We start from the raw sequence: 461373 nt of genomic DNA on the forward strand, positions 1-461373 counted from the left end.
CGTGTTTTCGATCAACCACTCCACGCATGCGGACGTCGCGTTGTGCGGCGGTACGCATCCCGGCTCGCTCGAAGCCGCGGGGCGTGCGCCGCGTCGCAGCGACGAATGGCAGATCGAACTGGAGCGGCGCGTCTATCGCGACGCGCGTTCGATCGTCGCGCATTCGCAATTGATGAGCCGCGAATTGCAGCGCTTTTATCGCGTACCGGCTGAACGCATCGACGTGCTGTATCCGCCCGTGGACACCGCCCGTTTCCGGCCGTTAAGCGATGCAGCGCGCGCCGAGGTGCGACGTCAGTTCGATTTGCCCGACGATCGCGTGATCTTCGTATTCTCTTCGACGAGCCATGAGCGCAAAGGCTATCCGTTGCTGGAAGCGTTTTTTGCGCAGACGTCGCTGCCGGTATGCCTCGTGGTCGTCGGGCGGCCAGTGCCGAAAACCAGTGAGACGATCCGCTATGCCGGCTACAGCAAGGAGATTGAAAAGCTCTTTGGGGCGGCTGATTTCACGGTCGTCGCGTCGGCTTATGAACCGTTTGGACTGGTTGGCGTGGAGTCGGTGATGTGCGGCACACCGCTCGTGATCGCCGATAACGTCGGCTCGGCGGAGACCGTCACCGGCGCGGCCAAGATCGAATTTTCGCGGCACTCGCCGGGCAGTTTCGAGCGGGCCGTCCACGCGGCGGTGGAGCGTGCGCAAAGTGGTCACGCACGCATTGCGCGGCCGCTCGACAGCCTCGTGTACGACCCGAGCGTCGACGCGCATGTCGCCGCGCTGTACCGGCTATTTACGCGCTGAGCGCGACGGCCAGGGTCTGGTGCATGCGGGCCGCGACCAGATTGCGCAAAGCGGATGGCGGCGCGGCGCGTGTGGTTCGCCATTGCGCGTGCGCAACGGCGAGCGAATTCAAGCAGACCTGGACCAGCGTCCAGCCGACCGGCGTCAAGCCTCGACGCGAGGCGTCTGCGGCGTTGCTTGCGCCACACCGGCGCGCGCCGCCGCGAGTTCACGTTTTCTCGCGTCGATAACGGCCAGAAAGGCGGCAACCAGCAGCGAAAGCAGTACGGTGACCATGATCGGCACGAGAACGTCGATCGTGAGGCCGAAAATAACGGTGCTCGTGGCAACGGCCAGCCCGGCGTGCGACGCCGCGCGGATCGCCGGATCGGACGACAGCCGGTAGCGCCAGAAATACACCGAGATCCCGAAATAGAACAGCAGCAGGCAGCCCACGCCGATCGCGCCCATTTCGGCGAGTGTGGAGAAAAAGTCGCTGTGCGCGCGCTCGTTGACGATCTCCGGCTTCACTTCGCCGCGTTTGGCCATCAGGCCCAGTTCGTCGACGAGACGTCCCTTGCCGATCCCGAATATCGGATGATGTTCGAAGATCTGACCCGACGCGTTCCATAGTTGCAGACGCAAGCCGACGGACGTGTATTCCTCGCCCTGATGCATCATCGAGAAGTCCGTGGTTACTTCGGTGATGCGCTTCTGCACGCGCTCGGTGGACAGCAGCGCCCCGGCCACCACGGCAATGGCGAGCGTGGCGACCAGTAGCCGCTTACGGTGCACGAACCAGTGGTATTGCATCCCGAGCAGCACGACGAACACCGGCACCGCGAGCCAGCCTCCGCGCGTGCCGGACAGATAGGATGTGTAGCCGCCCGCCACCAGCGCCAGCAGGCGTACGGCGAGCACGCGCCAGTCGCGCGGTTTGTCCCAGCCGAGCGTAAACACAGACAGAAAGGCGAGCAGCAGTGCGGTGTCGCCGAATGGAATGGCATTCGTGTACGAGTTGCTCAGGCGGCTCGCGTCGGTCCAGCCGCCCGGGGGCTGATCGGTCATTGCCCAGATGCCGACGGCCAGCGCGCCCGCCGCGCAGCCCCAGCCGACCATCCGCAGATGACGGGAAGGCAGCTGGCGTAACAGTAGAAACACCGGCAACGCGAGTACGAAGCGCGACAGCGCATCGAACTGGCGCGGCATCCAGTAGCCGAACAGCAATTGCTGGACACCGATCGTCACGACGAAAGCGAGCATTCCGGCGGTGAACCAGCGGTACGTGCGCAGACCTGAAAAGTAGCCGGGCGTGCGCCGGTTGACGACAGCGGCGCCGAGAGCCAGCGCAAGCATTGCGAAGAAGCAGTAGCCGGTGCCGCCACGCCAGACGAGATTGACCGCGGGCGCGAGAAACAGCAGGACTGTGCTGAGCCAGACCAGACTGGGAGCAAAAATCATAAGGCAGCTATTTATATGAACACTACCGTTCCGGGTAAGGGGCGGGCCGGACCATGGGTGCGTGTTTTGAGACGGCAGGGCGAACCGGATTATAACCGTGCCCCACCTTGCAGATTGCTTGCTACAGCACGTTGTAAGGGTCGGAAGAGCGGTTTTTGAGACCACGTCTGCATGGGCGATGGCATTCGCGTCGACTGGGACGGCACGGCGCGTTCGTGCCCCCTGTGTCGTCGCAGACGGGCGCGGCGGTACAATCCCCGGCAAACTCATGGCCGGCGCGCGGCCGCTGGTGCGTCCGCGTCAGGCTCAACGGACTGAATCGATGTTCTCAATCATCATCCCGACCTGGAACAATCTGCCTTATCTGCGTCTCGTGATCGAGAGCTTGCGGCGTCATTCGCGGCATGCGCACCAGATCATCGTGCACGTCAACGACGGCTCGGACGGCACACTGGCTTGGGTGCGCGACGAAGGTATCGAGCACACCGCATCGCCTGGCAACATCGGCATCTGCCATGCGGTGAATATCGCGGCGGCGCGCGCCACGCAGAACTACATCGTCTACATGAACGACGACATGTACTGCTGCCCCGGCTGGGACGACGCGCTCGCCCGACGCCTCGCGAACATGCCGTCGGACAACCTGTTCATGTTGTCCGGCACGATGATCGAACCGGTCGACTCGGGCAATCCGTGCGTGGTGGTGCACAACTTTGGGCGCGACGTCGAGACCTTCCGCGCCGACGAACTGGTGGCCGCCGCGCCTGGCCTCGTGCGTGCCGACTGGCGCGGCGCGACGTGGCCGCCCACGCTCGTGCACCGCGACTGGTGGCACAAGGTCGGCGGCTACAGCAGCGAACTGAGCCCCGGCATGAGCAGCGACAACGACTTCTCGATGAAGCTGTGGGACGCCGGCTGCCGCGTGTTCCTCGGCGTCGGCGACAGCCTCGTCTATCACTTCCAGCAGAAGAGCACCGGCAAGGTGGTGAAAAACGATGGCCGGCGCCAGTTTCTCAACAAATGGGGGATGACACAGGCGACGTTCGACCGTTATTACCTGCGTCGCGGCACGGCGGTGACCGGCGGTGCCGCGGTGAGCGATCCGCCACGGACCGGCCGCTTGCAGCGCGCATTGCTCAAGTCCCGTATCAAGCGCGCTTTTAGCTGACGCGAGGGGCCGGTCGTTCGATGCGGCTGCATGGTTCTGCGACCGCATGAACCAACGGCACAACGGCACAACGCGCGCGGCCGCCCGCCGTGCCAGACGGCTACACGCCGCCCGTCACGAGCGGCAGGACTGTCAGATCGGGATCCGTGCCGTCCACGATGCTGCGGCCGGTGTGGATGCCTTCGTGAAGCGCTTCTTCCCCGCTGGCAAAGCTTTCCTCGCCGTCCGCGTGAAATGGCACGGCATGGCCGGGAATCTGCGGATCGGCACCGGGATGGCAGACATAACCCACGTAGGTGTAGCGCGGGCTCGCGGATTCTGGCGCCAACGCGCCCGGCGGCCTGTTCGCAAACGCCGCCACATGAATTTCGAAGCCCTCGTATTCCACCATCTGCCAGGGTACGGTTTCATCGGCCATGACCGCCTCCGTCTTGGTCTGCGCGCATCTCAAAAGTCTAGGTGATTTCCACCCGAACCGCGCCGCGCAACAGCGCCGTCAGTACCGGCTAATCGGCTCCTTGCTGACCTCGTTTTCTTGCGGCGCCTCGTGACTGGCGCGTGACGTCGTGAGCAGCAGGCAGAAAATGTAAGCGGGTGGTTCGGCGCGTCGCGCGATGCCGGCGCTCGGATAGAATGTCGCGCTTTGCCCGCTCAGGACCCTCGCCCCATGTGGTTCAAGAATCTCCAGCTTCACCGTCTTCCCGCTCCGTGGTCCGTCACTGCCGACCAGATGCAGAAGTGGCTGGCGCCGCACGCGTTCGCGCCCGGCAACAGCGTCGAAATGCAAAGCCAGGGATGGGCCGCGCCCCGCGATAACGCACCCGACTCGCTCGTGTATGCGCTCAATGGCCAACTGTTGCTGATGTTCCGCGCGGAGAAAAAACTGCTGCCGGCGTCGGTCGTCACGCAGTTCACGAAAGCGCGTGCCGCCGACCTCGAGGAACAGCAGGGCTTCAAACCCGGCCGCAAGCAGATGCGCGAACTCAAGGAGCAGGTCACCAACGAACTGTTGCCGCGTGCGTTCAGCATTCGCCGCGACACCCGCGTGTGGATCGATTGCAGGAATGGCTGGCTCGTGATCGACGCAGCGTCGCAGGCGGTCGCCGACGAAGTGCGTGGCCTGCTCGTGAAATCGATCGATCAGTTGCCGCTCGGCACGGTGCAGGTCACGCAGTCGCCGGTGGCCGCCATGACGCAGTGGCTGCTCTCCGGCGAGGGGCCCGCAGGTTTCACGCTCGACCAGGACACCGAGTTGCGCTCGCCCGCCGAGGGCAACGCGACTGTGCGCTACGTCGGACATACGCTGGATACCGAAGACATGCGTCGCCACATCGAAGCGGGCAAGCAGTGCATGCGGCTCGCGATGACGTGGAACGACCGCGTGTCGTTCGTGCTGACGCCTTCGCTGACGATCAAGCGCATCGCGCCGCTCGACGTGCTGAAGGAAGCGGGTGACCCCACCGCGCAGAACGACGACGAAAGCTTCGACTCCGATTTCACGCTGATGACGGCTGAGCTCGAGCGCATGCTGGGCGATCTGCTCGACGCGCTGGGCGGCGAGAAGGGCAGCGGCCAACACAACGAACCGGCTCGCGCGCAAGATAAAGCGACGCCGCAGGCCGTCGTCGCCTGAGCGCCTGTATTCAGGCAATCGCGCGGTCACGCAGCCACCCGGCCACGCAGCACCGGAAGAAACGCAGTGACCGTTCGTGCGCCATGCGCGACGCTCGTGGACGAACCATCCCGTCGCACGCTTAAATCGGCGCGGACGAATGTGTATAAGATTGCGAACAGAACGGCGCATGCGTCGCGCCCGGAGGACTCGCAATGGTTCGTCTGGTCATGATCCTGCTGGGGGTCGATTATCTGCGCACGCGCTGGCGCTCGTTGCAACTGATCGGTTGGGCGAGCGTGCTGCTCGGCCTCGTGGTCTTTGGCGACGCGCTCGACGGCGCACTCTATTTTCCGATAACGCCCTTTGCGATCCTGCTGTTGCTGGAAGGACTCGCGACGCTTGCCGTCGCATGGACCGGCATGGGCGGCCAGCGCACGCTGCGCTACGCGAAGGGGCTCGCGTTCAGCGTCTCGGCGGCGCTGATTCTGGTGGGACACAGTCACGGCAACTTCATTCTCTCGATGATCTTCGGCACGCTGTTTTTTGCCGATGGTCTGCTGCAGATCGTGTCGGCCCGGGTGGTCCGCTATCGCACCTGGCGGCTCGCGACGGTGGGCGGCGCAGTCGAGATCGCGCTGGCGGTTTTCTTCTACCAGCCGTACCCCACGCACTATGTCGGCACCGTGCCGTATTGCCTCGGTCTCGGGCTCATCTTCGGCGGCTGGAATCTGATTCTGCTCAGCACACGCGTGAAGCGGCTGGCGTCGAATCCAGGCATGTCGTCGGACCACGAAGCGGCGACGGCCGGCGCGGCTGCAAGCGCGACAGGAAACGCGACAGGAAACGCGGCGGCCAGCGCTGCCGCCAGCACGGCGCGCGGACGGCTGCAGCCGGTGGAATGGGACGGCCCGCCCGCCGCCGACGAAGCCGCTTTGACCGTCCATGTGTGGACGCCGGTCGGCTCGGCGAAGGGCGAGGCGCGACGGCAACTGATCGTCGATCGCTATATTGCAGCCGTGGACCGCAATGGCGTGATTTCGACCGGACACGCCGCGCTCGAATCGCCGGAAGGGATTTATATCAGCCTGTACCCCGGCGTCGAAATCGACCGCTCGCCGGACGACTTCACGCGACTGCTGCGCGCCACGCGCGAGAACGACGTGCCTGGCGTTTTCCAGCCCGACTATCAGACCGAATCGAAAGCGTGGTGCCCGTCGACGGTTCAGGTCCGCATCCGCAATTACGATCCGGCGCGGCTCCAGCGTTTCTGGGAAACCTACCGGCAGAACACCACCTATAACCTGACGCACCGCAACTGTTCGAGCACGGTGTCGCGCGCGCTGGAAGCGGCAATCGAGGGCGCGTCGGCACGCGTGTGGGGAAACCTGGGCGGATGGCGGCCATTTTTGCGCGTGATCTCGACGCCAGAATTGTGGGTCGCCGCGCAGTTGCGCAAACGCGCCGCGACGATGGCATGGACACCCGGCCTCACGCTCGACTATGCCCGCGCGCTCAGCATGCTCGCCGATCCGCGACCGTCGGGGTGGGTAAAAATGGCGCGCCTCGCGTGGCGCCGGATGGCTCGCTCGCGGCAGCAGTGGCGTGAGGAAGCGCGCACTGCGCCGGCCGCCCCGCAAGCGGCACGCGATGCGGCAGGAAGCCCGTTGCATGAATGAGCGCGCCGGCACGCGCCGTGCCGTGCCCAACTCCGGCTCCGCTGAAAAATCAGCCGCGCGCTCAATGAGTTGGGGATTTTGCAGGATAGTTATACACAGATTTGCGAACAGAATCTGTTGATAACTTTGGCGGGTGTATCCTGAACCTCGCCGCGTTTCGTGCCGCGTTGGATCGCATCGCGAGAAGGCACTTTCGCCTGCCACGGCAGCCGCAAACTTCCAGCCGGATGTGTCGAACATGACGAGCCCGGTTGCATCCATCGAACGGACACATGACTGAGCCGCAACGATTCACGGTCCGCCACGTCAGCGTGTACCGCTATTCGGAGCCCGTGAGCTTTGGCGAACACCGGATGATGTTATTTCCGCGCGCAAGCCACGATCTTCGCCTCGTGACCAACCGCCTCGTGATCACGCCGACCCCCACGCGTCTGCACTGGCTGCACGACGTATTCGACAACTCCGTGGCGATCGCCACATTCGCCGGCGAAGCGAGCGAATTGCGGTTTGACAGCGAGGTCACGCTCGAACATTTCGAAGCTCCGATGCCGGACTATGCGCTGGAACCGTACGCGGTCAACTGGCCGTTCAGCTACACGAACGAGGAGGCGTGCGATCTCGTGAACGCGCGCAGCCGCCGCCATCCGGACCCGGAAGTGGACGAATGGGCGCGTCGGTTCGTGCCGATTCCGGGCGTCGTCCGAAGCAGCGAAAAGAAGGCTGGCAACGCAGGTGACAAAGCGGCGGACAAGCGAGCCCGCAAAGCGGAAGACCAACCCGACGATCAACCCGACGACAAACCGGCCGACAGGCAGGGCGACAGCAGCACGATGGCGCTGCTGCGCGCGATGACGCTCGAAATAAAGAGTACGTTCAGCTACGTGCGCCGCACGGAAAAAGGCGTGAACCGTCCCGGCGACACATTGCGCAGCCGGAGCGGCAGTTGCCGTGACTTTGCGGTGCTGATGATGGACGCGGTGCGCTCGCTCGGTCTCGCCGCGCGCTTCGTGAGCGGTTATCTGTTCGTGCCGGAGCACGACGCGACGCAAGGTGGCGGCGCCACGCACGCGTGGCTACAGATCTATTTGCCGGGCGCGGGCTGGGTCGATTTCGATCCGACCAACAGCATTGTCGGCAACCGTCATCTGATTCGCGTGGCGGTGGCATGGAATTACGACCAGGCGTTGCCGCTGTGGGGCACGTGGCATGGCGCGCCGCACTCGTTTCGCGGCTTGCAGGTCGACGTGAGCGTGACCGAGGGCAAGTGAATGGACGTGCGGCGGTACGCGTGAGCCTCAAGTTTTCGGCGCATCATGCCGACAAACCATGCATCTTCGATCTGCGCGTCCGTTGAATGTCGCGCACCGTCTCAGGAACGCCCATGTTGTTGCGCCGCATCGCCGCCAGTCTGATTGCAGTCTTCTTCGTCGCCGCGCCGCCTGCGTTGCAGGCCGCGCCGACCGAACTCGCGTCGATCGCCGTCAGCCTGGTCGTGCAGGAAAGTTGTATGGTCCAGTCCGCGGATGCTGTCATCAGCGTGGCGAATCAGCCCGTCGTGTCGTGCCTGCACGGTGCGCCGTTCCAGATCAGCCAGGGCGGCTTCGATCCTGCCGCGCCCACTCCGGAACCGGCGCGCGCCGGCACAACGCAGCCGGTTGCATTCGTCGCCTCGCGCGACGCTCAGCAGACCGTCTGGATGGTCAACTTCTAGCGTGTCGCGCGTGCGTCCGGCTGCGTGCACGGATCAAAAACTGATGGTGGCGGTAATCGTGTCGCTATAACTGCCGGGCATCGGCGTACTCTGCGCCGGCACGCGGCCATACACCGTGATCGATACGGCGTTGCCGCTGCCGACGCCGGTCGGCATGCTCGTGCCGGCAGTGCCGTCGCCCCACGCAGTTGTGTGGCCGGAGTCAGTGTAAAGCTGGTAATTGACCGTGCCGCCGCCGCCCGAGCGCTGCAGCTGCCGCGCGGCGACATTGCCGCTCGACCCGCCGTTCAGCGCAATGCGAAATGCGTCGCCGTTGGTGCAGCGCGCGGTGACCGTACCGGTCGCATTCAACGCCGAACTCAACACGCCCGTGGACGTAAACGCCACGTTCGTCGCGCTGATCAGGCAGTTGTTCACCACGTTCGCGCTTGCAGTGAAAGCGAAGCTGCCGCCGCTCGTCGTCAGCGCGGCGCAGCCGGGCGAGAGCAGCAGGAAATAGCCGTAGTTCAGCGACGTCTGGCTCAAGGTCTGCGAGTAGATCGTGCTGGCGTTGCCTGTTGTTGGCACGCCCGGCTGGCTGGCCGCAATCTGCCCGTAAAAGTTCACCGATGCCGACGCCGTGGTGCCCGTCGCCGGTTTGTCGAGTACCAGCGAAATCGGCGTCGTGCCGAGCGCGGTCGACCCCCACGCGAGCGAATGCGCGGCATCCTGGTAAAGGTCGTACTGCATCTGGTTCGCGCCGCTCGCCAGATAACGCGGCGACGTGCCGCCCATGTTCAGGCAGACCTGTACGCTGGGCGTCAGCGTGGTCAAAGGCCATGAGCACTGAACCGTGATGCTGCCAGTGGCGGCGACCGCACTCAGGCTGATCGGACTGACATCGCCGAAATTCAGTGCCGACGGGCTTGCCGTGCAAGTCTGCGCGCTCGCGTCGCGAGGCAGCGCGCCCAATAGCAGGCACAGCGCGAGAAGGAGAAATAGCCGCTTCATCGCGCCGCCTGTGCAGGCTTGGCCGCCGGGGGTGCGGGCGCCGCGGGTCGCGCCGCTTTCCCATCCGTGCACGTCAGTGGGCCGATGGTCGGCAGCGAGCCGTTGGCGGGCCGCTCGTAGGTGAACGCCACGCTGCAATGGGTCGCGCCGTAATCGACTTCCAGATGGTTGTCGCGCTGCAGGTTTTCGATGAAGGTCAAGCCGTCGTAGCCGACGATCGTCTCGCCGCCGCTTTCCACGTGACGCACACGCGAGCCGGGCGGCAGCAGCGTGCCGTCCGGCTCGCGCAGGATCACCGACGCGGCGCTGTAGCGCGTCATCCGAAAGCTCGCCATCACACCCGCGTGCGACTTCGGCACGAGGTCCATTGCCGTCGTCGCGATGCGCGCGTCCGCAGGCAGTTTCATGCTGTCGATCGACACCTGGTTGTGCTGGTACGCATTCAGGTCCGGAATCAGCAGATGGCCGCCGCCGTCCGTCGTGCCGATCACGCGGTTCTCGTGCAGCACCGGCACGCCGGCGACGCCGTCGGTCGAGACCAGCGCGAAGCCGTCGTCGATCCGGCGCGACGGCAGCACGGTGTTGTCCATCAGCACCCATGCGCCCGTCGCGTCGAGCGACGCGCCCGCGTGGCGGTCGATATCCTGCACCTGCGCCGTCACTTCGCCGTATTTGCCGAGGTATTGCGCCTGCGCCTGCCGGTACGGCACCGAGCCCGCCCCGCCGGCCTGCACGCCCCAGCCCCAGCCGCCGGCGTAGTCGGGCGGACGCTGGGCGTTCACGTTGTAGGTGGACTGGCCGTTCTGGCGGCCCACGCTCGCATTGATCGCGGTGTTGTTGCCAAGGCCGAAGCTCGCGGTGACGAAGACGCCTTGCGCATCGTGTTGCAGGAAGTCTTTGTACGTGCTGAACGTCAGCGAGGCCAGATTGCCGAAATTCAGCGTGTACGACAACGAACCGATGCGTGACGCCGGAACGCCGGGGAACCGGTAGCCGATATAACTGAGCGACAAGGTCTGGCGGCTGAAAAAGGGCAGCGCAAGCGTCACGCGGTCGGTGGCGGTGGGCACCGGCGTGCCGTCGCGCGCGGCCAGATCGCCGTAATTGCCGTAGGCGCGCAGCGTTTGCGCATCGATCGAGAAATGTGGTTCGATCAGTTGATAACCGATGCCGGCCTGCGTGCCCGTCAGCTTGCCCGCGCTCGCGGACAGCGAGCCGTTCACGACACCAGCCATGCCCATACGCACCAGCGCGCCCCCGCCCGCGTTGACGAGGCCGCCGGTCGCCTCCGCGTGGCCTTCGAGCGTCAGCGAATCGGTGACGCCGCGGCGCGCGGTCGCGCTCACGGCCGGCCGCGGATCGTAGGAGAACGAATCGATGCCATAGGCGCGCCGCAGGAAACCGGCTTCCAGCGAATAGCTCGACAGGCCCGCGGCCAGCATCCGCGTATCGACATAAAGCGGCAGCGACGCGGAAATCGTGCGGCCGAGCGCGTCGTGCGTGATGACCGTCGCTTCGCCCGCCCCGGTAATGCCCGGCACGTTGTTCACGATGAATGGCCCGCTCGGCACGTTGCCGGTGAACTGGCGCACGTTGTTCACGTACAGGTCCACCGCCGACGGCACCACGGCCGTGCCCGACAGCGCCTGCACCGGAAACGTGACGAGGTCGGGGCGCAGCGCGAAGTTGCTGCGCCACTGGAAACCCCCGATGCGGATCGAGCGGCTCCAGTCGAGCGACGACGAGATCGTGTCGCCGAATTGTGTCGTCGTGAGCGTGGCCGGATTCGACATGCTCCACGACGTGTCGTAGCGGATATAGCGGTGCAGGTCGCGATACAGGTACGCAATGCCGGTGTTGCTCAGCACGCCGGTCGGGTCGAAGTAGCGCTCCTCGCTCCAGAACGCGAACTGCGCGTTCGTGTCGGTTTGCGCGAATGCGTCGTAGTTGATCAGAAAGCCGCGCGAGGCCGTGGCGTTCGGCGTTTTCGTCAGCTCCCGGGTGTCGAACGTGTACGGTTTGCGAATCGCGTCGGGCACCAGCAGATCGATGCTTTGCCGGGCGGGATCGTACTGGTAGCGCAGGCCGGGAATCTGCGCGAGTTCGAGCTGCGCGGTGTCGGCGGCATGAAGCTTTTCCGTGTCGATGCCGATGTCGTTCAGGTCTTTCGCGTTCGCGCTGAGCCTGCCGTCGACGTCGCGAAAGTGTGCGATCAGCGAAGTGCGTTGGCCATTGAGCATGACTTCCAGATACAGGTCACGGCCCGTGACGGAGGCCGATGTGCGTTGAAGTGCGGCGCGCGCGGCGACGCTCGCGCCTCCACCGAGATCGACGCCGCGCTGTTGTGCCGCCGTGGCATCCACTGGCCAGCCGGCGGCTGCCGCAGGGGTGCCCGCGGTCGCACGGTCCGGCGCCGCGAGCGTGTCCACGCCGCTGTCCGCGAAGCGCATCGGCGTCTGGGCGTGCGCCCGCTCCACGCCGAACAGGCCCAACATTGCCGCGAGCGCGATGGCACGCGGCGGCCATCCATGCCGTTTTCGCCGTCCTGTCATTCTCATTGATTGCGTGGCGATGCATCGTGTCGATTCCCTGCGGCCGTGCCGGATTCATGCGTTGCCGGACGCGCTTCGCTGCGCCGTTGTATCGCCGCAGCATGGCCGCCTGCCGCCTCGAGGGTCAGTCCACATCGACGGCGGACTCGGCGGGCAGCGAATTCACCGACGCGCGCACCTTCAGCGGACCGCCTTGCGCGACGTTGTCCGGCAGCGTGACTGTCCAGTGACGTCCGCGGCCGGCGAGTGCATACCCGAGCAGCCCCTTGTTGATCGGGTAGGCGTTGCCTGCGGCGTCGATCAGTTGCACGGCCGCGATCTGCGCGCGTTTTCTGCCCGAGTTGTCGACGCGCAGCATCCAGCTTTGCGCGCCGCGCGACAGATGCCATGCGAGCTTCGGCTGGCCGATGTCGACGGCAGGCTCGACAAATACCGGCACTGAATAGCGCAACCGGATCGTCACGCCGCTGGATGGCGCGGTGTCGGGTTCGGGCAACTCGTCGATCAGCACGCGATAGCTCTGCTCGACGCCGGACGGCGCGGGCGCGGTGCGCACGAGCCGCACGAGCTGGTCGCCACGCCCGGCGATCTGGATGAGCGGCGGACTGGCCACGACGTCCTGAGTCGGCGAAAGCGCGTCGTCACCGTTAGCCTGGTCCCAGCGGAACACGCGGACCTGGCCGAACAGCGGCTTCTCGCCGGGATTCTTCAGCGTGATGCCGGTGGCGTTCGCGTCCGCCGACATATCGACCATCACCGGCGAGATCTGCAGCGTTGCGGCGTGGGCGCGAGCGGCTAGGAGTCCGCACGCGAAAAGCATGGCGGCCGCGCGCCGCACGGTTTTGCCGGCCCGGCGCATGGCGCTTGTCAAAAGTAGACCGTGGCGGTGACGGTGGTCTGGTAGGTGTCGGGCCGGGGCGTGGTCTGCGCGGGCACCTGGCCGTACACGACGATCGACTGCGCCGAGCCGCTGCCCGTGCCGCTGACCGTGTTGGTGCCCTGTGTGTTGCCCCACGTCACGGTATGGCCGGCGTCCTGATACAGATTGAAGCCGACCGTGGTCGCCGTGTTGCCGGTGGCGGTGCCGGCCATCAGGCGGTTGGTGACCGTCGAGCCGGTGACGGTGCCCGCGTCGAGCCCGACGTTATACGGTGTGGTGTTCGTGCAGGTGACCGCCACGGTGGTCTGCTGGTTGATGGCGTTCGCGAGCACGCCGTTGCTGCCGAAATTGAGCGGATTCGCGCTGATCGAGCAGTTGGCAGCCAGAGTGAGCGTGACGGTGAAGGTGGCCGTAGCGGTGCCGTTCGAATAAGTGGCAGCGCCCGCGAGTTGCAGCGGCAAGCCGAACATCAAGGCGAGGACGACGCTGGACGACAGTACTTTTCTTTTCATCATAAACCTCTCAGGCCGACGCAATTCCGGGCTGCCGGATGCGTTCATTATGTGAATTGAATATTGTGCGTTCGAATGGAAATGGCGAGGTCAATTGAAGTAAATCAAATACCTATTAGTGTGTTATGTAATTGACATCAAATCCAATCGGTGAAATGAGTCTACACATTCTTTCTTTCTCCTACAAATAATTACGGTGGATCCGGTTATGTTCGAAAGTACCTTGCGCAGGGCGACGAGCGCGGTCTAAAGCGCTGGTTACGCAAATATTGCTTTACCTTGAATTGATGAGAATAGGGGCGGCCTGGATTTATTTCCGAAACTAATGGAAAGAGAACGCAGCCTGATGATCTGCGAGGAATAAATATGCAAAAAGAATAATAGTCGATGCGGAGAGCACGCAACGAATCTGTCGGAGCGATCGGTTCCGAAATTGACTAAGCCGATAAAAGAGAAACGCGGCTGATCTCGGCAAATGTTCTTAATGCCAATGGTTGCAGCCGCGATTCCCGATGGCTTCATTATGGCGCCGCGTCTGCGCCCAATGCCTATGCATCGCTTCCCGCGCGTCGCTCGCCGCGAAACGCCCATTCAAGCGCGGCGATATCCAGCTTGACCATGCTCATCATGGCCTTCACTGCGCGGCTTCTTCCGTATGGCCCGCATGGCGATCGAACTAGAGGCACAGTGCGATCTCCGGCTTATGAAGTCCCTCGTGGCCGGAGAGCGCCGAAAAAAGCGCAGCCAGAAAGCGCTAGCACCAGACGCGCGGATCACCGCATTACTGCTCGCCGCACTGCGTGTTCTGCATGTTCTGCATCGCCTGCTGCATGTCTTCCGCACTGACTTCGCGCTTGTGCGTGGCAAGCGACCAGCAATGCCCGAACGGGTCCGTCAACTGGCCGTAGCGGTCGCCCCAGAACATGTCGGTGACCGGCATGCGCACGGTGGCGCCGGCGTCGACCGCCTGCTTGAAGCGCGCGTCCACGTCTTCGACATAGTGGTGGATGAAGACGGGCGTGCCCTTGAGCGTGATGGGACCGAGGCTATGATGCTCGGGCCATTCGTCGGTCAGCATCAGCATCGAGTCGCCGATCTTCAGACACGCGTGCATGACCTTGCCGCCCGGCCCCGGCAAACGGATCTGCTCGACTGCATTAAACGCATTTTTATAGAACTCGATGGCTTCGGCGGCGTTTGCACAAATCAGATACGGCGTGAGCGAATGCATGCCTTCCGGAATCGGTTTGACAGCAGGACTGGACATGAGGGCGTCTCCCGTGTGATGAACGTTCGTGAGCTGAAAAGCCGGCTCGCGTGAGCCGGGTCTTCCACATTAGTGAGCCGGGTCTTCCACATTACGACGAACACGCGGTCGCCGGATCGACACCGCGGGAAAAATATTTTTTAGCCGGCCGGATTCTCGTCGTCCTGCGGCGCTGGAGTCGCCGGAGTCGCGGTTGACCCCGGTGCGGACGCAGGCACAGGCGTCGCGGCACGGGTCGGTGCGCCGAGTATGCTGAGCTGGAAAATGCGTGTGCCGGCGAGCGATTGCAGCGTCGCGTCTTCCGGGATGTGCTCGAAGAGCGGCAGGATCACCGAGCCGCCGATCACGGCGCGGCGGCTGTCGTCGGCCGGGCGCAGGCCCCACACATCCTGATAGACGACCGGCAGGGCCACGCCGTTGCGCATGGTATTGCCGATGTAGAGCATCACATGGCCGCCGATGTAGATCAGCGTGCGCATGGGCTCGCCATGCTGCGCGAGATAGTCGAGCCGTTGCGCGGGACTCGACGACGACAGGTCGATCATGCGCCCGGCGCTCATCTGCGTGGACGAATGGCGCGGCAGCCAGACGCCGAACACCGCGAAAATGCTCTGCAGTTCGGACGAGCAGTCGTTATACAGGCCGCTGTTACCCCAGCCGTATGGGCGGCCGATCAGCGTTTTCATCAGCATCGCGAGATGGCGCGGCGTGGCTGCGAGCGGGGCCGGCGCGATCTGCGTCGGGCTGAGTTCGGCGCTGCGCATGAGCGCGTCGCCGTCGGCGCCGCGAGCGGGCACGAGCACGGTGATTCGCCCGGCCGGCCCCGTTCCCGCGCTGCCGCCCACGAGCGGCAATAGCGTGCCGGCCGGCGCGTCGAAGCGGAATACGCCTCGGCTATCCGTCACCGGCGCCAGGGCCACTGTTACCGCGCCGAGCGATCGGGCCGTCGCGGCGCGCCAGGTGTCGACGAAACGCGCGTCGGTCATCGCCAAGCCTTCGCTGCGCACCCAGCCTTGCACGTCGGGCGTCTGCACGTAGCGCCATGCGCCATCGGCGCTGCTGCCGAGCACATACAGCGGCGTGCCGGGGCGCGTCGCGGAGATTTGCAGGTTGTCGAATGGATAGCCCTCACCGGCCAGACGACGGTCATAGAAAGAAGGGTCGGTGGTCGGCAACTCGCGCACCATCAGGCTCGTCGTCGCAATTGCGCGCTGCTGCGGCCGGTACGTGGCGTCCCGCGTGAACTGGTCGACGCTCATGTTGCGCGCGATGGCGTCGATCCAGGCCTTGTCGTGCGGACGAAAGTTCTCGCCGTAACCCAGCTCATCGCCGCTTTTGCCGGTGTTGTCGTACCTGGCGAGACGCCGCTGCTGCAACCCGGCAATGTCGACCCCTTGCTGACAATAAACCTGGCCCGCCACAAAGGCCGCATTCCACGGCGACGGCGCGCCGCTGCCGGTGCCAAAATAACGCGCATAGAGCGCGCGAAACTGGGCACGCTGGTCGTCGGCGCTGAGGAACGGCTTGTCGTAGTCGGCGCTGTCGGGGTCGAGCCAGTGATCGACGTTCTGATCGTAGTTGGCGATCGGGAACAGCGTGACCGTATCGGCGGCCGCATGGGTGTCGCGAGGCGGGCCGGGATTGCTGCACGCACACAGCGCAACAGCGGCGAGCGCGGCGGCGGCCGTTGCACACACGCGGCGTAGGAGCCGCCGGACGGCGCTCAGGCGGGACGGACAGATCTGGCGGGTCGCGGGGATCAGCTGGATCGGGCGGATCAGGCGGACAGGAACGGCAACGGGCATGAAGTACGCGGCAGGAAAGTTCGAGGAAACACGGGTCCGGAGCACCACGGCAAAGAGCAGAACGGCAAAGAGCAGAACGGCAAAGAGCAAAGCGACTAAAAGCAAAGCGGCACGGAGCAAAACGTCACAGGCCAGAATGCGAGCTACGCTGGTACGGCTTTCGCGAATTGTGCCGCATTGTTGCGCGGGCGCTGTGTGATGCGGCCTCCCATCATAATGTTGATGTGGTTTCATTCGGGCCGAAGTGTCATTCCCGGCGGCGTCATACTGTCCGTATTCCGACGGGGCGCGCATGGCGCGCCTCGGCAATTGTCCAAACGCATCGCCTCGACGTCCTGCCACGGGGCAGGCATAACAGGAGAGCATCATGCAAACCAGCGCACGCAATCACTTTGCCGGCGAAATAATCGACGTCGAACATGGCGCCGTCAACGACGAAGTCACGCTGCGCACGCAGAACGGGCTGGAAATCGTCGCGATCGTCACGCACGGCAGCGCCACCTCACTCGGCCTTGCGGCGGGCAAGAAAGCGTTCGCGCTCGTCAAGGCGTCGTCGGTAATCGTGATGGTCGACGTGACGGCGAACCAGGTGTCGGCGCGCAATTGCATCGCGGGCACGGTTTCGAGCATCACGAAAGGCGCGGTGAATGCCGAAGTAACGATCAGCGCAAACGGCGCGCAGATCACGGCGATCATCACCCACGAAAGCGTGGAGCGCCTCGGGCTCACAGACGGTCACGCGGCAACGGCGATCTTCAAGGCGTCGAGCGTGATCATCGGCGTGGAATGACAGGGCAGTTCCGATGTATTGGGCCGCTGACGCGTAGTACTGGCCGCGGAATCCACGGGAAAAAGAGCAGCCTGTGCAAGGTGCGTGGCTTGACCCGGTCTGCTTCGGGCAGCATGGGTCTCATCGCACAAGTAAGCCGCCATGCATGAAGGCGCGATGACCCGACAAGCATGACCGGCGCCATGAACGAAACGGTCGCTTGCTTTACACTGCTTGCCTCACTGTTCTCTTTCCGCTTTTATCACGGACGCCGTCATGTTCGAAGTCTCCTCCAACGCTCATCTCTCCAAAGCCGCGCAGTACGAAGAACTGGTCGCGCAGGCGCGCTCGCTGCTCGCCGGTGAGGTCGACTGGATCGCCAATGCGGCGAATTTTTCGTCATTCGTGTTTCATTCGCTCAGCGATCTGAACTGGGCCGGGTTCTATTTCCATGACGGCAAGGAACTGGTCGTCGGACCGTTTCAGGGCAAGCCTGCCTGCGTGCGAATTCCGCTTGGCAAAGGCGTATGCGGCACGGCCGCGCAGACGCGTCGGACGCAGGTCGTGCGTGACGTGCACGAATTTCCGGGCCACATCGCGTGCGATTCGGCGTCGCAGTCGGAAATCGTGGTGCCGCTCGTTTCCCCGGATGGCACGCTGATCGGCGTGTGGGACGTGGATAGCCCGGTGGTCGGGCGCTTCGACGAAGAGGACGCGAAGGGCATGGAAGCGCTGTGCGCGGTGTTCATCGAGGCAGCGCTGCCCCACGCGTGACGCCGCGCCTATCGCGCGCGCCGCGCGCAACGCGCGGCAGCTTGCGTTGACTCAAGCCGCTATTTCAGCGATCCCCCGCATTGCCCCCACCTGCACGTTCGATAGCCACGACTGACAGATGCTCAGCCGCTAAGGGCATCCACTCGCATTTCCCACCGAAGTTGCCGATAAGCCGATCGACGTGACGCTGACAGACGAGCCGCTCTTAGCGTTCCGCTCGAACTGCAAACCAATGAGTGCACGCGATACCTGTTCGCAACGCCGCGCCGATTCTCGCCAGCCGCTCGCCGCTCGCCGGGCATCCGGCGGCACGCGTGGTGTGGCAGCCAATCAGGGATTACACCCATGCAAACGTTGTGCGCCACGAATACGCGTTCAATGCGTCGCGGGCGGCAGGAAAGCCGCTATGATGAGCACGGCTGTCCGAAAAAGCCGGATCCATGTCCGAGTTTTCGTGGTCGCCGGATGCGTCAGCAACACGCTCAATCGCAGGTGATCCCAGGAATGTCAGAGACCGGCGCGATGCACGATCACTTTTACGCCGAAGCGCACATATGCCACGCGGCGCTAGCGGCAGCGCCGTATGGCATGTTCATCTGCAATGCGGAGGGCACGTTCGAGGCGGTCAACGCCGCGTTCGAAAAGCTGACCGGCTTCACGGCTCACGAACTGGTCGGCCGGCGCACTATTACGTCGCTGCACGATCCCGCGGAACTCGCGCGGCGCGCCGGTGAGTTGCCGCCGCTTGCCACGGTGACGTCGCGCTACGAAGGCGAATGGACCTATCTGCGGCGCGGCGGCCCGCGTATCCGCGTGGTGGTAGCGCTCGCGCCGTTCGCTGCCGACGCCCTGCGCTCCAGCCCAACGGGTTGCCGACCCGCTCGCTACGTGGGCACCGCAATCGATATGACGCGGTATGCGCAATCCGAGGCGCGCCTCTGGTATGTCGCTCATCACGACGGCGTCACCCGTCTGCCGAATCAGACGCTCTTCACCGAACGCCTCGAACTGATGATCACGCGCTGTCAGCGCAATCGCTGCGGCTTTACCGTGCTGGTCGCCGAACTCGACCATCTGCGCAAGCTGCGCGACGCGCTCGGTCTGCATGCGGCCGAGCTCGTGCTGCAGATCGTCGGCGAGCGCCTGCGCAGTCTTTTTCCGAACGACGGCACCATCGCGTCGCTCGGCGGCACACAGTTCGCGCTGCTTATCAACGAAACCGGCGCGGCGGCGGACGCGTTCGCCGCGGAAGCGCTCGGTCGCATCGCCGAAGCGATCGATTACGCCGGCACGCCGCTGAATATCACCGCGAGCATAGGCATCGTCGCCTATCCAGCCGACGGCGGCGACGCGCCCACGCTGATGCGGCGCGCGGGTGTCGCGCTGTCCGCGGCGTCGGCGGTAAGCGGCAATGCTGTCAGGCGCTTTTCCACTGCGCTCGAAGGTCAGGCGGCGCGGCGCTTCGAACTGGAAACCCTGCTGCGCGAGGCCGTCGAGCGTCAGCAGCTGCATCTGGTCTATCAGCCGCAAGTGACGCTTGCCGATGGACGTATTGCGCAAGTCGAGGCGCTGTTACGCTGGGATCATCCGCAACGTGGTTGCATCAGTCCGGCGGAGTTCGTGCCGGTCGCTGAAGAGGCGGGTCTGATCGACCCGATCGGCGAATGGGTGATTCGCACCGCCTGTCGTGACGCCGGCAAATTGCTGCGGCTGACCGGCACGTTGCCGCGCTTCGCCGTGAACGTGTCGCCGCAACAATTCCAGAAGCAGAATCTGTTTGAAACGATCCGCGAAGCGCTCGAAGATGCGGCGCTCCATCCGTCCTATCTCGAAGTGGAAATCACTGAAGGCGCGTTGCTCGGCGATACCGAGCAGGCGTTACACACGCTGCATCGGCTGCGCGAGCTGGGCGTGGAAGTCGCCGTGGACGACTTCGGTACCGGCTATTCGAGCCTTGCCTACCTCACGCGCTTTCCATTGAACCGGCTCAAGATCGACCGCTCATTCGTCGTGCGCATGGGCAGCGATGCACAGTGCGCGGCGCTGGTCGGCGCAATCATCGCGATGGCGCACGCGCTCAAGCTGCGGGTGACGGCGGAGGGCGTCGAAACCGCCGGGCAGGCCGCACAGCTCGAAGCGCTGGGTTGCGACGAGGCACAAGGCTTCTGGTTCTCGCGCCCGCTGACGGTGGCCGCGCTGCGCAATCTTCTCAGGCCGCTCGGCTGGCCCTGACGGTTACCGGAAGAGCGTAGCGTTCTCACATCGCCCCTCCGGTTGCGAGTCTTCAATCCTTAAGACGGTGGAGCGCGTTGGCTCGATGCACCGCGTGCTTGCCGCTTTTCTCGCTTTCCACCTCGTATTGCGGTTCGTCCTTGGAGGCGGCGACAGCGTGGCCGTCCACCGTTGTGTGAGTAGAAATGACACGCACCACCTTGCCGTGTGTCATGCCTTGCGGTGTGTTCCAGCTGACGCGGTCATGGACTTTAAAATGCTCACTCATCTCAGCGCTCCTGTGCGGATTAAAAAGGCGTTCGAATCATTCGGTTAATACCTTTGCGTTCAACGCGTTACACGATGTCTCAGTGTTCGATCGAGACCGTGTGACGGTTTTCGCAAGCATCGTGCCGCTTCGTTGTCGAACGGATTCGCGGGAACGTATCCTGCTTTTGCACGTCAAGACAATTGAGTGATGCAGGAGGACGAAGCCGGATGAACGATAACTTTTCTCGTCTGTTGCATTTCCAGCCGTCGCTACTGGTGAGCCTCACGCACGACGTGCTGCACATCGTTCTTGCTGTCGCCATCATCGTGGTGGGGTGGTGGGTGTCGAATCGCGTGGGCGTGATGTTTGCCAAGGCGCTGGCGCGCACGCATGCGGATCCGACGCTTGCGCCAATGCTCGCCGCGATGGGCACCTGGGCGGTGCGAGTGCTTGCGTTTGTGGCGGCGCTTAGCGAAATCGGCATCGCAACGGCCAGCGTGCTGGCCGTGCTCGGCGCGGCAGGTCTGGCCATCGGTCTCGCGCTGCAGGGCACGCTGCAAAATATCGCAGCCGGCATGATGCTGCTGATGCTGCGGCCGTTCCGTGTCGGCGACGTGATCGAGGGCAGCGGCGCGGCCGCCGGTATCGTGCGCGAGGTGGGCCTGTTCACCACGCGCATCGAACGTAGCGACGGCAACGCCGTGTTCGTCCCGAACAGCCAGATCTGGAGCAACCCGGTGATCAACTACAGCAGCGGTGGCACGCAGCGCATCGAGGTGGAGGTGGGTCTCGCGCAGCGCAAGGACGTCGACGCCGCAATGGGTGAGCTGAAGAAGCTGGTCGCCGACGAGCCGCGCGTGTTGACGGGCTCGACGCTGGCACCGGTTATCAGCGTGGCGGACTACCCGGACGATGGCGGCGCGACCTTGCGCATCGCCGCGTGGGTGCGCTCACCGGACGCGTCGTTGACGAGCGGCGATCTGCACGAACGCGCCCAGGCTGCGCTCGAGCAGGCCGGCTGTGCGGTGGCGGCCTAGCCGGCGCTGCCTCCCCCAGTGAGGCACCCCGTGCAAATGGGATCTCGCCCGTGCCTGGCGCGCGCCTTTATAATCGTATTCTTCTTTACATGTTCAACCCAATTCGCTTGATCGACACATCTGCAACCGCCGGCCGTTCTACGGGTGAAGAGGGCGGCGTATCTGGCGAAGCGCCTCAGGCTGCGCACGTCCTCGCGGCGGTGCGCGCGTCCACCGCGCGACGCCACGAACTGCTGCATGAAATCATGCCGCTGTCGGTCGACAGCGTCGAACTGCACGACTACCTCGCCCACCTCGTCATTCTGCGCCACTGGCTCGAGCCGCTCGAACCGTGGCTCGCTAGTTTCGACGACGGGCCGCAAGCGCCCGCGCATCGTGCGGCACGGGTCGCTTCTGACCGGGATGCTCATTCGTTCGCTGATTCGACTGCCGCTCGCTCGCCGGTCATTCCGCATGCGAACCCGGCTGCGCAAGGCATGACCCGACTCGCATTGATCGCCGCCGATCTGGCCCACGAGTCGGTCAGTGCGCGCGAGCGTGCTGACCTTGTGTCGTTGGTCAGCGCTGCGCGTGGGTGGAGCGGCGTCGAAAGCGCGGCATACCGCTGGGGCGTCTGCTACGTGATCGAAGGTTCCCAGTTGGGCGGCGCGGTGCTCTACGCGAAGCTGAAAGACCGTCTCGCGCCGCATCCGCTTGGCTATCTGAGCGCCGGCCGGGCCTCGCTCGGTCCGCGTTGGCAGGCGTTCGTGCGCGCGATGTGTGATGAAGTGCAAGGGGCTGCCGGCGTCGAGGAAGCGTGCCGCGGCGCGGCCGACGCGTTCGACCGCCTGATCGAACTGGCCGGGACGGCGCCGCGCGCGACGCGCGCGATCTGCGCGAGCGCGGACTGACGCGCCCGAGACACGCCCGAGACACGCCCATGGACAGCCGCCATCACGATCCGTCAATGGCCTCGCACGAATTCGATGCGGCGATCGCGTTCGAATCGCTACCCGAGGCCTATCTGATTCTCAACCGCCGTTACGAGATCCTGCTTGCCAATGCGCGCTATCTCGATCTGATAGGCCAGTCGCTGAGCGACCTGCGCGGCAAGTCGATCCTCGACGTCAACCAGTTCGGCACCGCCGAGCAGCGCGACGCACGTCGCGCGTGGCTGATGACCGCGTTGCGTGACCTCACGGTCGGTGAATCGAAATGGTCGCCGCTGTTTCGCTACGAAATGCCGGACCGCCGTCACGACGAACCCGATGCGGACGACCCGTCTGGCGAGCGCGTTGCCCGTTACTGGAAAATCAAGGCAAGCCTCCTGGGCTCGCGGCACGGTCAGGGCGGCAATATCGCGCTGCGTGTGAGCGAAGTTACCGAGCGCGTGTCCGACTACGAACGCGAACAGCGCGAGCGGGCCAAGCTGCGCTCGCAGGCGCAATTGCGCCAGCTGCTCGCGGACGAAGCGAAGGCGCAGTTGCGCGACAGTCAGGAGCGCTTCCAGTTCGCACTTGCGTTCTCGCAACTCGGCGCGTGGGAACTCGATCCGGGCAGCGGTGTGATCGAATGCACGGATCAGTGCAAGACCAACCTTGGCCTGGGACCGACGTCGACGCTCACGGAGCAGCGGCTTTTCGAAGAGATCGTGCATCCGGAAGACCGTGCCCGTCTTCGCGACGCGATGAAGCAGGCGTTTGCCGGTCAGGATCATTTCGAAGTCGATTTCCGCATTGGCTGGGCGAGCGGCTCGATCCGCTGGATTCTGGTGCGCGGTGTCGGGCGCTTCTTGCCGGATGGAGAGTTGAGTTCGGTGATCGGCTTTACGCTCGACATCACCGCGCGCAAGGAGGCGGAACTCGAACAGCGCGAAATCGCCGCCTCCGAAAAGCGCGCGCGCGAGCATAGCGAGCGGCTCACGATGGCAATGGACCACTTCGTCACGACGGTCAGCCACGAGTTGCGCTCACCGCTTTCGGCGATCATGTCGTGGACCGACCTGCTGCAGCGCGCGGCCGACCCGTCGCATGTCGCGCGCGCCACCGGCGTCATCAGCCGCAACGCGCGCCAGCTTTCGCACATGGTCGACGATCTGCTCGACAGCGGTGCGATCGTCACCGGCAAACTCTCGGTCAATCTGAAGCCGGTCGATCTGGGCGCGCTTGCCGGGATCGTCGCTGAAGACATGCGCATGCATGCCGAAGCGAAAGGTCTTCAACTGATTGCGGACGATCTCGCGTCCGCTACCGTGCTCGCCGACGAAAGCCGGATGAAGCAGGTCGTGTGGAACCTGGTGTCGAACGCGGTCAAGTTTACGCCGCAGGGCGCGGTGGAACTGACGGTGCGCGCCGTCGGCGAACGGGTCGAACTGGCTGTGCGCGACACAGGCATGGGGCTCGATCGTGAATCGCTGGGACGCGTTTTTGAGCGCTTCCAGCAGTTCGGCGCTGACGGTTCAGGCCGGGTGGCCGGCCTCGGTCTGGGATTGTGGCTGGTGAAGAATCTGGTGGATCTGCATCGCGGCACGATCAGCGCCGAGAGTCCAGGGCCGGGGCAGGGCGCAACGTTTCGCGTCACGTTGCCGGCGTATCACTAGGTGCTCGCGTCAGCGTTGTTCCTACGTGTGACTCACGCCGTGCGTAAAGGCCGCGCTCGTGTGGTGAAAGATGTTACGCGAAGTGAGGCGAATGGGCCGCCGATAAGTCCTTTTGAACAGCGGCGTTCATGGAAGGCGAGGCCGCGGCGTGCAGGCGTCGCTTCACGCAGGCCGGCTTAACGCGGATAAGGCGGCGGCTCGTTCAACACGGCCCAGAACATGCCCAGGTCGTTGATGGCGGCCATGAAGTCGTCAAACGCGACGGGCTTCACCACATAGGCATTCACGCCGAGATCATAGCTGCGCAGCAGATCGGTTTCTTCCCGCGACGAAGTCAGCATCACCACCGGAATCCGCTTGAGTTTGTCGTCGCCGCGTACGGCTTTGAGTACCTCGTGGCCGTCGATCTTCGGCAGCTTCTTGTCGAGCAGAATCACCGCCGGGTTTTCTTCCGCGCGGTCTGCCCACGGTCCTTCCCGGCGCAGGTATTGCAACGCCTCTTCGCCGTCGCGCAATGACACGACCGGGTTGGCCAAACGCGTTTTTTCCAGCGCGATCAGCGTGAGTTCGACGTCGTTCGGATTGTCTTCCACCAGCAGGATGGGTCTCAACACGCTTTTTCCTTCATTTCGATTCATCTTTTGACTCCTTCGGCACCGGGCGGAAACGCTTGCCCGGTGACAACGCCGTGAGCCGCGCTACCGCGGCCGCAGCAGACTCTTCACCCTGACTTGCATCGGCAATGAACACGTGAGGCAGCGAAAAGTACAGCGCCGCGCCCTTGTCCATTTCACCGATTGCCCACGCTTTGCCACCGTGACGCTCGACAATCCGTTTCACGCCCGCTAACCCAATACCCGTGCCGCTGAATTCCTCGATGCGGTGCAGGCGCTGGAAGACGCCGAACAGTTTGTCGACGTAACGCATGTCGAAACCAACGCCATTATCCTTGACGAAAAAAACATCCTGGCCCGCCAGCTCACCTTCGCCCGGATAGCGGCCAATCTCGATGACGGCCTGCTTGCGGGTAGCAGTGAATTTTACAGCGTTCTCGATCAGGTTACGGAGCACGACGTGCATCAGTACCGCGTCGGCAGTGACGTGGCCGAGCGGCTGGACGTGCCACGCAATCTCGCGACCCGGCGCGTCCTTGACCTCGTCGGCGATCAGCGCATCGACCATATGCTTCAGATCGACCGATTGCGGACGCAGCGCAGCGCGACCCATCTGTGAGAACGCCAGCAGATCGTCGACGAGTTTGCCGCCGAATTGCGCCGACGAAATGATCCGCTCGACGAAGTGGCGGCCGCGCTCGGAAAGCCGCTCGCGTTCCATGTCACGCAGCAGATCCGCGAAGCCGACAATGTGCCTCAGCGGCGCGCGCAGGTCGTGTGAAACGGTGTATGAAAAGCCTTCGAGTTCCTTGTTCGCGCGACCGAGTTCTAGTGCGAGTTGCGCGAGTTCCTCGGCACGCCGCAGCACGATGCCGAGCAGCGCCGTGCGGAATTCCACGGCGATTTCCAGTTCGGCGGGCCGCCAGGCGGGCGAGCGGTCGCGCACGGTATCCGTCCACACATCGAAGCTCTTGCGCGGCGACAGCGAAGCGGACAGGCTCGCCAGCTTGGCGCGCGGATCGCCGGCCCATTTGATCGTCTGGACCACTTCCTTGCGGAACCACAGCACATAGTTGCGAAACAGCTTGGAAATCGACACGGCGAGCAGCCCCGCGTAGTCCGGTGCGGCCTGTAGAACAGGGCAGGCTTCGGACAGCGCGTCGGTGTGGAAGGTGTCGTCGACCTGGGTGTCGAGCCATTCCACCAGTTTCGTGATCTCCGGTTCGGTCGGCGTCGTGCCGACCAGCAGCACGCGCCCGTCGAACACGATCGCGGCGCCGTCCGAAGCGGTCAGCCCGAGCAGATCTTTCGGATCGTTCGCGAGCGCATCCGCGAAACTTTCCGTGTTGGCCATCGCGGCGAGCAGACGTGCGAGCGTGCGGCGCAGTTCGAGCCGGTATTCGGCTTCCGCGTGTTCCTCTTTCGCTTCGATCTGCAGCGACAGCACCTGCGCGATGTGTTCGCACGCGGTGCGGACTTCGAACGGCGGCACGCGCGCGCTGTCGTGATGGCATGAAATGAGGCCCCACAGCTTCCCGCGCACCACGATCGACATCGACATGGACGACAGCGTGCCCATGTTTTTCATGTACTGCACGTGCACGGGCGAGACGCTGCGCAGCGACGCGTAGGTAAGGTCGGTCGGCTGCCCCGTTGACGGATGCCGCGGTGGAACGAGCGGAGCAGGCTGATAGGAAGCGTCCGCGATCAGGCGGATGCGGTTGCGCACGTACAGCGCACGCGCCTGAGCCGGAACGTCGGAACCGGGAAAACGCTGGCCGTCGTACGACGCGTAGCCGGGCTTCACGTGTTCGGCGATCACGTGGCCGCTGCCCGTGTCGTCGAAGTTGTAAACCAGTGTGCGGCCATAACCGGTGATGCGCTGCACTTCGTCCGCGGCAAGTTGCGCGAGACCTTCGACCGTCTCCACATCCTGCAAACGGTTGATGAAGGTGCGCACGAGCGGATACATCGACGAAAATATGTCGAGCGTGTCGCGCGCCGGTTCCAGTTCGACAATGGCAGCGCCGCGGTAGCGATGCACGATGACCGCGAAGGGGTTGTCGAGCGATGCCAGTGTTTCGTGCGTTGCGCCGCTGCTCGCGCGCAGACGGTCCATTGAACCGACGTACAGTGGAATGCCTTCTTCCTGAAGCGATGCGAGCGCGTGAACGATGCGCGTGCTCCATTCGTCGCCGACGATCTGCGCGAGCGGTTGACCCAGCACACGTTCGGCGGAAGTAGCGGTCAATTCCGAAACGTTCGCGCTGGTCTGGAGCACGGTGCCGTTCTCGGCGACGCTGAACAGGAAGCCGTGCGGCTGGATGCCGCCGGGAATGTGGATGGGTTCCCTTGCACAGTCGGCTTCGACTGGTGAGGACACGGACGTTGTCGGGTCTGCCATGCGTGCTCCACAAACGGTATCCCGTATTTTCGCATAGCAGATGAACGCGCGTGCGCGTCTTTACTGAAGCGGATGGGCGAGGAAAAAGCGCACCATTTCGGCGGCGGCATCGGGACCGGTCGGATCGGTGTAAGTGCCGCGCTGACTGCCGCCCGCCCATGCATGACCGGCGCCGTGGATTTCCCAGTACTCCGCCTCCACGCCATTGCTCGCCACGCGCTTGTGCAGCGTATGGCCACGCCGGCCACGTGCCGCCGCCGGCGGAATATCGACTGTGGTGACTTCGGTGTCGAACGGCGCGACGAGCGCTGCGGCATTCGTCGGACTCACGGTATGATCCGCGTCGCCATGAAACACAATCAGCGGACGTTGCGGCGCGCCGCCGTCGGGTGCGCGCTTCAATTTGCCACCTTTCATTGCAGCGAGCGCCGACGGTAAGCCGTTTGCACAGCCGTATGGCAAACCTGAGTGCACGCCGGCGGCCGCATACAGATCGGGCGACGTCTTCAGCATGACGTCCGCCATCGCGCCGCCGGCCGACAGACCTGCCACATAGACGCGCGCCGGGTCCACCCGATAGCGCGCCATCACCTCGCGCGTGATGCCCGCGATCAGCGACGGTTCGCCCTGTTCGCGCTGTTGGTCGCCAGGCTTGAACCAGTTCCAGCATTTCGACTGGTTTGCCGATTGCGGCTGAATCGGGTAGACGACAAGCAGCCCATGACGCTCAGCCTCGTCGTTCATCCGGGTGCCCGCAGCGAAGTCGTCGGCGTTCTGCGTGCAGCCGTGCAGCATCACGACGAGCGGCGACGGCTCGCCCGTGTAGCTTGCCGGCACGTAGAGCCGGTATTGACGCTGCCCCGCGCTGTTGCTGAACGTGTGCGTGCTGAACGTGCCGGGCGCTTCGGCGTCGCTTTTTGCGTGTGCACCCGGATGGAAGCCGGATGCTGGCTCAGTCACGGTCTCCGGCTGCCATTGCGCATCGACCCACGCTTTCGCGTTTGCCCAGGCGTCGTCCATGCCGGGCGGATGCTGCGGCGCGCCCCGCTCATGGCGCGCCGGTCCGGTGCCTGGCGCCTCGCGTCCGTGAGCGCCGCCCGCTAGCGCGCGCTGCACCGCGGCCGTGGCTTCTTTCGGGCCTCTCGTGCGCAGCAGGTCGAACGCGTCTTTCATCGACTTCAGGAAATCTTCATTCATGTTCATGGCGGTATCGGTTGTCCTGGGTGGCGGCGAGGCGCGTGCATGGCGACATGCGGCGCTCTGGCCGTCGGATTGATTGAACGGTGCGCCTAACTGATGCGGCCGGCAAGTGCAGCCTTCACTGCGGGCGAAGCGTGAAACGCGCCTAGCACGACAACGGATGCAATCGTGGCCGCCGCGAGTTCCGGCGGTACGTCGACGGCGATGCTGGCGAGTCCGAGCACATGGATATCGAGTTGTTCGTTCGCCGCCTGCGCGGCTTCGAGGTCCTGTCGCGTGAAATGCTGCAAGCCCAGCACGAGTGCGCGCCGCGTGACGGTTTCCGTGACGACCTGCGCATGCGCCGCGAGCTGGTTGCGGATGGCCGTGCGGATCAGGTCGGTGCGGTTCGAGTAAAAGCCTTCCTCGACCAGCAGATCGATCTGACCGAGGTCGACAGGACCCAGGTTGATTGTGATTTTTTCGGTCTCGCCGCCCTTGGGGCGGGAGGTTTCGATCAGGTTGAGTTTAGGCACGTGCGCTCCTCGGCAGACTCTGGATGGAATCTCCATGCCATCCAAATAACATCCAATGGGATGGTTATACGCCGTTGGTCCTGCTAGGGCAAACGAAAAATAAAGGGCAGGAAGGCTGCGACTGGCGACGGCGGCGCGCAGAAGTCGGGCAGCGAGGGAGCGGGGCGACGCCTGGTGAAGGTAGAGGGCGCGATGCGACGACGGACAGTGCGCTCGCGCCATTCGCTGGCGGGCGCACACCAACATGCATTGCTCAGGAGGAGGTGGGCTGCGATCCGGCGCGAGGGAAGCGCCGGTTGCCGTGCGTGGAACGTCAGTCAGCTGCCGGTCGTGCTGGCGACGTCACCTTGGTTTCAGAAACACGATTGTTTGGGTCGGGTCCTGCAATAGACGGTCAATGCCGGCGAGTTCCCAATCTGTCCATCTTTCCCGGATATAGTCCGGCGAGATGGAGGTGTCGCCGTACGTAATTTCTCCGTCCACGGCTTCACGATCATGTGGCAGGAATGCGAAGCCGCGTGTGGCGTGATCGTGCTTCTGCTGTTCCATGTCGGGAAGGCCAAACACGGCAGCATGTTTGTCCCAGTAAGCGCCGGGGCGCACGGTCACCACCATCAGTCCGTCGGGTGCGACATGCCTGCGGCACGCGGCCAGCGCCGCATCGGCCGCCCGCTCTGAAAGATGGGTGAACACTGAGAACGCATAGATCAGCGAGAACTGCTGCCCTGGAAACGGCAAACTGGTCGGCAGGTAATCCGACAATGCGATGTTGGCGCGGATATGGTGGCCGTCGCAGGCTTCCAGCGATTTGTGCCATGGATCACAACCGAACAGGTTTTCCGGACCGACGAGCGACAGCATCACGCGCAGAATGCGCCCCCATCCGCATCCGTAGTCGAGCGTCGGCAGGTTCGATAGCCGGCGTCCCGTGTACTGCAGAAAGCCGTCCCGGACCGAGCGCACGAAGCCGCATGTCTGCAAAAGCAGGTCGAGGCCGTGGCTGCCCGTCCAGAATTCCTGAACTTCGTTCGACGCCATGCTCGGAAGGTAACGACGAAGCAACGGGTAACGGGCGGGTATGTCCATCAGCAGCGCGCCGACGGTGTCGACAGGCAGATCACGAAGCGCTGCGAAGAGCGCCGGTTCACCTGATTGGGCAGCACTTTCCAGTTGCTCCCAGATCTCGTGCTCTGCAAGAAGCTGAAGCCGTTGGCGCTCTCGTTGGGCCAGCCAGTCTTCGTATCTGTCGGGAATGATCATGGCGTCTCCGTTCATGGGGTCCGCAGGATTGTAACCGGCAGATTTCGCACGCAGAGCGGCCCTACATCAAAACGATGTCGTACTGCTCCTGGCTCAGATTCGACTCCACCTGCAACGACACCGGCTTGCCGATGAAATCGATCAGCATGGCCAGGTGCTGCGATTCCTCTTCGAGAAAGAGGTCGATCACCTGCTGTGACGCCACCACGCGAAACTCGCGCGGATTGAACTGGCGCGACTCGCGCAAAATCTCGCGCAGCACGTCGTAGCACACGGTACGCGGCGTCTTGACCTGGCCTTTGCCCTGGCAGACCGGGCACGGTTCGCACAGCACATGCGCGAGCGATTCACGCGTGCGCTTGCGTGTCATCTCCACGAGACCGAGTTGAGAGAAACCATTCACCGTTACGCGTGTGCGATCGCGTGACAACGCCTTCTTCAACTCGCCGAGCACCTGCTCACGGTGCTCGACATTTTCCATGTCGATGAAGTCGATGATGATCACGCCGCCCAGATTGCGCAGCCGCAATTGCCGCGCGATCGTATGCGCGGCTTCGAGATTGGTCTTGAAAATCGTGTCGTCGAAATTGCGCGCGCCCACGTAACCGCCGGTATTCACGTCGATCGTGGTCATTGCTTCGGTCTGGTCGATCACGAGATAGCCGCCCGACTTCAGGTCCACGCGGCGCGACAACGCGCGCTGGATTTCCGCTTCGATGTTGTACAGATCGAAGAGCGGCCGCTCGCCGGTGTAGTGATGCAGTTTCGCCGACACCGCCGGCGTGAACTCCGCCGCGAAATCCGCGAGCATCTGATACGTCTCGCGCGAATCCACCTGAATGCGCGACGTCTCGTCGTTGACGAAATCGCGCAGCACGCGTTGCGCCAGATTCAGGTCCTGATACAGCAGGCTGGTGGGCGGCATGCGCTGCCCTTGCGACAGGATCGTTGCCCAGGTCTTGCGCAGATACGCAACGTCGCCGGCCAGTTCTTCGCTGGTGGCATCTTCCGCGATGGTTCGCACGATGTAGCCGCCTTTCTCGTCGGCGGGCAACACGGCGGTCAGGCGTGCGCGCACGGCTTCGCGCTCGGCCTCGCTTTCGATCTTCTGCGAAATGCCGATGTGCGGTTCCTGCGGCAGATAGACGAGCGTGCGCCCGGCAATGCTCACCTGCGTGGACAGCCGCGCGCCCTTGGTGCCGATCGGGTCTTTCACGACCTGCACCATGAGCGTCTGACCTTCGAAGACGATCTTCTCGATAGGCTGATGCGGCGTTTGATGCTGTGGCTCGCCGGCAATGCGTGGATGCCAGATGTCGGCGACATGGAGGAACGCGGCGCGCTCCAGACCGATGTCGATGAAAGCGGACTGCATGCCCGGCAGCACGCGTACGACCTTGCCAAGATAGACATTCCCGACCCGGCCGCGCGACAGTGTTCTTTCGACGTGAAGCTCCTGGACTGCGCCTTGCTGGACGAGCGCGACGCGCGTTTCCTGCGGCGTGACATTGATCAGGATCTCTTCATTCATGGTGTTGTTCTAGAAGTCGATGCGCACTGCACGCAGAAGGGCAGCGGTTTCAAAAAGCGGCAAACCCATGATACCTGAATAGGACCCGTCAATATGCTCGATAAACTCCGCCGCGCGTCCCTGCACACCGTATGCGCCAGCCTTGCCGAGCGGCTCGCCGCTTGCCGCATAACGACGGATCGCGTCCGCGTGCACCGCAGCAAAACGCACTTTCGAAACGGAGAGTGCGGCGGGCAACAATGTACCGTCCGCGTCGACTACGGCGATCGCCGTCAATACTTCGTGATCGCGTCCGGCGAGGCGCGTGAGCATCGCCATGGCGTCGTCCGCATCGACCGGCTTGCCGAGAATCGCGTCGTCGATGGTGACGGTTGTGTCCGCAACCAGGATTGGCCGCGCCGCATGGGCGCCGGCCACGAGGCGCTCGCGCGCGGCATGCGCTTTCGCGACGCAGACGCGTTGTACGTAGTCGCGCGCGCGTTCGCCAGGCAACTCGGCTTCGAGGGCTTCGGCATCTTCGTCCGGACGCGGCAGCAGCAACTCGAAACGCACGCCGAGTTGTTGCAGTAGCTCCTGGCGGCGCGGGCTCTGCGAAGCAAGATAGACGAATGGATGCAGCGGGGCTGGCATGGACATGGATGAGTCTCGATTGAACGACGATGGCGAAGGCAACGAGGGGGCGGGCGCACGCTTGCTTCGGCGGGACAGCGAACGGCAACGGCTTGCCAACAGCGTGCGCGGGTTGTCTCGATCGATGCGCGCGGACATGCCGGCGGTTGAAGCACGACGTACGACAAGATAACCGTGCCGCAGACGCTCGACGCGCTGCTGGCCCGATTCATCAGAAGCTCGGACGCACTTGGCGCGCTTCGGCCGCCTTGACGCGTCCAGTGCACCGGGCGGACTTGGGAGCCATTCGGCGCATTCAGGCGCATTCAGGCGCACCAAGCGCACCAAGCGCACCAAGCGCACCAAGCGCACCAAGCGCACTCACGCGCGATGATAGGGGTGATTCTGCGTGATGGTCCACGCGCGGTAAAGCTGTTCGGCGAGCAGCACGCGCACCATCGCGTGCGGCAGCGTCAGGCTCGACACTCGCAGCAGCATGTCGGCGCGCGCTTTCAGGTCGGGGTCGAGGCCGTCCGCGCCGCCAATCAGAAACGCAACGTCGCGGCCGTCCTGCTGCCAACCCGGCAGCGCAGCGGCGAGCTGCATGGTGGTCCAGTCCTTGCCGCGTTCGTCGAGCGCGACGATGCGCGCGTTCTTTGGCAACGCGGCCTCGATCTTCAGACGCTCGGCGGCCATCACGCTTTCAGCCGGACGCCCCGACGAACGTTGCTCCGGTTTGATTTCGCGTAACTCGATGCGCAGCTCGGGCGGCATGCGCTTCGCGTATTCGTCGAAACCCGTGGCGATCCAGTCCGGCATCTTGTGGCCGACGGCGAGTATGTGCAGTTTCATGGCTTGAGCAATGACACGCGCGAGCAGGAACGCAACGGCGCATGGACTGGCGAACCGGTGACAATGGCGAACGCGGACTCAGTGCCGCATGTCACCACCCGCCGGCACTCACCGGCGCTCGCGCGCTTACTTGCGACGCGCCGGCGACTTGCGCGCCGGTTTGGCGGCCGGTGCTTCGTCGTCTTCGTCTTCTTCGTCCGACTCGCTCGAACGCGCACCGCCGAACGGGTCGGGCGTGGACAGCTTCACACGCACCGGCTTGTCACCCCAGATTTCTTCGAGGTTGTAGTACTGGCGCAGCGCCGGTTGCAGGATATGGACGATCGCGTCGCCGCAATCCACCAGCACCCATTCGCCGATGTCCTCGCCTTCGGTGCTGACGATGTCGCCGCCGGCTTCTTTCACGCTTTCCCGCACGCTCGAAGCGAGCGCCTTGGTCTGGCGATTGGAGGTGCCGCTCGCGACGATCACGCGATCGAACAGCGCGGTCAGGTGGCTGGTGCTGAACACCTTGATGTCTTGCGCTTTGACGTCTTCGAGAGCGTCGACGATCACGCGTTGCAGTTTGCGAATATCCATGGGGTTACCGGTGGTACAAATGATGTTGAAGAATATAGTCCCACACCGCGGCGGGGACATGGCTTGCGGCCTGCGTGTGCGGCTGTGCCGGCAGCGCGGAATGCGGCTGCGTTGATTCGTGGGCAGCGTCCTCGTCGTTCGTGGCCAGGCTTTCGCCGTGCGCGTAAGCGAGCCGCTGGCCGACCTGCTCGCGCAGATGCGCGCGAATATCGGTGGCCGAGATGTCGAACGCGAGGGCCGTGTCGATCAGTAAATGGCCGCATGGGGTGCCCCGCAATACTTCGGCACTCGCACGGCGCCTGTCGATTTCCTCTGCGACCGCGGACGGGATCGACGCCAGATCGAAGCCGGGACGCGTGGCCGCGCCGATATGCGCGAACTCGAACAGGCGCCGCCAGTCGCGCCACGTATCGAGATGCACGAGCTGATCGGCGCCGATCAGCAGCACGATCGACGTATCCTGACCCTCACGCTCACGCCATAACTGCAGCGTCTCGATCGTGTAGGTCGGCCCGACGTGATCGATCTCGTCTGTTGCGACACGCACCGTTACGCCGGGCAACAGGAATTCGCCGGCCGCCGCGCGGGTCATCGCGAGCCGATGCACGGCCGGCGTAACGTCCGCTTTCTGCCAGGGCTGGCCGGCGGGCAGCAGCACCAGCTCGGTCAGTTGCAGCACCTCGGCGAAGCGCCGTGCGAGCGCGAGGTGGCCGTCGTGGATCGGGTCGAAAGTGCCGCCTAACAGTCCGATCCGGCGGGACAAGGCGATAGGGTGAGCGTTTGGCTTCAGGTGATGATCCTTTGTCGTATCGACGCGATGGGCGGTAATGGCTCGGAAAGCCTTATACCCAGTCACGTGGCACGAGAAAATCGCTGTAAAGACGCGCTTCCGGGGTGCCCGGTTCGGGATGCCAGTTGTAGCGCCAGTTCACCACAGGCGGCATGGACATCAGGATCGATTCCGTGCGTCCGCCGCTTTGCAACCCGAACAGTGTGCCACGGTCGAAGACCAGATTGAACTCGACGTAGCGACCGCGACGGTACGCCTGGAAGTCCCGCTCTGCCTGGCCGTACGGAATGTTGCGGCGCTTTTCGATGATCGGCAGGTACGCCTCGAGGAATCCGTCGCCGACGCTTTTCAGCATGGCGAACGATTGATCGAAGCCCGGCGCCGAAAAATCGTCGAAAAAAATCCCGCCGATGCCGCGTGGTTCGTTGCGGTGCCTGAGGAAAAAGTACTCGTCGCACCAGCGCTTGAAACGCGGATAAAGGTCCGCCCCGTAAGGCGCGAGCGAATCGCGGCACACGCGGTGGAAATGCTGCGCGTCTTCTTCGTAACCGTAATACGGCGTCAGGTCCATCCCGCCGCCGAACCAGAACACCGGCTCTTCACCGGGCCTCGTGGCAATCAGCAGCCGCACGTTCATATGCACGGTCGGGCAGTGCGGATTGTGCGGGTGCAGCACGAGCGACACGCCCATTGCCTCGAAACCACGTCCGGCCAGCTGAGGCCGCGCTGCGCTCGCCGAGCCGGGCAACGTGTCGCCGGCCACGTCCGAAAAGCCGATGCCCGCGCGCTCGAAGAATTGGCCGCCTTCGAGAATGCGCGTGCAGCCCCCGCCGCGCAGCGCTTCGCCGGGTGCGCGCTGCCACGCGTCGGTTGCGAACGGCGTGCCGTCGAATGCGCCGAGCGTGTCGGCGATGTGCGTTTGCAGGCCTTGCAGCCAGCTGCGCACGGCGTGTGCGTCGTAGGTCGAATCGGTCATGAATGCAGATGCAGAGGGCGACACGCTCGTCGTGCCGCAGGTTCTTCGTGAAGACATTGCCAGCTGACCGCCGCTGGACTGGCGACCGCAGGGCCTGGGACCCGCTCCGTCGTCATGCATGGTCCCAAAATCCGCAGCGGATACGGTGGCGCGGCGGCCGCCATGCGCGCGCTGAACGGCGCTGCGCAGGGCTGACCTCGACAGGAAATCAGAATGGCAACCGCTCGCGCAACGCGGGCTGCGCAGCAGCGGCCGCACAAGACTGCGGCCATGCGATCCGCTCATTGCCGCCGGCAAGCTTCATCGATGCCCGCAGTGTAGCGCCAATGGCGCCGCACGCAGGTTGCGCTCGACGGACCTTAGTGTTTGCCTTCGGCCTTGGCGTCGTGTTTGCGGTTCAGCGCGCGGTAGCCGATATCGCGGCGATACTGCATGCCGTCGAACGAGATCTGGTTGATCGTCTCATAGGCGATGGACTGCGCGCTGCGCACCGAATCCGCGAGACCCACCACACACAGCACACGTCCGCCCGACGTGGTCAGCTTGCCGTCTTTCAGCGTTGTGCCGGCATGAAACGTAACCGAGTCCGCCGTTTCCGCCGGGATGTCGTTGATGCGGTCACCTTTGCGCGGCATGTCCGGATAGTTATGCGCGGCGATCACCACGCCGAGCGCGGTGCGACGGTCCCATTCGAGTTCGACCGTATCCAGCGTGCCTGCAATAGCCTGTTCGACCACCTTCGAATAGTCGCCCTTCAGACGCGCCATGATTGGCTGCGTTTCCGGATCGCCCATGCGGCAGTTGAATTCGAGCGTTTTCGGGTTGCCCTGCGCGTCGATCATCAGACCTGCATACAGGAAGCCGGTGTAGCGGATGCCTTCCTTCTCCATGCCGCGCACGGTGGGAAGAATGATCTCGCGCATGACCCGCGCGTGCAGTTGCGGCGTGACGATAGGGGCGGGCGAATACGCGCCCATGCCGCCGGTGTTCGGGCCCTGATCGCCGTCGAGCAGACGCTTGTGGTCCTGGCTCGACGCGAGCGGCAGCACGTGCTTGCCGTCCACCATGACGATGAAGCTCGCTTCCTCGCCCGTGAGAAATTCTTCGATCACGACGCGCGCACCGGCGTCGCCGAGCCGATTGTCCGACAGCATCATGTCGACGGCCGCGTGCGCTTCTTCCAGCGTTTGCGCGACCACCACACCCTTGCCGGCCGCGAGACCGTCGGCCTTGATTACGATCGGCGCGCCTTTCGCGTCAAGATAAGCATGCGCGGCGGCGACGTCGGCGAACGTTTCGTATTCGGCAGTGGGAATGGCATGGCGCTTCATGAAGGCCTTGGCAAAGTCTTTCGAGCTTTCGAGCTGGGCTGCTTCTCTGGTCGGCCCAAAAATCTTCAGACCGCGCGAGCGGAACAGATTGACGATGCCCGCCGCAAGCGGCGCCTCCGGCCCGACCAGCGTGAAGGCCACCTGTTCCTTCTCGGCGAAATCGGCAAGCGCGGCCGGCTCCGTGATCTCGATATTGCGCAGACGCTCGTCCTGAGCGGTGCCGCCGTTGCCAGGTGCAACGTAGACGAGTTGAACCCGTGGCGATTGCGCGAGCTTCCATGCGAGAGCATGTTCGCGACCGCCGGAACCGACGACGAGTAACTTCATGTGAATCCCCGAAACTAAAAAACCATGACGGCCGAGGCAACCCGCCCAGCCGCGAAAAACAGACCCACGCCCAACCCAACGCCGCGCGCCGCCGGGGCGCGCACACCGCTCATTCTTCCGCGATCGAGGCGTTTGTATAGACTTCCTGCACGTCGTCCAGATTCTCCAGCGCGTCGAGCAGCTTCTGCATCTTCACCGCGTCGTCGCCGGTGAATTCGACTTCCGTCTGGGGTTTCATCGTGACTTCCGCTACCTCCGCCTTGAAGCCTGCGGCTTCGAGGTCGGCCTTCACCTTCGGGAAGTCGTTCGGCGGGCACAGCACTTCGATACTGCCGTCTTCATTCGTGACGACGTCGTCCGCGCCGGCTTCGAGCGCGGCTTCCATCAGCTTGTCTTCAGCGGTGCCAGGCGCGAACAGGAACTGGCCGACGTGGTCGAACATGAACGACACGGAGCCGTCCGTGCCCATGTTGCCGCCGTTCTTCGAGAACGCGTGACGCACTTCCGCGACCGTGCGCGTGCGGTTGTCGGTCATGGTGTCGACGATCACCGCCGCGCCGCCGATACCGTAGCCTTCATAGCGGATTTCTTCGTAGTTCGCACCGTCCACGCCGCCGACGCCGCGCTGGATCGCGCGATTGACGTTGTCTTTCGGCATGTTGGCGTCGTACGCCTTTTCGACGGCGAGGCGCAGGCGCGGGTTCGAGTCGATGTCGCCGCCGCCCATGCGCGCCGCAACCTGGATTTCCTTGATGAGCCGCGTCCAGACCTTGCCGCGTTTGGCGTCGGCCGCTGCTTTCTTATGCTTGATGTTGGCCCATTTCGAGTGACCCGCCATACTTTTCTCCATCGCGCACGCCGGCAGGGCGCACGCATAGTGCAATTGTCGTTGCGATCGCCGGCGCGTACGCGTGTTCGCGCGCCTCGATGTCAAACCGCCTGGTGGAACTGTGTCGGCCCGACCACGTCCGGGCGAGCGGCACCGGAGGCCGGCAGCGCGGTTTAAACGGGACGACGCGGTCAGCGGCGTTCAGCCGCTCAAGCAGGCGCCAGACGGGAACGCGTTACCCGCATTGATGCGCGCTTTCGCTTTTGCGTTGTTGCGTTGTTTCGCTAACCCGGCAGGTCCCGCATCACGGCGCGATGCGCCGGGCGGTGGTGCAGGCCGGGCCGCTCAGGGAAAGCGACCCAGGCTGAGCCGCTCTTGAACGGATGCGAATTTTATCACGCCGCGACGGCGCGGCAGAGGGAGAACGAGCCGGAAAGTGCGTGAAATGGAAGCAGAAAGTGAGCGGAGTTTGCGTTGCTGCCGTGCTTCGCCGATGTTTCCAGCGTATGGCTTGCGCGTTGCCCCAAACCCTGTCAGTTTTTCGTGCCGAACAGGCGGTCGCCCGCGTCGCCGAGCCCCGGCACGATATACGCGTGCGCGTTCAGGTGCGAATCCAGCGAAGCGACATACAGCTTGACATCGGGATGCGCGTCCTGAAACACCTGCACGCCTTCGGGCGCGGCCACCAGCGCGAGGAACAGGATATTCTCGCCCGCCACGTTGCGGCGCTTGAGCACGTCCACCGCGTGCACGGCGGAGTAGCCGGTCGCGACCATCGGATCGCACAGGATGAACACGCGGTCTTCGAGGTCCGGCAGACGCACCAGATACTCGACCGGCCGATGATCGTCCGCGCGATACACGCCGATATGGCCCACACGAGCGGACGGCACGAGTTCCAGCAAGCCGTCCGACATGCCGATGCCGGCGCGCAGCACCGGCACGATTGCGAGTTTCTTGCCGGCGATCACGGGCGCGTCGATTTCGACGAGCGGCGTGTTCAGGCGGCGCGTGGTCATCGGCAGATTGCGGGTGATTTCGTAGCCCATCAGCAGCGTGATTTCACGCAGCAGTTCGCGGAATGTGCGGGTCGAGGTGTCCCGGTCGCGCATGTGCGACAGCTTGTGCTGGATCAGCGGGTGATCGAGGATGAAAAGATTGGGAAAACGGCTGTCCTGAGTCATGGCGGGGGCGCAAACGGCGGCTAGAGGGATCGGTTCGGCGTGCGGCGAGCCGGAAAAGCTGGCTGGCGACGCGCCACGGCGCAAGTTTACCGAAAGAGTGCCGCCGGAAGATACCGGAGATTGGCGCGCGCCGGCACAGTCCGGCACCAATTCTTCTAGAATCGGGGAAAGCATTGCAATGCCGGGACGCGCTCGCGTTCCCGGAACTCGCCACGAGGATACGCACATGGACATGGGAATCGCAGGCCGCACAGCGCTCGTTTGCGCGGCCAGCAAGGGACTCGGGCGCGGGTGCGCGGAGGCGCTCGCCGCCGAGGGCGTCAACCTGACGATCGTCGCGCGCACCGCGCAAACGCTGGAGGCGACCGCGGCCGACATTCGCCGGCAAAGCGGCGTGGAGGTGAAAACGGTCGCCTGCGACATCACCACGCCGGAGGGCCGCGCGGCCGCGCTGGCCGTCTGCCCCCAACCGGACATTCTGGTCAACAACGCAGGCGGCCCGCCGCCGGGCGATTTTCGCGACTTCACCCACGAGGACTGGATCCGCGCGCTCGAGAGCAACATGCTCACGCCGATCGAACTGATCCGCGCGACCATCGACACCATGAGCGCGCGCGGTTTCGGGCGCATCGTCAATATCACGAGTTCCGCGGTAAAAGCGCCGATCGACGTGCTCGGTTTGTCCAACGGCGCGCGCTCGGGGCTGACGGGTTTCGTCGCCGGGCTCGCGCGCAAGGTGGCGCCCACCGGCGTGACGATCAACAATCTGCTGCCGGGTCTGTTCGACACGGACCGCATCGCCGTGACGTTCGAGGCGCAAGCCAAAGCAAAGAACATTTCCGTCGACGAAGCGCGCAAGGAGCGCATGAAAAGCATCCCCGCCGGCCGCTTCGGCAACCGCGACGAGTTCGGCCGTGCGTGCGCGTTTCTGTGCAGCGTGCACGCCGGCTATATCACCGGGCAGAACTGGCTGATCGACGGCGGCACCTATCCCGGCACGTTCTGACCGGCGCCTGACCCGCATTGGATCGGCACAGTCTGATCGGCACGGTCTGATCGGCGCGTGATCAGCGCGTCGATCCGCGCTCGTTCAGCACGAGTGCAACGCATCACCATAACAATCACATCGCCATTACATCGGTTTCAGGAGTCTTAGGTCATGACCACCCGCATTGCGCTGATCGCGCACGATCACAAGAAAGACGACATCGTCAGACTGGCCGGCGAATACGTCGATACGCTCGCGCGCTGCGACATCATCGCAACCGGCACGACCGGCACGCGGATCGCCGAGGCGCATGGTTTGAAGGTGGAGCGCATGCTGTCCGGCCCGCATGGGGGCGACCTCCAGATCGGCGCGCAACTCGCGGAAGGAAGGGTGGACATGGTGATTTTTCTGCGCGACCCGATGACGCCGCAACCGCACGAGCCGGATATCAATGCGCTGGTCCGCGCGTGCGACGTGCACAACATTCCGTGTGCGACGAACATCTCCACCGCGCGCATGGTGCTCGACGTGTTGACGCTGCGCCTTACGCAACAGGTTTGACGAACGGTGGGCCCGCGGCCGGATCGGGCTCAACTCACCCACATATCAAGGAGGCATGATGGTCAAGGCAATCCGATTCGATAAGGCAGGCGGCCCGGAAGTGATGAAATGGGTAGACGTCGACGTGGGCGAGCCGGGTGCGGGCGAGATCCGCATCCGTCAGACAGCGGTCGGCCTGAATTTCATCGACGTGTATTTCCGCACAGGCCTTTACCCGCTGCCGCTGCCGGGCGGTCTGGGCATGGAAGCGGCCGGCGAGGTGAATGCGGTCGGCCCGGGCGTGACCGATCTCAGCGTGGGCGACCGCGTCGCCTACGTCGCGCGGCCGCCGGGCGCCTATACGCAGGAGCGCGTGCTGCCGGCAGCGCAGGTCGTCAAGGTGCCGGACGGGTTGACCGATGAACAGGCCGCGTCGGTGATGCTGCAAGGGCTCACCGCGCAATATCTGTTGCGCCGCACGTATCCGGTCAAAGCGGGCGACACGATCCTGATTCAGGCTGCGGCGGGCGGCGTCGGACTGCTCATGTGCCAGATGGCGAAGGCGCTGGGCGCAACGGTGATCGGCACGGTCGGCTCGGACGAAAAGGCCGGGATCGCCAAAGCGCATGGGTGCGATCATGCGATCGTGTACACGCACGAAAACTTCACGAGGCGCGTGCGCGAAATCACCAATGGCGCGGGCGTGCCGGTGGTCTACGACTCGATCGGCAAGGACACATTTGCGGCGTCGCTCGACTGTCTCGCGCCGCTTGGTATGTTCGTGAGCTTCGGCAATGCGTCGGGTCCGTTGCCGCCGATCGACTCGTCGGAATTAGCCGGGCGTGGATCGTTGTTCTTTACGCGTCCCACGCTGTTCACGTACATCGGCAAACGCAGCGATTACGAGGCGATGTCGGCTGAACTGTTCGACATGCTGGTGTCAGGCAAGGTCAAAGCCAGTGTCAATCAGCGTTATGCGCTGGCCGACGTCGGCCGCGCGCATGAGGACCTGGAAGCGCGCCGCACGACGGGGTCCACCGTCCTGCTGCCGTAACTTCACGCAGCGTTGATGCCGCGCGTACGCGGCTGAACCTCCGCGCAACAGAGCAGGGCCGCTCCATCGTCAGATGGCGCGGCCCTGTCCGTTTACGCGATTTTTATACGCGTTTGCCGAGCTTTAATCCGTCCTTTACGCCGTTACACATATTGTTACATCTATCCAAAGTCCGTGAATGGAGAACAAGAATGGATGTGCTGTATGTCGGGGGGCTCGTGCTATTTGCCGCGCTGACCTTTGCCTTGATTGCCGGCTGCGAGAAGCTGATGCAGTTCCGTCGTGGACAGGGAGCCCGGTCATGAACTGGATTCTCTGGCTGTCCGGCGCGGCGACCGCGCTGCTGTTCGTCTATCTGGTCTATGCGCTGCTGCGCGCGGAGGACATTGAATGAACGCCAATAATGTCCTGCAGGCCGGGTTCTATATCGTCGTGCTGCTGATTGCCGCCGTGCCGATGTCCCGTTATCTGAGCGCCGTGATGGACGGCAGCTCGCGCGTGGTGCGCTGGTTTGGCCCGCTCGAGCGCGGGTTATACCGCGTTGCGGGCGTGGACCCGTCGGCGGAAATGGGTTGGCGGCATTACGCGATCGCGACGATCGCATTCAACGTGCTGGGCGCCGCGTTCCTTTACGTGCTGTTGCGCGTGCAGAACTGGCTGCCTGGCAATCCGCAGCAGTTCGGCCCGATGACCGTCGACGGCGCGTTCAATACGGCTGTCAGTTTCGTGACCAACACGAACTGGCAGGACTACACGCCTGAGCAGACCGTCGGCTACCTGACGCAGATGCTTGGCCTGACCGTGCAGAACTTTCTGTCGGCCGCCACCGGTATCGTCGTGGTGATTGCGCTGATTCGCGGTTTCGCGCGCCATACGGCGCACACCATCGGCAATTTTTGGGTCGATCTGACACGCGTCACGCTTTACGTCCTGCTGCCGATGTCGATGATTCTCGCCGCCGTGCTGATGAGTCAGGGCGTGATCCAGAACTTCAAGGCCTATCAGGATGTGCCGACGCTGCAGACCACGTCGTATGCCGCGCCGAAACTCGACGCGCAAGGCAACGCCGTAAAAGACGCGAAAGGCAACCCGGTAACGGTCGACACGCCCGTGAAAACGCAAACCATCGCCATGGGTCCGGTGGCATCGCAGGAAGCGATCAAGATGCTCGGCACCAACGGCGGTGGCTTCTTCAACGGCAACTCGGCGCATCCGTATGAGAACCCCACGCCGTTCTCGAACTTCGTGCAGATCTTCTCGATTCTGCTCATTCCTGCCGCACTGGCGCTCGCGTTCGGCCGGATGATCTCGGACCGCAAACAGGGCGTGGCCGTGCTCGCGGCCATGACGATCGCGTTCGGCGTTTGCGTGTTCGGCGAAATCAGTGCGGAGCAGGCCGGCAACCCGGCGCTCACGGCGCTGCACGTCGATCAGTCGGCGAACGCGTTGCAGTCGGGCGGCAATGCGGAGGGTAAGGAAACGCGCTTCGGCATCGCGCAGTCCGGCATCTTCACGGTAGCGACGACCGCGGCGTCGTGCGGCGCGGTCGCCAATACGCACGACTCGCTGACGCCGATCGGCGGCCTTTATCCGATGCTGCTGATGCAACTCGGCGAAGTGATCTTCGGCGGCGTGGGTTCCGGCATGTACGGGATGCTCGTGTTCGCGTTGCTCGCCGTGTTCGTGGCCGGTTTGATGATCGGCCGCACGCCGGAGTACGTCGGCAAGAAGATCGAAGCCTACGAGATGAAGATGGTGTCGATCGTCGTGCTGCTCACGCCGCTGCTGGTGCTCGTGGGCACGTCGATCGCGGTGCTGAGCGACGCGGGCAAGGCGGGGATCGCAAACCCCGGCGCGCATGGCTTCTCCGAAATCCTCTATGCGTTCAGCTCGGCCGCGAACAACAACGGCAGCGCGTTCGCGGGCCTGACCGTCAGCACGCCGTTCTACAACTGGCTCACGGCCATCGCAATGTGGTTCGGCCGCTTCGGGACGATCGTGCCCGTGCTGGCCATCGCGGGCTCGCTCGCGGCGAAGAAGCGCATCGGCGTGACGGGCGGCACGCTGCCCACGCATGGCCCGCTCTTCGTCGTGCTGCTGCTCGGCACGGTGTTGCTGGTCGGCGCGCTCACGTATGTGCCGGCGCTGGCGCTCGGTCCGGGTGTCGAGCATCTGATGATGATGGGCGCCCATTAAGGCGCCCCGGCTAACCGGTATGCACGTCACGCGCTAAAGAGAATTACGAGGATTCAATGACTGAACATAACGCTACACGATCCATGTTCGACCCGGCGCTGTTGCGCCCGGCGATCGTGGACTCGTTCAAGAAACTCACGCCACGTACGCAGTTCCGCAATCCGGTGATGTTCTGCGTGTACGTCGGCAGCATTCTGACCACCATCCTTTGGGTCGCCGCGCTCGGCGGTCAGGCTGAAGCGCCCGCCGGGTTCATCCTCGCGGTCACGCTCTGGTTGTGGTTCACGGTGCTGTTCGCGAACTTCGCGGAAGCGCTCGCCGAAGGCCGCTCGAAAGCGCAGGCCGCGTCGCTGCGCAGTGCGAAGAAAGACGTGATGGCGAAGAAGCTCAATGAGCCGCACCCGAAGTCGCCCATCCGTATCACCACCGCGACCGATCTGCGCAAGGGCGACGTCGTGCTGGTCGAAACCGGCGACGTGATCCCCGCCGACGGTGAAGTGATCGACGGCGTCGCGTCGGTCGACGAATCGGCGATCACCGGCGAATCCGCGCCGGTGATCCGCGAGTCGGGCGGCGACTTCTCGTCGGTGACGGGCGGCACGCGCGTGCTGTCGGACTGGATCGTCGTGCGCGTCACGGCGAATCCGGGCGAGGCGTTTCTCGACCGCATGATCGCGATGGTCGAAGGCGCGAAACGCCAGAAGACGCCGAACGAAATTGCGCTGACCATCCTGCTCGTTGCGCTGACGATCGTGATGCTGCTCGCCACCGCGACGCTGCTGCCGTTCTCGATGTTCTCGGTCGAGGCCGCGAAGGCGGGCCACGTCGTGACGATTACCGCACTGGTCGCGCTGCTCGTGTGTCTGATTCCGACCACCATCGGCGGCCTGCTGTCGGCCATCGGCGTGGCCGGCATGAGCCGCATGATGCAGGCCAACGTGATCGCCACTTCGGGCCGCGCGGTGGAGGCGGCCGGTGACGTCGACGTGTTGCTGCTCGACAAGACCGGCACGATCACGCTGGGCAACCGCCAGGCGTCGCAGTTCGTGCCCGCGCCGGGGCTCACTGAAGAAGCGCTCGCCGACGCCGCGCAGCTTTCGTCGCTCGCCGATGAGACGCCGGAAGGCCGCAGTATCGTCGTGCTCGCCAAGCAGCGCTTTAACATCCGTCAGCGCGACATGGCTTCGCTGCAGGCGGTATTTCTCGCCTTTACCGCGCAGACGCGGATGAGCGGCGTCGATCTGCCGGGCCGTGAAATCCGCAAGGGCGCGGCCGATGCAGTGAAGAACTACGTCGAAGCGCACGGCGGCCGTTTTCCGAACGAAGTGAGCCAGGCCGTCGCCGAAGTCGCGCGACGCGGCAGCACGCCGCTCGTGGTCGCGGAGAAGAGCGAGCAGGGCGCGCGCGTGCTCGGCGTGATCGAACTGAAAGACGTGGTGAAGGGCGGCATCAAGGAGCGCTTTGCCGAGCTGCGCAAGATGGGCATCAAGACCGTGATGGTGACGGGCGACAACCGCCTGACGGCCGCCGCGATCGCAGCCGAAGCGGGCGTCGACGATTTTCTCGCCGAAGCCACGCCGGAGGCGAAGCTCGCGACGATCCGCGCGCATCAGGCGGAGGGGCGCCTCGTCGCGATGACCGGCGACGGCACCAACGACGCCCCGGCGCTTGCGCAGGCCGACGTCGCGGTGGCGATGAATACCGGCACGCAGGCCGCCAAGGAAGCCGGCAACATGGTCGACCTCGATTCGAATCCGACCAAACTGATCGAGATCGTCGAGATCGGCAAGCAGATGCTGATGACGCGCGGCTCGCTCACCACGTTTTCGATTGCCAACGACGTCGCCAAGTATTTCGCGATCATTCCGGCCGCGTTCGCGACGACGTATCCGGCGCTCAACGCGCTGAACGTGATGCATCTGGCGACGCCCGCGTCGGCGATCATGTCGGCGGTGATCTTCAACGCGCTGATCATCGTGCTGCTGATTCCGCTCGCGCTCAAAGGCGTGCGCTATCGCGCGCTTGGCGCAGCGATCCTGCTGCGCCGCAATCTGCTGATCTACGGCCTCGGCGGGATCATCGTGCCGTTTATCGGCATCAAGCTGATCGATATGGTGCTGGCCGCATTCGGCTGGGTTTGACCGGCGGCCTTGCGTAAGTCACCAGAAAAAGGAATTGTCCATCATGAAGAATCTGTTTCGTCCGTTGATCGTGCTTTTCGTCGTGCTGACGGCTGTCACTGGCCTTGCTTACCCCGCTGTGATGACCGCGGTCGGTCAGGCCGCTTTCCACGATCAGGCCAACGGCAGCCTGCTCGAGCAGAACGGCAAGGTGGTCGGCTCGAAGCTGATCGGCCAGCAGTTCGACGCCCCGCAGTATTTCTGGGGACGGCTGTCTGCGACCAGCCCGATGCCTTATAACGCGCAAGGGTCGAGCGGATCGAATTTCGGTCCGACCAACCCGGCGCTGACCGACGAAGTCAAAGGCCGCATCGACGCGCTGAAGGCGGCGGGCACCGATATGTCCAGGCCGGTGCCGGTGGATCTGGTGACGTCATCGGGCAGCGGGCTCGATCCCGAAATCAGTCCGGCTGCGGCGGCTTATCAGATCGAGCGCGTGGCCAAGGCGCGCAAGCTCTCGCCGAACGACGTGCAGGCGCTCGTCGAGCGCTACACGGCCGGTCGCCAGTTCGGGATATTCGGTGAGGCGCGCGTGAATGTGCTGCAATTGAATCTGGCGCTGGACGAGATGAAGCGCGGCTGACCCACCCCGTGAAGGGGCGCCCGCTACGAACGCGTCAGCCGGCGTGCGCGCAGCGCCGCCTTGCGCACGCCGCCCGGTGTGATGCCGTGGCGGCGCATCTGTTTTCATGGCGGCCGCTACCATCACGCAAACCGCGATTTGCGGCCAGCTCGCCGCCGTGCCACCATGCACTCACCGCGCTCATCCAATGATGAAAACCACTGAGCATGAACCGTCCCGATCCCGATGAACTGTTGAACAGGCTGCAACGCGACGAAGAGAAGCGTCAGCGCGGCAGGCTGAAGATTTTCTTCGGCGCGTCGGCGGGTGTCGGCAAAACTTATGCGATGTTGCAGGCCGCGCGGCGTCGTGCCGAAGAGGGCGCGGACGTCGTGATCGGCATCGCCGAAACGCATGGCCGCAGCGAGACCGCCGCGCTGCTCGACGGTCTGGACGTGCTGCCGCTCGCGCAAATCGAATACCGTGGCCGCAAGCTCAATGAGTTCGATCTGGACGCCGCGCTCGCGCGCAAGCCGCAACTGATTCTCGTCGACGAACTCGCGCACTCGAACGTGCAGGGCGCCCGGCATCTGAAACGCTGGCAGGACGTGTACGAACTGCTCGATGCGGGCATCGACGTGTACACGACGGTCAACGTGCAGCATCTCGAAAGCCTGAACGACGTGGTCGGTCAGATCACCGGCATTCGCGTATGGGAGACGGTGCCCGACCGCGTGTTCGATCGTGCCGACGAAGTGACGCTCGTCGACCTGCCCGCCGAGGAACTGCTCGACCGGATGCGCGACGGCAAGGTGTACATGCCGCAGCAGGCCGAGCGCGCGGTGCGCAACTTCTTTCGCAAGGGCAACCTGATCGCGCTGCGTGAGCTGGCGCTGCGCCGCACGGCGGACCGCGTGGATGCGCAGATGCGCGAATACCGCGCCGACCGCTCCATCCAGCGTATCTGGCAGGCACGCGAACGCCTGCTGGTGTGCGTCGGTCCCGGCCCGGAGGCGCCGATGCTGGTGCGCGCGGCCGCTCGCCTTGCAAGCAGCATGAAGGCCGACTGGATTGCCGTGTACGTGGAAACGCCCGCGCTGCAACGTCTGCCGGACGCACGCCGTGAACGCACGCTCAACGCGTTGAAGCTCGCGGCGGAACTCGGCGCCGAGACCGCCACGCTTGCCGCCGCCAACGCGGTGACGGCGCTGATCGGCTACGCGCAGGCGCGCAATGTGTCGAAACTCGTGGCGGGCGCGTCGCCCCGCACGGGTCCCGGACGCTGGCTGCGCCGGCCGCTTGGCGAGCGCATTGCAGAATGCGCGGGCGATCTCGATCTCACGCTGATTCGCGCGTCGGCGGAACGCGACGGCGGCGAGCAGCGGCGCCTGCTGAACACCACCGCCAACGCGTGGCGCGAAGCGTTGAGCGCGGCGCGCGAACGCCGTTCGCCGCCGCGTGCGTACGGCATGGCGATCGCCATCTGCGCGGGCATCACATTGCTCGCCAGCCAGTTGATCGACCATATCGATCTGACCAATCTCGTCATGCTGTATCTGCTCGGCGTGATTTTTACGGCGGTCAGGCTGGGGCGCGGCCCGGGCGTGGTGTTGTCGTTCCTGAGCGTGGCCGCGTTCGACTTTTTCTTCGTGCCGCCGCGCATGTCGCTGTCGGTGTCCGACACGCAATACCTGCTGACCTTTCTGAGCATGCTGCTGACGTCGCTCGTCATCAGCCATCTCACGTCGAGCCTGCGGCGCGAGGCAAGCGTCGCGCGCCGGCGGGAGCAGCGTACCGGCGCAATGTACGCGATGGCGCGCGAGCTGGCCGCGGCGCTCACCACCGAGCAGATCGTCGGGATCGGCAGCCGCCATGTAAGCGAGGTGTTCGGCGCGCGCGTCGCCATCCTGCTGCCGGATAGCGCCGATCAGGTCAAGCAGAAGATCGAGGACCCGGACGCGGCGATCACGCTCGACGGCGAGATGCTCGACAGCGACGTCGGTCAATGGGTCTACGATCAGCAGAAGCCGGCCGGGCACGGCACGGACACCTTGCCCGCCGCGGCCGCGCTGTATCTGCCGCTCAAGGCGCCGATGCGCACGCGAGGCGTGCTGGCCGTCGCGCTGCACGACGAGCGCGAACTGGACGTGCCCGAGCAGCAGCGCATGCTCGACGCGTTCGCCGCGCAGATTGCGCTCGCGCTGGAGCGCGTGCACTACGTGGACATTGCGCGCGACGCGCTCGTCAACATGGAGTCCGAGCGCTTGCGCAATTCGCTGCTGTCCGCGATTTCCCACGATCTGCGCACGCCGTTGACGACGATCGTCGGTTTTGCGTCGATGCTCGCGCAGTCGCGTGAAGCGCCCTCCGGCGACAAGCCGCACGCCAGCACCGACGAGCTCGTCGACGCGATCCATGAAGAAGCACTGCGCATGACCGGCATCGTCACGAATCTGCTCGACATGGCGCGTCTGCAGGCAGGCAGCCTGCAACTGAACCAGCAGTGGACGCTGCTGGAAGAGACCGTCGGCGCCGCGTTGCGCGCCTGCAGGCGCGTGCTGGCGGATCATCCGGTGCAGGTGAAACTGCCAGCCGATCTGCCGCTGCTGCATCTGGATGCGGTGCTGATGGAGCGGCTCTTCTCCAATCTGTTTGAAAACGCGGCCAAGTACAGCACGGCCGGCACCCCATTGACGATCGGCGCGCAAACCGTGGACGCGGACGGCCAAACGTTCGTGCGCGTGAACGTGGACGACAATGGGCCCGGTTTGCCGGCCGGTATGGAGACGCGCGTGTTCGAGAAATTCACGCGCGGCGAAAAGGAGTCGGCGAAGCCCGGCATCGGTCTTGGCCTCGCGATCTGCCGCGCGATCGTGGAAGCGCATGGCGGTACAATCGGCGCGCTCAACCGGATCGCCGCCGACGGCCGCGTTGAAGGCGCGCGCTTCTGGTTCACCCTGCCGGTCCAGACGCCGCCCGACGCGCCGGATGCGCTGGAGGCACTCGAAGCACTCGATGCTTCCAAGCCGCTCGACACGCCTGACCGGCTCGACACGCCCGACACGCTCCAGGACCCACGCGCGCATCCGGTTCCGCACGACTTAACCCCTAACCCGCTGGCCGGACCCCCTCATGAGTGACCCGAGCATCACGGTCGTTTTGATTGAAGATGAAAAGCAGATCCGCCGTTTCGTGCGCACGGCGCTGGAAGGCGAAGGCATCACGGTGCACGATGCCGAAACCGGCAAGCAGGGGCTCGTCGAAGCGGCGACGCGCAAGCCCGACCTCGTGATAGTCGATCTCGGCCTGCCCGACACGGACGGTCTGGACGTGATACGCGAGTTGCGTGGCTGGAGCGAGCTGCCGGTGATCGTGCTGTCCGCGCGTACGCAGGAAAGCGAGAAGGTCGCCGCGCTCGATGCCGGCGCCGACGACTACCTGACGAAGCCATTCGGCGTGTCGGAACTGCTCGCGCGGATTCGTGCGCATATGCGGCGGCGCAATCAGGGCGGCGCGAGCGAGTCGCCGCAAGTGCGCTTCGGCGCGGTGATCGTCGATCTCGCGTTGCGCCAGGTGACGCGCGACGGCGCGGCAATCCATCTCACACCGATCGAGTACCGCCTGCTCGCAACACTGGTGCGGCACGCCGGACGCGTGCTGACCCACCGCCAGTTGCTGCGCGACGTGTGGGGACCGTCGCACGTGGAAAGCCACCACTATCTGCGCATCTACATGGCGCATCTGCGCGGCAAGCTGGAACGCGACCCGGCGCAGCCTGAACACATCGTGACCGAAACGGGCGTCGGCTACCGGCTGGTGGGGGCAACTTGATATAATTTCAGTTCGTAAGGACGGCCTTGCGAGACTTTCTGTCATAGACAAACGGGGACGGCCCCATCTCATCATGGAGCTGTCTCATGTCCTGGATTCTTCTGCTGATCGCCGGTTTGCTCGAAGTAGCGTGGGCCGCCGGCCTCAAGACCTCTGAAGGTTTTACCCGCTTCTGGCCGTCCGTGTTCACGGTCGTGACTGCACTCGGCAGCTTCGCGCTGCTTGCCATGGCCATGCGGCAGTTGCCGCTCGGCACGGCTTACGCGGTCTGGACGGGCATCGGCGCGGTCGGCGCCTTCATTTTCGGCATCGTGATAATGGGTGAAACGCTGAGCGTGGCGCGGGTCGCGAGCGCCTTGCTGATCGTGATCGGCCTGATTGGACTCAAGCTCACGTCCGGGCACTGAGTTGTTTATGGTGCGCAGGCCGCGCCATTCGGACGGCCATCGCACCGCGGTCATGCGCCGGGCGGGGCCGATCGGCCGCCGCGGCCGGTTTCGCCATTTTTTGGCCACTCTGCGTCCTGCGAATTAACGTGGCTATAATGGGATCAAATCCAACCTGACATTGTCCGCGGCCGGCCGCGGCCCGCTCGGCGCGGCCGAGCCAGGCGCGGCCGGACAAGCGCGGCTGGGCAGGCGCGGCCGGTCAGGCGCGGGTCTGACGACTTCGGTGCGGCCGACAGCCTCGGTTGCGCCACCGGAGCGCCCGGCACGCGCAGCGCGCCTGGAGGCGGCCATGCTTGAACCACTATCGCTTGCTGCAGGGCTCTCATGGGGCAGCGGCTTGCGCCTTTATCTCACGGTCCTGCTGGCCGGTGTCTTCGAACGTCTCGGCTTGATCCATCTGCCTGACACGCTATCGGCGTTGTCGTCGCCGTGGGTGATCGGCGTGGCGGCCGTGCTGACCCTCACTGAATTTCTCGCCGACAAGATTCCCGCGTTCGACTCGCTGTGGGACGCGGTCCACACTTTTATCCGCATTCCGGCCGGCGCCATGCTGGCTGCCGGCGCGCTCGGCCACGCCGATCCGGCCCTGCTGACGGTCGCCGCGCTCGCGGGCGGCACGCTTGCCGGCACCGCGCATCTTGCGAAAGCGGGCACGCGTGCGCTGATCAATCTGTCGCCGGAACCGGTGTCGAATGTCGTCACCTCCACGGCCGAAGACGGTCTGGTGGTCGGCGGCATGCTGCTCGCGCTGTTCGTGCCGCTGCTGTTTCTGGTGCTGATGATCGGCTTCCTGATGCTGGCCGGCTGGGCGCTGCCGCGCTTGTGGCGTGGCGTGCAGGGCGGCTTTCGCGGCATGGCGACGCACATGGTGTCGCGTTTTGCGAGGAGCAGGCACGATTGAGCGATAGGGCGAGTGGTTCCTTGTTGCGCGCAGCCCCAGCGGCGCGCCGTTTCAGCGGCGCTGACCTTGTGCGCCAGTCTATCCGCATGACGGTGCGCGACTGGCGCGCCGGCGAACTCACGATGCTGCTGCTCGCGCTGGTGCTCGCGGTCGCGGCATTGTCGAGCGTCGGCTTTCTGGCCGACCGTTTGCACCAGGGGCTCGAGCGCGACGCGCGACGCATGATCGCCGCGGACTTCATCGTGCGGGCCGATCATCCCGTCGATCCGCAATTCGCGCAGCAGGCAAAAGCACTCGACCTGAGCACCGCGAACACAGCGATTTTCCCCAGCATGGTGAGTTCGACCAGCGCGCAGCCCGTGTCGCGGCTCGCAGCGGTCAAGGCGGTGTCGCCGGGCTATCCGTTGCGCGGCGAACTCAAGATCGCGTCCGCGCCTGATGCGCCCGATCATCCCGTCCGATCCATTCCGGCGGCCGGCACGGTGTGGGTCGACGAGGCGCTGCTGGACGCACTGAAGGTTCGGGTCGGCGACAAGGTCAAGGTGGGCAGCCGCGAGTTCACGATCGGCGCGGTGATTACGCGTGAGCTGGATCGCGGCTTTTCGTTCGTCAATTTTTCGCCGCGGCTCATGCTGCGTCAGGACGACTTGCAGTCCACGGGCCTGATCACCTACGGCAGCCGCGTCACCTACCGGCTACTGGTGGCGGGCACGGACGCGTCGGTGGCGCAATTCGCCCGGTTCGCCCATGCCAGGGTGGACGGCGGCAAGATGCGCGGCGTCGCGCTCGAATCGCTGCAGGACGGCCAGCCGCAGGTGCGTCAGACGCTCGACCGCGCGAGCCACTTCCTCACGCTCGTGTCGCTGCTTACCGCGCTGCTGGCGGCGGTGGCAATCGCAATGGCCGCGCACCGCTATATGCGTCGCCATCTGGACGGCTGCGCGGCGATGCGCTGCCTCGGCGTGAGCCAGGCGACGCTGCGCGCGCTATTCACGCTCGAATTCGTCGGCCTGGGTTTGATTGGCGGCGCGCTCGGCGTCGTGCTCGGTTTTCTCGGGCATCTCGCGTTGCTGACATGGCTTGGCAGCCTGATCGACGTCGTGCTGCCGTATCCGACCGCGTGGCCCGCGCTCGAAGGTATCGCGGCCGGTCTGGTGCTGCTGCTGGGGTTTGCCTTGCCGCCGCTGCTGCCGTTGACCCGCGTGCCGCCTGTGCGCGTGTTGCGGCGTGAATGGGGCGAGGCGGGGCGTACAGCGTGGGCGGCGTACGCGCTCGGCATCGTGCTGTTCGCCGCCTTGCTGATCGTCGCGGCGGGCGAGTTGAAACTGGGCGGTATCGTTGCGGGAGGGTTTGCGGGCGGCCTGCTGGTGTTCGCGGTGATCGCGCGGCTCGCATTGTGGGGCGCGGCGCGCGTGGTGCGCAGCGAGCGGGTGAATGCGGGCATCGGCTGGCGTTATGCGCTGGCGTCGCTCGAACGGCGCAGCGGCGCGAGCGCGCTGCAGATCACCGCGCTCGGCATTGGCCTCATGTGCCTGTTGCTGATCGCGATGACGCGCAACGATCTGGTGGCAGGCTGGCGCAAATCCACGCCGCCCGATGCGCCGAACGAATTCATCATCGACATTCAGCCGGATCAGCGTGCGGCCGTCACGCAGTACCTCGACGCGCACGGCGTAACCGGCACCACCCTGTCGCCGATGGTGCGCGGCCGGCTGACCGCGATCAACGGCAAGCCGGTGAATCCGGATTCGTTCAAAGGCGACGACGCCAAACGTCTCGTGGATCGCGAATTCAACCTGTCTTACACGACCGAGCTGCCCGACGACAACCGTATCGCGGCCGGCGCCTGGTACGGCGACACGACCCGGCCGCAGATTTCGATCGAGCAGGGACTCGCGAAGCTGATTAACGTGAAGCCCGGCGACGTGTTGCGCTTCGACGTGACCGGTTTGCAGATCGACGCGCCCGTGACGAGCGTGCGCAAGCTCGACTGGGGTTCATTCAAGGTCAACTTCTTCGTGCTGATGCCGCCGGCCGCGTTGCACGATTTTCCGGCGACGTTCATCACCAGCTTCCATCTGCCGCCGGACAAGCAGTCGACCATCGACGGACTGATCTCCACCTATCCGAACCTGACCGCCATCGATACCGGGCCAATTCTCGCGCAGGTTCAGCGCGTGCTGCAGCAGGTGATCGGCGCGGTCCAGTTCCTGTTTGCGTTCACGCTCGCGGCGGGCGTGCTGGTGCTGTACGCGGCGCTCGCCGGCACGCGTGACGAGCGTATGCGAGAATCCGCGCTGCTGCGCGCGCTCGGCGCATCGCATCGTCAGGTGCGCGCGGTGCAGGTGGCCGAATTCGTCGCCGTGGGCGCATTGGCCGGCCTGATGGCGGCGGTCGGCGCTGAAGTGATCGGCTATCTGCTGGCTACGCGTGTGTTCGAGTTTTATCTGGGCGTCGACCCGTGGTTGCTGCCCGCGGGCATCGCGGCGGGCATCGCGTGTGCGGGCGTCGGCGGCTGGCTGAGCTTGCGGCACGTGCTGGCGCGTCCGGCGTTGCAGTCTTTGCGGGACGCGTGACTTCTTTTGCTGCAAGTGAATCGTGAGTGGATGTGAGCAGGTATGAGTGATCTCGACGACGAAGTGTCCGCGGCGCAGCCGACGGCCTTCGAACTGGTCGGCGGCGAAGCGCGGGTGCGCGAACTGATCGACCGATTTTATGACCTGATGGATCTCGAACCGGAATTCGCCGGGATTCGGGCGCTGCATCCCGCGTCGCTCGACGGCTCGCGCGACAAGTTCTTCTGGTTCCTGTGCGGATGGCTCGGCGGCCCGGATCATTACATCAGCCGTTTCGGGCATCCCCGTCTGCGGGCGCGGCATTTGCCGTTTGCGATCGCATCGAACGAGCGCGACCAGTGGCTGCGCTGCATGGCGTGGGCCATGGAAGACATCGGCCTGTCCGAAGCGCTCAGAGAGCGCCTGCTCGGCTCGTTCTTCGAAACCGCCGACTGGATGCGCAATCGCAATGGTTGACGCGGGCGGCGAAGCGGGGTCAGCGGCGAACTACGTCGCGGACTACGCCGCGGACTACGCCGCATTACCGCCGCCAGCCCGCGAGGTGCTCGAGTGCTGGTTCGGCTCGCCCGATGCGGCGGATTTTGGCCACGAGCGCAAGATCTGGTTTCGCCGCAACAAAGCGTTCGACGCGATGCTGCTGGAGCGCTTCGGCGCGCTCATCGACGCGGGACGGGACGGTTTGCTGGACAGCTGGCAAGCCACGCCGTTGGGGGCGCTGGCGCTTGTCATCGTGCTGGATCAGTTTTCGCGCAATGGCTATCGGCACACGCCGCGCGCTTTCGCCGCCGACCACAAGGCGCTCGCGGTCGCACAACGGATGATCGCGGCCGGCGCTGACCGTCTGTTGCCTACCGCGCAGCATCGTGCGTTCGCGTACCTGCCTTTCGAACACGACGAAACACTCGCGAGCCAGCGCGAGTCGCTGCGGCTATTCACCCAATTGTTGGCCGAGCCCGGCGGCGAATCGTATTACCGGTTCGCGCAACGGCATGCAAAAGTAATCGAGCGATTCGGACGGTTTCCGCATCGCAATGCCGTGCTCGGCCGTCAATCGACGGCCGACGAGCTCGAGTTCCTGAAGCAGCGCGGGTCGTCGTTCTAGGGTTGCGCTCTGCGTGCGTTAATCGTCGTCCTCAGCCGTGGCGTTGGCCGGCGTGCGCACGAAGACCCGCAGCAGTTCATCGTTGTCGCCTGGTCTCGCGCCCGTCCAGAAGAGCCGCCAGTCGCCTGCCGGCGCCCGCGCGTTGGTGCGGCGGCTTTCGTCGATCAACCATGTGCATGGGGTGCTGGCGGCATCGGTGGTCGGATGATGTTCGATGCCCGTGAAGTAGTACAGCATCGGCGCCTCGGATTCGCCGAGACCCGTGCTGGCCATGCAATCGCCGTCGTTCCACTCCGCGCTCATCCTGGCGCCGAGGTCCTCGAACACCGAGCGATAGCTCTTCGCATAATCGAGCCACGGCAGCAGCAGCGTGCTGACGAGTCCCCACGCGAGAATCGCACCCGCGCACCAGCTCAGCGCGCCGCGCCATTTGCCTGCGTATTTGAAGATGGGCAGCAGCCACAGCCAGCCAAACGTCAACAGAAGTGCAGCGGCCATCAGCCCGGGTTTGACGGGCAGCACCCAGTCGAGCGGCAGCCAGCGGCCGAGCCGGTGCAGCGACGCATGCGTGTTGACCGGATCGCTCATGATCGACCAGATGATCCACGCGAGCGCCGCCGTGCTGCCGAACAGCACGCGGCTCGCCATGTCCCAGCTCGCGTGCAGACGTCGCGGCAAACACTCCACGCCTTGCATCGCCACCAGCGCGAGCGGCGCGATGAACGGCAGGATGTACAGTTCACGCACCGTCGCCGAGCTTTGCAGCACAGCGAAGCCCGTACCCGCGAAAATCACCGGCAACGCGACGCTGGGTTCGCGCCAGCGCCGCCAGGCGCCACCGGCGAGCGCCGCAAGTGCGAGCGGCACGACCGGAAAGCCGACGCTCAATACCGTACGCAGCACGAAGAAGCGGCTCTCGTTTTCCGACCCGAGTTCCGCCACCGAGAAGCCGAAGAAACGCCCGACGTTGTTATCCCACAGCCACACCTTGAAGAGCGCTTCGGAGCGCAGATAGAAGCAGACCGGCCAGATCAGCGCGAATGGCGCGCACACCAGCGCGGCGATGCCGAGCGCGCGGGCGAAGCTGCGCGTGCGGCAAGCGGGATAGAGTGCAAGGACGGCGCAGGTCGTCGCACCGAACACGAGCGGCACGAACAGCCCCTTGGCGAGCAGACTCACGCCGACGCCCGCGCCGAACATCGCCGCGCCGCTAAGAATGGCGTGCTGACGCTCGCGCGATTCGCGCGGCAATGCGCCCGTGAAGTCGCGCAGATGCACGAGCACCAGTTCGAACAGCCCGCAAAAGCCGAGCGCCGCGCCGGCCATCAATGCGACATCGGTCATCATGTCGTGCACGTGCTTGATGACGACAAGCGTGCTCGCAAACAGCGCGATCGTGCCGATCACGCGCAGATCAAACCAGCTCGACGCCGACACCGCGCGGCGTGCGACGCGTGCGGTGTAGTACACGGTGAGTCCCGCGAACAGCGCACTCGCGAGTCGCGCGGCGTCGTGTAACGGCAGGTAGCGGCCGAACATCCACGCCAGGCCGGCGGCGACCCAGTCGTAAATCGGCGGCTTTTCGACGAACGGTTGTCCGGCATTGGTCGGCACGACGAGATCGCCCGTGACCAGCATGTGCTGGACGATGCCGAACGTGTAGGTCTCGTCCTGCTTCCACGGATCGTGGCCGAGCGTGCCCGGCAGCAACCACGCGCAGAGGATCGCCAGCGCCACGAGCCATATCAGCGGCCGCACGCTCGCGAGCGCGCGCCAGCGCTGTTCGGCGCGGGTGACGGGTGCATTCTTGCCGGTCAGCGTGTCGGCGGCGTCAATGCTCTGGGCGTCGCCGGTATGGTGCGGTGTAGCAGGCGCGGACGGACGAGCCGGCGCAGCGTTATACAACGTGCCCGGATGCGCTTCGGACGCGTGCGCGCCGGTGTCGGCATGCGGAGGCTGGCCGGTTGCCGGATGCATCTGAGTGCTGTCGGTCGACGCGCCGGGCACGGACGCGCCATTCCCTGCGGGCCAACGCACCGGTGGGTTCTCGTGCATGAGGATCTCTGATCGCCGTACACGGCGGCATAGGCCGTGTACTGGTTTTTTCACCGTCTTTCAGACGCGGCTGCGTCCGATCGCAGCGATTGTAGTCTCAGAGTATTACGGACGATTACAGAAAAGCTGAAACATGGGGTGCAAGCAGGTGCATTGCCCCATTTCTCTGTCTGAACGGGAAGGCCGGAGGCAACGCGCTTGCGAGGGAATGGCGGATGAAAGACCGTGCCGGCAACGCTTTGAGAGGCAACGCAACGCAATGCTGCGCCTAGCGGCCACCGGCAACGTCGAGCACCGCGCCTGTTACATACGACGCGGCGTCGCTCAAAAGCCAAACGATACTCTCAGCCACCTCGTCGGCGCGGCCCGGACGGCCAAGCGGCGTGCTCGCGCCGAGTTGCGCGGCGCGGTCCGGCTTGCCGCCGCTCGCATGGATCTCGGTGTCGATCAGGCCGGGGCGCACCGCGTTCACGCGCACGCCGCGCGGGCCGAGTTCTTTCGCGAGCCCGAGCGTCATCGTATCGACCGCGCCTTTCGAGCCCGCGTAGTCCACGTATTCATTGGGCGACCCGAGCCGCGCCGCCGCCGACGACACGTTGACGATCACGCCACCCGCGCCGCCGCGGTCGGTGGACATGCGGCGCGCGGCTTCGCGCGCGCACAGATAGGCGCCGAGCACGTTGACGTCGAACATGCGTTTCAGGCGTGCAAGGTCCATGTCGGCGAGCGGCATGCCGGGTGCGACAATGCCGGCGTTGTTCACGAGCGCGTCGATGCGGCCGAACGTCCGGTGCAGCGTGTCGAACATGGCGAGCACGTCGGCCTCACGGGCGACGTCGCCGGGAATCGCCAGCGCCGCGCCGCCCGCTCGCTGCACTTCGGCGACGGTTTCCTGCGCGGCGGCCAGATTGCTCGCGTAGTTCACGCCGACAGACCAGCGTTGCGCGCCCAGCAAACGCGCGGTGGCCCGGCCGATGCCGCGGCTGCCGCCGGTGATCAGGACGACTTGGGTCATTGCAACCTCGCTAGTGTGCGCAATGCGCTCGGTGGTGCGCCGCGCAGGGAACGCGGCGCTTGCTCAGGCGGTGCGGCGGGCGCAGCCTGCCGCATGCAGGCTGCTGAACGGCAGGTGCGGCGTTAAACCGCGTCGCGCTTGACCGCCCACTTGTCGCTGACCGGCGGCTCGTAGCGCTGCAGCTTGCCGATCAACGCGGCAGGATTGGCGTCGACTTGCAGAATGTCGAAATATGTCTGCCGCATGAAGCCTTCCTCGACCGTATGCTGAAGCATGCTGATCAGCGGATCATAAAAGCCGTCGATATTCAGCAGTGCCACCGGTTTCTGGTGATAGCCCAGCTGCGCCCACGTGAAGACTTCGAACAGCTCTTCGAGTGTGCCCGCGCCGCCTGGCATCGCGACGAACGCGTCGGACAGATCGGCCATCATTTTCTTGCGATGATGCATGTCCGGCACCACGTGCAATTCGGTCAGCCCGTTGTGGCCGACCTCCTTGTTGACGAGCAATTCGGGAATCACGCCGATTGCGCGGCCGCCTTCGGCCATCACCGTGTCGGCGATCACGCCCATCAGGCCGACCTTGCCGCCGCCGTACACCAGCGCGAGATCACTTTGCACCAGCGCGCGACCGAACGCGCGCGCCGCTTCCGCGTACAACGGTTTGGCTCCGTTCGACGAGCCGCAATACACACACACCGACTTCATGCTCAGGCGTCCTTCGGTTCGTTGCGGGGCGCGGCGCCTTCCTTGGGCGGCAGGTAGTCGTAAAACTCGCGTTTGGGCAGCTTGCCCGACACGAGATCGTCGAATATCTGCCGCGAGCGGCCGCGCAGATATGGCGCCATCAGCGACACGATCTGCACGCTCACCTGATGCAGCTCCGCGCGAATGGCTTCCTGCTCGTTGTATTTGCGCGGGTTCATCACGAACTGGTAAGACAGCCAGTACGTGCCGATCACGCCGACGTTGGTGGCGATCACGTGCAGCTCTTCGGGCGTGACGACCATTTCGCCGTCGGCGACGAGCTGTTCGCAGAACTGGCTCGCAAAGCGCACCTTGTGGCTGATGATCTGCTTGAAGTGCGTTTCCAGCGTGCGGTTACGCGCGAGCAGATCGTTCAGGTCACGATACAGGAAACGGTAGCGCCACGTGAAATCGACCATGTATTGTAGATACGACCACATTTCGTCGATCGTCGCGCGGTGGTCGTCGGGGAAACGCAGACGCTTTTCGATCTCCTGCTCGAACTGGCTGAAGATACTGTTGATGATGTCGTCTTTGTTGCGGAAGTGGTAGTACAGGTTGCCTGGACTGATTTCCATTTCCTCGGCGATCGTCGTCGTCGTGACGTTCGGCTCGCCGATTTCGTTGAACAGTTTCAACGACAGTTCGAGAATCCGTTCGCGCGTGCGGCGGGGAGGTTTGGCTTCCATGTCGTCCGGCCCTGGTGACGCCGGGCTATAGCACACAGCGGCGTGCCGCTTTCTGCGTGATCCGCCCGGACGCGGTTGGTATGTTGTGCGTCTGCAAACCTGCGGCTTACGCAGCGGATTCCCTTGCGGGCAGGAAAACGCGCATGCCAGCGCGTCTTCCGGTGAGACCGTCGGACGATTATAAACCGAGCGTTCTAATACCAATCCGATACTCAGGGTTTTTGATTTCTTCGCGGCCTGCCGCCTCGCCGCGAACGGGTGACGCGCAGGCAAGCTCACGTCGCCGCATGGCTCACGGCCATGCTCACAGCATCGCTTTCACCCAGCGCACCGCGAGCGGCCCGACGATCAGCACCCAGGTCATCAGGCACATGCCGAGCGCGACCATCACCGCCGCGCTGCCCAGGTCCTTCGCGCGGCGCGAGAGCTCGTGACGTTCGAGCGAGATCCGGTCGATTGCCGCTTCGACGCTCGAATTCAGCAACTCCACGATCAGCACCAGCAGCACTGAGCCGAGCAGCAACACGCGCGACACCGGCTCGACCGGCACCAGCACGCCACACGGAATCAGGATCGCGGCAAGCGTGAGCTCCTGGCGAAACGCGCTTTCCTCGCGAATCGCGACGCGAAAGCCCGCGAGCGAATTTTTCATCGCGTGCCACGCGCGGGTGAGGCCGCGATTGCCCTTGTATGGGTTGAAGGGCAACGGCGCGAGCGGGTCGTCGGGGCTGAGAGGCTCGTTCGCGCGGTCTTCGGCATCGGCGCTCGCATCGTCATATGCCGCGCGGCCGCCGTCGATCTTCGCGTCGATGTCCGCGCGATCCTCTTCCGCGCGCCGCTCGCCGCCCGATGCGCCGGTCACGGCTTCCACGCCGCTCAGAGCCGGCGTGCGATGCCCAGGGTGAGTGACCGGCGGTTCGCTGACTTCGTCGAACGGTTCGATGCTGGCGGTTTCACCGTCGATATCGACGGCGCGCAGCGCGCCGGTCGACGCGCGCGCCGCAGTGGATGGTCTGATTGGCATGGACGGCTCGGTGCGCGCGCCGCGTCACGCGGCGGCGCTTTCCTCCCGGTACGATGTGCGCGGCAGCGGTTTCAGATGCGCGGCGAACTGCTCGGACGCAGCCGCCCACGAGAAACGTTCGGCCCACGCGCGCGCGTGGTTGCGGTCGATCTTCAGCGCTTCGAGGCAGGCTTTGCGCAGGTCTTCGTTCATTGCGCCTGCGCCGCCGTTGCCGAGCACGTCGATCGGACCCGTGACCGGATAGGCCGCGACGGGCGTGCCGCACGCGAGCGCTTCGAGCAGAACGAGCCCGAACGTATCGGTGCGGCTCGGGAACACGAAGACGTCGGCGGCGGCGTAGACTTTCGCGAGTTCGGCTTGCGTCAGCACGCCGAGATAATTGGCTTGCGGATAACGCGACTTCAACTCGGCAAGCGCCGGACCTTCACCCGCGACCCACTTCGAGCCGGGCAGATCCAGCTTCAGAAACGCCTCGACATTTTTCTCGACCGCGACGCGCCCGACGTACAGAAAGATCGGCCGCGCGGTGTCGAGCACCTTCGAATCCATCTGCCGGAAAATGTCGAGATCGACGCCGCGCGTCCACAGCACCACGTTCGTGAACCCGAACTTCTCGAGGTCGCTTTTCACGACCGGCGTGGGCGCCATCACGGCAAGCGAAGGCTTGTGGAACCAGTGCAGAAACCGGTAGGTCACGGCGACCGGAATGCCAAAGCGCGCCTGCACGTACTCGGGAAAGCGTGTGTGATAAGCGGTCGTGAACGGCAGTTTGTGACGCAGCGCATAAGCGCGCGCGGCCATGCCGAGCGGGCCTTCGGTGGCGATGTGCAGCGCGTCCGGCGCGAACGCGTCGATACGCTCGCGCAGCTTGCGGCGCGGCATCAGCGACAGACGGATCTCCGGGTAGGTCGGGCAGGGAATGGTTTTGAATTCGAGCGGCGTCAACAGATCGACGTGATGACCGAGCGCGGTAAGCTCGCGCGTGGTGTTTTTCAGCGTGCGCACGACGCCATTGACCTGCGGTTCCCATGCGTCGGTGACGATCATGATCTTCATCGGTTTCGGCCCTTTGATATTTTGGAAGGACTACGCAGTTGCACGGGCCTTTTGCACGCCCACTTCAGGGGAGCGCATCACGGTCCAGTAGATCACCTTGAGTTCGCCTTCGTACGTCTCGACGAGGGCCGACAGACTTTCGACCCAATCCCCGTCGTTGCAGTACAGCACGCCGTCGATATCGCGTATCTCGGCTTTATGGATATGTCCGCACACCACGCCGTCGCAGCCGCGGCGGCGCGCTTCGTCCGTCATGACGCGTTCGAACGACGAGATGAAATTCACCGCATTCTTCACCTGATGTTTCAGATACTGCGACAGCGACCAGTACGGAAAGCCGAGCCGGCTGCGAATGCGATTGAACCAGCGGTTCAGGACGAGGATCATCGTGTAGAGCGTGTCGCCGAGATAGGCGAGCCACCTCGCGTGCTGGATCACGCCGTCGAACAGGTCGCCGTGCACGATCCACAGGCGCTTGCCGGCGAGGGTGGTGTGAAACGCCTCGCCGCGCACGTGGATGTCGCCGAACGCGAGGTCGCAGAACTGACGCGCGGCTTCGTCGTGATTGCCCGGCACGTAGATCACCTGGGTGCCTTTGCGCGCCTTGCGCAGCACCTTCTGCACGACGTCGTTGTGCGCCTGCGGCCAGTACCAGCCCTTTTTCAGCTGCCAGCCGTCGATGATGTCGCCGACGAGGTAGAGATATTCCGACTCGTTGTGGCGCAGGAAGTCGAGCAGATAAGGCGCCTGGCAGCCGCTCGAACCGAGATGGATGTCGGACAGCCAGATGGTGCGATAACGCACCGGCTCGGCGTGATCGTCGTCGTGACGCCCGGGCTGCGGCTCGTCCGACGGCGGCGCTGCCGGCAATGGCAGGCCAAGACTGGCGAAGGATTCCGGATGGAACGCGACGGGGTCGACGCTCGGACCGGTCTGGCGGAACAGGGAGGTCGCGGACGTTTTGGGGTCCATGGCTCACGCGTCGAGTTGCGGTGCCCGTATTGAGCCTTCTGCGCGTGACTGTGCCGTGACAGTCATGAGAAGTTCTTATTACTGCGAACGTCACATAGGGAGGGGCAGGTCTTGCCGGCGGCCAGCGTCGCGCGGTGGGTGTTCAGATGTGGCGTCTGCGCGCCGTATGCGCTCGGCGTGCGAGGTCGGTGATCCGCTGAAACGCCAATGCGCTGGCACGGGCGGCCCGTCGGCGTCGGCGTCGGCCGCCCAATGCGCGGCTTACCTGGCGACGTCGATCACGCGTGTGCCGGCAAGGCGGTCGTGCAGAAAGCGACGTTGGGGATCGAAGCGTCCGGTTGCGGCCCATAGCACGAACCACACGCCGGCAGTTGCGAGCGTCTGCGGCACGCTCAGGCCGAAGAGCGGATGCAGCGCGAGCGGCGGCAGGAACCACAGCCATGCGAACACATAGCGGACGATCGCGCGTCCCACGGAAAGTGGTGCGCCGCTGCCCGTGACCACGCGCAGGCGCCAGGTTTTCATCGGCAACGTCTGGCCGCTGTGGGTCCAGAACCAGACGAAGTACAGACCGACCACGAAGCCGATCCAGGCGGCGAGCAAATCGTGATGGGTCAGGCCGTTGCGTTGCTGCGTCAACGTGCTGAACAGATAACCGGCGATAAACACCACGCCGAACAGGATCACTGCTTCGTAGAGCAGCGCCGCGAGGCGTCGCCGCACGGTCGGCGCGGTGCCGGGCGCGTCGGCGGACACGGACGAGGTGGTGAGCGGCTGGGACACGGCGCGGCCCGGGTCAGGAGCCGTTGAAAATGGAAGGCGCTTCGGCCGGCGAGACCGGCAACGGCGTGGCCGGCACGAAACTGCCGGCCGCCGGAATGGCCGGTGCGGACGCGGCCACGGGGCTCGGCAGCGATGCGCCGGGCGCGGCGCTCACGGCTGCGGCGCCGCTTGCGCCGTGCTCACGGGCATTGACCAGACGGTCGAGCCCCTTGATTTCGCTGCGGCCCGACGGCGGCGCGCTGACGACGCTCGGCCGGCGCTTGCGCTCGCTGGCCGCGAGCCGTTCCTTCTGCTCCTCGGGCAACTGCTGGTACGCCTTCCACGCATTCTGGCGCGTCTCGCGCGGCAGCTCCTTGGAGACCTGATAATTCTCCCGCGCGACCTTGCGCTGATCCGGCGTCATGCGGGTCCACTCGGTCATGCGGTCATGCAGGCGTTTTTGGGCATCCGCCGACATCTTCGAGTAACGCGATGCGATCTTCAGCCATTTGCGCTTGCGCTCGTCGCTAAATCCGTCCCACTGGGAGGCAAAGGGAGCCAGCGCGACGTGCTCGGCGGCGGACAGGCGCGACCACGCCATCGGGCTGTTGCTGCCGGGCAGGCTGGGCAGATCCACGGCGAGCGTGGGCGCGGGAGCCCTGGCCGTGGCGGTGCCGCCGGCTACAGGCGCACTGGAGGTGGAGGGACCCGGATAAAAGCGCGGATACGTGGCGGCAAACGACACCAGGGCCGCAATCGTGCATCCGAAAACAACGGCCAGGCCGCGCTTGTAGCTCACCCGAAAAATCTCCCGCTCAGTGGGCGCGTGAAAGATACGCGTTGAAGCCGTGGTCGAGGTAGGCATTGAGCGGCAGATCATCGCTCAGCATGGCCGCGTCGATGTCGGCAAGCTCGGCGGTACGCTGCTGGTCTTCCCAGTACGCGATTCCGACGAGGCTCACGACCAGCGCGACGAGCGGCCAGGCGAGCGCAAAGCGGCGCAGCGGCGAGCGGCGGCGCTGCGGAAGTTCGGCTTGCGGAATGCCGGACGGGATACCCGCGCCGGCGAATGCCGGCGCGAACACCGGTGCGCTGACGGGTTCGGGCTTTTTGCGGGTCAGCGCGGCGCGACGCGCCGCGGCGAGTCGGTCGACAGTAGCGGACGGAATGCTGGCAGCGTTTTCGTCGAGCGCGCGGCGCACCTGGCGGGCGAACTCGAGTTCTTTTGTTTCGAGGGAGCTCATAGCGTGATTCCTTTGGCCTTGAGCGCTTGCGCCAGCGTGTGAGTGGCCCGCGAGCAGTGCGTTTTCACACTGCCCTCGGAGCAGCCCATTGCGGCGGCAGTCTCAGCGACATCCATATCTTCCCAATAACGCATGAGAAACGCCTCCCGTTGACGTGCCGGTAACTTTTGGATCTCGTCGTCGATCAACTGCAGGACCTGTTCGCGTTCGAGTCTCTGCTCGTTGCTCTCGGCGCCCGCCGAGCCTTGCTGGGCCTCGAAGATTTCGAGAGGGTCGAAATCTTCGTCGTCCGCGTTGCCAAGCGACGAAAAAAGACTCACCCAGGTATTGCGTACTTTCGCACGACGGAAATAGTCGTGCATCGCATTCTGGAGAATACGCTGAAACAGGAGGGGAAGTTCGGCCGCCGGCCGGTCGCCGTATTTTTCGGCGAGCTTGATCATCGCGTCCTGCACGATGTCGAGCGAGGCGTCGTCGTCCCGCACGGCGTAGACCGTCTGCTTGAATGCGCGCCTTTCGACGCCCGCCAGAAAATCGGCGAGTTCCTTGTCTGATGCCATCCGTTTGGGGGTCGGCGCAGCGAGCGTGCGCGTAATCGGTCGAAAAATGTCGTAAAACTCGCGGATGCTAACAAACTTTTGCGCGGCTGGGGCGAAACGTGATGCAGCTTGCATCCCTATAACAGCGAATTCACTCGTTTTCCGCGATGTCGCATTGCGTCGCTTGCGGCATATCGACCCGCTCTTTCTTTCGACTACTTGAGTCGGCGTGCGGCCGGCAATCGCCGCCGTACATCGGTCAGGTCTGCGCGCGAAGCGGCCATGCGACGGGTGTGCAGGCATTATTTGCTTGACCGCGGAGGCGTCTGCCGCTATCGTCGCTGGTTCGCAACATAAGTGACTTGTCTCAATTGAGGTGTGGCCCAAGAAGCTCACCTGTCAACTGGACGCGCCGCTTGAACCCGAGCCACAAGCCCGGCAGAGAGCACCCGATCAAATTTTTGCCGAAATTTCGAAAGGTGAATAAATGAATATGCCCAGCGCGGAATTCTCCACGTCGGATACGACTCCCCATATCGAAGCTGACTCTATCGGCGCCACCGTGCTCATGAAAGCACTGGCTGACGAAGACGTCGAGTTCGTCTGGGGCTATCCCGGCGGCTCGGTACTCTACATTTACGACGAGCTGTACAAGCAGGACAAATTCCAGCACATCCTCGTGCGCCATGAGCAGGCCGCCGTCCACGCTGCCGACGCCTACGCGCGTTCCACCGGCAAAGTCGGTGTGTGTCTCGTGACTTCCGGCCCGGGTGTGACCAATGCGGTCACCGGCATCGCCACTGCGTACATGGATTCGATTCCACTCGTCGTGATCAGCGGCCAGGTGCCGACTGCAGCGATCGGTCAGGATGCATTCCAGGAGTGCGATACGGTCGGCATCACGCGTCCATGCGTGAAGCACAACTTCCTCGTGAAGGACGTGCGCGACCTCGCCGCGACCGTCAAGAAAGCTTTCTATATCGCCCGTACCGGCCGTCCCGGCCCGGTGTTGATCGACATTCCGAAAGACGTGTCGAAAACGCCTTGCCAGTACGAGCCGATCAAATCCGTCTCGCTGCGCTCGTACAACCCGGTCACGAAAGGTCACTCCGGTCAGATCCGCAAGGCCGTGGCCTTGCTGCTGTCGGCCAAACGTCCTTATATCTACACGGGCGGCGGCATCATTCTCGCGGACGCCTCGCGTGAGCTGAACCAGTTCGCCGATCTGCTCGGCTATCCCGTCACCAATACGCTGATGGGTCTGGGCGGCTACCGCGCGAGCGACAAAAAATTCCTCGGCATGCTCGGCATGCACGGCACGTACGAAGCCAACATGGCGATGCAGCACTGCGACGTGCTGATCGCGATCGGCGCGCGTTTCGACGACCGCGTGATCGGCGACCCGGCGCACTTTGCTTCGCGTCCGCGCAAGATCATTCATATCGACATCGATCCGTCGTCCATTTCCAAACGGGTCAAGGTCGACATTCCGATTGTCGGCGACGTGAAGGAAGTGCTCAAGGAACTGATCGAGCAGTTGCAGACGGCCGAGCATGGCCCGGACACCGCGGCGCTCGCCGACTGGTGGAAGGACATCGAAGCCTGGCGCGCGAAAGACTGCCTGAAGTTCGACCGCAAGAGCGACATCATCAAGCCGCAGTACGTGGTGGAGAAGGCGTGGGAGCTGACCGACGGCAATGCGTTCGTCTGTTCCGACGTCGGCCAGCACCAGATGTGGGCGGCGCAGTTCTATCGCTTCAACAAGCCGCGCCGCTGGATCAACTCCGGTGGCCTCGGCACGATGGGCTTCGGCCTGCCGGCCGCGATGGGCGTGAAGATGGCGCACCCGGACGACGACGTGCTCTGCATCACGGGCGAAGGCTCGATCCAGATGTGCATCCAGGAGCTCTCCACCTGCAAGCAGTACGAGACTCCGGTCAAGATCATTTCGCTGAACAACCGCTATCTGGGCATGGTGCGCCAGTGGCAGCAGATCGAATACAGCAAGCGGTATTCGCATTCGTACATGGATGCGCTGCCCGATTTCGTGAAGCTCGCCGAAGCGTTCGGTCACGTAGGCATGCGTATCGAACGCACGGCCGACGTGGAGCCGGCGCTGAAGGAAGCGCTGCGCCTGAAAGATCGCACGGTGTTTCTCGATTTCCAGACCGATCCGACCGAAAACGTCTGGCCGATGGTTCAGGCCGGCAAGGGCATCACCGAGATGCTCATGGGTTCGGAAGATCTATAACGACTGTTTCCGACGCCGGCTTCGTTGCGCGCGCCTTCAAGAAAGGCGTTGGCGCACGAGGCGGCGCGAACTGCTCGCATACATCGACAAAACATCTGGAAGAAGCGAAACATGAGACACATCATTTCAGTCCTGCTGGAAAACGAACCGGGCGCGTTATCACGCGTAGTCGGGCTCTTCTCGGCACGCGGCTACAACATCGAAACCTTGACGGTGGCTCCGACCGAAGACCGTTCGCTGTCGCGCATGACCATCGTCTCCATTGGCTCGGACGACGTGATCGAACAGATCACGAAGCATCTGAACCGCCTGATCGAGGTGGTGAAAGTGGTCGACCTTACCGAGGGCGCCCACATCGAACGCGAGCTGATGTTGATCAAGGTGAGGGCGGTCGGCAAGGAACGTGAGGAGATGAAGCGGATGTCGGATATTTTCCGCGGCCGCATCATCGACGTCACCGAAAAGACCTACACGATCGAACTGACGGGCGCGAGTGAAAAGCTCGACGCGTTCATCGAAGGGCTCGACGCTACGGCGATTCTCGAAACGGTCCGTACGGGCGGCTCGGGCATCGGTCGCGGCGAGCGCATTCTGAAGGTGTGACGCGCGAGCCCACCTCGCCGTCCATCACCCTAGTCGATCGGGCCGGTCAGCGCCTTCAGCGGTCCGGCCACGCAACACACTATTCGCAATATCTGAATTTCACCGAATCATCGAATTTAGCCAAGGAACCGACATGAAAGTTTTCTACGACAAGGACGCTGACCTCTCCCTCATCAAGGGCAAGCAGGTCACCATCATCGGCTATGGCTCGCAAGGCCATGCGCACGCGCTGAACCTGAAAGAGAGCGGCGTGAACATCACGGTCGGTCTGCGCAAGGGCGGCGCATCGTGGAGCAAGGCTGAGAACGCCGGACTGCAGGTGAAGGAAGTCGCGGAAGCCGTGAAAGGTGCGGACGTGGTCATGATGCTGCTGCCGGACGAGCAGATCGCCGAAGTCTATGCAAAGGAAGTGCACGGCAACGCCAAAGAAGGTGCAGCGCTCGCGTTCGCGCACGGCTTTAACGTGCACTACGGTCAGGTGATTCCGCGCGCGGACCTGGACGTCATCATGATCGCGCCGAAGGCGCCGGGCCATACGGTTCGCGGCACGTACACGCAAGGTGGCGGCGTGCCGCACCTGATCGCGGTCGCACAGGACAAGTCGGGCGCAGCGCGTGACATCGCATTGTCGTACGCGGCAGCGAACGGCGGCGGCCGTGCCGGCATCATCGAAACGAACTTCCGCGAAGAAACGGAAACCGACCTGTTCGGCGAACAGGCTGTTCTGTGTGGCGGGACGGTCGACCTGATCAAGGCTGGTTTTGAAACGCTGGTTGAAGCAGGCTACGCGCCGGAAATGGCGTATTTCGAATGCCTGCACGAACTGAAGCTGATCGTCGACCTGATCTACGAAGGCGGCATCGCGAACATGAACTACTCGATCTCGAATAACGCCGAATACGGCGAGTATGTGACGGGTCCGCGTATTGTGACGGCCGAGACGAAGAAAGCGATGAAGGCCGTGCTGACCGACATTCAGACGGGCGAGTACGCAAAGAGCTTCATCATCGAAAACAAGGCTGGCGCACCGACGCTGCAATCGCGCCGCCGTCTGACGGCCGAGCACCAGATCGAACAGGTTGGTGCGAAGCTGCGCGCGATGATGCCGTGGATCGCGAAGAACAAGCTGGTCGACCAGTCGAAGAACTAAAGCGCCAGTTTCATTGCGTCTGAACCGGCGCTGCACGTAAGTACACACGCGTGCAACGACCGGTCATTCAAAAAGCCGCCCAAGGGTGCTGAACCCTGGGCGGCTTTTGCTATGCTACGGTTTTACAAAATACAGAAGCCATCCATGAATTACCCTCATCCGATCATCGCGCGAGAAGGCTGGCCGTTCATCGCCATCGCGGCCGTTGTTGCTTTACTGGTTCATGCCTTCGCGGGGTTCGGCTTTGCATGGCTGTTCTGGCTGATCCTGATCTTCGTCGTGCAGTTCTTCCGCGACCCGGCCCGTCCCATTCCCACGCAGGCTAACGCCGTGCTGTGTCCTGCCGACGGGCGCATCGTCGCTGTGGAAACCGCGCATGATCCGTATGCCAATCGCGAAGCGTTGAAGATCAGCGTGTTCATGAACGTGTTCAACGTGCACTCGCAACGCTCGCCAGTAGATGGCGCAATCTCGAAGGTCGAATATTTTCCCGGCGCGTATCTGAACGCTGCGGTGGACAAGGCGTCGACCGAAAACGAACGCAATGCGGTAGTGATCGAAATGGCCAGCGGCCAGACGGTGACTTCGGTGCAGATCGCCGGTTTGATCGCGCGGCGCATTCTTTGCTACGTACGCGCAGGTGAGCCGCTTACGCGGGGTCAACGGTATGGGTTCATCCGGTTTGGCTCGCGCGTGGATGTCTATCTGCCGGTGGGCAGCCGTCCGCGCGTGTCGATCGGCGAAAAGGTTTCCGCATCGTCCACGATCCTCGCTGAACTATAAAGCGGCACCCAGGAGGTTTTGCGAATGGCCGCATTCAAACCGCGTCGACCCCGTAACAGTGGACCGCTGCCGCGTCCGTTCCGCCGTAACAAGCCCATGGTGACGGAGTCGGCTGTCGACAGCCGGCGTGCGCAGCGCCAGCAGTTTTTGAGAAAGCGCGGCATTTATCTGCTGCCCAACGCGTTCACCACGGCGGCGCTGTTCTGCGGCTTTTTTGCCGTCGTGCAAGCCATGAACGTGCGCTTTGAAGTGGCGGCCATTGCGATCTTCGTCGCGATGGTGCTCGACGGCATGGACGGTCGCGTTGCACGCATGACGCATACGCAAAGCGCGTTCGGCGAGCAGTTCGACAGTCTGTCCGACATGGTTTCGTTCGGTGTGGCGCCGGCGCTCGTGATGTACGAGTGGATTCTGAAAGACCTCGGGCGCTGGGGCTGGCTGGCGGCGTTCGTTTACTGTTCCGGTGCGGCATTGCGGCTCGCGCGTTTTAACACCAACATCGGCGTGGTCGATAAACGCTTCTTCCAGGGCATGCCGAGCCCGGCCGCGGCGGCGCTGATCGCCGGCTTCGTATGGCTTGCCACTGACAATCGCGTGCCGCTCAAGCTCGTGTGGTTGCCGTGGGTGGCTTTCGTGCTGACCATCTATGCAGGCGTAACGATGGTGTCGAACGCGCCGTTCTATAGCGGCAAGGCGCTCGACGTGCGGCATCGCGTGCCGTTCGGTGTGATTCTGCTGGTGGTGGTCGCGTTCGTGCTGGTCTCGTCCGATCCGCCGCTGATGCTGTTTGGCCTGTTTGTGCTGTACGGCTTGTCGGGCTATGTGTTCTGGGGATACCAGGCGCTGCGCGGCAGGGCAAATCCGGCGCGTTCGGTGCAACGCGACAGATAAGCGCGTACCGCGCATGCACGTGTGACCTCTGGGTCGGACGCGGCGGTTCGAGCGAAGTGTCAAGCTTGCGTTGCCGGGGTGGCGGCAGGTTAGCAGGGTGCGTTAGCGGTGTAAGTCAGCGGTATAAGTCAGCGGTAGGAGTCAGGCGCATCATTCAGCGCCACAGGCGGCAGCGCGAATCAGCCGCATTAAAAAACGGCGGCCTCTTAACAGGCCGCCGTTTTTCGTTTCTGGAACGCGGTATCTGCCGGATGTGTGCATTGTCTCAGGCCCGTCTGGCGGCATGTCGGCGCGAGTGGGGCGTGCGTTGCATGGCGCCTGGAATGTCGTTATAGTCGTTGGATGCATGCCTCACGCCTGCCTCGGGCTGCACGTTCAGCTGCGCTTTTACGCGAACCTGCGCGTCGAGAAGCCAGCGCGCCGCATGGCGCTGGCGCGTGCGTCGCGATGACTCCCTTGTCGCTTCGCCAGCCATAACATCGCGCGAGCGAATGTCGCAAGCGGTGGCGCACCATCACATTCCAATATCCGATCCCCATCATCGAACGACTCCTCAGGAGACCCGACATGTCCGACAAACTCATCATATTCGACACTACGTTGCGTGACGGCGAGCAGTCGCCCGGCGCATCGATGACGAAAGAAGAAAAGATCCGCATTGCCAAACAACTGGAGCGGATGAAAGTGGACGTGATCGAGGCCGGGTTTGCCGCAAGTTCGAATGGCGACTTCGACGCGATCCAGACAATCGCCGGCATGGTCAAGGACAGCACGGTTTGCTCGCTCGCCCGCGCGAACGACAAAGACATTCAGCGCGCAGCAGACGCGCTCAAGCCCGCCGATCATTTCCGCATCCACACCTTTATCGCCACGTCTCCGCTTCACATGGAAAAGAAGCTGCGCATGACGCCGGATCAGGTGTTCGAGCAGGCGCGGCTCGCAGTGCGTTTCGCGCGCAAGTTCACGGACGACGTCGAGTTTTCGCCCGAAGACGGCAGCCGCTCGGACATGGACTTTCTGTGCCGCGTGCTCGAAGCGGTGATCGCCGAAGGCGCGACCACGATCAACATCGCAGACACCGTCGGCTATGGTGTGCCGGAATTGTATGGTCAGCTCGTCAGGACACTGCGCGAGCGTATTCCGAATTCACACAAGGCCGTGTTTTCGGTGCACTGCCATAACGACCTCGGCATGGCAGTGGCCAACTCGCTCGCCGGTGTGCAGATTGGCGGCGCGCGTCAGGTCGAGTGCACGATCAACGGTCTCGGCGAGCGGGCGGGCAACACGTCGCTCGAAGAAATCGTCATGGCGGTGAAAACCCGCAAGGATTATTTTGGCCTCGAACTCGGCCTCGACACCACGCAAATCGTGCCGGCCTCGAAGCTCGTGTCGCAGATCACCGGCTTTGTCGTGCAGCCGAACAAGGCGGTGGTCGGCGCGAACGCGTTCGCGCATGCATCCGGCATTCACCAGGACGGCGTGCTGAAGGCGCGCGACACTTACGAGATCATGCGCGCCGAAGACGTGGGCTGGAGTGCGAACAAGATCGTGCTCGGCAAACTGTCGGGCCGCAATGCGTTCAAGCAGCGTCTGCAGGAATTAGGCATTGCGTTGGACAGCGAAGCGGAACTGAATACCGCATTCGCGCGCTTCAAGGAACTGGCTGACCGCAAGTCGGAAATCTTCGACGAGGACATCATCTCGATCGTCACCGAAGAATCCGCCGAAGCGCAGGAGAAGGAGCACTACAAGTTTCTGTCGCTGTCGCAGCATTCGGAGACAGGCGAACAGCCGCACGCGAAGATCGTGTTCTCGGTCGAGGGCCAGGAGATTACCGGCGAGGCGCGGGGCAATGGCCCGGTGGACGCCACGCTGAATGCAATCGAAACGGAAGTGGGCAGCGGTTCAGAGTTGCTGCTGTACTCGGTGAACGCCATTACCACCGGCACGCAGGCGCAAGGCGAAGTGACCGTGCGGCTGTCGAAGAGTGGACGCATCGTGAACGGGGTGGGCACCGATCCGGACATCGTCGCCGCTTCTGCGAAGGCGTATATCTCGGCGTTGAACAAGCTCTATTCGAACGTGAACAAGTTGAATCCGCAGCGTTCGGAGTGATCGCGCTGGAGTGAGGGGTGTCTACGCGGGCGTGATTCGCGTCTTCCTGCGAGGCGGTGAGAAAGGCCTGTATCGTTTTCGTGAGCGGCGCCCCAGATGCTGGACATCTGTCCAACGGTTTGGGGCGCAGTTCAACCAACGCAATTTCTGCATGCGCGAAAAGAACAAAAAAAGCCGCCAAAGCGGCGGCCTGGTCGGTTCAATGACCGGTCACCGCGTGGCGGCGCACTTGCTCATGTAATCAGAAGAGCCCGCGGCGATCCGGATCGTGCAGCGGGTCGGGCGTTTTCTGGGTCGTCCGCAGGATGCCCTGTTCGTCGAAGTAAAAGCTATACAGCATGTACCACACGTTGTCTTCGAGATAGCGGTAGGTCCAGACATCGCGCTTCATCAGCGGGAAATAGGCGGTTTCCTCCGGCCGGCCGAAGTTCACCAGCACGTCGCTTCTCGTCCACTTGCCAATCTCCGCGCGGTAGAACTCGTTGGGCTGCAGCACCTGACGCACATTGACGATCTTGCCGGACGCGTCGATGTCGGCGGCGGTGGTGGTTTCGCCCATTGGCTGGGTGGGCCACATCAGTCGCTTGCCGCCGTTCGGCAGATCGTATGTTTCGCGCGGCGGCCCGAGACGCGCGACAATCGTCGACGCGTCCCCGCCCTGGCTGTATTGTTGCCACGGCTGCGCGCAGCCCGCGAGCGCCAGGGCGCTCAGGCTCAACAGCGCCGCGCGACGCAGGCGCAGAGCCGGCACGCCTGCCAGGGCCGCCGCGAATGGTTGGCGGTTGAACATGAATTCCTCCGATGGCATGTGATGAGCGGTTTTTATCGTCGAACCGCATTATTTTGACATGCGCTGCGGCAAAAGATTTGCGTCCGGCGGCGCGACTTGCTTATTCCATCGTGAACGCCCTATTATCCGCGCTTCGACGATTCAGGCAGGGCATGACGATGCGAATGTGGCAACGGCGAGCGGCAGCGGCGCTGGCCGCTCTTTCACTGGCGGCAACGGTTCACGCCGCGAGCGGTGCGGCTGCGGTGGCGACTGTCGCGGACACGTCCGGTGTCGCCGCCGGCAAGCCTGCGGGCGCGCCGATCCAGCTGGCCCTGATCGAGGGCATGTCCGGCCCGTTTGCAAACGCGGGCGCGGCGGTCGAGCGCAATCTGCGCTTCGGCGTCGAACAGGTCAATGCGCATGGCGGCGTGAAACTGGCGGACGGCGCGCATCCGTTCGAACTGGTCGTGCTGGACAGCAAGGGCAGTACTGAAGAGGCGCTCACGCAATTGCGCGCGGCCGCCGACCGTCACATCGGCTACGTCATGCAAGGCAATAGCTCGGCGGTCGCTGCCGCGCTGATCGGCGCGATCGACAAGCAGAACAGCCGCGAACCCACTAACCGTGAACTGTTTCTCAATTATTCCGCCGACGATCCCGCGCTGACCAATGCCAATTGCAGCTTCTGGCACTTCCGCTTCGACGCGCACGCCGGCATGCGCATGGACGCGCTCGCAGACGTGATCCAGCGTGACCAGGCTGTCAGGAAAGTGTATCTGCTGAATCAGGACTACAGCTTCGGCCACGACGTCAGCAGCCTCGCGCGCTCGGCGCTGGCGTCCAGACGCCCGGACATCGCGGTGGTTGGCGATGAGTTCCACCCGATCGGACGTGTGAAGGATTTCTCACCGTATATCGCGAAGATTCGCGCAAGCGGCGCGGACGCGGTCATTACCGGCAACTGGGGCAACGATCTCACGCTGCTCGTGAAGGCGGCGCGCGAACAGGGACTCGACACGAAGTTTTACACGTTCTACGGCAACAGCCTCGGCGCGCCCGCCGCGCTGGGCGACGCGGGCGTGAAGCATGTCGTGGCGGTGGCCGACTGGCATCCGAACGCGGGCAGCGCGGCTTCGGACGCGTGGTACGCGGCGTTCCGCGCGCGCTTCCCGGCGGCGCAGGACGACTACCCGGTGCTGCGCATGCCGCTGATGATCGAGACGCTGGCCGCGGCGATGAACCGCGCCGGCAGCGCGGACCCGACAGCCGTCGCGCATGCGCTGGAGGGCATCCGGTTCGACAATGGCTTTCATGCATCGTGGATGCGTGCCGACGATCATCAGCTGATCCAGCCCCTCTACGTGATGGAGATGGACAAGGCGGGCACGCCGGGCGTCCATTTCGACAACGAAGGCTCCGGCTATGGGTTTCGTACGGTGCTCGCGCTGCCTGCCGAGCGCACCGTTACGCCGACTGTCTGCCGGATGAAGCGGCCCTGAGCACAGGCTGGCCGCGGGACGCCTGACGCAGCGTCCGCCCGGCACGTACGGGTTCGCGGCGGGATGCGGCTGTGCTACAATATGCGTCCCGTTGTAAGGCGGCAGGTGTATTTGCCGAGTCATTGCGCGGGGTTTGATCCACGGCACGGCCTTTCTTCCGTGACCGCCTGTCTAGTTCTCAAGGAAATCGACATGTCCGCAGTTGAAACAAGCAAGAAGTCTGAAGTCGTCGCGCAGTTCGCACGCGCAGCCAACGACACCGGCTCCCCCGAAGTTCAGGTCGCGCTGCTCACGACCCGCATCAACGAACTGACCGTTCACTTCAAGGCACACACGAAAGATCACCACAGCCGCCGCGGTCTGCTGCGCATGGTGAGCCGTCGTCGTAAGCTGCTCGACTACCTGAAGGGTAAGGACGCAGATCGTTACCGTGCACTGATCGAGAAGCTGGGTCTGCGTAAGTAATCGGCCGGTCGTTCAGCAAGATGCCTGTGTCAGTTCCGCTGATGCAGGCATTTTGTTTTTGCACGGCGCGCTTCATGTGATGCGCGCCGGCTGAAGTCCGCAGCGGCATGCAGGTTCATGCAGCGGATGGCAGGAAATGCGGCTGCAACCTGAGTCACGAAGCATCGGGCAGCTTGCATCGAAGTCGATAAAAAGCAGTACACAACGCAGTAGAAAAGCATCACAGGAAACAAGGCCGGGCTTCAGGGCGGAGCTTTGTGTCATTCCAGCGGTTCGCGCGCGTACGCTATGTAGGGCGTGGTTCTCTGGAATGGCATAACACTACTCTTCCCATGCGGCGCCGGTCCTGGCGTTGCCGCGCCGCTTCTGGTCCGCGCGGCGTAACGAAGAGGATAAGCAATGACTATGTTCAATAAGGTCGTCAAAGAATTTAAGTGGGGACAGCATAACGTTCGCCTGGAAACGGGCGAAATCGCGCGTCAGGCAAGCGGCGCGGTGATCGTCGATGTCGAAGACACCGTCGTGCTGGCAACTGTCGTCGGCGCCAAGACGGCCAAGCCGGGCCAGGACTTCTTCCCGCTGACCGTCGACTACCTCGAAAAGACCTACGCAGCCGGCAAGATCCCCGGCGGTTTCTTCCGCCGCGAAGGCCGTCCGTCGGAAGGTGAAACGCTGATTTCGCGCCTGATCGACCGTCCGCTGCGTCCGCTGTTCCCGGAAGGCTTCTACAACGAAGTCCAGGTCGTGATTCACGTGCTGTCGCTAAACCCCGAAATCCCCGCCGACATTCCCGCGCTGATCGGCGCGTCGGCGGCGCTTGCCGTGTCCGGTCTGCCGTTTAACGGCCCGGTCGGCGCAGCACGCGTGGCCTACATCAATAACGAATACGTGTTGAACCCGACGCGTCCGCAAATGAAGGAGTCGGCGCTCGACCTCGTGGTCGCCGGTACCGAACGCGCGGTGCTGATGGTGGAATCGGAAGCGCAACAACTGAGCGAAGAAGTGATGCTCGGCGCCGTGGTGTTCGGTCACGAACAGATGCAGATCGCGATCGACGCGATCCATGACCTGGTCCGCGAAGGCGGCAAGCCGGAATGGGACTGGCAGCCGGCGGCGAAAAACGAGCCGCTGATCGCACGCGTGACCGAACTGGCGCAAGCCGATCTGCTCGCGGCTTACCAGATCCGCGACAAGCAGGCACGCTCGGCCAAGCTGAAGGAAGTCTACGCAGCCACGTCGGCCCGCCTCGAAGAGGACGCGGCAGCGGGCGGCTCGGTGGCGGCTGACAAGGCAACCGTCGGCAACGTGCTGTTCGACATCGAAGCGAAGATCGTCCGGACGCAGATCCTGAACGGCGAGCCGCGTATCGACGGCCGCGACACGCGCACGGTGCGCCCGATCGAAATCCGTACCGGCGTGCTGCCGCGTACGCACGGCTCGGCGCTCTTCACGCGTGGCGAAACGCAAGCCATGGTGATTGCAACCCTGGGCACGAAGGGCGACGAGCAGAACATCGACGCGCTCGAAGGCGAGTACCGCGAGCGTTTCATGCTCCACTACAACATGCCTCCGTTCGCGACTGGCGAAACGGGTCGCGTCGGATCGCCGAAGCGCCGTGAAATCGGTCACGGCCGCCTCGCCAAGCGCGCGCTGGCCGCATGCCTGCCGAGCGCAGACGAATTCGGCTACTCGATTCGCGTCGTATCGGAAATCACGGAGTCGAACGGTTCTTCGTCGATGGCCTCGGTGTGCGGCGGCTGCCTCGCGCTGATGGACGCCGGCGTGCCGATGAAGGCGCACGTCGCCGGCATCGCGATGGGCCTGATCCTGGAAGGCAACAAGTTTGCCGTGCTGACCGACATCCTCGGCGACGAAGATCACCTCGGCGACATGGACTTCAAGGTGGCCGGTACGGAGCACGGCGTAACCGCCCTCCAGATGGACATCAAGATCCAGGGCATCACCAAGGAAATCATGCAGGTCGCGCTCGCGCAGGCGAAGGAAGGCCGTTTGCATATCCTCAGCAAGATGAGCTCGGCGGTGTCGGGCGCCAACACGGTGCTGTCGGACTATGCGCCGCGTATGATCACCATCAAGATCAATCCGGAGAAGATCCGCGACGTGATCGGCAAGGGTGGTTCGGTGATCCGCGCGCTGACCGAAGAAACCGGCACGACAATCGATATTTCCGACGACGGCGTCGTCACCATCGCAAGCACGAGCAGCGAAGGGATGGCCGAAGCGAAGAAGCGTATCGAGAACATCACGCTGGAGGTCGAAGTAGGCCAGGTGTATGAAGGCACCGTGCTCAAGCTGCTCGATTTCGGCGCGATCGTGAACATTCTGCCGGGCAAGGACGGTCTGCTGCACATTTCCGAAATCGCCAACGAGCGCATCAAGGACATCAACGACTATCTGAAGGACGGCCAGCAGGTGAAGGTCAAGGTCATCCAGACGGACGAAAAAGGTCGTGTGCGACTGTCGGCGAAGGCGTTGCTGAACGAAGGTTCGAACGGCGCGCCGCAAGGCGAAACCACGCCGCAGTAATGCGATAGCGTGACGACGGCCGGCAGCGTGAATGCGCGCCGGCCGTTTTTTATGACGGTCACAGGGTGGATTGCAGTGCAAACGGGTACTCTGTTTGCTAAAGCAGCGCGTCGTCGCGGTTCGGACGTTTCGCACGCGCAGAAGGCTGCTACTGACTTATGTGCAACGCAATCCAATCTTGGAGCAGACGCAGATGAAAGCGATCGAAATCACCGAATTCGGGGCGCCGGACGTCCTCAAGCTGGCAGAGCGGCCCATGCCGCAACCGAAGGCGGGCGAGGTGCTGATCAAGGTGGCAGCGTCCGGCATCAACCGTCCGGATGTGTTCCAGCGCAAAGGCGGGTACGCGCCACCGCCGGGCGCATCGGATTTGCCGGGGTTGGAGGTGGCGGGGGAAATTGTCGGCGGTACTATCGACGAAAAGAACAATCCGTTCGGTCTGAAAATCGGCGATCGTGTTTGCGCATTGCTCGCGGGCGGCGGCTACGCGGAGTATGTGGCCGCGCCGCTGCTGCAGTGTCTGCCCGTGCCGAAAGGCTGGACGGACGTGGAGGCAGCGTCGCTGCCGGAAACGTTCTTCACCGTGTGGAGCAATGTTTTCGAGCGCGCGCAGCTCGGCAACGGTGAAGGCGCGCCGAACGAAACGCTGCTCGTGCAGGGCGGCTCGAGCGGCATCGGCGTGACGGCGATCCAGATTGCACACGCGCTGGGTTTTCGCGTGTTCGCCACCGCAGGGACGGATGAGAAGTGCCGAGCATGCGAGGCGTTGGGCGCTGAGCGCGCGATCAATTACAAGACTGAGGATTTCGTCGAGGTCATCAAGTCGCTCACGCACGATCGTGGTGTCGACGTAATCCTCGACATGGTGGCAGGCAGCTATGTCTCGCGCGAACTGACGGCGTTGGCCGATGGCGGCCGCATCGTGGTGATCGCGTTACTGGGCGGTGCGAAGGCGGAATTGAATCTGAATGACGTGCTGCGGCGCCGTTTGACGGTGACGGGTTCGACGTTGCGTCCGCGGCCGGTCGAGTTCAAGGCGAACATTGCCGCGCAGTTGAAAGAACGCGTGTGGCCGCACCTTGAAGATGGTCGGATCAAGCCGGTGATATTTCGCGTGTTTCCTGCCGCGGAGGCTGCCCGGGCGCACGAACTGATGGAAAGCAGCACGCACGTAGGCAAAATTATGTTGAGTTGGGCGCAGGACGCTTCACACTAGCGCGGCCGGTTTGACGGGCCTGTTTGACCCGGACCACCCCCACGCAGTAAAATTGTGCGTTTTGCGCGCGCCGCATGAATCCGAGGCGGACTGTAAGCGCAAATTAAGCGCAGCGTAAAGTCCGCCATCTAAAAAAGACGAGACGATGCCGAAAAGAGCCAAGCTGGTTGTCGGGAACTGGAAGATGCACGGGCGCCTCGCGGAGAATGCAACGCTGTTGCAGGCTGTCGCGCAGGGAACGGGCGAATTGCCGGCTGATGTGCGAGTCGGCGTATGCGTACCCTGTCCTTATCTTGCACAGACCCAGTCGTTGCTGGAAGGCAGTCGGGTCATGTGGGGCGTGCAGGACGTATCCGCGTTCACGCACGGCGCCTATACCGGCGAAGTCGCTGCCTCGATGGTGACGGATTTTGGCTCCACGCTTGCGATCGTCGGGCATTCGGAGCGGCGAGCCTACCATCGCGAAAGTGCTGAACTGGTTGCGGTGAAAACCCAGCGTGTGCTCGAGGCCGGTTTGACGCCGATCGTCTGTGTCGGAGAAACGCTCGAGGAGCGTGAGGCCGACCTGACCGAGCAGGTAGTCGGCGCGCAGCTCGATGAGGTGCTGGTGAAGCTGTCGGAGCAGGAGGCGGCGCGTATCGTCGTTGCTTACGAACCGGTATGGGCAATCGGCACGGGCAAGAGTGCATCGGCGCAGCAGGCTCAGGCGGTGCACGCATTCCTGCGTTCCCGTCTGGCAGCCAAGGGTGCGGCGGTGGCGGACGTGCCTTTGCTGTACGGCGGCAGCGTGAAGCCCGAAAACGCAGAGGAATTATTCGGTCAAATGGATATCGACGGCGGCCTGATCGGCGGCGCGTCATTGAAGGCTCAGGATTTCCTGGCGATCTGCAAGGCGGCTGGCGCGATCAGCGTGAGTGGTTGAGCAGGGCGCCTCGGCGGGGATCACCCAAACCCGTGTGTCGCGCAACGTGTTGCGTGTATAGCGCGGTTAAATAAGACTCAGGTGAGTGTGATGCTGTATTTGAAAACTTTGATTATCGTCGTTCAGCTGTTGTCGGCACTCGGGGTCATTGGTCTCGTGTTGCTGCAGCACGGTAAAGGCGCTGATATGGGTGCTGCTTTTGGTAGCGGCGCGTCGGGCAGTCTGTTTGGCGCGACGGGTTCGGCGAACTTTTTGTCGCGTACCACGGCGGTGCTGGCAGCGGTCTTTTTTGTCACCACGCTGACGCTGACGTACCTCGGCTCGTATCGCACGAAACCGTCGGCAGGTGTGCTGGGCGCGGCAGCCACCGCTCCGGTTGCCAGCTCTGCGGCGTCGGCGCCTGCAGGTTCGTCGGCTGCGTTGCCGGCTTCGGCGGCTTCCGTGCCCGCTACCGGCGTGCCGAAATAAATTTTCGTTCAAACGTGCTTTTGTGCGTTGAACAAACTGTTTAGACCAGTTACAATTCAAGTCTTGAAGCGATTCGCGGGTTTTAAAAGTTGTTTTCCCGGATTGCAGTTAGTGCCGACGTGGTGAAATTGGTAGACACGCTATCTTGAGGGGGTAGTGGCGAAAGCTGTGCGAGTTCGAGTCTCGCCGTCGGCACCAAATGTTATCTAAATGCCAGCCGCTTGCTTCGCTTCGGCTGGCATTTTTACTTCTGGCGCAGCATTTGCGCGATGGTTTTGCGGCATGTGCGTTTCGGAAGTGATTTCGCGTCAGGAGTGCTATGCTCTTGGCGGCACTCAGAACCAACCGATTGAGGATAGTCTTGAACCTCGCAGCCTATTTCCCCGTCTTGTTGTTCCTCGTTGTGGGCACCGGTTTAGGCGTAGCACTGGTCAGCATCGGCAAGATCCTCGGTCCCAACAAACCTGACACCGAGAAAAACGCACCTTACGAGTGCGGCTTCGAAGCATTCGAAGATGCGCGCATGAAGTTCGACGTGCGCTACTACCTCGTCGCCATTCTCTTCATCATTTTCGATCTTGAAACCGCGTTTCTGTTCCCGTGGGGCGTGGCCCTGCGCGACATTGGCTGGCCCGGCTTCATGGCAATGATGATTTTCCTGCTCGAATTCCTGCTGGGCTTCGCCTACATCTGGAAGAAGGGCGGCCTCGACTGGGAATGATGAACTAATCGCCGGTTTGCGTGGGTGGCCAGGCTTGCCGCCCCGTCTGGAGTGGAAAGCAAATGAGTATTGAAGGGGTCTTGAAGGAAGGGTTTGTCACCACCACGGCAGACAAACTGATCAATTGGACGCGCACTGGCTCGCTATGGCCGATGACGTTCGGTCTTGCGTGCTGCGCGGTCGAGATGATGCATGCGGGTGCTGCCCGTTATGACCTCGACCGTTTTGGCGTGGTGTTCCGTCCAAGTCCGCGTCAGTCGGACGTGATGATCGTCGCCGGCACGCTGTGCAACAAGATGGCGCCTGCTCTGCGCAAGGTTTACGACCAGATGGCCGAGCCACGCTGGGTGATCTCCATGGGTTCGTGCGCGAACGGCGGCGGTTATTACCACTACTCGTATTCGGTCGTGCGCGGCTGCGATCGGATCGTTCCCGTGGACGTCTACGTGCCGGGTTGTCCGCCTACCGCTGAAGCGCTGGTGTACGGTGTGATCCAGTTGCAAGCCAAGATTCGCCGCACCAACACAATCGCCCGTCAATAAGGCAACGCCTCCCCCCACGATATGGCAAGCAAACTCGAGACCCTGAAAGCGAACCTCGAGGCGGCCTTTGGCGGCCTCCTGTTGAACCTCTCCGAAGCGATTGGCGAATTGACGATCGTCGTGAAGGCAAGCGACTACCTGAGCGTGGCAACGCGTCTGCGCGACGACCGCTCGCTCGGTTTCGAGCAGTGTGTGGATTTGTGCGGCGTCGACTACATGACTTACGCCGAGGGCGCTTACGACGGTCCGCGTTTCGCGGCGGTCCTGCACTTGCTGTCGGTGCAGAACAACTGGCGTTTGCGCGTACGTGTGTTCGCTCCGGACGACGAAGTGCCGATCCTGCCGTCCGTCGTCGAGATCTGGAATTCGGTCAACTGGTATGAGCGCGAAGCGTTCGACCTGTATGGCATCGTCTTCGAGGGTCATCCGGACCTGCGTCGCATTCTCACCGACTACGGTTTCATTGGTCACCCGTTCCGAAAAGATTTCCCCGTCTCTGGCTACGTTGAAATGCGTTATGACCCGGAGGAGAAGCGCGTCGTCTATCAGCCTGTGACGATCGAGCCGCGGGAAATCACGCCGCGCGTCATTCGCGAAGATCGCTATGGCGGTCTGAAACACTAAGAGAACGCCATGGCAGAGATCAAGAATTACACGCTCAACTTCGGCCCTCAGCATCCGGCTGCGCACGGTGTGCTGCGCCTCGTGCTCGAACTCGACGGCGAAGTCATCCAGCGGGCGGATCCGCACATCGGGCTGCTTCATCGCGCAACGGAAAAGCTCGCGGAAACCAAGACGTTCATTCAGTCCGTACCGTACATGGACCGTCTCGACTACGTGTCGATGATGGTGAACGAGCATGGCTACGTGATGGCGATCGAAAAGTTGCTGGGCATCGACGTGCCGATTCGTGCGCAATACATCCGCGTGATGTTCGACGAAATCACGCGCGTGCTGAACCACCTGATGTGGATCGGCGCACATGCGCTCGACGTCGGCGCGATGGCCGTGTTTCTGTATGCATTCCGCGAACGCGAAGATCTGATGGACGTGTACGAAGCGGTGTCCGGCGCACGGATGCACGCCGCCTACTACCGTCCGGGCGGCGTGTATCGCGACCTGCCTGACGCGATGCCGCAATACAAAGCATCGAAAATTCGCAATGCCAAGGCATTGTCGAGGATGAACGAGAACCGCCAGGGCTCGCTGCTCGACTTCATCGACGAATTCTTCACGCGCTTTCCGGGCTACGTCGACGAGTACGAGACGTTGCTCACGGACAACCGGATCTGGAAGCAGCGTCTGGTTGGCATCGGCGTGGTCTCGCCGGAACGTGCACTGAACCTGGGCATGACCGGGGCCATGCTGCGCGGCTCCGGTATCGAGTGGGATTTGCGCAAGAAGCAACCGTATGAAGTGTACGACCGGCTGGATTTCGACATCCCGGTTGGCGTGAATGGCGACTGCTATGACCGCTATCTGGTGCGCGTCGAAGAAATGCGTCAGTCTACGCGAATCGTGAAACAGTGCATTGAGTGGTTGCGCAAGAATCCCGGCCCGGTGATGACTGACAATCACAAGGTTGCGCCGCCCTCACGCGTGGGCATGAAGTCGAACATGGAAGAGCTGATTCACCATTTCAAGCTCTTTACCGAAGGCTTCCACGTGCCGGAAGGCGAAGCGTATGCCGCTGTCGAGCACCCGAAGGGTGAATTCGGCATCTATCTGGTCTCGGATGGCGCGAACAAGCCGTATCGCCTGAAGATCCGTGCACCGGGCTACGCGCACCTGTCCACGCTCGACGAAATGGCGCGCGGCCATATGATTGCCGACGCCGTGACCATCATCGGCACGCAGGACATTGTGTTCGGCGAAGTGGATCGCTAGGACGTATTCATCGGCGCGCCGCTTCAGCTCTTACCGAAGCACGCGTCAAGCACAGGAACGCCGGGTCTGTCGCAACACGAAGTGGGCGACAGGTTTTCGTTCGGTAGGAATTGAAAGAGTCGTGTCTGAAAATGATCTCAGCTGAAGGCCTGAAAGAAATCGATCGTGCGGTCGCCAAGTATCCCGCCGAGCAGAAGCAGTCCGCCGTGATGTCGGCATTGGCCGTCGCTCAGGAAGAGCACGGCTGGCTGACGCCCGATCTCATGCAGTTCGTCGCGGACTACCTCGGCATGCCGGCAGTCGCCGTGCAGGAGGTCGCGACCTTCTACACGATGTTCGAGACGTCGCCGGTCGGCAAGTACAAGATCACGCTCTGCACGAATCTGCCCTGTCAGCTCGGCCCGGACGGCGGCTCGGAAAGCGCCGCTGAGTATCTGAAGCAGAAGCTCGGCATCGACTTCGGCGAAACCACGGCCGACGGCAAGTTCACCTTGAAAGAAGGTGAGTGTATGGGTGCGTGCGGCGACGCGCCGGTGATGCTGGTGAACAACCATCGCATGTGCAGCTTCATGAGCCGCGCGAAGATCGACCAGCTGCTCGAGGAACTTTCGAAATGACGTCTTTACACGATCGTCACATCAAACCGCTGATTCTCGCCGGCCTGAACGGCGACAACTGGCATCTCGAAGACTACGTGGCGCGCGGCGGTTATGCACAGCTGCGCCGCATTCTGGAAGAGAAGATTGCGCCCGAGCAGGTGATCGCCGAAGTGAAGGCGTCCGGTCTGCGTGGTCGCGGCGGCGCCGGTTTCCCGACCGGCCTGAAGTGGAGCTTCATGCCGCGCCAGTTCCCGGGACAGAAGTACCTCGTCTGCAATTCGGACGAAGGCGAGCCGGGCACGTTCAAGGACCGCGACATCCTGCGCTTCAATCCGCATTCGCTGATCGAAGGCATGGCGATTGGCGCGTACGCAATGGGCATCACGGTCGGCTTCAATTACATTCACGGCGAGATTTTCGAAGTCTATCGGCGCTTTGAGCAGGCGTTGGATGAAGCGCGTGCCGCGGGGTTCCTCGGCGCGAACATCATGGGGTCGGCTTTCTCGTTCGAACTGTATGCGCACCACGGTTACGGCGCGTACATCTGCGGCGAAGAAACTGCATTGCTCGAATCGCTGGAAGGCAAGAAAGGCCAGCCGCGCTTCAAGCCGCCTTTCCCGGCGAGCTTCGGCGTGTACGGCAAGCCGACCACGATCAACAACACCGAAACGTTCGCCGCGGTGCCGTTCCTGCTTGCAATCGGTCCGCAGAATTACCTCGAGATCGGCAAGCCGAACAATGGCGGTACGAAAATTTTCTCGGTATCGGGCGACGTCGAACGTCCGGGCAACTACGAGATTCCGCTCGGCACACCGTTCTCCACGCTGATGGAGTTGGCGGGCGGCATCCGCGGTGGCAAGAAGATCAAGGCGGTCATTCCCGGCGGGTCGTCGGCACCGGTTATCCCCGGCGACGTGATGATGCAGACGGACATGGACTACGATTCGATCGCCAAGGCCGGGTCGATGCTGGGTTCGGGCGCCGTCATCGTGATGGATGAAACGCGTTGCATGGTGCGCTCGCTTTTGCGCCTGTCGTATTTCTATTACGAAGAGTCGTGCGGCCAATGCACGCCGTGCCGCGAAGGCACGGGTTGGCTGTATCGCGTCGTGCATCGCATCGAGCATGGGCTTGGCCGTCCGGAAGATCTGGACCTGCTGAACTCGGTCGCGGAAAACATCATGGGCCGCACGATCTGTGCGCTCGGCGATGCGGCGGCCATGCCGGTTCGCGGCATGCTCAAGCACTACTGGGACGAATTCGAATACCACGTTGCTCACAAGCATTGCCTCGTCGGCGGTCATGCCGGCCATGCGGCGGCGCAGGAAACTGTGGCTGCATGAAGGGGCGGCATCGGGTGTCTGCCTGAGTGCGTGGACAGCGCACGCTGAACGGGCACGCATCAGAACACGTCAACCGCGGGATTCATCGCCTGAAACGGCGGTGGACAGGCGAACGATTGAGCGGTAACAGGTTAAGGAAGATTGACCATCATGGTTGAACTTGAAATAGACGGCAAGAAAGTAGAGGTGCCTGAAGGCAGCATGGTGATCCAGGCTGCGCATAAGGTCGACACGTACATTCCTCACTTCTGCTATCACAAGAAGCTGTCGATTGCGGCCAACTGCCGGATGTGTCTGGTCGATGTCGAGAAGATGCCGAAGGCCGTGCCCGCATGCGCGACGCCGGTGTCGGCGGGCATGATCGTGCGCACCAAGTCGGACAAGGCGGTGAAGGGCCAGCAAGCCGTGATGGAATTCCTGCTGATCAACCACCCGCTCGATTGCCCGATCTGCGATCAGGGTGGCGAGTGCCAGTTGCAGGATCTGGCCGTGGGTTACGGCAAGTCGGCGTCGCGCTATAGCGAAGAAAAGCGCGTGGTGTTCCACAAGAACGTCGGCCCACTGATCTCGATGGAAGAAATGTCGCGCTGCATTCACTGCACGCGCTGTGTCCGCTTCGGTCAGGAAATTGCCGGCGTGATGGAACTCGGCATGCTGGGCCGCGGCGAGCATTCGGAGATTACGTCGTTCGTCGGCAAAACGGTCGACTCGGAAATGTCCGGCAACATGATCGACCTGTGCCCGGTCGGCGCGCTGACCAGCAAGCCGTTCCGTTACAGCGCCCGCACGTGGGAACTGTCGCGCCGCAAGTCGGTGAGCCCGCACGATTCCGTCGGCGCGAACCTCGTGGTGCAAGTCAAGAACAACCGCGTGATGCGTGTTCTGCCGTTCGAAAACGAATCCATCAATGAATGCTGGATTTCGGACAAGGACCGTTTCTCGTACGAAGGTCTGAACAGCCCCGATCGTCTTACGCAGCCCATGCTGAAGCAGGGCGGCAAGTGGGTCGAGACCGACTGGCAGACCGCGCTCGATTACGTGGTCAAGGGCCTGAAGGGTATCAAGGGCGATCACGGCGCGGACGCGCTGGCCGCGCTGGGCACCGCCCACAGCACCGTTGAAGAACTGTTCCTGCTGAAGCAACTCGCGAGTGCGGTCGGTACGCCGAACGTCGACTTCCGCCTGCGTCAGTCGGATTTCTCGGCACCGGTCAGCGGCACACCGTGGCTCGGCACCGCAATCGCCGAACTGTCGAATGTCGACGCCGCGTTGGTGATCGGCTCGGACCTGCGTCGCGACCACCCGCTGTTTGCCGCGCGCCTGCGCCAGGCGGCAAAGGGCGGCGCACAGCTCACGTTCGTCCAGGCTACCGACGACGATGCGCTGATTCCGCAAGCGCAACGCGTCGTGGCGGCGCCGTCGGGCTGGCTCGAGGCACTGGCGGGCATTGCCGGCGCGGTGTCGGAAGCGAGCGGCGTTGCACTGCCGGAGGCGTTCGCAGGAACCCAGCCAGGCGAATCCAGCAAGGCGGTGGCCAAGTCGCTCGCAACCGGCCAGAGCCGTCTTGTGCTGCTCGGCAACGGTGCGATCCGTCACCCGGACTTCGCTGTCATTCACGCGGCGGCGCAATGGATCGCGGACGCAACCGGCGCAACGCTCGGCTTTCTCACGGAGTCGGCCAACACCGTTGGCGCGCATCTTGTCAACGCGTTGCCGGGCGAGGGCGGTCTGAACGCGCGCGAAGTGTTCGAGCAGCCGCGCAAGGGTTATCTGCTGCTGAACGTCGAACCGGAATTCGACACCGCCAATCCGGCGCAGGCTCTTGCCGCGCTGAAGCAGGCTGAAATGGTTGTCGTGTTGTCGCCGTTCCAGATCGGCGCTGAATATGCCGACGTGTTGTTGCCGATCGCTCCGTACACGGAGACGGCCGGCACTTTCGTCAACGCGGAAGGCACGGTGCAGACGTTCAACGGCGTCGTGCGTCCGTTGGGCGACACGCGTCCGGCCTGGAAGGTCCTGCGTGTGCTGGGCAGCCTGCTTGGCGCACCGGGCTTCGATTTCGACACGTCCGAAGAAGTGCGTCGCGCCGCGCTGGGTAACAGCGAGCTGACGTCGCGCCTGTCGAACAGGACGGAGGTTGCAGTGGCGCGCGGCAAGTCGGTGAAAGCCACTGAAGGCACATTCGAACGCATCGCCAATGTGCCGATTTATCATGCCGACGCGCTCGTGCGTCGTGCGGAATCGCTGCACCTGACGGCAGCGGCGCGCGCGGCGAACTCGGTCGGTTTGCCTGCTGCACTGTTCGACAAGCTGGGTTTGAAAGAAGGCGACGCAGTGCGCGTGCGCCAGGGCGAGCAATCGGTGCAGTTGCCGGCCGTGCGCGACGCGTATCTTGCGGAGACGGTCGTCCGCGTGTCGGCGGCTACGCCTGCCGGTGCAGCGCTGGGCAGCCTGTTCGGTGAACTGGTGGTGGAGAAGGCGTAAATGAGCTTGTTCGATACGATCAACTCGGGCGGCACCCAGCTTCTCGGTGTGGCATGGCCCACGGTGTGGGCGCTCGTGCGCATTCTGGTGGTGGCCGTCGTGATCCTGCTTTGCGTCGCTTACCTGATCCTCTGGGAGCGTAAGCTGATCGGCTGGATGCACGTGCGGCTCGGGCCGAACCGCGTCGGGCCCGCAGGTCTGTTGCAGCCGATTGCCGACGTGCTGAAACTGCTGCTGAAAGAAGTGATTCAGCCGGCGCAGGCGAGCCGCTGGATCTATATGATTGCGCCGATCATGGTGGTGGTGCCGGCCTTCGCTGTCTGGGCGGTGATTCCGTTCCAGGCGGGCGCGGTGCTGGGCGACATCAACGCGGGCCTGCTGTATGCGATCGCGATTTCGTCGATTGGCGTGTACGGCGTGATTCTGGCCGGCTGGGCGTCGAATTCGAAGTACGCGTTCCTCGGCGCAATGCGTGCGGCAGCACAAATGGTCTCGTATGAAATCTCGATGGGCTTTGCGCTCGTCGTGGTGTTGATGACGGCGGGTACGTTGAACCTGTCGGGCATCGTCGGTTCGCAGGAACATGGTTTCTTCGCGTCGCACGGCCTGAACTTCCTGTCCTGGAACTGGCTGCCGCTGTTGCCTATGTTCGTCGTGTACTTCATCTCGGGCATCGCCGAAACGAACCGTCACCCGTTCGACGTGGTGGAGGGTGAATCGGAAATCGTCGCGGGCCACATGATCGATTACTCGGGGATGGCGTTCGCGCTGTTCTTCCTCGCCGAGTACATCAACATGATCGTGATTTCGGCATTGGCTGCAACACTGTTCCTTGGCGGCTGGAGCGCACCGTTCGGCTTCCTGTCGTTTGTCCCGGGCATCGTCTGGCTCGTCGTCAAGGTTTTCTTCCTGTTGTCGGTATTCATCTGGGCACGCGCCACGTTCCCGCGCTATCGCTATGACCAGATCATGCGTCTTGGCTGGAAGATTTTCATTCCGGTCTGTGTGGTCTGGCTGGTGGTGGTCGGCTTCTGGATCATGTCGCCGTTGAATATCTGGAAATAAAGGGCGGATGAACCTATGACCGCAATCCAAAACTTCTTCAAGACCTTCTTCCTGACGGAATTGCTCAAAGGCCTCGCGCTGACTGGACGCTATACGTTCCAGCGCAAGGTGACCGTGCAGTTTCCGGAAGAGAAGACCCCGATCTCGCCGCGCTTTCGCGGCCTGCATGCGCTGCGCCGCTACGAAAACGGCGAAGAACGCTGCATCGCCTGCAAGCTTTGCGAAGCGGTGTGCCCGGCGCTCGCCATCACGATCGAATCCGAAACGCGCGCGGACAATACGCGTCGCACCACGCGTTATGACATCGACCTGACCAAGTGCATCTTCTGCGGTTTCTGCGAAGAGAGCTGCCCGGTCGATTCGATCGTCGAAACGCACATTCTCGAATATCACGGCGAGAAGCGCGGCGATCTGTATTTCACGAAAGACATGCTGCTGGCGGTGGGTGATCGCTACGAAGCGGAAATCGCTGCGAACAAGGCAGCGGACGCACCGTATCGTTAACCGCGTTCTGCCCGAGTGGCGCAAGCTGACCGAGGGCAGCAGTAGAGAGCAGAAGTAAAAAGCGGCAGTCAATGCATCAGTAACACGGCCTGTTGTTGGGCCGAGCGCCACGGCCCTGAGCGCCGCGGCACGGCGCACCTGTGCGGTGGCAGGCGGTCAGTCCGCCGCGGCGCACGTGCCAACGAACCATGCCTGACGATGGCCTAACGATGAACCGGTAATCATGGAATTCACGACCGTACTGTTCTACATCTTCGCGCTGCTCCTGGTGGTATCAGGGCTGAAGGTGATCACCTCGCGCAACCCGGTTTCGTCCGCACTGTTTCTGGTGCTGGCGTTCTTCAACGCAGCCGCGATCTGGATGCTGCTGCAGGCCGAGTTTCTCGCGATCCTGCTGGTGCTGGTCTATGTCGGCGCGGTCATGGTGCTGTTCCTGTTCGTCGTGATGATGCTGGACATCAACATCGACGTGCTGCGAAAAGACTTCAAACGCTTCCTGCCCATGGCCACGCTGGTGGGCGCGATCATCGTGATCGAAACCGCGCTGATCCTGTGGCATGGCTACGGCGCGACGGCCACGGCGCTGCGCGATACCACGGCCGCTGCGAACGGCATGGGCGACTGGTCGAATACCCGCCTCATCGGCAAGGTGATCTACACGGATTACATCTTCGCGTTCGAAGTGGCCGGCCTCGTGCTGCTGGTGGCGATCATCGCGGCTATCGCGCTGACCACGAGCCACAAGAAAGACAGCAAACGCCAGAAGGTCAGCGAGCAGGTCAAGGTGCGTGCGCAAGATCGTGTGCGCGTGGTGAAGATGCGTTCGGAAAAGACCGCGGCAACCGTCGCGGCGGAAGAAGCCGCGGCAGCGGCAGCAGCGGCCGACTCGGCACCAGCGAAAAACAGCTGAGCGGACAGGAGATATAAATCATGTTGACCCTTGCTCATTACCTCGTCCTCGGCGCGATCCTGTTTGCGATCAGCGTCGTGGGCATTTTCCTGAACCGTCGCAACGTCATCATCATCCTGATGGCGATTGAGCTGATGCTGCTGGCGGTCAATACCAATTTCGTCGCGTTCTCGCATTATCTCGGCGACGTGCATGGCCAGATCTTCGTGTTCTTCGTGCTGACGGTTGCGGCAGCCGAAGCGGCGATCGGCCTCGCGATTCTGGTGACCCTGTTCCGTAGCCTCGACACGATCAACGTCGAGGATCTGGATCAGCTCAAAGGTTAATTTCGGGAAAAGCGGTTATGACGACACTCAATGAAAACCTGCTGCTGGCGATCCCGCTGGCACCGCTGGCCGGTTCCCTGATTGCGGGGCTGTTCGGAAAAGCGGTGGGACGGGCGGGCGCGCATTCGATCACGATCCTTGGCGTCGCGATTTCGTTCCTGCTTTCGTCTATCGTCTTCGTCCAGGTGATGCACGGTGCGAGCTTCAACGACACCGTCTACGAATGGATGATGATCGGCAAGACGAAGTTCGAAATCGGCTTTCTGGTCGACTCGCTGACCGCGATGATGATGTGCGTGGTGACGTTCGTGTCGCTGATGGTGCACATCTACACGATCGGTTACATGGCCGATGACGATGGCTACCAGCGCTTCTTCTCGTACATATCGCTGTTCACGTTCTCGATGTTGATGCTCGTGATGAGCAACAACTTCCTGCAACTGTTCTTCGGCTGGGAAGCGGTGGGTCTGGTGTCGTACCTGCTGATCGGTTTCTACTTCACGCGTCCCACGGCGATTTACGCGAACATGAAGGCGTTCATCGTGAACCGCGTGGGTGACTTCGGCTTCCTGCTCGGTATCGGGTTGCTGTTTGCGTTCGCCGGCTCGATGAACTACGGCGATGTGTTCGCGAAGCGCACCGAACTCGCCGCCTTGACCTTCCCGGGTACGGACTGGGGTCTGCTGACGGTCGCGTGTATCTGCCTCTTCATCGGCGCAATGGGCAAGTCCGCGCAGTTCCCGCTGCACGTGTGGCTGCCGGATTCGATGGAAGGTCCGACGCCGATCTCCGCACTGATTCACGCGGCGACCATGGTCACGGCCGGTATCTTCATGGTCACGCGTATGTCGCCGCTGTTCGAACTGTCGGATAGCGCGCTGTCGTTCGTGACGATCATCGGCGCGATCACCGCACTGTTCATGGGTTTCCTCGGGATCATCCAGAACGACATCAAGCGGGTGGTGGCGTACTCCACGCTCTCGCAGCTGGGTTACATGACGGTGGCGCTTGGCGTCTCGGCTTACCCGGTCGCCGTGTTCCACCTGATGACGCATGCGTTCTTCAAGGCGCTGCTGTTCCTTGGAGCGGGTTCGGTCATCATCGGCATGCACCACGACCAGGACATGCGCAACATGGGCGGCCTGCGCAAGTACATGCCGATCACGTGGATCACCTCGCTGATCGGTTCGTTAGCGCTGATCGGTACGCCGTTCTTTTCGGGCTTTTACTCGAAAGATTCGATCATCGACGCGGTGAAGCTGTCGCATCTGCCGGGGTCGGGTTTTGCGTATTTTGCGGTGGTGGCAAGCGTGTTCGTCACCGCGCTGTATTCGTTCCGTATGTACTTCATGGTGTTTCATGGCAAGGAGCGCTTCCGTGGTCCGAAGCATCCGGAGTCGCCGATGGGCATCGAAGCTGCCGTGCATGCGCATGACGGTCACGGCCATGACGCGCACGGTCACGGTCACGACGACCACGCTCACGAGCCGCACGAAACGCCGTGGGTGGTCTGGCTGCCGCTGGTGTTGCTGGCGATTCCGTCGGTCATCATCGGCGCGATCGGCGTGGGCCCGATGCTGTACGGCGATTTCTTCCAGCACGGCGTGGCGTTCGACAAGGTGATTTTCATCGGCGAGAACCATCCGGCGCTGCATGAGATGGCCGAAGAGTTCCAGGGCTGGCTGTCGATGGGCTTCCATTCGGTCGCCGGTCTGCCGGTGTGGCTGGCGCTCGCCGGTGTAGTGGTCGCGTGGTTCCTGTATCTGATTCGTCCGGATCTGCCGGCTGTGATCAAGCGCGCGTTCGGTCCGATCTACACGTTGCTCGATAACAAGTACTACATGGACAAGATCAACGAAGTCGTGTTTGCCCGCGGCGCGGTGGCAATCGGCCGAGGTCTCTGGAAGGAAGGCGATGTCGTGGTGATCGACGGTATCGTCAACGGCAGTGCGCGCTTCATCGCCTGGTTTGCCGGCGTGATCCGCTTCCTCCAGTCGGGCTATATCTACCATTACGCGTTTGCCATGATTATCGGCATGCTGGGGCTCCTGACCCTGTTTGTAACGCTCGGCGGCAAATAAGGCGAGGGACACTAATGCACGCTTATCCGATTCTCAGTATCGCAATCTGGTTACCGATCCTCGTTGGCCTTCTGGTTCTGGCTATCGGTTCCGACCAGAACCCGGCTCCGGCGCGCTGGATTGCGCTGATCGGTTCGGTCGTCAGCTTCCTCGTGACGATTCCGCTGATTACGGGTTTTGATTCGAGCACCGCCGACCTTCAATTCGTCGAAAAAGCGAACTGGATCGAACGCTTTAACATCACCTACCACCTGGGTGTCGACGGCATCTCCATGTGGTTCGTGGTGTTGACCGCATTGATTACGGTGATCGTCGTGATTGCCGCGTGGGAAGTGATCACGAAGAACGTCGGTCAGTATCTGGCGGCGTTCCTGATTCTGTCGGGCATCATGGTCGGCGTGTTCAGCGCGGCCGACGGCATGCTGTTCTACGTGTTCTTCGAAGCAACGCTGATTCCGATGTACATCATCATCGGCGTGTGGGGTGGCGCGAACCGCGTCTATGCGGCGTTCAAGTTCTTCCTGTACACGCTGATGGGCTCGCTGCTGATGCTGGTCGCGTTGCTTTATCTGTACATTGAAACGGGTACGTTCGATCTCGCCACGTGGCAACATGCGCAGATCGCGATGACGCCTCAGGTGCTGCTATTCATAGCGTTCTTCATGGCGTTCGCAGTGAAGGTGCCGATGTGGCCGGTTCACACATGGTTGCCGGATGCCCACGTGGAGGCGCCGACCGGCGGCTCCGTCGTGCTGGCCGCGATCATGCTGAAGCTGGGCGCGTACGGTTTCCTGCGTTTCTCGTTGCCTGTCACGCCTGACGCCAGTCATTTCCTCGCACCGGTCGTCATCACGCTGTCGCTGATCGCGGTGATCTATATCGGTCTGGTCGCGATGGTTCAGGCCGACATGAAGAAGCTGGTCGCGTACTCGTCGATCGCGCACATGGGGTTCGTGACGCTCGGCTTTTTCATCTTCAATCAGCTCGGCATGGAAGGCGCGATCATCCAGATGGTCTCGCACGGTTTCGTGTCGGGCGCGATGTTCCTGAGCATCGGCGTGCTGTATGACCGCATGCACTCGCGCCAGATCGCCGATTACGGCGGCGTCGTGAACGTCATGCCGAAGTTCGCCGCTTTCGCGATGCTGTTCTCGATGGCCAACTGCGGCTTGCCGGGCACCTCGGGGTTCGTCGGCGAATTCATGGTGATTCTCGCGGCTGTCCAATACAACTTCTGGATTGCGGGCGGCGCGGCGGTCACGCTGATTCTCGGTGCGGCCTATACGTTGTGGATGTACAAGCGGGTGTATTTCGGCGCGATCGCCAACGATCACGTGAAGAGCCTGCTCGACATCAGCCGTCGCGAGTTTTTCATGCTGGCAGTGCTCGCCGCACTGACGCTGTTCATGGGCCTCTATCCGAAGCCCTTTACCGATGTGATGCACGTATCCGTGGAAAACCTCCTCTCCCACGTTGCGCAGTCGAAACTGCCGTTGCCACAGTAACGCAGAGCGGAGGAATTTAAAGATCATGCAAAACGCCCCTATGACTGCTCTGTTGCCCGACGCACTGGTGATGCTCGCCGTTGTCGTCGCATGGCTCAACGACACGTTCGTCGGCCAGGCCGGTCGCCGTACGACCTACTTCATCGCGTTCTTCTCGACGCTGGTCGCGGGGATCTGGTTCGCAATGAATGCGTTCGATCCGCAAGTGCGCTACTACTTCGGCCACATGTACGTGGTCGATTCGTTCGCGAGCGTGATGAAGGCAGTCGTGACACTCGGCTACGCGGTGTCGATTGTGTATTCGCGCCGATATCTCGAAGATCGCGGACTGTTTCGCGGCGAGTTTTTCCTGCTAGGCATGTTCTCGCTGCTCGGCCAGCTCGTGATGATCTCGGGCAATAACTTCCTGACGCTGTACCTCGGTCTGGAACTGATGTCGCTGTCACTTTACGGCGCGATTGCACTGCGTCGCGACGCGGCACCGTCGAACGAAGCGGCGATGAAGTACTACGTGCTTGGCGCGCTGGCGTCGGGCTTCCTGCTGTACGGCATTTCGATGCTCTACGGCGCGACGGGTTCGCTCGATCTGAACGAAGTGTTCAAGGCGGTAGGTACGAGCCATTACGATCCGAGCGTGCTGCTGTTCGGCGTGATCTTTATCGTTGCGGGCGTGGCGTTCAAGATGGGCGCGGTGCCGTTTCACATGTGGGTGCCGGACGTTTATCAAGGTGCGCCTACAGCCATGACGCTGATGACGGGCGGCGGCCCGAAGGTTGCGGCTTTTGCGTGGGGCTTGCGCTTCCTCGTGATGGGGCTACTGCCGCTGGCGGTTGAATGGCAGGAGATGCTGGTGATTCTGGCGGCGCTGTCGCTGATCGTCGGCAATATCACGGGTATCGTGCAGCGCAACGTCAAGCGCATGCTTGCCTATTCGGCGATCTCGAACATGGGCTTCGTATTGCTCGGCCTGCTGGCCGGCGTGGTCGATCACAAGACCACGGGCGCGGCGAATGCATACGGCTCAGCGATGTACTACAGCATTGTCTATCTGATTACGACGATGGGCACGTTCGGCATCGTCATGCTCCTCGCACGGCGCGATTTCGAGGCGGACACGCTGGAGGACTTCAAGGGCCTCAACCAGCGCAGCCCGGTTTTCGCGTTCGTGATGATGGTCATGATGTTCTCGCTCGCCGGCATTCCGCCCGCGGTTGGCTTCTACGCGAAGCTCGCAGTGCTGCAGGCTACGATGAACGCCGGTTTGACGTGGCTGACGGTGCTGGCCGTGATTACGTCGCTGTTCGGCGCGTTCTATTACCTGCGTATCGTCAAGCTGATGTACTTCGACGAGCCGCAAGACAAGTCGCCGATTATTGCCGATTCGAGCACGCGCGCGCTGCTCGCAGTCAACGGCGTTGCTGTGCTGATTCTCGGTATCGTGCCGGATCCGCTGCTGAAGGCCTGTCTGCAAGCCATTCAGCACACCCTGCTGCTCTGATGTCCGCTGCAGGCTGGTTTATCGTGTTGTTGGCTCTCGTTGGCGCCAACCTGCCGTTTTTGAATCAGCGTCTCTTCGCCGCCATACCCTTGAAAGCGGCGAAGAAGAGCGCCTGGATCCGGATCGGTGAACTGATCGTGCTGTACTTCGTGGTCGGCGCGCTGGGTTTTATGCTCGAAGCGCGCGCGGGCAACCGCTTCGAGCAGGGTTGGCAGTTCTACGCCATTACGTTTGCGCTGTTCGTCGTATTCGCATTCCCCGGCTTCACGTTCCAGTATCTCGTCAAACGCCGCTGACGGCGGCTCGCCGTCGCGCACCATGTTGTCCTGAGGTTCGCTTATGGCAGAAGTACCCAATCATGACGCGGCGCTTACCGAGACATGCCTCGAAAGTAAGGTCATCCATCAAGGTCCGTTTCTGACGCTCAAGTGTGACACGGTGAGCTTGCCGGACGGTAAGCGCGCCACGCGCGAGTACGTTCAGCACCCGGGCGCCGTGATGGTCATTCCGTTGTTCGACGACGGCCGCGTGCTGTTGGAAAGCCAGTACCGCTATCCGATGGGCAAGGTGATGGTCGAATATCCGGCGGGCAAGCTCGACCCGAACGAAAATTCCCTCGCTTGCGCAGTCCGTGAATTGAGGGAAGAAACCGGCTACACCGCGCGCGAATATGTTTATCTGACGCGCATCCACCCGATCATTTCCTACTCGACCGAGTTCATTGATATCTATCTGGCGCGTGGTTTGACGGGCGGTGAGCGCAAGCTCGACGAAGGTGAGTTTCTCGAACTGTTCACCGCGACCGTCGCAGACGTGTCCGAATGGGTGCGCACCGGCAAGATTACGGATGTGAAGACGATTATCGGCACGTTCTGGCTGGAGAAAGTCCTGTCGGGCGCGTGGCCGATGGCTCAGCCTGAATGACGGTTTTCACGCGATGCGCACGCCAGGTGCGCCGAAGCGGATGAACTTCAGAAAAGCCCTCGCTGGTCTATGACTGGCGAGGGCTTTTTTCATCGACGACAGCGAATGATCCGGCTTCGCGCCGAGTCCGGAATCTGAAAAATGTCCGTGTGTCTTATGCCATCTGGCCGTCTCGCCGCATAGCGGCTACCCCTCTAGTATCAAAGCTCAGACGCGCGTCGATCCGGTTGTTTTGGATAACGAATGATTCGGATCGACTGAGTTTTCGATGATTTGAATCAGGTTGTCACTTGACAACCTGATTCAAAGGCTCTAAATTGGAGGCCATGAATGGTTCGCACGACACATGCAAAGAAAGAGATAGAGGCGGCATTGGAATACGCGGAATCGCACGGCTGGCGCGTCCAGGGTGGCGGTAAGGGTCATGCTTGGGGCAGGATCTACTGCCCCTACAACGATGCAGAATGCCGCTGCGGCGAGTTTTGCATATCGAGCATATGGAGCACGCCGAGGAACGCCGGCAATCACGCAAAACACTTGCGGCGCATTGTAGACAATTGCACGGTTCATCAGCATTGATCGGGTCTGCCCACGTCAGGCACGAATGAAAGCAGGGGGAAGTGATGGAATATGAGTTCACGCTGAAATATCGGCTTGCAGAACAAGATTGTGATCTGGAGGCTATCGTTGAACGCCTGGGTGAAGCAGGTTGCGACGACGCCACGGTGGGGATTGGGCAGCCCGGGCGTATTGCACTGTTTTTCACGCGCGAAAGCGCGTCGGCATTTGATGCGCTTATCAGCGCACTCACCGAGGTGAAGGAGGCTGTGCCGTCCGCCCGGCTCGTCGAGGCGGGGCCAGATTTTGTTGGACTAACCGACGTAGCAGAGGTGGCTGGCGTCTCAAGACAAAACATGCGCAAGCTCATGTTGAGTCATGCGAAAGACTTTCCCGCTCCGGTCCATGAGGGCAGTGCATCGGTATGGCATCTGTCGGACATTCTCGACTGGTTAAATGCGCGCGGCGGGTATGAGATCGACGCAGGCGTCTTCGACGTCGCGAAGTCAGCCAAGCAGATCAATCTTGCGAAAGGGATTCGCGAACTCGACGCGCGCCTTAATCGCCAACTTCAGTTCCTCGTGGCTTAAGAGGGCTGCCATCGGAACACGCAAAGATTCGCCGGAGGGGTTTGCAAAGGGCGGGCCGGCTTGTGTGCCGGCAACAACGCTGGCGACAGCGCCGTGAGTTCACGGCGGCGAAGGCACCTTCGGCAGCCGTTCGCTTGAAGCGTTAAAATCGCACACCACGTCGCTTCTCTGCGCCGCGCGGTTCTGGCGAGTCGCCTGGTGAATTTACGAACGACCGTTCACAAAAACTTATTTTGCGCTAAACTCGCACGCAAGCCCTGATTCCACATGAAGGTCCTCGATTTACAGTGTGCGCATGGCCATCGCTTTGAAGGATGGTTTGCTTCGGCTGAAGACTTTGAGTCGCAGCAGTCCCGCAAGCTCGTTGCATGTCCGATTTGCGGTGCGAATCAAGTAAGCCGTCTCCCGTCAGCGCCTCGTTTGAATTTGTCAGGCGCGACCGAGACGAAACCGACTGCCGCCGCTGAAGGTGCACAAGCGAAGCTTATGCGTGCGCTGCGCGAGGTACTGGAGAAGACGGAGAACGTGGGCGACCGCTTTGCCGAGGAAGCGCGGCGTATTCACTATAACGAAGCGCCCGCTCGCAACATTCGTGGTGTGACCACACCGGAAGATGCGCGCGCCTTGGTCGAAGAAGGCATCGAAGTGATGCCGCTGCCAGTTCCTGCTGCCCTGAAGGAACCGCTGCAATAGCGCGGTGGCTCTTTGGCGGCGGGTGGTTGCGGCCAGGAGACACTACGCATGAATCTGGACTATTCCCCCGCTGACAACGCGTTCCGCGTCGAAGTACGCACCTGGCTCGAAGCGAATCTGCCGCGCGAGCTTAGCCGCAAAGTACTCAATCACAAACGTCTGAATCGCGAAGATTTCGCCGGCTGGCACAAGCTGCTGGGTACGCGCGGCTGGTCGGCGGTGGCGTGGCCGAAAGAATACGGGGGGCCTGGCTGGAACGCGACTCAACGACATATCTGGGACGAAGAATGCGCGCGGATCGGTGCGCCGTCGGTGCTGCCCTTCGGCGTGTCGATGGTGGCACCTGTCCTGATGAAATACGGCAACGAAGCGCAGAAGCGCCATTACTTGCCGCGCATACTCGACGGCACGGACTGGTGGTGCCAAGGCTACTCGGAACCCGGCTCCGGTTCCGACCTCGCGTCGCTGCGCACTCGCGCTGAACGCTCCGGCGATCATTACATCGTCAATGGTCAGAAAACCTGGACGACGCTCGGCCAGTATGCGGACATGATGTTTTGCCTCGTACGTACCGATAGCGGCGCCAAAAAGCAGGAGGGCATTTCATTCCTGCTGATTGATATGAAAACGCCCGGCATCACCGTTCGTCCAATCATTACGCTCGACGAAGACCACGAAGTGAACGAAGTGTTTTTCGAAGACGTGAAGGTACCGGTCGACAATCTGGTAGGGGAGGAAAATCGGGGCTGGACTTACGCGAAATATCTGCTCGGTCATGAACGCACGGGTATTGCGCGGGTCGGTCAATCCAAACGCGAACTGGTTTTTCTCAAACGTCTCGCGCTCGATCAGAAAAAGAATGGTCGGCCATTGCTGGAAGATCCGGTGTTCGCCGCAAAGGTAGCGAGCCTTGAGATTGAACTGATGGCGCTTGAAGTCACCGTGCAGCGCGTGGTCGCCAATGAAGCCGGGGGGCGTGGCCCGGGACCCGAAGCATCCATGCTTAAGATCAAGGGGACGGAGGTACAACAGGCGCTGACTGAACTGATGTTCGAAGCGGTTGGCCCGTTCGCCGCGCCGTTCGACGTGCCGTTCCTGGAAGGCGAACGCGAGCACAGCCTTGCTGGAAATGACGACGCCGCGCCGCTGGCCGCGTATTACTTCAACTTCCGCAAGACGTCGATTTATGGCGGCTCGAACGAAATTCAAAAGAACATCATCGCGCAGATGATTCTGGGACTTTGAGGAGCGGCGCATGGACTTCACTTTTACCGACGAGCAACAGCAATTTGCCGACGCGCTGCGCCGCTATCTCGACAAGAACTACGGCTTTGAAGCGCGCCAGAACATCGTGCGATCGGACTCCGGCATATCCGACACGCATTGGGCAGCATTCACCGAACTGGGCTTGACTGCGCTACCGGTGCCGGAAGCGCAAGGCGGTTTCAACGGCGGCGCGATCGACATGCTGGTGGTCATGCAGGAGCTAGGCCGGGCATTGGTCGTCGAACCGTATTGGGCGACCGCCGTGGGTATCGAAGCGCTGCGCCTTGCCGGCAGCGGGCAGGGCGAAGACGGCGCATTGCTTGAGCGCGCGGCGCAAGGCGAAATCAAACTGGCGGTGGCTTTTCACGAACCGCACGCGCGCTATGACCTGTTCGACGTACAGACAACTGCAGGCAACGAAGGCGAACGGCAGACTTTGAGCGGCACGAAGTCTGTCGTATTGCATGGCGCGCAGGCAGACCACTGGATCGTGCCTGCCCGTCTCGACGGCGAAATTGCGCTCTTTGTCGTGGCGCGCGACGCAGCCGGCGTCAAGATCACCGATTACCGGACGATCGACGGCCAGCGTGCGGCCACGCTCGAATTCAGCCGAACGCCCGCGCGCCGTTTGTCCGGTCAACATGCGGGTGCTGCAACCCTCGAACATATCGCGGACTACGGCACGTTGCTTTTATGCGCGGAGGCAATCGGCGCGCTCGACGCGCTGAATCTGGCTACCGTCGACTACACGAAAACGCGCCAGCAGTTCGGCCAGCCGATCGCGCGCTTCCAGGCGCTCCAGCACCGCATGGTCGACATGCTGATTCATGCGGAGCAGGCACGTTCGCTCACCTATCTGGCTGCCATGCGTTATGGCGGCGCTAATGCCGACGAACGTCGCCGCGCGGTCTCCGCCGCGAAAGCGCGCGTCGGGCAGGCCGCGCGTTTCGTGGGACAGCAGGCGGTTCAGTTGCACGGCGGCATGGGTGTCACGAACGAAGTGGCCGCGGCGCATCTGTTCAAGCGGCTTGCTATCATCGAAACCACATTGGGCGACGTCGATCACCATCTGGCGCGGTTCACTGCGCTGCCCGGCTTTGCCACGGTCGAGGTGTGATCGGCGCCTGAAGCGAATCACAAGGAGAGGCGGCAATGGGTTTGAGCTACGAGGATATGGTGGTCGGCACGACTGTGGAGATCGGCAAGCATACGTTCACGCGTGAGGAAATCATTGCGTTTGCCGAGAAGTTCGATCCGCAGCCGTTTCATGTAGACGAAGCCGCCGCGGCGGAGTCGCCGTTTCGCGGATTGGTGGCGAGCGGCTGGCACACCTGTTCGGTCATGATGGGTTTGCTCGTGCGCAACGCTCTAAAGGGCTCCACGTCGATGGGATCGCCCGGGATCGACGACATCCGCTGGCTAAAGCCGGTGCGCGTTGGCGATACGATCACCATGACGAACTCGGTGCTGGATAAACGCGTGTCGGAGAGCAAGCCTGATCGCGGCATCGTATCGACGCAGTGGACAGGCACCAATCAGCACGGTGAAACGGTGGTGACGGTGCGTTCGAAGGCGCTGTTCGGACTGCGTAATCCGGGTGCCGCGACATGACAGGCGGCGCCGTCACCGTCATGACGTTAAGCAGCGCCGAGGACCTGCGGGCTCTGATTGCCGCCGAGCCGCGGATGAGCGAATGGATAACGGTCGATCAGGACAGCGTCGACCGATTCGCTGAAGCGACCGGCGACCGGCAATGGATTCATGTCGATCCGGAGCGAGCGCGGCGCGAGTCGCCATTCGGCGGCCCCATCGCGCATGGTTTCATGACGCTCTCACTGATACCAGCGTTGCTTGGGAAAACGGTGACGCTTAAGCAGCGAATGGGCGTCAACTACGGCTTGAATCGCGTGCGGTTCACATCGCCAGTGCCCGTTGGATCGGAATTGCGCGCCAGCTTTGCGGTCAAGTCGGTCAGTGACGTTGATGACGGCGTGCAGGTTGTGTGGGACGTCACCTTGGAGCGGCGGGGTAGCGAGCGGCCGGTGTGCGTCGCGGAGTTCATCACGCGGCACTACTTTTAAATGCGCGGTCAGGCAGCGTGATGGGAAAAAGCGAGTAAGACGCAAGTCCGCTCGCTGTTCTGTGTGCGGCCCGCACACATAGTGCGCGCAAGCCGCAGCGGCAAGCACGATTGGCGACCCGCGACTCCTATGCATACGCATGGTCCACCACGCACAACGCACAACGCACAACGCGGGCGCGAACAACCGCCCGCGATATCAAACTTAACCCTCCGCTTAGACCACCCATCCCAACCGTCGACCGAACAACACCGCGCGAGCAGCAACGCACCACGCCGCTCGCGCGCTCACCGGAACGCCGCTTTCACACCCGCGTAACCGGCGTCTCCACGCGAGCCGCTGCGCCTGCATCCATATATCGCGCAAGCTCGAGTTTGGCGATCGCGTTTCGATGCACTTCGTCCGGCCCATCGGCAAAGCGCAAGGTCCGCGCCGACGCATACGCATAGGCCAGCGGAAAGTCGTCGCTCACGCCGCCGCCGCCGTGCGCCTGGATCGCCCAGTCGATCACCTGGCACGCCATATTGGGCGCAACCACCTTGATCATCGCAATCTCGCCGCGAGCGCCCTTGTTGCCGACGGTGTCCATCATGTACGCCGTCTTCAACGTAAGCAGACGCGCCTGTTCGATTATGCAGCGCGCTTCCGCAATGCGCTCCAGCGTCACTCCTTGCGCCGCGACCGGCTTGCCGAACGCGATACGTTGCAGCGAGCGTTTCGACATCAGTTCGAGCGCACGTTCGGCCAGACCGATCAGGCGCATGCAATGGTGAATGCGGCCGGGTCCCAGGCGCCCTTGTGCAATCTCGAAACCGCGCCCTTCGCCGAGCAACAGGTTGCCGACGGGCACGCGCACATTGTCGAGCGTGATTTCCATATGCCCGTGCGGTGCGTCGTCGTAACCAAACACGGTAAGCGGACGGTGCACGGTGATGCCGGTGGCGTCGGCGGGAACGAGGATCATCGACTGCTGCTGGTGACGCGGCGCTTCCGGATCGGTTTTGCCCATGACGATGTAGATCTTGCAGCGCGGATCTCCGGCACCGGATGACCACCACTTATGACCATTGATCACGTAGTAGTCGCCGTCGCGCACGATGCTTGTCTGAATGTTGGTCGCATCCGACGACGCCACTTCCGGCTCGGTCATCAGGAACGCGGAACGGATCTGACCTTGCAGCAGCGGTTCGAGCCATTCGCGTTTGTTGTCTTCGCTGCCGTAACGCTCGATCGTTTCCATGTTGCCGGTGTCGGGCGCGTTGCAGTTAAACACTTCCGGCGCCCAGGGCACGCGCCCCATGATCTCGCACAACGGCGCGTATTCGAGATTTGTCAGACCCGCACCGCGCGACGATTCCGGCAGAAACAGATTCCACAGCCCGGCTTCACGCGCTTTCAGTTTGAGTTGTTCGATCAGTTCGGTCGGCACCCACGCGTTGCCAGCGTGGCGATTGCCGGCTATCTCTGCATAAAAGGCCTGCTCGTTCGGGTAGATGTGCTCGTCGAAGAACGCGAGCAGCTTGTCGCGCAGCGCCTGAACCTTCGGGGTGTAATCGAAATTCATGTATGTCCTCGCGTGTTACGGATACCGTCTGTTCAGTTGCACAGCCATGACCGCGTTGCGTGGTGTCAGCGATCGCGCGCGACCAGCACGACACCGCAGCGCGCTCAGGTGCGCTTTATTGTCTAGCGCACCTTCTGTGCAAAGCGCCACGCGAGTTCCGCCATCGGCTTTGCGCGGCGGCCGGCATCCAGCGCCTGCGCGCTTGCCGCGGTACCGTCGACGACACGCTTCATGATCCCCTGCAGAATCGCTGCAATGCGGAACATGTTGTACGCCAGATAGAAATTCCAGTCGCCGCGGATTTCGAAACCCGTGCGTTCGCAATAGCGCTCGACGTAGCGCGTCTCGTCCGGAATGCCCAGCGCCGTCCAGTCCAGGCCGGCGATGCCGCGGAATTGCGCAGGGTCGACATGCCACGCCATGCAGTGATAGGCGAAGTCCGCAAGCGGATCGCCGAGCGTCGACAACTCCCAGTCGAGCACCGCAAGCACGCGCGGTTCTTCGGGGTGGAAGATCAGATTATCGAGCCGATAGTCCCCATGGACGACCGAGACACGCTCGCCCGTTTCCGCGGGCATGTGCTGCGGCAGCCATTCGATCAGACGATGCATCGAATCGATTCGCTCCGTTTCCGACGCAATGTACTGCTTGCTCCAGCGGCCGATCTGCCGCGCAAAGTAGTTGCCCGGTTTGCCGTAGCCGGCGAGACCCGCCGCCGCGACGTCCACGCTATGCAGCTCCGCGATCACGCGATTCATCTCGTCGTAGATCGCGCCGCGTTCCTGCGGCGACATGCCAGGCAGAGATTGATCCCACAGCACGCGGCCCTGGACGAACTCCATCACATAGAACGCACGGCCAATCACGCTTTCGTCTTCGCACAGCGCAAGCATTTGCGCCACGGGCACGCCGGTTCCAGCAAGGCCGTGCATCACCCGATATTCGCGCTCGACAGCATGTGCCGACGGCAGCAACTTCGCCGCCGGCCCAGGTTTGGCGCGCATGACATATGAACGTGACGGGGTCACCAGCTTGAACGTCGGGTTCGACTGGCCGCCCGCAAACTGTTCGATCTCCAGTGGACCGCCAAAGCCCTCGACATGTTGCGCGAGCCACGCGGCGAGCGCATCGGTGTCGAAACGCTGCCGCTCGTTGACCGGACGTGTTCCCTCGAATGCCGAGTAATCAGGTTTGCTGTCCGGTTCGCCGCTCTCTGTGGCGTTCACCATATGTCTCCTCCAGGTCGGGTTCAGCTACGCTTGAATTGAACGAACTGTGCGTAGAGCATTTCCATCGTGGTATTGCGCACGTCGCGATGTAGCGGCGACGGCGGTGAATAATTGATTGTGCGTAATACCAAGTCGCGCGGCCGTTCGCCGACATCGAGTGCGTTGATGCAGCCAGTGGCTTGCGCAAGATGACCGAAAAACGTGCGTCCGCCGGCAGTGAGCGCATGAGAGAGAATGGCGCGATTCACCCCGCCATGCAGCACGAGCAGCACGGTGTCCCACGACGAATCGTCGCGCAACCTGGCCACGGCGGGCAGCACACGATCGAACAGCGAGCCGATCGTTTCGCCGTCGAGAAAGCGTGTGCTTTCCGGCACGATGCCATCGAACGCGCCGAGGAACGCCGCCTCGACATCTTGCTGTGCAATATGGCTGAGTTTGCCGCCGCGAATTTCCTGCAGCGCGGGCTCGGTTTCGAGCGCAATTTGCTGACCGGTTTCCGCGAGCACGCGCTGCGCGGTTTCAACGGTGCGCGGCAATCCACTGACCATCACACGATCGAAGCGCACCTGCTGTTGCGCGAACACGCGGCCCGCGGCGCTTGCCTGCTCGCGGCCGTTGGCGTTCAACGGCACGGTATCGGGATCGATCGCGCGGCCGGAATCGTCGAAGTACGTCACGTCGCCATGACGCATCAGGTAGATGCGGCGGCGCTTGGGCAATTGATAGTGGGGCATGGTCCGCGGGTTCAGTGGCGCGCGCTCGTTCGATCGTTCACTTGTAGACCGGCTGGCGTTTTTCGAGGAACGCGGAAATCCCTTCGAGCCCGTCGCGATGATGGAGCGAAGCAACAAAGCTGTCGCGCTCCTGGCTCAGATGCTCGGCAAGCGGTTGGGCGCCGGCCGCGCCGATCAGCCCTTTGATGCGAGCCACCGAGTTCGGCGAAATCTTGCCGAGTTCGTCGGCCCATGCCACCGCCGCGTCGCGCACGGCGCCCGTCTTCGCGAGGCGGTTGACCACGCCGAGTTCATGCAAACGCTCGGCGCCGATCGGTTTGCCTTCGATCAGCACTTCGGTTGCCAGTTGACGCGGCAACGCGCGGGCAAGAAACCACGAGCCGCCGCCATCCGGCGTCAAACCGACCCGCGCGTACGACATGACGAATTTCGCCTCACTCGCGGCGACGATCAGATCACACGCGAGCGCGAGCGAGAATCCCGCACCGGCCGCGGCGCCGTCCACGGCTGCAATCACCGGCTTGGACGACAGGCGCACTGCCGAAATCCATTCGCCCAGCAGATCGATGCTTTCCGCCTGGACCGAAGGATCTTTCGCGCGATTTTCGAGCAGGCGGTTCAGATTGCCGCCCGCGCAGAAGAAGTTGTCCGCGCCGGTGATCACGACGGCCCGGATCGACGGATCGCGCTCGACCGAGTCGAGCGCTTCGATACCGGCGGCGTACATGTCGGGATGCAGCGCGTTGCGTGCGCCAGGGTTGGACAGCGTCAGCACCAGCGTCGATTCGCTTTCGGTAGGGCGAGAGGTCAGAAGTTCGGCGCTCATGATTGCGTTTCCGAGGTGTGGGTTGCGGTGTCAGCCGTGTCGGCGGCGTCGCGCTGCGTAAGCGGCAGCCCAAGCTGTGCGCGCCGTGCAAGCCACGGTGAGGGGCGATAGCGCGGATCGCCGAGCACGCTGAACATATTGCGCAGAATCGTCAGGATGGTGCGCGAGCCGAGCGCGTCGCCAAGTGCCAGCGGACCGCGCGGATAGCCGAGGCCAAGGGTGACGGCGAGATCGATATCGTCCGGCGACGCGATCTGTTTTTGCGCGATGTCGCAGCCGATGTTGACGATCGTTGCCACGACGCGTTGCGCGACGAAACCGGTCGAATCGCGGATCACGGTGACCGGAACCCCGTCGGCGGCAAAGAGTGCGTGTGCTGTGTCGCGTACGTGGCGGCGGGTGGCCGGCGTGGTCATCAGCGTGCGGCGCTGCGCGTTCACTAAAGGAAAGAGTGTGTCGACGGCGACCGTGCGGCTCGCGTCGAGTGCTTCGTCCACGGCGGCCGTAGTCGCGTCGTGACCGAACGGCGTGACGACGATGAGCGAGTCCGCAGCGGGGGTCACGCCTTCGTCGAGTTGCACGCCTGCCTTGCTGACAAGTTCGGCGACGGCCTGATGAGCATGCGGATAGCGTTTGCTGATCCAGACACTGGCGGGCAATTCAGTGGGCACCGGTGTTTCCGCGGGTACCTGCTGTTTGCCGTCCACGTACCGATAAAAGCCTTCGCCCGTCTTGCGGCCGATCAATCCACCCGCGAGCCGCGTGCCGGTAATCGGCGACGGCGTGAAACGCGGCTCTTCATAGAACTGGTGATAGATTGATTCCATCACCGGATGCGACACGTCGAGCGCGGTCAGATCGAGCAGCTCGAAAGGCCCGAGGCGAAAGCCCGCTTGCTCGCGCATGATTCTGTCGATGTCCGCGAAGCTCGCGACGCCTTCGCCCGCCACGCGCAGCCCTTCCGTGTTTATGCCGCGGCCCGCGTGATTGACGATGAAGCCCGGCATGTCTTTCGCGCGCACCGGCGTGTGGCCCATGCGGCGCGCGAGATCCGTCAACGCGTCGCCTGCGGCGGGGTCGCTGCGCAGACCGTCGATTACCTCGACGACTTTCATCAGCGGTACGGGGTTGAAGAAGTGATAACCGACCACGCGCGACGGGTCGCTACAGCCAGCTGCAATGGCCGTAATCGACAGCGACGAGGTGTTCGACGCGAGCACGCACCGCCCGCTCACGACAGTTTCGAGTTCGCGAAACAGCGCCTGCTTGACGTCGAGCTTCTCGACAATCGCTTCGATCACGAGGTCGCAGTCGGCGAGGTCCGTGATAGCTTGTGCACCGCTCACGTTCGCGAGCGCGGCCAGTGAGCGCGCCTGCTCGAGCTTGCCTTTCTCGGTCAACCTGGCGAAAGTCTCGGCGAGGTAATCGCGCGCGGCGCCGACCGCAGCAGGATTGGCGTCGTACAGACGCACTTGCAGGCCCGCAAGCGCGGCAATCTGCGCGATGCCGCGGCCCATTGCACCTGCCCCGACAATGCCGATAGTCTCGATGCTGAAATGGCGAGAGGTCATTGGGATGCTCGACTCCATGGTTATTTTAGAATAGCACGATCGTGCAATTTACTGGATGATGATTTGCCGAAGGCCGCGGGCATGAACTGAACAGCGGCCTCACACAATCTGCCCGAAGGAGACACGGGATGATCAAGCTGTGCGGTTTCGCGCTTTCGAACTACTACAACAAGGTGAAGTTCGTGCTTCTCGAACACGGCATCCCGTTCGAGGAAGTTCTGGTGATTCCGAGTCAGGAAGAAGCCATGCTCGAACACTCGCCGCTTGGCAAGGTGCCGTATCTGCAGACCGCCGAGGGCGATCTGTGCGAGTCGCAATGCATTGTCGAGTATCTGGCTGCGCGTTATCCCGAGAAGACGATCTTTTCCGCCGATCCGTGGAAGGCAGCCAAGGAGCGCGAGATGATCATGTTCGTCGACGTGCACCTCGAGCTGACCGTACGCAATCTGTACAAGGAAGCGTTCTTTGGCGGCAAGGTCACCGACGCAACGAAAGGGCGCGTTGAGAAATTGCTCGCGCATCACATTGCCGGCTTTAAACGGATCGCGAAGTTCGGACCGTATTTGTGCGGTGAGCGTTTCAGTGTCGCCGACGCGGCGGGTTACGTGAGCTTGCCGCTGGTGGGCCTGGCTACGCAGGTGATTTACGGCCGCGATTTCCTGCTCGACGCCGGGATTGAGTGGAAAAACTATGTGAAGACGATCGACCAGCGCCCGGCCGCGCAACGCGTTACCGAGGATCGCAAAGCGTACATCGCGGCGCAACGTTCGTCCTGAAGCGCGTGGCATGGGACGCGCTTCGGCACGCGAGCGGCACGTGTCGCTCACCGTTCGACCGTTGCGCATCGCGGCCGCGGCGCGCGATGGCGACAAACGTGGGTTCAGTCGCAGCATCGCGCGGGTCATGCTACAGCCGCGCCAGTCGCTCGAGCGCGGTGGCGAGCGTGTTTTCCTGCTTGGCGAAGCAGAAGCGCACTACGCCCGACTCATGCGCCTCGTGATAGAAGGCGGAAACAGGAATAGCCGCTACGCCGATTTCGCCGGTCAGCCATTGTGCGAATTCGGCTTCCGGCGCGTCGCTGATGGCCGAATAGTCGACGCATTGAAAGTACGTCCCCGTGCACGGCAGCAAACGGAAGCGGGAATCTGCGAGCCCCGCGCGAAAAAAGTCGCGCTTCTTTTGATAGAAGGCCGGCAAGTTCAGGTACGGCGCGGGGTCTTTCATGTACTCGGCAAGGCCGACCTGCATTGGCGTATTCACGGTGAACACGTTGAACTGATGGACCTTGCGAAACTCGGTGGTCAGTGCGGCAGGCGCCGCGACGTAGCCGACCTTCCAGCCCGTGACGTGATAGGTCTTGCCGAAGCTCGACACCACGAAACTGCGCTGCGCGAGTTCCGGATAACGGGCCATGCTTTCGTGCGGCGCGCCGTCGTAGACCATGTGCTCGTACACTTCGTCGGAAAGAATCAGCACGTTGGTGCCGCGCACGGTCTCCTCGAGTTTGCGCATATCGTCCGCGCGCCAGACTGTGCCCGTCGGGTTGTGCGGTGTGTTGATCAGCAGGAGCCGTGTTTTCGGCGTGATGGCGGCCGCGAGCTTGTCGAACGGAATGCGGTAATCCGGCGCGTCGAGCGTGACGAACACTGGTTTGCCGCCGGCCAGTTCGATGGACGGCAGATAACTGTCGTACGTGGGTTCGATCACTACCACTTCATCGCCCGGATGAACGGTGCACAAAATCGCTGTCAGTAATGCCTGTGTCGCGCCTGCGGTGACGGTGATTTCCGTTGTCGCGTCGTAACGGCGGCCATACAGGCTCGCGATCTTGTCGGAAATGGCCTGGCGCAGCGGCGCGACGCCTGCCATCGGCGGGTACTGGTTGTGGTCCTCACGCATGGCATTCGTCACCGCCTCGACGATGCGCGGATCGCAACTGAAGTCAGGAAAGCCCTGACCCAGATTCACAGCGCCTTTTTCAGCGGCGAGCGCGCTCATTACCGTGAAGATCGTTGTGCCGACGCTCGGCAGGCGAGATGGAAACGAAGGACTCGTGGGCGTGTCGTGCGGTGCATTCATGGCGCTTTCCGGAGCTTGGACGTATGAGTGAGTGGGCGAGTCGGGCAGGGGCCGTGGTTTGACGCGTCGAATCCTGATTGTAGGGAATCGCCGCGCTCCGTGGGTGCGGCGGCGTTCACGTTAGCCATCCGGCCAGGCTAGTCGCTGGCATCAGGCGCGCACGGGCTCGTTCGGCTTACCGAGCCACGCGCTCACCGACTCGACGAACGGCGCGGGTGGCGCAATCTGAAAGCCGAAGTCGCGTGCAATCCGTTTGGCGAGCTTCAACACCGCGCGGTCTTTCGACACCAGCCAGTCCGCCTGCGCCGCATGCGCCAGTTCGAGAAACTTCTGGTCGTCGCGATCCTTGCACTTCGGCAGTGGCTTCGCGTCTTCCGCAGGTGCGGCCGGCTCGACCTGTTGCGCGAGACGTGCCACCACGTCGAGCGCCGCCGCTTTATCGACCTTTCGGTGCACGAATTGCGGATAGTCAAGCACGTACGCGAGTTCCGCGAGGCAACGCGTGTCGATCAGCGCGGACAGCGCGCCGGTTTCGAGCGCGGCGCGAATGGGCCGCGTGTGCGGATCGTCGAACACGAGAATATCGATCCATACATTGGAATCGAGAACGACGCGCAAAGCGCCGCGTGACGCATGGGAACCGGGCATTCGTTACAATCTGGCTTTCGTCTTTGACCGCCAGGCACGGCGTGCCTGCAAGCCTCTATGATAATCGTTCTGTCGCCGGCGAAATCGCTCGACTACGAAACCCCGCCGCACGTCAAAAAGCACACGATCCCCGATTTCGTCGACGACGCGGCTGAATTGATTGGCGGTTTGCGTCGTTTGTCGCCGCAGCAGATTGCTTCATTGATGGACATTTCGGATCAGCTTGCGCACCTGAATTTCCAGCGTTACGCGGACTGGTCGCCGAAGTTCGACATGCATAACGCCAAGCAGGCCGTACTGGCGTTCAACGGTGATGTGTATGAGGGCTTCGACGCCAAGACGCTGTCCTCCGCCGATCTGGACTATGCGCAAAACCACGTGCGTGTGTTGTCTGGCCTGTACGGCCTGCTTCGCCCGCTCGACCTGTTGCAACCCTACCGGCTCGAAATGGGCACGCGGTTGTCCAATCCGCGCGGCAAGGATCTTTACGCGTTCTGGGGTGAGCGGATCACGCAGGCGCTGAACGCCCAGCTGAAAAAAAACGCGGTGGCCTCGCGCGTGCTGGTGAATTGCGCATCGAACGAGTACTTCAAGTCGGTTCGGCCGAAGCTGCTCGAAGCGCCCGTCATTACGCCGGTGTTCGAAGACTGGAAGGGTGGCCGCTTCAAGATCATCAGCTTCCATGCGAAGCGGGCGCGCGGGCTGATGGCGCGCTTCGTCGTGGAAAATCGCCTGGCGAAACCCGAGCAGCTGAAGGCGTTCGACTCCGAGGGCTATGCGTTCGACGCCGATGCCTCGAACGATTCCACCTACGTATTCCGCCGGCGCGTCGCGGAATGAGCAGCGCGCCGCGCACATCTGCAGGAAGAACATCATGACGTTATCCATCACGAGCAACTTCGACGCGGGCGCCATTGAAGTGCTGGCTTGCGAAGACGCCGCCAATATCCGCCTGCGGGTGCGGCCGGATAGCCATGCGGAGTTTGCGCAGTGGTTTTACTTTCGGCTCTCGGGCGCCGCAGGCGAGCGCTGCCTGATGACGTTCGAAAATGCGGCGGCATGTGCGTTCGCGGAAGGCTGGCGCGACTACCGGGCCGTCGCGAGCTACGACCGCGTGAACTGGTTTCGCGTGCCGACTTCGTATGACGGCAAGGTGTTGACGATCGATCACACGCCGGATTTCGACCGGATCTACTACGCGTATTTCGAACCGTACTGCGAAGAGCGTCATTCGGAGTTTCTGGGCGCCGTGCAGCAGATGCCGCAGGCCGCGCTGACGGAGTTGGGCAAGACCGTCGAAGGCCGGCCCGTGTCGCTGCTCACGCTCGGCACGCCGCAAACTGGCGACACGCCGAAGAAGAAAGTCTGGCTGATCGCGCGTCAGCATCCTGGCGAGACGATGGCCGAATGGTTTATCGAAGGGCTCGTGAAGCGTCTGGCAGGCTGGGGCGACTGGGTGGGCGATCCGGTCGCGCGCAAGCTATACGATCACGCGGTGTTTTATATCGTGCCGAATATGAATCCCGACGGCAGCGTGCACGGCAACTTGCGGACTAACGCGGCTGGCGCGAATCTGAACCGCGAGTGGATGGGACCGGATGCGTCGCGCAGTCCCGAAGTGCTGGTGGTGCGCGATGCGATTCACGCGATCGGCTGCGATCTCTTCTTCGACATTCACGGGGACGAAGCGCTGCCTTATGTGTTCGTGGCGGGCTCCGAAATGCTGCCTGGTTTCACTGAGCGTCAGGCCGAAGAGCAAAGGGCGTTTATCGACGCGTTCAAGCAGGCGAGCCCGGACTTTCAGGACAAGTTCGGTTACGCCGCGAGCAAGTATCGCGAAGATGCGCTGAAACTGGCATCGAAATATATCGGCAATGAATTTGGTTGCCTGTCGTTGACGCTGGAAATGCCATTCAAGGACAACGCCAACCTGCCCGACGAACGCGTGGGTTGGAACGGTGAGCGTAGCGCGTCGCTAGGCGCGGCCATGCTGCAGGCCATTTTGCATCACGTCGAGACGTTTGGCTGACACCATATAGGGTGGCGCGGCTTGCGTCCGATTGATGCTGCAAAAGAAGAGGCGCATACCGCTGAGGTATGTGCCTCATTTTCATTGAGCGCCCGGGTGGCGGATGCATGCGGCAGTCTTGAGCGTGCGACCGCTATTGCGATTTCTTCTTGTTGACCGCCTTGCTCGACGTCGTCCTGGACGATTTGCCGGAACCGGATCGGGAAGACTTCGTCACCGCTTTTTTCGAGGTCTTGCCTGCGGCCGAATGCTTGCCTTTCGAGCCTTTGTGCTTGCCCGAAGCGGAATGCGATTCCGGCGACCGCGAACTTTGCGCGCGCGCGGGCGGCACCGGATCATTCCAGCTGAACGCGAGCATCTGCGCACCTACATAGCCGCAGCGGAACTTCAGATCGGCAGGATCGCCATTACCGCTCTGCGGAATGCCGAGCCCTTCGACGGTGACGATATTATCGACCTTGACGCGCTGCTTGCCTTCGTCGAATGAATCGTTCCACGGCGTGACAGTGGCATGCGCGCTGTCGAACGAACTGGACGGAAACTCGACGTGGTCGAAGGCGGTGGATGTGCTTGCAACGAAGTCGCCATGAGCGGCACAGTCGGCGACCAGAGGGTCGGCGTGCATTTCATTGACGAACTTGTTGACGAGATCGTTGTGCTGTTCGAGTTGATCGGCGAAAGCGGGAGCAGCGCATGTGAGCGAGAGTGTCGCTGCAAACGTTGCCAACCGGCCGACCAACCGCAGCAATCGGCGCGGTACGTTGGTGCGATCCATCTAGTTCGTTAGAGACTAATGACGTGAGGCATGTAAGATGCCTGGCGAGAGTGTGTAGTTCAATCCTGATAAAAATTTTTGTCTTCGCGTGCTCAATGAGCTACGCATCAGGTGTGTTGCGGGGAGTCAGCACAATGCAGTCTTCACAATGCGCGTATTCGTGAGTCTGCTCATACCCGCGCTTTTTATCAGGTGCGTGGACCACCTAGGCGGTAGCGCCGCACATCATACGTAGTGACCCATGCCGGACGATAAACCGCGATCAACGCCGTGGACATACCAGTGAACCACGCTTCGCCGATGGCGAGAAGGAAAACGCTAAACGCGTAGCCCGCAGGCACCACTGTGATCGAACCATCGGCGAGCGCGACGTGCACGCCGAGTGCTGCGGCAGCCGTTAGCGACACGGCAATGGCGGGCGAGACGAAACCCTGGCCAAAGATGAACATGAAGAGATTGCGAGGCAGCCACGCTATGCTCGCACGCTGAACCAGCGTGGAGATGCCGACCGGCAGCGCGCCGTATACAAGGAAAGTCAGTGCGATGCCTTGCCATGGCGCGTCGAAGATGACCGCCGCGAGGCCGGTGACGATTGCCATCGCGATCAATGCCAGCGCCCAGTCAAATAGAGTGACGACAAGCGTGGCGCCGAGCAGATGCATGACGGTGCCGTCGTCGAGCCAGGCATTACTGGCCCACAGCACCGACACAGCGACGATGATCGCCAGCCAGACATGCTGCAGCGTGCCGTCCTGAAGCCGTTTGAAAGGATTTTTCCACAGCGCGAGCGCGACCACTATCGCAGTGGCGATCCAGCCACCGACAGCGACCCAGAACGGAAGCGGTGTGTACAGGAAACCCATGAGTCTCATATTACTCGTTGGACGAGAAAAGGTGTGAGCGGATTCCATGCCAGCGAGCACCCACGCCAACCGATAGTGTGCACGCCTTGACCAGCGCGTGCATCGAGCGAGCTCAGGCCGGCCCTTGCGCCGGCTTGTCGGGGTCTGACAAGACGGGCGGCGTGACGCCGTAAGAACTGCATGGCTCCGCCGCCATTGGCAGCGCCACTTCGGTGTCGCTGGCAGGCAACGGATACTGGAAGCGCCGACGCAGGCGTCGCCGCAACGGCACCACGCCGGCCTGTCCCATTACCGGCCGGATGACGGCCTCGCTGTCATTGCTGAGTACGCGCAGATGGGTGGTCAGCCAGCCGTTGTAAAGCGCGACCGCGGCCGCGCGATTAGGCGCCCCGAGTTGCTGGAATATGCTGGTCAGGTGGATCTTGACGGTGCCCTCGCTGATGCCGAGCGTGCGGGCAATCATTTTGTTGGTGCTGCCCATGTGCACGCAGCGCATGATCTGCTCCTGGCGAGGCGACAGTCCGTTGGACAGCCTGCCGCGGCGCGGCGGCGGATTCTTCTCGTCGAATGGCCGGATGGTGGAATCCGGCGGTAGCGGCGGATTGAGCGCCAACGCGCCGGCCGGCACATAGTGGCCACCAAGCAGCACCATCTCGAACGCGCGCACGATCAGGCACGGGTCGGTCTCGCGCGCGATCACACCGAGCACGCCTTCGTCCATCAAGTCCCGCACGCCGGTTGGATTCACCTGGTCGGCGAGCACGGCAATGCGCAGGTCCGGATAGTGGCTGAGCAGTTGACGCACGTCCGCCACCGACATCCAGTCCTGCCAGTCGATCACCAGCAGGTCAGGCCGCTGTCGCTTGAGCGGCCGCTCGAGCTGCCGCCAGTCCTGGGCCTCATTGAAACGCGCGAGCCGGTCGATTTGACGAAGTAAGGCTTTAACTCCGTCACGTCGTTCCGCGTCGGCATTGAGTATCGAGAATCGCATGCATGTCTCCAGATGATTCGGGCAAAGTGACGCGATGCGCTGAGCCGGGAAGAAGGGTGGCCGCGCGGCGATGCGTCTCCGTGCCTATGATGACAAATTCCTTTCCGTTTGACCCCCTGTCCAAAAGGCATAGGAGAAATGAAACAAAAGTGGGAGAAAAAAAGCCCCGCTCTTGGCGGGGCTTGTTCTCGCTTAGACGGCGACTCCGTTCTCAATGGAAATGGGGCTGGGCCGGCTCGGCGTCTTCCGGCATTTCGGCATGGACGATTTCACCGAGCGGATCGGCATAGAGCGGGACGCCGCAATCGTCGCAATACTCGGGCTCGAAGCGGCCCGCATGACGACGCACATCCGTCACACCGGTCTCCTTCAGTAACGCGACGATTTCCTCGAGCGGGTCGTCTGAAGCCGGCGTTTCCTGCGGTTCCTCGTCGATGCCCGGCTCGCCGTTCTCACGGCCATAAAGCGGCCACACGACGCCATAGATCACGTCGTTGCTGCCGCGGCGCGTAAAGCCGACGCGGTATTCGTCGATACGGTGTTCGCCAAAGCCTGCGACGACCGCGCGCAATTCCTGCGGCGCGGCGCCGATCGTGTCGAACAGATAGCGCACGGCGGTTCGCACGGTATGGGGGCGCACACATTCGTCCGCATCGCGACACGCCGAGTAGTACGCGTCAGGCAGCAGGCATTCGAATTCGCAGCCGGGCAGCACGAGCGACAGATTGGCACCGCCTTGCGTTGCCCACTGTTCGAGGCACTGGCCGCGCTCGATCCGGCTACCGTGCTCTTCCTCCTGCCAGCGGAATATCGGCTCGCCGACCGGCGCGACGACCACCGCCAGCAGGAATCGCGGGTCGGCGAGAATCGGCGAGGTCTCCGGCAGTTCACCGAGATTCAGCTTGGCGCTGCTTCCGGTCATCGCCGCCTGGGCAAGTTGCTGCGCGAGGCGCCAGGTCTCCACGTGATGACGCGGCAACTGGTCGATGCTATACATGAACGGCGTCATGGCGACGCGTGTATTCGACGCAAGCACATGGGCTTGCAGATGCGCGCGCAGCGCGTCCGCGGAGTCTGCCTTGAGCGCGCCGGACGGGATCATGTAGCGCGTCCACGCGAGCACGGGCGCGGCGATCAGCAGCGCTTCATAAGTCGCGCCTTCATGTTCTACGATGAACGACTCGCTATGCGTTTCAGCCATGTCGGCGAGCGCGCCATAGGCGTCAGGATGATTCTGTTGTAGATGATCGAGCGCGGCGTCGAGCGTAGTTTGATTGCCGTTGCGCACGATTCTGGTTAGCAACGCGTCGAGCTTCGCTTCCCAGAAGCGGTCCTCGGTGCGACTGCCTGACGCGAAAAGCGCGAGCGAAAGACCGACGAGTTTGTCGGCATCGGGGGGGAGACGTTTGGCGATTCGCGAGCGCATAAATCCGAAATTTGGGGGGCACAGAACCTTGTATTCTATTCTTTTCCATGCCGCCATATCGTTTGGCCGGCACTCGGAGAAGGTTTAAGGCATTTCCGAGCGAAGCTTCTGACGTTTCCGCGCGTTGAATCGCCCATAAGGCGGCGGCCGGGGCTGATCATATCCATGACGTCTCACCGTGACTGATTGTCTGTTGACGAGAGTGCCGATAGTCGGCTTTGAAGGCGCGAACGCAGTCGTGTCGTGGTCGTGCGCAACAGGAGATTCATGTGAAGTCGGACCAGCTGATTGAGCGCCTTGCAGCCGTTTTCGCGCTGACCATTCTTGTCGGCGGTTCCCTTCTCGTGCTGGCGCCTTTCACGACTGCGCTGCTATGGGGTGCCATTCTGAGTTACAGCTCGTGGGGCCTCTACCGGCGATTGACCGCTTTGGTCGGCGGGCGACGAAAATGCGCCGCTACATTGATCGTGCTCATTATTCTTCTTGTGGTGCTCGGACCTTTTGTCTATGCGGGCTTTGCCTTTGGTGCCCATGTACACGACATCGTTGCGCTGGTGCAGAGGCTCGTCGAGGCGGGTTTGCCGGACCTACCGCCCTGGGTTGGGCGAATCCCGGTTGTTGGCTCGAACATGGAGTCGTTCTGGGAGCGGCTGACTAGCAGCAATTCTGAATTGATTGCACAACTGCGAATGCTTGCCGCGCCGGCCGGCAAGTGGATTCTGACGGCGGCGATTGCCGTGACACATGGTTTGGGTTTGCTCGCGCTCAGTATCGTGCTCGCATTTTTCTTCTACACGGGCGGGGAGGGCGCGGCGGCGTGGCTGAACGCGGGCATGCACCGCATTGCGGGTGAGCGCGCCGACTATCTGTTGGCGCTGGCGGGCAGCACGGTCAAAGGGGTCGTTTACGGGATTCTCGGCACAGCGCTTGTTCAAGGGATTCTGGCTGGCTTCGGCTGCTGGATTGCTGGCGTACCGGCTCCTGCGCTGCTCGGGCTGGCGACATTTTTTCTGTCAGTTGTGCCCGGCGGCCCGGTGATCGTATGGTTGCCGGCAGCAATCTGGCTGTATCACGGCGGCGCGACGGGATGGGCGATTTTTCTGGTCGTATGGGGTGTGCTTGTCATCGGCATGTCTGACAACGTCATCAAGCCTATCCTGATTGGCAAAAGCAGCGACATGCCGTTGATTCTCGTGATGCTGGGAATACTGGGCGGCGCGTTTGCGTTTGGATTTCTGGGCGTGTTCATCGGCCCCACGTTGCTGGCTGTCGCCTATACGGTGCTGCATGACTGGACGATAGGCGCTCCGGCCGCCCGGGCCGCAATGGCCGACGTGAAAGTACCCCTTGTCGAAGAACAAGGACGAATCAAAAAGGCCCCCTAAAATAATTTCGTTGCAGGGGCTTGCCAGGCGGATTGTGGCTCGCTAGAATCTCTCTCTTTCGTGCTCCGGACGCCGGGGCACGGGAAGCGGGAGAGCCTTGGCTGGCGAGGCTTTCGGCGCGGTGGGCAGGTTCAGGAAGTTACTGAAAACTGTTGACGGCGACACGGAAGTTCTTCATAATCTCGCTTCTCTGCTGCTGATGCAGCGGGCGCAGAAACGAAGCGGTGCGGGGGTGGCGAAGGTGGTCATCCGGTGCAGCGCGGTCGTGGAAGCGTAACTGATCTTTAAAAACTAACAGCCGATAAGTGTGGGCGCTTGATGCGCTGGCGCACACCGGGTCTTACGGGGCCGGGTGAAGCGAAAGTATCAGGTCTCACACAGTAATGAAAGGAAGGTTTTTCTGTCGAGAGATGGAAGGATCATTCGTCAGTACGTTGAGTGAGCGACCGGGTTCGAGAGAGCCCGAGAAACAGTAACAGGTTTGAACTGAAGAGTTTGATCCTGGCTCAGATTGAACGCTGGCGGCATGCCTTACACATGCAAGTCGAACGGCAGCACGGGGGCAACCCTGGTGGCGAGTGGCGAACGGGTGAGTAATACATCGGAACGTGTCCTGTAGTGGGGGATAGCCCGGCGAAAGCCGGATTAATACCGCATACGCTCTGCGGAGGAAAGCGGGGGATCCTTCGGGACCTCGTGCTACAGGGGCGGCCGATGGCAGATTAGCTAGTTGGTGGGGTAAAGGCCTACCAAGGCGACGATCTGTAGCTGGTCTGAGAGGACGACCAGCCACACTGGGACTGAGACACGGCCCAGACTCCTACGGGAGGCAGCAGTGGGGAATTTTGGACAATGGGCGCAAGCCTGATCCAGCAATGCCGCGTGTGTGAAGAAGGCCTTCGGGTTGTAAAGCACTTTTGTCCGGAAAGAAAACGCTGTGGCTAATACCCGTGGCGGATGACGGTACCGGAAGAATAAGCACCGGCTAACTACGTGCCAGCAGCCGCGGTAATACGTAGGGTGCAAGCGTTAATCGGAATTACTGGGCGTAAAGCGTGCGCAGGCGGTTCGCTAAGACAGATGTGAAATCCCCGGGCTTAACCTGGGAACTGCATTTGTGACTGGCGGGCTAGAGTATGGCAGAGGGGGGTAGAATTCCACGTGTAGCAGTGAAATGCGTAGAGATGTGGAGGAATACCGATGGCGAAGGCAGCCCCCTGGGCCAATACTGACGCTCATGCACGAAAGCGTGGGGAGCAAACAGGATTAGATACCCTGGTAGTCCACGCCCTAAACGATGTCAACTGGTTGTCGGGCCTTCATTGGCTTGGTAACGTAGCTAACGCGTGAAGTTGACCGCCTGGGGAGTACGGTCGCAAGATTAAAACTCAAAGGAATTGACGGGGACCCGCACAAGCGGTGGATGATGTGGATTAATTCGATGCAACGCGAAAAACCTTACCTACCCTTGACATGTATGGAAGTCTGCCGAGAGGTGGATGTGCCCGAAAGGGAGCCATAACACAGGTGCTGCATGGCTGTCGTCAGCTCGTGTCGTGAGATGTTGGGTTAAGTCCCGCAACGAGCGCAACCCTTGTCCCTAGTTGCTACGCAAGAGCACTCCAGGGAGACTGCCGGTGACAAACCGGAGGAAGGTGGGGATGACGTCAAGTCCTCATGGCCCTTATGGGTAGGGCTTCACACGTCATACAATGGTCGGAACAGAGGGTTGCCAAGCCGCGAGGTGGAGCCAATCCCAGAAAACCGATCGTAGTCCGGATCGCACTCTGCAACTCGGGTGCGTGAAGCTGGAATCGCTAGTAATCGCGGATCAGCATGCCGCGGTGAATACGTTCCCGGGTCTTGTACACACCGCCCGTCACACCATGGGAGTGGGTTTTACCAGAAGTGGCTAGTCTAACCGCAAGGAGGACGGTCACCACGGTAGGATTCATGACTGGGGTGAAGTCGTAACAAGGTAGCCGTATCGGAAGGTGCGGCTGGATCACCTCCTTTCCAGAGCTTATGCGTCAGGCGACGCACCAAGCGCTCACGCTTATCGGCTGTGAACTTTGAAGACACACATGCACAGCATACGCAGACAGACTCAGGGGTCTGTAGCTCAGCCGGTTAGAGCACCGTCTTGATAAGGCGGGGGTCGATGGTTCGAATCCATCCAGACCCACCACTGATTCTGCGGTGGCTGACCGGTGAGACCCCCGGGGATGGAAAGCAGATGCTGTTCTGTGCATGACCGGGGGGATTAGCTCAGCTGGGAGAGCACCTGCTTTGCAAGCAGGGGGTCGTCGGTTCGATCCCGTCATCCTCCACCAATCCTCAATGCCTAGTGTTCGGTATTCACCGAGCGTTATGCATTGGCGATTGAGCCAGTCAGAGCGATACGTGGTGATGGTAACTGCGCTATCGGCTGTCGTTCTTTAACAATCAGGAAGAAGTAGTAAAGAGATTCACGAAAGCGTGCCTCGAGATGGGTGCGTGAGTAGGTGAATCAGGGTTGTGATTGTATCAATGTATTTTTAAGTGATCGAAAGATTGCTTTGGAATACGGCGCAACACGAATACTCAACCTGTAGCGATGTGGATCACGCCGGATTCCCAGTGAATGCGGCCGAGACGCACCCGTTATAGGGTCAAGCGAACAAGTGCATGTGGTGGATGCCTTGGCGATCACAGGCGATGAAGGACGCGGTAGCCTGCGAAAAGCTACGGGGAGCTGGCAAACGAGCTTTGATCCGTAGATGTCCGAATGGGGAAACCCGGCCCGAATGGGTCATCCGTGACTGAATACATAGGTTACGCGAAGCGAACGCGGCGAACTGAAACATCTAAGTAGCCGCAGGAAAAGAAATCAACCGAGATTCCCAGAGTAGTGGCGAGCGAAATGGGAGCAGCCTGTACTCTTTATCTTCATTGTTAGTCGAACGCTCTGGAAAGTGCGGCCATAGCAGGTGATAGCCCTGTAGACGAAAACAGCGAGGAAGAACTGGGTGTACGAGAAGTAGGGCGGGACACGTGAAATCCTGTCTGAAGATGGGGGGACCATCCTCCAAGGCTAAATACTCGTGATCGACCGATAGTGAACCAGTACCGTGAGGGAAAGGCGAAAAGAACCCCGGGAGGGGAGTGAAACAGATCCTGAAACCGCATGCATACAAACAGTCGGAGCCTTCGCAAGGGGGTGACGGCGTACCTTTTGTATAATGGGTCAGCGACTTACATTCAGTGGCAAGCTTAACCGATTAGGGCAGGCGTAGCGAAAGCGAGTCCGAACAGGGCGATTTCAGTCGCTGGGTGTAGACCCGAAACCAGGTGATCTATCCATGGCCAGGATGAAGGTGCGGTAACACGTACTGGAGGTCCGAACCCACTAACGTTGAAAAGTTAGGGGATGAGCTGTGGATAGGGGTGAAAGGCTAAACAAACCTGGAAATAGCTGGTTCTCTCCGAAAACTATTTAGGTAGTGCCTCGTGTATCACCTTCGGGGGTAGAGCACTGTCATGGTTGTGGGGTCCATTGCGGATTACTACGCCATAGCAAACTCCGAATACCGAAGAGTGCAATCACGGGAGACAGACATCGGGTGCTAACGTCCGGTGTCAAGAGGGAAACAACCCAGACCGCCAGCTAAGGTCCCCAAATATTGCTAAGTGGGAAACGAAGTGGGAAGGCTAAAACAGTCAGGAGGTTGGCTTAGAAGCAGCCATCCTTTAAAGAAAGCGTAATAGCTCACTGATCGAGTCGTCCTGCGCGGAAGATGTAACGGGGCTAAGCAATATACCGAAGCTGCGGATGCATATTTATATGCATGGTAGGAGAGCGTTCCGTAAGCCTGCGAAGGTGCACTGGAAAGTGTGCTGGAGGTATCGGAAGTGCGAATGCTGACATGAGTAGCGATAAAGGGGGTGAAAAGCCCCCTCGCCGTAAGCCCAAGGTTTCCTACGCAACGTTCATCGGCGTAGGGTGAGTCGGCCCCTAAGGCGAGGCAGAAATGCGTAGCTGATGGGAAGCAGGTCAATATTCCTGCACCATTGTCAAATGCGATGGGGGGACGGATCGCGGAAGGTTGTCCGGGTGTTGGACGTCCCGGTCCTTGCATTGGAGAAGGCGCTTTGGCAAATCCGGGCGCGGAATTCAAGGGTGCGAGGCCATTCACTTCGGTGAAGAAGCAATCGGAAGTGGTTCCAGGAAAAGCCTCTAAGCTTCAGTTTGACAGTGACCGTACCGCAAACCGACACAGGTGGGCGAGATGAGTATTCTAAGGCGCTTGAGAGAACTCGGGAGAAGGAACTCGGCAAATTGGTACCGTAACTTCGGGATAAGGTACGCCCCTGTAGCTTGATGCCCCTGCGGGCAGAGGGTGAAGGGGTTGCAATAAACTGGTGGCTGCGACTGTTTAATAAAAACACAGCACTCTGCAAACACGAAAGTGGACGTATAGGGTGTGACGCCTGCCCGGTGCCGGAAGATTAAATGATGGGGTGCAAGCTCCTGATTGAAGTCCCGGTAAACGGCGGCCGTAACTATAACGGTCCTAAGGTAGCGAAATTCCTTGTCGGGTAAGTTCCGACCTGCACGAATGGCGTAACGATGGCCACACTGTCTCCTCCCGAGACTCAGCGAAGTTGAAGTGTTTGTGATGATGCAATCTCCCCGCGGCTAGACGGAAAGACCCCATGAACCTTTACTGTAGCTTTGCATTGGACTTTGAACCGGTCTGTGTAGGATAGGTGGGAGGCTTTGAAGCGTGAACGCCAGTTTGCGTGGAGCCAACCTTGAAATACCACCCTGATCTGTTTGAGGTTCTAACCTGGGTCCGTTATCCGGACCGGGGACAGTGCATGGTAGGCAGTTTGACTGGGGCGGTCTCCTCCCAAAGTGTAACGGAGGAGTACGAAGGTACGCTAGGTACGGTCGGAAATCGTGCTGATAGTGCAATGGCATAAGCGTGCTTGACTGTGAGACTGACAAGTCGAACAGGTGCGAAAGCAGGTCATAGTGATCCGGTGGTTCTGTATGGAAGGGCCATCGCTCAACGGATAAAAGGTACTCTGGGGATAACAGGCTGATACCGCCCAAGAGTTCATATCGACGGCGGTGTTTGGCACCTCGATGTCGGCTCATCTCATCCTGGGGCTGTAGCCGGTCCCAAGGGTATGGCTGTTCGCCATTTAAAGAGGTACGTGAGCTGGGTTTAAAACGTCGTGAGACAGTTTGGTCCCTATCTGCCGTGGGCGCTGGATATTTGAAGGGGGCTGCTCCTAGTACGAGAGGACCGGAGTGGACGAACCTCTGGTGTACCGGTTGTCACGCCAGTGGCATCGCCGGGTAGCTATGTTCGGAAGAGATAACCGCTGAAAGCATCTAAGCGGGAAACTCGCCTTAAGATGAGATATCCCCGGGGCTTCGAGCCCCTTGAAGGGTCGTTCAAGACCAGGACGTTGATAGGTCAGGTGTGGAAGCGCAGTAATGCGTTAAGCTAACTGATACTAATTGCCCGTAAGGCTTGATCCTATAACAGGTGTGTGACGGCCAGCCGTCAGTGCGCAAGCACTCATGGCAGGCCCACCCTGCGCCACGCGCAGGGTCTTGTGCAGACCACACACGGTTGAGATCAGTGTTGTGCCAGAAACAGCACAACCCAAAACTTCTCTGGTGAGCCTCACCAGACACTACTTCTTCCCCGATTGGTTGGGCTGTCCCCCACAGGACAGCGCAACATCAAGTCATGCCTGATGACCATAGTGCGTCGGTCCCACCCCTTCCCATCCCGAACAGGACCGTGAAACGACGCCACGCCGATGATAGTGCGGATTACCCGTGTGAAAGTAGGTCATCGTCAGGCTCCCCAGCAGCGTCAGAAACCCCACCCCCAGAAGGTGGGGTTTCTGCGTTTACGGCGCGTACAAACCGGCTGCCCGACAACGGCAACACAACAGCTTCGGGCGCAGGCGCAATAGAGCGTCAACCAGTCCTGAGTCCGACGCACCAGCCCATCCGCCGTCACACCGGCACATGACCGCAGGCACACGGCCGGTAACGCCTTCCCCGCTGCAAGCTTATATGCAGTTCGCTTTTGACGAATCAAAGCAACGTGTTTTCGTCACACTTCCACCTTTCCCCGACTCAGCGCTTACCAAGCAAAGCAGACCACCCAAGCCACCGCTTCAAAAAACGCTCGCGCCGACGCGATCTCCCGCGGAATAAAGCACACACCGCATCCCCGTCCCAAAGTCTGGCCAGCCGCTCACTCCGCCGCAAAAATCATCGCCGTAACAAGCGCTGTCGGTTTCATACCGACGCTCATCTGCCTTAACATCCATCCCGAAATACTGTATAAATATACAGTGAAAACGCGTCACCGGATGCCTGCTTCAATGCCGGCAGGGCGGAGCATTCCCTATTGAAAGAGCGTGTCCATGGCAGCAGCGATTCAACTCGCGACTACCTCGCTGTCGTCGCAATTGCGGCGGCAGGTATGGCAGGGCAATGAGCTTGCCGGAGCCGACGCGCGCGTCATTTCAAGCGGCTATGCCGCCCTGGATCAGCTATTGCCTGGCCAGGGCTGGTCCATGGGCGCCCTGACCGAGTTGCTGGTCGAACACGGCGGCATCGGCGAAGTGCGGCTGTTGGCTCGCGCGCTGTGTCATCTGACGAGGCAAACCGGGCGGCATGTGATGTTCGTGGCGCCTCCCTATCAGCCGAGCGCTGCGGCGCTGAAAGCGTGGGGTGTCGATGTGGAACGCGTGTTGTGGGTGCGCGCAGCCGAGGATCAGGCGTTGTGGGCCGCCACGCAAGCATTGAAACAGGACGGGATCGGCGCGGTGCTGGTCTGGTTGCCCACCGCACGTGCCGACAAAGTCCGGCGTTTGCAGGTGGCGGCGCAGGAATCGGCGGCGTTGGCGTTTTTGATACGGCCTGTCGAGGCCGCCACGCAATCGTCGCCGGCACCGTTGCGCATGATCTGCGAGCCCGTGCTGCCAGCCAACGCGCAGACCATCAACCGTCGTGAATGGCTGCAGGAGATTGGCCTGTCGATTGACATCTTCAAACGACGTGGGCCGCCGCTAGCCGAACCCCTTCGTCTTATTTTGCCTTTACAGAGCGTCCTGTTGCCGCAGAACCGGGGCGGCGGCGATCAAGGGCGAGAGATCAAACATGTTGTGGATCGCAGTCACATTGCCACTCTTGTCGCTGGAAGCGGTGAAGCCTCTCGTGCCGCTTCCGAATGGCTTGCCCGCGCAGCCGAATCGGCGTGAAGCGGGCAGCGCCGCAACCGGGACCTCAGGTGATGAAAACGTCACCGAGGCGCGCTGCTACGCGCTCGCCGATCACGCGCACATTCTGATGCCGGATCTCGACGCATTGCGGGCCGGCGTCCACGCGGGGCATTCGCGCTCGCATGCGTTGGCGTTGGCGCCGAGCCTGGAGTTGCTCGCCGCCGATGCCGCCCGCGAAACGCAGTCCTTCGAAGCAATAGCACTTGCGTTGCTGACCTACACGCCGAAAGTATCGCTCGCCGACGCTCATACGTTGCTGCTGGAAGTAGGCTCCGGTTTGAGACTGTTCGGCGGCTTGCGCGCGCTCCTGTCGCGGGTATCGGCGACGGTCGCGGAATTCGGCTACACGGCCCGCATCGCCTGTGGGCCGACGGCCTGGGGCGCATGGCTACTCGCACAGGCTCGTGCTGTAAAACACGGGCGTCGCTGGCACGTGGTGAAGGAGACGTCGCTGGCTCGCGTACTCGATCGTTTGCCGGTGTCGCTATTGCCGGTTGCGCAGACGCATCGCGATGCCTTCGTGCACGTCGGTTGCGCTACGTTGGCCGATTTGCGGCAACTGCCGAGATCAGGCGTGGTGCGGCGCTTCGGCGGCGGCATTCTGGATTTGCTGGCACAGGCCTATGGCACGCGACCCGACCCGCGCGAGTCGTTTCGTGCGCCGGCGTCATTCCATGCGCAGCTGGAGTTGCCGTCGAGAGTGGAGAACGCCGACGCGCTGCTGTTCGCCGCGCGTCGGTTGATCGTGCAGCTGGCCGGTTGGCTGAGCGCGCATCATGCGGCGTTGAGTGGCTACACGTTGCTGCTCGAACATGAACTGGCATCGCGTCACGCGCCGAGAACATCGAGCCTGAAGGTCGCATGGGCCATACCGTCGCGCGATGCCGAGCATCTGATCTGGCTGCTGCGTGAGAAGTTGAATCAGACGGTGCTGGCGGCACCCGTAATCGAGTTGAAGCTGGTCGCCGATCAGATCAGCGAGTACGCCGGACAATCTGACACGCTGTTTCCGATGCCCGAGTCGGACGGTGACTCGATTGCGCGCCTGCTCGAACGGTTGAGCGCGAGATTGGGGCCGGAGAACGTACTGCAAATGTCCGAGCAGGACGACCATCGGCCGGAGCGGGCCATGCGCGTCGACGCATATCAGGCGCAGGCGTTTTCGCGGAAGAAGCGCTCGCCGAAGACGCGGACCAGAATCAAAGCCGATAAAACCTGGTTGACCGATGAACTGCGCCACGCAACGCTCGAAAACGCATCCGCAGAAAGCGTCGGAGCGCAGCCAGCAATTCAACCGGCCGACACGCGCCGACAATCTGGCGAACCCGAAACCACCGCAAAGAGCGCTCACCCATCAGCGCCTTCACATCCACATCGACACTCGAACGAAACTCACAACGAAACCGGCAACGAAACTCAGCACGAAACCCAGGCCTCGCTCGACCTGCCAGAGCGCGCATTGCCGTCGCAACCACGCCCCGTGTGGATGCTCGACAAGCCGCTACGTCTGATGATGCGTGACCAGCGGCCCATCTACCGTCGTCCGCTGAAAATGCTCACGCGTACCGAGCGGATCGAAGCGGGGTGGTGGGACGGCAGCGGCGTCGAGCGCGACTATTATGTCGCGGCGGACGATCATGGCCGCATGTTCTGGGTTTATCGCGAGCGTCTTGGCGGCGAATGGTATTTGCACGGTCTGTTCGGCTGATCATCATGAAGACTTCATGGCCAACGCTTCCGCCGCAAGCGCTCGACACGCATCTGCCGCCCTACGCGGAATTGCATTGCCTGACCAATTTCTCGTTTCTGCGTGGCGCTTCGCATCCGCAGGAACTGGTGAGGCAGGCCATGTCGCATGGTTATAGCGCACTTGCCATCACGGACGAATGCTCGCTCGCAGGCGTCGTGAGAGCGCATACGGCGTTAAAGGAAATCAAAAAAGAACAGGAGCAGGAGGAGGGGCCGCACAAACCGCTCCCTGAACTGATCATTGGCAGCGAACTCAATCTGACCGATGCCGACGGCGATCCCTTCTGCACGCTGGTTGCGCTGGCAACGAACCGCAACGGCTACGGTAATCTTTCCGAGTTGATCACCCTGGGCCGTTCGCGCGCTGAAAAAGGCAGCTATCGTCTGAGCTCATTCGACTTGAGCGAGGCGCTGCCTCATCTCGAACATCTGAAAGCGTTACCCGATTGTCTGCTGATTCTCGTGCCGCAACGTACGGCGACGCTTTCGCACACGCTGCATTGCGCGCATTGGCTCGCGAGGCTTGCGCCGCAACGTGCATGGATCGCGCTCGAACTCTGGCAAACCGGCAGCGACGATCTCCAGATCGACGCCCTGCGGATGATCGCAAAGGAAACGGGTCTGCCGCTGGTGGCGGCAGGCGGTGTTCTGATGCATGCGCGCTCGCGCAAACCGTTGCAGGACACGTTGACCGCAATCAGGCTCGTCAAGCCGCTTTCCGAGTGTGGTCACGCGCTCGAGCCCAATGCCGAGCGGCACATGCGCACGCGAGTACGCCTTGGCAAGTTGTATCCGCGCGATACGCTCGAAGAGACATTGCGCATTGCCGCGCTGTGCCGCTTCTCCCTGAACGAACTCAAGTACGAATACCCGGAAGAACTGGTCCCCGCAGGCGAATCGCCTTCGAGTTATCTGCGCAAGCTGGTCATGGCCGGCGCGATGGAGCGTTGGCCGAACGGCCTGGATCTGAAACGTATTGGCCAGATCGAGAAAGAGCTGGAACTGATTGCCGATCTGAAATACGAAAAATACTTTCTGACCGTGCACGACATCGTGAGCTTTGCGCGTTCCAGAAACATTCTGTGTCAGGGACGAGGTTCGGCAGCGAATTCGATTGTCTGCTATTGCCTGCACGTGACCGAAATCGATCCGGTGCACATGAACATGCTGATCGAGCGGTTCATTTCTCGCGCGCGCAACGAGCCACCCGATATCGACGTCGACTTCGAGCATCAGCGCCGTGAGGAAGTGATCCAGTACATCTATTCGAAGTACGGACGTCATCGCGCGGCGCTGACGGCGTCGCTGATTACGTATCACGCGCGCAGCGCTTTGAAGGACGTGGGCAAGGCGCTGGGACTGGAGGTGTCGCTGATCGAGCGCATCAGCAAGTCGCAGCAGTGGTGGGACAGCATGGATTCCATCGCCAGATATCTTGCTGAAGCCGGCTTCGACGCCAACTCGCACATCACGCGAAACCTGATTCGTCTTACGCACGAACTGCGGGCTTTTCCACGTCACCTGTCGCAGCACGTGGGCGGCTTCGTGATCGCGAAAGACAACCTGTCGCGGCTCGTTCCGATCGAAAACGCAACGATGAAAGATCGCAGTGTCATCGAATGGGACAAGGACGATATCGACGCGCTCAACCTGCTGAAAGTGGATGTGCTCGCGCTCGGCATGTTGTCGGCGATTCGCCGCGCGCTGGAATTCGTCGCGTTGCGGCGCGGCTTTCCGGCCTTCCGGGTGCAGGACATTCCGCGCGAGGATCGCGCCGTCTATGAAATGTGCGGCCATGCTGACACGATCGGCGTGTTCCAGATCGAGTCGCGTGCGCAGCAAAGCATGCTGCCGCGTCTGAAGCCGAATAAATATTACGACCTCGTGATCGAAGTCGCGATCGTGCGGCCCGGACCGATTCAGGGCGGCATGGTGCATCCGTATCTGCGTCGCAAGCAGGGGCTCGAAGCAATCGACTACGCTAAAGACGAGTTGCGCCCGGTGCTCGAACGCACGCTCGGCGTGCCGATTTTCCAGGAGCAGGTCATGCACCTGGCCATGGTGGCGGCGAAATATACCGGTGAGCAGGCCGATCAGTTGCGTCGCGCAATGGCGGCCTGGCGCCGCAGCGGCAACCTCGCCAGGTATCAGCAGGACCTGAACGAGCGTATGTCGGCGCGCGGCTACGAAAAGGATTTTATCGATCGCATCTGCAGCCAGATCGAAGGGTTCGGCGAATATGGTTTTCCGGAGAGCCATGCGGCGAGCTTCGCGTTGCTGGTCTATCTGAGCGCATGGCTGAAACGCTATGAGCCGGCCGCTTTTCTGGCCGGGTTGCTGAACAGCCAGCCATTGGGTTTCTATTCGCCTTCGCAACTCGTGCAGGATGCGAAGCGTCACGGCGTCAAGGTGCTTCCACCGGATGTCACGTTGAGCGACTGGGAATCGACATTCGAAAAGCGTGATCGTGAAGGCGAACGGATTTCAGCGGACGAGACCTGCCTGCATCGTCAGCAGACCGTGCTATCCGCCCAGCAACTGCGTGATCTTTCGCTGCGGCATCTGACTTTGAGCCGGACGGTGCGGCGCGCGGCGAAACGGTTGACGGCGCGCGTGTTCCAGCCGTCGAACACGTATGGCACACGCGATCCTTCGGTACGTATTGGCATGCAGTTGATCAAGGGGCTTTCGGAAGCGGCTGCTGCGCGCATCGTGGCCGCCCGGCGCGACGCGCAGTTTGCCGATGTCGACGATCTCGCGCGTCGTGCGGCCTTGACGCGCCGTGATCTCGAAGCGCTCGCCGCCGCGAATGCGCTCGTCAGCATCGCGGGTCACCGGCGTGAAGCGTGGTGGGCCGTGACCGCCCAGCATACCGTGCCGAGATTGCTGCGCGACGCGCCGATCGCCGAGTCGCCGCTGGCATTGCCGCGGGCTGCGGAAAGCCGCGAAATCGTCGACGATTACGGAAGCATTGGGCTCACGCTCAATCGTCATCCGTTGGCGCTGTTACGCGCGCGGCTTGCCAGCCAGCGTTTTCGCTCGGCGGCGCAACTGGCCGCGTGCCGGCATGGCACGCTCGCGCGCGCCTGCGGCATCGTCACTGTGCGGCAACGGCCGGGCACGGCAAACGGCACGGTTTTCGTTTCGATCGAAGACGAAACCGGTTCGGTCAATGTGATCGTCTGGCCGTCGCTGGTGGAAAAGCAGCGCAAGGTATTGCTGGGGTCGTCGCTGCTGGCGGTCTACGGTGTGCTGCAGCGGGACGACGGCGTGGCAACCGGCGGCCACCACGCAGGCGGCGTGATGGACGCGACCCAGGCGAGGAAGAATCAGGCGAAAGTGAAAAAGCACCAGGGGGAAGTGATCCATCTCGTCGCGCATCGCCTCGAGGATCTCAGCGAGTGGCTGGGGGAATTGTCCACGGCGAGCCGGGATTTTCATTGAAAGCAGGGGCGGCTAGCGGTCGCTTGACCCTAACCGCCGCAACGCTGCGGCGTGTGTTTTTAAGTGCGCACTGCGCAGCGCCTCTGTCAGGCGCCGCGCCGGCATGTCAGCCGCGCCACGGAAATGCCGCCAGCACTTGCCGGATCGCCGTATCGAAAGGCGTGCGGCGTCCGATTCCCAGTGCTTCGAGGCGCCCTGACGCCAGATGGCAATTATGCGGACGCGGCGTCGCATCGGCAGGGGTCGCCTGCGGCGTCAGATGCGCGCTGAGTTGCAACGCCTCGGCGAGTCGCACGGCGATTTCGTACTTGTTCATCGGCTCGTCGCCCGACCATTGGACGATGCCGCGAATCGCTTTGCCGCGCGCATGCCGTTCGAGCATCTGCCGGATCACGAACGCGACGTCTGGCGTAAAAGTCGGATAGCGGATCGCCCATGCGTCCATGACGGCCGGTTTGCCGTCAGGCGCCGCCGACGCCGCGATTGCCGGCACGAGGCTCGTGACGGCCGACTCCGCCCAGTCGACAGTCGGCCCGTATAGCAATGGCAAACGCAACACGCAACCCAGATCGGTTGACTCCATCAACGCGCGCTCGCCTTCCAGCTTGCTGCGGCCATAGGCGTTCAGTGGCGCGGGCGCCGAATCGGGCTGATAGGGCGGGTGGGCGCCGTCGAACACGTAGTCGGTGGAAATCGACAACGTCCACGCGCCGCACCGATGCGCCGCGGCCGCCAGCGTGCGTACCGCGTCGACGTTCAGCGCGCGGGCCAGCTCGGGGTTGTGCTCGCACACGTCCGGGCGGCGCTCTGCCGCGGCAATGACGACCGCGTCTGGCGCTTGCTGCTCGATAAACCGGTCGACGGCCGGGGCGTCGCGAATGTCCAGCGCGATCCGGTTCGCGTCCGGGCGGCTGAACGCCGTGGCCACGACCTGCCAGTCACGCTGCTGGCCCAACTCGTCGACGATTGCCCGTCCCAACAGTCCCGACGCACCAATGACAGCGACTTTAAACATGGCGTCAGGCTGCCGCGCCGGTCGCGCCTTTCACCATGTAGCCGGCTTCGACGATAGCCGCCTGCAGCGTCTCGACGGGCTGCGCGGATTCGATTGCAACGCGTCCTGAATCGAGATCGACGCGTACCTGCGCAGATTCGTCGTGTTCGCGGATCGCATTCGTAACGGCCGTCACGCAATGCTGGCAGCTCATACCTTCCACCTGAAGTTCGATCGTCATGGGTAAGCCTCTTCGGAATACGTGTTGCGATAGCTGGATTATGCCTGCCGAACCGTATTCGCGTGGATGACCTTCCTATTGTTGGAAGGTGTAGCATCGGCGAACACATTCGAGGAAGGCAGTCATGAATATTGGTGAAGCGGCCCGCGCGTCGGGCGTCACGGCAAAGATGATCCGCTATTACGAGAGCGTCGGCCTGCTTGCCGCCAAAGGGCGCACGAGCGCCGGTTATCGGGTGTACGGGACGCAAGAAGTGCATTCTCTGCGATTTATCCGCCAAGCCCGCCGGCTCGGCTTTCTGGTCGAAGACATTCGGCGTCTGCTGGCGCTGTGGCACGACCGCTCGCGTGCCAGCGCGGAAGTCAAGGCAATTGCGCTGGAGCATGTCGCCGAACTGGATCGCCGGATTGCCGAACTCACCGACATGCGCGACACACTCGCGCATCTGGCGGCTCATTGCCACGGCGACGACCGCCCAGAGTGCCCGATCATCGAAGGACTTGCAGACACCACTCTCCTGTCTGTACAGGGTTGTCACCGTACTTAGCGCGTCAAGCTATCTCTTGCCCCTCTCATATGCAATCGCCGCTTATGCACAAATACTGTGCATACTTGTTACTCGGGCGAGCGTGCCGTAAAGCGCCTCCAAATAATTGACAAAAAAATCAACAATTCCAGCGCACCAAACCAGGGCGTCATTCCAGATTGGAATGCACTTCATGCGGGCATTTCACTAGCGGGGTTGCACCGAAAGACTATAATTCGGGTTAACCCTTTTACGGGAAATCCCTGATATCTATACTTGCCGGGGATTCATCCGATTCCTTGGAGAAACATCATGTTTGCCTACGTACTTGATAAGCTGAGCTACTGGTTTGAAACTGCAGAACGTACCCGCCGCGAAGCGTACCTCGCGTCTTCGTCGGATATCGTGCAACTCGAGCAGCGCATCCGATCGCTGGAAAGCAACGGCTACTCGCTGTAAGTTTGCCGGCCGAGACGGGTCCGCAACGGGTTGGACCGGCAACGCGCTTGTGATCGCGAAGCCTTGCAGCAAAATGTTGAGCCCCGTATAGACGGGGCTTTGTCATATCTGGAATATCAATAAGGGTTGCCCGCTGGCGGTAAATCGCTAAAGGTGGCGAAATGGGCTAGCCGCGTCGACGACGTCGGGTTAAGGTAAGGCACGTGCTCTGCGCTGTCGGCACCTTTTCCAAATTCAACGGGCCTGTCCAATGTCGCTTTCCCGTTTGCTCAAATTCATGCCCGCCGCCACCGTCACTGTCGCGCTGGCAACGTCGTCGGCACCCACACTTGTCATGGCGGCGTCGGCCGATGGACGCAAGCCCGTGATCCTCGATTCGCAGGGCGGCATAAACGACGGGCAGAGCGGGACCGTGCTGCAAACCGCGCCGCTATCGCGGGATCGGATCGTCGAGGCGCAGCCCATGGCGTCGCCCACCGAACTCGCGCCGAACTCGTCGACGCCGATTGTCGTAGCGCCCTACATCCAGTACCCGATCGGCGGTGCGCCACCACAGCCACAACCACAGCCGCGCCCTGTGATCCATTCCCGGTAATCCGCAAAGGCCGCACTCCCCGCGACTTTTCCCGACGCAGTTTCGTATTGTTTCGTTTCCATTTCCGCGCGGCCAATAAGCGACCACGAGGTCAGCGCACGCGCACATTCGGGTTTGGGCGCATGGCGTGGCCGACGCCCTCCGACGACAATCGTTGCGCGGCGTTGTAAGCGACGTGGGCGGACCTGTCGCGCCACACGCTGCCATCGAACGAAAACAGAACAAGGAGACAGACAATGCCCATTCGCTGGATGCGGCGCACTGCCGGCGCCTGCTTGACACTGCTCGCGCTCGCGGCGCTGCCTGGCCTCTCGTTTGCCCGGGACACACCGGAAAGACCCACGCTCACCATGGCAGTTGGCGGCTTGCCGGGTCTTTACTATCTGCCGGTCCTTGCCGCACAACAACTGGGTTACTTCAAGGACGAAGGTCTCGACGTCACACTCGAAGACTTCGCCGGCGGCTCGAAAGCGCTGGAGGCGGTGGTGGGTGGCAGCGCCGATGTGGGCGCGGGCGCATTCGAACACACGTTGTTCATGCAGGAGAAAGGGCAGCACTTCCGGGCGTTCGCGCTAATGGGCCGCGCGCCGCAGATCGTCGTCGCGGTGTTGAAGTCGAAAGTCGATCAGCTCAAAACGTTGGCGGACTTCAAGGGCGCCAGAGTCGGCGTAAGCGCGCCGGGATCGTCGACTGATCTCGTGCTCACCGTTGCGTTGCGCAAGGCCGGCGTCCAGCGTAACGAGATTTCGGCGATTGGCGTGGGCAGCGGCAATACGGTGCTGGCGGCAGTGAGCGGCGGACAGATCGACGCGCTTTCGAACGTGGATCCGATGATGACCAAGCTCGTACGCAGCGGCTCGATCAAGGTGCTCGTGGACACGCGCACGGTCAAAGGAACGCAGGATGTCTTCGGCGGGACGATGCCTGCGGCCACACTCTACGCGCCCGACAGTTTCATCCAGAAATATCCGAAGACGACGCAGGCGCTCGCCAATGCGATCGTTCGCGCGGATCGCTGGCTGCAGACCGCGAGCGACGCCGATCTATTGAAGATGGTTCCGCCGGCCTATCTGCTCAACGACTCGTCGCTCTATCTCGAGGCGTTTCACAACGTGCGCGACGCCTACTCGCCGGATGGCCTGATGCCCGCCGATGGCCCGGCAACTTCGTTGCGTGCGCTGTCGTCGTTCGATAGCCGGCTCGACCCGAAAAAGATCGATCTGAATGCGACCTATACGAACGATTTCGCGCGTCGGGCTGCGGCACAGTTGAAGTGATCGCGCTTGCCGGCTGGGCGGCGCTTAAGTGCCGGTGTCGTGCCGGTGCTGATGTAGTGCCGGTGTTTGTTGACAGCGCGGCGCCGCGGTGCCGCGCAACGTCAATCCTCAATCGCCGCGATACTCCACCTTGAACTGCGCAGCCTTGTCCTCGCCGAGCGCATTCACGAGCCAGGGCATCTGCTCCTTCAGCGTTTTCGCCAGTGTGTACGGCGGATTCAGAATGAACATCCCGCTGCCGTATAGCCCAAAGCCGTCCGCTGGCGGATTGCTGACCGTCAACGTGACATGCAGCCAGTTGCGGTCCTGAAGTTTCTTCAGTTGATCGGGAAAACGCTGCGACTCGGGCCGCCTCACCTGCGGATACCAGATCGCATAAGTGCCCGTCGGAAAACGCTTCAGACTTTCCTCGACGCAGCGCAGCGTGCGCGTGTAGTCGCGTTTGTCCTCGTAAGACGGGTCCAGCAGGATCAGCGCGCGGCGCGGCGCCGGTGGCAGCAGCGCGAGAATGCCGTCGAAACCGTCGCCCGCGTAAAGCATTGCGCGGCGCCCGGCGTCACGGAAGTTGTGCCGCAGCACGTCGATTTCAGTGGTGTGCAACTCGAACAGACGCATGCGGTCCTGCTCACGCAACTGCCGCCACGCGATGTACGGCGAGCCGGGATAAAAGCGCAACTGGCCATCCGGATTGAGCGCATTGACTTCATCGACGTACTCGGCAAAAACGGGCGGCAGATCATTGCGTTCCCACAGCTTCGCAATACCCGTCTGGAATTCGCCGGTTTTTGTTGCGAAGCCTTCCTTCAGCGAATAGACGCCGGCGCCCGCATGCGTGTCGATATACCAGTAGGCTTTGTCTTTCTGGCCAAGGTAGCGCAGGAGTTGCAACACGACGGCGTGTTTGAGAACGTCGGCATGATTGCCTGCATGAAAGGCGTGGCGGTAGCTGAGCATGATGAGAAAGACGCTGAAAGAGGGCGTGCCGGGCCGAGGCGGACCGGCAAGGCGGATGCAATGCGGCGGCACAGACAACGTGCGGAGCGGTCGCGTATTGTACGCGACCGCGCGCCGGGCCCTTCAATGCAAAGCGGCTCAGCTGTAACTGTCGCCGACGATCGCCTCGATCCGCTCCTTGATCTCGGGCGTGATCTTTTCCGCCACTTCCGCCGATTTCATGTTTTCGCCGATCTGCTCGACCCGCGATGCGCCGGTAATCACCGTGCTCACATGGGGATTTTTCAGAATCCAGCCGATCGCCAGTTGGCCGATCGTGCAGCCGAGCTGGTCGGCGACTTCGCCGAGCTGACCAACCACGTTGTTCTTGCCGGCGTCGGTGACCTGCTTGCGCAGCCAGTCGTAGCCCTGGAGTTGCGCGCGGCTGTTGGCGGGCACGCCGTCGCGATACTTGCCCGTAAGCAGGCCGGATGCGAGCGGACTCCAGGTGGTCAGGCCGAGCCCGACGTCCTCATAAAGCCGCTTGTATTCCTGCTCGACACGCTTGCGGTGAAACAGGTTGTATTGCGGCTGCTCCATCACGGGCTTGTGCAGGCTGTAACGATCCGCGATGTCATACGCGGCGCGGATTTCATCGGCGCTCCATTCCGATGTGCCCCAGTACAGCGCCTTGCCGCGCGTGATCATGTCGCTCATCGCCCAAACGGTTTCCTCGATGGGCGTGTTCGGGTCAGGACGATGACAGAACGCGAGATCCACATAATCGAGCTGCATGCGTTTGAGTGATGCGTCGATCGCGTTCAGCAGATACTTGCGATTCAGTGTGTGATACTGATTCGGCGCTTCCTCGCGTCCCCAGAAAAACTTGGTCGACACGATATAGCTGATGCGCGGCCACGCCAGTTCCTTGAGCGCCTGGCCCATGATTTCCTCGGACTTTCCGCCTGCGTAGACCTCGGCGTTGTCGAAGAAATTGACACCCGCGTCGCGCGCGGCGGCAAGCGATTCACGCGCGGCATGCGTGTCCACCTGATTGCCATAGGTGACCCACGAGCCGATGGACAATTCGCTGACTTGCAGGCCGGAGCGGCCCAGACGTCGATAGTTCATGCATTTCTCCTTTATAGGGATGCCACTGAAGTGTCACCGGAGCGCCGGCCGCCGGAGTGCCCGCCACCGGAGCGCCGGCCGCCGGAGTGCCGGCCACCGGAGCGCCGGCCACCGGAGCGCCGGCCTGGAATGCTGCCGAAGCCGTTTAGTTTAAAGACATACGTTCCGACGTGCTTTTGACCGATCGAGTTCACACGGTTCATGCACAATAGCAGCGTTGGCCGCCGTGCAGCATCAGCCAGACGGCCTATATCGTCTGGCCGACTTCACGCCGCCCGCGGCTCGTGGTCTCATTGCTCATCAACTGCAGGGAGGTTCTGGATGTCCTCAACGAATACGAATCTGAATGGTAAGGTCGCGGTGGTTACCGGAGCCGCGAGCGGCATCGGCAAGCAGATCGCGCTTACGCTGTCCGCAGCAGGCGCGGCGGTCGCCATCGCCGACCTGAATCAGGACGGCGCGAACGCCGTCGCCGAAGAGATCAAAGCGAAGGGCGGCAAGGCAATCGGCGTGGCGATGGACGTCACGAACGAAGACGCCGTCAATCAGGGTATCGACAAGGTCGCCGAAGAACTCGGCTCGATCGATATTCTCATTTCCAATGCCGGCATTCAGATTGTCAATCCGATCGAAAATTACTCGTTTTCCGACTGGAAGAAGATGCAGGCGATTCACGTGGACGGCGCGTTCCTGACCACCAAGGCCGCGCTCAAGCACATGTACAAAGATGACCGCGGCGGCATCGTCATTTACATGGGCTCCGTGCATTCGCATGAAGCGTCGCCGCTCAAGTCCGCGTATGTGACGGCCAAGCATGCGCTGCTCGGTCTCGCGCGCGTGCTCGCCAAGGAGGGCGCGAAGCACAACGTGCGCTCGCATGTGGTGTGTCCGGGTTTCGTGCGTACGCCGCTTGTCGACAAACAGATTCCCGAGCAGGCCCGGGAACTCAACATCAGCGAAGACGAAGTTGTCAAACGCGTCATGCTCGGCGGCACGGTGGACGGCATTTTCACGACGGTCGAGGACGTGGCGGAAACCGTGCTGTTCCTGTCTACGTTCCCGTCGGCCGCGTTGACCGGTCAGTCCTTTATCGTGAGCCACGGCTGGTACATGCATTAAGGAGCCGCCGATGGCCCAACGCAATCTCAAACGGGCGCGCGCCGGCATGTCCGTCGACGGGGAGGCTGACGGCGCAGGTTCGGCGCCCGCCATTCATACGAGTCGGCATCTTCATTTGCCTGACTATGAAACCGTCGCACTGATGTTGCAGGGCGGTGGCGCGTTGGGCGCCTATCAGGCGGGCGTCTTTCAGGGACTCTATGAAGCTGGCATCGAACCGAACTGGCTTGCCGGCATTTCAATCGGCGCGTTGAACACGGCGATCATCGCCGGCAATCCGCCGGAGAAGCGCGTCGAGCGTTTGCTGCAGTTCTGGGAAACGATCTGCCAGCCGGCGTTCGGTCCGCCGCTGCCGGCTTTCATCGAGCACGCGCTGTTCAATTCGAGCGATGCCGTGCGCAAGGCATTTACCGCCACGCAGGCGGTGAGTGCGATTGTCGAAGGGCAGAAAGGCTTTTTCGTGCCGCGCTTTCCGCCGCCGTTGCCCGCTGTATCCGGGCCGCCGCAAATGGCCAGCTACTACGACACCACGCCACTGAAAGCTACGCTCGAAGCGCTTTGCGATTTCGACCGGATCAATTCGCGCGAAATGCGCGTGTCGGTGGGCGCGGTGAATTGCGGCACCGGTAATTTCGCGTACTTCGACAACACGCACACGACGCTGCGGCCCGAGCACTTCATGGCGTCGGGCGCGTTGCCGCCGGGCTTTGCCGCCGTCGAGATCGACGGCCAGTATTACTGGGACGGCGGTCTGATGTCGAACACACCGCTCTATGAAGTGATTCAGTCCACGCCGCGCCGCGACACGCTCGCTTTTCAGGTCGATCTGTGGAGCGCGATTGGTCCGGTGCCGGATAGCATCACCGACGTGCAGGGGCGCATGAAAGACATTCAGTATTCGAGCCGAACGCGTCTTGTCACCGACATGCTGCAGCGCTCGCAACGTTTCAGACACGTGCTGCGTGAGGTGCTGGATCGCGTGCCGTCGGATCAACGCGACGATCCGTGGTGCAAGCTGGCCGAAGACCTGTCCTGCTCCAAGCGCTACAACGTGATCCACCTCATCTACCGGCAAAAGGAATACGAGGGGCATTACAAGGACTTCCAGTTCGGCTTGTCCACGATGCGTGAGCATTGGCAAAGCGGTCTCGACGACATCAATCACTCGCTCTCGCAGCCGGACTGGCTGGCCATGCCGAATAACGACGCCGGATTCATCACGCACGACATCCATCGGGACAGGCGCTAGGCAGCCAACCGCATGCGCATCGCGCGTTACAGCAGAGATCGCGCGCGAGACTAACAGCAACGCAATAAAAAACGGCGCCCCGATGCAGGGACGCCGTTTCAACAGCCTGTGCCAGCGGAAGCACGCATCGGCAGCACGCCACTGGCCATGCGCCACTGGCCGTGGGCCACTAGCGGTGCACCACTGGCCATGCGCCACTAGCCGTGCACTTCGAAGCCGCCCGCTTACTTCAATACGTGGGCGATTGCATTTGCCACTGTGTCGAGGTTGCGCGTGTTCAGCGCAGCCACGCAAATGCGGCCCGTGCTCACCGCATAAATGCCGAACTCTTCACGCAACCGGTCCACTTGCGGCGCGGTCAGGCCGGAATACGAGAACATGCCGCGCTGCGCGTTCACAAAGCTGAAGTCGCGATCCACGCCGCTTGCCTTCAGGCGTTCCACCAGCCCGTTGCGCATCGCGCGGATGCGATCGCGCATTTCGGCAAGTTCGGTTTCCCACGTGGCACGCAGTTCCGGCGAGGCCAGCACCGCGGCGACTACCGAGCCGCCGTGCGTGGGCGGGTTCGAATAGTTCGTGCGGATCACGCGCTTCAGTTGCGACAGCACGCGCGACGCTTCTTCCTTGCTCGACGTGATGATCGACAGCGCGCCGACGCGCTCGCCGTACAGCGAGAACGACTTCGAGAACGACGACGAGACGAACACATTCAGTTCCGCCGCTGCGAACAGACGCACGGCTGCGGCGTCCGACTCGATGTTGTCGCCGAACCCCTGATACGCAATGTCGAGAAACGGCACGAGATTGCGCGCCTTGACGACTTCGACCACCTGCTTCCACTGGTCGACCGTCAGATCCACGCCGGTCGGGTTGTGGCAGCACGCGTGCAGCACGACGACGGTGCCGGCGGCGTAGCTGTTCAGCGCGCTCAGCATGCCATCGAAATTCACGCCGTGCGTATGGGCGTCGTAGTACGGATACGAGATAACTTCGAAGCCGGCGCCTTCAAAGAGCGCGCGGTGGTTCTCCCAGCTCGGGTCGCTGATGGCGACCTTGCCGTTCGGGTTCAGGCGCTTCAGAAAGTCCGCGCCGATCTTCAATGCGCCCGTGCCGCCCAACGCCTGCGCCGTCACGACGCGGCCTGCTGCGATCAGCGGCGAGTCGTTGCCGAGCAGCAGCTTTTGCACGGCTGCGTCGTAGGCGGCAATGCCTTCGATCGGCAGATAGCCGCGCGGCAGCGCGGCTTCGACACGCGCTTTTTCCGCGTCGCGAACGGCGCGCAACAGCGGGATCTTGCCTTCTTCATTGAAATACACGCCGACGCCAAGATTGACCTTGGTGGCGCGTGCGTCGGCATTGAAAGCTTCGTTCAGGCCCAGAATCGGGTCGCGGGGAGCAAGTTCGACGGCGGAGAACAGAGACATGATGGATGGGCAGCAGTAGTGAAAAGAAGGCGGTGTAAGGCGCGAGCGGCCCGGCCGGTCAGCACGTCTCGTGGAAAACGTAGGCGGACGGCGGACAGCAACGAACAGGCGCAGCTTGGCATTGTAGCGAATCCGTGACCGCTTTTCGGGCAACCCGCCCCGTGAGCCCGGTCTTTTTGCTTGAAAAAGAGGCATGCAGGCATCAATTAGATCACCCGGGCGCGCTCAGCCCGCGATCCCGCAACCCGTTAGAATGATTCTTTGCCCGAGGCCCGGTGCCGCCCCACATGTCCGAACAACATCTGACTGAAGCCGAAGACGCGCTGGACGAATCCAAGTTCGTCACGTTCGAAGGCTCGCCGTTCCAGCTGTATCAACCGTATCCGCCCGCCGGCGACCAGCCGACGGCCATCGATACGCTCGTCGAAGGCGTCGAGGACGGTTTGTCGTTCCAGACGCTGCTCGGTGTGACCGGCTCGGGCAAGACCTTCACCATGGCCAACACGATCGCGCGGCTCGGCCGCCCGGCGATTGTGTTCGCGCCGAACAAGACGCTCGCCGCGCAGCTCTACTCGGAGTTTCGCGAGTTCTTCCCGCGCAACGCGGTCGAGTATTTCGTCTCGTACTACGACTACTACCAGCCGGAAGCGTATGTGCCGCAGCGCGACCTGTTCATCGAGAAAGACTCGTCGATCAACGAGCATATCGAGCAGATGCGCCTGTCCGCCACGAAAAGCCTGATGGAGCGGCGCGACGTGGTGATCGTAGCCACGGTGTCGGCGATTTACGGTATCGGCAATCCGTCCGAATATCACCAGATGATTCTGACGCTGCGCACGGGCGACAAGCTCGGCCAGCGCGACATCATCGCGCGGCTGATCGCGATGCAGTACAACCGGAACGAGGCGGATTTCCAGCGCGGCTCGTTTCGCGTGCGGGGCGACACCATCGACATTTTCCCGGCCGAACACGCGGAAATGGCCGTGCGCGTGGAACTGTTCGACGACGAGGTCGAAACGCTGCAACTGTTCGATCCGCTCACGGGCCGTGTGCGGCAGAAAATTCCCCGTTTCACCGTCTATCCGTCGTCGCACTACGTGACGCCGCGCGACACGGTGGTGCGCGCCGTCGAAACGATCAAGAACGAATTGCGCGAGCGGCTGGAGTTTTTTTATAGCGAGGGCAAGCTGGTAGAAGCGCAACGGCTCGAACAGCGCACCCGCTTCGATCTGGAAATGTTGCAGGAGCTTGGCTTCTGCAAGGGCATTGAAAATTACTCGCGGCATTTCTCGGGCGCGGCGCCCGGCGAGCCGCCGCCTACGCTCGTCGACTATCTGCCTCCTGATGCGATCATGCTGCTCGACGAGTCGCACGTGCTGATCGGTCAGCTGAACGGCATGTACAACGGCGACCGCGCGCGTAAGGAAAATCTCGTCGACTACGGGTTCCGGTTGCCGTCCGCGCTGGATAACCGGCCGCTGAAGTTCAACGAGTTCGAACGCAAGATGCGCCAGGTCGTGTACGTGTCGGCCACGCCCGCGGACTACGAGCAGAAAACGTCGGGCCAGGTGGCGGAGCAGCTCGTGCGTCCTACCGGCCTCGTGGATCCCGAAATCGAGGTCCGGCCCGCGCGTAGTCAGGTGGACGACGTGCTGGCCGAGATCAACGAGCGCGTGAAGGCTGGCGACCGCGTGCTGGTCACCGTGCTGACCAAGCGCATGGCCGAGCAGCTCACCGAATTCCTCGCGGACCACGGCATCAAGGTGCGCTATCTGCATAGCGATATCGATACGGTGGAGCGCGTCGAAATCATCCGCGATTTGCGACTCGGCACGTTCGACGTGCTGGTGGGGATCAACCTGCTGCGCGAAGGGCTGGATATCCCGGAAGTGTCGCTGGTCGCCATTCTCGATGCGGACAAGGAAGGTTTTCTGCGTGCGGAGCGCTCGCTGATCCAGACGATTGGCCGGGCGGCGCGGAATGTGAACGGCAAGGCGATTCTGTACGCCGACAAGATCACGGACTCCATGCGCCGTGCGATCGACGAAACCGAGCGGCGGCGCGCGAAGCAGATTGCGTTCAATCTCGAAAGAGGGATTACGCCGCGCGGCGTGGTCAAGCGCATTCGCGACATTATCGACGGTGTATACAACGTCGACGACGCACGCGCTGAACTGAAGGAACAGCAAACCCGCGCGAAGTTCGAGGACATGTCCGAGAAGCAGCTTGCCAAGGAGCTCAAGCGGCTCGAAAAACAGATGATGGAGCACGCCAAGAACCTCGAATTCGAAAAGGCAGCGCAGACGCGCGACCAGTTGGCGCTGCTGCGGCAGCGCGTGTTTGGCGCGAACGTCGGCGATCACGTTTCTGGCGTCGACTAGCAAGCTGGACATGTTTTTCGGAAAGGGCGTGGCACTGTGCCGCGCCCTTTTTGTTGGGGCCGTCGCCCCGGTAGAAACGTCGGTGCTTTTCAGGTGTCACAAGTCCTTAAAACTGCCTTAAAACCCTTTTGCCGTAAGGCCTTGCCCGCGCTGTGGTTTGTCCAGACCGGAGAAGAATGATAGACTCGTATAATATTGAGAATGGTTCGCATTAACGTTCATTCGCTCCGGTTGCTTGCGGTCGAGCAGTTACCCATTCGCCGTAAGCGGGGCGAGCCTGCGGAATGCGCCATTTAAGACGAGTCGATTCCAGCTAAAAGAACAGGAGTGTCAATGCGGTTTTCTTCATTCGTACGTGGTGGCGTGGTCGCCGTAGCCGCGGTGGCAACCTTTTCCGCAACAGCGGCGGAGTACCCGATCGGCAAGCAGCACGTTCAGGACGGCATGGAAGTCGGCGCCGTTTATCTGCAGCCGATCACGATGGAACCTGAAGGCATGATGCGCAAGGCATCGGACTCGGACGTCCACCTCGAGGCGGATATTCATGCGGTCAAGAATAATCCCACCGGTTTCGCGGAGGGCGACTGGATGCCCTATCTGCAAGTGCACTACGAGCTGACAAAGGCCGGCTCGAGCCAGGCGCAGAAGGGCGATCTGATGCCCATGGTCGCCAACGACGGGCCGCACTACGGCGACAACGTCAAGCTGCAAGGTCCGGGCAAGTACCACCTGAAGCTGATCGTCGAACCGCCGATGCAGACGGGTCATATGGCGTTCGGGCGTCACGTCGACAAGGAAACCGGCGTGGGTCCGTGGTTCAAGCCGTTCACGATCGAATACGACTTCACGTTTGCAGGCATCGGCAAGAAGGGCGGCTATTGATCGGGTCATCCTGCCGGCTCACGCGGCGTGGCCGCGTCGCCGGCGCAGGCCCGAAGCAGGCGTGGAACACCACGCGATTGAATTGCAGCAGGCGGCGCGTTGGGCATCAATCCCGTCGCGCTGCGTTTTCCGGAAAGGCTAATGGGAATCAACCGAAAGATCGCGATGTTCATCGCCGCGCTGTCGCTGACGCTAGCGGGCGCGGCTCACGCAGCGGATCTCCCTACGTTCAAGCTGGAGATGAACGACGGCAAGCTGAATCCTGCGCGCATCGAGGTGCCGGCGGGGCAGCGGATCAAGATCGAAGTGCGCAACACCGGCAAGGGCGCGGCCGAGTTTGAAAGCGTGCAGTTGCGCAAGGAAAAGGTGCTGGCGCCGGGCGCGGACTCGTTCGTCGTCATCGCTCCGCTCGAGCCTGGCGAATACCGGTTTTTCGACGATTTTCATCAGCAGGCGCAGGGTGTGATCGTCGCCAGATAGCGGTTTGGCACGCGTCGGCAACGTATTGCGGCGATGCGCGCAATGGCAGTCGCAGCAAGGAAGGGAGAGTTCGATGGGTCAGGTTCTGTTTATTGTGTGGCGGGAAAGTGTCGAGGCGCTGCTGGTCGTCGGCATCCTGTACGCATGGCTGAAAAATGGCGACGACGATGCGCGTCGCGGTTTGCCCTATCTGTGGGGCGGCGTGGCGGCGGGCGTGATCGCGGCGGTGGCGCTAGGCGCTGCGCTGGTGGGCTTTACCGAAGTGCTGTCCGGCGACGCGCAGGATTATTTTCAGACGGCGATGGTGCTGATCGCGTGCGTGCTGATCGTGCAGATGGTGCTGTGGATGAAGCAGCACGGCCGCACGCTCAAGCGCGACATGGAACAGTCGCTGCAAAAGAGTCAGCGCGACTCGAACTGGTGGGGCGTCGCGTTGCTGGTTGCGCTGGCGATTGCACGCGAAGGCAGCGAGACGGTGATTTTCCTGTACGGCCTCGGTTTCGGCCAGTCCGGTCACGTGGACGGCAGCCAGATGCTCGCCGTTCTGATCGGCCTGGGTCTCGCGTTTCTCACGTTCTACGTGCTGCAACTGGGCGGCAAGTTCTTTTCCTGGCGACTATTTTTCCGCGTCACGGAAATCATGCTGTTGTTCCTTGGCGCAGGGCTGTTCCAGACCGGCGTCGACAAGCTGATCGACAAGGAAATCCTGCCGACGCTCGTCGACCAGATGTGGAATTCGTCGGCGATTCTCGATGACTCCAGCACTTTCGGTTCCCTCGTCGCCACGCTCACCGGCTATCGTGCTCACCCGGCGCTGATGAATCTGCTGGCGTATGCCGCTTACTGGGCGGTGGTCTATCTGCTGGTGCGCCGCGCGAGCCGCAAGCCGGCGCGGCAAGCGGCAGGGCGCACGGCATGAGCACGGTCATGTCCCGTCCGGGCCGCCTCGCGGCGGCTGGACAGTGGATGCAGCGTCACGGCGCTGTGATTCGCGGCATCCAGTGGGTCGTGGTGGCCGTGTACGCGTTTCTCATCATCGTGCCGGCGATCCTGCCGCTGCCCGATGACACAGCGCATCTGTGGAACAACCTTACGCTCGCCGCGCAGTTTGTGTTCTGGGGCATCTGGTGGCCGTTCGTCCTGCTGTCGATGGTGATGCTTGGCCGCGTGTGGTGCGGCGTGCTGTGCCCGGAGGGTGCGCTCGCCGAATTCGCCAGCAAGCACGGTCGCGGCCGCGCGATTCCACACTGGATGCGCTGGGGCGGCTGGCCGTTCGTCGCGTTTGGCATCACGACGATTTACGGGCAGATGGTGAGCGTCTACCAGTATCCGAAGGCGGTGCTGCTGGTGCTGGGCGGCTCGACCTTCGCGGCGATGATCATCGGCCTGTTGTACGGACGCGAGAAGCGTGTCTGGTGCAAGTATCTGTGCCCCGTCAACGGGGTTTTTTCGCTTCTGGCGCGCCTCGCGCCGTTTCACTACAAGGTCGACGAAGACGCGTGGCGCCGCTCGTACAAGAACGGTGAACACGGGCATCGCGTGATTCCGATCAACTGCGCGCCGCTCGTGCCTTTGCGCAATATGAAGGGCGCGTCCGACTGTCATATGTGCGGCCGTTGCAGCGGGCACCGCGACGCGATCGCGCTGACATGGCGCGCACCGTCATCGGAAGTCGTGCAGCTGGGCGACAAGCAGGCCAATCCGTGGGACACGGCGCTGATCCTGTACGGCCTGCTCGGGATCGCGATCGGCGCGTTCCACTGGACGGCGTCGCGCTGGTTCATCGATCTGAAGATGTTCTTTGCGACCTGGCTCGTCGATCACGACATCACATGGCCGCTCGACACCAACGCGCCGTGGTTCCTGTTCACGCACTACCCCGAGCAGAACGACGTGTTCTCGTGGCTCGACGGCGGTATGGTGATCGGCTATATCCTCGCCACGGCGCTCGTGTACGGCACGGCATTACTGCTGCTGCTGATGGGCGCAACCCGCATGCTGGGGCGTCTGAATGCGGTGCGGCTGCATCATCTAACGCAGGGGCTCATACCAATTGCCGGCGCCGGCGTGTTTCTCGGTTTGTCGGCGACCACCTTGTCGCTGCTGCGCGCTGAGCACGTGTCGTTGTGGTGGGCGTCGGACATGCGTATCGCGATTCTCGCGGTCGCCAATCTGTGGAGCGCGTGGCTCGCGTGGCTCGTCACGCGGCGCTATAGCGAGCGCTTCGTTCAGCGCGCCCTTGCGATGCTCTGGTTTGCCGCGGCACTCGCCGTCGTGGATAGCGCGTGGTGGTTGATGTTCTGGGGCTGGTCGTCGAAGTAATCGCGTCAGTGAATCGCCGCAGGAAGCAAAAAAGCCGTGGAGATGCGACCATCCCACGGCTTTTGTCTGTCTGCATGATGGTGCACGGCGTGTCGTGCAATCGCATCGGGTGAGAACCAAAAAAGCGGCGTGGCTTGCTGCGACGGCTGGCTTGTCGTTTGCACGAAGGGGTCTAGTTCTCACGTGCAAGCCGTCGTGGCTGGCTAATGCCCAACACCTCTCGAGGAGGTGGTCCCCACAATACCCGGTACTGCTGTTCCTGCTGCCCGACTATTTCGTCAGGATCAGCTTGCCAAGACGCGTGGCGCGCAACTGATAGGTCTCGCCGTTGTGCGTGATGCTGATGTGGCTATGTCCTTGCAGCAATGCGTCGCTGCGTACGGTTCGCTCCGACGTTTCGCCCGAGTTTTTTTCAAGGCCCGTCGCCGCTCTCGTGGCGGCCGTAGTTTGCGTCGATGCCTTCGAACGGCTAGTCAACGCCGCCGCTGGACGGCGCAAGCTGAGCGTAGAAGGGCGCGTGAGATCGGTCATTGGTTTTGTGCTGTTCGTCGATTCGATGAATTCATTCTAAATGATAACTATTCCCATTTACAAATAAGAGAAATCGATTGGTGCGAGGTTCTGATAGTCGAGAAAGGTAGGCAAGCGGCGGCGCGATGTGAACGCCCGCCGCGGTGACGTCAGTGCAATGAACCTGGTTCCTGTTTCGTCTGAACGAACTGGCGTATCAGCCGCACCGTATCGATGTCGTTCTCGCGATACGCCGATTTGACGATCTCCTGCGTCTGCACGGCGTCCTGGTCATCGGACACGGGCAGGGTGGTCGCATATTCGAAACGCAGGAACAATTGCAGTTCGTCTGGCTGCTCGATGGTCATGGTGAGCGAGCCACCGACATGATCGGCCGTCGGCAGGATGTCGTAACGCACGCTTTGGCTATCCTGCAACGTGACGCGGTCGCGCACGGTCGCGTGGCCGTAATGCAATTCGCGCTCGAGAACGTTGCCTTCGCGCGAAACAATCGTGCAGCTGTCGAGCCCCATGACGAAGAGCTGCGGCTGCTCGGCGCGCAGCACGAGACCTTCCCACAGTTGCTCGCGGGTCATCGAGTCGACAAAAGGATTCAACGGATCGTTGATCTGGATGAGATGTTCGAAATTCAAAACGACGGCTTCCTATGAAATATGAAAGCGTTGCAACACGACGGCGCAGTCTTGACGCCGATGGCGCCGCGTAGACCGCTCCGGTCGGTCAGGCGTCAGGCTACCGCAAGTCCCGAGCGTATCGTCACCTGATGCGTGAGAATCTTGTGGACGGGACACGCATTGGCAATTTGCAAAAGCCGTTCCCGCTGTTCGTCGGAAAGATCGCCTTCCAGCACGATCTTCCGGTCGATGGTCGAGCCCGCCTCGCCGGATTCGAAACTGAGCGACACGCGGACGTCGGCAAGCGGCCAACCCTTGCGTTGAGCGTACATCTTCAGCGTGATGGATGTGCACGCGCCAAGGCTTGATAACAACAACGAAATGGGTGTGGGCCCGCGGTCGCCGCCGCCGAGCGCCTCGGGCTCGTCGGCGAGCCACGTATGACGGGCGTCGTCGAAAAGGACCTGGAAATTCGTCGAACCGATATGGGCGGTGACGTTGGGTTCTGCCATGCGTGCTCCTGAACTGGGATGAAGACCCGCCACGCGCCGTGGCCGGTCAAATCCGCTCACACAGGTCGGCGACACTGCGCGCGGCAGGAATGGCTATTGTGAACGAATTTACCGTCAGTGCGCGATCGCGCCCATCCGTCCCGCCTGATAGTCGATCACGGCCTGGCGGATTTCATCTTCCGTGTTCATGACGAACGGACCGTAGCGCACCACCGGTTCCTTCAACGGCACGCCGCCCAGCAGCAACACTTCAAGTGGTTCCGCGCCCGCGGTGAGCGTGACCGAATCGCCGTCGTTCTGAAACACCACCATCTTTTGCGCGTCGATTTCCTGACGTGCATTGCCCTCGCCGTAAAAGCCTTTTCCGGACAGACCATACGCAAACACGCGATAGTGGGCGGGCACCGGCTGCTCGATCGTCGCACCGGGTTGCAGCGAGAAATGCTGGTACAGGATCGGCGTGCGCGTATCGATCGCCGCTTTCACGCCGAGTGCTTCGCCGGCTATGACTTTCACGCGCACTTTGCCATCCGCCGATGTCGCCACCGGTATGCTTGCCGACGGAATTTCCTGGTAGCGCGGTTCGATCATCTTGTCGCGACGCGGCAGGTTCACCCACAGTTGCAGGCCGTGCACGCGCCCACCCGTGCGCACGAACGCCGGGTCCGGCATTTCGCTATGCACGACGCCCGCGCCGGCGGTCATCCACTGCACATCGCCCGCATGCAGGGTGCCGGAATGACCGGCCGAATCCTGATGGCCGAACTGCCCCTCGAGCACGTAGGTGACCGTTTCGAAACCACGATGCGGATGATCGGGTGCGCCCTTGGCTTCGCCCGGCGCGTAGTCGATCGGGCCCATTTCGTCGAGCAGCAGGAACGGGTCGAAGTCCATCAGCAGACGGGTTGGGAAAGGGCGATGGACCACGAAGCCGCCGCCTTCGGTCGTGCGAACGGCGGGAAACGTGCGTTCGATCGTGCGTGCCGTGCTCATCGAATGTCACCTCGAAAAAAGGGGAATAGCGTTATTTTTGAAACATGGAGCTATTATAGGGACCGTTTTTCGCGGTGCCAGCCGCCCTCACGCAATGGATTGTTCTATCACTGGAACGATGAGATGAAGATCGATTCACACAATCTGAATGACCTGATGTACTTCTCCCAGGTCGTCGAACATGGTGGATTTTCCGCCGCGGAGCGCGTGCTGGGCATTTCGAAATCCCGACTCTCGCGCCGGCTCACCGAACTGGAAGCGTCGCTGGGTGTGCGCTTGCTGCAGCGCTCCACGCGCAAACTGGCGTTGACCGAGGCCGGCCAGCTTTTCTACCAGCATTGTCAGGCGATGCTAAGCGAAGCGCAGGCCGCGGTGAACGTGGTGCAGCAGTTGCGCTCGTCGCCGCGCGGCACGGTGCGCGTCAGCGTGCCGGTGACCGTGTCGCAGACCATTCTGTCGCAAATTCTGCCGGAGTTCATGCACCGCTATCCGGAAGTGCGCGTCGTCATGCGTGTGACAAATCGCGTCGTCGACCTGTTCGAGGATTCGATCGACGTCGCTTTGCGTGTGCGTTCCGACCCGCCGGAAAACGCGAATATCGTCGTACGGCCGCTCTGGCGCACCCAGCAGATGCTGGTCGGCGCGCCGAGCCTGCTGCAACAGAACGCACCGCCGCTGCAGCCCACCGACCTCAGCCGTTTCGAAACCCTGGACGTGCCGACCGGCGACGGCCGCCATGTGTACAACCTGATTGCGCCGGACGGCACGCGTCACGCGCACGAGCACGAGCCGCGACTCGTCACGGCGGATCTGATGACGATCCGTGAAGCGGTGCTGGCCGGCGTGGGCATCGCTGCGTTGCCCGAGATGATGTACGGCGCGTCGCTGCGCGCCGGTCAATTGTCGCCCGTCATGCCGGGCTGGACGTTTCCGGTCCCGCAGCTTTACGCCGTGTTCGTGTCACGGCAAGGGATGATTCCGGCCGTGCGCGCGTTCGTCGATTATCTGGTCGAAATGCTGGACCCGGACGAAGGCAAGTACATCATGGGCGAATGTCCGGTGAGGGAGGAAAAGAAAGCGGCGGCCGCTCACGCCGCGCAATCTGCTCAATCCGCTCATGCCATGGCAGCCGTGTCCTAGCGCGCGTCGCGCACCGCAGCATCGCTTTTAGCATTTAAGCGCGGCCTGTCATGAGTACTTTCAATGGGCACTTTCTTGATTGCGAGCGCGAGCGCGCCTATATTGAAATCCCTTCGCTAAGGAGTCTCTTATGCGGAAACTCATGGCCGCTATCATAGCGAGCCTGATAGGGCTGACCGCGCTGTCCGTGTCGATCACGGCTGTCGCATGCGGTGATTCCAACTACCAGTCTTCAAACGATGGTAAGTGATCCTGCCGCCCGAAGGCGCCGAGCGCGCACAAAAAAAGGCCTTCATCGGACGATGAAGGCCTTTTACTTTTGGCCCCTGTTTCAGGGGCGTTTCCCGGACTCAGAGTGCGCGATGTGCGGCGTGACCTGCAGTCTGACTCGTGGCTTCATTTACCCTTGGGCTGAGTGACGAAGCCGATCTTCGTCAGACCACCGGCCTGCGCCGCCGACATGACCTCGGCCACTTTCTCGTACGGCACCTTGCGGTCCGCGTCGAGATGCAATTCCGGCTGCGGATTCGCTTGCGCGGCCTCTGCGATTTTCGCGCGCAGTGCGGTGTCGTCGACTTTCCTGTCGTCCCACAACACGTTGCCGTCCGCATCGACGGCAACCGTGACCTGCGCGGGCTTCGTATCTTCCTTCTGGCTGCTTGCATGCGGCAGATCGATCTTGACCGCGTGACGAATGACCGGAATCGTCACCATGAAAACGATCAGGAGAACCAACATCACGTCGACGAGCGGCGTCATGTTGATTTCGTTCATCAGGCCGTCGTCATCGTCGCTGGAAAAGGGGCTCATTGCCATGGGAATGCCTCGTCGATCAGTTTGCGCGCGTGGCGAGACGCAGCCCGTCACCGCGCCTCGACGACGACAGACGCGCGCCCGTCACGAAGAACGCATGCAGCCCGTGTGCAAAGCGGCTCAGCTTGGCGACGACCGCTTTGTTGGCGCGTGTCAACGCGTTATAGCCGAGCACGGCGGGAATGGCGACGAACAGGCCGAACGCCGTCATGATCAGCGCTTCACCAACGGGGCCGGCGACCTGATCGATCGACGACTGGCCGCTCGCGCCGATTGCGAGCAGTGCATGATAAATGCCCCATACCGTGCCGAACAGACCGACGAACGGCGCCGTGCTGCCGATCGACGCGAGAATCGCAAGGCCGCTCTGCATACGGGCGACGCTTTCGTCCATGGTGTCTTTCAGGCAACGCGTGACCCAGTCGGACACGTCCATACGGTCATGCAGATGCGGTTGCGTCTGATGATGGTGATCGGCGGCTTCCTGGCCCGACAGCGCGAGCGCGAGGAAGGGGTTGTCCTGCGGCGTGGACGAGCCGGCGCCGAGTTTGTTCACGCCGTCGGCGAGGTCGTCCGAATGCCAGAATGCCTGTTCGGCATTCTTCGTGAGACGCTTCAGGCGCATCACGTTCCAGCCCTTGATGACGATCACGCTCCACGACATGACCGACATGATCAACAACGCGAGCGCGATACCGCGCGTGACGAAATCCCCTTGCGCCCACACGTGCGCCAATCCGTAGTTTTGCATTGCAATTCCCTGTTTGAAATCTAGCTTAGTCGTCCAGACTGAAAACGAATGGCAGGTTGTACGCGGCTCGCACCGGCTGGCCGTTTTCGAGGTATGGCTTGCAGCTGCTCGCGTGCGCGGCGGAAAGCGCGGCGTCATCGAGTCGGTCGAAGCCACTGCTCTTTTTCAACTCGATGTTTTCGAGCTTGCCGGTCAGACTCACCACGAACTTCACATACGTCGTGCCGGTTTCGCCGCGGCGCCTGGAGAGCGCCGGATACGCGGGCGTGATGATGTTGCAATCGAGGTGCGAAACGTTCTTCGGCGCTGTGATTTCCATCGTTTGACGGCCCGTCGCGGGCGCTGCCTGAACGGACGGCGCGGCGGGTGCCGGCGGCGCGGGCGGCGTCGGATCGGGCGCGGCAGCCGGCGTCGGCGACGGAGCCGCCGCTTGCGGCAGCGGAGGGGCTGTCGGCCTGGGCGTCGGCGCCGGCTTCGGCTGGATTTTGGGCCTGGTATGGACCGGCGGCGTCGGCTTGGGCGGGGGCGGCGCGATCGACTGCATGGCGACCGGCGCAGCGACGGGCGCCGGCGGCAGCAGTTGCGCGGTCATCACATGCGATTCGAGCGCCGGCTGCGCGGGTTCGTGACGCAGGGTCATCACCACGGCGAGCAGCGCGACGTGAATCGCGGCAACCACGCCGGTGGTGGTGAGGGCGCGGGGATTCATGCGGTGCGAGGCCGGCGTGTTGCCAGTCGTGCCGGTTTTGCCGGGCAAAACGGTAGGCGAGGCCTGCATGTCAGCGTGGCGCGGCGCGGCCGAAGCAGCGCGTCGGACAAGTCTTCGTCATGTTCGGAAGATCAGCAACGAAATGCACAAGGTAGTCACGAAACCAATCAGCAATTCCATCTCAAACTCCTGTCTGGTCGAGTGGGTTAGCTGGCTGGTACGGAGACTGGCTTGCTGACGGCAGTGGGATAGGACTTTGAACACAAGGGGCCAGAGAGTGCGCCTCGGCAGGCACTGACACAGACTGGCCCTGCAATACTCAAGGCTGCAACCGCGCGTAACAGCGGTCAGCCGCGCTCAAGCGGTCTCACGCGGCCTTGCGCTCGTAAAACGTCAGCGGCACGGGCTGCGCATGATGCTCGACACCACAGCGGCTCGCGCACACGCCGCTTTGCATCATCACGTCACGCACTGATTCCGCGCACTTGCCACAACACAATGCGACACCGAGCTCGAACTGAAGCTCGTCGAACGAATCGACGCCTTCCGCGATGGAGGCACGGATCTTTCGGTCAGAAACAGACTTGCAGATACAGACAATCATGGCAGCGCGTCATAGCTAACGTTAATGCGAATTATTATCATTATGTTTGAGGAATTTGGCAAGCGCGCTGAGTGGTTTTTTGTAACAAAACCAGACTCTTAGAAGGGGTTTCCAGAGCGGATGCGCCGGCAAAGCGGGGTCGTCGCTCCGTGTGAACACGCAGGAAAGCGGCGTCCAGTGGACGCCAGCAATGTCAAATGCGACGGACGGGCGAATTTATGCGGCGCGCGAATCGGGGGTCGACGTACGGCGGGAAGGGATGGTGACCTGTTCGACGGTCGCGTCGATATGCAGCAGCGAAGCTGCCAGCTTCTGTTGATGGCTGCCGTCGCCGGTGGAGAAAAAACGGGGCGCAACCGAGGCGCCGCTTTCAGCCGGAACGCGCATGCCATGCTGGTCGAGTACGCGTTCCAGTTGCCGCGCAATGGCCAGGCTCGTGTCGATCAGCATGAGCCGATCGCCGACGATGTCGCGAATGGTCTCATCCAGAAACGGATAGTGCGTGCAGCCGAGCACCAGCGTGTCCGCGCCGGCGTCGAGCATGGGCTGGAGATAGCCATGCAGTAGCGCGCGAACTTCGGCCGAACCGGTGTCGCAGCGCTCCACGGCCTGAACGAGGCCGTGGCCGGGCTGGCACAAGAAGCGGCAATCGGCCGCGTAGCGCTCGAGCAGGCCCTGGAAGCGCGCACTGCGCAGCGTCACCTGAGTGGCCAGCACGCCGGCTACGCGCGTTTTGGATTGCAGCGCCGCTGGTTTGATGCCCGGTTCGACACCCACGAGCGGAATGGGCAACCGCTCGCGCACCAGAGCGATGGATTGCGCGGTCGCCGTATTGCATGCGACGACCAGCGCCTTCGCGCCTTGCTGCACGAGCCATTCGCCGATGGCAAGCGTACGGTCGGCGATGAAGTCGTCGTCGCGTTCGCCGTAAGGAGCGTAGAGCGAATCCGCCGCGTACAGGATCGCCTCGTCGGGCAACTGGGCGCGAACGGCGCGCAGAACGGATAAGCCGCCCAGTCCGGAATCGAAAATACCGACGGGCGCGTTGGCGTGAACGGCGGCAGCGGGAAGGCGGTTACTTGACGAGAGCGGTTTTGCGGGCATAGGCGTGGAGGACGCGCACGGCGCGGCGATCATTAAGGGCCAGCGAAGCCGGAAAGCAGGGAAGTGCGCAAGTATATCGCTCGTCCAGCGTGCGCTATCCCATTTGAGCAGACTCGCAACACGCAATGCGGGCGATTTCAGCGAACGTCGATTACGACTCCATCGGGCCCATGGCCGTTTGCTGGTAGTTCTGAATCCCGATCTTGCCGATCAGATCGATTTGCGTCTCGAGCCAGTCGATGTGTTCTTCGGTGTCGTCGAGAATCTTCGTGAAGATTTCACGCGAGATAAAGTCACGCACCGATTCGCAATAAGCAATGGCTTCCTTGCAGGTGCTTTGCGAAATCTGTTCGAGCTTCAGATCGCATTCGAGAATCTCCTGAGTCTCTTCACCAATCAGTAATTTGTGAAGGTCCTGCAGATTCGGCAAACCGTCGAGCATGAAAATGCGTTCGATCAGCCAGTCGGCATGCTTCATTTCGCCGATCGACTCGTCGTACTCGTGCTTGCCCAGTTTTTCCAGCCCCCAGTGGCGATACATCCGCGCATGAAGGAAGTATTGATTGATCGCGGTCAGCTCGTTTTTCAACTGCGCGTTGAGATATTCGATGACCTTTGCGTCGCCTTGCATGGTATGTCCTTGAAGGGATTTGAATTTCCCAGAACGATAAACGCCGAAGCCCAAAAAGCCAAGGCAAAAGTGCAGTTTCCGGCTTGACACGAGAGGTTGGCCGCGTGATGCGTAGCGTTCTCATTCAGGCGAAAAAAAAGCCGGCGTCGTGAGACACCGGCTTGCCGCCTTTGCTCAGCGACCGCTCAGACGAACGGTCATACCGTAGCAACGGGAATCTTGCCGATCTTCGCTTGCCATTCCTTCGGGCCGGTCTGATGCACCGACGTGCCGCTCGAATCGACAGCAACCGTGACCGGCATATCCTGCACGTCGAACTCGTAAATGGCTTCCATGCCGAGGTCTTCGAACGCCAGAACCTTCGCGCTGCGAATTGCTTTCGACACGAGATACGCCGCGCCGCCCACGGCCATCAGATACGCCGCCTTGTGTTTTCTGATCGCCTCGATGGCGACGGGGCCGCGCTCCGCTTTGCCGATCATCGAAATGAGGCCGGTTTGCGACAGCATGGTTTCGGTGAATTTGTCCATGCGCGTAGCCGTGGTGGGACCGGCGGGGCCGACTGCTTCATCGCGGACCGGATCGACCGGGCCCACGTAATAGATCACGCGGTTCGTGAAATCAACGGGCAACTTCTCGCCCTTTGCGAGCATGTCCGCAATGCGCTTGTGTGCCGCGTCGCGACCCGTCAGCATCTTGCCCGACAGCAACAGCGTCTGGCCCGGCGTCCACGATGCCACTTCTTCCGGCGTCAGCGTGTTCAGATCCACGCGCTTGCTCTTTTCCGTGTCCGGTTCCCACTGCACTTTCGGCCATGCATCGAGCGACGGCGCTTCGAGCTTCGCAACGCCCGAGCCGTCCAGCGTGAAGTGCGCGTGACGCGTGGCGGCGCAGTTCGGGATGATCGCAATCGGCTTGGACGCAGCGTGCGTCGGCGCGGCCATGATTTTCACATCGAGCACGGTCGCGAGGCCGCCGAGACCCTGTGCGCCGATGCCGAGCGCGTTGACCTTTTCATGCAGTTCCACGCGCAGTTCTTCGATCCAGTCCTGCGGACCGCGCGCGATGACGTCCTGAATGTCGATCGGGTCCATCAGCGATTCTTTCGCCATGACCATTGCTTTTTCAGCCGTGCCGCCAATGCCGATGCCCAGCATGCCCGGCGGGCACCAGCCGGCGCCCATGGTCGGCACGGTCTTCAGAATCCAGTCGACGATCGAATCCGACGGATTGAGCATCGCGAACTTCGACTTGTTTTCCGAGCCGCCGCCCTTGGCCGCGACCTGCACGTCGACCTTGTCGCCCGGCACGATCTCGTAGTGAATCACGGCCGGCGTGTTGTCCTTCGTGTTCTTGCGGCCGCCCTCGGGCGGGCTCACGATCGACGCGCGCAGTACGTTGTCCGGATTCAGGTAGCCGCGCCGCACGCCTTCGTTGATCATGTCGGTGACGCCCATCGTCGCGCCGTCCCAGCGCACGTCCATGCCGACTTTCACGAACACGGTGACGATGCCGGTGTCCTGGCAGATCGGACGCTTGCCTTCGGCGCACATACGGCTGTTGGTCAGGATCTGCGCGATGGCGTCTTTTGCGGCCGGGCTCTGTTCGAGTTCGTACGCGCGGCCCAAGGCCTGAATGTAGTCGAGCGGATGGTAATAGCTGATGTACTGAAGCGCATCAGCAATGCTCTGGATCAGATCTTCCTGTTTGATGACGGTCATGGCTAGCTCAGTGGGGACAATGGCGCGTTTTATCGGGCACGCAGGGCAGTGCGTGTCAGTCGTGCGCCTTCAGGGGAGTGGAACCGTTGGAGCCCAGCGGCTGCAGACCGGCGGGTTCCTGAAAATGCGAGGGATGCGTATGCGTGGTGAGGCGGTCGACCAGCGCCATCACGAGCGCCGAGACGAGGAACGCCACGTGAATGACGACCTGCCACATGATCGTGTGTGTCGTATTCTGGTCGGGACTGATGAACGTTTTCAGCAGATGGATCGACGAAATGCTGATCAGCGCCATGGAGAGCTTCACTTTCAGCACGCCGGCGTTCACGTGGTCGAGCCATTCCGGTTCGTCCGGATGGCCTTCGACGCCGAGCCGCGAGACGAACGTTTCATACCCGCCGATGATCACCATGATCAGCAGGTTCGAGATCATCACCACGTCGATCAGGCCGAGCACCACGAGCATGACGTTGGTCTCGTCGAGCGTCATGGACGCCGTGACCAGATGCCAGACTTCTTTCACGAACAGCACCACATACACCGCCTGGGCGACGATCAGGCCGAGATAAAGCGGCACCTGCAGCCAGCGGCTCATGAAGATGATGACGGGCAGCGGGCGCATGGGGCGGCGCGCACGGGCGGAGTCGGGTCGCAAGGCGGACATGGGCAAGTGTCAGATGTAACGCAGGTGACGGGACAAGGGCTCAGACGATGCCGTGCGCAGCCGGAAAGGCCGGCTATCCTCGCAGCGGGCGCGCTATTGTACAGCGCCGGCAGAAATGGCTGCCGCGCCGCGGGCAGCGCTTATGATGCGACCGGGGGCGTTCGCCGGACCTTCAGGCTGGCGAGTCCGATGCCTGCCATCACGCAGGCCAGCGCGATCCCGTGCGCAAGCGTGGGCCGCTCGCCGAGAAAGACGATGCCATAAATGGCGGCCGCAATCGGCAGCACCGCACTGAACACGCCGGCGAGACTGCCCGGCACATGGCGAATGCCTTTCATCCAGAGCCAGAACGAGAAGATGCTCGCCGATAGTCCATACCACAGCACCAGCGTCCAGATACCCGCGGGCACGGCGTGGAAGTTGAAATGGAGTAGTGCGCTTGCGCCGAAAGGCAGCATCAGCAGCAGGCCGAAAGCATGCGTGTAAGCGCAGATGTCGATGGGCGCGAGGGTCTGCGTGAGCCGGCGCGACAGAATGATGTAAAGCGATTCGCAGCACACGGCGCCGAGCACCATCAGGTTGCCGGTGAAAGAGCTCACCCCGCTTGCATCCGGGTCCCCATGAGCCAGATTGATGACGACCACGCCGGCAATTGCAAGTGCGATGGAGGCGAGCGCGCGCCCGTTCGGACGCTCCTTCAGCATGAGCCATGCAAACAGCGCGACCACTGCGGGAATCGTGCTGGTAATGACGCCCGCTGCAACCGCGCTGGTGCGTTGCACGCCGTTGAGCATCAGCAGCGTGAAGCCGAAGGTGCCGAACAGCGCCTGCAGGAACAGGTTGATCCACTCGTCGCGCTTCACGCGCCGCAGTTTGGCGACACGCAGAAGCGGCCACAGCACCGCCATCGCGATGACGAAACGCAGGAGCGCGAACAGAGGAACGGGAACGTACTCGACGATGGATTTACCGATTCCGACATTGCTGCCGACCAGCAGCATCGAGGTGATGAGAAGCAGGGAGTAGCGATTCAAGCTGGAATCCAGACGGCTAGTTCAGTTAGCATTGTAAGAGGCCATGTGAGACAGCGTAAAGGAATGTAGAGGCGCCATGTCCGGGCGGTGCATCACAGGCGCTGGATTTGCGCCCAGCGCCGTTAGGGTTTTTGCTGGGATGTCCTGGTGCGTCGCGTAAGTGGCCGGTAAGTTGAAACGCTTATGTTGGTACATGAGTTGGAACATGAGCGCGGCCCGTCGCTCGAACGCGTTCATGTTGCGATGCCGCATGAGCGCGCAACACGAAAGCGGGCCGCCACGCTACGATCGAAGGTCGGGTGCGAGGGTAGGAGACGACGCATGCGTTGAATGCCGGACGCGGGTGAATCACACGCACCTGCCGGCCTGGCATCGCGGCGTCTATACAACCGGGCGCGCCATTGCGCGCCGGCGCAGGTTTTAGGTTTCATCTTCACCAAGGGGTTGTCGATGTCTGCGATTGAATCGGTTCTTCAGGAACGCCGTGTATTCCCTCCCTCTGCTGAATCGGCGGCTGGTGCGGCGATCTCCGGCATGGACGCGTACCGGGCGCTCGTCGCCGAAGCGGAGCGCGATTACGAAGGTTTCTGGGGGCGCCTTGCTCGCGAAACGCTCAGCTGGAACAAGCCGTTCACCAAGGTGCTCGACGAATCGAACGCACCGTTCTACACGTGGTTCGAAGACGGTCAGCTCAACGCGTCCTACAACAGCATCGACCGTCATGTGGAAGCGGGCAACGGCGAGCGCGTCGCGATCATTTTCGAGGCCGACGACGGCACCGTCACCCACGTCAGCTACAACGACCTGTTGCAACGCGTGTCGCGCTTTGCGAACGCGCTGAAAAAGCGCGGCGTGAAGAAGGGCGACCGTGTGGTGATCTACATGCCGATGTCGATCGAAGGCATTGTCGCGATGCAGGCTTGTGCGCGGATTGGCGCGACGCACTCGGTCGTGTTCGGCGGGTTTTCGTCGAAGTCGCTGAACGAGCGGCTCGTGGACGTCGGCGCCGTTGCGCTCGTGACCTCCGACGAGCAGATGCGCGGCGGCAAGGCGCTGCCGCTGAAAAACATTGCCGACGAAGCACTCGCCATGGGCGGCTGCGACGCGGTGAAAAGCGTGATCGTCTACCAGCGCACCGGCGGCAAAGTCGCGTGGCACGAAGGCCGCGATCTGTGGATGCACGAGTTGACGCAGAGCGAATCGGACCAATGCGCACCGGAATGGGTGGACGCCGAGCATCCATTGTTCATTCTTTATACGTCCGGTTCCACGGGCAAGCCGAAGGGCGTGCAGCACAGCACCGGCGGCTATCTGCTGTGGGCTGCGCAGACCATGAAGTGGACCTTCGACTGGAAGCCCACGGATGTATTCTGGTGTACCGCCGACATCGGCTGGATTACCGGCCACAGCTACATCACCTACGGCCCGTTGACGCTCGGCGGCACGCAGGTCGTGTTCGAAGGCGTGCCCACCTATCCGAATGCCGGGCGTTTCTGGGACATGATCGCGAAGCACAAGGTCACGCTGTTCTATACGGCGCCCACGGCGATCCGCTCGCTGATCAAGGCCGCCGACGCCGACAGTAAAGTGCATCCGAAGAGCTATGATCTGTCGACGCTGCGCATCATCGGCACGGTCGGCGAGCCGATCAATCCCGAGGCGTGGGTCTGGTATTACGAGAATGTCGGCGGCAGCCGTTGCCCTATTGTCGATACGTGGTGGCAGACCGAAACCGGCGGCCACATGATCACGCCGCTGCCGGGCGCCACGCCGCTGGTGCCGGGTTCGTGCACGTTGCCGCTCCCAGGCATCATGGCCGCCGTGGTCGATGAAACCGGGCAAGACGTGCCGAACGGGCAGGGCGGCATTCTGGTAGTGAAGCGGCCGTGGCCGTCGATGTTGCGCAACGTGTGGGGCGATCCCGATCGCTACCGGAAGAGCTACTTCCCCGATGAACTCGGCGGCAAGCTGTATCTCGCGGGCGACGGCGCAGTGCGGGACAAGGACACCGGCTACTTCACGATCATGGGCCGTATCGACGACGTGCTCAACGTGTCCGGCCACCGGCTCGGCACCATGGAGATCGAGTCGGCGCTCGTGTCGAACCCGATCGTTGCCGAAGCGGCCGTCGTGGGGCGTCCCGATGCAACAACGGGCGAAGCGGTGTGCGCGTTCGTCGTGCTCAAGCGTGCGCGTCCCGAAGGGGAAGAGGCCGTGAAGCTGGCCAACGAATTGCGCAACTGGGTTGGCAAGGAAATCGGTCCGATCGCCAAGCCGAAGGACATCCGCTTCGGCGAAAATCTGCCGAAAACGCGCTCCGGCAAGATCATGCGGCGGCTACTGCGCTCGCTTGCGAAGGGCGAGGAGATCACGCAGGACGTGTCCACGCTGGAAAATCCGGCCATTCTCGATCAGTTGGGCGAATCGCTGTAAGCCATAGCAGCCATAGCGGGTTCCCGCCCGACCACACGTCAGAGCCACCGCGCGGACAATCCCGATTGCCTGCCCGGTGGCTTTTTGATACATAGGCGCATGGCCGCGCCGCACTACCCCTCTCACGCTACGCTCAGTCCCACGCCCGAACCGCCCGCGGTGTCGGCGGCGATGGCGCGCGCGCATCAAAGGTACTGGCGCTTCAACCTCGCGCTGATCGCGGCGTTGATGACCCTTGGCGCCGTCGTGTCCTTCGTCGTGCCGCTCGCCGCGCCCGCGCTTGCACACGTGCGCTTCGGCGGGTTTCGCCTGCCGTTCTACTTCGGCGCGCAAGGCGCGATTCTGCTTTACGTGGCGCTCATCGTGATTTATATCGTGCTGATGCAGCGGGCGGATCGTCGGCTGCAACGAGCGTTCGACGCCGACGCCGACGCCGACGTGATTGCGGCTACGATCAGCGCCCCGCGCGGACACTGAGCCGATGAAGCTCACAAACCGGCTCATCACCTCGTACGCGATCTATACGCTCGGTTTCCTGTTGTTCATCTACGTGATGTGGCGTATCGAGCGCAACACCGGTGCTGGCGTATGGATCGGCTATGTGTTCCTGTTCGTGCCCATCGCGGTGTATGCGGTGATCGGCCTGCTGTCGCGCACGTCCGATCTCGTCGAATACTACGTTGCGGGGCGGCGCGTGCCGTCCGCGTTCAACGGCATGGCGACCGCGGCGGACTGGCTGTCTGCCGCGTCGTTCATCGGACTGGCCGGGTCGATCTACGTGACCGGATACGACGGCCTCGCTTATCTGATGGGATGGACAGGCGGCTACTGTCTCGTCGCTTTCCTGCTTGCGCCTTATGTGCGCAAGCTCGCCCGTTATACGATTCCCGACTTTCTCGGCACACGTTTTTCCAGCAACGCCGTGCGCGGACTCGCCGCGCTGGCCGCGATCCTCTGCTCGTTCGTCTATCTCGTGGCGCAGATTCAGGGTGTCGGACTGATCGCGACGCGTTTTATCGGCGTCGACTTCGCGGTGGGCATTTTCTGCGGGCTCGCGGGCATACTCGTGTGCTCGTTCCTCGGCGGCATGCGCGCGGTCACGTGGACCCAGGTCGCGCAGTACATCATCCTGATTGCGGCGATCCTGATTCCCGTTTCGATGATCGCGCACAAAGACGGCCTCGGCTGGGTGCCGCAATTCGACTATGGGCGTTTGATGGCGCGTGTCGAGGTGCTCGAAAAACAGGTGAGCGACGCACCGCTCGAACAGACCGTGCGTGATGACTACCGGCGGCGCGCCGCGTCGATGCAGACGCGCCTCGATACGTTGCCGCGTTCGTACTTCGACGAACGTCAGCGTCTTACGCAGGAAGTCGCCGATTTGCGGCGCCACAATGGTCCACTGCGCGAGATCAAGGAGCGCGAAAGGGCGCTCGAACAGTTTCCGCGCGACGCCGCGGCCGCACAGATCGTCTGGACCCAGCAACGCGACGAAATGCTGATGCGCGCGGCTGCACCGGTCCCGATGCACGAGCCGTTTCCCGCCACTAGCGACGACGATCGCCGCACGCACGAGCGCAATTTCCTGTCGCTGCTGCTGTGTTTGTCGCTCGGCACCGCGAGCTTGCCGCACATTCTGACGCGCTATAACACGACGACGTCGGTCGCGTCCGCGCGACGCTCGGTTGGCTGGACGCTATTTTTCGTGGCGCTGTTTTATCTGACCGTGCCGGTGCTCGCGGTGTTGATCAAGTACGAGATGCTGACGCACCTGGTCGGCCATCACTTTGCCGATCTGCCGCAATGGCTCACGCAGTGGCGAAGGGTCGAGCCGAGTCTGATCAGTCTTGCCGACACGAATGGCGACGGCATCGTGAGATGGAGCGAGATTCAGATGCAGCCTGACATGGTCGTGCTGGCCGCGCCCGAAATCGCCGGGCTGCCATACGTGATGTCCGGCCTGATCGCGGCGGGCGCGCTGGCCGCGGCGCTCTCTACCGCTGACGGTCTGCTGCTGACGATAGCGAACGCGTTGTCGCACGACATTTACTATCACATGGTCGACCCGGCCGCTTCGAGCCAGCGGCGCGTGACGATATCGAAGATTCTTCTGCTGGGCGTGGCGCTGCTTGCTTCGTATGTGGCGTCGCTGAATGCGGGGAACATCCTGTTTCTGGTGGGCGCGGCGTTTTCGCTGGCGGCGTCGAGTCTGTTTCCCGTGCTGGTGCTCGGCGTGTTCTGGAAGCGCACGACGCGTCTTGGCGCCGTCGCGGGCATGGTGGCGGGGTTGCTGGTGTGCATCTATTACATCGTCTCGACGTATCCGTTTTTCACGCAGATGACGGGCGTGGCCGGCCCGCGCTGGTTCGGCATCGAGCCGATCAGCTCCGGCGTGTTCGGCGTACCGGCCGGCTTTCTCGTGACGATCGGCGTAAGCCTGGTGGACAAAAAACCGGACGCCTATACAACCGCGCTGGTGGACTACATACGGCATCCTTGAGACGGTTTGCGAAGGGGAGTAGCGCTCGGCGCGAAGTTTGCTATAATTCTGCTCCCCGCCGGAGAGATGGATGAGCGGTTTAAGTCGCACGCCTGGAAAGCGTGTATAGGTTAATAACCTATCCGGGGTTCGAATCCCCGTCTCTCCGCCAAGAATTGCAATGACGAGCCGTTGAAGCCGAAAGGATTCAACGGCTCTTTGTTTTCCGGCTAACAAAGCCTCGCTTACTGCAGCGGCAAACAAGCACACTGACTGTCGACCCATGCATGCGCGCAAGAACCTGATCGGTCGACGTTGCAGACGCGATGATTCGAGAACCATCCCGATGCGTTCAAACTAGCCGAGGTCAGCGCAATGCGCGGCCGACCTGTCGCCGGCTCCGTCGTCGTCCTGAGTCGAGCCTCCCGCTAGAAACGCGTACGCAACCCCACGGTGCCCACCACCTGATTCGCCGTCGACGAAGCGCCGCCCGCCGTATTCACGAAAGCCACATAGTTGTGGCCGATCGCGTGTTGATACATCCCTTCGACATAAACGTCGGTCCGCTTTGACAGCAGGTACACCGCCTGCAGATTCACCTGATTCCACTTCGGGTCATTGCCGTACGCGGTATTTTTCCCATTGCCGACATGGCCGTCCGTGTACGTATCCGTTATCCCCAGATTGACCGCGGGCGTCAGCGCATATTTGGCATTCAGTTCATAGTTGTCGAACCGCATGGTGCCGCTGCCGGCCACGTTGGTCTGTCCGAACGACGTGGTTCCCTGGAACTGGCTGTGCGTATAGACGAAGCCCACCGCTGCCGGGCCGAATTTGTAGTTGAGCGCGGCGCCAGCCGTGCGCTGAACGTCCGCGCCCAGCACGAAGCCGCCCGTACCATTCGCCGTTGATTCGGCGATATCGACCGAGCCCGCGCTCGCCGATGTCGTACTCGTCGATCCGTTGATCTGCAGGTAGCCCGCGGCTGCCGTGAAGGGACCATAGGCATAACTCGCGCCCGCGCTGTAAGCGCGATTGACCGCAAACGTGGTGCTGTTCGAGAAAGCATACAGGCCACCGAACGTGAGCCCCGCATAATTGGTGCTGGTGTACTTCACCGCGTTATTCATTCGCACCGAATGATTCAGATTGTCGTTATCGAAAGGGTGTGCGAAGCCGGTGTCGCCGAAGGTGCCGGCCGTGCCCGATAACGGCGCCACGAAATCAACCAGCGAGTCGTACTGTCGGCCGAGCGTGACCGTGCCGAACTGGCTCGTGCTGATGCCGACATAGGCTTGTCGCCCGAAGAGCCGGCCGTCCTGTCCGAGCTTGCCGTTTTGCACATTGAAGCCGTTTTCCAGCACGAAGATCGCCTTCAGTCCGCCGCCAAGATCTTCCGCGCCGCGCATGCCGAAGCGGCTGCCGTTGATGTTGCCGCTCGTCGCCTGAATGAGCGAGCCGCTCGCTCCGCCTTTCGACACGTTGTTGGTGTACATCAAACCCGCGTCGATCAAGCCATACAACGTGACCGAACTCTGAGCGTGAGCCGCCGACGTGGCGATCAGCGCTGAAAGTGCACAGACAGTGGATAGTCTCTTCACGTGTGCCTCCGTAGATGAAAGAGGGAATCCGTCGTTGAGCGCAGTGTATGAATGTACGCCCGTCAGCACTATCCACATAACGACATAGTCCGGCCTCCTGAATATGGAGGGCGTCTGTCATATCGTCGTCAAAAATCCGGTGTGACAGGGCTTCATGCACCCTGTTCCAGTCGTAATCGGTCAGCCGCCATCTAGTATGGCGTTGTTTGAATGAAACGCCGCCGCGCGGTCTCCCGCAACGCAAGCGCACGAGACACTTCGTTCACGGATGAACGACCGTCATCCTGAACGGGCCGCCATTCGCCGCAGCATGACTGACGGCCTCGTTCACGTCGTCGAGTTTGAACGACGTCACGTCGAACTGTCCGAGATCGAGCAGACCGCCGCGAATGAGGCCTGTCATTCGCGTGACCGCTTCCGGCGAATACATCCACTTGCCGCGCACGGTGATGTCGTTGCGCATGATCCACGGGTAGGGCAGATTGAGATCATCGCCGCCGAGCATGCCGACACCGCCCATCAACACGATACGTCCGTAAGGGCGCACGGTCATCACCGCGGCGCGCACGGTCCTCGTGGTCGCCGACGGCGGCAGCAGATCCATTACGCAGTCTATCGGTGCGCCGGCAGCCGCACGCATCCGTTCGCAATCGTCGTCCTCGTTGCCTGTGAGTTTCACGGTCCGGATACGTTCACCGAAGCGCCTTTGCAGATCGGCGAGCACGCCTTCGTTGCGTCCGGGCGCGATTACGCACCGCACACCCATCGCGAGGGCGATAGCGACACACGCGCTGCCAAAGTTGCCGGTCGCGCCGCTCACGAGCAATGTCTCGCCGGCCTGCAAATTCGACGCAAGCAGCCCGCCGTACGGAACCAGCATCGTGTTGAGCGCACACCATGTCGCGGCATCGGCGGGATCGATGTCACCGATGCGAATGGCGTTCTCGGTCGGCACGCGTATCTGTTCGGCAAACGAGCCGTCGTGGAAATGGCGCGCGAGCCGCAGGCCGCCGTCGCCGCGCGCGCTCCAGCCCTGCAATGTAATGTCGGGCGTGAGCGCGTCGTCGCGTGAACGCACGGTTGGATCGCAAAAGACCCAGTCGCCTGCTTGCAGATGCGTGGCGTCGGGTCCAAATGCACGCACGCGGCCGATGGCCCCGCAGCCAGGCACGATAGGCAATTCGATCGGGTAACGGCGCTCGCCGCTGAACACTTCCTGCGCATACGACAAAACGGGCGCGGCAACGACGTCGACGATCACTTCGCCGGTGCCCAGCGAAGGATCTGCTACGTGTTCAATCGCGAGCGGCTTGCCGAGTGTCTTCAAAATGGCTGCTTTCATCTGCGTTCCCTGTTGATGGTGATTGGACAAGGCGATTCTGGCAGGCGTAGCATCGGTAACAAGGCCTGGTACTATCCTGGGATTCCCGCGTACCTGCTTGAGGAGGACGGAAGGTCATGACAACGGCGAGCCGAAGTGAGTTCGGCGATTTTCTGCGCTCACGGCGCGAGAAGCTAAGCCCTGAATCGGTGGGACTCAACAACGGGCGGCGGCGTCGCACGCCCGGTTTGCGTCGCGAGGAAGTGGCGGAGCTCGCGGGCATCGGTGTGGACTGGTATGTGCGGCTCGAACAGGGCCGCACGGTGAGTCCGTCCGATACCACGCTCGAAGCGCTGGCTCGCGCGCTGCGGCTCGGCAAAGTCGAGGCGGCGCATCTGCGTGCACTGGCACGCAGCGGCGATCGGCAAACCTTCACTCGCGAAAGCGTGCCGCGTCCTATCGCGAATCTGATCGCGACACTCGAACTCCCCGCTTATGTCACGGGCAGGCGTTGGGATCTGCTGGCCTGGAATGCAGCGGCGGCCGATCTCCTCGGCTTCGAACGTCTTGCCGAAGCGGATCGCAACATTCTGGTGTTCATGTTCATCGAGCCGGATTCGCGACGGCTTTTCGGCGCAAACTGGACCAGCGAGGCGCGCCGCATGATTGCGTTGTTCCGCGCAACGCACGATCTGTATGCCGACGATCCAGCCTTTGTCGAACTGGTCGAACGGTTGCGCGCGCACAGCGCCGAATTCGCAAAATGGTGGAATGCGCACGATATTCGTGGCGGCGCGTCCGGGCAGAAGGTGCTGATCCATCCGGAGCGCGGCGCGCAACGCTACGACTACGCGACGTTTCAGGCAAACGACGATCCCGCGTTGAAACTCGCGATCTACACGCCCGCATGATTCGCCCACTTGGCGACGTACACCGGAACAGATCGTCTTGCTCTACACTAGCTGCCGCCCAGGCCAGTCCAGTTCAGTCAAGAGCAATAATCGATGCCTCCTCCCGCCGACCCTGCCGGTCCCGACGAAGAAACCTTCGTCAGTTTGCCGAAACAGCCCGCATTCCAGCGTTTCTGGTGCACTCGCATTCTGTCGTCGCTGTCGTTCCAGATGCTTGCCGTCGCAATGGGCTGGCACATCTACGCGCTGACGCATAGCGCGTTCGCGCTCGGCCTCGTCGGTCTCGCGCAGTTCCTGCCGATGTTCGTCCTGACGCTCGTGGTAGGGCACGTGGCCGACCGTTACGACCGGCGGCGCATTGCGGCGATCTGTCAAAGCCTCGAAGGCGTCGCTGCGTTGCTGTTCGCATTCGGGACGTTCGGCGGCTGGATCAGCGCACCTGTCATCTACGTGCTGGCCGCCTGCGTCGGCGCGGCGCGCGCTTTCGAATCGCCTGCGGTCGCGTCGTTGCTGCCGGGCGTCGTCGCGCGCGGACAATTGCCGAAGGCCACGGCGTGGGCCACGTCCGCGAATCAGACCGCGCAGATCGCCGGCCCCGCGCTGGGCGGTCTGCTTTATGGGATTGGGCCGGGTGCGGCTTACCTTGCGTGCATGGTTTCGTTCGCGGCCGCGGCCGCCGCGGTGTGGGGTATTCCGTTGAAGGCAAAGCCGGTGAGCCGCGCACCTGTCACGCTCGAATCCGTGTTCTCCGGCATTGCGTTTATCCGCAAGGAGCCGGTGATTCTCGGGGCGCTGTCGCTCGATCTGTTTGCCGTGCTGTTCGGCGGCGCAACCGCGCTCTTGCCGGTGTTCGCGCGCGACATCCTGCACACGGGTCCGCTCGGTCTCGGCCTGTTGCGCTCGGGCACCGCGATCGGCGCGCTCGCGGGCACCATCTGGCTCGCGCACTTCCCATTGCGCAATCGGCCCGGTGCGGCAATGTTCGGCGGCGTGATTGCGTTCGGCGTGGCCACGGTCGTGTTCGGCCTGTCCCATCAGTTCATCGTGTCGCTGATCTCGCTGATCGTGCTGGGCGCCTCCGACACCATCAGCGTCGTCGTGCGGTTGTCGCTCGTCCAGTTGCGCACGCCGGACGACATGCTCGGGCGCGTGAACGCGGTCAATTCGCTTTTCATTGGGACGTCGAATCAATTGGGCGAATTCGAATCTGGCGTGACGGCAGGGTGGTGGGGCGCGCGGCCTGCGGTGCTGGTGGGCGGCTTCGCGACGATTGCCGTCGCATTACTCTGGATGAAATTCTTCCCCCAGCTCAAACGTGCGCGAACGCTCGAACGCGAGGAAGAACTGGCGCCGAGCCAGTGAGCGCGGCGCCATCTGGCGTACGAAGAACGGCATGCGGATTTAGGCGCGTGACGCAGCGCGCACTCGCCACGCGGGCCAGCGTACGGTAGCCAGAACCGACGCCGCGACGATCAATGCACCGCCCACCCAGGCAGTTGTCGAAATCCGTTCGCCCAGCCACAGGCACGCGAACAGCGCGCCGAAAGCCGGTTCGCTGCCCATCAGCAACGACACCCGGGTCGGACTGCTGCGTTTGATTGCGAAATTCTGCGCAAAGAATGCGAACAACGTACACGCCAGCACGAGATAAGCGACATAGCCCCAGAACGCGCCGTGCCCAACAAGCGGCGGCACCGCCTGCCACTGCCGGGGCGCAAGGAGCAGCGCGACCGTCGCGCTGCCGAACGCCACCACGCCCGACTGAACGGCAGTCACCGAAAGCGGCGGCAATGTCGAGTCGCGCATCACGCGTTTCGTCACACACACGGTCAGTGCGCGCAACAGCGCGGCGAGCAGGATCAGCGCGTCGCCTGCATTCAGGCTCAGTGCGCCGTCGCCCGTCAGCAGCCACGCGCCTGACAGCGAAAGTATCACCGCCGCCCATTCCACTCGGCTCGGTCTGCGCTTGAGCAGCGACCATTCGACGATCGGCGTCAGCACCACGCACAGGCTGATCAGAAACGCGGCATTTGCGGCGCGGGTCAGCAGAATGCCGAACGTCTCGCACAAAAAAATGCCGAGCAGGAGCGCGCCCGACATGAGCGCACCGCGCAGCGTACGCGCGTTTGCCGCGCGCAGAGGGCGCAACGCGGGCGACAGGATCAGAAACGTGGCGCCAAACCGTATGGTCAGCAAACCCAGCACAGGATAGAAGTGCAGCGCGCTTTTGACGACGCCGTAGCTCGTGCCCCACACCACCGCAACTGCGAGCAGCATCAAGTCGGATAGCAGGAGCATGCGTTTTGGACTGAACATGGCGACCCTCGATCAAAGAACGCCTATTGTCGAGCTTTGCGTGCGGCGCGATAATCGGGCTGACATGCACAGCTTTTATGTCGCAAATGCATGAATACGTCGACGCGCCGACCCAGACTGCCCGCATGAACACCAGCGAACTTTTCGCGCTTCTGCCCGATATGGCCGTATTCGCCCGCGTGGTGGACGCGGGCAATTTTTCGCTGGCGGCGCGCCAGCTAGGCACCACGCCGTCCACGGTGAGCCGTCAGATCAAGCGGCTCGAAGACGCGCTCGCAACGCGGCTGCTGGAGCGATCCACACGCAGCGTGCGCTTGACGGAACCGGGCGCGCAGGTGGCGCGGTTGTGCCGGGAGATGCTGAGTGCTGCAACCGGTGCGGTCGATGCCGCCGGACAACTCGCCGGCAGTCCGCAAGGCAAGGTCACGCTGAGCGCGCCGATCTCGTTTGCGAAGAGCCTGATTCATCCGCTCATGCCGGCTTTCCTGCGTGCTTACGAAGAGGTGGATCTGCGACTGCTGTTCACGGACCATGACGTCGATCCGCTCGTCGACGAGGTCGATCTGGTGATCCGTCTCACCGAAGAGCCTCCGCCGGGCCTCGCCGGCCGTAAGCTCGGCGCGGCGCGCTGGCTGCTGGCGGCATCGCCCGCGTATCTCGCTGAGCGTGGCACACCGGAGCAGCCGCGCGATCTGGCGCGGCACGATTGCATCTACCTTGGCGAAGTGCCGGACGATAACCGCTGGCGCTTCCGTCGCGGCACGGCGACGCAAAGTGTCGTGGTGAAAGGGCGCTATAGCGCCAACGACGTCACCGCGCGGCTCGAAGCGGCGCAGCTGCATTTCGGCATTGCGTGCCTGCCCGAATTCGCGGTCAAGGACGCGCTGCGCAACGGGGAGTTGACTGCCGTTATGCCGGACTGGACTTTCGAAGCCCGCGCTTACGTGGGCTCTGTGTGGTTGCTGTATCCGCCCAATCGCTTCTTGCTGCCGAAGGTGCGGGCGCTGATCGATTTCCTCGTGGAGCATATGCGTGCGGTCGACTGAGTCGCACGCAGCCGCTGGATGTTTGGCGAGCCGCGCGGACGAACGTAGAATCGCTGGCTTGAACCCACGCCAGACTGTGATCGCATGTGCACGCGATCTTGAGGAGACCCAGCATGACCCTGGATGTAACGCTGCCGGTCGCGGCGACGGTGTATCGCGGCGATTCGATCGAAAATACGCATGTTGCGCACGTTGCGGTTGTCGACGCGAGCGGGCGCGTGCTGTACTCATTCGGCGATCCATCGCGAATGACGCTGGTGCGTTCGGCGGCCAAGCCCGCGCAAGCGTTGGCGGTGCTCGAGACGGGCGCGCTCGAGCGCTTCGGTTTCGACGAAGCTGACCTCGCGTTGATGTGCGCGTCGCACAGCAGCGAGCCACGGCATATCGAACGGGCGCGCGCGATGCTGGTCAAGGCGCAGGCGAGCGAGTCCGACTTGCGTTGCGGCGGTCATCCGCCGTTATCGGATGCGGTCTACATCGACTGGTTGAAGCACGACTTCAAGCCGGGTGCTGTGTGCAGCAACTGCTCCGGCAAACACGCCGGCATGCTGGCGGGCGCGCGCTCGCTCGGCGCGGCGATCGCGGGCTATGAGTTGCCTGACCATCCGTTGCAGGAGCATGTCAAGCATACGGTGGCGAACGTGTGCGACTTGCCGGATAACGGTGTGCAGTGGGCTATCGACGGTTGTAATCTGCCGACGCCCGCGTTTCCGCTAGACCGCCTCGCCCGCCTGTTCGCGAAGCTGGCCGCAGCGCAAGACGAGGTGGCCGCGTCTTCGTCGGCGCACACGCCTCGCACCGCAGCGCTTGCCCGCATCTACCGCGCGATGACTGCGCATCCCGAACTGGTGGGCGGCGAGGGCCGTTTCTGCACGACGTTGATGCAGGCATTCGAAGGCAGCCTGGTCGGCAAGGTCGGCGCAGAGGGCAGTTACGCGATCGGCGTTCGAGCGTCGGAACACACGAAGCGAGCAGGCGCCGAGGGCGCGCTGGGCATAGCGATAAAAGTGGAGGACGGCAACGTCGGAATACTCTACGCGCTGGTCGCGGAGGTGCTGGCGAAACTGCAGATAGGGACACCGGCGCAGCGCGCGAACCTGCACGCATTCCACACCCCCCCGCTACGCAACACGATGGGGATAGAAACAGGACGTCGCGAGCTGACGATCGACCTCGTGCCGGCGTTAGCGGTGTGAACTCAAGCCGCCGCCCCTAATGCCTCCCGGATCGCATTTGCCAACTCCGCGGCAGCGAACTTCGCTACATACCCGTTGGCCCCGGCATTCTTCACATGCGCCTCGTTAGCGGCGCCCGTCAACGACGAATGGATGATGACCGGAATGTCCCGCGTCCTGTCATCGGCCTTGATGTGGCGGGTCAGCATGAAGCCATCCATCTCGGGCATTTCCAGATCCGTCAGCACGAGCGCGATGCTGTCTTTGACGCGCGCACCGGTGGACTGCGCTTCATGCGCAACCTGCTGCAGCGTATTCCACGCTTCTTCGCCGGTTTTGGCCATCACGTAATCGGCGCCGATTGCACTGAGCGCCTGCTCGATCAGCTTACGGGCAAATCCCGAATCGTCGGCAGCCAGAATTTTGGCGCCTGGCCGGATGCCGAGCGCGTCGCCCACAGAAGCGGGGTCCACACCCGGATGCTGCGACGGAAACACATCGCGCAACACCTGCTCCACATCGATCACCTGGGCGAGCCGTGAGTCACCCGTATTACCATCGATGCGCGCAATACTCGTGACGAGATTGCCGCCCGCGGTGCCTTCCGCGGATAGCACCTGATTCCATTCCAGCCGCACGATATCGTCCACTTCCTCGACCGCGAACGCCTGGGTCGAGCGTGCAAATTCGGTGACGAGCAGAATGTTCAGCCCGCGCGTCGGCTCGCAGCCCATGAGTCGCGGCAGGTCGATCACGGGAATGATCTGGCCGCGAATATCCACCGCGCCCATCACGAATGGCGACGAACCGGCGATGGGTGTGACCGCCGGCATGGTCGAGATTTCGCGCACCTTGAACACGTTGATGCCGTAAAGCTCGTGCGCATCGCTGTCGGGCACTGAGCCGAGGCGAAACAGCAGCAACTCGAATTTATTCGAGCTCGTCAGGTTGGTGCGTTCGTCATTCGCGCGGGGATCTACGGACATCGACTCTCTCCAGGATTACGGTGCGTAAGCGCGCTTTGCCTGCATTGCGGTTTGAGCCTGCTGCGCGCCTTACTTGTCTGTTATCGGCTCGACGGCTGGAAAGTTCAGTGCTTGACGCTGCAATACGCCGCATTCTCTGGTTAACGAGAATGTGATGTGACGTGAAGGCGAGTCGGGTCTTTCTCTTGTCATCCACCCGCGCCGCTTGGCGAGCACTCCGGATATTTGGTATGAAGTTTGGCGACGTTGACGCGAGCATAGGCCGTTTCATGATGAAAAGGCTGACGTCGACTGGCAAGGCCGTCCGCTCTTCGTCACACGAATTCAGCGATAATCGCTTGCGACGCTTCCAACCTCGCATGGCTTTGCGCGCACCACATGGTTTTCCCAAAGCGTTGAACCGGTTCACTTCCCCCAGACTCTTCGCGCTCACCGTATGAGCAAACCTGCCAATTTGCCGCAACGACTGGAGCACATGCTTCAGCAGGCCGTCGCACTGCAACGCAACGGCGCGTTGACTGAAGCCGAAGAACTCTATCGCGAAATCCTCGAACTGAAGCCCCGGCATCTTGACGCCTTGCAGTTGCTCGGTGCGCTGGCATTGCAGACCGGCCGCCTGGAGGAGGGTGTGGCGTGGCTCAAGCGCGCGGTGGCCGTGAACGCACGGCTCGCGCCCGTCCATTCCAATCTTGCGTATGCGCTAAACGCGTTGCAGCGCTTCGAGGCAGCGCTCGCCAGCGCCGACCGTGCGCTGGCGTTGCAGCCTCAATTTGCCGATGCATTGAACAATCGCGGCAACGCATTGGCCGGCCTGAATCGACCCGCTGACGCGCTCGCCACGTTCGATCGCGCGCTGACGCTGTCGCCCGATTGTGCGCCGGCCTGGAACAATCGCGCCTGCGTATTGCGCGATCTCGGCCGTGCCGCCGACGCGCTCGCGAGTTGCGATCGCGCCCTCGCGCTCGAACCGGCTTATCCCGACGCGTGGAGCAATCGCGGCAACGCGCTGAGCGATCTGAACAAGCCACAGGAAGCGGAGCGCTGCTATCGTCGCGCACTCGAATTGGCACCCGCATTCGCGGACGCCTGGAACAATCTCGGCCTCACGCAGATCGATCTGGGTCAGCATGAAGCGGCGTTGTCGAGCTACGAGCGCGTATTGGAAGTGAATCCGGATGCGGTCGAGACGCACTGGAACCGGGCGCTGTGCCTGCTGCAAATGGGCGACTTCGATGCCGGCTGGCGGAGCTATGAATGGCGTTGGGCACGCAACCGGATCAGCGCGAGCAGGCGCGAATTCGCGCAGCCGCTGTGGCTGGGCGATTTTTCTATCGACGGCAAGACGATTCTGTTGCACGCGGAGCAAGGTCTCGGCGATACCTTGCAGTTCTGCCGTTACGCCGCGCTCGTGTCGAAGCGGGGTGCAAAGGTGGTGCTGCAGGTGCAGCCGGAACTGACGCGGCTCCTGACCACGCTCGACGGTGTCGATCAACTCGTCGAAGAGGGCGGCGCGCTGCCGCACTTCGATTGCCATTGTCCGCTGCTGAGTCTGCCGCTCGCCTTCGGCACGAACCTGACGAGCATTCCCGCGCGCACGCCGTATCTCCATGCGGACAGTGACGCGACCCGTCAATGGCGCGACCGGATCGACGCACGGATGGACGCACGGATGGACACTTCGACGAACCGCAAGCTGAAAGTCGGCCTCGTCTGGGCAGGAGGCAATCGTCCCCATGTCGCCGAATTGCGGAAGAACGACGCGCGTCGCTCGATGACGTTCGCGCACATGGCGCCGTTGCTCGACGTGCCGAACGTGCAGTTCTTCAGTCTGCAGAAAGGAGCGGCCGCGCAGCAACGCGTGGGGACGCCGGCAGAGCAACAGGTGATCGACTACACGGACGCGCTTCATGATTTCGCGGACACGGCGGCGCTCGTGGCGAACCTGGATCTGGTGATTTCCGTCGACACATCCACCGCGCATCTTGCGGGCGCCTTGAACCGGCCGGTGTGGATACTGAACCGCTTCGACACATGCTGGCGCTGGATGCTCGAACGCAGCGACACGCCGTGGTACCCGAGCGCAACGCTTTTCCGGCAGCCGGCGCTGGGCGACTGGGACAGCGTCATGCACGCCGTGCGTGACGCGCTCGCCGTGCGCAGCGCGGCGCACGCACGGGCCGCATGAGCGTCGGCAACACATTTGTGCGGACGCGCGTAGACTGATCGTCCGTTCATCGACGTTGAAGCCACGGAGGAACATCAATGGAATATAGACATCTGGGTGCATCCGGTTTCAAGGTGCCGGTACTGAGTTTCGGCACGGGCACGTTCGGCGGCAAGGGGGAATTTTTTCAGGCTTGGGGCGCGACCGACGTCGCGGAAGCGCGTCGTCTGATCGATATCTGCTTCGACGCAGGCGTGTCGATGTTCGACACCGCGGACATCTATTCGAGCGGCGCATCGGAATCGGTCCTGGGCGAAGCGCTGAAAGGCAAGCGCGACAAAGCGATCATCTCGACCAAGGCGACCTTCCGTTTCGACGACGGTCCGAACAACGTCGGCTCGTCGCGTTTTCATCTGATAGAGGCCGTCCATTCCGCACTCAAGCGCCTGCAGACCGATTACATCGACCTGTTCCAGTTGCACGGTTTCGACGCCAGAACGCCGGTCGAAGAAGTCATGTCGACGCTCGACGACCTCGTGCGCGCCGGCAAGATCCGCTACACGGGCGTGTCGAACTTCTCGGGCTGGCACCTGATGAAATCGCAGGACGTCGCTGACCGCTACGGTTATCCACGCTATGTGGCGAATCAAACGTATTACTCGCTGGTAGGCCGCGATTACGAGTGGGAGTTGATGCCGCTAGGCATCGATCAAGGGGTGGGCGCCGTAGTATGGAGTCCGCTCGGCTGGGGACGTCTGACGGGCAAGATCAAGCGCGGGCAGCCGTTGCCCGATTCGAGCCGTTTGCACAAGACAGCCGACATGGGGCCGCCGGTGCCGGAAGAGTATCTGTTTCGCGTGCTCGACGCGATCGACGAAGTGGCCGCGGAAACCGGCAAGACCGTACCGCAGATTGCACTGAACTGGCTGTTGCAGCGGCCCACGGTATCGACGGTATTGATCGGCGCGCGTAATGAGGAACAATTGCGCCAGAATCTGGGCGCCGTGGGCTGGAATCTGACGCCCGAACAGATGGCGAAGCTCGATGCGGCCAGCGCCGTGCGGCCCGCTTACCCTTACTGGCATCAGGAAGGATTTGCGGAGCGTAATCCGAAAGCGGTATGAATGCGCGAGGCGCAACGCCCGGAACTCGTCGAGTTCCGGGTAGTGCCCCCCGGTTCGGGCCGATCACTGATCGAGTCCGGCCGGAGCACCTGATGAACTCGACGCATGCGCCGTCGATCACGCAAGCCCGCCATTCGCGCGCAGCACCTGACCGTTCACCCAGCCGGCATCCGGTCCCACGAGAAACGACACCACCGAAGCGATATCCTCCGGTTCGCCGAGGCGTTGCAGCGGCGGCATGTTCGTGAAAGTCCTGATCTGCTCGTCGGTCTTGCCGTCGAGAAAAAGCGGCGTTGCAATCGGTCCCGGCGCCACGGCGTTGACCGTGATGTTGCGGCCGCGCAATTCTTTTGCGAACACATGCGTGAAGGTTTCGACGGAAGCTTTGGTCGCGTTGTAGATCGCGTAGCCTGGCATGTTCAGCGCCAGCGCCGTGGTCGAGAAGTTGACGATGCGTCCGCCGTCGTTCATCCGCGCGGCCGCTTCGCGCAGCGTATTGAAAGTGCCGCGCACGTTGATGTCGAACATCTGGTCATATTGCGCGTCGCTGGTCTCGGCGATCTGCGTCGTCGTCATTACGCCCGCGTTGTTCACCAGCACATCTACCCTGCCGAGTCGCTGCTCCACTGTGTCGAACAGGCGGCGCACGTCGTCGGGCTTCGAGACGTCGGCCTTGACCGCAATGGCCTTCGCGCCGGACGCACTCAGTCCGGCGACCAGCGCGTCGGCTTCCTTCGAGCTGGATGCATAGTTGACGACGACCGCGAGGCCGTCTGTGGCGAGGCGCTGAGCCAGCGCGGCGCCGATCCCGCGTGCCGCGCCGGTCACGATGGCGATACGAGCGTTCGAATTCGTGCTCATGGTGCGTTCCTTAGGGTCGGTGAATAAGTGGCCTCATGATGAGCGCTTCGCGCGCATAGATAATCACGCTAGACTGGCCAACATCATTCCATTCACTTCAACAATAGAGCGCCCGCATGGATCGTTTTGAGGAAATGCGCGTGTTCGTGCGGATTGCGGAGCGGCAGAGCTTCACGCGTGCTTCCGACGATCTGCAGATACCGCGCGCTACCGTCACCAACCTGATGAAGCGGCTGGAAGAACGCCTCGGCGCGAGGCTGCTTGAACGCACGACACGCACGGTTCGGCTTACGCAGGACGGCGACGCTTACTACCGCCGCTGCGTGCGGCTGATCGCGGACCTGGAGGAGGCCGAAGGTTCGTTCTCAAATATCGCGCCGAAGGGGATTTTGCGCGTGAATCTGCAGGGCACGCTGGCGCGCTATTTCGTCGTGCCCGAGTTGCCCGCGTTTCTGGCGCGATTTCCCGGTATCGAATTGACGATCGGCGAAGACGACCGCTTCGTCGATCTGGTGCGCGAGGGCGTGGACTGCGTGCTGCGGGCGGGCAACCTGCAGGATTCGTCGATGGTCGGGCGCCGCGTCGCCCGGTTGCCGCAGGTCACGGTGGCGAGCCCGGTGTATCTGGAAGCGTTCGGCACGCCGCACGATCCGTCGGCGTTGTCTGCGCATCGGGCGGTGAACTACGTGTCGAGCGCGACCGGCCGACCGGTGCCGCTCGAGTTCAGCGTCGGCGGTCGCGAAACAGCGGTGACGCTGCCGTCCGCGGTATCCGTGACGGGCACGGAGCTTTATACCGGCGCGGCGGTCGCGGGGCTCGGCATCGTCCAGGTGCCGCGTTACCGTGTGGCGGGCGAACTTGCAGACGGTCGGCTGCAAGTCATTCTTGCGGACTTTCCACCGCCACCGATGCCCGTTTCCGTGCTCTATCCGCAGAATCGTCAACTGTCGTCGCGTGTACGGGTGTTTGCGCAGTGGTTGCGCGATATTTTCGAGGCCGCGGCTGCGACGATCAACGGGTCACCGTAAGCGTTCGCTAGACGTTGCCGGTCCGCATTCGAACCCTCTGTTCTTTTATGCGGACTGCGCTGCGCGTCGTGGGATCATACGCATCGCGGGCAGGCCGTTCGGGTGCCTGTCGCACGAACAATGAAACAGGAGCAGGGCAATGATCGATGGACTGGTGGGCGGCCGCTTGTACGGCGAAGCGCAGATTCGCACGGGTCAGAACGGCAGCCGGTTTGTGACGTGCAAGCTTCGCGCGACCACCAAAGACGGTGACACGATATTCGTCAACGTGATCGCATTCGACGACGCCGTGCAGACCGCATTGCTCGCACTGGCCGACGCGGACAGCGTCGCGCTGAGCGGCACGATAACCCCTAAGGTGTGGACCGACAAGAACGGTCTCGTCAAACCCGCGATCGACATGATCGCGCATAGACTGCTGAGCGCTTATGACGGCCGTCGGGAAGGTGAGCACTAAGGCGCACGGGGCTGGCTGCAGACGCGGGGGCAGGGCGGTCAGGTCGCTACAGCCAGGGTAATACCGCATTCAGAAAAAAGCCGCCGGGAAAGTGTCCTGAAAAAACCATAGTCCGCTTTCGTTATTTCCCCTGCGGATCGATTTCCCCCTACTATCAGCAACAAAACCGGGAATTGAAAAACAGGGGTTACACGATCATGGACCGCCACCGTTCGCTGGGCGTGGTAACCGGCGCGGCGCAATTCGCCTGCGCCGACGTGCTGAGCCGGCTGACCACCGCCTCCCGCGAGCAAGGCGCTCGCTGCCCCATCGACCTCGTTTTCGAGCCGCATGCGTGGCAAGGTTCTTCGTTGCAGAGCGCGGCGAGCACCGGGTTCAAACTGCATGTTTTCGATACGATGCGTGCTTTCGAGAAACGCGGCATCGACGGCATCGTGCTGCCGTGCTTCCTGAGCCATACGTTCATCGACGAACTCACGGCCAACGTCAACGTGCCCGTCGCCAACATCATGAGCGCGCTGGTGGCGCATGTGCGGCACACGTGGCCTTCAGTACACCGTATCGGTGTGCTCACTTCCAGCGCGATTCGCGAGAATGGCCTCTTTGAACGCTATTTCGACGCGGACCGCAATCAGATTCTCTACCCGCGCAGCCAAAGCGGCGCCGACGGCGTGACGAGCGCGGTCTACTCGAAAAACGGTATCCGAAGCGGTCGGTTGAACGGGCGCCCGGTCGAACTGCTGCGCGCCGCAAGCGAAGACCTGATCGCGCAAGGCGCCGAGATCATACTGCCTGGCCTGACCGAAGTGTCGCTCGTGAGTCGCGCGCTCGGCCCGCTGCCAGTGCCGGTCGTGGACAGCAATCTTGTCTACGCCCACTACGTGGCCGCGTCCCCGTTTGCGCAGCGGCAGCGGCCTTTCAAGGTGGGTGTGGTGGGCGGCGTCGGCCCGGCGGCGACCGTCGATTTCATGAGCAGGCTGGTGCGTAATACGCCCGCCTCGCGCGACCAGGACCATATCCGGATCATGGTCGAACAGAATCCGCACATTCCCGACCGCACGCAGGCGCTGATTGCGGGCGGAGAGGACCCGACGCTCGCGCTTTACGCCGCGTGCAAAACGCTGGAAGAGGGCGGCGCGGACGTCATTGCGATTCCGTGCAATACGGCTCACGCGTTCGTCGACCAGATACAGCCTTCGCTCGGTATTCCGATCGTCAACATGCTGACGTGCACCGCCGACCATTTGCGCAAGGCTTTTCCTGCGCTGGGCGATGTCGGCGTGCTGGCCACCTCGGGGACGCTTGCGAGCGGCGTCTACCGGACGGCGCTCGAAGCGCGCGGCTTTGCCCAGATCACCCCGCACCCGGATGCGCAGGCGCGTCTGATGAACGCGATCTACGGTCCACGCGGCGCGAAAGCCGGCTTTACACGCGGCGAATGCGTGGACGATCTCGCCGCCGCCGTTGACGATCTCGTGTCGCAAGGCGCACGGGTCATCGTGCTCGGCTGCACCGAACTGCCCTTGCTGCTGCGCGACACTGCGCTGCTGCATCGGCACGGCGCCGCGCTCCACTGGATCGATCCGGGCGATGTGCTGGCGAAGCGCTGTGTTGCCTATGCACTGGGGCGGATCGACCTGCTCGATGCTGACCCCATACCGATTCCGGCCTCCGCGCACCCGCTGCCGAGCGGCGCGGAACGCGCATACGGCTAGCCACCTTCTCACATTCGCAAGCGTCTGCCGGGACGGACAGCCGGGGATGGCACTAACATTCGGCGAGCATTCATTCACACCGGGACCGTGCCTGCCATTGACACGTTATCGCACCTTGCGGCGGCGGCTCCTGGCGCCAGACCGGCGGCACAACGCTTGCTCCCTATAGCCTGCCGACGGTTGCTTGACGATGACCGGCGGCGTCGCTTCGCAGCCTCTTTCTCTCCTCCCGCAACGTGGCGACCTCGTGGAAAACTGTATAAATATACAGTATAGTATTCCGTTGCAGCAGGGTTCGGGCGTGTTTTCACCGCCGGCCCAGCTTCACTGAACTTGCGCGGTCGCGAGGCGTCCGTGAGAGGTAGCCCACTCATTCAGACGGTCGAAAAAATTGTCATCTAACGGCATCATCAAGATTCGCGGCGCGCGCCAGCACAACCTGAAAAACGTCGATCTCGACCTGCGAACCGGCGAAATGACGGTCGTGACCGGGCCGTCCGGTTCCGGCAAGTCGAGCCTCGTGTTCGACACGCTGTACGCGGAAGGGCAGCGCCGTTACGTCGAAACGTTCAGCGCCTATGCGCGGCAGTTTCTTGATCGCATGGACCGCCCCCAGGTGGACCGGGTCGACGGCGTGCCGCCGGCCATTGCGATCGACCAGACCAATCCGGTGCGCAGTTCGCGCTCCACGGTCGGCACCATGACGGAGCTGAACGATCATCTGAAGCTGCTCTATGCGCGCGCGGCGGAACTGTTCGACCGCCAGACCGCGCTGCCGGTCCGTCACGACACACCTGAAACGATCTATGCGGAACTGCTCGAGCGCACCGCCGAGCACGATCCGCGGCTCGTGGTCACGTTCCCGGTCGAATTGCCGGAGTCGGCGTCCGAACAGGAAGTGGAGCAGTGGCTGTCGGCGAGCGGCTACACGCGGGTTCAGGCACAACGCGAAGTCGACTCGCCCACTGGCAAGCGCAAGATGCTCGACGTGGTCGCCGACCGCTTCCGTCTCACATCGGTAGAGAAGGCGCGCGTGGTCGAGGCGATCGAGGGGTCGTTGAAACGCGGCGGCGGCCGCGTCAACATTTATGTGTTGCCGGCCGTGCCGGAAGCGCCTGAGGCGCAACAGGCCGAGCCGCAGATCTGGCGTTTTTCCACCGGCCTGCACAGTCCCGAAAGCGATCTGCGCTACGCGGACCCGCAGCCGGCGCTGTTCTCGTTCAATTCGGCCTACGGCGCGTGCGAGGTCTGCCGCGGGTTCGGCCGTGTGATCGGCGTCGATCTCGGCCTCGTCATTCCGGACGCGCGCAAGAGCTTGCGCGAAGGCGCGGTCAAGCCCATGCAAACGCCGGCGTGGAAAGAATGTCAGGACGATCTGATGCGCTACGCGGCAAAGGCGAACATTCGCCGCGACACGCCATGGAGCGAGCTGACTGACGCCGAACGTGAGTGGGTGATCAACGGCTCGCCCGACTGGAACGGGAAATGGCAGAGTCATTGGTATGGCGTCAAGCGCTTCTTCGAGTATCTCGAATCGAAGGCGTACAAGATGCATATTCGCGTGCTGCTGTCGAAATACCGCAGCTATACGCCGTGCGAAACGTGCGGCGGCGCGCGGCTGAAAACAGAGTCGCTGTTGTGGCGTCTCGGCGGTAAAGCGAACGCGGACCATGTACTGTCGCCGGCACAGCGCTTCATGCCGCGCGGCGTCCAGTGGCAGCGCGCGCAACTCGAAGCGTTGCCGGGCCTCACGGTGCATGATCTGATGCTGATGCCGATCGAGCGCATCCGGCACTTCTTCGACGAGATCGCGCTGCCAAGCGCATTGCTCGACGACGCGCTGAAACTGCTGCTGGCCGAGGTTCGCACCCGGCTCAAATATCTGTGCGACGTCGGGCTGGGTTATCTCACGCTGGACCGGCAAAGCCGCACGCTGTCGGGCGGCGAGGTGCAGCGGATCAACCTGACCACGGCGCTCGGCACGTCGCTGACCAAAACCCTGTTCGTGCTCGACGAGCCGAGCATCGGCCTTCACCCGCGTGACCTGAACCGGATCGTCGAGGCCATGCACCGCCTGCGCGACGCGGGCAATACGCTGGTCGTGGTCGAACATGATCCGTCAGTCATGCTCGCCGCGGACCGCCTGATCGACATGGGCCCGGGGCCTGGCGAGCGCGGCGGCGCGATCATTTTCGACGGCGCGCCCGAGGCGATTCGCGCGTCCGGCACATTGACCGGCGAATACCTTGGCGGTCGCCGGCACGTGGCTGACGCAGCGCACTGGTCGCGGCGTCCCGTTGACGCGAGTACGCCACGCGTCGTGCTGGAAGGCGCCACTGAACATAATCTGCGCGACGTCACGGTTGAAATTCCGCTGCAGCGGCTTGTCTGCGTAACCGGTGTGTCGGGTTCCGGCAAGTCTACGTTGCTGCAGGATGTGCTGTATCCGGCCATGGCGCGTCATTTCGGCATCGCCACGGAGTCGCCCGGCGCCCATCGCAGCCTGACTGGCGCGGATCAGGTAACAGACGTGGTCTTTGTCGACCAGTCGCCGATCGGCAAGACGGCGCGCTCGAACCCGGCGAGTTATGTCGGCGCGTTCGACGAAATCCGCAAGCTCTTCGCCAAGGCGCCGCTTGCGCAGCAGCGCGGGTATGGCCCGGGCATGTTCAGCTTCAACTCCGGCGACGGCCGTTGCCCGACGTGCGGCGGTTCAGGCTTCGAGCACATTGAAATGCAGTTCCTGAGCGACGTATACCTGCGTTGTCCGGATTGCGACGGGCGCCGCTATCGTGCGGAACTGCTCGAGGTGAAGATCGAGCGCGGCGAGCCCGCGCGCGCATTGAGCATTGCGGACGTGCTGGAACTGACCGTGAGCGAAGCCGTCGCGTACTTCGCGAAAGACGCCGAAGTGTTGCGCGTGCTGCAGCCTATCGTCGACGTGGGTCTCGAATATGTGAAGCTCGGCCAGCCGGTCCCCACGCTATCCGGCGGCGAGGCGCAGCGGCTCAAGCTGGCCGGATTCCTTGCGGAGTCCGCACAGGCGCGCACCGCGCGCACCGCGAAGCAGGCCGTTCCGAAACGTCTTTTCATGTTCGACGAGCCGACCACCGGCCTGCATTTCGACGACATCGCGAAACTGATGCAGGCGTTCGGCAAACTGCTCGCGAGCGGTCACTCGCTGATCGTGATCGAACATAATCTGGACGTGATCCGCGCGGCCGACTGGCTGATCGACCTTGGCCCCGAAGGCGGCGACGGCGGCGGCCGTGTGTTGTGCTCGGGCACGCCGGAAGACGTGAAGCGTTGCCCGGAATCGCATACTGGTGAAGCGTTGCTGCAATACGACCGCGCGATGGACGCGGCGGCCGAACCCGCGTCGCAGGGCATCCCGTTGCAGAAGGCGCTGACGGCGGCACGCGCGCGTCGCGCAGTCGAAGGCGAAGACGTGGTGCGCATCGTCAACGCGCGCGAGCACAATCTCAAAGCGCTCGACGTGGACATTCCGCACGGCAAGTTCAACGTGATTACCGGTGTGTCCGGTTCAGGCAAATCCACGCTCGCGTTCGACATTCTGTTTCACGAGGGGCAGCGCCGTTACCTCGAGTCGCTCAATGCCTACGCCAGGTCTATCGTGCAGCCGGCCGGGCGCCCCGAGGTGGATGCCGTATACGGCATTCCGCCGACTGTTGCCATCGAGCAGCGGCTTTCGCGCGGCGGCCGCAAGAGTACGGTTGCCACGACGTCGGAAGTCTGGCACTTCCTGCGGCTGCTCTATGTGAAGCTCGGCTTGCAGCACTGCATTCATGACGGCACGCCGGTCACGTCACAAAGCGTCGAATCGATCGCGGCGCAACTGCTGCGCGATCACAAGGGGCAGCACGTCGGCTTTCTTGCACCGCTGGTCGTGAATCGCAAAGGCGTCTATACGGATCTCGCGAAGTGGGCCAAGGCGCGCGGCAATACCCATCTGCGGGTGGACGGCGAATTCGTCCCGGTCGATCCATGGCCGAAGCTCGACCGCTTCCGCGAACACACCATCGAACTGCCGGTCGCCGACCTCGTGGTGTCGGCGGAAGACGAAGCGGCTTTGCGCCACGCGCTCGACCAGACGCTCGATATCGGCAAAGGCGTGATGCACCTGCTCGCGCCTCTCGACGGTCTGCACGACGCGATCAGCAGCGGCGCGCTTACCGCGACACTCGGCGCGGTGAAGGTGCTGTCCACGAGGCGCGCGTGTCCGGTGTGCGGCACGAGCTATCCCGAACTCGACCCGCGCATGTTTTCGTACAACAGCAAGCATGGCTGGTGTACCACGTGTGTCGGAACGGGCCTCGCGCTCACGCGCGAGCAGCGCGCCGCCTACGACGACACGATCGCTGTCGACGACAACCGGGGCCGCGAACAGAGTTTGCCGTCGGAGGAACAGGAGCCGGAAGGTCTGATGGACGAACCGTGTCCGGACTGCGCGGGCACGCGGCTGAATCCGATAGCGCGCGCGGTGACATTCGACGAACAGGCGATCGTCGACGTCGCGCAGTGGACGGTGTCCGACACGCGCGCGTGGATCGACACGCTCGAAATGACCGGACGTGACGCGGAAATCGCGCGTGACGTGGTCAGCGAGATCGGCAGCCGGCTGCAATTTCTGGAGGAGGTCGGGCTCGGCTATCTGAGCCTGGATCGCGCGGCGCCCAGCCTGTCGGGTGGCGAGGCGCAGCGGATCCGCCTCGCCGCGCAGCTTGGCAGCAACCTGCAAGGCGTGTGCTACGTGCTGGACGAACCTACCATCGGTCTGCATCCCCGCGACAACCAGATCCTGTTGAACGCGTTGCGCAAGCTGGGGGAGAAGGGCAACACGCTGGTGGTCGTGGAGCATGACGAGGACACGATCCGGCGCGCGGATCACATCATCGATATCGGGCCGGGCGCGGGCAAGCGTGGCGGCACACTCGTCGCGCAGGGCAGTGTGGCGGACCTGTCGGCGCAGCCCGATTCGCTGACCGGCCAGTTCCTCGCACAGCCGATCGTGCACCCGTTGCAGCCCCGCCGCGAAGTACGCGCAGCGGGTAAGCGCGGGGCGGCGGCCGTGCCGGAAAACTGGCTCACCGTACATGGCGCGAGGCTGCATAACCTGCGCAACGTTACGGTGGGCATTCCGTTGTCGCGCCTCGTCGCAGTAACGGGCGTAAGCGGTTCCGGCAAATCGACACTCGCGCGCGACGTGCTGATGACCAACCTGCTCGATGCGGTCGGTCGCTCGGTGCTGTCCTCGCCTGCTACGCGAAGGGCACGAGCCGTGGCCGCGGAAAAGCCGGCTGCCGATCGCCGCTCGAGCGTGCTGGCACGCACCGCGCCGCGCGCGCCGCTGAACGTCACGCACGCATGGCAGGGCTGCGAGTCGATCACGGGCTGGGAGACCATCGACCGGGTATTGGAAGTCGATCAGACGCCGATCGGCAAGACGCCGCGATCCTGTCCAGCCACTTACATCGGCGTGTGGGACGCGATCCGCAAACTTTTTGCGGGCACGCTCGAAGCACGCGCACGCGGCTACACGGCGTCGCGTTTTTCGTTCAATACCGGTGAAGGCCGCTGTCCGGCCTGCGAAGGGCAAGGCGTGCGCACCATTGGCATGAGCTTCCTGCCCGACGTGAAAGTGCCGTGCGATGTCTGTCATGGTCAACGCTTCAATCCTGAAACGCTTGCAGTCACGTGGCGAGGCAAGAACATTGGTGACGTGCTCACCATGGAGATCGACGAGGCGGTTGAGTTCTTCGCATCGATCACCAACATTGGCCACCCGTTGCAACTGATGAAGGACGTCGGCCTCGGCTATCTGACATTGGGTCAGCCGTCGCCAACGCTATCCGGAGGAGAAGCGCAGCGCATCAAACTGGTCACCGAGTTGAGCAAGGTTCGCGACGACATTACCCGCCGCGGCCAGAAGCCGCCGCATACGCTGTATGTGCTGGACGAGCCTACAGTCGGTCTGCATATGGCCGATGTCGCAAGGCTCATTCGCGTGCTCCACCGGCTTGCAGACGGCGGCCATAGCGTGATCGTGATCGAGCACGATCTCGACGTGATCGCGGAGGCCGACTGGGTTATCGACCTGGGTCCGGAGGGAGGTGTGGGCGGCGGCACGATCGTCGCGGCCACGGACCCTGAAGCGCTCTCCCGCGTGGCGGCGAGTCACACCGGCACAGCGTTGCGGCCGGTATTGGCACGCACTCATCACAGCGAAGTCATGGCAGGCGAGGGCACGAACGGCTAGGCAAATAACAGGAGCGGCGCACCTGTCGCGCCCTCTTGTTAACTCATCATAGCCGGGATGGAAAACCCTGGCCCAGGAAAGCGAATTAATCCCTATTGTGGCGCAGCGCCTTATTCAATTCGGTGCGTTAAATGTTTTGTGGGCGATATGTAATTAAAAATAATGATTTCGTAATTTCATTTACGCGTATTTGAAATGCCTAATTGATGTGGTTTAAATACAGCAAAAAACAGGTTTAAGCGTTGTTTTCCTTCTGCTATGTTTTGCCTCGGCCGCACAGTGTTTTCGTGCGGAGGCGAGCGCCTGACTGACTTAAGCATGAACCCGCCGCCGGCAACGGGTCACTCCCCGCAAACGCCCGCCGGACAAGGTTTTGCGCAACCACGTCCCTGTTGTCCGCAGCATGCCTTCGAGACGTGCTCGAGCGTCACCACGCTACTGTGTCCCAACTATCGATCAGGTCATCGCCTGTTTGCTTCCGCTGGAATTACGGTAGCTCCTCTATAGCAACACATGTAGCGCGCCGTTTAGAGTGTTATCTCTAAACTAAGTATGCTTACATCAAAAAAAGTTTGACCACGGATTTTTTGTCCTGCTATTGTTGCCTCCCATGAAATGCATGGTGACATCCGTATGAAAAGTTCCATTTAGCGTGGCGCGAGTGCATGACGGATGGCCGGCACTCATGTCAGTCCGAGACGACTGAATCGATTTCGCTCTATTAGTAGTTCTACCTAGTTTTAATGTCTCGTTTCGAAGATCCCGTACGGCAGTGATGTGACTGCGGTCGCTCCGGCTTTATCGGAGCGAGGCAAATCGTTCAATTTGGACTACATATCAACGCTGTGCCGATCATATCGATCGGTCGAAGTGAATGCTGTTTGCGGTAGTCAGCGCATTGCAGTGACAGAAATGAATGGTTCACGCCGGAGGAGTAAAGGTGGGTACGAAAGTTGAGGGGCAGTTTCCGGCAACAACAGCCCGGACGGAAAGGCCGGGACGCCCGCGAGAGTTCGGGCGCAAGCAGCAGAATCCAGTGCGCCGCTTTGGCGGCATCGCAGTCGTTCTACTCCTGCACGTCGTGCTGATCTACGCACTGATCAACGGCCTTGCCACCAAGGTCGTGCAGGTCATTCAGCATCCGATCGAAACGAAAATCATCGAGCCGGTGAAGCCGCCGCCACCGCCGCCGCTGCCCACCGTGCAACTGCCGCCGCCTAAGTTCGCCCCTCCGCCGCCGCCGTTCGTGCCGCCGCCGGAAGTGCAGGTGCAAACGCCGCCGCAACCGACCATCACGCACCAGGCTGCGCCCGTGGTGTCGGCGCCGGCTGTCGCGCCGCCCGCACCGCCGGCCCCGCCCGCGCCGACGCCCAAGCCTGTGAGCAGCGAAGTCGGTGTGGCCTGCCCGAACTCGGACCAGATCCGCTCGTCGATCCGCTATCCGAAGGAAGCACAGGAAAACAACGTGACCGGCGACGTCCTGATCGAATTCGTCGTCGACGCGCAAGGCCATATCACGAATGAACGTGTTGCCAAGTCGTCAGAAGATTCCTCACTGGATCGCGCGGCATTCAACGCGGTCAAGCAGTTCACGTGCGTTTCCCAAGGCCAGGCTGTCCGTGTGCAAGTTCCGTTCTCGTTTAACCTGAACTGACGTCACAGGCTGTTCGGTACCGGTAGCGATTTATCAGTCTTAGTTGAGAAGTTGTACTAATGAACTTGGAGCAGGCATGAAGAAGCGTACTCTCGCCGCACTGGCGGCAAGCATGTTGATCGCCGTAACCACGGTGGATACCTTTGTCGCACCGCATATGGCGCAAGCGCAGGCAAGCGACGCCACCGCGTCGGCCGCTGCACCGGCCACCGCCGCACCGCAAACCGCAGGCTCCGCCGCTGACGAAGCGGTGCCGCCGCCCGCACCGGCCACGTCGGAGACCGTCAACAATCCGTACGGACTCGGCGCGCTCTGGAAGAACGGCGACTTCGTTGCCCGTTTCGTGCTGATCCTGCTCGTACTGATGTCCATGGGCAGCTGGTACATCATGATCACCAAGTTCTTCGAGCAGTTCCGTGCGAACCGTCGTGCGAAGAGCGCAGACGAGCAACTGTGGGCAGCGCCGTCGCTTGCCGAGGGCGCAAAGCTGCTCGACGAAGCGTCGCCGTTCCGCTTCATCGCGGAAACCGCGATCGAAGCCGGCGAGCATCACGACGAAGCGCTGCTCGAAGCAGTGGATCGCAACACGTGGATCGATACGTCGGTCGAACGCGCGATCACCAACGTGTCGAACCGCCTGCAGGACGGTCTGGCATTCCTCGGCACGGTCGGCTCGACGGCGCCGTTCGTCGGCCTGTTCGGCACGGTCTGGGGTATCTATCACGCGCTGACGGCAATCGGTATTGCCGGTCAGGCTTCGATCGACAAGGTTGCGGGGCCGGTCGGCGAGGCGCTGATCATGACCGCGATCGGTCTCGCGGTGGCGGTGCCCGCCGTGCTCGGCTACAACTTCCTGGTTCGCCGCAACAAGTCGGTGATGGAGCGTGTCCGTGCGTTCGGCGCGCAGCTGCATACCGTACTGCTGGCCGGCAGCCGCCGCTCGGCGCGTGCAACGGCTCGCGAAACATCGCTGGCTCAATAAGCGGAGTTCGTCATGGCAATGAGCGTTGGGCAGGAAGATAACGACGAGGTCATCTCCAGTATCAACACCACGCCGCTCGTCGATGTGATGCTGGTTCTGCTGATCATCTTTCTGATCACGATTCCGGTGGTCACGCACACGGTGCCGGTGCAGTTGCCGAAGGAAACGATCCAGCCGCTGCAGACCACGCCCAAAAGTATCGTCATCGCGGTGAATCGCGACGGTGATTTCTTCTGGAACGAGAAGCAGGTGGATGCACCCACGTTGCTCGCGCGTCTGAAGACGGTCTCCGTCATGACGCCGCAGCCGGAAGTGCATGTCCGCGGCGATCAGAGTGCGCGCTATGAGTTCATTGGCCGGGTGATTACCGCGTGCGAACGCGCCGGTATTGCCAAGGTTTCGTTTATCACCGAGCCGCCCGCGCGCGGCGGCTAACTTTGCACGAAGTCGGATCGGGTGTCCTGCATGGACCGGAGTGAGCGCCAGTGCGAACTCCGGCCGGCAGAGCAGGCGCACGGTCCGAACGACAGGAGCCGATCATGGGTATGAACGTATCGTCAGGCGGCGGCAGCGAACCGGATGTGATGGTCGACATCAACACCACGCCGCTGATCGACGTGATGCTGGTGTTGCTCATCATGCTGATCATCACCATTCCGATCCAGACGCACGCAATCAAGATGAATCTGCCGGTCGGCAATCCGCCGCCGCCGATCACGCAGCCGGAAGTCGTGCAGATCGATATCGACTTCGACGGCACCACGACGTGGAATGGCCAGCCGGTGCCGGACCGCGCGGCGCTCGAAAGCCGTCTCGCGCAGGTCGCGGCCGAGCCGGTGCAGGCCGAGATTCATCTGCGTCCGAACAAGCTGGTGCCGTACAAGGATGTCGCGGCGGTGATGGCTTCCGCACAACGATTGGGCGCGACGAAGATCGGCCTGATCGGTAACGAGCAATACATGCAATAAGGAAGGGCAATGCGCACGATCCATCGACGTTTCAGACACGCGGTCATCGCGGCCGCGGTGAGCGGGCTGTCCGCGTTTGCCGTGCTGCCGGCGGTATCTCATGCAGCGGACACGTTGCGGCCCGATATCGCGAAGCCGCTGAATGCCGCGCAGGATCTCTATCGCGCGCACAAGTACAAGGACGCGTTGACGAAGATCGACCAGGCCGCGGCCGTACCCGGCAAGACGCCATACGAAAGCTATATGGTCGAGGAAATGCGCGGCGCGGCGGCGGTAGCGGCCGGAGAGAACGGCGTTGCTGCTCAGGCGTACGAAACGTTGCTGGCGTCAGGCAAGCTGACGGGCGCGGACGAGCAGCGCACCAGCGCTGCGCTCGCCGGCATCTACTTTCAGCAAAAGAACTATGCGCAAGCGGCGAAAGTGGCGCAGCGTTATCTGAAATCGGGCGGTACGGATCCCGATATGCGAACTTTGCTCGTGCAGTCGTACTACCTGTCGAACGATTGCGCCGATGTGGTGAGCCTGCTCAAGCCGACCGTCGACGCACAGGCGCGCGCGGGCCACGCGCCGGATGAGTCGCAACTGCAACTGCTCGGCACCTGCGCGCAGCGCGTGAAAGACGACGCAACCTATCGCAGTGCGCTTGAAAAGCTCGTCGCGTATCACCCGAAGCAATCGTACTGGGACGATCTCTTCTCGGCGATTCGCAACAAGCCGGGCTATTCATCGGCGCTCGACATCGACACTTATCGTCTGCGCCGCGCGACGGGCTCGCTGTCCACTGCCGACGACTACATGGAGATGACGCAGCTTGCCATCGTCGCGGGCACGACTGCCGAAGGCAAGCAGGTGATCGACCAGGGCTTCGCATCAGGTGTGCTCGGACACGACGCGCAGGCAGATCGCGAGAAGCGTTTGCAGGCACTTGCCGCAAAGCGCGCGCAGGCTCCGGCCGATCCGGCGAATCCTGTTGCGCCGGTGAACGCAGCCTTCAACCAGGTTTTTGCGGGACAGGCCAAACAGGGCATCGCGGCCATGGACGCGGCGATCGCGAAGGGCGGACTGGACCATCCCGATCAGGCGCAGTTGCATCTTGGCGAAGCCTACTACCTGGCCGGCGACAAGGCTCGTGCAGTGCAGACGTTCCGCGCCGTCAAAGGCAACGATGGTTCGGCCGACCTCGCCCGGCTGTGGGTGCTGGTGGCGTCCAAATAGAACGGTGTAGATCCGGCCGACACGTTTGATCGATTGGCTGCGTTCGGAGCGGCTTCATGCTTCGAACGCGAGCTTCGCTGCACTCGCCGATCGGCAATCCGGCGCAATGGTTTAAAGGAGAGTGTTGTACGCAATAAACATAGTTTGCATATATCAAACTAATTTTGACTACAGGATTCTGTCTTGCTATGGTTTTGCCACTCGATAACAAGGCACATGTAGCGGTCTCAATAGGCAGCAAAATCCGCGCGCTTCGTCATCGGCTCAAGCGCACGCTGGATGAAGTGGCAAAGACTGCGGGCATTTCCAAGCCCTTTCTGTCGCAGGTAGAACGAGGCCATGCAACTCCGTCGATCACGTCGCTGGTGGGCATCGCAAGAGCGCTGGGCGTCACGGTACAGTACTTCGTCGATACACCGACGGAAGACAGATCGGTGCGTCGCGCAAGTGAGTTGAAGTACTTTGGATTCGACGGGAGCGCCAATCTGTTTGCGCGGCTGACCAATCTGTCAGTGGGCAGCAAGCTCGAAGTGATTCTGGTCAGAATGCCGGTGGGGACGAACCCGTCGGAAGTCACGACGCACGCAGGTGAAGAGTTTTTGTATGTCATGAGCGGCCAGATATCGCTCACGTTAGAAGGTACGACATTCGTATTGCACGCAGGTGACACCGCGCACTATGAGTCCACCGTACCCCACGCCTGGTCCAATACTGCCGGCGAAGAAGCCGTGCTGGTCTGGGTGGGTACGCCTCGTTTGTTCTAAGGCCGCATTAAAAGAAGTCCGCGCACAACGCATGTTCGCGTTTGTAAGCATAACTTAAGGTTTGGCGTGGTTGAAGGTATCGGTCCGCATGGGATGGTAAAGAAGGCCCGATACGACATGACAGGTGAAACAGGTTAGCGAGCGCCGCGCGTTTCGTTTTTAACAGATTAGTAGTCCGATATTCATGGATTGAAGTATTCCGCGTGTCTCTTTCGATTGACGACGCTGCTTCGAGGTGGCCGTCGAAAGGCGAAAGAGAGAGCGGGTTGCTTTAACGGAGCGCGGCGCACGATCGCCGTTTATCGAGTGGAGAGATTCAAAAGATCTCTCTTCACATAGAGCTGTGGCCTTATTGACGAGCGGGAAGGGGAAAAATGAAACAAAGGGCATTGGCGCTGGCTATCAGAAGAATAGTCTGGGCTGAACTGGCTTTGTCGGCCGCAATTGCCATTCCGGCGTTTGCGCAAAGCCAGCCGGCCACGACGGGCACCGCGGCGGGTGCAACGACTGCTGAGAGCGCACCCGCGGCGGCGGCTGCCGCGGCATCGGACGCTACTGCGGCGCCCGCTGCGGATAGTACGGGCGCAGCGAACGGGCAAAACAAGGTTCAGCAGATCAAGAAGTTCGAAGTGACGGGTTCGCTGATCCGTAGTTCGGATAAGGTCGGCTTCAACCAGGTTCAAACGATTTCGCAGAAAGACATCGTGAATAGCGGCGCTACGACCGTCTCGGATTATCTGCGCGACGTGGCGGCCAACTCGGCGAATAGCTGGAGCGAAGGGCAGTCGGGCAACTTCGCGGCAGGCGCGGCAGGTATCGCACTGCGCGGCCTGAGCGAAAAATACACGCTGGTGCTGGTGGACGGTCAGCGCGTTGCACCGTTCGCGTTTTTCTCGAACAGCGTGGACTCGTTCTTCGACCTGAATACGCTGCCGCTGAACGATATCGACCGCATTGAAATCGTGAAGACCGGCGCCGTGTCGCAATACGGTTCGGACGCGGTTGCAGGCGTGGTCAACATCATCACCAAGCACGACTTCCAGGGCCTGCAGCTCGACGGCAGCTATGGCAGCGCGATCAACGGCGGCGGCGGCGACGGCACCACCAAGTTCGGCGTGCTCGGCGGCTTCGGCGATCTGAACTCGGACCGCTTCAACGTGACGGCGGCGGCAAGCTATTACAAGTCGAATGGCTTTACGCTCGCAGACCGCGACTCCACACGCAATCAGGATTTCACGAGCCAGGCAGGCGGCCTTTCTTTGCTCGCGCCTTCTTACTGGAATCTGCCGGACGGCAGCGTGCAGGCGTTGAGCGGTTGCCCGTCGAACGGTCAGGTGCGCCCCGCGAACAGCAACTCTCTGACGGCAGGCTTGCCGGGCACGGTGTGCGGATTCAACACGGCCGAAGGCACGTCTATTGCGCCGATGACCGAACGTCTGAACGCCAAGCTGCATGCCGACTTCAAGGTCAATGAAACCACCACGGCTTTCGGCGACTTCCTGATCAGCAGCAACTCCACGACCACCAACGACGGCTTGTGGGGCAACGTGGTCGGCAATCCGCAAAACCCCACGCTGGTGATGGATCCGGCGACCAAACTGCTGACGCCGTTCAACACCACGGTGCCGGCCACCAATCCCTATAACCCGTACGGCGTCGCAACACCGCTCACGTACGCTTTCCCGAACTACGTGTCGGAAAGAACGGATGCCGTCTACTGGCGTGCATCGACAGGGATCAAGGGTTCGTTCAGCATGCTGAACGACGACTGGGATTGGGCGACGTCGATCGGTCATTCGCAAAGCACGGTGTCGAATACCTATTCGAACCAGCTCAACTCGGCCGCTCTGAACAACATCTATCAGAACGGCACGCTGAACTTCGCGAATCCAGCAGCGACGCCCAATGGGTTCAACGGCCTGTACATGGACGCGAACAACCTGGGTATCTCGAAGCTGGATACCGTTGACGCGACGCTGTCCACGCCGCAGCTCTTCCATCTGCCGACTGGCGACGTCGGCCTCGGTTTCGGTGCGCAGTTCACGCACCAGAGCGAAGTGCTCACGCCGGGTGGCCCGTTCGCGGATGGTCTCGTGATCAACCCGAATCTGCAGACGGTGAATGGCCAGCGCAACGTGGCCGCGGTGTACTACCAGATCGACGTTCCAATCATCCGCAACCTGACGTTCAGCCAGTCGGGCCGTTATGACCACTACAGCGATGTGGGCGGTGCGTTCTCGCCGCGCTTCGCGTTGCGTTATCAGCCGGTCCAGGCGTTGACGATGTACACGTCGTACGACCGCGGCTTCCGTGCGCCGACGTTCGTCGAGAACAGCAAGTCGCAAACGCTGGGTATTCAGGTCGATCCGGACACGGGCCTGAACTACACGTCGATTACCGAAGGCAATCCGAACCTGGCGCCGGAGCGTACGCGCAACCTGAACATCGGCTTCCAGCTGTCGCCGACCCGCACGACCGATGTCGGCTTCGACTGGTACAAGATCCGCGTCGATAACGTGATTGGTCAGGGTGCGCCGTCGCAGATCGCGACGGACCCGACGACCGGTGACGTGCTCTACAAGGTCATTCCGTATCAGAACCTGGGCTACCTCGACACGAACGGATTCGAAGGCACGTTCCGCCAGTCGCTGCCGTTGAAGGGTGCAGGCACGTTCACACTCTCGGGTGACTGGGCGTATGTGAACAGCTTCAAGCTCGGCTCGCCGGGTTCGGCGCCGGTGAACGGTGCGGGCAACAACTTCACGCTCACGCAGCCGTTCGGCGGCAGCTTCCCGCGCTGGAAGGGCAACACCACGCTCGACTGGAACTATCGCAAGTTCGACGCGGCGCTCACGTGGCAGTTCACGGGACCGTACGCCCAGAATCTGGCGGCGGAGCCGAACAAGGTGGGCTCGTATAGCCAGTTCAACCTGATGGTGACCTACACCGGCTTCAAGCACTGGACGATCTTCGGCGGCATCGACAACATTTTCAACCGCACGCCGCCGTATGATCCGATCTTTGCAAACGGCACGCTGGACCAGAACGGCTACGACCAGTCGATCTACACGTACATTGGCCGCTTTGCGCAGATTGGCGCCACGTACAAGTTCTGATGCCACAGTAGTGGGCTGACTTGATGGAAGGGTCGCTCCGGCGCGCGTAGTTGGCGCAGGAGCGACCTTGTTTTTGACGGCATACATTGGCGGTGGCGGGACGCATCGCCGTGCCGACCCGATGAACCATCCAATAGGTCGCACGCCGACATCAACCCGCGTGCGTGCCTGCGCAGACTGATGAGAAGACTTGTGAAATTTAGGCCGCTGCGCGTGATTCAAACGTTCTTCTGCGCACAGGCGGCCCCGGGTAGCCGCGCCGTTGTCGCCGCTACCGCGCTGCTGGCCGCGCTGGTGGCCGCGCTGGGTCCGGTCGACGTGCTGGCGAGCCCCGCGATATCGCAATACGATCAGCCGAAATATCCTCCCAATTTCACGCATTTCGACTACGCGGATCCCGACGCGCCTGCCAACGGCACGCTGAGTTTCGAAAACTATAACGAACTGCAAACTTACGATTCGCTGAACCCCTTTCTGGTGCGCGGCGCGCCGGCGCCGGATATCCTGAACCTGATGTTCGACACGCTGATGCAGCGCAGCTGGGACGAACTGGCTTCCGAATATCCGCTGATCGCCGACAACGTGGACGTGGCGCCGGATCTGAGTTCCGCAACATTCCATATCAATCCCGCCGCACGTTTTTCGAACGGCGACCCGATTACCGCGGCCGACGTCAAGTATTCGTTCGACACGCTCACGAGCCCAAAGGCGTCGCCGTTATTCAATGCGCAGTTTGCGGTGATAAAGCGCGCGACTGTGATCGACAGGAGCACGGTGCGTTTCGACTTCAAACACCCGGAGCGCGATGCGCCGCTGATTGCCGGCGACTTGCCGATCTTCTCGCCGAAGTGGGGGATGCAGGCTGACGGTAAGCGTTTGCCGTTCGATCAGATCGCCATTGCACCGCCCGTTAGCAGCGGCGCCTATCTGATCGAAGCGCGCAAGAACGACAAGGAAATCGTTTATCGCCGCAATCCGGACTACTGGGCGGCTAATCTTCCGTCGCGGCGCGGAATGTTCCGCTTCGAACGCATTACTTTCAAACTGTATCGCGATCACTACACGCAACTCGAAGCATTCAAGGCGGGCGACGCCGATGTGGAAGTCGAGTACAGCGCAACGCAATGGGCGCGCAAGTACGTCGGCAAAAACTTCGACAACGGCCTATTGAAAAAAGGCAATTTCCCGGACGGCCCCGCGCAGATGCAAGGGCTCCTGATGAATTTGCGCAAGCCCATGTTCAAGGACCCGCGCGTACGCCACGCGCTGACCATGGCGTTCGATTACGACTGGATGAACCGCATGATGTTCTACGGTCAATACCGGCGCACCAGCAGCTATTTTGAAGCGAGCCCGTTCGGCGCGACCGGTATGCCGACGCCCAAGGAACTGGCTCTGCTCGAACCGCTGAAAGACAGCGTGCCGCCCGAAGTATTCGGCCCCATGCTCAAGCAACCCAACACCATTGCGCCGAATACATTGCGCGGCAATCTGCGCGTTGCGCGTGATCTGCTTGCACAAGCGGGCTGGAAGTATCGCGACGGCGCATTGCGCGACGCCAGCGGTACGCCCATGACGATCGAGATCATGGACGACCAGCCCGGAATGGACCGTCTGATTCTGCCGTACATGCAGGCGCTCGGCATGCTCGGCATCCAGGCGCATATGCGCGAGATCGACAGCGCGTTGTACCAGAAGCGGCTGGACAATTTCGAATACGACATGACGACATTCATCTACCCGCCCGTGACGATTCCCGGCGCGGAACTGACCCGGCGTTTCGGCAGCGCGGCGGCCTCGCAAGTGGGTTCCGAGAACTATCCGGGCATACGCTCGAAGGCGGTCGATTCCTTGATCCAGTCCGCCTTGTCGGCCAATAACCTCGACGATCTCGAAGCGGCGACACGCGCACTGGATCGCGTGCTGATCTATTCGTTCTATCTCGTACCGGAGTACTACGCACCGGGCGCGCGGATCGGCTACAAGTCCACGCTCGGCTTTCCGAAAATCGTGCCGATGTCGTATCAGTACGAAGACTGGATCATCGACTACTGGTACGTCAAGGCGCCGGCTTCGCAGTCCGCGTCTTCCGCCACATCCACGGCCCACTGAGGAACCGCATGCTTGCCTACATTCTCAGACGCCTGCTGCTGATGGTCCCCACGCTGCTCGGCGTCGTCACACTGACGTTTGTCGTCACACAGTTCGTACCGGGTGGGCCGGTCGAACAGGTGATGACGCAACTCCGCCACGGCGCTGGCCGTGGCGGAGAGGCGGGGGCGGGCGGTGGCGGCTATCACGGCAGCCAGGGCGTCGATCCGCAGCAACTCGAGCAGATCAAGAAAGAATTTGGTTTCGACAAGCCGCCGCTCGAACGCTATGTATTGATGCTCAGGCACTACGCGACCTTCGATCTCGGCCAGTCTTACTATCAGCACGACAGCGTGTGGGACGTCATCAAATCGAAACTTCCCGTGTCGATCACGCTCGGCTTATGGACGGTCCTGCTGACTTACCTGATATCGGTGCCGTTGGGCATCGCCAAAGCGGTGCGCAACGGCTCGCGTTTCGACACGGTCACAAGCGTACTGGTGCTAGCCGGCTACGCGATTCCCGGCTTCGTGCTCGGCGTGCTGCTGCTGATGCTGTTCGGTGGGGGCACGTTCTGGCAGGTGTTTCCCATGCGGGGGCTCACGTCGGATAACTTTGGCGATCTCAGCGCATTCGGCAAGGTACTCGACTATCTGTGGCATATCGTGCTGCCCGTGACCGCTTCAGTGGTCGGCAACTTTGCGATCGTCACCATTCTCACGAAGAATACTTTTCTGGAGGAGATCGGCCGGCAATACGTGCTGACCGCGCGCGCCAAGGGTGCGCCCGAGCGTGACGTGCTGTGGAAGCATGTTCTGCGCAACGCGGCCATTCCGTTGCTCACGGGTCTGCCGGCGGCGTTTGTCGGCGCTTTCCTGAATGGCAATCTGCTGATCGAAACCCTGTTCTCGCTCGACGGCATGGGTCAACTCTCCTACGACTCGGTCATTCGCCGCGACTATCCCGTCGTGCTCGGTTCGCTGTTTCTGTTCACGCTGATTGCTCTCGTAACCAAACTCATTGCTGACGTCTGCTATGTCCTCGTCGACCCCCGCATCCAATTCAACCGCCTGGACCGCTGACGGGTCCGGCGCCGCGCACGCGGCGTCGCCGTCACCGTGGCGGCGTACATGGCTGCGCTTCAGAAGGCAGCGGCTCGGCTACTGGAGCCTGATCATTTTCGTGTCGCTGTTCGTGATCAGCCTGTTCGGCGAGGTGTTGTCGAATGACCGGCCGCTCATCGTGCGCTACGAAGGGCATTACTATTTCCCGATCGTGAAGGACTATTCGGAGACGCTTTTCGGCGGCGACTTTCCGGCGCGCGCCAATTATCTCGACCCGTACATTCGCTCCCGTCTCGAATCGAATGGCAACTTCGCAATTTATCCGCCCAATCATTTTCACTACGACACGATCGACTACTTCGCGGCTCATCCGTACCCGGCGCCGCCCACCGCGAGCAACTGGCTCGGCACGGACCAGTTCGGCCGTGACGTGCTGGCGCGACTCCTGTACGGATTCAGACTGTCGGTTCTGATGGCGCTTGCGCTGACCGTTTCGGGTGTCCTGATCGGCGTTCTGACCGGTGCGGTGCAGGGCTTTTACGGCGGCCGCACCGACCTGATCGGTCAGCGTCTGATCGAGATATGGAGTTCAATGCCCGACCTGTATCTTCTGATCATCTTCGCTTCGATTTTCGAGCCTACGCTATGGCTGCTTTTCGTTCTGCTGTCGATGTTCGGCTGGCTCGTCCTGTCGGATTACGTGCGTGCGGAATTTCTGCGCAACCGTTCGCTCGATTATGTGAAAGCCGCACGCACCATGGGGCTGACGAACTGGCAGATCATGTGGCGACACGTGCTGCCCAATAGTCTGACGCCGGTCATTACCTTTTTGCCGTTTCGCATGAGCGCCGCGATTCTCTCGCTCACGAGTCTCGACTTTCTCGGTCTCGGCGTGCCGCCGCCCACGCCGAGTCTCGGCGAACTGTTGCAGGAGGGAAAAAACAATCTCGACGCGTGGTGGATTTCGGTGTCCGCATTCGCCGCGCTGGTCATCACGTTGCTGCTCCTCACTTTCATGGGCGATGCGTTGCGCAACGCACTCGACACACGCTCACGCGGATCGGCTTTCGGCGGAGGTCCGCGATGACAGCCGCTCACACGAAAGCCGGTCGGCCGTTGCTGGAGATCGACCGTTTCTCGGTGCGTTTCGGCGAGAAGGTCGCCGTGCACGAACTGAGTCTTTCGATCGCGCGCGGCGAGCGCGTGGCGCTGGTGGGCGAATCGGGCTCGGGCAAGAGCGTCACCGCGCTGTCGATTCTGCGGCTCGTCGAGCACGCGGACCTGAGTGGCCGCATGTTGCTCGACGGCGAAGATCTGCTGCAAAAAACCGAGCAGCAGATGCGCGGTTTGCGCGGCGCGGACGTTGCGATGGTGTTTCAGGAGCCGATGACTGCGCTCAATCCGCTCTTCACGATCGGTAAGCAGATTGCGGAAAGCCTGCGGTTGCATGAAGGCCTGCGGCCGAATGCGGCGCGTGAGCGCGGGATCGAACTGCTCAGGCGCACCGGCATTCCCGAGCCCGAGCGGCGTATCGACAGCTTTCCGCATCAACTGTCCGGCGGCCAGAGGCAGCGTGCGATGATCGCGATGGCGCTCGCGTGCCGCCCGCGTTTGCTGCTCGCCGACGAACCCACCACCGCGCTCGACGTGACCGTGCGTCAGCAGATCGTCGACCTGTTGATCGAGTTGCAGGAACAGGAGGCCGCGCGCGGCATGGCCGTGCTCCTGATCACCCATGATCTGAATCTGGTGAAGCGTTTCGCGCAGCGTGTCGCCGTGATGGAAAAGGGTGTTCTCGTCGAGACCAATACGACGGAAGCGTTGTTCGCCAATCCGCGGCATCCGTACACGCAACGTCTGCTCGACAGCGAACCGCAGCGCGCGGTCGAACCGGTCGAAGCCGGCGCGCGGGCTTTGCTCGAAGTGGAGGGGCTGGCGGTCGATTACCGCACGTCCGCCAAGGGCTGGCGATCGCTCTTTGGCCGCTCCACGTTCCGCGCGGTCCACGATGTCGATCTGACCTTGCGACGCGGTGAAACGCTCGGCATTGTCGGCGAATCCGGTTCCGGCAAATCGACGCTTGCGGCCACGGTACTCGGCTTGCAGCAGGCGTCGGCCGGACAGATCCGGATCGACGGTTTGCCGCTGTCCACACTGAAATCCGCGCGTTCGCGGCGCTCGATGTATTCGCGCATGCAGGTTGTCTTTCAGGACCCGTTCGGGTCGCTGTCTCCGCGTATGACCGTCGAGCAGATCATCGGCGAAGGACTCGCGGTGCATCGGCCGGAAGTCGACGCAAAGGCGCGCCGCGCGCGTATCGCCAGCCTGCTGGAGGAAGTCGGCATGCCCGCCGACGCCATGCTGCGCTATCCTCATGAGTTCTCCGGCGGTCAGCGGCAGCGTATCGCGATTGCACGGGCGCTCGCGGTCGAACCCGAGCTGCTGGTGCTCGATGAACCCACCAGCGCGCTCGACGTGTCGATCCAGAAGCAGGTGTTGAATCTGCTGACAAAGCTGCAGAAAAAGTACAAGCTAAGCTATCTGTTCATTACGCACGATCTGGCGGTAATGCGAGCAATGGCGCATCGTGTGATCGTCATGAAGTCGGGGCGTATCGTCGAAGCCGGCGACACGCTCGACGTGCTGCATGCCCCGTCGCATCCCTACACCCAGGCGCTGCTGGCGTCGTCGCTGATTACGGCGACAGCCGCGTTGTAAAGACTCAAACGGAATGGCCAATGATTGACGAACGTTGGGCGCAAGCAGCCCGCACGCTAAAGAGCGAAGCCGCGTTCTGGTCGCTGCGCATTGTCGACGAACAGATCGACGAACACGAGATCCGCAACGACATCGCACAGCCGCTGCGCACCGTGCGCGATCGCGGCGCCATGCTGATCGCGTGGGTCGGCGCGGGTGCGGGTTATGCGGCCACGGCGAATCTGTCGGCGGCCGGTTTGCAGGCCGCGCTGGATAGCGCCACCGCACGGGCACAGGCAAATGCGGCGCTCTCGCTGATCGACCACCGCGAGGTCGCGCGCCCGGCCGCGAGTGGCCATTACGTTTCGCCGAATGCGCACGAAGCACTGCCGAATCGCGCGCAATGGCTCGACCTGCTGAGTGCCGAATGCGCCGGCGCCAACCTCGACGCGAAGATCGTCGAGCGCGTGGCTTCCATACAGATCACCCATACCGATCAGTTCTACATCACGAGCGACGGCGTGCGGATCGACCAGCAGTTCCGGTTTGTGATGCCGCAAATGAGCGTCGTCGCGCACGCAGAGGGCGACACCCAGGTGCGCACGCTCGGCGGCAATTACGGCACGCTCGGGCAAGGCGGCATGGAAGTACTGGCGCGCTTTGGCTTCGCGGGGTCCGGCAGGCGCGTCGCGAATGAAGCGCTGCAACTGCTGGCCGCGCCGAATTGCCCAACGGGCAAGCGCGATTTGCTGCTGATGCCCGACCAGATGATGTTGCAGATTCACGAGTCGATCGGTCACCCGCTGGAACTGGACCGCATTCTCGGCGATGAACGCAACTTCGCCGGCTGGAGCTTCGTCAAAGAGGAAATGTTCGGGTCATACCGTTACGGGTCGGAACTGCTAAACGTGACATTCGATCCCGACCTGCGCGAAGAGGCCGCCGCCTATGCATTCGACGACGACGGCACCGCGGCCAGCAAACAGTATCTGATCCGCAATGGTGTGCTCGAACGACCGCTGGGCGGCGCGCTGTCGCAACAGCGCGCGCGGATGCCGGGGGTCGCGAATTCGCGGGCGTCCAACTGGAACCGTCCGCCTATCGATCGTATGGCGAACCTGAACATCGAGCCGGGCGAGCGTTCGCTGGAAGAGATGATCGGCAACATCGAACACGGCATTCTGATGCGCACCAACACGTCGTGGTCGATCGACGATCACCGCAACAAATTCCAGTTCGGCTGCGAGTTCGGCCAACTGATCGAAAACGGCAAGCTCACGCAGGTGGTCAAGCAACCCAATTACCGCGGCATATCCGCGAACTTCTGGCGTAGCCTGAGCGCCGTGGGCAACGCCTCCACGCGCGAAGTGTATGGCACCTCGATGTGCGGCAAGGGCGAGCCGGCGCAGATCATTCGCGTGGGTCACGCGTCGCCGGCCTGCGTGTTCAGCAACATCGACGTATTCGGAGGCGCGTGATGAGCCAGCTTCCGAATTCACGCAGCGGCACGACGGTGGACTGGCAGCAACATTTCACGGCGCTCGCGAACGCTATCGAGCGTTTGCAACTGCCGGGCGAAATCACGCTCAGTTCGTTTGCCGGCGAACAATCCGATTTCATCCGCTTCAATGCGGGAAAGGTGCGGCAGGCCGGCAGCGTGTCGCAAGGCAAGCTGACGCTGCGGCTGATTCATGGCGCGCGTCAGGCGTATTCGACGTTGACCGTGTGCGGCGATCTGCAACAGGACACGGACGACCTGAGCGCCGCGCTCACCGTGCTGCGCGATGCGTTGCGCGACGGCGCCGAAGATCCGCATCTGTTGTTCGACACAACGGCATGGCAGCGCACCACGCAACGCCCGGGCCAATTGCCGGAGCCGGAGAGCCTGTTGCGCACCGTCGCGCAATGCGCACAAGGTTTCGACTTCGTGGGTTTTTACGCCGGCGGCACGATCGTGCGCGGCTTTGCATCCACGAGTGGCAGCCGTGGCTGGTATGAGGTGGACAACTTCAATTTCAGCTGGTCGCTGTATGACCCGAGCGGCCGCGCGATCAAGACGACCTATGCCGGCGATGACTGGAGCGACGCCGTGTTCGTGAGCAAGATCGAGCAGGCCGCGAGCCGTCTCGCGGTGCTCGCGCTGACGCCGCGAGCGCTGTCTCCCGGCAGGTATCGCGCGTATCTCGCGCCGGCCGCGCTTGCGGAGCTGCTCGCCGTAACCGCCTGGAACGGTTTTTCCGCGCGCGCTCAGGCCAGTTCGCGCAGCGAGCTGTACAAGCTGAATGTGGGAGAAATCGCACTCGACCCGCGCGTGACGATGAGCGAAGATCTGTCTCTTGGCATCACGCCGGCTTTCAATGATGACGGCTATCTGCGCGAGAGCGTGGCGCTGATCGAAAAGGGGCGCGGCGTGGGGCGTCTCACCAATGCCCGCACCGCGCGCGAATACGGATTGACGCCGAATGGCGCATTGCCCAACGAGTCACCGGCCGCGCTTTCCATGCACGCCGGCGATCTGCATGAGGAAGATGTCCTCGCGAAGCTTGGAACGGGTCTTTATATCGGCAATCTCTGGTACGTCAATTTTTCGGACCGGATGAATTGCCGCCTGACAGGCATGACCCGTTTCGCCACGTTCTGGGTCGAAGACGGCAAGATCATCGCGCCACTGGAAGCCATGCGCTTCGACGACAGTCTGTACCGTCTGCTAGGAAGTGAACTCGAACAGCTCGGCTCTCAGGCCGAATTACTGCTGAGCGATTCCACCTGGGGTGAGCGCGCGACGGGCGGCATGCAATTACCGGGCATTCTGGTGAGGTCCTTCGAATTGACGTTATGAGCCTATGCAGCAGAACGAAGATACAGTAAGTACGCCTGAGCGCTCACTTGATGGCCTGACGCTGCGCGCGCTGCGCATGGCCGACGCCGATCAGTTGCATGCGCTGTTGCAATTGCCGGCGGTCGTAAATGGCAATCCGCACGTGCCATTTGAAAAAGTGGCCCGCACCCGCGAGTACATCGAAAAAGCCGATTCGCGTGAGATTTCCATTGTTGCGATGGTAGGTGAAACGCTGGTAGGCCATGCGGATCTGTCGCCATTCAAGGGCCGCCGTGCGCATGCCGGGTCGATCGGCATCTCCGTGCACGACGCGTGGCACCGGCGCGGTATCGGCACCGCGTTGATGTCCGAGCTGCTCGATCTGGCCGATAACTGGCTCGGGCTGCGTCGCGTGGAATTGCACGTATTCGCCGACAATCAGCCTGCACTCGCGCTATACCGCAAATGCGGGTTTGAGATCGAGGCGCGTCAGCGCGGGGCGGTGCTCAGACGGGGCGTACTGATCGACTGCTACTTCATGGCCCGTCTGCGCGAACCGGCGCCTCTCGCGCCCCCGCAGTCGTCGCAGGATCATGCCGGCTTGCAACGGACGCAATCATGAGCGAAGCCACATTGAAGCCACGCCGCGAATCGGAGAGTCGAATCACGGTGCGTGCATTCGAGCCGTCCGACGTGACGGCGCTCGCGGAAATCATGAGTTTGCCGGGCGTGCGGCGCGGTACGTTGTCCGTCGGCTATCGCAGCATCGAGCAGTTGACCGCGTGGCACGAGAAGCGCGGCAAGAATGACGTGACGGTGTGCGCATGCGTCGACGGGAAAGTCGTCGGGCACGCAAGCCTGGAAGTCTTTCGCCCGAGCCGCGCGCATGGGGCGTGTCTGGGAATGGCGGTGCACGACGAGTATCATGGGCTCGGTGTCGGCACGGCAATGCTGCGGGCGCTGACCGACTGCGCCGATGCGGCGCTCGGGTTGCGCCGCATCGAACTCACCGTGTTTGCCGACAATGCGCGGGCCGTTGCGTTGTATCGCCACTTCGGCTTCGTGGAAGAGGGCCGCTCACGCGGCTTCGCGATGCGCGACGGCGTGCTCGCCGACGCGTTGCATATGGCTCGCCTGCGGGAGGCGCCGCGTTTCGAGGCAAACTGAACGGAAAATTCGTGTGCCTTACTTTTTCATCGACCGCCCGGTCTTCGCCTGGATCGTCGCGCTTGCCATCGTCGTGGCGGGCGCGCTCGCCATTCCGCAACTGCCGGTCGCGCAATACCCGCGCCTTGCGCCGCCCCGCATCGTCATTTCCGCGTCGTACCCCGGCGCCTCCACCGAAGTAGTCGACGGAAATGTCGGCAGCATTATCGAGGAGAGTCTCGATGGCGCCGACAATATGCTGTACTACGAAACAACCAGCGACAATCTGGGCGAACTCGAAATCGACGCCACGTTCGCACCCGGCACCAATCCCGACCTTGCACTCGTCGACATCCAGAACCGCCTCAAGCAGGTCGAGCCGCGTCTGCCGCAGCAGGTCGTGCAGCAGGGCATCAGCGTATTCAAGGCGGCCAATACGTTTCTGATGCTGGTCGCGCTCACGTCCACGGACGGCACGCGCGATTCGGTGCAACTCAGCGACTATCTGAGCCGCTACGTGCTGCGCGAATTAAAACGCGCGCCGGGCGTCGGCGCGGCCGAACTATGGGATGCGGACGAGGCGCTGCGCATCTGGCTCGATCCGATGAAGCTGCGCGAATACGGGCTCGGTGCGGCCGAGGTGAACGCGGCCATCGCCGCGCAGAACGCCACCGTCACGGCCGGCACGCTCGGCGACGCGCCGTTCGTGCCGGGCCAGCAACTCACGGCGTCGGTGAGTGTGAAGGGCCAACTGATCTCGCCGCAGGAATTCGGTCAGATCGTGCTCAAGGCGCGGCCCGACGGGTCGGCGGTGCGTTTGCGCGATGTCGCGCGTGTCGAGATCGGGCGCGACAGCTATTCGTATTACTCGCGTCTGAACGGGAAGGCGTCGGCGACGGTCGGCATTCAGCTCGGGCCGCGCGGCAATGCGCTCGAGACGTCCAATGCGATTCGCGCCCGCCTTGCGGAACTGTCGAAGGGATTGCCGCCGGGCGTGTCGGTCGAGATTCCGTTCGATAATGCGCATTTCGTGCAGATCGCAATTCACGAAGTGCTGGTCACGCTGGCCGAGGCCGTCGTACTGGTGTTCTTCGTGATGTGGCTGTTCCTGCGCGATCTGCGCTACACGCTCGTGCCCACCGTCGTGATTCCGGTCACGTTGATGGGCGCCTTTCTCGCCATGTACGTGTGCGGCCTGTCGATCAACGTGTTCACGCTTTTCGGGCTCGTGCTCGCGATCGGCATTCTCGTCGACGATGCGATCGTGGTGGTCGAAAGCGTGCACCGTGTGATGGAAGAGGAGCGTCTGCCTCCGCGTGAGGCCACGCGCAAGGCCATGTCGCAGATCGGCGGCGCGATTGTCGGTGTGACGGCGGTCCTGACAGCGGTATTCGTGCCGATGGCGTTCTTTCCGGGCGGCGTCGGCGGCATCTACCGGCAGTTCGCGGTCGCAATGATCGCGTCGATGCTGGTGTCGTCGTTCATGGCGCTGTCGCTCACGCCCGCGCTGTGCGCGAATCTGCTGAGGGCGCATTCGAAGTCGGTCCATCAGCGAGAGGCACGGCGTGGTTTTCCCGGCGTCGCGGCGCGCGCGGCAAGCGCCTTCACCTCCGGTTTCAATCGCGCGGCGAGCGGCTATCGTGGCATGACCGCTCGAACACTGCGGCGCGTCGGGCCGATGCTCGCGGTTTATGCCGTGCTGGTGGCCGCGTGCGGCGTGCTGTACTGGCGCATGCCGGGCGGCTTCTTGCCGAGCGAGGACGAAGGACAGCTTCAGGTACTGGTGCAGTTGCCGGCCGGCTCCACGCAGGCGCGTACGCTTGCAGTCGTGCAGCGCATGGAAGCGATTCTGCACACGGAGCCTGCCATCTCGAACGTGACGAGCGTGATCGGCTGGAGTTTTTCGGGCAGCGGGCAGAATGTCGCGATGGGTTTTGTCGACCTGAAGGATTGGAGCAAGCGCGACACGGACGCGATGACGCTGCGCGACAGGCTCAACGAGAAGTTCAGCACGATTCTGGACGGCGACGTGCAGGCGCAGTTGCCGCCTTCGGTGCCCGGTATCGGGCATTCGGACGGATTCGTGTTCCGCCTCGAGGATCGCGGCGGCGTGGGCATCGACGCGTTGAAAGACGCGCGCGAGCAGCTTTTCCGCGCAGCCAAAGACAGTCCGGTGCTGGCGTCGATCCACTCCGAAAATCTGCCGGACGCGCCGCGTGTCGAGCTTGTGATCGACCGCGCAAAGGCGTACGCGCTCGGCGTGTCGTTCGACCGGATCGCCGATGTACTGGGCAGCACGTTTGGCTCGACTTATATCGACGATTTCCCGGCCGGTGGCCGGATGCGCCGCGTGATGATCGCCGCTGACGCCGCCACGCGCATGACGGAAGACGACCTGCTCGCGCTTGCCGTGCCGAATGCGACGGGCGGCATGGTGCCGCTTTCGGCGATTGCACAACGGCATTGGACCACCGGTCCGGTGATGCTGAGCCGTTATAACGGCTACCCGTCGCTCGATCTGAGCGGTCACGCGGCCCAAGGCTATAGCTCGGGTGCGGCGATGGCTGAAATGGAGCGGCTCGCGGGCTCGCTGCCCGAGGGTATCCGCTACGACTGGGTGGATGCCGCACGCGAGGAAACCGCGGCCGCGAAGCTCACGCCGCTGCTGATTGGGCTGTCACTGCTGGCTGTGTTCATGGCGCTGGCCGCGCTTTACGAAAGTTGGACCATTCCGCTTGCGGTGCTGATGGTGGTGCCGCTCGGGCTGATCGGCGCGGTGGCCGCGGTGCTCCTGCGCGGCATGCCGAACGATGTGTACTTCAAGGTGGGCATGATCACGGTGATCGGCCTTGCGGCCAAAAACGCGATCCTCATCGTGCAGTTCGCACGCGACCTGTACCAGCGCGGGCTGCCGTTGACACGTGCCGTCAGCGAAGCCGCCGGCGCGCGTTTCCGGCCTATCGTGATGACGTCCGCGGCGTTTCTGCTCGGCGTCGTGCCGCTCGTGATATCGAGCGGCGCGGGCGCGGAGAGCCGTCGTTCGATCGGTACGGGCGTATTTGGCGGCGTGCTGGCCGCGACACTGTTTGGGCTCGTGTTCTCGCCGGTCGCGTTCCATGCGGTCGCGTCGCTCACGCATGGCCGAAGGCGCCTCGCGCAGCTGCACCGCAGGCGTGACGAGCGCCGTGCGCGCCGCGCGCCTGAAGTCGAACGCCGTTCGTTCGACGAATCGCCGATGATCTGAAAGCGGCCGCTCGCACAGAACACGTCCCACCGGCCGCCGGATGAGCGCGGCGCTAGTTGAGCATGCCGTGTACTTCCAGCGAAGCTTCGAGCTGCTTCGTGAGCGCGTGGTGCAGCCTTGCGAGACTTTCCGGCGGCAGCGCAAAACCGGCCCACCCAAGGCCGGAGTGCCGCAGGAACAGCACGGCGCCATCATGCAGCGGGTGGTGCTCGGTGTGCCAGCACGGGTCCACTTCAATGATGTACTGATGTGCGCGCAGCGGCGCCTTCGGGACTTCGGGGCGCATGGTCGCGCGCAGTGCGCTGAGATGCTCGATCACGGCGTCCAGGTCGCCAGCCTCAAGCAGCACGGCTCGACCTTCAATGCTGATGCGCACGGCGTTGCGGCCGTACTCGTTCACTTTCTCGATGCTCATGGGGCGCGACATGGCGGGGCTCCTCGGTGCGATCACGATGCACCAATTATTGCGCCGCCTCTCTTAATCCGGTCTTAAAGCGCGTGATGAGACAGCGCGCTTCGTTCGGTAACTTATTAATTCACTGTTGCACTGCAATGCGTAACGAGCCAGTTACAAATTGCTTCTAAAGTTACAGTTTGCCGATTTGATGACTGGCGAGAATGTTTCACTTTCGAAACATTTTTGCTCACGTGCCGTCATTGAATTAGCCATTAACTGTAATGTCGTTTATATAAGGTACCGAGCGGTGCGCGGATCAGCCTGTAAATTCCCTCTTTGCGAATAAAAGGCAAAGGTAATCGTCATTATTTGCGATGTTTAATGTTCAGATTTGAAACACTTTCGATAACGGCACGGGAGCGCCTTAAAACACTTCCCGCTTTTGCCGCGCGTTGCCCCTGTCTGGACGCTACGCCTTGCGGCGCAAGGCGCACAGCGGTTCCTGGACACCCATTCCCTTTTCAGGCGGCCGCCTTTCACACGCGGATGGCATAGGCGCGCACAGCCGTATGAAACAGCTGGAAACGTTATTCTTCATACAAGACAATGCAAGGCGATTTTCTTTTTTCAGTTTTACTACTGCAGAGCATTCCGCTAACATTGCGCATAATCCGTTAAACGGCGGCCGCAATGCTGGCTGCTGCAATTCATTCCAAACATATCGTCCAGCTAATGGGCATTCGGGGTCCACAATGTACGACAGTTTGGGGATAGATCATGCCGCACATGAACCTTGATACTGCGAGGGTTACCTGGTTGCACACGCCGGCTTTGAACGTTCGTACTGCAGCGCGGCGAATTGGTGTGTTGTTATTCGACGGCTTCTGGCTGCTCGGGCCGGGCACAGTAGTCGAGATGTTCCAGACCGCGAACGAACTGTCCGGCTCGCGTGCCGGTGAGGAACCGCCTTACGAAATCCAGTTTCTGTCGCTCGACGGCGGCAGCGTCGCCAGTTCGTCGTCGGCGAGAATCTGGACCGATCGCATCGACTCGCGTTACACGAACGGCTTCGATGTGCTGTTTATCGCGGGTGGTTACGGCGCGCACGTGGCCTCACGTGACGAACGCATGCTGAACTGGCTGCGCACCGTGCAGCCACGCACACGCGCAATCGAAACGATTGGCGAGGGGCGGCTCGTACTGGACGCCGCGGCGCCCGCCGAGCAGGATGGGTTGCAGATCAACCGCCTGCTCGGAAACGCTCCGGCGGACACTTCTTTTAACGCATCGAACGACCGGCACGACTGCGCGCGCAGTGCGCTGATGTTCATCAAACGCGATCTCGGCGCGGAACTCGCGCGCAGTGTCGCCGACCGGGTAATGCCTGGCATGGCTGCGACGTGGGTGCCGCTGCCGGCGGAAGGCGGTACGCTGAGCGTCGCCGAAAAGATTCGTGCGGCCGCGCGCTGGATGGAAGCCAACTGTGATCGCCCGGTGTCGGTGGCGGACGCAGCGCAGGTGGCGGCCATGAGCGAGCGTAATTTCCTGCGCCGCTTCAAGCATGAGATGCACGTTACGCCGTCGGATTATCTGTTGCAGGTCCGGTTACGTATTGCGTGCAATTTCCTCACCGAGACCGAACTGCCCGTTGACAAGATCGCACGGCGCAGCGGCACCGGCAACGGCGACCGCCTTGCGAAGATCTTCCGCAAGCGCATGGCGCTTTCTCCCACCGAGTATCGCGCCCGTAGCCGGGCAGCCAGCGAGGCTTGATATGGGTACGGCGTGCGACGAACGCGCGGCCGTACCGCTCCTTTCACGAGGCCGCTTCAGCGGCCGTATTTTCGTCGTGCAGACTTCTTGCGAGCGTAGTGGCAATGGGCAACAAGGTAATGGAGGCGTCATTGCCGGAGGTGAAGCTCATCGAGCCAGAGGTCTTTTGCGATGAATTCGGTTTCTGCTTTGAAAGCTTTAGCGCGGACGAGTTTACCGACGAGGTATCGCTCGGTTTCAACTTCGTGCAGGACAGGCATCTGCGTGCGGTGCGCGGCGTGTTGCGCGGTCTGCACTATCAGGTTCAGCGTCCGCAGGGGCGGCTGATTCGCGTGGTGGCAGGAGAAGTATTCGACGTGGCGGTCGATGTGCGACTCAACTCGCCAACCTTCGGCAAGTGGACCGGCACCTATCTGAGTGCCACGAATTTCCGGCAGGTGTGGGTGCCGCCCGGATTCGCACATGGGTTCGTGGTGCTATCCGACGTGGCAGAGTGCCTGTGGAAAACTACCGAATACTGGTTTCCCGAACTGGAGCGCTGCATTCTGTGGAACGATCCCGATATCGGCATTGATTGGCCGATCGAATCGCCGCCCACGCTCGGTGCGAAAGACGCCGCCGGCCGGCGTCTTTACGAGGCAGAAAATATTGCGTGAATCGTCGCCGCGCGACGACCACCGCGAGTCCAACAACTCGCACGCTCCCTGGTCAGAATTCATCAGGATATCGAACGATGCGGCCGACATCTGGCGCAGCGTGACCATTTCAGCGCGCACAGCACGAGCGAAACCGCACTCGCACTCGATGCGGTTACGTCGTCCCGACGGAAAAGTCGTCGACCTCGGCGCGTCGATGATGTTTCGGGGTGCGAAGCTTGTGGAAAAGATCGACCCATGAGATGGGAGAGACGTCTAACCGGAAGCCGTCAGGCGCGTACGTCGCAGCTAGTGTTTGAACCTGCTTCGGAAGGCCGTCCAAAGATCGCGGGCGAGACAACGCACTGGGTGCGGTGCTGCGATGCAGTGCACGCGCCGGGATAGGCAAGGAAACGGGTAAGAGATATTTGAGAGCCAGCAGATGAGGACCAGCAGAAGGAGCAGCAAAAAGCCCCGATGTGGTCAGCAACTATTGCAATGACAGGCAGCAAGTATTGCAATGAGTCGCAGACATCGACATCGGGGCTGGCACTTCTTCACTGACGCGGTCGACCCAAAGCCTCTACGTCGACCGCCAGGTGCATCACCGTCGCATGACGCCCATCAGCAACGTAACGAGGAAGATCACGACGAAGATGAAGAACAGCACTTTGGCGATTTCCGTTGCGCCGGCGGCAATGCCGCCGAAGCCGAACACCGCGGCGATGATCGCGATAACGAGGAAAATTGCAGCGTATCGAAGCATGGGGCCTCCCACCGATGGATTGCTGGATTGATAAAAAACGGCGACTCGTTGTCCGCACAGTGTGCTTTGACGGGTTTTCTGCCGGCGAGCGGAGTAGAGCAAACGCTGTGCCCGTGCCAGGCCATCGCCGATGTCCAGATGCGGCCACAGTACTCTGGCCTAGGATCCATGCATGTTCAGGCGCCGTCAATATCAAGTCTTCTGAAACGGCGTGGGCGCAAGGTGTGACGAGTCGGCTAATACATACTTTACGTAGTCACGGTGAAACAGGCGACTTTATGTTCGGCAGTCACCTGTGAATAAGCCAGAAACCCCGAGACGTTACTTCAATGGCATCGTGGCGATTTAGCACAATCGAGATTCAACAATCAGCACTCTGCGCCGTTGCGATACTTGCGCGCGACAACGTTTGCGCCGCGCGTCTGCTGGGCACAATGACCGTTGTGAGGCCTTGTAAGGAATATGTAGTATTTGGCGCACTCCGTGAAAACCCGCGAACTTGCCGAAATATGCGGTGAATACGCTATACAAAAGGGTTAGAATGCGCGGCGATCCGCTTTTCGCTCCCTCGCGCGCGGTAACAGTTGTTCCGGAATCTCACTGTCGAGCGCCGTTCTCATTCGATGGTTTGTGGCGTAAGGGATACCAGTATCAGGCGACGAACATCGGGACCGGTTGTTTGAGGCGCGTATTTTCTGATTCGCGTCTTGCGTTGTTCGCCGCCTGTAAAACAGCCAATAAAAGACCAGTACCTATGCCATCGAGGATTTTGTCGATATTCGGCACGCGGCCAGAAGCCATCAAAATGGCGCCGCTCGTCAAACAACTTGAAGCCTGCAGCGAAATCGAGTCGATTGTCTGCGTGACTGGCCAGCATCAACAGATGCTCGATCAGGTGCTCGATCTGTTCGCGATCGAGCCGCATCACAATCTCGCGCTGATGACCGGCAACCAGACGCTCAATGGTTTAGCCTCGCGCCTGATCGCCGCGCTCGAAGACGTGCTGGCCGCCGTCGCGCCGGACCGCGTGCTGGTGCATGGCGACACGACCACGGCGTCGGCAGCTGCGCTTGCCGCGTTTCACCGCCGCATTCCGGTAGGCCACGTCGAAGCGGGGCTTCGCACAGGCAATCTGATGCAGCCCTGGCCGGAGGAGATGAACCGCCGCGTGGTGGATGTGATGAGCGACCTGATGTTCGCGCCCACCGCCAGCTCGAAGGCGAATCTTGCACGCGAGGCCTTGCACGGCAAGGTGATCGTTACCGGCAACACGGTCATCGACGCACTGAATCTGACCACCGAGCGCATCGACGGCGACGCCACCTTGCGCGCCGAACTCGACGCGCGCTTTCCGTTCCTCGACGGCGCATTGCCGGTGCTGCTCGTGACGGGCCATCGCCGCGAGAGTTTCGGCGCGGGCTTCGCAAACATCTGCGCGGCGCTCGCTGATCTCGCGAAAACCAACGCGGTGCAGATCGTCTATCCAGTCCATCTGAATCCGAACGTGCGTGGCCCCGTGCAGGAATCGCTTGGCGACGCGCGTAACGTGCACCTGATCGAGCCGCTCGATTACCTCGGTTTCGTGCGCCTGATGCAGCGCGCGTCGATCATTCTGACCGACTCGGGTGGCGTGCAGGAAGAGGCGCCGGCGCTCGGCAAACCGGTGCTGGTCATGCGCGACGTGACCGAGCGTCCTGAAGCCGTGGAGGCCGGCACGGTGCGTTTAGTTGGCACGGAGCGCGAGTCGATCGTGCGGGCGGTAACCGCGCTACTCGACAGCGCACGCGAGCGCGAAGCCTTCGCGCGCCGCATCAACCCGTATGGCGATGGCCACGCGTCGCAACGGATCGTCGCGGCGCTGACCGGGCGTCCGTTCGACGAATTTGCGCACGGCGATGCCGACGGCACCGCGAACGGCCAGGTCGCCATTCGCTGACGCGAGCGCCCCCACGTCGCACGGCAAGGCTTGGGCCGGCTTGCCCGTTGCGACAGGGCGGTATTTGCGTCGATTGTCTTCGCCATGTGACGCGGGCTGGATTCAGTGAATGGCCGCCCGCGCCGATAACACATTCAGGACCCCTGGAAAGACGGATCGAACCGGCCACAGCCCCCGGCATCACGTCTGGCTTGCCGTTCCCGATTATTCCTGTGCCACGCATGCCGGGTTTTCCGCTTGCGCCTCAAACTAGAGAAAAAACGTGATTTTCGAAACGTCAGCGCGCCGCCACACGCGCATCAAACTGAATCTGCTTGCCGCATCGCTGCTGCTTGCCGGAACGACCTCCGCTCAGTCCCAGAGTCAGGCGCAGACCCCACCGCAGTCTCTCGCTCGTTCCCAAGCTCAAGCTCAAGCGCAGGCTCAGTCCGGCGCTCAAGCCCAGCCACAAGCCCAGCCACAGGCTCAGCCACCCGCCGACATTGCCGCCAGTTTCGCGCAAGCCGGCAGCGGCCGTCTTGCGACACGCACGGTCTCGCTCGCCGAACTCGGCATGCGCGATCCGATCGTGCTGCATGCGCCAGACGGGCGTCAGGAACTCTATCTGCCGGTGCCCGCCGGCGTGGCGCTCAGTGACGCCACCCTGCAGATCGACGGCAGCTACCTGCGCGGCAACGGCGGACGCACGACCATGCTGGTGTCGCTCGACGGCTCGCCAGTACTGTCGCGCAGTCCCACCCAGGATCAGGGCGACGGCTCGGCGAGCATCGGCGTGGATGGCGCAGCGCGCGCCAACGGTTTCGTGCGCGTGGGTCTCGACTGGTCGTCGGTCATCAGCGACAACATCTGTACCGATCAGACCGCGATCGGCAATGTCTGGCGCATCGCGCCAAGCTCGCGACTGACGTATCGCTACGATCCGGACTCGGTGGTCGATCTGCGCAGCGCGTGGAGTGCCCTGCCGCACAAGCCGGTCGTGATGCTCGGCGCGCGCGCGCTCGCCGCGCCCGCCTTCGACGCAGGCTGGCGCGTCGAAGCGCTGCTGCAGCGCGAAGGACGCGCGCCGCTCACCCGCGCATGGCCGGTGGCAGGCGACACCGTGGACCTGACCGGTATCGACGTGCCGGCGCCGCTGCGCGCGATCCCGGCGTTTGCCGCGCTCGCCACGGGCGGCTCGCACAAGCTCGCGAATCCGGCGGAAGCGGGCGCGCTGGTCTTGCTCACGCCGCGCTCCGGCTTCGCGCCGGACGTGATTGTCGCCGACGATGCGCTGCGCGACACATTGAAGACGTCGCTCGACGCGTTGCGCGACCAGGTCGCGAGCGTCCAGCCGAATGCCGCCGATGCGTTCGACGCGTGGCGTGCCCGCGCGATCGCTCCGATCGTGCAGCCGCTGGCTTCCGGCGAAGTGCGGCTCGCGCATCTCGGCGGCCAGACCGCGATCGTGGTGAGCGATGACGACGGCGTCGCGGTACTGGCGCGCACGTGGCGTCCGATCGACGTGACGAGCCGCCTCGTCGTGCATCAGCTCGACAATGCGCCGAACGCACGCGGCGATGAAATCGCGCTGTCGCTGCTCGGCGGCGAGCCGCGCACGCTCGACGTTCAGGGGCGCGCCACGTGGGACGCCAGTTTCGACCTCGGTGCGGCATCGGGCAACGGCAAACTGCCGGGCGCCGTGGTGCTGGACGTGGCCGCATCGCCCACGTCGAACAACAGCGCGCAGACGGCGTCGGTTTATTTCAACGACGTGCTGATCGGCTCGCAACTGCTCGCCGCGAACGGCAAGCCGCAGCGGATCACCGCGCATGTGCCGCATTACGCGCTCGCGCCGAACAATCTGCTGCGCGTCGTGTTCCAGCGTCAGCCGGACGGCGGTTGCCAGCCGCGCGATCTGGGCCATCCGGTCGCCGTGTTGCCGAGCAGCCATCTGACGCTCGTCGACGCAAAGATCGACGACGACTTCACCGGCATGGTGGCGCGCTTCGCATCGGAAGCAAATGTGATCGTGCCGGCCGCCTATCTGAAGGACGCCACCGACGTGCTGCCGCGTGTCGCACGCCTCGCGAACGCAAGCGGCATTGCGCCGACGCGCGCTAACTTCAGCGTCGCGAAAGACGGCGAGGCGGTGAGCCCCAAAGGCGCGTTCCTCGCCGCCGACGTTACGCTCGCCGACGAAAAGGCGCTCGCGCATCTGTCGAAAGACCGGCTTTCGCTGACCGACGCGTCGGGCAGGATGCTCGCGGACGTGTCGGGCCTGAACCGCGTGGGCGTGATCGAAGCGGTGAAGTCGGGCACCGTACCCGGCATCGTGTATCGCACCGTGGGCGACACCGCGGCGATCCTGCCGGCTTCGCTGCAACTGTCGCGCGGCGACGTGGCGATCGTGGACGGCAGCGGCACCTTGCGCCAGTTCGATACGCGTCATCCCGGCGAAGTGGTGCAAGCCGAAGACGCCGACAGCCCGTGGCTGATGCGTGACTGGCTGCGTTGGGGCATCCCGGCGGCGCTCGTCGGCCTGCTGATGCTGTTGCTGCTGATCGCCAACGTGGCGCGTCGCAGGAATCGGGACAAGTCGTGAGCATCGCGCTGATCAAATGGTATGCGGGCTACGCCGTCGCCCACTACTACGAAGGGCTCGAGTACGTCGCGGCGGCGGTGGCGGCCATCATTCTGCTGTCCAGCATCGACGATCTGTTCATCGACGCATGGTACTGGGTCCGTACGCTGTACCGCCGCCTGACGGTGCAGCGCACGTACAAGCCGCTCACCACTGCGCAGCTCTATCAGCGCGAAGAACAGCCGATCGCGATCATGGTGCCCGCGTGGCACGAGTACGACGTGGTCGCGGCGATGATCGAGGACCTAGTTCGCGTGATGGACTACCGCAATTACGTGGTGTTCGTCGGCACGTATCAGAACGATCCGGAGACCATCGCCGAAGTGGAGCGCATGCGCCGCCGCTACAAGCAGTTGCGCCGCGTGGAAGTGCCGCACGACGGGCCGACCTGCAAGGCCGACTGCCTGAACTGGGTCATCACGGCGATCTTCAAGTACGAGCGTGAAGCCGCGATCGAATTCGCCGGGGTCGTGCTGCACGATAGCGAAGACGTGCTGCACCCGCTCGAACTGAAATTCTTCAACTATCTGCTGCCGCGCAAGGACATGATCCAGTTGCCGGTGGCGTCGCTGGAGCGCAACTGGTTCGAACTCGTGGCCGGCACCTATATGGACGAGTTCGCCGAGTGGCACGCCAAGGACCTCGTGGTGCGCGAAAGCCTGGTCGGCTCGGTGCCGTCCGCGGGTGTGGGCACCTGCTTCTCGCGGCGCGCGCTGCTCGCGCTCGTCGCGGAAACGGGCAACCAGCCGTTTAATACCGAGAGCCTCACAGAAGACTACGATGTCGGCGCGCGCCTCGGCAAGCTCGGCATGCAATCGATCTTTGCGCGCTTTCCCGTGCAGTTCGCCACGCGCCGCAAGGCGTGGTTCGGCCTCGGCAAGGAACGCGACATCACGGTGACGATGCCGCTGTGCGTGCGCGAGTTCTTCCCGGATACCTTTCGCACTGCCTACCGGCAACGCGCGCGCTGGACGCTCGGCATCGGCCTGCAAGGCTGGCAGCAGACCGGCTGGAGCGGCTCGCTCGCGAACCGTTACCTGCTGGCGCGCGACCGCAAGGGAACCGTCACTGCGTTCGTCGGCATCATTGCGTATGTCCTGGTGATCCAGTTCCTGCTGTTCGCGCTCGCCGGTCTGCTCGGCTGGATGCCGGAGCTGATCGCGTCGCCGTTCTCCGATGCGGGCTGGCTGCAGGCGCTGCTGTACGCCAATGGCTGCGCGCTGGTGTTGCGCGTCGTGCAGCGCGTGTACTTCGTGACCCGCCTGTACGGCTGGGAGCACGGTGTGCTGAGCGTACCGCGCATGGTAGTGGCGAACTTCATCAACTTCATGGCGGTCTCGCGCGCGTGGAAGATGTTCATCACGCACCTCGTCACGGGCAAGCGGCTGGCATGGGACAAGACCATGCACGACTTTCCGTCCGCGGACGGTTTCAACAATCGCCGTCAACGGTTGGGTGAACTGCTGCTCTCCTGGCAGGCCATCGATCCAGACAGACTCGAGCAGGCGCTCGGTGAAAGCCACGCGCGCGAAGCGCCGCTTGGCCGCGTGCTGATGGCCAAAGGCTGGCTCGACGAGGAAACGCTCGCGGAAGCGATCGCATTTCAGGCCGATCTGCCGCGTGGGCGTTTGTACGCCGAAAAGCTTCAGGAGGACGCCGCACGGCTGCCGCTCGAAGCCATCGTGCGCTATCGCGTGTTGCCGCAGACCGACCCGGCCAACGGCCGCACGGTTCTGCTTACCGCGAGCCCGCTCGCCGAGCCTGCTCTTGCCGAACTGAGCGCGTTGATGCCGGGAACGTTCGTGCAGGAGATCGTGCGCGAAGGCGAGATCGCAGCGGGCTTGCGGCTGCTGCGTGGTGTCGGCGTCGCGACGCCCATGGTCGACGGCGCGCAGGCGCCCGAAGCGGCCGCGCCGATGCATGACGAACACGCGCCGGCGCGCAGTGTGCCGCTGATCGGCGATCTGCTGATCGAGAACGGTCACGTCAGGCGCGGGGACTTCGAGGCAGCCATGCAGCACTACCGTCCGGACCGCCACGGTTTGATCGGGGACTACATGGTGGCGCGCGAAGTGATTTCTCGCGCCGCACTCGATAACGTAATCCAGCAACAGCGCCGCCTGCAGGGCGCTCCGACGGCATCCGAATGATCCAGACAGTTTTTGAACAGCGCGCGGCAATGGCGTGCGCTTCGCGGGCAGCTTCGGCAACCACAGCGTCATCGGCACCGGCCATCGCGCCCGCACGGGCGTTTCCGTTGCGCGCAGCGACCGCCGCGCTGATGGCCGGCGCGCTGTGCCTCGGCCGCACCGCATCTGCGCAAGCCACGGACGCGATACCGGTGCTTGCCGCATCTGTGGAGGAGCCGTTGCCGCTGAGCGGCGCGGCTTATCGCGTGGCGCAGGACGCTTACGCCGCCTACGGCCGCGGCGACTACGCCACTGCGGTCTCGCGCGCGCGCGAAGCGATTCGCCAGCGGCCCGACGTGGTGTCGTTGCGCGTGCTGCTCGCCAATTCACTGGCCGCGCAACGTCGCTATAACGAGGCGAGCCGCTCGCTCGGCGACGCCATCGCGACGATCGGCCATCACCCCGCGCTGGTGTTGCGCCGCAAGCAGATCGACGCGCTGAATGCGTCCACGCGTGCCGTGGCGCGAGGCGGCCGCCCGTTGCCGGGCGACCCGGATGCGCTGCGCGGTCCCGCGCTCGTCGCCGCGCAGCAGGCCTACAAGGCCTATGCCGCGAAAGACTTCGTGGGCACGGTGAAATACGCGAACGAGGCAATCGCGCTGCGGCCCGACCTGTTGCGCCTGCGTCTGCTGCTGATCGACGCGGCGAGCGCCGCCGGTCAGGACGCCGATGCATGGCACGCCGACCTCGAAGCCACTCGACGTTTCGGCGACAACGAAGATTTGCGCGTACGCCGCAGCTTCATCGGCAGCCGCCTCGCGCCGAAGGCGTCGGGCGACTCGTATGCGGCGCGCAAGAAGGGCGATGACGCCCGCGCGACGGCGCTCGCGCGCCAGGCAGTAGCCTATGCGCCGGATCTGGTGGGCTACCGCATCCAGCTGATCGACACGCTGTTCGCCGCGAACGATCTGGCGGGCGTGCAGGCGGCCGCGACCGATGCAATCACCGCGGACAGCACGGAAATCATGCCCTTCGTGTTGCGCGGCTATGCACTGGCCGCGCAGGGCAAGATCGACGAAGCCGACGCGGATTTCGCACAGGCGTTGAAGTCGAAAGATGCGACCGCGCGCAACAGGCGGGTGGCGAGCGTGGTCATCGCCGACGTATGGCTCGCCGAAGGGCGGCCGCAGCGCGTGCTCGACGTGCTCACTCCGCTAAAGACCGTCGGCGACGACACGGACCCGCCGATCGCATTGCGCCTCGCGCAGGCGCGCAGGATGCTGGCGCGGGGGCAGGCTTCTGCGACGCCTGTCGATCCCGCACGTCGCCCCGTGATCGACTGCGTCGTCGACCAGTTCGGCGCCAGTTGCGACGTCTATGCGGCCGATCCTGGTTTCGCGGCGGCACGCGCGGCGAGTCTCGCCGCTGCCGCCAACGACAAGACCCGCGCCGTCGGCTTCGCACGCGAAGCGGTGAAGGAGGCGCCGGACGATCCGCAGCATCGCGTGGAACTGATCAACGCGCTCAGCGCGGCGGGCGACGACCGCGCCGCGGCACGCGAAGCGCACAGCATGATCGACGCCGGCATGCTCGACGCGATGCCTGACATGACGGCGGCGTACATTGCATCGCGCGCCGGCGACGAGCGCGTCGCTTACCAGCGCTTCGCGATGGCCGACAAGGCCGGCACGTTGCCCGCGAGCGCGGATGCCGACGCCGGCTATGCCGCGGTGAACGCGCATCGCAATCGAGAGGCCGCGCAGTATTTCGGGCGCGCGATCGACAACGGTGCGCAACCGACCGACGACACGCCCGCGGCCACGCCCGCGCAACTGAACGACATCCGCAGCGCGCACGCCGAGGCCACGCGCGACTGGGGCTTCGACGCGTCGGTCAATTATCGTGGCGCGGGCATGCAGCCGGGCTTCGCGTCGTCGCCGACACCCGGCACGTCGAATAACTGGCAAAGCGGTGTGGAAGCATACTGGCGGCCGTTCGGCAGCCTCGGCGACCGGATGTTCGAACTCTACGCGCGCGGTTATGAAAGTTTCGGTGTGAAGAGCGGGCCGAGCGGCGTGTCGACGTTGCAAGGTTCGGTGGGCGCGCGCGCCAAGCCGTTTTCTCAGATCGACGCGATTGTCGCGTTCGAGCGGATCATTCCGGTCGGCTCGGCGGTGCGTCCCGACTGGCTCGCGCGCCTCGCGTATTCGGGTGGTGTAGGTATCGAACGCCGCGTGGATGTGCCGTCATGGTGGACCGCGCAACTCTATGCGGAAACGGGCGCGTATCTGAACGCCGGTTCCGTGTACGGCACGACCAATCTCGAAGTGGGCCGCACGTTCCGCATGGACCGTTATAGCCCGAAGTGGACTGTGTTCCCGTATGCGGTGATCGGTGCGGACTATGACTCGAGCATCGATCACAGCTTCCCGGTCGGCGCCGGCGTCGGCATTTCGACGCGCTACTGGATGCGCGACGGCAAATACGATGCGCCGCGCTCTTACATCGATCTGTCGCTGCAATACCGGCTGAAAATCACCGGCGACGATCGTGCGCGCGGGGTGTTCTTCGGCCTGATCTACTCGTATTGAACGCATGAAAACGAAACGCATGATGAGAACAATCAGCCTGAACCGTTCGAAGTGGGCTGTCGCAATCGCGGCGCTCGTGCCAAGTCTCGTGTTCGTGCCTCGCGCACATGCGGCGGCCGACGACGTCGCCAGTCTGTATGGGCCGCAGCCGCCCGCCAACGCGTCGTATCTGCGCGTGCTGAACGCGTCGTCACAAGCGGCGCATGTCGCGCTTGCCGGCAGCGAAGCGCCGCAAACCGTCGCGCCGGGTGCCGTCACGCGCTTTAGCGTGTTGACGCAGGGTACGGGGGCGCGTGTTAGCGTCGACGGCAAGGTGCTCGCCGACGCAGGCGCCGCGAACCCGTCTGCCCATGCCGGCGACGCCGTGACGGTGGCGCTGAGTCACGATGCGAAAGGCTGGCACGCGACGTGGGTCGTCGGCCGTTATGAGCGTGCTGACGGTCTTAAGGCGACACTACGCGCGTTCAACTTTGCGCCGGGTTGTAGCGCGAAGATCAGCGTGGACGGCAACGGTCCGATTGTGTTCGCGCAGATAGCAACGGGCGCACAGGATGCGCGCACGATCAATCCGGTCAGCGCGAAACTGGTCGGACTGTGCGGTGCGGCTGCGGCGAGTGCGGCGCTGCCGCTGCCGACGCTTTCCGCCGGCGACAGCTACAGCGTATTCGTCACCGGCGACGCACATAGACCGGTACTGACGGGCGCGCTCGATACGCTCGCGTGGCCGCCGGCCGCGAAGTAAGCGGCACGCGTTCTGCAGCGTTGTGGGCTGCAGTGCGGCAGCGTCGCGGCAGCCATCAGGCAAGACGGCGCGCAAGCCCGACACGATGCGGTGCGAACCAACGTAGTACGAATGAATCGGTACGAACGCACGTAGTACGAACAAATGCAGGTCCAAACGAATCCGTAAGAACACACGTAGCGAAAAAGCAGATGCGTCATCTTTGCAACACGTCAGGACATCCGATCGCCGCGCGGGTCGTGCTCGCGAGGTGCGGCGCGTCGTTGCTTCACATCAGCCACGGGGTCCCAAAAAATGACTGATTCCAGCAGTTCGTTTCAACCGCCGTCTGTTCATGCTCGAGCCGTCGACAGCGGCCGCCGCCGCCTGTTGCTCACGCTGGCCGCCGCGCCGTTCGCCGGTGCAGTCTCAATGATGCCGCGCCGCGCGCTGGCAGCGGCTTCGTCGAGCGTGATCGAGGGCCGCAATCTGTGGCTCTATCCCGGCTGGGAAAGTCTCACCGACGACGCCACCGCCGATTGCCTGAAAGCGATCGACCTGATCCATCAAACCACGGACAAGCTCGCCGCGCGCGGCATTCGCAGCGTGATCGTGGTCGCGCCGCTAAAAGGGCGGGCGTGCGCGGAAAATCTGCCGGCCGGCGTCGCGTTGTCCGACGGCGTCACGAAGCGCTTTGCCGCCATGCGCGCGCAGGCCGCGTCGTTAAATCTGGCGCTTGTCGATTCGGTCGCGGCGATTGCCGGCGTCGACGCATCGCAGGAAAAATACATTCGCGCCGACTACCACTGGAGCGGCCATTCCGCCGAGGCGGTTGCGTCGCGCGTCGCCAAACGGCTGGCCGGCATGGGGCCGCTGAAGGGCAGTGCGGGTTCGGGCACGCGACTCGGCAAGTGGAACGAAGAAGTGCGCTATGGCGACCTCGCGGCGCTGCTGCCGCCGGATAAAAAGCAGGCGGTCGGCAAGGATCATTTCATCGTGCGCTCGGCGGGCGCGTCGCCGGGTCTCGTCGACGGCGGTGCGCCAGTCGTGCAGGTGGTCGGCAACAGCATGGTGCAGCCCTACCTCGGCTTTCCGCAGAAGCTCTCCAATGCGATCGACCGCCCGGTCGGGCTCACGTGGACGTTCGGCGACACCGGCCCGTGGAAGACGTTGCTCAACTATCTGGAGTCGCCCGCATATAAGGCCAATCCACCGCAGGCGATCGTCTGGCAGTTCAACGAAGGGCAGATGATGAACCTGCCGTCCGCGGCCGGGCAATGGGACGCCACGTCCGTGATGTCCGAGGACGCTTTCCTCGCGCGCGTGACAAAGGCGACGGCCTGATGAGCGAGTCAGTCGGACGACGCGCGGCACGCACGGAGGCCGCTGCGCAGGGCCCGACCGCGCCGACGACGCAGGCCGCCGCGCGCGCACACCGGCGCGTCGCATGGCTCGTCGCGTTGCTGCTCGGCGCGGGCTGCGTGGCCGCGCTGACGTCGCTTTTTATGCAGGCGCGCGATGGCGTGTCGTCCGCCGCGCCTGTCGACGCGCGCGGCTGGCGCGACGGCAGTCTGGGCCGCAGCATCGACCGCGCGATCGACGTGCCGTACGCCGCCACGCTGCACCGCTGGCAGGCGGCGGCCCGCTATCGCCTGTTCGGCGACCTCGGGCGGCAGGTGCGCGAGGGCTGCCCCGGCTGGCTGTTCTACGCGGATGGTCTGAGCGCGCCGGTGCAACCGGGTCATGATCCCGTCGAACGCACGGACGGCGGCGATGGGCTGACCGACGCACGCATCGCCACGCTGCATCGCTACGCCGACGCGTTGCGTGGCATGGGTATCCAGTTGCTGGTGGTGACGGTGCCCGACAAGGCGCGCGTGGAAAGCGAAGCGCTATGCGGGCTTCGGCAGGACGCGCGCATGACGCAGCGTCTGACCGTCTGGAATCGCGCGCTAGATGCCAGCGGCGTTGCGCATGTGAATCTGTTGCCCGCGTTGCAGGCCGCGCGGCCCGCATACTTCCGCACGGACGTGCATTGGAACGCGCGCGGCGCGCAAGCGGCTGCGCGGGTAGTGGGCGCGGCCGCGCTGCCCATGCTGGGCAAGCGCGGCGACACGCTCTTTGCACACACGGCGACGCCGCCCGCACCGCGTGTCGGCGATCTGCTCACGCTCGCGAATCTCGACAAGGTGTCCGACGCATGGCGTCCCGCACCCGACATGGTGGCCGTGCAGACGTTGCACGCGCAACGAAGCGGCGGCCTGCTCGACGACGCGCCTTCGGCCGACGTGTTGCTCGCGGGCAGTTCGTTCTCGCGGCGCAGTGCATTTGCCGAACGGCTCGGCGAGCAGCTCGGCCGCGAAGTGTGGAACGTGAGCGTGGACGACGGGCAGTTCGACCGTGCGCTGCAGGCCGTGTGGCGCGAGCGCGCGACATGGCCGAAAAGTGTGCGCGTGGTGATCTGGGAGATGTCGGAAGACGCGCTGTCAATGCCGGCCGATACCGCCGCTACCCATGCCGCCGCCATTGCCACGACCGCTGCTTTCGCACCCGTCGCGAGCAAGGACTGACGCCCATGCTATTCAACTCGTTCATCTTCCTCACGCTGTTCCTGCCGCTCGCGCTGGTTGGCTACTATCTGCTTGGTCAGCGCCTGCCGCGCGCGGCGGCCGCGTGGCTGTGCGGCGCGTCGATCGTGTTTTACGGTTGGTGGACGCCGGCATTCGTCGGCCTGCTGCTGGGTTCGATCGTATTCAACTACGCAATGAGTTGCGCGATCGTCGCCGCACCCGCTCAGTCCGCGCGACGTCGCAGGCTGCTTGCTTTCGCCATCACGGCCGACCTCGCGCTGCTGGTGCGCTACAAATATCTGGCAACGCTGCTCACGACGCTCGTGCACGCCAGCGGGATTGCGCCTCATGGCTGGATCGAGCACGGAATGCACGAGGTCATTTTGCCGCTCGGCGTATCGTTCTTCACGTTCACGCAAATCGGCTATCTGCTCGATTGCAATGCAGGGATCGTGAAGCAACGCGACCCGCTCGGGTATGTGCAATTCGTCACGTTCTTTCCACATCTGATCGCAGGGCCGATCCTGCATCACAAGGAAATGATGACGCAATTCGCGCAGCCGTCCACGTACCGGCTGAAAGCCGAGAATCTGTCGGTTGGCGCGTTCGTCTTCACGATCGGACTCGCGAAGAAGGTGCTATTTGCCGACACGATCGCGCCGTTCGCCGACGCGGGGTTCGCCGCGCCGCATGAATTGCAGGGATTCGCCGCGTGGGGCACGTGCATAGCCTACGCGCTGCAGCTCTATTTCGACTTCTCCGGCTATTCGGACATGGCCGTCGGGCTCGCGAAGATGTTCGGCGTGCGCTTTCCGCTCAATTTCAATTCGCCGTTCAAGGCGGCCAGCATCATCGATTTCTGGCAGCGCTGGCACATGACGCTTACGCGTTATCTGACCGCCTATCTGTACTACCCGATGGCGATGCGCATCAATCGCCGCCGGGCATTGCGCGGCTTGCCGATTGGCCGCCTCGCGCAACGTTCGACGAGCGGCTTTCTGTCCACCGTCGCGTTACCGACCTTCTACACGATGGCGCTCGCCGGCGTGTGGCACGGCGCGGGTCTGCAGTATCTGATCTATGGGCTGCTGCACGCTGCCTATCTGACCGTGAATCACGCGTATCGCGCGTGGCGTGCTTTTCCGCTGGCTTCTTCTCCGACAGTATCCGCGAACCCTGCCGCGACCGCTTCCGCGAAGCGTCAGCCGGCAGCAAAGGCGCTTGGCGCCCGCGTTCGCCACATGGTCAACGTGCTACTGACCTTCGTTGCCGCACTTGTCGCGTTCGCCTTTTTCCGCGCGCACGGAGTCGGCGATGCACTTGCGCTGCTGCAAGGCATGGCAGGCTTTCACGGCTTCGAGTCACCGGGCTGGCCGGCCTGGGACGCCGCCGGTATGGACTTCGGCGCATGGCTGCATCTGGTTGCAGGCCGTTCGACGCTCGCGCTGCTGATCGCCGGGATGTTGCTGATCGTCTGGTGCGCGCCGAACTCGCATCAGTTGATGGGACGCTTTTCGCCCGCGCTGGAGCGCGCGGCCGAAGGTGTGCCCGCCTCGCTAACGTGGCGGCCGTCGCTGCGCTGGAGCATCGCGATGGTTGGCATGCTGGTGTTCTGCGTCGCGCAGTTGCACGGCGAAGTGCGTTTCCTTTACTTCCAGTTCTGAAGACCGGAACGACGTTTTCATCAGGATAAAAATATGACTCAAAACGATACGTTGCGCGCCGAGGTGGCCTCGCTCGTCGAATCTGTCGTGCTGCGGCCCGTGCAGGATGACGAACTGCTGCTCGAAACCGGGCTGGTCGACTCCGTGCTCGCGGTGGAGATCGTGATGGGCGTCGAGATGCAATTCGGCGTGCGCATTCCGCCGACTGAAATTGCCGAACACCTTGCTTGCGTCGATGCGCTGTGCGCGTTCATCGACGCGAATCGCTAGACCCCTGATGCGATTCGATCTGAGCGCAAGCCGCTTCGTTGAAACCGGCGATCGTGCCGACGGGGAAGCCGACACGCTCGCGGTGATCGGCGCCGACCGCGCATTGCACTGGCGCGAACTCGCTGCGCAGGCACATGACTGGGCCGGCCACGCACGCACGTGCGGAATCGCCGCCGATGTGCCGGTGATCGTGCGAGGTCACAAGGAGGCGGCTTTTTTTGTCGCAATGACCGGTGCGTTGCTGCTCGGCGCGCCATTCGTGCCCGTCGATACGATCTATCCGGATGAGCGGTTGCGGCGCATCGCCGCCACACTCGGCGCGCAGATCTACTACGACGCGCAGCGCGAGCGTTTTGTCGATCTCGCCGGACACGAAGTGTCCTGCGAAGCGGCGCGGGCCTGTGCGCCGCAACCGCTGCGGGAGAAAAATCTCGCTTACGTGCTGTTCACGTCGGGGACGACCGGCGAGCCGAAAGGCGTGCAGATCGGCCGCGAAAGCGTGGCTGCGCTCGCCTGCTGGATGGTGGAAGATTTCGCGCTCGGCGATTCGCCGGTGTTCCTGAATCAGGCGCCGTTCAGTTTCGATCTGTCGATGTACGAAGTATTCGGCACGCTTGCGCTCGGCGGCACGATCGTACTGGCCTCGCGTTCGCTGACCGCGCAAAGCGGCACATTTCTCGCCGCGCTCGCGCGTCACCGCGTCGACACATGGGTGTCCACGCCGTCTTTCGCGCAGCAGCAGTTGCTCAATTCGCAACTCTCCCGGGAAGGGCTGCCGTCGCTGGCGACGTTTCTGTTCTGTGGCGAAGTGCTGCCCGCCGCGCTCGTTCGGCAGTTGCGTCAGCGCTTTCCGTCGGCGCGCATCATCAATACTTACGGACCGACCGAGGCGACGGTCGCCACGACATGGATCGTCGTGGACGACAAGGTGCTCGCGGAGCACGCGCGTCTGCCCGTCGGCTACGCCAGACGCGACGCCGAAGTGTTCGTGGATGATGGCGAGTTATGTATTGCGGGTCCGCACGTGATGCGCGGCTATCTGAACCGCGACGACCTGAACGCGTCGCGCATGTTCATGCATCATGGCCAGCGCGCGTTTCGCACGGGCGACCTCGGCGCGGTGGAGGGCGACGGCCTGCTCTTTTGCAATGGCCGCATGGACGACCAGATCAAGATGGGAGGTTACCGGATCGAGCTGATGGAGATCGACGCGGCGTTGCGCGCGTTGCCGGGCGCCGCCAGCGCGGCGGTGGTGCCGCTGCGGCGACCCGACGGCTCGGTCGCGCGGATCGTTGCATTCGTCGCGACCGGCGACGACGACGGCCGCTTGCCCGACGCGCTGCACGACTGGAAGGCCAGGCTGGCAGAGCGGCTGCCGTCGTATATGATCCCGTCAGAATTGCTTGCCTGCCGCGCGTTGCCGGTATCGGTGAACTTCAAGATCGATCGCGCGCAACTTGCCCAGGATTATCGTGACGCCCATCTCAACACACAGCGCCAACCGCGTGCATAGTGCGCGCGGCGCTGGCCCGAACAGGCCGGAGCCCGACTCGCCGCGCCGCCGCGCCTTGCTCGCTGCGGGCATGGGCGCGGCGTTGCTGTACGGCTGCTCGGCGCCGGGCCCGGGCGATGGCGGTGCGCTCGCACAGGGCGTCGTCTGGCAACTCGACGAGGATCATGTCGACCCGCATGGCGAGTGGAACCGCCTGGGCGTGACAGACCTGCTGATTCAGTGGACGGCCGTGGACGACACGTCGTTTCTGCCGGTCGGCGAAGCGCAGGCGGCCGCCGGTTTGCGAAGCGCCGCGCGTTCGCCGGACTGGACGCGCATTGCCGCTGAGCCGTGGGCACGTAATGTGATCGTCGGCCTCGCGGGGCGGTTCGACGAAACGTCGGCGCGTGCGCAGGCGGCGCAACTGATCGAACAGTCGAGAAAGCTCGCGGCCGTGCGGCCCGCGTTGCATGTCGACGGATACTATTTTCCGGTGGAGATCGATCCGACCTGGCAACGCGCGGCGGCGCTCGGGCCGTTGCTCGACGCGCTGCCGCGGCCGTTATGGATCAGCGTGTACGACAACACCAACATCGGCGGCACGGCGCTCGCGGCGTGGCTCGATGGCTGGTTGCCGCATCACGTCGGCGTCTTTCTGCAGGACGGCTGCGGAGTTTACGCGCGCGGTCCGTCGGCGGCGCGCGGCTATGCGGACGCGCTGGCAGCACGGCTTGGCAACGAGCGGGTGCGGATCATCGCCGAAGCGTTCCGCCCGGCCGAGGGCGGCGCGTTCCGGCCGGCTACCGCGGCCGAACTTGCGCCCCAGCTGTTCGCGTATCGCGGTTACCGGACCTATCTGTTCGACGGTCCGCACTATGTGTCGCCGCAACTCGTACAAGACCTGCTGGATCTGCAGGCGGCGGAGAACTAATACGGTTGATCGCGTGTGTGAAGGGTCTCGCCTCGGGCCTCAACGCAACTGCGTGACGGCCAGCAGCAGCACCATGCTGCCAATCGCGCCATCCAGCACGCGCCACGCCAGCGCCCGGCGGAAAAGCGGCGCCAAGGCGCGCGCGCCGTAACCCAGACCCACGAACCAGATGCCGCTCACCGCCATCGCGCCGAGCGCGAAGGCGACTCGCGCCCCGGCTGGTTCTCGGGCACCGGCCGTGCCGATCAGCAGAAACGTGTCGAGATAGACGTGCGGATTGAGCCATGTAAAGGCGAGTGTCATCAGCACGATCGGCACTGCGCGTTGCACCGGCGCGGCTGTTGGGCCTTGCGCGCCGTGGTCCGCGCCGGCGTCCATCACCGCATGGGTGGGCCGCACCGCACGGCGCAGCGCGCTGATGCCAAACCACGCGAGATAGGCGAGGCCGACATACAGCAGCGCGTGAACGAACGCAGGATAGCGCTCCACCAGCACCGACGCGCCGCCAACACCCGCGCCGATCAGAATGAAGTCCGACAGCGCGCACAGCGCCACGATCTTGCCGACATGCGAGCGCATGATGCCCTGACGGAGCACGAATGCATTCTGCGCTCCAATCGTCACGATCAGCGAGGCGCACAAGGCGGCGCCGTGGGAGAAAGACAACCAGTTCATAAACGGTCCACTAGACGGGGGAAGCAATTCTGGCTAGTCTGCCGTCTGGCGCCTCATAAGCAAAGCTCATTTCTCTAAAGCAGATTAAGGAACGCTAATGCTCGACTATGCGTTGCTGGATGCGCTCGCCGCAGTGGTGCGTCTCGGTTCGTTCGACCGCGCGGCGAGCGAATTGAACGTGACGCCCTCCGCGGTCTCACAGCGGGTCAAGCTGCTGGAGGAGCGGGTGGGCAGCGTGCTGGTGAAACGCGGCCAGCCGTGTGTCGCCACCCCGTCCGGCGCGCTCCTGTGCCGGCACACGGAAAGGGTGCAGTTACTCGAAGCGGAACTGACCGGAAAGATGCCGGCGCTGCCGGGCGCGCTGGCGGCGGCGTGGCCGGCATTGCGCGTAGCGGTCAATGACGATAGCGTCGGCACCTGGTTCATCGACGCGGTCGCGCCATTTTGCGTCGAACGGGAAATGTTGCTCGATCTGGTGATCGACGATCAGGACCACACTGCCGAGCGCATTCGCGACGGCAGTGTGCAGGGTGCGGTCACCACGCAGGCCGAACCGGTGCAGGGCTGCCGCTCCACGCGGCTGGGCCGGATGCGTTATATGGCGGTGTGCTCGCCGGATTTGCGCGCGCGCTATTTCGCCGATGGCGTGACGCGCGACAGTTTGCGGCGCGCGCCCTGTGTGGATTTCAATCCGAAGGACCAGTTGCAAAAGCGCTTCATACGGCGCATCACGCGTGCGGAGGTGGAGCCGCCGCTGCACTGGATTCCGCACGTGGCCGGCTTTATCCGCGCATGCGTGACCGGTCTGGGTTGGGGCATGTGCCCCGAGCGCATGATTGCATCGCATGTCGAGTCCGGCGAACTCGTGGAGCTGGCGCCGGGCAAGCACATCGACGTGGATCTGTACTGGCAGAGCTGGCGCTTGTCGATCGGTTGGCTCGACGAGTTCGGCGCGATGTTGCGTCAGCGCGCCGTGCAATTTCTGGATTGACCCTGCGCGAGCGGCCGCACGTAAAAGCGCCGCGCGTGCACGTGTCAATGCATGGATCAGTGCAGGCGAATCACCGGATGCACACGTCTGCGCAGCCAGTGGCTCGCGGTGTCGAGCGCCATGCGTGCAAAGCCGGTAAGCGTCATCACGTGCCGACGATAGACGAGCTTGTAGACCGCAGTCGCCACCCAGCCGTCGACGAACACGGGCCGCGTCAACAGGCGGCTGCCAAGGTCGCCGATCGTGCCCTCGCGGCCGAAACCGACCAGCGTGCCCGCGTCGCGATAGACGAATTCCGGCAGCGGCTGACCCGCGACCCTGCACTTCAGCGCGCGCGCCAGAAACTGCGCCTGCTGATGCGCAACCTGCGCGCGGGGCGCGAGAAACGTGCCGTTTACGCCGGCAGGGCAGGCCGCGCAGTCGCCGAGGCCGAAGATATTCGCGTCGTTCGTACATTGCAGCGTGCGAGCGACCCGCACCTGGGCGTTGCGGTTCACGGCCATGCCGTCGAGCGTGCGAAACACAGGCGGCCCCGCGATACCGGCGGTCCAGATCGTGATGTCGCAGGCGAGCGGCGCGCCCCGTTCCGTGATCACCGCGTCCGCGCGCACTTCGGTGATGCGTGTGTTGCTCAACACTTCGACACCGAGACCGGCGAGCATACGCTGCGCGCGTGCGGAGATCGTGTCCGACAGCGCGGGTAATACACGGTCGCTGCTTTCTATCAATCGAACACGAAAGTCGCGCACTGGATCGAGCGAAAACGGGCTATAGCGGTTAAGCAGGCGCACGGTGTCGCGCAACGCCGCCGCGAGTTCGACACCGGTCGCACCGGCGCCGACGATGTTGATCGATACCGGGGTATCCGCTTGCGCGGTCTGCACACGCCGGGCGTGGCTTGCGCGCAGACACGCATCGAGCAGCTTGCGGCGGAACGCTTCTGCGTGCGCCACCGATTCGAGCGGCAGTGCATGCTCGGCCGCGCCTGGCACTCCGAAATATTGAGTGACGCTTCCCATTGCGAGCACCAGTGTATCGAACGGAATCTGGCGGGAAGGCAGGATTTCGCGGCCGTTGGCGTCGTGAAGCGCGTCGAGCGTGATGTACCGGTTCGAGCGATCGAGCGAAGAGAGTTCGCCCTGTTCGAATTCGAAGCCATGACGCTGCGCCTGCACCGCATAGTGCAACTGATGCGTAGCGGGATCGAGGTGGCCGGACGCGGCTTCATGCAGCAGGGGCTTCCAGAAATGGGTAGGCCAGCGATCGACCAGTACGACCTGTACAAGCCCCGATCGACCGGGCGTCCGGGAAAGACGCGTAGCGAGCCCAAGACCTCCCACGCCGCCGCCGACGATCACAATGCGATGCGGTTCAATCTGCTCGTTGCGGCGACCCGTGCGCGCATGGTGCGCGGTGGCTGTGCGCTGCTGATCGACTGCGTTCATGGCGCTACCCTCCTGTGGATGTGCGACGAACCACGGAGTCGCGCTATCACCGATATTGCTGCGGCTCGTCTGGCAGGCCAGTATAGAATCGGTGGAAACAGCAGCACAATTCAATGTTTATACGAAACATATAGGTTTTTACTTATTTTGAAAGCGGCTACATTCCGGCAACTGAAAGCGTTGCACACTATCGCGAAGCTCGGCAGCGTGTCGCGCGCAGCGGAAGAACTGAAGCTCACGCAGCCTGCCGTTTCACTGCAGATTCGGCTGCTGGAAGATGCGGCAGGTGCGCCGTTGCTCCAGCGCGTGGGCCGCGGCGTTCAGCTCACGGCGGCCGGCGAAATCCTTGCGCGTTATGCGCTCGAAATTCTCGACCTCTGGAACGGCGCGGCGGACGACCTTGCGGCGTTGCAAGGCGAGCAGGGCGGCACGCTGCGAATCGGCGCGATTACCACCGCTGAATATCTGATTCCGCCGTTCCTCGTGCGCTTTACGGAACAGCGTCCGCAAGTGAAAGTGCAGTTCAAGGTCGGCAATCGCGCGGACATCATCCGTATGCTGGCGACGCATGAAATCGATCTCGCGATCATGGGTAGCGCGCCGCGTGAGTTGCGCACCGTGGCGACAGCCTTCGCCAGGCATCCAATGGCGTTCGTTGCGTCGCCTGCGCATCCGCTGATGAAGAAAAAGCGCCTGTCACTCGACGATCTGCAGAACGCCAATCTGTTCGTGCGCGAACGCGGTTCGGGTACACGTTCGACGGTGGAAAATCTGTTTCGCCTCGCGGGCCACAAGTTGCACATCGGCTCCGAGTTATCGAGCAACGAGGCCATCAAGCAACTGGTCGAAGCCGGGCTCGGTATCGCGTTCCTGTCGCTGCATGCGTGCTCGCTCGAGTTTCAGGCGGGTTTGCTCGCGCTGCTGCCGTTGCCCGCGAATCCCATTGAACGTGACTGGTATGTGATGCATGTCTCCGACAAGCGCCTGCCACATGTCGCCAGTCTCTTTCGCGATTTTCTGCTCGAGCATGGAAGCTCCGGCGAAGTACCGGTGCCGCTACCAACGCTCGCGGCCGTGAAGCGTCGCCGCCAGGCGCGAGTATCGGGCGACCTGTAGGGCGGGCGTAACGCGACGCGCTGAACGGCAACGTTCTCACTATTCGCTTCGACGTTTGCGCTTGCCGGCATCGGCGGGAAGTCTCCGGCGTGGCTTTCTGGTGCCCCGAGGACCCATGCTGGGCGGGCCGGGAAGGTTACATCGCCGCATATCGAAGTAAAGGTTGGGCAGCCGATATTTTTGCCCGCCGCGATTGTCTTTACAGTGGCGTCCAGACATCTGAGAAAGAGTGGACGCCATATCCCCATGGCGAGCCATCGTGATTCACCTGGCCGTTACAGGAGTCGGAGACAATGAGCAGCAACAGCATCACGACAGTCGAAACCTTCGGTTTCGAACGCATTCCGGATCGCTCACGCTATGCGCGGCCGATCGACCTGTTCCGCTTGCTGTTCGGCGGCTGCAATACATTTTCGACGTCGGTGCTGGGCAGTTTTCCCGTGCTGCTCGGTTTGTCGTTCAAAGCCGGTGTGTGGTCGATCGTGCTCGGCGTGGTAATCGGTTCGTGCATTCTCGCGCCAATGAGCCTGTTCGGCCCGCGTAACGGCACGAGCGACCCCGTGTCGTCGGGCGCGCACTTCGGTATTCACGGCCGGATCGTCGGCTCGTTTCTGGCGGTGCTGACCGCAATCGCATTTTTTTCGCTCGCGGTATGGAGTTCGGGTGACGCATTGGTGGGCGGGGCCAATCATCTGCTCGGCCTGCCGGTCAACTGGATGACACTCAGTGGCGCGTATGGTCTTTTTGCGGTGCTGGTGCTAACCGTGTGCGTGTACGGCTTTCGCTTCATGCTGTGGGTCAACAAGATCGCGGTGTGGGCGGCGAGTCTGCTGTTCGTGGTGGGTCTCTTCGCATTCACGGGTTCATTCAATAGCGCTTATGCCGGCAAGGTGGCGCTTGGATCGGCAGGCTTCTGGCCGGCTTTCGTGGCCGCGGTGCTGGTCGCGATGAGCAACCCGGTGTCGTTCGCATGCACGCTCGGTGACTGGGCCCGCTATATCCCGGAAGATACGCCGAAGCAGCGCACCATTGTCTCGGTGATGCTTGCGCAACTGGCCACGTTCGTGCCGTTCTTCTTCGGACTCGCCACGGCGACGATCATCGCCAGCAAAGCGCCGGACTTCATCACGTCGAATAACTACGTGGGCGGCCTGCTTGCCATCTCGCCGAACTGGTTCTTCCTGCCGGTGTGCCTGATCGCAATCATTGGCGGCATGTCCACGGGTACGACCGCGCTATACGGCACGGGCCTCGACATGTCGAGCATGTTCCCCAGGTTCCTGAACCGCGTGCGCGCCACGCTGCTGATCGGCAGCCTCGCGATCGGCTTCATCTTTCTCGGGCGCTTTGCATTCAATCTGGTCGAAAGCGTGTCCACGTTTTCGGTGCTGATCAATGTTTGCAGTTGCCCGTGGATGGTGATCATGATCATCGGCTTCGTCACGCGGCGCGGGTTTTATCTGTCCGACGATCTGCAGGTCTTCAATCGCGGCGGGCGCGGCGGTCACTACTGGTTCACACACGGCTGGAACTGGCGCGCAATGGGTGCGTGGATCCCGAGCGCGGCAATCGGCCTGGCATTCGTCAATCTCCCGGACCAGTTCGTCGGACCGCTTGGGCAATTCGCCGGTGGGCTCGACATCAGCATGCCGGTTTCGCTGGTGCTCGCTGCGGCGCTGTATATCGGTCTGCTGCAATGCTTTCCCGAGCCGGACGGCGTATATGGTCCGCTCGGCCGACGCTGGGTGCGCGGCGGCTCTCAGCACAATGTGGTCATGCATCCGGTCGTGCCGGCCAGCCGGCAAAAAGATGTCGCGACGCAGCGTGTCGCGCGAGGTGAGCGCGAGGCGGAACTCGACACGCAGGACGCCGGTTGAAATGCGCCGTGTCGAGCGGGAGAATCTGGAAAGTGCAGTACATGTATGGCAATCAAATCAGGTAGGCAAACAGGATGAACGATTCGGTCAAGCGCGCGTTTGAAGGAGTAAAGCTGTTTCCGTTCTGGTTGGACAATCCGCGCGCGCCGGCTGTCGAACGGGAACTGATCGGGCCGACCACGGCCGGCCTGGTCGTCGTGGGCGGCGGCTTTACCGGCTTATGGGCTGCAATCCAGGCAAAAGAGGCAGACCCTTCGCTCGACGTCGTACTGGTCGAAGCGGGCAAGGTCGCGTACGGTGCGTCGGGGCGTCCTGGCGGCATCATCTCGACATCGGTGATGCACGGGCTGCCGAACGCTACGCGCGTTTTTCCGCAGGACCTGGACGTGCTGGAAAAACTCGGCCAGGAGAATCTCGACGGCTTCAAGGATTCGCTCACGCGTTACGGGATCGAAGCGGACGTCGAGTGGAACGGCGAGATGACGGTGGCGGTCGATCCGGGCCACCTCGGTCATCTGAAGGGCGACTATGAATTGCACGTGGCGCATGGGCACGACGTGGTGTTGCTGGACAGCGAGGCCGCGCGCGAACAACTCGACTCGCCGCTATTTGCGGGAGCCATGTGGTCGCGCAATCGCAGCGGGACGATTCATCCGGCCAAACTCGCGTGGGGGCTGAAAGCCGCGGCATTGAAGCTCGGCGTGCGTTTGCACGAGCATTCGCCGATCACGCGTCTCGAAGATCGCGGCGCAACGATGATCGTTCACACGCAGTCCGGCCGGATTGAAACGCCGCGCGTGCTCCTTGGCACCGGTACCGCGGATGTAGGCGTGACCGACATCAAGCGGCGCGTGATGCAGGTGCGCGATCACATCATTGCCACTGCTCCGTTGAGTGACGAGCAGATGGCGCGGATCGGCTGGAAGAACCGTCAGGGCATTTACGACACGCGCACACAACTCAATTACTTCCGTCTCACGAAAGACAACCGCATCATCTTCGGCGGCCGCGTGAGCTACCACTTCGGCGGCGATCCGGATCCGGCGGCGGATCGCGACGAAAGTACCTACTACAAGCTCGCCGAAGCGTTCTACCGCACGTTTCCGCAGCTGGACGACGTGCGCTTCACGCATGCATGGGGCGGTCCGATCGACTACTGTTCGCGCGGCGCAGTCTTCGCGCGCCGCTATCACGGCGGCAAGAGTGTGTTCGTGGCCGGTTATACGGGTTTCGGCGTGGCGGGCAGCCGCTTTGGCGCAAAGATGGGTCTCGACATGCTGTGGAACCGCGATACGGTGATCACGTCGCTCGACATTTCGCGCAAGGGGCCGTCGTACATTCCGCCGGAGCCGCTGCGCTGGATCGCCGCAAAGATCACCTTTAATGCATTCGACGGCGCAGACGATCGCGGCGGCTGGCGGCGTCTGTGGATCAATTCGATCAAGGCGCTGGGTTTCCCGATGTAGTGCGCGGGTACGAGTGCATGGCCTGTCGGGCACACGTACTCGTGTATTTGCAACGCCGGGAAAGAAACCGCACCCCGATCGGCGCGGTTCCTTGTCAAGAAGCGGCTTCGCCGGTTATCCGCAATAGACGATGCTGTACTTCTTCGTGGCGACCGGCATGTGCCACGTGCCCGAGAAACCCTTGTGCAGGATAAAGGCGTCGCCGGCGGTATAGCGTTCGCTGCGGCCGTCGTCGCTCGTGATGATTACTTCGCCTTCGATCAGCACGCAGACTTCGTGGATCGGCAGGTCGGCCAGTTTCAGCGTGCCGGCGTCGCACTGCCAGACGCCCGCGGAGAGCATGTTGTCCGCGTCGGAGAAAGCATTCAACGCGTGCGGCGCCTTCGCACCGTCGAGCACGACGTCGGCGGGATCGTGCAGCGCAGGATTCAGACCGGATGCGCCGGGACCTTTGGCGTCGATGCGAGTGAAAGTGGGGGTGCTCATGTGTATCTCCTGGTTGATGGGATCGAAGTCGTCACCGTGAACTGACGCGACCGTTTGATCTGAAGCGGGAGTCTGAGCCAAAGGTGCTCTGCGATGAATTTCGATTTGAAGACATTCAGATTGAGCAGCGTCGATGTAACGGTCGATCGCGCCCGAGTCTGATCTGACCATTCCTATGAGGGACAAGCTCATGCAACACGCCACACAGTTTTATATCGACGGCCAATGGGTCGAGCCGCTGGAGCACGATGCCGTGACGCTCGACGTGATCGATCCGTCCACGGCCAGTGCATTCGCGCGCATTTCGCTCGGAAGCGCGGCCGACGTCGATCGTGCGGTTGCCGCCGCGAGGCGCGCATTTGATTCGTATAGCGAAACAACCGTCGCGCAGCGCATCGACCTGCTGCAATCCATTCTCGACGTGTACCGCAAGCGCTATGACGACATGGCGCATACGATCAGCCGCGAAATGGGGGCACCGCTGCAATTTGCGAACGACGCGCAAGCCTGGACCGGCGTCGCGCATCTGGAAACGATGATCCGCACGCTCGATACGTTCGAGTTCGAATACATGAAAAGCGGCATCCTGATCCGCAAGGAAGCGGTAGGGGTCTGCGGTCTGATCACGCCGTGGAACTGGCCGGCGCTGCAGATCACGACGAAGGTCGCGCCGGCGCTTGCGGCGGGCTGCACGATGGTGCTCAAGCCTTCGGAGCTGGCGCCGCTCTCCGGCATCCTGTTCGCGGAAATACTCGACGAAGCGGGCGTGCCGGCAGGTGTGTTCAACCTCGTGAACGGCGACGGCCGCACCGTGGGCGAAGCGATGTCCTGTCACCCGGACATCGACATGATGTCGTTCACGGGGTCGACGCGCGCGGGGGTGCAGGTCGCGAAGGCTGCGGCGGACACGGTGAAGCGCGTGCACCAGGAGCTGGGCGGCAAGTCGGCCAACCTGATCCTCGAAGACGCCGATTTGCGGCAGGCCGTCGTGCGCGGTGCGCGAGCCTGTTTCGACAACAGCGGTCAGTCGTGCGACGCACCCACGCGCATGTTCGTGCCTCGCGCGCGAATGGGCGAAGCGCTCGGCTACGCAAAAGAAGCGGCCGATGCACTGGTGGTCGGCCCCGCGAGCGCGAAGGGCGTCGACCTCGGCCCGGTGATCAGCGAGCAGCAGTTCGACAGGATTCAGCATCTGATTGATGTGGGAATCGAAGAGGGAGCAACGCTGGTCGCGGGCGGCGCGGGGCGTCCTGAAGGTCTCGGTGCAGGCTACTTCGTGAAGCCCACTGTTTTTGGCAATGTCACGCCGGACATGACGATTGCGCGTGAGGAAATCTTCGGACCTGTGTTGTCGATCTTGCCGTACGACTCCGAAGACGAAGCCATTGCAATGGCGAACGACAGCCTTTATGGTCTGGCGGGCTATGTGCAATCAGGCTCGATCGAGCATGCACGCGCCGTTGCCAGACGTCTGCGCACCGGCACGATCTATCTGAATTACGCGGACTACAACCCGGAAGCGCCGTTCGGCGGCTTCAGGCAATCGGGCAATGGCCGAGAGTACGGCGAGTTCGGTTTGGAAGACTTTCTGGAGATCAAGGGCGTGGTGGGTTAGGTGGGCCCACTCCGCGCCCGCCGCGTCGTGCTAAAGCAGTAATTCGATCGAATGAAACAGGCGGCGTTGCTCCGGCTCCTGCGAGCGCGCCCCTTCGTCGATCACGTCACGCAGGCAGTCGAGAAAACACGCTGCTGCTGGGCTCGTCGGCGCGCCACGGCGTGAAGTGATGCTGACAATCGTCTCGTCCACCGTCTCGCGCAGCGGCAACGCCCACAGATTTTCTCGCGCGAGCGTCACCTCGACGAGCGGCCACGGGAAAATGCTCAGCATGTCCGTGTGTGTAATCAGGCCGAGCACGACGGCCAGCGAATGCGCAAGGTGAATCGTATGCGGCACTTTCATCCCGCGCTTGCGAAACACGTTGTCCGAAATCGACTCGCGGCTCGCTGGGTCCCAGTTCAGCACCCATTCCGCGTCTTCGAGTTCGAGCAGCGTGCGGCATCCCGCCTTCGGATGATCGCGCCGCGCGACCACGGCCGAGTGGGTGGAAAAGAGCGGTATGTTGTGAAACTCCGATTGCGGCGATGCGGGTGGCGGTCGCCCGATCGAAAAATCCAGACTGCCGTCGCGCAGGCGTGGTTGCACGACGGCCAGCAGTCCTTCGAAAAACTCCAGCTGGACTTCCGGCATGCGCTGGCGGAAGCGCTGCACGGTGGGCGGCAGGAACGTCAACGCGACCCAGGGCGTCACGCCGATCGACAGTTTGCCGGCTGCGGCGCCACGTAACGCGTCGATCTCCGCTTCCGCACGCTGCAACTGGCCGAGTACGACGCGCGCGTGCACCACGAGCGAACGCCCGAATTCAGTGAATGCGACACCGCTCGCGCTGCGCACCACGAGCGGCGCGCGCAGGTCGGCTTCGAGCTCGCGCATCGCCTTGGTGACGGCAGCCGGCGACAACCCTAGCGAACGGGCTGCGGCCCGGATACTTCCGGTATCCGCAATGGCGGCCAAGGTACTGAGTTGATGCAGTTTCATAAGGGAAAGCCCGGATCAGGTGGCAACCCGTGGTTGCTGCCGCAACGATTCTACGCCTGCCCCTCGAAAATCGGCGTCGTTATGCTTGGTCCACGCTTTCATTGACGGAGACACACGTGAACACCATGACCATTCCGGCGGGCATCGCCGAACTCGAAGACGAAATGATCGCGCTGCGCCACCAGATTCACGCGCAGCCCGAACTTGCCTACGAAGAGTTCGTCACGAGCGACCTCGTCGCTGAACGACTGGAGGCTTGGGGTTATACCGTGCATCGCGGACTGGGGCACACCGGCGTGGTGGGTCAAATTAAAGCAGGCAGCGGCACGCGCAAGCTGGGTCTGCGTGCCGACATGGACGCACTGCCGATTCACGAGACCACCGGGCTGCCTTATGCGAGCACGGTGCCTGGCAAGATGCACGCATGCGGTCACGACGGTCACACGGCGATGCTGCTGGCAGCGGCCAAACATCTGGCGCAGCAGAAGTGCTTCGACGGTACGCTGAATCTGATTTTCCAGCCGGCCGAGGAGGGGCAGGCCGGCGCAAAGAAAATGCTGGAAGACGGTCTCTTCGACCGGTTCCCGTGCGACGCCGTCTTTTCCATGCACAACATGCCGGGCTTTCCTACGGGCAAACTCGGATTCCTGCCGGGTCCGTTCATGGCGTCGTCGGATACGGTCATCATCAGGGTGACCGGGCGCGGCGGTCATGGCGCGGTCCCGCATAAGGCTGTCGATCCGGTCGTGGTATGCGCGCAAATCGTCCTCGCGTTGCAAACCATCGTCTCACGCAACATTGCGCCGCTCGACATGGCAATCATCACTGTCGGCGCGATTCACGCGGGCGAAGCACCGAACGTGATACCTGAAACGGCGGAAATGCGTCTCTCGGTACGTGCGTTGAAACCGCAGGTGCGCGACTATCTGCAGGAGCGCATCACGGCGCTCGCGTGCGGACAGGCAGCCGTCTACGGCGCGCGGGCCGACGTGGATTACCAGCGGCGTTATCCGGTGCTCGTCAACGACGCGGAAATGACGGGCCTCGCTCGCCAGGTGGCGCTCGACTGGCTCGGTGACGACGGCCTGATTCCCGACATGCAACCGTTGACGGGCAGCGAAGACTTCGCGTTCCTGCTCGAGCGGTGTCCTGGCAGTTACCTGATTATCGGCAACGGTGACGGCGAGGGTGGCTGCATGGTGCACAACCCGGGCTATGACTTCAACGACGAATGCCTCGCTACCGGCGCGGCTTACTGGGTTCGGCTTGCGCAGACCTTCCTGGTCTGACGTGTAGCGGCCTCGATTCAAGGCGGCGAACGGGCAGTACCGCACGTGCCGCCAGCGCAACAGCGCACGGCGCCGCGCATCGGCCGCCGCACATCCTGGAGACGCAGATGGACTATCCCGCGACACCGCAACCCATTGCCACTGATGCTCTGAACGGGCAGGGCGCGTCCGCATCGCCGGCCGCATCGTGGTCCGGATCGCAGCCTCGCGAGCGCAGGCGCCACGCGAAGGCGATTGCCGCGATCACGCTGGGCAACGGGCTCGAGTTTTTCGATTTCACGATCTACAGTTTCTTCGCGACGATCATCGGCAAGCTGTATTTCCCGGTGGAGGGACAGCTCGCACAGTTGATGCTGGCCGTCGGCACATTCGGCGTGGGCTTCATCATGCGGCCGGTGGGCGGCATCGTGCTCGGTGCATACGCGGACCGTGCGGGCCGCAAGGCCGCGATGAGCGTCACGCTGTGGCTGATGACGCTCGGCTCGGCGATGATCGCGTTTGCGCCGACGTACGCGGCGATCGGCATGGCCGCGCCGCTGCTGGTGATTCTGGCGCGGCTGATTCAGGGCTTTGCGTTAGGCGGGGAGATCGGCGCGTCGACGTCGCTGTTGCTGGAGTACGGCAGCAACAGAACGCGTGGCTTTTACGGAAGCTGGCAGTTCGTGAGTCAGGGGCTGAATACCGTGTGCGGGTCGCTGCTGGGCGTTGCACTGGCGGCGGCGCTGTCCAATTCGGCATTGGAAAGCTGGGGCTGGCGGGTGCCGTTCGTGATTGGCATGGCGATGGGGCCTATCGGGATCTATATCCGGCGTCATCTGGATGAGACTTTGCCTGGCGTCGAGGACGGACACGCGCCGCAGCCGACGGATGCCGCTGCCGGTACTGCTGTTGCCGTTGCCGTGGCGCAGCCGGTGCGCAAGTTGTTTCGTGAGCATTCTCGGGTGATTGCGACGGGTGTGGTGACGACCATCGGCGGGACGGCCGCGAATTATATTGTGCTGTTTTACCTGTCCACCTACGCGATCCGGATTTTGCATTTGCCGATGTCGTCCGCGTTGTGGGCTGCGTGGACTGCGGCTGTGGTGACGGTGATCTGCTCGCCGTTTGCCGGCGCGTTATCGGACCGGGTGGGACGCAAGCGCGTGTTGTGGGTATCGCGCGTGTTGCTGATTGCGGCGGTGTATCCCGCGTTCAGCATCATTAATGCTGCGCCGACGGTGCCGGCTCTGTTGTCCGTCGTCGCCGGCCTGGCTGTGCTGGTTGCGTTTACTGCGGTGCCCAATATTGTGATGTTGCCGGAGTTGTTTCCTCGCGAGATTCGGGCGACCGGCATGTCGATTGTTTATTGTCTTGGCGTTTCTATTTTTGGTGGTTTTGCGCAGTTTTTTGCTACGTGGTTGATTCAGGTTTCTGGGAGTAATCTGGCTCCCGCCTGGTATCTGATTGCGTGCGGGGTGGTTTCGTTGATTCCGTTGCCGTTTATGGTGGAGACTGCTGGGCGGGATATTGGGTGATGGTTTGGGGTTTGGTTTTTTTGTTCTGGCTGTTGGCCTTTTCTTGTGATGTTAGTGGTCTGTTAGCGTTGCCCCTGTGCGGGGCGGCACCTACTTCTCTTTGCCGCCGCAAAGAGAAGTAGGCAAGAGAAAGCGGCTCAAACCGCTAACTCTTAAGCGGATCCCCCGGATCGCAGAAGGCAGTGGCTCATCTGGAATCCGTGCTCCCGCACACTCCGCTCCTGTGACAAGGCAGTCATTCTTCCGGCAGCGCTACGCGCGCCCCCGGGCATATCCCCAACCATCGGTTGTCCGCGCGCCCCGCGCAAATCTGGACAATCGGTTTTTCCGGCGCGTCGCCGAGGCGAAGCCGATGGCTCCCCCCGCCGTGTTACCGCACCCCTGGTTTCCCTGGCAGACCCGTCCGCGACGCACGAAGTGCGGAGTGGGAGCGGATGACGGCTTTGTCACGGGCGGGGAGGGTGCGAGGAATCATTCGTAGATCGAACCAATATGCCCTCCAAGCCAGGACGCCCGCTTCGTGGCTGGCGGTGTGAGCCGCTTTCTCTTGCCTACTTCTCTTTGCGGCGGCAAAGAGAAGTAGGTGCCGCCCCGCACAGGGGCAACGCTAATAGACCACTAACATCACAAGAAAAGCCTAAACGACAAAAAGCGCCGCAGGCAAAAAAACCCCAAAAAAACCCTCACCGCACAGCGGTCCCCTCCCCATCTCCAACATGAGCAGCCTCATCCTGAGCAGCCGCATCGCGCGTCTCCGGCATAGCTGCCCAAACGAGCAGAACAGCCAGCGCCCCAGCCGCAGCAAGCCCAAAAAAGCTCACTGCATTACCAAAATGATCAGCGACGAACCCGGCAGCGGTCGTACTCAACGTCGCCCCAATCCCCGCCGCCAACCCGAACAACCCGATACAAAGGTTATAGCGCCCCTTCCCGCCAGCCACGTCGGCGGCAATCAGCGGCAGCATCACACCAAATACCGCGGCGCTCAGGCCGTCGAGCATCTGCACCGGCACGAGCAGATAAGGGCTGCTGATGCCCGCAAACAGCAACGCGCGAACCGGCAGCGCGGAAAAACCCAACAACAGGATCGGGCGACGTCCCCAGCGCTCGGCCGAGCGTCCCACCCACGGCGACATCATCGCGACGATCGCCTGCGGCACGATGATGCACGCGGCAATCACGAGCTGCACGTTGTCGCCCATGCCGGCAGTCACTTCACCGGCCGCGAGATTCAACATCGCTGCGTTCGACAGATGGAACAGCACGATGCACGCGGCGAACAGCAACATCCGCTTGTCACGCAACAGCTCGCGCAGGCTCTCGCGCCGCTCGACCTGCTGCGGCGTGGGCGCGGCTCTCGGCAACTCAATCGTGTCGGTGCGCTGGATCAACGTCAGCGCGAAAAGCGCGGGAACGGCCAGCGCGGCGGTCAGCCAGAACACCGCGCGCGGCGAATAGTATTCGCCGAACACGCCCATCAGTCCCGCCGCCACCGCGCTGCCGATCGACGCCCAGCGCGCGTTGCGTCCCAACCGGTCGCCGAGATTCGCGCGTCCCACGAGTGCAAACGAAATCGCGGCGAGCGCCGGCGTCAGCATGCAGCTGGCGAACCCGTGGAATACCTCGGCGGCAATCACCGGCAGCACCGTGGGGCTGACGGCGAGCAGCACCGCGCTCAGAATGATTGCGAAAATGGCCGCCGCGGCCGCGCCTTTCTTGTTGCGCAACGCGTCGACAACAGCGCCGCCCGGTACCTGCGAGACCATCGCGCTGATCGTGCCGACCGAGAGCGCCATCCCGATCTCGCCCTGGGTCCATTTGTGCGACGCCAGATAGGACGCGATAAACGGTCCGAAGCCCGTCTGCACGTTAGCGACGAAAAAGTTCATCCAGTCGAGCGCGCGAAGGCTGCGCGCGGTTACCAGCGTGCGGCCTGTCATCGGACCGCCCGTGCATTGGAACCGGCGGACGTCGCGACAGCCGGCGTTGCCGCCGCAGGTGCGGCAGCCGTAGCCGGGGCCGAAGTCGCCGGCGCGGCAGGCGCCGGCGACACCGCGCGAATGGGCTTGTCGCTCGCATAGGGCGGCGTCGCGTTGATCTGCGCATCGCTCAGATCGAGCAGCGGGTGCAGCTCCTTGTCTTTGGTGACGAAACGCAGCGCCGACCAGTTCGCGGCAATCGTGCGCCGCTCGGTGCTGACCATGCCGTTCACGTCGAGCACGACGGCCTGCGGCTGCGCATTGGCGTCGATCAGCACGTCGATCACGCGGCCGACCTTGGCGCCGTTCGAGCGCTCCACGGTCGCGTCGATCAGCGGCAATTGCACCGCGGCCGACTTCGCCGCGACCGCCGGCGCGGCCGCCGCCATCAAAGTGATCGGCGCGGTTTTCGCGGTGGGCGTGAAGCGGAATGCGCCCCACGGGAAATTCACCTTGCGGTCGCCGACGCCCAGAAAGCCCTGCAGATTCACCACCATCTCGCGCGGCTTGCCGCCCGCATCCGCGATCAGGTCGACCGCCCGGCCGACTACTTTGCCATCCGGCTTCTGCACCGGGCTGTCGAGCAGCGTGCGCGCATCGTTGCGTTCGATCGTGCGCAGCACGATCAACGGCGGCGGCGGGGGAGGCGGCGGAGGCGCAACGACGACGGGCGGCGGCGGTTCGACCTTGTGCGGCTTGACGACCGGCTTCTTCGGCTTTCTCGGCTGTCCAGGCTCCGCCGCTTCGGTTTCAACCGGCTCGGGCGCGGAGGCCACCACGGGCGCGCTGGCAGGTTCGACGGGCATGACCGTCGCGTCCACGATCGGCGCCTGCTGCGGTCCCCAGAGCAGGCTGCAGCCGGACAGCGCGAAGAGCGCGAACACAGCAAGGATCGACAGACGCCAGGCAGGGCGCGAGAAACCGCCAATCATCAGGAAGGACTCCATGGGCCGGTGCGGACAGGCGCGAAACGCCGCCGCAGTTATCACACGCTGTTATGAGGTACGGGCCAGAGTGTAACCCGTGACACCCGCCGGCCGCGGTTTTGCAGGCTCTTTGACAGGTCTGGGGGTTAGCACGGTTCATGCCGCGCAACGTCCCGATGTCCTGTGAGAAGCGACGAACCCTGCACCCAGCACTCGTAACTTTCAGCGAGGAAAGCCGTCGGAACCCTGCATTCCGTTTGTGACATCCGTAGGTGTTAACGCTTGCATGCTTTATCCGACATGCCGTCTGCTATGCGATATACGTGACAGGACATGTCCTTCATGCCAATCATGCGATGGGAGACATATTTGTGTTGGCCTACATTTCGAGACAGCAAAAAAAACCCCCCACCCACACCCATACCAAACCAACGCAACGAGACGACCCTGATGACGACCGCGATGCCGGTTGTTTCAGTACGCTGATAAAGGAGGCACTCATCATGATGGAACCCCACGCCCAACCGATTTCCGAAGTCGGTACCGAGTCATTCGACGGAAAGGGCTTTCTCGACCGCTACTTCGAAATCTCCTCACGCGGCAGTTCGCAGCGTCAGGAGATCGTGGCGGGCATCACGACCTTCCTCGCGATGGTCTACTCCGTGTTCGTCGTGCCGGGTATGTTCGGCAAAGCGGGCTTCGACACCAGCGCGGTCTTTGTCGCCGTGTGCCTGACCACCGCATTCGGCTCGCTGCTGATGGGCGTGTGGGCGCGTCTGCCCATCGCCATCGGCTGCGCGATTTCGCTGACTGCGTTCACCGCGTTCGGTCTCGTGCTCGGCAAAGGGCTGCATCCGAACGTCGCGCTCGGCGCGGTGTTCCTGATGGGCATCGTGTTCACGGCGATCTCGGTGACCGGCGTGCGCTCGTGGATTCTGCGCAATCTGCCGACCGGCATCGCGCACGGCACGGGTATCGGTATCGGGCTGTTCCTGCTGCTGATCGCCGCGAACGACGTCGGTCTGGTCGTCAAGAATCCCGGCGCGGGTCTGCCGGTCGCGCTCGGCAACATCACGGGGCTGCCCGCGCTGATGTCGGTTGCGGGTCTTGCGGCGATCTTCGGTCTCGTGCGCCGTCGCGTGCCGGGCTTGATCCTGATTGTGATCGTCGCGATTTCGGCCATTGCGCTGATCATCGATCCGGCGGTGTCGTTCCATGGCGTGTTCGCGGTGCCGTCGCTGAGCGCACCGGGTCACGCGTCGCTGATCGGCGCAATGGATATCAGGGGCGCGCTGTCGATGGCGGTGTTGCCGAGCGTGCTGGCGCTCGTCATGACGGCCGTGTTCGACGCGACCGGCACGATTCGCGCCGTCGCCGGACAGGCCGGCCAACTCGACGAGGACGGCCGCATCATCAACGGTGGCCGTGCGTTGACGGCGGATTCGCTGAGCTCGATCTTTTCCGGACTGCTCGGCGGCGCGCCTGCCGCGGCTTACATCGAATCGACGGTCGGCGTGGCCGCCGGCGCGAAGACCGGCATGGCGGCGGCCGTCGTCGGTTTGCTGTTCCTCGTCGTGATGTTCTTCTCGCCGCTCGCCGGTCTCGTGCCCTCGTATGCGACGGCGCCGGCGTTGATGTATGTCGGTCTGCTGATGCTGTCGAATGTGAGCAAGCTGCATATGGACGACATGGTCGACTCCATGTCGGGTCTGATGTGCGCCGTGTTCATCGTGCTCACGGCCAATATCGTGACGGGCATCATGCTCGGTTTCGCGACCCTCGTGATCGGCCGCGTGATCAGCGGCGAATATCGCAAGCTGAACGTGGGAACGGTCGCCATCGCTATCGTGCTGGTCGGCTTCTATCTGGGCGGCTGGGCGATCTGAACGGCGCGAAAGCGCTGCCTCAGCAGGTCATGCAGGTTTTTTGCTGGACGTGAAGGCAGGCTGGTGAGCGACGCTTACCACCTGACCCGAACGGGTTGTCGATTGATCTCCACCTTGACGCGGTGTGTCGCGAGCTTTCATCTGCGGCGCACCGCGTATCTTTTTTTGCGGTAATGGGTGCCGCATACGAACCCGGGCCGTACAGTGGACGCCTGCATGGGTGACACGTTGCCCGTATCGCGGGCGGATAACGCGTCAAGCGGGAGCGGACATGGACGCTTCAGAGCGACATGTCGAAAGCGGGTTTGATGAACACTTCGATCGCCATCACGGTGAGGCCCATTGCTGCCGCCGACAGCGTCAGCGTGCCATATTCGTCGTAGCGCGCATCGTAAAGACACGCTACGACGAAAAGTATCGCCAGCAGATTGGTCAGCCAGTCGAAATTCAGCGCCAAGTTCATCGATCAAATCCGGGCTCGCGTGCGAGTCGGAATGTCGAATCGCACCATCAGATGAGCGCGATTCTAACGAGCCGAGCTTACGGATTCGCAACGGCCCGGCTTACACGGCTTTCACTTCGGGGGCAGCATGTCGTGCTCGATCCAGTCGATCACGGAGGTGCGTTTGGGCTGCCAGCCCAGCAGTGTGCGAGCGCGTTCGCCACGCACGCGGCTGTTCGAACCCAGCCCATACGAAGCCATCTCGTAGCCCCATTCTTTGACCGCTTCTTCGAGCGGCCAGTCTTGCGGCTCGCCGAGTTTCATCGCGCGGGCGATCGCGGCGCTCATGTCGCGATACGACGCTTCGCCGCTTTCGACGAAATAGAACGTGCCCGGCGGCGTCTTTTCGAGCGCGAGGCGATACAGCTCGGCGACGTCGTCGATATGCACGTTCGACCAGATGTTGCCGCCGCTGCCCACATGACGTACCACGCCGCTTTTTTGCGCCTGCCTCACGAGACGCGGCAGTTGCACGCTCGCGCTGCCGGGCACCGCGCCATTGCCGTAAATGAGCGTATTGCACAGCACGGCCGAGCGGATGTTCAGCGTCGCGGCGTCGAGCACGCGTTGATCGATGGCGACGCGCGCGGCCTTGTCGGCCGTCGGCTTGGGCAATGCGTCCTCGTGGTAGATGCGCGCTTCGCCCGCCTCGCCGCCGGACGCATCGCCGACGATGCTCGAACCGCTCGTATGCAGAAACGGCTTGCCGGAACCCGCAAGCCCTTCGATCAACGCGTTGACCGCGCCTTCGTGGTCGCTGCTCGCCGCGTTGATGACGCCGTCGGCGGCCTGCGCTTCGGCGATCAGCAGTTCGCGGTCGTCGAGCGAGCCAATGACGGGTTCGATACCAAGACGCTCCAGTTCAGCACGCTGTTCCGGTTTGCGGATGAGCCCCCGCACCGGGTAGCCGGCGCGCGCCAGATACGCGGCGATAGAGCCGCCAATAAAACCGCTTGCACCTGTAATGAAAATCTTCAAGACGTTCTCCTGTTGGAAAGCACGATCACATGCACCCAGTATCCGCCTGGTCGATTCTCGCAAAAAGCGTGTTAGTCTCAAATCAATCTTGATTGGGAATCAACAATGAAGACGTCTACCGACGAACTGCTCGTGTTGGTGGCTGTGATAGACAGCGGGTCGATCACGGCTGCCGCCGAAAAGCTGGGCCAGACCGTCTCCGGCGTCAGTCGCGCGCTCACGCGCCTCGAAAAGAAACTGGACACGGCGCTCGTGCGGCGTACCACGCGCCGGTTGCAGCTCACCGACGAAGGCGAAGCCTTCCTGCAACGCGCACGCGCGATCATCGAAGCAGTGGAGGAGGCCGAGGAATCGGTCGCACGCGGTCGTCAAAGGCCGTCGGGGCGGCTGAGGGTCGACGCGGCGTCGCCGTTCATGCTCCACTGCGTCGCACCGCATATGAAGGCGTTTTCCGCTCTCTATCCGGAGATCCGGCTGGAGCTGACGAGCAACGAGCGGACGGTGGATTTACTGGAGCAGAAGGTGGATATCGCGATTCGCATCGGCACATTGCCGGATTCGACACTGCATGCGCGCGCGCTGGGCAGCAGCAAATTGAGGTTGCTCGCGAGTCCGGCGTATCTGGCGGAATATGGCGAACCCCGATCGGTCGATGCGCTGCGTGAGCACCGGCTGATCGGTTTCACCGCGCCGGAGCATCTGAACCGCTGGCCGCTGCGCGTCGGGCGCAAAGAAGAATCCCTGAAGATCGAGCCGTCGATTACCGCGTCGAGCGGCGAAACGTTGCGACAGCTCGTGTTGTCCGGTTGGGGCATCGCGTGTCTCGCGGATTTCATGACTGTCGCGGATGTTCGCGACGGGCGCCTCGTACCGATTCTCGGCAATCTGCTGGCCGATCAGCGTCAGCCGGTCGCGGCGGTGTACTACCAGAGCGCGACACTGGCGGGGCGCGTGCAGTGCTTTCTGGATTTCATCGCCGCGCGCGTGCGGCTCTGAGCGCACGGACAGTCCTGTCCCACATTCGCCTGTCTTGCGGGCGCGCAACTAATTCTGCCTGCACGCCGCATTTCCTTCAGTCCTCTCACGGCGCTCGTCCCGTGCAGGGCCTCGCCTTTGTCGAGCAATTATTTTTGGCCGCGTGACACGGTTGATTTTGAACGTGTATATACAAGTCAAGGCGTCTTTCGGTTATGTTCCTACACGAGCGGCCAGCAGGTGTGGACCCCATCGTCTTTCGCCGTCGAAGCAGGCCAGCATTGGCGCTCTAATGGAAAGCCCCAGGCACCAACAATAAAAAACGAGTTGTATATACAAGCTCGCGCCGCTAGACTTCTCACGAATTGTATAGACAGGAAACACCATCATGATGACTCTGACGCCCGGCCACCTGACCCTTGCGCAACTGCGCCGGATTGCGCGCCAGCACGTCGCGCTCGAACTCGACTCCGCAAGCCATGCCGCAATCGACGCATGCGCTCAAGCCGTCGCCGACATCGCAGCGAAGGGCGAGCCGGCCTACGGTATCAATACCGGCTTTGGCCGTCTTGCCAGCACGCATATTCCGCATGAGCAGCTCGAGTTGCTGCAACGTAATCTGGTGTTGTCGCACGCGGTAGGCGTGGGCGAGCCGATGTCGCGTCCGGTCGTGCGTTTGCTGATCGCGCTGAAGCTGTCGAGCCTGGGTCGCGGGCACTCCGGTATCCGCCGCGAAGTGATGGACGCGCTGATCACGCTGTACAACGCGGACGTGCTGCCGGTGATTCCGGTGAAGGGCTCGGTTGGCGCGTCGGGCGACCTCGCGCCGCTCGCGCATATGTCCGCGGTTCTGCTCGGCGTCGGCGAAGTGTTCGCGAAGGGCGAGCGCATGCCGGCCACCGAAGGCCTCGCGCTCGTCGGTTTGAAGCCGCTCACGTTGCAGGCAAAGGAAGGGCTCGCGCTGCTCAACGGAACGCAGGCTTCCACGGCGCTCGCGCTGTACAACATGTTCGCCATCGAAGACCTGTACCGCACGGCGCTCGTCGCGGGTGCGCTGTCGGTGGACGCGGCGGCGGGCTCGGTCAAACCGTTCGACGCGCGCATTCACGCGCTGCGCGGACATCAAGGTCAGATCGATGCTGCCGCTTCGTACCGTTCGCTGCTGCAAGGCTCGGGCATCAACGTGTCGCATGCGGACTGCGACAAGGTTCAGGACCCGTATAGCTTGCGTTGCCAGCCGCAGGTGATGGGCGCGTGTCTCGACCAGATGCGTCACGCTGCCGACGTACTGCTGCTCGAAGCGAACGCCGTGTCCGACAATCCGCTGATTTTTCCGGACACCGGCGAAGTGCTGTCGGGCGGCAACTTCCATGCGGAACCCGTTGCTTTTGCCGCCGACAATCTCGCGCTCGCCGCAGCCGAAATCGGCGCACTCGCGGAACGTCGGATCGCTTTGCTGATCGACGCTACGCTTTCGGGCCTGCCGCCGTTTCTCGTTCGCGACGGCGGCGTGAACTCCGGCTTCATGATCGCGCACGTCACGGCCGCCGCCCTCGCTTCGGAGAACAAGACGCTCGCGCATCCCGCTTCCGTCGACTCGCTGCCCACATCGGCGAATCAGGAAGACCACGTCTCCATGGCGACGTTTGCTGCGCGCAAGCTTGGCGATATCGCCGACAACACCGCGAACATCCTGTCGATCGAACTGCTGGCGGCGGCGCAGGGCGTCGATCTGCGCGCACCGCACAAGACCAGTCCGAGCCTGCAGAAAGTGATGGACGTGGTCCGCGAAAACGTCGCGCACTACGAGCTGGATCACTATTTTGCGCCGGATATTGCGGCCGTTACGCGGCTCGTGCAGGACGGCACGATTGCGAAGCTGAGCCCGTTTTCCTTCGCTTCCGAACAGTAACCCTGTTCAAACCTCAGTCAGCATGCACACCCGCCAGATGAACGCACCGGCTTACCAGGGCATCAAGGATTTCATCCTCGCGCGCATTCACGCGGGCGAGTGGGCCGAAGGCGACCAGGTGCCGTCGGAAAACGAGCTTGCGCGCGAATTCAACGTGGCGCGCATGACGGTTAATCGCGCGCTGCGCGAGCTGACTTCGGAGCAGGTGCTGACCCGCGTCCAGGGGTCCGGCACTTTCGTCGCGCGTCCCAAGTACGAGTCCACGCTCGTCGCGATTCGCAGCATTTCCGACGAGATCGTCGCGCGTGGTCATCGCTATCACGCAAAGGTGCTCGACATTGGCGCGACTATCGCCGACGAAGCGCTTGCCGCGGAAATGCAGGTGAGCGCGGGTAACCCGGTGTTCCATTCGCGTGTGTTGCATTTCGAAAACGACGAGCCGGTGCAGCTCGAAGAGCGCTGGGTCAACCCGGCGGTCGCGCCCGAGTACGCGTTGCAGGACTTCACGAACACCACGCCGAATCAGTACCTCGTGCGCGTGGCGCCTTTACAGCGTGTGGAATACCGCATCGAAGCACTGGCGGCCGACGCGGGCACGCGCGAGCTGCTCACCATGGACGAGCTGGAGCCGTGTCTCGTGCTGCATCGGCGCACGTGGTCGAAAAGCCAGGTGGCGTCGATTGCCAATCTCTGGCACCCCGGCAGCCGTTACCGTTTCACCGGCCACTTCTGATTGCGTTATCCGTTCCGTTTTCCCGGCTATCTTCTGAATCTCCTCTGAACATCTTTACGCTTTCCGAGAGCCATCATGAACAACCCGAAACACATGGACCCGCGACTGGACCCCACCCGCACGATCCGCGCACCGCGCGGCGCGGAGAAAACCTGCAAGACGTGGATCGCGGAAGCCGCTTACCGGATGATCCAGAACAATCTGGACCCCAAAGTAGCCGAGCATCCGCATGCGCTGGTCGTGTACGGCGGGATTGGCCGTGCCGCGCGCAACTGGGATTGTTTCGACCAGATTCTCGCGTCGCTGAAGGATCTCGAAGAAAACGAAACGCTGCTGATCCAGTCGGGCAAGCCGGTGGGCGTGTTCCGCACGCACGCCGATGCGCCACGCGTGCTGCTGGCCAATTCGAACCTGGTGCCGCATTGGGCGACGTGGGAGCATTTTCACGAACTCGATCGCAAAGGGCTGATGATGTACGGCCAGATGACCGCGGGCAGCTGGATCTACATTGGCAGCCAGGGGATCGTGCAGGGTACGTACGAGACGTTTTTCTCGGTGGCGAACCAGCATTTCAACGGCGACCCGAGCGGCCGCTGGATTCTGACCGGAGGCCTCGGCGGCATGGGCGGCGCGCAGCCGCTCGCGGCCACGATGGCGGGTTTCTCGATGATCGCGGTGGAGTGTGACGAGTCGCGCATCGATTTCCGCCTGAAAACGCGCTATGTCGACAGGAAAGCGAAGACGCTCGACGAAGCGCTCGCCATGCTCGACGAAGCGAAGCAGGCGGGCAAGCCGGTGTCGATCGGTCTGCTCGGTAATGCGGCCGACGTGTTCGCGGAGTTCGTGGCGCGCGGCATCACGCCCGATTGCGTGACCGACCAGACCAGTGCGCACGATCCGATTCACGGCTATCTGCCGCAAGGCTGGACTGTCGAAGACTGGCGCGAACGCATGAAGACCGCGCCGGATTCCATCGTCGCGCCGGCCAAACAGTCGATGGCGAAACAGGTGGAAGCGATGCTGACGTTGCAGGCGCGCGGCGCGGCCACGCTCGACTACGGCAACAATATCCGTCAGATGGCGCTGGAAATGGGCGTGAAGAACGCGTTCGATTTCCCCGGTTTTGTCCCGGCGTATATCCGTCCGCTGTTCTGCGAGGGCAAGGGGCCATTCCGCTGGGTTGCGCTGTCGGGCGATCCGGAAGATATCTACAAGACCGACCAGAAGGTCAAGGAGCTGATTCCGGACGATCCGCACCTGCACAACTGGCTCGACATGGCGCGCGAGCGCATCGCTTTTCAGGGACTGCCCGCGCGCATCTGCTGGGTCGGCGTGAAGGATCGGTATCGTCTCGGTCAGGCATTCAACGAGATGGTCAAGAACGGCGAGCTGAAAGCGCCGATCGTGATCGGCCGCGATCACCTCGACACGGGCTCGGTCGCGAGCCCGAACCGCGAAACGGAATCGATGAAGGACGGCTCGGACGCCGTCAGCGACTGGCCGCTGCTCAACGCGCTCCTGAACACGGCAGGCGGCGCGTCGTGGGTGTCGCTCCACCACGGCGGCGGCGTCGGCATGGGCTTCAGCCAGCACGCGGGCGTCGTGATCGTCGCGGACGGCACGGACGAAGCGAAGGAGCGCCTTGGCCGCGTGCTCTTCAACGATCCGGCAACCGGCGTGATGCGCCATGCGGACGCGGGCTATGAACTCGCGCAGCAAACCGCACGCGAGGCGGGCCTCAAGCTGCCGATGCTGGGCCGCTGATCGTGACGCGGGAAACGGATGCCGGCCGGAGTGCCGGCCAGCTCGGCGGCCAACTCGCTGATCGATTCGCTGGCGATATCGACGGCGATGCTGCGGGCCACGTCGCCGGTAATGGACCGAGCATGTCACTGATCCGCGGCGCCGACCTGGTGGCGACGCCTTGGAAAAATGGCGGCGGCGTGACACGCGAGATCGCCGCGTTTCCGCAACACGCGGGGCTCGATTCCTTCGTGTGGCGCGTGAGTATCGCCGACGTTACGCAAGCGGGGCCGTTTTCGCGGTTCGCGGACGTCGAGCGGACCCTCGTGCTGCTGTCCGGCGCGGGCATGCTGCTCGATGAAACGTTAGCTTCAGCGCCAGCTTCGGCACCCACTTTGGCACCCACGCCACCAACAGCGCATGCGCAACGCGCGCATCCTTTAAAAACGCATGCGTTAATGCAGCCGCTCGACATGGCCTGCTTCGCAGGCGAAGCGCCGATCGACGCGCGTCTCGTGAACGGCGCCACGCGCGACTTCAATCTGATGGTGCGCCGGGGCGTGGCGACGGGTGAAGTACAGGTATGGCGCGGCATGGCGCGGCATGCGTTGTCTGCCGATGTGGTGCTGCTGCACTGCGCGAGCGGTCCGGTGAAGCTCACGTTCGGCGAGCGCCATGCGCCAGCGCAATCGCTGCAAACCGGCGATACGCTGCGCATCAATGTTGCTAACGCGTTACCCTGCCTGATGGAAGGCGACGGCGCGCTGCTCGCGATCAGCATCCGCTATACGCCACGATGACGACGACTCGCCTGGACGCTTTTGCGCATGGCAGCGCGCACGCGCGAATCACCACGGACCCGCAACCAGCTGCAAAGAGCACGCGATGAAGCAAACCGTCTGGCATCACCTGAATCTCTGCCCGCAGGGCGACCCTCAGCACACGCTGCACGATGCCGCGATTGCCGTTGAAGACGGCAGGATCGCGTGGCTCGGCGCGGCCGCCGGATTACCCACTGCGTACGCCGGATGGCCGCGCGAAGATCTGCACGGCGCGTGGGTGAGCCCGGGTCTTGTCGATTGCCACACCCATCTGGTGTATGGCGGCCAGCGTGCGGATGAATTCGCGCAACGACTCGCCGGCGTCAGCTACGAAGAAATCGCGCGGCAGGGCGGGGGCATCGTATCGACCGTGCGCGCGACGCGTGCCGCCGACGAAGACACGCTGTTGCGCCAGTCGGCCGCGCGGCTCGAGCCTTTGCTTGCCGAGGGCGTCACGGCCGTGGAAATCAAATCGGGCTACGGTCTCGACCTCGCCAGCGAGCGCAAGATGTTGCGAGTGGCGCGCGAACTGGGCAAGCGGTATCCGGTGACCGTGTACACCACGTTTCTCGGCGCGCATGCACTGCCGCCGGGATTCGCCGGTCGCGCCGACGCGTACATCGACGAGGTCTGCGACACGATGCTGCCCGCGCTCGCCGGTGAAGGCCTCGTGGATGCGGTGGATGTGTTCTGCGAGCGCATCGGCTTTTCCGTGGCGCACAGCGAGCGCGTGTTCAACGCCGCAGAGCGTTACAAGCTGCCGGTAAAGATGCATGCCGAACAGTTGTCGAATGGCGGCGGTGCGGCACTTGCCGCGCGCCACCGCGCACTATCGGCTGACCACCTCGAATTTCTCGACGAAGCGGGCGTTGTCGCGATGAAAGAGGCAGGCACCGTGGCCGTGCTGCTGCCCGGTGCGTATTACTTCATTCGCGAGACGCAACTGCCGCCGCTGGATCTGCTGCGGCGCTACGAGGTGCCCATTGCGATTTCGACCGACAGCAACCCGGGCACGTCGCCCACCACGTCGCTACTGCTGATGATGAACATGGCCACCACGCTGTTCCGCATGACGGTGCCCGAGGTGCTGCAAGGCGTCACTGCGCATGCCGCTCGCGCGCTCGGCAAGGCGGACGTGCATGGGGCGCTCGAAGCGGGACGTGCTGCGGATTTCGCGGTGTGGTCTGTCGATTCGCTGGCCGAGCTGGCTTACTGGATGGGGCGTCCGTTGTGCGCACGCGTGGTGCACGCGGGCGAGACCGTTTTTACGCGGCGCGACTTGAATTAAGGCCTGACGAAAATGACGCAACCGAAACATTCACTATTCGCGCAACATGCGTACCTGCCTGACGGCTGGCGTCGCAACGTGCTGTTCGAGTGGGACGCCGCCGGCATGCTGACGTCCGTTGCGCCGGATACGGCGGTCGCGCCACGCGGTGTCGAGCAGGCCGCCGGTCCGCTATTGCCTGGGATGCCGAATCTTCATTCGCACGCGTTCCAGCGCGCAATGGCGGGTCTCACCGAATATCGCGCCAATGCGACCGACAACTTCTGGAGCTGGCGCGATCTGATGTACCGCTTCGCTGCGCGTATCTCGCCCGACGTGCTTGGCGCGGTCGCGCAGTGGTTGTACATCGAAATGTTGAAAGCAGGCTATACGTCCGTGTGCGAGTTCCACTACGTGCATCACACGCCGGACGGCCACCGCTACACCAATCCGGCGGAGATGGCACAGCGCGTGGTGGAGGCGGCCTCGACGAGCGGCATCGGCATGACGATGCTGCCGGTGCTTTATCAGTACAGCGGTTTCGGCTCGCGTGCGCCGCGTGAGGATCAGCAGCGCTTCATCAATTCGCCCGACAGCCTGCTCGATCTGCTCGGCGCGCTGCGCACCGCGCGCCCTGAAAGCAACGCGATACGCTACGGCGTTGCGCCTCATTCGTTGCGCGCGGTGTCCGAGCAATCCTTGCATGCGCTGCTGGGCGGCATCCACGCGAGCGCGCCGGTCCACATTCATATCGCCGAGCAAACGGCCGAGGTGGACGCGTGCGTCGAAACAGAAGGCGCGCGTCCCGTACAGTGGCTGCTCGATCGTTTCGACGTGGATAGCCGCTGGTGTCTCGTGCATGCGACGCACGTGGACGCGAACGAGACGCTTGCGCTCGCAAGGAGTGGCGCGGTGGCCGGTCTGTGCCTCACCACCGAAGCGAATCTCGGCGACGGCATCTTTCCGGCGCAGGACTATCTGGACGCGAACGGCCGTATCGGCGTGGGCTCGGACAGCCACATCGGCGTCGACTGGCGCGCCGAATTGCGTCTGCTCGAATACGGTCAGCGTCTGACGCGCCGGCAGCGCAACGTGCTCGCGTCGGCGCGGGCCACGTATGTGGCCGACCGTCTGTTCGACGCCGCGCTCGACGGCGGTGCGCAGGCGACCGGCCGCGCAGTGGGCGCGTTGCAGGCGGGCCGTCGCGCGGACTGGCTCGTGCTCGACCCGGATCATTCGAGCATCGCCGAGCACGCGCCCAACGCGTGGCTCTCAGGCGTTGTATTCTGCGAACATGGCGAGACGCCGATTCGCGATGTGTATGCAGGCGGCGTCAAAGTCGTCGAGAACCGCAGGCACCGCGACGAAGAAGGCGCTTATGCGCGTTATCGCGTCGCGCTGGCCGATCTGCTCAAATGAACCAGCTCGTCTGAACGGCGCGCCGGCGCGTTACGCGCAAGGCTCCGTTTTCCCTATATTCCGGACCGATATGACTGCATCGAACACTCCGCCGGTTTTCTCGTTGCATCGGGGAAGCCTGCCGCTTCTGATCTCGATTCCGCATCTGGGCACGCAAATCCCCGCCGACATCGCCGCGACGATGACATCCGTCGCGCAACGCACCGACGATTGCGACTGGCATCTGGATCGGCTGTACGCATTTGCAAAGCGTATGGGCGCGTCGATTCTCACGCCCACCTATGCGCGCTATGTGATCGATTTGAACCGCCCGCCAGACGGCGCGAACCTGTACCCCGGACAGGACACCACGGGTTTGCTGCCGCTCGACACGTTCGACAAGGAGCCGCTGTATCTCGACGGCCATCTGCCCACCGACGCGGAGGTCGCCCGCCGGCGCGACGCATACTGGAAGCCGTATCACGATGCACTGACAAACGAGCTTGGCGCGTTGAAAGCCGCGCACGGCAAGGTGCTGCTATGGGAAGCGCACTCGATCCGCTCACACGTGCCGCGTTTTTTCGACGGACGTCTGCCCGATTTCAATTTTGGCACGTCGAACGGCGCGAGCGCGGTGACCGGGCTGGGCGACGAACTGGCCGCCGTCGTCGAACGACATGGCGGCTATACGGCGGTGGCGAACGGCCGTTTCAAGGGCGGCTACATCACGCGGCAGTATGGGCAGCCGTCGCAAGGGGTGCATGCGGTTCAACTTGAACTCTCGCAGATCACGTACATGGAAGAGCAGATGCCCTACGCGTATGATGAAACGCTCGCGGCGAAGGTCGAGCCTTTGCTCGAAGCACTCGTCGGCACGGCAATGGAGCGTGTGAAATACGCGTAAGCGTGGTTCTTTCCACGCGGGGTCGGCGTCCGAGGCCAAAAAAAGCCCCGCTCAGTGCGGGGCTCGCTCAAGCGTTTCACGCCCATACGGGCGCGGCGCGCTCATCAATGGCAGCGTTTTTCCCAATGATGATGGACGCGCACCTTGTGGCAAACGGGGTGATGATGCTCGTATGCCTGAGCCGGGGCAATTGCGCTCAGGGCAGCCACGGTTGCAGCAAGGGCGAGAATGATTTTCTTCATTACAGAATCCTTAAATCAGTGTTGGGTGCCAGAGCTACAGCACAAGGTGTGCCGTAGCGGATCGTAAGCATGCCACATCCCACGCGTGCGGCACAGGAACGCTCGCAGCCTGTCTGTTGTCAATTGAGAACACTGACCGTCGTAGGCCGCCTGCAGCGGACATGAGCGGGAAGCAGCCCGCTGCATGTCATTTCGACAAATGGCAGGCTCGACATGGGCACGCCCCAATTGCGCGGCCCGTGACAATACGGCTACCCTTTCAAATCGATGACGCGCCCGAGCGCGTCGTCCATACATCGGGCAGAAGATGGAAGACCCAGCAATGGAAGATTCCGACGAATTGATGCTCCCGGTCTGGCGCGCCAACCTCGTGCTATTGACCCGCGAAGTCGGCGCGGCCACGCGCCTCGCACGCATGATGACGTTTTCCGCGAGCTACCTGAAGTTGATGTTGTCCGGCCAGCGCGAGTTCAGCGAGGAATTCGCGCGCGGCGTCGAGGCGGTGACGGGCTTGCCGCCTGGCTGGATGAACGCTGCGCATACCGAAGCCGACATTCCCGCGAACGCACGCGAGGCCATCGACAATGAGCAACCGCTCGCACGTTTTCGCGGCACCGCCCACCCGGTCCGGAAGAAAACGGTGCTACGGCCTCCAGAACCGATTTTCGGCCAGGCCAGCCCCGCGAAACGTTTCGAAGAAGAGACCGTGGACGTGGAAACACATCGGCGGCAGGCGCACTTTCGCAAGGTCCGCGATCTCGCGGTGCAGGACGTGCGCCGCTTCGAGCGGCATCTGAGTCACGCGCCCGTTGAGCTCGCGTCGATGCGCTCCAAAGTGGAAGACGTGATCGCCGCCGCGGAACTGGACGATCCGATCCAGGCCGATCTTGCGGGCCGGCTGGAGCAGATCGAAAAGCATCGTCATCTGTTGCTCAGGCACGTGGAACGACTGCAGACCCTACTGACGCAACTCGGCGACGGCGTTGAAACGCAGCACTAAGCGTCGGCGTGCGTGCATCGGGGCCGCGCGTGTTGCGTCCGCGGGACGTGGCCGGTTGAACGCGGCGGATGCGCAAGGGTTCGCGCGCCGCCGCGCCGGTCTCGTCAGAGTCGTCAGACTCATGACACTCGCGGCGTTCTTCGTGGCCGCCGGGTTCGCTCAGGCTGGCGAAAGCGCGTCCGTGACGGCGGCCGACGATCTCGCGCCGTCCACCATGCAAAGCGACGTGCACGTCTTCACGATCCAGAAAGACGGCTCGATCGAAGAGCACGACGACACGGTGATGCGTGCGAACACGACGAGCGGCGTGGACGACATCGCGCAACGTTACGTGTGGTTCAACAAGGACATCGAGCAGGTGCAACTGCTCGCCGCGGAGACGATCGACGCGAATGGCGTCGCGCACCCCGTCGGTCCGGAGGCGATTCGCGACGTACAGGAACCGCGTTCCGCCGGGGCGCCGAGTTTTGAGGACGGCGTGCTGCGCACGGTAATTTTCCCGGGCGTCGCGCCCGGCTCGCGCGTGCACCTCGCGTTTCGCAAAACGCGAACGAAGCCGTTGCAGGCCGGCACGTTTGGATACCTCGTGGAACCCACACGCGACCCGGTCGAATTACAGCGACTGATTTTCGACCTGCCGGCGGACGTGCCGCTTTACGCCGACGCTCGCGGCTACGTGGCGGTGCCCCCCGTCACGGCGAACGGCCGCACGCGCTACGAATTCGACTACCAGCATGGGCCCTATGCGCCGCTGGAAGCCGGCGCCGTGGGCTACGCGAACTGGGGTGACCGGCTGATGGTTTCCACCGTACCTGACTTCGCGACGTTCGCCGCGCGTTATCGCGAGCCGGCCATGGACCCGACGATGAGCGACCCCGCCATCGTGCAGCTTGCGCAGAGCCTGACCGCGAATGCCGCCGACCCGCGTGACAAAGCCCGAATCCTGTACGACTGGATGCGCCTGAACATCCGCTACGTGGCGCTCTTTCTCGGCGAGACGGCTGCGATTCCGCACAAGGCGATCGATATCCTGCGCAATCGTTACGGCGATTGCAAAGACTATGTCGCGCTCTACAGCGCGTTGCTGGCGGCGGTCGGCATTCGCAGCGAGGCAGTGCTGCTCAATCTCGGGCCGTACTACAGTCTGCCGGACGTGCCCGGCTATGGCGTGAGTGCGATCAACCATGCGATCATCTGGATTCCTGAATTGTCGCTCTATGCGGATACGACCGCGGGCGGCATGAGTTTCGGCTATCTGCCGCCGAGCGTCATGGACCGGCCGGTATTGCTGGTCGGCGAGGGCGTACTGTCGCGCACGCCCGCCACGCAGTTGCGCGCACGCACCGCGCGTCTGCAGATCGACGTGGACGCGAACGGCGCGGCAAGTTACGCCTACCGTGTGGAAGACGCAGGTTACACGGCGGAACTGGAACGCAATACATTTCGCCGGGCGACGCGTCAACGCGCGCAGCAGATCGCCGCAAACCGGCTGTTGCAGACCGGTTTGCACGGCACCGCGCAACTGCGCACGGGCGACGTAGACGCCACGGACGGCCCGTTCGTCACGTCGATGCAAGGCAAGGTGGACCATTTCGTCTGGACCGACGGCACGACCGCGGTGCCCGCCCTCACGAGCCTCTCAGGAGGGATGGGTGCTCAGGTGCAGGCGTGGCTTGCGGAGCCGTCCAGAACGCAACCCTGGGCCTGCATTGGCGGCGACTTCGACGAAACGCTGGAGATAAGTTTGCCGGCATTCGTGCGTGTGACGGATTTTCCTGCCGACACCACCGTGCAGGACCGCGATCTGAATTTCTCGTCGCGCTACGTTTTCGACCCGGTGACCCGGGTCTTGCAGGTGAGGCGACACCTCAGTGCCGCCTTCGGCCATCAGATGTGCTCCGCGAGCGAGTTCGGCGAGATGAAGGACGATCTCGTGCGGATTGAACGCGACCTCGACGCCGATCTCGTGTTGCGGGCGTCGAGATAACGGAGCGCGCACGCCGTTCGATCAGCGCTTCGTCGCATCAGGTACCGCTCTTCGTCACGATCGGCACCCATGCGCCATTCTTGACCTGATAGAGCGTGGAGGAGCCGCTCTTCAACGCGCCGGTGCTGTCGAACGAAATCTTGCCGGTCACGCCGTCGAAATCGATCGCCTTGAGTGCGGGCCGGTACACCGCGGGAGACGTCGATCTGGCCTGCTGCATTGCCTTGATCGCGGCCCATGCGCCGTCATAACCGAACGGTGCGTAAGAGAGGATGTCCACGCCGAAACGCTTCTTGAATTTCGCCGAGAAGGTCGCGCCGCCTGGCAGTTGCGATAGCGGACGGCCGTATTCCCAGGCCATCACGCCTTCGGCGGAATCGCCCGCAAGCTTGATGAAGTCCTCGTCCATCACACCGCCGCCGCCCACCAGTTGCGCGTTCAGTCCCAGTTGTTTCATCCGCTTCGCGAAGCCCGCGGCCTGGGTGTCCAGCCCGCCGAAGAAAACCAGATCGGCATTCGTTGACTTGATCTTGGTGATCTGCGTACTGAAGTCGACCGCTTTATTGTCCGTGTATTCGCGCGTGATGATGCTGCCGCCGTGCGCCTTCACGGCTTTCTCGAACTCGTCGGCTTCGCCCTGGCCGAAGGCCGTGCGGTCGTCGATGATCGCGATGCGTTTGGCCTTGGTCACCTCGACGGCATAGACGCCCGCGTTGCCGGCATTTTGCGCGTCGGTGGAAATCACCATGAAGGTGTTCGCAAAGCCGCGCCCGGTGATGATGGGATTGGTCGCGGCCGGATCGATTACCGGAATGCCGGCCTGCTCGTAGACCTGCGAGGCCGGGATCGTCGTGCCCGAGTTGAAGTGGCCCACCACCGCCGCGACGCCCGCGTCCACCAGTTTCTGCGCAGCCTGCACGCCGACGCGCGGGTCGGCCTGGTCGTCTTCGACGACAATCTGGAACTGCGCCACCTTGTCGCCGATCTTGATCTTCTGCGCGTTCGCTTCTTCGAGCGCAAGCTGGACGCCGTTTTGCAGATCCTTGCCGTAGCCCGCGTTCGCACCCGTCAGCGGAGCGGCAAAGCCGATCTTGACCGTCAGATCATCGGCACGACTGGCGAGCGGCGCGGCCGCGAAGACAGCGGCAATCAGCAGGCCAAGCGTTTTCAGCGTGTTGCGACGACTCATGGTCTCTCCTTTCATCGACAGTTTCAGGGTGTTGAAAGCGTTGAAAGCGGCAAGGCGGTCGCGCGGGATCGACGCGCGGGTCAGGCCTCTCGCGAGGCGCACCGGAAGACGCAGGAATGATCGTTCGCCATAAACAAAATGGGAAGACGCGCTGCCCCTGGGCCATTCGATGCATGCGCGGCCGTCTGACACGCCAAGGAATCTGGCGCGAATATAGAAAGCCAATTTGAGTTCGTCTTGGCAGATCGCGGCGCTTCGAATGAGCATTTCGGCACAGCCGGCGCAGCGCTTTGGCGGGCGGTCACAGCGACGCGCGGCCCGGGTGAGGATCGCGGCATAGGTCGGCCCGCACGCGGGCCGCGGAAGGCAACGTTGTGAAGCGGGCTTAACGCTCGCCCTGGAGCCGCAGCAGTTCTTCGCGAAAGCGCAGAAGCGGCTCCCTGGTTGCCTCGTCGGCCCACGTGTCGAGATCGTCGATTGCACGCTGACAGCCATCGAGCACGAGATCGAGATCCACCGGCACGCCGTTGTTCATCGCGAATTCGATGGTTTCGGCAAACTGCTGGCACTCGTCTTCGCCATACGAGATGTCGAGGTTGTCGGCGATCACTTCGGCGATGTTGCTGCGCGCCTTGTCGTCGGGCGTCACCATGTCGACGATTCCGCGCGCGACCGCGGGCGAATAGTAAAGCGCAATGTCGAGCCACTGAGCCGGATCGAAGTCGGCCTGGTCGAACTGGTTCTCGAAGTACTCGATCGCTTCCTGTTCGTGCGTTTCGTCCGCGTCGACGCTCATGCACAACTGCTCGAAATATTCTTCCCGCTCGCTGCGGATATAACCGTCCATCTGTGCCTCGTCTGCTGAATGCCGGGTGCCTGAAAAAATGCCGCGTGAGCGAAGCGCACGCCTCGCTCACGCGGCACGCATTATAGGACGCCGGCCTGACAGCGCAGATTCACGCAAAAAACGACGATGCGGCTACGCCGATTCGGCGACCCACGCGTCGAACCATTCGCGCGGCTGCGCAATGTCGTTCTGCGCGGCCACGAGTTCGAGTTCGTAGCGGCCGGCTTGCCAGGTCTGCTTGACGACCGCGTTGACCGCGGCGAGCGTATGCTCGAAAGCCGCGCGAATCGAGTCGCCGAGCAGCGTGCGAGCGACGAACACCGCGCTCGTGAGATCGCCGACGCCCACCGGCTGCCGCGCGAACGGGTACAGCGGACGCTGGCCCATCCACGCTTCACGCTCGGTAACGACCAGCATGTTGAAGCGGTCCGCGGGACTGTTGCGGTCGAGCAGGTGCTTGACCAGCACGAGCTTCGGGCCGCGCGCGATCAGTTCGCGGCACGCGATCACGGCTTCCTCCAGCGTCTCGATCTCGCGGCCGGTGAGAAGCTGCAGTTCGGTATGGTTCGGCGCCATCGCGTCGGCCTTTTCCGGCATGGTGCGCACCAGAAATTCCTGAATGCCCGGCTCGACCTTGCAGCCGCTCGCCGCGCCCATGACCGGATCGCAGAAATACCACGCACGCGGATTGGCGGCCTTCACCGCTGCGACGATCTCGAGCACCGATTCCGCCTGTTCCGGCGTGCCCAGGTAGCCGGACAGCACCGCGTCGCAGCGCGGCAGCATGCCGATCGCACCGATTCCGTCGACGAGATCTCCCATCTGCGCAGCGTCGATCGCGCTGCCTGTCCAGTGGCCGTATTGCGTGTGATTCGAAAACTGCACGGTATTGAGCGGCCACACGTTCACGCCAAGACGGCGCATCGGAAAGACAGCCGCGCTGTTGCCGGCGTGCCCGAATACGACATGTGACTGGATGCTCAGGACGTTCTTCGTCATGGTATGGCGCGCGCAACGCTCATGCGCGATCTGGGAAACAGGAAGGAGTGCCGCGAAGCGTGCCGGCGGCGGCCGGATGCCTCGCGCGGCAACGTGGAAGCAGGCCGGGCAGGTAAAAATGCACGGCTTGCGTGATCAGGAAACAATACATGAGTTTGCTGTTCGCGAGTTGATCCGGCCCCGTGTTGTTGCGCCGAACCATCAAACGGCGCGGGCTTCGTCAGACCAGTTCGCGATACAACGCGAGATAACGCTCGGCGGAGGCACCCCAGCCGAAGTCCTGCCGCATCGCGCGCCGCTGGGTGGCTTTCCAGTCGGTGCGGCGGCCGTAGAGGGCGAACGCGCGGCGGATCGCGGCGGCGATGCCCTTCAGCTCGAAGCGTTCGAACACGAAGCCAGTGGCGATCTCATCGGCAAGGTTTTCGAGCGAGGCGTCGACCACGGTGTCCGCGAGACCGCCGACGCAGTGCACGAGCGGCAGCGAGCCATACGCGAGCGCGTAGAGCTGCGTGAGGCCGCACGGCTCGAAGCGCGACGGCACCGCGATCACGTCACTGCCCGCGACGATGGTGTGGGCGAGCGTTTCGTCGAAGCCCAGTTCGACCGCGACCGAGTGTGGGTGCGTTTGCGCCGCCCGCTTCAGGCCGTTTTCAAGCGCGGGGTCGCCCGTGCCGAACACGACGAGCTGTCCGCCGCGTTTGACGATTTCGGGCACCGCTTCGAGCAGCAGATCGAGGCCTTTCTGCTCGGTCAGACGGCTCACCACGCCGAACAGCAGCGCGTCGTTTTTCTGCGTGAGGCCGAAGCGCTTTTGCAGCGCCTCCTTGCAGGCGATCTTTCCGGCGAGGCGCGTGACGCTGTAATGATTGTCGAGGAGCGCATCGCTCGTCGGATTCCAGACGGTGTAATCGACGCCGTTCAGAATGCCGCTCAGATCGTGCGAACGGTGCCGAAGCAGGCCGTCCAGGCCGCCGCCCTGTGCAAGCGTCTGAATTTCCCGCGCGTAAGCGGGGCTCACCGTGGTGATCCTGTCGCTGTAATACAGGCCTGCCTTGAGAAAGGACAACTGGCCGTAGAACTCGATGCCGTAGACGCTGAAGAAGTCGTCCGGCAGGCCGAGCTGGCCGAACTGGTGCGCGGGAAAGACGCCCTGATAGGCAAGGTTATGTACGGTGAAGATGCTGTGGGCGAGCGCGCGGCCCTGCTCGCGCTCGGCGGCTTTCAGATAGGCAGGCGCGAGGCCCGCGTGCCAGTCGTGCGCGTGAATGATCTGTGGCGACCACGCCGGGTCGAGCTGCTGCGCCATTTTTGCAGCGACCCAGCCGAGCAGCGCGAAGCGCTGCGCGTTGTCGCCGTAGGGGACGTGTTCGTCGTTCAGATACGGGTTGCCGGGCCGGTCGTAAAGCGTTTTGGCGCGGATCATGTAAACCGTCAGCCCGTTCGACGGCAGCGTGCCCTGTTCCAGCGTCACGTCCGGCGCGTCGAAATGGCGCCCGAGCTGGGCGACCGTCCGTACGTCGGTCAGCCCGGCGGCGACCGACGGAAAGCCCGGCAGCAGTACGCGCACATCGGCGCCGCGCTCGATCAGCGCGGGCGGCAATGCGCCCGCGACGTCGGCGAGACCGCCCGTTTTGAGGAGGGGATACAGCTCGCTTGCGACGTGCAGGGCGCGAATCGTCATAGGCTCCGTCTCGTTCCAGTTGATGGGATGCAGGTGTCAGTTCGCTTTTGCCTGTAGCGTTTCGGGCGTGACCAGCACGACGCCTGACTCGGTACGGTAGAAGCGCTCGGCGTCGGCCACCGGATCTTCGCCGATGACCGTGCCGTCGGGAATCGCACACCCGCGGTCGATCACGACCTTCTGCAGGCGGCAACTCGCGCCGACTGTGACCTGTGGCAGCAACACTGCCTCATTGATGTTACAGAACGAACTCACTTTCACGTTCGAGGACAACACCGAGCGCGAAATCTGTGACCCCGAGATCACACAGCCGCCGCACACGATCAGATTATTGCCCGAGCCTTGCAGGCCTTTCATGTCGCGCACGAATTTGGCGGGCGGCAACTGTTCCTGATACGTCCAGATCGGCCACGAGCGGTCGTACAGATCGAGCGTCGGAATCGTGGAGGCGAGATCGAGGTTGGCCGCCCAGTACGCGTCGATCGTGCCGACGTCGCGCCAGTACGGCTCGACATTCGGATCGGACGATACGCACGACATGCTGAACGGATGCGCGATCGCCGTGCCCTGGGTGACTACGCGCGGCAGGATGTCCTTGCCGAAGTCGTGATCGGTGTCGATGCTGGTGATGTTGTCTTCGAGCAGCGAGTACAGATAGTCCGCATTGAACACGTAGATGCCCATGCTCGCGAGGGCGGTGTCGGGACGGCCGGGAATGCAGGGCGGATCCGCCGGTTTCTCGACGAAGCCGGTCACGCGCCGATTTTCGTCGACATGCATCACGCCGAAGGCCACCGCTTCCATTCGGGGCACCTCGATGCAGCCGACCGTGCAATCCGCGCCGCTTTCTGCGTGGTCGAGGATCATCCGCGTGTAGTCCTGCTTGTAGATGTGGTCGCCCGCCAGCACGATCACATACTTGGGCCGGATCGAGCGGATGATGTCGAGGTTCTGGAACACGGCGTCGGCCGTGCCGCGATACCAGTGCGCGCCTTCGACGCGCTGCTGCGCCGGCCACAGGTCGATGAATTCGCCGAACTCGCCGCGCAGGAAACTCCAGCCGCGCTGCAGATGACGCAGCAGCGAGTGCGCCTTGTATTGCGTGACCACCGCAATGCGGCGAATGCCCGAGTTCAGACAGTTGGACAGCGCGAAGTCGATGATCCGGTATTTGCCGCCGAAATGCACTGCCGGTTTAACGCGTTTATTGGTGAGCGGCCCGAGCCGCGTGCCTCTTCCGCCCGCGAGGACGATGGCGAGGGTCGTGCGTTGCAGATCGTTCAATCGTGCCGGAGTGTCCATGTCTGTCTCCTGTGTCGACGAGAGCCGACGCCTGAGCGCTGACTCGAGTCGCATGCGAATAGTTGCTGATTGGTATGCCCCGGGTGCTGCTCCGTTTTTCTTCGCTGATCTTTCGTGTCGGCGGCCGGCTTTTGGCATCATGACGCTGTCAGCCGGTTCTCGCACTGATTGATCGCAAGCCTGAAGTGTCCACTACGCAGAGAAGCCGGCGCGCAGTCTTCCTTGTGCAAGATCGGCCGTAAAGAGGCTCTGCTCCGTGCGTCATGACACATAGGGCGTGAGGTGATCCGGTGCAATATACGTGCCCAGAAGCAATGGCTCAAACCGCCTGGTCGAGCCGGCTTGATTTAGGCGGTTGACTGCTGGCCGGCGTCGGTTTTGCGCTGCCTTCGATTGCGGCGGCATCGTTGCGCATGGCTTGTGCGAGCAGCGGCAGAGCTGAGCGGTGCGTCGTAGAATCAAGCGCTTACGGCAGGCGGCGCCCGCACAATCGGACTTCTGCATCCCGCCTGCTTCTCGTTTCATGGCTCTTTCACTGGCAAATTAAACGATGAGTTCCTGCCGGCATACCTTGCTCGCCATTCTGGGCGGCTGTGTATTTTTTGCGGCGCCGACGGCGCTAACGACACCCCTCGCGGCGTTCGCCGCAGAGACAGCGGCCTCGGCTGGAACTGATGGAGCGAGCGGTGCCGCGCACGCGGGGAGCGAGGCCGGTACGTCGGCCGCTGCTTCTGACGATGCGGGTCCCGCTTACGGTCCCGAGTTGCAGGGCTTCAATTATCCGGCGCCCGTCGACCAGTACGAATTCAGGTCACAGGGCGTGGCGCTGCATATGGCTTACATGGATATCAAATCCGCCCATGCGAATGGACGCACGGCGGTGTTGCTGCATGGCAAGAACTTTTGCGCGGCCACGTGGGACGCGACGATCCGGCGGCTGAGCGACGCGGGCTACCGGGTGATCGCGCCTGACCAGATCGGTTTTTGCAAATCGAGCAAGCCTGAGCATTACCAGTACAGCTTCCAGCAACTGGCGCGCAACACGCATGCGTTGCTCGAATCGCTCGGCGTGACCGATGCCACCATGATCGGCCATTCGACCGGCGGCATGCTTGCCATCCGCTATGCGCTCATGTACCCGCGCGAGACGCAGCAACTGGTGCTGGTCGATCCGATCGGCCTCGAAGACTGGAAAGCGAAGGGCGTGCCGTCGCTGTCGGTCGATCAATGGTACGCGCGCGAACTGAAGACGACCGCCGACAGCATTCGCCGCTACGAGCAATCCACCTACTACGCGGGACAGTGGCGCGCCGACTACGAACCGTGGGTGCAGATGCTCGCGGGCATGTATCGCGGACCGGGCAAGCAGATCGTCGCGTGGAATTCAGCTTTGCTTTACGACATGATCTACACGCAGCCTGTTGTTTACGAGTTGGGTCAACTGAGCATGCCGACGCTGTTGCTGATCGGGCAGAAGGACACGACCGCCATCGGCAAGGATGCGGCGCCGCCCGAGGTGCGCGCGAAGCTCGGCCATTATCCGGAACTCGGCAAGGCTGCCGCGAAAGCGATTCCGCACGCGACGCTGATCGAGTTCGCCGAGCTAGGGCACGCGCCGCAGATGCAGGACCCGCAGGCGTTTCACAAGGCGTTGCTCGACGGGATGGCGGCGGTGCCGGCGAATCGCTAGAGGGGAGGCGTTGCCGCGCTGGGCGTCGTTCGCGACTGCCGTAAGTGAAGGGCGACGAGGCGTGCCCGGAAGCAGTCGAGGGCGGTGCCGCTCAAGCGGACCGCCCTTTTTTGCGGTGGTAGGTGCTTGCTGGACGTTGCTTCTGCCGTGAGCTCTCGCCGCATGCGCCCGCGCGCTTTCGCCGCAGGCTTACCTGTTACTTGCTCGCGCTCAGTTCATCACGCACTTGTGCGCCGATTTCGAACGAGCGCAGACGCGCGGTGTGGTCATAGATCTGCGCGGTGAGCATCAATTCGTCGGCGCCGGTTTGCTCGATGACCGACAGCAAACCTTCGCGCACCGCGTCGCGGTCACCGATGACCGTGCACGCAAGCGAATGCGCAACGCCGTTCAGTTCCATGTCCGATGCTTCGAGACGCTCGACGGGCGGCTGCAACAGTCCTGGCGTGCCGCGTCGCAGGTTGATGAACTGCTGCTGCAGCGAGGTAAAGAGACGCTGCGCTTCGTCGTTCGAATCTGCTGCAAACAGGTTGACGCCGACCATTGCATACGGTTTGTCGAGGGTAGCCGACGCACGGAACTGTTCGCGGTAGACCTTCAATGCGGTGAGCAGGTAGTCGGGTGCGAAGTGGGACGCGAACGCGAACGGCAGACCGAGCGTGGCCGCGAGTTGCGCGCTGAACAGCGACGAGCCGAGCAGCCACAGCGGCACGTGCAGGCCCGCACCGGGCACGGCGCGGATGCGTTGACCGGGCACCGGGTCGGCGAAATAGCGCTGCAACTCCACGACGTCATCGGGAAAAGAGTCTGCGCTATTTTGCAGGTCCCGGCGCAGCGCGCGGGCGGTGGTCTGGTCGGTGCCGGGCGCGCGACCGAGTCCCAGGTCGATACGGTCGGGGTACAGCGACGCGAGCGTGCCGAACTGTTCCGCGATGACGAGCGGGGCATGGTTGGGCAGCATGATGCCGCCCGAGCCCACGCGGATTGTCTTCGTACCCCCTGCGACGTGACCGATCACGACGGCGGTGGCCGCGCTGGCGATTCCGGTCATGTTGTGATGCTCCGCGAGCCAGTAGCGATGGTAGTTCCACTTTTCCGCATGCTGCGCGAGGTCGAGCGTGTTACGGAATGCGTCGGCGGGGGTGGCGCCAGCAGTGACGGGTGACAGGTCGAGGACCGAGAAGGGGATCATGGTGCTTTGCTTTCCACAAGGATTTTGGCGCTTTCGGGTTTTTGCGCTTTTGCGTGATCTGTCGATTGTGGCAAAGGTTTGGGGTTTTTGCTCGGAAGGGTGGGGATGTCCACGTTCGTGGAAGGGGGTTGAGGTTTGGGTGTGCTTTCTTTTTTTTCTTTTCTTTGTGATGTTGGTGGTCTATTGGCGTTGCCCCTGTGCGGGGCGGCACCTACTTCTCTTTGCCGCCGCAAAGAGAAGTAGGCAAGAGAAAGCGGCTCAAACCGCTAATTCTTAAGCGGGTCCCCCAGTTCGCAGAAGGCAGTGGTTCATCTGGAATCTGTGCTCCCGCACACTCCGCCCCTGTGACAAGGCAGTCATTCTTCCGGCGGCGCTACGCGCGTCGACGGGTACATCCCAAACCGTTGGTTGTCCCACGCGCTCTGCGCATATCAGGATCATCGGTTGTCGCGGCGTTGCCGAGGCGAAGCCGATCGCCCCCCGCCGCTGTTGTCACCGCATCGCTGGTTTCCCTGGCAGACCCGTCCGCGACGCACGTAGTTCGGAGCGGGAGCGGATGACGGCTTTGTCACGAGCGAGGGAAGTGCGAGGGATCGTTCGTATATCGAAGCAATGTACCCTTCAAGTCGAGGCGCCCGTTCGTGGCTGGCCGACACGCTTGCGGAATATCATGCGCTCGGTGTCTCCACTTTCCTCATGCGCGGTTTCGATCCGCTCGAAGATGCCTTCGACTATGGCCGCGCGCTCATTCCGGCGACCCGCGAGCGAATCGCGCGCGGCAGAGTGGCTGCCTGACAGGCCGCGATGCCCAATCTGTTTTCCCATCAACTCTGTGCGTGGGTTGCCCTCGATCGAACGCCACGCGCCGCTGCGCAAGTTCCGGTTCGACAATGAACCGCCGCGCGAAAACAGGGCAAAAAAATGGCGCAATCGTCAGCCGCGTCTCGCGCCCACACTCCACCCGCCGACCGCCATCGTTCAATCAGGACTCTGTTTTTGCAAAGCATCAAAAAGTGGTTGACGCTACCGCTTGCAACGGCGCGACTGCAAATATTGCAAGCAGGTTATTTAGCAGGTCGCTGAGCAGGTAACCAAGCAAGTCACACTTGAGACTACGTGTACCCATCTCCTCCTAGATCAGCATGCGATGTGGCACCGCTTTGGGCCAGCGCGCCCAGACTAAGCGCTCGCATGGTGCGGGAGCGCAGCGTCCAAATCCAATCCTCTGATTTTACAGTGATCTGAACCCTGAGGCAGGGCCGGCCACGTGCAGGCGCAAGCTCGTTTATCAAGCGCCGCGTGGCGCGGAAATTGCACAGTCCTCTACAACACTGCGGACGGCGTCTTGATAAAGGGACCGGACGTCGGCGCGGTCGATGCGGCGTCGCCACGCTTTGACGATCTGCGTCGTGCAAGCAGGACACGGAGTGACCGTACGCTTATCCGCATTCACGTGTACGGTGCAAATATCGGCGCGGTCAGGCGCTCGGCCAGTGAGGCCGGCACAGGCCGCAAGCCATTTATATCCGGCTATTCGAACGACGTGTTGCCGAATAACTGGAACGTCACGAGGGAGTTTTCGAACTCATGAGTTTCGCCAAAGTATTTCGTACCCGATCTTTCAGAGATGTGCGCCAAGCCCTCCTCGAGCGCGAGGAAATCGCGCTCGTGGATGTGCGCGAAGAAGATCCGCACGCGCGTAGTCACCCATTATTCGCAGCCAATTTGCCGCTGTCGCGGCTTGAACTCGACGCGCCGGTTCGTCTGCCGCGCCTGGCGGTCCCCATTGTCGTATTCGACGACGGCGAAGGTCTCGCCGAGCGAGCGGCTGAGCGGCTGGAGGAACTGGGCTACACCCATGTCACGTTGCTCGAAGGAGGTTTGCAGGGCTGGCGTGATGCAGGGGGTGAACTGTTTAAAGACGTAAACGTGCCGAGCAAGGCGTTCGGTGAACTGGTGGAAAGCGAGCGCCACACGCCATCCATGCCGCCTTCGCAGGTGCAGGCGCTGCTCGATCGTGAGGCGAATGTCGTGGTGCTGGACGCGCGCCGATACGACGAATATCACACGATGAACATTCCGGGCAGCATCAGCGTGCCCGGGGCCGAACTCGTGCTGCGCGCGCGGCAGATCGCGCCGGACCCGGCCACACGAATCATCGTCAACTGTGCGGGGCGCACGCGCGGCATCATCGGCGCGCAGTCACTGATCAATGCGGGCGTGCCCAATCCGGTCGCGGCGCTGCGCAATGGAACAATGGGCTGGACGCTCGCTGGTCAGGCGCTCGCGCACGGCAGTTCGCGGCGCTTCGATCCGCACGTGGACGACCACGTGCGTCTCGTTTCCGCCGACGCCGCGCGCAATGTCGCGAACCGCGCGCGCGTGGGCCGTACGTCGCGCGACGAAGCGCGCCGCTGGGCCGGCGAAGCGGTGCGGACCGTCTACCGTTTCGACGTGCGCACGCCGGAAGAATACGAAGCGGGGCATGTCCCCGGTTTTCGCAGCGCGCCCGGCGGTCAACTCGTTCAGGAGACCGACATGTTCGCGCCGGTGCGCGGCGCCCGCGTGATCCTCGCGGACAACGACGGCGTGCGCGCCAATATGACGGCATCGTGGCTCGCGCAGATGAACATCGAGGTCTATGTCGTGGATGGTCTGATGCCTGCCGACTTCGCGGAGAAGAGTTCCGGCCCGTCGGCGCGCCATGCACCCACGCCGCCGGCAGTCGATGAACTGACCCCTACCGAACTGCGCACGTTGCTGCAATCGCCCGGCACGGCGGTGCTGGATTTCACGACCAGCGCAAACTACGTGGAGCATCACATTCCCGGCGCGTGGTTCGTGATCCGCTCGAATCTCGAACAGGCGCTGCTCAAGCTGCCCGCTGCGCAACGCTATGTCCTCACGTGCGGCAGCAGCCTGCTTGCACGCTTCGCCGCGCCCGAGGTTGTGGCATTGACCGGCAAGCCGGTTCAGGTGCTAAGCGGTGGCACGAATGCATGGATCGATGCGGATCTGCCGCTGGAAATTGGCGAGACGCGGATGGCGTCGCCGCGCATCGACCGTTATCGTCGTCCTTACGAGGGCACCGATAACGCGCGTGAAGCAATGAACGCATATCTCGAATGGGAGTACGGACTCGTCGCGCAACTCGGCCGCGATGGCACGCATGGCTTTCATGTGATCTGACATGGGCCGCCTTGATCCAGCAGGGCAGCTTCACGCGATGAAGCTGCCCGCCCGACGTGCCGTTTGACTGTATGCCGGGTGCCCGCTTTTTTGAAGCTGTGCCGGGGCAGTGTTCATTTGCCTGGCAAAATACGGCGTTTGTCTGATCCGTACGCGCGCCTGATCGCCGATGACATCCACTCGATGTCATGACGTAAGCGCAGCGATGACAATCTCCGCAGCATTGCACCGCGGATACTGACGAAGCTACCAGTATGATCCGCGGATTTTGACGTGCGCACGAGTGTTGATCGCCGTTTTCCGTTACGTTGATACGCACACCGATATCACTGCTTCGCTTGCGGGCAACGCGGTGACGCACCGTCATTCACTTTCCGGCAGCAATGCGTCCGGCTCATTGCTCACGCAGACCCATGCCGGCGTTCCCGGCTAGCTCCACGCAGCCGGATCTCAAGGAAGTGTCGGCTCTTGAATCATCTGCCGATTCAGTGTAAACGCGCTCTCGTCTAATGCGTGCAATGCGTTTAGATTAGCTGCACCCGAAAGGCTCTATCGAGGGACCAGGGCGGCCATTCCAGCAGCAGTCCGTTAATCCGGCGATCGCGCGAGGTCAGCGGCCAAGGTCAATGATCGCATCGCGTGGAAGCGGACTGCTGCGCGTCGTCCCTGCCGGTTCAGCAAGCGTTCGTGGTGTCGCCTGCCGTCCTGTTCCCGCTCTCCATTTTCCCTGCCAGATCGCAGCGCCACCTGCGCGCCGCGCCCGCTCGCGGATTTTTCCGTGCGCGGTTATCCTGTAGCACGTCCCGGATGCAATGGCCGTCGGGGTAGACATAAACATTCGGACGCCGGCGATGCGCCGCGTTCCTACAGGACATCCGCTGTGAGTCTGAAACCGCTTACTGCCGTCATGCTGGCCGCGTGCGTCGCGCTGACCGGCTGCGACCAACAACAGAGCGATCAAGCCGTGCAAAAACTGAAGGAGTTCTTCAATGCCGTCAAGCCGGACGCGCTCCTGTTGAAAAACATGACGCCCGGCCTGACGACCGAAGCGCAGATCCGCGATCAGATGGGCAAGCCGGAAACCGAGCGCATTTTCACCGACGGGTCGAAACGCTTCGAATATCCGCGTGGTCCGCAGGGGCTGAATACGTATATGGTCGACATCGACCGCGACGGGAAATTGCAGGCCATCACGCAGGTGCTGACGGCAGAGAACTTCGCAAAAATCCGCATGGGTATGACCGAGGACGAAGTGCGCCGTTTGCTCGGCAAGCCAGGTGAAGTCGCGGTCTATCCGCTCAAACCGGAGACGGTGTGGAGCTGGAAATGGCGCGAGCGGGGCGTCACCGAAGAAGGCATTTTCAACGTCCACTTCGACCAGTTTCACAAGGTGTACACGACATCGCGCTCAGACGTGATACGTGGGCGATAGACAAAAATAGAAAGCGGGGTGAGCAATGATACGTCGACGTCGGTACAGCCGTATCGGGCTGGTGTTGGGAGGGGGCGCCGCACGCGGCTGGGCGCATATCGGCGCAATCCGTGCGCTGCACGATGCGGGTATCAAGCCCGACGTAGTGTGCGGCACGTCGATCGGTGCGCTCGTCGGCGCGGTCTACGCGAACGGCGATCTCGACTGGCTGGAGGAGTGGGTGTCGCGTCTGACATGGCAAACCGTGGTACGCCTGCTCGATCTGCGGCTCTCGGGCGGTCTGCTGGGTGGACGCAAAGTGATCCAGCTTTTCGCCGACAAATTCAATGGACGATCAATCGCGCAACTGAACATGCCGTTCGCGGCCGTGGCCACCGAACTCGATTCGGGCCGCGAAAGCTGGCTGCAGGACGGCAGCGTGGTGGACGCGGTGCGTGCGTCGATTGCGATTCCCGGCATATTCACGCCGGTGTGGCACAACGGCGTATGGCTCGTGGACGGCGGCCTGAGCAATCCGGTGCCGGTGTCGGTCGCGCGTGGCATGCGGGCGGACTGCGTGATTGCCGTCGATCTGAATAACGACATCCTCAATGGCCGCGATTTCGGCGGCGCCGTGGTCGATACGCCGGCGCTCGACCCATCCGCGCCGCCGCCCGTCGCGCTGCGGCGCAACGGCAAACCCTGGCCACGCTGGCTCGCGCCCGCGGAAGCACGCGCCACCGACGACGTACGCGTGCCGCCTCCGCCAACTGGGCGCGTGCCGTCCATGCTCAGTTCGATCGCGCAGAGCATCGACATCATGCAGGTACGGATCACGCGGAGCCGGCTCGCCGGCGAGCCGGCGGACATTCTGATTCAGCCGCGTCTGGGTGGAATGGGAATCTTCGATTTTCATCGCGCCGCGCCGGCTATCGAAGAGGGACGCGCGGCGGTCGAGCACATGCTGCCCGCCATTCGGGCGCGTCTGGGGATCGACTAGGCGGACAGTCGTGCACGTATGCCCGTCACCTGCGTGTCACCCGCCCGGCACCTGTGTGCCGATGCCGTGCCGGAATGCGTGCGGGACTGCGTGCCGGACTGCGGGCTGAATTGCGAGCCGAATTGCGTGCCGCTTGCTTGCCTTTGCATTAGATCCACGCGCTGATCACAACGCTCAACGGCTCGGACCGCGCGCCCGCATCTATCGAAAAAGCGACTCGAAACTTGCTAAATCGCGGCAGCGCTTGCCGCCCGTCGCCGCGCATACCGGTTCCCATGCCGCGTCAAACCGGCGCCGATAGCGGCTCGCCGCCAGATTCCGCCACTTGCTGCGGCGCAACAAATGCGCTGCGATCCTTTGAGCATTTAATTTCGTCCTGCGAGACTGCGCGCCATGCTGGATGAACCGGTTGCAGCAATCGCGACGCCCTCGCGACCGCTGCAAGGCCGCCATGATCCAAGACATCCTCAATCAACATGGATGGAGACACGCGTGTTCCTTTATGGCTTTGGTCCGGTGTTGCTGGCCGGCACGATCCAGACGATCGAGCTGTCCGTCCTGTCGCTGGCGGCGGCCGTGCTGCTCGGCCTCGCGGGCGCGGCGGCGAAACTGTCGTTCAACCGCCCATTGCGCGCGCTGGCAACGGGTTATACGACGCTGATCCGCTCGGTGCCGGACCTCGTGCTGATGTTGCTGCTGTTCTATAGCATCCAGATCGCCGTCAATAATTTCACTGACGCGCTGAGCCTGCCGCAATTCGATATCGACCCGTTCGTGGCGGGCGTGCTGACGCTCGGCTTCATTTACGGCGCGTATTTCACCGAGACGTTTCGCGGCGCGTTCCTCGCGGTGCCGCGCGGCCAGCTGGAAGCGGGCAGCGCGTACGGCATGAGCGGTGCGCGGGTCTTCACGCGCATCCTGTTTCCGCAAATGATGCGTTTTGCGCTGCCGGGTATCGGCAACAACTGGCAGGTGCTCGTGAAGGCCACGGCGCTGGTGTCGATCATCGGTCTCGCGGACGTCGTGAAAGCCGCGCAGGACGCAGGCAAAAGCACCTTCAACATGTTCTTCTTCATCATGATCGCCGCGCTCATCTATCTGGCGATCACCACGGCGTCGAATCTCGTGCTGATCTGGCTGGAAAAGCGCTATTCGATCGGCGTGCGCCACGCGGAGCTTTGACCGGTCATGATCGACATTCTCAGCCAGTTCTGGCGCGCGTTCCTGTACTGGGACGGTCAGCGCATCTCGGGTCTTGCAGTGACGCTATGGCTGCTGGTGGCGTCGATCGCAATCGGCTTCGTGCTGGCGATTCCGCTTGCGGTGGCGCGCGTGTCGAAGAAGCGCTGGCTGTCCACGCCGGTGCGTCTTTACACCTACGTGTTTCGCGGCACGCCGCTTTACGTGCAATTGCTGCTGATCTACACCGGCATGTACAGCCTGGAATTCGTGCGCTCGCATCAACTGCTGGACGCATTCTTTCGCAGCGGTTTTCACTGCGCGATCCTTGCGTTTGCACTGAACACCTGCGCTTACACCACGGAAATTTTCGCGGGCGCGATCCGTTCCACGTCGCATGGTGAAGTGGAAGCGGCACGCGCGTATGGGATGAGCGGTTTCACGATGTACCGCCGCGTTGTGATACCGTCCGCGCTGCGCCGGGCGCTGCCGTTGTACAGTAACGAAGTGATCCTCATGTTGCATGCCACCACGGTCGCGTTCACGGCCACTGTGCCGGACATCCTGAAAGTGGCGCGTGATGCAAACTCGGCCACCTACCAGTCGTTCAATGCATTTGGACTCGCCGCGCTGATTTACCTCGTGGTGTCGTTTGCGCTAGTGGCGCTGTTCCGTCGCGCCGAGCGGCGCTGGCTCGGCTACCTGGCGGTGCGTGCGCATTGAATGCGGTTGCTGCCGCAGCACATCCCGCTGCGAAGCCCAGCCGCTGAACACGAAGATCGATCCGTATCTACAAAGGGAGAGCATCTTGCTCCACACGACTCAAACCGAAGCTTGCAAGCTCGCCGTTCAGGACATCCACAAGCGCTACGGCGACAACGAAGTGCTCAAGGGCGTGTCGCTGAACGCGAACAAAGGCGACGTGATCAGCATTATCGGCGCGAGCGGGTCGGGCAAAAGCACGTTCCTGCGCTGCATCAATTTTCTGGAGCGGCCGAACGCAGGGCAGATCGTCGTCGACGGCGAAGCGGTGAAGACGAAAGCCGACCGCGCGGGCAATCTCGAAGTGGCGGATCACAAGCAGCTGCAGCGCATTCGCACGAAGCTCGCCATGGTGTTCCAGCACTTCAACTTGTGGGCGCACATGAACGTGATCGAGAATATCGTCGAAGCACCGATTCATGTACTCGGCTTGCCGCGTCGTGAAGCGGAAGACCGCGCGCGCGAATATCTGGAGAAGGTCGGGCTCGCGCCGCGCCTCGAGAAGCAGTATCCATCGCATCTGTCGGGCGGCCAGCAGCAGCGGGTGGCGATTGCCCGCGCGCTCGCAATGAATCCCGACGTGATGCTGTTCGACGAACCCACGTCCGCGCTCGACCCGGAACTCGTGGGCGAAGTGCTGAAGGTGATGCAGAAGCTCGCCGAAGAAGGCCGCACGATGATCGTCGTCACGCATGAAATGGGTTTTGCGCGCAACGTGTCGAACCACGTGATGTTCCTGCACCAGGGGCGCACGGAAGAAGAGGGCCTGCCTGCGGAAGTGCTCAGCTCGCCGCGCAGCGAGCGTCTGAAGCAGTTCCTGTCCGGCAGCCTGAAGTGACGCGGCGCGCAGTCGCGTTTTCCGCCGCCTCGTTCGCTGCCGGATTCGCCGCCGGACCCATCGTCTGATTCAGCCCGCAATGCCTCGCACGTCCAGCCCGGCTCGCATCACGCAGGTCGCTATCGTTGCCTTGCCGCCCGTGTCGATGTCGGGCGTGGGACCGATCGTCGACGCGCTGAATCTCGCCAATGAAATCGACGGCCGTGCACTGTACCGCGTGCAGGTCTGCTCATGGGACGGCCGTCCGGTGGCGCTCTCGGGCGGCGCGCAGTGGGCCGCCGATGCCGCGTTCGGCGACGCCATCTCGTGCGACTGGCTGATCGTCGTCAGCGAGCGGTTTCAGCAGTTTGCCGATTACCGGCTCTTCCTCGCCAGCCTTTCGCGCGTCGGGCAACGTACGCCGCTCGTCACCGGTATTCACCACGGCGTGTGGTGGCTCGCGATGGCGGGGCAGTTGTCCGGCTATCGCGTGAGCGTGAACTGGGAAACCTATCAGCAGTTCTCCGAGCAGTTCGAGCGCTCTATCGTCACGCAGCAGATTTTCGAAATCGACCGCGATCGCGCCACGTGCGCCGGCGGTCAGGCCACCGTCGATTTCATGCTGGCGATGATCGGCCGCGAGCATGGCCCCGAACTCGCCGACCGGATCGCCGACACGCTCGGCGTGGGCGTGTTGCGCGCGGGCGAGGAACGTCAGCGCATTCCATTCGTGACCGCGCCCGGCGAGCGCCATCCGCGTCTGAACGACGCGCTGCTCCTGATGGAAGCGAATATTGAAGACCCGCTCACCACGGACGAAATCGCCGGCCTCGTGGGCGTGTCGCGGCGTCAGCTGGAGCGCCTGTTTCGCCAGTATCTCGGCTCCATGCCGTCCAAATATTATCTCGGCCTGCGGCTTTCGAAGGCGCGCACGCAACTGCAGCGCACCAGCAAGTCGGTGGTGCAGATCAGTCTTGCTTGCGGGTTCTCGTCGGCGGCGCATTTTTCGAATGCGTACCGCGAACGCTTTGGTGTCACACCGCGAGAGGATCGTCGTAACTGGATCGACAAACAGACCGGCGCGACGGGCGCGGCAGCAAGCGAACCGCGGCCCGCGGCGTTGATCGAACGGCCGGATCAGGCGGATTGACACGACACACACCACACACACGACACACGCCGGATCGGCGCGCCGCGTAGAAGCGCATAGAAAGCGTCGCGTATGCGCAAGACGTATCGCATGCGGTTTCCTACACTACCTGTATTACCTCTCACCCGTAACGAGGATTTGCCATGAATGACCTGACAGTGACACGCCAGACCTTCGACGAAGTCATGGTGCCGGTGTTCGCACCCGCCCCCTTCGTGCCGGATCGCGGCCTCGGCTCACGCGTCTGGGATACGCAGGGTCGCGACTATATCGACTTCGCCGGTGGAATCGCTGTTACCGCGTTGGGTCATGCGCATCCCGAACTGTTGAAAGTGCTGCAGGAGCAGGGCAGCAAGCTGTGGCACATCGGCAACGGCTATACGAACGAACCGGTGCTGCGTCTGGCCAGACGTCTCGAAAACCTGACTTTTGCCGACCGCGCTTTTTTCGCCAACTCCGGCGCCGAGGCCAACGAGGCCGCGCTGAAACTCGCGCGCCGCGTGGCGTTCGACCGGCACGGCGCGGACAAGTACGAAATCATCTCGTTCACGCAGTCGTTTCATGGCCGCACGTTCTTTACCGTGAGCGTTGGCGGTCAGCCGAAGTATTCGGAAGGCTTCGGTCCGGTACCCGCCGGCATCATCCACTTGCCGTACAACGATCTCGAAGCGGCGAAGCAAGCCATTGGCGCGAAAACCTGCGCGGTGATCGTCGAGCCGATTCAGGGCGAAGGCGGCGTGATTCCGGCCGATCCGGCGTTTCTGAAGGGCCTGCGTGAAGCGTGCGACGCGCACGGCGCACTGCTGATTTTTGACGAGGTACAAACGGGTGTGGGCCGCAGCGGCTACTTCTACGCGTATCAGGACACCGGCGTGACGCCCGACATCCTCACTACCGCAAAGGCGCTCGGCAACGGTTTTCCGATCGGCGCCATGCTGACCACGAACGAACTGGCGGCGTATTTCAAGGTCGGCGTACATGGCACGACGTACGGCGGCAATCCGCTGGGCGCGGCAATCGCGGACAAGGTCGTGGAACTGATCAGCGACCCGAAAGTGCTCGAAGGCGTGCGCAGCCGCAGCGTGACGTTAAAAGGCCATCTGGCGAAGCTGGACGATCGTTTTGGCCTGTTCAGGCAAGTGCGCGGCAAGGGGCTCCTGATCGGCGCTGAGCTGAACGACGCCTACAAGGGCCGCGCGAAAGATTTCGTCGCCGCCGCGGGCCAGCATGGCGTGATCATGCTGATGGCCGGGCCGGACGTGCTGCGTTTCGTGCCGTCGCTGATCATGCCGGAAGACGACATGAACGAGGGTTTCGCACGCCTGGCCAAAGCTTTCGAGTCGGTTGCCGGCGCAAAGACCGAAGCGGCGTCGCACTGATCCGATGCGTTCGATCATGCGTGACACTCAACAGGAACGATGATGCTCTTTGTTCGCCCCGGCCGTCTTGCCGACCTCGACGCACTCGAACAGATGGCGCGCACCGCGCAGCCCGTGCTGCATTCGCTGCCGCATGACCGGCGCGCGCTCGAAGCCCGCATTGCGCTGTCAGAAGACTCGTTTCGCGCGGATGTCGATTTCCCCGGAGAGGAGTTCTACCTGTTCGTGCTCGAAGAGTCGGAAAGCGGCAAGCTGATGGGCACGGCCAGCATCGTCGCCGCGGCCGGTTACTCGGACCCGTTCTACGCGTTTCGCAACGACGCGCTGATTCATGCATCGCGCGAATTGCACGTGAACCGCAAGATTCACGCGCTGACCATGTCGCATGAACTCACGGGCAAGAGCCGGCTCGCGGGCTATTACATCGATCCTTCGTTGCGGGGCCATGCTGCCGCGCATCTGATGTCGCGCGCCCGCATGATGTATATCGCTGCGAATCGCAAGCGCTTCACGCCTGAAGTGTTTTCGCTGCTGCTCGGCGTGACCGACGATTCAGGCGTGTCGCCGTTCTGGGAAGCCGTCGGCCGCAAGTTTTTCGGGCGCGATTTCAAGGACATTGAAATCGAGTCGGGCGGTCGCAGCCGTACGTTTATCGCCGAAGTGATGCCCACCTATCCCGTCTATGTGCCGCTCCTGCCGGAAGCGGCGCAACGCGTGCTCGGCGAGCCGGATTCGAAAGCGTTGCTCGCGTATGACATCCATCTCGAGGAAGGCTTCGAGACGGATCGCTACATCGACATTTTCGATGCAGGCCCGGTGCTGACCGCGCAGGTGGATCGCAGCGCGTGCGTCGCGCGCAATGAGACGCGCGTCGTGCAACAAGGCAATGCGAATGCGGCGGGCGCGATGTATCTGATCGCACATAACGGTGCGGATGGCGAATTCCGCTGCGTGCTGGGTGAGCTGTCGGCGGACAGAAAAGCCGGCGCCTCGTTGCCGCAGGCGGCACTCTCCGTGCTCGCCGTCAACGAAGGCGATACGGTGCGCTGCGTGCCGCTGCACGCACTGCACCAGCACGAACAATCGGGGGACGCGCAATGATCGTCGTTCGCGTGGTGCAACGAGGCGACGTGGACGCGCTCATGCGGCTCGCGCAGGAAACCGGCCCGGGCCTGACCACGTTCAAGCCCGACCGCGACGCGCTGGCGGCACGGGTCGAACGGGCGCGTCGCACCATGGAAGACCGCGCCGAGCCTTTCGAGGCCGGCTATTTCTTCGTGATGGAAGACACCGTGACCGGCGACGTGGCCGGCGTCTGCGGCATCGAAACCGCAGTGGGATTGCAGCAGCCTTTCTACAATTATCGCGTGAGCACGGTAGTGCACGCGAGCCAGGACCTGGGCATCTGGACGCGCATGCGCGCGCTGAACATCTCGCACGATCTCACGGGCTATGCCGAAGTGTGTTCGCTGTTCCTGAGCCCGCGTTATCGCACGAGCGGCGTGGGCGGCTTGCTGTCGCGTTCGCGCTTCATGTTCGTCGCGCAGTTTCGCGATCGCTTTCCGCAGCGCTTATGCGCTGAACTGCGCGGCCATTTCGACGCGCAAGGCACGTCGCCATTCTGGCGCGCGGTCGGCTCGCATTTCTATCAGATCGATTTCAACGCGGCGGATTATCTGAGTTCGCACGGCCGCAAGTCGTTCCTCGCGGAACTGATGCCGCGCTATCCGGTGTATGTCGAACTATTGCCGCAAGAGGCGCAAGCCTGCGTCGGCCTGACGCACAACGACACGATTCCCGCACGCCGCATGCTGGAGGCGGAAGGGCTGCGCTACGAGAACCATATCGATATTTTCGACGCCGGACCGGTGCTCGAATGCCATATCTCCGATCTGCGCACGGTGCGTGAAAGCGTGGTGGCGACGGTCGAGATCGCGGATGGGCCGGCCGCTGCGTCGCAGGATGCGCCGCGCTCGATGGTGTCGAATACGTCGCTCGGCGATTTTCGCGTGGGCGTGGCCGCGGGCGTGCCGGAAGACGGCGTATTCCGGCTTGGCGCGGCCGAAGCCGCGGCGCTGAATGTCGAGGCGGGCGGCCAGGTGCGCGTGCTGCCGTTGAAATACAAACAGGGATGATCATGAGCGAGCTTTTCATCGACGGCGAATGGGCCGTCGGCACGGGACCCGCATTCGCGTCGCGCAACCCTGGAACGGGCGCGACCGTGTGGGAAGGCAACAGCGCATCGGCGCAGGACGTGGATCGCGCGGTGCGTAGCGCGCGCCGTGCGTTCGCCGCATGGTCGGCAACAAGTCTCGACGAGCGTTGCGCCGTGGTGCGCCGCTTTGCCGGGCTCGTGACGCAGCGCAAGGAAGCGCTGGCCGAAGCGATTGGACGCGAAACAGGCAAGCCGCTGTGGGAAGCGCGCACCGAAGCCGCATCAATGGCGGCAAAGGTCGAGATTTCGATCCAGTCGTACAACGAACGCACCGGCGAAAAGCGCTCGCCGATGGCGGACGGCACGGCCGTGCTGCGGCATCGTCCGCATGGTGTGGTGGCGGTGTTCGGGCCGTACAATTTTCCAGGCCACTTGCCGAACGGACATATCGTGCCCGCGCTGATCGCCGGCAATGCGGTCGTCTTCAAGCCGTCCGAACTCGCGCCGGGCGTCGCCGCGCTGACCGTGCAGATCTGGCGCGACGCGGGCCTGCCAGCGGGCGTACTGAACCTCGTGCAGGGCGAGAAGGACACCGGCATTGCGCTCGCGAATCACAGGCAGATCGACGGCCTGTTCTTCACAGGTAGTTCGGACACCGGAACACTGCTGCACAAACAGTTCGGCGGCCGGCCGGAGATCGTGCTCGCGCTGGAAATGGGCGGCAACAACCCGCTCGTGGTCGGACCGGTGGCCGATATCGATGCCGCCGTGCATCACACGATCCAGTCGGCGTTTCTGTCGGCGGGGCAGCGTTGCACGTGCGCACGCCGGATCTTCGTGCCGGATGGCGCGAACGGTGAACGTTTTATCGAGCGTCTTACCGAGGTGACGTCCCGGATCGCTGTGGGCGAATACAACGCCGATCCGCAGCCGTTCATGGGCGCAGTGGTGTCGGCGCGCGCAGCCTCACGGCTCGTCGCGGCGCAGGAGCGGCTGCTCGCCGACGGCGCTCGTCCGCTGCTGAAGATGGCGCAGCGCGATCCGCGCCTTGGTTTCGTCACGCCCGCGATTCTGGATGTTACGGCCGTGAAGGATCTGCCTGACGAAGAGCACTTCGGACCTCTCGCACAGATCATCCGCTACAGCACGTTCGACGAAGCACTGGAGAAGGCCAACGACACCGAATTCGGTCTCTCCGCGGGCCTGCTCGCCGACGACGAAGCGCTGTGGGCGCATTTTCAGCGGACCATTCGCGCGGGCATCGTCAACTGGAACCGGCCGACCAACGGGGCTTCGTCGGGTGCGCCGTTCGGCGGGCCGGGGCGCTCGGGCAATCACCGGCCGAGCGCGTACTATGCCGCCGACTATTGCGCGTATCCGATGGCGTCCGTCGAAAGCGCGCAACTGACCATGCCCGCGAGCGTCTCGCCGGGCCTCCAATTCTAAGGATCGACGATGCAAGCCACAGAAGCCAATTTCGACGGTCTGGTCGGCCCGACTCATAACTATGCGGGCTTGTCGTTCGGCAATGTCGCGTCGCAGAACAACGAAAAGTCCGTGGCGAACCCGAAAGCCGCTGCCAGGCAGGGGCTGCGCAAGATGAAGCGATTAGCGGACCTCGGCTTTCATCAGGGCGTGCTGCCGCCACAGGAGCGTCCGTCCATGCGTCTGTTGCGCGAGCTCGGTTTTTCCGGCGACGACGCCACGGTGATCGCGCGCGTTGCACGCGACGCGCCCGAGTTGCTGGCCGCTGCCAGTTCGGCGTCGGCGATGTGGACGGCGAATGCGGCGACCGTGAGCCCGTCGGCGGATACGCACGACGGCCGCGTGCATTTCACGCCGGCGAATCTTTGCAGCAAGCTGCATCGCGCGATCGAGCATGAGTCCACGCGCCGTACATTGCGTGCGATTTTCAGCGACGCCGGGCGTTTCGTCGTGCATGACGCGCTGCCCGGCACGCCCGCGCTTGGCGACGAAGGTGCGGCGAACCATACGCGCTTCTGTGCGGATTACGGCGTGCGCGGCGTCGAATTCTTCGTATATGGGCGCAGCGAGTATCGCCGCGGACCGGAGCCGAAACGTTTTCCCGCGCGGCAGACGTTCGAGGCGAGCCGCGCGGTCGCGCATCGTCATGGACTTGAAGAAACGGCCACTGTGTACGCGCAGCAAAATCCGGATGTGATCGACGCGGGCGTGTTTCATAACGACGTGATCGCGGTCGGCAATCGCACGACGCTGTTCTGTCATCAGTTGGCGTTCGTCGAGCAGAACGCGGTGTACGACGAATTGCGTACGAGGCTCGCGGGTTTGAAGGCCGAGTTCAATGTGATCGAAGTGCCCGACGCGCAGGTGGGGGTCGCCGACGCTGTCACGTCGTATCTGTTCAACAGCCAGTTGCTGACGCGCCCGGATGGCCGGCAGGTGCTGGTGGTGCCGCAGGAGTGCCGTGAAAACGCGCGCGTCGCCGCCTACCTGGACGAACTCGCGTCGCACGCAGGCCCGATCGACGACGTACTCGTGTTCGATCTGCGCGAAAGCATGAAGAATGGCGGCGGCCCGGCGTGCCTGCGCTTGCGTGTGGTGCTCGACGAGGCGGAACGCGCAGCGGTGTCGCCCGGCGTATGGATCGACGATACGCTCTTTGGCCGCCTCGACGGGTGGATCGAAAAGCACTATCGCGACCGTCTTGCGCCCGCCGATCTGACCGACCCGCAGTTATTGCATGAATCGCGCACCGCGCTCGATGAACTGACGCAGATTCTCGGCCTCGGTTCGCTGTATGACTTTCAGCGCTGAGCCATCATGTCCGAGCCAAACATCATGTTGAGCGACTTTCTCGGCTACACGCTGGCCGGTACGCGGCCGGCCGCGAACGAACGGGACGGCACGTGCGCGAACGCTCAGGTGCGCTGGTCATGGCAGGACGACGGCGTCCTTCTGCTCGAACCCGTGTCACGTGAAACGGGCGGCCCGACGCGCAGCGTGCTCGCCTCGGCCGGCATTCATGGCGACGAAACCGCGCCGATCGAACTGCTGTCGTATCTCGTGCGTGATCTCGCCGCAGGCGAAGCCGCGCTCGGTTGCCGTCTGCTCGTGATTCTCGGCAACATCGACGCCATGCGGGACGGAAATCGTTACCGCGACGACGATCTGAACCGTCTATTCAGCGGGCGTTACCGGGAAGTACCGCATAGCCACGAAGCGCCGCGCGCGGCCGCTCTGGAAGAGGCGGCGCAGCGCTTCTTTGCGGCGGCCTCGGGCGGGGCCGGCGCGCGCTGGCACATCGACATGCACACGGCGATCCGCGCGTCGGCCTTCGAGCAATTCGCGTTGCTGCCGCATACGGGCGAAGCGTTTTCGCGCGCGATGTTCGAGTGGCTCGGCGACGCGCGCATCAGCGCCGTGCTGCTGCACACCACGAAGGGCAATACATATTCGCACTTCACCGCGCAAGCGTGCGGCGCGCAAGCGTGCACACTCGAACTGGGCAAGGTACGGCCATTCGGTGAAAACGATCTCGCGCGGTTCGCCGGCGCGGACGAGGCGCTGCGCCGTCTCGTCGCCGGCACGATCGGCCCTGCGCACGGGCCCATGCCGCGTGTGTTCACCGTCATCGGACAGATCACGAAACAGAGCGATGCCTTCGAGCTGTTCGTCACAAAAGAAGTGCCGAACTTCACGCCTTTCGCGCAAGGCACCTTGCTCGCGCGCGACGGGCAATACCGCTACTTCGTGCAGCACGACGAGGAACGTATTGTGTTTCCCAACCCGACGGTCAAGCCCGGTCTGCGCGCGGGTTTGATGGTCGTCGAGACCACTGACGAGACGCTTGCGCGGCTGGCTTGAAAAAGCGGGCGCGCAGACCTCAGCCTGTACAATCCCGCGCTCGCGGCGGTTGCTGCATCTTGCCAGCCGCATGAGTCTGTATCGCATTTCAGGCATGGCAAACATGCCGGCGCGGATTCGACTCCGTTTCATTCCATATCGTAGAGGAAGACCCGTAATGAAAATGAATTGGTCAAACATGGTTGCGCTCGCGCTGTTCACCACCGCAACGGCAACGGCGACGCTCGCGGCCGCCCCGGCATCGGCTGCGGACATCAAGGAAGTGCGCTTTGGAGTCGAAGCGTCATATGCGCCGTTCGAATCGAAGTCGCCGTCGGGCGAGCTGCAAGGTTTCGACATCGACGTGGGCAATGCCGTGTGCGCAAAGCTGAAGGCGAAATGCGTATGGGTCGAGAACTCGTTCGACGGCCTGATTCCCGCGCTCGAGGCGCGCAAGTTCAACGCGATCAATTCGGACATGACGATCACCGATCAACGTCGCCAGGCGATCGACTTCACCGATCCGATCTACACGATTCCGAACCAGATGATCGCGAAGAAGGGCAGTGGCCTGCTGCCCACGGCGGCGTCGCTCAAGGGCAAGCACGTCGGCGTGCTGCAAGGCACGATTCAGGAAACGTACGCGAAGGCGCGCTGGGCGCCCAATGGTGTCGACGTCGTGCCCTATCAGACGCAGGATCAGATTTACGCCGACCTCGCGTCCGGTCGTCTGGATGCGGCGTTCCAGGACGCGGAAGCGGCATCGAAGGGATTTCTGAAAAAGCCGCAAGGCGCGGGCTTCGAATTCGCGGGTCCGGCCGTCACGGATGAAAAGCTGCTCGGCGCGGGCGTAGGCTTTGGGGTTCGTAAAGGCGACACGGCTTTGAAGGACGCGCTGAACCAGGCACTGAAGGAGCTGAAAGCGGACGGCACGATCGACCGCTTTGCGGCCCGGTATTTCGATGTGAAGGTGGTGTTGAAGTAAGCGGCAACCTTGCCGGTCCGGCATGCGCGGCATGCCGGACCGGCACATCATGAACCCGGCTCAGGGCAGATACAGACTCGAAGAACAGAAAGACGCCGCGATCAGCGATCGCGCCACGTCTTCACATCATCTCCATTTCCCGCATCTGCCCCAGGCCGAAAAAACGGCCAAGTTCCTTCGCCATTTCGTTCAGGACGCTCATCTCTTTCTGCGAAATGCGGCGCGGCTCCTGCGTGTGCGACCAGTCGCCGTAAAGCAGGGCTACCGTCTGTTCGCTTTCGTCCACGATCGGCAGCAGCACGAATGCGCGAGCGTCGTCGAACGCGCGGCGGAACCACTCGGGCAGCCGCGCGATCATTTTCGGGTCGCGGGCATTCTCGATGAAGATACCGACCGAGTTCGCGATCGCCAGATGAAAGACGTCCGGCTCGAATGCGGTGTTGAAGGTCAGCTTGGGCAGTGCGGCGTCTATTCGCGGACCCAGCCCGAGGCGCGCCTTGAAAGTGCCGTTGCTCTGCTTGACGAACACGACCGTGCGCGCGAAGCCGAGACCGGCGAGCACCGTTTCCGAGGCCATGCCGAGCGCCGGCGCGAGCGGGCTGCCGGCGGGCAGCGCGCGCAGGTCTTCGACGCCCGACGCGATGCGGGCTTCCGGGCTCATGGCCTCGCGCGCCATGGCATCGGCGTTGGCACGCAATTCGACGATCTCGCGCATCACGCCGTCGCCGCCTTCTTCGCGGGCGAGCGCGATGCTCATCGCCTGCAACACGTCGGAATCGGTATTGAGCGCGTGGCTGTAGGCCTGCGCGAGTTCGGCGATGCGCGCCTCGCGCTCCCGTTCGGGCATGTTCTGCTGCGTCAGCACGTCGGCGACGGCAGTCGAGTAGTTGGTGATCGCGCGCAGCCATTGCACCTGGCGCGGCTGCTCGGTGTCCTGCGGGTCGAACTCGCCCATGCCGGCGCGGATCATGTCGGGCAGACGCCAGCGCACCGCGGCTTCCTCGCCGATTTCGTCGAATGTCACGCCGAGCACCAGCACGCACGCGTCGGTCTCCAGCGCGCCGCTTTCGATGTGACGGCGAATCTGGTCCCACTCGGCGTCGAGATAGAAGACCACCAGCAGCTTGCCGATCTGCCGCATCAGCGTGCAGACCACGGCTTCCTCGCCGGCGCGCAGGTCGCCGCGCTCGGTCAGCTTGCGCGCGACGCAACCCGAAAGCAGCGTGCGGTTCAGTTCGAGTTTCGCGTCGATGCGGCGCGGCGCGCTGGCATGAAAGTGATCGACGATTTTCAGGCCGACGACGAGATGGCCGACCGCGTCCATGCCGAGCACCATCAGCGCGCGCGACACGGTGGTGATGTTGCCGCCGAACGCAATGTACATGGCCGAGTTGGCAAGCCGCAGCACTTTCTGTGTCAACGCGAAGTCGGACAACACCACCTGCACGAGGCCGGTGAAGTCGAGGTCGTCATTGTTCATCGCCGTCATGGTGCTGCGAAGCGACTGCGACAGCATGGGGAAATCGCCGCGCTCGCTCATTCGCGTCCATAGCCGGTCGAGCACCGCCGCCTTTACCATGTGAGTCCCGCAAAAGCCATACATGTTCCAAAGAATGCCGCGCCGACCACAGGCCGGCTCGTTCCGTTACGTATGCGCTTCGCCTGCATGACTATGCGCCATGCAGCTGAAGCGTTTGCGCTTCGAAACGCTGCGCAAGTTCGTCGGAGGGCAGCGCCTTGCAGACGAGCCATCCCTGAATATGGTCACAGCCCATCTCCGTGAGCAGCGCGCGTTGTGCTTCCGTTTCGACGCCCTCGGCCACGAGTTCGAGATCGAGTGTCTGCGCGAGCCCGACAACGGCGCTCACGATAGCCTGATCGTTTCGCGAGGTTAGCAGATTCTCGACAAAACTACGGTCGATCTTGAGCTTGGCCAGCGGAAAACGCTGCAGGTAAGCGAGGCTCGAATAACCGGTGCCGAAATCGTCGATCGCGAAACGGATTCCCATTGCCGTCAGCTCTTCCAGCAGTCCGGTGGCATGCGCGGGGTCGTGCATCAGCAGGCTTTCGGTGATCTCGAACACGAGACGGCGCGGATCGATACCGGTCAACTCGATTGCCTCGCGCACCGCGTCCTTGAAGCGCGGATCGCGGAACTGCTGCGGCGACACGTTCACCGCCACGTACTGTAGCGGGATGCCGCGCGCGTCCCACTGGATCAACTGCATGCACGCGACTTTGATCACCCAGTTGCCGAGGAAGTTGATCAGTCCGATCGACTCCGCGAGCGGGATGAACATGGAAGGCGGTACGAGCCCGTGCACCGGATGCGCCCAGCGGATCAACGCTTCCACGCCGACCACGCCGTGCGAGCGGCTGCTCGTGATCGGCTGGAAGTGTAGCGAGAACTCGCCGTTACGCACACCGTCGTAGAGGTCGGCCTCCAGTTTCAGGCGCTCAGCATCGGCCGGGTTGTCGTCCGGCACGTAGAAAGCAAGCGTGTTGCCGCCCGCCGCCTTGGCTTGCAGCAGCGCGTGGTCGGCCCAGCGCAGCAAATGGGTGTCGTGCCTTGCGGTGTCGTTGGCGTGGCGCACGTCCGGATAGAGTGCGATGCCGATGCTCGCCGACAGGTGCACCTGCTGACCCTTGTACGCATACGGCTGCTGGATCGCGGTCAGCAGGCGGCGCGCCAGCGCTTCGGCGGCTGCCGCCGCGTCGGTGCGGCTGGCAGCCGGCTTCACCAGGATCGCGAACTCGTCGCTCGCGATGCGCGCCACGGTTTCGCTCGGGCTCGTCATGTTCAGGATGCGCCGCGCCGTATCGCGCAGCATCTCGTCGCCGGCGTCGTAACCCAGCGCACGGTTCACGCGCTGATAGTCGTCGATGTCGAGCAGCAGCAGCGCGGCCGGCGTGCCGTGCGCGTCGGCCTGGCGCTGCGCGTCGAGCAGTGCCGGGATCAGCGCGGGCTGATTCGCGAGGTTGGTCAGGCGGTCGAGATGCAGCGCCTGGGTCAGGCGTTCCTCGGTGGCACGCCAGGACGAAACGTCGAAGCCCGCGATCGCGTAGCCGTCGACGCCGTCATGGCTGCTGCGCATGACGCGCAATTCCACGGTGATCGGATAGGTCAGCGACTTGATGAGTCCGAGCGTGGCCTTTTCGACATTGCCGGTGGTGTCAGCACGTGCAAGCAGCGCATCGAGGCGCGCCGCGTCGGCGGGCGCCACCAGATCGTGGAACGTAATGGTTTCGAGATACTCGCGGTGATAGCCGATGAAACGCAGGCTCGCGTCGGACACGTAGACAAAGCGCAGTTCGTCGTCGACGTGCGCCAGCAGATCGACGGCGCCCACCACCTGCTCCAGCGGCGCTGCGCGTGCCGGCGCGGGAGCCGGCTGCGGCTGGCCGACCTCACGACGGCCCAGCGCACGAAACCGGTCGATGACCGTGCGCAGGGAGCCCCGGCGGGGCGCGGTGATCCTGTTCGCTTCCATGTTTATCACTGGGAACCTGTATTCGTCTGCTTGCGAGGCGGTCCGTCGCCCGCCGTGGCTGGCGGACGAGTCGTATCAGGCCGCCCCATCAGAACGAGATAACGACCCGGGCCGGGAAATCTTTAGCGGGTCGCGGTGAAAAACAATTGGTAAGAATACGGCCGCGTGTGGCGGCGCGGGCGTCCGTCCGGGCAGATGATTTGGGTTAAAGTGCAGAGGCCCCGCAACCGATAACAAGGCATCCCCGTTGTGCAGTGCCGGCTGTGACCTCGCTGCGTAGCTTTTCCGAACACTTGCACCGAAGATTTATGTCTGAACGTCATATTGTCAGGGCCATCCCCGGGCACATTGAGGTGCTCCATTCAGCCGGTGACAACGCCGATCCGGCGGTTTGCAGCCAGTTCGTCTATCTGGGCCGCCAGCCGATTCTCGATCGCGATGGCGCGCTGCATGCCTACGAATTGCTGTTCCGAGCGGGCGCGCATAACTACGCGGAAGTCACCAACGACGCCCAGGCAACGGCACAAGTCGTGGCGCGCACGATCGGCGGCATTGGCGTGCAGGCCGTGCTCGGGCAGCACCGTGGATTCGTCAACATCGACCGGGCGCTGCTTTTCAGCGATATCGTGCATGTAATGCCGCCCGAGCGCTTCGTGCTCGAAATACTGGAAACCGTCAGGATCGACGCACTGCTGGTGCGCCGCCTCGCCGAGTTGCGCCGGGCGGGCTTTCAGGTCGCGCTCGACGACGTAAGCGAACTGTCGGACGAGCTGATTGCGGTGCTGCCGCACGTCGACATCGTCAAGATCGATTTTCTGCTGACCGAACGTGCGGGGCTGGCGAAACTGGCGTCGACGGTTCGCGCGCATGGCAAGACACTGATCGCCGAGAAAGTCGAGACACGCGAAGACTTTGCGCTTGCGCGGGAGCTGGGCTTCGATCTCTTCCAGGGTTACTTCTTCGCGCGGCCGCAGGTACTCGCCGCGCCGCGCAACCGTTCGCCGCGTCCCGGCCTGCTGCGGCTGCTGGCGCTGCTGTCGCGCGATGCGGGCATCGTCGAACTGGAAGCCGAGCTCAAGCTGAACCCGAGCGTGGTGGTCCAGCTGCTGCGCCTCGTCAATTCGAGCGCATTCGGGCTAGGGCGCAATATTTCATCGCTGCGCGAGGCGATTATCGCTACCGGCACGCGGCAGATTGCGCGCTGGGCGCAACTGCTGCTTTATGCCGACGGCGGCGATCTGCCGTGGCGCGCCGATCCGCTCGTGCAGCTGGCGGGCACGCGGTCGCGTTTCATGGAACTGGCGGCGGCGTGGCTGCGTCCGCATGACGACGAGTTCGCCGACGCGGCGTTCATGACCGGGATCTTTTCGTTGGTCCACGTGGTGCTCGGCAGCACGCCGGCTGCGGTGCTGGAAAAACTGGGTCTTGCGCTGCCGATTCGCGAGGCGATCATCACGCATCGTGGGGCGCTGGGCATGTTGCTGCGTCTTGCCGAAGCGGCGGGCGAAGGCGGCGACGCAGCGGCGATCGCGATGGGCCCCGATGCGCCCAGCGGTTTCGCCCGCCTGACGCCGGAAGTGCTGGCAGATCTGAATCTGTCCGCGGCGGCGTGGTTCGGCGCGCATATCGAGGAAGCGGCGGCCTGACCGGCGGTGTATCGCCGGCGGCCTGTTAGCCGGCTATTGGGCAACTGCTGGCAGACTGTGGAGCCGCCCGAGTCGTGGTGCATCGTTAAGCGAGATTTGCACGGATGCCGTGCGTACGTGGTCCAATAGCGAGTCGAAGCCGTACGAGTGGCCGTGAGCCGTCCGTGCGGTTTGCGCACTCGGTAGACAAAATCACATGCATCACGCCCGGAGGAATCGCAGATGAAAACAAGACTCGTACCCTTGGCGCTGGCGGCTGTCATGTCGGCGGGATTCACGCTCTATTCGCTGAGCGCCTCGGCAACGCTCAAGCCAGGCGACGCGGCCCCCGCGTTTACCGCCGAGGCTTCGCTCGGTGGCAAGACTTACACGTACTCGCTCGCAGACGAGTTGAAGAAAGGCCCGGTGGTACTGTATTTCTATCCGGCTGCATTCACGAAAGGCTGCACGATCGAAGCGCATGAGTTCGCTGAAGCTGTCGACGAATATAAGAAGTATGGCGCGACGGTGATTGGCGTGTCGCATGACAATATCGACACGCTGACGAAATTCTCTGTCAGCGAATGCCGCAGCAAATTCCCGGTCGCGGCGGATGCCGATTCCAAGGTGATCGGCGAATACGACGCCGGCCTGCCGATGCACAGTTCGATGGCCAATCGCGTGTCCTATGTGATTGCGCCGGACGGCAAGATCATTTACGAATACACCAGCTTGTCGCCGGAGAAGCACGTCGAAAACACATTGAAGGCCGTGAAGGACTGGGCGGCGGCGCACAAGCAACCGTAGCCGTATTTTGCTGTAGACGCTCATTTTCGCAATGGTTTATTGCGGTGATTTCAGGCATCGCGCGTGCTAACTTTGGATTTTTCTCTCGTGCGAGCGTGCGATGCCGATTCTCGTTGCTTTGATAGTCGTGATCGCGCTGATCTATGGCGCGGTGCGCGCGTTTTTTGCGTTGCAGGCTGCGTTCGGGCTAGCGGTCGCGGTCGGCGTGGCGGTGGTGGTTGCTCTGCTGCTGGTTGGCGCGATGGTTTATGGGTGGCGACGCCGGCAGGCCGTGGCGCCGAATATTCACGACGGAGACTGGACCCACGAACTCACGGGCAACTGGGGGTCGGTGAGGCTGGCTGCCGGCAAACGTCTGTGTGAGATCCGGATTGGCGGCGATAGCGGGGATTATATTTTTGCCGATCTCGCTGGGGCGGAGATTCGCGAGCAGGGCGCGGCTTACCAGCTCAATGTGAAAGTCAAGGATGCGAAGCATTCGGTTTGGGCCTTGCCCATGCTGGACAAGCGGCAGGCCGAACAGTGGAAGAGGATTTTCTTGCTGGCTGTAGAGCAAAAGCTTTGAGGTTGTTCGTATCTTTCCGGTCTGTTTCCAGTTTTTTCTGTTCTTATTTTCAAGATCGTCACTTCGTTGAGAAAAGTGCCGGGTCCGGAACAAATCGTTAGTACTATCCGTTATTGGGCGGGCCGGGGTTTATCTCCAACCCGGCCTGTCGGCTGCGTGCGGCATTCCATCCTCAGTCGCACCTGGCATTCACGGCGCAGTTCTTACTCTGGCCAGAACTGCGCTTTTTTTCGTGCTCCTGATTAATTATTTTAGGACCCGAACCGGCTTCAGACGGATTCTGCGCTTGTCGGCGGCGTGCCTGTTTACTGCCTGCTGACTGCTCGGTGGCACGCAATTCACTTTTGCATTCAGGTAATGGGCAGGACGTCTTTCTTTACCTATGATAGGAGTAGATGTGGATTCATCCCCGTGGGCCACATCGTTGTCAGGCACCGATCCAGCAGCCTGTCTGGTATCGCCCCGGCAATTCCCCGTCCCGCGGCCTTCCTGTGGAAGGTCGCGGCTTTTTTGTTTGTTAGATATGTTTAGGAAACCGGAATAAGTCTGCTCTTTTGATAACTTTGCGCAGCCTCGCTGCGTTTTCGTCTGGTCGAGAGGCGCGAGCGGTTGCCCTGGTTCTGTATCGAAGCCACGCTGGCCGGATCTATGATGCAGATTTTCGGGCGGGCCTGGCGGGAAGAGGGCCGAGAAAAATCGCTTTGAGTTTGTCGCGGCCTATTACGTGTCCCAGTTCTGCGAATACGCAGTAGTTGGCGATCAGCGTCACGAGCAAGATCTGGATTGCCCAGAAATGAGACCAGTTGAGTTGGGCGAGCAGTGTGCGGTTAGCGTCGAAGAGATTGGGCGAATCTTTCCAGTAGTCGTATAGATGCTCCAGGTAATGGAAGCACAGCGCGACAAGCGTATAAATGAGCGTCTTCCAGCCGGCGTTCCAGACGAGCGGTTTGTCGGGAAAGCGGTTGACGAATGGCAGGTGGTTCGCGAGCAGTACTGACTTGCCGAGAATCAAGGCCGCCACGGTGACAGACGCGGTGGTGGGCAGCGAAAGACCGGTGCCTCGCGTCATCAACGCGCGAATGATGACGACGAGATGGAGAATCACAAAGAAGAAGATTGTCGGCGGCAGCATCTCCACGAATTCATGTCTGGCGGTGGCCATCAGCTTGTTCAAGGTGCCTCCTTGCAACGCGGGTCTCGATAAAATCATCGAGCATGACGTACGGCCGTCACGCCGCACATTCATTCCCCTGACTTTGCCGTATGCGCCCGCAACCCGCGAATCATTGAGCTCGCAATCAGCCCGACGAGGCGACAAGGGATTCGACAAAAAGAGAAAGCCGAAGTAGCGTGCGCTGGCTAAATCGCCCGCTTGCGGGCAACGAGCCGTGCGCCGACCCGCGAAAGACCAAAAATTCAGACAGCCGCCGCGCGATTCCGCCGGGACCTTCTCGACTCCCACCGGACGCGGATCCGATCCATATAAAGATAGACCACAGGCGTGGTATACAAAGTCAACAACTGACTCACAATCAGACCACCCACAATCGCAATCCCCAGCGGTGCACGTAACTCGGCGCCTTCGCCCCGCCCGAACGCCAATGGCAGCGCCCCAAGCAAAGCGGCGAACGTCGTCATCATGATAGGCCGAAATCGCAGCACGCATGCCTGAAAAATCGCGTCGCGCGACGACAGCCCATGTCGCGATGCTTCAATCGCGAAGTCCACCATCATGATCGCGTTCTTCTTCACGATACCAATCAGCAGAATCACGCCGATCAACGCGATGATGCTGAACTCCGTCTTGAACAGCAGCAATGCAAGCAGCGCTCCGATACCCGCCGAAGGCAGCGTGGACAGAATGGTCAACGGATGAATATAGCTTTCGTACAACATTCCCAGCACGATATAGACCGCGGCCAACGCCGCCAGAATGAGAATCGGCTGATCGGACATCGACTGCTGAAAGGCCTGTGCGGTGCCCTGGAAACTGCCATGAATGGTGCCGGGCATGCCGATCTGCGCCATCGTGTCGTAAATCGCCTGCGTCGCGGTCGACAGCGACACGCCGGGCGGCAGATTGAATGAAATCGTCGACGCGACGAACTGACTCTGGTGATTCACCGAAAGCGGTGTATTGCCCGGCCCGAAGCGCGCGATTGCGGACAACGGCACCATGGTTTCCTTCGCGGTCGACACTGCCGCACCCGACGACGCGCTCGATTTGCCGCTCGCCGCAATCGAGTTGATCGCCTGATTGCGAGCGGAGTCCGCGGCGATGCTGGCTGCGCTCGACGCGGTGGTGCCGGCCGTGCCGCCCGTGGTCGCGCTCGTCGAACTGGTGCTCGTGCTCGTGCTTTTGCTCGACGATGACGAAGCCGTAGCCGTAGCCGACGCCGTGCCCGATCCGGACGTGACCGTGCCGGCCGGCGCATTGGTCGTCTGCGCACCGCTCGCGCTGCCTCCGGACGTGCTGACGTAGATCTGATTCAGCATATCGGGGCTTTGCCAGTACCTGGGCGCTACTTCCATCACCACGTGATACTGATTCAGCGGGTTATAGATCGTGGAAACCTGCCGCTGTCCAAACGCGTCGTACAGCGTGTTGTCGATCTGCGCGGGCTTGATGCCAAGCCGCGCCGCGGTGGCGCGGTCGATCGTCACCATCGCTTCTAGGCCGCCCTGCTGCTGGTCGGAGTTCACGTCCGCGAGTTCGGGGCGCGCCTGCAGCGCCTCGGTCAGCTTCGGTCCCCACAGATACAGATCGGGCGTGGAGTCGGCGAGCAGCGTGAACTGATACTGCGCATTCGATTGTCTTCCGCCGACGCGAATGTCCTGCACCGCCTGCAGGAAGGTGCGCGCGCCGGCCACGTCGCCAAGCGGTGCGCGCAGTTGCTGGATCACCTGATCCGCAGACGCCTTGCGCTCACTCTTCGGTTTCAGCGAGACGAACATGAAACCCGAATTGGTCTGCCGGCCGCCCGTGAAGCCCACCACGCTGTCCACGGCAGGGTTCTTGCCGACGATGTCCATCATTTCCGCGAATTTGCCCTTCATGGCCTGGAACGACGTGCTCTGGTCAGCCTGAATGCCGCCCACGAGCCGCCCGGTGTCCTGCTGCGGAAAGAAGCCCTTCGGAATGATGATGTACAGCCAGACGTTCAGGCCGATCGTCAGCACGAGAACGGTCAGGATAAGCCTGGGATGCAGCAGCGCCCAGCCGAGCGTGCGCTCGTAGCCGCGCTGCATGGCCGTGAAGTTGCGTTCGAGCCAGCGCCCGAAGCGTCCTTCCTGTTTCGCCTCGTGCGGCTCGCGCAGAAGCCGCGAGCACATCATTGGCGTGAGCGTGAGCGAGACGATCAGCGACACGCCGATCGCCAGCGACAGCGTGAGCGCAAACTCGCGGAACAGCCGGCCGACGATCCCGCCCATCAGCAGAATCGGCAGGAACACGGCGACCAGCGAAATACTGATCGACAGTACGGTAAAGCCCACTTCCCGGGCGCCGAGGAACGCGGCTTTCATGCGCGGCACGCCGTTTTCGATATGCCGGGAAATGTTTTCGAGCACCACGATCGCGTCGTCCACCACGAAGCCCGTGGCGATGGTGAGCGCCATCAGCGACAGGTTGTCGATCGAGAAGCCCAGCATGTACATTGCGCCGAACGTGCCGATGATCGAGATCGGCACGGCCACGCTCGGTATCAGCGTGGCGCGCCAGTTGCGCAGGAACAGGAACACCACCATGACGACCAGCGCGACCGCGACCACGAGCGTGCGCTCGGTATCTTTCAGCGACGCACGGATCGTGGTCGAGCGGTCCGCGGTGGGCGTGATGTCGACGTCGGCCGGCAGCGACGCGTGCAGTTGCGGCAGCATGGCCGTTACGCGGTCGATCGTATCGATGATGTTCGCGCCCGGCTGACGATACAGGATCACCAGCACCGAACGCTTGCCGTTGAACAGGCCGAGATTGCGCAGGTCTTCGACCGAATCCACCACCTCGGCAACGTCCGAGAGCTTCACCGCGGAGCCGTTGCGATACGCGATTACGAGATCGCGATACTGCGCGGCCTTGCTTGCCTGGTCGTTCGTGTAAATCTGCACGCGGTTCGGGCCGAACTCGATCGAGCCTTTCGGGCTGTTCGCGTTGGCTGCGGCGAGCGCGGCGCGCACGTCTTCGAGACCAATGCCGTAGTGGGAGAGGGCGTTCGGTTCGAGCTCGACGCGCACCGCGGGATTGGCCGAGCCGCTCACGTCCACTTCGCCGACGCCGTCCACCTGCGAGAGCGACTGTTGCAGCACCGTTGCCGCAGAGTCGTACAACTGGCCGGCGGTCAGCGTCTTCGACGTGAGCGCCAGAATCATGATCGGCGCGTCGGCCGGATTGACCTTGTGATAGGTCGGGTTGCTGCGCAGGCTGGTCGGCAGGTCGGCGCGCGCCGCGTTGATGGCGGCCTGGACGTCGCGCGCGGCGCCGTCGATGTCGCGATTCAAACCGAACTGCATGGTGATGCGCGTCGAGCCGACCGAACTCATCGAGGTCATCTCGGTGACGTCCGCAATCGAGCCGAGATGCCGTTCGAGCGGACTGGCGACGCTGGTTGCGACCGTGTCCGGACTCGCGCCCGGCAAGGTCGCCTGCACGGAAATGGTCGGAAAGTCCACTTGCGGCAGCGGCGCGACCGGCAGTTTCGTGAACGCGAAAATGCCGGCGAGCGCAATGCCGATCGCGAGCAGCGTAGTGGCGACCGGGCGGGAAATAAACGGACGCGACAGGTTCATCGCTCAGGCCTCTGCGTCGGTGACGGGCGGCACGGGCTTGCCGCGATTGAAGCGTTCACGCGCACGGCGAGCGAGCGAATCGAAGCCGAGATAAATCACCGGCGTGGTAAAGAGCGTCAGGAGCTGGCTGACGATCAGACCGCCGGCAATCGCGATGCCGAGCGGCCGGCGCAGTTCCGAACCGGCGCCCGTGCCGAGCATCAGCGGCAGCGCGCCGAGCAGCGCGGCGAGCGTGGTCATCAGAATCGGCCGGAAACGCAGCAGACACGCCTGGTAGATCGCTTCGCGCGGCGGCTTGCTTTCCTCGCGCTCGGCGTAGAGCGCGAAGTCGATCATCATGATCGCGTTTTTCTTCACGATACCGATCAGCAGCACGATCCCGATGATGCCGATGATGTCCAGATCGTGCCCGGTGATCAGCAGCGCGAGCAGCGCGCCGACCCCCGCCGAGGGCAACGTGGACAGAATGGTGATCGGATGGATGAAGCTTTCGTACAGCACGCCGAGCACGATGTACATCGTGACAATGGCCGCGAGAATCAGGAACAGTTCGTTCGACAGCGACGCCTGGAACGCGAGCGCCGCACCCTGGTAGCGCGTCTGGAACGAGTTCGGCAGGCCGATGTCTTTCTCCGCCTGGTCGATCGCCTTCACCGCTGCGCCGAGCGACGAACCGGGCGCGAGGTTGAACGACACGGTGGTGGCCGGGAACTGGCTCAGGTGCGTGACGAGCAGCGGCGCGGGTTTTTCGATGAAACGCGCAATCGACGACAGCGGCACCTGGCCGCCGGTGGACGTGGAGGAGGGCAGGTAGATGGAGTTCAGCGAGTCGGTGTAGTGCTGCATCGACGGCTGCGCTTCCAGAATCACGCGGTACTGGTTCGACTGCGTGAAGATGGTCGAGATGATGCGCTGGCCGAATGCGTCGTAAAGCGCGCTATCCACGGTGGCGGGCGTGATGCCGTAGCGCGACGCGGTAGCGCGGTCGATTTCGATGTAGACCGACTGGCCGTTGTCCTGCAGGTCGGTGGCCACGTCCGCGAGTTCTGGCGACTGCTTCAGCCGGTCGATCAGCTTCGGCACCCACGTGGTGAATTCGCCGATGTTCGGGTCGGTGAGCATGAACTGGTACTGCGTGGGGCTCACGGTCGAGTCGATTGTCAGATCCTGCACCGGCTGCATGAAGAGCGACGCGCCCGCGATATGCGCGACGTCTTTCTGCAACTGGCGGATCACTTCGCTCGCGGTATGGCTGCGGTCGTCGCGCGGTTTCAGGTTGATCAGCATGCGCCCGCTGTTCAGCGTGATATTGCTGCCGTCCACGCCGATGAACGAGGTGAGGCTTTCCACGTCTGGATTCTTCAGGATCTGAGCGGCGAGTTCCTGCTGCCGCTCGGCCATAGACTGATACGAGACCGACTGCGGCGCCTGCGTGATCGCCTGGATCACACCCGTGTCCTGCACCGGGAAAAAGCCCTTCGGAATGAAGATGTACAGCAGCGCCGTGAACACGAGCGTGAGCACGGCGACCACCAGCGTGGAGCGCTGCCGGTTCAGCACCCACGTGAGCGCGACCGCATAGCGCGCGATGACCCAGTCGATCGCCCGGTGCGCCTTCGCTTCGAAGCGGTGGCTTTCGTGCGGCGGCGTGTGGCGCAGCAGTTTCGCGCACATCATCGGCACGAGCGTGAGCGACACGATCGCCGAAATCACGATCGTCACCGCGAGCGTAATGGCGAATTCATGGAACAGCCGGCCGACCACGTCGCCCATGAAAAGCAGCGGAATCAGCACCGCGATCAGCGAGACCGTCAGCGAAATGATCGTGAAGCCGATCTGCCTCGAGCCCTTTAGCGCGGCTTCGAGCGGCGCATCGCCTTCTTCCACGTAGCGCGCGATGTTTTCGATCATCACGATCGCGTCGTCGACCACGAAGCCGGTGGCGATGGTCAGCGCCATCAGCGACAGGTTGTCCAGCGAGAAGCCGCACAGGTACATCACGGCGAGCGTGCCGATCAGCGAGAGCGGCACGGAAAGACTCGGAATGATGGTGGCGTAGATGTTCGCAAGGAACAGATACATGACGAGCACCACCAGCACGACCGACATGGCCAGTTCGAACTGCACGTCGCGCACGGAAGCGCGGATCGTGGTGGTGCGGTCGGTGACGATCTGCACGTCGAGCGATGCGGGCAGCGCCTGCTGCAGTTGCGGCAGCAGCGCCTTGATGCTGTCCACCACCTGGATCACGTTGGCGCCCGGCTGGCGCTGAACGTTCAGAATGATGGCCGGCGTGCCGTCCACCCACGCGCCGAGCTTGGTGTTCTCCGCGCCCTGCACGATGGTGGCGACGTCGGTCAGCATCACCGCGCGGCCGTTCTTGTAGGCGACTACCGCGCTCTTGTATGCGTCGGCGTCGGTCAGCTGGTCGTTCGCGTTGATCGTGTAGTTGCGCGTGGGGCCGTCGAAATTGCCCTTCGGCGTATTCACGTTCAGATTCGAGATCGTGGTGCGCAGGTCGTCCAGATTCAGCCCGTAGGCGGCGAGCGCGCGTGCGTTCGCCTGAATCCGCACGGCCGGGCGCTGGCCGCCCGACAGGCTGACGAGACCCACGCCCGCCACCTGCGAGATTTTCTGCGCGAGCCGCGTGTCGGCGAGATCCTGCACCTGCGTGAGCGGCAGCGTTTTCGACGTGATCGCGAGCGTGATGATCGGCGCGTCGGCCGGATTCACTTTCGCGTAGATCGGCGGCGCGGGCAGGTCGGACGGCAGCAGGTTGCCGGCGGCGTTGATCGCGGCCTGAACTTCCTGCTCGGCGATATCGAGCGGCAGGTCGAGACTGAACTGCAGCGTGATGATCGACGAACCCGCCGAACTTTGCGACGACATCTGGTTCAGCGACGGCATCTGCCCGAACTGGCGTTCGAGCGGCGCGGTGACGGAGGAGGTCATCACGTCCGGGCTCGCGCCCGGATAGAACGTTTGCACCTGAATGGTCGGATAGTCGACTTCGGGCAGCGCGGACAGCGGCAGAAAGCGCAGCGAGACGAGACCGACCAGCAGGATCGCCGCCATCAGCAGCGCGGTGCCGACGGGACGCAGAATAAAGGCGCGGGATGGATTCATGCGGTAAGTGCCGTGCCTTTATTGCGAAGCTTGCGCCGCGTGTTTGCCGTGATGGGCATGCGCGCCGGAGGCGCCCGACGCGGCAGCCGCGCCGCTTGCTCCGCTCGCGCCGCGTGCGCCGCGTGCGCCCGACGCGCCGCGGGGCCGGTCGGCCGGAATCGTAATCTTCGCGCCTTCTTTCAGACGGTCCGAACCGTCGATCACCACGCGCTCGCCGACCTGCAGGCCGGACGCGATGCTGGTGCGCTCGCCGTCCACCGGCCCAACCTTGACCGGGCGCACGGTGACCGTGTTATCCGGCTTGACCACGTACACGAATGCGCCCATCGAGCCGTTGAGCACTGCGGGCGTCGGTACGATCACTGCGTCCTTGATCGTGTTGACGAGCAGACGCGTGTTGACGAACTGATTCGGAAACAGCACGTTGTTCCTGTTCTGAAAGATGCCGCGCAGTTTGACCGTGCCGGTGGTGGTGTCGATCTGGTTGTCCAGCGTTTCGAGCACGCCGCCTTCGAGCGACGTGGTGTTGCTGCGGTCATAAGCGGTCACCGACAGCTTCTGGCCATTTTGCGTCTGCTGGATGATCTGTTGCAGGTTGTCTTCCGACGTGGTGAAGATCACGCTGATCGGCTGCAATTGCGTGATCACCACGATGCCGTTCGTCAGGCTCGGCGTCACGTAGTTGCCAGCATCGACCTGGCGTAGACCCACGCGGCCCGAGACCGGCGCGGTGATGCGCGCGTAGACGAGGTCGAGTTTGTAGGTGTCGATGTTTGCCTGGTCGGACTTTACCGTGCCTTCGTATTGACGCACCAGCGAAGCCTGGGTGTCCACCTGCTGGCTCGCGATCGAATCCTGCGCGAGCAGCGTCTGGTAGCGTTTCAGGTCGAGCCGTGCGGTTTGCAGCAGCGCCTGGTCGCGCGCGAGCGTGCCCTGCGCATTTTCGAGCGAAATCTGATACGGACGCGGGTCGATCTGGGCCAGCACGTCGCCCTTTTTGACCATCTGGCCTTCAGTGAAATACACGTTCTGCAGGGTGCCGCTCAGTTGCGGCAGTACGGTGACGCTCGCAAGCGGCGTGACCGTGCCGAGCGCGGTCAGCACCACGGGCATCTCGCCCTGCGTGGCCGTGGCCACGTGGACCGGTTGCGGTGCGTTGGCCGGATTGCCGCCACGGCCGCCACGGCCGGCCCTGCCGCCGCTCGCGCCACTTGCCGCGGATGCGCCGCTTGCGCCGCCGCCCGGGCCGCCCCACGGATGCCAGCGCCACAACACGAACGCCAGAACGACGAGCGCTACGACGATCAACGCGATGTTGCGCCCCCGATGACGCTTCACCGTGCCGGGGGCGCCGGCAGGGCCATGATTCGAAGGCGGTTGGGAAGCCGGCGTGGCAGGGCGTGTGTTTTCCGAATGCTTTTGTTGTTCGTCCATCGGTTCGGTCTGGTGGCTGGCTTTGATGTGAGCCGCTCGGGCAATTGCGCCGCTCCGTCAGGCGGGTCAACCGGCATCCGTACGGCATGACAGGCGATTTCGACAGTGGATGCACCGCGCGCGTTCAGCGCGATGCTACCCGAGCCGCGGGACAAGGATGATAACAATGCTGCGAGGCCGCAACGCGAAGCGGCATCATGACAGGACGGCCGGACCGTTATTGATGCGTGATAACGAAGCCCGGCGGGCGGCCCGCGACAGGAAAGCATGATCCTACGTTGCGGGCTCGGTAACAGTCCACCTGCGTATTTTTCGTTTGATTACGAAGGTTACAGTCTGTCCGACTCGTCTTTTGACCGCCGACCGGCGCGCGCCGGGTTGTTTCAGGTATCGAGTCGCCGCCCTGGCGTGCCGCCTATTTCGAGGACGATCTTGCTGACGCATTCGAGGAGGGCGGGCGCCGCGCGAGAGATCAGCCAGTCGCGCGGACACTGGTGCGCGGAGCCGCCGCAATTGACGGCGTAACGTTCGCCCGACGGGCCGGTGAATCCCAGCGCAATGGCGTTCAGACCGTCGTACCACTCGCCGGTGGCAATCGCGAAGCCCTGCTCGAGCGTTTCCTTGACGCCGGATTCGAGCCGGCTGCTGACGTGGCCCCAGTCGTCCCCTTCGGCCGCCTGAAGGCCGATCAGCAGTTTCTCCCGATCCGTTTCCGACAACGCCGCCAGGTACGCGCGGCCGATAGCCGTGCGGCTCAGGTTCATGCGCGAGCCGATTTCGAGGCGTGAGACCAGCACCGCCGAACGTGGCCGGATCGCGTCGATTACCACCATATCGAGGCGATCGCGCACGGCCAGATGCACGGAAAGAGCCGTGCGCTCGGCGAGTTCGATCAGGAAAGGGCGTGCGCGGGCGCGGATGTCGAAGTTGCGCAGAAAGCCGTTGCTCAACTCCAGCACCGAAGAGGTGAGCACGAAGCGCTCACTGTCGGGCAGCCGGAACAGGAAGCCGGCGCCGACCAGTGTGGCCGTGATGCGCGAGACGGTCGGCTTGGGAATGCCGGTCAGCTCGGTCAATTCCCGATTACTGAGCGGCGCGTCCGCGGCGGCGACCGATCGCAGCACGGTCAGGCCGCGCGCAAGGGCGGTGACTTCATCGGCGGAGCCGTCCCTGTCTTTGGGCGAATCCGCATTTTTTCTCTCAGATGTCGATCGGGCCATCGTTTTTTTTTGAAACTGCATTTCAATTTTATGTACGCACGGCTCATTGATGGGCCACGCATACTCCCACCACGCTTTGCACCATCATGGGGCAGTCTGACGATTTTTCATTCGCCGTTTCATTGTATCGGAATAATTTTCCATGGCTCAACCAAGGCCGTCAGATTTTTCTTGACTTAGTCAGCGTTACCATAAAAAATGGAATCTCATTTCGAAAGACGGGCGCAACTCGGCAATTTTGACGCATCTGGCGTCCATTAGCCGTCGCTGCAGTGGGTGGTCGCATGCTTGAGCATGCCGCCCTCGCAGTCCGCGCCACGCGCCGTCCAGTCAGCCGCAACTTCTGTTTGCCGGTGTGACCTTCGAAATACCGTCTCTCAGGTTCTAGCACGGCCCTCGGAATGGCTAGAACTTTTAAGGCGCTACGGAAACGTGGCGCCTTTTTTTTCGTCTTTCCTCGTTCTTTATCTGTCCGTTTTACCGTCTCCTGGCAACGTACTGTCGCGACCGTTTTCAGCACGCATAGCCTCCAGCTTGCGGCGTATGAGTGTCGACCCGCAAGCGGTCCGAGCCTCACCACCCGCAGTGTAGAATCGATTGTTCATTCCCGCCGACTCCTACACCGCATATGAATACCAAAGGCTTTACCACGGGTCTCGTCCACGCTGATCGAAACGCCGGTGTCGAACACGGCGCGTTGCGGCAACCCATTCACACGTCGGTTCAATATGGATTCGATCGGGTAGAAGACCTGATCGGCGTTTTCCAGGGCACGAAAAAAGGCGCGTTCAATTATGCGCGGCAGGGCACGCCCACCACGGCGGCGCTCGAGGCGAAAATCACGCAATTCGAGGACGGTCGCGGCACGGTCTGTTTCGGCACCGGCATGGCGGCGATTTCCGCGGTTTTTCTGACCCTGCTGCGCGCCGGCGACCACCTGATTTCAAGCCGCTACGTGTTCGGCAACACCAATAGCCTGTTCGGCACGCTGAGAAAGCTCGGCGTCGAAGTGACGACAGTCGACGCCGGTTCGATCGACGCCGTTGCAGAAGCCGTGCGGCCGAATACCCGCATGGTTTTCGTCGAGACCATTGCGAATCCCGGCACGCAGGTGCCCGACCTGGACGCGCTCGGTGCGCTGTGCCGCGACAAGGGCCTGCTCTACGTGGTCGACAACACGATCACCTCGCCGGCGCTTTTTCGTCCGAAGACGGTCGGCGCGAGTCTGGTAATCAATTCGCTGACCAAAACAATTGCCGGTCACGGCGCGGCACTGGGCGGCGCGGTGACCGATACCGGCGAGTTCGCGTGGCAGCATTACCCGAACATCGCGGAGGAGTACCGTCGCTCCAATCCGGCCGACTGGGGCCTGTTGCAGATCCGCAAGAAAGGGTTGCGTGACATGGGCGGCTCGCTGTCGTCGGAACAGGCGCATCAGATCGGCCTTGGCGCGGAGACAATGGCGTTGCGCGTGGGCAGGAGCAGTGACAATGCGCTCGCGCTCGCCCGCTTTCTGCAAGGGCACCGTGCGATTCAGAAGGTTCACTATCCGGGTCTGGAGTCGCATCCGCAATACGCGATCGCGAAGAAGCTGTTCAGCAGCAGTTCGTGGCTGCTGTCGTTCGAACTGCGCGATCCCGCTCGCATGATCGACGTCGTGAACCGCCTGCAATTGCCCGTCAAGGCTACCGGCCTGGGTGACACGCGTTCGCTCGTCATTCCGGTCGCGCCGACCATCTTTTTCGAAGCGGGGCCCGAGGTGCGGCAATCCATGGGCATCGCGGACGGCATGGTGCGTCTGTCTGTCGGTATCGAAGAACTTGACGATCTGATCGCGGACTTCGAGCAGGCGCTCGCCGCAGCCTGATCCAGGGCGCGTCAGACCCGCGCTGCGCCGGCCGTCGACGCGGGTTCGTCTTCGGCATGTTTCGTGCTCACGTATGGCACAAACATGCAACACGCACAAGAGAGATGAACCCGATTCTGGACCTTGCCGCCAACCCCGCCGGTTTGCAGGCGCTGCTGGGCGCGCTGGACGGTCCGCATCTGCTGGTCGGCATTTACGATCCTTCCGATCGTCTCGAATTCGCCAACGCCACCTTCAGGCAGGCGTTCCAGCTCGACGACACGACGCACCCGATGACCTTCGCCGACGTGATCCTGCATGGCGTCCTCAGGCGCTGCGGGACGCGCATCGACCGTAGCGACGTGCAGGACTTCATCGCCGATACGCAGGCACGGCGGCGCGCAAAGCCGGGACAGCGCACGTTCGCGACCGATCTCGTCGACGGGCGCTGGTTCTGGATGAACGAGACGCTGCTCGAAAACGGCTGGCTGACCGTGATCGGCACGGAGATCTCGGCGCTGCGGCATGGCGAGCAGGCGCTGATCGCAGCGCGCGACCGCGCGCTGCACGAAGCACGCACCGACGCGCTGACGGGTCTCGCCAACCGGCGCCATTCGCTGTCGTATCTGGAGCTGACGATCTCGGCGTTCGTCCCGGCCGCCGTCCCGCTTGCCGTTGCGCTGATCGATCTCGATCACTTCAAACTTATCAACGACACTCACGGCCATGCCGCCGGCGACGCCGTGCTGCGCGATTTTGCCGATGTCAGCCGGGCCGCGATGCGGCAGTCGGATCTGGTCGGGCGAATCGGCGGCGAAGAATTCCTGCTGGTGTTTCCCGGCACGTCCGTCGACGACGCCGCAGCGGCCGTCGAGCGGATGCGCGACAGCCTCGCCGAACGAAGCGTGTTCATCCAGGGCCACGCGCCGATTGTTTATTCGTTCTCAAGCGGGGTATGCGGCGTGGAACCGACCGACGACGTCAACACGGCGCTCGCCCGCGCCGACCGCGCGCTCTATGCGGCCAAACGCACGGGCAGAAACCGGGTGGTGTCGCGTCACGCCGGACACGTGTGAGCGCTGGCGGCGTTCCGAGCCGGGCAGGCGCCGTTCTCAGCGTGTGACGAACGACACCGTGGCGATGCCGAGCGCCGTCATCAGCAACGACGCGCCCACGTGAACGACGATTTCGCCGGCTGCCCAGCCAAGCCGTCCGTCCTGCAGGCGCTGCACGACTTCCGCTGAAAAACTGGAGAAGGTGGACAGACCGCCCATCAGACCGGTGATGACGAACAGCCGCCATTCCGGGGCGAGCTGCGGCGTGCGCGCAAAGCCCGCGACCGCGATGCCAATCACATAGCCTGCAATCAGGTTCGACGCCAGCGTGCCGAGCGGCAAGTCCGGCAACACGGCGTTCAGGCGGATGCCGAGCACCCAGCGCAACAGCGAGCCGAGCGCACCGCCGAGGGCGACCGCGAAGATGGACCAATACATGAATGTGGGCTGGCTAAATCGGAAGAGCCGGAAATTGGACAGAACGGACAACGCAAGGGCACGCGATGCCGCGTCCGCATTTATCCGGGCGAAGCAGGCATCATCAGCCACGAGGGCGGTTAATGGAGAATGCCATCTCCAGCGCGCAGTCTATCATCGGGGGCGGCATGTGGGGCCAGGTTGGACGGGGCGTGCCATTATGCGCAGTGCTATCGGTGACGGAAGCGCTGCGGCGCTGCATCGTCTTCAATCTGCTTTCTGTTTCATTCACAAAGTCCAACGTCGCAGTGGCTGCCATCGGCCGGTCGGCAAGGCACGCCGTCAAAGACTATTCAATGGCGTGCTGTCTTTGTTTTCCAGGCAAACGCCGACATAATGTCCCGTCTCTGACCCTTCCCCTGACCGCCAGGACCCGTCCCCAACGCGCGCATGAGACTCACCACCAAAGGCCTGCTGCTGATCGCGATTCCGGCCGTCTTCGAACTCGCGTTGTTGTCCGGACTCGTCAAGGCGCAGTCCGAGGCGGCGCTGGCGGAGCGTTGGGCGGTCCACAGCGAAGACGTACTGCGCCAGACCACCGCGATTCTCGACCCGGTGCTGGGCGAGTCAGTCGCGCTGCGCGGCGCAGTGCTCGCCAACGACACGCATTTCGCCACGCCGGTGACGGTATGGATGGACGTCGACCGGCGCATCGACCAGCTGGCCGATCTCGTCGCCGACAATCCGGCGCAGGTCGAGCGTGTGGTGCAGGTGCGGCAAGCGGTCCAGGCGTATCGTCAATGGTCGGATCGGGTGCAGGACCTGTTGCATTCCGGGCGGCGCCGCGACGTGCTCGACCGCTTCCGCGAACTCGCGTCATCGGACGTGCTCGATCGCTTCCGGCAACAGGTGAGCGGCTTTCAGACCGAGGAGCGTCGTCTCGACACGTTGCGCTCCAATGCCGCCGGCGCCGCCCGTGAGCGCCAGCAAACGCTGATCGTCGCCGCGGTGTGCGGCTCGCTGCTGTTCGTCGCGCTCGCGTTCTGGCTATTCACGCGCGGCTTGCGCGGCCGGCTCGCCGCGCTGTCCGACAACGCCGGGCGGCTTGCGAGCAACGAACCGCTTGCGCCAATCGACGCAGGCGAGGACGAAATCGCGCGGCTCGATCTGACCTTGCACGAAACCAGCCGGCGTCTGCTGGAAGCGGAGCGCATCCAGGCGCGCTTCCAGGCGGATCTCACGCGCCGTACGAACGAACTCGCCCGCATCAACGAGACCTTGCGGCAGCAAACCCAGGAAAACGAAATGTTCATCTACAGCGTGTCGCACGATCTGCGCGCGCCGCTGGTGAACCTGCAGGGCTTTTCGAAGGAGCTGATCCGTTCCTGCGACGATCTGCGCGTGGCCGTGCGCGACTCGTCGCTGCCCGTGCAGACGAGGCAGCGCATCGGGCAGGTGATCGAGGACGACATCGGCGAAGCGCTGCACTACCTGCAGACAGCGGTGACGCGTGCGTCGCACATCATCGACGCGCTGTTGCGGCTCTCGCGGGTCGGCCGCGTGGAGTACCGGCAGCAGAAAGTCGAGGTGCGCGATATCGTGCCGCGCGTGATCGACGCGATGCAAGGTTCGATCCGCACGCACCGTGCGCGCGTGAGCGTCGGCGAGCTGCCGGCGGTTTGGGGTGATCCGACCGCGCTCGAACAGGTGTTCGCCAACCTGATCGGCAATGCGGTGAATTATCTGGACCCGTCGCGCGAAGGCCGGATCGAGATTGGCACGACACCGGCGCCGCCGGGCGTCCATTCGCTGAGGATTTTTTACGTGCGCGACAACGGGATGGGCATTCCGGCGGTCGCGCTGCCGCGGCTATTCAACGCGTTCCAGCGTTTGCACGGCAATGCGGTGGCGGGTGAAGGCATCGGGCTCGCACTGGTGCGGCGGATGGTCGAGCGGCACGGCGGCCGGATCTGGGTGGAGTCGAAAGAAGGCGTGGGGACGACGTTTTACGTGTCGCTTCCGGAAGGCGACGCGCGGGCGGCAAACGTGCCGCCCCAGTCGCCAGATCCGCAGCAGGCGCCCGAGCGGGAAGTGTTCGGCGATGTGCGCTAGCTGTCCCAGCACGTGACAGGCGCAACGCGCACGCTGCACCTGTCAGTCACCACGATGTCAGGCCTCACGCATCGCTCGGTACGCCCGGGTCCGCTGCGCCGCACCGCGGCTGTCGAGCCGGATGTCAGCATGCGTAGCCGTGCGATTGCGGCGCTCAATATGCGGTGAAGAGCCGCCGCGGTTTCAGCAACTGATGGCCGCGAATGGAGCAATAGCAGCCGAACGCAAACAGAATGGCGACGCCCGCGAGCGATTCGAGCGGCGCCGGCCGCAGGCCGAGCAGGCCGTCGAGCGCAAAGAGGCAGCGGGCGACGATCAGCAACGCGGCCCACCACGAGCAGGCCGCTTGCACGAACATGCGGGCGGCGGCCAGCCGGCGTGCGCGGTTTTCGCGTGACCCGTTCGCCGGCGTTCGCGCACAGAAAAATGCGATGGCCAACAGCGCGATGGCGAGGACGACGATCCAGTCGGTGAGTTCCATTGAAAACGCTCCTAAGTTCACCGGCGACTATAGGAAAGCGCTTGCCCGCGCACCATCGGACGAGTCTCAAATAGCCGGACAGGCGAACGCGCCACGCGGGCGGCGCGTTCACTATCGGGACGGGGCAGGGGCGTGGCCGCGTTCGGGCCACGGGACGAGCCGCTCAGAGCTCGATGCGCGTGCCGAGCAGCACAAGGAACTGACGCAGCCATTCGGGATGCGCGGGCCACGCGGGCGCGGTGACGAAGTTGCCGTCGGTGATCGCGGCGTCGACGGGAATGTCGGCGTACTCGCCGCCCGCCAGTTTCACTTCAGGCGCGCACGCCGGATAGGCTGAAATGCGCTTGCCGCGTATCACGTCGGCGGCAGCCAGCAGCTGGGCCGCGTGACAGATCGCGGCGATCGGCTTGCCGGCCTCGGCGAACTGCCGCACGAGTTCGATCACCTTATGGTTCAGCCGCAGGTATTCGGGCGCGCGACCGCCGGCAATGGCGAGCGCGTCGTACTGACGCGGATCGGCGTCATCGAAGCTCGCGTTGAGCGTGAACTGATGGCCCGGCTTTTCCGTGTAGGTCTGGTCGCCCTCGAAGTCATGGATCGCAGTCTTGATGCGATCGCCCGCTTTTTTGTCCGGACAGACTGCGTCGACGACATGGCCGACCGCCTGCAATGCCTGGAACGGCACCATCGTTTCATAGTCCTCGGCGAAGTCGCCGGTCAGAAACAGGATTTTCTTTGCTGCCATCGTATGCCTCCAATTGATCTGCGGAACACATCGAACGCCAACTGGCGCTCAACGAGTCTACTCCAACGCGTTTGACAGAACCGCGACGGGCGGCCGGCCGTCCAACCGCTTGAGCATGGGCGGCAACGCACGCGCTCAAGCGGCGTGGCGCGTGACGCGCGTTTTACTGAGTGACCGTGCCGCTCAACGGCGTATCATTGGCCCGTTTTCGCACGCGGAAGCCGCTTCGAACGGCTCACACCTCACCATGATTGCATCCATTGATTCTCCGTTGCTGCGGCGCGCGGCTGTCGTGCTGGTCGTGTTTGGCGGCTTGGCGGCCTGCCAGAAAAATGACGCGACCGCAGGGCAGGTAGCCGGCAAGCTGAACGACGTAGCGCAGGTCGCCGGTCAGAAAATGGACCAGGCCGCGAGCTACGTCGGCCAGCAGGTCGACGCAACCAAGGCGGCCACGGAACAGAACCTCCAGGCTGCGGCCTCCGGTCCGTCCATCAATCTCGACCCCGGTGCGCTCGCTTCGACCGCCCAGGCCAATCTGCAAAGCGCGGCCAGCGCGACCCACGCGCAACTCGGCAAGGCCGCGTCGCTGACCGGGCAGGGGCTCGAGACGGCCGGGCGCAAGCTGCAGGAATGGTCGGCGCAAAGCTCGGCTTCGGCGGCCAATGCGTCGGCGTCGTCGACAGGAACGGGCGACTCGAGCGACGCGCAAAAGCAGATGGACAAATGACGGGCCCGACGCCTTCGGCGCGCGCCGCCTGTTTGACAGACCGCTCAAATGTAACTAATGTGGTCACACATTTCGATTGCCCGGCAGGTTTGTCGTGAATACGAGTAGCCGGTTTGCGTTCGCGGTACATGTGCTTGCGTTGCTTTCCCTGCAGCAGGGCGTGCCGCTTTCGTCGGACATGATTGCGGGGAGCGTGAACACGAATCCCGTGTTGATCCGTCGCCTGCTGAGCATGCTGGCGCAAGCGGGGCTGACCACTTCGCAGCTTGGCGCAGGCGGCGGAGCGATACTCGCGCGCGCGCCGGAGCAGATCACGCTGCTCGACGTCTACCGCGCGGTGGACGACGCGCAGCTCTTCGCATTGCACCGCGAAGAGCCGAACCCGGCCTGCATGGTCGGGCGCAATATCCAGGTCGTGCTGCGTGGCATCGTCGACGAAGCGCAGCAGGCAATGGAAGCGTCGCTCGGTGCGCGCACGCTGGCCGACGCCACCGCGGACGTGGTACGTGCTGAACGGGCGCGGGAACGCAAGCGGCGTTCGCAAGCCTGACGTGTACAGAAAGACGCACTCATCGCGAGGGCGTACAGGAACGGAAAAGACGAGGCTCGCGCCTCTCTTTTTTCTTTAAATATGTAATCATCGCAGTTACACATCAGCCATTACAGGAGCACGAAGAATGACTAAGCCATTGAAAATCGCGTTGTTCGGCGCCACCGGCATGATCGGTTCGCGGATTGCCGCGGAAGCCGCGCGACGAGGCCATCAGGTGACGGCGTTAGTGCGCGATCCGGCGCGTGTGCCGGACGGTGTGGCGAATTTGAAGGCCGCGCAGGCCGACCTGCTCGACGCCGCCAGCGTGGGCGCCGCGCTGCGTGGTCACGACGTGGCGGCAAGCGCGTACGCGCCGCCGCCGGATGATCTCGCCGCGCTCGACCGCGCCACTAGAGCATTGGTCGACGGCATGCGCGCGGCAGGGCTCAAGCGGCTCGTCGTCGTGGGCGGCGCGGGATCGCTGCAGGTGGCGCCGGGCAAACAGCTCGTCGACACGGAGGGCTTCCCTGATGCTTACAAGGGCGTCGCGCTCGCGCACCGGAATGTGCTGGCGCTGTACCGTGATACGGCGGACCTCGACTGGACGTTTTTCGCGCCCGCCGCGCTGATCGCGCCGGGCGAGCGCACCGGCACGTTCCGCACCGGCGTGAACACGCTGTTGGTCGACGCGCAAGGCAACAGCCAGATTTCGGCGGAAGACTATGCGATTGCTTTCGTCGACGAACTGGAGCAAGGCCGCCTGATTCGGCAGATCGCGACGGCGGCGTATTGAAAACCGGAAGATGTGGCGCGACCGTGGGCCGACCGCGCCCGACATGAGTAGGTGGCGGCCCGGCCACGTCTCGCGGTGCAGCCCATCCTCGGCTGCAAGCTTGCTCTAACAATCCGTTACGCAACTTAGGTTGCACCGGGTAGAACTGACGCTACACTGGCGTCTCCCGTTTTCCTACGGATTGCCATGCAGTCACGCCCGCCGCTGCGTGAGTCCGGGGCTGCGCCGTTTAACGGCGGGCAGCCGGCGTCTCGCGCCGTCTTTGATGTTTCTCCCGCCTACGCAAGGTCTTGCCGTCATGCGCGTGCCCGCGTGACGCGCCGGCTGCGCGCGTGGGTAGCCGTGCTGTGCGTCGTGCTGATGCTGTGCGCCAGCTGGTCCTTGCCTGCCACCGCGCAGGCCGCCGGCGCAACCCCCAACCCGGTCATTCCCGCGCTGCAAAGCCTGATCAACAGCGCGACGGCGACGCCCGCGTCCGGGACCTCGGGCGCTTCGGCGGCAGACGCGGCGTCCGCGCCGTCGCCGGCCAGCCAGGCCGAACTCGCCCGTTCGCTCGACAGCGTCATCAGCACGCTCGACAACGACCGGCAGCGCACCGCGCTCGTCGCCCAGCTCAAAAAGTTGCGCGAGGTGTCGCAAAACGTCGCGCAGCCTGCGCCCGCGCAACCGAGTCCGGGTTTGCTGGGCGCGATCGCGTCGGGTATCGCGTCGTTCGAATCCGACGTTCATGAGGGCCGCACACCCGTGCGCTACTGGAGCGGGCGCTTCAACGCGGCCGCCAACGAGCTTTACACGATCATCTCGGGCCAGGGTCACGAAAGCTTCGGCCGCATCCTGTTTTCGATGATCGCGATGCTGGCGGGTTGGGGCGCCTGCGCAGGCGCGCTGATCTATCTGCAGCACCGTCTTTACTTGCGCCTCGGGATCGTGCTGAGCCTGCACCCGAATCCGACCACGCGCGAGTTGCTGATCTTCGCGCTGCGCCGCGTCGGTCCGTGGATCATCGCGTTCCTGGCCGCGCTGCTGTTCGTGCGCGCGATGCCCGACGCGCTCGGCCGCACGCTCGGCATGGTGGTGGCCTATGCGATCGTCGCCGGCGCGGTGTTCTCGGCAATCTGCCTGATCATGTTCTCGCTGTTCGGCTCCGGTCACCGGCGCATCGCGGTGCGCCAACTGATCGATCACGCGCGCAGGCTGCTGTTCGTGGTCGGCGTGTGTGGTGCGCTGGGCGACGCTGCGGTGAATTACGACGTCGCGCATCAGCTCGGCACCAACCTCGCCGCGCTGATTTCGACGGTGGCGAACATGACGGCAGCGGTGCTGACCGGCTACTTCGCGCTCGCATTCCGGCGGCCGGTCGCGCATCTGATCCGCAACCGGCCGTATCAGCAGCGCTCCGACCACAAAGCCGCGACCGACGCGTTCGACGTGCTCGCCGCGCTCTGGCACGTGCCCGTGCTGGTGCTGGCGACGGCTTCCGTGGTCGCGACGCTCGGCGGCTCGGGGTCGAGCGAAAACGTGCTGCAGATTTCGGTGGTCACCGCGCTGCTGCTCGTGCTGGCATTTTTCCTGTCGGCCATCGTGCTGCGCGTGACGCGGCCGCGCAGCGCCCGCGCGCGTCGGCGCTCGCCCTATCTCACGCGTCTGCTGCGTTTTTTCGGGACTTTGCTGACGCTTTTCATCTGGCTTTTTTTCTTTGAACTTGCCGCGCGCCTGTGGGGCGTGTCGCTCGCGGAGATGGTCGAAGAAAACGTGGCGGCTCGCGGCATCGCGCATGCGGTGACGGCGATCGTCGCCACCTGCTTCCTCGCGTGGCTGCTGTGGATACTGGTCGATACCGCGATCACCGAGGCGCTCAATCCCGGCGCGCCGCGCAACAAGTCGCGCTCGCCGAGCATGCGCGCGCGCACCATGCTGCCGCTCGTGCGCAACGTGCTGCTCGTCACGATCATGACGATCGCGGGCATCGTCACGGCAGCCAATCTCGGGATCAATGTGACGCCGCTGCTTGCCGGCGCAGGCGTGATCGGTCTTGCGATCGGGTTTGGCGCGCAGTCGCTCGTGACCGACCTGATCACGGGCCTGTTCATCATCATCGAGGACACGATTTCGGTCGGCGACTGGATCGACGTGGACGGCGGCCACGCGGGCACGGTCGAACACCTGTCGATCCGCACCGTGCGGCTGCGCGACGGACAGGGCGCCATTCACGCGATTCCGTTCTCCCAGATCAAGATCGTCAAGAACCTGTCGCGCGACTTCGCGTATGCGGTGTTCGAGGTGCGCATGGCGTTCTCCACCGACGTCGATGAGATCACGCAACTGATCCGCGAAGTGGGCGCCGATCTGATGGCCGACTTCCGTTACCGGCGCGAGATGCTGGGTCCGATCGAGGTCTGGGGACTGGACCGGTTCGACCCGAACTGGATGGTCGTGAAAGGCCAGATCAAGACGCGGCCTTTGCAGCAATGGAGCGTCGCGCGCGCGTTCAATCTGCGGCTCAAACGCAAGATGGACGAAGCCGGGATCGAGATCCCGGTGCCGCAAATGCGGGTGTACACGTCGTCGAAGGATGAAGAAGGCCAGCCTTTGCAGGACGACGATGCGCCCGCGCCGGCTTCACACGAGCCCGGCGTGGAGCCTGGGACCAGGCATGGGGCGACTCAGGGTGAGACGGTGGCAAATAAGTCGGCTTTGCGAACGGCCCGCGCCGGCGTAGCGGTGGCGCGGGATGTGTCGCACGAGCCGCGCCCCGCGCCTCCGCCTACCGGTCAGACCGCACCAATTCCGCCGCAGATCCCGACCGCCGGCGAAGCGGGGAAGACCTAGTCGACGTGGTTGAGTTCGCGCGTCAGGCGCCGCGCTCTGCGAGCGCCGGCGTTCCGGCAGCGCGGACGACATCATTCACATGCGTTGCCATCTGCGCGCCCGCGACGCCGTAGATATGCAGTGAAACGGCGGGCGCATCGCTGTCGTTTCCGAGCCGGTGAATACCGCCGCGGCCGCCACGCACGAACGACACTGCGCCGCCACGGCGCGCCTGGGTCCGCGTCGCGCTTGCACAATGCTGCGCGCCGTTCCATTCGAAAATCGTTTCAGTCAACGCGCCTTCGAGCACCGCGTAGCCGCACCACGTGTGATGCGCGTGCACCGGACTCGCCTGACCCGGCAGCCAGACCAGCGCAGCGACCGCATACCGGCCGTGCGGATCGGACGCGAGCAGGTGGCGCCGGTAAGCAAGCTCGGACCCTTCGCGCTGCGACGGCAGGAGCAGGGCGGGACTGGCCGCCGCCTGGGCAAGCGCGACCCGCATGCTGCGCGCGAAGAATGTCGAACTGGATGGTTCGGAGAGATGTGCGCAGGCGTCGAACACGGCGTCCAACGTATCGCATAGTTGCGCGAGCGGCGTGCTGCGGTGAGTGGATGGGCAGCTCCCCAACGGGCGGTCCCTCAACGGGCCGTCCGGAAACGGGCCTTCCCCCAAAGGGCCCTCCCGAAACGGGCCGTTGCGATCGGTGTCTCTGAGCGTGTGGCCGGCAGGGCTGGTGGAACGTGTGATGAGCGGCAGTCGGAAGTCGGCAGTCATGAGGTGTGGCAGTCGTATCGCTGCGTGTTGGTTTTTTTCGATAGCGACATTTATACCCGTTTGCCTGGAGAAAGAGTTTCCATATAATTCCCTTCGAAAACACATAAGTAGAATAATTTCCTATAGGGGTGTCATGATGGGAATGGATATCATCGACCGCAGGCTGCTTGAATTGCTTCAGGAAGACGCCACCATGCCGATCGCGGAGCTGGCGCAACGTGTGAACCTGTCGCAAACGCCGTGCTGGAAAAGGCTGCAGCGATTGAAGGAGGCCGGTGTGATTCGCGCGCAAGTCGCGCTTTGCGATGCGCGCAAACTCGGGGTGGGTACGACGGTGTTCGTGGCGGTACGCACGAACCAGCACACCGAAGCATGGGCGCAGACTTTCACGCATGCCGTTCAGTCCATTCCCGAAGTCGTCGAGGTGTACCGGATGAGCGGCGAGACAGACTATTTACTGCGCGTGGTGGTGTCCGACATCGACGACTACGACCGCGTGTACAAACTTCTGATTGCTGCCGTGCCGCTTTACGACGTGAGCTCCAGCTTCGCGATGGAGCAGATTAAATATTCGACAGCGTTGCCAGTGCGTCCGGCGGTCGTGACCGGTTAGCGCGCAGTGCCATTGACGTGCGGTTAAGGCAGGCCAGCCCTATATACTTCGTGTGCCGGGTGCAGGTCGGTTGCAAGCCGTATGCAAGCCCAGCCGGCGTAAAATGCCGCCTTCCCGCCACTATCGCGACCGTCTCGCCAACCAGACCCGCCTCATGAACAAACCGCCGCGCAAGAAGAATCCGACGTTTGGCATTGCCGTTTTCATCGTGGTCGCGGTGCTGCTCGTCATCGCCACGTTGTTTTATAACGCCATCAAGGAAAAGCGGGACTTCGACAACCAGAACGCGCCGGGGCCTTCGATTTCATCCGAAGCGGCAGCCGCAGCAACTGCCGCGAAGCCGGCGAGCGGGTCGGCGCAGTAAAGACGCACGTAAAGACGCAAGTAAAGAGGCGAGTAAAGACGCAACTAAGGCGCAACTAAGGCGCAACAGACCTGGATTAAACGCGCGCAGGAGGCGCAGCGTTTTGATCGTTCGATCCGCGTCCCTCTTCCGCCTGTGCAGTGTGTAGCCAATGGGAAACTGCCAGGGTGGGGTTCATCAGTCCGGCAGACGAATCACGCTTGCATCCTTGCGAATTAGCGCCGCTGCCGAGAGCATCTGCTTGCACTGATGCGCGAGCAGCTTCATGTCATGGACAGCGTCCGCCGAATACTCCGGCGACTTTTCCGCCTCGACCACCATCGCGTCGAGTTCGCGGTTGATCAACTTGATCTGCTCGCCCTGGTCGGCTGGCGGGGCCGTGCCGGCCTCGGCCTCGGTGAGGTTGTCGCGCACCACGCTCAGTGCGCGTTGCAGCGGCTGCAGCGAGACGCTCTCGGCCTGCTGCGCGGAGGTGCGTAGCAGCGGTGCGGCGGCCGTGATCTGCGACGCGAGGCCATGACTGCGCACGAGCAGTCCGTTGAGTTCCGGCACGAACTTCTGCGCGGACTTCGGCTCCAGCATCATCCGTTGAAACGCCTGGCCCAGATTCGCGAACGCTACGTGCACGTTCTTGCGGGCGAGGCGGTACCGGTAGTCGCGGTCGAGCGCCGTGGCGGCCGCCGCCGCGGCGGGCGAGGCGCCGGCGGTCTGTCTCGCGGTTGCGTTGCTGATGGTCGTGGTGTCGGCGCTGGTGTCGGGATCGGGGGCGGGGGCCGTAGGAGGTGGCGCGGCCGCCTTCACGATGGTGTCCGTGTCAGCGGGGCTGCTCGAACGCAGGGCGATATCGCCAGCGTTGGCGGCAACGCTGGCACCCACAGAACCCACAGAATCCACAGAACCCACAGAACCCACAGAACCCACAGAACCCACAGAACCCACAGAACCACCAGCCCGGCCAACACTGCCTGCGCCACCCGCAGCAGACAGCGCCGGCTTCGCGAATTCGATTGCCGGGTCGGTCATCGCGGCAGCCGGCGCGCGCGCGCCGGCTTCCGTGACGGTCGCGACGTCGGCGGCGGCAGGTTTGCCGCTCCACCACCAGCTTGCCTCGAGATACTGGCGGGTCGCGCTGATCATGTTGTTGACGAGCTTGCCCATCAAGCGATATTCCCAGTACGGGAACAGATGGCTCGCGGCGATGGCGATCGCGCATCCCACCACCGTGTCGATAGCGCGCTCGCCGATGATGCGCATGCTGCCCGGCGCGAGCAGATGGAACATCAGCAGCACATACGAAGAGGTGAACACCACGCTCGCCGCGTAGTTGAAGAGCAGCAGGCTGTAGCTCATCACCATCGACGCGAACATCACCACGAGCAGAATGTGCGGCTCCTTCACGAAGATCATCAACGCGATGCTCGCCGCGCAGCCGATCAACGTGCCGACAATCCGCTGCCCGTTGCGTTGCTTGGTCAGCGAATATCCAGGCTTCAGAATGATGACGGTGGTCATCACGATCCAGTAAGCATTGGTCAACGGCAACAGACGGCCAAGCCAGAAACCCACGGCGACCGCGATCGTCACGCGCAGCGCGTGCCGGAAGCTAGGCGACGCCATTGTCAGGTTCGAGAAGATCTGGCCGAACGGCACGCGGCGGCTCGACACGAACCGGGTGAGCGCCTGGTCGAGACGCAGTTCGGTTTCGGTGATACGCGCGTCGCTCGACAGGCTCTTGCGCATCTTGTCGATGAGCCGCGTTGCGCTCCAGATGCGCCGGAACGTCGACGAGATCGCGGAATACGCCTCCGGATTCTTGCCGGGCAGATCCTGCTTGCGCATCACTTCGATCTCGAATTCGATCGCGCGCAGTTCCGCCTTCACGTTCACGCGCTGGCGTGGCGCATGATTCTGCAGCACCGCGAGGCCGATCTCTTCTAGATCGGCGGCCGACTTGCGAATCAGATCGCGATAGAACACCAGCAGATCGGAGCCGCCGAACGTGGTGCGCACGAGCGGATAATCGGTATGCGCGCCGACGAAAAGCTCATGCAGGTCGACGGTGTTGATGAACAGGTTGAACAGCATCGCGCGGCGCGGTTCGAGCTTGCCGCTTTTCAGTCTCGGCAGATTGCGCAGAACGATATCGCGCGCGGCATCCTGACGATCCACCGCGGCGATCTGCTTGTTGACGAGGTTGCGGTAGCACTCGTCCAGATCGTTATCCAGATCGTAGAACGCGGCGCGCGCAAGCAGATAGTCGGCACAGGCGAAGACGCTTTCGGCGAGCGCCTGCTGTTCGATCCGATGCATCATCCAGCGGCTCACGAACGTGGACCAGTATGTGTACCAGAGGCCGCCCACCAGGATCCACGATGCATTGACGAGCGCCTGCATGGGCGTGAAGTGCTCCTCCAGCGTCATGATCATCATGAAGAGCGTGGCGAAGCTGATCTGCGGCCAGCGGTTGCCGTACACCACGATCAGCGAGAGCACGAACGTGAGCGGCACGACCGTGCACCACAACGCGACCGAATTGACGGTGGCAAGACCGGTGGCGAGCGCGGACAGGAAGCCGATCACCGTGCAGGCCAGCATCTCGTTGTGCTTGTATTTCAACGGACCGGGCATGTCGACCACGCATGCGCCGAGCGCGCCGGTCGCGATCGTAAAGCCGAGTTCCCGATCGTGAAACACGATCAGACATACGACGGCCGGCAAGGACACGCCGACTGCGATGCGCAGGCCGCCATAGAAGTACTGGCTATAAAGAAATTTTTTTATTTCAACCGAATAGCGCATCGACTGCCTGGATTCCATTCACTGAGAAAACCGCGGTTGAACGGGCAACCGGATTCACCCCGGCGCAGCAAGGGCAGACCAGATTGCCGACGAGTCTAACTGATTTTGCGTCTGATCTGACCTCGTCCATTCGGCCAGGTTCTGCCTTGGGAGCGCGTTTGCTATGCTGTCGTCTCACTGTCCGCGCCACTGTCTCCGGCGGTCCGCACACCGCGTGCGCGCCGCGTGCATCTACAGGATCCATGCTCCAGCTCTTCTATTCGAACCGCTATGAAACGCTTGTCGGCGCGCTGCTCGACGATCTCGCGCAGTTGCCATCCGACCCGTGGACGGCCCAGCCCGTGATCGTCCCGAGCGCGGCCGTGAGGCGGCGGCTCGAACTCGATATCGCCGCGCGCCAGGGTATCTGCGCTAACGTGAATTTCGGTTACCTCGCGCAATGGCTGTGGGCGCAGATCGGCGGTGTGATCGAGGTGCCGAAGCATTCGCCGTTCGCGCCTGACCGGCTCGTATGGCGTTGTTACCGGCTGCTGGGTGAGACGGACGAAGCGTTGCCCTGGAATGCGTCGCCGCGTCTGCGCACCTATCTGGATGCGGCGGACGCCTCCATGCGTTATGAACTCGCACAGCGCGTCGCTACGGTGCTGGACCACTATCTGACCTATCGTCCCGAATGGCTGCTCCAGTGGCAAAAGGGCGGCTCGATCTTCGCAGGCGGCGCGGCGGACGACACCGGTCCGCGCCTCGTGGGCGCGAGCCCGGCCGCGCGAGAAGACGAGCGCTGGCAGGCCGCGCTATGGCGCGCGGTGCTGGCGGAAGTGGCTGGCGGCGCGCAAACGGCCGCCGCCGCATTGCCGCCCGCCTATCGCTTCCTCGAAGAATTCAGCACGCTCGAGCTTGATGCGATTGCCAACGCGAAGTGGCCGGAAGCGGTCAGCGTGTTCGCGCTGCCCACCATGCCGCCGCTGCACATTGCGTTGCTGCGTGCGTTATCGCGCTGGGTGGACGTGCGTCTGTACGTGATGAATCCGTGCCGCGAATTCTGGTTCGACGTGGTCAGCGCGGGGCGCGTCGAAGCGCTCGACGCCGCGGGTCAGCTCGACTATCAGGAGGTCGGTCACCCGCTGCTCGCCGAGTGGGGCCGCCAGACCCAGGCGCAACTGCACATGCTGCATGAACTGACCGAAAGCGCGGCGTCGGAAGAAACGGGCGACTTCACCCCCAACCCCGAGCCGAGCTGGCTCGCAGCGGTGCAGAACGGCATTCTCGACCTGCGCCCGGAAGCGGAGGTCGAGGCGCCACCCGTCGAGCGCGGCATCGAGGTGCATGTTTGCCATAGCCTGTCGCGGCAGCTCGAAGTGCTGCATGACCGCCTGCTTGGCTGGTTCGACGAGTTCGACGATCTGCAACCGTCGGACGTGCTCGTCGCCGTGTCCGATCTCGCGGCGGCAGGTCCGCTGATCGATGCGGTGTTCGGCACGTCGCCCGCTGGAGATACGCGGCGCATTCCGTATCGCATCACGGGTTTGCCGCCGTCGCAGGCCAATCCGGTTGCGCGGTTGCTGCTCGACTGGCTGGCCTTGCCCGAGCGCAGCGTGGGCGCGCCGGATCTGATCGAATGGCTGCGCGTGGACGCGGTTGCCGCGCGTTACGAAATCGACGCGGGCTCGCTCGAAGCGGCGCAGGAATGGCTCGCTGCGGCCGGCGCGCGGCGCGGCCTTGCGCCGGTCGAGCCGAGCGGCGAACACGTGCCCATTGCGCGTCACACATTCGCTGACGCGCTGACGCGCCTCTATCTCGGCTACGCGATGCCGGACGGCGGCGAGCCGGTGGACGACTGGCTGCCCGTCGAAGGCGCGGACGGCTCCGGCGCGGAACTGCTTGGCCGCCTGTCGCGTTTCGTCGACGACATCGAATGCTTTGCCGCGCAATGCGCACAGGAACGCACGCCGGCTCAATGGACGCAACTGCTGCTCGAAACGCTCGCGCAGTCGTTCGATGGCGGTGTCGAATTTGCTGATTCGCTCGCTGCCGTGCGGGACGCGATCGACAAGATGGGCGACGCCATGCACGGCGGCGCGCAAGACGTAACGCTGCCCGCCGCCGTGGTGCGCGGCGCGCTCACACAAGCGCTGGACGACCCTGCGCGTGGCGGCGTGCCGTGGGGCAGCGTGACGTTTTCATCGCTGACCAGTCTGCGTGGGTTGCCGTATCGCATCGTCTGTCTGCTCGGCATGGACGATGGCGTGCTGCCGAGTCTTGCCCGCGCCGACGAGTTCGATCTGATGGCCGCGTTCGGCAAGGCGGGCGACCGCCAGCGTCGCGACGACGAACGCAACCTGTTTCTCGACTTGCTGCTCGCCGCGCGCGAGCGTCTATTCATCGCCTATACGGGCCGCAGCATTCGCGATAACGCGCCACTGCCGCCCGCCGCGCTGGTCGACGAACTGCTCGATCATCTCGCGCAAGTTTCGGCGGGGGCCGACGCAAGTCCGCCCCGGATCGAGCAGGCGCGCCGTGCGTTTATCGTCGATCATCCGTTGCAGGCATTCGCGTCCGACTATTTCACATCGGCGCGCGAGTTGTTCACCTATGATCCGGATCGCGCCGAGCTGGCAACGTTGCTCGCGTTGCCGCGGCAGCCGGCGCACGCGCCGTTCTTCGATCAACCGCTGCCGCCAGAAGATGATTCCGCGCCGGTCGCATTCGATGAATTCGTGCGTTTCTGGCGTCACCCGGCGCGCGCGTTGTTGCGCGATCGCCTGGGCATCGTGTTGGCCAACGCGCAAGGCGAGTTGCTGGACACCGAGCCGTTCGAGCTCGACTACTCAGGACGCGACGCACTGGCGGAGCGTCTGCTTCCCGTGCTGCTCGACGGTGAAGGCTACGACAGCGACGACCAGATGTTCGAGCGCGTGCGCCGTGTCGCGGCGGCGAGCCCCGAGTTGCCGGGCGGCGCGACGGGCGCGGTATGGCGCGCCCGCGAACTCGGCGCGCTGCGTCAGCTTGCGGACAGCGTGCGCCGCGAGGTCGCGTCGGGCGTCGAGCGTTTGCCTTTCGTGCTCGACATCGTGCCGCGCTGGCCCGACAGCGCCGACATCGCGGGCGCGCTGTTCGGTCCGCATGACGCGGCGCTGCGCAAGGCCGCTCAAACGCCGTTCCAGCTGCACGGTACATTGAATCTGTTGACCGAAACAGGACAAGTGATTTTCCGTTACGCCAAACCTGCCGCTCGCGACTATCTGTCCGCGTGGCTCGCTCACCTCGTCTATTGCGCGGCTCAGCCTGATGGGCCACGCCGCACGATCTGGTACGGCAGCGGCGAAAGCTTTGAGCTTGCGCCGGTTGCGCAACCGCTCGCGGAACTCGCGCCGCTGGCCGCCCTGTTCAGGGCAGGGCGCATGCTGCCCCTGCGCTTCTTTCCGAAAAGCGCGTGGGTCCGGGTCAGCGAGAGCGACGCCGCCGCCCAGGGCGTCTGGGTCAACGACCGCGTGCGCGGCGAATCCGACGATCCCGCTTTGCGCATCGCGCTGCGCGGCACACCGTTCACGCTCGACGAACCGTTCGGCAGCCTCGCCGCGATCGTGTTCAAACCGCTTCTGCAACATCTGCGGAGCGCGTCATGAGCGCCGCTCTTCAGCATCGCGCACTCGTGGCCGAAGAACTCGACGTTTTCGCCTGTTCGCTCGACGGCGTGAATCAGATCGAGGCTTCCGCAGGAACGGGCAAGACGTGGAATATCTGCGCGCTGTATGTTCGGCTGTTGCTCGAAAAGAATCTGAATGCGGACCAGATTCTCGTCGTCACGTTCACGAAGGCGGCGACGGCGGAATTGCACGAGCGGATTCGCGGGCGTCTCGCCGAGTTGCATCGCGCCATCGAAACGGGCGACGACGGCGACGATCCGTTTATCCGTCGGCTGTTCGAAACCACGCTGGCGCCGCAGCGAGGGATCGATCCGCAAGCCGCGTTGAAGGTCGTGCGGCGTGCGCTGCGCACCTTCGACCAGGCCGCGATCCATACGATCCATGCGTTCTGCCAGCGCGCGTTGCAGGAGGCGCCGTTCGCCGCGGCGATGCCGTTCGCGTTCGAAATGGAAGCCGACGATGCAGCCTTGCGCTTCGAAATGGCGGCCGATTTCTGGCGTGAGGAGGTGGAACCGGTCGCGCACGCGCATCCCGCGTTCGCAGCCTGGCTGGTGGCGAAGCGCGCGGGCCCGGCGTCGCTCGACGCGCAGTTGGCCCGACGTCTTAAAAAGCCGCTCGCACAGTTACGCTGGGGTCAGCTGGATGCGAGCGGCAGCGGCAGCGATTCGCAAGCCGGCTTCGACGCCGCGTGCGCGGTCTGGCGCGAGGAGCGCGACGCGATCGTCAGTCTGCTGACGCAGGTGCAGGACCGTCTGAGCAAAACGTCGCACAAGCCCGACCATGTGAGCGCCGCCGTTGCCGCGTGGAACGATTATTTTGCGCAGGGCGATTGCCATGCGCCGCCGCCGCGCGCTGCGCTAAAGCTGACGGCATCGGCGCTGAAGAAAGCGACGAAGGTGAAGTTCGATCCGCCCGAGCATCCGTTCTTCGAACACGCCGAAGCTCTGGCGGCGGCCGTGATCGCAACCGAGGCGGCGCAACGCTCCCGCTGGCTCTCGCTCGTGCAGACGTGGCTCGACCATGCGCCGGCCGAACTGGTGGCGCGCAAACGCACGCGCCGCGTCGTATCGTTCGACGATCTGCTGTCCAATCTGTACCGGGCGCTGGCGGCTCACCCATGGCTCGCGGATGCGTTGCGGGCCCGTTACCCGGCCGCGCTGATCGACGAGTTCCAGGACACGGACCCGCTACAGTTCGCGATTTTCAGCCGCATCTTTGCGCCGGCCGGCCCGCTTTTCCTGGTCGGCGATCCAAAGCAGGCCATCTACAGTTTCCGCGCAGCGGATCTGCATACGTATCTCGCCGCCCGGGAGGCCGCGTCCGCGTGCTACACGCTCGCGGTCAATCAACGCTCCACTGCGCCGATCGTAGAGGCGTGCAACCGCTTCTTCGAAGCCAACCCGCGGGCGTTCGTGCTCGACGGTCTCGACTATCAGCCGGTGCGCGCCGGCGAGCGGCACCGGCCGCCGTTCATCGATCCGGATACTAGCGCGGGCGACTTCCGCATCTGGACGTTGCCGCAAGGCGAAGCCGCGCTGGCGAAGCGTGCCGCACAGCGCGAGGCAAGCGAAGCGTGTGCCGCCGAAATCGTGCGACTGCTGCGCGGCGCACGCGAGGGCGCCGTCAGGATCGGCGACGCGCCGCTCGCGCCCGGCGATATCGCGGTGCTCGTCCAGACGCACAGGCAGGGCAGTCTGATCAAGCACGTGCTGGCTGCGTGGGGCGTTGGCAGCGTGGAACTGGCGCAGGCGTCGGTGTTCGCGACGCTCGACGCTGAACAGATCGAGCGTGTGCTGGCTGCGGTCGATACGCCCGGCGATCTGCGCCGTTTGCGCGCCGCGCTCGCCACCGATTGGCTCGGACTGGACGCAGCCGCGCTATGGCGGCTCGAGCAGGTGGTGGACGCACCCGCACCCGCCGACGATCCTGCGCATGCCGCCGATGCGATGGGCTGGGTCGAGCGTTTCTCGCGTTATCGCGCGCTCTGGCACGAACGCGGTTTCGCGGTGATGTGGCGCACGCTGATGCGCGAGCTGCGCGTTGCGCAGCGTTTGGTGGCGGGACCGGATGGCGAGCGTCGCCTGACGAACGTCAATCATCTGGCCGAGCTGGTGCAGGCGCGCGCGGCCACGCAGCCCGGCATCGCGCCAACCTTGCGCTGGCTGGCCGCACAGCGCGACCAGGGCGGTGGTGAAGACGCGCAATTGCGGCTCGAATCGGACCGCAATCTGGTGCAGATCGTCACCGTGCATAAATCGAAGGGCCTTGAATATGCGGTGGTGTTCTGTCCGTTCCTGAACGATGGCGGACTGCGCGAGCCGCCGTCTTCGGGTCTGCCCGACGCACGCGAATATCACGATGACACTGGCGACGCGGTGCTCCACTACGGGTGCGACGATGAAGAGGCCGAACGCGCCGCGCGTTACGCATCGCGCGAGCAGGCGGCGGAGCGGGCGCGGCTGGTCTACGTTGCGCTGACGCGCGCGGTGTACCGGTGTTATCTGGTGGCCGGCACCTATCTGTCGGCGCGCTCCACGAAAGAGTCGCGCAGGAGCGTGCTGAACTGGCTGGTTGGCGGCAGCGGCCACAATTTCGATGACTGGCTCGCCGAGCCGCCAGACGACGCCGCGTTGGCGGCGAGCTGGCACGCGTTGGGTGGCGGTCCCGTTTCGCTGCAGCCGTTGCCCAAGGTCGACCGGCCCACGCCGCTGGAAAGTTATCAGGAAAGCGGCGCGCGGATGCAGGCGCGCGCGAGCCGTCGAGCATTGCGCGACCAATGGCGCATGGCGAGCTTCAGCGGTCTGATTGCCGCGGGCAGCAAAACGGACGAAGCGCACGCTGCCGCCGCGGAAGACGTGCGGCCCGATCACGACGAGATCGCCGACGCCGTGGTGATCCCGCCAACGCCCGCGCCGCCAACACCGTCCTACGCGCAGGACGACATCCTCGGCTTCCCGCGCGGCGCAGCCGCGGGCGACTGTCTGCATCGCATGTTCGAACTCGCGGACTTCAGCGATCCGCACACGTGGCCGGACGCCATTCGCGGCGCTCTGCGCGAGCGTCCCGCACCGGCCACGCCCGAACTCGCCGCGCGCCTGCCTGGGATGATGCATAACCTGCTCGCAGACGTCGTCAACACGGAGCTTGTTCCCGGCATGAAACTGGCGGCGCTCGATCCGCAGCGGCGGCTCAACGAAATGGAGTTTCTGTTCGCGTCGCCATCGCTCGATTTTCCCGCGCTGCGCGCGTTGCTGATCGAACATGGCTATCCGGACGTGGCGTTGGAGCCGGGCGTCTTGCGCGGTTTCGTGAAGGGATTCATCGACATGATCGTCGAGCATGCCGGGCGTTTCTGGATCGTGGACTGGAAGTCGAACCATCTCGGCGACACCGCCGCGGATTATGCGGCGGCGCCGCTCGAAGCGGCCATGGCGAGCCATGCGTATCACCTGCAGGCGCTGCTCTACACGGTGGCGCTGCATCGCTATCTGAAAACCCGCGTACGCGGCTATTCGTACGACACCCACATCGGCGGCTATCTGTATCTGTTTATTCGCGGCGTGCGTCCCGGCTGGCGCGACGCGCAAAGCGCGGCGGGGGTCCACATGCGGCGGCCCGCGTTCGAACTGGTCGCGCTACTCGATGCGGCGATGATCGGAGGGGCGGTATGAGTACGCCAGAGCAGATTCCGGCCGCGGTGCCCGCGATCGACGACATCGGCATCACGCTGCCCGCGCCCGCTGATTTCAGTCTGGCGCTTGCCGAAGGTTTTGCGCGACGTATCGGCACGCTGGCAGCGCGTAGCGGTGCATCGCAGGAGGCAGTGAAATGGGCGGCGCGTGGTGCGTTCGCCGCAAGCCGCGCCACCGCTGAGGGGCACGTTTGCGTGCCGTTGACGGCACTCGCGCGACGCTTCGACGCGTCGGCCGCCGATGTGCGAGCGGCGTTATTCGCAAGCGGCCTGGCGAGCGACGGCTCGACGAGCGCAGCGGCGCTGCGGCCCCTGGTTGTCGACGGCCAGGGTCGGCTTTATCTCGCGCGTTACTACGATTACGAGCGCAGGCTTGCCCGTTCGCTGGTTGGGCACGCAGGCGGGGCGCAAGGCGGCGGTCGTGCGAAAGTTCAGGCGCGGTCTGCCGCGACGCGGGGCGCGGGCGAGCTCGGGGATACCGGACTGGGCGCTGTCGCCAACGCCAATGCTGACGCCGACCTCAACGCCAACCTCAACGCGCTCTCCCAGCGCCTGCTGCGCTACTTCGGTCCGCCGAAGGACGACGAAGTCGACTGGCAACGCGTTGCCGCGGTCGCGGCGCTGTCGGGTCAGCTTACGATCGTGAGCGGCGGCCCGGGCACCGGCAAGACGACCACCGTCGTCGGCGTGCTCGCGTGTCTGCTGGACGAGCACCCGGACTTGCGCATCGCGCTCTCCGCGCCCACCGGCAAGGCGGCGCAGCGCATGCAGGAGGCGCTCCTCGCGAGAGCCGGCGACCTGCCGCCCGCGCTCGCCGCGCGGCTGCCGCAGACGTCGTACACGTTGCATCGTCTGCTGGGCTCGGGGCCGGGCGGTCGCTTCCGGCATCATCGCGACAATCCGCTGCCGTACGACGTGGTGGTGATCGACGAGGCATCCATGATCGACGTCGCAATGGCCGCGCATCTGCTCGACGCGATTGCGCCGCGCACACGTCTCGTGATGCTCGGCGACAAGGATCAGCTCGCCGCCGTGGAGGCCGGCGCGGTGTTCGCCGAACTCAGCGCGCGTCCAGCGTTCACACAGCAAGGCTTGCAACGTGTCGCCGCCGCGCTGGGCATCGAACCCACGCGGCTGGCGCGAGCGCTGCCGCGTACGTCCGCCGATCGTGCCGATGGTCTCGATGTTGACTCGGAGCCGGACTTCGCAACGCGAACATCGCGCGGCAATATCGCGGCGCCGGCCGACGATCTCTTTGCCCAAGCCGCGCCCGATTTGCTGCCGCCCGCCGATCTGTTCGACGACATACCGGCCGCCGATCTGAACGCGCCGTGGCCCGAAGCGGATCAGTCAGCGCAAGCGCAAGGCGCTTATCCGTCGGCCGATTCGGTCGTCTGGCTGGAGCGCAATTACCGTTTCGGACTCGAATCGCCGATTGGGCGGCTGTCGCTCGCCATTCGCAACGGTTCGGCGAGCGAGGCGCTCGACGTCTTGCGCATCGATCCCAACGAGGATTGCTCAGCGGCACTTTACGAGGACACGCATGCGACACCGGCGCAGCGCACGGTCGCGCGTCTTGCCGCCGGTTTCGAGCCCTATGCGAATGCGCTTGCTACCGCGCTTGCGTCGCCTGCGCCGGACCCCGAGCCGCTCTTCGACGCGCTCAACCGTTTTCGCATCCTGTGCGCAACGAGATCGGGTCCGCGCGGCGTCGATCAGGTGAATGTGGCGATGTCGGCGCAGGTAAGGCGCGCAGCGGGCGTGACGCCGGCGGTGGGCGCACACTGGTTCGCGGGCCGGCCCGTGATGGTGACGCGCAACGATTACGCGCTCGGCCTGTTCAACGGTGATATCGGGATTGCATTGCCGGGCGCGGGCGGCGCATTGCGCGTCTACTTCCGTACCGGCGATGGTGGTCTGCGAGCCGTGTCGCCCGCCGCGCTGCCGCCGCATGACACTGCGTTTGCGCTGACTGTCCATAAGTCGCAGGGGTCGGAGTTCGACCATGCGGTGTTGATGCTGCCGTCGGTCTTTAGCCGTGTGCTGTCGCGCGAACTCGTTTATACGGCGATCACCCGCGCGCGTGAGCGGGTGGACGTGATCGGTGCACGCGCGGTGCTGGCGCAGGCAATCGCCACGCCGACACAACGGGACTCAGGACTTGCCGCCAGAATCGCCGAGGCGTGGCGGCACTGGCAGGATGCGGGTGGAGCGGAGCGGCGCCGCCGATAACACGGCCGCGCGGCGAGCCGGGAGCCAGAACGCTCAGCCTGTGACACTGCCGGTCTGCGCAGCGGCTTCAGCGCGGCTGCGCAGAGTCTTGCGATACCAAACCGTCCACAGTGTCAGGCCGCCGTAGATGCCATAGCCGATAAACGGCGAGACGACGAGAAAGCGCTCGACCGGCCATGTCAGCGCCATCCACGCACGCAGCATGGTCTCAGCGGTGAGGCCGACGCCCCAGACGAGCGTCATCAGGCGCATGGCGGCGGCAAGTCCGGGGCGCTCGCGCCATAGCGCCTCGAAACGCGCGGCGCCGCCTTCCATTTCGCGGGCAACGGAGGCGCGGGCGAGGTAGAAGATCAGCGGTCGGCGCATCGGCAGAGACAGCAGAAATGCAATGCCAATCGCGCCGGACACGAGCGACTCGCGCAGCAACAGCATGCGCGGGCTGCCGCCCACGGCCATTGCCGCCACCGACAGAACGATCCCGGCCACCACGATCACGCTCAATGCGTCGACGCGCCTGAATCGAACCAGCTCGATCAGGCTCCAGACAATCGGCGGCACGGCGGACGCGATCAACGCCCCCGTCTCGCCGAGATGCGGCAGCGCATACCGGTAGGCAAGCCATGGCAGCAGGAAGTTGACGACCAGTTCGAGCACGAACCCCGGACGAAGCTTCATATGAATTTACGCTGTAAGCTGAAAGTGCAGTATCGATCAATCGGTCGCGCCCGTGCAACCGATTTTTCGAATCGACGCCCATTCTCGCTGGTCCACGAGCGGCACACGCATCGTGCTGTGTACACTGACAGACTCTGATCCTATTTCGCGTCATGACATCCCGTTATCCGATCCCGCCGAACGAAATCGAATTGACCGCCGTGCGCGCGCAGGGAGCGGGCGGCCAGAACGTCAACAAGGTGTCGAGTGCGATTCATCTGCGCTTCGACGTCCATGCGTCGTCGCTGCCCGAGGTGCTGAAGATGCGCCTGCTCGCGCTTTCCGATCACCGGCTCACACGCGACGGCGTCGTCATCATCAAGGCGCAGGAACATCGTACGCAGGACATGAATCGTGCGGCGGCGCTGGCGCGGCTCGAAGAACTGATCGAAAGCGTCAGCGTGACACGCAAGGCGCGAGTCGCGACACGGCCGACGCGCGCATCGAATCGCCGGCGGCTCGACAGCAAGGCCAGGCGCAGCGAGATCAAGTCGGGTCGTAGCAGGATCGACGAGTAGGGACTTCGCTCAGCGCCTGCCGCCGCGTGCACCGCCACGGCCACTCTTGCGGCCTCCGGCGGGCGCCGGCGTGGGCACGAAGTCGACGCACAGCACCACGCGCGCGCCGTTGCGGTCGAACGCAATCGCCGCGGTGTAGCAGTCCTGGGCGTCGGCGAGCGAATAGTGCGGTCCCATCATCGCAACGCGTCCTGGCGCGGCGAGCGCGTGCTTGAAATAAGCGCGCCGCGACCAGTTGCCCCGCACGTTGGTGTAGAGCGGCGCGAGCCGCAACGGTGGCGGCGGAACGCTCGCGGCGGTGACCGAGGGCTCGCTCTGCTCGCCTTTGCCGTCCGTAATGAAAACGCGGCGCGCTTCGGGCAGATGCCAGATTTTCTGCGCGGCGAGGCGCAGGTCGCCCGTCTCCCGGAAGGTGTCGGACGCAGCCAGCACCGCTTCGGCGAATCCTTCGAATCCGAGCGGCTGATGGCCGGAATGCTCGCGTTCATAGTCCGCGAACTTGCTCCACATCGATTCGATCAATTCGGGCACCTTTTCGCACGCCTCGTGGACCGAGCCTTTCGGCTGACCAAGCCAGAAGCCCTGTACAAAATCCACGCCCGCTTGCATCAGGATCATTAACTCTTCGTCCGTCTCGACGCCTTCGGCCAGCACCAGCGTGCCGGATTGATGCAGCATCGCGATCAGGTGGCTGATCATCGAATCGTCGCCTTCGCCGCGGCCGGCGCGCGCGACTAGCGACCGGTCGAGCTTGACGATGTCGGGACGGAAACGCCAGACCCGGTCGAAGTTCGAGAAGCCCGTGCCGAAGTCGTCGATTGCGATCAGGAAGTCGCGCGGGTGCGACGCGGCGAGCATGCTGGCGACAGCGGATTCGTCGTCGGCGGGTTGTTCGAGCACCTCGATCACGATGCGCTCCTGCGGCAGACCGAAGTGTGCGGACAACTCGTCGATGAACGCGCGTTGCGGCCAGCCAGTTTCGAACACCTGAGGGCGCGTGTTCAGAAAGAGCCAACCCGTGGTGATCCCTTGCTCCATGAAGTTGGCCACGTGCAGGCAGCGTGCGATGCGATCGAGTTCGCGCGCATCGGCGGCAGAACGGGTGCCCGAAAACAGCACGTCGGGCGAGACCGGCAATCCGACCGGGTCGTATGCTCGCAGCAGTCCTTCATATCCGACCACTCGCTGATGCGTGACGGACAGCACCGGCTGGAACACGCTATGAAGCGTCAATGCCCGCCACGTCGCGGTCCAGCCGGACTCGCCCCGCACGAGGTGCGGGAGCAGACCGCTCAGAGTCAATTCGCTGACGGATGGCATAAGGAAAGCAGGCGTGAGAGCTGACATGGGTACATGGCGGCAAGCGGGTAACGGGGCGCGCAAACCAGCTCAGCGCGTATTGGTTGCATGGCCCGGTCGTGATCAGTCGTGCTTGAGCACGGTCCCGAAACATCCAGAGCAATGCCAGCCATGCTGAAATCCGGCGGGTCAATCGACAACCAGTCTAGCAGTTTGAAATCCGCCCTTATGTGCGGGTTATCACAGACGCCAGAGGTCATCGGCGTTAATCCAAACGCGTTTTGCGCACTTGACGCAATGGTCCCGCCTACGCGTTTTGCACCTGCTTCGCGCCCGCTTGCCGCGCGTGAACCAGGTTGTCCGGAACCACAATGATTCGCTGTGGATGAAGGCGAGCGTAGCAGGGCGTCGAATGGACGCCCGCCAAACTCCAGGCGCCGACGGTGCTCAGACATTTGTGGCACAGCGGCGCGCTTTGATTGCGGCGCGCACGTCGAAAGGGTGTGCGCCACTCCTGAACAGCGGGCTGCCGCATGCATACCATTCATCTCGCATTTGCCATATCCATCATGCGCCTCTTTGGGCCGCGTGCGCGCAAATTTGTGAAGCGCCGGTTATGCTGCTGTCTTTCTTCAATGGAGGTCGGGCATGTCGGAAATCGCGGTAGTCGCAATCGCAGTCGCAAAGCCGGGGTATGAAGAACAATTGCGTGAAGCGGCCGAGGGCATCGTCGGGCCGACACGCAAGGAGCAGGGCGCGTTGCAGTACGATCTTCATCGCGACGTGCAGGAGCCGCGCCGCTTTGTGTTCGTCGAGCGTTGGGAAAGCCAGCAGGCGCTCGCCGCGCATGCCCAATCCGCGCATATTGCGGCTTACAGAAAAGCCATTGCGGACTGGGTGGAACACTCGGAAATTCGCGTCGTGGCGAAGATCGCTTGAGCTTGTCGAGCCACTGAAATGTCGTAACGGCAATCCCGGTCATGGCGACTCGGGATTCGTCCGCACATGACGGCGCTCGCGATCATGTCGCTGCAATGTCGCAGGAGGCGAAACGCTTTGAGGGAGTAATGCCAAAGGGTCGTGACAATGGTGCGCTGGCCGTTCGGCCCCTTGCCGCTCACTGCTCACCGCTCACCGCTTATAGCTGAATCACTTCTCGCGCCTAGCGCTCTAACGCCTCGCGCGCGGATGCGTGGACTCAGTGCGTGGACTCAGTGCGTGGACTCAGTGCGTGGACTCAGTGCGTGGACTGCGGCACGTCGAGGATCAGGATGATGGTCCAGTCCGCATCGCCGTCATGATGATATTGACGCTCCGCGACGATAAACGGCTGCTGCTTGCCATCCGGGCCCAGGAACAGCACGTCCCCTTCCATCGGCAGGCATTCTACGGGCGGCAGCGCGAGGAACGCCTCCTGACCGCCGCGCGGCATCAGTTTTTCGATTTTTCGCGATGCTGCCTCAGTCCATTCGATATCAAGTTGAATGTTGCTCATGCTGTCCTCCGCACCAGGGTGCGCACGGGTTAGGGTGTCCGGCGGCCGCCGGTTGGTGCGCGACTTTAGCATAACGTTTGCATGGCGCCGCGGGTTGTGGATAACGCGCGGCGCGATCGACAAAAAAGCCGAAACCGGCAGCGCCGGCTTCGGCTTTTTCACCTTTGGACAAGACCGCAGGTGAAGCATGAGTCGAGATCGGCGAGCCGGATCAGGCGCCGGCGTCGGCCTTGGCAGCCTTCTTGTGATGCGGCGACATTTTATGATGCTTCATGGGCGCGGCCGGTGCGCTGTCCATAGCTTGCTGTCGGCTTTGCAAATCTTGCGCGCGCTGTTCGACGTCGGCGGCTTTGGCCGGATCGGTGCTCATCATGACGCCGTTGTCCTGCGCGTACGCCGCGCCTGTTACGGCACTAAGGGAAACCAGGATCGCCAGGGACACTTTCTTCATCTTTACCTCCGCAGAGTGGTTGTTGACCCGAGTAATTGTCTGTCCGTTGAGAAAGACAATGCATTCTAGCCAGCAATATCCGCTCCAGCGGAGGCTTTTATGATGCGCATGACAATTCGTTACATCTTCTTACCTTCGTGGCTTCTGCCGGGACGAAGCCACGGTCGTGTTTCGTTGTCAGGCGCTTGTCACGATCTCGTCATCGGCGAGCAGGTTGTGTCCCCACGCTCCATGTAACGACTTGCGAGATACGTTGATCGCATGGTGGCCGCATGGCTGCGTTCATGCGGTCGGCAAAATGTTCGGATTTCTAACTAAGCGCGTTTGCGGGTCGAGGAACGACTGCCGTTAGAACCACCCAATCGCACGATAAACGTGAAACTGCGCGATTCCGATCAACTCATGCAGCGCGATTTCGGCGCTCTCGAAATTGTAGTAATGCGGTATCGCGCTCAGGCGCGCACGCCGCACGTTCGAAACGAGCGGCTGTGGTTCGAGCCCGAAGCGGTGAAAATCGAGCAGCGCCCGCGGCATCTGATACGCGGAGGTGACGAGTATCAACGAATCGTAACGAGCGCGTCGCACGATGGCTGACACGTTGCGCGCGTTTTCGTAGGTCGTGAGGCTGCGGTTTTCCAGCACGATATCCGTGCGCGGAACCTGCTGGCGCAGCAGGTAAGGCAAGTAGGTGTCTGCCTCGGAGGCGCGGTGCTTCTGCGGGTTGCCACCGCTCACGATGACCTCGCAGGTAGCGGCAACGCGCCGGCATGCCGCGTAGTGTTGCGCGCTCACGTTGATCCGGGACAACACATCGTGCGGCGGCACGAGGACGTCATCGTCGTTGTAGTCGGTGCCGCCGCCTAGCACGATGATCGCCGTGCGGGATGCGTAGCTCACCGGCGTAGTGGATAAATCGTGCGGTTGTGCCATTTGGAGCAGGGGCGCCGTCAGCCAGCCGGCGCCGAGCAGCCAGAACACAGCCAGCATGCATAAGGTGAGCGGTCGGCGAGCGCCTTTACATAGCACGATTGCTGCAAAAAAAAGCACTAATAAAATGAATAGAATCAATTTAAATGGGGTAACGTATGTCTTTCGGAACAATTCCTCGGGCCTGCTATCGCGCCGCAGCGGTTGCATCGTCGGTCCGCGGACAGAACGCTATCATGCCGTTCAGACGGGGGTTCCGAAAACAGACCAGGCAGCACCTGGCGGAACTCGGCTGATCAAGACGTAGCCAGCTTCCAGCCAAGGGCGGGTGCCGGGCGCGTCATTGGTGGCGCGATGACGTGTTGGGCATAGATGTGTCATAGCTGCACTTTAAGAAAGAAGTGAGATGACCACGTATTCCAACGAAGCGGTACTTGAAGCGTTGCGGCGGGCGCAATATCGTCAGGTCCCATGGGCCAGAAGGCCGGGCGTTTTCCAATATCTTCGCGCGTTAGGCCTGATGGATACCGTTCGGCAGCGCACCGTCGCTCCGGCGCCGGGCTTTCATGCACCTGTCGACATTGCCGTGCTCACCGAGCGGGGCAGAGCCGAATTCGCGCGGCTTGCCCACGACGAGCGTCTGCTCAGCTGGACAGCGCAACGCATGAACGACTATGTCGTGACGCCCGCGGAAGCACGGCCCAGCGCGGTGCTCGAAGTCCGGACCTGAACCGGCGTTCGAGCTGACGCAGTCTTTCCGGCCGCCTTTGCGGCGGCTGGTGGAGAGCGCATTGCCACGCATCCTTAGATGCACAGTCGCTGGCAGCACGGACTGTTGCCGCCATTCTCTTTGGCCCTCCGCTCGCATTTCGTTTTCGCCAAGATTTCCTGCTGCCCGCGCGGCTCCCTTCTCTGCGGGTTTCAAATCACTGAGCAACGTGTTTCTTGACGAGACCAAGGCTGCTGCGTCGCGCCTAAGGACGGCTCCTCGCTTCCGGCGTCGCGCCTCCTCGCGCCAAGTTACCAAAAAAAAAGCCCGTATCACGAGGATACGGGCGTACCGGAATTACTACTGCCACGCTGTGCTAATGGCATTAAATCAGACTGATTCAATTACTGGTGGTTCCCGGACATCGCGTCCCGATTACCTCCACCGTCAACGCCGCCGACCCGGATCGCCGCGCGGCGGTTCCGGCCGCGTGCGCACATTGCTGGCGATATCGCCGCGCAGGTCGCCTCTTGGCGTAGGCGGCGTAAAGTCGCGGCCACGCGTTTCGCCTTGCTGCCATGCCTGAAGACTGGCCGTCCGTTCCGGGCGCCAGTTCCAGCCCTGTGGGCGTTCCTGCGCAAACGCTGGTGCGGCAATTGATGAAACAACAATGCCGCACAGAAGCAGTGACATTGGTTTCATGCTGCGCTCCCGTCAAGCCCATCGAATCAAGGCCTGTTTGCATACGAACAAGGTATGCCGAGTCGCGAAAGCGCGCTGTAAGTAATAGTAAATGGATGTTTCGCCTATAACTTTCACGCTCCCACAAAGCGGACGCGGCGCGAACAGAAGCCAGGCGCGAGGGACGACCGCACTGGGCGCGCTTGGGGAGCGGTGCCCATATCAGGTGCGGCTGACGTCGAATACGGTGCACGACGCGGTGCACTGTCGGGAAACGCGCCGGACGTACGCAGACGCCCGGCGGAGATTGAAACGGCTCAGGCCATCTTGACCGGGGCGCGCCACGATTCCGGATTCGTCCAGAACGCGCCACGCAGGCGGTCGCGGCTCGGCGGTGCCGGCGGCTTTGCCGCAGTGGCGCCAATCCGGCCACGCAGCGAGATTTCGCGACCGCTGGTTCCGAGTCGCTTGACTATTTCGGCGAGCGTACCATCGGCTTGCCACTCGTCGAAGCGACGGCGGCAGGTCGGCGGTGAAGGATAACGGCCCGGCAGCTTGGACCAGCCTTCGCCAGTCGACAGCACCCAAAGCACAGCGTTGACGACCGCGCGCGCTTCCACACGTGGCCGACCGCGCCGTTCGCTCCGTGCAGGCTCCGCACAGAACAACGCCTCGACCAGCGCCCACTCGTTGTCTCTCAAATCGTCGAACAGCATCATGTTTCACCTCAGCGAAGCTAACTCCGGTGCGCTGCCCCGCGCCGCGCACTCTCCATGCACTCGATAGGCGAGTGCCACGGAGGGTCGGGCTTGTCACGGACTGCGGTGTAGCTGGAAATCCGTGGCGCCGACCCTTGCGAGCTTCTAAATGCAGGATGTGTGCCAGGCGATGTCCAACTGCCTGAAAGCCCCGTGACAGCGGGCCAGCGCGGGCGCTAGCTAGGGGCGTATAAGAATCCAAAAAACCCACCTCGCAAATCGGGACAATCACCAATCTTGTGCAATCAGGCCCGCGCAGCGTGCGTTTGCGCCTTATTGCTGCATTGCAGCGAGAGGCCGGAATGCGCTAACGAAGGTGCATTTCGGCCTACAATCTGCATCAAATAACGTGATTGATGAGGCTGATAAATGAATGTGACGCTGCGTCAGCTAAGGGTTTTTATGGAGGTGGCCCGGTTGCAGAGCTTTAGCCGGGCAGGCGACGAAATCGGCCTGACGCAATCAGCTGTTAGCCGTTGCGTGCGTGAGCTGGAGGGCGAGATCGGGCTGAAGCTGATCGACCGTACGACGCGTGACGTGCAACTCACCGATGTCGGCGCCAATCTGGTGTCGAGCGTGTCGCGTCTGCTTACCGATCTGGACGATGCGCTGCGCGAAATCCGTGAGATCGGCGAACAGCGGCGCGGACGGGTGGTGGTCGCCGCCAGTCCCACCGTGGCGTGCCGGCTGATGCCGGGCGTGGTGGCCGCCTGCGGACGGCAATTCCCGTATATCACGATGGGCCTGCGCGACGACGTACAAAGCGACGTGGTGCGCAAGGTAAAGTCCGGCGAGGTGGATTTCGGCGTGATCATCGGTCCGTTCTCGGCGGACGATCTGCTGAACGAATCGCTGATGACCGACTCGTTCTGCGTCGTTTTGCGTGACGATCACCCGCTCGCCAGACGCACTGAAATAGCGTGGACGGATCTGGACGGCCAACGCCTCGTGATGCTCGACTACGCGTCGGGCAGCCGTCCGATCATCGACGCCGTCATGCAGGAATATGGCGTGAACGCGCCCGTGGTGCAGGAACTTGGGCATTCGGCGACGGTGTTCGGGCTGGTCGAGGCGGGCGTCGGTATGAGCGTGTTGCCGTGGCTCGCGCTGCCGTTGCCGGCGGGGGCGTCGCTGGTTGCGCGCCCGCTCGTGCCGCGTGCTGAGCGAACCGTGGAACTGGTGCGGCGGCGCGATCGCTCGCTGTCGCCGGCCGCCGAGGCCGTGTGGGGGCTGATCCGGCAATTGCCTGCCCGCGCCGAGGATCTCGATTGACGAGGTGCGGCGTCCAGTTCGCAGCCCGAAACAGGATGGCACGCTAAACTGTCGCTCTTTTCGGGCTGCATTACTTGCCGCCCAATCCTTTGTCTGGAAGCCTCGATGAGCGAATCGGATCACGCCGTGCCCTCGGCCCCCAATGCACGCGACGCAGTGCGCGCGTTGCGCCCTTCGCAAATCCGCGAAGTCGCCAATGCCGGTTTCGGCGTTGAAAACGTTCTGCCGTTCTGGTTCGGCGAGTCGGACCGCATCACGCCGGCGTTCATTCGCGACGCTGCGAGCGCTGCATTGACGGCCGGGAACACGTTTTACACGCACAATCTGGGGATTGCGCCGCTGCGAGCGGCGCTGGCGGGCTACGTGAGCGAATTGCACGGGTCGACGTCGGCGGAGCACATTGCCGTGACCAGCGCGGGCGTCAATGCGTTGATGCTGGCTGCGCAGCTGGTGGTCGGAGCGGGCGACCGGGTCGTTGCCGTCACGCCGTTGTGGCCCAATCTCGTCGAAATTCCGAAGATACTTGGCGCGCATGTGGAAACGGTGGCGCTCGATTACGGCGAAAGCGGCTGGCAGCTGGACGTCGAGCGCCTGCTGGCGGCACTCACGCCTGACACGCGCATGCTGTTGATCAATTCGCCGAACAACCCGACGGGCTGGGTCATGCCTCGCGATGACCAACGCACCGTGCTGGATCATTGCCGGCGGCACGGCATCTGGATCGTCGCCGACGAAGTCTATGAGCGCCTCTATTACCCGCACGACAGTGCCGCTGGCGTGTCTGGCTCTGCCGCCGGCGCCACGAGCACGGATGCGCGCACGGCGCCGTCGTTCCTCGATCTGGCTTCACGCGACGAACGAGTGATTTGCGTGAATTCGTTTTCCAAAGCGTGGCTGATGACCGGCTGGCGGCTCGGCTGGCTCGTGGCGCCGGCGGCGCTCATGGACGATCTGGGCAAGCTGGTGGAGTACAACACGTCGTGCGCGCCGTCGTTCGTGCAGCAGGCGGGAATCGTCGCGGTCCAGCAGGGCGAGCGCTTCACGCAGGAACTGGTGCGCGACCTGCAGACGTCACGCGACCATCTGGTGCGGGCGCTCGCCACGGTGCCGGGCGTCGACGTGAAGGCGCCTCACGGCGCGATGTACCTGTTCTTTTCGATGCCGGGAGCGAACCGCAGCCTTGAATTATGCAAGTCAATGGTGCGCGAGGTAGGGCTTGGGATCGCGCCCGGCAGCGCCTTCGGTCCGCAGGGCGAGGGTTTCGTGCGCTGGTGTTATGCGTGTGACACGGCCCGGCTCGACATGGGTGTCGAGCGGCTGAGGCACTTTGTGGCCCGACACGGCGCGCCGCATTGAGCGCAAATGTATTCTTCGTAGTCATTTTCCGTGCGGTATCCGCCCGATAATTGGCGGCGGGTCGCGATAACGGTGGTGGGCCGGCGGGAATGCAGCCGGAGCGGGCACGGGCGGGAAAATGCGCGGGGATTTCGCCTTTACGCACTGATTGTTTTTGCGTAATATGGCGCTCAGTCACGCGACTCCTTTCAGGAATATCGCTGCTCCGTCCGGCTGGGTTTGGCTCGATTGCCTGTTTCGCCGCCCCCCGGTGCGTGCTCCCATCAATATGACCGATCAAAATCGGGCGAGCGCGTCTTCTGTTCCACATCGTCTGTTTGATCCGGTTCTTTGACCACAGGGTCTGACCTAGCTGCATGAATACCCAAGAGGCGAAGATCGTCCTCGAGACTGCCTTGATCTGCGCGCAGGAGCCGTTAAAGCTCGGCGAGTTGCGCAAGCTCTTTGCCGACAGTGTGTCGGCGGACACCGTTAGGACGTTGCTCGAAGACCTTCGGCAGGACTGGTCGGGGCGCGGTGTGGAGCTGGTCGGGCTGGCGTCGGGCTGGCGATTTCAAAGCAAGCCCGCAATGCGCTCGTATCTGGACCGCTTGCATCCTGAGAAACCGCCGAAATATTCGCGCGCGGTGCTCGAAACGCTCGCGATCATCGCTTACCGGCAACCGGTCACGCGTGGAGATATCGAAGAAATTCGCGGCGTCACGGTGAACACCCAGGTCGTCAAGCAACTCGAGGACCGTGGCTGGATCGAAGTGATCGGCCATCGCGATGTGCCCGGCCGTCCGGCGCTGTATGCGACCACGCGCCAGTTTCTCGATGACCTCGGCTTGCGCGCACTCGACGAGCTGCCGCCGCTAGCGGATCCCACGGCGCAGTTGAACGCGGATCTGCTCGGTCAGCATGCAATCGAGTTTTCCGATGCGGAAGTCGCGCAGGGCGTCGTTCCGGGCGATAGCGTTGTGCCCGTCGAGGCACCAGAAGGCGCTGGTGCTTCGCTCGATGCGCCCGGCAACGTCGAGCCCGGCGGTGCGGCGGCTGAAGAGACAGCGGAAGCAGCAGAAACAGGGGCGAACGATGCATGGCAAGCCAGCGTCGACGAGCCCGCACAGAATGAAGATCCGGTCTCCCAGGCCGATCCGGCAACACCCGCGCACGACTCGGACGCGCTCCACGACACGGAGCATGCCGCCGAGCCGAACCCGACCACGGCGGCGCACGGCGATCACGAAGATCGTCGCGATGCCGCACAGGACGCAGGCGTTCTGACCGACGACGAACCCGAGTCGCGCAGCGCCTGACGTAACTTTTTTGCCGCGTCCGCAAGGGGCGCGCGCGAGCTGACATTTTGAGGTTGTTTTGACACATACCCACGACACCGATTCGTCCGAATCCGAGCGCGCCGTGCCATCGGCGCGCGCCGACGAGACGCGCACGACGCAAGCATCGGCAGGCGAAAGCGAGCGCCCGGCGCAGACCACGGAAGCAGACGGCGAAGATCGTCCGCGCCGCGGCCTGCGTCGCGGGCCGCGCAGCCTGATCGCGCGTCGCCGCGCGGGAGCGAAGACGAAGAGCGCCGAAGGCGCGCCGGCGCAGGCCGCGCCGGTCGTCACCGAAGCTCCGCCGGACGGCGAAGTCGTGGCGCAGGTGCGGATGCCACGCAAGGAACCGGGCACGAAGGGTCAAGGGTCGCGCCGTAACGCGAACGCGCGGCGCGAAGGCCGCGATGGACGTGAAGGGCAACGTGAAGGCCAGCGCGAAGGCGGTCGTCAGCCACGCGAAGGCGGTCAGCGTCAGAATCGCCGTGGCGGCGAGGCGCCGGTTGCAGCGGGCGAAGCGGCGCAGGATGACCTGTTCTCGTACGTCACGTCGCCCGCGTTCGACGCGGACAACAGCGCCAACGGCGGCGTGCGTGCTCCCATGTTGCGGCGGGGCAAACCGGCAGCGCCGAAGCGCGTGCTCTCGGCCGACGACGACGCGCCGAAGCTCCACAAAGTACTGGCCGAAGCCGGCATGGGCTCGCGCCGCGACATGGAAGAACTGATCGTCGCCGGCCGCGTATCGGTGAATGGCGAACCGGCGCACATCGGTCAGCGGATCATGCCGACCGACCAGGTTCGCATCAACGGCAAACCGGTCAAGCGGAAGCTGGCCAACAAGCCGCCGCGCGTGCTGCTGTATCACAAGCCGACCGGCGAGATCGTCAGTCATGCCGATCCGGAAGGCCGTCCTTCCGTTTTCGACAAGCTGCCGCCGATGAAAACCGCCAAGTGGCTCGCAGTCGGCCGCCTCGACTTCAACACGGAAGGTCTGCTGATGCTGACCACGTCGGGCGACCTGGCGAACCGTTTCATGCATCCGCGTTACAGCGTCGAGCGTGAATATGCGGTCCGCGTGGTGGGCGAACTGGCTGAAGGCATGCGTCAGAAGCTGCTGAACGGCGTCGAGCTCGATGATGGCCCTGCCAATTTCCTGCGGATTCGTGACGGCGGCGGCGAGGGCACCAACCATTGGTATCACGTCGCGCTCGCCGAAGGGCGTAACCGCGAAGTGCGTCGCATGTTCGAAGCAGCGGGACTGATGGTCAGCCGGCTGATCCGCACGCGTCACGGCCCGATCTCGTTGCCGAAAGGCCTGAAACGCGGCCGCTGGGAAGAGCTCGAAGACAATCAGGTCCGGGCGCTGATGGCATCGGTCGGGCTGAAAGCGCCGACCGAAGAGCGCGGCGGCCGCAGCGCGGCGCCGGAGCGCAAACAGCCGGACCCGATGCAGACGTCGATGGGCTTCATCAATCGTGAACCGGTGCTGATGTCGCACGGCCGTTTCGATCAGCAGCCCACCCGCGGCCAAGGCCGGCGTGGCGCGGCGGGCGGCGGTTTTGGCGGCGGTGCGGGCGCAGGCTTCGGCGGCGGCTATGGTAATCGCGGCGGCGGTCGCAGCGCCGGCGGATTCGGCGGCGGCATGGGCGGCGGCGCGGGTGGTCCGCGAGGCGGCCGTGGCGACGTGGACGGCAATCGCGCGCCGTCGGGCAATCGGCCGGCCGGCGGTAAGCGGGCAGCCGGCAACGGTGCCGCTGCGGGTAATGGCGCGAATCGCGGGCCGGCCGGCAATCGTGGCGGAAACGGTAACCGTGCCGGCGGCAACGGCAACGCAGGCGGCGCCAATCGCGGCACCGGCGCTCCGCGCGGGCGCACGCGAGGCCGCTGAGGTCGCGCCCGCAAGGGCGTGCTAACGGGTGGCACGGATTCAAAGCTGGCAACGGCTCGCGGATTACCTTCTGGTGCTCCGGGCGAGCCGTTTATCGTTTCTATGATGTCCCAAGCTTGGGCGATAAACTGTTGCATGGATTGCGAAGCACGCAGTGCCGACTGTGATTGTCATACGCACGCCGGCGGTAAGAGTGAGCGCGGTGCGTACCGCAGGCTCCGTAATGCGGTGAGCGCCGCGTTGCAACAGGTGCGCGGTGTCGCCATATAGGCTGCAGATCGCGGTGAAAACGGGCCGGGACGGGCTTGGGGCGGGCGTCTGCGGTTTGCGTTTAGCCCGAAAAATGGCTACAATCGCGGAGTCGCTGGGCGTGCGGCTTTTCAAGTGCGGCTCAGGTGCGACCACCGGTAATAAGATGATGGGCGTTTAGCCCATTTTTTTTTGCCGCTCAGTTTAAGTGGTTCGGCATCTCGGGTAGCACGAACGTGCGCCGGCTCAGGCGCGGCCCGCATTGGTTGTTTGCAGAACAGGCGGCAGGCTCGCTGCGCGAACATCTAAGAGGGCATTGTGCAACTGACGGAACTGATTGAAACCACGGTCGCGGGGCTCGGCTACGAGCTCGTCGATCTCGAGCGTACCGGGCGCGGCATGTTGTGCGTCTATATCGACCAGCCGGCCGGCATCGGGATCGAAGACTGCGAGAAAGTCACGCGTCAGCTCCAGCACGTTCTAACGGTCGAAAATATCGATTACGAGCGGCTCGAAGTGTCGTCGCCGGGTCTCGACCGCCCGCTGAAAAAACTGGCGGATTTCGAACGCTTCGCAGGCAGCGAAGTGGTAATCACATTGAAAAAGCCATTGGACGGACGTAAATCGTACCGGGGCATTCTGCATGCTCCGCAAGGCGAAACGATCGGTCTGGAATTTGAAGGGAAGGAAGGCGCCGCGATGCTCGATTTCACGCTCGCGGACATGGACAAAGCACGCCTCGTTCCGAAAGTTGACTTTAGGAGCCGCAAACAATGAGTCGCGAAGTGTTGATGCTGGTGGATGCGCTGGCACGCGAGAAGAATGTCGACAAAGACGTGGTATTTGCCGCGCTCGAAGCGGCTCTCGCTTCGGCCTCCAAGAAACTCTTCGAAGAAGACGCGGACATCCGCGTCCATATCGACCGTGAAAGCGGCGAGCACGAAACGTTTCGCCGCTGGAAAGTGGTGCCGGACGAAGCCGGTTTGCAGGAGCCGGATCAGGAAATCCTGCTGTTCGAAGCACGTGAGCAGCAACCGGAAATCCAGCTGGACGAATACATCGAAGAACCGGTGCCGTCGATCGAATTCGGCCGGATCGGCGCGCAGGCCGCCAAGCAGGTGATCCTGCAGAAGGTGCGCGACGCCGAACGCGAACAGATCCTGAACGACTTCCTCGAGCGCGGCGAGCACATCATGACCGGCTCGGTGAAGCGCCTGGACAAGGGCAACTTCATCGTCGAAACCGGCCGTGTCGAGGCGCTGCTGCGTCGCGATCAGCTGATTCCGAAGGAGAACCTGCGCGTGGGCGACCGCGTGCGCGCGTACATCGCCAAGGTCGATCGCACCGCTCGCGGTCCGCAGATCGAGCTGTCGCGCACGGCGCCCGAATTCCTGATGAAACTGTTCGAAATGGAAGTGCCTGAGATCGAACAGGGTCTGCTGGAAATCAAGGCGGCGGCGCGTGATCCGGGCGTGCGCGCCAAGATCGGCGTGATTGCGTACGACAAGCGGATCGACCCGATCGGCACCTGCGTAGGCATTCGCGGTTCGCGCGTGCAGGCTGTACGCAATGAGCTTGGTGGCGAAAACGTCGACATCGTGCTATGGTCGGAGGATCCCGCACAGTTTGTGATCGGCGCGCTCGCGCCGGCAGCCGTCCAGTCGATCGTCGTCGATGAAGAGAAGCATTCGATGGACGTCGTTGTCGACGAGAACGAACTGGCTGTCGCGATCGGCCGCAGCGGCCAGAACGTGCGTCTTGCCAGCGAACTCACCGGCTGGCAGATCAACATCATGACGCCGGACGAATCTGCGCAAAAGCAGAATCAGGAGCGCGGTGTTCTGCGTGACCTGTTCATGGCGCGTCTCGATGTCGACGAAGAAGTAGCCGACATCCTGATCGACGAAGGCTTTACGAGCCTCGAAGAGATCGCTTATGTGCCGCTCAACGAGATGCTCGAGATCGAAGCCTTCGACGAAGACACCGTTCACGAACTGCGTAACCGCTCGCGCGACGCATTGCTGACCATGGCAATCGCGAATGAAGAGAAGGTCGAAAATGTAGCGCTCGACCTGAAGAGCCTGGACGGCATGGACGCCGACCTGCTCGCAAAGCTGGCTGAACATCAGGTACAGACGCGCGACGAACTCGCCGAACTGGCCGTGGATGAACTGGTCGAGATGACCGGAATGGAAGAGGATGCCGCTAAGGCGTTGATCATGAAAGCACGTGAACACTGGTTCCAGTGAGAAATGACCATGGCGCACTAAATTGAACGCGGCCGTCAGGCCGCATGACCCGATGCTAACCGCAAGGAATCGGTCCTTGCATTAAGAGGAATGAATGGCGAGTAACAACGTAGCCCAATTTGCCGCGGAACTGAAGATGCCTGCAGGCGTGCTGCTCGAGCAGCTGCAGGCAGCGGGCGTCACAAAAGCGAGCGAAGCCGACTCCCTGTCCGAAACGGACAAGGCGCGTCTGCTCGACCACTTGCGCAAGTCTCACGGCTCGACTGATGCAGACAAGCGCAAGATCACGTTGACGAAACGGCATACATCGGAGATCAAGCAGTCCGATGCGACGGGCAAAGCTCGCACCATTCAGGTCGAGGTGCGTAAGAAGCGCACTTTCGTCCGCCGCGACGAAACCTCGGCTGAAGGCGGGGATGCATCGAATCATGTGGCCGAGACGGCGGAAGTCGACGATCTCGAACTCCAGCGTCGCGAAGAAGAAGCGCGTCATGAAGCCGAGTTGCTCGAGAAGCAGGCTCAGGAGCTGAAGGCGCGTCAGGAACAGCTCGAACGCGAAGAGGCCGAGCGTCAGGCACGCGAACAGGCTGCTGAAGCCGAGCGTCGTCGTGCGGAAGAAGAGGCGGCGAAGAAGCGCGCGGCGGCTGCGGCCGAGGCGGCGGCTCGCGAACAGCAGCAACAGAAGGCGGTGCAGGCGGCGCAGCCCGTGAAGGCCGAGCCCGCTGCGGCGAAGGCCGCGGAGCCGGTCGTTGCGAAGGAAACCGAGCAGGACGACGAACGTGCCGCAGCGGAACGCGCGGCGCAACGGGAAGCGGCGAAGAAGGCGGAAGACGCGGCGCGTCAGGCTGCCGAGAAAACGCGCGCCGAACAGGAAGAGATTGCCAAGCGCCGTGCGGCGGCGGAAGCCGAAGCACGCGCGATTCGCGAGATGATGAACACGCCGCGCAAGGCGCAGGTGAAGGCGCCGGAACCGGCACCGAAGCCCGCCGAGCCGGCCAAGGCCGCGGAAGCGAAGGGCACGCTGCACAAGCCGGCTCGTCCGGAAGGCGCAGCACCGGCCCGTCCGGCAGCCAAGAAGCCGGCCGCCGCGGCGCCGGCTGCCACGACCGCGCCGTCGGCTGGCGACAAGAAGAAGCCGGGCGCAGGCAAGGGCGGCTGGCAGGACGACGCAGCGAAGCGCCGCGGCATCAAGACGCGCGGTGACACGAGCGGCGGCGTCGACCGCGGCTGGCGCGGCGGCCCGAAGGGTCGCGGCAAGCATCAGGACCAGAACACTACGTTCCAGGCGCCGACTGAACCGATCGTGCGCGAAGTGCACGTGCCGGAAACCATCACGGTCGCCGACCTGGCGCACAAGATGGCGGTGAAGGCGTCGGAAGTGATCAAGTCGATGATGAAGCTCGGCCAGATGGTCACGATCAACCAGATGCTGGACCAGGAAACGGCGATGATCATCGTCGAGGAACTGGGCCATCACGCGGTCGCGGCCAAGCTGGACGACCCGGAAGCCATGCTCGTCGAAGGCGAAGTGTCGGATGCGGAATCGCTGCCGCGTCCGCCGGTCGTCACCGTCATGGGTCACGTCGACCACGGCAAGACCTCGCTGCTCGACTACATCCGTCGTGCGAAGGTGGCAGCGGGCGAAGCGGGCGGCATTACGCAGCATATCGGCGCTTACCACGTCGAAACGCCGCGCGGCGTGATCACGTTCCTCGACACGCCGGGTCACGAGGCCTTTACGGCGATGCGTGCTCGCGGTGCCAAGGCAACGGACATCGTGATCCTGGTGGTGGCAGCCGACGACGGTGTGATGCCGCAGACGAAGGAAGCGATCGCCCACGCGAAGGCAGGCGGCGTGCCGCTCGTCGTCGCGATCAACAAGATCGACAAGCCGGATGCGAATCCGGATCGCGTGAAGCAGGAACTCGTCGCGGAAGGCGTCGTGCCGGAAGAATACGGCGGCGATTCGCCGTTCGTGTCGGTGTCGGCGAAAACCGGCGCGGGCATCGACGATCTGCTGGAAAACGTGCTGCTGCAAGCCGAAGTGCTGGAGCTGAAAGCGCCGGTTGAAGCGGCCGCCAAGGGTCTCGTGATCGAAGCGAAGCTCGACAAGGGTAAGGGTCCGGTTGCAACGATCCTCGTCCAGTCGGGTACGCTGAACCGCGGCGACGTGGTGCTGGCAGGTAGTGCATACGGTCGTGTACGAGCGATGCTCGACGAAACCGGCAAGCCGACCAAGTCCGCTGGTCCGTCGATCCCGGTCGAGATTCAAGGTCTTTCGGAAGTGCCGCAAGCGGGCGAAGAAGTCATCGTCATGCCGGACGACCGCAAGGCGCGTGAAGTTGCACTGTTCCGTCAAGGCAAGTTCCGCGACGTGAAGCTGGCCAAGCAGCAGGCCGCAAAGCTCGAGAACATGCTGGAGCAGATGGGCGAAGGCGAAGTGCAGTATATGCCGCTCATCGTCAAGGCCGACGTGCAGGGTTCGCAGGAAGCCCTGGTGCAATCGCTGCTCAAGCTGTCTACCGACGAAGTGCGCGTGCAGATCGTGCACGGCGCGGTGGGTGGCATCAGCGAGTCCGACGTCAACCTGGCCACGGCTTCGAAAGCGGTCATCATCGGCTTCAACACGCGTGCGGATGCGCAGGCGCGCAAGCTGGCGGAGTCCAATGGCGTCGATATTCGCTACTACAACATCATCTATGACGCAGTGGATGACGTGAAGGCCGCGATGTCGGGCATGCTGGCGCCGGAGAAACGCGAGGTCGTGACGGGTACGGTCGAAGTGCGTCAGGTCTTCAAGGTGCCGAAGATCGGTGCAGTGGCCGGTTGTATGGTCACGGACGGGTTCGTCAAGCGCTCGTCGTCGGTGCGCGTGCTGCGCAACAACGTCGTCATCTTCACCGGCGAGCTGGATTCGCTCAAGCGCTTCAAGGACGACGTCAAGGAAGTCCGTCAGGGCTTCGAGTGCGGTATGTCGATCAAGAACTTCAACGATATCGTCGAAGGCGATCAGTTCGAAGTCTTCGAGGTCACCGAAGTCGCGCGTACGCTGTAATTCACGCGACTCGGCTCTACGGGCGGAGCGGGCTTGAACGCCCGCTCCGCCCGTTGTTATTTGGAGGCCTGCGCGCGGCTTGCAAGCATAGGGCAGCGCCAATGACCTCCGCGTCGGGTTGCATGCCGGTCCGAGTGGATCGATCGGCTGGGCGTTCAGGTTGTCGATCTGGGCGCCGCCTTTTTGCCTTGTCCGGTTGCCCGCTTTGCTGGTCATGTCGCTGGCCGCTCGGCCGCCTGCTCAGCCGGTCGATTTGCAGTCGGTCGTCGCGGAGTCGGTGAAGGCCGCATAAGCCGGGCAGCCGCATGCCGCGTGAACCATTTTCGCATCCGTCAGACGGAGCACACCATCACCATGCCTAAGAAACGTTCTTCCCCCAATCGCAACGTGCAGATCGCCGATCAGATCCAGCGCGATCTGTCCGAGTTGCTGCGCGAGGTGAAAGACCCGCGCATCGGTATCGTCACGATTCAGAGTGTCGAGTTGACGCCGGACTATGCGCACGCCAAAGTCTATTTCACGACGTTGACGGGCGACCCGCAGCAGACGCTCGAAGCATTGACCCACGCGGCCGGACATCTGCACAACCAGCTTTTCAAGCGTCTGCACATCCACACTGTGCCGACGCTGCATTTCCACTACGACAAGACGATCGAGCGGGCAGTCGAGATGTCGCGTCTGATCGACGAGGCAAACGCCGATCGCGCGAAAGACGACTGAGCGCGGCCGCAGCCGTTTCTGGGCGGCTGCCTGATCGCGCAACCGGCGGCGACCGGGTAAGCGGGCGGCACCCGGCAAGCGCAAGGTAACGCGCCGGCCCGGGCGGCAACCACGCTGCCATCAGGCTGGCACCAAGCTGCCACCAAGCGGCATCGTGTGGCTCCCGGCAAACTCGCAGGGCAAAAGAGCTTTCCCGCTCCCAGTCCCGCGACATGCCCGCGCTGCCACTTCGCCACATATGCCATTCGAGCCGCCGTTTCACGACTCTATCGACGACACTGCCTTCTCAACATGACTTCTTCTCAACGTCCCCGCGTGCCGCGTCGCGCGCTCGACGGCGTGCTGCTGCTCGACAAGCCGCTCGGACTGTCGAGCAACGACGCGCTGATCCGTGCAAAGCGCCTGTATCAGGCGAAGAAGGCGGGCCACACGGGCACGCTCGACCCGCTCGCCACGGGCCTCTTGCCGCTATGTTTCGGCGAAGCCACCAAGTTTTCACAGGACCTGCTCGAAGCCGACAAGACCTACGAGGCCACCATGCGCCTCGGCATTCGCACGACGACCGGCGACGCCGAAGGCGAGGCCATCGACACGCGTGAAGTGACGTGCGACGACGCTGCGATTCAGGCGGCGCTTGGCCGCTTCATCGGCGAGATCGTGCAGGTTCCGCCCATGTACTCGGCGCTCAAGCGCGACGGCAGGCCGCTCTACGAGTACGCGCGTGCAGGGCAGACGGTCGAGCGGGAAGGGCGCCAGGTGACCATTCTCGCGCTGGAGATGCTCGCATGTGCGTTGCCGGACGTGACGTTTCGCGTGACGTGCAGCAAAGGCACTTATGTGCGCACGCTTGCCGAAGACATCGGCGAGACGCTTGGGTGCGGTGCGCATCTGGTGGCGCTGCGGCGTACCGGAGTGGGTGCGCTGACGCTCGATCATTCGGTCACGCTCGACGCGTTGTCCGACGCGAGCGAACGCGAACGCGACGCGTGGCTGCAGCCTGTGGACGCGCTGTTGTCAACGTTTCCACCCGTGCGTCTCGATGAAGACGCGACGCGCCGCTTCCTGCATGGTCAGCGGCTCAAGTTATCCGAATTGACGATCGGCGCCGACGCCGTCGGTGCGCCGCGAGTGCGTGTGTACGCCGCGCAAGGGCGGCTGCTCGGCGTCGCGAAGCAGGGCGAAGGCGTGCTGGCGCCGGAGCGCCTCGTCGTAACCGCCGTGGAGTGAGGGCCGGGAGTCAGAACGCCGAGTTACAGCCGCTGGTTGCGGCCCCGACCTACAGCGCCGACTTACAGCCCCAACTTACAGCAGATACGACACAGCCCGTAAGACACATGCTGAGACGCAAACTTCAATGACAACGCCGGGCAACGCCCGCATCCCCCAATTGGAAACACGTAAAAAAGGCGGGACCGCTCAATCGCGGTCCCGCCTTTTTCACGCCACGCGCGCCAGTCAGATCAGCGCGCGTCAAACGTAAAGTCACCCCGTCAATGCGCGGCCGCAGCCGCCGCCCCAGCGTCGCCGCCTGCACGTTCGGGCCGTGTAATCCAGATCAACGCAATCAGCGCGACGAAAATGCCCGCTGAAACAAAGAACAGATCGTTCACGCCCAACTGCGCGGCCTGCTGCGTGGCCATGGTATTGAAGAGACCATACGCCTGCGGCTGGCTGAAACCCGCCGCGCCCATCTGCCGGATCGACTGATCGAACACCGGGTTGTATGCATTTGCCTGCTCGGCCAGTTGGGCATGATGCATGATCGTACGATGGTCCCATGCCGTCTGGAAAATGGATGTGCCGATACCGCCGCACATGATCCGCACGAAATTCGAGAGCCCCGACGCGGCCGGAATCCGGTTGCCCGGCAACCCCGACAGCGTGATCGACACCAGCGGAATAAAGAATCCCGCCATACCGATGCCCTGAATCAACGTGGGCATGAGCAAAGAGAACGTATCGACGCCGGTCGTGTAGCGCGAGCGCATCCAGAAACACAGCGCGAACACGAGAAACGACAGCGTGGCGATATAGCGCGGATCGGTGCGCGGCAGCACCTTGCCGGTGATCGGCGAGAGCAGCACCGCGAAGAGACCCACCGGCGCCATCACGAGACCGGCTTCGGTTGCGGTGTAACCGATGTCGGTCTGCAGCCACAGCGGCAGCAGCACGAGATTGCCGAAGTAAAGCCCATAGCCGATCGACAGCGCAATCGTGCCCCCCGTGAAATTGCGCCGGCTAAACAGCGAAAGATCGACGACCGGATGCTCCGCCGTCAATTCCCACACGATGAAGAACGCGAGCGCAACCACCGCGACGAGCGCGAGCACGACGATGGTCGTCGACGAAAACCAGTCGAGGTCCTTGCCTTTGTCGAGCATCACCTGCAACGAGCCCACCCACACGATCAGCAGACCGAGACCGACGCCGTCGATCGGCGCTTTTCTGATCACCGAGTCGCGATCGCGGAAGATCATCCACGTGGCGACCGCGGCGATCGCGCCGACGGGGATGTTGACGTAGAAGATCCACGGCCACGAGATGTTGTCAGAGATCCAGCCGCCGAGAATCGGGCCGGCCACCGGCGCAATCAGTGTGGTCATGGCCCACATGGATAGCGCCATCGGCGCCTTGGCGCGCGGATAGCTCGCGAGCAGCAGCGTTTGCGACAGCGGAATCATCGGGCCGGCCACTGCGCCTTGCAGCACGCGCGACGCGAGCAGGAACGGCAGTGTGGGCGCAAGGCCGCACATCCACGACGAGATCACAAACAGCACGATTGACGCCATGAAGAGGCGCACCTGACCGATACGGTCGGTGAGCCAGCCGGTCAGCGGCACCGAGATGGCGTTCGCGACGGCGAACGACGTGATGACCCACGTCCCCTGGTCGGACGACACGCCGAGGTCGCCCGATATCGACGGAATCGACACGTTGGCAATCGACGTGTCGAGCACGTTCATGAAAACGGCGAGCGACACCGCGATGGTGCCGATCACCAGTTGCGCGCCCTCGAGCGGCGGATGAGGGACTTGCGCCTGAGCCTGAGCCATTGAAGATGCCTTGTCTGAATCGTCCTGCCGCTTACATCACTTCGCAGCGGTCTTCGTGGCGCCTGCCTGAGCCGACTTCTGCGAGCCGCTGTTCGGGCCGGCGTTTGCAGCGATGATGCGGGCGATTTCGGCGTCGGCTTCGTCGCCGTACTTCGCGAACACGTCGGTCTGATAGACCGTGTTCGCCGCCTCGCCGAGCTGGCCGCCGTTGTCGTCCTTAATGCTCACGTCGGCTTGCATCGACAGGCCGATACGCAGCGGATGCTGTTCCAGTTCCTTCGGGTCGAGCGCGATCCGCACCGGCAGACGCTGGACCACCTTGATCCAGTTACCGGTTGCGTTCTGCGCGGGCAGCAGCGAGAACGCCGAACCCGTACCCGCGGAGAAACCCACCACCTTGCCGTGGAATACCACCGACGAGCCGTACACGTCGGCCGTCAGTTCGACCGGCTGGCCGATGCGCATATGCTTGAGCTGCACTTCCTTGAAGTTGGCGTCGACCCACACACCGCCGAGCGGCACGATCGCCATCAACGGCGTGCCCGGCGACACGCGCTGGCCGACCTGCACCGAGCGCTTCGCCACGTAGCCCGTGACCGGCGCCGGCAGGTTGTTACGCGCGTTGTTCAGGTACGCGTCGCGCACTTTCGCGGCGGCTGCCTGCACGTTCGGGTGATTCGCGATCGTGGTGTTCGCGGTCAACGCGCGGTTGGACGCGAGTTGCTGCTGGGCGGCGTCGACGGCGGCCTGCGCGCTCTTCACGGCGTCACGGGCGTGGGAGATTTCTTCCGCCGACACGGCGCCGGTTTGCGCCACCATCAGCCGGCGCTTCAGATCGTCCTGGGCACGCGACAGGTCGGACTGGCGCTGATTCACTTGCGCCTGGTACTGGTTGTCGTCGGCGAAGAGACCGCGCACCTGACGCACCGTCTGCGCCAGATTCGCTTCGGCCTGTTCCAGCGCGACGCGGGCATCGGCCGGATCGAGCACGACGAGCGGGTCGCCTGCCTTGACCGTTTGCGTGTCGTCCGCATTCACGGCGACGACCGTGCCGGTGACCTGCGGCGTGATCTGCACGACGTTGCCGTTCACATAGGCGTCGTCCGTATCTTCATGGAAACGCGCGACCAGGAAGTAGTACAGGCCATAGGCGATCGCGGCGATCAGGATCACGATGACAAGCAGGATCATCATGCGCTTGCGCTTGCCGCTGTTGGCCGGCGGTGCCGGCGGTTGCGTCGGCTGCGGGGCGGGTTGCGGGGCCGACTGGGTATTGGCCGCGGGCTGCTGGGTGGTGCTCATGGATGTGCTCCGGGTTCTCTTGTACGTCGTCGTTTATTCGGGTGTGCGGGTGTGCAGGTGTTTTCGTGCGCCGTGGCCGGTCTTGTGCGATCGGCCGCTCAGTTCGCCGCGGCGGTCGCCGCGGTGGCTGACGCCGGCGCATCGGTCGGCACCACGAGTCCGGTCTGGGTAGCGTCGAAACCGCCGCCAAGCGCCTTGACGAGGCCGATCTGCAGGTCGCGGCGCCGCATCTTGAGACCGGTCACGGTCTGTTCGGCGGCGAGGCGGTTCTGGTCGGCTGTCAACACCTGCAGTTGCGGCGACAGACCCGCCTTGTAGCGGATCACGGCCAGCTGGTACGCCTTGGTCGAGGCTTCCAGTGCGCGTTGTGCGTCGCCTTGCTGCTGGTCGATCGATTTGATCGACGTGACCTGCGTGGCGACATCGGACAGCGCGTTGATCAGCGTCTGGTTGTAATTCGCGACATCCAGTTCAAAGTCCGCATAACGGCCCTTGAGCTGCGAGCGCAACGCGCCGGCGTCGAAGATCGGCAAATGAATGGCCGGCCCGATCTGGACCTGGCGGCTCGCCGCGGTGAGGAATCGGCCCCAGCCGAACGCGTCGAACCCGAACCCCGCCGACAGGTTGATGTCCGGGAAGAATTCCGCTTTCGCCTCCTTGACGTCGTGCATCGCGGCTTCGACCTGCCAGCGCGCGGCGACGATATCGGCACGGCGCGCGACGAGGTCGGCCGGCAGATTGTTCGGCAGCGCGACCGTGTTGCCCGCAGTGAGCGCAGGTTGGGCGATCTGCAGACCGCGGTCCGGACCCTTGCCGAGCAGCGCGCCCAACTGGTAGCGCACCACGGTGATCTGGCCGTCGAGGTCCGTCAGGTTCGACTGACTGGTCGCAATATTGCCGTTCGCCGTTTGCTGTTCGACATTGGTGTCGAGACCGGCCGTGACGCGGCCGCTGGTGATGCGGCCGATATCCTGACGGTTGGCGATCTCGCGCGCGGCAATGTCGCGGTACGCATAAAGCTGCGCGAGCTGGTTGTACGTGCTGGCCACCGACGCGGCGAGCGTAACGCGCGCCTGCTGCATGTCGGCTTGCGCCGCCTTTTCCTGCGACACGGCCTGGCCCAGGCGCTGCCGGTTCTTGCCCCACAGGTCCAGGTCCCACGACGCGCTCGCGAGCACATTGTTTTCGCTATACCAGGTGCCGCCGTACGGAGGCGGGTAGAGTGCGTCGCCCGAAAACAGTTCGCGGTTCCACGAATAGCTGCCGTTGACCTTCGGATATAACGCGGAGCGCGAGCTCTCGATGTACGACGACGCCTTGGCGATGCGTGCCTGAGCCTGCGCAATCGAGGGATTGCCCTCCAGCGCTTCGGCGATCAGCTTCGGCAGTTGCGGGTCGCCAAACTGGTTGGCCCAGTCGAGCGACGGCCATTGGCCGCCCTCGCCGGCCAGGCTTTGCGTCGACTCGTACTGAGCCGGCGACGAGATCTGCTTGTCGCTCTTGATACCGAAATAGTTCGCGCACCCGCTCAGAGCGAGCGCCGTCACTGCGGCGGCGACGGCAGCCCGAGTCGGAAGCACGGACGCGGACAGGGAATGGGATTTCATCAGTCGACTCATCGAGTGGAATGTAATGATGGACACTGCAAGTAATTTATTACGATTTGCTGTCAGGATTGCTTGCGGCATCACGGGTTAAACCCGTTTGTTCGCCCGAATTGATCAGCACGCGGCGCAACATGCTCTTCAGAAAACCGACCTCTTCGGCGGTAAAGCCATTGAGCAGAGTATCCAGCACGCCATTGAAGATGGCCGGCATTCGGGTCGCAATCGCATGACCTTCCGGCGTCAGGGCAAGACGCACCACGCGTCGGTCTTCGTTGCTGCGCACTCGCGTCAGAAGCCCGCGCTTCTCGAGCCGGTCGATCAGCCGCGTGACCGCACTGGCGTCAATGCCGTATTCACGCGCCAGTTCGGCCGCGAGCAGACACTTGCCGCTGGCCACCATGAAGAGGATGCTGCCCTGCTGGCTCGTGATGCCCAGTTCGGCCATGCTGCGCTGGGTCACGAGATTGGCGAGCGTGGACCTCACACGCGAAATCAGATAGCCGACGCTCTCGCCTAGCTGATACTCGGTGGGGTCTGTCTCAGGTAAAGAGGACGGCTGCGGCATGATTCTCGTGCGAATGCAATGGTTGACTAGGCAGGAGTATAGCGGGCGGTTAATTGACGCGGCAAGCGTTATTACGGCTCAAGCAAGGGACTGTTACGGTCTGCGCCAGAATGGACGCGGCTTTGCGGAGGGAATCTTTATGCGCTTTTTAAGATGTTTCAAACCGCGAATCCTCCAGGAGCACAGCGGTCCATCAGGGATAACCAGATAACGTCACCCTTGCGTGCTATAATGTTGGGTTCCCAAAAGTGCGCTTTGGGCTTGTCGTGGTTTGGTTGGTCCAAGTACTCATTAACCGGCATCAGCAAGCGGCGCACTCAACTGTCTCCAGGTTTCCTATGACCCGCGCCCTACGCAACATCGCCATCATTGCCCACGTCGACCACGGCAAGACCACGCTCGTCGACCAGCTTCTCCGCCAGACCGCCACCTTCCGCGACAACCAGCAGGTCGCCGAACGCGTCATGGACTCGAACGACATCGAAAAGGAACGTGGCATCACGATCCTGTCGAAGAACTGCGCGGTCGAATATGAAGGCACGCACATCAATATCGTCGACACCCCGGGCCACGCGGACTTCGGCGGTGAAGTGGAGCGCGTGCTCTCGATGGTGGACTCGGTGCTGCTGCTGGTCGACGCGGTGGAAGGCCCGATGCCGCAAACGCGCTTCGTGACCAAGAAGGCACTGGCGCTGGGCCTGAAGCCGATCGTCGTGATCAACAAGGTGGACCGTCCGGGCGCGCGTATCGACTGGGTGATCAACCAGACGTTCGACCTGTTCGACAAACTCGGTGCGACTGACGAACAGCTCGACTTCCCGATCGTCTACGCGTCGGGCCTGAATGGCTATGCCGGTCTCACGCCGGACGTGCGCGAAGGCGACATGCGCCCGCTGTTCGAAGCCGTGCTCAAGCACGTGCCGGTGCGCGACGCCGATCCGGACGCGCCGCTGCAGTTGCAGATCACGTCGCTCGATTATTCGTCGTATGTCGGCCGTATCGGCGTGGGCCGCATCACGCGTGGCCGTATCAAGCCGGGCATGGCGGTGGCCGTGCGCTCGGGTCCGGACGGCGCGATCCTGAACCGCAAGATCAACCAGGTGCTGTCGTTCAAGGGTCTGGAGCGGGTGCAGGTGGACTCGGCTGAAGCTGGCGACATCGTGCTGATCAACGGTATCGAAGAAATCGGCATTGGCGTGACGATCTGCGCACCGGAACAACCGGAAGCGCTGCCCATGATCACCGTGGACGAACCCACGCTGACCATGAACTTCCTCGTGAATTCGTCGCCGCTCGCCGGCCGTGAAGGCAAATTCGTCACGAGCCGTCAGATCCGCGACCGCCTGATGAAGGAACTGAACCACAACGTCGCGCTGCGTGTGAAGGAAACCGGCGACGAAACCACGTTCGAAGTGGCGGGCCGCGGAGAACTGCACCTGACCATTCTCGTGGAAAACATGCGTCGTGAAGGCTACGAGCTGGCCGTGTCGCGTCCGCGCGTGGTGATGCAGGAAATCGACGGCGTGAAGCACGAGCCGTACGAAAACCTGACGGTCGACATGGAAGACGGCCACCAGGGCGGCGTGATGGAAGAGCTAGGCCGCCGCAAGGGCGAAATGCTCGATATGGCGTCGGACGGCCGTGGCCGCACGCGTCTCGAGTACCGTATTTCGGCGCGTGGCCTGATCGGCTTCCAGTCGGAATTCCTGACGCTCACGCGCGGCACGGGCCTGATGAGCCACACGTTCGACTCGTATCAGCCGGTCAAGGAAGGCGCGGTGGGCGAGCGTCGCAACGGCGTGCTGATTTCGCAGGACGACGGCGCCGCAGTGGCGTACGCATTGTGGAAGCTTCAGGATCGCGGCCGTATGTTCGTGTCGCCGGGCGAGCCGCTGTATGAAGGCATGATTATCGGCATCCACAGCCGTGACAACGACCTCGTCGTCAATCCGATCAAGGGCAAGCAGTTGACCAACGTGCGCTCGTCCGGTACCGACGAAGCCGTGCGCCTCGTGCCGCCGATCCAGATGTCGCTGGAATACGCAGTCGAATTCATCGACGACGACGAACTGGTCGAAGTCACGCCGCAGTCTATCCGTCTGCGCAAGCGTTACCTGAAGGAACACGAGCGCCGCAGCGCAAGCCGTAAGGGCGCAGTGGACTGATCGTTCGCTCAGGCAATCCGGTTGAGGTTATTCGAATCGGTTTGCAGGCATGACAGGCAAAAGCCACCGCTTGGTGGCTTTTGTCGTTTCCGGCGATACAAAATGCGTTGGAGCCGGGCTTTCAAAATAGCGGTTCGTGTCTGCAAGCCGGTTTTTTTCAAACCCTTAAATACTGGCTCCTGTTTGCCGCAGAACACTGTTGCGCATTCCGACAATAGCCGCGAAAGCCCGTATTGACAGGCTTGGGCGGCAATCCGTCTGCTATCTGCACTATCCGTTCTGTGATATGCTCCCCGGGTGCAAAGTTTTAGGTCCTTCCAAGCAAGACTTGATTCGCGCAATCCGCTAAACGGTCAGGCCGTGTCGCGGAAGGTTCTGTAACCCGCTATTTCTCGAGAAACTCGAAGAAAGGTGAGCGTAAAAATGATGAAGCAATTCCAGTCGAACTCTTATCTGTTCGGCGGCAATGCTCCGTACGTTGAAGAAATGTACGAAGCGTATCTCGATAATCCGGCGTCAGTGCCCGAGAACTGGCGCACCTATTTCGACGCGTTGCAGAACGTTCCTGCATCGGACGGCAGCAATGCCAACGACGTGGCCCACGGCCCGATCGTCGAATCTTTTGCACAGCGCGCCAAGGCCAACGCCTTCATTCCGCGCACGGCAACCGGCGGCGAAGACCTCGCTACCGCGCGCAAGCAGGTCTATGTCCAGTCCCTCATCGGCGCATATCGCTTCCTCGGCTCGCAATGGGCCAATCTCGATCCCCTGAAGCGCCGCGAACGTCCCGCCATTCCCGAACTCGAACCCGCGTTCTACGACTTCACCGAAGCCGACATGGACGAGGAGTTCAGCGCCACGAACCTGTATTTCGGTTTCGAACGCGCTTCGCTGCGTGAGATCGTCAAGGCATTGCGCGACACGTACTGCGGCACGATCGGCGCCGAGTACATGTACATCAGCGATCCGGAACAGAAGCGCTGGTGGAAAGAAAGACTCGAATCGATCCGCTCTACGCCGAACTTCTCGAACGAGAAGAAAAAGCACATCCTGAATCGCCTGACGGCCGCCGAAGGCCTCGAGCGTTTCCTGCACACCAAGTACGTCGGCCAGAAGCGCTTCTCGCTCGAAGGCGGCGAAAGCTTCATCGCGTCGATGGACGAAGTGGTCCGTCACGGCGGCGCGAACGGCGTCCAGGAAATCGTCATCGGCATGGCCCACCGCGGCCGCCTGAACGTGCTGGTCAATACGCTCGGCAAGATGCCGGCCGACCTCTTCGCCGAGTTCGAAGGCAAGCACGTGGACGATCTGCCGGCCGGCGACGTGAAGTACCACAAGGGTTTCTCGTCGGACGTCTCGACCGAGGGCGGCCCGGTTCACCTGTCGCTCGCGTTCAACCCGTCGCACCTCGAAATCGTCAACCCGGTGGTCGAAGGTTCCGCCAAGGCGCGTATGGACCGTCGCGGCGACGAAAGCGGCCTGCAGGTGCTGCCGGTGCAGATCCACGGCGACGCGGCTTTCGCGGGCCAGGGCGTCGTGATGGAGACGCTGAACCTCGCGCAAACGCGCGGCTACGGCACGCACGGCACGCTGCACATCGTCATCAACAACCAGATCGGCTTTACGACGTCGGACCCGCGCGACTCGCGCTCCACGTTGTACTGCTCGGACGTCGTCAAGATGATCGAAGCGCCGGTGCTGCACGTGAACGGTGACGATCCTGAGGCTGTCGTGCTGGCAACGCAACTCGCCATCGACTTCCGGATGCAGTTCCACAAAGACGTCGTGGTCGACATCGTCTGCTTCCGCAAGCTGGGCCACAACGAGCAGGACACGCCGGCGGTCACGCAGCCGCTCATGTACAAGACGATCGCCAAGCACCCGGGCACGCGCGCGCTGTACGCTGAAAAGCTGGTGCAGCAAGGCGTGATCACCGCGGAAGAGGCGGACGAGTACGTGAAGGCGTACCGCAAGGCGATGGATGAAGGCCACCACACGGTCGACCCGGTGCTCTCGAACTACAAGAGCAAGTACGCGGTGGACTGGGTTCCGTTCCTGAACCGCAAATGGACCGACGCCGCCGACACGGCAGTGCCGCTTGCCGAACTGAAGCGCCTTGCCGAGCGCATCACCACGGTGCCGGAAAACTTCAAGGTTCACCCGCTGGTCGAGCGCGTGCTGAACGACCGTCGCGCAATGGGCCGTGGCGAAGCGAAGCTCGACTGGGGCATGGGCGAGCACCTCGCGTTCGCGTCGCTGGTCGCGTCGGGCTATTCGGTTCGTCTGACCGGTCAGGACTCGGGCCGCGGCACGTTCACGCACCGTCACGCTGTGTTGCACGACCAGAATCGCGAACGCTGGAACGACGGCACCTATGTGCCGCTGCAAAACATCGCCGAAGGTCAGGCGAAGTTCACGGTGATCGACTCGGTGCTGTCCGAAGAGGCGGTGCTGGGTTTCGAGTACGGCTACTCGACCGCTGAGCCGAATACGTTCGTCGCGTGGGAAGCGCAGTTCGGCGACTTCGTAAACGGCGCGCAGGTCGTGATCGACCAGTTCATCTCGTCGGGCGAAGTGAAATGGGGCCGCGTGTCGGGCCTCACCATGCTGCTGCCGCACGGCTACGAAGGCCAGGGTCCGGAGCACTCGTCGGCGCGTATCGAGCGTTTCCTGCAACTGTGCGCAGACCACAACATGCAGGTCGTTCAGCCCACCACGCCGGCGCAGATTTTCCACCTGCTGCGCCGTCAGATGATCCGCCTGTTCCGCAAGCCGCTGATCGTCGCTACACCGAAGTCGCTGTTGCGCCACAAGGAAGCCGTGTCGGATCTGTCCGAACTGGCGAAGGGCTCGTTCCAGCCGGTGATCGGCGAAGTGGACGAAGCGATCGAAGCGAAGAAGGTCAAGCGCGTGATCGTGTGCTCGGGCCGCGTGTACTACGACCTCGTCGCGCATCGCCGCGAAGCGAAGGCGAACGACGTCGCGATCGTCCGGATCGAACAGCTCTATCCGTTCGCGCACAAGCAGTTCGAAGCGGAAATCAAAAAATACGACAACGCAACGGAAGTGGTGTGGGTGCAGGACGAGCCGCAGAATCAAGGCCCGTGGTTCTACATCGAGCATCATCTGAAGGAAGGCATGAAAGACGGGCAGAAGCTGGCATACAGCGGCCGTCCGGCTTCGGCTTCTCCGGCAGTCGGCTACTACGCGAAGCACTACGAGCAGCAGAAGGCGCTGGTCGAAGGCGCGTTCGGCCGTCTCAAGAGCACGTCGATCGCTAAATAATCACAACAGCCGAACCGGGAAAGCGCAGGGCGCTTTCCCGTGCCGCATCTGAACAGTCAGCGCGGCAGTCAGGTTCGCAGGCGGTCGTCCGGTCGTAGATCACGCGCCGTCACCCGATACGTATTCAGGACAATTCATAATGGCTATTGTTGAAGTCAAGGTTCCCCAGCTTTCCGAGTCGGTTTCGGAAGCCACCATGTTGCAGTGGAAGAAGAAGCCCGGCGAGGCTGTCGCGCAAGACGAAATTCTCATCGAAATCGAGACCGACAAGGTCGTGCTCGAAGTGCCGGCACCCTCGGCCGGCGTGCTCGCGCAAGTGATCGCAAACGACGGTGACACCGTCACCGCCGATCAGGTCATCGCGAAGATCGACACCGAAGGCAAGGCAGGCGAAGCCGCCGTCGAAGCCGAGGTGAAGCCGGCTCCCGAAGCCGCACCGGCACCCGCCGCCGCGCCCGCTCCGGCTGCTCAGGCGGCCTCGGCTACGGGTTCGAATACCGCTGCTTCGCCGGCTGCCGGCAAGCTGATGGCCGAGAAGGGCCTGGGCGCAGGCGACGTGTCCGGCACCGGCCGCGACGGCCGCATCACCAAGGGCGACGTGCTGAGCGCGGGTCAAGCCGCCCCGGCACCGGCTGCGAAGGCTGCGCCGGCACCGGCTGCTCCCGCGCCGAAGGCGGCGAAGCCGTCGCTGCCGGACGTGAAGGCGCCGGCATCGGCCGACCAGTGGCTGAAGGACCGCCCGGAACAACGCGTGCCGATGTCGCGTCTGCGCGCGCGTATCGCCGAGCGTCTGCTGGAATCGCAGCAGACCAACGCCATCCTGACCACGTTCAACGAAGTCAACATGGCGCCGGTGATGGACCTGCGCAACAAGTACAAGGACAAGTTCGAAAAGGAACATGGCGTGAAGCTCGGCTTCATGTCGTTCTTCGTGAAGGCGGCGGTTCATGCGCTGAAGAAGTTCCCGCTCGTGAACGCGTCGATCGACGGCAACGACATCGTCTATCACGGCTACTTCGACATTGGTATCGCGGTCGGTTCGCCGCGTGGCCTGGTGGTGCCGATCCTGCGCAATGCAGATCAGCTGAGCCTTGCCGAAATCGAGAAGAAGATTGCTGAGTTCGGCCAGAAGGCGAAGGACGGCAAGCTGTCGATCGAAGAAATGACCGGCGGTACGTTCTCGATCTCGAACGGTGGTGTGTTCGGTTCGATGCTGTCCACGCCGATCATCAACCCGCCGCAATCCGCCATTCTCGGCGTGCACGCCACGAAGGAGCGCGCTGTCGTCGAAAACGGCCAGATCGTGATCCGCCCGATGAACTACCTGGCGCTCTCGTACGACCACCGCATCATCGACGGCCGCGAAGCAGTGCTGTCGCTGGTCGCGATGAAAGATGCGCTGGAAGATCCGGCGCGCCTGCTGCTCGACCTGTAATTGCCGGCCCCCTGGCGGCGGCTTGCCTTCGCGCGAGTCGTCGCCATATAGGTTTCAGGCAAGGCATCACGTCTAACGCATTCCGCAGTACAGGAGCGACGCGCGCCACGAAGCGTGGCCGGGCGTCGTTCCGCCATCAAAAGGATTGTCATGTCCAAAGAATTTGACGTCGTCGTGATCGGCGCAGGCCCCGGCGGCTATATCGCTGCAATCCGCGCCGCGCAACTCGGCAAGTCGGTTGCATGTATCGAAAAATGGAAGAACCCGGCCGGCGCGCTGAAGCTCGGCGGCACCTGCCTGAACGTGGGTTGCATCCCGTCGAAGGCGCTGCTCGCGTCGTCGGAAGAATTCGAAAATGCGTCGCATCACCTGTCGGACCACGGCATTTCCGTGGAGAACGTTCAGGTGGACATCTCGAAGATGATGGCCCGCAAGGAAGGCATCGTCGAAAAGATGACGAAGGGTATCGAGTTCCTGTTCCGCAAGAACAAGATTACGTGGCTCAAGGGTCACGGCAAGTTCACCGGCAAGACGGACGCCGGCGTGCAGATCGAAGTAAGCGGCGAGGGCGAAACGGAAACGGTCACGGCGAAGAACGTGATCATCGCAACCGGTTCAAAGGCGCGACATCTGCCGAACATTCCGGTCGACAACAAGATCGTTGCCGACAATGAAGGTGCGTTGAGCTTCGACTCCACGCCGAAGAAGCTGGCCGTGATCGGCGCCGGCGTGATCGGCCTGGAACTGGGCTCGGTGTGGCGCCGTCTCGGTGCGGATGTGACCGTGCTCGAAGCGCTGCCGGATTTCCTCGGCGCAGCGGATCAGGCGCTCTCGAAAGAAGCGGCCAAGCAGTTCAAGAAGCAGGGTCTGGACATCCACGTCGGCGTGAAAGTCGGCGAAGTGACCACCACGGAAAATGGCGTCACGATCAGCTACACGGACAAGGACGGCAACGCACAGAAGCTCGAAGCCGATCGCCTGATCGTGTCGATCGGCCGCGTGCCGAACACGGACAACCTCGGACTCGAAGCGATCGGTCTGAAGGCCAACGAACGCGGCTTTATCGACGTGGACGATCATTGCGCGACGGCCGTGCCGAACGTGTATGCAATCGGCGACGTGGTGCGTGGCCCGATGCTCGCGCACAAGGCTGAAGACGAAGGCGTGCTGGTGGCCGAAATCATCGACGGGCAGAAGCCGCATATCGACTACAACTGCATTCCGTGGGTGATCTACACCGAGCCGGAAATCGCGTGGGTCGGCAAAACGGAGCAGCAGCTCAAGGCCGAAGGCCGCGAGATCAAGACCGGCCAGTTCCCGATGATGGCGAACGGCCGCGCGCTCGGCATCAACAAGGCGGAAGGGTTCGTCAAGATGATCGCCGACGCGAAGACCGACGAAATCCTCGGCGTGCACATCATTGCCGCGGACGCGTCGGACCTGATCGCGGAAGCCGTGGTGGCGATGGAATTCAAGGCGGCGTCGGAAGACATCGGCCGCATCTGCCATCCGCACCCGTCGCTGTCGGAAGTCATGCGCGAGGCGGCACTCGCCGTCGACAAGCGCGCGTTGAACATGTAATCACGCGCACGCCTGGCTGAACGCACTGGCATCACCACGAAGGCGGGCGGGTTCAATCCCACCCGCCTTTCTTTTTGCAGCATCGAGCAAGACAATGAACGTCACCGAATACTACGAAAAAGAACTGCAGACGCGCGGCTACCAATCGGACCCGGCGCAGCGCGCGGCCGTGGACCGTCTGCAGCGGTGTTATGAACAGTGGGCCGAATACAAATCGCGTCGCTCGAACGCGTTCAAGAAACTGCTGATTCACCCTGATCTGCCGCGCGGCGTGTACATGTGGGGCGGCGTCGGGCGCGGTAAGAGCTTTCTGATGGACAGCTTCTACACCGTGGTGCCGTTGTATCGCAAGACGCGCCTGCACTTTCACGAGTTTATGCGCGAAGTGCACCGCGAACTGGAAGACCTCAAGGGTCAGGCCGATCCGCTCGACGAACTCGCGCGCCGCATTGCCCGGCGCTACCGGTTGATCTGTTTCGACGAATTCCACGTGTCGGATATTGCCGACGCGATGATCCTGTATCGCCTGCTCGACAAGCTATTCGAAAACGGCGTGCAGTTCGTGATGACGTCGAACTACGATCCCGACACACTATATCCGGACGGTCTGCATCGCGATCGCATGCTGCCGGCAATCGAACTCATCAAGACGAAACTGGACGTGATCAATGTCGACGCGGGCATCGACTACCGGCAGCGCACGCTCGCGCAGGTGGAGGTGTATCACACGCCGCTGGGCGCCGCCGCCGACAAGGCCCTGCGTGACGCGTTCGCGAGCCTCGCCGCCGTGCCCGACGAAAGTCCGATCCTGCATATCGAGAAGCGCGAGCTGAAGGCGCTGCGCAAGGCGGACGGCGTGGTGTGGTTCGATTTCGCGACACTGTGTGGCGGTCCGCGTTCGCAGAACGACTATCTCGAACTGGCGAGCCGTTTTCACGCAGTGATCCTGTCCGGCGTGCCGCAGATGTCCGCGCGCATGGCGTCGGAAGCACGCCGGTTCACGTGGTTGATCGACGTGTTTTACGACCACAAGGTGAAGCTGCTGATGTCGGCTGCGGTGCCGCCGGAGCAGTTGTACGTGGATGGCCCGATGGCCAACGAATTCGCGCGCACCGTGTCGCGCATCGTCGAGATGCAGTCGAAGGAATATCTCGATGCGCCACGGCGGCTCGTCGACACATCGCTGACCTGAGATCTCTCGGACCGGAGCGCGAGAAGCCAACGTCCCGCATAGGCTTTTGCGATAGGTCACGCTCCGCTTGCTGAACCCGTACCGTTCAGAGGCGTATTTTCAAGATTCAGATTGGTCTTATATTCCGGCTTCGGTTGGCTGGATATCTTTTGTCGTGGATTTTGACAAAGGAGAAGCCATGAATCCGTATCGCGATATCAACGACGAAGAGTGGCAACGCGTTGCGCCGCTTTTGCCGGAACTGCGTCCGCGTTCCGAACTGCGCGGCCGTCCGCTCGCCAACACCCGTTCGGTGCTCAACGGGGTGCTGTGGGTCATGTATAGCGGCGCCACGTGGTCCGCCATGCCGCGCAAATACCCGTCGTATCAAACTTGCCACCGGCGTTTCAAGGCGTGGTTCGAGTCGGGCGTGCTCAAGCGTGTGATGGAAGAGTTGTTCGGCGACGCGAGCCAGGAATTGTGCAATATGATGGAAGCGCGTATGCGTACGCACGTCAGCACTGAACTGAAGAGTATGGAAGACAAGCCTGCGGCTGGCGCGCCTTCGTTGTTCAGTCCGGCATCGTCCAAACCGCTGCCGTCTTCGCCGTTCGCCTACGTCTCGCCCTTCAAGCACGCTGCATGAGCTCACACATTCCGAGTTCAAACAGAGAAAACGGCCGAACGATTCATATCGTCGGCCGTTCGTTTATTCTGGCCTTGCTAACGGCCTTCAAGTAGTCGCAAATCTTCGCGAATCGTACGTAATCCTGGCGTTATCGCTGGCGTTATTGCTGGCGCACCCATGTCTGCGAGCGGCCGAGCAGCGCCACGCCAATGTAGCCACGCACCACGAGCTTATTGCCGCCTTCTTCGAGATGCATCTTGCACTTGTAGACCTTGCCGTTCTCCGGGTCGAGAATCTGACCGTGATCCCAGCCGTCGCCGTCTTTTTTCATGTCGTTGATGATCGTCATGCCGAGGATCAGCTGATCTTTGCGCGCGTCCGTGCAGGCTGAACAGCGGCGATCCGGCTGGTCATTCGCGCCGAGCCCCTTGATGACCTTGCCATTCAATACGCCGCTGCCGTCATCGCTGATCTGCACCAGCGCCTTGGGCTGGCCCGTATGATCGTCGATGGTTTGCCAGGTGCCCACGGGGCTATTGGCTTGTGCCATTGCGACGACTGCGCTGCCGAGCAGTAGGCCCGCCAGCGCGGCCTGTTTGGCGGTGCGAAGCGCGATGGAACGCGCGTGTTGCGTGAAATGCATCATTGTCTTCCTCCTTGCCTCAAGACAGCGCGATCATGGTCGCGCGGCGTTTATCGGTATCTCGGGCGGCCCTCTAACGGCGGTCGCCGTGATGCCTGGTCCTGCTTCTCAGGTTCTGCGGCTTCAGTTCAGTTCTGTTCTGTTCAGTTTTGTTCTGCGACTCACGACCATGGCAGCGTGCCGTGCGCCGAGGGTCAACAACATCACTCGCGCAGAATACGTGAAACTGCGCGCGCCGTTTGATAGTGGACCCTCTAATCAGCCCGCGGCACTTTTGCGGATCAGTTGAGCTGATAGGAGAATGTCGCATTCACACGCGGGCTGCGCGATGAGCTTTCCACTGGCGCATCGCCGATCGCTTTCGCAACCGACAGATCCAGGCTGTAGTACTTCGAGTCCGATAGGCGGAAACCAAATGCAATCGACGAGAGCCTCGACGGCGACGGCGTGCCTGCATGCAAATAGACGCGCGCCATGTCGAACGAAATGTAGGGCGTCAACGTGCGCAGGTAGGTGAAGCCCGGCGCAAATCCGCGATTGATTTCGAACATCGCGCCCCAGCCCGAATCGCCCGACGCTTCACCCGGTTGATAACCCTGCGCGAAACGTTGCGCGCCGAATGAGATCTGCTCCGAAGTGGGCAGCGACACCGCGCTGTACTGTCCGGTCAACGAGACGGCGGTGCCGATCTTGAGCGGCCACTCGTTGGTCTGCGAGAAGCTTGCGCCGGTACGTACGAAATTGATCGACGCCGGATTGACGACCGGCGCGGCCGGCACATTTGAGTCGCCGGATTTCGACGCGCCAAGAATGTCGAACGCCTTGGCCACGTTGATACTGGCGCGGCGCACTTGCCCGGTATCCACGCCTGTGTAGTCGGCCTGCAACTGCATCACGCGCACCTGGGAGCGCAGGCCGATCTGCGCGCCGGTATCCTGATTATGGTAGCGATCCTCGTCGTGCGACGCATACACCGAGGCCGTGCCGATCACGCTGCGCGAATTGCTCAACAGCAACGGGTAAGCGAGCGAGCCGGCGACCTTGTCGTTAATGACAGTGCGTTGCACGCTATTGGGCAGGCCGGGGTTGTCGGTCGGATTGCCACGATAATGGGTTGCGTCTACCTTTGCGGTCAACCCGTTGCTGCCGATCGGCACTGCGCCGTGCGCGGCAAGATAGGTGACGTTGTCGCGGCCTTTGGGCAATAGCGCCGACACGCTCAGCTGTTCGCCGAGCGCGGTCAGTCCGTTCTCGGTTGCGGTGAGCAGACCTTGCACGCCGGGATGATTGAAGTCGATGCCGGTGCTGACGTCGAACGGCTTGCGCTCGACGTTCAGTTCGAGCGTGGTTGCGCCGTCGGTGTTCTGCGGCGGCGGTACGTTCGCCGCGACCTTCACGCCCGGCAGCAGCCCGAGCACGTTGATGTACCGCTCGAAGGTGGCACGCCTGAGCGGCCGGTCGGCGACGATATGATCGGCAATCGCGCGGATCCTGTTCTCGACCGCGCCAGGTTTGCCCGTGACTTTCACGGCCGACACGTAGCCTTCCACGACCGTCACGCGCACCACGCCGCCCTCGAAAGTCTGCGCCGGAATGAACGCGAAGGAGAGCGCATAGCCGCGGTCCTGGTAGAGCTTCGTGACGCCGTTGGCGAGCTGGATCAGATCGCCGACCGTCGTGTCCTTGCCAACGAGCGGCGCGAAACGTTGCGCGACTTCATCGAAGGGAATGGATTTCACGCCCTCGACCTGCACGCGTGACGGCGTGATACGGCGGGCGAGCAGTTCCTGAAGTTGGGGGGCTTGCGGCGCGACCTGCACGGTCACGTTCGGGCCCTTGTCGGGCGCCTTGATCTGCGGAAGCGAATCCATGGGATTGCCGCCCACTGCTGCGCCGCCGGAACGCGATTGCGCGTGTGCTTGCATCGGCATCGTGGCTGCCGCGAGGGCAGCGAGCACGATGGTCGATCTACTGCGAGACCCGAGTTTCATCGGATTTTCCTCGTATGCCGTTCTTGTGTCGCGGGTGCACCGCCTGGCCGGGCGGTTGCGGTCGCTTATACGTGGCCTGGACGCATACTGCCATGCCTGTCTGTCTTACGTCACGCGCACCGTGGTGCTTGAGCGTCGCTTGCCAGCGCACGGAACGCGTGTGCATTCGAGCGGCTTATGCGTAGCGCGTGAATGTGCTGCCTGGACCTGCTGTTCGGTGGGTCTGGTGCGTCGAACGTGCGGTTTCTCGTGAGTGCGCCGTTGCTGCCGATAGACGAGTGGCGCGCCGCCGGTCAAGCACGGGTCTTTCGGAATCCCGAACACATGGCCGTCAAGCCGCGCTCCGGTTGCATGCAGTACGCCGGCCGTGCTGCGCCGGCGCAACTGCGGTGCGATTGCGCGAGAATCGTTTTGCCGGATGCGCTTACTTCTTCGTCAGACCGCCGAGCAGGCCGCTCACGAGCGACGTCACCGGCGCTGATGCGTTGCCTGCCGAGCCCTTGCCGCTCGTGCCCGACAGCGACAGTCCGATGCCCGTGCCGGTCGAGGCGCTGGCCGTCGTGGCGGCCGGCGTGGCGGTCGCGGTCGTGGTGAGGCCGCCGACAGCGCCCGTCACGCTCGACAGCAAGCCCGTGACCGGCGCGAGCGGGCCGCTGCTGCCACCGCTTGCGCTGGTCAGGCCACTCGTCACGCTGCTCAGCAGACCTGTCACCGGCGCGAGCGGACCTGTGCCGCCTGACGCGCCACCCGATGCGCCGCCGGTCACCCCGCCGAGCGCGCCCGTCAGCGAGGCAAGTGGGCCGCTGCCGGTGCCGCCCGTCAAGCCGCCGAGTGCGCCCGTGAGCGGCGCGCTGCCGGTGCCGCCCGTCAGACCGCCGAGTACGCTCGTGACAGGAGCGAGCGGACTGCCGGCCGTGCCGCCGGTAAGCAGGCCGCCGACTGAAGAGACGGTGGTGCCCGTGTCCGTGACTGTCTTGCCGAGCGCGGCCGTGACCGGATTGCCGCCGGTCGCCGCGATCAGACCGCCTGCGTTGCCAAGCCCCCCGCCAAGCGTCGACAGAACGCCGTTTAACGGCTCGCCAAGGCCGGTGGCAAGACCTGCTGTCTGCGTGGTGGCGGCGACCATCGACGTGATCGGCGTGATCGCGGTGCTCAGGGTTTGCGTGATCTGCTGGACCGGTCCGGTGGACAGCGCGGTGGTGAGCGTGCCGCCGCCGTTGGTGACCGCGTCGCCGAGCGTCGTGACGACGCCGCCAAGCGGCGACGTGAGCGTGGAGAGCGGGGCGAGCGGGCCGCTGCCGAGGCTCGTCACGAGGCTGCCCGCGTTCGTCACCGCGCCGCCGACGTGCCCCACCACGCCGCCCAGACTCGAAACCGTGGTGCCGACTGCGTCGTTGCCGGTACCGAGTTGCCCAAGCCCTTGTGACACGCCGCTGCCGAGCGTCGACACGGCCGAGCCGACTTCCTGTACGACACCGCCCGCGGCCTGGGTCGTCTGAGCGCTCACGCCAGGCAAGCTTTGCGAAGCGATCGTCGAACCGATGCTCGACACGGTCGAACCCGTATCGCTGACTACGCCACCGGTGTTGTCGACCGTCGTGCCGAGCGCATTGGCGACGGGGTCCGTGCCGCTCGACGAACCGCCGCTCGTGCCCGAAGTGCCGGAGGTGCCCGACGAGCTGCCGACGGTGGTGCCGGAGCCGCTCGAACCCATGGAACCGCTGCCGCTGCTGCCGTCGCCGGAGGTCGAAAGGGCTCCGCCGGCGGAGCCGCTACCGTTCGTTCCTGTGCCTGAGCTGAGGCTTCCGGAGCCTCCGCAGGCAGCAAGAGAGAGCATCGCGGCGACGGCCGCCGAAATCAGGGTTGCGCGCACTGTGGTGTTGGTCGTTTGAATGTTCATTTCGCCCTCGGATCGCATGTGTTGTTGGGTGTTGCTGCGAAACTCACACTGCAGGACCCGTGCCATTCAAGGCAGGCGAGGCGGCGGGAAATCCCGACGTGCTCCCGGCGTGCATGCGGAAGGCTAGATGCGGCAAGGCCTCGCGAGCTATCGATGGAGCGCATACTCAACGGGATTCCCCGCGTGAAAAGTGCGCTGCCGGACGATTGCGCGGTGCGCGTAACGTAACGGCCTGCGCGCGCCGTTACGGCGCACGGGGTAACGCGGGAGCGCCGATAGCGGCCGGAACGATTGAAACGGAACATTTAAACGTGGCGCTCAGGCGAATGATTAGTGGAGCGAATCTAATTCATGGTTCATCGCATGTGCTGCGGCGCAGGAAGTGCGTGAGCCCGATGCGTGGCTAAAACGCCAGGAGTGCTTTACCCCAGGGAACTGAAGAATTGCTTAAATATCATTGTTCGGCTATAAATCCCGAAAGCATCACGGATTGAAGAGGGAGGTGAGTTATCGAACAGACAGCTCATGGATATCCGTTTAACTGAAGGCCGCTGCAAGGCCGGCTAGTGCGGTGCAAAATCCGCGACCGGGGAATGAGAGACCACGGTCGGCAGCACCAACGAGTCTTCGCTGGCAGGTGCAGCTAGTACACAACGAAAAAACAAGTCCGAGGGTTCAAATGAAAACGTTCACACAACGCTTCCTGAGAGAAGACAAAGGCGTTACGGCTATCGAATACGGCCTGATTGCGGGGCTCGTGGCGGCAGTCATTGTCACCGCCCTAACCGGTGTAACCGGCGGCCTGACCCACGCATTCACGGTCATCACCACTGCGCTGACTAACATCTGAGTCTTGCGGCAGCTGCTTTTGTAAGCGTCCTAAAACCCTGTGGATAAAAATGTCCACTGGTTTTACCCGCGCTAAAGAAACCGGCTATTTGAGATCAATGCGAACTGTATATGCAGTTCGCATTGAATTATCTCGCCCGTCGAGTCCAGAATGATTTACTTAGCCACGCTAATTATCTTTATCGCCTGGGCTGCAGCCGTCGCCATGTGTGATTGCCGCAGTCGGCGTATTCCTCATTCGCTCGTTGCAGCCGGATTGGCGGCGGCCTTTTTGTGCGCGCTGCTGAAAGCCGGACCGTTCAATGTTTCGGCCGGCCATGCACTGCTTGGAGCGGTCGCAGGGCTGCTCGCGTTGCTGCCGTTCTTTGCGCTCGGCGTGATGGGCGCCGCCGACGTGAAAGTTTTTTCGGTGCTCGGCGCGTGGTGCGGCGCCAGCGCTCTTCCGGGCCTGTGGATCATCGCGAGCATTGCGGGGGGGCTGCATGCACTCTGGCTGCTGACCGCGGCGCGCACCCGCCTCGCCAGGTCGGGGAGCCTCACGAGCCGCGGCCAGCGAAACGATCCCGCGATCGCGCTTGCCGGCAAGGCGGCCACGCCCTATGGAGCGTGCCTGAGCCTCGCAGCTTTCGTCTGGCTGGCGGTGCACATCCATCACGGTGGCGCGCCATGAGCACACCCGCGAGCCGTTCAGTCATTGACTCCGGCCGGCCGGCGCGGCCGGTTCGCGCACGTCGTCAGACAGGTTCGACAGCGATCGAATTCGCGTTGATCTTCCCGCTCTTCTTTGTGATCGTCTACAGCATCGTCACCTTCAGTCTGCTGATGGTCGCGCAGCAAAATCTCACGCTCGCTGCCGAGGAAGGAGCGCGCGCCGCGCTGAACTGGCAGAGCAACAGTTCGCTGCAAAGCGCGCTCACCAATCGCGCCGCGGCGGCCTGTGTGGCCGCCAAAGCCGCTGCGTCGTCACTCGTGGCGAGCGCGAGTTGCACACCCACTTCGAGTGCCTGCGGACCCGGCAACGACATGCGGTGCGTGAATGTCGTGATGAGCTACGACTACCGGTCGAACCCGATCCTGCCCGCCATTCCGTTCCTGAACTTCACGCTGCCCGCCACGCTCACCAGCAGCGCCACCGTGCAACTCAATCCGGAGAACATTCAGTGACGCAAGCGCCGCTCTTGCACCCATCTGTCCGTCCGTGTGCGCCAACGCGTGCGCACGGTGCGGCATCGTTCCATCGACGCAGTGAGTCGTCATGCCGAATCTGACCAGAATGCTCGCGGGCGTGCTGATCGCCGTCGCCGTGCTGCTGGGCGTGCTGGCCATCACGCTCGCGCGCCGTCCCGCGCCGGCCGTGGTCACGGCCACCGCGCAGCCCACGTTCGCGGTCGTGGTTGCCGCCCGGCCGCTGCCGGCCGGCAAACCCATTCCCGCCGACGCACTGCGTGTGCAGTCGCTGCCGATCAACCCGAACGGCGCCTTCAGCGATCCGGGCCAACTCGCGGGCCGCGTGCCCAACGCAGACATCGGCGCGCAAACGCCGGTGCTCGAGACGCAGTTGTCGTCGGGCATTGCGGAACACGTCGAACCCGGCGAGCGGGCGCTGGCGGTGCGAGTCGATGAGAGCAACGCGGTTGCCAATCGCCTCAGGCCCGGCAACTTCGTCGACGTGTTCTTCACGCTCAAGCGCGACAACGGTCTGCCCGGGAGCACGGAAGTGGACCACACCCAGGCGCGTTTGCTGTTGTCGAAAGTGCGCGTACTGGCCTTCGGCAACGCGACAGCAGGCGGCGACGCGGCGGCCGATCCGAACGCGACGGTGCGCACGGCGGTGCTGGCCGTGCCGGTTGCGGACGTCGACCGGCTGACGCTGGCGGAAAGCGCTGGCCGTCTGATCTTCGCACTGCGCAATCCGAAGGATCCGGACATCGTCGATGAAAGCGCTTTTGCAGCGTTGCCGGGCGTGATCAAAACGGCTGCACGCAGCGACGCGGCAACGCCGCTGCAAGGTTCGACGAAGGCGGCGGCCGGCGTGTCGCTCGACGCGCTGGCGGGCGCCGGCAACGTCGGGGCGGCCGCGCCCCGGCTGGCGCCGCCGGTCCCGCATCCGCCGATGCCGATGCCGATGCCGATGCGCACGGCGGGCAATGCGAACAGTACAAAAAACGGAATCGAAGTGATTCGGGGTGGGCGCGCCGAAACGGTCGCCTGGTAGCGGTTTGACGGAGCGGGCGCCCAGCTCGTCCACAAGCAAATGACAAAACGGATTTCTGGTTTCGGTAAGGCCGTATGGGTTGGTGCTGTGCTGCTGGCTGCATCGTCCCTGGCCGTCGCAGCCGGTCACATGACGAAGCCGCGGCCGGCGCAGGCCGAACCGGCGTCGACAGGCCAACCCGCGCCACCGTCGACGGTCCTGCTGACCGTCGGTGGACAGCAACAGCTGACGACCGGGCATGCACTGCAGCGCGTGGCGCTCGGTGACCCGTCGGTGGCCGACGTGCTGATCATCAAGGGGGCCGGGCAGGGGGCGGGCACAGGCGGCGTGCTGCTGGTAGGCAAGGCGGCGGGCACGACGTCCCTGATGGTATGGGAGCGCGGCAGCGACACCCCGTCGAAGTACACGGTGAACGTCACCACGGCCGCCGCGGCCTCGCTGCTCGGGCCGGACACGCCGAGCGTCAGCGTGCTCGGCGACACGGCGCTCGTCACCGGCAAGTCGGCCACGATGGAAGCGCACCAGCGCGCGGTCGCGGTAGCGGAGGGTTCACTGGGCAAGGGCGCTGCGACCGGCAACGGCGGTGCGGCAGTCGCCGAAGGCGCGGTGCTCGACACGTCGACGGTCGCAAGCCGTTCGGTCGTGCAGGTCGACGTACGGGTGGTCGAGTTCAGCCGCTCTGTGTTGAAAGAGGTGGGCTTTAACTTCTTCAAGCAGAACAACGGCTTCACGTTCGGCTCGTTCGCGCCGTCCGCGCTGAGTTCGGTGTCCGCAACGGCAGGGCAGGCGCCGGTCATGACGAGCACTTCGCCGATCTCGTCGGCCTTCAACCTGGTGTTCAACTCGGCGACGCACGGACTGTTCGCCAACCTGAGCCTGATGGAAAGCAACAACCTCGCGCGCGTGCTGGCCGAGCCGACGCTCGTGGCGCTGTCCGGCCAGAGCGCGAGCTTCCTCGCAGGCGGCGAGGTGCCGATTCCGGTGCCTCAGGCGCTCGGTTCCACGGCTATCGAATACAAGCCTTACGGTGTCGGGCTGACGCTCACGCCGACCGTGCTGAGCCCGCAGCGCATCGCGTTGAAGGTGGCGCCCGAGGCAAGCCAGCTCGATTTTGCCAACGCGGTGACGATCAGCGGCGTGTCGGTGCCGGCGTTCACAACCCGGCGCGCGGACACCACGGTCGAACTCGGCGACGGCGAGAGCTTCGTGATCGGCGGCCTGATCGATCGCGAGACCGCGTCGAACGTGGCGAAGGTGCCGTTGCTGGGCGACCTGCCGGTGATCGGCACGTTCTTCAAGCAGCTGAACTACCAGCAGAACGAGAAGGAGCTGGTCATCATCGTGACGCCGCATCTGGTCTCGCCGCTCGCGAGGGGCGCGACCTTGCCGGCGACGCCGGGCGAGCAGTCCGAACAGCGCAACGGGCCAGTGTGGCGCTCGCTGATCGGCGGGATGGCGGCGGGCGACGCAGCACCGGGATTTTCGAAGTGAGGCCGGCGCGCGCCCTCGTGGCGCACCGGCATGTTGCGGGTGCAGGCGAGCGAGCGGGCGACCCGCGCGCGTCGGCCGGCGAGCAGGACTACGCGGCGGCTTCACGGCCGATGCAAAAAGAGGATGTCCACCATGAACGCGAGAACGCATTCATTGACTGAACGTGCGGTCACCGATTACTTCGTGTTTGCGTCGCTGGCCGACGGGCATGTGCATTGGCTCGCCGAGACGCTCGCGGGCGCCGGCGTGGTCGAACCGGCCACGCTCGACCCGGCCATGCTGATGCAGCGCATCGCCACGCTGAATCCTTCACTCGTGTTCGTCGATTTTTCGGGCGGCCGTGCGGCCTCGGCGAGCGCGGCCGCAAGCGCCGTGCGCGCCGCGTATCCGGGCATGCAGATTGTCGCACTCGGTTCGCTCGCCGAGCCGGAAAGCGCGCTTGCCGCGCTGCGCGCCGGCGTGCGCGACTTCATCGATCTGTCGGCGCCCGCGGAAGACGCGCTGCGCATTACGCGGCAGGTGCTCGACAATCTTGTCGAGCCCGTCAGCCGTCATGGACGGGTCACGGCGCTGGTAGGCGCCCGCGTCGGCATGGGAGTCAGCACACTCGCGGCGAATCTCGCGGTCATGCTGCAACGGCGCGATGTGTCGCAAGGCCGCCAGGCCGCGCTGCTCGATCTTGGCCTGCCGGCGTCGGACGGTTCCCTGCTGCTCAATACGCGCAGCGAGTTCAGTTTCGTCGAAGCCGTGCGTAACCTGCGCCGCTTCGATCAGACCTTCGTGCACACCGCGCTGTCGCATCACAGCAGCGGTCTCGCGCTCACCACGCTGCCGCCCAATCTCGCCGATATGCGGGAAGTGTCGTACTCGTCGTCGATCGGTCTGCTCAACCGGCTGCGCGCTTTCTTCGATCAGCAGATCGTCGACCTCGGCGGTTTCAGCAACAGCGAATTCATCGCCCACGTCGCGCAGGCGGCCGACGAAACGTGGCTCCTGTGCGATCAGGGCGTGGCATCCATCGTCTCCGCGGTGAGCGTGCTCGATTCGTTGCGCGAAGAGGGGGTGAATACCGCGAACGTGCAGCTCGTCGTCAACAAGTTCGACGGCGATCTCGGGCTCGCCGCCGCGCAGATCGCGCAGCGTCTGGACATTCCTTTGCTCGCCACCTTGCCAGACCGGCGCGTGGCGCTTGGCCAGGCGGTCAATCAGGGGCATCTGCTGGCCGATTCGGCGGCGCGCGACCCTTACGTGCGCGCGCTGGAGCCGCTCGTCGAGCGCCTCGGCGGTGCCAGCCACGCCGACGCGCACGCGCGCGGCAAAGCAGGGCTCGGCGCATTCCGGCGCCTTATTCCATCCACTCACAAGCGGTCATAAACGATGGCAAAAGAGATTGAATTTGCCGACGACGCGCCGTCTTTCGCGCAGAGCCAGCAGTTTCAGGACATCAAGAACGCGGCGCACGAACATCTGCTGTCGCGTATCGAGGAACTCGGCTCGGAGTTCGGCCGCTGGTCGCGTCACGCGATCAATCAGTTCGTCGATCTGGAGATGGACAGCTTCGTGCGGCTGCGCCGCATTCCGATCAACGAGAGTGAGGTCCGGCTGATTGCCGAGGCGTTGACCAAGGAGCTGGCGGGTTTCGGGCCGATCGAAGATCTGCTTGCCGATCCGGCGGTCGAAGATATCCTGATCAACGGCTACAACGACGTGTACGTGTCGCGTCACGGCATCCTGACCCGGTACCAGGTGCGCTTTGCCGACAACGCGCACCTGTTGCGTATCGTGCGGCGCATACTTGCGCCGATCGGGCGGCGTCTGGACGAATCGAATCCCATGGTGGATGCGCGCCTGCCGGACGGCGGCCGGGTGAACGTGGTGATCGAGCCGCTGTCGATCGACGGGCCGATCGTGTCGATCCGCAAGTTTCGCAAGGACCCGCTGCGGCCCGACGACCTGCTCGGCAACGGCACCTATAACGCCGAAATCGGCGCGCTGCTTGAAGCGGCGGTGGCCGCGCGCTGCAACGTGCTGGTGTCGGGCGGCACGAGCTCGGGCAAGACGTCGCTGCTCAATGCGCTCGCCTTTCACATTCCCGATGCGGAGCGCGTGGTAACGATCGAGGACACGGCCGAACTCTCGCTGAATCATCCGCACGTGGTCCGGCTGGAGAGTCGTCCCGGTGGTTTCGACGGTGCGGGCGTCGTGACGATTCGCGACCTGTTGCGCAACACGCTGCGCATGCGGCCAGACCGCATCATCGTCGGCGAAGTACGGGGCGGCGAAGTGCTCGAAATGCTGCAGGCCATGAACACCGGGCACGACGGTTCGATGGGCACGGTGCACGCCAGTTCGCCGCGCGAGTGTCTGTACCGGCTCGAAATGCTGGCGGGCTTCGCGGGCTTCCAGGGCACCGAGTCGAGTCTGCGCCGCCAGATCGCCAATGCGGTCGACTTCATCGTGCAGATCGGACGGCTTTCGAGCGGCCGCCGGCGGATTCTGTCGGTGACCGAAGTCACCGGCCTGTCGGACAACATCATCGCGACGCAGGAGCTGTATCGCTACGAGCCGATCGCCACCGCCGAAGGCGATGAGCTCGACAACTGGGTGTCGCTCGGCATTCATCCCCATTCGCCGAAGCTCGCACGCTTTCGCCAGGCGTTGGGCGGCGCGGCGGCGGCCAATCCCTACGGGCATGGAGGTTTCGGTTCCGGCGGCGGCTTCGGTGGAGGATTCAATGTCTAGCGCAGTGCTGGTGTTCGCGGCGCTTGCCTTGCTGTGCGCGGCAGGCGCGTTGCTGCTGTGGCAACGCGGCACGCAGCGCAAGGACCGCGTGTGCGCCGAGCGCTTCATCGATAGCCGCATGGCGTCGGCCGCGGGCGGCATTGGCGCCATGGCTGGCGCTCCGGCGGCGCCGCAACGGGTGGCGCCGCCGCTGCGCCCGGCAGCGCCCACCGGCGCGACCATCGCGCCACAGGCGCCGCCGCCCGATGCGGACTGGCGCGCTTACCTGCGCTATCTGCGGGCACGCGTCGAGTTCATCGCGCAGCATGCGATCACGCGTGCCGGCATGACGAACGCTCGCGTGCCGGCACTGATCATTGGCAGCATGGTGGGGGTTGTCTCGCTGTGGGCGGCGATCGAGGGTGGCGTCATGGCTGCTGCCATCACGCTGTTCACGTGTACGACGTTCGTTTGTTTTTTCATGACGATGCGCATCAACCAGCGCCGTCGACTGATCGTGCGGCAGGTGCCGCTTTTTCTGGATGGCATCGTGCGCCTGATCACGCTGGGCAACAGCGTGCCTGCCGCCTTCCAGGCCGCGTTGCAAACCACGGAAGCGCCGCTGCGCGAGTGCCTCGATCACGTGTCGCGCATGCTGCGTGCCGGCGTGGAAATCGACCGCGCGCTCTATCACGTCGCCGTGATCTACGACACGCGCGAACTCGAACTGGTGGGTTCGGTGTTGCGTCTGTCGGTCAAATACGGCGGCCGCGCCGACGTGATGCTCGACCGGATGTCGTCGTTCATGCGCGATCTCGAACAGGCCGAGCGTGAACTCGCAGCAATGTCGGCGGAAACCCGGCTTTCGTCATGGGTGCTCGCCGGCTTGCCCGTGGCCATTGGGGGCTTTCTGATCCTGACTAATCCGGCCTATTTCGGGTCGATGTGGTTCGATCCGTTGGGCCGCAAGCTTGTCTACGTTGCATTCGTGTTGCAGATAGTCGGCGCGTATCTGCTGCATCGAATGGCAAAGCTGAAGGACTGAGCATGGACGCACATCGGCTCGCGGCAATCGCACTCGCGTTAGCGGCACTCGGCGTGTTGCTGATGGCCGTCGTATTGATCGTGCGCGTCGTCACGATACGGCGAAGCGAGCGCACCCTCGTGCACGCGCTCGACGAACGCGCGTTGCACAGCGCGGGCCATGCGCGCGCAGCGCGCGGCGGCGGCGAGCATGCGGCAGACGGCAGCGCGGCGAACCGCAGCACGCAGCCCGCAGGTTTCAAAGGGATGCTGGAGCGTTTCGCGCGGGTCGGGGTGCGCTGGATCGAGACGCCGATCGGGCGGCAGATCGTTGCCGAAGAAGACCGGCGGCTACTCGACCAATGCGGCTTCGTGGATACGCGTGCACGCGGTCTCTTTCTGATTGCGCGCGTCATGAGCGGGCTGGTGATGCCGTTAGTGGTCGGGATATTCGCAAGCGGGCGGGTGTCGGGGCCGGTCTACGTGATGCTGGAAATCATGATGATCGTGCTCGGCTTCATGGCGCCCAAGTTTTTTCTCGGACAGCGGGCGCGCCGGCGTCGCAGCGGCGTCGTCGTGGAACTGCCGCTGCTGGTCGATCTGCTGCGCCTGTTACAGGGTGTCGGGTTGTCGCTCGATCAGAGTTTGCAGGTGATGGTCAACGATTTCCGGACCGTACTGCCAGTGCTTTCGAGCGAACTCGAGATCGCGCAACGCCAGTTCACGGCGGGCCGCTCGCGCGAGCAGTCGCTCAGCCGTCTGTCCAGCGGTTTTAACAACGCGGATCTGAACGCGGTGGTGCGCTTGCTGGTGCAGGTCGACCGGCATGGCGGCGCTGTTCAGGAACCGTTGAAGCAGTTCGGTGACCGCCTGCGCGAAGCGCGCCGGGCGATGTTGCGGGAAAGAATTGGCCGCCTCACGGTAAAGATGACGGGCGTGATGATCGTGACGCTGCTGCCTGCGTTGATGATCGTCACGGCCGGTCCCGGCGTGCTGGCCGTCACGAAGTCGTTGTATGCGATGCATCGCTGAGGATCGAATCATGGTTGACAGTTTTCCGGCCCGGTATGTGACGCGCGGCGTACTTCGCGGCATCGGTTCAGGAGCGGCGCTTGCCGCGTTGATTGTCGTCGGCGCGTGCGCGTCGAAGGAGGGTGGCTATGGGGTGGGCGCGCAGGCGGAGCGTGCGGTGGTCGCCCAGCAGACCAGCCACGACGCGGTGCCCGATACGCCCGGCATGTATCTCGGGCTGATCGATCAGATGCAGTCGCAGGGGCTTTACTACGCGTCGCTCGCGCATATTGACGCTTATGAGAAACAGTACGGCGCCACGCCGGAGACCGTGCTGCTGCGCGCCGACGCGCTGCGTATGACGCAGCAGCCGGCGGCTGCCGCGACGGCCTACGAGCAGCTGCTGAAGACCCCGCTCGCTGCGCGCGGCTATCGCGGGCTGGGTCTGCTGGCGGGCGCGGCGGGCGATTTCGGGCGCGCTGCACAGGCGCTCCAGCAGGCGTCTGAACTTGCGCCGACCGATGCCGTCACGCTATCCGACCTCGGTTATGCGCGCTTGCGCAATGGCGACGTCGACGGTGCGCGCGTGCCGCTGATGCAGGCAGGACAGCTGGACCAGAACAATCGGAAGATCGTCAGCAACGTCGTGCTGTTCCTGCTCTGCAGCGGAAAAGAGGGCGAGGCGCTCGCCGTCATGAACCAGCAGAAGCTGGCGCCTGAAGTGCGCACGGCGATCCGCAGCGACGCAGCGAAAGTGGTTGCGGCGAAGCGCGCGCAGACGCGTGGCGGCCAGTTCTCATCTGCGCCGCCGTCCGTCACGCCGCAGCAGCCGGGCGAACAGATGCGCGCCATGGCGAGCGCACAGGGCGGCGAACTGTCGCCACGGGTGTTGCAACGGTTTGCGCGGTAAGCAACAGGCAATCAGGGAAGGCCTATGAAAAACGAACAATGTGAACGGCGGTGCAGGGGATCGATGTCTCGTATCGTCGTCGGAACGGGGATCATGCTGGGTTTGGGACTCGCGGCTGCGAACGGTGCGCTCGCGCAGTCCGATCCGGGTGCCCGACCCGCGCTCCAACCTGCGGTCCAACCTGCGCCCCGACCGGCCGAAGTCGGGCATGCCACCCGCGCGTGGCTGGATCTGCAAAGCAGCAATAGCGAGGCAGCGCCCGCATTACCCATGCTCGGCGCGGAGGCCGGGCTTGCCTATCACCGCTATCTGGAATCGTTCAAGAGCAGGATTCCCGATCTGTACGAGTCCGCGCTGAGCACGAATGGCGGCGGCGGTTCGCAAGCCGGCTCCGACTTCAGCAGCAGCGCTTCACACTGACATGCGCCGACGTTCGCTTCCGATGTCCGTTGCCGGTCGCCATCGCGCTTGCGTCCCGTGCGGCGTGCGCCCGGTGCGCCACCAGCGCGGCGTGGCCGCGCTGGTGGCGGCCATTTTCCTAAGCCTTGCGCTCACGGCTCTGGGCGCGCTCGACATCGGCCATCTTTATAACGCGCGGCGGCAATTGCAGCGCACGGCCGATCTGGCGGCCATGGCCGGCGTGCAGGTCATCAGTAGTCCGTCCGGTTGCGCGTCGGTGAGCACCGCCACGCAGCAGAATGCGGCCTCTAACGGATTCACGCCCGACGGCGGAACGACAACGCTCAGCACCACCTGTGGACGCTGGAATGGCTCGTCGAGCACGCATTTCAGCGCGAGCGGCGCGCCGCTGAATGCGGTGCAGGTCAAGGTGACGGAAAACGTGCCGTACTTCTTCGTCGGTCCGTCGCGCAACGTGAGCGCGACGGCTACCGCGCTCGCCACCAATATCGACGCCTTCTCGCTGGCCACCGGGATCGCCACGCTCAACACCCAGCAGTCGGCTCTGCTCAATGCGATTCTCGGCGGCCTGCTGAAAACGGGCGTGGCGTTGAGCGTGGGCAACGTACAGAGTCTCGCGTCGGCGCATGTCAAGCTGGGAGACCTGATGGTGGCGCTGGGCGCGTCGTCGATGCAGGGTCTGCTGAACACCACCGTCAGCTATCAGACGTTGATGGTCGCGCTGGTGCAGGCGCTGCAGGCCGGCGGCGACTCGATCAATGCGGCGATCCTGCAAACGCTCGCGGTTGCGGTTCCGGGCGGCCAGACCATCACGATCGGCGACGGCGGCACATCGGCGCCGGGCCTGCTGGCGCTGGGTACGGCGAATCCCGATTCCGCGGCGAGCGCCACCGTCAATGCGCTCGACGCGCTGCTCGTTTCTGCGCAGATCGCCCAGCGCAGCCCGGACGGTTCGCAGGTCAATGCGCCGGTGATCAACGTCGCGTCCGGTCTGGCGGGTATTGCCGGCCTCTCGCTGCAGGTGATTCATCCGCCGGTGCTTGCGGTGGGCGAAGGCGGCGCGACGCCGCCCACGATCGCGCGTGCGTCGGTGATGAATGCGACGGTGAATCTGCTGCCGATCACGCTGCCGACGCTGACCGTGGGCGGCGCGCCGCTGCTGGCCGTTACGCTTTCGTCGCTCAATGCGCCGCTCGTCGTGACGGTCGGCGCGGGCACAGGCACGGCAACGCTGAGTTCCGTCGATTGCGAAAGCACGAGGGCGGCGACCAATGCGACCCTGCAGGTTGCGCCTGGCATCGCTTCGGTCTGCCTGGCAGGTGATGCCGCGTGCACCAGGGCGGTCAACGTGGTGTCGCTGTCCGCGGTCATCCTGGGTGTCACGGTGCCGGTCGGGACAGTGGGACTCAATCCTGGCGGCGTGCTGCCATTGGCGCCCGGAACGCTCACGCCGCTCGTTTTCGACGGATCGTCGGGCAGCTTCGACGCGTCGAAGAGCGCCAACTCCAATGCAGTCGGCAGCGACGGTGCGATGCTGACTACGGCGCTTTTCGCAGCTATGCCCGGCTTGCTGCAAGTGGCTCCGCTCGGTACCGATCTATCCAGCGTGCTCGGTCCGATCCTGTCCGGCGTGACGGGGCTGTTGACGGCCGCCCTGCAACCCATTTTCAGCCGGCTCGACACTGTCCTCATTCCGACGCTTTCGCTGCTCGGCGTTCAGGTCGGCACGGCGACCGTCCACAACATGTCGCTGACGTGCGGCGTCGCGCAACTAGTCAACTAGCGTAGCCAGGACAAGATGAGACCCACCATCAAAATCGAGGAACTCGATATCTACGTCTGGGAAGGCAAGGCCGACATCGTCGACCGGGTCGCACGCTGCATGGCGAGCTTCGAGGTCGAAGTGATCCGTGCGGACGATATTGCGATCTCGCCCGAGCGGACTGCGCAGCGCCCGTCGCTGGCGATCATCAGCGTCTCGGTCATCGACAGCGGCGCATTGGTGCTACGTGACTGGCAGGCCACGCACGGCATCCCGGTGGTGTGGGTCGGCGCCGCGCCGCGCGATCACGATCCGGCCATGTACCCCTCCGAGTATTCGCACATCCTGCCGCTCGATTTCACCTGCGCGGAACTGCGCGGGATGGTGATGAAGCTGGTGCTTCAACTGCGAGCGCACAGCGCGAAGACGCACGAGTCCGACGCGATGATCGCGAACTCGGAGTGCATGCAGGCGCTGCTGCACGAAGTCGATACCTTCGCCGACTGTGACACGAGCGTGCTCGTGCATGGCGAGACCGGCGTCGGCAAGGAACGCATCGCGCAGCTGCTGCACGAAAAACACAGCCGCTACGGACAGGGTCCGTTCGTCGCGGTCAACTGCGGCGCGATTCCCGACGGCCTGTTCGAGTCGCTGTTCTTCGGCCATTCGAAGGGCTCGTTCACCGGCGCTGTGGTCGCGCACAAGGGCTACTTCGAACAGGCCGACGGCGGCACGCTCTTCCTCGACGAAATCGGCGATCTGCCGCTCTATCAGCAGGTGAAGCTGCTGCGCGTGCTGGAAGACAGCGCAGTGACGCGCATCGGCTCGACCACGCCGGTGAAACTCGATTTCCGGCTCGTCGCGGCGACCAACAAGCTCCTGCCGCAACTGGTGAAGGACGGCACGTTTCGCGCGGATCTGTACTACCGGCTGGCCGTGATCGAACTGAAGATTCCGTCGCTCGAAGAACGCGGCGCGGTGGACAAGATCTCGATCTTCAAGGCGTTCATCTCGCAGGTGGTCGGCGCCGAGCGTCTGTCAGCCTTGCCCGATATTCCGTACTGGCTCGCGGATGCCGTCGCCGACACGTATTTCCCGGGCAACGTGCGGGAGTTGCGCAATCTCGCCGAGCGGATCGGCGTGACGGTTCGTCAGGTGGGTGCGTGGGACGCGGCACGGTTGCAGCGCCTGCTCGCGCTTGCGCGCACGACGCAACCCGTGCCGGCCGACAGTGCGCCGGAAGTGCTCGTGGACCGCAGCAAATGGGACATGGCGGAGCGCAATCGCGTGCTCGCCGCGCTCGACGTAAATGGCTGGCGCAGGCAGGACACCGCGCTCTATCTAGGCATCAGCCGCAAGGTGTTGTGGGAAAAGATGCGCAAATACCAAATTTTCGACGAGGAGCCCGAGACAAGGGAAAGTGAGTAATAATCAGACGGATGCATCAAAACAAGAACTGTTCAAGCAGGATTTACATGGACCAAAAGTCGAACCTCCGACAGGTTGCTTTCGCTGGGATTTTCGCGATGGCAACTTTGCAAGGCGTGCAAGCGCAAGCGCTGCCGGACAGCAGCGCGAGCGCCGGTGTCGTTTCTCAACCGGGAGCAAGCGCGGCGTTGCCATCCGTATCGCAACCTGGACAGGTGCAAACCAGTGCGCTCACGCCCGCCGAAGCAAAGCAGTCCGCCGCGGGCAACGTGGCTGAACTGCAGCAGATGATTCACGGCTCGGATCTGAGCGAACTGCGCACCACCTACAACGGCAGCTACGGTGCCAGCCTGCTGTTCTATGGGAAGGAAATGACCTACTACGTCGCGCTGTTCCAGCAGAAAAACTTCTGGCGCGTGATCAAGACGCAGGACCCGACGCGCGCCGACATGATCTATAAGGACTTCGTGCGTCAGACAATGCAACTCTCCGACGTGGAGATCCGCCGCACCCAGCTCGAGGCGCAAAAAGCTTTCACAGAGCGGATGATCGCGTTGCAGCAGGATAACGCGAACCGTCTGCAGGCCGACCTGGACGTGGCTCGTCAGCAGCAGAACATCGTCGCGAACCAGCAGCAGCAGAACCAGGCGCAGGCCACTGCACTGGCCCAGCAGAAAGCTGCCGCGCAGGACCAGTTGCGTGCCGCGCAACGTCAGGTGCGAGACCTGCAGCGTCAACTGGAAAGCGGCTTGCCGACGCACTGAGCAGGAACGCGTCCTCCATACGCGGCGGGCGGGGTGGCCATCTGACTGCGCGCTGTCCGCACGGTCGGATTTTCGCCACCGTTCGTAACCTGATCTGGTCGGCAGTGAAGCGGCACGCGATCAGCAGGCTGTTTCACAGCATCTACGTTTTGTCATTGCATCGGGCACATTGCGGCGCTGTTCACCCCGTGGCGGAAGAAGCGCTGCCTGCCGTTACTTTTTACGCTGCTTCCCGTCAGGTGCCGCTGGTGTGGGCTGATTTCCAATGATGCCCGCCGGCGTTCACCGCCCGCCTGTCACGCGCTCGCTTGCACGCCGCCCGTGCCGCCACCGGCCCTGCGGGTTCGATGGCTTGCCCTTCGCACCAGCCGCCGTGCGGCTAGTGTTTCTTTTTTAAGGCTGCCTTTTCCTTCTCCCGGGGATCGTACGGATCTGTCGAATCGATCGCGACCGGGTCGCTCGCCGGGAAACTCTCTTCCAGCGCTTCGTCGAGACGGCTGTCGACCGACTCCAGCGGTTGCTCGTCGGCCGGCTGTGCGGCGGGCTGGGATGGGTGTGCCTTCTTGCTCGTCATGACCGTGCTCCGTTGGATAAAGGTTGACTATTCAGCATAGCGCAAAGGCGGCGTCGGCGACTAACGGGTCGAACGGCGGGACACGTCACGTGGAATATTTAAAACAATGCTTGAAAGCGGCTGCGCTTCACTCGTTTTCCGGATGTGCTCGCGTGAGCACGATGAGCACGCAGGCAATGCCGGACGAACGGGAACCCCACTTACGGGACTGGAAAACCACGAGGCTGCGAATAGCATGGAACGACCCAAAACCGCCGGCGCGCAACGCCTGCATGCGTCATATGTCGTGGAAGCCGAACTGGAACACCTGGACTGGGCAACGAGGCAACCGGCGCAGAGCATGCTGGACGCCGGGTACTGGCGTCGCCGTGTGCTGGCGATCAAAGGGGGATTCGAGCTGACGGCGCCGCAGAAGACCCGTCTGGAGAAGATCCTGCAGCGGCTCGGCGATCCCTCCACCGGGTAGCGGAGCCGCTTCAAGGGCGCCTGCGTGAAGATCGGCCGGCAGCAGATCGGCAGTCAGGTGCCTGCTGTGTGCCGCCGGTGCATTAACCTCGGCACCACACGGGTAACAAACGCTTTATTCGTTGCCGCTGCTTCCGCCATTGCCACCATTACCGCCGCCGCTGCTGCCGCCGCCGTGATGGCCGCCGCCATGGTTGCCGCCGTCGCCGCCCGTGCCGAACAGACGGCGGCGGCGCGTGACCACCACCGGACCATCCGACGTGCCGCTATTGCGGTCGGAGCCCGAACGGTCCGACGGCGCGCCGTACGACTCGCGCGGTTCACGCGGTTCGCGATGTTCCCGCGGCTCACGCGAACCATGCGGGCCGCGCGTGGTGTGTTCGCCATGCGAGGGCCGCCCCGTCCGCGGCGCCGGACGCGTGCCCGTATCGAGCTGGATCGTGGAGATCGCGCGCTTGTAGATGCCTTGCAGGCCGACAGGCGTGCGCAGCATGACCAGATACTGATCGAACGACTCGATGCAACCCGTCAGGCGGATGCCGTTGACGAGATAGATCTCAACGCGCTTACGTTCTTTGCGCGCAGCGTTCATGAAGTCGTTTTGCGGATGCGATTCTGCGGAAGCCATGGAGAATTCAGGTTAGGAAGACGGTTGTTCGCCGCGATTCTACCCTGTGTGGCGGCAGAACGCGTCGGCGGGCGAACTGCGTCCACTATAACGGCTTGTGAGCGCATAAGCATCTGATAACTATTCGCTGTAACGTTGCGTTACCAATCTGCCGACGAATGGCGCGCTCACGTGCCATGCCTTGACGTTTGCGGCGCGCCCAGGCAGCAGAGCGTGACGCTGCCGCCGCCCGGAGCGCTGCGTCAGAACCTGTACGCCTTGTTTTTGGGATCGAACGTCGAGTCGTCGAATGTTTTCGGCGTAATGCTTTCGAACACAATCTTTTCGAAAAGCTTGCCGTCGTTGTCATAAGACTCGACGGTGCGGAAATACGGATGCCTCAGATCGAGCCCGAGCGTTTCTTTCTTCGCATAGAACTGCGGCTGGCCGGTCGGCGTCTCGAATGTCAGCGCGACCACGCGTACGCCGTCTATCGTGCTGACTTTCACCTGGGTCGAGCGAGGCAAGCCCGCCTCGATATATTTTTTGCCTTCGCTGAGATACTGGTTCGCGATGTACTCGGTGCCGAGGTCGCGCACCTGATGGTTCGACTGCGAGTGGGCGAGGGCGCCCGTGAGCGATGTCCACACCGGCATCACGTTCATGATGCCGCCCAGATGACCGTACATTTCGTCGGTTCGTTTGGACTCGTCGTAGATGATTTCCTGGCCGGCGTGTGCGCCGTCGGGCAGCCACTTCGCGTAGATGCGCAGCGGGTCGTGCGCGACGCGCACCAGCATGTGATCGGGCGTGTCGGGCCACTGACCGTGAATGCGCTCAGAGCGCGACATGGTGAACTCATAGGACGGGTAGCCGTTCGGCCCTTCCTTGATGTAGCGCGGCAGCGCAAGCGGGTCGAGTGACTGGAACAGCGCGACGAGTTGCGCGTCGTCGAGTTTTTCCATGGCGCCGCTTTGTTGCGCGGCGCGCAGCCATTTGACCTGCTGGTCGAGCGTGAGCTTGCCGACCTGCGACGACGGCGTGGCAGGCGCCTTGACCGCGCTGGCGGTGTCGAGCGGCGGCGGGGTAGCGTCGTTTTGCGCGAAAGCCGGCGCGCTCGCGCCCACGGCGCCGGCCACGAGCAGGCCGGCCATGAGCGCTCCCGGCGCGCGGCTCGCCAATGAAAGGCGGGCGAGGCGCATGAAGGCCGGCAATCTGCGCGGTCTGCGCAAGCCTACGAACGGGCTGTGCTTCATGATCTCTCCATAGGTGACGGCAGCTCACTGACGCAAGCGCCTTGCCTGTCAGGCAGGCCTTTGCTTCGCGAGTTCCTCGTCACGCAATTGGCGGCGCAGAATCTTGCCGACATTGGTCTGCGGCAACTCGTCGCGAAACTCCACCAGCTTCGGCACCTTGTAGCCCGTCAAATGCTTGCGGCTGTACGCAATGATCTGCTGCTCGGTCAGCGCGGGGTTGCGTTTGACGATGAACACCTTTACGCGCTCGCCTTGCGCGGCGTCGGGCACGCCGATTGCCGCCACTTCGCGCACGTCCGGATGTGTGGCGATCACGTCTTCGATTTCGTTCGGATAGACGTTAAAGCCCGACACCAGGATCATGTCTTTTTTGCGGTCGATCAAACGAATGAAGCCGCGCGAATCCATCACGCCGATGTCGCCAGTGGCGAGCCAGCCATCCTCATCGATGACGTTGGCTGTTTCTTCCGGGCGGTTCCAGTAGCCTTTCATCACTTGTGGACCTTTCACGCAGAGTTCACCCGCTTCGCCGATCTGTGCCCATGTACCGTCGTCCTTGCGAAACCGCACCTGGGTAGAGGGCGCCGGCAGCCCGATCGATCCTTCGTGCTCGCGCAGGTTCGACAGATCCACGGGGTTCATCGACACGATCGGCGAACACTCCGTCAGCCCATAACCTTCGATGATCGACTTGCCCGTCACTTTGCGGAAGCGCTCCGCCACGGACTTCTGCGTGGCCATGCCGCCCGCCATTGCGAGCTTCAGATTGGAAAAGTCACGCTTGCAGAATTCCTCGTTGTCGAGAAACGCGTTGTACAACGTATTGACCGCGGTCATGCCGGTGAATTGCTCATGGCGGATGATGGCCATTACGCGCTTCATGTCGCGCGGATTCGCAATCAGGATGTTGCGCCCGCCCAGTCCCATGAAGATCAGCGCGTTCACCGTCAGCGAATAGATGTGATAGAGCGGCAGCGGCGTGAGCACGGTTTCTATGTCGCCGGTCAACTGACCTTCCGACCATGCCTTGGCCTGTAGCAGATTGGCGATGATGTTCCGGTGCGTAAGCATGGCGCCTTTCGCCACGCCGGTGGTGCCGCCGGTGTACTGAAGGAACGCGATGTCATCGTGCGACGTTCGCACGGGAGTGAGCGCCCGCCTGTCGCCGATGGAGAGCGCCTTGATGAGCGGCACCGCCTGCGGCAGCGTGTAGGCGGGCACCATCTTCTTCACATGGCGCAGCATGAAATTGAGCAGACGTCCTTTGAGATTCAGGCCGTCGGCGAGCAGATCGCCGAGCCCGGTGACGATCACGTTCCGCACCTCCGTGCCGGGCAGTGCATCTTCCACGGTCTTCGCAAAGTTCTCGAACACCACAATGGTCTGCGCGCCGCTGTCTTTCAATTGATGCGCGAGTTCGCGCACCGTGTAGAGCGGATTCACGTTGACCACCACGGCGCCGGCCTTCAGCACGCCGAACAGCGAGACCGGATACTGGAACGTGTTCGGCAGCATGATCGCGACGCGCTCGCCCGGCTGCACGCCAACGCTTTGCAGATATGCCGCGAATGCGGCGGCCTTGCGCCCGAGTTCACCATACGTCATGTTCGCGCCCACGCTCACATACGCGACCCGATCGCGGAACTGCGCGATAGATTCGTCGAAAAACTGGACGACCGATTCGTAGCGTTCGACATCGATCTCATGCGGCACGCCCGCCGGATAGGACGCATACCAGATGCCGTCGGTGTTCGGCGCGACGCTGGCCGTGCGCGTGGGCAGGCTGCTCGGCGCACTGCCGTGCTCTGCCGGGCGGGCAGGCCCGGTAGCGGGCGAGAGTAGCGTTCGTGTGGGCTGGGTCATGGTCGTCTCCTGAAGCGGCTTCGTTCGATTATGTCGTGGTCCTGCAAGCGATCAGCGCTCCAGTATCGCCACCACGCCCTGGCCGCCCGCCGCGCAGATCGAGATCAATCCGCGCGCCGTACCGGCGGGTTTGTCGAGTTGCGCAAGCATCTTTGCGAGCCCGGCGACGATGCGGCCGCCCGTCGCGGCAAACGGGTGGCCGATCGCGAGCGAGCTGCCGTTCACATTCAGTCTGGTGCGCTCGATCATGCCGAGCGGCCCGGGCAAACCGAGTTGCGTGCGGCAGTATTCGTCATCCTGCCATGCGGCGAGCGTGCACAGCACTTGCGCCGCAAACGCCTCGTGAATCTCATACAGATCGAAGTCCTGCAGCGTCAGGCCGGCGCGCGCGAGCATGCGCGGCACGGCGTAAGCGGGCGCCATCAGCAGGCCTTCCTTTTTGTCGAAATAATCGACGGCGGCGGTCTCCGACCACGTCAGATACGCGAGCACCGGCAGGTCATGCCGGGCCGCCCACGCTTCGCTCGCGAGCAGCACGGCGGACGCGCCGTCGGTGAGCGGCGTCGAGTTGCCGGCGGTCAGCGTACCGGCGTCGCGATCGAATACCGGCTTCAGGCCGGCCAGTTTTTCGAGCGTCAGGTCGGCGCGCAACGTGTTGTCGCGCGCGAGGCCGCGGTAGGGCGTCATCAGATCGTTGAGGAAGCCGCGCGAGTACGCATCGCTGAGCTTGCGGTGACTTTCGTACGCGAGCACGTCCTGCGCTTCACGCGAAATGTTTAAGCGCTTGGCCATCAGTTCGCAGTGCTCACCCATTGAAAGGCCCGTGCGCGGTTCGCCATTGCGCGGCAGCAGTGGCTTGAAAAACATGTCCGGACGCAGCTTGGTCAGCGCCCCGACGCGTTGCCCTGCGCTCCTGCTGCGGTTTGCTTCGAGCAGGATCTTGCGCATTCTTTCGTTGACCCCGATCGGCGCATCCGACGTGGTGTCCACACCGCCGGCAATGCCCGCGTCGATCTGCCCGAGGGCGATCTTGTTGGCGACGAGGATCGTCGCTTCGAGTCCGGTGCCGCATGCCTGTTGCACGTCGTACGCGGGAGTTTCCTTCGCGAGCGTGGTGGACAGCACCGATTCACGCGTCAGGTTGAAGTCGCGCGAATGCTTGATCACAGCGCCCGCCGCGACCTCGCCGAGCCGTTCGCCGTGCAGGTTGTAGCGATCCACGAGGCCTTGCAGCGTGAACGTCAGCATGTCCTGATTCGACGCGGTCGCGTAAGCGGTGTTCGAGCGTGCAAACGGAATCCGGTTGCCTCCGACGATGGCGACGCGGCGTACGCCTGGCGGCGGGTTGGACATGGCTCGGCTCCTTTCGGTGGTCTTCTGGTTATCGAATGGCGCGCCGGGTCGTGCACGACTGCTTCGCACGACGCCCCGACGCGCTCACGCATGGTTCATTGAATGCGCCATTGCATGCGCCCGCGCAGATGTGGCTTTTCTCCGGCGATATCGCGCACCTCGATATCGCGTTCGATCAGCGAAGGCGACGCGCTCCACAACGACGCTTCTCCGGGCAGCAGCATCGGCAACCTGAATTCGGCGGACAACGTGGCTTCGGCGAGCGGCTTGGGCGGCTGCAATGCGGACGCGGCGCGCGCGAGCGTCCACATGCCGTGCGCGATCGCGCGCGGAAAGCCGAACGCTTTGGCCGACAGCGCGCTCAGATGAATCGGGTTGTAGTCGCCTGAAACGGTTGCGTAGTCGCGTCCGAGTTGCGACGCCAGTTGCCAGCGCGCAATGCGGTGCAGCGGGCCGGCGGCGGAGTCCAGCGGATCGAGCGCGCTGCCGGTGGTCGGCACACCGCGCTTCAGATAGACGCTGTCGCCATCCCACACGGCTTCGCCCCGACGGTAAATGCGTGTGTGAAGCACGAAAGCCTGGCCTTTGTCGTGACGCAGCAGCGCACCGAACTCGACTTCGATGCGCAACAGATCCTTGTAGGCGAGCGGCCGCCGCAACCGCACATGGTTCGCGAGATGCACGAGGCCGAGCGCCGGCCAGGGAAATGCCGGGTCGGTCAGCATCAGCAGATGAAGCGGAAACGCGAGCAGATGCGGATACGTGAACGGCACGCCATGCTCGGGAATGAAACCGCACACGCGCGCATAACGCCAGATCGCGCCGGGGTCGAGCGCAACGGCGGGGCGCACGAGCCGCAGCGCGGGCAGCTGCGTGTCGCGTCCGCGTTTGACGATGCCGGTAAGCGCGCGTGCGTAGAGTTTGGCCGGCTTAGGCAACTGTTCGATGACGATGGTTTTCGGCCGCGCGCCGTCGTGCCGCGCCGCTTGTGTGGCGCGGGCGCTGCCGAACGGGTCCACTGGATCACCCATGGTCACGCTCCAATCAGGCTCTGGCCGCACACGCGCACCACCTGACCGGTCACGCCAGCCGAGCCGGGATGCGCGAGCCACGCGATGGTCTGCGCGACGTCGACCGGCTGGCCGCCCTGGCTCATTGAATTCATGCGGCGGCCGGCCTCACGGATCGTCAGTGGAATCTTCGCGGTCATCTGGGTTTCGATGAAGCCCGGCGCGACTGCATTGATCGTGATGCCGCGCGCGCGCAGATGCGGCGCCATGCTTTGCACGCGGCCGATCACGCCGGCCTTCGAGGTCGCGTAATGGGTTTGGCCGAAGTTGCCCGCAATCCCGCTGATCGACGACACCGCGACGATGCGGCCGCCATCGCGCAGGATTCCGGCCGCGAGCAGCGCGTCGTCGATCCGTTCCTGCGCCGACAGGTTGACGTCGATCACGTTCTGCCACGCGGCGTCGGTCATCTTCGCGATCGTTTTGTCTTTCGTGATGCCGGCGTTGTGCACGATGATGTCCACGCCCTGCTCGTCGAGCGCCGCCGCAATCTGCGCAGGCGCTTCGGGCGCGGCGATGTCGAACGCGAGTGCGGTGCCGTTCAGCTGCCGCATCGTCGCGTCGAGCGCTTGTTGCGCCGCCGGAATGTCGATGCCGATCACGTGCGCGCCTTCGCCGGCGAGCACGCTCGCAATCGACGCGCCGATGCCGCGCGCGGCGCCGGTCACGACCGCGCGGCGGCCGGCAAGCGGCTGCTTCCAGTCGAACGCTGCCGCGCAAGCCGAGCCGGTGCCCGCGCTGGCGCTCGTGCTCGCCATGCCGATCCGCACCGCCTGTCCCGACACATAAGCCGATCGTGGCGAGAGAAAGAACCGTAGCGTTGCTTCGATTTCGTTCTCCGCGCGTTGCCCGACGTACACGAGGTTCGCCGTGATGCCGCGACGCGCTTCCTTGCCCAGCGAGCGGGTGAGCCCTTCGAGCGCCCGCTGCGCGGTCCACTGACGCGGTGTCGCACAATCCTCTGGCGGCCTGCCGAGCACGACGATGCGCCCGCATTTGCCGACCGAGCGCAGCGTGTCGTGAAAGAAGCCGTACAACGGTTCGAGCTGGCTGCTGTCGGCAATGCCGCTCGCGTCGAACAGCAGCGCGGCGAGCCTGGCCTGCGAGCCGCTCCCGGCAGGTTCGAAACGGCCGGTCATCAGTCCATGCCGGTTCGCGAGCGGCACCCACGTCCCGGCGCTTTCATGCGCGACGCTCGTCACGCCGATGCTTTTCACGAGGTGCGCGAGCGCGTCCAGCAATGCCGGTTCGCGGCCTGCGCCGATCGCCACCATGCCGTCGAACTCCGGACGGTCCGTGCGATAGCGGCGTAATACCTCGGGCTTCGGCAAGCCGAGCGAGCGCGCGAGCCGCGCGCCGAACGGCGAGTTGACGAAGTTCAGATAAGAGTCGTTCATAGGGTTCGCTGCTCCGCTGGCACATTCGTCGAAAGTCCCGGGTGGCTGATGCGGGACGTGTGTCAGTGTGCACCGGGTCTGGTCCAGAGGGTGTGCCGGACCCGGTGGTATTTCAAGCTCAGGCGATAAATTCGAGTGCCTTGTCGAGTGTTTCCTTGCGCCGGTGCAAGCTCGCCAGCATGCCGAAATCGGCCGGGAAGTCGTCCACCTTCACGACGAGGGCGCCGTAACGCGCGTAGTCTTCGATCACGCGACGATCGTCCGCGTCGATCAGTCCTTTGTGCTGCGCGGCGTCGGTCCATGCGGCGAGGCTCGGCAGGCTTTGCGGCATGGGTTCGAGCAACCCTTGCCTGACCGCGTCGCGCAGCTTCTGGTCGATCTGCGTGAAGCGCGGATTCAGCTCGAACACGAGTTCACCGTAACCGAGCGCGTCGACATCAGGATGCGGCACGTACGAATCCGACACGAGCCGGTTGCGCGCCGCACCCGGCTTTTGCATCAGCTCTGCGATTTCACTGCCGAGCTGGTCGGACGGCTCGCGGTGCGGCAGGCCGAAAGGAAACGCCAGCACGCGCACGAGCCCGGCCGCAAGCCGGTTCGGAAAGTTGGCGAGCACGCCGTCGAGCGCCTGCTGCGCGCGATACAACGAATCTTCGACGCCCCAGCGCACGAGCGGCAGATCTTCGTTCTGGCGGCCTTCGTCCTCGAAACGCTTGAGCGTCGCGGAGATCAGGTAAAGCTGCGAGAGCACGTCGCCAAGTCGCGCGGAAATGCGCTCGCGCCGTTTCAGATCGCCGCCGAGCACGAACATCGACACGTCGGCGAGGAGCGCGAACGCGGTCGAGAGGCGGGTGGCCGCGCGGTAGTACGCATGCAGCGGCGCATGGGCCGAACGGGGTCCGGCGATGAACGCACCGCCCGTGACCCCGTACACGAAGCTGCGCACGACGTTCGACAGCGTGAAGCTGACATGACCGAAGAACGCTTCGTCGAAATCGCGCAGTGCTTTCGCGTGATCTGCTTCACGCGTGGCGGCCATTTCCTTCAGCACATATGGATGGCAACGGATCGCCCCCTGGCCGAAGATAATCAGGCAGCGCGTGAGGATGTTCGCGCCTTCCACTGTGATTGCGATCGGCACCTGCTGGTAGGCGCGTGCGAGAAAGTTCGACGGCCCCATGCAGATGCCCTTGCCGGCGGCGACGTCCATGCCGTCGTTGACGACGCTGCGCGCGCGTTCGGTAATGTGATACTTGGCGATCGCCGAAATCACGGACGGCTTTTCGCCCAGATCGACCGCATGCGCGGACAGCCGGCGCGCGGCGTCCATCACATACAGATTGCCGCCCATGCGGCCGAGCGCTTCCTGCACGCCCTCGAATTTGCCGACGGCGGTGCGGAACTGACGGCGCACCGCCGCATACGCGCCGGTGCCGCGCACGGCGAGTTTCGCCATGCCCACGTTCGACGACGGCAGCGAAATCGCCCGGCCGGCCGCGAGACATTCCATCAGCATGCGCCAGCCGTTGCCCACCTGCGCGCGGCCGCCGATCACCCAGTCGAGCGGAATGAAGACGTCCTTGCCTGAGTTCGGGCCGTTCTGGAAGACGGCGTTGAGCGGCCAGTGGCGGCGGCCGATGTTCACGCCCGGGTGGTCGGTGGGAATCAGCGCGCAGGTGATGCCGGGCTCCTCGCTGCCGCCGAGCAGCCGCTGCGGGTCGAGCGCGCGAAACGCGAGGCCGAGCACCGTCGCGATCGGACCGAGCGTGATGTAGCGCTTGTCCCACGTGACGCGAAAGCCGAGCGTCTCGCGTCCTTCGAACATGCCCTTGCAGACGATACCGACATCCGGAATCGCCGCGGCGTCGGAACCTGCATAGGGGCTGGTCAACGCGAAGCAGGGGATCTCGTCGCCGCGCGCGAGGCGGGGCAGGTAGTGGTTCTTCTGCTCGTCGGTGCCGTAATGCATCAGCAGTTCGGCCGGACCGAGCGAGTTCGGCACCATCACCGAGACGGCCGCGGCGGAGCAGCGCGTCGCGAGCTTCATGATGACCTGCGAATGCGCGTACGCGGAGAACTGCCTGCCGCCGTACTGCTTCGGAATGATCATGCCGAGAAAGCCGTTGTCCTTGATGTACTGCCAGGTTTGCGGCGACAGGTCTTGCCAGACCATCGTGGTTTCCCAGTCGTTCGCAAGATCGCACAACCGCTCGCATTCCACGTCGAGAAACGACTGCTCTTCCGGCGTGAGTGTGGCCGGTCCATAGGCGAGCAGGGTATCCCAGCGCGGGCGTCCCGAGAACAGCTCGGCGTCCCACCAGACGGTGCCGGCTTCGATCGCGTCGCGCTCGGTTGGCGACATGTCCGGCAGAATCTTGCGGAAGATGTCCAGCACCGGCCGGGTCAGCCATGCGCGGCGCACGGGCCTGATTGCCAGTACCAGCGCGGGCAGCACGAGCACGATCGAGAGCACGGCCGTGACGGCGGGACCCGCCGCGCCGCTCAGATGCGCGGCCGCCACCCAGACGATCATGAAGGCGAGCCACCATGAGGCGCGCGCCTGCACATGGATGAGCGCGAAAGCAGCAATGACGAGCACCAGGGCGAACCACGGCATGACGTTTCCTCCTGCTTCAATGGTGCGGGCGATCGCGTCCACGGGGCGCGGACGGCTCGCGTTCTGTCGGTCTTCTTCTGACGCCTATGGCACGCGCGCAACCGCGGTGCCATTTTTCAGCCGCTTCATTGCATACGATGCCGGCCCGCTTGCACGCTGTTTTTCGGCGCAGTGCCTGCCGGGATGCTGCGAGGCGCTGCGAGTCGTGTTACCGGTTCGACAGTGCAATGCCGCGGACGTGCGCAACCTGGACGATATGCTCAGGTCGGTGAAGCCCGGGGAGTACAGTTTCGTTTTTCGTAGTGGCGGTGCATTGGATCCGGTTCGGCTTGCATGGATGTCGCACATGACGTGGCCGGCGGCGCGACCCTCGCGCTCGCAGACTGCGCGTTGTGCCGCGCCGCCGCTCGTCGCAAGGAGTCGCTGTGCGGTGTCAGGCATGCCCATGCATCGCCTGATGATGCGAACCGGCTTCGATGCTGCTGTCGCGCTGTTCGTCATTCGACTCGCCCGACGCTGACGGTGTATCTGCCGCCGCCTCGTCCTCTCGTGCGTGCAATGCGCCAGCGTTGCCGACCGTCGGCTTATCCACGGCGCGGCTTTCACCCCCACTTGCCCTGGCCGCTTCCGTGGAAGGGTGCGCGCCGCCTTCCGCGCCGTCCGTTGCGTCGCCGAGCACGGCGGCGAACGTCGCCAGCTGTGAGCTGTCCGGCAGCGGGGCCTTGAGCGCGGCAACCATCAATGACGCCAGGCGTGCGATCAGTTGCAGGTCGTCCATCGACTTGCCTTGGGAGAACTCGTTGATGAGGCTGTCGGTGTCGGTACCGGCGAGCACACCCGACAATGCACCGATCGCAAAATGCAGGCGCCAGCCAAGTTCCTCACGCGGCAGATGAGGCAGCGCACGCTGGAACGCATCGAAAAAGCGCATGGCCACCGACTCGTAATGCGCATTCAGAAAGTCGCGGATGAACGACGACGGATCGGTGTAAGCGCGGCCCAACAGACGCAGAAACGCCTTGCCGCCGACCCGCGAATCGCGCGAGAGCCGCAGCGCGGGAATGAACATCGCACCGAGCACGTGCTCGCAGGTCAGACGCGCGCCGAGCATCTGGTCGAAGCGGTCGAGCAGCTTGAGCCGCTCCTGGTTGAGCCGGTCGAGCCGGCGTGAAAGCATCGAATGAATCAGCGATTCCTTGCTGCCAAAGTGGTAGTTGACCGCCGCGAGATTCACTTCGGCCCGCGAGGTGATCTGCCGCAACGACATCGCCTCATAACCGCATTCGATGAACAGCGTCTCCGCCGCGTCGAGGATGCGGGATTTCGTGTCGCCGGCTTGCCGGCCTGTGGTGCGAACTGCCATATTGCGTCTCCCAGTTGCCGGGCGCCCGGCCCGCAAACAAGCGATTCAAATAACTATTTGAAACAGACGTTTTTCGAGGATAAAGAAGCGTGTGGGTGCCGATCAAGTCGCGTGCGTGGACGAACTCCTCTAGAAGACCTGACGCCGGTCTGCATCGTGTCGGACGCGCGGTGCGTCTTGCCGCGCGACAATAAAAAAGGCCGCTCCGACGGAAATCGGAGCGGCCTCGTAGGGCTGCTGCTGTTACTGCTGGTTGGCCTTTTTCAGATGCTCGGCGCGCTTGAGCGTGCCGTGGCGGATCGAGCCGCCTTTGTGTCTATTGTGCACGATAATGCGTCGTGCCCCTAGCTGTTTAGTTCGAACGCTTAAAGCTGTGCCGCAACCTGTTTGGCCGACTGCGTCATGTCGATGCCGCGACGCTCGCGGCTAAACGGAATCAGCGCCGCAATCACGACAGCGACGATGCCGATCACCACCGCCATCACGAGTGCATAGTTGTTGCCGTGTGCCTCGGCAGCGCTTGCCTGCAGCGGACCGTTGACCGAAGCGATCAGGTTGCCGAGCTGGTAGACGAGGCCGGGGAACGTTGCGCGAATCTCGTCAGGCGAGATCTCGTTCAGGTGGACTGGAATCACGCCCCATGCGCCTTGCACCGAGATCTGCATCAGGAATGCGCCGAGGGCGAGCAGCACCGGCGTGCTGGAGAATGCCCACAGCGGCAGTACCGGCAACGCAATCAGGGCGGCGATGAAAATGGCGCGCTTGCGGCCGATCCGCTCGGACATGAAGCCAAAGAACAGGCCACCGCAGATCGCGCCGATATTCAGCACGACCGTGATCCACGAGACCGTGTGCGCGTCGAACTGATGCTGCACGCGCAGGAAGGTCGGATACAGATCCTGTGAACCGTGCGAGAAGAAGTTGAACGCGGTCATCAGAATGATGGCGTACAGCGACAGGCCGACGTTCTGCTTGAGCGTGGCGACGAGGCCCGGCCGCGCTTTCTTTTCGAGCGTCTGGAATGCCGGCGATTCCGGCACGTGCGCGCGCACATACAGCACGAGCAGCGCGGGCAGCACGCCGACGAAGAACATGCCCCGCCAGCCTATGTATTGATAGAACACGCCGAACACGATCGACGCCAGCAGATAGCCGCTCGGATAACCCGCCTGCAGAAGGCCCGAGACAACGCCGCGCGACTTGGGCGGAACGGTTTCCATGGTCAGTGCGCCGCCGACGCCCCATTCGCCGCCCATTGCAATGCCGAACAACGCGCGCAGCACGAGCAGGGTGGTGAGGTTCGGCGAGAAGCCCGACAGCAGTTCGAGCAGCGAGAAGCACGCAATGTTGACCATCAGCGTGGGACGCCTGCCGTATTTGTCCGCGAGCCAGCCGAATATCAGTGCGCCGACCGGACGCATCATCAAGGTCAGCATGATTCCGAAAGCGACGGCGGGTATTTTGGTGTTGAATTCCGCCGCGATATCTTTCAGCACGAATACCATGAGAAAGAAATCGAATGCGTCGAGTGTCCAGCCCAGATAGGCCGCGATCGTGACGTTTCTCTGTTCCCGTGTCCAGCTCATTGATTGTTCTCCTGAGTCTCCAGTTACCCGTGTTCGACGACGAGCGGCGCCACAGCCCCGTACGCCCTGTGGCTTGGGCTTCGAGCGAGTGTACGCCGAGTATTAAACGGCTGCATGTTTGAACATGCGTTTATCCGTACTAATACCTGGAGTTGATTTCATTCGTCGCCAGATTAGCGCTCGAATGTCGGGAAAATGTAATTGTTTGACTGGTTGCGGTTATGAACGTCTGGGCGGCGCGGTGTTCGTGCCTGACGTGTCGCTCAGAAAGCAAAAACCCCGTGAAGCGCAAAAGCTTGACGGGGTATTGGGGTGTTTCTTTTTACTTGAAGAGCGTGGTGCCCAGGAGAGGACTCGAACCTCCACGGTGTTGCCACCGCTAGGACCTGAACCTAGTGCGTCTACCAATTCCGCCACCTGGGCACGTCTTCAAGTTAGACCGCTATTTTAGCGGGATGATGCAGCGTGTCAATCCCCAGCTTCAAACTGAACTCGCTACATTAACCGCCGGGTTGAAACGTACCGCGAACATACCGCGACGTTGATACGCCGTGTCGAACCAACCGTCCTGCTACCTCGTGACAAGAATCGCATCGAACCGCTGGATTGAACCACGGATCAAACGGATTCCACCGCGAGGCTTCACACAAAAAGTAAAGCCGCTCGTAAGCGGCTTTACTTTTGAATCTGGTGCCCAAGAGAGGACTCGAACCTCCACAGTGTTGCCACCGCTAGGACCTGAACCTAGTGCGTCTACCAATTTCGCCACCTGGGCAGGTGATGAACAGCAAAGAACGCAATTATAGCGACAGATTCGGACCTGTCAAGCCTTTCTCAAAACTCGCTTAAACCGCGCGACGACAACCGCTGCGCCGCTTCCAGCAACGTTTGACGGCGCGTCTTAGCGTGCAGGACGGGTGTTAGAATGCCTCGCAGTAGTTCGTTGGCACGGTGCACACACGCCCGTCGGACTCAGCCTTGACCGAGCCGGACCCAAGCAGTCTTTGCTGTGCAAATGCAGGTGCAATTCAAGCGCAAGTGAAGTGCAGTTGAAGTGCAACCAGAGTGCGACTGAAGCGCGACCCAAACGAGACCCGAGCGGGCCCTAAGCGTGACCCGAGCGAGACTCAGGCGGGACCCAAGCGCTTCTTAAGCCGAGCCACATCGCAGACCGACGTCCATGCAACGAGAAAAAATCATCGACAAGCCCTTGAGCAAATTTCCGTATCCGATTCCAAGCCGCGAAGAAATTCTCGGCGTGCTGCGCACGAGTGAAGCGCCGCTTGCCGCGAATGACATCGCCGAAGCCTTGTCGATCAAACGCCAGGAGCGCGAAGGCTTTTTCAAGCGCTTAGGCGCAATGGAGCGCGACGGCCAGATCCGGCTCGATCAGCGCAATCTCTATCAGCTCACCCATCCGTCGAACTTCGTCGCGGGCCGTGTGCAGGGTCATCGCGACGGCTTCGGCTTCCTGATTCGCGACGACGGTCAGGACGATCTGTTCCTGCCCACCGGCGAAATGCAGAAGGTCATGCACAACGACCGCGTGCTCGCGCGGATCGTCGGCTATGACCGGCGGGGCCGGCCGGAAGGGCATATCGTCGAGGTCACGGACCGCGCCAACAAGCGCGTGATCGGCCGCCTGCTCAACGAGAACGGCGCGCTGATCGTGGCGCCCGAAGACAAGCGCATCGGCCACGACATTCTGATCACGCAGAACACCAAGAAGGCGAAGGTCGGCCAGGTCGTCGTAGTCGAGCTGACCGACTTCCCGAGCCGTCATTCGCAGCCGCTTGGCCGGGTGGTCGAAGTGCTGGGCGATATCGACGACCCCGGGATGGAAATCGAAATCGCGGTGCGTAAATACGGCGTGCCGCACGAGTTCAGCCAGGCCGCGCTCGACGAAGCCGCGAAGCTGCCGGACGAAGTGCGCCCGGTCGACGCGCGGCATCGTATCGACCTGCGCGACGTGCCGCTCGTCACCATCGACGGGGAAGACGCGCGCGACTTCGACGACGCCGTGTACTGCGAGCCGGTGCAGGTTGGCCGTGGCGAGGGCTTCCGCCTGATCGTCGCGATCGCGGACGTATCGCACTACGTGCAGCCCAAGAGCGGCCTCGACGCCGACGCGCTCGAACGCAGCACGTCGGTCTATTTCCCGCGCCGCGTGATTCCGATGCTGCCCGAGAAGCTGTCGAACGGACTGTGTTCGCTGAATCCGGCCGTCGATCGTTGCGTGCTGGTGTGCGACATGATCGTCACCGCGCGCGGCGAAGTGAAGGCGTATCAGTTCTATCCCGGTGTGATTCACTCGGCCGCGCGTCTCACTTACACGGAAGTCGCCGCGGTGCTGAAAAACACCAAGGGGCCGGAGGCTGCGCGTCGTGCCGCGCTGCTGCCGCAACTGCAGAATCTGTACGGCGTGTACAAGGCATTGTTCGCGGCGCGCCAGAAACGTGGCGCGATCGACTTCGACACGACCGAGACATACATTGTCTGCAATGCGCAGGGCAAGATCGAGCAGATCGTTCCGCGCACGCGCAACGACGCACACAAGCTGATCGAGGAATGCATGCTGGCCGCGAACGTGTGCGCGGCGGATTTCCTCAAGCGAAACAAGCATCCTGGGCTGTTCCGTGTGCACGCTGGCCCGACCGCCGAGAAGCTGGAAAACCTGCGCACTTTCCTGCGCGGCATGGGCCTCACGCTGAACGGCGGCGAGAAGCCGCATGCGAGCGACTACGCCGCGCTGATGGCGCAGATCCGCGACCGGCCCGACGCGCAGATGTTGCAGACCATGCTGCTGCGCTCCATGCAGCAGGCGGTGTACAGCCCGGACAACATCGGCCACTTCGGTCTCGCGTATGAGGCGTATGCGCACTTCACGAGCCCGATTCGCCGTTATCCCGACCTGCTGACGCACCGCGCGATTTACGCCATCCTGCAGGGGCGCAAGTATCAGCCGGAGCCGCCGCAAGGCGTCGAGCTCAATACGGCGCTGTCGCCGCGCGCCCGCGCCATGCAGCAGTCAGACGAAGAAAAACGGGGCCGCGCTCGCTCGAACAACGTGGCGATCTGGGAAGAGCTCGGGCTGCATTGTTCGGCCAACGAGCGTCGCGCCGACGAAGCCTCGCGCGACGTCGAAGCATGGCTCAAGTGCTACTTCATGCGCGACAAGCTCGGAGAAGAATACGGCGGCATGGTGAACGGCGTCACGTCGTTCGGTATTTTCGTGCAGCTCGATTCGCTCTTTATCGAAGGTCTCGTGCACGTTACGGAACTCGGCTCCGACTACTTCCAGTATGACGAGATCAAGAACGAGTTGCGCGGCGAACGTACGGGCATCCGTTACCGTCTGTCGGATCGCGTGCGGGTGCAGGTAAGCCGCGTCGATCTGGATGCGCGCAAGATCGACTTCCGCCTCGTGCGGGATACGCCGATCAAGCCGCCGGCGGCGCGCACCACGCACGCCGAGAAGTCGTCTCCTGAGAACGGCGCGCGCGTGCGCGCGTTGCCCGCGGCCGAAGGCGCACCTGCTGCGCCGGGCGCGCGTCGCAAGAAAGCGGCGCCTGCCCAGAGCGCGGCCGTGGAGGAAGCGCGGACAGCGCGCGGCGCGGCCAGGAAGCACGGCACCGCGGCCAGAGCCGCATCTAAAACGCAGGCTCGCAAAAAGCGTTAACCGCGAAGCACTGTCAGGACCGCGCGCATCGGGCACGAAGCAACGTGCCGGTTGCGCGCGGTCTGCATTTGGTAATTGGGTCGTTGGCTAGTCGGGCAGTCTGGTCGTCAGGCGTTCGGGCCCGTATTCATCACAGCAGCGCGCGTTTGCCGCGCGTTCAATCAAAGGTTGTATCAGTCATGGCACGTCTTAAGGTTCTCTACGGTTTTCACGCAGTGACAGCGCGTATTCGTCACGACGCATCGTCGGTCGAAGATGTTTATTACGACGCCACGCGCAAAGACCGTCGCATGACCGAATTCCTGCATGCGGCCAAAGAGGCCGGCGTGCGTCTGATCGCCGCCGACGAGACGCGTCTATGGGGTCTGGCGCATACGGAGCGTCATCAGGGTGTGGTGGCACGCGCGGGCGACTTGCCGCTCGCGCAGAACCTGGCCGAGCTGCTCGACGGCATCAACGGTTCGCCGTTGATTCTCGTGCTGGACGGCGTGACCGATCCGCATAATCTCGGCGCGTGCCTGCGAGTGGCCGACGCCGCCGGCGCACACGCGGTGATTGCGCCGCGCGATCGCGCGGTCGGCCTGAATGCCACGGCGGCCAAAGTGGCGAGCGGCGCGGCGGACACCGTGCCCTACATCACGGTGACCAATCTGGCGCGCGCGCTGCGCGATCTGAAAGAGGCAGGCGTGTGGGTGGTCGGTACGGCGGGCGAGGCGAGCAAGAGCCTCTATGAGACCGAGCTGGACGGCCCGGTGGCGCTCGTAATGGGCGCGGAAGGCGAAGGCATGCGCCGCCTCACGCGCGACACCTGCGACGTGGTGATGCAGATCCCGATGGCCGGCACGGTGGAAAGCCTGAACGTGTCGGTCGCGAGCGGCGTGTGTCTGTTCGAAGCGGTGCGACAGCGGTCGGTCAGGAAGTAATGCCGTGCGGCGCTCGCGCGCCACTCCGCTAAACTAGGTTCTTTTACTGCTCGCCTGCCTTTCCCATGACTCAAGACGAACTCAAGCAACTGGTCGGCCAGGCTGCCGCCGACTATGTGAACGCCAATGTGCCGGAAGGCTCGGTGATCGGCGTGGGCACCGGCAGCACCGCGAACTGCTTCATCGACGCGCTGGCCGCCAGCAAGGGGCGCTATCGCGGCGCCGTGTCGAGTTCGCTCGCCACCACCGCGCGTTTGCAGTCGCATGGCTTTAACGTGCTCGATCTGAACGAGATCGACTCCCTGCGCGTGTACGTCGACGGCGCCGACGAAATCGACCACAGCGGCGCAATGATCAAAGGCGGCGGCGGTGCGCTGACGCGCGAGAAGATCGTCGCGTCGGTGTCGGACGTGTTCGTGTGCATCGCGGATTCGAGCAAACTGGTCGACACGCTCGGCACTTTCCCGCTGCCGATCGAAGTGGTGCCGATGGCGCGCACGTCGATCGGGCGGCGCGTCACGGCGCTGGGCGGCGTGCCGGTGGTGCGTGTGACGAAAGAGGGCTTGCCGTTCATCACGGACAACGGCAATGAGATCATCGACGTAAAAGGTTTGCGCATCAGCGACCCGCGTACGCTCGAGATGCATGTCAATGCGTGGCCCGGCGTCGTGACGGTAGGACTGTTTGCCGCCCGCGCAGCCAATGTGTGCCTGCTCGGCACGGACACGGGCGTCGAGACGATCGAATACAGCAAGACCTGAGCATCGCAACCAGGCACGGCGGAAGGATGCCAGTTGTTCCTTCCGCCTGTCTGAAGCACCATCCGTTCGTCCTCACTCGCGGCATTGCCAATCGTCTGCGCTAATCAACGCCGGTAGCGATTGCGGCTGCTTCCGCTTCATCTGCTTCGTCTTTCTCCTCCTCTGTCCCGACCTCACTCCATAGGCGCGGCTTTCGCCTGGCAACCGGCGAATAACGCATGATCCTGGATTAATTCCCGCACTGTCGCGCGTTGAATGTGGGCACCCGCACGCACGGCAAACTTTCCGCCACATACACTCGATGCGAGGCCCAAAGGGTGTTTTCAACGGCAGCGAGGGGATCATGAGAGTGGCGATCGTGCACGACTGGCTCGTCGCACCTGACGGAGCGCAGACAGTGCTCGAACAGCTCATTCACTGCTATCCCGACGCCGACCTTTTCAGCCTTGTCGATTTCCTCGAAGACCGGCGGCCGCTCGGCGGCAAACCCGTTAAGACGTCATTCCTGCAACGCTTGCCGTTCGCGCGGCGCCGTTATCGCGCGTATTGGCCATGGGTGTCGCTCGCACTCGGGCAGTTCGATTTGTCGGCTTACGATCTGATCATTACGACGTCCGACGCGCTCGCGCCCGGCGTGATATGCGGTCCCAACCAGCTGCACGTGAATTACGCGCATTCACCGGCGCGTCATGCATGGGACCGGCAGCACGAGTATCTGCGCGAAGCGGGGCTGACTCATGGACCGAGGTCGTGGATCGCGCGCGTCGCGTTTCATTGTCTGCGCGGATGGCATGCGGATTCGGCCCAGGGCGTCGACCGGTTGATCGTGAATTCGCGCTTTGCCGCGCGTCGTTTGATGAAGACGCAGCGGCGCGCAGCAGCGGTCATAGCACCTCCGGTCGACGTGAAAGCATTCCGGTTGTGCACGCGTAAAGAAGACTTTTTTGTGGCAGTGTCGCGCGCGGTGCCGCATCAGCGTATCGATCTGATCGTCGACGCGTTCAACTCGACCCCGCATCGCCGGCTGGTCGTGATTGGCGACGCTGCGCGCATGGCGGCGCTTCGCGCGAAAGCGGGCCCGAATGTGACGATGCTCGGCGAGCAGTCGCGCGATGTGCTCAAAGATTACCTGCAACGTGCGCGCGCGCTGGTGTTTGCAGCCGAAGACTTCGATCCCGTGTTGCTCGAAGCGCAGGCGTGCGGCACGCCGGTCATTACGTTCGGCCGCGGTGGCGCGCTCGAAACAGTCGTGCCGCTCGGCGATGCCGGCCCAAGCGGCGTGTATTTCGGACAGCCAACTGTCGGGTCGCTGGTCGGCGCGATTGAACGATTCGAACAGAACCGCGAATGGTTGACGCCCGCGGCATGCCGCGCTAATGCCGAGCGTTTTTCGGCGGCGGTGTTCCGGCGCGCGTTCATGCTGGAAATGACGCGCACGATCGCAGCGACGGGATTGCGGCCCGCAACGCCCGAGTCGGCGGAAAGCGATACGCGCGGGAATGGTCGCGTGCATCGGCCTGTCGCGCAGGCGCACAAAGGCGGCCCGGAGTTTTAGGTGCCGCTCGCGTGAGCGCCGTGGCGCGCGGTGCGCCGTAGTTGAAGCAAAAGTGGTGAAAGGCGGCGTGAACCGCCACCCGGATCGAGAAGTCGTCGGTTCCGGGTGACGAAGCCGCTGGTTGTAACGCAGTCAGCCGGAGAAGCCTTAACAAGTCGTACAAGCCTTAACAAGTCGTACAAGCCGTATCCAGTCATACCAGGCCGTTTTTACCATCCCGTTCGGCAGCTATCAGATCTGATTGGCCCGTCTCGTTTGCAGCTGGATCGCGCGCATCGCGCGTGAGGACCTGCATGAAAACGCGTGGCCGATCGAGCGACGAAAGTCCTGCTGGACTTAAAAAGCGACATCCGGGGGCGCGCAATGCGCTGTTGACGCGGTATTCATTGGCGCATGCACGCCTCACGTATGGCTATAACAACCTGGAGCAGACTTTCGCCGATGAAATCACCGTCGGCGATTCACTACAACAGGCTGTCGTGATTCGTCGTCGTGTATCAACACTCGCGAAGCACGACCTTTGGACGAGGAAGAACTTAAACTCATGAACGCCGATCGCCTTCCGGGAAAGTTTCCCGACATCGCTCACAACTGGGTAGCGTTGCAAAGCCAGTTGCCGATCAAACCCATTCGCACGGAAGAGGACTATCAGCAGATGGTGCAGATCGCCAACTCGCTTTCCGACCATCTGAACGGTAAAGGAGATGATCCGCTTGCTGATCTTTTTGCAATCCTGACAGATCTGATCGAGCGGTGGGAAGTGCAGAATGTGAAGGTCCCGAAAGCAGAGCCGCGCGAAGTGCTGCGCTATTTGCTGGAAACGAACAACCTCAAGCAGAAGGATCTGATCGGAATCGCGTCGCCGACCGTAGTGAGCGACATTCTCGCCGGGCGGCGGGCGATCAGCAAAAAAGTGGCAAAGGCGCTCGCCGTGCGGTTTCATACCGACGTCAGCGCGTTTCTGTAATAGGTGTTGTGTAGCGCGCGGCTTCATGCCGCGCACTACGCTCACCTTTTTTTCTTATGTGGTCTCCTCGCGTACAGCGAGTCTACTGAACGGTCAACGGACCGCTTCCTGCCAGGCGCCGCGCATCGCGCGCAACCCCACTCTCCATTTCCTGAGCGCAAGCGCAAGGCCGCCTTTTTCGAACGCAAGCGACAAAGCGCGCACAAACCCCGGATTCGCACGGTCGCCGATCAGCGTCGAATAGAGGATGAACGCAAGACGGCCGGCGGGCGTCAGATATTCGCACAGGATCAGCCGAAGATTGAACGACGCGTTGTAAAAGGCGGCGTCGTTGAACGTGAGGCGCTGATCGTCCTCGTTGCGCGGATCGGGAAAATGCTCGACGAGCAGCGCAGGATCATAGATCAACGTCCAGCCGCGGCGTTGCATATTCAGGCTGAAGGCCATCTCGCAGTGCGTCTGTGCGCCAGTGCCGCGCAGGCGCGCGTCGAAGCGCTGGGAGCCGATCGCATTGCGCCGGAACGCCATGTTCACGCCCTTGAGCACCTGCACCTTGCGCGCCTTTCCGTGGCCGATATGGTGATTGCCGATCGTGCGGCCGTACCAGCGCACGAGTCCGACGCGCGGCTTCTTGCCCTCCAGCACGCCATTGCGCTGATGCACGATATCCCGTCCGCCCAGACCACCAAGCTCGGGATGATGCCGGAATGCACGTGAAATTCGCGCAATCCAGTCGGGGTGGGGCGCCGCGTCGTCCTCGGTGAAGCACAACACGTCTCCGGTTGCGCTTTCGATGCCGAGGTTGTAGGCCGCCACCACGCCGGGCTTATGCAAGAGCACGAGCCAGCGGCGCGGGTCAGGACGGTTGGCTTCGCGGGTGCGCAGCCAGTCGAGCGTCGCATAATCGTCGTGGCGCGCGACCACGATCACCTCGTCGGCACGGCGCTTCTGCGCGTCGAGCGCGGCGAGGCAGCGCGCGAGGTCAGCGGTACGGCGGTAGGTGGGCACGATCACGGAGACTTTCACTTGCGGTTCCCGTATCGGCATGGTCAGAACGCGTTGCGGCCAACGAAGCCCTTGAAGATCGTGATGAAAACAATCTTCATGTCGAACCAGAACGACCAGTTGTGGATGTAGAACAGGTCGAACTTCACACGCGCTTCCATTTTCTCGACTTTGGTCGTGGCGCCGCGATAACCGTTGACCTGTGCCCAGCCCGTGATGCCCGGCTTGATCCGGTAACGATGCATGTAGCCATACACCTGATCCTTGTACAGGTCATCGTGTTCGACGGCATGTGGACGTGGACCGACGACGGACATCTGACCGAGCAGCACGTTGAGGAACTGCGGCAATTCGTCGAGACTGGTGCGTCGCATGAAAGCACCGAGTTTCGTCACCCGCGTATCGTTTCGCGTGGCCTGAGTGATCTGACCGTGCGCTTCCTGGTGAACCGACATCGAGCGGAACTTGTAGATTCCGAATGGCTGGCCGTCCACCCCCTTGCGGGTCTGGCGGAAGAAGACCGGTCCGGGCGAGGTCGCCTTGATGCCGATCGCAAGCGCGACGAACACCGGCGACAGCGCAAGCAGTGCGACCGCAGCGAAAAGGCGATCAAAAATCAGCTTCGGCCACATCTGCGGCGACGATATCGGCGTTGCGCTCAGGTTGAGCGTGGGGAGCCCGACGACATCAACAAGACCATGACTGAAGAGCGACAGGCCGCGCACGTCCGGAATGAAACGCAGATTCACGAAGTCGTTGCGGAAGATACGCGTGAAGCGATAGATCGTATGCTCCTGGGAGAGCGGCAACGCGAGCCACACTTCATTCACGCGCTCGTTGCGCACCTTGTCGACGAACGCATTCAGATCGGTCAACACAGGCAGACGGTTCAGACGTACGCCGGTTGAATGAGTACCTTCCACGCTGGTATCGAGCATGCAGACCGGTTTGAAGCCGGCTTGCGGCGCGTGCTCGAGATGGGCGAGCAGCGTGCGCGAAAAGCCCGGTGCGCCGACGATTGCCACAGTGCGATGATTCATTCCATGCCGGCGCACGATGCGCAGCGCGACGTGCACGACACACTTGGTCGCGATGATCAGCGCGCCGGAGATCAGCGTCGAATAGCCAAACCACAAACGCGAGACCGCATCCATCCGATGCAGCGTGAACGCGAGCACGAGCGCGGCAGCCACCACGGTCATCCATGCGGCGGCCACGCGTACGAGCATCGACATGAGCGCCTTGCCGCGCCATGGCTCATACACCCCAAAACCGGGGAACAGCAGTAACACAAGCACGCAGTTGAATGCGATCAGCAGACGTTCGGTATCCGATAAAGCTATCGGGATCGAAAATCGCATCCAGTGAGCGAGCAGCCCTCCCGCAATCACGAAGAGTGCGTCGAGGAAACGTGCAGTATTCCTGAACATGGTGGACTCCACCCAGTCGTTGAGCGAAGTAGTTGTTATTCGACGGTCTCAGCCTGACGAAGACGCGGCAGAAGGCGGTCGAACTCACGCTTGACCAGACCGTAGCATTCGCACGCGCGGGCTTCGAGGCCTTTGCGGTCGAGGACCTTGATACGGCCGCGGCTGTGATGAATCAGACCTTCGTCGTGCAGCTTGCCGGCCGCCTCGGTGATCCCTTCGCGGCGCACGCCCAGCATGTCGGCGATCAGCTGTTGGGTAACCGTCAGTTCGTTCGACGCGACGCGGTCCACTTCGATCAGCAACCAGCGGCACAGTTGCTTGTTCAGCGCGTGATGGCGATTGCAGGCGGCAGTTTGCGCGACTTGCGTGAGCAGGGCGTGCATATAAAGCAGCATCAGACGGCGCAGGAAGTCGGAGCGCGCGAATTGCTGTTTAAGCGCCTGTGCGCTCATCCGGTAAGCGAAGCCGGCGCATTGCACCTGAACGCGGTTCGGCATGGTCTCGCCGCCCGTCAGAACCGGCACACCCGTCATGCCTTCACGGCCCACTGCGGCGATTTCGACCGAGCTGCCGTCTTCCATCGTCGAAAGCATGGAAATGATGGCCGTGGTCGGGAAATAAACGTGATGAATGCGTTGACCGGAGTCACACAACAACTGTTCGGTGCGGAGATGAACCAGTTCGAGATGGGGAGCCAAAGCTTGCCATTCGTGTGACGGCAAAGCGCCGAGCAAATGGTTTCCGTGCAGATCTGATTGAAGTGTCAACATGTTCGGTCCTCGCGTGAAGCCCGCCGTCTGGCGTAGCTTCCTGTTTTTGATCCGGCGCCTGCATCCCTTGGTATTGACTTGCTGCCTGGCGAGCAGCGAAGGATGAACAGGACCGGCCCCGTATTGGCCTGACGTATCGCCGCCGTTCTTATTGCTTTCGTCAACGGCGACACGGTGCTGCGAACTCTTATTAGCGAGGACTATGCCAACGATAGGGAAAACGAGTGCTGGTGCGGCGCAGCGCACAAAACCTTAGCGGCGCGCGAAGGTAAACGCGGCTTTTTGTTTCAAATCTGTACAGCGCCAATCTGGCGTACCTGCGGGCGGCAACGTATTTTTATTTGATGCAAGTCCTTGATGATATTGACCTGGCGGGTGCCAGGCAGCGCTTTGAATCGGGTGTTACGGCATTGAATCGGCATTCTTGAGTGCCATTTCATGCGGCGTCCGGAGTGTGCCGGATTTGATTCAGATGTGTTCAGCGGCTTTTGTTCGATGCCGCACTGTTCGCATTTTTGAATGCCATGACCCACTCGAGCGTTGCCCTTGATCGAGCCGTGCCATCGCACAACCCGCATCTGCTGCCCGCTATCGCGAGATTTTTCACCGCTCGCAAACGGTTGGCCAGCGCATATAGACGTTACCCGGCGGAAATTGGCGGATATCGCATCGACTGAGCGCGTACTGGCGAGGCAAGTCATACGTGTTGCATTGGCCGTTGCGCCTCGGGTTGGATGCGCGCACAACGAAATCGTTTGCGACCCGTTGCTTCGCGTGATCGGCGTCGCTAAACAGTTGCCGTTGCGCCCTCTGGATACAGAAGATTGCTGCCGGGGATGAGCGGCGCATGCCATACGCGATGTCCAAAGCGTTCAATTCTGGCTGTTCGAAAACATCATTCAAGAGGAGGACTCGCCTCTCCGCGCAACGCAAAACGCGGTACATCTGACAGTTTCACTCGCGGGCTCAATCGAGTCTCCGGTAAAAAGTGGCCGCCTGAATCTATCTCCGCAACTTTGCATTCGTCACGATGTTTGCCGCGTTTCGCGATGCCCTTCGACAGAAACGTCTCGTCGCTGATACGTGATGCAAATCTGTACACTCGGGCCGCGTTTTTTGCTTCACCCGATTACGCAGACATCACACGAATAGCCATCATCAGATGCACGTCATGAAGCTGCCACGTTGCGACTTTATCTTCGGAAGGGCTTCGTGCATGTACGGTAGCCGTCGTTGCACTTGTGGCACTTGCGGCGCATGAGACCAGCGTGAGTGTTTCGTCAGTGCTTAAAGACGAAGGGCGCCCGCCGCGTTTTTAACGATGCGCTCGCTTCGTAGGCTCGGCGAGAAATCGCGAAACGTAGCGCAGACGAAACAGCGCAGCTTGCGCAGGCGCAAACGGGGATGTCTGCGAATCACATCCCGTCTTAAGGAAGTGCGGCGACGTGCGTCGCGCGCATTGCACTCACGACAAGTGGCGAGTACAAAGCCGCCACGGTGGCGTTTTTGAACGCATGCCGATTGCGCCGCCTCTTCGAAATCTTCATGACTTCCGGTCGCGCGTGTTGTGATGCGACAGGTTTATCGTTTGCGTCTACGGCACCTAGCGCAAGCGACCTGTCTGGGACATCCCGGCGGGAAGTAGCTCCGACCGATTCGAACCACGGCCCAGTATTTTTTGGCTGCCTCGTCGCAGTCCTGATTATCACTGTCGGATCGAACCGGGAATTCGGTGTTGGACAGCCCGGCTTCAAGATCGGCAACCCCTGGCGTCAGTGCGATGCCGCACTGAAACACCGGTAGCCGGCACGTACCGTGTAGCCATGAGAAGAGGCCGGCGCATCGAGCCAGGCCACCGAGGCCTTTCGAATGCAGGCTTCGCCGAACTCCTTTATCGCTGGGGAACGTAATGAACTGGAAAACGCTGGAATTCGATCAGCTCTCGGCACGCGAGTTGTATCTGATCATGCGGGCGCGCAGTGCGGTATTCGTCGTCGAGCAGTCGCACGTGTGTCTTGACGCGGACGGCCGCGACGAAGATTCGCTTCACGTATTCGCAGTGGAGGACATGGCGCGGCCCATGCCTGTGCTCGCTTATGCACGCGTCCAACCGGGCGACGCGGAAGATCCGGAGATCACGATCGACAAGATACTGACCAGTCCATTGCGACGCGGCGACGGCACAGCTGAGTTGCTGATCGAACGGGTGCTGCAGGCAGTCGCCGAGCGTTGGCCGGGACGTGCAGTGCGTGTGAGCGCGCCGTCCGGGTTGCGCAGCTTCTACGAGCAGTTTGGGTTTCGCAAGACGGAAGGGCCGTACCTCGAGCACGGCGTTCCGTTTATCGGCCTGACGCGCCAGGTCCGCAGCGGTCAGCCGTTTTTCGGCGCGCGGCGTCGCGAACGCGACGGGGCGTCGCTCGTCAATACGTTCGAAATGTTGTAAAGACTGGTGGGGGGCGGCGCGCGTGGGTAGCCTGGATATTAGGCAGGATACCGTACGAATGGCTTGATTGCTTCACCGCTGCGCTTTGCTGAACGCGCAATAAAAGATGATCGCGCAGAAGGCGCGGATCAGAATCGAATCGTTTTCTCGCGCCGGCCAGCAGCGCTCGCCACTCGAATGATTTCGCCTCGAGGCGATCGGACGTTTTCCGCCCCAGTTTTTTTCCGCCACTGGGTAGCCACCCGTTAGGGTCAGTCAGACAAATCGCGCGATTACGTGCGTCTTCGCACGATGCAAATCTGGTTAGACAGGCACCCTTCAGAGGCAAGCTTGAAGGCCCGTCGGAATGTGTCGCGTTTCATGAAAGAAACAATTCTTCAGAGGGATAACCCTGTCAGGAAGTTTCCCAACTGGCGCAACCGTTTTGAAGCTAGCAACGTATCGTAAAAAAACCAGAAGCACATAAACAACGACACAAAAGGGCCGCTTCATCAACAGGCTACGCGGGGGAAAACACCGCTTCGGGGAGAGTGTCAATGGAACAGGCAAACAAAGACCGATCACTGGTCAGCAAAGTGATGGACGGGCTCGTCACGGGCATCGTCGAAGAGAAGTACGGCGCCATCCTGCCGCCGCAGGATGTGTTGTCCAAGGAGTTCGACGTCAGCCGCACCGTCATGCGCGAGGCGCTGTCGATGCTGCTCGCGCGGGACATGCTGGACGTCCGCCCAAAAATCGGCACGCGTATCCGGCCGATGAGCGATTGGCGCATGATCGACGAAGACGTCGTGAACTGGCGTTTTCGCGCGAAGCCCGATCCGCTGTTTCTGCGTGACGTGATCGAGTTTCGGATTCTGATCGAACCGCGCGCGTCGGCGCAGGCGGCCACGCGTGGCAGCGTCGCGGACGTCGCGGCGATTCGCGAAGCGTTCGAAGCGTTTCGCCAGATCCGTCCGAGCGAACCGGGCTATCAGGAAGCGGATGAACTGTTCCATGAGCGCGTCGTCGTCGCGAGCGGCAACCAGTTTTTCATGCAGATGGCTGCGATCATTCGCGGCGCGCTGTCCACAGTCAATCCGATCGTCAAGGGCAATGACGGCTTGTGGGAAACGGCAGTGGAGTCGCATCGCCGCGTGGTCGAAGCCATCGAGCGGCATGATCCGAAAGAGGCTGAAAGGGCGTCGCTCGCGATGATCGACTACACGGCGGAAGAAGTCAGCGGCAAGCTGTCCGCTGAACCGCCTGCGCGCGGCTAGGGGCGTCCTGACCGGCCCGCTAGTCTCGCCGGCAGCCACAGGTATGAACCGGTGCGTTCCGACGCGCGCCGGGCCTGCCCGATTGCCGGCATTCCTATGCAAGGTTCTTCGCATGCGGTTCGACGCGCGCGAACGTCGCCCTGAGCGACGCCGTTCGCGCGACAATAGCCGCTGCCCTGAACTGCATGGAACCTGAAAGAAACGATGAGATCTGCAACGCCTCACAATGACCCGCAGCGCGTGATCCAATGGGGAATGGTCGGCGCCGGCCGTATCGCCCGGCGCTTCGCACAGGGACTCGCTTACGTGCCGGACGCGCAACTGAGCGCGATATGGTCGCGCCGCGCCGAGCCGGCCCAGGCATTGGCCGCGGAATTCGGCGGCGAGGCATGCGCCGACTTCGAAGCGCTGCTCGCGAGCGGGATAGACGCTCTTTACATCGCCACCGTCCAGGACAGTCACGCGGACTACGCGATCGCCGCGCTGCAAGCGGGGCTGCACGTGCTGTGCGAAAAACCCGCTACGATCAATCGGCCGCAACTGGAGCGCGTACTCGACGCCGCGCGCACCGCTGAGCGGCTTTTCATGGAGGCGATGAAGCCACCGTTCTATCCGCTTTACAGAAAGTTGCGTGCGCATCTATCTGCGGAGCCGATCGGCGACGTTGGCCTCGTGCGCGCGGGCTGTTCAGTGCCGGGCGTGCCGCACGACCACCCGTCGCTATCGTTCGAACATGCGGGCGGCGCGCTGCTCGACATCGGCATCTACGAGATGTTTCTGGCCGTCGACTGGCTTGGCGCGCCTCGTGAAGTGCAGACGCTCGGGCGGCTCGGAGAAACCGGCGTGGACACCTTCGCGAGCCTGAACAGCCTGCACGAGCGCGGGATGGCGCAACTGTTCTGCGGACTCGATCTGCATGGCAAGGGCGACGCGTTGCTGATGGGCAAAGCGGGCCACGTGACGATTCACGAGCCGTGGTGGAATCCGTCGCGCGCGACGATTCGTTACGCGGACGGTCGCGTGGCCGAACTCGACGAGCCGTTCGAAGGCGGTGGATTGAACTACGAAACTGCGCACTTTTGTGAGCTCATCAGAGCGGGCGAGATGGAAAGCCCGCTGATGCCGCACAGCAAGTCGCTGCAGATGATCGCCATGGCTGACGCCGCGCGGGTCGCGCTCGGATTGAGGTTCGCTGGGGAATGATGTGCGCTGCGCCGAGCTGCGGCGGTGGTGGCACGACTTGCGCGGCTGCGCCGGTTGCAAGCCGCTAGTCGCTAGCCCGCGCGTCGCTAGCCCGCGCATCGTGAGCCCGCGCGTCGCTAGCCCGCGCGTCGTGAGCCGCTCGCCGCGCGTCGCTAGCCATGCGCCGCAAGACGCGTGCGCCAGGCGACGCGCAACCAGACCGGAGCCGCGTTAGCGCAACGCCTGCACGCACTCGGCGACCAGCGCCGGGCCGCGATAGATGAAGCCGGTATAAACCTGCACCAGCGACGCCCCGGCCGCCAGTTTGGCGCGGGCGTCCTCACCCGAAAAAATCCCGCCGACGCCGATGATCGGCACCGTTTCGCCGACTTCGGCGCGCAGCTTGCGGATCACGCCGTTGGACGCGTCGAATACCGGCTTGCCCGACAGGCCACCCGCTTCGTCGCCGTGCGGCAGGCCTGCGACGGCTGTGCGCGACAGCGTGGTATTGGTGGCGATCACGCCTTCGAACCGGTGCCGCAACAGCGTGTCCGCAATGGATTTGATCTGTTCGTCGTCGAGGTCCGGCGCGATTTTCAGCGCGAGCGGCACGAGCTTGCCGTGCATGTCGGCGAGACGCTGCTGCTTGTCCTTGAGCGCCGCGAGCAGCGCGTCGAGTTCGTCCGCGCCTTGCAACTGGCGCAGATTCTTCGTATTCGGCGACGAGATGTTCACGGTCACGTAGCTCGCGAACGGATACACGCGTTCGAGGCAATACAGATAGTCTTCCGCGGCGCGCTCGATCGGCGTGTCCGCATTCTTGCCGATATTCAGCCCGAGAATGCCGCGGTAGCGAGCGGCCTGGACATTCTTCACGAACTGGTCGACGCCCGCATTGTTAAAGCCAAGGCGGTTGATCACGGCGTTTGCCTGCGGCAGACGGAACATGCGCGGCTTCGGATTGCCCGGTTGCGCGCGCGGCGTGACCGTGCCCACTTCGATAAAACCAAAGCCAAGCGCGGCCAGACCGTCTATGCACGCGCCGTCCTTGTCGAGCCCGGCCGCCATCCCGACCGGATTGCGGAACGTCAGGCTCATCACGGTGCGAGGCGCGTCCGGCACGCGCGGCGCAAGCGCGCCCGCGAGGCCGGTGCGGCCGGCGGCGCCGAGTATACGCAAGGTCAGGTGGTGAGCCTCTTCCGCGTCCATGCGAAAGAGTTGAGCGCGTACGAGCGGGTAGAGGGAACTGAACACGGGACGAAGCCGGGCGGCCAAAAAATGGGAACCCGCTATTTTAACGGCTTTACCGTTCTAATGAGACTGCCGGGGCGTCTCTAAGGCCGTCCCGGCCCGCGTTTGCCATGCAACGCCAGATCGACCGGCGGAAGATCGACGCTCTGCGGATCGAGCACATGCCATACGCCGTCGGTCAGACCTTCCAGTGGCCGGAAATTAGCCTTGTACGCCATTTTCGGGCTCTCGCGAATCCAGTAGCCGAGGTACACGTACGGCAGCTTCAGGCTGCGCGCCTGCTCGATCTGCCAGTAGATGTTGTAGGTGCCGAAGCTCGTGTGCGCCAGTCCCGGCTCGAAGAACGTATAGACCGACGAGAGGCCGTCGCCGAGGATGTCGATCATGCTGATCATCCGCAGAATGCCGGGAGCGTCCGGACGGCCCGGCAGCGGCTCGCGAAACTCGACGAGGCGCGAGTTGATCCGGCTTTGCAGCAGGAACTGTTCGTACTGGTCGCGGCTGTCGCGATCCATCCCGCCGCCCGCATGCCTCGCCGATTGATAGCGCATGTACAACGCGTAGTGTTCCTCGTCGTAATGAAGTGGGGCAACGGTGGCCACCAGTTCGCCATGTTTTTTCCACACGCGACGCTGTGTGCGGTTCGGCTCGAACCGGTCGACCGGAACGCGCACCGGCACGCACGCGCGGCAGCCGTCGCAGTACGGACGGTATGTGAAGACGCCCGAGCGCCGGAAACCGGCCTTGACGAGATCCGTGTAGACGTCGGAATTGATCAGGTGACTGGGCGTGGCGACCTGTGAGCGCGCGACGCGCCCGTCCAGATAACTGCAGGGATAGGGCGCCGTTGCATAAAATTGCAGCGCCGAAAGCGGGGAAAGAGGCAGCTCGTTGGGGTGAGTCACGTTGGCAGCTCTCGAAGCGTCTCTGGTAATGCCAACCCGGCGCCATGCGGCGACCACCCGCTGCTCGTCAGCCGCGGCTCGGTAGACGATGGATCCGGATTCGGCCTGATTCTTCCTACGCCGCGCGCGCGACGAGTTCGAGCAGCACGGTCTTGTCGAAGCGCCAAGGAATGACGGGTGCGTCGACAGACGCGCGAACATGCGCGATAAACGCCTTGCGCGCTATCTCGCGACCGCCAAGCGACGCCAGATGCGACGTGTTCTGCTGGCAGTCTATCATTTCTATTTTGTGACGTCGCAAGTGCGCGACGAGCGCGGCCAGCGCCATTTTCGACGCATCCGTGACCTCCGCGAACATCGATTCGCCAAAGAACATCCGGCCGAACGACACACCGTATAAACCGCCTACACGCCGGCCTTCGAACCAGGTTTCGATGCTGTGTGCGTCGCCGGCGCGATGCAGTGATGAATACGCTTCCACGACGTCCGCCGTGATCCACGTGCCGCGCTGTCCGCGCCGGGGTGCGTGCGCGCAGGCGCGCATCACCGAGGCAAAATCATGGTCGACGCGGATTTCCCACGCGTCATCTCGCAGCACGCGCCTGAGCGTCTTGCGCAGCGACGGCGACAGCTTGAATTCGGCGGGCCGCAGGATCATGCGCGGATCGGGACTCCACCACAGCACAGGCTGGCCGTCCGAGTACCATGGGAAAATGCCGCGCCGGTAGGCGTCGATCAGACGCGAAGGCAGCAGGTCGCCGCTCGCCGCCAGCAGGCCGGGTGCGCCGCTCGACGGACCGAGCGCGCGCTCGACGGAGGGAAACGGATCGTCAGGTCCGAGCCAGGGAACCATGCGGGATCCCGCTTAACCTTCGCGCAGCGAACGGAAGATGTCGCCCGTATGCAGGCCATAGCTGCCGGCGGCGCGGTCGGCGAAAAAGAAACGCAGTGTCTGGCCGACGGTCGGGAAGGCGATCTCTTCCCAAGGGATCTCATGCTCGTCGAAAAGCTTGACTTCGAGACTCTCTTCGCCGGCGGCGATGTCCAGATCGAGCAGGCGCGCCATGTAGAACAGATGCACCTGATGCACGTGCGGCACGTTGAGCAGCGAGAAAAGGCTTTGCACCTCCACGCGCGCGCCCGCTTCTTCGAGCGTTTCGCGCGAGGCGGCTTCGGCGGTCGTCTCGCCCATTTCCATGAAGCCCGCGGGCAGCGTCCAGTAACCGTAGCGCGGCTCGATCGCGCGACGGCACAGCAGCACCTTGTCGTCCCACACCGGAACCGTACCGACGACGTTGCGCGGATTCTGATAGTGAATCGTGCCGCAATTGCCGCACACGTAGCGCTCGCGGTTGTCGCCCGGCGGAATGCTCAGACTGACGCCGTGGCCGCAGACAGAACAGAATTTCATAGGAAGGGGACGAGAAAGGGTGATAGGAGTTTATCACCCGCGGACGTTCATACCGTGCCGCGCATTGGAAGTGAGGAGTGCGCGCGCTGCGAACAGGGTGGCGCAAAGCGGCGCAAAAACACCGCGTAGAAAACAAAAAAGGCCTGCCGGTTGGGCAAGCCTTCAATGTGTTTTCGACGTTTGAACCAGCGAAGCTTTATTGGTTGCGGGGGTAGGATTTGAACCTACGACCTTCGGGTTATGAGCCCGACGAGCTGCCAGACTGCTCCACCCCGCGTCCGTCGAAGAAAAGATTATAGGGTAAAGCATGCGCCGTTGCAATACCTCTTTAACAAACGCGCTTACGGCTCGCTATCAATTCGAGTCGCGCCAGTGGGCGGAAGTGCGACCGCCGAGTGTCGCGGAGGGTTGCGCGGGGTTGCGCGAAGTCGTGTTGCGTATCGGTGTCGTCGCATGGTGGAAGGGGCGTCCAGGGGGCTGCGCTAGAATTCAGATCTCCCCGTGATGCTGTCGCTCTGGGCAGCGCACACTCCCATTCTTATCTTCGCTCTGGACTCCATGGATATCGCACACGATCTGCAGGTGATTGCCGCTCAGGAAAAAGCGCTGGTCTTTCCACAATTCGACGCTGACCGTGCATGGCAACTCGGCGCCTATCTGCATGAAGTCGGGAAGGCACGCGGTATTGCCGTCGCGATCGACGTGCGTACTTTCGGCCAGCCGCTCTTTTTCAGCCTGCTCGACGGCGCGACGCCAGACAATGTGGACTGGGCGCGCCGCAAGGGCAATACGGTCGAGCACTTTCGCCGCAGTTCGTACGCGATCGGCTTGAAGATGCAGCAGGCGGGCAGTTCGCTCGCCGACAAACATGGTCTGCCGGCCGCTGAATACGCATCGCACGGCGGCGCATTTCCGCTGACTGTCGCGGGCGCTGGCGTGATCGGATCGATCACGGTCTCCGGCTTGCCGCAGCGCGCCGATCACGAGCTGGTGGTCGAAGCGCTCTGCGCGCACCTCGGTCACGACTACAGCAAACTCGCGCTTGCCAAAGCCTGAGCCGATGCGCGTGCCTCCGTATGCGTTGCTCGGGATCGCGATCGTCGCCGAAGTCATTGCGACTTCCGCGATGCGCGCCTCCGACGGTTTCTCGCGGCTCGTGCCGTCGGCGGTGGTGGTGCTGGGTTACGGCGTCGCGTTCTATTGCCTGTCGCTCACGCTCAGGAGCATTCCGGTCGGCATCGTCTACGCGGTGTGGTCAGGCGCGGGCATCGTGCTGATTACGCTGGTCGCCTTGCTGCTGTACCGGCAGGTGCCCGACCTGCCCGCGATCATCGGGCTCGGGCTCATCATCGCCGGGGTCGCGGTGCTGAATATCTTTTCGAAGATGCAGGCGCACTGAGCAGCAAGCGCGCCTATGCGTCTTCATTTGCAGCGCACGATCATCGAACGGTTTTTCACGTTGGCCGATACGACGTTCGTGACGCTGCCGCCGGCGGCGCCGCCTTCGTCATTGTCTTTCGACACGATGTCATAGCCCGTTGCGCCGCACGCCTTGCCGGCCTGCACGTAGCACGAGGCCCAGCTCGACGCCGCGTCGGCGCCGCTGCAATTCACCGCAAAACCGGTCTGGCCGTTCGGCAGGTTGATCAGCGACGTCGTGTTCGACGAAGCGCAGCCGCCGAGTGTCGCTCCCAGCAACAGGACAGTGGGCAGTGCGGCAAGCACGGGAAGTCTGCGAGCCGCGGCGGGCGCAACGTGAAGTCGGAAGCGGCCGGGACGGGCGGCGCGGCGCAGTTGCGTCATGAATTGCATCGTGTTGATTCCTTTCAGATGGTTTTCCGGTCCTGCCGCGCGCACTTGGGGTGTCGCTTTCCGTCCAGGAGGACGTCAGGCCGTTTCAATGGTGATGCCGGCAGCGCCGACCTCGCGGCGGCTTGCCTCGCCATTTTCCGTCGCCGCGTCTTCCCAGATGCTGATCGCTCTGGAGATGTCGATTCCATGTTTTTCGGCATACGCAAACCAGGTGTTCGCGGCGTCCGGTTCAGGAAATTCCTGCTGCTCCACAAAATATTTTCCCATACTGCGATCTCCGGTCTCGAAAAGGTGTGTCATCGGCAGCACGGAGCGTGCCGCCGGAAGCGCTCGATAGGCGACGGCGTGAACATGCAAGTGAGAGTGCCAGTGCAAGTGCGACTTCCAGCGCGAGTGCAACAATGCAAAATGCGCGGACGACCGGCTTGGCGCGCAATCGCATCCGCGCGGCGAGGAATCGAACTAATTGGTTCGGCGCGCGCCTTACCTGGGTCTTGTGTCGCGAACGCGTCGCCTAGATTTGTATGGGTGCCGCGTTCGCTCCGGAATCGAACTGAGGAGAAAAGAATATGGCAGAACGCGTTACCGGCCCCTATCGTGGCTATTACATCAGCGCCGCCGCGCGCCTCGTGCCGGCGGCCGACGCGCCGGCATCGGCGGCGGGCGAGGGCGGTGCGGCGAGTGGCACTTACGTCGGCTCCGTGAGCCTTGCCGAACTGGGTCCGGACGACCCGCATCGGATGGAAACGCTGCTTGACCTCGGCGATGAGCAGCGTTTTAACAGCGAGGAAGAAGCGCTTCTCTTCGTGGAGCAGGCCGGGCGAGACCAGGTGGATCGCCTGCTCGGCGGCGATCGATGACGTCAGGCAAAGGTCGCCGGCAGGTCGGCGCCGAGCGCGATGCCGCCGCGCACTGGACCGCGCTCGGGCCGCGCGAGTACCATATCGACGTTGTTCAGGGCCAGTCGGTTCTTGCCGACGCTGGCTCCATGCCGCAACCTTCTGATGAGGCGACCATGGAAATTCGGTTTCCCGCGGACGCGCCTGCTTACCGCGACTCCAATCTGACCGTCGTATTTCCCGCGCTGGTGGACGGCGCGCCCGTGCCGTGCGCGATCTCGGTCGAGGCGCTCGAAGACCACTTCGGCGCTTACTCCGAGGATCTCGAAGGCTGGCTGCGCGCGTTCGACGCAGGTCGTCCGCGTATCGAAGCCGTGGCGCGCGAGCATCTGCAGATCAGCAACGGCACGCCCGTGCTGCTTAAAAGCGGCCACTTTCCACCTGGCAACGTGGCGGGCTTAGGCGGGTGACGCGCACCTGAAGCGAGCAGGGGCGATCCGACGCGAACCGAGCCGAACCAGCGCGCATCAGGGCGCAGCGCTTGAAGGCGCACCGCATCAAGGCGGCTCCTCTCGCTGGATTCGCTTCAGGCCGCGCTGTGCTGCGGCTTCTCCCGCTTGGCCTGCTGCCCCGCGCGCGCCGCTTCGACCGCGCGACGAATCCCTTCTTCGTATGATGTCTTCGCGATCGGCCCGATCAGCTGGGTCAGCGCAGTGTCGTCGAGCACGAGCGGCTCGGTCATCAGGTAATTCATCTCGACCAATTCCCGCATCAGCGGATTGACGAGGCCTACGACGCGCAACATGGTCTTGCCAGCCACCATCAGCTTCGGCTCGCGTCCCTCAAGCCCATATGCGTGCCGTGCGACTTCGCGTTGGGTAATCGTGCCCGCGCCGGCCAGATGCAGCCAGCGGCCGTACGCTTGCGGCGTGCGCGTCAGCTTCTCGACCACGGGTCCGATATCGGGCAGATAGATGAACTCGTGCGGCACGTCGACCGGGCCGATCATCTGCGCGCGCTTGCCGCTCACCGCGGCGTCGAACACGCCGTTCAGCAGACTGCGCTCGATACCCGGCCCGTAAAAGTCGGGCAGGCGCAGCACCAGCGTCGACAAGTTGTTGCGGCCATGCGCGTCGAGCACCAGGTTTTCCTGAGCGAGGCGCATTGTCCCTTTGAACGTATGCGGTTCGCGCGGATGTATCTCGGTGACCGGATTGGCCTGCGCGCGGCCGTACGGATACACGGTGCCGATCAGGATGAAGCGCTCCACCCCCGCGGCCGTAACCCCCGCAAGCGTGCGCTCCATGAGCGGCGGGTGTTTCGCGAACTGGTCGTAGGGCACGCCGACCAGGTAGATCACGGTCTGCAAGCCAGCTGCCGCCGCGCGAATCGACGCGGGGTCGTCCGGATTCCACGTGACGATTTCCGCGTGCGGGTCATGTCCGAATGACGCATCGAGCGGCTCACGCGAGCGGCCCACTACCCGGTAATCGCGACCCGCCGCGCCAAGCGCTGCGCCGATAATCCGGCCAGCCGCACCGGCGGCGCCAAACAGTCCAACTTTTCCTGCGGTTTCCATGACGGCTCCTTGCAAAGCGTTGTGCACGAGGTAGCGACCGAACACGTCACTATCAGGCAGCGAGCGATTCGGACTGACACCTGAGAATTTACTGAACACCGTTCAGTGAACAGTGTTCAGTTTAATTTGACTTTTCAGTTTGTCAACCGGAGAATGATGGGCATGGGAATCGCCGAACGAAAGACCCGTCAGAAACAGGCGCTGCGCGAACGCATACTCGACGCGGCGCGGCACATCGTGATGCGCGAAGGCTTTGCCGCGCTGTCCATGCGCAAGATCGCCGACGCGATCGAATACTCGCCCGCCACGCTGTACCTGCATTTCGCGAGCCGCGACGAGATCGCGCAGGCGCTGTGCGCGCAAGGGTATGCGCAACTGCTGCAGACATTCATGCCGCTCGCTGACATCGCCGACGCAGGCGAGCGGTTAAAAGCGCTCGCCCGCGCGTATGTGGCGTTTGGCGTCGCGCATCCGGAAACCTACCGGCTGATCTTCATGGAAGATCCGAGCTACATGGGTGCCGCGCTCGGCGGCGAGGCGAGCATGGAAAGGGCAAAGGCGAAGGCGAAAGAGGCGGCGTCCGGCCAGGGGGCCGCGAACCCGGTTGAATCCGCTCCGGCCGGCACCACGCAAAGTGACGACGCCGACGACGGGGCCGCCGCGCTTTCCATGATGATCGTCGCCATCGAGGAGCTCAAGGCGGCAGGGCGGTTATCCGCATCGACGCAAGCGGCCGTGTGGGCCGAAGCGTTCTGGGCGACCTTGCATGGCATTGTCGCGTTGAATCTGACATGCCCGGTGTTTCCGACGGTGCCGCTCGATACCATCGTGGACGTCGCGCTCGACGCCTGGCTCGGCATGCCGCCTTCGCCTGCCGCGAGCGTGCCGGCCGTGAGCAAAACCCGCGCGGTTCGGCGCAAACCCGAGACCGGAGTTCGACCCGCCACGAAAGCCAAAGCCGCGAGCGCGTGATAACGTTCAGTTCCAGATCATTACGCGCCGCAGCGCCACGTTCCCCATGCCCCCATCCGCCTCGCCCGCCATCAGCGACGAAGTCGCGACCCACGTAGCCAACCGCATCGGTTTCATTGAACTGGATCGACCGAAGGCGCTCAATGCGCTGTCCACCGGAATGATCCGCGCGATGCACGCCGCGCTCGAGCAATGGCGTGAAGACCCCGACGTGCTCGCTGTCGTCGTGCATACGCGCAACCCACGCGCGTTCTGCGCGGGAGGCGATGTCCGCTTCCTGTACGAGTCCGCGCAGCGCGGCGATCTGGCTGCGCGCGACACTTTCTTCACCGAGGAGTACAGCCTCAATCACGCGATCTTCACGTATCCCAAGCCGTATATCGCGTTGATGAACGGCGTCGTCATGGGCGGCGGCATGGGCATTTCGCAGGGTGCACATCGCACCGGCGGGCTGCGCGTAGTCACGCAGTCCACGAAGATGGCGATGCCCGAGACGCGCATCGGCCTCTTTCCGGACGTGGGCGCAGGCTGGTTTCTCGCGCGCACGCCGGGTGCGATCGGCCGCTATCTGGCGGTGACGGGCGAAACGATCGGTGCGGCGGACGCACTTTACGCAGGCCTTGCCGACCTCTATATGGACGACGACGCACTGCCCGCGCTGATCGATATCTTGCGAAGCGAGCGGTTCGAGCGTGGCGCGGATGTGGTTGCGTGCGTCGAGCGTGAAGCGGCTGCATATCAGGTGGCGCCGGCGCCGGAAGAGTCGGCGCTCGCAAACGCACGCATGTTGATCGACCGGCATTTCGCGAAGCCCGACGTTGCGCAGATCCTGTCGTCGCTCGAACAGGAACACAACGGCGACGCGGCGGGCTGGGCCGAGCAGACCATTGCCGTGTTGCGCGAGCGCTCGCCGCTTTCGATGGCGGTGTCGCTCGAGGTCGTGACGCGCGCGGAAGGGTCGATGGCGGACGTGCTACGGCGCGATCTCGATCTGACGCGTTCGAGCTTCCAGTTTGGCGACACGGTGGAAGGCATTCGCGCACGCATCATCGACAAGGATAATGCGCCGCGCTGGCGCATTGCGCGCATTGAAGACGTAGGCGCCGCCGACGTCGGCAAAATGTTCGAAAGCCCTTGGCCGGCTCACGAACATCCGCTGCGAGAACTGCGCGGATAAGAAGGTTGCGGGGCGGCGCACGCTAGCCCCGCACTGTTCAATGCTCTTCCGAGCCGGCCATGAAGGCGCGCATGAAAACAAGCGCACCCCAGCCCCACATGGCGTTCGCCGCAAAACCCACCGCAAGACGCGGCAGCATGTTGCCGCTCGGCCAGATGCCGCGAATCGGGTCGACCACGAACACGCTGGCGGCGGTCAACGCGATTCCGCCGAATACGAAGGCCGGCACCCACGGCGCGCGGTGCTCTGGCGACACGCGCAGCAGCCATGCCATCAGCACCGCCCAGAACGCACTCCAGATCGCGTTTGCGATGAACTCGGGCAAACCTGTTGGCAGGAACGGCGCGGTGGAAAAACCGGTTGGGTCGATCAGACCGGCCGCGTGCAGCAGCGCGAGGGTGGATTCATGAAAGAACAGCGAAGCCAGAAAGCCGGCGACGAACGACAGGATGAGTTTTTGCATGCATTGCACCTGCGAGGCACAGGCGGCGCGGGCTGCCGCGTGTGCCGGATTATAGGAAATGTGGCGCCATTATATGGGGACGCCCCGTTATGGGGACACCCCGTGCTCAGGCGTGGGCCACCTGCAACATCCGTATGCTTTAGCGTCGGGCTAATCACGAAAGTGGAAAACTTAAGCTAAAAAAAATCGTTCAAAAGCCGCGGCGCGATCCCTAGACTGTTTCTCCATGCAGACGGCGTTGCTGCCGTCGTCCTTGAATCGGGCGCATGACGCGCCCGGCTGGTCGAAGGAAAGCCGTCGCCTTGTCCTGTCCGGACCCAACGCTGTCTGTGCCGCTTCGCATGCGCGTGCACCAGAGCGGTTGACCGGCGGGAAGCGGTCCCGCGCCGATGCGCGCCTGATCATCGTCACCCTTTACTTGCGCCTGCAACGTCCGGCTTTGCGCCGGTTGGATGCGCGCGGCCGGCGTGTGCGCATTCGCCCGACGCACGGTCTTCCTTCGAATTTCGTTACGAACATGCAGGAGCAGCACATGAATGTGTTCTGGTTCATTCCGACTCACGGTGATAGCCGCTATCTCGGTACGTCCCAAGGCGCGCGCGCAGCCGATTACGACTACTTCCAGCAGATCGCCGTGGCCGCCGATACGCTCGGCTACGAAGGCGTGCTGCTGCCGACGGGCCGCTCGTGCGAAGACGCGTGGGTGGTCGCCTCGAGCCTGATTGCGGCGACGAAGCGTCTGAAGTTCCTGGTCGCGATACGGCCGGGCATTTCATCGCCGGGGCTGGCGGCGCGCATGGCGGCGACGTTCGACCGCTTGTCGAACGGGCGGCTGCTGATCAACGTCGTGACGGGTGGCGATGCGGCAGAGCTGGAAGGCGACGGCGTGTTCGTCGATCACGATACGCGCTACGAAATCACCGACGAATTCCTGCACATCTGGCGCAAGCTGCTCACCGCGGCCCACACCAATGAAGCGATCGACTTCAACGGTAAGCATCTGGTCTCAAAGGGCGGCAAGGCGCTCTATCCGCCCGTGCAGCACCCGCATCCGCCGCTGTGGTTCGGCGGTTCGTCGGCGGCGGCGCACGACATCGCGGGCGACCACATCGACACGTATCTGACGTGGGGCGAGCCACCGGCTGCGGTGGCGAGGAAGATCGCGGACATCCGCGAACGCGCCGCGGCGCGTGGCCGCACGATCAAATTCGGCATCCGCCTGCACGTGATCGTGCGCGAAACGGAAGAAGAAGCGTGGGCGGCGGCCGACAAGCTGATCAGCAGGCTCGACGACGACACCATCGCGCGCGCCCAGGCTTCGTTCTCCAAAATGGATTCCGAAGGACAGCGCCGAATGGCCGCGCTGCACGGCGGCCGTCGCGGCAGCCGCGCGGAGCTGGAGGTGTATCCGAATCTGTGGGCGGGCGTCGGCCTCGTGCGGGGTGGGGCGGGCACGGCGCTCGTCGGCAGTCCTGAGCAGGTCGCGGAGCGCATGAAGGAATACGCGGACCTCGGCATCGACACGTTCATCCTGTCCGGCTATCCGCACCTCGAAGAATCGTATCGCTTTGCGGAGCTGGTGTTCCCGCTGCTGCCGAACCGCCTGAACAAGGTCGCCAACGGTCCGCTGTCGGGACCGTTCGGTGAAATCGTCGGCAACAACTATCTGCCGAAGTCGGCGAGCGCAAGCTGATCTGGCGCGCCGCCGGGAGCCGGCGTCCGGTCGCGTCCGCTGTGTTGAGTCGCGGCAGCGACGCCCGGCGAAGCGGCTCACTGGCTCACTGGCTCACTGGCTCATCGGCCAGCAATGAGGAAAAGCAATCATGGCTCAGTTCATTGTCAACGCACAGCGCGACGCGAGCGCGAAGACGGACACGCAGGTCGGCCCGCACGCGCAGTCGAACGGGACAGCAGGTACGGGCGCAGCCGCACTGCGCCGCGTCGGCGCGTATCTGGCGCCGTGGCTCGCGCCGCTTGCCATCCTGCTCGCGTGGGAACTGGCCGCGCGCAGCGGCGCGCTGTCCACGCGCGTGTTGCCCGAACCGCTTGCGGTGCTGAAAGCCGCGTGGTCGCTGATCCAGTCCGGCGAAATGTGGGCCGACGTGGAAGTCAGCACATGGCGCGCGGTGTCAGGTTTCGTGATCGGCGGCGGGATCGGACTCGTGCTCGGACTCGCGACCGGCCTTTTCAAGCCGATCGAAATCGCGCTCGATTCCACCGTGCAGATGGTCCGCAACATTCCTGCGCTCGCAATGATTCCGCTCGTGATCCTGTGGTTCGGTATCGAGGAAGAAGCGAAGGTGTTTCTCGTCGCGCTGGGCGTGTTTTTCCCGATCTATGTGAACACGTTTCATGGGATCCGCTCGGTCGACGCCAATCTGATCGAAATGGCGCGCAGCTACGGCGTGAAGGGTTTCGCGCTGTATCGCCATGTGATTCTGCCGGGCGCGCTCCCGTCGATTCTGGTCGGTGTGCGCTTCGCATTCGGCCTGATGTGGGTCACGCTGATCGTCGCGGAAACGATCTCCGCACAGTCGGGCATCGGCTACATGACGATGAACGCGCGCGAGTTTCTGCAAACCGACGTCGTGGTGGTCGGCATTCTGCTGTACGCAGGTCTTGGCAAACTCGCCGACATGCTGGCACGAGCCCTCGAACGCGTGTCGCTGCGCTGGCATCCGGCCTATCAGCGGGGAGCGAAATCATGAGCGCAACGACCTTGTCGACGTCGTTCGGCGGTGTTGCGGGCCGCGATCTCGAAGCCGAAATGGCCCAGCCGCGCAACGTGGATCACGACGCGAACGAAGTGGCCGAGCTCGACTACGCGCGCGGCGCGCCGCTCGCGCGCGACGCGACGTGCGGGCCGGCTGACTATTCGGTGCAACTGCGTGGCGTCGGCAAGCAGTATGGCGAGCGCACGGTGCTATCCGGTTTCGATCTGTCGATCGAGCGCGGCAGTTTCGTCGCGATCGTCGGACGCAGCGGCTGCGGAAAATCGACGTTGCTGCGGCTCGTCGCCGGTCTGGAGAAGGCGACGTCCGGCGTGCTCGAAAAGCGTGCCGAAGACGGCCGGCCGCTCGACACGCGCATCATGTTTCAGGACGCGCGCCTGCTGCCGTGGAAAAGTGTGCTGCAAAACGTGATGCTCGGCCTTGGCCGCGGCGCACGCGAAGACGCGCGCGCAGTGCTCGCCGAAGTCGGGCTGCTCGAACGGGCCAACGACTGGCCCGCGCAGCTCTCAGGCGGCCAGCGTCAGCGCGTGGCGCTGGCGCGAGCGCTCGTGCATCGACCGCAATTGCTGCTGCTCGATGAACCGCTCGGCGCACTCGACGCGCTCACGCGAATCGAAATGCACGCGCTGATCGAGCGCCTGTGGCGCGAGCATCGATTCACCGCGCTGCTCGTTACGCACGACGTGCACGAAGCCGTCGCGCTAGGAGACCGCATTCTGCTGATCGAAGCGGGCCGTATTGCGCTCGATCAGCCGGTGCCGCTTGCGCGGCCACGGGCGCGGGCGTCGGCGGGATTCGCGGCGCTCGAGGAACACGTGCTGCAGCGAGTTCTGAAGAACGCGCCGAACGACGACGCGCTGTCGCGCCGTCCGTACGACGAGCATGAAAAAGGCCGCACCCGGCGGCCGACAGACGTCCGCTGGGCCGTCTGACTGTCCTTTGACTGAATTTTTTCAATCGCTTCTGGAGCCACCCGCTATGAGCATTTCCGCCATCAACGTTCGCAATCAGTTCAGAGGCAAGATCAAGGAAATTATCCGTGGATCGGTCGTATCCGAGGTGGACGTGGATACGCCGTTCGGCGTCGTGACCTCGGTGATCACCACCCGCTCGGTAGACGAGCTCGACCTGAAAGTCGGCTCGGAAGTCGTCGCACTGGTGAAATCGACGGAGGTCTCGATCGCGCGGCTGTGAGCTGCGTACGCGCGGCGGCTGCTATTTCGCATTGGCGCCGCTTGCGGGCGGCTCATGCGTCATCCTGTCGTTGGTCGGCTTGCCTGGGCGCTTGATCGGCATGTTGTCGGGATTGCTCGAACCGGTCGATCCCGAAGCCGCTTCGGGCGATTTGACCATCGGCGAGCTGTTTGGCGGGGCGGCTTGCGCCTGCAGCGTCTTCGGCGACGGCTGGGCGGGTGACGCGCTCTGCGCGAACGCCGTCGCGCTGCTTGCGCCGAGGATCGCGAGCACCGCGCCTGCTGCCCGGGTGGCCCGGATGGCGGGGTGTGTGCGCGTTGGCGTGGGCTTCTGTCCGGGCTGGTGACTGAGTCGGTCACCGGGTTGATGACTGCATTGCTGCCTCGTCTGTTTCATCTCGTCCTCCTCCTTTGCGCTTCGCGTGCGGTGATCCGCCGCTCACACAGTGCCGGTTTCGCTCGCTAGATGGAAATCGTCGTTCACGTATTCGTCTGATAGACCTCATGTGAGCGTAAAGATTCGCGGCGATTCAAGTTGGCTCGTCAGACATGCGACACGTTCGCCTCTGCGGCGGATCTGCGTCCGCCCGCGAAAGTTGCTAGCATGATCTGTCAGTCCGACGGAGGCCGCCATGTCACCCACACTGAGTCCCGAAGCGGTTGAAGCGCTGCGGCGTTTGAACGACGTCGGTATCGGCCGGCCAGCACCCACGTTCGCTCCGTCCGTGACCGCGGAACTGCTCGCAAGCGGCTTTGCCACGGAGGCGGGCGGCGACGTGGAGATCACTGGCGACGGGCGGCAATTCCTGTCGGCCGATAGCGACTGAGCGTGGGCTAAACGAGCACCTTTGCGCCGAAGTGGACTGCGCATCGCGTAAGGTCATCGACCGCAAGACTTGCGGCGTCGCCACCCGTTCGTCGTAAGTGAAACCTCTGGACGCTCGGGTGAGCTGACTGCCCGACCAGGACAGCCGCTGCCGTGGGGGAGAGTAGTGGGAACGGTCGACCGCTTCACCAACCAGAACCGTTTTTGCGAAGCGCCAACGCACGGAAGCGGCAGCGAGTGAGGTGAACTACGCAAGGTGAAGGCGCGTAAACGGCACCGGGCGCCGGCATCCGGAGTGGATGGCGGCGCCCGGTGTGTCCGCTGTCCGTGGCGACAGCGGTATCAGCAGCAAAGCTTAGTTGCCGAAGAAAACCGATTGCGGACCCGTAGCAGCTTCACGCTTGCCCGATTCCGACGACACATTGTGCACGCCACCGTAAGCGTAGCCTTGGGCGTTCGCACGTTCAGCTGCGACGGTCTGAGCGTTCTGGCCTTGTTGCGAAGCCGGTGCGCCCGTCGACGGACGGTAGAACGGTGCCGGGCCGTAGCCGCTGGCAAAAGCGGGAGCAGCGATCGAGGCGGACACAGCAACCAGCAAAGCGGCGATGAGCTTGGTCTTCATGGTAGGACTCCAGATAACGTTTCGACTTCATTTCAGGATGGCGTTGCATGAGCCGGGGAAGGTGTGTCTGCAACGTCGATGAAGGCAGTGTATACCCCTACTATCGAAAATTTGTGCCGATAATCTGAAATTACTATTCTTGAATCTGAAATAATCCGTCAGAGCATTGCAGCGCAAGGCCACCCGACGGTCCGACCCTAATGAGCTAACTGGAAAATGGGGAAAAGCCCCGGATCGCAGGGTGGTTTTTTTCGGGCAGCGGTCTCAAAAGGGGACGTTATCTGCGGACCGCCAGGCCATCTCGTCGCTTGCGGTAAAATCTCGTTTTGATTCAACGCCGTCCGACCGCTCCCATGTCCTTTTCTCACCTCCCCAGTCCGCGCCGTGTTTCAGTGGCGCCCATGATGGACTGGACCGACCGTCACTGCCGCTCGCTGCATCGGATCATTTCACGCCATACGTGGCTGTATACGGAAATGGTCACGACAGGTGCGCTGCTCCACGGTGACGTACCGCGTCATCTGGCATTCGCGCCGGAAGAGGCGCCGGTGGCGCTGCAACTCGGCGGCAGCGAACCCGCTGACCTGGCGAAGTCGGCGAGGCTTGGAGAGCAGTGGGGCTACGACGAAATCAATCTGAACTGCGGTTGCCCGTCTGAGCGCGTGCAGCGCGGCGCTTTCGGTGCGTGTTTGATGAACGAGCCGCAACTCGTCGCCGACTGTGTGAAGGCCATGCGCGATGCGGTGTCTGTTCCGGTCACGGTCAAGCATCGGATCGGCGTGGATGCCGTCGAGGACTACAGCTTCGTGCGGGACTTCGTCGGTACGGTCGCCGAGGCGGGCTGCAACGTGTTCATCGTGCATGCGCGCAATGCGATTCTCAAAGGTTTGAGCCCAAAGGAAAACCGCGAAATCCCCCCGCTCAAATACGACTACGCCTATCAGTTGAAGCGCGATTTTCCGCAGCTGGAAGTGATCATCAATGGCGGTATCAAAACGCTCGATGAGGTTCAAACACATCTTCAGCACGTCGACGGGGTGATGCTTGGACGTGAGGCTTATCACAACCCCTATGTGCTCGCCGACGTGGATGCGCGCTTCTACGGTTCATCGGAAGCAGCACTTACACGTGAACAGGTTGAAGCCCGGCTGATCGAATACTGCGCGGCTGAGATGGCGCGCGGCACCTATCTCGGCGCTATTACACGCCATGCGCTGGGCCTGTATCGCGGCGAGTCGGGCGCGCGTGGCTGGCGTCGCGTGTTGTCCGATAGCAAACGGCTTGCTTCGCGCGACCTCGCGATCTTCGACGAAGCAAGACAGCATCTGCGCGAGCCTGCTGAGATTTATGAATAAAGGACTAGGCAAAGCTGATTCTTGTTCGTATAATCTCGTTTCTTCGTCGGGTAGTCATGTATTTTAGACGAACCGAGCAGATCTCAGTGGTGGCTGTAGCTCAGTTGGTAGAGTCCAGGATTGTGATTCCTGTTGTCGTGGGTTCGAGCCCCATCAGCCACCCCAAAGAATTAGGCAGTAAGTCGTTTTGCAAAAGGCGTTGTGAGAAATCACAACGCCTTTTTTGTCTTTGCAGCGGCGTATTCAATATTTTGCGGTTCGGCTTTCGCGCTGTCGACGCATCTCGTGCATGAGTCGAGGCGCGACGCAGATGCACTGACGCGGCGACGTCAATAGCCAGCCCACACCGCTCACCGTCCGTGTCCTCCATGGCTGCCGCCGCCGCTGCTCCACGAGCTGCCGCCGCCGGAACCATAACCGCCATAGCCGCCACCGCCACCGCCGCCGTGCCACCCACCGCTGCCGCCGTTGCCGTGCCATCCTCCGTGGCCGCCGTGCCCGTCACCATGCCAGCCATGCCATCCGCCGCCGTGGTAGTAGCAGCATGAGCCGCCCCAGCCGCCGTAGATGCCAACCGAGCCATACACTGGCGCGTACGGTGGCCCATACGCATAACCATAGCCGGGGTAATAAGGTTGCGCGTAGCCGTAGTCATATCCGGGCGCGACTGCGCAGCCAGCGAGACTTGCAACCAACCCCAACAGCACGATCGAACCTGTGAGCCTGTTCACGATTTTCTCCCGGATGTAAATGTGAGAGGCCGCGTCTGGCGGTGAGTTCAGCCGCATTTGTGTCCGCACATTACGATGCTTGCGATTCACCGCGTTACGCAAAGCAATGTGTTCAGGGTCGAAACCTTGCGCGCAAGCGCGGCGTTATTCCTCACACTTCATTACCGGGCACCCGCCCTGTAACACTTCGTTAAATTTTCGCAACTCAACTGTAGGGCACGCCTGTTAATTTCCCCTCAGACAAGACGTACCTCTCAGCGCATCGTCACTACGTTTTCAACTCGACCGCTCACCACACAGGATCGCGCGACGCGCATCCGCATCAACTGGCGTTAATGAAGCACGATCCCCAGCCGGCTAGCGCGTCTGCGTGGCGCGTTAAAGGCGAGTTGCACGCCGCGCGCGGCGAACTCGACGTCGCATTGCATTGCTTCAACGCAGCCTGCGCGCTCGATCCGAACGACGCGTCGATCCGCGAGCGCATGGGCGCCACCTGTGCCGCGCTCGGCCGGTTTCCACAAGCGGTGCAGAGTTATCAGGCGGCCGTGGCGCTCGATCCGGACAATGCGGATCTGCGTCATGGTCTCGGCTGGTCGCTCGAACAGATGCATCGGCTGGAGGAGGCGGCAGATGCCTATCGCCACGCCATCCGTCTGAATCCGCTCGCCGATGGTTCGCACAATAATCTCGGTAACTGCCTGCAGGCGCTCGGTCGCTTCGAGGCAGCCCATCAGTCGTATCGCCGTGCCATCGATGCCGCGCCGCAAGTCCCGCTGTATTACCGCAATCTGGTGCAGACCCAGCGTCTTTCCGTCGACGATCCTGTGTTCGCCGCACTGGAGCGCCTCGTCGCCAGAGCCGCGTCGCTCACGCCCGCGAATCAGGCCGAGCTGCATTTCGCTTATGGCCAGGCGCTATGCGACACGGGCAGCAACGACGCCTCGTTCGATCACTTTCTGATCGCCAACGCGCTGCACCGCGCGAGCATCCGTTACAACGAAGCCGACACGCTCGGGCTCTTCACGCGTCTGTCGGCACGCTTCCCGGCCGGGTTGCTGGCAGAGAAGACCGGGCTCGGCGACCCGTCGTCGGCACCGATCTTTATCGTTGGAATGCCGCGCTCCGGCTCGACGCTGATCGAGCAGATTCTCGCGAGCCACCCGCGGGTGTTCGGTGGCGGCGAGCGCACCGAACTGAGCGAGGCGCTTGTCGCCAGCATTCGCCGCGACGAGAACGATCCGTTGCGGATCGACGTGGAAGCCATGCATCGCGTCGGCGCAGCGCAACTCGGCGCGCTGGGCGCCGACTATCTGCGCCGCATGCGCGACGCGGTGCCTGAACTTCAGCCCCAGCAGTCGCATGACACGGACGCGGCGAGCCGGGGTGACCGGGCCGCAGAAGGCGGTCAGTCGCAGCTGCTACGTTTCACTGACAAATACCCGTTCAATTTCATCAATATCGGTCTGATTCATCTGGCGCTGCCGAACGCCCGCTTCATTCACAGCCGCCGCTCGCCGTTGCAAACGTGTCTGTCGATTTTCGCGCGGCTCTTTCATGACGTGCCGTTCGGCTACGATCTCGGTGAACTGGGCCGCTACTATCGGGCGTATGACGCGCTGATGGCCCACTGGCAACGCGTACTTCCCGAGGGCGTGATGATCGAGGTGAACTATGAGGAACTGGTCGATGATTTCGAGGGCAATGTCCGCCGTCTGCTCGCGCATTGCGGGCTCGAATGGGACGAGCGCTGTCTCGCATTCCATCAGACTTCGCGCCGCGTGAGCACCGCAAGTTCCGCGCAGGTGCGTCGTCCGCTTTACAAGACATCGGTGCGGCGCTGGCAGCCGCGCGATGCACTGCTGCAACCGCTGATCGACGGGTTGGGCCCGCGTCTGGCTGCACGGGACCGCGTTGACCTCCGTGCGTCGACAGAACACGAGCATGAACACGCGCAGGCAACGACACCGCACGCCATGCAAGACATCGTCGCGGGGCAAAAATCGTGAGCGCGCGACGCGGCGCCGTGTTGTGGATGACGGGCCTGTCCGGCGCCGGCAAATCGACGCTCGCCAACGCACTCGAGCAGCGGCTGGCAGAAGCAGGGCGCCCGTGCGTCGTGCTGGACGGCGACGTGTTGCGTCAGGGCCTGAATGCCGACCTCGGTTTTTCGGCCGAAGACCGAACCGAAAACCTGCGCCGCATCGCGCACGTTGCGGCGCTTTTCATGCAGCAGGGCTTCATCGTCGTTGCGGCGGTGATCTCGCCCGAACACCGGCATCGTCGTGCGGCGCGCGAGATCGTCGGCGAAGGTTTTATCGAAGCGTTCATCAATGCGCCGCTCGCAGTGTGTGAAGCGCGCGACGTAAAGGGTCTCTACGCCCGCGCGCGACGCGGCGAGATCGCGGACTTCACCGGCGTGTCCCGTCCGTTCGAGGCGCCGCATGCGTGCGACGTCGAAATCCCGTCGGACCGCATGCCGGTGGACGAAGCCGTCGACCGTCTGCTTGCGCGGCTGGCAGCGATCGGATGTGTCACGACCTAGCGCGAGGATGACGCATCGATTGCCGTCGCGGGGCGCCCAACGTGTCGGCCCGCTCAACGCTTGCGCAAAGGCTCGATCAGCGATTTAAGACCGTTGTGGTCGATCTCATGCATCAGCGCGAGCAGCCGGCCGATCTCGCCGGGCGGAAAGCCCTGGCTCGCGAACCAATTCAGATAATGGCCGGGCAGGTCGGCGATCAGGCGTCCTTTGTACTTGCCAAACGGCATCACACGTGTGACAAGCAGTTCGAGGTGTTCGGGATTCATCGCGTCAGGAGTGAAAGCTTGCGAAAGCGGCCGGCCAGAGTCCGGCCCGGCGCGAAAAGCCGAAGCGCAGACTGCGCGCGGCGCGCCCGGCGCATCTGCCGGAACTGCATTCTAGCCGCGCTGCAGGCGTTGCGTCGGCGTGGTAACGTCGGCGGTTTCCCGCTACACAACCAACAGGACAAGTTCGATGGAATATCGCAGACTCGGCGAATCGGATGTGACAGTCAGCCTGATCGGCCTGGGCACCATGACATGGGGCGAGCAGAACACTGAACAGGAAGCGCATGCCCAGATCGACACTGCGCTCGACCACGGTGTCAATCTGATCGACACGGCCGAAATGTATCCGGTGCCGCCGCGCGCCGAGACGCAAGGCTCGACCGAGCGCTACATCGGCACATGGCTCGCGCAGCATCGCAGCGCGCGCGAGAAGATCGTGCTGGCTACCAAGATCGCCGGTCCCGCGCGTCAGCCGCACAACCCGCGGCATATCCGGGGCGAGGGCAATCAGTTCGACCGCAAGAACCTGACCGAAGCACTGAACGGCAGCCTGAAACGTCTGCAAACGGATTACGTCGATCTGTATCAGTTGCACTGGCCGGATCGCAGCACGATGACGTTTGGCCGTCCCGCGTACCCGTGGGTCGACGACGCGTACACCGTGCCGATCGAGGAGACGCTTGCCGTGCTCGCCGAATTCGTGAAGGCGGGCAAGGTGCGTCACATCGGCGTATCGAACGAAACGCCGTGGGGCGTCGCGCAGTTTCTGCGTGCGGCGGAAAAGCTCGGCTTGCCGCGTATTGTGAGCATCCAGAACCCGTACAGTCTGCTCAACCGCACTTACGAAGTGGGCCTGTCGGAATACGCACATCGCGACAATATTGGACTGCTCGCGTACTCGCCGCTCGCATTCGGCTGGTTGTCGGGCAAGTACGAGGGCGGCGCGCGGCCGGCCGGCGCGCGTATCTCGCTCTTCGAGCGGTTTCAGCGCTACAGCAAACCGCATGCGGTTCAAGCCACGACGCGCTATGTGGAACTCGCGAAGCGGCACGGCCTGTCGCCCGCGCAGTTTGCACTTGCGTTCGTGAACAGCCGGCCTTTCGTCACCAGCAATCTGATCGGCGCGACGTCGCTCGATCAGTTGAAGGAAAACATCGCGAGTGCCGAGGTAAAACTCTCGCCCGAGGCGCTTGCCGAGATCGACGCGCTGCACGAATTGCAGCCGAATCCGGCGCCGTGATGCGGGCAGGCCGTGCGCGGACTTCAGCTTTTTGCCCGCTGTTGTCCGCACACGGCCGCTTTGCACGACGACGACTCGACGCATTCAGCGAATGGCGAGCTTCGCACGCACCGCATACAGCGCCACCAGACTCGCCACGGCGCAGAACATCAGATAGAAGCCCGGCGCGAGTGGGCTGCCCGATGCATCGATCAGCCAGGTGATCACGAACGGCGCAAAGCCGCCGAACACCGTTACGCCGACGTTGTAGCTCACGGCGAGGCCCGTTGCGCGCGTCTGCGTCGGAAAAATCTCGGACATCAACGCCGGCAACGCGCCAAAGTAGGTCGCCTTCAGCAAGCCGATCCAGATTAACGCGAGCAGCATTGTCGGGAATGACGGATGTGCGTTCATGTAGACAAACGCCGGATACACCGTCACGAGCAGCAGCACGGCAGCTGCTGCCATGATCCGGATGCGCCCCATGCTGTCCGACAGATGACCGGCGAACGGCGTGAGGACCGTGAGCACGACACCGGTGGCAAGCGTTGCCGCGAAGCCGCTGGAAGCGGGCAGATGCAGCTGCTTGATTGCGTAGGTCGGCATGTACAGGATCATGTAGTTGGCCGCCGTCGAGATGATCAGTGAACCGACCGCGAGCAGCATCCGCAGTTTCTGCGTGACGAACAGCTCACGCAGCGGCGCGCGCGCTTTCGGCTCCGCGTTGAACTCGGCGCCTTCGTCGACATAACGGCGGATGTAAAAACCCACCGGGCCGATCGCCAGTCCAAACAGGAACGGCACGCGCCAGCCCCAGGATTGAAGTTGCGCGGCGCTGAGCTGGCTCGTCAGCAACGCGCCAAAGCCCGAGGCGAGCAGCGTGGCGAGACCCTGACTCGCGAACTGCCAGCTGCCCATGAAGCCGCGCCGCTCGGGTGCATGCTCGACCAGGAACGCCGTCGACGCCCCGAACTCGCCGCCCGCCGAGAAACCCTGCACGAGTCGCGAAAGCATGATGCCCGCGGGCGCCCACAAGCCGATCGCCGCATACGGCGGCATCACGGCGATGGTCAAGGTGCCGACCATCATCAGCGTAATCGACAGCAACAGCGACGCCTTGCGTCCGGCGCGGTCCGCGAGGGAGCCGAGCACGAGTCCGCCGAGCGGCCGGATCAGATACGAAATGCCGAAGGTGCCGAGCGTGAGCATCAGCGAGATGGCCTCGGTCCGCGCCGGAAAAAACAGTTTCGCGATGGTCACTGCGAAGAAGCCATAGACGACGAGGTCGAACCATTCGAGCGCATTGCCGATCGATGCCGCGAGAATGATGCGATGGACCTTCGCGGCGGACGGCCGCGCGGCGCTGGCTTGCAAGGTGGACGTGCTCATCGTTGAACGTACCTCGTGGTGGAGCGTGTCGGAACCGGTTCGTTCCGGTTCGTCGTGGAGCCGCAGAGTCGGCGCGTGATGTCAGTCCACTCGAGCGCCGGCCCCGGCGTGTGACGAGCTTGCGCGCGGCGTGCTATCGCGCGGCGTGCTATCGCGCCGCGAGCGTTCGCCGAGATCCCAGAAAAGGCCGGCCATGATCTGCAATCCCTCGCGCACCACCGGCCCGAGCAGATGCTCGTTCGGCGCATGCTGCGAGCAGGCGGGGTAGGAATGCGGGACCCACAGGGTCGGCAGGCCCAAAGTGTCGGCGAACACTTCGTTGGGCAGCGTGCCGCCCAGATTCGGCAACACGGCGGTTTTCTTGCCGGTCGTTTCTTCGAGCGATGCAATCGCCCATGTCACCCACGGATCGTCCGGGTTCAGGCGGGTAGCGGGCGCGCCGCGCTCGACATCAATCTCGACGAGCGGGAAGCCGTGCGCATCCAGATGCGTGCGCAGGTGTTGCGCGAGGTTTTGCCAATCGGTGCCGACGACGAAGCGCAACTGGCAGACCGCGAACGCCGACGACGGAATGGCATTGACCGGGTTCTCCGGATTGCCTGCCTTCATCGCAAGGATTTCGAAGCTGTTCCAGCCAAACACGCGTTCGGGTGCGCTCAGGCCGGGCTCGCCCCACTGGTCGTCGACGGCGGGGTCGCCCGGTCCGCCGCCTACGCTGATGTCGGCGAGCGCGTGGCGCACGGCTTCAGGAATCGGTGGAGGACGTAAGCCGTCGACGGCGATCACGCCGCGCGCGTCGACGAGACTGGCGAGTGCGTTGGCCAGTACGGTCGCCGGATTGCGCAGCAGGCCGCCCCAGTTGCCGGAATGATGGGCGCCTTCGCGCAGGTTCAGCGACAGCCTGAAATTCACCACGCCGCGCGAGCCCAGGAACAGGGTGGGACGGCGCGCGGCAAGGCGCGGTCCGTCTGAAGCGATCAATACGTCGGCACGGAGTTCTTCCTGGTGGGCGCGGCAGATTGCGTCGAGTCCGGGCGAGCCGGTTTCCTCGCCCATCTCGATCAGCAGTTTGGCATTGAAGCCGAGGCGGCCGCCGCGGGCGTCCAGTACGCTACCGAGTGCCGCCAGGTTGATGCTGTGCTGGCCTTTGTTGTCGGCGGTGCCGCGGCCGTACCAGCGCTCGCCTTCGACCGTGACGGCCCACGGCGTTAGCGGCGCGCGCCACTGGCTGTCGTAGCCGCGCACCACGTCGCCATGGCCATAGATCAGCACGGTTGGCAGATCGTCGCGTTCGTGACGGCTCGCCAGCAGAAACGGACCGAAACCCGCCACGGGGTTGTCGGCGATGCGCGTGGCGAAACCCAACCGTTCGGCTTCCGGCGTGATCTCGTCGGTCAGGTACGACCGCAGCAGCGCGGCGCGGTCGCTTTCCTGGCTTTCGGTGCGAAAACCGACGCGCCGGTTCAGCGTCTTCAGAAACTCGCCGGTTTCGAAATGGTGTGTCGCGTGTTCGATTGCCTGATCGCGGCTCATGGGTGTCTCCAGTGCGGGATGCGAAGGGCGGCGCGCGTCGTGCTCGCCAGTCCGGGCGATCCGCTGCCCGTGCGGAAAAGTCTGGAAACGGCTCGCGGCCTGTAGCTTCGAATCGATTCTAGAAGGCCGTATTTTTTGTCACAATGATCGTGTTTCGATGCTTGCGTTGCTGAAAAGGCAAAGCTGCGAGGCTCGAGTCGCGTGGAGTCAGGAGTGTGACCTGCGCGGGCCGAAACTTTCTCACGCATCAGTTAGCTCGACGTTGGATGCTTCCGGTGTGAAGGCGTCAGGGCTTCAGAGAGGCACTCATGGCACTGTCCCTTCACGGTCTTGCATTGCGCTATTTCGTCGAAGTCGCGCGCACCGGTTCACTGAGCGACGCATCCGCGCGGCTGCACGTCGCCGTGTCCGCAATCAGCCGGCAGGTGGCGAGGCTCGAAAGCGAGCTCGGGGTTGCGCTTTTCGAGCGACGCCCGCGCGGCATGGCGCTCTCCGAAGCCGGCGAACGGCTGCTTTCGTACGCGCAGCGCAGCCTGCTCGAAGCGGAGCATGTGATGCAGGAAATCGGCGGCCTGGAAACGCTGCACGGCAGCACGATCAAGGTGGTGAGTTCCGAGGGATTCGCCGCGGACTTCCTGCCGCGCGCGATGGCCGACTTTCGCGGCCAGTATCCAGGCATCCACTTCACGCTCTCGGTCATGTCGCCCGGCGACGCAACGCGCCGCGTACGCGACGGCGACGCGGATCTCGCGCTGACCTTCAGCCTCGCGCCGGAAAAAGGCGTGCGGGTCGAGCACACCGGGCGCGCGCCGGTGATGGCGCTCCTGCGCGCCGACCATCCGCTTGCCACGCGCGCGAAGGTGTCGCTCGCGGACCTGCAGCGCTATCCGCTCGTGCTGCCCGAACCGGGCACGACGATCCGGCAGTTGATCGACATCACGTGTGCGCTCGAGGGCGTGCTGCTCGAACCCGACCTGACCTGCAACAACAGTGGCGCCATGTACCGATACGCGCAAAAGACCGGCGCCATCATGTTCACCGGCCTGCTGTCGGTACGCGACCGGTATGCCGACGACGGCTTCGTCGTGATGCCGCTGACGCACCCGCAGATGCGCCAGCGCAGTATCCAGGTGCAAACCATGGCGGGGCGTGAGCTGCCGCCGTCGGTCGTGGCGTTTCGCGATCATCTGATCCGCGAGATGGGCGGCGTGAAATCGAAAGCGACCGGAAGGACAACTGCGGTTCAGCGTGCGGGCCTCGCGCGCGCCGCGGACGGCAGGGGAGCCAATGGAAGCGACGCCGTCACTTCGGCACGTAAGCGAAAGGGCGCGGCCGTTTCGGAGCGGTAGCGGCGGGATCAATGTAACGACGTACGCTGCCAGGCGCGGGCATTGCGTCGTGCATGGCCAGCGCTGCGGTTAGTGCACGCGCAAACGTTTAGCAGGATTCACTCGACGCGACATGCAGTGCGCCGGTGCAAGGCAAGGGCCAAATCTCCCTGCCAGATCGGAAATCACGACCTACACTGTGGGGGTCGGGGCGGGCAGCGGAAAGTTGGAACACTTGCAGTGCGTGCTTAGCATGTTGCACTGCACACCGATGTTAGGATGCTGCCGAATATGGAGCACGGCATGCGGCCTTCATGAACCTCAATGAGGATGCGCTTGCCATCTACAACAGATCAAGAGAACTCAGGACATCGAATGGCGCAACAGAAAACCAACCCAAAACTCGAACAGGCGCTGACGCGCGGTGACCTTGCGATCCGGCAGGCGAATTCGGCGCGGGCGACCGCGTTATTGCGCGCGCTTGGCAAAATGATCGTGGAGGCGTCCGCCACGATTGGCGTCGAGGCGTTCACGCTGATCCCCGATGGAGACAAGATCTACGATCCGGCCGACGGTTTGTGGCCGCAGGAACTCCAGGTGTCGCTCGACGGTCCGGTCGAAGAGGCAGACCCGGACGAAGTGCGCACCGTGCGCCTGATTGCGGACGACCCCGGCACGGTGTTCCGGGTCGAGTGGCAACGTGCCGACGGCAAGATCGGGCGGCAGGATGGCGGCCCGTTTGCGACCGTGGCATTCATCTCCGACGTCGACATTCCGTGGACGGACGATGAGGATTAAGAAGGAAGCTGGCGTCAAGTGAGGCCACACGCGCGTGGCTCTGATTTCAGTTGATCCGCCTATGCATGGTCATCGAAAACCTGGTCGATGCCGTGCGTCGCGCTTAGCGCGTGTGGCTCATTTCATCATCCTGCGCCGGAACAGGATCGCTGACACGATGAAGCCGCCCACCGCGTAGAACATCAGCACGGCCACGTGCAACAGTGCGTGATTCACCGGGCGCGCGAGCATGGCCGGACGGATCAGATCGACCGCATGTGAAAGCGGCAACAGCTGCGTAGCCACGCGCGCAGCGGCCGGCAACTGGGAAACCGGGAAGAACACGCCGGAGAGCAACATCATCGGCGTCAGCACGAGCGTCTGGTAGAACATGAAAAAGTCATACGACGGCGCGAGCGCCGTCACCACCATTGCCGCGCTCGAAAACGCGAGTCCGGTCAGCACGATCACTGGCAGCGCGAGCAGCATCGACGGAAAGTTCGCATAGCCGAGCGCGCCGGCCACGAGCATGATCGCCGCGCCCGAGAGCACCGACTTGCTGGCCGCCCACACCACCTCACCGAGCACGATGTCGCCGAGCGCGAGCGGCGTATGCATGATCGCTTCCCATGTGCGTTGCACATGCATGCGCGAGAAGCCCGAATACATCGACTCGAAACTCGCCGACATCATCACGCTCGACGCCACGGTGCCGGCCGCGAGAAACGCGATGTACGACACGCCGTCGACATGTCCGACCATCAATCCGAGTCCGAAGCCCAGGCCGAACAGATAGATCATCGGGTCGGCCAGATTGCCGAACATCGACGCGATGGCGAGTTTTCTCCACACGAGATAGTTGCGACGCCATACCGCGATCCAGTTGACTGCGTTCGCCGGCAACGCGGCGAAGGGCGTTTGCGCGGACGGCGCGTGGCTGGGTGCGGTGTCTGCGGTGCAGTCGGGCGATGGTTCGGGTGCGCTGTTCCGTGTGCTTTCGCGCCTGTCGTATGAGCGTGCGTCCATGCGGGTCTCGGTGTTGGCGTATCAATCCTGCATTTCACGGCCTGTGAGCCGCAGAAATACATCTTCAAGGTTTGCCGGGCGGTGCAGGTAGCGCAGATCGGTACGCCGCTTCAGACGTGCGTGCACAGGCTGCGCATCGTTCACATAGCAGAAGAGCGTTTCTCCGCTGATTTCGGTTCGTTCGACCAGCGGTGCCAGCTCGTCGCGCAGCGCGAGCGGATCAGGACCGAAAATCTCAATCACATCGCAACCGATTTCGGACGCGATCAGCTCGCCCGGCGCGCCTTCCGCGATCTTGCGACCTTCTTCGATCACACATAGACGATGACACAGGCGTTCGGCTTCTTCCATGAAATGCGTGGTGAGCAAAATGGTCTTGCCGCGTGCGAGCAGCGAGCGCAGGCGCTCCCAGATCAGATGCCGTGCCTGCGGATCGAGCCCGGTGGTCGGCTCGTCCATAATCAGCACGTCCGGATCGTTGACGAGTGCGCGGGCAAGCGTGAGGCGCCGTTTCATGCCGCCCGAGAGTTCGCTGACGCGCGCGTCAGCCTTGGACTCGAGCCGCGCGAATTCGAGCAAGGGCGGCACCCTGTCCCGGCACTGCGCGGCGGACAGTCCGAAATAGCGGCCAAACACGAGCAGGTTCTCGCGCACCGTAAAGTCGGGGTCGAGATTATCGAATTGAGGGACGACGCCGACGCGCGTTCGGGCGAGCCGTGCGCGGTCCGGAATCGGTTCGCCGCACAGGCGGATCGCGCCGGCGTCGGGCGCGGCGATACCCAGCAGCATGCGCAGGGTCGTGGTCTTGCCGGCGCCGTTCGGGCCAAGCAGCCCGAAACATTCGCCGGCATCGACGTGGAACGACAGACCGTCTACGACCGTTTTGTCGCCGTAGCGCTTTCTGACGTTCTGAAACTGGATGGCAACTTCGGACATGGAACGAAAGTCTCCTGGGCTGACCGGGGTAAGCGTCGGTGCGCTTCGTCCAGTCGTCTGCGTGATGGTTGCTGAAGATGCAGATGCAGATGCAACTGTAAAGCGGTTCGCACCACGGCGGCGCCAGGGTTGCGTAGCGTGGCGTGCCGGCCGTCGCGCAGCGCCGCAAACCGCCGAGCGCGGGTGCTTCACCCTGCGCGGTAAGGAGGGCTGGCGGGCCGGCCGCCAGCGTGGGAAAAAGTCCGCGGGCCGGGCCGCATGTGTCTGGCGTCTGGCGGCGCACACCTGGCGTTTTCCATCCCTTGCAAGCTGAATTGCGGCGCACCATGATTGATTGACAACGCGCGCTTTGCGCGAAGGGAGAAAATCATGGCGAGCTACCAAAAAATCCTGCTGTGCTACGACGGCTCGCGCGAGGGCCGCAAGGCGTTACGCTGCGGCGCGGACTTGGCCTTGGACCTCAAAGCGGAGACGCATTTACTGTCTGTCGTCGATATGCGTTCGAGCATTGCGCAAAGCGCGGGCCTGCTGACCGACGTCGCCTGCGGCAGCTTCGAGAAAACCGCGCGCGATATTCTTCAGGAGGGCGTGGACTGGCTGACCGAGCGAGGGGTGACCGCGCAGGGCCACTTCGCATTCGGCCACCCGATCGACGAAATCGCAAATCTTGCGAACGAGTTGCATGTCGACCTCGTAGTGGTTGGCCACCGTTGCCGTACCGGCTTATCGCGATGGTGGATGGGCGCGGGGAACACGCCGCTGCTCGACCGTATATCGTGCAGCATTCTGGTGGCGTGCTCTTCGGCACAGGAGCAACAGCAGGCGGCGGCCTGACGGCTGGATTGCACTGCTGCCTACGGCGCGCTCCGGAAGCTCCAGAGCGCGCGGATTTCAAAGACTTATTCGTTCAGGTTGACTGCCGCCAGTTTCCACGTGAACAGGCCTTCGCGCTGGAAGATCGCCGAATAACGCGCGTCGCCCGCGCCGTGCTGGTAGGTGACCACAAATTCATTGATGCCCCGATAGCCAGCCGTGGTTTGCGGCGGCTGCGGCGGCGTGTTGCTGTTGGCGGCTGGATTGTCGGCCATGTTGTTGCCCGCGCCATTGCCAATGCCATTGTTCGCCGCGCCGTTGCTTGAATTGTTGCCTGCAGCGGGGCCGGCTGGCGTCACCGGCGTCGCCGCCTGCGGATTGTCGGCCGGCGACGACGATAACGGCGGCGCCTGCGGCCGCTCGCCAGGGTTGCCACGCGGCGGCATCCCATTGAGCAACGCGGCGACGCCATCCGGTGTGGCGTAGGCGTCCACCAGCGGACCGACCAGCGCTACGCCGATCATCGCGCCAATCGCAGCCAACGGATTGCCATTGCTCTGCGCGTCGAGCCGCCGGGTCAAAAGTGCGGTCACCTGCTGCTTGAGGCTGTCGCGCAAGGCCGGAAAATCGACGTACTGGTTCACGGTTGCCGCGTCGCGAGCGTCCGCAGCGCGTTTGAGGTTATTCAACGCAATATACGGCGACGCATAACCCAGCCCTAACGCCGCGATCACCACGACCGCAACCAGCGCGGCCATAAGCGCGCGCTTTGTGCCACGCCTCGTGCCAGGACTCGTGCTTGTTGGAACTGTCATCGAATGACACTCTCCGTGAGGTGGGATCTAACGTGGACCTCGACCACGCCAAAACGATCCCTTACCTACCAGTCCCGGTTCGTTGATTGCCGCCGTGCTCAGGATTCGAACACCGCGCCGTGCACGTTGGCTTCGTCTGCGATGCAGCGGTCGATCATCCGGCATACCGCGTCCATCGTGCCGACCATGATGAGCCGCGACGGCCCGTGATAGACCCGAACCGGCGCCCGGCGCGTGGGCTCGGCCGTGTTCAGGCCGGAGTTCAACGATACCCGGGCAAAGGCCGGCAGCGCGGACGGCAGCATGGGCATCGCGACGTCAGGCTGATCGAACAGCGAAGGCGTGCTCACGTTGGATGCGCCAGTCAACGAGCAGGGCACGAGCTTGCGCAGATGGCGCAGGCGACCAAACTGGCGAAAGGGCAGCAGGCGGGCAAGACGTTCCATGAGACTCTCCAGGCAATTCAACGTTGAGGCAACTGTGTTCGGCGAAGCCGAGCACCAGGCAGGGCAGCGAGCGGCAGGCTAGCGGCGCCGGGCAAACGGGATTCGATCAGTAATGAAGCAGGCGACAATGACGGGAAAAGGGTGACGATTGCCAGCCGACGACCGATCCATAACCAACCATCGCAAACTCGCGGTCGGCACCACCAGCAAGCCGCAAAAGCCGCTGCTTTAAAACTCGCCAGGCCGGATCAGACCGACGGCGATCCCTTCGAGCGCAAACTCCGCGCTGCCGGTTTCGACGAAGATATTCTCGTAATCAGGGTTCTCGGCAATCAGTTCCAGCCCGTTGGGCCGGCGCTTCAGGCGTTTGACGGTCACGTCGTCGCCGAGACGGGCAATGATGATCTGGCCGTCTTTCGCCTCGCTCTTCTTCTGGACGGCAAGCAGGTCGCCGTCGAAAATTCCCGCGTCACGCATGGACAGGCCGCGCACCTTCAACAGGTAATCGGGCTTGCTCGAAAACAGCGCCGGGTCACACGCGTAGTGCTGAGAGATATGTTCCTGTGCAAGGATCGGACTGCCCGCCGCGACACGGCCGATGAGTGGCAACGACAGTTGCATGATGCTGGCATGCGGCAACGTGAACTGATGCGGTGCCTCCTCCGGCGTGGACAGCAGGCGGATGCCGCGCGACGCCCCCGCGGCGAGTTCGATCACGCCCTTGCGCGCAAGCGCTCTCAAATGCTCCTCTGCGGAGTTCGCCGAGCTGAACCCAAGTTCGGCGGCGATTTCCGCGCGGGTGGGCGGAAAGCCGGTGCGTTCAATTGCCCGGCGGATCAGATCGAAAACCTGCTGCTGTCGTGCGGTAAGTTTGGTCATGGCGCCACTGTATGGATGAACAGGTGACTGTATTTTTATACAGTATCCGGCGCATTTCAAGCTTTACTTTAAGTTCCTGTCTGCGAGCGACGCAGCAGCGCCGTCCACGGGCGCTCCAGCGGCGGCTTTGATGCATGAACGCCGGCGGCCGCCGTCGTTACCACTTTTCCGTATTAAAACATGAAGAAACATTATTTTTAATGATGTAAGCCGTTCGATAGACTGCTCTGCGGGTCGCTTCTCCAGACAGGTGAGGGCGACACAAAAACACATCACACGCAGCTTCAGCACATCGCAACGCGGAGAAAGTTGGCATGAACCATCAAGGCACGGGGCTGAAAGGCAGAACAGGAAAACTGATCGCGGCGCTCGCATTCTGCGCCGCGGGTGCGGTCGCGGCACTGGGCGCGGCCACCCAGGCGCAGGCGGCGGATACCACGTTGCTGAACGTGTCCTACGATCCGACACGGGAGTTGTATCAGGACGAAAACGCGGCTTTTGGTAAAGCGTGGAAAGCCAGAACGGGCGAGACGATCACGTTCAAACAGTCACATGGCGGTTCTGGCGCGCAGGCTCGCTCGGTGCTCGACGGTTTGCAGGCCGACGTGGTGACGCTGGCGCTTGCCTACGACATCGACGCGCTCGCCAGCAAGGGTCTCATCGACAAGGGCTGGCAGAAGCGTCTGCCGGACAACGCGTCGCCGTACACGTCGACGATCGTGTTTCTGGTGCGCAAGGGCAACCCCAGGCACATCAAGGACTGGGATGACCTCGTCAAACCGGGCGTGTCGATCGTCACACCGAATCCGAAGACTTCGGGCGGCGCGCGCTGGAACTATCTGGCTGCGTGGGTGTACGCCGAACATCAGCCGGGCGGCAACGACCAGAAGGCGAGGGAGTTCGTGGGCAAGCTTTACAAGAACGCCGGCGTGCTGGATTCGGGCGCGCGCGGCGCGACCACCAGCTTCGTGCAGCGCGGCATCGGCGACGTGCTGATCGCGTGGGAAAACGAGGCGTTTCTGTCGCAGAAGGAGTTCGGCGCGGACAAGTTCGAGATCGTAGTGCCGTCGGTGAGCATTCTGGCCGAGCCGCCGGTGGCGGTGGTGGACAAGGTGGTCGACCGGCACGGCACGCGCAAGGTTGCCGAGGCCTATCTGAACTTCCTCTATAGCGAGGAAGGCCAGGAGATCGCCGCGAAAAACTTCTATCGTCCGCGTTCGACCAAAGTGCCGGCCGAGCTGACTGCCAGGTTTCCAAAGCTGAAGCTCTATACGGTCGACGATTCGTTCGGCGGATGGACCAACGCGCAGAAAACGCACTTTGCCGACGGCGGCGTGTTCGATTCGATCTACCAGCCGCAGTGACGCCATGACGGAACTGCGCCGCAGCCGGCGCCGACCGACGCGTCGAGCGTCACACCGGAGCGCGCCCTTGGGCGCGCTTCTGGCCGCTTGGGGCCGGTGGCCGCAACAGGCTGGCATTAACCTGAAAGAGTACCCAGCATGACCACGTTGACCTTCCGAAAACCGAGCGCGTTGCCCGGTTTTGGCCTGACGCTCGGCATCACGGTGGCTTACCTGAGCCTCGTGGTGCTGATTCCGCTTGCGGCGACTTTTCTGAAAACCGCCACCCTCGACTGGGCGCAGTTCGTCCGAGCCGTCAGCTCGCCGCGCGTGCTGGCGTCCTACCGGCTCACGTTTTTCTCGGCGCTGGGCGGCGCGCTGATCAATGCGGTGTTCGGCTTTCTGGTCGCATGGGTGCTGGTGCGCTATACGTTTCCGTTCAAGCGGATTGTCGACGCGGTGGTCGATCTGCCGTTCGCGTTGCCCACGTCCGTGGCCGGCATTTCGCTCGCAGCCGTGTACGCCGGCAACGGCTGGATCGGTCAGTATCTGCAACCGCTCGGCATCAAAATCGCATTCACGCCGGCCGGTGTGCTGGTCGCGCTGACGTTCATCGGTTTGCCGTTCGTCGTGCGCACGGTGCAGCCGGTGCTCGAGGAGTTCGAGCGTGAGCAGGAAGAGGCCGCGGCGTGCCTGGGCGCGTCGCGCTGGCTGACGTTTCGCCGGGTCGTGCTGCCCGCCGTCTTTCCGGCTTTGCTGACGGGCTTCGCGCTGGCATTTGCCCGTGCACTCGGCGAATACGGCTCGGTGATTTTCATCGCGGGCAACGTGCCGATGAAATCCGAAATCACGTCGCTGCTGATCATCACCAAGCTCGAACAGTACGACTACGCGGGTGCGACCGCGCTCGCCGTCGTGATGCTGGTGGTGTCGTTCGTGATGCTGCTGCTGATCAACACGCTGCAATGGTATTTGCAGCGCCGCACCGGGCGCGGGGCAGCGGGCGTGGCTTCGGCCGTGTCGAACGTGGCGACGAGCGTTAATGTGAGCGCTGCGGGTGCTGCCGGTGCTGCGGGCAATGGCGGGGCAGACAACATGGCAAAGAGCGCGGCAAAGAGCGCGGCAGATGGGCCGCCGAGCGGCGGAGGTGCGCGATGAGCCACCAGGCCCGGAATCAACCCGTCGATCAGCCGGTGAATCAGCCCGTGAATCAGCCGGTAAGTCAGGCTGATCGCCCGAATAACGCCAGTACGACAGCCGCCGTGGCCGCGGCCGTGGCGCCGCGCGCGCCGCTGAACGTCGCGCGCCGGCCCGATCCGGTGACCGAAGCGCCAGTCGTGCGCTGGCTGCTTACGGGCGTGGCGCTGCTGTTTCTTGCGCTCTTTCTCGTCGTGCCGCTCGTCGCCGTTTTCTATCAGGCGTTGAGCAAAGGCGTGGGTTTCTATCTGGAATCGCTCGCCGATCCGGACGCTTTGTCGGCGATCAAGCTGACCGTCATCACCGCCGCGATCGCGGTGCCATTGAATCTCGTGTTCGGTCTGGCCGCGTCGTGGTGCATCGCCAAATTCGAGTTTCGCGGCAAGGCGCTGCTCACGACGCTGATCGATCTGCCGTTCTCGGTGTCGCCCGTGATCTCCGGCCTGATCTATGTGCTGATGTTCGGCGCGCAAGGCTGGTTCGGGCCGTGGCTGGAGGATCACAACATCCAGATCATCTTCGCGGTGCCGGGCATCGTACTCGCCACCATCTTCGTCACGTTCCCGTTCGTGGCGCGCGAGCTGATTCCGCTGATGCAGGCGCAAGGCAACGACGAGGAAGAGGCGGCGCACGTGCTCGGCGCATCCGGCTGGCAGATCTTTCGCCGCGTCACGCTGCCGAACGTCAAATGGGGCCTGCTGTATGGCGTGATCCTGTGCAATGCGCGTGCAATGGGTGAGTTCGGCGCGGTATCGGTGGTGTCCGGCCACATTCGCGGCCAGACCGACACCATGCCGCTGCACGTCGAAATCCTCTACAACGAGTACAACTTCTCGGCGGCGTTCGCGGTCGCGTCGGTGCTGGCGCTGCTCGCGCTCGTCACGCTCGGCCTGAAGCTGCTCGCCGAGCGTCATATGTCGGCGGAGCTGTCATCGGCGCGCGATGTGCCCGCGCATGCCGGACCCGTCACCGCGGTGCCCGCGACGCCCGCTTTTGCTACCGCGCAGCACAACGCAGTCAAGCATCCGCTCAAGCAAGGAGAGCTGTAATGGGTATCACCGTTCGTAACCTGCAGAAGCGCTTTGGCGATTTCGTTGCGCTCGATAATGTGTCGCTCGACTTTCCGCCGGGCGAACTGGTCGCGCTGCTCGGGCCGTCGGGCTGCGGCAAGACGACGTTGCTGCGCGTGATCGCCGGACTCGAATACGCGGACGGCGGTCAGGTCGTGCTGCAAGGTCAGGACGTGGCGACGGTCGGCGCGCGCGAGCGTGAAGTCGGCTTCGTGTTTCAGCACTACGCGCTGTTCCGTCATATGACGGTATTCGAGAACGTCGCGTTCGGCCTGCGCGTGAAGCCGCGCAAGGAGCGCCCGTCCGAAGCCGTGATCCGCGAGAAGGTGCACGAACTGCTCAGGCTCGTGCAACTGGACTGGCTCGCGCAGCGCTATCCGTCCGAACTGTCGGGCGGCCAGCGTCAGCGGATTGCCCTTGCGCGTGCACTGGCGGTCGAGCCGAAAGTGCTGCTGCTCGACGAACCGTTCGGCGCGCTGGATGCGAAAGTGCGCAAGGAACTGCGCAGCTGGCTGCGGCGTCTGCACGACGATCTGCATATCTCGACGATTTTCGTCACGCATGACCAGGAGGAGGCGCTCGAGGTAGCGGATCGCATCGTTGTGCTCAATCGTGGGCATGTCGAGCAGGTGGGCAGTCCACAAGACGTGTACGACCATCCGCAAACTTCGTTCGTCTACGAATTCCTCGGCGCGGCGAACCGTCTGCACGGCAAGGTGGACGCGAGCGGCTTCGTGGTGGACGGCGCGGCGCTGCCGGTGTCGATCAAGGCAGATTTCAGCGGACCGGCATTCGCCTATGTACGTCCGCATGATCTGCAGTTGTTTCCGCAAGCGTCGGGCCACCGCGAAGGGATCGTCGTCGACGTGCGGCGGGTCGTGACGCTCGGCGGCTCGGTGCGTGTCGAGCTCGCGGGCCGCGAGGGCACGCTGCTCGAAGCCGAACTCGATCGCGAATCGTGGCGCGATCTGCAACTCGCAGTGGGCGACGGCGTGACGGCCGTGCCGCGCGCGTTGCGCGTTTTTCCCGCGCCATGAGCGGTGCGGCACCACACAGCGCTTCATTCGGACTCCAATAAATCAACTCTGGCTGAACCGGAGCTATCAACATGAATTTTCAGCAATTGCGCTTCGTGCGCGAAGCCGTGCGTCAGAACATGAATCTGACCGAGGTGGCGAACGTGCTGTACACGTCGCAGTCGGGTGTGTCGAAACAGATCAAGGATCTGGAGGACGAACTCGGCGTCGACATTTTCATTCGACGCGGCAAGCGTCTGACGGGCCTCACGGAGCCGGGCAAGGCAGTGCATCAGCTGATCGAGCGGATGCTGCTCGACGCGGAAAACCTGCGCCGCGTCGCGCGCCAGTATGCCGATCAGGACAGCGGCCACCTGGTCGTGGCGACCACGCACACGCAGGCGCGCTACGCGCTGCCCAAGGTGATCCGGCAGTTCACCGAAGTCTTTCCGAAGGTGCATCTGGCGCTGCGTCAGGGCAGCCCGCAGCAGATCGCGCAGATGATCATCAACGGCGAAGCGGATATCGGCATCTCGACCGAAGCGCTCGACCGTTTCCCGGACATCGTCACCTTCCCGTGCTATTCGTGGCATCACATCGTGGTCGTGCCGAAAGATCATCCGCTGGTGGGCCGTCCGAATCTCACGCTCGACGAGATCGCGGAGTTCCCGATCGTCACTTACGACCAGGATTTCACGGGCCGCTCGCACATCGACCAGGCGTTCGCGAAGGCGGGTGCACTGCCCGACGTCGTGCTGACCGCAATCGACGCGGACGTGATCAAGACCTACGTGGAACTCGGCATGGGTATCGGCGTGGTGGCGGCGATGGCCTACGATCCGAAGCGCGACACGGAGCTGGTCGCGCTCGACACGCAGCATCTGTTCGAGGCGAGCACCACCCGCGTTGGTCTGCGCAAGGGCGCGTTCCTGCGCGCGTATGCGTACCGCCTGATCGAAATGTTCGCGCCGCAGTTGAACGAGGCGGACATCGCCGCGCAGTTGCGCGAGGCGGTTTGAGCGCTGCCGGGCGAGCGGCATCGTTCGTTCTGGACCGAACGGGCATGGGTTTCTGCTGACGCGGCGGCGCATCGTGCATCGCTTACAATCGCCGCCATGACTACTCAGACTTCCTCTTCTGCGACGCCCGCCGCCGGCGTCGCGTCGTTACTGCCGCGCATCGCGGTGCTGGCCACGGGTGGCACGATCGCCGGCGCCGCCGCCGACGCAGCCAACACGTCGGGCTATCAGGCCGGTGTGGTCGGCGTCGATCAGCTGCTCGCCGTCGTGCCCGCGCTGTCCAGCGTGGCGCGCATCGTGCCCGAGCAGATTGCGAGCGTCGATAGCAAGGACATGGCCTTGCCGCTGTGGACCACGCTCGCGCAACGGATCAATACGCTGCTCGCGGGCGACGACATCGAGGGCATCGTGGTGACGCACGGCACCGACACGCTCGAAGAAACCGCCTATCTGCTGCATCTGACGGTCAAGTCGGACAAGCCGGTCGTGTTGACGGCGGCCATGCGTCCGGCGTCCGCACTTTCCGCCGATGGTCCGCTCAACCTGCTGAACGCAGTCACCGTTGCTGCGAATGCGCGTTCGCGCGGGCAGGGCGTGCTGGTGGCGTTCAACAACAAAATCCACAGTGCACGCGACGTGGTGAAGACGAGCACCTATGCCGTCGACGCATTCCAGTCGCCGGATATCGGCGCGCTCGGGTGGGTGCAGGACGGTCGCGTGGAATTCCAGCGCGGCGTGGTGCGTGCGCATACGCTGGCCACCGAGTTCGTGATCGGCGCGAAGTGGCCGCACGTCGAGGTGGTGGCGAGTTATGCCGGCGTGTCGCGCATCGCGGTGGATGCGCTCGTGGCCGCAGGCGTGCGCGGCATTGTCGTGGCGGGTACGGGCAACGGCTCGATTCACGCTTCGCTGCAGCAGGCGCTGGCCGACGCCGCGTCGCAAGGCGTGGCCGTGGTGCGCGCGTCGCGCGTAGGGGCGGGACATGTCATGCGCAACGGTGCGGCGGCCGACGACGCGCTCGGCTTCGTCACGGCGGGTTCGCTGAATCCGTACAAGGCGCGCGTGCTGTTGATGCTCGCGTTGGCTGCGGGCGCCGCAGGGCCTGTCGCGCTGCAAAAGGCGTTCGATACGTATTGAGCGGGTGTGGTTCGGCGCCGACGCTTCAGTTGCAAAGCGGGGACCGTGCGCCGGACGCGAGACTGCCTGAAGCCCGAATAAAAAAGCGCGGCGCCCGGATTATCGATGGGCGCCGCGCTGTCATGGGTTGTCGTGCGTCGTCGCGCCAGCGACGGCTTCAATGTGCTGCCGCCTCAACCAGCGACGCGCTTGCCGTCAGGCCGCCAGATCCGGAGGCAGCTTGCCGCCGTTTGCCGCGAGCGCCTGCATCACCTGTTTGTGCAGCCAGATGTTCATGGTCGCCGAGTCGTTCGTGTCGCCGGTGTACTTCAGCTCCTTCGCGAGTTGCTTGCGATGTTCGAGGCTGCTGTCGACACCAAGCGCTTTCAGCGTGTCCACGATCGACGTGCGCCAGTTCAACGTTTGCCCGCTCTCGCTCACGAACTGGTCCATGACGACAGCGACGTCCACATCGGCAAGCGGCGGCGGTGCCGGCGTTGCCGCCGGCGCGGCGGCTTGCGCGGCTGCCGGGTCCGGTGTCGGCTCGGCTGCAGGGGCCGGCTGGTCGGGCTTCGCTTTGCCAAAGAGCTTGTTTACGATGTCACCAAAGATGCTCATGCTGAATCCTTTGCAGATGGGTTACCGGCGCGAGCCTGTTGCCGCTCACGGGAAAGATGCTGGCTGGGGATTGGGCGAGTGAAGCGGATGTCCTGCGCTGCCGGGATGGCAAGCCGCATGTGCACGCTGATGCGCCCGCAACCAGACCCAACGAGTGTAGGAGAAAAGCGCGCGGCGATGTGTCAAGAAAGGTAGGAGAGACAGCAGGGAGTTGCAAGCAAATGCAAGCACGCGTGCAAGCTTGCGGCATGCGTGCTCAAGCACGCCGCTGCGAGAGTTTGGCGGAAAAAGCATAACGATGAAATCCGACAGCCGGACACCCGACGACGACGTCTGACCGACCAAGGCTTCCCCGGCATCGCCGGGCGCCGCTGCGGACCCCACTTGCCGCTCTCAGCCCAGAGCGGCACGATTTGCCCGATACGCCGCCAAACCGCGCGACGAACCGGGCGCCCCACCGACGATCGCCGTAACGTTGCGCACGCAACGACGGGCGATCCATATCACTGCGTGCTCAGGCTGCCTTGGCTGCGTTGCCGGGCGCCTGTGCGACTTCGTAATTGGCCATGATTTCCAGCGCGCGGACCATTGCCGAGTGATCCCACGCCTTGCCGCCGTTTGCCGCGCACACGCTGAACAGTTGTTGCGCGCTCGCCGTATGCGGCAGTGCGATACCCAGCTTGCGTGCGCCGTCGAGCGCGAGATTCAGGTCCTTCTGATGCAGTTCGATGCGGAATCCCGGGTCGAATGTGCGCTTCGTCATACGCTCGCCGTGCACTTCGAGAATGCGCGACGAAGCGAAGCCGCCCATCAGAGCCTTGCGCACGCGTTCCGGATCGGCGCCCGAGCGCGATGCGAACAGCAGCGCTTCGGCCACGGCTTCGATATTCAGCGCGACAATGATCTGGTTGGCGACCTTGCACGTCTGACCCGCGCCATTCTCGCCAATCAGCGAGATGTTCTTGCCCATCAGTTCGAACAGCGGCTTGGCCGTAGCGAATGCCTTTTCCGGGCCGCCTACCATGATCGTCAACGATGCTTCGCGCGCGCCGACCTCGCCGCCCGAGACGGGTGCGTCGAGGTAGTCCACGCCAAGTGCGTTGATTTTCTTCGCGAACGCCTGCGTGTCGAGCGGCGAGATGGAACTCATGTCGATCACGAGCTTGCCCTTCGTGAGGCCGGCGGCAACGCCGTCGTCGGCGAACAGCACGTTGGCGACGTCAGGCGTGTCGGGCACCATGATGACGACGATATCGGCGGCCTGCGCGACAGCGGTCGAATTGGCGACCACGCTCGTGCTCTTGGCCAGATCTTCCGGCACCGGATAGGCGCCGTTCACGAACAGCGAGTGCCCGCCCTTGATGAGGTTGCGCGCCATATGCGCGCCCATGATGCCGAGGCCGATGAAACCGATCTTTGCCATGTGTGTAAATCTCCAGTGTTGTTTGAGGTGTCCCGCTCAGGTGTCGCGCTCGGGTGTTCGGCTCAGTGCCCCGTGGATGGCCGCCCGACGGGCAGGCCTTCGCGACATGAAGCGCCTGAACCGGCCGAAGCGCCGCGGCTTCGTTGGGTCGCTGCGCTTCGCTTACGGTGCCTGCTCACGCAGCGGCGTGAGCGGCGCCGCGCGTTTGCCCGGCCACGCTCTGTATCCAGCCGAGCCCGGCGGCCGTCGTCGTGCGCGGCTTGTATTCGCAGCCGACGTAGCCGTCGTAGCCGAGCGAGTCCAGCAGATCGAACAGGAACGGATAATTGATTTCGCCGGTGCCCGGTTCGTTGCGGCCCGGATTGTCGGCAAGCTGGACGTGCGCGATCTGCGGCAGATTCGTTTTGATCGTGGCCGCGAGTTCGCCTTCCATCCGTTGCATGTGATAGATGTCGTATTGCAGGAACAGATTGTCGGACCCGACCGCGCGAATCACGTCGAGGCCTTCGCCCGAACGGTTCAGTGCGAAGCCTGGAATGTCGTACGAATTGCACGGCTCGACCAGCAGCCTGATGCCGGCTTTCTTCAATTCACCCGCCGCGAAGCGCAGGTTATCGACAATGGTCGTGCGGGCCTTGTCCGCGTCGACGCCTGCGCCCGGAATGCCGACGAGGCAATTCAGCTGAGGCACTTTGAGCGCCTTGGCGTATTCGAGCGCACGCCCCACGCCTTCCTGAAACTCGCCGACGCGCTCCGGCAGGCACGCGATGCCGCGTTCGCCGGCTTCCCAGTTGCCCGCGGGCAGGTTGTGCAGCACGAGCTTCAGCCGGTTTTGCTGCAAACGCTCGCTCAGTTCGGCAATCGTGTACGGATACGGAAACAGGAATTCGACGGCATGAAAGCCCGCGTCCGCTGCGGCCGCGAAGCGGTCGAGGAACGGAACTTCGTTGAACAGCATGGTGAGATTCGCTGCGAATTTCGGCATGGTGCTTGAGTCTCTCTGGTCGGTCAGGGGAGTGGCTTCGCGAGCGGGTCCGCGACTGTGCGGGCCACGCTCGGGTGATGCTCAGTTATGCAAAATATCTAGTCAGCTTAGTCGAGCATGCTGATTGCGGTCGGCGCGTCCTGGCGCTTCTCGGCGAGTTCCTCGAACTCATTGATCGCGTCGATTTCGGTGCCCATCGAAATGTTGGTCACGCGCTCCAGAATCACTTCGATGATCACCGGCACGTTGAACTCGGAGAGCATCGATTGCGCCTTCTGCAGCGCGGGCTTCAGTTCTTCCGGCTTGAACACGCGAATCGCCTTGCAACCCAGACCTTCGGCGACGGCGACGTGATCCACGCCATAGCCGTTGGTTTCGGGCGAGTTGATGTTCTCGAAACCGAGCTGCACGCAGAAGTCCATATCGAACGCGCGCTGCGCCTGGCGGATCAGGCCGAGGTACGAGTTGTTCACCACTACGTGCACGTACGGCAGCTTGAACTGCGCGCCTGCCGCGAGTTCTTCGATCATGAACTGGAAGTCGTAGTCGCCCGAGAGCGCCACGATCGGACGTTGCGGATCAGCGGCGCGCACGCCGAGTGCGGCGGGAATCGTCCAGCCGAGCGGGCCCGCCTGGCCGCAGTTGATCCAGTTGCGCGCCTTGTAGACGTGCAGGAATTGCGCGCCGGCAATCTGCGAGAGACCGATGGTCGACACGTAGCACGTATCGCGGCCGAACACCTGGTTCATCTCTTCGTACACGCGTTGCGGCTTCATCGGCACGTTGTCGAAGTGCGTCTTGCGCTGCATCGTCTGCTTGCGCTGCTGGCAATCGGCGACCCATGCGCTGCGGTCCTTCAGCTTGCCCGCGGCTTTCCATTCCTTCGCCACCTCGACGAACAGTTCGAGCGCGGCCTTCGCATCCGACACGATGCCGAGGTCCGGCCCGAACACGCGGCCGATCTGCGTCGGCTCGATATCCACGTGCACGAACTTGCGGCCCTTCGTATAGACCTCGACGCTGCCGGTATGACGGTTCGCCCAGCGGTTGCCGATGCCGAGCACGAAGTCGGAAGCGAGCATCGTCGCGTTGCCGTAGCGGTGCGACGTTTGCAGGCCGACCATGCCGGCCATCAGCGGATGGTCGTCGGCAATCGCGCCCCACGACATCAGTGTCGGAATCACCGGTACGCCGACCGTTTCCGCAAACTGCACGAGCAGGTCTTCCGCCGCAGCGTTCAGCACGCCGCCGCCCGACACGATCAGCGGCCTGTCCGAGTCGTTCAGCAGCGTGAGCGCGGCTTCGATCTGCCTGCGCGTCGCTTTCGGTTTGTAGACCGGCAGCGGTTCGTAGGTGTCGATGTCGAATTCGATCTCGGCGAGTTGAACGTCGATCGGCAGGTCGACCAGCACCGGACCCGGACGGCCCGAGCGCATCAGGTGAAATGCCTGCTGGAACACGCGCGGCACGAGTGCCGGTTCACGCACGGTGACGGCCCACTTCGTGACGGGCTTGGCGATCGATTCGATATCGACAGCCTGAAAATCTTCCTTGTACAGACGCGCGCGCGGCGCCTGGCCCGTGATTGCGAGAATGGGAATCGAGTCGGCCTGCGCGGAGTAGAGACCCGTGATCATGTCGGTGCCGGCGGGGCCCGACGTGCCGATACACACGCCGATGTTGCCCGGCTGCGCACGCGTATAGCCCTCGGCCATGTGCGACGCGCCTTCCACGTGGCGAGCCAGCACGTGACTGATGTTGCCTGCCTTGCGCATGGCCGAGTAGAACGGGTTGATCGCTGCGCCCGGCACGCCGAACGCCGTGTCGATACCTTCTTTTTCGAGCACCAGCACAGCTGCGTCGACGGCTCTCATCTTGGCCATGAATGTCTCCTGAATGTCGGGGAAATTGCGGATCGAGGGTGTTGATCGCACTGTAGGGCCCACCTAAAGGTTTGATAAGATCAGTCCGGGTCGCTTATTCCGAAACAAAAAGTATCGAATGGCGCCTGCTTTGACGTGACACGGGAGGAGACCGCGATGGACCGCTTCAAACAGATCGAAACGTTCGTGCGCGTGGCCGACGCGGGCAGTCTCGCGGCGGCGGCGCTGGAAGAGGGCGTGTCGCCGGTGATTCTCGGGCGCCGCATCGACGCGCTGGAAAAGCGTCTGGGCGTCAAGCTGATGTACCGTTCGACGCGCCGTCTCGTGGTCAGCGAAGACGGGGCCGCGTTTCTGGAGCGTTGCCGGGGTTTGCTCACCGAATGGGACCAGGCGGAAAACGAACTGAGCGCCGGGCGGCGCGCGGTGAATGGCCACCTGATCGTGTCGGCGCCCGCCGCGTTCGGCCGCAAGCATGTCGCGCCGCTTGCGCCGGCGTTTCTCGCCGATAAACCGGAACTGCAGGTGTCGTTCAATCTCACCGACCGGGTGGTCGACCTCGTGCGCGAGGGTTACGACCTGTCGATCCGGATCGGCGGCGCGGTGGACCCGAACTTCGTCGCG

The 461373-nt window shown here is 63.0% G+C and carries 384 protein-coding genes, 8 tRNA genes, 3 rRNA genes, 5 pseudogenes and 1 riboswitch (2 of these 401 cut by a window edge); of the genes and pseudogenes, 247 read left to right on the top strand and 153 right to left on the bottom strand.

Translation table 11 applies throughout. The features are described from left to right. Positions 1-799, top strand: the 3' portion of a protein-coding gene (locus AAGS40_RS04235; protein ID WP_345813406.1) for a glycosyltransferase. Its footprint begins 281 nt before the window's first position; only the last 799 of its 1080 coding nucleotides appear in the window; the start codon falls outside the window, past its left edge; its stop codon occupies positions 797-799. Here AAGS40_RS04235 and AAGS40_RS04240 read toward each other — a convergent pair. After that, the gene (locus tag AAGS40_RS04240; RefSeq protein WP_345813407.1) at positions 789-947 is read right to left on the bottom strand and encodes a hypothetical protein; all 159 of its coding nucleotides are present in this window, start codon (positions 945-947) and stop codon (positions 789-791) included. The genes AAGS40_RS04235 and AAGS40_RS04240 overlap by 11 nt on opposite strands. Then, positions 944-2239 (bottom strand): O-antigen ligase family protein, encoded by a 1296-nt coding sequence (locus AAGS40_RS04245; RefSeq protein ID WP_345813408.1) that lies wholly within the window; start codon positions 2237-2239, stop codon positions 944-946. The genes AAGS40_RS04240 and AAGS40_RS04245 overlap by 4 nt, the downstream gene beginning before the upstream one ends. A gap of 322 nt (positions 2240-2561) precedes the next feature. Between AAGS40_RS04245 and AAGS40_RS04250 the strand changes: the two genes are divergently transcribed. After that, on the top strand, positions 2562-3407 hold the full coding sequence (locus AAGS40_RS04250) for a glycosyltransferase family A protein (protein ID WP_345813410.1): 846 nt from the start codon (positions 2562-2564) through the stop codon (positions 3405-3407). 100 nt (positions 3408-3507) lie between these two features. Here the strand turns inward: AAGS40_RS04250 and AAGS40_RS04255 are convergent, their stop codons facing one another. Next, positions 3508-3825, bottom strand: a complete 318-nt coding sequence (locus AAGS40_RS04255) for a hypothetical protein (RefSeq protein ID WP_345813411.1) — start codon at positions 3823-3825, stop codon at positions 3508-3510. A 249-nt stretch (positions 3826-4074) separates the two neighbouring features. Between AAGS40_RS04255 and AAGS40_RS04260 the strand changes: the two genes are divergently transcribed. The 4 genes from AAGS40_RS04260 to AAGS40_RS04275 all read left to right on the top strand — a co-directional run bounded on the left by AAGS40_RS04260 (position 4075) and on the right by AAGS40_RS04275 (position 8409). After that, positions 4075-5040, top strand: coding sequence for a recombination-associated protein RdgC (locus tag AAGS40_RS04260; protein ID WP_345813413.1), 966 nt, complete (start codon positions 4075-4077; stop codon positions 5038-5040). A 194-nt stretch (positions 5041-5234) separates the two neighbouring features. After that, entirely contained in the window at positions 5235-6698 is a 1464-nt protein-coding gene (locus AAGS40_RS04265) for a DUF308 domain-containing protein (protein ID WP_345813414.1), read from the top strand. A gap of 272 nt (positions 6699-6970) precedes the next feature. Continuing rightward, positions 6971-7966 carry a transglutaminase family protein gene (locus AAGS40_RS04270; RefSeq protein ID WP_345813416.1) on the top strand — a complete coding sequence of 332 codons (996 nt, stop codon included), beginning with the start codon at positions 6971-6973 and terminating at the stop codon, positions 7964-7966. Between the two features lie 113 nt (positions 7967-8079). Continuing rightward, entirely contained in the window at positions 8080-8409 is a 330-nt protein-coding gene (locus AAGS40_RS04275) for a hypothetical protein (RefSeq protein ID WP_345813417.1), read from the top strand. 33 nt (positions 8410-8442) lie between these two features. Here AAGS40_RS04275 and AAGS40_RS04280 read toward each other — a convergent pair whose 3' ends face one another. From AAGS40_RS04280 to AAGS40_RS04305, 6 genes are all read right to left on the bottom strand, one after another. Then, complete coding sequence (locus AAGS40_RS04280) at positions 8443-9399, bottom strand: spore coat U domain-containing protein (protein WP_345813419.1); 957 nt, start codon at positions 9397-9399, stop codon at positions 8443-8445. Next, positions 9396-11894, bottom strand: coding sequence for a fimbria/pilus outer membrane usher protein (locus tag AAGS40_RS04285; protein WP_345813421.1), 2499 nt, complete (start codon positions 11892-11894; stop codon positions 9396-9398). The genes AAGS40_RS04280 and AAGS40_RS04285 overlap by 4 nt, the downstream gene beginning before the upstream one ends. A gap of 181 nt (positions 11895-12075) precedes the next feature. Continuing rightward, positions 12076-12810, bottom strand: coding sequence for a molecular chaperone (locus tag AAGS40_RS04290; RefSeq protein ID WP_345813422.1), 735 nt, complete (start codon positions 12808-12810; stop codon positions 12076-12078). Positions 12811-12818: 8 nt separating this feature from the next. Then, complete coding sequence (locus AAGS40_RS04295; protein WP_345814252.1) at positions 12819-13301, bottom strand: spore coat U domain-containing protein; 483 nt, start codon at positions 13299-13301, stop codon at positions 12819-12821. A gap of 823 nt (positions 13302-14124) precedes the next feature. After that, positions 14125-14610: a VOC family protein gene (locus AAGS40_RS04300; RefSeq protein ID WP_345813423.1), complete on the bottom strand. Its 486-nt coding sequence runs from the start codon at positions 14608-14610 to the stop codon at positions 14125-14127. A 140-nt stretch (positions 14611-14750) separates the two neighbouring features. After that, on the bottom strand, positions 14751-16415 hold the full coding sequence (locus AAGS40_RS04305) for an SH3 domain-containing protein (protein WP_345813424.1): 1665 nt from the start codon (positions 16413-16415) through the stop codon (positions 14751-14753). A 367-nt stretch (positions 16416-16782) separates the two neighbouring features. Between AAGS40_RS04305 and AAGS40_RS04310 the strand changes: the two genes are divergently transcribed. The 3 genes from AAGS40_RS04310 (at position 16783) to AAGS40_RS04320 (ending at position 20190) form a co-directional block, all read left to right on the top strand. Then, positions 16783-17205 carry a TOBE domain-containing protein gene (locus AAGS40_RS04310; RefSeq protein ID WP_345813425.1) on the top strand — a complete coding sequence of 141 codons (423 nt, stop codon included), beginning with the start codon at positions 16783-16785 and terminating at the stop codon, positions 17203-17205. Positions 17206-17460: 255 nt separating this feature from the next. Beyond that, positions 17461-17958 carry a GAF domain-containing protein gene (locus AAGS40_RS04315; protein ID WP_345813426.1) on the top strand — a complete coding sequence of 166 codons (498 nt, stop codon included), beginning with the start codon at positions 17461-17463 and terminating at the stop codon, positions 17956-17958. 504 nt (positions 17959-18462) lie between these two features. Next, positions 18463-20190 (top strand): EAL domain-containing protein, encoded by a 1728-nt coding sequence (locus tag AAGS40_RS04320; RefSeq protein WP_345813427.1) that lies wholly within the window; start codon positions 18463-18465, stop codon positions 20188-20190. Positions 20191-20242: 52 nt separating this feature from the next. On the opposite strand, the gene AAGS40_RS04325 is transcribed toward AAGS40_RS04320, so the two are convergent. Beyond that, positions 20243-20458: a DUF2945 domain-containing protein gene (locus tag AAGS40_RS04325; RefSeq protein ID WP_345813428.1), complete on the bottom strand. Its 216-nt coding sequence runs from the start codon at positions 20456-20458 to the stop codon at positions 20243-20245. A gap of 209 nt (positions 20459-20667) precedes the next feature. Here AAGS40_RS04325 and AAGS40_RS04330 point away from each other — a divergent pair, with 209 nt between their 5' ends. The 3 genes from AAGS40_RS04330 to AAGS40_RS04340 all read left to right on the top strand — a co-directional run bounded on the left by AAGS40_RS04330 (position 20668) and on the right by AAGS40_RS04340 (position 24055). Continuing rightward, a complete protein-coding gene (locus AAGS40_RS04330; RefSeq protein ID WP_345813429.1) occupies positions 20668-21477 on the top strand; it encodes a mechanosensitive ion channel family protein in 810 nt (269 codons plus the stop codon). An 89-nt stretch (positions 21478-21566) separates the two neighbouring features. Further along, the gene (locus AAGS40_RS04335) at positions 21567-22367 is read left to right on the top strand and encodes a biliverdin-producing heme oxygenase (protein ID WP_345813431.1); all 801 of its coding nucleotides are present in this window, start codon (positions 21567-21569) and stop codon (positions 22365-22367) included. Positions 22368-22396: 29 nt separating this feature from the next. Further along, complete coding sequence (locus AAGS40_RS04340; RefSeq protein WP_345813432.1) at positions 22397-24055, top strand: ATP-binding protein; 1659 nt, start codon at positions 22397-22399, stop codon at positions 24053-24055. Between the two features lie 176 nt (positions 24056-24231). Here the strand turns inward: AAGS40_RS04340 and AAGS40_RS04345 are convergent, their stop codons facing one another. The 14 genes from AAGS40_RS04345 to upp form a co-directional block, all read right to left on the bottom strand. Further along, on the bottom strand, positions 24232-24669 hold the full coding sequence (locus AAGS40_RS04345) for a response regulator (protein ID WP_345813433.1): 438 nt from the start codon (positions 24667-24669) through the stop codon (positions 24232-24234). A gap of 10 nt (positions 24670-24679) precedes the next feature. After that, positions 24680-27073, bottom strand: a complete 2394-nt coding sequence (locus AAGS40_RS04350; protein WP_345813434.1) for an ATP-binding protein — start codon at positions 27071-27073, stop codon at positions 24680-24682. Positions 27074-27133: 60 nt separating this feature from the next. After that, a complete protein-coding gene (locus AAGS40_RS04355; RefSeq protein WP_345813436.1) occupies positions 27134-28276 on the bottom strand; it encodes a PHB depolymerase family esterase in 1143 nt (380 codons plus the stop codon). Positions 28277-28362: 86 nt separating this feature from the next. After that, entirely contained in the window at positions 28363-28788 is a 426-nt protein-coding gene (locus AAGS40_RS04360; RefSeq protein ID WP_345813437.1) for a CopG family transcriptional regulator, read from the bottom strand. A 342-nt stretch (positions 28789-29130) separates the two neighbouring features. After that, positions 29131-30048 carry a class I SAM-dependent methyltransferase gene (locus AAGS40_RS04365; protein ID WP_345813439.1) on the bottom strand — a complete coding sequence of 306 codons (918 nt, stop codon included), beginning with the start codon at positions 30046-30048 and terminating at the stop codon, positions 29131-29133. Between the two features lie 61 nt (positions 30049-30109). Further along, a complete protein-coding gene (gene rng, locus AAGS40_RS04370; protein ID WP_345813441.1) occupies positions 30110-31579 on the bottom strand; it encodes a ribonuclease G in 1470 nt (489 codons plus the stop codon). 9 nt (positions 31580-31588) lie between these two features. Beyond that, positions 31589-32215, bottom strand: a complete 627-nt coding sequence (locus tag AAGS40_RS04375; RefSeq protein ID WP_345813442.1) for a Maf family protein — start codon at positions 32213-32215, stop codon at positions 31589-31591. A gap of 354 nt (positions 32216-32569) precedes the next feature. Continuing rightward, positions 32570-33040 carry a 23S rRNA (pseudouridine(1915)-N(3))-methyltransferase RlmH gene (gene rlmH / locus AAGS40_RS04380; RefSeq protein WP_345813444.1) on the bottom strand — a complete coding sequence of 157 codons (471 nt, stop codon included), beginning with the start codon at positions 33038-33040 and terminating at the stop codon, positions 32570-32572. Positions 33041-33166: 126 nt separating this feature from the next. Beyond that, a complete protein-coding gene (rsfS, locus tag AAGS40_RS04385; protein ID WP_345813445.1) occupies positions 33167-33619 on the bottom strand; it encodes a ribosome silencing factor in 453 nt (150 codons plus the stop codon). Between the two features lie 4 nt (positions 33620-33623). Beyond that, positions 33624-34382, bottom strand: a complete 759-nt coding sequence (locus AAGS40_RS04390; RefSeq protein ID WP_345813447.1) for a nicotinate-nucleotide adenylyltransferase — start codon at positions 34380-34382, stop codon at positions 33624-33626. Positions 34383-34461: 79 nt separating this feature from the next. Next, on the bottom strand, positions 34462-35385 hold the full coding sequence (gene hemF, locus AAGS40_RS04395) for an oxygen-dependent coproporphyrinogen oxidase (RefSeq protein ID WP_345813449.1): 924 nt from the start codon (positions 35383-35385) through the stop codon (positions 34462-34464). Positions 35386-35744: 359 nt separating this feature from the next. After that, entirely contained in the window at positions 35745-37043 is a 1299-nt protein-coding gene (gene purD / locus AAGS40_RS04400; RefSeq protein WP_345813450.1) for a phosphoribosylamine--glycine ligase, read from the bottom strand. Between the two features lie 109 nt (positions 37044-37152). Beyond that, positions 37153-37881 (bottom strand): YebC/PmpR family DNA-binding transcriptional regulator, encoded by a 729-nt coding sequence (locus AAGS40_RS04405; RefSeq protein ID WP_345813451.1) that lies wholly within the window; start codon positions 37879-37881, stop codon positions 37153-37155. Between the two features lie 524 nt (positions 37882-38405). Beyond that, a complete protein-coding gene (gene upp / locus AAGS40_RS04410; protein ID WP_345813452.1) occupies positions 38406-39056 on the bottom strand; it encodes a uracil phosphoribosyltransferase in 651 nt (216 codons plus the stop codon). A 226-nt stretch (positions 39057-39282) separates the two neighbouring features. Here upp and AAGS40_RS04415 point away from each other — a divergent pair, with 226 nt between their 5' ends. The 15 genes from AAGS40_RS04415 (at position 39283) to AAGS40_RS04485 (ending at position 55435) form a co-directional block, all read left to right on the top strand. After that, on the top strand, positions 39283-40062 hold the full coding sequence (locus AAGS40_RS04415; RefSeq protein ID WP_345814254.1) for an SDR family oxidoreductase: 780 nt from the start codon (positions 39283-39285) through the stop codon (positions 40060-40062). Positions 40063-40215: 153 nt separating this feature from the next. Continuing rightward, positions 40216-40605 carry a methylglyoxal synthase gene (locus tag AAGS40_RS04420; RefSeq protein WP_345813453.1) on the top strand — a complete coding sequence of 130 codons (390 nt, stop codon included), beginning with the start codon at positions 40216-40218 and terminating at the stop codon, positions 40603-40605. A gap of 58 nt (positions 40606-40663) precedes the next feature. After that, complete coding sequence (locus AAGS40_RS04425; protein ID WP_345814256.1) at positions 40664-41638, top strand: quinone oxidoreductase; 975 nt, start codon at positions 40664-40666, stop codon at positions 41636-41638. 191 nt (positions 41639-41829) lie between these two features. Then, positions 41830-41943, top strand: coding sequence for a hypothetical protein (locus tag AAGS40_RS04430; protein WP_007175652.1), 114 nt, complete (start codon positions 41830-41832; stop codon positions 41941-41943). Further along, a complete protein-coding gene (gene kdpF / locus AAGS40_RS04435) occupies positions 41940-42032 on the top strand; it encodes a K(+)-transporting ATPase subunit F (RefSeq protein ID WP_011487462.1) in 93 nt (30 codons plus the stop codon). The genes AAGS40_RS04430 and kdpF overlap by 4 nt, the downstream gene beginning before the upstream one ends. Then, positions 42029-43834, top strand: a complete 1806-nt coding sequence (gene kdpA / locus AAGS40_RS04440) for a potassium-transporting ATPase subunit KdpA (RefSeq protein WP_345813462.1) — start codon at positions 42029-42031, stop codon at positions 43832-43834. Before kdpF ends, kdpA begins: the two co-directional genes overlap by 4 nt. A 56-nt stretch (positions 43835-43890) precedes the next feature. Next, the gene (gene kdpB, locus AAGS40_RS04445; protein ID WP_345813463.1) at positions 43891-45975 is read left to right on the top strand and encodes a potassium-transporting ATPase subunit KdpB; all 2085 of its coding nucleotides are present in this window, start codon (positions 43891-43893) and stop codon (positions 45973-45975) included. Between the two features lie 43 nt (positions 45976-46018). Continuing rightward, entirely contained in the window at positions 46019-46597 is a 579-nt protein-coding gene (gene kdpC, locus AAGS40_RS04450) for a potassium-transporting ATPase subunit KdpC (protein WP_345813464.1), read from the top strand. Between the two features lie 206 nt (positions 46598-46803). Then, positions 46804-49716, top strand: a complete 2913-nt coding sequence (locus AAGS40_RS04455; RefSeq protein ID WP_345813465.1) for a DUF4118 domain-containing protein — start codon at positions 46804-46806, stop codon at positions 49714-49716. Further along, positions 49709-50407, top strand: coding sequence for a two-component system response regulator KdpE (kdpE, locus tag AAGS40_RS04460; RefSeq protein WP_345813466.1), 699 nt, complete (start codon positions 49709-49711; stop codon positions 50405-50407). Before AAGS40_RS04455 ends, kdpE begins: the two co-directional genes overlap by 8 nt. Before the next feature lie 86 nt (positions 50408-50493). Then, positions 50494-50814 (top strand): quaternary ammonium compound efflux SMR transporter SugE, encoded by a 321-nt coding sequence (sugE, locus tag AAGS40_RS04465; protein ID WP_345813468.1) that lies wholly within the window; start codon positions 50494-50496, stop codon positions 50812-50814. Positions 50815-51145: 331 nt separating this feature from the next. Next, positions 51146-51757, top strand: coding sequence for a DUF4126 domain-containing protein (locus AAGS40_RS04470; RefSeq protein WP_345813469.1), 612 nt, complete (start codon positions 51146-51148; stop codon positions 51755-51757). Between the two features lie 86 nt (positions 51758-51843). Continuing rightward, the gene (locus AAGS40_RS04475; protein WP_345814258.1) at positions 51844-54333 is read left to right on the top strand and encodes an FtsX-like permease family protein; all 2490 of its coding nucleotides are present in this window, start codon (positions 51844-51846) and stop codon (positions 54331-54333) included. 42 nt (positions 54334-54375) lie between these two features. After that, entirely contained in the window at positions 54376-54789 is a 414-nt protein-coding gene (locus AAGS40_RS04480; RefSeq protein WP_345813470.1) for a group II truncated hemoglobin, read from the top strand. Then, positions 54782-55435 (top strand): DUF924 family protein, encoded by a 654-nt coding sequence (locus tag AAGS40_RS04485; protein WP_345813471.1) that lies wholly within the window; start codon positions 54782-54784, stop codon positions 55433-55435. The genes AAGS40_RS04480 and AAGS40_RS04485 overlap by 8 nt, the downstream gene beginning before the upstream one ends. A gap of 18 nt (positions 55436-55453) precedes the next feature. Here the strand turns inward: AAGS40_RS04485 and AAGS40_RS04490 are convergent, their stop codons facing one another. From AAGS40_RS04490 to AAGS40_RS04540, 11 genes are all read right to left on the bottom strand, one after another. After that, positions 55454-57490, bottom strand: coding sequence for a glycosyl transferase (locus AAGS40_RS04490; protein ID WP_345813472.1), 2037 nt, complete (start codon positions 57488-57490; stop codon positions 55454-55456). 268 nt (positions 57491-57758) lie between these two features. Beyond that, the gene (locus tag AAGS40_RS04495) at positions 57759-58505 is read right to left on the bottom strand and encodes an SDR family oxidoreductase (protein WP_345813473.1); all 747 of its coding nucleotides are present in this window, start codon (positions 58503-58505) and stop codon (positions 57759-57761) included. Between the two features lie 122 nt (positions 58506-58627). Then, a complete protein-coding gene (locus AAGS40_RS04500) occupies positions 58628-59212 on the bottom strand; it encodes a TIGR00730 family Rossman fold protein (RefSeq protein WP_345813474.1) in 585 nt (194 codons plus the stop codon). 2 nt (positions 59213-59214) lie between these two features. Beyond that, entirely contained in the window at positions 59215-59940 is a 726-nt protein-coding gene (locus AAGS40_RS04505) for a TetR/AcrR family transcriptional regulator (protein ID WP_345813475.1), read from the bottom strand. 304 nt (positions 59941-60244) lie between these two features. Further along, positions 60245-60964 (bottom strand): diacylglycerol kinase, encoded by a 720-nt coding sequence (locus AAGS40_RS04510; RefSeq protein ID WP_345813476.1) that lies wholly within the window; start codon positions 60962-60964, stop codon positions 60245-60247. 24 nt (positions 60965-60988) lie between these two features. After that, positions 60989-62020: a glycosyltransferase family 1 protein gene (locus AAGS40_RS04515; RefSeq protein WP_345813477.1), complete on the bottom strand. Its 1032-nt coding sequence runs from the start codon at positions 62018-62020 to the stop codon at positions 60989-60991. A gap of 30 nt (positions 62021-62050) precedes the next feature. Further along, a complete protein-coding gene (locus AAGS40_RS04520) occupies positions 62051-62992 on the bottom strand; it encodes a UDP-2,3-diacylglucosamine diphosphatase (protein WP_345813478.1) in 942 nt (313 codons plus the stop codon). A 261-nt stretch (positions 62993-63253) separates the two neighbouring features. Next, positions 63254-63775 carry an RDD family protein gene (locus tag AAGS40_RS04525; protein ID WP_345813479.1) on the bottom strand — a complete coding sequence of 174 codons (522 nt, stop codon included), beginning with the start codon at positions 63773-63775 and terminating at the stop codon, positions 63254-63256. A 13-nt stretch (positions 63776-63788) separates the two neighbouring features. Continuing rightward, on the bottom strand, positions 63789-64553 hold the full coding sequence (locus AAGS40_RS04530; RefSeq protein WP_345813480.1) for a DUF3106 domain-containing protein: 765 nt from the start codon (positions 64551-64553) through the stop codon (positions 63789-63791). Between the two features lie 16 nt (positions 64554-64569). Beyond that, positions 64570-64998, bottom strand: coding sequence for a DUF3619 family protein (locus tag AAGS40_RS04535; RefSeq protein ID WP_345813481.1), 429 nt, complete (start codon positions 64996-64998; stop codon positions 64570-64572). Next, positions 64995-65558, bottom strand: a complete 564-nt coding sequence (locus tag AAGS40_RS04540) for an RNA polymerase sigma factor (protein WP_345814261.1) — start codon at positions 65556-65558, stop codon at positions 64995-64997. Before AAGS40_RS04540 ends, AAGS40_RS04535 begins: the two co-directional genes overlap by 4 nt. A 466-nt stretch (positions 65559-66024) precedes the next feature. Between AAGS40_RS04540 and AAGS40_RS04545 the strand changes: the two genes are divergently transcribed. The 6 genes from AAGS40_RS04545 to AAGS40_RS04570 all read left to right on the top strand — a co-directional run bounded on the left by AAGS40_RS04545 (position 66025) and on the right by AAGS40_RS04570 (position 73330). Next, positions 66025-67788 (top strand): acetolactate synthase 3 catalytic subunit, encoded by a 1764-nt coding sequence (locus AAGS40_RS04545; protein ID WP_345813482.1) that lies wholly within the window; start codon positions 66025-66027, stop codon positions 67786-67788. Positions 67789-67899: 111 nt separating this feature from the next. Beyond that, positions 67900-68391, top strand: coding sequence for an acetolactate synthase small subunit (gene ilvN / locus AAGS40_RS04550; protein ID WP_007588180.1), 492 nt, complete (start codon positions 67900-67902; stop codon positions 68389-68391). 109 nt (positions 68392-68500) lie between these two features. Continuing rightward, on the top strand, positions 68501-69541 hold the full coding sequence (gene ilvC / locus AAGS40_RS04555; RefSeq protein WP_345814263.1) for a ketol-acid reductoisomerase: 1041 nt from the start codon (positions 68501-68503) through the stop codon (positions 69539-69541). A gap of 144 nt (positions 69542-69685) precedes the next feature. Then, on the top strand, positions 69686-70324 hold the full coding sequence (locus AAGS40_RS04560) for a phosphatidylserine decarboxylase (RefSeq protein ID WP_345813488.1): 639 nt from the start codon (positions 69686-69688) through the stop codon (positions 70322-70324). A gap of 24 nt (positions 70325-70348) precedes the next feature. After that, positions 70349-71215, top strand: a complete 867-nt coding sequence (gene pssA, locus AAGS40_RS04565) for a CDP-diacylglycerol--serine O-phosphatidyltransferase (protein WP_345813489.1) — start codon at positions 70349-70351, stop codon at positions 71213-71215. Positions 71216-71782: 567 nt separating this feature from the next. Continuing rightward, positions 71783-73330, top strand: coding sequence for a 2-isopropylmalate synthase (locus AAGS40_RS04570; protein ID WP_345813490.1), 1548 nt, complete (start codon positions 71783-71785; stop codon positions 73328-73330). Positions 73331-73571: 241 nt separating this feature from the next. Here the strand turns inward: AAGS40_RS04570 and AAGS40_RS04575 are convergent, their stop codons facing one another. Beyond that, the gene (locus tag AAGS40_RS04575) at positions 73572-74120 is read right to left on the bottom strand and encodes a hypothetical protein (RefSeq protein ID WP_345813491.1); all 549 of its coding nucleotides are present in this window, start codon (positions 74118-74120) and stop codon (positions 73572-73574) included. 152 nt (positions 74121-74272) lie between these two features. Between AAGS40_RS04575 and AAGS40_RS04580 the strand changes: the two genes are divergently transcribed. The 30 genes from AAGS40_RS04580 (at position 74273) to AAGS40_RS04725 (ending at position 102796) form a co-directional block, all read left to right on the top strand. After that, a complete protein-coding gene (locus AAGS40_RS04580; RefSeq protein WP_345813492.1) occupies positions 74273-75601 on the top strand; it encodes a branched-chain amino acid ABC transporter substrate-binding protein in 1329 nt (442 codons plus the stop codon). 192 nt (positions 75602-75793) lie between these two features. Further along, a complete protein-coding gene (rpsO, locus tag AAGS40_RS04585) occupies positions 75794-76066 on the top strand; it encodes a 30S ribosomal protein S15 (RefSeq protein ID WP_011487489.1) in 273 nt (90 codons plus the stop codon). 399 nt (positions 76067-76465) lie between these two features. Then, positions 76466-78613 (top strand): polyribonucleotide nucleotidyltransferase, encoded by a 2148-nt coding sequence (gene pnp / locus AAGS40_RS04590; protein ID WP_345813497.1) that lies wholly within the window; start codon positions 76466-76468, stop codon positions 78611-78613. Positions 78614-78806: 193 nt separating this feature from the next. Continuing rightward, positions 78807-79829, top strand: a complete 1023-nt coding sequence (locus AAGS40_RS04595) for an NAD(P)H-quinone oxidoreductase (protein ID WP_345813499.1) — start codon at positions 78807-78809, stop codon at positions 79827-79829. A gap of 145 nt (positions 79830-79974) precedes the next feature. Then, complete coding sequence (gene tpiA, locus AAGS40_RS04600; RefSeq protein ID WP_345813501.1) at positions 79975-80751, top strand: triose-phosphate isomerase; 777 nt, start codon at positions 79975-79977, stop codon at positions 80749-80751. A 90-nt stretch (positions 80752-80841) separates the two neighbouring features. Beyond that, complete coding sequence (gene secG, locus AAGS40_RS04605; protein WP_345813502.1) at positions 80842-81219, top strand: preprotein translocase subunit SecG; 378 nt, start codon at positions 80842-80844, stop codon at positions 81217-81219. 113 nt (positions 81220-81332) lie between these two features. Next, a tRNA-Leu gene (locus tag AAGS40_RS04610) sits at positions 81333-81417 on the top strand. A 163-nt stretch (positions 81418-81580) separates the two neighbouring features. Further along, on the top strand, positions 81581-81940 hold the full coding sequence (locus tag AAGS40_RS04615) for an NADH-quinone oxidoreductase subunit A (protein ID WP_013339872.1): 360 nt from the start codon (positions 81581-81583) through the stop codon (positions 81938-81940). A gap of 62 nt (positions 81941-82002) precedes the next feature. Beyond that, the gene (locus AAGS40_RS04620) at positions 82003-82482 is read left to right on the top strand and encodes an NADH-quinone oxidoreductase subunit B (RefSeq protein WP_006052903.1); all 480 of its coding nucleotides are present in this window, start codon (positions 82003-82005) and stop codon (positions 82480-82482) included. A 21-nt stretch (positions 82483-82503) separates the two neighbouring features. Beyond that, positions 82504-83106 carry an NADH-quinone oxidoreductase subunit C gene (locus AAGS40_RS04625; RefSeq protein ID WP_345813513.1) on the top strand — a complete coding sequence of 201 codons (603 nt, stop codon included), beginning with the start codon at positions 82504-82506 and terminating at the stop codon, positions 83104-83106. Between the two features lie 9 nt (positions 83107-83115). Beyond that, entirely contained in the window at positions 83116-84369 is a 1254-nt protein-coding gene (locus AAGS40_RS04630) for an NADH-quinone oxidoreductase subunit D (RefSeq protein ID WP_345813515.1), read from the top strand. Positions 84370-84500: 131 nt separating this feature from the next. Then, entirely contained in the window at positions 84501-84986 is a 486-nt protein-coding gene (gene nuoE, locus AAGS40_RS04635; protein WP_345813517.1) for an NADH-quinone oxidoreductase subunit NuoE, read from the top strand. Continuing rightward, entirely contained in the window at positions 84983-86311 is a 1329-nt protein-coding gene (nuoF, locus tag AAGS40_RS04640) for an NADH-quinone oxidoreductase subunit NuoF (protein WP_345813518.1), read from the top strand. Before nuoE ends, nuoF begins: the two co-directional genes overlap by 4 nt. Positions 86312-86461: 150 nt before the next feature. Beyond that, the gene (nuoG, locus tag AAGS40_RS04645) at positions 86462-88795 is read left to right on the top strand and encodes an NADH-quinone oxidoreductase subunit NuoG (RefSeq protein ID WP_345813520.1); all 2334 of its coding nucleotides are present in this window, start codon (positions 86462-86464) and stop codon (positions 88793-88795) included. Next, the gene (gene nuoH / locus AAGS40_RS04650) at positions 88796-89860 is read left to right on the top strand and encodes an NADH-quinone oxidoreductase subunit NuoH (protein ID WP_345813522.1); all 1065 of its coding nucleotides are present in this window, start codon (positions 88796-88798) and stop codon (positions 89858-89860) included. Between the two features lie 15 nt (positions 89861-89875). After that, on the top strand, positions 89876-90364 hold the full coding sequence (gene nuoI, locus AAGS40_RS04655; RefSeq protein ID WP_012432383.1) for an NADH-quinone oxidoreductase subunit NuoI: 489 nt from the start codon (positions 89876-89878) through the stop codon (positions 90362-90364). A gap of 223 nt (positions 90365-90587) precedes the next feature. Continuing rightward, positions 90588-91274 carry an NADH-quinone oxidoreductase subunit J gene (locus AAGS40_RS04660; protein ID WP_345813523.1) on the top strand — a complete coding sequence of 229 codons (687 nt, stop codon included), beginning with the start codon at positions 90588-90590 and terminating at the stop codon, positions 91272-91274. Positions 91275-91294: 20 nt separating this feature from the next. Next, a complete protein-coding gene (nuoK, locus tag AAGS40_RS04665; protein ID WP_013339863.1) occupies positions 91295-91600 on the top strand; it encodes an NADH-quinone oxidoreductase subunit NuoK in 306 nt (101 codons plus the stop codon). Between the two features lie 17 nt (positions 91601-91617). Continuing rightward, positions 91618-93681: an NADH-quinone oxidoreductase subunit L gene (nuoL, locus tag AAGS40_RS04670; RefSeq protein WP_345813528.1), complete on the top strand. Its 2064-nt coding sequence runs from the start codon at positions 91618-91620 to the stop codon at positions 93679-93681. Between the two features lie 14 nt (positions 93682-93695). Beyond that, positions 93696-95186 carry an NADH-quinone oxidoreductase subunit M gene (locus tag AAGS40_RS04675; RefSeq protein ID WP_345813530.1) on the top strand — a complete coding sequence of 497 codons (1491 nt, stop codon included), beginning with the start codon at positions 93696-93698 and terminating at the stop codon, positions 95184-95186. 25 nt (positions 95187-95211) lie between these two features. Beyond that, complete coding sequence (gene nuoN, locus AAGS40_RS04680; RefSeq protein WP_345813532.1) at positions 95212-96684, top strand: NADH-quinone oxidoreductase subunit NuoN; 1473 nt, start codon at positions 95212-95214, stop codon at positions 96682-96684. After that, entirely contained in the window at positions 96684-96980 is a 297-nt protein-coding gene (locus AAGS40_RS04685; RefSeq protein ID WP_345813533.1) for a DUF2818 family protein, read from the top strand. The genes nuoN and AAGS40_RS04685 overlap by 1 nt, the downstream gene beginning before the upstream one ends. Before the next feature lie 43 nt (positions 96981-97023). Further along, positions 97024-97608, top strand: a complete 585-nt coding sequence (locus AAGS40_RS04690) for an NUDIX hydrolase (protein WP_345813534.1) — start codon at positions 97024-97026, stop codon at positions 97606-97608. Between the two features lie 330 nt (positions 97609-97938). Next, positions 97939-98187 carry a hypothetical protein gene (locus AAGS40_RS04695; protein ID WP_345813536.1) on the top strand — a complete coding sequence of 83 codons (249 nt, stop codon included), beginning with the start codon at positions 97939-97941 and terminating at the stop codon, positions 98185-98187. Positions 98188-98231: 44 nt separating this feature from the next. Next, positions 98232-98756 (top strand): DNA-binding protein, encoded by a 525-nt coding sequence (locus AAGS40_RS04700; protein WP_345813538.1) that lies wholly within the window; start codon positions 98232-98234, stop codon positions 98754-98756. A 267-nt stretch (positions 98757-99023) separates the two neighbouring features. Continuing rightward, positions 99024-99449, top strand: a complete 426-nt coding sequence (locus tag AAGS40_RS04705; protein WP_345813539.1) for a DUF1178 family protein — start codon at positions 99024-99026, stop codon at positions 99447-99449. Positions 99450-99497: 48 nt separating this feature from the next. Next, complete coding sequence (locus AAGS40_RS04710; protein WP_345813541.1) at positions 99498-100694, top strand: acyl-CoA dehydrogenase family protein; 1197 nt, start codon at positions 99498-99500, stop codon at positions 100692-100694. Between the two features lie 10 nt (positions 100695-100704). Beyond that, positions 100705-101832 carry an acyl-CoA dehydrogenase gene (locus tag AAGS40_RS04715; RefSeq protein ID WP_345813543.1) on the top strand — a complete coding sequence of 376 codons (1128 nt, stop codon included), beginning with the start codon at positions 100705-100707 and terminating at the stop codon, positions 101830-101832. Positions 101833-101867: 35 nt separating this feature from the next. Continuing rightward, entirely contained in the window at positions 101868-102326 is a 459-nt protein-coding gene (locus AAGS40_RS04720) for a MaoC family dehydratase (RefSeq protein WP_345813545.1), read from the top strand. Between the two features lie 20 nt (positions 102327-102346). After that, on the top strand, positions 102347-102796 hold the full coding sequence (locus AAGS40_RS04725) for a MaoC family dehydratase (protein WP_345814265.1): 450 nt from the start codon (positions 102347-102349) through the stop codon (positions 102794-102796). Between the two features lie 304 nt (positions 102797-103100). Here the strand turns inward: AAGS40_RS04725 and AAGS40_RS04730 are convergent, their stop codons facing one another. The 5 genes from AAGS40_RS04730 to AAGS40_RS04750 form a co-directional block, all read right to left on the bottom strand. Continuing rightward, the gene (locus AAGS40_RS04730) at positions 103101-104360 is read right to left on the bottom strand and encodes an acyl-CoA dehydrogenase family protein (protein ID WP_345813547.1); all 1260 of its coding nucleotides are present in this window, start codon (positions 104358-104360) and stop codon (positions 103101-103103) included. A 122-nt stretch (positions 104361-104482) separates the two neighbouring features. After that, positions 104483-105589: a phosphotransferase gene (locus AAGS40_RS04735; protein ID WP_345813548.1), complete on the bottom strand. Its 1107-nt coding sequence runs from the start codon at positions 105587-105589 to the stop codon at positions 104483-104485. 20 nt (positions 105590-105609) lie between these two features. Next, a complete protein-coding gene (locus tag AAGS40_RS04740) occupies positions 105610-106326 on the bottom strand; it encodes a histidine phosphatase family protein (RefSeq protein ID WP_345813550.1) in 717 nt (238 codons plus the stop codon). A gap of 37 nt (positions 106327-106363) precedes the next feature. After that, on the bottom strand, positions 106364-107152 hold the full coding sequence (locus AAGS40_RS04745; protein WP_345813552.1) for an enoyl-CoA hydratase: 789 nt from the start codon (positions 107150-107152) through the stop codon (positions 106364-106366). Continuing rightward, complete coding sequence (locus AAGS40_RS04750) at positions 107149-108723, bottom strand: 3-hydroxyacyl-CoA dehydrogenase (protein WP_345813553.1); 1575 nt, start codon at positions 108721-108723, stop codon at positions 107149-107151. Before AAGS40_RS04750 ends, AAGS40_RS04745 begins: the two co-directional genes overlap by 4 nt. Positions 108724-108851: 128 nt before the next feature. On the opposite strand from AAGS40_RS04750, the gene AAGS40_RS04755 reads away from it, so the two are divergent. Next, a complete protein-coding gene (locus tag AAGS40_RS04755) occupies positions 108852-109499 on the top strand; it encodes a glutathione S-transferase (protein ID WP_345813554.1) in 648 nt (215 codons plus the stop codon). A gap of 130 nt (positions 109500-109629) precedes the next feature. Here the strand turns inward: AAGS40_RS04755 and AAGS40_RS04760 are convergent, their stop codons facing one another. Continuing rightward, entirely contained in the window at positions 109630-110802 is a 1173-nt protein-coding gene (locus AAGS40_RS04760) for a pyridoxal phosphate-dependent aminotransferase (RefSeq protein WP_345813555.1), read from the bottom strand. Positions 110803-110952: 150 nt separating this feature from the next. After that, positions 110953-111450 (bottom strand): putative toxin-antitoxin system toxin component, PIN family, encoded by a 498-nt coding sequence (locus tag AAGS40_RS04765; RefSeq protein WP_345813556.1) that lies wholly within the window; start codon positions 111448-111450, stop codon positions 110953-110955. Positions 111451-111507: 57 nt separating this feature from the next. On the opposite strand from AAGS40_RS04765, the gene yaaA reads away from it, so the two are divergent. Both yaaA and AAGS40_RS04775 read left to right on the top strand, forming a co-directional pair. Beyond that, positions 111508-112290, top strand: coding sequence for a peroxide stress protein YaaA (gene yaaA / locus AAGS40_RS04770; protein WP_345813557.1), 783 nt, complete (start codon positions 111508-111510; stop codon positions 112288-112290). A 34-nt stretch (positions 112291-112324) separates the two neighbouring features. Beyond that, positions 112325-113479: a M14-type cytosolic carboxypeptidase gene (locus AAGS40_RS04775; protein WP_345813558.1), complete on the top strand. Its 1155-nt coding sequence runs from the start codon at positions 112325-112327 to the stop codon at positions 113477-113479. Positions 113480-113612: 133 nt separating this feature from the next. Here the strand turns inward: AAGS40_RS04775 and AAGS40_RS04780 are convergent, their stop codons facing one another. From AAGS40_RS04780 to AAGS40_RS04795, 4 genes are all read right to left on the bottom strand, one after another. Next, a complete protein-coding gene (locus AAGS40_RS04780) occupies positions 113613-114254 on the bottom strand; it encodes a hypothetical protein (RefSeq protein WP_345813559.1) in 642 nt (213 codons plus the stop codon). A 188-nt stretch (positions 114255-114442) separates the two neighbouring features. After that, entirely contained in the window at positions 114443-115117 is a 675-nt protein-coding gene (locus AAGS40_RS04785; protein WP_345814268.1) for an energy-coupling factor ABC transporter permease, read from the bottom strand. A gap of 112 nt (positions 115118-115229) precedes the next feature. Continuing rightward, positions 115230-116108 (bottom strand): response regulator transcription factor, encoded by an 879-nt coding sequence (locus AAGS40_RS04790; RefSeq protein ID WP_345813560.1) that lies wholly within the window; start codon positions 116106-116108, stop codon positions 115230-115232. A 211-nt stretch (positions 116109-116319) separates the two neighbouring features. Continuing rightward, positions 116320-117534: a DUF2863 family protein gene (locus AAGS40_RS04795; RefSeq protein WP_345813561.1), complete on the bottom strand. Its 1215-nt coding sequence runs from the start codon at positions 117532-117534 to the stop codon at positions 116320-116322. 269 nt (positions 117535-117803) lie between these two features. On the opposite strand from AAGS40_RS04795, the gene AAGS40_RS04800 reads away from it, so the two are divergent. The 9 genes from AAGS40_RS04800 to AAGS40_RS04840 all read left to right on the top strand — a co-directional run bounded on the left by AAGS40_RS04800 (position 117804) and on the right by AAGS40_RS04840 (position 131411). After that, entirely contained in the window at positions 117804-118919 is a 1116-nt protein-coding gene (locus tag AAGS40_RS04800; RefSeq protein ID WP_345813562.1) for an AI-2E family transporter, read from the top strand. 483 nt (positions 118920-119402) lie between these two features. Beyond that, positions 119403-120935: ribosomal RNA gene (locus tag AAGS40_RS04805) — 16S ribosomal RNA — on the top strand. Between the two features lie 95 nt (positions 120936-121030). After that, a tRNA-Ile gene (locus AAGS40_RS04810) sits at positions 121031-121107 on the top strand. A gap of 69 nt (positions 121108-121176) precedes the next feature. Next, positions 121177-121252 (top strand) — tRNA-Ala (locus AAGS40_RS04815). Positions 121253-121568: 316 nt separating this feature from the next. After that, positions 121569-124452: ribosomal RNA gene (locus AAGS40_RS04820) — 23S ribosomal RNA — on the top strand. 217 nt (positions 124453-124669) lie between these two features. Further along, positions 124670-124783 (top strand): 5S ribosomal RNA (rrf, locus tag AAGS40_RS04825). Together the 16S, 23S and 5S rRNA genes with 2 tRNA genes alongside form the textbook arrangement of a ribosomal RNA operon. Positions 124784-125357: 574 nt before the next feature. After that, positions 125358-126197, top strand: coding sequence for a translesion DNA synthesis-associated protein ImuA (imuA, locus tag AAGS40_RS04830; RefSeq protein ID WP_345813563.1), 840 nt, complete (start codon positions 125358-125360; stop codon positions 126195-126197). Continuing rightward, a complete protein-coding gene (locus AAGS40_RS04835) occupies positions 126097-127926 on the top strand; it encodes a DNA polymerase Y family protein (RefSeq protein ID WP_345813564.1) in 1830 nt (609 codons plus the stop codon). Before imuA ends, AAGS40_RS04835 begins: the two co-directional genes overlap by 101 nt. Positions 127927-127931: 5 nt before the next feature. After that, on the top strand, positions 127932-131411 hold the full coding sequence (locus tag AAGS40_RS04840) for an error-prone DNA polymerase (RefSeq protein WP_345813565.1): 3480 nt from the start codon (positions 127932-127934) through the stop codon (positions 131409-131411). 106 nt (positions 131412-131517) lie between these two features. Here AAGS40_RS04840 and AAGS40_RS04845 read toward each other — a convergent pair whose 3' ends face one another. After that, positions 131518-132426: an SDR family oxidoreductase gene (locus AAGS40_RS04845; RefSeq protein ID WP_345813567.1), complete on the bottom strand. Its 909-nt coding sequence runs from the start codon at positions 132424-132426 to the stop codon at positions 131518-131520. A 4-nt stretch (positions 132427-132430) separates the two neighbouring features. Next, on the bottom strand, positions 132431-132646 hold the full coding sequence (locus AAGS40_RS04850) for a cation transporter (protein WP_345813568.1): 216 nt from the start codon (positions 132644-132646) through the stop codon (positions 132431-132433). A gap of 124 nt (positions 132647-132770) precedes the next feature. Between AAGS40_RS04850 and cueR the strand changes: the two genes are divergently transcribed. From cueR to AAGS40_RS04870, 4 genes are all read left to right on the top strand, one after another. Further along, positions 132771-133193, top strand: coding sequence for a Cu(I)-responsive transcriptional regulator (gene cueR, locus AAGS40_RS04855; protein WP_345813569.1), 423 nt, complete (start codon positions 132771-132773; stop codon positions 133191-133193). A gap of 291 nt (positions 133194-133484) precedes the next feature. Beyond that, positions 133485-133631 (top strand): DUF3563 family protein, encoded by a 147-nt coding sequence (locus AAGS40_RS04860; protein WP_345813570.1) that lies wholly within the window; start codon positions 133485-133487, stop codon positions 133629-133631. 250 nt (positions 133632-133881) lie between these two features. Continuing rightward, the gene (locus AAGS40_RS04865) at positions 133882-134226 is read left to right on the top strand and encodes a hypothetical protein (RefSeq protein WP_345813571.1); all 345 of its coding nucleotides are present in this window, start codon (positions 133882-133884) and stop codon (positions 134224-134226) included. Between the two features lie 236 nt (positions 134227-134462). Further along, complete coding sequence (locus tag AAGS40_RS04870) at positions 134463-135503, top strand: ABC transporter substrate-binding protein (protein WP_345813573.1); 1041 nt, start codon at positions 134463-134465, stop codon at positions 135501-135503. A 108-nt stretch (positions 135504-135611) separates the two neighbouring features. Here AAGS40_RS04870 and rlmJ read toward each other — a convergent pair whose 3' ends face one another. After that, positions 135612-136457, bottom strand: a complete 846-nt coding sequence (gene rlmJ, locus AAGS40_RS04875; RefSeq protein WP_345813575.1) for a 23S rRNA (adenine(2030)-N(6))-methyltransferase RlmJ — start codon at positions 136455-136457, stop codon at positions 135612-135614. A gap of 138 nt (positions 136458-136595) precedes the next feature. Next, complete coding sequence (locus AAGS40_RS04880) at positions 136596-137567, bottom strand: aldo/keto reductase (protein WP_345813576.1); 972 nt, start codon at positions 137565-137567, stop codon at positions 136596-136598. A gap of 321 nt (positions 137568-137888) precedes the next feature. On the opposite strand from AAGS40_RS04880, the gene AAGS40_RS04885 reads away from it, so the two are divergent. Further along, complete coding sequence (locus AAGS40_RS04885; protein WP_345813577.1) at positions 137889-138686, top strand: 3-hydroxybutyrate dehydrogenase; 798 nt, start codon at positions 137889-137891, stop codon at positions 138684-138686. A gap of 10 nt (positions 138687-138696) precedes the next feature. Further along, positions 138697-139935: a patatin-like phospholipase family protein gene (locus tag AAGS40_RS04890; protein WP_345813578.1), complete on the top strand. Its 1239-nt coding sequence runs from the start codon at positions 138697-138699 to the stop codon at positions 139933-139935. A gap of 224 nt (positions 139936-140159) precedes the next feature. Here the strand turns inward: AAGS40_RS04890 and AAGS40_RS04895 are convergent, their stop codons facing one another. Further along, positions 140160-141359, bottom strand: coding sequence for an amino acid aminotransferase (locus AAGS40_RS04895; RefSeq protein WP_345813579.1), 1200 nt, complete (start codon positions 141357-141359; stop codon positions 140160-140162). A 287-nt stretch (positions 141360-141646) separates the two neighbouring features. On the opposite strand from AAGS40_RS04895, the gene uvrB reads away from it, so the two are divergent. The 5 genes from uvrB (at position 141647) to AAGS40_RS04920 (ending at position 147424) form a co-directional block, all read left to right on the top strand. After that, positions 141647-143740: an excinuclease ABC subunit UvrB gene (gene uvrB / locus AAGS40_RS04900; protein WP_345813580.1), complete on the top strand. Its 2094-nt coding sequence runs from the start codon at positions 141647-141649 to the stop codon at positions 143738-143740. A gap of 333 nt (positions 143741-144073) precedes the next feature. Then, complete coding sequence (locus AAGS40_RS04905) at positions 144074-144622, top strand: iron transporter (RefSeq protein WP_345813581.1); 549 nt, start codon at positions 144074-144076, stop codon at positions 144620-144622. A gap of 141 nt (positions 144623-144763) precedes the next feature. Continuing rightward, positions 144764-145102, top strand: a complete 339-nt coding sequence (locus AAGS40_RS04910) for a cupredoxin domain-containing protein (RefSeq protein WP_345813582.1) — start codon at positions 144764-144766, stop codon at positions 145100-145102. Between the two features lie 73 nt (positions 145103-145175). Continuing rightward, complete coding sequence (locus AAGS40_RS04915) at positions 145176-146021, top strand: FTR1 family protein (protein ID WP_345813583.1); 846 nt, start codon at positions 145176-145178, stop codon at positions 146019-146021. After that, a complete protein-coding gene (locus tag AAGS40_RS04920) occupies positions 146018-147424 on the top strand; it encodes a 4Fe-4S binding protein (protein WP_345813584.1) in 1407 nt (468 codons plus the stop codon). The genes AAGS40_RS04915 and AAGS40_RS04920 overlap by 4 nt, the downstream gene beginning before the upstream one ends. Before the next feature lie 270 nt (positions 147425-147694). Here the strand turns inward: AAGS40_RS04920 and AAGS40_RS04925 are convergent, their stop codons facing one another. The 4 genes from AAGS40_RS04925 to AAGS40_RS04940 form a co-directional block, all read right to left on the bottom strand. Continuing rightward, positions 147695-147955, bottom strand: a complete 261-nt coding sequence (locus tag AAGS40_RS04925) for a hemin uptake protein HemP (RefSeq protein WP_345813585.1) — start codon at positions 147953-147955, stop codon at positions 147695-147697. Between the two features lie 149 nt (positions 147956-148104). Next, complete coding sequence (locus AAGS40_RS04930) at positions 148105-148587, bottom strand: SRPBCC family protein (RefSeq protein ID WP_345813586.1); 483 nt, start codon at positions 148585-148587, stop codon at positions 148105-148107. 95 nt (positions 148588-148682) lie between these two features. Further along, the gene (locus tag AAGS40_RS04935) at positions 148683-149081 is read right to left on the bottom strand and encodes an OsmC family protein (RefSeq protein WP_345813588.1); all 399 of its coding nucleotides are present in this window, start codon (positions 149079-149081) and stop codon (positions 148683-148685) included. A 114-nt stretch (positions 149082-149195) separates the two neighbouring features. Continuing rightward, entirely contained in the window at positions 149196-150074 is an 879-nt protein-coding gene (locus AAGS40_RS04940) for a pirin family protein (RefSeq protein ID WP_345813589.1), read from the bottom strand. Positions 150075-150197: 123 nt separating this feature from the next. Between AAGS40_RS04940 and AAGS40_RS04945 the strand changes: the two genes are divergently transcribed. Further along, positions 150198-151214, top strand: coding sequence for a LysR family transcriptional regulator (locus AAGS40_RS04945; RefSeq protein ID WP_345813590.1), 1017 nt, complete (start codon positions 150198-150200; stop codon positions 151212-151214). A gap of 396 nt (positions 151215-151610) precedes the next feature. On the opposite strand, the gene AAGS40_RS04950 is transcribed toward AAGS40_RS04945, so the two are convergent. From AAGS40_RS04950 to AAGS40_RS04990, 9 genes are all read right to left on the bottom strand, one after another. After that, the gene (locus AAGS40_RS04950; RefSeq protein WP_345813591.1) at positions 151611-152030 is read right to left on the bottom strand and encodes a biopolymer transporter ExbD; all 420 of its coding nucleotides are present in this window, start codon (positions 152028-152030) and stop codon (positions 151611-151613) included. A gap of 16 nt (positions 152031-152046) precedes the next feature. Further along, on the bottom strand, positions 152047-152778 hold the full coding sequence (locus AAGS40_RS04955; protein WP_345813592.1) for a MotA/TolQ/ExbB proton channel family protein: 732 nt from the start codon (positions 152776-152778) through the stop codon (positions 152047-152049). Between the two features lie 25 nt (positions 152779-152803). After that, complete coding sequence (locus tag AAGS40_RS04960; RefSeq protein WP_345813593.1) at positions 152804-153556, bottom strand: energy transducer TonB; 753 nt, start codon at positions 153554-153556, stop codon at positions 152804-152806. Between the two features lie 298 nt (positions 153557-153854). Continuing rightward, positions 153855-154091, bottom strand: a complete 237-nt coding sequence (locus AAGS40_RS04965) for a (2Fe-2S)-binding protein (RefSeq protein WP_345813594.1) — start codon at positions 154089-154091, stop codon at positions 153855-153857. Between the two features lie 216 nt (positions 154092-154307). Beyond that, positions 154308-155195, bottom strand: a complete 888-nt coding sequence (murI, locus tag AAGS40_RS04970; protein ID WP_345813595.1) for a glutamate racemase — start codon at positions 155193-155195, stop codon at positions 154308-154310. A 151-nt stretch (positions 155196-155346) separates the two neighbouring features. Next, positions 155347-155826: a bacterioferritin gene (gene bfr / locus AAGS40_RS04975; protein ID WP_345813597.1), complete on the bottom strand. Its 480-nt coding sequence runs from the start codon at positions 155824-155826 to the stop codon at positions 155347-155349. Between the two features lie 197 nt (positions 155827-156023). Continuing rightward, entirely contained in the window at positions 156024-157547 is a 1524-nt protein-coding gene (locus AAGS40_RS04980) for a fumarate hydratase (RefSeq protein WP_345813598.1), read from the bottom strand. Positions 157548-157602: 55 nt separating this feature from the next. Then, a complete protein-coding gene (locus AAGS40_RS04985) occupies positions 157603-158169 on the bottom strand; it encodes a TIGR00645 family protein (protein WP_345813599.1) in 567 nt (188 codons plus the stop codon). A gap of 182 nt (positions 158170-158351) precedes the next feature. Further along, complete coding sequence (locus AAGS40_RS04990) at positions 158352-159245, bottom strand: DMT family transporter (RefSeq protein ID WP_345813601.1); 894 nt, start codon at positions 159243-159245, stop codon at positions 158352-158354. 450 nt (positions 159246-159695) lie between these two features. On the opposite strand from AAGS40_RS04990, the gene acs reads away from it, so the two are divergent. The 4 genes from acs (at position 159696) to AAGS40_RS05010 (ending at position 164329) form a co-directional block, all read left to right on the top strand. Beyond that, positions 159696-161678: an acetate--CoA ligase gene (gene acs / locus AAGS40_RS04995; protein WP_345813602.1), complete on the top strand. Its 1983-nt coding sequence runs from the start codon at positions 159696-159698 to the stop codon at positions 161676-161678. Positions 161679-161777: 99 nt separating this feature from the next. Continuing rightward, the gene (locus AAGS40_RS05000) at positions 161778-162155 is read left to right on the top strand and encodes a DUF4212 domain-containing protein (protein ID WP_345813604.1); all 378 of its coding nucleotides are present in this window, start codon (positions 161778-161780) and stop codon (positions 162153-162155) included. Positions 162156-162159: 4 nt separating this feature from the next. After that, positions 162160-164178: a sodium:solute symporter family protein gene (locus AAGS40_RS05005; protein WP_345813605.1), complete on the top strand. Its 2019-nt coding sequence runs from the start codon at positions 162160-162162 to the stop codon at positions 164176-164178. 60 nt (positions 164179-164238) lie between these two features. Further along, positions 164239-164329 (top strand) — tRNA-Ser (locus AAGS40_RS05010). 256 nt (positions 164330-164585) lie between these two features. Here AAGS40_RS05010 and AAGS40_RS05015 read toward each other — a convergent pair. Both AAGS40_RS05015 and AAGS40_RS05020 read right to left on the bottom strand, forming a co-directional pair. Beyond that, positions 164586-165758 (bottom strand): porin, encoded by a 1173-nt coding sequence (locus AAGS40_RS05015; protein ID WP_345813606.1) that lies wholly within the window; start codon positions 165756-165758, stop codon positions 164586-164588. A gap of 262 nt (positions 165759-166020) precedes the next feature. After that, a complete protein-coding gene (locus AAGS40_RS05020; protein WP_345813607.1) occupies positions 166021-167100 on the bottom strand; it encodes a zinc-binding alcohol dehydrogenase family protein in 1080 nt (359 codons plus the stop codon). 116 nt (positions 167101-167216) lie between these two features. Here AAGS40_RS05020 and AAGS40_RS05025 point away from each other — a divergent pair, with 116 nt between their 5' ends. Then, positions 167217-167990: a helix-turn-helix transcriptional regulator gene (locus AAGS40_RS05025; protein WP_345813608.1), complete on the top strand. Its 774-nt coding sequence runs from the start codon at positions 167217-167219 to the stop codon at positions 167988-167990. 93 nt (positions 167991-168083) lie between these two features. Continuing rightward, the gene (locus AAGS40_RS05030; RefSeq protein ID WP_345813609.1) at positions 168084-169352 is read left to right on the top strand and encodes an MFS transporter; all 1269 of its coding nucleotides are present in this window, start codon (positions 168084-168086) and stop codon (positions 169350-169352) included. 39 nt (positions 169353-169391) lie between these two features. On the opposite strand, the gene AAGS40_RS05035 is transcribed toward AAGS40_RS05030, so the two are convergent. After that, entirely contained in the window at positions 169392-170306 is a 915-nt protein-coding gene (locus AAGS40_RS05035) for a DMT family transporter (RefSeq protein WP_345813610.1), read from the bottom strand. 125 nt (positions 170307-170431) lie between these two features. Between AAGS40_RS05035 and AAGS40_RS05040 the strand changes: the two genes are divergently transcribed. Then, positions 170432-171352: a LysR family transcriptional regulator gene (locus tag AAGS40_RS05040; protein WP_345814271.1), complete on the top strand. Its 921-nt coding sequence runs from the start codon at positions 170432-170434 to the stop codon at positions 171350-171352. Positions 171353-171465: 113 nt separating this feature from the next. Beyond that, positions 171466-172548 (top strand): asparaginase, encoded by a 1083-nt coding sequence (locus AAGS40_RS05045; RefSeq protein WP_345813611.1) that lies wholly within the window; start codon positions 171466-171468, stop codon positions 172546-172548. Between the two features lie 2 nt (positions 172549-172550). Here the strand turns inward: AAGS40_RS05045 and AAGS40_RS05050 are convergent, their stop codons facing one another. Continuing rightward, positions 172551-173513 (bottom strand): chemotaxis protein, encoded by a 963-nt coding sequence (locus AAGS40_RS05050; RefSeq protein ID WP_345813613.1) that lies wholly within the window; start codon positions 173511-173513, stop codon positions 172551-172553. Between the two features lie 436 nt (positions 173514-173949). Here AAGS40_RS05050 and AAGS40_RS05055 point away from each other — a divergent pair, with 436 nt between their 5' ends. Both AAGS40_RS05055 and AAGS40_RS05060 read left to right on the top strand, forming a co-directional pair. After that, the gene (locus tag AAGS40_RS05055; RefSeq protein WP_345813614.1) at positions 173950-175698 is read left to right on the top strand and encodes a tetratricopeptide repeat-containing glycosyltransferase family protein; all 1749 of its coding nucleotides are present in this window, start codon (positions 173950-173952) and stop codon (positions 175696-175698) included. A 77-nt stretch (positions 175699-175775) separates the two neighbouring features. Next, entirely contained in the window at positions 175776-176801 is a 1026-nt protein-coding gene (locus AAGS40_RS05060) for an aldo/keto reductase (protein WP_345813615.1), read from the top strand. A 117-nt stretch (positions 176802-176918) separates the two neighbouring features. Here AAGS40_RS05060 and AAGS40_RS05065 read toward each other — a convergent pair whose 3' ends face one another. Further along, on the bottom strand, positions 176919-177662 hold the full coding sequence (locus AAGS40_RS05065) for an SDR family oxidoreductase (protein ID WP_345813616.1): 744 nt from the start codon (positions 177660-177662) through the stop codon (positions 176919-176921). 116 nt (positions 177663-177778) lie between these two features. On the opposite strand from AAGS40_RS05065, the gene AAGS40_RS05070 reads away from it, so the two are divergent. From AAGS40_RS05070 to AAGS40_RS05165, 20 genes are all read left to right on the top strand, one after another. Next, positions 177779-178690, top strand: a complete 912-nt coding sequence (locus tag AAGS40_RS05070) for a LysR substrate-binding domain-containing protein (RefSeq protein WP_345813617.1) — start codon at positions 177779-177781, stop codon at positions 178688-178690. Positions 178691-178829: 139 nt separating this feature from the next. Beyond that, positions 178830-179147, top strand: a complete 318-nt coding sequence (locus tag AAGS40_RS05075) for a single-stranded DNA-binding protein (RefSeq protein WP_345813618.1) — start codon at positions 178830-178832, stop codon at positions 179145-179147. Positions 179148-179344: 197 nt separating this feature from the next. Beyond that, positions 179345-180862 (top strand): amino acid racemase, encoded by a 1518-nt coding sequence (locus tag AAGS40_RS05080; RefSeq protein WP_345813619.1) that lies wholly within the window; start codon positions 179345-179347, stop codon positions 180860-180862. 391 nt (positions 180863-181253) lie between these two features. After that, positions 181254-187139, top strand: a complete 5886-nt coding sequence (gene uvrA / locus AAGS40_RS05085) for an excinuclease ABC subunit UvrA (protein WP_345813620.1) — start codon at positions 181254-181256, stop codon at positions 187137-187139. A 940-nt stretch (positions 187140-188079) separates the two neighbouring features. Then, on the top strand, positions 188080-188793 hold the full coding sequence (locus tag AAGS40_RS05090) for an energy transducer TonB (RefSeq protein ID WP_345813621.1): 714 nt from the start codon (positions 188080-188082) through the stop codon (positions 188791-188793). A 76-nt stretch (positions 188794-188869) separates the two neighbouring features. Continuing rightward, complete coding sequence (locus AAGS40_RS05095; RefSeq protein WP_345813622.1) at positions 188870-189775, top strand: MotA/TolQ/ExbB proton channel family protein; 906 nt, start codon at positions 188870-188872, stop codon at positions 189773-189775. A 12-nt stretch (positions 189776-189787) separates the two neighbouring features. Beyond that, positions 189788-190210: a biopolymer transporter ExbD gene (locus AAGS40_RS05100; protein ID WP_345813624.1), complete on the top strand. Its 423-nt coding sequence runs from the start codon at positions 189788-189790 to the stop codon at positions 190208-190210. A 104-nt stretch (positions 190211-190314) separates the two neighbouring features. Continuing rightward, on the top strand, positions 190315-190743 hold the full coding sequence (locus AAGS40_RS05105; RefSeq protein ID WP_035551441.1) for a biopolymer transporter ExbD: 429 nt from the start codon (positions 190315-190317) through the stop codon (positions 190741-190743). A 9-nt stretch (positions 190744-190752) separates the two neighbouring features. Next, a complete protein-coding gene (locus AAGS40_RS05110) occupies positions 190753-191958 on the top strand; it encodes a tetratricopeptide repeat protein (RefSeq protein WP_345813625.1) in 1206 nt (401 codons plus the stop codon). Positions 191959-192146: 188 nt separating this feature from the next. Then, on the top strand, positions 192147-192722 hold the full coding sequence (locus AAGS40_RS05115) for a cupin domain-containing protein (RefSeq protein WP_345813626.1): 576 nt from the start codon (positions 192147-192149) through the stop codon (positions 192720-192722). A gap of 374 nt (positions 192723-193096) precedes the next feature. Beyond that, positions 193097-195838: a TonB-dependent receptor gene (locus AAGS40_RS05120; protein WP_345813628.1), complete on the top strand. Its 2742-nt coding sequence runs from the start codon at positions 193097-193099 to the stop codon at positions 195836-195838. Between the two features lie 180 nt (positions 195839-196018). Further along, a complete protein-coding gene (locus AAGS40_RS05125; protein WP_345813630.1) occupies positions 196019-197950 on the top strand; it encodes an extracellular solute-binding protein in 1932 nt (643 codons plus the stop codon). Positions 197951-197958: 8 nt separating this feature from the next. After that, on the top strand, positions 197959-199011 hold the full coding sequence (locus tag AAGS40_RS05130) for an ABC transporter permease subunit (protein WP_345813632.1): 1053 nt from the start codon (positions 197959-197961) through the stop codon (positions 199009-199011). Further along, on the top strand, positions 198965-200080 hold the full coding sequence (locus tag AAGS40_RS05135) for an ABC transporter permease (RefSeq protein WP_345813633.1): 1116 nt from the start codon (positions 198965-198967) through the stop codon (positions 200078-200080). The genes AAGS40_RS05130 and AAGS40_RS05135 overlap by 47 nt, the downstream gene beginning before the upstream one ends. Continuing rightward, positions 200077-201711, top strand: a complete 1635-nt coding sequence (locus AAGS40_RS05140; protein WP_345813634.1) for a dipeptide ABC transporter ATP-binding protein — start codon at positions 200077-200079, stop codon at positions 201709-201711. The genes AAGS40_RS05135 and AAGS40_RS05140 overlap by 4 nt, the downstream gene beginning before the upstream one ends. Before the next feature lie 20 nt (positions 201712-201731). Further along, positions 201732-203168, top strand: a complete 1437-nt coding sequence (locus tag AAGS40_RS05145) for a TldD/PmbA family protein (RefSeq protein ID WP_345813635.1) — start codon at positions 201732-201734, stop codon at positions 203166-203168. After that, positions 203168-204529: a metallopeptidase TldD-related protein gene (locus AAGS40_RS05150; RefSeq protein ID WP_345813636.1), complete on the top strand. Its 1362-nt coding sequence runs from the start codon at positions 203168-203170 to the stop codon at positions 204527-204529. Before AAGS40_RS05145 ends, AAGS40_RS05150 begins: the two co-directional genes overlap by 1 nt. Before the next feature lie 4 nt (positions 204530-204533). Further along, positions 204534-205130: a GNAT family N-acetyltransferase gene (locus AAGS40_RS05155; protein ID WP_345813637.1), complete on the top strand. Its 597-nt coding sequence runs from the start codon at positions 204534-204536 to the stop codon at positions 205128-205130. Then, positions 205127-205675, top strand: coding sequence for a GNAT family N-acetyltransferase (locus AAGS40_RS05160; RefSeq protein ID WP_345813638.1), 549 nt, complete (start codon positions 205127-205129; stop codon positions 205673-205675). The genes AAGS40_RS05155 and AAGS40_RS05160 overlap by 4 nt, the downstream gene beginning before the upstream one ends. Before the next feature lie 13 nt (positions 205676-205688). Further along, positions 205689-208898: a multidrug efflux RND transporter permease subunit gene (locus AAGS40_RS05165; protein ID WP_345813639.1), complete on the top strand. Its 3210-nt coding sequence runs from the start codon at positions 205689-205691 to the stop codon at positions 208896-208898. Between the two features lie 52 nt (positions 208899-208950). Here the strand turns inward: AAGS40_RS05165 and AAGS40_RS05170 are convergent, their stop codons facing one another. Further along, positions 208951-209325 (bottom strand): hypothetical protein, encoded by a 375-nt coding sequence (locus AAGS40_RS05170; RefSeq protein ID WP_345813640.1) that lies wholly within the window; start codon positions 209323-209325, stop codon positions 208951-208953. A 747-nt stretch (positions 209326-210072) separates the two neighbouring features. On the opposite strand from AAGS40_RS05170, the gene AAGS40_RS05175 reads away from it, so the two are divergent. After that, positions 210073-211068, top strand: a complete 996-nt coding sequence (locus tag AAGS40_RS05175; RefSeq protein ID WP_345813641.1) for a helix-turn-helix domain-containing protein — start codon at positions 210073-210075, stop codon at positions 211066-211068. A 104-nt stretch (positions 211069-211172) separates the two neighbouring features. Continuing rightward, entirely contained in the window at positions 211173-211724 is a 552-nt protein-coding gene (gene rfbC / locus AAGS40_RS05180) for a dTDP-4-dehydrorhamnose 3,5-epimerase (protein WP_345813642.1), read from the top strand. A gap of 583 nt (positions 211725-212307) precedes the next feature. On the opposite strand, the gene AAGS40_RS05185 is transcribed toward rfbC, so the two are convergent. After that, on the bottom strand, positions 212308-212469 hold the full coding sequence (locus tag AAGS40_RS05185; RefSeq protein WP_144110505.1) for a DUF1328 domain-containing protein: 162 nt from the start codon (positions 212467-212469) through the stop codon (positions 212308-212310). Between the two features lie 754 nt (positions 212470-213223). On the opposite strand from AAGS40_RS05185, the gene wecB reads away from it, so the two are divergent. From wecB to AAGS40_RS05240, 11 genes are all read left to right on the top strand, one after another. Then, positions 213224-214405, top strand: coding sequence for a UDP-N-acetylglucosamine 2-epimerase (non-hydrolyzing) (gene wecB, locus AAGS40_RS05190; RefSeq protein WP_345813645.1), 1182 nt, complete (start codon positions 213224-213226; stop codon positions 214403-214405). A 262-nt stretch (positions 214406-214667) separates the two neighbouring features. Continuing rightward, entirely contained in the window at positions 214668-216986 is a 2319-nt protein-coding gene (locus tag AAGS40_RS05195) for a cellulose biosynthesis cyclic di-GMP-binding regulatory protein BcsB (protein ID WP_345813646.1), read from the top strand. After that, positions 216983-219175 carry a glycosyl transferase family protein gene (locus AAGS40_RS05200; RefSeq protein ID WP_345813647.1) on the top strand — a complete coding sequence of 731 codons (2193 nt, stop codon included), beginning with the start codon at positions 216983-216985 and terminating at the stop codon, positions 219173-219175. The genes AAGS40_RS05195 and AAGS40_RS05200 overlap by 4 nt, the downstream gene beginning before the upstream one ends. Next, positions 219172-221745 carry a bacteriophage N4 adsorption protein A gene (locus AAGS40_RS05205; RefSeq protein ID WP_345813648.1) on the top strand — a complete coding sequence of 858 codons (2574 nt, stop codon included), beginning with the start codon at positions 219172-219174 and terminating at the stop codon, positions 221743-221745. The genes AAGS40_RS05200 and AAGS40_RS05205 overlap by 4 nt, the downstream gene beginning before the upstream one ends. Before the next feature lie 19 nt (positions 221746-221764). Further along, the gene (locus AAGS40_RS05210; RefSeq protein ID WP_345813650.1) at positions 221765-222487 is read left to right on the top strand and encodes an alginate O-acetyltransferase AlgF; all 723 of its coding nucleotides are present in this window, start codon (positions 221765-221767) and stop codon (positions 222485-222487) included. A 294-nt stretch (positions 222488-222781) separates the two neighbouring features. After that, the gene (locus AAGS40_RS05215; RefSeq protein WP_345813651.1) at positions 222782-223810 is read left to right on the top strand and encodes a twin-arginine translocation pathway signal; all 1029 of its coding nucleotides are present in this window, start codon (positions 222782-222784) and stop codon (positions 223808-223810) included. Then, positions 223810-225036, top strand: coding sequence for a cell division protein FtsQ (locus AAGS40_RS05220; protein WP_345813652.1), 1227 nt, complete (start codon positions 223810-223812; stop codon positions 225034-225036). The genes AAGS40_RS05215 and AAGS40_RS05220 overlap by 1 nt, the downstream gene beginning before the upstream one ends. Before the next feature lie 5 nt (positions 225037-225041). Continuing rightward, a complete protein-coding gene (locus AAGS40_RS05225; protein WP_345813653.1) occupies positions 225042-226700 on the top strand; it encodes an MBOAT family O-acyltransferase in 1659 nt (552 codons plus the stop codon). 33 nt (positions 226701-226733) lie between these two features. Then, positions 226734-226970, top strand: a complete 237-nt coding sequence (locus AAGS40_RS05230) for an acyl carrier protein (RefSeq protein WP_345813654.1) — start codon at positions 226734-226736, stop codon at positions 226968-226970. Positions 226971-226977: 7 nt separating this feature from the next. Beyond that, complete coding sequence (locus AAGS40_RS05235) at positions 226978-228483, top strand: D-alanine--poly(phosphoribitol) ligase (protein WP_345813655.1); 1506 nt, start codon at positions 226978-226980, stop codon at positions 228481-228483. A 70-nt stretch (positions 228484-228553) separates the two neighbouring features. After that, positions 228554-229393 (top strand): hypothetical protein, encoded by an 840-nt coding sequence (locus AAGS40_RS05240; protein WP_345814272.1) that lies wholly within the window; start codon positions 228554-228556, stop codon positions 229391-229393. A gap of 39 nt (positions 229394-229432) precedes the next feature. On the opposite strand, the gene AAGS40_RS05245 is transcribed toward AAGS40_RS05240, so the two are convergent. Next, positions 229433-230068, bottom strand: a complete 636-nt coding sequence (locus tag AAGS40_RS05245) for a LysE/ArgO family amino acid transporter (RefSeq protein WP_345813656.1) — start codon at positions 230066-230068, stop codon at positions 229433-229435. A gap of 97 nt (positions 230069-230165) precedes the next feature. Between AAGS40_RS05245 and AAGS40_RS05250 the strand changes: the two genes are divergently transcribed. Further along, positions 230166-231059 (top strand): LysR family transcriptional regulator ArgP, encoded by an 894-nt coding sequence (locus AAGS40_RS05250; RefSeq protein ID WP_345813657.1) that lies wholly within the window; start codon positions 230166-230168, stop codon positions 231057-231059. A gap of 56 nt (positions 231060-231115) precedes the next feature. Here the strand turns inward: AAGS40_RS05250 and AAGS40_RS05255 are convergent, their stop codons facing one another. Next, positions 231116-232504, bottom strand: coding sequence for an NAD(P)/FAD-dependent oxidoreductase (locus AAGS40_RS05255; protein ID WP_345813658.1), 1389 nt, complete (start codon positions 232502-232504; stop codon positions 231116-231118). Positions 232505-232648: 144 nt separating this feature from the next. Here AAGS40_RS05255 and AAGS40_RS05260 point away from each other — a divergent pair, with 144 nt between their 5' ends. The 3 genes from AAGS40_RS05260 (at position 232649) to AAGS40_RS05270 (ending at position 236963) form a co-directional block, all read left to right on the top strand. Next, positions 232649-233620 carry a LysR family transcriptional regulator gene (locus AAGS40_RS05260; protein WP_345814273.1) on the top strand — a complete coding sequence of 324 codons (972 nt, stop codon included), beginning with the start codon at positions 232649-232651 and terminating at the stop codon, positions 233618-233620. A 293-nt stretch (positions 233621-233913) separates the two neighbouring features. Then, positions 233914-235497, top strand: coding sequence for a cytosine permease (locus AAGS40_RS05265; protein WP_345813659.1), 1584 nt, complete (start codon positions 233914-233916; stop codon positions 235495-235497). 74 nt (positions 235498-235571) lie between these two features. Further along, the gene (locus AAGS40_RS05270) at positions 235572-236963 is read left to right on the top strand and encodes an FAD-dependent oxidoreductase (RefSeq protein WP_345813660.1); all 1392 of its coding nucleotides are present in this window, start codon (positions 235572-235574) and stop codon (positions 236961-236963) included. A 114-nt stretch (positions 236964-237077) separates the two neighbouring features. On the opposite strand, the gene AAGS40_RS05275 is transcribed toward AAGS40_RS05270, so the two are convergent. Beyond that, a complete protein-coding gene (locus tag AAGS40_RS05275; protein WP_345813661.1) occupies positions 237078-237449 on the bottom strand; it encodes a cupin domain-containing protein in 372 nt (123 codons plus the stop codon). Between the two features lie 190 nt (positions 237450-237639). Between AAGS40_RS05275 and AAGS40_RS05280 the strand changes: the two genes are divergently transcribed. After that, positions 237640-239064, top strand: coding sequence for an aldehyde dehydrogenase family protein (locus tag AAGS40_RS05280; RefSeq protein WP_345813662.1), 1425 nt, complete (start codon positions 237640-237642; stop codon positions 239062-239064). Between the two features lie 30 nt (positions 239065-239094). On the opposite strand, the gene AAGS40_RS05285 is transcribed toward AAGS40_RS05280, so the two are convergent. After that, positions 239095-240045, bottom strand: coding sequence for a LysR substrate-binding domain-containing protein (locus AAGS40_RS05285; protein ID WP_345813663.1), 951 nt, complete (start codon positions 240043-240045; stop codon positions 239095-239097). A gap of 116 nt (positions 240046-240161) precedes the next feature. Between AAGS40_RS05285 and AAGS40_RS05290 the strand changes: the two genes are divergently transcribed. Together AAGS40_RS05290 and AAGS40_RS05295 are read left to right on the top strand one after the other, a co-directional pair. Beyond that, positions 240162-241334: a M20 aminoacylase family protein gene (locus tag AAGS40_RS05290; protein ID WP_345813664.1), complete on the top strand. Its 1173-nt coding sequence runs from the start codon at positions 240162-240164 to the stop codon at positions 241332-241334. A 107-nt stretch (positions 241335-241441) separates the two neighbouring features. After that, positions 241442-242848, top strand: coding sequence for an MFS transporter (locus tag AAGS40_RS05295; RefSeq protein WP_345813665.1), 1407 nt, complete (start codon positions 241442-241444; stop codon positions 242846-242848). Between the two features lie 683 nt (positions 242849-243531). Here AAGS40_RS05295 and AAGS40_RS05300 read toward each other — a convergent pair. Beyond that, a complete protein-coding gene (locus tag AAGS40_RS05300) occupies positions 243532-244788 on the bottom strand; it encodes an MFS transporter (protein ID WP_345813666.1) in 1257 nt (418 codons plus the stop codon). Next, positions 244785-245759, bottom strand: a complete 975-nt coding sequence (locus AAGS40_RS05305; RefSeq protein WP_345814274.1) for a PRC-barrel domain-containing protein — start codon at positions 245757-245759, stop codon at positions 244785-244787. The genes AAGS40_RS05300 and AAGS40_RS05305 overlap by 4 nt, the downstream gene beginning before the upstream one ends. Before the next feature lie 497 nt (positions 245760-246256). Here AAGS40_RS05305 and AAGS40_RS05310 point away from each other — a divergent pair, with 497 nt between their 5' ends. After that, positions 246257-247639, top strand: coding sequence for an NCS2 family permease (locus AAGS40_RS05310; protein ID WP_345813667.1), 1383 nt, complete (start codon positions 246257-246259; stop codon positions 247637-247639). Positions 247640-247919: 280 nt separating this feature from the next. Here AAGS40_RS05310 and AAGS40_RS05315 read toward each other — a convergent pair whose 3' ends face one another. Then, positions 247920-248102 carry a hypothetical protein gene (locus AAGS40_RS05315; RefSeq protein WP_345813668.1) on the bottom strand — a complete coding sequence of 61 codons (183 nt, stop codon included), beginning with the start codon at positions 248100-248102 and terminating at the stop codon, positions 247920-247922. 111 nt (positions 248103-248213) lie between these two features. Continuing rightward, positions 248214-249119: an NAD-dependent epimerase/dehydratase family protein gene (locus tag AAGS40_RS05320; protein ID WP_345813669.1), complete on the bottom strand. Its 906-nt coding sequence runs from the start codon at positions 249117-249119 to the stop codon at positions 248214-248216. Positions 249120-249224: 105 nt separating this feature from the next. On the opposite strand from AAGS40_RS05320, the gene AAGS40_RS05325 reads away from it, so the two are divergent. The 8 genes from AAGS40_RS05325 to hutG all read left to right on the top strand — a co-directional run bounded on the left by AAGS40_RS05325 (position 249225) and on the right by hutG (position 258872). Next, entirely contained in the window at positions 249225-250115 is an 891-nt protein-coding gene (locus AAGS40_RS05325) for a LysR family transcriptional regulator (RefSeq protein ID WP_345813670.1), read from the top strand. 367 nt (positions 250116-250482) lie between these two features. Then, positions 250483-252006, top strand: a complete 1524-nt coding sequence (gene hutH / locus AAGS40_RS05330; RefSeq protein WP_345813672.1) for a histidine ammonia-lyase — start codon at positions 250483-250485, stop codon at positions 252004-252006. A gap of 37 nt (positions 252007-252043) precedes the next feature. Next, positions 252044-252739: a histidine utilization repressor gene (hutC, locus tag AAGS40_RS05335; protein WP_345814276.1), complete on the top strand. Its 696-nt coding sequence runs from the start codon at positions 252044-252046 to the stop codon at positions 252737-252739. Between the two features lie 75 nt (positions 252740-252814). After that, positions 252815-254503, top strand: a complete 1689-nt coding sequence (hutU, locus tag AAGS40_RS05340; protein WP_345813673.1) for a urocanate hydratase — start codon at positions 252815-252817, stop codon at positions 254501-254503. 122 nt (positions 254504-254625) lie between these two features. Beyond that, positions 254626-255282 carry a HutD family protein gene (locus AAGS40_RS05345; protein ID WP_345813674.1) on the top strand — a complete coding sequence of 219 codons (657 nt, stop codon included), beginning with the start codon at positions 254626-254628 and terminating at the stop codon, positions 255280-255282. Positions 255283-255367: 85 nt separating this feature from the next. Beyond that, positions 255368-256591 carry an imidazolonepropionase gene (gene hutI, locus AAGS40_RS05350; protein ID WP_345813675.1) on the top strand — a complete coding sequence of 408 codons (1224 nt, stop codon included), beginning with the start codon at positions 255368-255370 and terminating at the stop codon, positions 256589-256591. A gap of 12 nt (positions 256592-256603) precedes the next feature. Next, positions 256604-257989 (top strand): formimidoylglutamate deiminase, encoded by a 1386-nt coding sequence (locus AAGS40_RS05355; RefSeq protein WP_345813677.1) that lies wholly within the window; start codon positions 256604-256606, stop codon positions 257987-257989. A 70-nt stretch (positions 257990-258059) separates the two neighbouring features. Beyond that, a complete protein-coding gene (hutG, locus tag AAGS40_RS05360; RefSeq protein ID WP_345813678.1) occupies positions 258060-258872 on the top strand; it encodes an N-formylglutamate deformylase in 813 nt (270 codons plus the stop codon). A gap of 104 nt (positions 258873-258976) precedes the next feature. On the opposite strand, the gene AAGS40_RS05365 is transcribed toward hutG, so the two are convergent. Then, a complete protein-coding gene (locus AAGS40_RS05365) occupies positions 258977-259114 on the bottom strand; it encodes a hypothetical protein (RefSeq protein ID WP_345813680.1) in 138 nt (45 codons plus the stop codon). A gap of 322 nt (positions 259115-259436) precedes the next feature. Here AAGS40_RS05365 and AAGS40_RS05370 point away from each other — a divergent pair, with 322 nt between their 5' ends. Further along, positions 259437-260114 (top strand): hypothetical protein, encoded by a 678-nt coding sequence (locus AAGS40_RS05370; protein ID WP_345813681.1) that lies wholly within the window; start codon positions 259437-259439, stop codon positions 260112-260114. A 121-nt stretch (positions 260115-260235) separates the two neighbouring features. Then, positions 260236-262101 (top strand): DUF3857 domain-containing protein, encoded by a 1866-nt coding sequence (locus tag AAGS40_RS05375; protein WP_345813682.1) that lies wholly within the window; start codon positions 260236-260238, stop codon positions 262099-262101. A gap of 37 nt (positions 262102-262138) precedes the next feature. On the opposite strand, the gene AAGS40_RS05380 is transcribed toward AAGS40_RS05375, so the two are convergent. The 5 genes from AAGS40_RS05380 to glgC form a co-directional block, all read right to left on the bottom strand. Further along, the gene (locus tag AAGS40_RS05380) at positions 262139-263290 is read right to left on the bottom strand and encodes a branched-chain amino acid ABC transporter substrate-binding protein (protein WP_345813683.1); all 1152 of its coding nucleotides are present in this window, start codon (positions 263288-263290) and stop codon (positions 262139-262141) included. A 385-nt stretch (positions 263291-263675) separates the two neighbouring features. Further along, positions 263676-264137, bottom strand: a complete 462-nt coding sequence (locus AAGS40_RS05385; RefSeq protein WP_345813684.1) for a hypothetical protein — start codon at positions 264135-264137, stop codon at positions 263676-263678. 132 nt (positions 264138-264269) lie between these two features. Then, the gene (gene pdxY, locus AAGS40_RS05390) at positions 264270-265136 is read right to left on the bottom strand and encodes a pyridoxal kinase PdxY (protein ID WP_345813685.1); all 867 of its coding nucleotides are present in this window, start codon (positions 265134-265136) and stop codon (positions 264270-264272) included. 220 nt (positions 265137-265356) lie between these two features. Further along, positions 265357-266817, bottom strand: a complete 1461-nt coding sequence (gene glgA, locus AAGS40_RS05395; RefSeq protein ID WP_345813687.1) for a glycogen synthase GlgA — start codon at positions 266815-266817, stop codon at positions 265357-265359. Positions 266818-266853: 36 nt separating this feature from the next. After that, the gene (glgC, locus tag AAGS40_RS05400) at positions 266854-268119 is read right to left on the bottom strand and encodes a glucose-1-phosphate adenylyltransferase (protein ID WP_345813688.1); all 1266 of its coding nucleotides are present in this window, start codon (positions 268117-268119) and stop codon (positions 266854-266856) included. A 550-nt stretch (positions 268120-268669) separates the two neighbouring features. Here glgC and AAGS40_RS05405 point away from each other — a divergent pair. Further along, positions 268670-269809, top strand: coding sequence for an alpha/beta hydrolase (locus AAGS40_RS05405; RefSeq protein WP_345813690.1), 1140 nt, complete (start codon positions 268670-268672; stop codon positions 269807-269809). 196 nt (positions 269810-270005) lie between these two features. On the opposite strand, the gene AAGS40_RS05410 is transcribed toward AAGS40_RS05405, so the two are convergent. Further along, entirely contained in the window at positions 270006-271001 is a 996-nt protein-coding gene (locus tag AAGS40_RS05410; protein ID WP_345813691.1) for an LLM class flavin-dependent oxidoreductase, read from the bottom strand. 645 nt (positions 271002-271646) lie between these two features. On the opposite strand from AAGS40_RS05410, the pseudogene AAGS40_RS05415 reads away from it, so the two are divergent. The 15 genes and pseudogenes from AAGS40_RS05415 to AAGS40_RS05485 all read left to right on the top strand — a co-directional run. Next, a pseudogene (locus AAGS40_RS05415) lies at positions 271647-271796 on the top strand (alkanesulfonate monooxygenase); the annotation flags it as partial. A 792-nt stretch (positions 271797-272588) separates the two neighbouring features. After that, the gene (locus AAGS40_RS05420) at positions 272589-274190 is read left to right on the top strand and encodes a rhodanese-related sulfurtransferase (RefSeq protein ID WP_345813692.1); all 1602 of its coding nucleotides are present in this window, start codon (positions 272589-272591) and stop codon (positions 274188-274190) included. A gap of 880 nt (positions 274191-275070) precedes the next feature. Next, complete coding sequence (locus AAGS40_RS05425) at positions 275071-275622, top strand: hypothetical protein (protein WP_345813693.1); 552 nt, start codon at positions 275071-275073, stop codon at positions 275620-275622. 25 nt (positions 275623-275647) lie between these two features. After that, positions 275648-276601, top strand: a complete 954-nt coding sequence (locus tag AAGS40_RS05430) for a patatin-like phospholipase family protein (protein WP_345813694.1) — start codon at positions 275648-275650, stop codon at positions 276599-276601. Positions 276602-277093: 492 nt separating this feature from the next. Further along, entirely contained in the window at positions 277094-277783 is a 690-nt protein-coding gene (hisQ, locus tag AAGS40_RS05435) for a histidine ABC transporter permease HisQ (RefSeq protein WP_345813695.1), read from the top strand. A gap of 6 nt (positions 277784-277789) precedes the next feature. After that, the gene (locus tag AAGS40_RS05440; RefSeq protein WP_345813696.1) at positions 277790-278503 is read left to right on the top strand and encodes an ABC transporter permease; all 714 of its coding nucleotides are present in this window, start codon (positions 277790-277792) and stop codon (positions 278501-278503) included. Between the two features lie 85 nt (positions 278504-278588). Further along, positions 278589-279380, top strand: coding sequence for an ABC transporter ATP-binding protein (locus AAGS40_RS05445; protein WP_345813697.1), 792 nt, complete (start codon positions 278589-278591; stop codon positions 279378-279380). A gap of 79 nt (positions 279381-279459) precedes the next feature. Continuing rightward, positions 279460-280509, top strand: a complete 1050-nt coding sequence (locus AAGS40_RS05450; protein ID WP_345813698.1) for a GlxA family transcriptional regulator — start codon at positions 279460-279462, stop codon at positions 280507-280509. A 143-nt stretch (positions 280510-280652) separates the two neighbouring features. After that, positions 280653-281888, top strand: a complete 1236-nt coding sequence (locus tag AAGS40_RS05455; protein ID WP_345813699.1) for an aspartate aminotransferase family protein — start codon at positions 280653-280655, stop codon at positions 281886-281888. A 42-nt stretch (positions 281889-281930) separates the two neighbouring features. Continuing rightward, the gene (aruF, locus tag AAGS40_RS05460; protein WP_345814278.1) at positions 281931-282989 is read left to right on the top strand and encodes an arginine/ornithine succinyltransferase subunit alpha; all 1059 of its coding nucleotides are present in this window, start codon (positions 281931-281933) and stop codon (positions 282987-282989) included. After that, complete coding sequence (gene astA / locus AAGS40_RS05465; protein ID WP_345813700.1) at positions 282986-284023, top strand: arginine N-succinyltransferase; 1038 nt, start codon at positions 282986-282988, stop codon at positions 284021-284023. Before aruF ends, astA begins: the two co-directional genes overlap by 4 nt. Positions 284024-284025: 2 nt before the next feature. After that, a complete protein-coding gene (gene astD, locus AAGS40_RS05470) occupies positions 284026-285489 on the top strand; it encodes a succinylglutamate-semialdehyde dehydrogenase (protein WP_345813701.1) in 1464 nt (487 codons plus the stop codon). 9 nt (positions 285490-285498) lie between these two features. Next, positions 285499-286839, top strand: coding sequence for an N-succinylarginine dihydrolase (astB, locus tag AAGS40_RS05475; RefSeq protein ID WP_345813702.1), 1341 nt, complete (start codon positions 285499-285501; stop codon positions 286837-286839). 6 nt (positions 286840-286845) lie between these two features. Beyond that, a complete protein-coding gene (astE, locus tag AAGS40_RS05480) occupies positions 286846-287889 on the top strand; it encodes a succinylglutamate desuccinylase (RefSeq protein WP_345813703.1) in 1044 nt (347 codons plus the stop codon). Positions 287890-288046: 157 nt separating this feature from the next. Further along, positions 288047-288853 carry an ABC transporter substrate-binding protein gene (locus AAGS40_RS05485; RefSeq protein WP_345813705.1) on the top strand — a complete coding sequence of 269 codons (807 nt, stop codon included), beginning with the start codon at positions 288047-288049 and terminating at the stop codon, positions 288851-288853. Positions 288854-288974: 121 nt separating this feature from the next. Here the strand turns inward: AAGS40_RS05485 and AAGS40_RS05490 are convergent, their stop codons facing one another. Together AAGS40_RS05490 and AAGS40_RS05495 are read right to left on the bottom strand one after the other, a co-directional pair. After that, positions 288975-290432 carry an HDOD domain-containing protein gene (locus AAGS40_RS05490; protein ID WP_345813706.1) on the bottom strand — a complete coding sequence of 486 codons (1458 nt, stop codon included), beginning with the start codon at positions 290430-290432 and terminating at the stop codon, positions 288975-288977. Between the two features lie 91 nt (positions 290433-290523). Then, positions 290524-292344 carry a sensor domain-containing phosphodiesterase gene (locus tag AAGS40_RS05495; RefSeq protein WP_345813707.1) on the bottom strand — a complete coding sequence of 607 codons (1821 nt, stop codon included), beginning with the start codon at positions 292342-292344 and terminating at the stop codon, positions 290524-290526. A 308-nt stretch (positions 292345-292652) separates the two neighbouring features. Here AAGS40_RS05495 and AAGS40_RS05500 point away from each other — a divergent pair, with 308 nt between their 5' ends. From AAGS40_RS05500 to AAGS40_RS05510, 3 genes are all read left to right on the top strand, one after another. Beyond that, entirely contained in the window at positions 292653-293990 is a 1338-nt protein-coding gene (locus AAGS40_RS05500; RefSeq protein WP_345813708.1) for an EAL domain-containing protein, read from the top strand. Between the two features lie 222 nt (positions 293991-294212). Next, positions 294213-294776: a peroxiredoxin gene (locus tag AAGS40_RS05505; protein ID WP_345813709.1), complete on the top strand. Its 564-nt coding sequence runs from the start codon at positions 294213-294215 to the stop codon at positions 294774-294776. Positions 294777-294876: 100 nt separating this feature from the next. After that, a complete protein-coding gene (locus tag AAGS40_RS05510; protein WP_345813710.1) occupies positions 294877-295341 on the top strand; it encodes a hypothetical protein in 465 nt (154 codons plus the stop codon). Positions 295342-295987: 646 nt separating this feature from the next. On the opposite strand, the gene AAGS40_RS05515 is transcribed toward AAGS40_RS05510, so the two are convergent. From AAGS40_RS05515 to AAGS40_RS05535, 5 genes are all read right to left on the bottom strand, one after another. Then, positions 295988-296515 carry a hypothetical protein gene (locus AAGS40_RS05515; protein ID WP_345814279.1) on the bottom strand — a complete coding sequence of 176 codons (528 nt, stop codon included), beginning with the start codon at positions 296513-296515 and terminating at the stop codon, positions 295988-295990. Between the two features lie 242 nt (positions 296516-296757). After that, positions 296758-300126: an efflux RND transporter permease subunit gene (locus AAGS40_RS05520; RefSeq protein ID WP_345813711.1), complete on the bottom strand. Its 3369-nt coding sequence runs from the start codon at positions 300124-300126 to the stop codon at positions 296758-296760. Between the two features lie 3 nt (positions 300127-300129). Continuing rightward, positions 300130-303252, bottom strand: a complete 3123-nt coding sequence (locus tag AAGS40_RS05525; RefSeq protein WP_345813712.1) for an MdtB/MuxB family multidrug efflux RND transporter permease subunit — start codon at positions 303250-303252, stop codon at positions 300130-300132. A gap of 18 nt (positions 303253-303270) precedes the next feature. Continuing rightward, positions 303271-304686 carry an MdtA/MuxA family multidrug efflux RND transporter periplasmic adaptor subunit gene (locus AAGS40_RS05530; protein ID WP_345813713.1) on the bottom strand — a complete coding sequence of 472 codons (1416 nt, stop codon included), beginning with the start codon at positions 304684-304686 and terminating at the stop codon, positions 303271-303273. Positions 304687-305069: 383 nt separating this feature from the next. Next, positions 305070-305906, bottom strand: coding sequence for an IclR family transcriptional regulator (locus tag AAGS40_RS05535; RefSeq protein ID WP_345813714.1), 837 nt, complete (start codon positions 305904-305906; stop codon positions 305070-305072). Between the two features lie 628 nt (positions 305907-306534). On the opposite strand from AAGS40_RS05535, the gene AAGS40_RS05540 reads away from it, so the two are divergent. Then, positions 306535-307773 (top strand): cystathionine gamma-synthase family protein, encoded by a 1239-nt coding sequence (locus AAGS40_RS05540; RefSeq protein WP_345813715.1) that lies wholly within the window; start codon positions 306535-306537, stop codon positions 307771-307773. Positions 307774-307877: 104 nt separating this feature from the next. After that, the gene (locus AAGS40_RS05545; RefSeq protein WP_345813716.1) at positions 307878-308828 is read left to right on the top strand and encodes a GGDEF domain-containing protein; all 951 of its coding nucleotides are present in this window, start codon (positions 307878-307880) and stop codon (positions 308826-308828) included. A gap of 36 nt (positions 308829-308864) precedes the next feature. On the opposite strand, the gene crcB is transcribed toward AAGS40_RS05545, so the two are convergent. Then, the gene (crcB, locus tag AAGS40_RS05550) at positions 308865-309245 is read right to left on the bottom strand and encodes a fluoride efflux transporter CrcB (RefSeq protein WP_345813717.1); all 381 of its coding nucleotides are present in this window, start codon (positions 309243-309245) and stop codon (positions 308865-308867) included. An 87-nt stretch (positions 309246-309332) separates the two neighbouring features. After that, a riboswitch (Fluoride riboswitch) is annotated at positions 309333-309394 on the bottom strand. A gap of 280 nt (positions 309395-309674) precedes the next feature. Here crcB and AAGS40_RS05555 point away from each other — a divergent pair. Beyond that, a complete protein-coding gene (locus AAGS40_RS05555) occupies positions 309675-311336 on the top strand; it encodes an ATP-binding protein (protein ID WP_345813718.1) in 1662 nt (553 codons plus the stop codon). 154 nt (positions 311337-311490) lie between these two features. On the opposite strand, the gene AAGS40_RS05560 is transcribed toward AAGS40_RS05555, so the two are convergent. After that, positions 311491-311817, bottom strand: a complete 327-nt coding sequence (locus AAGS40_RS05560; RefSeq protein WP_345813720.1) for a hypothetical protein — start codon at positions 311815-311817, stop codon at positions 311491-311493. Between the two features lie 163 nt (positions 311818-311980). Next, on the bottom strand, positions 311981-312562 hold the full coding sequence (locus AAGS40_RS05565) for a DJ-1/PfpI family protein (RefSeq protein WP_345813721.1): 582 nt from the start codon (positions 312560-312562) through the stop codon (positions 311981-311983). Between the two features lie 247 nt (positions 312563-312809). Between AAGS40_RS05565 and AAGS40_RS05570 the strand changes: the two genes are divergently transcribed. From AAGS40_RS05570 to AAGS40_RS05585, 4 genes are all read left to right on the top strand, one after another. Further along, complete coding sequence (locus AAGS40_RS05570) at positions 312810-313289, top strand: hypothetical protein (RefSeq protein WP_345813722.1); 480 nt, start codon at positions 312810-312812, stop codon at positions 313287-313289. Positions 313290-313383: 94 nt separating this feature from the next. Beyond that, positions 313384-313839, top strand: coding sequence for an Rrf2 family transcriptional regulator (locus tag AAGS40_RS05575; RefSeq protein ID WP_345813723.1), 456 nt, complete (start codon positions 313384-313386; stop codon positions 313837-313839). Positions 313840-313966: 127 nt separating this feature from the next. After that, on the top strand, positions 313967-314614 hold the full coding sequence (locus AAGS40_RS05580) for an NAD(P)H-binding protein (protein WP_345813724.1): 648 nt from the start codon (positions 313967-313969) through the stop codon (positions 314612-314614). A 186-nt stretch (positions 314615-314800) separates the two neighbouring features. After that, positions 314801-317443: a mechanosensitive ion channel family protein gene (locus tag AAGS40_RS05585; protein ID WP_345813725.1), complete on the top strand. Its 2643-nt coding sequence runs from the start codon at positions 314801-314803 to the stop codon at positions 317441-317443. A 22-nt stretch (positions 317444-317465) separates the two neighbouring features. On the opposite strand, the gene AAGS40_RS05590 is transcribed toward AAGS40_RS05585, so the two are convergent. Beyond that, positions 317466-318200, bottom strand: coding sequence for a cysteine dioxygenase family protein (locus AAGS40_RS05590; protein WP_345813726.1), 735 nt, complete (start codon positions 318198-318200; stop codon positions 317466-317468). Between the two features lie 136 nt (positions 318201-318336). On the opposite strand from AAGS40_RS05590, the gene AAGS40_RS05595 reads away from it, so the two are divergent. Further along, a complete protein-coding gene (locus AAGS40_RS05595) occupies positions 318337-318813 on the top strand; it encodes an Lrp/AsnC family transcriptional regulator (protein ID WP_345814281.1) in 477 nt (158 codons plus the stop codon). Between the two features lie 154 nt (positions 318814-318967). Next, positions 318968-319177: a hypothetical protein gene (locus AAGS40_RS05600; RefSeq protein ID WP_345814283.1), complete on the top strand. Its 210-nt coding sequence runs from the start codon at positions 318968-318970 to the stop codon at positions 319175-319177. Between the two features lie 177 nt (positions 319178-319354). Here the strand turns inward: AAGS40_RS05600 and AAGS40_RS05605 are convergent, their stop codons facing one another. After that, positions 319355-321976: an FUSC family membrane protein gene (locus AAGS40_RS05605; RefSeq protein WP_345813727.1), complete on the bottom strand. Its 2622-nt coding sequence runs from the start codon at positions 321974-321976 to the stop codon at positions 319355-319357. 242 nt (positions 321977-322218) lie between these two features. On the opposite strand from AAGS40_RS05605, the gene recC reads away from it, so the two are divergent. Genes recC through AAGS40_RS05620 form a run of 3 tightly spaced genes read left to right on the top strand, consistent with a single transcriptional unit; the run spans position 322219 to position 331546 of the window. After that, on the top strand, positions 322219-325602 hold the full coding sequence (gene recC, locus AAGS40_RS05610; RefSeq protein WP_345813728.1) for an exodeoxyribonuclease V subunit gamma: 3384 nt from the start codon (positions 322219-322221) through the stop codon (positions 325600-325602). Then, on the top strand, positions 325599-329294 hold the full coding sequence (recB, locus tag AAGS40_RS05615; RefSeq protein ID WP_345813729.1) for an exodeoxyribonuclease V subunit beta: 3696 nt from the start codon (positions 325599-325601) through the stop codon (positions 329292-329294). Before recC ends, recB begins: the two co-directional genes overlap by 4 nt. Beyond that, positions 329291-331546, top strand: coding sequence for an AAA family ATPase (locus AAGS40_RS05620; RefSeq protein ID WP_345813730.1), 2256 nt, complete (start codon positions 329291-329293; stop codon positions 331544-331546). The genes recB and AAGS40_RS05620 overlap by 4 nt, the downstream gene beginning before the upstream one ends. 33 nt (positions 331547-331579) lie before the next feature. Here the strand turns inward: AAGS40_RS05620 and AAGS40_RS05625 are convergent, their stop codons facing one another. Further along, complete coding sequence (locus tag AAGS40_RS05625) at positions 331580-332221, bottom strand: VC0807 family protein (RefSeq protein ID WP_345813731.1); 642 nt, start codon at positions 332219-332221, stop codon at positions 331580-331582. A 152-nt stretch (positions 332222-332373) separates the two neighbouring features. Here AAGS40_RS05625 and arfB point away from each other — a divergent pair, with 152 nt between their 5' ends. Beyond that, complete coding sequence (gene arfB, locus AAGS40_RS05630) at positions 332374-332778, top strand: alternative ribosome rescue aminoacyl-tRNA hydrolase ArfB (protein ID WP_345813733.1); 405 nt, start codon at positions 332374-332376, stop codon at positions 332776-332778. A gap of 9 nt (positions 332779-332787) precedes the next feature. Here the strand turns inward: arfB and AAGS40_RS05635 are convergent, their stop codons facing one another. Continuing rightward, complete coding sequence (locus AAGS40_RS05635; protein WP_345814284.1) at positions 332788-334098, bottom strand: EAL domain-containing protein; 1311 nt, start codon at positions 334096-334098, stop codon at positions 332788-332790. 627 nt (positions 334099-334725) lie between these two features. Here AAGS40_RS05635 and AAGS40_RS05640 point away from each other — a divergent pair. Next, the gene (locus AAGS40_RS05640) at positions 334726-335016 is read left to right on the top strand and encodes a putative quinol monooxygenase (protein WP_345813734.1); all 291 of its coding nucleotides are present in this window, start codon (positions 334726-334728) and stop codon (positions 335014-335016) included. A 298-nt stretch (positions 335017-335314) separates the two neighbouring features. Here the strand turns inward: AAGS40_RS05640 and AAGS40_RS05645 are convergent, their stop codons facing one another. From AAGS40_RS05645 to AAGS40_RS05655, 3 genes are all read right to left on the bottom strand, one after another. Continuing rightward, a complete protein-coding gene (locus tag AAGS40_RS05645) occupies positions 335315-335572 on the bottom strand; it encodes a DNA-binding protein (RefSeq protein ID WP_117333940.1) in 258 nt (85 codons plus the stop codon). A gap of 211 nt (positions 335573-335783) precedes the next feature. Continuing rightward, positions 335784-336023 (bottom strand): hypothetical protein, encoded by a 240-nt coding sequence (locus tag AAGS40_RS05650; RefSeq protein WP_345813735.1) that lies wholly within the window; start codon positions 336021-336023, stop codon positions 335784-335786. Positions 336024-336371: 348 nt separating this feature from the next. Then, a complete protein-coding gene (locus AAGS40_RS05655; protein ID WP_345814289.1) occupies positions 336372-337010 on the bottom strand; it encodes a YdcF family protein in 639 nt (212 codons plus the stop codon). A 346-nt stretch (positions 337011-337356) separates the two neighbouring features. Between AAGS40_RS05655 and AAGS40_RS05660 the strand changes: the two genes are divergently transcribed. Continuing rightward, the gene (locus AAGS40_RS05660; RefSeq protein ID WP_345813736.1) at positions 337357-337680 is read left to right on the top strand and encodes a hypothetical protein; all 324 of its coding nucleotides are present in this window, start codon (positions 337357-337359) and stop codon (positions 337678-337680) included. A 426-nt stretch (positions 337681-338106) separates the two neighbouring features. On the opposite strand, the gene AAGS40_RS05665 is transcribed toward AAGS40_RS05660, so the two are convergent. Together AAGS40_RS05665 and AAGS40_RS05670 are read right to left on the bottom strand one after the other, a co-directional pair. Next, positions 338107-338361, bottom strand: coding sequence for a hypothetical protein (locus tag AAGS40_RS05665; protein WP_345813737.1), 255 nt, complete (start codon positions 338359-338361; stop codon positions 338107-338109). 308 nt (positions 338362-338669) lie between these two features. Beyond that, positions 338670-339056 (bottom strand): annotated as a pseudogene (locus tag AAGS40_RS05670) (transposase); the annotation flags it as partial. Positions 339057-339467: 411 nt separating this feature from the next. Here AAGS40_RS05670 and AAGS40_RS05675 point away from each other — a divergent pair. The 9 genes from AAGS40_RS05675 (at position 339468) to truB (ending at position 352430) form a co-directional block, all read left to right on the top strand. Then, positions 339468-340370 (top strand): LysR substrate-binding domain-containing protein, encoded by a 903-nt coding sequence (locus tag AAGS40_RS05675; protein WP_345813738.1) that lies wholly within the window; start codon positions 339468-339470, stop codon positions 340368-340370. 105 nt (positions 340371-340475) lie between these two features. Beyond that, a complete protein-coding gene (locus AAGS40_RS05680; protein ID WP_345813740.1) occupies positions 340476-341726 on the top strand; it encodes a pyridoxal phosphate-dependent aminotransferase in 1251 nt (416 codons plus the stop codon). Positions 341727-342082: 356 nt separating this feature from the next. Next, entirely contained in the window at positions 342083-343024 is a 942-nt protein-coding gene (gene scpB, locus AAGS40_RS05685) for an SMC-Scp complex subunit ScpB (RefSeq protein WP_345813741.1), read from the top strand. A 58-nt stretch (positions 343025-343082) separates the two neighbouring features. Beyond that, positions 343083-344930: a 23S rRNA pseudouridine(2605) synthase RluB gene (rluB, locus tag AAGS40_RS05690; protein ID WP_345813742.1), complete on the top strand. Its 1848-nt coding sequence runs from the start codon at positions 343083-343085 to the stop codon at positions 344928-344930. 567 nt (positions 344931-345497) lie between these two features. Next, complete coding sequence (rimP, locus tag AAGS40_RS05695; RefSeq protein WP_345813743.1) at positions 345498-345956, top strand: ribosome maturation factor RimP; 459 nt, start codon at positions 345498-345500, stop codon at positions 345954-345956. Continuing rightward, positions 345953-347428 carry a transcription termination factor NusA gene (gene nusA, locus AAGS40_RS05700; protein WP_345813744.1) on the top strand — a complete coding sequence of 492 codons (1476 nt, stop codon included), beginning with the start codon at positions 345953-345955 and terminating at the stop codon, positions 347426-347428. The genes rimP and nusA overlap by 4 nt, the downstream gene beginning before the upstream one ends. 94 nt (positions 347429-347522) lie before the next feature. Further along, the gene (gene infB / locus AAGS40_RS05705; protein WP_345813745.1) at positions 347523-350483 is read left to right on the top strand and encodes a translation initiation factor IF-2; all 2961 of its coding nucleotides are present in this window, start codon (positions 347523-347525) and stop codon (positions 350481-350483) included. Positions 350484-350837: 354 nt separating this feature from the next. Next, a complete protein-coding gene (gene rbfA, locus AAGS40_RS05710; RefSeq protein ID WP_345813746.1) occupies positions 350838-351203 on the top strand; it encodes a 30S ribosome-binding factor RbfA in 366 nt (121 codons plus the stop codon). A 291-nt stretch (positions 351204-351494) separates the two neighbouring features. Beyond that, positions 351495-352430, top strand: coding sequence for a tRNA pseudouridine(55) synthase TruB (gene truB, locus AAGS40_RS05715; RefSeq protein WP_345813747.1), 936 nt, complete (start codon positions 351495-351497; stop codon positions 352428-352430). Between the two features lie 263 nt (positions 352431-352693). On the opposite strand, the pseudogene AAGS40_RS05720 reads toward truB, so the two are convergent. The 4 genes and pseudogenes from AAGS40_RS05720 to AAGS40_RS05735 all read right to left on the bottom strand — a co-directional run. Beyond that, positions 352694-354271 (bottom strand): annotated as a pseudogene (locus AAGS40_RS05720) (DHA2 family efflux MFS transporter permease subunit); the annotation flags it as partial. A gap of 21 nt (positions 354272-354292) precedes the next feature. Then, on the bottom strand, positions 354293-355558 hold the full coding sequence (locus tag AAGS40_RS05725) for an EmrA/EmrK family multidrug efflux transporter periplasmic adaptor subunit (protein WP_345813748.1): 1266 nt from the start codon (positions 355556-355558) through the stop codon (positions 354293-354295). Positions 355559-355656: 98 nt separating this feature from the next. After that, complete coding sequence (locus AAGS40_RS05730) at positions 355657-357165, bottom strand: efflux transporter outer membrane subunit (RefSeq protein WP_345813749.1); 1509 nt, start codon at positions 357163-357165, stop codon at positions 355657-355659. Positions 357166-357214: 49 nt separating this feature from the next. Then, positions 357215-357730 (bottom strand): MarR family transcriptional regulator, encoded by a 516-nt coding sequence (locus AAGS40_RS05735; protein WP_345813750.1) that lies wholly within the window; start codon positions 357728-357730, stop codon positions 357215-357217. Between the two features lie 338 nt (positions 357731-358068). Between AAGS40_RS05735 and typA the strand changes: the two genes are divergently transcribed. The 6 genes from typA to AAGS40_RS05765 all read left to right on the top strand — a co-directional run bounded on the left by typA (position 358069) and on the right by AAGS40_RS05765 (position 368013). After that, the gene (gene typA, locus AAGS40_RS05740; protein ID WP_345813751.1) at positions 358069-359895 is read left to right on the top strand and encodes a translational GTPase TypA; all 1827 of its coding nucleotides are present in this window, start codon (positions 358069-358071) and stop codon (positions 359893-359895) included. A gap of 423 nt (positions 359896-360318) precedes the next feature. Then, complete coding sequence (locus AAGS40_RS05745) at positions 360319-363180, top strand: 2-oxoglutarate dehydrogenase E1 component (protein WP_345813752.1); 2862 nt, start codon at positions 360319-360321, stop codon at positions 363178-363180. 139 nt (positions 363181-363319) lie between these two features. Continuing rightward, on the top strand, positions 363320-364615 hold the full coding sequence (odhB, locus tag AAGS40_RS05750) for a 2-oxoglutarate dehydrogenase complex dihydrolipoyllysine-residue succinyltransferase (RefSeq protein ID WP_345813753.1): 1296 nt from the start codon (positions 363320-363322) through the stop codon (positions 364613-364615). A gap of 150 nt (positions 364616-364765) precedes the next feature. Further along, positions 364766-366196: a dihydrolipoyl dehydrogenase gene (gene lpdA, locus AAGS40_RS05755; protein ID WP_345813754.1), complete on the top strand. Its 1431-nt coding sequence runs from the start codon at positions 364766-364768 to the stop codon at positions 366194-366196. Positions 366197-366290: 94 nt separating this feature from the next. Next, positions 366291-367388 carry a cell division protein ZapE gene (gene zapE / locus AAGS40_RS05760; RefSeq protein ID WP_345813756.1) on the top strand — a complete coding sequence of 366 codons (1098 nt, stop codon included), beginning with the start codon at positions 366291-366293 and terminating at the stop codon, positions 367386-367388. Between the two features lie 178 nt (positions 367389-367566). Beyond that, positions 367567-368013, top strand: a complete 447-nt coding sequence (locus tag AAGS40_RS05765; RefSeq protein ID WP_345813758.1) for a transposase — start codon at positions 367567-367569, stop codon at positions 368011-368013. Between the two features lie 142 nt (positions 368014-368155). Here AAGS40_RS05765 and AAGS40_RS05770 read toward each other — a convergent pair whose 3' ends face one another. The 3 genes from AAGS40_RS05770 to AAGS40_RS05780 all read right to left on the bottom strand — a co-directional run bounded on the left by AAGS40_RS05770 (position 368156) and on the right by AAGS40_RS05780 (position 372529). Beyond that, on the bottom strand, positions 368156-368641 hold the full coding sequence (locus AAGS40_RS05770) for a DUF2147 domain-containing protein (RefSeq protein WP_345813760.1): 486 nt from the start codon (positions 368639-368641) through the stop codon (positions 368156-368158). 278 nt (positions 368642-368919) lie between these two features. Beyond that, on the bottom strand, positions 368920-370629 hold the full coding sequence (locus AAGS40_RS05775; protein ID WP_345813761.1) for a POTRA domain-containing protein: 1710 nt from the start codon (positions 370627-370629) through the stop codon (positions 368920-368922). Between the two features lie 424 nt (positions 370630-371053). Beyond that, on the bottom strand, positions 371054-372529 hold the full coding sequence (locus tag AAGS40_RS05780; protein WP_345813763.1) for a collagen-like triple helix repeat-containing protein: 1476 nt from the start codon (positions 372527-372529) through the stop codon (positions 371054-371056). A 679-nt stretch (positions 372530-373208) separates the two neighbouring features. Here AAGS40_RS05780 and AAGS40_RS05785 point away from each other — a divergent pair. From AAGS40_RS05785 to AAGS40_RS05850, 14 genes are all read left to right on the top strand, one after another. After that, positions 373209-373379 carry a Flp family type IVb pilin gene (locus AAGS40_RS05785; protein WP_345813765.1) on the top strand — a complete coding sequence of 57 codons (171 nt, stop codon included), beginning with the start codon at positions 373209-373211 and terminating at the stop codon, positions 373377-373379. Positions 373380-373529: 150 nt separating this feature from the next. Beyond that, positions 373530-374048 (top strand): A24 family peptidase, encoded by a 519-nt coding sequence (locus AAGS40_RS05790; protein WP_345813767.1) that lies wholly within the window; start codon positions 373530-373532, stop codon positions 374046-374048. Next, positions 374045-374542, top strand: a complete 498-nt coding sequence (locus AAGS40_RS05795) for a TadE family protein (protein WP_345813768.1) — start codon at positions 374045-374047, stop codon at positions 374540-374542. Before AAGS40_RS05790 ends, AAGS40_RS05795 begins: the two co-directional genes overlap by 4 nt. A 91-nt stretch (positions 374543-374633) precedes the next feature. Beyond that, a complete protein-coding gene (gene cpaB, locus AAGS40_RS05800; RefSeq protein ID WP_345813771.1) occupies positions 374634-375593 on the top strand; it encodes a Flp pilus assembly protein CpaB in 960 nt (319 codons plus the stop codon). A gap of 39 nt (positions 375594-375632) precedes the next feature. Continuing rightward, positions 375633-377084, top strand: coding sequence for a type II and III secretion system protein family protein (locus AAGS40_RS05805; protein WP_345813773.1), 1452 nt, complete (start codon positions 375633-375635; stop codon positions 377082-377084). A gap of 132 nt (positions 377085-377216) precedes the next feature. Continuing rightward, positions 377217-378458: a fimbrial protein gene (locus AAGS40_RS05810; protein WP_345813775.1), complete on the top strand. Its 1242-nt coding sequence runs from the start codon at positions 377217-377219 to the stop codon at positions 378456-378458. A 3-nt stretch (positions 378459-378461) separates the two neighbouring features. Then, positions 378462-379826, top strand: a complete 1365-nt coding sequence (locus AAGS40_RS05815; protein ID WP_345813776.1) for a CpaF family protein — start codon at positions 378462-378464, stop codon at positions 379824-379826. Next, a complete protein-coding gene (locus AAGS40_RS05820) occupies positions 379819-380850 on the top strand; it encodes a type II secretion system F family protein (protein ID WP_345813778.1) in 1032 nt (343 codons plus the stop codon). Before AAGS40_RS05815 ends, AAGS40_RS05820 begins: the two co-directional genes overlap by 8 nt. 2 nt (positions 380851-380852) lie before the next feature. Then, a complete protein-coding gene (locus AAGS40_RS05825) occupies positions 380853-381860 on the top strand; it encodes a type II secretion system F family protein (RefSeq protein ID WP_345813780.1) in 1008 nt (335 codons plus the stop codon). A gap of 10 nt (positions 381861-381870) precedes the next feature. Beyond that, positions 381871-382749 carry a tetratricopeptide repeat protein gene (locus AAGS40_RS05830; protein ID WP_345813783.1) on the top strand — a complete coding sequence of 293 codons (879 nt, stop codon included), beginning with the start codon at positions 381871-381873 and terminating at the stop codon, positions 382747-382749. Between the two features lie 63 nt (positions 382750-382812). Beyond that, positions 382813-383169, top strand: coding sequence for a DUF3613 domain-containing protein (locus AAGS40_RS05835; RefSeq protein WP_345813784.1), 357 nt, complete (start codon positions 382813-382815; stop codon positions 383167-383169). 73 nt (positions 383170-383242) lie between these two features. Next, a complete protein-coding gene (locus AAGS40_RS05840) occupies positions 383243-384952 on the top strand; it encodes a TadG family pilus assembly protein (protein WP_345813787.1) in 1710 nt (569 codons plus the stop codon). Positions 384953-384967: 15 nt separating this feature from the next. Further along, a complete protein-coding gene (locus AAGS40_RS05845; RefSeq protein WP_345813789.1) occupies positions 384968-386359 on the top strand; it encodes a sigma-54 dependent transcriptional regulator in 1392 nt (463 codons plus the stop codon). A 47-nt stretch (positions 386360-386406) separates the two neighbouring features. Next, a complete protein-coding gene (locus AAGS40_RS05850) occupies positions 386407-387123 on the top strand; it encodes a DUF2968 domain-containing protein (RefSeq protein WP_345813790.1) in 717 nt (238 codons plus the stop codon). A gap of 379 nt (positions 387124-387502) precedes the next feature. Here the strand turns inward: AAGS40_RS05850 and AAGS40_RS05855 are convergent, their stop codons facing one another. Then, complete coding sequence (locus AAGS40_RS05855; RefSeq protein WP_345813792.1) at positions 387503-387697, bottom strand: hypothetical protein; 195 nt, start codon at positions 387695-387697, stop codon at positions 387503-387505. Positions 387698-387932: 235 nt separating this feature from the next. On the opposite strand from AAGS40_RS05855, the gene AAGS40_RS05860 reads away from it, so the two are divergent. Next, positions 387933-388163, top strand: coding sequence for a hypothetical protein (locus AAGS40_RS05860; protein WP_345813793.1), 231 nt, complete (start codon positions 387933-387935; stop codon positions 388161-388163). Positions 388164-388277: 114 nt separating this feature from the next. On the opposite strand, the gene hfq is transcribed toward AAGS40_RS05860, so the two are convergent. The 11 genes from hfq to AAGS40_RS05915 form a co-directional block, all read right to left on the bottom strand. Next, positions 388278-388790 (bottom strand): RNA chaperone Hfq, encoded by a 513-nt coding sequence (gene hfq, locus AAGS40_RS05865; RefSeq protein ID WP_345813795.1) that lies wholly within the window; start codon positions 388788-388790, stop codon positions 388278-388280. Positions 388791-389032: 242 nt separating this feature from the next. Next, positions 389033-389923, bottom strand: a complete 891-nt coding sequence (locus AAGS40_RS05870; protein WP_345814290.1) for a DUF1571 domain-containing protein — start codon at positions 389921-389923, stop codon at positions 389033-389035. Positions 389924-390073: 150 nt separating this feature from the next. Continuing rightward, positions 390074-391888, bottom strand: a complete 1815-nt coding sequence (locus AAGS40_RS05875) for an AMP-binding protein (protein ID WP_345813797.1) — start codon at positions 391886-391888, stop codon at positions 390074-390076. A 51-nt stretch (positions 391889-391939) separates the two neighbouring features. Then, on the bottom strand, positions 391940-393241 hold the full coding sequence (locus tag AAGS40_RS05880; protein ID WP_345813799.1) for an acetyl-CoA C-acetyltransferase: 1302 nt from the start codon (positions 393239-393241) through the stop codon (positions 391940-391942). Between the two features lie 95 nt (positions 393242-393336). Next, on the bottom strand, positions 393337-394272 hold the full coding sequence (locus AAGS40_RS05885; protein ID WP_345813801.1) for a MaoC/PaaZ C-terminal domain-containing protein: 936 nt from the start codon (positions 394270-394272) through the stop codon (positions 393337-393339). A gap of 2 nt (positions 394273-394274) precedes the next feature. Next, a complete protein-coding gene (locus AAGS40_RS05890) occupies positions 394275-395708 on the bottom strand; it encodes a 3-oxoacyl-ACP reductase (RefSeq protein WP_345813803.1) in 1434 nt (477 codons plus the stop codon). Positions 395709-395826: 118 nt separating this feature from the next. Further along, positions 395827-398325, bottom strand: coding sequence for an acyl-CoA dehydrogenase (locus AAGS40_RS05895; RefSeq protein WP_345813804.1), 2499 nt, complete (start codon positions 398323-398325; stop codon positions 395827-395829). 433 nt (positions 398326-398758) lie between these two features. Next, positions 398759-399688, bottom strand: a complete 930-nt coding sequence (locus AAGS40_RS05900; protein WP_345813805.1) for a TetR/AcrR family transcriptional regulator — start codon at positions 399686-399688, stop codon at positions 398759-398761. Between the two features lie 365 nt (positions 399689-400053). Continuing rightward, positions 400054-401274, bottom strand: coding sequence for an MFS transporter (locus AAGS40_RS05905; RefSeq protein WP_345813806.1), 1221 nt, complete (start codon positions 401272-401274; stop codon positions 400054-400056). Between the two features lie 336 nt (positions 401275-401610). Next, a tRNA-Leu gene (locus tag AAGS40_RS05910) sits at positions 401611-401697 on the bottom strand. 265 nt (positions 401698-401962) lie between these two features. After that, positions 401963-402049: transfer RNA gene (locus AAGS40_RS05915), tRNA-Leu, on the bottom strand. Positions 402050-402454: 405 nt separating this feature from the next. Between AAGS40_RS05915 and rnr the strand changes: the two genes are divergently transcribed. From rnr to AAGS40_RS05945, 6 genes are all read left to right on the top strand, one after another. Beyond that, positions 402455-404953, top strand: a complete 2499-nt coding sequence (gene rnr, locus AAGS40_RS05920; RefSeq protein WP_345813808.1) for a ribonuclease R — start codon at positions 402455-402457, stop codon at positions 404951-404953. Between the two features lie 179 nt (positions 404954-405132). Next, complete coding sequence (gene rlmB / locus AAGS40_RS05925; RefSeq protein ID WP_345813810.1) at positions 405133-405876, top strand: 23S rRNA (guanosine(2251)-2'-O)-methyltransferase RlmB; 744 nt, start codon at positions 405133-405135, stop codon at positions 405874-405876. Between the two features lie 65 nt (positions 405877-405941). Continuing rightward, positions 405942-406637, top strand: coding sequence for a ribose-5-phosphate isomerase RpiA (gene rpiA / locus AAGS40_RS05930; RefSeq protein ID WP_345813811.1), 696 nt, complete (start codon positions 405942-405944; stop codon positions 406635-406637). Between the two features lie 343 nt (positions 406638-406980). Further along, positions 406981-408192 (top strand): glycosyltransferase, encoded by a 1212-nt coding sequence (locus AAGS40_RS05935; RefSeq protein ID WP_345813813.1) that lies wholly within the window; start codon positions 406981-406983, stop codon positions 408190-408192. A gap of 293 nt (positions 408193-408485) precedes the next feature. Next, positions 408486-408740, top strand: coding sequence for a hypothetical protein (locus AAGS40_RS05940; protein WP_345813815.1), 255 nt, complete (start codon positions 408486-408488; stop codon positions 408738-408740). Then, on the top strand, positions 408737-409159 hold the full coding sequence (locus tag AAGS40_RS05945; protein WP_345813816.1) for a transcriptional regulator: 423 nt from the start codon (positions 408737-408739) through the stop codon (positions 409157-409159). The genes AAGS40_RS05940 and AAGS40_RS05945 overlap by 4 nt, the downstream gene beginning before the upstream one ends. A 93-nt stretch (positions 409160-409252) precedes the next feature. On the opposite strand, the gene AAGS40_RS05950 is transcribed toward AAGS40_RS05945, so the two are convergent. The 4 genes from AAGS40_RS05950 to AAGS40_RS05965 all read right to left on the bottom strand — a co-directional run bounded on the left by AAGS40_RS05950 (position 409253) and on the right by AAGS40_RS05965 (position 413065). After that, entirely contained in the window at positions 409253-410206 is a 954-nt protein-coding gene (locus tag AAGS40_RS05950) for a glycosyltransferase (protein WP_345813817.1), read from the bottom strand. A gap of 2 nt (positions 410207-410208) precedes the next feature. Further along, a complete protein-coding gene (locus AAGS40_RS05955) occupies positions 410209-411594 on the bottom strand; it encodes an undecaprenyl-phosphate glucose phosphotransferase (RefSeq protein ID WP_345813818.1) in 1386 nt (461 codons plus the stop codon). A 35-nt stretch (positions 411595-411629) separates the two neighbouring features. Continuing rightward, a complete protein-coding gene (locus AAGS40_RS05960; protein WP_345813819.1) occupies positions 411630-412364 on the bottom strand; it encodes a Crp/Fnr family transcriptional regulator in 735 nt (244 codons plus the stop codon). Between the two features lie 287 nt (positions 412365-412651). Then, positions 412652-413065 carry a hypothetical protein gene (locus AAGS40_RS05965; protein WP_345813821.1) on the bottom strand — a complete coding sequence of 138 codons (414 nt, stop codon included), beginning with the start codon at positions 413063-413065 and terminating at the stop codon, positions 412652-412654. A gap of 1208 nt (positions 413066-414273) precedes the next feature. Between AAGS40_RS05965 and AAGS40_RS05970 the strand changes: the two genes are divergently transcribed. The 3 genes from AAGS40_RS05970 to AAGS40_RS05980 all read left to right on the top strand — a co-directional run bounded on the left by AAGS40_RS05970 (position 414274) and on the right by AAGS40_RS05980 (position 417266). Then, positions 414274-414807, top strand: coding sequence for a GNAT family N-acetyltransferase (locus AAGS40_RS05970; protein ID WP_345813822.1), 534 nt, complete (start codon positions 414274-414276; stop codon positions 414805-414807). Between the two features lie 536 nt (positions 414808-415343). Next, positions 415344-416063, top strand: coding sequence for a FadR/GntR family transcriptional regulator (locus tag AAGS40_RS05975; RefSeq protein ID WP_345813823.1), 720 nt, complete (start codon positions 415344-415346; stop codon positions 416061-416063). A 204-nt stretch (positions 416064-416267) separates the two neighbouring features. Next, entirely contained in the window at positions 416268-417266 is a 999-nt protein-coding gene (locus AAGS40_RS05980; protein WP_345813824.1) for a Gfo/Idh/MocA family oxidoreductase, read from the top strand. Between the two features lie 210 nt (positions 417267-417476). Here AAGS40_RS05980 and AAGS40_RS05985 read toward each other — a convergent pair whose 3' ends face one another. The 5 genes from AAGS40_RS05985 to AAGS40_RS06005 all read right to left on the bottom strand — a co-directional run bounded on the left by AAGS40_RS05985 (position 417477) and on the right by AAGS40_RS06005 (position 421089). Then, entirely contained in the window at positions 417477-418499 is a 1023-nt protein-coding gene (locus tag AAGS40_RS05985) for a quinone-dependent dihydroorotate dehydrogenase (protein ID WP_345813825.1), read from the bottom strand. Between the two features lie 80 nt (positions 418500-418579). Then, a complete protein-coding gene (locus AAGS40_RS05990) occupies positions 418580-419401 on the bottom strand; it encodes an arginyltransferase (protein ID WP_345813826.1) in 822 nt (273 codons plus the stop codon). A 115-nt stretch (positions 419402-419516) separates the two neighbouring features. After that, complete coding sequence (gene aat, locus AAGS40_RS05995; RefSeq protein WP_345813827.1) at positions 419517-420254, bottom strand: leucyl/phenylalanyl-tRNA--protein transferase; 738 nt, start codon at positions 420252-420254, stop codon at positions 419517-419519. A gap of 12 nt (positions 420255-420266) precedes the next feature. After that, positions 420267-420812, bottom strand: a complete 546-nt coding sequence (locus AAGS40_RS06000; protein WP_345813828.1) for an NUDIX hydrolase — start codon at positions 420810-420812, stop codon at positions 420267-420269. Between the two features lie 200 nt (positions 420813-421012). Next, positions 421013-421089: transfer RNA gene (locus AAGS40_RS06005), tRNA-Met, on the bottom strand. A 281-nt stretch (positions 421090-421370) separates the two neighbouring features. Here AAGS40_RS06005 and AAGS40_RS06010 point away from each other — a divergent pair. Then, on the top strand, positions 421371-421868 hold the full coding sequence (locus AAGS40_RS06010; RefSeq protein WP_345813830.1) for a heme-degrading domain-containing protein: 498 nt from the start codon (positions 421371-421373) through the stop codon (positions 421866-421868). A gap of 4 nt (positions 421869-421872) precedes the next feature. Beyond that, positions 421873-422211, top strand: a complete 339-nt coding sequence (locus AAGS40_RS06015; RefSeq protein ID WP_345813831.1) for an SMR family transporter — start codon at positions 421873-421875, stop codon at positions 422209-422211. A gap of 23 nt (positions 422212-422234) precedes the next feature. On the opposite strand, the gene AAGS40_RS06020 is transcribed toward AAGS40_RS06015, so the two are convergent. Both AAGS40_RS06020 and AAGS40_RS06025 read right to left on the bottom strand, forming a co-directional pair. Continuing rightward, the gene (locus AAGS40_RS06020; protein ID WP_345813832.1) at positions 422235-422624 is read right to left on the bottom strand and encodes a hypothetical protein; all 390 of its coding nucleotides are present in this window, start codon (positions 422622-422624) and stop codon (positions 422235-422237) included. A 75-nt stretch (positions 422625-422699) separates the two neighbouring features. After that, a complete protein-coding gene (locus tag AAGS40_RS06025; RefSeq protein ID WP_345814291.1) occupies positions 422700-422891 on the bottom strand; it encodes a hypothetical protein in 192 nt (63 codons plus the stop codon). Positions 422892-423193: 302 nt separating this feature from the next. On the opposite strand from AAGS40_RS06025, the gene AAGS40_RS06030 reads away from it, so the two are divergent. Both AAGS40_RS06030 and AAGS40_RS06035 read left to right on the top strand, forming a co-directional pair. Then, complete coding sequence (locus AAGS40_RS06030; RefSeq protein WP_345813834.1) at positions 423194-423484, top strand: hypothetical protein; 291 nt, start codon at positions 423194-423196, stop codon at positions 423482-423484. After that, positions 423481-423933, top strand: coding sequence for a DUF1488 domain-containing protein (locus AAGS40_RS06035; protein WP_345813835.1), 453 nt, complete (start codon positions 423481-423483; stop codon positions 423931-423933). Before AAGS40_RS06030 ends, AAGS40_RS06035 begins: the two co-directional genes overlap by 4 nt. Before the next feature lie 116 nt (positions 423934-424049). Here the strand turns inward: AAGS40_RS06035 and AAGS40_RS06040 are convergent, their stop codons facing one another. After that, positions 424050-425042 carry an NAD-dependent epimerase/dehydratase family protein gene (locus tag AAGS40_RS06040; protein ID WP_345813837.1) on the bottom strand — a complete coding sequence of 331 codons (993 nt, stop codon included), beginning with the start codon at positions 425040-425042 and terminating at the stop codon, positions 424050-424052. A 162-nt stretch (positions 425043-425204) separates the two neighbouring features. On the opposite strand from AAGS40_RS06040, the gene AAGS40_RS06045 reads away from it, so the two are divergent. Then, on the top strand, positions 425205-426014 hold the full coding sequence (locus AAGS40_RS06045; protein ID WP_345813838.1) for a TetR/AcrR family transcriptional regulator: 810 nt from the start codon (positions 425205-425207) through the stop codon (positions 426012-426014). A gap of 46 nt (positions 426015-426060) precedes the next feature. After that, positions 426061-427191, top strand: coding sequence for an enoyl-CoA hydratase/isomerase family protein (locus AAGS40_RS06050; protein ID WP_345813839.1), 1131 nt, complete (start codon positions 426061-426063; stop codon positions 427189-427191). A 37-nt stretch (positions 427192-427228) separates the two neighbouring features. On the opposite strand, the gene AAGS40_RS06055 is transcribed toward AAGS40_RS06050, so the two are convergent. Further along, positions 427229-427654, bottom strand: coding sequence for a hypothetical protein (locus AAGS40_RS06055; RefSeq protein ID WP_345813840.1), 426 nt, complete (start codon positions 427652-427654; stop codon positions 427229-427231). 532 nt (positions 427655-428186) lie between these two features. Here AAGS40_RS06055 and ssuD point away from each other — a divergent pair. From ssuD to AAGS40_RS06075, 4 genes are all read left to right on the top strand, one after another. Further along, complete coding sequence (gene ssuD, locus AAGS40_RS06060) at positions 428187-429347, top strand: FMNH2-dependent alkanesulfonate monooxygenase (RefSeq protein ID WP_345813841.1); 1161 nt, start codon at positions 428187-428189, stop codon at positions 429345-429347. 130 nt (positions 429348-429477) lie between these two features. Next, the gene (gene ssuC / locus AAGS40_RS06065; RefSeq protein ID WP_345813842.1) at positions 429478-430362 is read left to right on the top strand and encodes an aliphatic sulfonate ABC transporter permease SsuC; all 885 of its coding nucleotides are present in this window, start codon (positions 429478-429480) and stop codon (positions 430360-430362) included. Next, positions 430359-431318, top strand: coding sequence for an ATP-binding cassette domain-containing protein (locus AAGS40_RS06070; RefSeq protein WP_345813843.1), 960 nt, complete (start codon positions 430359-430361; stop codon positions 431316-431318). The genes ssuC and AAGS40_RS06070 overlap by 4 nt, the downstream gene beginning before the upstream one ends. 46 nt (positions 431319-431364) lie before the next feature. Further along, positions 431365-431580 (top strand): molybdopterin-binding protein, encoded by a 216-nt coding sequence (locus AAGS40_RS06075; RefSeq protein WP_205983894.1) that lies wholly within the window; start codon positions 431365-431367, stop codon positions 431578-431580. A gap of 21 nt (positions 431581-431601) precedes the next feature. Here AAGS40_RS06075 and AAGS40_RS06080 read toward each other — a convergent pair whose 3' ends face one another. Then, on the bottom strand, positions 431602-431853 hold the full coding sequence (locus AAGS40_RS06080; protein ID WP_345814292.1) for a hypothetical protein: 252 nt from the start codon (positions 431851-431853) through the stop codon (positions 431602-431604). 358 nt (positions 431854-432211) lie between these two features. Between AAGS40_RS06080 and AAGS40_RS06085 the strand changes: the two genes are divergently transcribed. Then, positions 432212-432406 carry a hypothetical protein gene (locus AAGS40_RS06085; protein WP_345813845.1) on the top strand — a complete coding sequence of 65 codons (195 nt, stop codon included), beginning with the start codon at positions 432212-432214 and terminating at the stop codon, positions 432404-432406. A 354-nt stretch (positions 432407-432760) separates the two neighbouring features. On the opposite strand, the gene AAGS40_RS06090 is transcribed toward AAGS40_RS06085, so the two are convergent. Then, on the bottom strand, positions 432761-433027 hold the full coding sequence (locus AAGS40_RS06090; RefSeq protein WP_345813846.1) for a hypothetical protein: 267 nt from the start codon (positions 433025-433027) through the stop codon (positions 432761-432763). A gap of 353 nt (positions 433028-433380) precedes the next feature. On the opposite strand from AAGS40_RS06090, the gene dusA reads away from it, so the two are divergent. Continuing rightward, positions 433381-434382, top strand: a complete 1002-nt coding sequence (dusA, locus tag AAGS40_RS06095; protein ID WP_345813847.1) for a tRNA dihydrouridine(20/20a) synthase DusA — start codon at positions 433381-433383, stop codon at positions 434380-434382. 89 nt (positions 434383-434471) lie between these two features. Then, positions 434472-434547 (top strand) — tRNA-His (locus tag AAGS40_RS06100). Positions 434548-434732: 185 nt separating this feature from the next. Here the strand turns inward: AAGS40_RS06100 and AAGS40_RS06105 are convergent. Continuing rightward, entirely contained in the window at positions 434733-435113 is a 381-nt protein-coding gene (locus AAGS40_RS06105) for a hypothetical protein (protein ID WP_345813848.1), read from the bottom strand. Between the two features lie 335 nt (positions 435114-435448). Here AAGS40_RS06105 and AAGS40_RS06110 point away from each other — a divergent pair, with 335 nt between their 5' ends. Both AAGS40_RS06110 and cysC read left to right on the top strand, forming a co-directional pair. Next, entirely contained in the window at positions 435449-437119 is a 1671-nt protein-coding gene (locus tag AAGS40_RS06110; RefSeq protein WP_345813850.1) for a sulfotransferase, read from the top strand. After that, positions 437116-437655 carry an adenylyl-sulfate kinase gene (gene cysC, locus AAGS40_RS06115; protein WP_345813851.1) on the top strand — a complete coding sequence of 180 codons (540 nt, stop codon included), beginning with the start codon at positions 437116-437118 and terminating at the stop codon, positions 437653-437655. Before AAGS40_RS06110 ends, cysC begins: the two co-directional genes overlap by 4 nt. Positions 437656-437708: 53 nt before the next feature. Here cysC and AAGS40_RS06120 read toward each other — a convergent pair whose 3' ends face one another. Beyond that, positions 437709-437921: a DUF3820 family protein gene (locus AAGS40_RS06120; protein WP_074264875.1), complete on the bottom strand. Its 213-nt coding sequence runs from the start codon at positions 437919-437921 to the stop codon at positions 437709-437711. A gap of 187 nt (positions 437922-438108) precedes the next feature. Here AAGS40_RS06120 and AAGS40_RS06125 point away from each other — a divergent pair, with 187 nt between their 5' ends. Next, positions 438109-439161, top strand: a complete 1053-nt coding sequence (locus tag AAGS40_RS06125; protein ID WP_345813852.1) for an NADP(H)-dependent aldo-keto reductase — start codon at positions 438109-438111, stop codon at positions 439159-439161. Between the two features lie 84 nt (positions 439162-439245). Here the strand turns inward: AAGS40_RS06125 and AAGS40_RS06130 are convergent, their stop codons facing one another. Beyond that, a complete protein-coding gene (locus tag AAGS40_RS06130; protein ID WP_345813853.1) occupies positions 439246-440529 on the bottom strand; it encodes an MFS transporter in 1284 nt (427 codons plus the stop codon). Positions 440530-440610: 81 nt separating this feature from the next. Beyond that, positions 440611-442062: a M20 family metallopeptidase gene (locus AAGS40_RS06135; protein WP_345813854.1), complete on the bottom strand. Its 1452-nt coding sequence runs from the start codon at positions 442060-442062 to the stop codon at positions 440611-440613. A 308-nt stretch (positions 442063-442370) separates the two neighbouring features. Here AAGS40_RS06135 and AAGS40_RS06140 point away from each other — a divergent pair. Both AAGS40_RS06140 and AAGS40_RS06145 read left to right on the top strand, forming a co-directional pair. Further along, positions 442371-443255 (top strand): annotated as a pseudogene (locus AAGS40_RS06140) (LysR family transcriptional regulator); the annotation flags it as partial. A 510-nt stretch (positions 443256-443765) separates the two neighbouring features. After that, on the top strand, positions 443766-444188 hold the full coding sequence (locus AAGS40_RS06145; protein ID WP_345813855.1) for a hypothetical protein: 423 nt from the start codon (positions 443766-443768) through the stop codon (positions 444186-444188). 117 nt (positions 444189-444305) lie between these two features. Here AAGS40_RS06145 and AAGS40_RS06150 read toward each other — a convergent pair whose 3' ends face one another. Next, the gene (locus AAGS40_RS06150; protein WP_345813856.1) at positions 444306-445193 is read right to left on the bottom strand and encodes an ABC transporter permease; all 888 of its coding nucleotides are present in this window, start codon (positions 445191-445193) and stop codon (positions 444306-444308) included. Between the two features lie 21 nt (positions 445194-445214). Further along, on the bottom strand, positions 445215-446129 hold the full coding sequence (nodI, locus tag AAGS40_RS06155; protein ID WP_345813857.1) for a nodulation factor ABC transporter ATP-binding protein NodI: 915 nt from the start codon (positions 446127-446129) through the stop codon (positions 445215-445217). 369 nt (positions 446130-446498) lie between these two features. Here nodI and AAGS40_RS06160 point away from each other — a divergent pair, with 369 nt between their 5' ends. Continuing rightward, positions 446499-446963, top strand: a complete 465-nt coding sequence (locus tag AAGS40_RS06160; protein ID WP_074284336.1) for a universal stress protein — start codon at positions 446499-446501, stop codon at positions 446961-446963. A gap of 65 nt (positions 446964-447028) precedes the next feature. On the opposite strand, the gene AAGS40_RS06165 is transcribed toward AAGS40_RS06160, so the two are convergent. From AAGS40_RS06165 to lexA, 3 genes are all read right to left on the bottom strand, one after another. Next, positions 447029-447700 carry a DUF2939 domain-containing protein gene (locus AAGS40_RS06165; RefSeq protein ID WP_345814293.1) on the bottom strand — a complete coding sequence of 224 codons (672 nt, stop codon included), beginning with the start codon at positions 447698-447700 and terminating at the stop codon, positions 447029-447031. 155 nt (positions 447701-447855) lie between these two features. Further along, on the bottom strand, positions 447856-448203 hold the full coding sequence (locus AAGS40_RS06170; protein WP_345813860.1) for a hypothetical protein: 348 nt from the start codon (positions 448201-448203) through the stop codon (positions 447856-447858). Between the two features lie 228 nt (positions 448204-448431). Continuing rightward, a complete protein-coding gene (gene lexA, locus AAGS40_RS06175; protein WP_345813861.1) occupies positions 448432-449082 on the bottom strand; it encodes a transcriptional repressor LexA in 651 nt (216 codons plus the stop codon). Between the two features lie 314 nt (positions 449083-449396). Here lexA and AAGS40_RS06180 point away from each other — a divergent pair, with 314 nt between their 5' ends. The 6 genes and pseudogenes from AAGS40_RS06180 to AAGS40_RS06205 all read left to right on the top strand — a co-directional run bounded on the left by AAGS40_RS06180 (position 449397) and on the right by AAGS40_RS06205 (position 455864). Then, positions 449397-450446, top strand: a complete 1050-nt coding sequence (locus tag AAGS40_RS06180) for a sulfate ABC transporter substrate-binding protein (protein ID WP_345813862.1) — start codon at positions 449397-449399, stop codon at positions 450444-450446. 138 nt (positions 450447-450584) lie between these two features. Further along, positions 450585-451421, top strand: a pseudogene (gene cysT / locus AAGS40_RS06185) (sulfate ABC transporter permease subunit CysT); the annotation flags it as partial. A gap of 158 nt (positions 451422-451579) precedes the next feature. Then, entirely contained in the window at positions 451580-452671 is a 1092-nt protein-coding gene (gene cysW, locus AAGS40_RS06190; RefSeq protein WP_345813864.1) for a sulfate ABC transporter permease subunit CysW, read from the top strand. Beyond that, the gene (locus AAGS40_RS06195) at positions 452671-453729 is read left to right on the top strand and encodes a sulfate ABC transporter ATP-binding protein (RefSeq protein ID WP_345813865.1); all 1059 of its coding nucleotides are present in this window, start codon (positions 452671-452673) and stop codon (positions 453727-453729) included. Before cysW ends, AAGS40_RS06195 begins: the two co-directional genes overlap by 1 nt. A 71-nt stretch (positions 453730-453800) precedes the next feature. Continuing rightward, positions 453801-454727: a CysB family HTH-type transcriptional regulator gene (locus AAGS40_RS06200; RefSeq protein ID WP_345813867.1), complete on the top strand. Its 927-nt coding sequence runs from the start codon at positions 453801-453803 to the stop codon at positions 454725-454727. A 96-nt stretch (positions 454728-454823) separates the two neighbouring features. Next, a complete protein-coding gene (locus tag AAGS40_RS06205) occupies positions 454824-455864 on the top strand; it encodes an asparaginase (protein WP_345813868.1) in 1041 nt (346 codons plus the stop codon). Between the two features lie 195 nt (positions 455865-456059). Here AAGS40_RS06205 and AAGS40_RS06210 read toward each other — a convergent pair whose 3' ends face one another. The 4 genes from AAGS40_RS06210 to gcl form a co-directional block, all read right to left on the bottom strand. Then, complete coding sequence (locus tag AAGS40_RS06210) at positions 456060-456461, bottom strand: DUF3597 domain-containing protein (RefSeq protein WP_345813869.1); 402 nt, start codon at positions 456459-456461, stop codon at positions 456060-456062. A 514-nt stretch (positions 456462-456975) separates the two neighbouring features. Beyond that, positions 456976-457884, bottom strand: coding sequence for a 2-hydroxy-3-oxopropionate reductase (locus AAGS40_RS06215; RefSeq protein ID WP_345813870.1), 909 nt, complete (start codon positions 457882-457884; stop codon positions 456976-456978). Between the two features lie 175 nt (positions 457885-458059). After that, on the bottom strand, positions 458060-458869 hold the full coding sequence (gene hyi, locus AAGS40_RS06220) for a hydroxypyruvate isomerase (protein WP_345813871.1): 810 nt from the start codon (positions 458867-458869) through the stop codon (positions 458060-458062). Positions 458870-458976: 107 nt separating this feature from the next. After that, positions 458977-460752 carry a glyoxylate carboligase gene (gene gcl / locus AAGS40_RS06225; RefSeq protein WP_345813873.1) on the bottom strand — a complete coding sequence of 592 codons (1776 nt, stop codon included), beginning with the start codon at positions 460750-460752 and terminating at the stop codon, positions 458977-458979. A 156-nt stretch (positions 460753-460908) separates the two neighbouring features. On the opposite strand from gcl, the gene AAGS40_RS06230 reads away from it, so the two are divergent. Beyond that, positions 460909-461373, top strand: partial view of a LysR family transcriptional regulator gene (locus AAGS40_RS06230; RefSeq protein ID WP_345813875.1) — the 5' portion only. The gene runs 450 nt beyond the window's last position; the window shows 465 of its 915 coding nt (coding positions 1-465); its start codon is at positions 460909-460911; its stop codon lies off the right edge, out of view.

This window comes from Paraburkholderia sp. PREW-6R (genome assembly GCF_039621805.1).
Classification (GTDB): Bacteria; Pseudomonadota; Gammaproteobacteria; order Burkholderiales; family Burkholderiaceae; genus Paraburkholderia.

What these genes read in the sequence shown, in the direction of transcription:
- AAGS40_RS04245 (WP_345813408.1), bottom strand. Translation starts at nt 2,239, where the DNA reads ATGATTTTTGCTCCCAGTCTGGTCTGGCTCAGCACAGTCCTGCTGTTT.
- AAGS40_RS04250 (WP_345813410.1), top strand. Translation starts at nt 2,562, where the DNA reads ATGTTCTCAATCATCATCCCGACCTGGAACAATCTGCCTTATCTGCGT.
- AAGS40_RS04255 (WP_345813411.1), bottom strand. Translation starts at nt 3,825, where the DNA reads ATGGCCGATGAAACCGTACCCTGGCAGATGGTGGAATACGAGGGCTTC.
- AAGS40_RS04260 (WP_345813413.1), top strand. Translation starts at nt 4,075, where the DNA reads ATGTGGTTCAAGAATCTCCAGCTTCACCGTCTTCCCGCTCCGTGGTCC.
- AAGS40_RS04265 (WP_345813414.1), top strand. Translation starts at nt 5,235, where the DNA reads ATGGTTCGTCTGGTCATGATCCTGCTGGGGGTCGATTATCTGCGCACG.
- AAGS40_RS04270 (WP_345813416.1), top strand. Translation starts at nt 6,971, where the DNA reads ATGACTGAGCCGCAACGATTCACGGTCCGCCACGTCAGCGTGTACCGC.
- AAGS40_RS04275 (WP_345813417.1), top strand. Translation starts at nt 8,080, where the DNA reads ATGTTGTTGCGCCGCATCGCCGCCAGTCTGATTGCAGTCTTCTTCGTC.
- AAGS40_RS04280 (WP_345813419.1), bottom strand. Translation starts at nt 9,399, where the DNA reads ATGAAGCGGCTATTTCTCCTTCTCGCGCTGTGCCTGCTATTGGGCGCG.
- AAGS40_RS04285 (WP_345813421.1), bottom strand. Translation starts at nt 11,894, where the DNA reads ATGTTGGGCCTGTTCGGCGTGGAGCGGGCGCACGCCCAGACGCCGATG.
- AAGS40_RS04290 (WP_345813422.1), bottom strand. Translation starts at nt 12,810, where the DNA reads ATGCGCCGGGCCGGCAAAACCGTGCGGCGCGCGGCCGCCATGCTTTTC.
- AAGS40_RS04295 (WP_345814252.1), bottom strand. Translation starts at nt 13,301, where the DNA reads ATGTTCGGCTTGCCGCTGCAACTCGCGGGCGCTGCCACTTATTCGAAC.
- AAGS40_RS04300 (WP_345813423.1), bottom strand. Translation starts at nt 14,610, where the DNA reads ATGTCCAGTCCTGCTGTCAAACCGATTCCGGAAGGCATGCATTCGCTC.
- AAGS40_RS04305 (WP_345813424.1), bottom strand. Translation starts at nt 16,415, where the DNA reads ATGCCCGTTGCCGTTCCTGTCCGCCTGATCCGCCCGATCCAGCTGATC.
- AAGS40_RS04310 (WP_345813425.1), top strand. Translation starts at nt 16,783, where the DNA reads ATGCAAACCAGCGCACGCAATCACTTTGCCGGCGAAATAATCGACGTC.
- AAGS40_RS04315 (WP_345813426.1), top strand. Translation starts at nt 17,461, where the DNA reads ATGTTCGAAGTCTCCTCCAACGCTCATCTCTCCAAAGCCGCGCAGTAC.
- AAGS40_RS04320 (WP_345813427.1), top strand. Translation starts at nt 18,463, where the DNA reads ATGTCAGAGACCGGCGCGATGCACGATCACTTTTACGCCGAAGCGCAC.
- AAGS40_RS04325 (WP_345813428.1), bottom strand. Translation starts at nt 20,458, where the DNA reads ATGAGTGAGCATTTTAAAGTCCATGACCGCGTCAGCTGGAACACACCG.
- AAGS40_RS04330 (WP_345813429.1), top strand. Translation starts at nt 20,668, where the DNA reads ATGAACGATAACTTTTCTCGTCTGTTGCATTTCCAGCCGTCGCTACTG.
- AAGS40_RS04335 (WP_345813431.1), top strand. Translation starts at nt 21,567, where the DNA reads ATGTTCAACCCAATTCGCTTGATCGACACATCTGCAACCGCCGGCCGT.
- AAGS40_RS04340 (WP_345813432.1), top strand. Translation starts at nt 22,397, where the DNA reads ATGGACAGCCGCCATCACGATCCGTCAATGGCCTCGCACGAATTCGAT.
- AAGS40_RS04350 (WP_345813434.1), bottom strand. Translation starts at nt 27,073, where the DNA reads ATGGCAGACCCGACAACGTCCGTGTCCTCACCAGTCGAAGCCGACTGT.
- AAGS40_RS04355 (WP_345813436.1), bottom strand. Translation starts at nt 28,276, where the DNA reads ATGAACATGAATGAAGATTTCCTGAAGTCGATGAAAGACGCGTTCGAC.
- AAGS40_RS04365 (WP_345813439.1), bottom strand. Translation starts at nt 30,048, where the DNA reads ATGATCATTCCCGACAGATACGAAGACTGGCTGGCCCAACGAGAGCGC.
- rng (WP_345813441.1), bottom strand. Translation starts at nt 31,579, where the DNA reads ATGAATGAAGAGATCCTGATCAATGTCACGCCGCAGGAAACGCGCGTC.
- AAGS40_RS04375 (WP_345813442.1), bottom strand. Translation starts at nt 32,215, where the DNA reads ATGTCCATGCCAGCCCCGCTGCATCCATTCGTCTATCTTGCTTCGCAG.
- rlmH (WP_345813444.1), bottom strand. Translation starts at nt 33,040, where the DNA reads ATGAAACTGCACATACTCGCCGTCGGCCACAAGATGCCGGACTGGATC.
- rsfS (WP_345813445.1), bottom strand. Translation starts at nt 33,619, where the DNA reads ATGGATATTCGCAAACTGCAACGCGTGATCGTCGACGCTCTCGAAGAC.
- hemF (WP_345813449.1), bottom strand. Translation starts at nt 35,385, where the DNA reads ATGACCGATTCGACCTACGACGCACACGCCGTGCGCAGCTGGCTGCAA.
- purD (WP_345813450.1), bottom strand. Translation starts at nt 37,043, where the DNA reads ATGAAGTTACTCGTCGTCGGTTCCGGCGGTCGCGAACATGCTCTCGCA.
- AAGS40_RS04405 (WP_345813451.1), bottom strand. Translation starts at nt 37,881, where the DNA reads ATGGCGGGTCACTCGAAATGGGCCAACATCAAGCATAAGAAAGCAGCG.
- upp (WP_345813452.1), bottom strand. Translation starts at nt 39,056, where the DNA reads ATGACTCAGGACAGCCGTTTTCCCAATCTTTTCATCCTCGATCACCCG.
- AAGS40_RS04415 (WP_345814254.1), top strand. Translation starts at nt 39,283, where the DNA reads ATGGACATGGGAATCGCAGGCCGCACAGCGCTCGTTTGCGCGGCCAGC.
- AAGS40_RS04420 (WP_345813453.1), top strand. Translation starts at nt 40,216, where the DNA reads ATGACCACCCGCATTGCGCTGATCGCGCACGATCACAAGAAAGACGAC.
- AAGS40_RS04425 (WP_345814256.1), top strand. Translation starts at nt 40,664, where the DNA reads ATGGTCAAGGCAATCCGATTCGATAAGGCAGGCGGCCCGGAAGTGATG.
- AAGS40_RS04430 (WP_007175652.1), top strand. Translation starts at nt 41,830, where the DNA reads ATGGATGTGCTGTATGTCGGGGGGCTCGTGCTATTTGCCGCGCTGACC.
- kdpF (WP_011487462.1), top strand. Translation starts at nt 41,940, where the DNA reads ATGAACTGGATTCTCTGGCTGTCCGGCGCGGCGACCGCGCTGCTGTTC.
- kdpA (WP_345813462.1), top strand. Translation starts at nt 42,029, where the DNA reads ATGAACGCCAATAATGTCCTGCAGGCCGGGTTCTATATCGTCGTGCTG.
- kdpB (WP_345813463.1), top strand. Translation starts at nt 43,891, where the DNA reads ATGACTGAACATAACGCTACACGATCCATGTTCGACCCGGCGCTGTTG.
- kdpC (WP_345813464.1), top strand. Translation starts at nt 46,019, where the DNA reads ATGAAGAATCTGTTTCGTCCGTTGATCGTGCTTTTCGTCGTGCTGACG.
- AAGS40_RS04455 (WP_345813465.1), top strand. Translation starts at nt 46,804, where the DNA reads ATGAACCGTCCCGATCCCGATGAACTGTTGAACAGGCTGCAACGCGAC.
- kdpE (WP_345813466.1), top strand. Translation starts at nt 49,709, where the DNA reads ATGAGTGACCCGAGCATCACGGTCGTTTTGATTGAAGATGAAAAGCAG.
- sugE (WP_345813468.1), top strand. Translation starts at nt 50,494, where the DNA reads ATGTCCTGGATTCTTCTGCTGATCGCCGGTTTGCTCGAAGTAGCGTGG.
- AAGS40_RS04470 (WP_345813469.1), top strand. Translation starts at nt 51,146, where the DNA reads ATGCTTGAACCACTATCGCTTGCTGCAGGGCTCTCATGGGGCAGCGGC.
- AAGS40_RS04475 (WP_345814258.1), top strand. Translation starts at nt 51,844, where the DNA reads ATGACGGTGCGCGACTGGCGCGCCGGCGAACTCACGATGCTGCTGCTC.
- AAGS40_RS04480 (WP_345813470.1), top strand. Translation starts at nt 54,376, where the DNA reads ATGAGTGATCTCGACGACGAAGTGTCCGCGGCGCAGCCGACGGCCTTC.
- AAGS40_RS04485 (WP_345813471.1), top strand. Translation starts at nt 54,782, where the DNA reads ATGGTTGACGCGGGCGGCGAAGCGGGGTCAGCGGCGAACTACGTCGCG.
- AAGS40_RS04490 (WP_345813472.1), bottom strand. Translation starts at nt 57,490, where the DNA reads ATGCACGAGAACCCACCGGTGCGTTGGCCCGCAGGGAATGGCGCGTCC.
- AAGS40_RS04495 (WP_345813473.1), bottom strand. Translation starts at nt 58,505, where the DNA reads ATGACCCAAGTCGTCCTGATCACCGGCGGCAGCCGCGGCATCGGCCGG.
- AAGS40_RS04500 (WP_345813474.1), bottom strand. Translation starts at nt 59,212, where the DNA reads ATGAAGTCGGTGTGTGTGTATTGCGGCTCGTCGAACGGAGCCAAACCG.
- AAGS40_RS04505 (WP_345813475.1), bottom strand. Translation starts at nt 59,940, where the DNA reads ATGGAAGCCAAACCTCCCCGCCGCACGCGCGAACGGATTCTCGAACTG.
- AAGS40_RS04510 (WP_345813476.1), bottom strand. Translation starts at nt 60,964, where the DNA reads ATGCCAATCAGACCATCCACTGCGGCGCGCGCGTCGACCGGCGCGCTG.
- AAGS40_RS04515 (WP_345813477.1), bottom strand. Translation starts at nt 62,020, where the DNA reads ATGAAGATCATGATCGTCACCGACGCATGGGAACCGCAGGTCAATGGC.
- AAGS40_RS04520 (WP_345813478.1), bottom strand. Translation starts at nt 62,992, where the DNA reads ATGGACCCCAAAACGTCCGCGACCTCCCTGTTCCGCCAGACCGGTCCG.
- AAGS40_RS04535 (WP_345813481.1), bottom strand. Translation starts at nt 64,998, where the DNA reads ATGAGCTCCCTCGAAACAAAAGAACTCGAGTTCGCCCGCCAGGTGCGC.
- AAGS40_RS04540 (WP_345814261.1), bottom strand. Translation starts at nt 65,558, where the DNA reads ATGGCATCAGACAAGGAACTCGCCGATTTTCTGGCGGGCGTCGAAAGG.
- AAGS40_RS04545 (WP_345813482.1), top strand. Translation starts at nt 66,025, where the DNA reads ATGAATATGCCCAGCGCGGAATTCTCCACGTCGGATACGACTCCCCAT.
- ilvN (WP_007588180.1), top strand. Translation starts at nt 67,900, where the DNA reads ATGAGACACATCATTTCAGTCCTGCTGGAAAACGAACCGGGCGCGTTA.
- AAGS40_RS04560 (WP_345813488.1), top strand. Translation starts at nt 69,686, where the DNA reads ATGAATTACCCTCATCCGATCATCGCGCGAGAAGGCTGGCCGTTCATC.
- pssA (WP_345813489.1), top strand. Translation starts at nt 70,349, where the DNA reads ATGGCCGCATTCAAACCGCGTCGACCCCGTAACAGTGGACCGCTGCCG.
- AAGS40_RS04570 (WP_345813490.1), top strand. Translation starts at nt 71,783, where the DNA reads ATGTCCGACAAACTCATCATATTCGACACTACGTTGCGTGACGGCGAG.
- AAGS40_RS04575 (WP_345813491.1), bottom strand. Translation starts at nt 74,120, where the DNA reads ATGTTCAACCGCCAACCATTCGCGGCGGCCCTGGCAGGCGTGCCGGCT.
- AAGS40_RS04580 (WP_345813492.1), top strand. Translation starts at nt 74,273, where the DNA reads ATGACGATGCGAATGTGGCAACGGCGAGCGGCAGCGGCGCTGGCCGCT.
- rpsO (WP_011487489.1), top strand. Translation starts at nt 75,794, where the DNA reads ATGTCCGCAGTTGAAACAAGCAAGAAGTCTGAAGTCGTCGCGCAGTTC.
- pnp (WP_345813497.1), top strand. Translation starts at nt 76,466, where the DNA reads ATGACTATGTTCAATAAGGTCGTCAAAGAATTTAAGTGGGGACAGCAT.
- AAGS40_RS04595 (WP_345813499.1), top strand. Translation starts at nt 78,807, where the DNA reads ATGAAAGCGATCGAAATCACCGAATTCGGGGCGCCGGACGTCCTCAAG.
- tpiA (WP_345813501.1), top strand. Translation starts at nt 79,975, where the DNA reads ATGCCGAAAAGAGCCAAGCTGGTTGTCGGGAACTGGAAGATGCACGGG.
- secG (WP_345813502.1), top strand. Translation starts at nt 80,842, where the DNA reads ATGCTGTATTTGAAAACTTTGATTATCGTCGTTCAGCTGTTGTCGGCA.
- AAGS40_RS04620 (WP_006052903.1), top strand. Translation starts at nt 82,003, where the DNA reads ATGAGTATTGAAGGGGTCTTGAAGGAAGGGTTTGTCACCACCACGGCA.
- AAGS40_RS04625 (WP_345813513.1), top strand. Translation starts at nt 82,504, where the DNA reads ATGGCAAGCAAACTCGAGACCCTGAAAGCGAACCTCGAGGCGGCCTTT.
- AAGS40_RS04630 (WP_345813515.1), top strand. Translation starts at nt 83,116, where the DNA reads ATGGCAGAGATCAAGAATTACACGCTCAACTTCGGCCCTCAGCATCCG.
- nuoE (WP_345813517.1), top strand. Translation starts at nt 84,501, where the DNA reads ATGATCTCAGCTGAAGGCCTGAAAGAAATCGATCGTGCGGTCGCCAAG.
- nuoF (WP_345813518.1), top strand. Translation starts at nt 84,983, where the DNA reads ATGACGTCTTTACACGATCGTCACATCAAACCGCTGATTCTCGCCGGC.
- nuoG (WP_345813520.1), top strand. Translation starts at nt 86,462, where the DNA reads ATGGTTGAACTTGAAATAGACGGCAAGAAAGTAGAGGTGCCTGAAGGC.
- nuoH (WP_345813522.1), top strand. Translation starts at nt 88,796, where the DNA reads ATGAGCTTGTTCGATACGATCAACTCGGGCGGCACCCAGCTTCTCGGT.
- nuoI (WP_012432383.1), top strand. Translation starts at nt 89,876, where the DNA reads ATGACCGCAATCCAAAACTTCTTCAAGACCTTCTTCCTGACGGAATTG.
- AAGS40_RS04660 (WP_345813523.1), top strand. Translation starts at nt 90,588, where the DNA reads ATGGAATTCACGACCGTACTGTTCTACATCTTCGCGCTGCTCCTGGTG.
- nuoK (WP_013339863.1), top strand. Translation starts at nt 91,295, where the DNA reads ATGTTGACCCTTGCTCATTACCTCGTCCTCGGCGCGATCCTGTTTGCG.
- nuoL (WP_345813528.1), top strand. Translation starts at nt 91,618, where the DNA reads ATGACGACACTCAATGAAAACCTGCTGCTGGCGATCCCGCTGGCACCG.
- AAGS40_RS04675 (WP_345813530.1), top strand. Translation starts at nt 93,696, where the DNA reads ATGCACGCTTATCCGATTCTCAGTATCGCAATCTGGTTACCGATCCTC.
- nuoN (WP_345813532.1), top strand. Translation starts at nt 95,212, where the DNA reads ATGCAAAACGCCCCTATGACTGCTCTGTTGCCCGACGCACTGGTGATG.
- AAGS40_RS04685 (WP_345813533.1), top strand. Translation starts at nt 96,684, where the DNA reads ATGTCCGCTGCAGGCTGGTTTATCGTGTTGTTGGCTCTCGTTGGCGCC.
- AAGS40_RS04690 (WP_345813534.1), top strand. Translation starts at nt 97,024, where the DNA reads ATGGCAGAAGTACCCAATCATGACGCGGCGCTTACCGAGACATGCCTC.
- AAGS40_RS04695 (WP_345813536.1), top strand. Translation starts at nt 97,939, where the DNA reads ATGGTTCGCACGACACATGCAAAGAAAGAGATAGAGGCGGCATTGGAA.
- AAGS40_RS04700 (WP_345813538.1), top strand. Translation starts at nt 98,232, where the DNA reads ATGGAATATGAGTTCACGCTGAAATATCGGCTTGCAGAACAAGATTGT.
- AAGS40_RS04705 (WP_345813539.1), top strand. Translation starts at nt 99,024, where the DNA reads ATGAAGGTCCTCGATTTACAGTGTGCGCATGGCCATCGCTTTGAAGGA.
- AAGS40_RS04710 (WP_345813541.1), top strand. Translation starts at nt 99,498, where the DNA reads ATGAATCTGGACTATTCCCCCGCTGACAACGCGTTCCGCGTCGAAGTA.
- AAGS40_RS04715 (WP_345813543.1), top strand. Translation starts at nt 100,705, where the DNA reads ATGGACTTCACTTTTACCGACGAGCAACAGCAATTTGCCGACGCGCTG.
- AAGS40_RS04720 (WP_345813545.1), top strand. Translation starts at nt 101,868, where the DNA reads ATGGGTTTGAGCTACGAGGATATGGTGGTCGGCACGACTGTGGAGATC.
- AAGS40_RS04725 (WP_345814265.1), top strand. Translation starts at nt 102,347, where the DNA reads ATGACGTTAAGCAGCGCCGAGGACCTGCGGGCTCTGATTGCCGCCGAG.
- AAGS40_RS04730 (WP_345813547.1), bottom strand. Translation starts at nt 104,360, where the DNA reads ATGAATTTCGATTACACCCCGAAGGTTCAGGCGCTGCGCGACAAGCTG.
- AAGS40_RS04735 (WP_345813548.1), bottom strand. Translation starts at nt 105,589, where the DNA reads ATGGTGAACGCCACAGAGAGCGGCGAACCGGACAGCAAACCTGATTAC.
- AAGS40_RS04740 (WP_345813550.1), bottom strand. Translation starts at nt 106,326, where the DNA reads ATGCCCCACTATCAATTGCCCAAGCGCCGCCGCATCTACCTGATGCGT.
- AAGS40_RS04745 (WP_345813552.1), bottom strand. Translation starts at nt 107,152, where the DNA reads ATGAGCGCCGAACTTCTGACCTCTCGCCCTACCGAAAGCGAATCGACG.
- AAGS40_RS04750 (WP_345813553.1), bottom strand. Translation starts at nt 108,723, where the DNA reads ATGACCTCTCGCCATTTCAGCATCGAGACTATCGGCATTGTCGGGGCA.
- AAGS40_RS04755 (WP_345813554.1), top strand. Translation starts at nt 108,852, where the DNA reads ATGATCAAGCTGTGCGGTTTCGCGCTTTCGAACTACTACAACAAGGTG.
- AAGS40_RS04760 (WP_345813555.1), bottom strand. Translation starts at nt 110,802, where the DNA reads ATGAATGCACCGCACGACACGCCCACGAGTCCTTCGTTTCCATCTCGC.
- AAGS40_RS04765 (WP_345813556.1), bottom strand. Translation starts at nt 111,450, where the DNA reads ATGCCCGGTTCCCATGCGTCACGCGGCGCTTTGCGCGTCGTTCTCGAT.
- yaaA (WP_345813557.1), top strand. Translation starts at nt 111,508, where the DNA reads ATGATAATCGTTCTGTCGCCGGCGAAATCGCTCGACTACGAAACCCCG.
- AAGS40_RS04775 (WP_345813558.1), top strand. Translation starts at nt 112,325, where the DNA reads ATGACGTTATCCATCACGAGCAACTTCGACGCGGGCGCCATTGAAGTG.
- AAGS40_RS04780 (WP_345813559.1), bottom strand. Translation starts at nt 114,254, where the DNA reads ATGGATCGCACCAACGTACCGCGCCGATTGCTGCGGTTGGTCGGCCGG.
- AAGS40_RS04785 (WP_345814268.1), bottom strand. Translation starts at nt 115,117, where the DNA reads ATGGGTTTCCTGTACACACCGCTTCCGTTCTGGGTCGCTGTCGGTGGC.
- AAGS40_RS04790 (WP_345813560.1), bottom strand. Translation starts at nt 116,108, where the DNA reads ATGCGATTCTCGATACTCAATGCCGACGCGGAACGACGTGACGGAGTT.
- AAGS40_RS04795 (WP_345813561.1), bottom strand. Translation starts at nt 117,534, where the DNA reads ATGCGCTCGCGAATCGCCAAACGTCTCCCCCCCGATGCCGACAAACTC.
- imuA (WP_345813563.1), top strand. Translation starts at nt 125,358, where the DNA reads ATGGCAGCAGCGATTCAACTCGCGACTACCTCGCTGTCGTCGCAATTG.
- AAGS40_RS04835 (WP_345813564.1), top strand. Translation starts at nt 126,097, where the DNA reads ATGTTGTGGATCGCAGTCACATTGCCACTCTTGTCGCTGGAAGCGGTG.
- AAGS40_RS04840 (WP_345813565.1), top strand. Translation starts at nt 127,932, where the DNA reads ATGAAGACTTCATGGCCAACGCTTCCGCCGCAAGCGCTCGACACGCAT.
- AAGS40_RS04845 (WP_345813567.1), bottom strand. Translation starts at nt 132,426, where the DNA reads ATGTTTAAAGTCGCTGTCATTGGTGCGTCGGGACTGTTGGGACGGGCA.
- AAGS40_RS04850 (WP_345813568.1), bottom strand. Translation starts at nt 132,646, where the DNA reads ATGACGATCGAACTTCAGGTGGAAGGTATGAGCTGCCAGCATTGCGTG.
- cueR (WP_345813569.1), top strand. Translation starts at nt 132,771, where the DNA reads ATGAATATTGGTGAAGCGGCCCGCGCGTCGGGCGTCACGGCAAAGATG.
- AAGS40_RS04860 (WP_345813570.1), top strand. Translation starts at nt 133,485, where the DNA reads ATGTTTGCCTACGTACTTGATAAGCTGAGCTACTGGTTTGAAACTGCA.
- AAGS40_RS04865 (WP_345813571.1), top strand. Translation starts at nt 133,882, where the DNA reads ATGTCGCTTTCCCGTTTGCTCAAATTCATGCCCGCCGCCACCGTCACT.
- AAGS40_RS04870 (WP_345813573.1), top strand. Translation starts at nt 134,463, where the DNA reads ATGCCCATTCGCTGGATGCGGCGCACTGCCGGCGCCTGCTTGACACTG.
- rlmJ (WP_345813575.1), bottom strand. Translation starts at nt 136,457, where the DNA reads ATGCTCAGCTACCGCCACGCCTTTCATGCAGGCAATCATGCCGACGTT.
- AAGS40_RS04880 (WP_345813576.1), bottom strand. Translation starts at nt 137,567, where the DNA reads ATGAACTATCGACGTCTGGGCCGCTCCGGCCTGCAAGTCAGCGAATTG.
- AAGS40_RS04885 (WP_345813577.1), top strand. Translation starts at nt 137,889, where the DNA reads ATGTCCTCAACGAATACGAATCTGAATGGTAAGGTCGCGGTGGTTACC.
- AAGS40_RS04890 (WP_345813578.1), top strand. Translation starts at nt 138,697, where the DNA reads ATGGCCCAACGCAATCTCAAACGGGCGCGCGCCGGCATGTCCGTCGAC.
- AAGS40_RS04895 (WP_345813579.1), bottom strand. Translation starts at nt 141,359, where the DNA reads ATGTCTCTGTTCTCCGCCGTCGAACTTGCTCCCCGCGACCCGATTCTG.
- uvrB (WP_345813580.1), top strand. Translation starts at nt 141,647, where the DNA reads ATGTCCGAACAACATCTGACTGAAGCCGAAGACGCGCTGGACGAATCC.
- AAGS40_RS04905 (WP_345813581.1), top strand. Translation starts at nt 144,074, where the DNA reads ATGCGGTTTTCTTCATTCGTACGTGGTGGCGTGGTCGCCGTAGCCGCG.
- AAGS40_RS04910 (WP_345813582.1), top strand. Translation starts at nt 144,764, where the DNA reads ATGGGAATCAACCGAAAGATCGCGATGTTCATCGCCGCGCTGTCGCTG.
- AAGS40_RS04915 (WP_345813583.1), top strand. Translation starts at nt 145,176, where the DNA reads ATGGGTCAGGTTCTGTTTATTGTGTGGCGGGAAAGTGTCGAGGCGCTG.
- AAGS40_RS04920 (WP_345813584.1), top strand. Translation starts at nt 146,018, where the DNA reads ATGAGCACGGTCATGTCCCGTCCGGGCCGCCTCGCGGCGGCTGGACAG.
- AAGS40_RS04925 (WP_345813585.1), bottom strand. Translation starts at nt 147,955, where the DNA reads ATGACCGATCTCACGCGCCCTTCTACGCTCAGCTTGCGCCGTCCAGCG.
- AAGS40_RS04935 (WP_345813588.1), bottom strand. Translation starts at nt 149,081, where the DNA reads ATGGCAGAACCCAACGTCACCGCCCATATCGGTTCGACGAATTTCCAG.
- AAGS40_RS04940 (WP_345813589.1), bottom strand. Translation starts at nt 150,074, where the DNA reads ATGAGCACGGCACGCACGATCGAACGCACGTTTCCCGCCGTTCGCACG.
- AAGS40_RS04945 (WP_345813590.1), top strand. Translation starts at nt 150,198, where the DNA reads ATGAAGATCGATTCACACAATCTGAATGACCTGATGTACTTCTCCCAG.
- AAGS40_RS04950 (WP_345813591.1), bottom strand. Translation starts at nt 152,030, where the DNA reads ATGGCAATGAGCCCCTTTTCCAGCGACGATGACGACGGCCTGATGAAC.
- AAGS40_RS04955 (WP_345813592.1), bottom strand. Translation starts at nt 152,778, where the DNA reads ATGCAAAACTACGGATTGGCGCACGTGTGGGCGCAAGGGGATTTCGTC.
- AAGS40_RS04960 (WP_345813593.1), bottom strand. Translation starts at nt 153,556, where the DNA reads ATGCAGGCCTCGCCTACCGTTTTGCCCGGCAAAACCGGCACGACTGGC.
- AAGS40_RS04965 (WP_345813594.1), bottom strand. Translation starts at nt 154,091, where the DNA reads ATGATTGTCTGTATCTGCAAGTCTGTTTCTGACCGAAAGATCCGTGCC.
- murI (WP_345813595.1), bottom strand. Translation starts at nt 155,195, where the DNA reads ATGCCCGCAAAACCGCTCTCGTCAAGTAACCGCCTTCCCGCTGCCGCC.
- bfr (WP_345813597.1), bottom strand. Translation starts at nt 155,826, where the DNA reads ATGCAAGGCGACGCAAAGGTCATCGAATATCTCAACGCGCAGTTGAAA.
- AAGS40_RS04980 (WP_345813598.1), bottom strand. Translation starts at nt 157,547, where the DNA reads ATGACCGTCATCAAACAGGAAGATCTGATCCAGAGCATTGCTGATGCG.
- AAGS40_RS04985 (WP_345813599.1), bottom strand. Translation starts at nt 158,169, where the DNA reads ATGCGCCCGCTGCCCGTCATCATCTTCATGAGCCGCTGGCTGCAGGTG.
- acs (WP_345813602.1), top strand. Translation starts at nt 159,696, where the DNA reads ATGTCTGCGATTGAATCGGTTCTTCAGGAACGCCGTGTATTCCCTCCC.
- AAGS40_RS05000 (WP_345813604.1), top strand. Translation starts at nt 161,778, where the DNA reads ATGGCCGCGCCGCACTACCCCTCTCACGCTACGCTCAGTCCCACGCCC.
- AAGS40_RS05005 (WP_345813605.1), top strand. Translation starts at nt 162,160, where the DNA reads ATGAAGCTCACAAACCGGCTCATCACCTCGTACGCGATCTATACGCTC.
- AAGS40_RS05020 (WP_345813607.1), bottom strand. Translation starts at nt 167,100, where the DNA reads ATGAAAGCAGCCATTTTGAAGACACTCGGCAAGCCGCTCGCGATTGAA.
- AAGS40_RS05025 (WP_345813608.1), top strand. Translation starts at nt 167,217, where the DNA reads ATGACAACGGCGAGCCGAAGTGAGTTCGGCGATTTTCTGCGCTCACGG.
- AAGS40_RS05030 (WP_345813609.1), top strand. Translation starts at nt 168,084, where the DNA reads ATGCCTCCTCCCGCCGACCCTGCCGGTCCCGACGAAGAAACCTTCGTC.
- AAGS40_RS05035 (WP_345813610.1), bottom strand. Translation starts at nt 170,306, where the DNA reads ATGTTCAGTCCAAAACGCATGCTCCTGCTATCCGACTTGATGCTGCTC.
- AAGS40_RS05040 (WP_345814271.1), top strand. Translation starts at nt 170,432, where the DNA reads ATGAACACCAGCGAACTTTTCGCGCTTCTGCCCGATATGGCCGTATTC.
- AAGS40_RS05045 (WP_345813611.1), top strand. Translation starts at nt 171,466, where the DNA reads ATGACCCTGGATGTAACGCTGCCGGTCGCGGCGACGGTGTATCGCGGC.
- AAGS40_RS05050 (WP_345813613.1), bottom strand. Translation starts at nt 173,513, where the DNA reads ATGTCCGTAGATCCCCGCGCGAATGACGAACGCACCAACCTGACGAGC.
- AAGS40_RS05055 (WP_345813614.1), top strand. Translation starts at nt 173,950, where the DNA reads ATGAGCAAACCTGCCAATTTGCCGCAACGACTGGAGCACATGCTTCAG.
- AAGS40_RS05060 (WP_345813615.1), top strand. Translation starts at nt 175,776, where the DNA reads ATGGAATATAGACATCTGGGTGCATCCGGTTTCAAGGTGCCGGTACTG.
- AAGS40_RS05065 (WP_345813616.1), bottom strand. Translation starts at nt 177,662, where the DNA reads ATGAGCACGAATTCGAACGCTCGTATCGCCATCGTGACCGGCGCGGCA.
- AAGS40_RS05070 (WP_345813617.1), top strand. Translation starts at nt 177,779, where the DNA reads ATGGATCGTTTTGAGGAAATGCGCGTGTTCGTGCGGATTGCGGAGCGG.
- AAGS40_RS05075 (WP_345813618.1), top strand. Translation starts at nt 178,830, where the DNA reads ATGATCGATGGACTGGTGGGCGGCCGCTTGTACGGCGAAGCGCAGATT.
- AAGS40_RS05080 (WP_345813619.1), top strand. Translation starts at nt 179,345, where the DNA reads ATGGACCGCCACCGTTCGCTGGGCGTGGTAACCGGCGCGGCGCAATTC.
- AAGS40_RS05095 (WP_345813622.1), top strand. Translation starts at nt 188,870, where the DNA reads ATGAAGAAGCGTACTCTCGCCGCACTGGCGGCAAGCATGTTGATCGCC.
- AAGS40_RS05100 (WP_345813624.1), top strand. Translation starts at nt 189,788, where the DNA reads ATGGCAATGAGCGTTGGGCAGGAAGATAACGACGAGGTCATCTCCAGT.
- AAGS40_RS05105 (WP_035551441.1), top strand. Translation starts at nt 190,315, where the DNA reads ATGGGTATGAACGTATCGTCAGGCGGCGGCAGCGAACCGGATGTGATG.
- AAGS40_RS05110 (WP_345813625.1), top strand. Translation starts at nt 190,753, where the DNA reads ATGCGCACGATCCATCGACGTTTCAGACACGCGGTCATCGCGGCCGCG.
- AAGS40_RS05115 (WP_345813626.1), top strand. Translation starts at nt 192,147, where the DNA reads ATGGTTTTGCCACTCGATAACAAGGCACATGTAGCGGTCTCAATAGGC.
- AAGS40_RS05120 (WP_345813628.1), top strand. Translation starts at nt 193,097, where the DNA reads ATGAAACAAAGGGCATTGGCGCTGGCTATCAGAAGAATAGTCTGGGCT.
- AAGS40_RS05125 (WP_345813630.1), top strand. Translation starts at nt 196,019, where the DNA reads ATGAGAAGACTTGTGAAATTTAGGCCGCTGCGCGTGATTCAAACGTTC.
- AAGS40_RS05130 (WP_345813632.1), top strand. Translation starts at nt 197,959, where the DNA reads ATGCTTGCCTACATTCTCAGACGCCTGCTGCTGATGGTCCCCACGCTG.
- AAGS40_RS05135 (WP_345813633.1), top strand. Translation starts at nt 198,965, where the DNA reads ATGTCCTCGTCGACCCCCGCATCCAATTCAACCGCCTGGACCGCTGAC.
- AAGS40_RS05140 (WP_345813634.1), top strand. Translation starts at nt 200,077, where the DNA reads ATGACAGCCGCTCACACGAAAGCCGGTCGGCCGTTGCTGGAGATCGAC.
- AAGS40_RS05145 (WP_345813635.1), top strand. Translation starts at nt 201,732, where the DNA reads ATGATTGACGAACGTTGGGCGCAAGCAGCCCGCACGCTAAAGAGCGAA.
- AAGS40_RS05150 (WP_345813636.1), top strand. Translation starts at nt 203,168, where the DNA reads ATGAGCCAGCTTCCGAATTCACGCAGCGGCACGACGGTGGACTGGCAG.
- AAGS40_RS05155 (WP_345813637.1), top strand. Translation starts at nt 204,534, where the DNA reads ATGCAGCAGAACGAAGATACAGTAAGTACGCCTGAGCGCTCACTTGAT.
- AAGS40_RS05160 (WP_345813638.1), top strand. Translation starts at nt 205,127, where the DNA reads ATGAGCGAAGCCACATTGAAGCCACGCCGCGAATCGGAGAGTCGAATC.
- AAGS40_RS05170 (WP_345813640.1), bottom strand. Translation starts at nt 209,325, where the DNA reads ATGTCGCGCCCCATGAGCATCGAGAAAGTGAACGAGTACGGCCGCAAC.
- AAGS40_RS05175 (WP_345813641.1), top strand. Translation starts at nt 210,073, where the DNA reads ATGCCGCACATGAACCTTGATACTGCGAGGGTTACCTGGTTGCACACG.
- rfbC (WP_345813642.1), top strand. Translation starts at nt 211,173, where the DNA reads ATGGGCAACAAGGTAATGGAGGCGTCATTGCCGGAGGTGAAGCTCATC.
- AAGS40_RS05185 (WP_144110505.1), bottom strand. Translation starts at nt 212,469, where the DNA reads ATGCTTCGATACGCTGCAATTTTCCTCGTTATCGCGATCATCGCCGCG.
- wecB (WP_345813645.1), top strand. Translation starts at nt 213,224, where the DNA reads ATGCCATCGAGGATTTTGTCGATATTCGGCACGCGGCCAGAAGCCATC.
- AAGS40_RS05205 (WP_345813648.1), top strand. Translation starts at nt 219,172, where the DNA reads ATGATCCAGACAGTTTTTGAACAGCGCGCGGCAATGGCGTGCGCTTCG.
- AAGS40_RS05210 (WP_345813650.1), top strand. Translation starts at nt 221,765, where the DNA reads ATGATGAGAACAATCAGCCTGAACCGTTCGAAGTGGGCTGTCGCAATC.
- AAGS40_RS05215 (WP_345813651.1), top strand. Translation starts at nt 222,782, where the DNA reads ATGACTGATTCCAGCAGTTCGTTTCAACCGCCGTCTGTTCATGCTCGA.
- AAGS40_RS05220 (WP_345813652.1), top strand. Translation starts at nt 223,810, where the DNA reads ATGAGCGAGTCAGTCGGACGACGCGCGGCACGCACGGAGGCCGCTGCG.
- AAGS40_RS05225 (WP_345813653.1), top strand. Translation starts at nt 225,042, where the DNA reads ATGCTATTCAACTCGTTCATCTTCCTCACGCTGTTCCTGCCGCTCGCG.
- AAGS40_RS05230 (WP_345813654.1), top strand. Translation starts at nt 226,734, where the DNA reads ATGACTCAAAACGATACGTTGCGCGCCGAGGTGGCCTCGCTCGTCGAA.
- AAGS40_RS05235 (WP_345813655.1), top strand. Translation starts at nt 226,978, where the DNA reads ATGCGATTCGATCTGAGCGCAAGCCGCTTCGTTGAAACCGGCGATCGT.
- AAGS40_RS05240 (WP_345814272.1), top strand. Translation starts at nt 228,554, where the DNA reads ATGGGCGCGGCGTTGCTGTACGGCTGCTCGGCGCCGGGCCCGGGCGAT.
- AAGS40_RS05245 (WP_345813656.1), bottom strand. Translation starts at nt 230,068, where the DNA reads ATGAACTGGTTGTCTTTCTCCCACGGCGCCGCCTTGTGCGCCTCGCTG.
- AAGS40_RS05250 (WP_345813657.1), top strand. Translation starts at nt 230,166, where the DNA reads ATGCTCGACTATGCGTTGCTGGATGCGCTCGCCGCAGTGGTGCGTCTC.
- AAGS40_RS05255 (WP_345813658.1), bottom strand. Translation starts at nt 232,504, where the DNA reads ATGAACGCAGTCGATCAGCAGCGCACAGCCACCGCGCACCATGCGCGC.
- AAGS40_RS05265 (WP_345813659.1), top strand. Translation starts at nt 233,914, where the DNA reads ATGAGCAGCAACAGCATCACGACAGTCGAAACCTTCGGTTTCGAACGC.
- AAGS40_RS05270 (WP_345813660.1), top strand. Translation starts at nt 235,572, where the DNA reads ATGAACGATTCGGTCAAGCGCGCGTTTGAAGGAGTAAAGCTGTTTCCG.
- AAGS40_RS05275 (WP_345813661.1), bottom strand. Translation starts at nt 237,449, where the DNA reads ATGAGCACCCCCACTTTCACTCGCATCGACGCCAAAGGTCCCGGCGCA.
- AAGS40_RS05280 (WP_345813662.1), top strand. Translation starts at nt 237,640, where the DNA reads ATGCAACACGCCACACAGTTTTATATCGACGGCCAATGGGTCGAGCCG.
- AAGS40_RS05285 (WP_345813663.1), bottom strand. Translation starts at nt 240,045, where the DNA reads ATGAAACTGCATCAACTCAGTACCTTGGCCGCCATTGCGGATACCGGA.
- AAGS40_RS05295 (WP_345813665.1), top strand. Translation starts at nt 241,442, where the DNA reads ATGGACTATCCCGCGACACCGCAACCCATTGCCACTGATGCTCTGAAC.
- AAGS40_RS05300 (WP_345813666.1), bottom strand. Translation starts at nt 244,788, where the DNA reads ATGACAGGCCGCACGCTGGTAACCGCGCGCAGCCTTCGCGCGCTCGAC.
- AAGS40_RS05305 (WP_345814274.1), bottom strand. Translation starts at nt 245,759, where the DNA reads ATGATTGGCGGTTTCTCGCGCCCTGCCTGGCGTCTGTCGATCCTTGCT.
- AAGS40_RS05310 (WP_345813667.1), top strand. Translation starts at nt 246,257, where the DNA reads ATGATGGAACCCCACGCCCAACCGATTTCCGAAGTCGGTACCGAGTCA.
- AAGS40_RS05315 (WP_345813668.1), bottom strand. Translation starts at nt 248,102, where the DNA reads ATGAACTTGGCGCTGAATTTCGACTGGCTGACCAATCTGCTGGCGATA.
- AAGS40_RS05325 (WP_345813670.1), top strand. Translation starts at nt 249,225, where the DNA reads ATGAAGACGTCTACCGACGAACTGCTCGTGTTGGTGGCTGTGATAGAC.
- hutH (WP_345813672.1), top strand. Translation starts at nt 250,483, where the DNA reads ATGATGACTCTGACGCCCGGCCACCTGACCCTTGCGCAACTGCGCCGG.
- hutC (WP_345814276.1), top strand. Translation starts at nt 252,044, where the DNA reads ATGAACGCACCGGCTTACCAGGGCATCAAGGATTTCATCCTCGCGCGC.
- hutU (WP_345813673.1), top strand. Translation starts at nt 252,815, where the DNA reads ATGAACAACCCGAAACACATGGACCCGCGACTGGACCCCACCCGCACG.
- AAGS40_RS05345 (WP_345813674.1), top strand. Translation starts at nt 254,626, where the DNA reads ATGTCACTGATCCGCGGCGCCGACCTGGTGGCGACGCCTTGGAAAAAT.
- hutI (WP_345813675.1), top strand. Translation starts at nt 255,368, where the DNA reads ATGAAGCAAACCGTCTGGCATCACCTGAATCTCTGCCCGCAGGGCGAC.
- AAGS40_RS05355 (WP_345813677.1), top strand. Translation starts at nt 256,604, where the DNA reads ATGACGCAACCGAAACATTCACTATTCGCGCAACATGCGTACCTGCCT.
- hutG (WP_345813678.1), top strand. Translation starts at nt 258,060, where the DNA reads ATGACTGCATCGAACACTCCGCCGGTTTTCTCGTTGCATCGGGGAAGC.
- AAGS40_RS05365 (WP_345813680.1), bottom strand. Translation starts at nt 259,114, where the DNA reads ATGAAGAAAATCATTCTCGCCCTTGCTGCAACCGTGGCTGCCCTGAGC.
- AAGS40_RS05370 (WP_345813681.1), top strand. Translation starts at nt 259,437, where the DNA reads ATGGAAGATTCCGACGAATTGATGCTCCCGGTCTGGCGCGCCAACCTC.
- AAGS40_RS05375 (WP_345813682.1), top strand. Translation starts at nt 260,236, where the DNA reads ATGACACTCGCGGCGTTCTTCGTGGCCGCCGGGTTCGCTCAGGCTGGC.
- AAGS40_RS05380 (WP_345813683.1), bottom strand. Translation starts at nt 263,290, where the DNA reads ATGAGTCGTCGCAACACGCTGAAAACGCTTGGCCTGCTGATTGCCGCT.
- AAGS40_RS05385 (WP_345813684.1), bottom strand. Translation starts at nt 264,137, where the DNA reads ATGGACGGTTATATCCGCAGCGAGCGGGAAGAATATTTCGAGCAGTTG.
- pdxY (WP_345813685.1), bottom strand. Translation starts at nt 265,136, where the DNA reads ATGACGAAGAACGTCCTGAGCATCCAGTCACATGTCGTATTCGGGCAC.
- glgA (WP_345813687.1), bottom strand. Translation starts at nt 266,817, where the DNA reads ATGACGATTCGCGCCCTGCACGTCGCAAGCGAGCTGTATCCCCTCCTC.
- glgC (WP_345813688.1), bottom strand. Translation starts at nt 268,119, where the DNA reads ATGGACACTCCGGCACGATTGAACGATCTGCAACGCACGACCCTCGCC.
- AAGS40_RS05405 (WP_345813690.1), top strand. Translation starts at nt 268,670, where the DNA reads ATGAGTTCCTGCCGGCATACCTTGCTCGCCATTCTGGGCGGCTGTGTA.
- AAGS40_RS05410 (WP_345813691.1), bottom strand. Translation starts at nt 271,001, where the DNA reads ATGATCCCCTTCTCGGTCCTCGACCTGTCACCCGTCACTGCTGGCGCC.
- AAGS40_RS05420 (WP_345813692.1), top strand. Translation starts at nt 272,589, where the DNA reads ATGAGTTTCGCCAAAGTATTTCGTACCCGATCTTTCAGAGATGTGCGC.
- AAGS40_RS05430 (WP_345813694.1), top strand. Translation starts at nt 275,648, where the DNA reads ATGATACGTCGACGTCGGTACAGCCGTATCGGGCTGGTGTTGGGAGGG.
- AAGS40_RS05440 (WP_345813696.1), top strand. Translation starts at nt 277,790, where the DNA reads ATGATCGACATTCTCAGCCAGTTCTGGCGCGCGTTCCTGTACTGGGAC.
- AAGS40_RS05450 (WP_345813698.1), top strand. Translation starts at nt 279,460, where the DNA reads ATGCCTCGCACGTCCAGCCCGGCTCGCATCACGCAGGTCGCTATCGTT.
- AAGS40_RS05455 (WP_345813699.1), top strand. Translation starts at nt 280,653, where the DNA reads ATGAATGACCTGACAGTGACACGCCAGACCTTCGACGAAGTCATGGTG.
- aruF (WP_345814278.1), top strand. Translation starts at nt 281,931, where the DNA reads ATGCTCTTTGTTCGCCCCGGCCGTCTTGCCGACCTCGACGCACTCGAA.
- astA (WP_345813700.1), top strand. Translation starts at nt 282,986, where the DNA reads ATGATCGTCGTTCGCGTGGTGCAACGAGGCGACGTGGACGCGCTCATG.
- astD (WP_345813701.1), top strand. Translation starts at nt 284,026, where the DNA reads ATGAGCGAGCTTTTCATCGACGGCGAATGGGCCGTCGGCACGGGACCC.
- astB (WP_345813702.1), top strand. Translation starts at nt 285,499, where the DNA reads ATGCAAGCCACAGAAGCCAATTTCGACGGTCTGGTCGGCCCGACTCAT.
- astE (WP_345813703.1), top strand. Translation starts at nt 286,846, where the DNA reads ATGTCCGAGCCAAACATCATGTTGAGCGACTTTCTCGGCTACACGCTG.
- AAGS40_RS05485 (WP_345813705.1), top strand. Translation starts at nt 288,047, where the DNA reads ATGAAAATGAATTGGTCAAACATGGTTGCGCTCGCGCTGTTCACCACC.
- AAGS40_RS05490 (WP_345813706.1), bottom strand. Translation starts at nt 290,432, where the DNA reads ATGGTAAAGGCGGCGGTGCTCGACCGGCTATGGACGCGAATGAGCGAG.
- AAGS40_RS05495 (WP_345813707.1), bottom strand. Translation starts at nt 292,344, where the DNA reads ATGGAAGCGAACAGGATCACCGCGCCCCGCCGGGGCTCCCTGCGCACG.
- AAGS40_RS05500 (WP_345813708.1), top strand. Translation starts at nt 292,653, where the DNA reads ATGTCTGAACGTCATATTGTCAGGGCCATCCCCGGGCACATTGAGGTG.
- AAGS40_RS05505 (WP_345813709.1), top strand. Translation starts at nt 294,213, where the DNA reads ATGAAAACAAGACTCGTACCCTTGGCGCTGGCGGCTGTCATGTCGGCG.
- AAGS40_RS05510 (WP_345813710.1), top strand. Translation starts at nt 294,877, where the DNA reads ATGCCGATTCTCGTTGCTTTGATAGTCGTGATCGCGCTGATCTATGGC.
- AAGS40_RS05520 (WP_345813711.1), bottom strand. Translation starts at nt 300,126, where the DNA reads ATGAACCTGTCGCGTCCGTTTATTTCCCGCCCGGTCGCCACTACGCTG.
- AAGS40_RS05525 (WP_345813712.1), bottom strand. Translation starts at nt 303,252, where the DNA reads ATGAATCCATCCCGCGCCTTTATTCTGCGTCCCGTCGGCACCGCGCTG.
- AAGS40_RS05530 (WP_345813713.1), bottom strand. Translation starts at nt 304,686, where the DNA reads ATGGACGAACAACAAAAGCATTCGGAAAACACACGCCCTGCCACGCCG.
- AAGS40_RS05535 (WP_345813714.1), bottom strand. Translation starts at nt 305,906, where the DNA reads ATGGCCCGATCGACATCTGAGAGAAAAAATGCGGATTCGCCCAAAGAC.
- AAGS40_RS05540 (WP_345813715.1), top strand. Translation starts at nt 306,535, where the DNA reads ATGAATACCAAAGGCTTTACCACGGGTCTCGTCCACGCTGATCGAAAC.
- AAGS40_RS05545 (WP_345813716.1), top strand. Translation starts at nt 307,878, where the DNA reads ATGAACCCGATTCTGGACCTTGCCGCCAACCCCGCCGGTTTGCAGGCG.
- crcB (WP_345813717.1), bottom strand. Translation starts at nt 309,245, where the DNA reads ATGTATTGGTCCATCTTCGCGGTCGCCCTCGGCGGTGCGCTCGGCTCG.
- AAGS40_RS05555 (WP_345813718.1), top strand. Translation starts at nt 309,675, where the DNA reads ATGAGACTCACCACCAAAGGCCTGCTGCTGATCGCGATTCCGGCCGTC.
- AAGS40_RS05560 (WP_345813720.1), bottom strand. Translation starts at nt 311,817, where the DNA reads ATGGAACTCACCGACTGGATCGTCGTCCTCGCCATCGCGCTGTTGGCC.
- AAGS40_RS05565 (WP_345813721.1), bottom strand. Translation starts at nt 312,562, where the DNA reads ATGGCAGCAAAGAAAATCCTGTTTCTGACCGGCGACTTCGCCGAGGAC.
- AAGS40_RS05570 (WP_345813722.1), top strand. Translation starts at nt 312,810, where the DNA reads ATGATTGCATCCATTGATTCTCCGTTGCTGCGGCGCGCGGCTGTCGTG.
- AAGS40_RS05580 (WP_345813724.1), top strand. Translation starts at nt 313,967, where the DNA reads ATGACTAAGCCATTGAAAATCGCGTTGTTCGGCGCCACCGGCATGATC.
- AAGS40_RS05585 (WP_345813725.1), top strand. Translation starts at nt 314,801, where the DNA reads ATGCAGTCACGCCCGCCGCTGCGTGAGTCCGGGGCTGCGCCGTTTAAC.
- AAGS40_RS05590 (WP_345813726.1), bottom strand. Translation starts at nt 318,200, where the DNA reads ATGACTGCCGACTTCCGACTGCCGCTCATCACACGTTCCACCAGCCCT.
- AAGS40_RS05595 (WP_345814281.1), top strand. Translation starts at nt 318,337, where the DNA reads ATGGGAATGGATATCATCGACCGCAGGCTGCTTGAATTGCTTCAGGAA.
- AAGS40_RS05600 (WP_345814283.1), top strand. Translation starts at nt 318,968, where the DNA reads ATGAACAAACCGCCGCGCAAGAAGAATCCGACGTTTGGCATTGCCGTT.
- AAGS40_RS05605 (WP_345813727.1), bottom strand. Translation starts at nt 321,976, where the DNA reads ATGCGCTATTCGGTTGAAATAAAAAAATTTCTTTATAGCCAGTACTTC.
- recC (WP_345813728.1), top strand. Translation starts at nt 322,219, where the DNA reads ATGCTCCAGCTCTTCTATTCGAACCGCTATGAAACGCTTGTCGGCGCG.
- recB (WP_345813729.1), top strand. Translation starts at nt 325,599, where the DNA reads ATGAGCGCCGCTCTTCAGCATCGCGCACTCGTGGCCGAAGAACTCGAC.
- AAGS40_RS05620 (WP_345813730.1), top strand. Translation starts at nt 329,291, where the DNA reads ATGAGTACGCCAGAGCAGATTCCGGCCGCGGTGCCCGCGATCGACGAC.
- AAGS40_RS05625 (WP_345813731.1), bottom strand. Translation starts at nt 332,221, where the DNA reads ATGAAGCTTCGTCCGGGGTTCGTGCTCGAACTGGTCGTCAACTTCCTG.
- arfB (WP_345813733.1), top strand. Translation starts at nt 332,374, where the DNA reads ATGACATCCCGTTATCCGATCCCGCCGAACGAAATCGAATTGACCGCC.
- AAGS40_RS05635 (WP_345814284.1), bottom strand. Translation starts at nt 334,098, where the DNA reads ATGCCATCCGTCAGCGAATTGACTCTGAGCGGTCTGCTCCCGCACCTC.
- AAGS40_RS05640 (WP_345813734.1), top strand. Translation starts at nt 334,726, where the DNA reads ATGTCGGAAATCGCGGTAGTCGCAATCGCAGTCGCAAAGCCGGGGTAT.
- AAGS40_RS05645 (WP_117333940.1), bottom strand. Translation starts at nt 335,572, where the DNA reads ATGAGCAACATTCAACTTGATATCGAATGGACTGAGGCAGCATCGCGA.
- AAGS40_RS05650 (WP_345813735.1), bottom strand. Translation starts at nt 336,023, where the DNA reads ATGAAGAAAGTGTCCCTGGCGATCCTGGTTTCCCTTAGTGCCGTAACA.
- AAGS40_RS05655 (WP_345814289.1), bottom strand. Translation starts at nt 337,010, where the DNA reads ATGCTGGCTGTGTTCTGGCTGCTCGGCGCCGGCTGGCTGACGGCGCCC.
- AAGS40_RS05660 (WP_345813736.1), top strand. Translation starts at nt 337,357, where the DNA reads ATGACCACGTATTCCAACGAAGCGGTACTTGAAGCGTTGCGGCGGGCG.
- AAGS40_RS05665 (WP_345813737.1), bottom strand. Translation starts at nt 338,361, where the DNA reads ATGAAACCAATGTCACTGCTTCTGTGCGGCATTGTTGTTTCATCAATT.
- AAGS40_RS05675 (WP_345813738.1), top strand. Translation starts at nt 339,468, where the DNA reads ATGAATGTGACGCTGCGTCAGCTAAGGGTTTTTATGGAGGTGGCCCGG.
- AAGS40_RS05680 (WP_345813740.1), top strand. Translation starts at nt 340,476, where the DNA reads ATGAGCGAATCGGATCACGCCGTGCCCTCGGCCCCCAATGCACGCGAC.
- scpB (WP_345813741.1), top strand. Translation starts at nt 342,083, where the DNA reads ATGAATACCCAAGAGGCGAAGATCGTCCTCGAGACTGCCTTGATCTGC.
- nusA (WP_345813744.1), top strand. Translation starts at nt 345,953, where the DNA reads ATGAGTCGCGAAGTGTTGATGCTGGTGGATGCGCTGGCACGCGAGAAG.
- infB (WP_345813745.1), top strand. Translation starts at nt 347,523, where the DNA reads ATGGCGAGTAACAACGTAGCCCAATTTGCCGCGGAACTGAAGATGCCT.
- rbfA (WP_345813746.1), top strand. Translation starts at nt 350,838, where the DNA reads ATGCCTAAGAAACGTTCTTCCCCCAATCGCAACGTGCAGATCGCCGAT.
- truB (WP_345813747.1), top strand. Translation starts at nt 351,495, where the DNA reads ATGACTTCTTCTCAACGTCCCCGCGTGCCGCGTCGCGCGCTCGACGGC.
- AAGS40_RS05725 (WP_345813748.1), bottom strand. Translation starts at nt 355,558, where the DNA reads ATGAGCACCACCCAGCAGCCCGCGGCCAATACCCAGTCGGCCCCGCAA.
- AAGS40_RS05730 (WP_345813749.1), bottom strand. Translation starts at nt 357,165, where the DNA reads ATGAAATCCCATTCCCTGTCCGCGTCCGTGCTTCCGACTCGGGCTGCC.
- AAGS40_RS05735 (WP_345813750.1), bottom strand. Translation starts at nt 357,730, where the DNA reads ATGCCGCAGCCGTCCTCTTTACCTGAGACAGACCCCACCGAGTATCAG.
- typA (WP_345813751.1), top strand. Translation starts at nt 358,069, where the DNA reads ATGACCCGCGCCCTACGCAACATCGCCATCATTGCCCACGTCGACCAC.
- AAGS40_RS05745 (WP_345813752.1), top strand. Translation starts at nt 360,319, where the DNA reads ATGATGAAGCAATTCCAGTCGAACTCTTATCTGTTCGGCGGCAATGCT.
- odhB (WP_345813753.1), top strand. Translation starts at nt 363,320, where the DNA reads ATGGCTATTGTTGAAGTCAAGGTTCCCCAGCTTTCCGAGTCGGTTTCG.
- lpdA (WP_345813754.1), top strand. Translation starts at nt 364,766, where the DNA reads ATGTCCAAAGAATTTGACGTCGTCGTGATCGGCGCAGGCCCCGGCGGC.
- zapE (WP_345813756.1), top strand. Translation starts at nt 366,291, where the DNA reads ATGAACGTCACCGAATACTACGAAAAAGAACTGCAGACGCGCGGCTAC.
- AAGS40_RS05765 (WP_345813758.1), top strand. Translation starts at nt 367,567, where the DNA reads ATGAATCCGTATCGCGATATCAACGACGAAGAGTGGCAACGCGTTGCG.
- AAGS40_RS05770 (WP_345813760.1), bottom strand. Translation starts at nt 368,641, where the DNA reads ATGATGCATTTCACGCAACACGCGCGTTCCATCGCGCTTCGCACCGCC.
- AAGS40_RS05775 (WP_345813761.1), bottom strand. Translation starts at nt 370,629, where the DNA reads ATGAAACTCGGGTCTCGCAGTAGATCGACCATCGTGCTCGCTGCCCTC.
- AAGS40_RS05780 (WP_345813763.1), bottom strand. Translation starts at nt 372,529, where the DNA reads ATGAACATTCAAACGACCAACACCACAGTGCGCGCAACCCTGATTTCG.
- AAGS40_RS05785 (WP_345813765.1), top strand. Translation starts at nt 373,209, where the DNA reads ATGAAAACGTTCACACAACGCTTCCTGAGAGAAGACAAAGGCGTTACG.
- AAGS40_RS05790 (WP_345813767.1), top strand. Translation starts at nt 373,530, where the DNA reads ATGATTTACTTAGCCACGCTAATTATCTTTATCGCCTGGGCTGCAGCC.
- AAGS40_RS05795 (WP_345813768.1), top strand. Translation starts at nt 374,045, where the DNA reads ATGAGCACACCCGCGAGCCGTTCAGTCATTGACTCCGGCCGGCCGGCG.
- cpaB (WP_345813771.1), top strand. Translation starts at nt 374,634, where the DNA reads ATGCCGAATCTGACCAGAATGCTCGCGGGCGTGCTGATCGCCGTCGCC.
- AAGS40_RS05805 (WP_345813773.1), top strand. Translation starts at nt 375,633, where the DNA reads ATGACAAAACGGATTTCTGGTTTCGGTAAGGCCGTATGGGTTGGTGCT.
- AAGS40_RS05810 (WP_345813775.1), top strand. Translation starts at nt 377,217, where the DNA reads ATGAACGCGAGAACGCATTCATTGACTGAACGTGCGGTCACCGATTAC.
- AAGS40_RS05815 (WP_345813776.1), top strand. Translation starts at nt 378,462, where the DNA reads ATGGCAAAAGAGATTGAATTTGCCGACGACGCGCCGTCTTTCGCGCAG.
- AAGS40_RS05820 (WP_345813778.1), top strand. Translation starts at nt 379,819, where the DNA reads ATGTCTAGCGCAGTGCTGGTGTTCGCGGCGCTTGCCTTGCTGTGCGCG.
- AAGS40_RS05825 (WP_345813780.1), top strand. Translation starts at nt 380,853, where the DNA reads ATGGACGCACATCGGCTCGCGGCAATCGCACTCGCGTTAGCGGCACTC.
- AAGS40_RS05830 (WP_345813783.1), top strand. Translation starts at nt 381,871, where the DNA reads ATGGTTGACAGTTTTCCGGCCCGGTATGTGACGCGCGGCGTACTTCGC.
- AAGS40_RS05835 (WP_345813784.1), top strand. Translation starts at nt 382,813, where the DNA reads ATGTCTCGTATCGTCGTCGGAACGGGGATCATGCTGGGTTTGGGACTC.
- AAGS40_RS05845 (WP_345813789.1), top strand. Translation starts at nt 384,968, where the DNA reads ATGAGACCCACCATCAAAATCGAGGAACTCGATATCTACGTCTGGGAA.
- AAGS40_RS05850 (WP_345813790.1), top strand. Translation starts at nt 386,407, where the DNA reads ATGGACCAAAAGTCGAACCTCCGACAGGTTGCTTTCGCTGGGATTTTC.
- AAGS40_RS05855 (WP_345813792.1), bottom strand. Translation starts at nt 387,697, where the DNA reads ATGACGAGCAAGAAGGCACACCCATCCCAGCCCGCCGCACAGCCGGCC.
- AAGS40_RS05860 (WP_345813793.1), top strand. Translation starts at nt 387,933, where the DNA reads ATGGAACGACCCAAAACCGCCGGCGCGCAACGCCTGCATGCGTCATAT.
- hfq (WP_345813795.1), bottom strand. Translation starts at nt 388,790, where the DNA reads ATGGCTTCCGCAGAATCGCATCCGCAAAACGACTTCATGAACGCTGCG.
- AAGS40_RS05870 (WP_345814290.1), bottom strand. Translation starts at nt 389,923, where the DNA reads ATGGCCGGCCTGCTCGTGGCCGGCGCCGTGGGCGCGAGCGCGCCGGCT.
- AAGS40_RS05875 (WP_345813797.1), bottom strand. Translation starts at nt 391,888, where the DNA reads ATGACCCAGCCCACACGAACGCTACTCTCGCCCGCTACCGGGCCTGCC.
- AAGS40_RS05880 (WP_345813799.1), bottom strand. Translation starts at nt 393,241, where the DNA reads ATGTCCAACCCGCCGCCAGGCGTACGCCGCGTCGCCATCGTCGGAGGC.
- AAGS40_RS05885 (WP_345813801.1), bottom strand. Translation starts at nt 394,272, where the DNA reads ATGGGTGATCCAGTGGACCCGTTCGGCAGCGCCCGCGCCACACAAGCG.
- AAGS40_RS05890 (WP_345813803.1), bottom strand. Translation starts at nt 395,708, where the DNA reads ATGAACGACTCTTATCTGAACTTCGTCAACTCGCCGTTCGGCGCGCGG.
- AAGS40_RS05895 (WP_345813804.1), bottom strand. Translation starts at nt 398,325, where the DNA reads ATGCCGTGGTTCGCCCTGGTGCTCGTCATTGCTGCTTTCGCGCTCATC.
- AAGS40_RS05900 (WP_345813805.1), bottom strand. Translation starts at nt 399,688, where the DNA reads ATGGCAGTTCGCACCACAGGCCGGCAAGCCGGCGACACGAAATCCCGC.
- AAGS40_RS05905 (WP_345813806.1), bottom strand. Translation starts at nt 401,274, where the DNA reads ATGAGCTGGACACGGGAACAGAGAAACGTCACGATCGCGGCCTATCTG.
- rnr (WP_345813808.1), top strand. Translation starts at nt 402,455, where the DNA reads ATGCAACGAGAAAAAATCATCGACAAGCCCTTGAGCAAATTTCCGTAT.
- rlmB (WP_345813810.1), top strand. Translation starts at nt 405,133, where the DNA reads ATGGCACGTCTTAAGGTTCTCTACGGTTTTCACGCAGTGACAGCGCGT.
- rpiA (WP_345813811.1), top strand. Translation starts at nt 405,942, where the DNA reads ATGACTCAAGACGAACTCAAGCAACTGGTCGGCCAGGCTGCCGCCGAC.
- AAGS40_RS05935 (WP_345813813.1), top strand. Translation starts at nt 406,981, where the DNA reads ATGAGAGTGGCGATCGTGCACGACTGGCTCGTCGCACCTGACGGAGCG.
- AAGS40_RS05940 (WP_345813815.1), top strand. Translation starts at nt 408,486, where the DNA reads ATGAAAACGCGTGGCCGATCGAGCGACGAAAGTCCTGCTGGACTTAAA.
- AAGS40_RS05945 (WP_345813816.1), top strand. Translation starts at nt 408,737, where the DNA reads ATGAACGCCGATCGCCTTCCGGGAAAGTTTCCCGACATCGCTCACAAC.
- AAGS40_RS05950 (WP_345813817.1), bottom strand. Translation starts at nt 410,206, where the DNA reads ATGCCGATACGGGAACCGCAAGTGAAAGTCTCCGTGATCGTGCCCACC.
- AAGS40_RS05955 (WP_345813818.1), bottom strand. Translation starts at nt 411,594, where the DNA reads ATGTTCAGGAATACTGCACGTTTCCTCGACGCACTCTTCGTGATTGCG.
- AAGS40_RS05960 (WP_345813819.1), bottom strand. Translation starts at nt 412,364, where the DNA reads ATGTTGACACTTCAATCAGATCTGCACGGAAACCATTTGCTCGGCGCT.
- AAGS40_RS05965 (WP_345813821.1), bottom strand. Translation starts at nt 413,065, where the DNA reads ATGACTTGCCTCGCCAGTACGCGCTCAGTCGATGCGATATCCGCCAAT.
- AAGS40_RS05970 (WP_345813822.1), top strand. Translation starts at nt 414,274, where the DNA reads ATGAACTGGAAAACGCTGGAATTCGATCAGCTCTCGGCACGCGAGTTG.
- AAGS40_RS05975 (WP_345813823.1), top strand. Translation starts at nt 415,344, where the DNA reads ATGGAACAGGCAAACAAAGACCGATCACTGGTCAGCAAAGTGATGGAC.
- AAGS40_RS05980 (WP_345813824.1), top strand. Translation starts at nt 416,268, where the DNA reads ATGAGATCTGCAACGCCTCACAATGACCCGCAGCGCGTGATCCAATGG.
- aat (WP_345813827.1), bottom strand. Translation starts at nt 420,254, where the DNA reads ATGGTTCCCTGGCTCGGACCTGACGATCCGTTTCCCTCCGTCGAGCGC.
- AAGS40_RS06000 (WP_345813828.1), bottom strand. Translation starts at nt 420,812, where the DNA reads ATGAAATTCTGTTCTGTCTGCGGCCACGGCGTCAGTCTGAGCATTCCG.
- AAGS40_RS06010 (WP_345813830.1), top strand. Translation starts at nt 421,371, where the DNA reads ATGGATATCGCACACGATCTGCAGGTGATTGCCGCTCAGGAAAAAGCG.
- AAGS40_RS06015 (WP_345813831.1), top strand. Translation starts at nt 421,873, where the DNA reads ATGCGCGTGCCTCCGTATGCGTTGCTCGGGATCGCGATCGTCGCCGAA.
- AAGS40_RS06020 (WP_345813832.1), bottom strand. Translation starts at nt 422,624, where the DNA reads ATGCAATTCATGACGCAACTGCGCCGCGCCGCCCGTCCCGGCCGCTTC.
- AAGS40_RS06025 (WP_345814291.1), bottom strand. Translation starts at nt 422,891, where the DNA reads ATGGGAAAATATTTTGTGGAGCAGCAGGAATTTCCTGAACCGGACGCC.
- AAGS40_RS06030 (WP_345813834.1), top strand. Translation starts at nt 423,194, where the DNA reads ATGGCAGAACGCGTTACCGGCCCCTATCGTGGCTATTACATCAGCGCC.
- AAGS40_RS06035 (WP_345813835.1), top strand. Translation starts at nt 423,481, where the DNA reads ATGACGTCAGGCAAAGGTCGCCGGCAGGTCGGCGCCGAGCGCGATGCC.
- AAGS40_RS06040 (WP_345813837.1), bottom strand. Translation starts at nt 425,042, where the DNA reads ATGGAAACCGCAGGAAAAGTTGGACTGTTTGGCGCCGCCGGTGCGGCT.
- AAGS40_RS06045 (WP_345813838.1), top strand. Translation starts at nt 425,205, where the DNA reads ATGGGAATCGCCGAACGAAAGACCCGTCAGAAACAGGCGCTGCGCGAA.
- AAGS40_RS06050 (WP_345813839.1), top strand. Translation starts at nt 426,061, where the DNA reads ATGCCCCCATCCGCCTCGCCCGCCATCAGCGACGAAGTCGCGACCCAC.
- AAGS40_RS06055 (WP_345813840.1), bottom strand. Translation starts at nt 427,654, where the DNA reads ATGCAAAAACTCATCCTGTCGTTCGTCGCCGGCTTTCTGGCTTCGCTG.
- ssuD (WP_345813841.1), top strand. Translation starts at nt 428,187, where the DNA reads ATGAATGTGTTCTGGTTCATTCCGACTCACGGTGATAGCCGCTATCTC.
- ssuC (WP_345813842.1), top strand. Translation starts at nt 429,478, where the DNA reads ATGGCTCAGTTCATTGTCAACGCACAGCGCGACGCGAGCGCGAAGACG.
- AAGS40_RS06070 (WP_345813843.1), top strand. Translation starts at nt 430,359, where the DNA reads ATGAGCGCAACGACCTTGTCGACGTCGTTCGGCGGTGTTGCGGGCCGC.
- AAGS40_RS06075 (WP_205983894.1), top strand. Translation starts at nt 431,365, where the DNA reads ATGAGCATTTCCGCCATCAACGTTCGCAATCAGTTCAGAGGCAAGATC.
- AAGS40_RS06085 (WP_345813845.1), top strand. Translation starts at nt 432,212, where the DNA reads ATGTCACCCACACTGAGTCCCGAAGCGGTTGAAGCGCTGCGGCGTTTG.
- AAGS40_RS06090 (WP_345813846.1), bottom strand. Translation starts at nt 433,027, where the DNA reads ATGAAGACCAAGCTCATCGCCGCTTTGCTGGTTGCTGTGTCCGCCTCG.
- dusA (WP_345813847.1), top strand. Translation starts at nt 433,381, where the DNA reads ATGTCCTTTTCTCACCTCCCCAGTCCGCGCCGTGTTTCAGTGGCGCCC.
- AAGS40_RS06110 (WP_345813850.1), top strand. Translation starts at nt 435,449, where the DNA reads ATGAAGCACGATCCCCAGCCGGCTAGCGCGTCTGCGTGGCGCGTTAAA.
- AAGS40_RS06120 (WP_074264875.1), bottom strand. Translation starts at nt 437,921, where the DNA reads ATGAATCCCGAACACCTCGAACTGCTTGTCACACGTGTGATGCCGTTT.
- AAGS40_RS06125 (WP_345813852.1), top strand. Translation starts at nt 438,109, where the DNA reads ATGGAATATCGCAGACTCGGCGAATCGGATGTGACAGTCAGCCTGATC.
- AAGS40_RS06130 (WP_345813853.1), bottom strand. Translation starts at nt 440,529, where the DNA reads ATGAGCACGTCCACCTTGCAAGCCAGCGCCGCGCGGCCGTCCGCCGCG.
- AAGS40_RS06135 (WP_345813854.1), bottom strand. Translation starts at nt 442,062, where the DNA reads ATGAGCCGCGATCAGGCAATCGAACACGCGACACACCATTTCGAAACC.
- AAGS40_RS06145 (WP_345813855.1), top strand. Translation starts at nt 443,766, where the DNA reads ATGGCGCAACAGAAAACCAACCCAAAACTCGAACAGGCGCTGACGCGC.
- AAGS40_RS06150 (WP_345813856.1), bottom strand. Translation starts at nt 445,193, where the DNA reads ATGGACGCACGCTCATACGACAGGCGCGAAAGCACACGGAACAGCGCA.
- nodI (WP_345813857.1), bottom strand. Translation starts at nt 446,129, where the DNA reads ATGTCCGAAGTTGCCATCCAGTTTCAGAACGTCAGAAAGCGCTACGGC.
- AAGS40_RS06160 (WP_074284336.1), top strand. Translation starts at nt 446,499, where the DNA reads ATGGCGAGCTACCAAAAAATCCTGCTGTGCTACGACGGCTCGCGCGAG.
- AAGS40_RS06165 (WP_345814293.1), bottom strand. Translation starts at nt 447,700, where the DNA reads ATGGCCGCGCTGGTTGCGGTCGTGGTGATCGCGGCGTTAGGGCTGGGT.
- AAGS40_RS06170 (WP_345813860.1), bottom strand. Translation starts at nt 448,203, where the DNA reads ATGGAACGTCTTGCCCGCCTGCTGCCCTTTCGCCAGTTTGGTCGCCTG.
- lexA (WP_345813861.1), bottom strand. Translation starts at nt 449,082, where the DNA reads ATGACCAAACTTACCGCACGACAGCAGCAGGTTTTCGATCTGATCCGC.
- AAGS40_RS06180 (WP_345813862.1), top strand. Translation starts at nt 449,397, where the DNA reads ATGAACCATCAAGGCACGGGGCTGAAAGGCAGAACAGGAAAACTGATC.
- cysW (WP_345813864.1), top strand. Translation starts at nt 451,580, where the DNA reads ATGAGCCACCAGGCCCGGAATCAACCCGTCGATCAGCCGGTGAATCAG.
- AAGS40_RS06195 (WP_345813865.1), top strand. Translation starts at nt 452,671, where the DNA reads ATGGGTATCACCGTTCGTAACCTGCAGAAGCGCTTTGGCGATTTCGTT.
- AAGS40_RS06200 (WP_345813867.1), top strand. Translation starts at nt 453,801, where the DNA reads ATGAATTTTCAGCAATTGCGCTTCGTGCGCGAAGCCGTGCGTCAGAAC.
- AAGS40_RS06205 (WP_345813868.1), top strand. Translation starts at nt 454,824, where the DNA reads ATGACTACTCAGACTTCCTCTTCTGCGACGCCCGCCGCCGGCGTCGCG.
- AAGS40_RS06210 (WP_345813869.1), bottom strand. Translation starts at nt 456,461, where the DNA reads ATGAGCATCTTTGGTGACATCGTAAACAAGCTCTTTGGCAAAGCGAAG.
- AAGS40_RS06215 (WP_345813870.1), bottom strand. Translation starts at nt 457,884, where the DNA reads ATGGCAAAGATCGGTTTCATCGGCCTCGGCATCATGGGCGCGCATATG.
- hyi (WP_345813871.1), bottom strand. Translation starts at nt 458,869, where the DNA reads ATGCCGAAATTCGCAGCGAATCTCACCATGCTGTTCAACGAAGTTCCG.
- gcl (WP_345813873.1), bottom strand. Translation starts at nt 460,752, where the DNA reads ATGGCCAAGATGAGAGCCGTCGACGCAGCTGTGCTGGTGCTCGAAAAA.